This window comes from Pararhodobacter marinus, from assembly GCF_003122215.1.
Classification (GTDB): Bacteria; Pseudomonadota; Alphaproteobacteria; order Rhodobacterales; family Rhodobacteraceae; genus Pararhodobacter; species Pararhodobacter marinus.
The window spans coordinates 1-369,375 of record NZ_QEYD01000005.1; the positions used below are offsets into that span (position 1 = coordinate 1).

Annotated in this window: 345 protein-coding genes, 7 tRNA genes, 4 pseudogenes and 1 riboswitch; of the genes and pseudogenes, 196 read left to right on the forward strand and 160 right to left on the reverse strand. The window is 67.0% G+C overall.

Annotated features, from left to right (window positions below):
• The first annotated feature begins 95 nt into the window (after positions 1-95).
• Genes C4N9_RS08765 through C4N9_RS08780 form a run of 5 tightly spaced genes read left to right on the forward strand, consistent with a single transcriptional unit; the run spans position 96 to position 2,296 of the window.
• On the forward strand, positions 96-515 hold the full coding sequence (locus C4N9_RS08765) for a hypothetical protein (RefSeq protein WP_109532954.1): 420 nt from the start codon (positions 96-98) through the stop codon (positions 513-515).
• A 33-nt stretch (positions 516-548) separates the two neighbouring features.
• Entirely contained in the window at positions 549-836 is a 288-nt protein-coding gene (locus tag C4N9_RS08770; protein ID WP_109532955.1) for a hypothetical protein, read from the forward strand.
• Positions 833-1,843 carry an N-acetylmuramidase domain-containing protein gene (locus tag C4N9_RS22100; RefSeq protein WP_109532956.1) on the forward strand — a complete coding sequence of 337 codons (1,011 nt, stop codon included), beginning with the start codon at positions 833-835 and terminating at the stop codon, positions 1,841-1,843. Before C4N9_RS08770 ends, C4N9_RS22100 begins: the two co-directional genes overlap by 4 nt.
• On the forward strand, positions 1,840-2,112 hold the full coding sequence (locus tag C4N9_RS21655) for a hypothetical protein (protein WP_146195141.1): 273 nt from the start codon (positions 1,840-1,842) through the stop codon (positions 2,110-2,112). Before C4N9_RS22100 ends, C4N9_RS21655 begins: the two co-directional genes overlap by 4 nt.
• On the forward strand, positions 2,090-2,296 hold the full coding sequence (locus C4N9_RS08780) for a hypothetical protein (RefSeq protein ID WP_146195142.1): 207 nt from the start codon (positions 2,090-2,092) through the stop codon (positions 2,294-2,296). The genes C4N9_RS21655 and C4N9_RS08780 overlap by 23 nt, the downstream gene beginning before the upstream one ends.
• Before the next feature lie 521 nt (positions 2,297-2,817).
• Here C4N9_RS08780 and C4N9_RS08785 read toward each other — a convergent pair.
• The 5 genes from C4N9_RS08785 to dctP (C4N9_RS08805) are packed head-to-tail and all read right to left on the reverse strand — an operon-like array spanning position 2,818 to position 9,366.
• The gene (locus C4N9_RS08785) at positions 2,818-4,389 is read right to left on the reverse strand and encodes an indolepyruvate oxidoreductase subunit beta family protein (protein ID WP_109532958.1); all 1,572 of its coding nucleotides are present in this window, start codon (positions 4,387-4,389) and stop codon (positions 2,818-2,820) included.
• On the reverse strand, positions 4,386-6,542 hold the full coding sequence (locus tag C4N9_RS08790) for a ferredoxin family protein (RefSeq protein ID WP_109532959.1): 2,157 nt from the start codon (positions 6,540-6,542) through the stop codon (positions 4,386-4,388). The genes C4N9_RS08785 and C4N9_RS08790 overlap by 4 nt, the downstream gene beginning before the upstream one ends.
• 25 nt (positions 6,543-6,567) lie before the next feature.
• Entirely contained in the window at positions 6,568-7,890 is a 1,323-nt protein-coding gene (locus C4N9_RS08795; RefSeq protein WP_109532960.1) for a TRAP transporter large permease, read from the reverse strand.
• A gap of 10 nt (positions 7,891-7,900) precedes the next feature.
• The gene (locus C4N9_RS08800; RefSeq protein ID WP_109532961.1) at positions 7,901-8,398 is read right to left on the reverse strand and encodes a TRAP transporter small permease; all 498 of its coding nucleotides are present in this window, start codon (positions 8,396-8,398) and stop codon (positions 7,901-7,903) included.
• 2 nt (positions 8,399-8,400) lie between these two features.
• Positions 8,401-9,366 (reverse strand): TRAP transporter substrate-binding protein DctP, encoded by a 966-nt coding sequence (dctP, locus tag C4N9_RS08805; protein WP_109532962.1) that lies wholly within the window; start codon positions 9,364-9,366, stop codon positions 8,401-8,403.
• A 191-nt stretch (positions 9,367-9,557) separates the two neighbouring features.
• Here dctP (C4N9_RS08805) and C4N9_RS08810 point away from each other — a divergent pair, with 191 nt between their 5' ends.
• Positions 9,558-10,481: a LysR family transcriptional regulator gene (locus tag C4N9_RS08810; RefSeq protein WP_168192177.1), complete on the forward strand. Its 924-nt coding sequence runs from the start codon at positions 9,558-9,560 to the stop codon at positions 10,479-10,481.
• A 24-nt stretch (positions 10,482-10,505) separates the two neighbouring features.
• On the opposite strand, the gene kynA is transcribed toward C4N9_RS08810, so the two are convergent.
• On the reverse strand, positions 10,506-11,342 hold the full coding sequence (gene kynA, locus C4N9_RS08815) for a tryptophan 2,3-dioxygenase (protein WP_109532964.1): 837 nt from the start codon (positions 11,340-11,342) through the stop codon (positions 10,506-10,508).
• 215 nt (positions 11,343-11,557) lie between these two features.
• Positions 11,558-12,754, reverse strand: a complete 1,197-nt coding sequence (kynU, locus tag C4N9_RS08820) for a kynureninase (protein ID WP_109532965.1) — start codon at positions 12,752-12,754, stop codon at positions 11,558-11,560.
• 183 nt (positions 12,755-12,937) lie between these two features.
• On the opposite strand from kynU, the gene C4N9_RS08825 reads away from it, so the two are divergent.
• On the forward strand, positions 12,938-13,645 hold the full coding sequence (locus tag C4N9_RS08825; RefSeq protein ID WP_109532966.1) for a class I SAM-dependent methyltransferase: 708 nt from the start codon (positions 12,938-12,940) through the stop codon (positions 13,643-13,645).
• A gap of 12 nt (positions 13,646-13,657) precedes the next feature.
• Here C4N9_RS08825 and C4N9_RS08830 read toward each other — a convergent pair whose 3' ends face one another.
• The 8 genes from C4N9_RS08830 to C4N9_RS08865 form a co-directional block, all read right to left on the reverse strand.
• Positions 13,658-14,719, reverse strand: coding sequence for a DNA topoisomerase IB (locus C4N9_RS08830; RefSeq protein WP_109532967.1), 1,062 nt, complete (start codon positions 14,717-14,719; stop codon positions 13,658-13,660).
• 97 nt (positions 14,720-14,816) lie between these two features.
• Positions 14,817-16,514: an FAD-dependent oxidoreductase gene (locus C4N9_RS08835; RefSeq protein WP_109532968.1), complete on the reverse strand. Its 1,698-nt coding sequence runs from the start codon at positions 16,512-16,514 to the stop codon at positions 14,817-14,819.
• Between the two features lie 3 nt (positions 16,515-16,517).
• Entirely contained in the window at positions 16,518-17,291 is a 774-nt protein-coding gene (locus tag C4N9_RS08840) for an SDR family NAD(P)-dependent oxidoreductase (RefSeq protein ID WP_109533275.1), read from the reverse strand.
• A 1-nt stretch (position 17,292) separates the two neighbouring features.
• Positions 17,293-18,036, reverse strand: a complete 744-nt coding sequence (locus C4N9_RS08845; protein ID WP_109532969.1) for an SDR family NAD(P)-dependent oxidoreductase — start codon at positions 18,034-18,036, stop codon at positions 17,293-17,295.
• Between the two features lie 69 nt (positions 18,037-18,105).
• The gene (locus tag C4N9_RS08850; protein WP_109532970.1) at positions 18,106-19,236 is read right to left on the reverse strand and encodes a C4-dicarboxylate TRAP transporter substrate-binding protein; all 1,131 of its coding nucleotides are present in this window, start codon (positions 19,234-19,236) and stop codon (positions 18,106-18,108) included.
• A 46-nt stretch (positions 19,237-19,282) separates the two neighbouring features.
• Entirely contained in the window at positions 19,283-20,593 is a 1,311-nt protein-coding gene (locus C4N9_RS08855; RefSeq protein ID WP_109532971.1) for a TRAP transporter large permease, read from the reverse strand.
• Entirely contained in the window at positions 20,593-21,123 is a 531-nt protein-coding gene (locus C4N9_RS08860) for a TRAP transporter small permease subunit (RefSeq protein WP_168192178.1), read from the reverse strand. Before C4N9_RS08860 ends, C4N9_RS08855 begins: the two co-directional genes overlap by 1 nt.
• 10 nt (positions 21,124-21,133) lie before the next feature.
• Complete coding sequence (locus C4N9_RS08865) at positions 21,134-21,922, reverse strand: SDR family NAD(P)-dependent oxidoreductase (protein WP_109532973.1); 789 nt, start codon at positions 21,920-21,922, stop codon at positions 21,134-21,136.
• Positions 21,923-22,038: 116 nt separating this feature from the next.
• Between C4N9_RS08865 and C4N9_RS08870 the strand changes: the two genes are divergently transcribed.
• The 3 genes from C4N9_RS08870 to C4N9_RS08880 all read left to right on the forward strand — a co-directional run bounded on the left by C4N9_RS08870 (position 22,039) and on the right by C4N9_RS08880 (position 23,875).
• A complete protein-coding gene (locus C4N9_RS08870; protein ID WP_109532974.1) occupies positions 22,039-22,752 on the forward strand; it encodes a GntR family transcriptional regulator in 714 nt (237 codons plus the stop codon).
• Positions 22,749-23,354 carry a glutathione S-transferase family protein gene (locus C4N9_RS08875; protein ID WP_109532975.1) on the forward strand — a complete coding sequence of 202 codons (606 nt, stop codon included), beginning with the start codon at positions 22,749-22,751 and terminating at the stop codon, positions 23,352-23,354. Before C4N9_RS08870 ends, C4N9_RS08875 begins: the two co-directional genes overlap by 4 nt.
• A gap of 107 nt (positions 23,355-23,461) precedes the next feature.
• A complete protein-coding gene (locus C4N9_RS08880; protein ID WP_109532976.1) occupies positions 23,462-23,875 on the forward strand; it encodes an ASCH domain-containing protein in 414 nt (137 codons plus the stop codon).
• Between the two features lie 13 nt (positions 23,876-23,888).
• On the opposite strand, the gene C4N9_RS08885 is transcribed toward C4N9_RS08880, so the two are convergent.
• Complete coding sequence (locus C4N9_RS08885; protein WP_109532977.1) at positions 23,889-24,779, reverse strand: LysR family transcriptional regulator; 891 nt, start codon at positions 24,777-24,779, stop codon at positions 23,889-23,891.
• Between the two features lie 109 nt (positions 24,780-24,888).
• Between C4N9_RS08885 and C4N9_RS08890 the strand changes: the two genes are divergently transcribed.
• Both C4N9_RS08890 and C4N9_RS08895 read left to right on the forward strand, forming a co-directional pair.
• Positions 24,889-26,439 carry a proton-conducting transporter transmembrane domain-containing protein gene (locus C4N9_RS08890; RefSeq protein ID WP_109532978.1) on the forward strand — a complete coding sequence of 517 codons (1,551 nt, stop codon included), beginning with the start codon at positions 24,889-24,891 and terminating at the stop codon, positions 26,437-26,439.
• A gap of 14 nt (positions 26,440-26,453) precedes the next feature.
• On the forward strand, positions 26,454-28,886 hold the full coding sequence (locus tag C4N9_RS08895; RefSeq protein ID WP_109532979.1) for a YbcC family protein: 2,433 nt from the start codon (positions 26,454-26,456) through the stop codon (positions 28,884-28,886).
• A gap of 154 nt (positions 28,887-29,040) precedes the next feature.
• Here the strand turns inward: C4N9_RS08895 and C4N9_RS08900 are convergent, their stop codons facing one another.
• Both C4N9_RS08900 and C4N9_RS08905 read right to left on the reverse strand, forming a co-directional pair.
• On the reverse strand, positions 29,041-29,649 hold the full coding sequence (locus tag C4N9_RS08900; protein ID WP_245902498.1) for a glutathione S-transferase family protein: 609 nt from the start codon (positions 29,647-29,649) through the stop codon (positions 29,041-29,043).
• 183 nt (positions 29,650-29,832) lie between these two features.
• A complete protein-coding gene (locus C4N9_RS08905) occupies positions 29,833-30,285 on the reverse strand; it encodes a MarR family winged helix-turn-helix transcriptional regulator (RefSeq protein WP_109532981.1) in 453 nt (150 codons plus the stop codon).
• Positions 30,286-30,518: 233 nt separating this feature from the next.
• On the opposite strand from C4N9_RS08905, the gene C4N9_RS08910 reads away from it, so the two are divergent.
• From C4N9_RS08910 to C4N9_RS08935, 6 genes are all read left to right on the forward strand, one after another.
• Positions 30,519-32,816 carry a bifunctional salicylyl-CoA 5-hydroxylase/oxidoreductase gene (locus C4N9_RS08910; protein WP_109532982.1) on the forward strand — a complete coding sequence of 766 codons (2,298 nt, stop codon included), beginning with the start codon at positions 30,519-30,521 and terminating at the stop codon, positions 32,814-32,816.
• The gene (locus C4N9_RS08915) at positions 32,813-33,547 is read left to right on the forward strand and encodes an SDR family NAD(P)-dependent oxidoreductase (RefSeq protein WP_109532983.1); all 735 of its coding nucleotides are present in this window, start codon (positions 32,813-32,815) and stop codon (positions 33,545-33,547) included. Before C4N9_RS08910 ends, C4N9_RS08915 begins: the two co-directional genes overlap by 4 nt.
• An 11-nt stretch (positions 33,548-33,558) precedes the next feature.
• The gene (locus C4N9_RS08920; RefSeq protein ID WP_245902499.1) at positions 33,559-34,350 is read left to right on the forward strand and encodes an enoyl-CoA hydratase family protein; all 792 of its coding nucleotides are present in this window, start codon (positions 33,559-33,561) and stop codon (positions 34,348-34,350) included.
• A gap of 63 nt (positions 34,351-34,413) precedes the next feature.
• Positions 34,414-35,589, forward strand: coding sequence for an acyl-CoA dehydrogenase family protein (locus C4N9_RS08925; RefSeq protein ID WP_109532985.1), 1,176 nt, complete (start codon positions 34,414-34,416; stop codon positions 35,587-35,589).
• 18 nt (positions 35,590-35,607) lie between these two features.
• Entirely contained in the window at positions 35,608-37,227 is a 1,620-nt protein-coding gene (locus tag C4N9_RS08930) for a benzoate-CoA ligase family protein (RefSeq protein WP_109532986.1), read from the forward strand.
• 69 nt (positions 37,228-37,296) lie between these two features.
• Entirely contained in the window at positions 37,297-37,701 is a 405-nt protein-coding gene (locus C4N9_RS08935) for a RidA family protein (RefSeq protein ID WP_109532987.1), read from the forward strand.
• Between the two features lie 67 nt (positions 37,702-37,768).
• Here the strand turns inward: C4N9_RS08935 and C4N9_RS08940 are convergent, their stop codons facing one another.
• Both C4N9_RS08940 and C4N9_RS08945 read right to left on the reverse strand, forming a co-directional pair.
• Positions 37,769-38,149: a GFA family protein gene (locus tag C4N9_RS08940; protein WP_109532988.1), complete on the reverse strand. Its 381-nt coding sequence runs from the start codon at positions 38,147-38,149 to the stop codon at positions 37,769-37,771.
• A gap of 16 nt (positions 38,150-38,165) precedes the next feature.
• A complete protein-coding gene (locus tag C4N9_RS08945; RefSeq protein ID WP_109532989.1) occupies positions 38,166-39,047 on the reverse strand; it encodes a DMT family transporter in 882 nt (293 codons plus the stop codon).
• 126 nt (positions 39,048-39,173) lie between these two features.
• Between C4N9_RS08945 and C4N9_RS08950 the strand changes: the two genes are divergently transcribed.
• Complete coding sequence (locus C4N9_RS08950; RefSeq protein WP_109532990.1) at positions 39,174-39,635, forward strand: Lrp/AsnC family transcriptional regulator; 462 nt, start codon at positions 39,174-39,176, stop codon at positions 39,633-39,635.
• 18 nt (positions 39,636-39,653) lie between these two features.
• Here C4N9_RS08950 and C4N9_RS08955 read toward each other — a convergent pair whose 3' ends face one another.
• The 3 genes from C4N9_RS08955 to C4N9_RS08965 form a co-directional block, all read right to left on the reverse strand.
• Positions 39,654-41,045 (reverse strand): aminotransferase family protein, encoded by a 1,392-nt coding sequence (locus C4N9_RS08955; RefSeq protein ID WP_109532991.1) that lies wholly within the window; start codon positions 41,043-41,045, stop codon positions 39,654-39,656.
• 108 nt (positions 41,046-41,153) lie between these two features.
• The gene (locus C4N9_RS08960) at positions 41,154-41,891 is read right to left on the reverse strand and encodes a TetR/AcrR family transcriptional regulator C-terminal domain-containing protein (protein WP_109532992.1); all 738 of its coding nucleotides are present in this window, start codon (positions 41,889-41,891) and stop codon (positions 41,154-41,156) included.
• Positions 41,892-41,993: 102 nt separating this feature from the next.
• Positions 41,994-42,770, reverse strand: coding sequence for an SDR family NAD(P)-dependent oxidoreductase (locus C4N9_RS08965; protein WP_168192179.1), 777 nt, complete (start codon positions 42,768-42,770; stop codon positions 41,994-41,996).
• A gap of 432 nt (positions 42,771-43,202) precedes the next feature.
• Between C4N9_RS08965 and C4N9_RS08970 the strand changes: the two genes are divergently transcribed.
• The 7 genes from C4N9_RS08970 to C4N9_RS09000 are packed head-to-tail and all read left to right on the forward strand — an operon-like array spanning position 43,203 to position 49,538.
• Positions 43,203-44,297, forward strand: coding sequence for an acyl-CoA dehydrogenase family protein (locus C4N9_RS08970; protein ID WP_109532994.1), 1,095 nt, complete (start codon positions 43,203-43,205; stop codon positions 44,295-44,297).
• Positions 44,298-44,308: 11 nt separating this feature from the next.
• Positions 44,309-45,088, forward strand: coding sequence for an enoyl-CoA hydratase/isomerase family protein (locus C4N9_RS08975; protein ID WP_109532995.1), 780 nt, complete (start codon positions 44,309-44,311; stop codon positions 45,086-45,088).
• On the forward strand, positions 45,088-46,272 hold the full coding sequence (locus tag C4N9_RS08980; protein WP_245902500.1) for an acyl-CoA dehydrogenase family protein: 1,185 nt from the start codon (positions 45,088-45,090) through the stop codon (positions 46,270-46,272). The genes C4N9_RS08975 and C4N9_RS08980 overlap by 1 nt, the downstream gene beginning before the upstream one ends.
• A 5-nt stretch (positions 46,273-46,277) precedes the next feature.
• Positions 46,278-47,030 carry an ABC transporter ATP-binding protein gene (locus C4N9_RS08985; protein WP_109532996.1) on the forward strand — a complete coding sequence of 251 codons (753 nt, stop codon included), beginning with the start codon at positions 46,278-46,280 and terminating at the stop codon, positions 47,028-47,030.
• Entirely contained in the window at positions 47,023-47,727 is a 705-nt protein-coding gene (locus C4N9_RS08990; RefSeq protein ID WP_109532997.1) for an ABC transporter ATP-binding protein, read from the forward strand. Before C4N9_RS08985 ends, C4N9_RS08990 begins: the two co-directional genes overlap by 8 nt.
• Positions 47,728-47,730: 3 nt before the next feature.
• Positions 47,731-48,615: a branched-chain amino acid ABC transporter permease gene (locus tag C4N9_RS08995; protein ID WP_109532998.1), complete on the forward strand. Its 885-nt coding sequence runs from the start codon at positions 47,731-47,733 to the stop codon at positions 48,613-48,615.
• Positions 48,612-49,538 carry a branched-chain amino acid ABC transporter permease gene (locus C4N9_RS09000; protein ID WP_109532999.1) on the forward strand — a complete coding sequence of 309 codons (927 nt, stop codon included), beginning with the start codon at positions 48,612-48,614 and terminating at the stop codon, positions 49,536-49,538. Before C4N9_RS08995 ends, C4N9_RS09000 begins: the two co-directional genes overlap by 4 nt.
• 43 nt (positions 49,539-49,581) lie before the next feature.
• Here C4N9_RS09000 and C4N9_RS09005 read toward each other — a convergent pair whose 3' ends face one another.
• Positions 49,582-49,992, reverse strand: coding sequence for a RidA family protein (locus C4N9_RS09005; protein WP_109533000.1), 411 nt, complete (start codon positions 49,990-49,992; stop codon positions 49,582-49,584).
• 87 nt (positions 49,993-50,079) lie between these two features.
• Between C4N9_RS09005 and C4N9_RS09010 the strand changes: the two genes are divergently transcribed.
• A complete protein-coding gene (locus C4N9_RS09010) occupies positions 50,080-50,805 on the forward strand; it encodes a helix-turn-helix transcriptional regulator (RefSeq protein WP_109533001.1) in 726 nt (241 codons plus the stop codon).
• Here C4N9_RS09010 and C4N9_RS09015 read toward each other — a convergent pair.
• The 3 genes from C4N9_RS09015 to C4N9_RS09025 form a co-directional block, all read right to left on the reverse strand.
• A complete protein-coding gene (locus C4N9_RS09015; protein ID WP_109533002.1) occupies positions 50,780-52,420 on the reverse strand; it encodes a long-chain fatty acid--CoA ligase in 1,641 nt (546 codons plus the stop codon). The two genes, C4N9_RS09010 and C4N9_RS09015, sit on opposite strands and share 26 nt — an antisense overlap.
• A gap of 81 nt (positions 52,421-52,501) precedes the next feature.
• Positions 52,502-54,157 (reverse strand): flavin-containing monooxygenase, encoded by a 1,656-nt coding sequence (locus C4N9_RS09020; RefSeq protein WP_109533003.1) that lies wholly within the window; start codon positions 54,155-54,157, stop codon positions 52,502-52,504.
• A 191-nt stretch (positions 54,158-54,348) separates the two neighbouring features.
• Positions 54,349-55,128 (reverse strand): IclR family transcriptional regulator, encoded by a 780-nt coding sequence (locus C4N9_RS09025; RefSeq protein ID WP_109533004.1) that lies wholly within the window; start codon positions 55,126-55,128, stop codon positions 54,349-54,351.
• 248 nt (positions 55,129-55,376) lie between these two features.
• On the opposite strand from C4N9_RS09025, the gene C4N9_RS09030 reads away from it, so the two are divergent.
• From C4N9_RS09030 to C4N9_RS09060, 7 genes are all read left to right on the forward strand, one after another.
• A complete protein-coding gene (locus C4N9_RS09030) occupies positions 55,377-56,135 on the forward strand; it encodes an SDR family NAD(P)-dependent oxidoreductase (protein WP_109533005.1) in 759 nt (252 codons plus the stop codon).
• A gap of 49 nt (positions 56,136-56,184) precedes the next feature.
• Positions 56,185-57,405: an ABC transporter substrate-binding protein gene (locus C4N9_RS09035; RefSeq protein WP_109533006.1), complete on the forward strand. Its 1,221-nt coding sequence runs from the start codon at positions 56,185-56,187 to the stop codon at positions 57,403-57,405.
• Between the two features lie 65 nt (positions 57,406-57,470).
• The gene (locus tag C4N9_RS09040) at positions 57,471-58,379 is read left to right on the forward strand and encodes an SMP-30/gluconolactonase/LRE family protein (RefSeq protein WP_245902501.1); all 909 of its coding nucleotides are present in this window, start codon (positions 57,471-57,473) and stop codon (positions 58,377-58,379) included.
• Positions 58,372-60,462 carry an acetate--CoA ligase family protein gene (locus C4N9_RS09045; protein ID WP_109533007.1) on the forward strand — a complete coding sequence of 697 codons (2,091 nt, stop codon included), beginning with the start codon at positions 58,372-58,374 and terminating at the stop codon, positions 60,460-60,462. The genes C4N9_RS09040 and C4N9_RS09045 overlap by 8 nt, the downstream gene beginning before the upstream one ends.
• Positions 60,459-60,983 (forward strand): nuclear transport factor 2 family protein, encoded by a 525-nt coding sequence (locus C4N9_RS09050; RefSeq protein WP_109533008.1) that lies wholly within the window; start codon positions 60,459-60,461, stop codon positions 60,981-60,983. The genes C4N9_RS09045 and C4N9_RS09050 overlap by 4 nt, the downstream gene beginning before the upstream one ends.
• On the forward strand, positions 60,980-61,507 hold the full coding sequence (locus tag C4N9_RS09055; RefSeq protein ID WP_109533009.1) for a flavin reductase family protein: 528 nt from the start codon (positions 60,980-60,982) through the stop codon (positions 61,505-61,507). The genes C4N9_RS09050 and C4N9_RS09055 overlap by 4 nt, the downstream gene beginning before the upstream one ends.
• 4 nt (positions 61,508-61,511) lie before the next feature.
• Positions 61,512-63,053: an SDR family oxidoreductase gene (locus C4N9_RS09060; RefSeq protein ID WP_109533010.1), complete on the forward strand. Its 1,542-nt coding sequence runs from the start codon at positions 61,512-61,514 to the stop codon at positions 63,051-63,053.
• A gap of 24 nt (positions 63,054-63,077) precedes the next feature.
• Here C4N9_RS09060 and C4N9_RS09065 read toward each other — a convergent pair whose 3' ends face one another.
• Both C4N9_RS09065 and C4N9_RS09070 read right to left on the reverse strand, forming a co-directional pair.
• The gene (locus C4N9_RS09065) at positions 63,078-65,516 is read right to left on the reverse strand and encodes an ATP-binding protein (protein WP_168192180.1); all 2,439 of its coding nucleotides are present in this window, start codon (positions 65,514-65,516) and stop codon (positions 63,078-63,080) included.
• 241 nt (positions 65,517-65,757) lie between these two features.
• Positions 65,758-66,315: a helix-turn-helix domain-containing protein gene (locus tag C4N9_RS09070; protein ID WP_109533012.1), complete on the reverse strand. Its 558-nt coding sequence runs from the start codon at positions 66,313-66,315 to the stop codon at positions 65,758-65,760.
• Between the two features lie 99 nt (positions 66,316-66,414).
• On the opposite strand from C4N9_RS09070, the gene C4N9_RS09075 reads away from it, so the two are divergent.
• Entirely contained in the window at positions 66,415-67,581 is a 1,167-nt protein-coding gene (locus C4N9_RS09075) for a benzoate/H(+) symporter BenE family transporter (RefSeq protein WP_109533013.1), read from the forward strand.
• A 15-nt stretch (positions 67,582-67,596) separates the two neighbouring features.
• Here the strand turns inward: C4N9_RS09075 and C4N9_RS09080 are convergent, their stop codons facing one another.
• Entirely contained in the window at positions 67,597-68,307 is a 711-nt protein-coding gene (locus C4N9_RS09080; RefSeq protein ID WP_109533014.1) for a helix-turn-helix transcriptional regulator, read from the reverse strand.
• Positions 68,308-68,588: 281 nt separating this feature from the next.
• On the opposite strand from C4N9_RS09080, the gene C4N9_RS09085 reads away from it, so the two are divergent.
• The 6 genes from C4N9_RS09085 (at position 68,589) to C4N9_RS09105 (ending at position 72,507) form a co-directional block, all read left to right on the forward strand.
• Entirely contained in the window at positions 68,589-70,121 is a 1,533-nt protein-coding gene (locus C4N9_RS09085) for a methyl-accepting chemotaxis protein (RefSeq protein ID WP_168192181.1), read from the forward strand.
• A 348-nt stretch (positions 70,122-70,469) separates the two neighbouring features.
• A complete protein-coding gene (locus C4N9_RS09090; RefSeq protein WP_109533016.1) occupies positions 70,470-70,676 on the forward strand; it encodes a cold-shock protein in 207 nt (68 codons plus the stop codon).
• Positions 70,677-70,784: 108 nt separating this feature from the next.
• Positions 70,785-71,072, forward strand: a complete 288-nt coding sequence (locus C4N9_RS09095; protein WP_109533017.1) for a DUF982 domain-containing protein — start codon at positions 70,785-70,787, stop codon at positions 71,070-71,072.
• A 17-nt stretch (positions 71,073-71,089) separates the two neighbouring features.
• Positions 71,090-71,284, forward strand: a complete 195-nt coding sequence (locus C4N9_RS09100) for a hypothetical protein (RefSeq protein WP_109533018.1) — start codon at positions 71,090-71,092, stop codon at positions 71,282-71,284.
• Positions 71,285-71,435: 151 nt separating this feature from the next.
• On the forward strand, positions 71,436-71,612 hold the full coding sequence (locus C4N9_RS21875) for a hypothetical protein (protein ID WP_168192182.1): 177 nt from the start codon (positions 71,436-71,438) through the stop codon (positions 71,610-71,612).
• Positions 71,613-71,700: 88 nt separating this feature from the next.
• Entirely contained in the window at positions 71,701-72,507 is an 807-nt protein-coding gene (locus C4N9_RS09105) for a transglutaminase-like domain-containing protein (RefSeq protein WP_109533019.1), read from the forward strand.
• Positions 72,508-72,587: 80 nt separating this feature from the next.
• Here the strand turns inward: C4N9_RS09105 and C4N9_RS09110 are convergent.
• Together C4N9_RS09110 and C4N9_RS09120 are read right to left on the reverse strand one after the other, a co-directional pair.
• Positions 72,588-73,232, reverse strand: a pseudogene (locus C4N9_RS09110) (DUF2867 domain-containing protein); the annotation flags it as partial.
• Positions 73,233-73,358: 126 nt separating this feature from the next.
• Positions 73,359-75,725, reverse strand: a complete 2,367-nt coding sequence (locus C4N9_RS09120; protein ID WP_109533020.1) for a transketolase — start codon at positions 75,723-75,725, stop codon at positions 73,359-73,361.
• 128 nt (positions 75,726-75,853) lie between these two features.
• On the opposite strand from C4N9_RS09120, the gene C4N9_RS21880 reads away from it, so the two are divergent.
• Positions 75,854-76,318 carry an Lrp/AsnC family transcriptional regulator gene (locus C4N9_RS21880; protein WP_168192200.1) on the forward strand — a complete coding sequence of 155 codons (465 nt, stop codon included), beginning with the start codon at positions 75,854-75,856 and terminating at the stop codon, positions 76,316-76,318.
• A 210-nt stretch (positions 76,319-76,528) separates the two neighbouring features.
• Here C4N9_RS21880 and C4N9_RS22240 read toward each other — a convergent pair.
• The 4 genes and pseudogenes from C4N9_RS22240 to C4N9_RS09140 form a co-directional block, all read right to left on the reverse strand.
• Positions 76,529-77,317: pseudogene (locus C4N9_RS22240) on the reverse strand (phage protease); the annotation flags it as partial.
• 107 nt (positions 77,318-77,424) lie between these two features.
• A complete protein-coding gene (locus C4N9_RS09130) occupies positions 77,425-77,919 on the reverse strand; it encodes a DUF2867 domain-containing protein (RefSeq protein ID WP_109533022.1) in 495 nt (164 codons plus the stop codon).
• 155 nt (positions 77,920-78,074) lie between these two features.
• On the reverse strand, positions 78,075-78,344 hold the full coding sequence (locus C4N9_RS22490; RefSeq protein WP_109533023.1) for a YdeI/OmpD-associated family protein: 270 nt from the start codon (positions 78,342-78,344) through the stop codon (positions 78,075-78,077).
• 309 nt (positions 78,345-78,653) lie between these two features.
• Complete coding sequence (locus tag C4N9_RS09140) at positions 78,654-79,073, reverse strand: DUF1761 domain-containing protein (RefSeq protein ID WP_168192184.1); 420 nt, start codon at positions 79,071-79,073, stop codon at positions 78,654-78,656.
• Between the two features lie 97 nt (positions 79,074-79,170).
• On the opposite strand from C4N9_RS09140, the gene C4N9_RS09145 reads away from it, so the two are divergent.
• Entirely contained in the window at positions 79,171-79,857 is a 687-nt protein-coding gene (locus C4N9_RS09145) for a helix-turn-helix transcriptional regulator (protein WP_109533025.1), read from the forward strand.
• A 166-nt stretch (positions 79,858-80,023) separates the two neighbouring features.
• Here the strand turns inward: C4N9_RS09145 and C4N9_RS09150 are convergent, their stop codons facing one another.
• A complete protein-coding gene (locus C4N9_RS09150) occupies positions 80,024-80,776 on the reverse strand; it encodes an SDR family oxidoreductase (RefSeq protein ID WP_109533026.1) in 753 nt (250 codons plus the stop codon).
• Positions 80,777-81,713: 937 nt separating this feature from the next.
• Complete coding sequence (locus C4N9_RS22495; protein ID WP_210404006.1) at positions 81,714-82,268, reverse strand: DNA adenine methylase; 555 nt, start codon at positions 82,266-82,268, stop codon at positions 81,714-81,716.
• Positions 82,269-82,491: 223 nt separating this feature from the next.
• Here C4N9_RS22495 and C4N9_RS09160 point away from each other — a divergent pair, with 223 nt between their 5' ends.
• The 5 genes from C4N9_RS09160 to C4N9_RS09180 all read left to right on the forward strand — a co-directional run bounded on the left by C4N9_RS09160 (position 82,492) and on the right by C4N9_RS09180 (position 86,831).
• A complete protein-coding gene (locus C4N9_RS09160; protein ID WP_109533027.1) occupies positions 82,492-82,824 on the forward strand; it encodes a MuF-C-terminal domain-containing protein in 333 nt (110 codons plus the stop codon).
• A 102-nt stretch (positions 82,825-82,926) separates the two neighbouring features.
• Entirely contained in the window at positions 82,927-83,463 is a 537-nt protein-coding gene (locus tag C4N9_RS09165) for a phage virion morphogenesis protein (protein WP_109533028.1), read from the forward strand.
• 295 nt (positions 83,464-83,758) lie between these two features.
• Positions 83,759-84,934, forward strand: a complete 1,176-nt coding sequence (locus tag C4N9_RS09170; protein ID WP_245902502.1) for a peptidase S41 — start codon at positions 83,759-83,761, stop codon at positions 84,932-84,934.
• An 89-nt stretch (positions 84,935-85,023) separates the two neighbouring features.
• On the forward strand, positions 85,024-85,779 hold the full coding sequence (locus C4N9_RS09175; RefSeq protein ID WP_109533030.1) for a phage protease: 756 nt from the start codon (positions 85,024-85,026) through the stop codon (positions 85,777-85,779).
• A 641-nt stretch (positions 85,780-86,420) separates the two neighbouring features.
• Positions 86,421-86,831 carry a DUF2852 domain-containing protein gene (locus C4N9_RS09180; protein ID WP_109533031.1) on the forward strand — a complete coding sequence of 137 codons (411 nt, stop codon included), beginning with the start codon at positions 86,421-86,423 and terminating at the stop codon, positions 86,829-86,831.
• 193 nt (positions 86,832-87,024) lie between these two features.
• Here the strand turns inward: C4N9_RS09180 and nusB are convergent, their stop codons facing one another.
• The 3 genes from nusB to ribB are packed head-to-tail and all read right to left on the reverse strand — an operon-like array spanning position 87,025 to position 89,150.
• On the reverse strand, positions 87,025-87,492 hold the full coding sequence (gene nusB / locus C4N9_RS09185) for a transcription antitermination factor NusB (RefSeq protein ID WP_109533032.1): 468 nt from the start codon (positions 87,490-87,492) through the stop codon (positions 87,025-87,027).
• On the reverse strand, positions 87,489-88,028 hold the full coding sequence (locus C4N9_RS09190; RefSeq protein WP_109533033.1) for a 6,7-dimethyl-8-ribityllumazine synthase: 540 nt from the start codon (positions 88,026-88,028) through the stop codon (positions 87,489-87,491). Before C4N9_RS09190 ends, nusB begins: the two co-directional genes overlap by 4 nt.
• Positions 88,029-88,031: 3 nt before the next feature.
• Positions 88,032-89,150 (reverse strand): 3,4-dihydroxy-2-butanone-4-phosphate synthase, encoded by a 1,119-nt coding sequence (gene ribB / locus C4N9_RS09195; RefSeq protein ID WP_109533034.1) that lies wholly within the window; start codon positions 89,148-89,150, stop codon positions 88,032-88,034.
• A 334-nt stretch (positions 89,151-89,484) separates the two neighbouring features.
• On the opposite strand from ribB, the gene C4N9_RS09200 reads away from it, so the two are divergent.
• The 6 genes and pseudogenes from C4N9_RS09200 (at position 89,485) to C4N9_RS09225 (ending at position 97,747) form a co-directional block, all read left to right on the forward strand.
• The gene (locus C4N9_RS09200; RefSeq protein ID WP_109533035.1) at positions 89,485-90,201 is read left to right on the forward strand and encodes a transmembrane-type terpene cyclase; all 717 of its coding nucleotides are present in this window, start codon (positions 89,485-89,487) and stop codon (positions 90,199-90,201) included.
• Between the two features lie 225 nt (positions 90,202-90,426).
• Positions 90,427-93,078 (forward strand): alanine--tRNA ligase, encoded by a 2,652-nt coding sequence (gene alaS / locus C4N9_RS09205; RefSeq protein WP_109533036.1) that lies wholly within the window; start codon positions 90,427-90,429, stop codon positions 93,076-93,078.
• Positions 93,079-93,080: 2 nt separating this feature from the next.
• On the forward strand, positions 93,081-93,383 hold the full coding sequence (locus tag C4N9_RS09210; protein WP_109533037.1) for a DUF1330 domain-containing protein: 303 nt from the start codon (positions 93,081-93,083) through the stop codon (positions 93,381-93,383).
• 234 nt (positions 93,384-93,617) lie between these two features.
• On the forward strand, positions 93,618-94,412 hold the full coding sequence (locus tag C4N9_RS09215) for a class II glutamine amidotransferase (RefSeq protein ID WP_109533038.1): 795 nt from the start codon (positions 93,618-93,620) through the stop codon (positions 94,410-94,412).
• A pseudogene (locus C4N9_RS09220) lies at positions 94,409-95,290 on the forward strand (fatty acid desaturase). Before C4N9_RS09215 ends, C4N9_RS09220 begins: the two are co-directional and overlap by 4 nt.
• Before the next feature lie 57 nt (positions 95,291-95,347).
• Positions 95,348-97,747 carry an ATP-dependent helicase gene (locus C4N9_RS09225; protein WP_109533039.1) on the forward strand — a complete coding sequence of 800 codons (2,400 nt, stop codon included), beginning with the start codon at positions 95,348-95,350 and terminating at the stop codon, positions 97,745-97,747.
• A 758-nt stretch (positions 97,748-98,505) separates the two neighbouring features.
• Here the strand turns inward: C4N9_RS09225 and C4N9_RS09230 are convergent.
• Entirely contained in the window at positions 98,506-98,727 is a 222-nt protein-coding gene (locus tag C4N9_RS09230) for a DUF1127 domain-containing protein (RefSeq protein ID WP_109533040.1), read from the reverse strand.
• Between the two features lie 402 nt (positions 98,728-99,129).
• Between C4N9_RS09230 and C4N9_RS09235 the strand changes: the two genes are divergently transcribed.
• The 9 genes from C4N9_RS09235 (at position 99,130) to C4N9_RS09275 (ending at position 109,644) form a co-directional block, all read left to right on the forward strand.
• Positions 99,130-100,224, forward strand: coding sequence for an Mrp/NBP35 family ATP-binding protein (locus C4N9_RS09235; RefSeq protein ID WP_109533041.1), 1,095 nt, complete (start codon positions 99,130-99,132; stop codon positions 100,222-100,224).
• Positions 100,225-101,191: 967 nt separating this feature from the next.
• Positions 101,192-101,722 carry a division/cell wall cluster transcriptional repressor MraZ gene (gene mraZ, locus C4N9_RS09240; RefSeq protein WP_109533042.1) on the forward strand — a complete coding sequence of 177 codons (531 nt, stop codon included), beginning with the start codon at positions 101,192-101,194 and terminating at the stop codon, positions 101,720-101,722.
• Positions 101,723-101,733: 11 nt separating this feature from the next.
• Complete coding sequence (gene rsmH, locus C4N9_RS09245) at positions 101,734-102,726, forward strand: 16S rRNA (cytosine(1402)-N(4))-methyltransferase RsmH (RefSeq protein ID WP_109533043.1); 993 nt, start codon at positions 101,734-101,736, stop codon at positions 102,724-102,726.
• On the forward strand, positions 102,726-103,043 hold the full coding sequence (gene ftsL, locus C4N9_RS09250) for a cell division protein FtsL (protein ID WP_109533044.1): 318 nt from the start codon (positions 102,726-102,728) through the stop codon (positions 103,041-103,043). Before rsmH ends, ftsL begins: the two co-directional genes overlap by 1 nt.
• Positions 103,040-104,818 carry a peptidoglycan D,D-transpeptidase FtsI family protein gene (locus C4N9_RS09255; protein WP_109533045.1) on the forward strand — a complete coding sequence of 593 codons (1,779 nt, stop codon included), beginning with the start codon at positions 103,040-103,042 and terminating at the stop codon, positions 104,816-104,818. Before ftsL ends, C4N9_RS09255 begins: the two co-directional genes overlap by 4 nt.
• Before the next feature lie 111 nt (positions 104,819-104,929).
• A complete protein-coding gene (locus C4N9_RS09260; RefSeq protein WP_109533046.1) occupies positions 104,930-106,402 on the forward strand; it encodes a UDP-N-acetylmuramoyl-L-alanyl-D-glutamate--2,6-diaminopimelate ligase in 1,473 nt (490 codons plus the stop codon).
• Position 106,403: 1 nt separating this feature from the next.
• Positions 106,404-107,834, forward strand: coding sequence for a UDP-N-acetylmuramoyl-tripeptide--D-alanyl-D-alanine ligase (locus tag C4N9_RS09265; protein ID WP_109533047.1), 1,431 nt, complete (start codon positions 106,404-106,406; stop codon positions 107,832-107,834).
• A 3-nt stretch (positions 107,835-107,837) separates the two neighbouring features.
• The gene (gene mraY, locus C4N9_RS09270) at positions 107,838-108,923 is read left to right on the forward strand and encodes a phospho-N-acetylmuramoyl-pentapeptide-transferase (RefSeq protein ID WP_109533048.1); all 1,086 of its coding nucleotides are present in this window, start codon (positions 107,838-107,840) and stop codon (positions 108,921-108,923) included.
• 160 nt (positions 108,924-109,083) lie between these two features.
• A complete protein-coding gene (locus C4N9_RS09275; RefSeq protein WP_109533049.1) occupies positions 109,084-109,644 on the forward strand; it encodes a type 1 glutamine amidotransferase domain-containing protein in 561 nt (186 codons plus the stop codon).
• Positions 109,645-109,715: 71 nt separating this feature from the next.
• Here C4N9_RS09275 and C4N9_RS09280 read toward each other — a convergent pair whose 3' ends face one another.
• The 4 genes from C4N9_RS09280 to C4N9_RS09295 form a co-directional block, all read right to left on the reverse strand.
• Positions 109,716-109,973: a DUF6455 family protein gene (locus C4N9_RS09280; protein WP_109533050.1), complete on the reverse strand. Its 258-nt coding sequence runs from the start codon at positions 109,971-109,973 to the stop codon at positions 109,716-109,718.
• A gap of 200 nt (positions 109,974-110,173) precedes the next feature.
• Positions 110,174-111,649, reverse strand: a complete 1,476-nt coding sequence (gene der, locus C4N9_RS09285) for a ribosome biogenesis GTPase Der (RefSeq protein ID WP_109533051.1) — start codon at positions 111,647-111,649, stop codon at positions 110,174-110,176.
• Between the two features lie 59 nt (positions 111,650-111,708).
• Entirely contained in the window at positions 111,709-113,025 is a 1,317-nt protein-coding gene (locus C4N9_RS09290) for an outer membrane protein assembly factor BamB family protein (RefSeq protein ID WP_245902503.1), read from the reverse strand.
• Between the two features lie 55 nt (positions 113,026-113,080).
• Complete coding sequence (locus C4N9_RS09295) at positions 113,081-113,740, reverse strand: tetratricopeptide repeat protein (RefSeq protein ID WP_109533052.1); 660 nt, start codon at positions 113,738-113,740, stop codon at positions 113,081-113,083.
• Between the two features lie 417 nt (positions 113,741-114,157).
• On the opposite strand from C4N9_RS09295, the gene C4N9_RS09300 reads away from it, so the two are divergent.
• The 3 genes from C4N9_RS09300 (at position 114,158) to C4N9_RS09310 (ending at position 119,990) form a co-directional block, all read left to right on the forward strand.
• Positions 114,158-115,351 carry an efflux RND transporter periplasmic adaptor subunit gene (locus tag C4N9_RS09300; RefSeq protein WP_109533053.1) on the forward strand — a complete coding sequence of 398 codons (1,194 nt, stop codon included), beginning with the start codon at positions 114,158-114,160 and terminating at the stop codon, positions 115,349-115,351.
• Positions 115,352-115,355: 4 nt separating this feature from the next.
• Entirely contained in the window at positions 115,356-119,078 is a 3,723-nt protein-coding gene (locus tag C4N9_RS09305; RefSeq protein WP_109533054.1) for an efflux RND transporter permease subunit, read from the forward strand.
• A gap of 129 nt (positions 119,079-119,207) precedes the next feature.
• Positions 119,208-119,990: a heme-dependent oxidative N-demethylase family protein gene (locus tag C4N9_RS09310; RefSeq protein WP_109533055.1), complete on the forward strand. Its 783-nt coding sequence runs from the start codon at positions 119,208-119,210 to the stop codon at positions 119,988-119,990.
• Between the two features lie 6 nt (positions 119,991-119,996).
• Here C4N9_RS09310 and C4N9_RS09315 read toward each other — a convergent pair whose 3' ends face one another.
• The 4 genes from C4N9_RS09315 to C4N9_RS09330 form a co-directional block, all read right to left on the reverse strand.
• Complete coding sequence (locus C4N9_RS09315; protein ID WP_109533056.1) at positions 119,997-120,911, reverse strand: hypothetical protein; 915 nt, start codon at positions 120,909-120,911, stop codon at positions 119,997-119,999.
• 134 nt (positions 120,912-121,045) lie between these two features.
• Entirely contained in the window at positions 121,046-121,438 is a 393-nt protein-coding gene (locus tag C4N9_RS09320; protein ID WP_109533057.1) for a hypothetical protein, read from the reverse strand.
• A 144-nt stretch (positions 121,439-121,582) separates the two neighbouring features.
• On the reverse strand, positions 121,583-122,989 hold the full coding sequence (glnA, locus tag C4N9_RS09325) for a type I glutamate--ammonia ligase (RefSeq protein WP_109533058.1): 1,407 nt from the start codon (positions 122,987-122,989) through the stop codon (positions 121,583-121,585).
• Between the two features lie 33 nt (positions 122,990-123,022).
• Positions 123,023-123,361: a P-II family nitrogen regulator gene (locus C4N9_RS09330; protein WP_109533059.1), complete on the reverse strand. Its 339-nt coding sequence runs from the start codon at positions 123,359-123,361 to the stop codon at positions 123,023-123,025.
• A gap of 191 nt (positions 123,362-123,552) precedes the next feature.
• Between C4N9_RS09330 and C4N9_RS09335 the strand changes: the two genes are divergently transcribed.
• Entirely contained in the window at positions 123,553-125,118 is a 1,566-nt protein-coding gene (locus C4N9_RS09335) for an NAD(P)H-hydrate dehydratase (RefSeq protein ID WP_109533060.1), read from the forward strand.
• A 61-nt stretch (positions 125,119-125,179) separates the two neighbouring features.
• On the opposite strand, the gene C4N9_RS09340 is transcribed toward C4N9_RS09335, so the two are convergent.
• Entirely contained in the window at positions 125,180-125,698 is a 519-nt protein-coding gene (locus C4N9_RS09340) for a Hint domain-containing protein (RefSeq protein ID WP_109533061.1), read from the reverse strand.
• A gap of 314 nt (positions 125,699-126,012) precedes the next feature.
• On the opposite strand from C4N9_RS09340, the gene C4N9_RS09345 reads away from it, so the two are divergent.
• Positions 126,013-126,096, forward strand: a tRNA-Leu gene (locus C4N9_RS09345).
• Positions 126,097-126,246: 150 nt separating this feature from the next.
• Here C4N9_RS09345 and C4N9_RS09350 read toward each other — a convergent pair.
• Positions 126,247-126,930, reverse strand: coding sequence for a pentapeptide repeat-containing protein (locus C4N9_RS09350; protein ID WP_109533062.1), 684 nt, complete (start codon positions 126,928-126,930; stop codon positions 126,247-126,249).
• 228 nt (positions 126,931-127,158) lie between these two features.
• Here C4N9_RS09350 and tig point away from each other — a divergent pair, with 228 nt between their 5' ends.
• The 4 genes from tig to C4N9_RS09370 all read left to right on the forward strand — a co-directional run bounded on the left by tig (position 127,159) and on the right by C4N9_RS09370 (position 131,357).
• Positions 127,159-128,493, forward strand: coding sequence for a trigger factor (gene tig, locus C4N9_RS09355; RefSeq protein WP_109533063.1), 1,335 nt, complete (start codon positions 127,159-127,161; stop codon positions 128,491-128,493).
• A 261-nt stretch (positions 128,494-128,754) separates the two neighbouring features.
• Positions 128,755-130,113, forward strand: coding sequence for a DNA repair protein RadA (gene radA / locus C4N9_RS09360; protein WP_109533064.1), 1,359 nt, complete (start codon positions 128,755-128,757; stop codon positions 130,111-130,113).
• Between the two features lie 19 nt (positions 130,114-130,132).
• Positions 130,133-130,693: a CvpA family protein gene (locus tag C4N9_RS09365; protein ID WP_109533065.1), complete on the forward strand. Its 561-nt coding sequence runs from the start codon at positions 130,133-130,135 to the stop codon at positions 130,691-130,693.
• 64 nt (positions 130,694-130,757) lie between these two features.
• A complete protein-coding gene (locus tag C4N9_RS09370) occupies positions 130,758-131,357 on the forward strand; it encodes a hypothetical protein (protein WP_146195143.1) in 600 nt (199 codons plus the stop codon).
• On the opposite strand, the gene ppk2 is transcribed toward C4N9_RS09370, so the two are convergent.
• Positions 131,317-132,195 (reverse strand): polyphosphate kinase 2, encoded by an 879-nt coding sequence (gene ppk2, locus C4N9_RS09375; protein ID WP_109533067.1) that lies wholly within the window; start codon positions 132,193-132,195, stop codon positions 131,317-131,319. The genes C4N9_RS09370 and ppk2 overlap by 41 nt on opposite strands.
• 499 nt (positions 132,196-132,694) lie before the next feature.
• Between ppk2 and C4N9_RS09380 the strand changes: the two genes are divergently transcribed.
• A complete protein-coding gene (locus tag C4N9_RS09380; RefSeq protein ID WP_109533068.1) occupies positions 132,695-133,066 on the forward strand; it encodes a TfoX/Sxy family protein in 372 nt (123 codons plus the stop codon).
• Complete coding sequence (locus C4N9_RS09385; RefSeq protein ID WP_109533069.1) at positions 133,063-133,539, forward strand: lytic transglycosylase domain-containing protein; 477 nt, start codon at positions 133,063-133,065, stop codon at positions 133,537-133,539. The genes C4N9_RS09380 and C4N9_RS09385 overlap by 4 nt, the downstream gene beginning before the upstream one ends.
• A 94-nt stretch (positions 133,540-133,633) precedes the next feature.
• On the opposite strand, the gene ndk is transcribed toward C4N9_RS09385, so the two are convergent.
• Together ndk and C4N9_RS09395 are read right to left on the reverse strand one after the other, a co-directional pair.
• Positions 133,634-134,056: a nucleoside-diphosphate kinase gene (ndk, locus tag C4N9_RS09390; protein WP_109533070.1), complete on the reverse strand. Its 423-nt coding sequence runs from the start codon at positions 134,054-134,056 to the stop codon at positions 133,634-133,636.
• Between the two features lie 108 nt (positions 134,057-134,164).
• Positions 134,165-135,349 carry a multidrug effflux MFS transporter gene (locus C4N9_RS09395; RefSeq protein WP_146195144.1) on the reverse strand — a complete coding sequence of 395 codons (1,185 nt, stop codon included), beginning with the start codon at positions 135,347-135,349 and terminating at the stop codon, positions 134,165-134,167.
• A 158-nt stretch (positions 135,350-135,507) separates the two neighbouring features.
• Here C4N9_RS09395 and C4N9_RS09400 point away from each other — a divergent pair, with 158 nt between their 5' ends.
• A complete protein-coding gene (locus C4N9_RS09400; protein ID WP_109533072.1) occupies positions 135,508-137,358 on the forward strand; it encodes an ABC-F family ATP-binding cassette domain-containing protein in 1,851 nt (616 codons plus the stop codon).
• A 65-nt stretch (positions 137,359-137,423) separates the two neighbouring features.
• On the opposite strand, the gene C4N9_RS09405 is transcribed toward C4N9_RS09400, so the two are convergent.
• Positions 137,424-138,281, reverse strand: coding sequence for a peptidoglycan-binding domain-containing protein (locus C4N9_RS09405; protein WP_109533073.1), 858 nt, complete (start codon positions 138,279-138,281; stop codon positions 137,424-137,426).
• A gap of 130 nt (positions 138,282-138,411) precedes the next feature.
• Here C4N9_RS09405 and C4N9_RS09410 point away from each other — a divergent pair, with 130 nt between their 5' ends.
• Positions 138,412-139,029 carry a MarC family protein gene (locus C4N9_RS09410; protein WP_109533074.1) on the forward strand — a complete coding sequence of 206 codons (618 nt, stop codon included), beginning with the start codon at positions 138,412-138,414 and terminating at the stop codon, positions 139,027-139,029.
• Between the two features lie 96 nt (positions 139,030-139,125).
• Positions 139,126-139,734 (forward strand): retropepsin-like aspartic protease family protein, encoded by a 609-nt coding sequence (locus tag C4N9_RS09415; protein WP_109533075.1) that lies wholly within the window; start codon positions 139,126-139,128, stop codon positions 139,732-139,734.
• A 16-nt stretch (positions 139,735-139,750) separates the two neighbouring features.
• Here C4N9_RS09415 and C4N9_RS09420 read toward each other — a convergent pair whose 3' ends face one another.
• Positions 139,751-140,239 carry an RrF2 family transcriptional regulator gene (locus C4N9_RS09420; protein WP_109533076.1) on the reverse strand — a complete coding sequence of 163 codons (489 nt, stop codon included), beginning with the start codon at positions 140,237-140,239 and terminating at the stop codon, positions 139,751-139,753.
• A gap of 252 nt (positions 140,240-140,491) precedes the next feature.
• Here C4N9_RS09420 and C4N9_RS09425 point away from each other — a divergent pair, with 252 nt between their 5' ends.
• From C4N9_RS09425 to pstB, 13 genes are all read left to right on the forward strand, one after another.
• A complete protein-coding gene (locus C4N9_RS09425; RefSeq protein ID WP_109533077.1) occupies positions 140,492-141,430 on the forward strand; it encodes a DMT family transporter in 939 nt (312 codons plus the stop codon).
• A 181-nt stretch (positions 141,431-141,611) separates the two neighbouring features.
• Positions 141,612-143,027, forward strand: a complete 1,416-nt coding sequence (gene cysS / locus C4N9_RS09430) for a cysteine--tRNA ligase (protein WP_109533078.1) — start codon at positions 141,612-141,614, stop codon at positions 143,025-143,027.
• A 177-nt stretch (positions 143,028-143,204) separates the two neighbouring features.
• Positions 143,205-144,827 carry a citramalate synthase gene (gene cimA / locus C4N9_RS09435; protein ID WP_168192185.1) on the forward strand — a complete coding sequence of 541 codons (1,623 nt, stop codon included), beginning with the start codon at positions 143,205-143,207 and terminating at the stop codon, positions 144,825-144,827.
• Between the two features lie 71 nt (positions 144,828-144,898).
• A complete protein-coding gene (locus tag C4N9_RS09440) occupies positions 144,899-145,582 on the forward strand; it encodes a class I SAM-dependent methyltransferase (protein WP_109533080.1) in 684 nt (227 codons plus the stop codon).
• Positions 145,579-146,562 carry an alpha/beta fold hydrolase gene (locus C4N9_RS09445; RefSeq protein ID WP_109533081.1) on the forward strand — a complete coding sequence of 328 codons (984 nt, stop codon included), beginning with the start codon at positions 145,579-145,581 and terminating at the stop codon, positions 146,560-146,562. The genes C4N9_RS09440 and C4N9_RS09445 overlap by 4 nt, the downstream gene beginning before the upstream one ends.
• 40 nt (positions 146,563-146,602) lie before the next feature.
• Positions 146,603-147,382, forward strand: coding sequence for a squalene/phytoene synthase family protein (locus tag C4N9_RS09450; protein WP_109533082.1), 780 nt, complete (start codon positions 146,603-146,605; stop codon positions 147,380-147,382).
• 139 nt (positions 147,383-147,521) lie between these two features.
• Positions 147,522-147,977: an SRPBCC family protein gene (locus tag C4N9_RS09455; protein WP_109533083.1), complete on the forward strand. Its 456-nt coding sequence runs from the start codon at positions 147,522-147,524 to the stop codon at positions 147,975-147,977.
• 98 nt (positions 147,978-148,075) lie between these two features.
• Positions 148,076-148,738: a nucleoside/nucleotide kinase family protein gene (locus C4N9_RS09460; protein WP_109533084.1), complete on the forward strand. Its 663-nt coding sequence runs from the start codon at positions 148,076-148,078 to the stop codon at positions 148,736-148,738.
• 76 nt (positions 148,739-148,814) lie between these two features.
• Positions 148,815-149,735 (forward strand): carbohydrate kinase family protein, encoded by a 921-nt coding sequence (locus C4N9_RS09465; protein ID WP_109533085.1) that lies wholly within the window; start codon positions 148,815-148,817, stop codon positions 149,733-149,735.
• A 194-nt stretch (positions 149,736-149,929) separates the two neighbouring features.
• Positions 149,930-150,937 (forward strand): PstS family phosphate ABC transporter substrate-binding protein, encoded by a 1,008-nt coding sequence (locus C4N9_RS09470; RefSeq protein ID WP_109533086.1) that lies wholly within the window; start codon positions 149,930-149,932, stop codon positions 150,935-150,937.
• Positions 150,938-151,012: 75 nt separating this feature from the next.
• Positions 151,013-152,380, forward strand: coding sequence for a phosphate ABC transporter permease subunit PstC (pstC, locus tag C4N9_RS09475; RefSeq protein WP_109533087.1), 1,368 nt, complete (start codon positions 151,013-151,015; stop codon positions 152,378-152,380).
• On the forward strand, positions 152,377-153,750 hold the full coding sequence (gene pstA, locus C4N9_RS09480) for a phosphate ABC transporter permease PstA (RefSeq protein ID WP_109533088.1): 1,374 nt from the start codon (positions 152,377-152,379) through the stop codon (positions 153,748-153,750). The genes pstC and pstA overlap by 4 nt, the downstream gene beginning before the upstream one ends.
• 28 nt (positions 153,751-153,778) lie before the next feature.
• On the forward strand, positions 153,779-154,585 hold the full coding sequence (gene pstB, locus C4N9_RS09485) for a phosphate ABC transporter ATP-binding protein PstB (RefSeq protein ID WP_109533279.1): 807 nt from the start codon (positions 153,779-153,781) through the stop codon (positions 154,583-154,585).
• Positions 154,586-154,785: 200 nt separating this feature from the next.
• On the opposite strand, the gene ggpS is transcribed toward pstB, so the two are convergent.
• The 13 genes from ggpS to C4N9_RS09550 all read right to left on the reverse strand — a co-directional run bounded on the left by ggpS (position 154,786) and on the right by C4N9_RS09550 (position 169,359).
• Positions 154,786-156,285: a glucosylglycerol-phosphate synthase gene (gene ggpS, locus C4N9_RS09490; protein ID WP_109533089.1), complete on the reverse strand. Its 1,500-nt coding sequence runs from the start codon at positions 156,283-156,285 to the stop codon at positions 154,786-154,788.
• 1 nt (position 156,286) lies between these two features.
• On the reverse strand, positions 156,287-157,069 hold the full coding sequence (locus C4N9_RS09495; protein WP_109533090.1) for an HAD-IIB family hydrolase: 783 nt from the start codon (positions 157,067-157,069) through the stop codon (positions 156,287-156,289).
• A 3-nt stretch (positions 157,070-157,072) separates the two neighbouring features.
• The gene (locus C4N9_RS09500; protein ID WP_245902504.1) at positions 157,073-158,182 is read right to left on the reverse strand and encodes an NAD(P)H-dependent glycerol-3-phosphate dehydrogenase; all 1,110 of its coding nucleotides are present in this window, start codon (positions 158,180-158,182) and stop codon (positions 157,073-157,075) included.
• A 381-nt stretch (positions 158,183-158,563) separates the two neighbouring features.
• Complete coding sequence (locus C4N9_RS09505; protein ID WP_245902505.1) at positions 158,564-159,583, reverse strand: SMP-30/gluconolactonase/LRE family protein; 1,020 nt, start codon at positions 159,581-159,583, stop codon at positions 158,564-158,566.
• Positions 159,584-159,641: 58 nt separating this feature from the next.
• The gene (locus C4N9_RS09510) at positions 159,642-160,517 is read right to left on the reverse strand and encodes an SDR family NAD(P)-dependent oxidoreductase (RefSeq protein WP_109533093.1); all 876 of its coding nucleotides are present in this window, start codon (positions 160,515-160,517) and stop codon (positions 159,642-159,644) included.
• The gene (locus tag C4N9_RS09515; RefSeq protein WP_109533094.1) at positions 160,510-161,010 is read right to left on the reverse strand and encodes an OsmC family protein; all 501 of its coding nucleotides are present in this window, start codon (positions 161,008-161,010) and stop codon (positions 160,510-160,512) included. Before C4N9_RS09515 ends, C4N9_RS09510 begins: the two co-directional genes overlap by 8 nt.
• Positions 160,989-161,771, reverse strand: a complete 783-nt coding sequence (locus C4N9_RS09520; protein ID WP_109533095.1) for a cyclase family protein — start codon at positions 161,769-161,771, stop codon at positions 160,989-160,991. Before C4N9_RS09520 ends, C4N9_RS09515 begins: the two co-directional genes overlap by 22 nt.
• Before the next feature lie 11 nt (positions 161,772-161,782).
• A complete protein-coding gene (locus C4N9_RS09525; protein ID WP_109533096.1) occupies positions 161,783-163,096 on the reverse strand; it encodes a TRAP transporter large permease in 1,314 nt (437 codons plus the stop codon).
• Positions 163,093-163,647 carry a TRAP transporter small permease subunit gene (locus tag C4N9_RS09530; protein WP_109533097.1) on the reverse strand — a complete coding sequence of 185 codons (555 nt, stop codon included), beginning with the start codon at positions 163,645-163,647 and terminating at the stop codon, positions 163,093-163,095. The genes C4N9_RS09525 and C4N9_RS09530 overlap by 4 nt, the downstream gene beginning before the upstream one ends.
• Before the next feature lie 71 nt (positions 163,648-163,718).
• Positions 163,719-164,795, reverse strand: a complete 1,077-nt coding sequence (locus C4N9_RS09535) for a C4-dicarboxylate TRAP transporter substrate-binding protein (RefSeq protein WP_168192186.1) — start codon at positions 164,793-164,795, stop codon at positions 163,719-163,721.
• Between the two features lie 67 nt (positions 164,796-164,862).
• The gene (locus C4N9_RS09540) at positions 164,863-165,543 is read right to left on the reverse strand and encodes a TetR/AcrR family transcriptional regulator (RefSeq protein WP_109533099.1); all 681 of its coding nucleotides are present in this window, start codon (positions 165,541-165,543) and stop codon (positions 164,863-164,865) included.
• A gap of 106 nt (positions 165,544-165,649) precedes the next feature.
• Positions 165,650-168,235 (reverse strand): AAA family ATPase, encoded by a 2,586-nt coding sequence (locus C4N9_RS09545; protein WP_109533100.1) that lies wholly within the window; start codon positions 168,233-168,235, stop codon positions 165,650-165,652.
• Positions 168,232-169,359 carry a metallophosphoesterase family protein gene (locus tag C4N9_RS09550; protein ID WP_109533101.1) on the reverse strand — a complete coding sequence of 376 codons (1,128 nt, stop codon included), beginning with the start codon at positions 169,357-169,359 and terminating at the stop codon, positions 168,232-168,234. The genes C4N9_RS09545 and C4N9_RS09550 overlap by 4 nt, the downstream gene beginning before the upstream one ends.
• A 368-nt stretch (positions 169,360-169,727) precedes the next feature.
• Here C4N9_RS09550 and urtA point away from each other — a divergent pair, with 368 nt between their 5' ends.
• The 6 genes from urtA (at position 169,728) to nagA (ending at position 176,674) form a co-directional block, all read left to right on the forward strand.
• Entirely contained in the window at positions 169,728-171,005 is a 1,278-nt protein-coding gene (gene urtA, locus C4N9_RS09555) for an urea ABC transporter substrate-binding protein (RefSeq protein ID WP_109533102.1), read from the forward strand.
• A gap of 195 nt (positions 171,006-171,200) precedes the next feature.
• Positions 171,201-172,811, forward strand: coding sequence for an urea ABC transporter permease subunit UrtB (urtB, locus tag C4N9_RS09560; RefSeq protein ID WP_109533103.1), 1,611 nt, complete (start codon positions 171,201-171,203; stop codon positions 172,809-172,811).
• A 4-nt stretch (positions 172,812-172,815) separates the two neighbouring features.
• Positions 172,816-173,922 (forward strand): urea ABC transporter permease subunit UrtC, encoded by a 1,107-nt coding sequence (urtC, locus tag C4N9_RS09565; RefSeq protein ID WP_109533104.1) that lies wholly within the window; start codon positions 172,816-172,818, stop codon positions 173,920-173,922.
• Complete coding sequence (gene urtD, locus C4N9_RS09570; protein ID WP_109533105.1) at positions 173,919-174,656, forward strand: urea ABC transporter ATP-binding protein UrtD; 738 nt, start codon at positions 173,919-173,921, stop codon at positions 174,654-174,656. Before urtC ends, urtD begins: the two co-directional genes overlap by 4 nt.
• A 3-nt stretch (positions 174,657-174,659) precedes the next feature.
• Positions 174,660-175,361 carry an urea ABC transporter ATP-binding subunit UrtE gene (gene urtE, locus C4N9_RS09575; RefSeq protein WP_109533106.1) on the forward strand — a complete coding sequence of 234 codons (702 nt, stop codon included), beginning with the start codon at positions 174,660-174,662 and terminating at the stop codon, positions 175,359-175,361.
• 206 nt (positions 175,362-175,567) lie between these two features.
• On the forward strand, positions 175,568-176,674 hold the full coding sequence (nagA, locus tag C4N9_RS09580; RefSeq protein ID WP_109533107.1) for an N-acetylglucosamine-6-phosphate deacetylase: 1,107 nt from the start codon (positions 175,568-175,570) through the stop codon (positions 176,672-176,674).
• 185 nt (positions 176,675-176,859) lie between these two features.
• Here nagA and C4N9_RS09585 read toward each other — a convergent pair.
• Together C4N9_RS09585 and C4N9_RS09590 are read right to left on the reverse strand one after the other, a co-directional pair.
• A tRNA-Gly gene (locus tag C4N9_RS09585) sits at positions 176,860-176,934 on the reverse strand.
• Positions 176,935-177,015: 81 nt separating this feature from the next.
• Positions 177,016-177,660, reverse strand: a complete 645-nt coding sequence (locus tag C4N9_RS09590; RefSeq protein WP_245902506.1) for a winged helix-turn-helix transcriptional regulator — start codon at positions 177,658-177,660, stop codon at positions 177,016-177,018.
• Positions 177,661-177,821: 161 nt separating this feature from the next.
• On the opposite strand from C4N9_RS09590, the gene C4N9_RS09595 reads away from it, so the two are divergent.
• Positions 177,822-178,583 carry a VOC family protein gene (locus C4N9_RS09595; protein WP_109533109.1) on the forward strand — a complete coding sequence of 254 codons (762 nt, stop codon included), beginning with the start codon at positions 177,822-177,824 and terminating at the stop codon, positions 178,581-178,583.
• Here the strand turns inward: C4N9_RS09595 and C4N9_RS09600 are convergent.
• Complete coding sequence (locus C4N9_RS09600; protein WP_109533110.1) at positions 178,556-179,158, reverse strand: TetR/AcrR family transcriptional regulator; 603 nt, start codon at positions 179,156-179,158, stop codon at positions 178,556-178,558. The two genes, C4N9_RS09595 and C4N9_RS09600, sit on opposite strands and share 28 nt — an antisense overlap.
• 104 nt (positions 179,159-179,262) lie before the next feature.
• Between C4N9_RS09600 and C4N9_RS09605 the strand changes: the two genes are divergently transcribed.
• Positions 179,263-179,862: a DUF2306 domain-containing protein gene (locus C4N9_RS09605; protein WP_109533111.1), complete on the forward strand. Its 600-nt coding sequence runs from the start codon at positions 179,263-179,265 to the stop codon at positions 179,860-179,862.
• Between the two features lie 63 nt (positions 179,863-179,925).
• Here C4N9_RS09605 and C4N9_RS09610 read toward each other — a convergent pair.
• A tRNA-Gly gene (locus tag C4N9_RS09610) sits at positions 179,926-180,000 on the reverse strand.
• 281 nt (positions 180,001-180,281) lie between these two features.
• Here C4N9_RS09610 and C4N9_RS09615 point away from each other — a divergent pair.
• Positions 180,282-180,479 (forward strand): CsbD family protein, encoded by a 198-nt coding sequence (locus tag C4N9_RS09615; protein WP_109533112.1) that lies wholly within the window; start codon positions 180,282-180,284, stop codon positions 180,477-180,479.
• A 105-nt stretch (positions 180,480-180,584) separates the two neighbouring features.
• Here C4N9_RS09615 and C4N9_RS09620 read toward each other — a convergent pair whose 3' ends face one another.
• The 5 genes from C4N9_RS09620 to C4N9_RS09640 form a co-directional block, all read right to left on the reverse strand.
• Positions 180,585-184,028, reverse strand: a complete 3,444-nt coding sequence (locus tag C4N9_RS09620) for a pyruvate carboxylase (protein WP_109533113.1) — start codon at positions 184,026-184,028, stop codon at positions 180,585-180,587.
• A gap of 101 nt (positions 184,029-184,129) precedes the next feature.
• Entirely contained in the window at positions 184,130-184,549 is a 420-nt protein-coding gene (locus C4N9_RS09625; protein ID WP_109533114.1) for a hypothetical protein, read from the reverse strand.
• Between the two features lie 73 nt (positions 184,550-184,622).
• Positions 184,623-185,579: a Gfo/Idh/MocA family protein gene (locus C4N9_RS09630; protein WP_109533115.1), complete on the reverse strand. Its 957-nt coding sequence runs from the start codon at positions 185,577-185,579 to the stop codon at positions 184,623-184,625.
• A gap of 279 nt (positions 185,580-185,858) precedes the next feature.
• Entirely contained in the window at positions 185,859-187,679 is a 1,821-nt protein-coding gene (gene typA, locus C4N9_RS09635) for a translational GTPase TypA (protein ID WP_109533116.1), read from the reverse strand.
• A gap of 82 nt (positions 187,680-187,761) precedes the next feature.
• Positions 187,762-188,376 (reverse strand): YitT family protein, encoded by a 615-nt coding sequence (locus C4N9_RS09640; RefSeq protein WP_109533117.1) that lies wholly within the window; start codon positions 188,374-188,376, stop codon positions 187,762-187,764.
• A 242-nt stretch (positions 188,377-188,618) separates the two neighbouring features.
• Between C4N9_RS09640 and C4N9_RS09645 the strand changes: the two genes are divergently transcribed.
• Positions 188,619-189,158, forward strand: a complete 540-nt coding sequence (locus C4N9_RS09645) for a dihydrofolate reductase family protein (RefSeq protein WP_109533118.1) — start codon at positions 188,619-188,621, stop codon at positions 189,156-189,158.
• A gap of 105 nt (positions 189,159-189,263) precedes the next feature.
• On the opposite strand, the gene C4N9_RS09650 is transcribed toward C4N9_RS09645, so the two are convergent.
• Positions 189,264-189,869: a YitT family protein gene (locus C4N9_RS09650; RefSeq protein ID WP_109533119.1), complete on the reverse strand. Its 606-nt coding sequence runs from the start codon at positions 189,867-189,869 to the stop codon at positions 189,264-189,266.
• A 30-nt stretch (positions 189,870-189,899) separates the two neighbouring features.
• On the reverse strand, positions 189,900-190,229 hold the full coding sequence (locus C4N9_RS09655; protein ID WP_109533120.1) for an SMR family transporter: 330 nt from the start codon (positions 190,227-190,229) through the stop codon (positions 189,900-189,902).
• Between the two features lie 162 nt (positions 190,230-190,391).
• Here C4N9_RS09655 and C4N9_RS09660 point away from each other — a divergent pair, with 162 nt between their 5' ends.
• From C4N9_RS09660 to C4N9_RS09670, 3 genes are all read left to right on the forward strand, one after another.
• Positions 190,392-191,162 carry a dienelactone hydrolase family protein gene (locus C4N9_RS09660; protein ID WP_109533121.1) on the forward strand — a complete coding sequence of 257 codons (771 nt, stop codon included), beginning with the start codon at positions 190,392-190,394 and terminating at the stop codon, positions 191,160-191,162.
• A 235-nt stretch (positions 191,163-191,397) separates the two neighbouring features.
• On the forward strand, positions 191,398-193,593 hold the full coding sequence (locus C4N9_RS09665) for an NADP-dependent isocitrate dehydrogenase (protein WP_109533122.1): 2,196 nt from the start codon (positions 191,398-191,400) through the stop codon (positions 193,591-193,593).
• A gap of 174 nt (positions 193,594-193,767) precedes the next feature.
• Complete coding sequence (locus tag C4N9_RS09670; protein WP_109533123.1) at positions 193,768-194,310, forward strand: hypothetical protein; 543 nt, start codon at positions 193,768-193,770, stop codon at positions 194,308-194,310.
• Between the two features lie 4 nt (positions 194,311-194,314).
• Here C4N9_RS09670 and C4N9_RS09675 read toward each other — a convergent pair whose 3' ends face one another.
• A complete protein-coding gene (locus C4N9_RS09675; RefSeq protein ID WP_109533124.1) occupies positions 194,315-195,103 on the reverse strand; it encodes an enoyl-ACP reductase FabI in 789 nt (262 codons plus the stop codon).
• A gap of 31 nt (positions 195,104-195,134) precedes the next feature.
• Positions 195,135-196,364, reverse strand: coding sequence for a beta-ketoacyl-ACP synthase I (fabB, locus tag C4N9_RS09680; protein ID WP_109533125.1), 1,230 nt, complete (start codon positions 196,362-196,364; stop codon positions 195,135-195,137).
• 222 nt (positions 196,365-196,586) lie between these two features.
• On the opposite strand from fabB, the gene miaB reads away from it, so the two are divergent.
• From miaB to metK, 6 genes are all read left to right on the forward strand, one after another.
• Entirely contained in the window at positions 196,587-197,963 is a 1,377-nt protein-coding gene (miaB, locus tag C4N9_RS09685; protein WP_109533126.1) for a tRNA (N6-isopentenyl adenosine(37)-C2)-methylthiotransferase MiaB, read from the forward strand.
• A 319-nt stretch (positions 197,964-198,282) separates the two neighbouring features.
• Complete coding sequence (locus tag C4N9_RS09690; RefSeq protein ID WP_245902507.1) at positions 198,283-199,242, forward strand: PhoH family protein; 960 nt, start codon at positions 198,283-198,285, stop codon at positions 199,240-199,242.
• A gap of 87 nt (positions 199,243-199,329) precedes the next feature.
• A complete protein-coding gene (ybeY, locus tag C4N9_RS09695) occupies positions 199,330-199,872 on the forward strand; it encodes an rRNA maturation RNase YbeY (protein WP_109533128.1) in 543 nt (180 codons plus the stop codon).
• A gap of 23 nt (positions 199,873-199,895) precedes the next feature.
• Positions 199,896-200,999, forward strand: coding sequence for a transporter associated domain-containing protein (locus C4N9_RS09700; RefSeq protein WP_109533129.1), 1,104 nt, complete (start codon positions 199,896-199,898; stop codon positions 200,997-200,999).
• Between the two features lie 9 nt (positions 201,000-201,008).
• On the forward strand, positions 201,009-202,565 hold the full coding sequence (gene lnt / locus C4N9_RS09705) for an apolipoprotein N-acyltransferase (protein ID WP_109533130.1): 1,557 nt from the start codon (positions 201,009-201,011) through the stop codon (positions 202,563-202,565).
• 40 nt (positions 202,566-202,605) lie between these two features.
• Positions 202,606-202,653, forward strand: a riboswitch (SAM-SAH riboswitch).
• Positions 202,654-202,662: 9 nt separating this feature from the next.
• Positions 202,663-203,829, forward strand: coding sequence for a methionine adenosyltransferase (metK, locus tag C4N9_RS09710; protein WP_109533131.1), 1,167 nt, complete (start codon positions 202,663-202,665; stop codon positions 203,827-203,829).
• 188 nt (positions 203,830-204,017) lie between these two features.
• Here metK and fabA read toward each other — a convergent pair whose 3' ends face one another.
• The gene (fabA, locus tag C4N9_RS09715) at positions 204,018-204,527 is read right to left on the reverse strand and encodes a bifunctional 3-hydroxydecanoyl-ACP dehydratase/trans-2-decenoyl-ACP isomerase (protein WP_109533132.1); all 510 of its coding nucleotides are present in this window, start codon (positions 204,525-204,527) and stop codon (positions 204,018-204,020) included.
• Between the two features lie 158 nt (positions 204,528-204,685).
• Here fabA and irr point away from each other — a divergent pair, with 158 nt between their 5' ends.
• The 3 genes from irr to trmB all read left to right on the forward strand — a co-directional run bounded on the left by irr (position 204,686) and on the right by trmB (position 206,737).
• On the forward strand, positions 204,686-205,126 hold the full coding sequence (irr, locus tag C4N9_RS09720) for a Fur family transcriptional regulator Irr (RefSeq protein ID WP_109533133.1): 441 nt from the start codon (positions 204,686-204,688) through the stop codon (positions 205,124-205,126).
• 18 nt (positions 205,127-205,144) lie between these two features.
• Positions 205,145-205,921 (forward strand): 23S rRNA (adenine(2030)-N(6))-methyltransferase RlmJ, encoded by a 777-nt coding sequence (locus tag C4N9_RS09725; protein ID WP_109533134.1) that lies wholly within the window; start codon positions 205,145-205,147, stop codon positions 205,919-205,921.
• A gap of 81 nt (positions 205,922-206,002) precedes the next feature.
• The gene (trmB, locus tag C4N9_RS09730) at positions 206,003-206,737 is read left to right on the forward strand and encodes a tRNA (guanine(46)-N(7))-methyltransferase TrmB (RefSeq protein ID WP_109533135.1); all 735 of its coding nucleotides are present in this window, start codon (positions 206,003-206,005) and stop codon (positions 206,735-206,737) included.
• A 133-nt stretch (positions 206,738-206,870) separates the two neighbouring features.
• On the opposite strand, the gene C4N9_RS09735 is transcribed toward trmB, so the two are convergent.
• The gene (locus C4N9_RS09735) at positions 206,871-207,140 is read right to left on the reverse strand and encodes a DUF6476 family protein (RefSeq protein ID WP_342748792.1); all 270 of its coding nucleotides are present in this window, start codon (positions 207,138-207,140) and stop codon (positions 206,871-206,873) included.
• 46 nt (positions 207,141-207,186) lie between these two features.
• Between C4N9_RS09735 and C4N9_RS09740 the strand changes: the two genes are divergently transcribed.
• On the forward strand, positions 207,187-208,218 hold the full coding sequence (locus C4N9_RS09740; RefSeq protein WP_109533137.1) for an RluA family pseudouridine synthase: 1,032 nt from the start codon (positions 207,187-207,189) through the stop codon (positions 208,216-208,218).
• Here the strand turns inward: C4N9_RS09740 and C4N9_RS09745 are convergent, their stop codons facing one another.
• Both C4N9_RS09745 and C4N9_RS09750 read right to left on the reverse strand, forming a co-directional pair.
• A complete protein-coding gene (locus C4N9_RS09745) occupies positions 208,219-208,560 on the reverse strand; it encodes a hypothetical protein (protein WP_109533138.1) in 342 nt (113 codons plus the stop codon).
• A 159-nt stretch (positions 208,561-208,719) separates the two neighbouring features.
• Entirely contained in the window at positions 208,720-209,043 is a 324-nt protein-coding gene (locus C4N9_RS09750) for a hypothetical protein (RefSeq protein ID WP_109533139.1), read from the reverse strand.
• A 128-nt stretch (positions 209,044-209,171) separates the two neighbouring features.
• On the opposite strand from C4N9_RS09750, the gene C4N9_RS09755 reads away from it, so the two are divergent.
• The 3 genes from C4N9_RS09755 to rpoH all read left to right on the forward strand — a co-directional run bounded on the left by C4N9_RS09755 (position 209,172) and on the right by rpoH (position 212,894).
• Positions 209,172-210,368, forward strand: coding sequence for a cupin domain-containing protein (locus C4N9_RS09755; RefSeq protein ID WP_109533140.1), 1,197 nt, complete (start codon positions 209,172-209,174; stop codon positions 210,366-210,368).
• Positions 210,369-210,435: 67 nt separating this feature from the next.
• The gene (gene cls / locus C4N9_RS09760) at positions 210,436-211,869 is read left to right on the forward strand and encodes a cardiolipin synthase (RefSeq protein ID WP_109533141.1); all 1,434 of its coding nucleotides are present in this window, start codon (positions 210,436-210,438) and stop codon (positions 211,867-211,869) included.
• 134 nt (positions 211,870-212,003) lie between these two features.
• The gene (gene rpoH / locus C4N9_RS09765) at positions 212,004-212,894 is read left to right on the forward strand and encodes an RNA polymerase sigma factor RpoH (RefSeq protein ID WP_109533142.1); all 891 of its coding nucleotides are present in this window, start codon (positions 212,004-212,006) and stop codon (positions 212,892-212,894) included.
• A gap of 178 nt (positions 212,895-213,072) precedes the next feature.
• Here the strand turns inward: rpoH and C4N9_RS09770 are convergent, their stop codons facing one another.
• Positions 213,073-213,669 (reverse strand): LysE family translocator, encoded by a 597-nt coding sequence (locus C4N9_RS09770; RefSeq protein WP_109533143.1) that lies wholly within the window; start codon positions 213,667-213,669, stop codon positions 213,073-213,075.
• A 157-nt stretch (positions 213,670-213,826) separates the two neighbouring features.
• Between C4N9_RS09770 and chrA the strand changes: the two genes are divergently transcribed.
• The 14 genes from chrA (at position 213,827) to C4N9_RS09840 (ending at position 226,529) form a co-directional block, all read left to right on the forward strand.
• Positions 213,827-215,044 carry a chromate efflux transporter gene (gene chrA / locus C4N9_RS09775; protein WP_109533144.1) on the forward strand — a complete coding sequence of 406 codons (1,218 nt, stop codon included), beginning with the start codon at positions 213,827-213,829 and terminating at the stop codon, positions 215,042-215,044.
• Between the two features lie 50 nt (positions 215,045-215,094).
• Positions 215,095-216,441: a 3-phosphoshikimate 1-carboxyvinyltransferase gene (gene aroA, locus C4N9_RS09780; RefSeq protein ID WP_109533145.1), complete on the forward strand. Its 1,347-nt coding sequence runs from the start codon at positions 215,095-215,097 to the stop codon at positions 216,439-216,441.
• The gene (locus C4N9_RS09785) at positions 216,438-216,944 is read left to right on the forward strand and encodes a hypothetical protein (RefSeq protein ID WP_109533146.1); all 507 of its coding nucleotides are present in this window, start codon (positions 216,438-216,440) and stop codon (positions 216,942-216,944) included. Before aroA ends, C4N9_RS09785 begins: the two co-directional genes overlap by 4 nt.
• A gap of 118 nt (positions 216,945-217,062) precedes the next feature.
• Positions 217,063-217,653 carry a (d)CMP kinase gene (locus C4N9_RS09790; RefSeq protein ID WP_109533147.1) on the forward strand — a complete coding sequence of 197 codons (591 nt, stop codon included), beginning with the start codon at positions 217,063-217,065 and terminating at the stop codon, positions 217,651-217,653.
• Between the two features lie 105 nt (positions 217,654-217,758).
• The gene (locus tag C4N9_RS09795) at positions 217,759-218,469 is read left to right on the forward strand and encodes a phosphatidylserine decarboxylase (protein ID WP_109533148.1); all 711 of its coding nucleotides are present in this window, start codon (positions 217,759-217,761) and stop codon (positions 218,467-218,469) included.
• A gap of 3 nt (positions 218,470-218,472) precedes the next feature.
• Entirely contained in the window at positions 218,473-219,306 is an 834-nt protein-coding gene (gene pssA / locus C4N9_RS09800) for a CDP-diacylglycerol--serine O-phosphatidyltransferase (protein WP_245902508.1), read from the forward strand.
• Positions 219,307-219,415: 109 nt separating this feature from the next.
• A tRNA-Asp gene (locus C4N9_RS09805) sits at positions 219,416-219,492 on the forward strand.
• 307 nt (positions 219,493-219,799) lie between these two features.
• A tRNA-Asp gene (locus C4N9_RS09810) sits at positions 219,800-219,876 on the forward strand.
• A gap of 94 nt (positions 219,877-219,970) precedes the next feature.
• Positions 219,971-221,359: a UDP-N-acetylmuramoyl-L-alanine--D-glutamate ligase gene (gene murD / locus C4N9_RS09815; protein WP_109533149.1), complete on the forward strand. Its 1,389-nt coding sequence runs from the start codon at positions 219,971-219,973 to the stop codon at positions 221,357-221,359.
• An 82-nt stretch (positions 221,360-221,441) separates the two neighbouring features.
• Complete coding sequence (gene rarD / locus C4N9_RS09820) at positions 221,442-222,383, forward strand: EamA family transporter RarD (protein ID WP_109533150.1); 942 nt, start codon at positions 221,442-221,444, stop codon at positions 222,381-222,383.
• 126 nt (positions 222,384-222,509) lie between these two features.
• Positions 222,510-223,676, forward strand: coding sequence for an FtsW/RodA/SpoVE family cell cycle protein (locus tag C4N9_RS09825; protein WP_109533151.1), 1,167 nt, complete (start codon positions 222,510-222,512; stop codon positions 223,674-223,676).
• On the forward strand, positions 223,676-224,791 hold the full coding sequence (locus C4N9_RS09830; protein ID WP_109533152.1) for a UDP-N-acetylglucosamine--N-acetylmuramyl-(pentapeptide) pyrophosphoryl-undecaprenol N-acetylglucosamine transferase: 1,116 nt from the start codon (positions 223,676-223,678) through the stop codon (positions 224,789-224,791). Before C4N9_RS09825 ends, C4N9_RS09830 begins: the two co-directional genes overlap by 1 nt.
• Before the next feature lie 8 nt (positions 224,792-224,799).
• Positions 224,800-226,209 (forward strand): UDP-N-acetylmuramate--L-alanine ligase, encoded by a 1,410-nt coding sequence (gene murC, locus C4N9_RS09835; RefSeq protein WP_109533153.1) that lies wholly within the window; start codon positions 224,800-224,802, stop codon positions 226,207-226,209.
• Between the two features lie 23 nt (positions 226,210-226,232).
• Positions 226,233-226,529 carry a hypothetical protein gene (locus C4N9_RS09840; protein WP_109533154.1) on the forward strand — a complete coding sequence of 99 codons (297 nt, stop codon included), beginning with the start codon at positions 226,233-226,235 and terminating at the stop codon, positions 226,527-226,529.
• A gap of 19 nt (positions 226,530-226,548) precedes the next feature.
• On the opposite strand, the gene C4N9_RS09845 is transcribed toward C4N9_RS09840, so the two are convergent.
• Both C4N9_RS09845 and C4N9_RS09850 read right to left on the reverse strand, forming a co-directional pair.
• A complete protein-coding gene (locus C4N9_RS09845; protein ID WP_146195145.1) occupies positions 226,549-226,869 on the reverse strand; it encodes a hypothetical protein in 321 nt (106 codons plus the stop codon).
• Positions 226,870-227,043: 174 nt separating this feature from the next.
• Positions 227,044-227,325 carry a hypothetical protein gene (locus C4N9_RS09850; protein WP_146195146.1) on the reverse strand — a complete coding sequence of 94 codons (282 nt, stop codon included), beginning with the start codon at positions 227,323-227,325 and terminating at the stop codon, positions 227,044-227,046.
• Between the two features lie 172 nt (positions 227,326-227,497).
• On the opposite strand from C4N9_RS09850, the gene murB reads away from it, so the two are divergent.
• From murB to C4N9_RS09895, 9 genes are all read left to right on the forward strand, one after another.
• Positions 227,498-228,424: a UDP-N-acetylmuramate dehydrogenase gene (murB, locus tag C4N9_RS09855; protein WP_109533157.1), complete on the forward strand. Its 927-nt coding sequence runs from the start codon at positions 227,498-227,500 to the stop codon at positions 228,422-228,424.
• Positions 228,425-228,557: 133 nt separating this feature from the next.
• On the forward strand, positions 228,558-229,487 hold the full coding sequence (locus tag C4N9_RS09860) for a D-alanine--D-alanine ligase (RefSeq protein WP_210404008.1): 930 nt from the start codon (positions 228,558-228,560) through the stop codon (positions 229,485-229,487).
• The gene (locus C4N9_RS22245; protein ID WP_245902509.1) at positions 229,487-230,911 is read left to right on the forward strand and encodes a cell division protein FtsQ/DivIB; all 1,425 of its coding nucleotides are present in this window, start codon (positions 229,487-229,489) and stop codon (positions 230,909-230,911) included. Before C4N9_RS09860 ends, C4N9_RS22245 begins: the two co-directional genes overlap by 1 nt.
• Complete coding sequence (ftsA, locus tag C4N9_RS09870) at positions 230,908-232,242, forward strand: cell division protein FtsA (protein WP_109533159.1); 1,335 nt, start codon at positions 230,908-230,910, stop codon at positions 232,240-232,242. Before C4N9_RS22245 ends, ftsA begins: the two co-directional genes overlap by 4 nt.
• 276 nt (positions 232,243-232,518) lie before the next feature.
• Positions 232,519-234,282: a cell division protein FtsZ gene (ftsZ, locus tag C4N9_RS09875; protein WP_109533160.1), complete on the forward strand. Its 1,764-nt coding sequence runs from the start codon at positions 232,519-232,521 to the stop codon at positions 234,280-234,282.
• A 255-nt stretch (positions 234,283-234,537) separates the two neighbouring features.
• Entirely contained in the window at positions 234,538-235,464 is a 927-nt protein-coding gene (lpxC, locus tag C4N9_RS09880; protein WP_109533282.1) for a UDP-3-O-acyl-N-acetylglucosamine deacetylase, read from the forward strand.
• A 264-nt stretch (positions 235,465-235,728) separates the two neighbouring features.
• Positions 235,729-236,601 carry an outer membrane protein assembly factor BamD gene (locus tag C4N9_RS09885; RefSeq protein ID WP_245902510.1) on the forward strand — a complete coding sequence of 291 codons (873 nt, stop codon included), beginning with the start codon at positions 235,729-235,731 and terminating at the stop codon, positions 236,599-236,601.
• 17 nt (positions 236,602-236,618) lie between these two features.
• Positions 236,619-238,274 (forward strand): DNA repair protein RecN, encoded by a 1,656-nt coding sequence (recN, locus tag C4N9_RS09890; RefSeq protein ID WP_109533162.1) that lies wholly within the window; start codon positions 236,619-236,621, stop codon positions 238,272-238,274.
• Positions 238,275-238,311: 37 nt separating this feature from the next.
• On the forward strand, positions 238,312-238,692 hold the full coding sequence (locus C4N9_RS09895) for a hypothetical protein (RefSeq protein ID WP_146195147.1): 381 nt from the start codon (positions 238,312-238,314) through the stop codon (positions 238,690-238,692).
• 186 nt (positions 238,693-238,878) lie between these two features.
• Here C4N9_RS09895 and C4N9_RS09900 read toward each other — a convergent pair whose 3' ends face one another.
• The 5 genes from C4N9_RS09900 to C4N9_RS09920 form a co-directional block, all read right to left on the reverse strand.
• Positions 238,879-240,627 carry a SulP family inorganic anion transporter gene (locus C4N9_RS09900; protein WP_109533164.1) on the reverse strand — a complete coding sequence of 583 codons (1,749 nt, stop codon included), beginning with the start codon at positions 240,625-240,627 and terminating at the stop codon, positions 238,879-238,881.
• A gap of 75 nt (positions 240,628-240,702) precedes the next feature.
• On the reverse strand, positions 240,703-242,382 hold the full coding sequence (locus tag C4N9_RS09905; RefSeq protein WP_109533165.1) for a bifunctional protein tyrosine phosphatase family protein/NAD(P)/FAD-dependent oxidoreductase: 1,680 nt from the start codon (positions 242,380-242,382) through the stop codon (positions 240,703-240,705).
• Positions 242,383-242,643: 261 nt separating this feature from the next.
• Complete coding sequence (locus tag C4N9_RS09910; protein ID WP_109533166.1) at positions 242,644-243,711, reverse strand: 4-oxalomesaconate tautomerase; 1,068 nt, start codon at positions 243,709-243,711, stop codon at positions 242,644-242,646.
• 92 nt (positions 243,712-243,803) lie between these two features.
• Complete coding sequence (locus C4N9_RS09915; RefSeq protein ID WP_109533167.1) at positions 243,804-244,475, reverse strand: 4-carboxy-4-hydroxy-2-oxoadipate aldolase/oxaloacetate decarboxylase; 672 nt, start codon at positions 244,473-244,475, stop codon at positions 243,804-243,806.
• Positions 244,476-244,554: 79 nt separating this feature from the next.
• On the reverse strand, positions 244,555-245,286 hold the full coding sequence (locus C4N9_RS09920) for a PIG-L deacetylase family protein (protein ID WP_109533168.1): 732 nt from the start codon (positions 245,284-245,286) through the stop codon (positions 244,555-244,557).
• 121 nt (positions 245,287-245,407) lie between these two features.
• Here C4N9_RS09920 and C4N9_RS09925 point away from each other — a divergent pair, with 121 nt between their 5' ends.
• Both C4N9_RS09925 and C4N9_RS09930 read left to right on the forward strand, forming a co-directional pair.
• Positions 245,408-246,265 carry a DUF1932 domain-containing protein gene (locus tag C4N9_RS09925; protein ID WP_109533169.1) on the forward strand — a complete coding sequence of 286 codons (858 nt, stop codon included), beginning with the start codon at positions 245,408-245,410 and terminating at the stop codon, positions 246,263-246,265.
• Positions 246,262-247,449 carry a LysR family transcriptional regulator gene (locus tag C4N9_RS09930; protein WP_109533170.1) on the forward strand — a complete coding sequence of 396 codons (1,188 nt, stop codon included), beginning with the start codon at positions 246,262-246,264 and terminating at the stop codon, positions 247,447-247,449. The genes C4N9_RS09925 and C4N9_RS09930 overlap by 4 nt, the downstream gene beginning before the upstream one ends.
• A gap of 3 nt (positions 247,450-247,452) precedes the next feature.
• Here C4N9_RS09930 and C4N9_RS09935 read toward each other — a convergent pair whose 3' ends face one another.
• The 8 genes from C4N9_RS09935 to C4N9_RS09970 all read right to left on the reverse strand — a co-directional run bounded on the left by C4N9_RS09935 (position 247,453) and on the right by C4N9_RS09970 (position 255,174).
• Positions 247,453-247,953 (reverse strand): acyloxyacyl hydrolase, encoded by a 501-nt coding sequence (locus C4N9_RS09935; protein WP_109533171.1) that lies wholly within the window; start codon positions 247,951-247,953, stop codon positions 247,453-247,455.
• Positions 247,954-248,158: 205 nt separating this feature from the next.
• Entirely contained in the window at positions 248,159-249,733 is a 1,575-nt protein-coding gene (locus C4N9_RS09940; protein WP_210404009.1) for an acyl-CoA dehydrogenase family protein, read from the reverse strand.
• Positions 249,730-251,031, reverse strand: a complete 1,302-nt coding sequence (locus C4N9_RS09945) for a TRAP transporter large permease (RefSeq protein WP_109533172.1) — start codon at positions 251,029-251,031, stop codon at positions 249,730-249,732. The genes C4N9_RS09940 and C4N9_RS09945 overlap by 4 nt, the downstream gene beginning before the upstream one ends.
• On the reverse strand, positions 251,028-251,537 hold the full coding sequence (locus C4N9_RS09950; protein ID WP_109533173.1) for a TRAP transporter small permease: 510 nt from the start codon (positions 251,535-251,537) through the stop codon (positions 251,028-251,030). The genes C4N9_RS09945 and C4N9_RS09950 overlap by 4 nt, the downstream gene beginning before the upstream one ends.
• 92 nt (positions 251,538-251,629) lie before the next feature.
• Complete coding sequence (gene dctP / locus C4N9_RS09955; RefSeq protein WP_109533174.1) at positions 251,630-252,754, reverse strand: TRAP transporter substrate-binding protein DctP; 1,125 nt, start codon at positions 252,752-252,754, stop codon at positions 251,630-251,632.
• 278 nt (positions 252,755-253,032) lie between these two features.
• Positions 253,033-253,914, reverse strand: coding sequence for an amidohydrolase family protein (locus tag C4N9_RS09960; RefSeq protein ID WP_281260126.1), 882 nt, complete (start codon positions 253,912-253,914; stop codon positions 253,033-253,035).
• Positions 253,905-254,387: a MarR family winged helix-turn-helix transcriptional regulator gene (locus C4N9_RS09965; RefSeq protein WP_109533175.1), complete on the reverse strand. Its 483-nt coding sequence runs from the start codon at positions 254,385-254,387 to the stop codon at positions 253,905-253,907. Before C4N9_RS09965 ends, C4N9_RS09960 begins: the two co-directional genes overlap by 10 nt.
• A 13-nt stretch (positions 254,388-254,400) precedes the next feature.
• Complete coding sequence (locus C4N9_RS09970; protein ID WP_109533176.1) at positions 254,401-255,174, reverse strand: crotonase/enoyl-CoA hydratase family protein; 774 nt, start codon at positions 255,172-255,174, stop codon at positions 254,401-254,403.
• 145 nt (positions 255,175-255,319) lie between these two features.
• On the opposite strand from C4N9_RS09970, the gene C4N9_RS09975 reads away from it, so the two are divergent.
• The 12 genes from C4N9_RS09975 to C4N9_RS10030 all read left to right on the forward strand — a co-directional run bounded on the left by C4N9_RS09975 (position 255,320) and on the right by C4N9_RS10030 (position 266,527).
• A complete protein-coding gene (locus C4N9_RS09975) occupies positions 255,320-257,152 on the forward strand; it encodes a feruloyl-CoA synthase (protein WP_109533177.1) in 1,833 nt (610 codons plus the stop codon).
• A 4-nt stretch (positions 257,153-257,156) separates the two neighbouring features.
• On the forward strand, positions 257,157-257,951 hold the full coding sequence (locus C4N9_RS09980; protein ID WP_109533178.1) for an SDR family NAD(P)-dependent oxidoreductase: 795 nt from the start codon (positions 257,157-257,159) through the stop codon (positions 257,949-257,951).
• A 139-nt stretch (positions 257,952-258,090) separates the two neighbouring features.
• Positions 258,091-258,837, forward strand: a complete 747-nt coding sequence (locus C4N9_RS09985) for a GntR family transcriptional regulator (protein ID WP_109533179.1) — start codon at positions 258,091-258,093, stop codon at positions 258,835-258,837.
• A 140-nt stretch (positions 258,838-258,977) separates the two neighbouring features.
• The gene (gene ligM, locus C4N9_RS09990) at positions 258,978-260,390 is read left to right on the forward strand and encodes a vanillate/3-O-methylgallate O-demethylase (RefSeq protein WP_109533180.1); all 1,413 of its coding nucleotides are present in this window, start codon (positions 258,978-258,980) and stop codon (positions 260,388-260,390) included.
• A gap of 214 nt (positions 260,391-260,604) precedes the next feature.
• Positions 260,605-261,594 (forward strand): TRAP transporter substrate-binding protein, encoded by a 990-nt coding sequence (locus C4N9_RS09995; RefSeq protein WP_109533181.1) that lies wholly within the window; start codon positions 260,605-260,607, stop codon positions 261,592-261,594.
• A gap of 1 nt (position 261,595) precedes the next feature.
• Positions 261,596-262,105, forward strand: a complete 510-nt coding sequence (locus tag C4N9_RS10000; RefSeq protein ID WP_109533182.1) for a TRAP transporter small permease — start codon at positions 261,596-261,598, stop codon at positions 262,103-262,105.
• Positions 262,102-263,406, forward strand: coding sequence for a TRAP transporter large permease (locus tag C4N9_RS10005; protein WP_109533183.1), 1,305 nt, complete (start codon positions 262,102-262,104; stop codon positions 263,404-263,406). Before C4N9_RS10000 ends, C4N9_RS10005 begins: the two co-directional genes overlap by 4 nt.
• Complete coding sequence (locus C4N9_RS10010) at positions 263,406-264,086, forward strand: alpha/beta fold hydrolase (RefSeq protein WP_109533184.1); 681 nt, start codon at positions 263,406-263,408, stop codon at positions 264,084-264,086. Before C4N9_RS10005 ends, C4N9_RS10010 begins: the two co-directional genes overlap by 1 nt.
• Positions 264,087-264,090: 4 nt before the next feature.
• Entirely contained in the window at positions 264,091-264,450 is a 360-nt protein-coding gene (locus tag C4N9_RS10015; protein ID WP_109533185.1) for an extradiol ring-cleavage dioxygenase, read from the forward strand.
• Positions 264,443-265,306 carry a class III extradiol dioxygenase family protein gene (locus tag C4N9_RS10020; protein ID WP_109533186.1) on the forward strand — a complete coding sequence of 288 codons (864 nt, stop codon included), beginning with the start codon at positions 264,443-264,445 and terminating at the stop codon, positions 265,304-265,306. Before C4N9_RS10015 ends, C4N9_RS10020 begins: the two co-directional genes overlap by 8 nt.
• A complete protein-coding gene (locus C4N9_RS10025; RefSeq protein WP_109533187.1) occupies positions 265,306-265,620 on the forward strand; it encodes a YciI family protein in 315 nt (104 codons plus the stop codon). The genes C4N9_RS10020 and C4N9_RS10025 overlap by 1 nt, the downstream gene beginning before the upstream one ends.
• Before the next feature lie 13 nt (positions 265,621-265,633).
• The gene (locus C4N9_RS10030) at positions 265,634-266,527 is read left to right on the forward strand and encodes a methylenetetrahydrofolate reductase (protein WP_109533188.1); all 894 of its coding nucleotides are present in this window, start codon (positions 265,634-265,636) and stop codon (positions 266,525-266,527) included.
• 88 nt (positions 266,528-266,615) lie between these two features.
• Here C4N9_RS10030 and C4N9_RS10035 read toward each other — a convergent pair whose 3' ends face one another.
• The 8 genes from C4N9_RS10035 to aroQ all read right to left on the reverse strand — a co-directional run bounded on the left by C4N9_RS10035 (position 266,616) and on the right by aroQ (position 273,585).
• On the reverse strand, positions 266,616-267,356 hold the full coding sequence (locus C4N9_RS10035) for a hydroxypyruvate isomerase family protein (RefSeq protein WP_168192188.1): 741 nt from the start codon (positions 267,354-267,356) through the stop codon (positions 266,616-266,618).
• Positions 267,353-268,399: a DUF1513 domain-containing protein gene (locus C4N9_RS21885; protein ID WP_168192189.1), complete on the reverse strand. Its 1,047-nt coding sequence runs from the start codon at positions 268,397-268,399 to the stop codon at positions 267,353-267,355. Before C4N9_RS21885 ends, C4N9_RS10035 begins: the two co-directional genes overlap by 4 nt.
• Positions 268,400-268,402: 3 nt before the next feature.
• On the reverse strand, positions 268,403-269,401 hold the full coding sequence (locus C4N9_RS10040; RefSeq protein WP_109533190.1) for an imelysin family protein: 999 nt from the start codon (positions 269,399-269,401) through the stop codon (positions 268,403-268,405).
• Positions 269,401-270,975: a di-heme oxidoreductase family protein gene (locus C4N9_RS10045; protein WP_109533191.1), complete on the reverse strand. Its 1,575-nt coding sequence runs from the start codon at positions 270,973-270,975 to the stop codon at positions 269,401-269,403. Before C4N9_RS10045 ends, C4N9_RS10040 begins: the two co-directional genes overlap by 1 nt.
• A complete protein-coding gene (gene bfr, locus C4N9_RS10050; protein WP_109533192.1) occupies positions 270,935-271,420 on the reverse strand; it encodes a bacterioferritin in 486 nt (161 codons plus the stop codon). Before bfr ends, C4N9_RS10045 begins: the two co-directional genes overlap by 41 nt.
• Positions 271,407-271,661, reverse strand: a complete 255-nt coding sequence (locus C4N9_RS10055) for a (2Fe-2S)-binding protein (RefSeq protein WP_109533193.1) — start codon at positions 271,659-271,661, stop codon at positions 271,407-271,409. Before C4N9_RS10055 ends, bfr begins: the two co-directional genes overlap by 14 nt.
• A 12-nt stretch (positions 271,662-271,673) precedes the next feature.
• The gene (locus C4N9_RS10060) at positions 271,674-272,933 is read right to left on the reverse strand and encodes an imelysin family protein (RefSeq protein ID WP_109533194.1); all 1,260 of its coding nucleotides are present in this window, start codon (positions 272,931-272,933) and stop codon (positions 271,674-271,676) included.
• A gap of 214 nt (positions 272,934-273,147) precedes the next feature.
• Positions 273,148-273,585: a type II 3-dehydroquinate dehydratase gene (gene aroQ / locus C4N9_RS21660; protein WP_146195148.1), complete on the reverse strand. Its 438-nt coding sequence runs from the start codon at positions 273,583-273,585 to the stop codon at positions 273,148-273,150.
• A gap of 195 nt (positions 273,586-273,780) precedes the next feature.
• On the opposite strand from aroQ, the gene C4N9_RS10065 reads away from it, so the two are divergent.
• Both C4N9_RS10065 and C4N9_RS10070 read left to right on the forward strand, forming a co-directional pair.
• Complete coding sequence (locus tag C4N9_RS10065; RefSeq protein ID WP_168192190.1) at positions 273,781-275,145, forward strand: DUF1800 domain-containing protein; 1,365 nt, start codon at positions 273,781-273,783, stop codon at positions 275,143-275,145.
• Positions 275,146-275,147: 2 nt separating this feature from the next.
• Entirely contained in the window at positions 275,148-276,305 is a 1,158-nt protein-coding gene (locus C4N9_RS10070) for a DUF1501 domain-containing protein (protein WP_168192191.1), read from the forward strand.
• A gap of 78 nt (positions 276,306-276,383) precedes the next feature.
• Here C4N9_RS10070 and C4N9_RS10075 read toward each other — a convergent pair whose 3' ends face one another.
• On the reverse strand, positions 276,384-279,443 hold the full coding sequence (locus tag C4N9_RS10075) for an efflux RND transporter permease subunit (protein WP_109533197.1): 3,060 nt from the start codon (positions 279,441-279,443) through the stop codon (positions 276,384-276,386).
• The gene (locus tag C4N9_RS10080) at positions 279,440-280,684 is read right to left on the reverse strand and encodes an efflux RND transporter periplasmic adaptor subunit (RefSeq protein ID WP_109533198.1); all 1,245 of its coding nucleotides are present in this window, start codon (positions 280,682-280,684) and stop codon (positions 279,440-279,442) included. The genes C4N9_RS10075 and C4N9_RS10080 overlap by 4 nt, the downstream gene beginning before the upstream one ends.
• Positions 280,685-280,845: 161 nt before the next feature.
• Between C4N9_RS10080 and C4N9_RS10085 the strand changes: the two genes are divergently transcribed.
• The gene (locus C4N9_RS10085; protein WP_109533199.1) at positions 280,846-281,316 is read left to right on the forward strand and encodes a GbsR/MarR family transcriptional regulator; all 471 of its coding nucleotides are present in this window, start codon (positions 280,846-280,848) and stop codon (positions 281,314-281,316) included.
• A gap of 19 nt (positions 281,317-281,335) precedes the next feature.
• Here the strand turns inward: C4N9_RS10085 and C4N9_RS10090 are convergent, their stop codons facing one another.
• The 10 genes from C4N9_RS10090 to C4N9_RS21890 all read right to left on the reverse strand — a co-directional run bounded on the left by C4N9_RS10090 (position 281,336) and on the right by C4N9_RS21890 (position 292,828).
• Positions 281,336-282,628 (reverse strand): flavin-dependent oxidoreductase, encoded by a 1,293-nt coding sequence (locus C4N9_RS10090; RefSeq protein ID WP_109533200.1) that lies wholly within the window; start codon positions 282,626-282,628, stop codon positions 281,336-281,338.
• Positions 282,629-282,931: 303 nt separating this feature from the next.
• Positions 282,932-284,197 (reverse strand): FAD-dependent monooxygenase, encoded by a 1,266-nt coding sequence (locus C4N9_RS10095; RefSeq protein WP_109533201.1) that lies wholly within the window; start codon positions 284,195-284,197, stop codon positions 282,932-282,934.
• A 30-nt stretch (positions 284,198-284,227) separates the two neighbouring features.
• Positions 284,228-285,406, reverse strand: a complete 1,179-nt coding sequence (locus C4N9_RS10100) for a cytochrome P450 (protein WP_109533202.1) — start codon at positions 285,404-285,406, stop codon at positions 284,228-284,230.
• Positions 285,403-286,605: a cytochrome P450 gene (locus C4N9_RS10105; RefSeq protein ID WP_109533203.1), complete on the reverse strand. Its 1,203-nt coding sequence runs from the start codon at positions 286,603-286,605 to the stop codon at positions 285,403-285,405. The genes C4N9_RS10100 and C4N9_RS10105 overlap by 4 nt, the downstream gene beginning before the upstream one ends.
• Positions 286,575-287,855, reverse strand: coding sequence for a TRAP transporter large permease (locus tag C4N9_RS10110; RefSeq protein WP_109533204.1), 1,281 nt, complete (start codon positions 287,853-287,855; stop codon positions 286,575-286,577). The genes C4N9_RS10105 and C4N9_RS10110 overlap by 31 nt, the downstream gene beginning before the upstream one ends.
• A gap of 1 nt (position 287,856) precedes the next feature.
• A complete protein-coding gene (locus C4N9_RS10115; protein ID WP_109533205.1) occupies positions 287,857-288,387 on the reverse strand; it encodes a TRAP transporter small permease in 531 nt (176 codons plus the stop codon).
• A gap of 52 nt (positions 288,388-288,439) precedes the next feature.
• Complete coding sequence (gene dctP, locus C4N9_RS10120; protein WP_109533206.1) at positions 288,440-289,453, reverse strand: TRAP transporter substrate-binding protein DctP; 1,014 nt, start codon at positions 289,451-289,453, stop codon at positions 288,440-288,442.
• A gap of 30 nt (positions 289,454-289,483) precedes the next feature.
• Positions 289,484-290,626, reverse strand: coding sequence for a CaiB/BaiF CoA transferase family protein (locus C4N9_RS10125; RefSeq protein ID WP_109533207.1), 1,143 nt, complete (start codon positions 290,624-290,626; stop codon positions 289,484-289,486).
• A 46-nt stretch (positions 290,627-290,672) separates the two neighbouring features.
• Positions 290,673-291,947, reverse strand: a complete 1,275-nt coding sequence (locus C4N9_RS10130) for a 2-hydroxyacyl-CoA dehydratase family protein (protein ID WP_109533208.1) — start codon at positions 291,945-291,947, stop codon at positions 290,673-290,675.
• Positions 291,944-292,828, reverse strand: a complete 885-nt coding sequence (locus C4N9_RS21890; protein ID WP_168192192.1) for a hypothetical protein — start codon at positions 292,826-292,828, stop codon at positions 291,944-291,946. The genes C4N9_RS10130 and C4N9_RS21890 overlap by 4 nt, the downstream gene beginning before the upstream one ends.
• 99 nt (positions 292,829-292,927) lie before the next feature.
• Between C4N9_RS21890 and C4N9_RS21895 the strand changes: the two genes are divergently transcribed.
• Positions 292,928-293,503: a MarR family winged helix-turn-helix transcriptional regulator gene (locus C4N9_RS21895; protein ID WP_168192193.1), complete on the forward strand. Its 576-nt coding sequence runs from the start codon at positions 292,928-292,930 to the stop codon at positions 293,501-293,503.
• 21 nt (positions 293,504-293,524) lie between these two features.
• Here C4N9_RS21895 and C4N9_RS10140 read toward each other — a convergent pair whose 3' ends face one another.
• The 3 genes from C4N9_RS10140 to C4N9_RS10150 all read right to left on the reverse strand — a co-directional run bounded on the left by C4N9_RS10140 (position 293,525) and on the right by C4N9_RS10150 (position 297,695).
• Positions 293,525-296,098, reverse strand: coding sequence for an HWE histidine kinase domain-containing protein (locus tag C4N9_RS10140; protein WP_109533210.1), 2,574 nt, complete (start codon positions 296,096-296,098; stop codon positions 293,525-293,527).
• Position 296,099: 1 nt separating this feature from the next.
• Positions 296,100-296,585, reverse strand: coding sequence for a hypothetical protein (locus C4N9_RS10145; RefSeq protein ID WP_146195150.1), 486 nt, complete (start codon positions 296,583-296,585; stop codon positions 296,100-296,102).
• Positions 296,586-296,810: 225 nt separating this feature from the next.
• Positions 296,811-297,695, reverse strand: coding sequence for an aldose epimerase family protein (locus C4N9_RS10150; RefSeq protein ID WP_109533212.1), 885 nt, complete (start codon positions 297,693-297,695; stop codon positions 296,811-296,813).
• A gap of 234 nt (positions 297,696-297,929) precedes the next feature.
• Here C4N9_RS10150 and C4N9_RS10155 point away from each other — a divergent pair, with 234 nt between their 5' ends.
• The 5 genes from C4N9_RS10155 to C4N9_RS10175 are packed head-to-tail and all read left to right on the forward strand — an operon-like array spanning position 297,930 to position 303,470.
• Entirely contained in the window at positions 297,930-299,591 is a 1,662-nt protein-coding gene (locus C4N9_RS10155; RefSeq protein WP_109533213.1) for an amidohydrolase, read from the forward strand.
• The gene (locus tag C4N9_RS10160) at positions 299,588-300,673 is read left to right on the forward strand and encodes an ABC transporter ATP-binding protein (RefSeq protein WP_109533214.1); all 1,086 of its coding nucleotides are present in this window, start codon (positions 299,588-299,590) and stop codon (positions 300,671-300,673) included. The genes C4N9_RS10155 and C4N9_RS10160 overlap by 4 nt, the downstream gene beginning before the upstream one ends.
• A gap of 4 nt (positions 300,674-300,677) precedes the next feature.
• Positions 300,678-301,616, forward strand: coding sequence for an ABC transporter permease (locus tag C4N9_RS10165; RefSeq protein ID WP_109533215.1), 939 nt, complete (start codon positions 300,678-300,680; stop codon positions 301,614-301,616).
• Positions 301,609-302,409 (forward strand): ABC transporter permease, encoded by an 801-nt coding sequence (locus C4N9_RS10170; RefSeq protein ID WP_109533216.1) that lies wholly within the window; start codon positions 301,609-301,611, stop codon positions 302,407-302,409. The genes C4N9_RS10165 and C4N9_RS10170 overlap by 8 nt, the downstream gene beginning before the upstream one ends.
• 32 nt (positions 302,410-302,441) lie before the next feature.
• Positions 302,442-303,470 carry an ABC transporter substrate-binding protein gene (locus tag C4N9_RS10175; RefSeq protein WP_109533217.1) on the forward strand — a complete coding sequence of 343 codons (1,029 nt, stop codon included), beginning with the start codon at positions 302,442-302,444 and terminating at the stop codon, positions 303,468-303,470.
• Positions 303,471-303,521: 51 nt separating this feature from the next.
• Here the strand turns inward: C4N9_RS10175 and C4N9_RS10180 are convergent, their stop codons facing one another.
• From C4N9_RS10180 to C4N9_RS10200, 5 genes are all read right to left on the reverse strand, one after another.
• Entirely contained in the window at positions 303,522-304,520 is a 999-nt protein-coding gene (locus C4N9_RS10180) for a serine hydrolase domain-containing protein (RefSeq protein ID WP_109533218.1), read from the reverse strand.
• A 116-nt stretch (positions 304,521-304,636) separates the two neighbouring features.
• Positions 304,637-305,584: a 5-oxoprolinase subunit C family protein gene (locus C4N9_RS10185; RefSeq protein WP_109533219.1), complete on the reverse strand. Its 948-nt coding sequence runs from the start codon at positions 305,582-305,584 to the stop codon at positions 304,637-304,639.
• Positions 305,577-306,272: a 5-oxoprolinase subunit B family protein gene (locus C4N9_RS10190; protein WP_109533220.1), complete on the reverse strand. Its 696-nt coding sequence runs from the start codon at positions 306,270-306,272 to the stop codon at positions 305,577-305,579. The genes C4N9_RS10185 and C4N9_RS10190 overlap by 8 nt, the downstream gene beginning before the upstream one ends.
• Positions 306,269-307,024: a LamB/YcsF family protein gene (locus C4N9_RS10195; RefSeq protein WP_109533221.1), complete on the reverse strand. Its 756-nt coding sequence runs from the start codon at positions 307,022-307,024 to the stop codon at positions 306,269-306,271. Before C4N9_RS10195 ends, C4N9_RS10190 begins: the two co-directional genes overlap by 4 nt.
• 57 nt (positions 307,025-307,081) lie before the next feature.
• Positions 307,082-307,852 carry a glutaredoxin family protein gene (locus C4N9_RS10200; RefSeq protein WP_210404010.1) on the reverse strand — a complete coding sequence of 257 codons (771 nt, stop codon included), beginning with the start codon at positions 307,850-307,852 and terminating at the stop codon, positions 307,082-307,084.
• Positions 307,853-307,995: 143 nt separating this feature from the next.
• On the opposite strand from C4N9_RS10200, the gene C4N9_RS10205 reads away from it, so the two are divergent.
• Entirely contained in the window at positions 307,996-308,496 is a 501-nt protein-coding gene (locus C4N9_RS10205) for a PadR family transcriptional regulator (protein WP_109533222.1), read from the forward strand.
• Positions 308,497-308,522: 26 nt separating this feature from the next.
• On the forward strand, positions 308,523-309,278 hold the full coding sequence (locus C4N9_RS10210) for a siderophore-interacting protein (RefSeq protein WP_109533223.1): 756 nt from the start codon (positions 308,523-308,525) through the stop codon (positions 309,276-309,278).
• Positions 309,279-309,296: 18 nt separating this feature from the next.
• On the opposite strand, the gene C4N9_RS10215 is transcribed toward C4N9_RS10210, so the two are convergent.
• From C4N9_RS10215 to C4N9_RS10225, 3 genes are all read right to left on the reverse strand, one after another.
• A complete protein-coding gene (locus C4N9_RS10215; protein WP_109533224.1) occupies positions 309,297-310,823 on the reverse strand; it encodes a cryptochrome/photolyase family protein in 1,527 nt (508 codons plus the stop codon).
• Positions 310,817-311,476: an SDR family NAD(P)-dependent oxidoreductase gene (locus C4N9_RS10220; protein WP_109533286.1), complete on the reverse strand. Its 660-nt coding sequence runs from the start codon at positions 311,474-311,476 to the stop codon at positions 310,817-310,819. The genes C4N9_RS10215 and C4N9_RS10220 overlap by 7 nt, the downstream gene beginning before the upstream one ends.
• 133 nt (positions 311,477-311,609) lie before the next feature.
• Positions 311,610-312,749, reverse strand: coding sequence for a PQQ-dependent sugar dehydrogenase (locus C4N9_RS10225; RefSeq protein WP_210404011.1), 1,140 nt, complete (start codon positions 312,747-312,749; stop codon positions 311,610-311,612).
• Between the two features lie 322 nt (positions 312,750-313,071).
• Between C4N9_RS10225 and C4N9_RS10230 the strand changes: the two genes are divergently transcribed.
• Together C4N9_RS10230 and C4N9_RS10235 are read left to right on the forward strand one after the other, a co-directional pair.
• Positions 313,072-315,078: a TonB-dependent receptor plug domain-containing protein gene (locus tag C4N9_RS10230; RefSeq protein WP_109533226.1), complete on the forward strand. Its 2,007-nt coding sequence runs from the start codon at positions 313,072-313,074 to the stop codon at positions 315,076-315,078.
• Positions 315,079-315,166: 88 nt separating this feature from the next.
• A complete protein-coding gene (locus tag C4N9_RS10235; RefSeq protein WP_109533227.1) occupies positions 315,167-315,937 on the forward strand; it encodes a 3-keto-5-aminohexanoate cleavage protein in 771 nt (256 codons plus the stop codon).
• Between the two features lie 13 nt (positions 315,938-315,950).
• Here the strand turns inward: C4N9_RS10235 and C4N9_RS10240 are convergent, their stop codons facing one another.
• Together C4N9_RS10240 and C4N9_RS22500 are read right to left on the reverse strand one after the other, a co-directional pair.
• On the reverse strand, positions 315,951-316,643 hold the full coding sequence (locus tag C4N9_RS10240; protein ID WP_168192194.1) for a LysR substrate-binding domain-containing protein: 693 nt from the start codon (positions 316,641-316,643) through the stop codon (positions 315,951-315,953).
• On the reverse strand, positions 316,526-316,858 hold the full coding sequence (locus tag C4N9_RS22500; protein ID WP_109533229.1) for a helix-turn-helix domain-containing protein: 333 nt from the start codon (positions 316,856-316,858) through the stop codon (positions 316,526-316,528). Before C4N9_RS22500 ends, C4N9_RS10240 begins: the two co-directional genes overlap by 118 nt.
• Positions 316,859-316,931: 73 nt before the next feature.
• Here C4N9_RS22500 and C4N9_RS10250 point away from each other — a divergent pair, with 73 nt between their 5' ends.
• Positions 316,932-318,119 (forward strand): cytochrome P450, encoded by a 1,188-nt coding sequence (locus C4N9_RS10250; RefSeq protein ID WP_109533230.1) that lies wholly within the window; start codon positions 316,932-316,934, stop codon positions 318,117-318,119.
• Positions 318,120-318,143: 24 nt separating this feature from the next.
• Here the strand turns inward: C4N9_RS10250 and C4N9_RS10255 are convergent, their stop codons facing one another.
• The 3 genes from C4N9_RS10255 to ssb form a co-directional block, all read right to left on the reverse strand.
• Positions 318,144-318,560 carry a cupin domain-containing protein gene (locus C4N9_RS10255; RefSeq protein WP_109533231.1) on the reverse strand — a complete coding sequence of 139 codons (417 nt, stop codon included), beginning with the start codon at positions 318,558-318,560 and terminating at the stop codon, positions 318,144-318,146.
• A 125-nt stretch (positions 318,561-318,685) separates the two neighbouring features.
• Positions 318,686-318,759 (reverse strand) — tRNA-Gly (locus tag C4N9_RS10260).
• A 147-nt stretch (positions 318,760-318,906) separates the two neighbouring features.
• Complete coding sequence (gene ssb, locus C4N9_RS10265; RefSeq protein WP_109533232.1) at positions 318,907-319,437, reverse strand: single-stranded DNA-binding protein; 531 nt, start codon at positions 319,435-319,437, stop codon at positions 318,907-318,909.
• 209 nt (positions 319,438-319,646) lie between these two features.
• Between ssb and C4N9_RS10270 the strand changes: the two genes are divergently transcribed.
• Entirely contained in the window at positions 319,647-320,228 is a 582-nt protein-coding gene (locus C4N9_RS10270; protein ID WP_109533233.1) for a lytic transglycosylase domain-containing protein, read from the forward strand.
• A 108-nt stretch (positions 320,229-320,336) separates the two neighbouring features.
• On the opposite strand, the gene C4N9_RS10275 is transcribed toward C4N9_RS10270, so the two are convergent.
• Together C4N9_RS10275 and miaA are read right to left on the reverse strand one after the other, a co-directional pair.
• On the reverse strand, positions 320,337-321,173 hold the full coding sequence (locus C4N9_RS10275) for an AraC family transcriptional regulator (RefSeq protein WP_109533234.1): 837 nt from the start codon (positions 321,171-321,173) through the stop codon (positions 320,337-320,339).
• A gap of 137 nt (positions 321,174-321,310) precedes the next feature.
• Positions 321,311-322,219, reverse strand: a complete 909-nt coding sequence (gene miaA, locus C4N9_RS10280) for a tRNA (adenosine(37)-N6)-dimethylallyltransferase MiaA (protein WP_109533235.1) — start codon at positions 322,217-322,219, stop codon at positions 321,311-321,313.
• Positions 322,220-322,382: 163 nt separating this feature from the next.
• Here miaA and pyrH point away from each other — a divergent pair, with 163 nt between their 5' ends.
• From pyrH to lpxB, 13 genes are all read left to right on the forward strand, one after another.
• Positions 322,383-323,105 carry a UMP kinase gene (pyrH, locus tag C4N9_RS10285; protein WP_109533236.1) on the forward strand — a complete coding sequence of 241 codons (723 nt, stop codon included), beginning with the start codon at positions 322,383-322,385 and terminating at the stop codon, positions 323,103-323,105.
• A 171-nt stretch (positions 323,106-323,276) separates the two neighbouring features.
• Positions 323,277-323,840 carry a ribosome recycling factor gene (gene frr / locus C4N9_RS10290; protein ID WP_109533237.1) on the forward strand — a complete coding sequence of 188 codons (564 nt, stop codon included), beginning with the start codon at positions 323,277-323,279 and terminating at the stop codon, positions 323,838-323,840.
• Positions 323,841-323,883: 43 nt separating this feature from the next.
• A complete protein-coding gene (gene uppS / locus C4N9_RS10295) occupies positions 323,884-324,600 on the forward strand; it encodes a polyprenyl diphosphate synthase (RefSeq protein ID WP_109533238.1) in 717 nt (238 codons plus the stop codon).
• Positions 324,597-325,385, forward strand: coding sequence for a phosphatidate cytidylyltransferase (locus tag C4N9_RS10300; protein WP_109533239.1), 789 nt, complete (start codon positions 324,597-324,599; stop codon positions 325,383-325,385). Before uppS ends, C4N9_RS10300 begins: the two co-directional genes overlap by 4 nt.
• Entirely contained in the window at positions 325,385-326,557 is a 1,173-nt protein-coding gene (dxr, locus tag C4N9_RS10305; protein ID WP_109533240.1) for a 1-deoxy-D-xylulose-5-phosphate reductoisomerase, read from the forward strand. Before C4N9_RS10300 ends, dxr begins: the two co-directional genes overlap by 1 nt.
• Positions 326,558-326,571: 14 nt before the next feature.
• Positions 326,572-327,909 (forward strand): RIP metalloprotease RseP, encoded by a 1,338-nt coding sequence (gene rseP / locus C4N9_RS10310; RefSeq protein WP_109533241.1) that lies wholly within the window; start codon positions 326,572-326,574, stop codon positions 327,907-327,909.
• Positions 327,910-328,035: 126 nt separating this feature from the next.
• Complete coding sequence (locus tag C4N9_RS21900) at positions 328,036-328,203, forward strand: hypothetical protein (RefSeq protein ID WP_168192195.1); 168 nt, start codon at positions 328,036-328,038, stop codon at positions 328,201-328,203.
• Positions 328,204-328,553: 350 nt separating this feature from the next.
• Positions 328,554-330,887: an outer membrane protein assembly factor BamA gene (gene bamA / locus C4N9_RS10315; protein WP_168192196.1), complete on the forward strand. Its 2,334-nt coding sequence runs from the start codon at positions 328,554-328,556 to the stop codon at positions 330,885-330,887.
• Positions 330,887-331,555, forward strand: a complete 669-nt coding sequence (locus C4N9_RS10320) for an OmpH family outer membrane protein (RefSeq protein ID WP_109533243.1) — start codon at positions 330,887-330,889, stop codon at positions 331,553-331,555. Before bamA ends, C4N9_RS10320 begins: the two co-directional genes overlap by 1 nt.
• Before the next feature lie 107 nt (positions 331,556-331,662).
• A complete protein-coding gene (gene fabZ / locus C4N9_RS10325) occupies positions 331,663-332,148 on the forward strand; it encodes a 3-hydroxyacyl-ACP dehydratase FabZ (protein WP_109533244.1) in 486 nt (161 codons plus the stop codon).
• A gap of 4 nt (positions 332,149-332,152) precedes the next feature.
• Positions 332,153-332,950: an acyl-ACP--UDP-N-acetylglucosamine O-acyltransferase gene (gene lpxA / locus C4N9_RS10330; RefSeq protein ID WP_109533245.1), complete on the forward strand. Its 798-nt coding sequence runs from the start codon at positions 332,153-332,155 to the stop codon at positions 332,948-332,950.
• Positions 332,947-333,750, forward strand: coding sequence for an LpxI family protein (locus tag C4N9_RS10335; protein WP_109533246.1), 804 nt, complete (start codon positions 332,947-332,949; stop codon positions 333,748-333,750). The genes lpxA and C4N9_RS10335 overlap by 4 nt, the downstream gene beginning before the upstream one ends.
• A complete protein-coding gene (lpxB, locus tag C4N9_RS10340; protein ID WP_109533247.1) occupies positions 333,747-334,907 on the forward strand; it encodes a lipid-A-disaccharide synthase in 1,161 nt (386 codons plus the stop codon). The genes C4N9_RS10335 and lpxB overlap by 4 nt, the downstream gene beginning before the upstream one ends.
• 93 nt (positions 334,908-335,000) lie before the next feature.
• On the opposite strand, the gene mnmA is transcribed toward lpxB, so the two are convergent.
• On the reverse strand, positions 335,001-336,140 hold the full coding sequence (mnmA, locus tag C4N9_RS10345) for a tRNA 2-thiouridine(34) synthase MnmA (RefSeq protein ID WP_109533248.1): 1,140 nt from the start codon (positions 336,138-336,140) through the stop codon (positions 335,001-335,003).
• Positions 336,141-336,295: 155 nt separating this feature from the next.
• Between mnmA and sciP the strand changes: the two genes are divergently transcribed.
• The 5 genes from sciP (at position 336,296) to C4N9_RS22365 (ending at position 342,038) form a co-directional block, all read left to right on the forward strand.
• The gene (gene sciP, locus C4N9_RS10350) at positions 336,296-336,574 is read left to right on the forward strand and encodes a CtrA inhibitor SciP (protein WP_109533249.1); all 279 of its coding nucleotides are present in this window, start codon (positions 336,296-336,298) and stop codon (positions 336,572-336,574) included.
• Positions 336,575-336,665: 91 nt separating this feature from the next.
• On the forward strand, positions 336,666-337,379 hold the full coding sequence (gene ctrA / locus C4N9_RS10355) for a response regulator transcription factor CtrA (RefSeq protein WP_109533250.1): 714 nt from the start codon (positions 336,666-336,668) through the stop codon (positions 337,377-337,379).
• Between the two features lie 128 nt (positions 337,380-337,507).
• Entirely contained in the window at positions 337,508-339,748 is a 2,241-nt protein-coding gene (ligA, locus tag C4N9_RS10360; protein WP_109533251.1) for an NAD-dependent DNA ligase LigA, read from the forward strand.
• Positions 339,745-341,832, forward strand: coding sequence for an ATP-dependent DNA helicase RecG (gene recG, locus C4N9_RS10365; protein ID WP_109533252.1), 2,088 nt, complete (start codon positions 339,745-339,747; stop codon positions 341,830-341,832). The genes ligA and recG overlap by 4 nt, the downstream gene beginning before the upstream one ends.
• Positions 341,833-341,909: 77 nt before the next feature.
• Entirely contained in the window at positions 341,910-342,038 is a 129-nt protein-coding gene (locus C4N9_RS22365) for a hypothetical protein (protein ID WP_281260127.1), read from the forward strand.
• A 149-nt stretch (positions 342,039-342,187) separates the two neighbouring features.
• On the opposite strand, the gene C4N9_RS10370 is transcribed toward C4N9_RS22365, so the two are convergent.
• Complete coding sequence (locus tag C4N9_RS10370; RefSeq protein WP_109533253.1) at positions 342,188-342,667, reverse strand: iron-sulfur cluster assembly scaffold protein; 480 nt, start codon at positions 342,665-342,667, stop codon at positions 342,188-342,190.
• Between C4N9_RS10370 and hisI the strand changes: the two genes are divergently transcribed.
• Positions 342,666-343,025, forward strand: a complete 360-nt coding sequence (hisI, locus tag C4N9_RS10375; RefSeq protein ID WP_109533254.1) for a phosphoribosyl-AMP cyclohydrolase — start codon at positions 342,666-342,668, stop codon at positions 343,023-343,025. The genes C4N9_RS10370 and hisI overlap by 2 nt on opposite strands.
• A 152-nt stretch (positions 343,026-343,177) precedes the next feature.
• Here hisI and gluQRS read toward each other — a convergent pair whose 3' ends face one another.
• The 5 genes from gluQRS to gyrA form a co-directional block, all read right to left on the reverse strand.
• Complete coding sequence (gene gluQRS / locus C4N9_RS10380) at positions 343,178-344,017, reverse strand: tRNA glutamyl-Q(34) synthetase GluQRS (RefSeq protein ID WP_109533255.1); 840 nt, start codon at positions 344,015-344,017, stop codon at positions 343,178-343,180.
• A gap of 10 nt (positions 344,018-344,027) precedes the next feature.
• Entirely contained in the window at positions 344,028-345,383 is a 1,356-nt protein-coding gene (gene trmFO, locus C4N9_RS10385) for a methylenetetrahydrofolate--tRNA-(uracil(54)-C(5))-methyltransferase (FADH(2)-oxidizing) TrmFO (RefSeq protein WP_109533256.1), read from the reverse strand.
• A 72-nt stretch (positions 345,384-345,455) separates the two neighbouring features.
• Complete coding sequence (locus C4N9_RS10390; protein WP_109533257.1) at positions 345,456-345,692, reverse strand: hypothetical protein; 237 nt, start codon at positions 345,690-345,692, stop codon at positions 345,456-345,458.
• Positions 345,693-345,742: 50 nt separating this feature from the next.
• A complete protein-coding gene (locus tag C4N9_RS10395) occupies positions 345,743-346,093 on the reverse strand; it encodes a DUF6614 family protein (protein WP_109533258.1) in 351 nt (116 codons plus the stop codon).
• Positions 346,094-346,147: 54 nt separating this feature from the next.
• Complete coding sequence (gene gyrA / locus C4N9_RS10400) at positions 346,148-348,844, reverse strand: DNA gyrase subunit A (RefSeq protein ID WP_109533259.1); 2,697 nt, start codon at positions 348,842-348,844, stop codon at positions 346,148-346,150.
• A gap of 259 nt (positions 348,845-349,103) precedes the next feature.
• On the opposite strand from gyrA, the gene C4N9_RS10405 reads away from it, so the two are divergent.
• Positions 349,104-349,505 carry a universal stress protein gene (locus C4N9_RS10405; RefSeq protein WP_109533260.1) on the forward strand — a complete coding sequence of 134 codons (402 nt, stop codon included), beginning with the start codon at positions 349,104-349,106 and terminating at the stop codon, positions 349,503-349,505.
• Positions 349,506-349,592: 87 nt separating this feature from the next.
• Here the strand turns inward: C4N9_RS10405 and C4N9_RS10410 are convergent, their stop codons facing one another.
• Both C4N9_RS10410 and uvrB read right to left on the reverse strand, forming a co-directional pair.
• Positions 349,593-350,069 carry a YdcF family protein gene (locus C4N9_RS10410; RefSeq protein ID WP_109533261.1) on the reverse strand — a complete coding sequence of 159 codons (477 nt, stop codon included), beginning with the start codon at positions 350,067-350,069 and terminating at the stop codon, positions 349,593-349,595.
• A 50-nt stretch (positions 350,070-350,119) separates the two neighbouring features.
• Entirely contained in the window at positions 350,120-352,321 is a 2,202-nt protein-coding gene (uvrB, locus tag C4N9_RS10415) for an excinuclease ABC subunit UvrB (RefSeq protein WP_168192197.1), read from the reverse strand.
• A gap of 189 nt (positions 352,322-352,510) precedes the next feature.
• Between uvrB and C4N9_RS10420 the strand changes: the two genes are divergently transcribed.
• Complete coding sequence (locus C4N9_RS10420; protein ID WP_109533262.1) at positions 352,511-352,822, forward strand: ETC complex I subunit; 312 nt, start codon at positions 352,511-352,513, stop codon at positions 352,820-352,822.
• A gap of 22 nt (positions 352,823-352,844) precedes the next feature.
• Here C4N9_RS10420 and C4N9_RS10425 read toward each other — a convergent pair.
• From C4N9_RS10425 to C4N9_RS10440, 4 genes and pseudogenes are all read right to left on the reverse strand, one after another.
• Positions 352,845-353,628 (reverse strand): annotated as a pseudogene (locus C4N9_RS10425) (IS5 family transposase).
• A gap of 106 nt (positions 353,629-353,734) precedes the next feature.
• A complete protein-coding gene (locus tag C4N9_RS10430) occupies positions 353,735-353,938 on the reverse strand; it encodes a hypothetical protein (RefSeq protein ID WP_109533263.1) in 204 nt (67 codons plus the stop codon).
• Between the two features lie 813 nt (positions 353,939-354,751).
• Positions 354,752-354,826: transfer RNA gene (locus C4N9_RS10435), tRNA-Asn, on the reverse strand.
• 93 nt (positions 354,827-354,919) lie between these two features.
• On the reverse strand, positions 354,920-355,831 hold the full coding sequence (locus tag C4N9_RS10440) for an MBL fold metallo-hydrolase (RefSeq protein WP_109533264.1): 912 nt from the start codon (positions 355,829-355,831) through the stop codon (positions 354,920-354,922).
• A gap of 73 nt (positions 355,832-355,904) precedes the next feature.
• On the opposite strand from C4N9_RS10440, the gene C4N9_RS10445 reads away from it, so the two are divergent.
• A complete protein-coding gene (locus C4N9_RS10445; RefSeq protein WP_245902512.1) occupies positions 355,905-357,245 on the forward strand; it encodes an ATP-binding protein in 1,341 nt (446 codons plus the stop codon).
• Positions 357,246-357,309: 64 nt separating this feature from the next.
• On the opposite strand, the gene C4N9_RS10450 is transcribed toward C4N9_RS10445, so the two are convergent.
• Both C4N9_RS10450 and dksA read right to left on the reverse strand, forming a co-directional pair.
• Positions 357,310-358,563 carry an FAD-dependent monooxygenase gene (locus C4N9_RS10450; protein ID WP_342748796.1) on the reverse strand — a complete coding sequence of 418 codons (1,254 nt, stop codon included), beginning with the start codon at positions 358,561-358,563 and terminating at the stop codon, positions 357,310-357,312.
• An 82-nt stretch (positions 358,564-358,645) separates the two neighbouring features.
• Positions 358,646-359,068, reverse strand: coding sequence for an RNA polymerase-binding protein DksA (gene dksA, locus C4N9_RS10455; RefSeq protein WP_109533265.1), 423 nt, complete (start codon positions 359,066-359,068; stop codon positions 358,646-358,648).
• A gap of 275 nt (positions 359,069-359,343) precedes the next feature.
• Here dksA and C4N9_RS10460 point away from each other — a divergent pair, with 275 nt between their 5' ends.
• Positions 359,344-360,189, forward strand: coding sequence for an AAA family ATPase (locus C4N9_RS10460; RefSeq protein ID WP_109533290.1), 846 nt, complete (start codon positions 359,344-359,346; stop codon positions 360,187-360,189).
• 284 nt (positions 360,190-360,473) lie between these two features.
• On the opposite strand, the gene C4N9_RS10465 is transcribed toward C4N9_RS10460, so the two are convergent.
• A complete protein-coding gene (locus C4N9_RS10465) occupies positions 360,474-361,988 on the reverse strand; it encodes a replicative DNA helicase (RefSeq protein ID WP_109533266.1) in 1,515 nt (504 codons plus the stop codon).
• Between the two features lie 397 nt (positions 361,989-362,385).
• Positions 362,386-363,057 carry an orotate phosphoribosyltransferase gene (locus C4N9_RS10470; protein WP_109533267.1) on the reverse strand — a complete coding sequence of 224 codons (672 nt, stop codon included), beginning with the start codon at positions 363,055-363,057 and terminating at the stop codon, positions 362,386-362,388.
• Between the two features lie 157 nt (positions 363,058-363,214).
• Between C4N9_RS10470 and C4N9_RS10475 the strand changes: the two genes are divergently transcribed.
• The 4 genes from C4N9_RS10475 (at position 363,215) to C4N9_RS10490 (ending at position 366,992) form a co-directional block, all read left to right on the forward strand.
• Complete coding sequence (locus C4N9_RS10475) at positions 363,215-364,087, forward strand: hypothetical protein (RefSeq protein ID WP_109533268.1); 873 nt, start codon at positions 363,215-363,217, stop codon at positions 364,085-364,087.
• Between the two features lie 345 nt (positions 364,088-364,432).
• Positions 364,433-364,633, forward strand: a complete 201-nt coding sequence (locus tag C4N9_RS10480) for a heavy-metal-associated domain-containing protein (RefSeq protein ID WP_109533269.1) — start codon at positions 364,433-364,435, stop codon at positions 364,631-364,633.
• Positions 364,634-364,639: 6 nt separating this feature from the next.
• Complete coding sequence (locus C4N9_RS10485; RefSeq protein WP_109533270.1) at positions 364,640-365,980, forward strand: DUF2254 domain-containing protein; 1,341 nt, start codon at positions 364,640-364,642, stop codon at positions 365,978-365,980.
• Positions 365,981-366,098: 118 nt separating this feature from the next.
• Positions 366,099-366,992, forward strand: a complete 894-nt coding sequence (locus C4N9_RS10490; protein ID WP_168192198.1) for a DMT family transporter — start codon at positions 366,099-366,101, stop codon at positions 366,990-366,992.
• 4 nt (positions 366,993-366,996) lie between these two features.
• Here the strand turns inward: C4N9_RS10490 and C4N9_RS10495 are convergent, their stop codons facing one another.
• Both C4N9_RS10495 and C4N9_RS10500 read right to left on the reverse strand, forming a co-directional pair.
• Positions 366,997-367,677 (reverse strand): DUF1194 domain-containing protein, encoded by a 681-nt coding sequence (locus C4N9_RS10495; RefSeq protein ID WP_245902513.1) that lies wholly within the window; start codon positions 367,675-367,677, stop codon positions 366,997-366,999.
• Positions 367,678-367,762: 85 nt separating this feature from the next.
• Positions 367,763-368,191: a VOC family protein gene (locus tag C4N9_RS10500; RefSeq protein WP_109533273.1), complete on the reverse strand. Its 429-nt coding sequence runs from the start codon at positions 368,189-368,191 to the stop codon at positions 367,763-367,765.
• A gap of 146 nt (positions 368,192-368,337) precedes the next feature.
• Between C4N9_RS10500 and thyX the strand changes: the two genes are divergently transcribed.
• A complete protein-coding gene (thyX, locus tag C4N9_RS10505) occupies positions 368,338-369,243 on the forward strand; it encodes an FAD-dependent thymidylate synthase (protein ID WP_109533274.1) in 906 nt (301 codons plus the stop codon).
• The last annotated feature ends 132 nt before the right edge of the window (positions 369,244-369,375 follow it).

A 369,375-nucleotide genomic window follows, 5' to 3' on the forward strand; every position in this document is an offset into this window, starting at 1 on the left:
ACCGCCGCGCCCGACCAGCCCGCCAGCCCGTGGGCCGTCACCGTCACCAGCGGCCCCGTCACCATCCCCGCCGACCGTATCGAGGAGCCGAGCGAATGACCTTCGAATTGACGATCGAAACCGCCGAACAGATCGCGGCGACCGCGCTGGCCGAGGCCAAGGCAGCCGCGCGCGCAACCCTTAATGCATGGATGACCGAGGCGCGGCGCGCCGCGATCACCGATCTGCCGGGGCAGGACCTGATCTACCAGGCCAAGGAAGCCGAGGCGCGCGCCTATGTCGCCGATCCGTCGCCCGATCTCGCCGATTATCCGCTGCTCTCGGCCGAAATCGGCATCACCGCCCCCGATGCCGCCGCCTTGGCTTCGCTCTGGATCTCGCTCTCGGCCGATTGGCGCGCCACCGCCGCGACGCTGGAAGCCCTGCGCATGACCACGGGCGCGGCGATCGACACTGCCACGACAAAGACCGAGATCGCCGCAGCCCTCGCCGCTCTGCCGGGGGCGGGGACGTGACCGGCAATACCGAACCGACCAAAGGACCCGGCCATGCCGCAGCCTGACCGTCCCGAGCCCTGGCATCTCGACCGGCGCATTCCCATCGCCACGCTTCTGGTGCTGATCGTCCAGGCCGCGCTTGGCGTGATGTGGGTGACCACACTGGGCAACACGGTCGACGGCAATGCCGCGCGCCTCACCGCGATGGAGCAGCGCGTCGAGATCATGCGCGGGCAAGCCGCCTCGCAGGCCGTCCAGCTCGGCCGCATCGAGGAAGGTCTCGCCGGGGTCCGTACCGACATCAACCGATTGATCACCAGCCTGGAGCGCATCCGATGAATGCCACGCCATGGATCGGGGCTGCGATGCCCCGCGATTTGTCCCCCGCCGATTTCCAGCGCGCCGCCGCGCGGCTCGGCTGCGAGCCTGCCGCCCTGCGCGCGGTCTGGGAGGTAGAAGCCTCGGGCCGGTGCTTCGATGCCTCGGGCGGCGTCCTGCGGCGGTTCGAGCCGCATCATTTCCCGCGTGCCCTGTGGGGGCGGATCGGCTTCGCAACCCGCGACGGCCAGGCCCCATGGCGCGCCTCGCTGGCTGTCTCGACCGCTGACCGGGCGCGCATGTTCGAGGTCGCGGCGCGAGCGGATCTGGAAGGCGCCCTTCGCGCGTCGAGCTGGGGCGGCCCGCAGATCATGGGCTTCAACCATGCCGGTGCTGGCTTCGTCTCGGCCGGGGACATGGTCGAGGCCATGGCGACCGGGGCGCCCGCGCATCTGGACGCCTTCACCGCGCTGGTCACGTCCTGGGGGCTGGACCCGGCCCTGCGCGCCCATGACTGGCTGATCTTCGCCCGCCGCTACAACGGGACCGGGCAACCCGAGGTCTACGCCGGCCGCATCGAGGCGGCTTATCGGCGGCATTCGGGCGGCGTGCGCTCGCCCGTGGTGCTGCGCGTCGGGGATCGCGGCCCCGCCGTGGTCGCGCTGCAGCGCGCCCTCGGTATCCCCGAAGACGGCGCGTTCGGCCCGAACACGCTGGCAGCGGTCGAGGCCTTCCAAAGCGACATGGGCCTGCCGGTGGACGGCGTGGTCGGGCGCCGGACCTGGGCGGCGCTGGGGGTCAACCCGGTGGCCGAACCCCCCACGCCCCCGGCGCAGGCATCGACGCGCGAGCGCCGCACGTCTCAGGTGGTGCAGATCACCGGCGCCGCAGCGCCCGTGGTCGGTGCCGTCGCCACCATGTCGCAGGGTGAAGGGCCGATGCAGTACGCAATTGCCGCCGTACTGGTGATCGCCGCTCTGGGCGTCGTCTGGTGGCTGGTGTTCCAGAAGCGGAGGGCAAGGGCATGATCGGCGACATTCTCGGCCGGTTCACTTGGCCCTACGCCCTCGGGGGTGCGCTGCTGCTAGGTGGCGCGGTCTTCGTGGCAGGTCAGGGCTATTCGCAGCGCATGTATGACCAGGGCCACGCGGCAGGCTGGGGTGATGCACAGGCCGCGCTCAATCAGATCACCGAGGAAACGAGAGGACGGATCGACAATGCGGAAACGTCAACGGGCGACACTGGCGCTGATCTGGATTTCCTGCTGCGCCACCTTGACCGGCTGTCTGGACAATGAGCCCGAGCTGATCGTCGAGCGGCCGGTGCTGGACCGTCTCGAACCGGAGATAGACCAGCTCGCGGTCTGTGCCGTGGATCTGCACGCCGGATTCGCTGCCGGGCTGGTCAGTGAGGAAAACGTGTCCTGCATCGTCTCGGTTGCGCGGAACATGGTCAGCATCACCGAGGCGGCAAAGGGATGAGGCACCGCACCAAGGCTGGCATCCGTGCCCGGCGGCGGGTGTTCCTGTGGTGGATTCAGTCCCGCCGATAGCTCCCCAAATACGCCGGTTGCACCGACGCAGGGGTCCAGCTGCAGATCACCACGGCGGGCCGTCCCTTCCGTCCGCACTCGCGGCACCGCAGGCGGTGGAAGTCGCGAAATGTCAGAGCGTTTTCACCGAGGTCGGCAGCCCGCAGCACCGCGCGATGACCGCACGCACAATCAACTCGGATGATGGACTCGCCGCGGGGTGACATGCGCGGGGATTTAGGGCCGGGCAGGGCGGATGGGTAGGGGAAACCGGGTTTCCGGCTTTCACTTTTTGTTCTCGCTGGAATGTCGCGCCAATCCGTTTACACATGCCCTGTAACCCGTTGAAATCTTTACAGGCGGTTTAGAGGGTATTTTACCAGATTGCCTTGATATTCCAGCGGTCTTGCATGGTTTTGGGTACCGTAGGTCGTAGGTTCGAATCCTATCGCCCCGACCATCCTTTCAGCGTCAGGCCGTTTCCTTCTCTCCGGCGAAACTGCGGATCGTGGCCAGCGTGCCCTCGACCGCCGACAGATCGGGTGATGTCAGCGCCGATTCCATCAGCCGCCGCGCCCAGTCGGCGGCATCCGCGCGCCCCTCGACCAGCGCCAGCCCGTCCAGCACGACGTCGAACTTGCTGAGCCCCCGGCCATGGGTGTCGGAATAGCCCTTGATCAGCCGTCGCGCGTCGAGCGTGGCGACCGCCATCGCGTAGTCGCGCGGAAGCCGCGCTTCGGCCAGCGCCAGCCAGGCCTCGCGATGCGCGCTTTCCACCCGGTCGCGCCACAGCTTCCGGCGGACCCGGCGCAGGCCACCCAGTCCGTAGAGCAGCACGAAAGCGGGCAGGCGACCGCTGCGCAGGCGGCGGCCCCTGTTCACCATCCGGTCGAGCATCCCGAACAGCCGCGGCGAGGCTTCGATCCGGCGGCCCAGGCGCGCGGGCAGCAGGCCGCAGATCTCTTCGGCGCGCGGATGCATGTATTCGGTCACCGCCAGCACCGCCTCGCCGCCCGCCTTGGCATGGTCGCGCACCCGCGCGAACCGGGCGCCGCGCGTCTTCAGATCGGCCACGCGGATGATGTCGTCGTAGCACAGCGCATTCGCCAGATGCTTGGCCAGCGCGGTCGAATAGGCCCAGCCGCGCGCCTCGCCCCCGGCGGCGCGGTCGGCTTCGGCCCCGCGCAGCACGCAATCGGCGTAGAGCGCGCCATAGCGCAGGTCCTGATAATCAACCACCTTGCGCAATCCGGCCCCGGCCATGGCGCGGGCGGGATCGGGGAGGGCGTCGAGCCGTGCTTCCAGCGCCGCCCATTCCGCGCGCAGCCGTTCGGGGCCGGCGACGTCGGGTTCCGGCGTTTCGGTCACGGCCGGCGCCTCGGTCCCGATGCCGCTCTGCGCCCGCTCATAGGCGTCGCTGAAGGCCCGCAACGCCGCCTCGACCCCGCGACCCGAGGCGCGGATCGCCGCCTCGAATGCTGCGCGCTCAAAAGGCAGGGCCCCCGAACCCGCCAGCGCGCCCAGCAGGCAATTGGTGATATGGCTGTCATGGTCGGCCGCCACGCGCTCCATATCCATCGCCACCAGATGGCTCGCCGCCTGCTCCAGCGCCGCCAGCACCACCGCGCTGTCGGCCCGCCCGTCGCCCGGCACCAGCTTTTCCGACAGGGTCAGAACCCGGTGGGTCGAGGTCACCAAGGTCGTGCGCAGGGGCGTCACGAAGCCCCGCTCGACGCCGCGCCCGGCCTCCATGATCTCGCCCGCGACGACGATGTCGACCTCGCCGGGCGCGGGCATCAGGGAAAAGACCGGTTCGGCGCCGGTATCGGGCGCCATCTCGATGTAATAGATCGTGGCCCCCGTGCGCTGGGCCACGCCCGGCACCGAGCTGCTTTGCGCGCGGTAGCCGTTGGCCTCGGCGATGGCGACGATCCAGTCGGTCAGCTGGCCACAGCCCTGACCGCCGACGGCCAGGATTGCCAGCGTGATCAGCCCGTCATCGTCGCTGCGGGCGGGGGTGAAATCGCGGGGATGTTCGCTCATGCCATCTCGGCCTTTTCGAAAGTCAGCCGCTTCCTGGCGCGGCGGCGTTGCAGGGCTTCGATCATGCGGCCCGATACCCGGGCATACCAGCGCTCGAACCGGCCGGGATTATGCACCACGTCGACCTGAAAGAAGGACGGGCAGAGCACGGCGGCATCGGCCACCTCGCCGCAATTGCCGCAGCCCACGCAGCCATCGTCGATGGAAGCGACCGGATCGTCGCGCAGCGGGTCGTCGAGCGTCTTCATCGTCAGCGACGGGCAGCCCGACAGCCGCATGCAGGCATGGTCGCCGGTGCAGACATCCTCGTCGACGCCGAATTTCGGCACCACCACCCGCTTGCCGTCGCCGATCGCGGCATGGCGCAGCGGTTTCTCGCGGCGCTGGCGGTTCAGCATGCATTCCGACGAGGCGATGATGACCTTGGGCCCCGTCTCGGGCGTGGTCAGCGCTTCGGTCAGCGTGTCGCGCACCTTGGTCACGTCGTAGGTGCGGTCGATCTCGCGCACCCATTTCACGCCCACGCCCTTCACCGCCCCGGCAATCGAGTTGTTGGTGTTGCGCGTCGGGTGCTCGGCGCGCGAGGACAGGATGTCCTGACCCCCGGTCGCGGCGGTGTAGTAATTGTCGACCACGACGATCACGCCGTCCGACTGGTTCAGCACCGCGTTGCCGATCGAGCTGGCCAGCCCGTTATGCCAGAACCCGCCATCGCCGATGATCGAGATCGGCCGCCGCTCGCCGCCACCGTCAAACGCCCCGTTCGAGGCCGGTCCCAGCCCGAAGCCCATCGTCGTGCCGCCCAGATCGAAGGGCGGCAGGATGGAAAACAGGTGGCAGCCGATATCGCAGGCGATCTGGTGCGGGCCGATCTTCTGGTCCACCAGCTTCATCGCGGCGAAGATCGGGCGCTCGGGGCAGCCGACGCAGAAGCCCGGCGTCCGCAGCGGCACCGTCGCGCTGAGGTCCGGCACGGGCGGCGTCTGGGTGTCGTTGGGGGCGCGCTGGCGCGGATCGGCGGGGGTGACGCCGTGATCGGCCAGAAAGCCCGACAGCGCCTCCAGCATCTCCCCGGGCTGATACTCGCCCGCCATCGGCAGATAACCCTTGCCCTGCACCCGCGTCGGCAGGCCCTTGCGGTGAACCATGCTGCCGAAGGCCTGTTCGATGTAATTGGGCTGGCCTTCCTCGACCACCAACACCGCGTCCTTGCCCTCGCAGAAGGACAGGAACTCGGCCTCGGCCAGCGGATAGGTCACGTTGAGGACGTAAAGCGGGATCTGGCTGTTGCCGTGCAGATCGGCCAGCCCCAGCCTGCGCAGGCTGCGCATCACGGTGTTGTACATGCCCCCCTGCAGCACGAGGCCGACCTTGCCCGCCTTCGGTCCCATGAATTCGTTGAGCCCGTTTTCCATGATGAACTCGACCGCGCGGGGCCAGCGTTTCGAGACCTTCTCCTGCTCGTGCCGGAAGGCAAAGGGCGGCATCGCGAGCCGCTCGGTCGAGCGGCGCGGCGCCGACAACGCGTCTTTCACCGACAGGGGCGGGCGCTGATTGTCGCGGGCCTCGAACGCGCCGTGGACATGGCAGGCGCGGATGCGCAGTTCCAGAATGACGGGCGTTTCGGTGGCCTCGGACAGCTCGAACCCGTCGCGTACAGCCTTGGTCATCGACCGCAGGTTCGGGCGCGGATCCAGCAGCCAGACCTGCGATTTCATCGCGAAGGCATGCGTGCGCTCCTGCATGATGGCCGAGCCCTCGCCGTAATCCTCGCCGACGATCATCATCGCCCCGCCCGTGACCCCGCCCGAGGCAAGGTTCGCCAGCGCATCGGACGCCACGTTCACGCCGACCGGCCCTTTATAGGCGACGGCGCCCCGGATCGGGTAATGGACCGAGGCCGCCAGCATCGCCGTCGCCGCGGCCTCCGAGGCATTGGCCTCGAACCGCACGCCCAGCTCGCTCAGGATCTCCTGCGCATCGGCCAGCACGTCCATCAGGTGGCTGATGGGCGCGCCCTGATAGCCGCCGACATAGCCCACGCCGCATTCCAGCAGCGCCTTGGTGATCGCCAGAATCCCCTCGCCGCGAAACTCCTGTCCGGCGCCGATCCTGAGTTGTTCGACTTCCCTGGCGAAAGACCTCTCGGCCATGGTGTCTCCTTTCGGGTAAGGGGTTTCAGCGCGCGAACAGCATGTCGGGCAGGAAAAGCGCGACCTGCGGCCAGCCGATGATCAGCGCCAGCACGCCCAGCTGGATCAGCAGGAACGGCACCACGGCGGTGGTGATCCGTCCCAGCGTGATCTCGGGCGGTGCCACGCCCTTCATCACGAAGAGCAGCAGGCCGAAGGGCGGGGTAATCAGCGCGATTTCCAGGCACAGCAGGTAAACCAGGCCCAGCCAGATCATGTCGACGCCGACCGCCTCTGCCATCGGGATGAAGAAGGGCAGGGTGATCATCATCATCGACACCTGGTCGATGAAACAGCCGAGGATAAGCAGCACCGCAACCACGATCAGGATCACCTGAAGCTGCGTCAGCTCCATCGCCGTGAGCAGCCGCAACAGGCCCGACGCCGCGCCGGAAAAGGCGAGGATCTGCGAGAAGGTGGTCGACCCCACGATGATGAACAGCAGCATCCCCGAGATCTTCGCGGCCTGCATCATCGAGTGACCTAGGTTGTGCAGGCTGAGCCGCCGGTAGAGCAGCGCCGCGATCAGCGTCGCCGCGACCCCCACCGCCGCCGATTCCGTCGGCGTGGCAAAGCCGCCCAGCAGGCTGCCGACCACGGCAAGGAAGATCGCGAACAGCGGCACCACGTCGCGCAGGAAGGGCCAGGCGCGCTGAAGGAAGCTCTCGCCCGTGGCCACCGCGTCGGGCTCTTTCGCGTCGCCCACGATCAGCGAGCGGGCGACGATATAGGCCACGAACAGCACCGCCATGATCAAGGCGGGCATGATGCCGGCGATCAGCAGTTCCGAGATCGACAGTTTCGCAAGGCTGCCCAGCAGCACCGCCAGAGCCGAGGGCGGGATCAGGATGGCGATGCCGCCCACCGCGACGATGGGGCCGATCGCCAGTTGCGGCGCGTAGCCCTGCCGCAGCATCTGCGGCAAGAGCGTGCTGCCCAGCATCGCGGTATTCGCCATCGACGAACCCGAAAGCGCGGCGAACATCGTGCCCGAGACGACCGAGACGATCGGCATCCGCCCCGGCACGCGGCGAATGAGCCGTTCGACTGCCGATATCGCGGCGGCCGCCATGCCGGTATGCAGCATCAACTCGCCCATGATGATGAACATCGGGATCGGTGCGAGCGAATAATTCTGCAAGGATTGCACGCCGTTGCGCACCATCAGGCCCAGCCCGGCGGGCCCGCCCAGAAACAGGAGGCCGCCCGCGATATTCACGCTCAGGAAAACCAGCGCCACGGGCAGGCCGGTCATCATCAGAAGCGTGGCCAGACCCAGAAGGATCGTCAGTGCCCAGTACCATTCCATTGTCGGGTCCTCAGATCGCGGCGCGTTCTTCGCGGGTGCGCAGCCCCGCGGCGCGCAGGACAAGCTCGATGCACAAGGCGGCAAAGCAATAGGGCACCACCGTCAGGATCCACCATTCGGGGATCACGAAGCTGCGGATGAACAGCGTCCCGCGCTGGGCCGCGCTCAGAAGCTCGCCCACCGCCAGCCAGCCAAGCCAGCCGCACAGGACCGCGCCCCAGCCCCAGGCCAGCCGCTCGACCCAGACCGCCAGCCGCGCGGGCAGGATCTGCAGCACGATATCCACGCGCACATGCGCGCCGATGGCCAGAATCCACGGCGCCAGAAGGAAGGTGGCGATCACCAGCGTCAGTTCGACCGCATCGACATGCCAGCTGAAATACCGCAGGCCGAAGGGACGCAGGACGACGTCGCCCACCGTCACCGCGACGGTCATCGCGAGAAGAAATGCGCCGAGCATGGCGGCGCATTTCAGGATCGCGTCGAAGATACGCAACAGGGCCTGCATCGTCACTCGGCGCTTTCGGGCGCCAGCAACTCACGCAGTTCGGTCACGTATTCGGGCTGCAGGCGTTCCAGCTCGGCCCAGCCGGCATCGCTGGCGCGGCGTAGGAATTCGTCGCGGCGCTCGCCGTCCAGCGCGATGACCTGCACGCCCGCATCGGCCTGACGCTGCAGTTCTTCCGCCTGCAGGTCGAGCAGCACGTGGTCCTGTCCCTCGACCCACAGGGCGGCCTCGCTCAGGCAGTCCTGCGCGGCTGCATCCAGCCCGTTCCAGCGGTCCAGGTTGACCAGGATATTGCTGTCCGAGACGTAGAAGCCCGGATCGACGCGGTAGCGGATATGCTGGTCCCAGCCCTGATCGAACAGCCCGAGGCTGGTCCAGCCCACGCCCTGCACGACACCGCGCTCCAGCGCGGGATAGACCTCGGCGGGCGGGATCTGCACCACGGTCGCGCCCAGATCCTCGAAGAAGGCGCGGTAGACCGGGGCGATGCGCAGGCTCACGCCCGACAGGTCCAGCGGATCGGCCTCTTCGGTCAGGTACAGATGGAACGGGATCCCGTCCGAGGTGCGCGCCAGGTAATAGGCGTTCATGCGCTCGTTATGGATCCGGTTCAGCAGCTCCCAGCCGCCGTTCTCGCGCTGCTCGGCGGCCGAATTGGTCGACAGCCGGATCGCCGAGGCGTCGGGCACGATCGATGTGTAGAAGGATTGCGAGCTGAAGCCCACATCCACCACGCCCCGGCGCACCGCCTCGCCCAGCTCGAAGGTCGGGATGGCCTCGGGGCCGCCTACGAAATTGAGCGTGACGCTGTCGGTGCAGGTCTCGTTCACATGCTCGACAAAGGCGGTCAGCGGGATGTTCTGCATCGTCCCCTGCGGGAACGCGGTCACCACGCGCAGCGTGGTCTGGGCGAGGGCCGGCGCACCGATCAGGCACGACGCCATCGCCAGAGCGATCGTCTTGTTCAAGGTATCCTCCCTTTCAAATCCCCATCACGAAAAATACTGAGCTTTCTCTCCTCCAAAGCTCAGCCTTCGTCCGGGGCTCTCGCATGCAACGCGCTCAAACCCTTCGGTTTCGCGGCCTGCTGCAGAACAGACTTCCAGCAACCCCGCCATTATGCCAATGCTTATGCGATCCAAACCCATGCCGAATTGTTATGAGCTTCAGCCACCGCCACCTCACCGCCTTCGTCACCGTCGCCGCCCTGCACAGCCTTGGCCGCGCCGCCGAGCAGATGCATATCACCCAGCCCGCGCTCAGCCGGATCATCCGCACGCTCGAGGAAACGCTGGGCGTGCGCCTGTTCGAGAGGCACCCGACCGGCATGATGCTGACCGCTCATGGCCAGGCCTTCCTGCCGCGCGCCGAGCTGCTTCTGGCCGACTGGTCCGCGGCCATCGAGGAACAGCGCCATATCTCGACGCTGACCACCGGCACGCTGCGCATCGGCTGCGTCGCGGGGGCGGTGAACCCGCATCTCAACCGTGCGGTGCGGATCATGTTGCAGCGCCATCCGGGGCTGCGCATCATCGCCTCTGAGGCGATCGAGGACCGGCTGACCGACGCGCTGGTGGCCGGGCAGATCGACCTTGCCGTCGCGGGCGAGATCGACGGCTGGGCGCGGTTCGGTCTGCGCCAGAGCTATTATGCCAGTGACCGCTGGTATCTCTTCGCCGCGCCCGACCATCCGCTGCACCGGCTGGACGCGCCCGTGCTGTCGGACCTGCTGGCCTATCGCTGGGTCATGGTCCCCGAGGACAGCATCGCCCATGACCACCTGCGCGCGGTCTTCGGCACGCAATCGCTGCCGCCGCCCGACTGCGTGATGCAGACCCGCTCGATCACCGTCGCGGCGGCGACGCTCGTCGGGTCGGACTACATCACCATGATGCCCGAAAGCCTGCTGCAAAGCGAAGTGGCGCTGGGCCGTCTGGTCCGGCTGCCCTTTGCCCAGCTCGAATGGGATCGCGCGCTGTTCCTCTATCGCCGCGACAAGGGCTCGCTGCCGCCCGCCGCGCGCGAATTCCTGACGATCCTGACCGAAAGCGGCGGGGAGCCCGCGGCGCCCCGCCCGATCTGAAGGCCCGGATTGACAGGCCAGGTTTCAAAGGGTCGTGCGCAGCGCCCAGAGTTCGGGGAACAGCTCGACCTCGAGCATACGGCGCAGATAGCTCACGCCCGCCGTGCCGCCGGTGCCGCGCTTGAAACCGATGACACGCTCGACGGTGGTGACGTGGTTGAAGCGCCAGCGGCGGAAGTAATCCTCGAAATCCACCAGCTTCTCGGCCAGCTCGTAAAGCTCCCAGTGCCGCGCGGGATCGGCATAGACGCCGCGCCACGCCGTTTCGACCTCAGGGCTCGCCTGCCAGGGCTGGCGCAGATCGCGCTGCAACACCGCCTCGGGGATGTCGAAGCCCGCCTTCGCCAGCTGCCCCACGGCGACGTCGTAAAGCGACGGTTTCGCCAGCTCGGCCTCCAGCGCGGCCAGAAGGTCGGGCCGATGCGCATGGGGCTTCAGCAGCGCCGCGTTGCGGTTGCCGACCGCGTATTCGATCAGCCGGTATTGCCACGACTGGAAGCCCGAGGATTCCCCCAGATCGTCGCGGAACGTGGTGTATTCCGACGGCGTCATCGTGCGCAGCACGTCCCAGGCGGAATTGAGCTGCTCGAAAATCCGCGCCACGCGGGTCAGCATCTTGAACGCCGGGCGCGCCGCACCCTGTTCCAGCTGATCGCGCGCCGCGCCGATCTCGTGCAGGGCCAGCCGCATCCACAGCTCGCTGGTCTGGTGCTGGATGATGAACAGCATCTCGTCATGCGCGTCCGAGCGCGGATGCTGCGCCGTCAGGATCGCGTCGAGTGACAGGTAATCAGTATAGGACATGCGGCCGTCAAAGGCCATCTGCGCGCCTTCTTTGGCGGGGTCGTAAGCGTCGGTCATCGGGGTCTCCGTTGAATATCGTCAGGCAGGGCGGGGTCAGCCCGTCGCCCGCGCGTTCAATTTCCCCACCATCGCCAACCGCTTCCACAACGCCACCCAGCCCGCCGGACGGCAGAGCGGATCCGCCCCCGCCCCATCTTTGTTCCACAAATATCCCGGGGGGAGCCGCAGGCGGGGGGCAGCGCCCCCCAGCGTCGCCGCCCTCAGGCGCGGCCTCACGTCACCCTCGCGCGGGTCTTGTATTCGGGCCGGTCCCAGGCCCCGGTCTCCATGATCTCGGCCAGGATCTTCACCGCGCCCGCGACCTCGTCCAGCCCGATATAGAGCGGCGTGAAGCCGAAGCGCAGGATGTCGGGCGCGCGGAAATCGCCGATCACGCCGCGCGCGATCAGCGCCTGCATGATCGCGTAGCCCTCTGGGTGGCGGAAACTCACCTGGCTGCCGCGCATCGCCGCGTCGCGGGGCGTGGCCAGTTCCAGCATCGGGCAGGCGGCCTCGACCTGTTCGATGAAGGCCTCGCACAAGTCGATCGAGCGCGCGCGCAGATCGGCGATCTCGACCCCGTCCCAGACATCGAGCGCGGCGTCGAGCGCCGCCAGTTGCAAGACCGGCGGCGTGCCCACGCGCATCCGCTCGATCCCCGCGCCGGGGCGGTAATCCAGATCGAAGGCAAAGGGCTTCTCGTGACCCATCCAGCCCGACAGCGCCGGGCGCGCGGTCTCGGCATGGCGCGGGGCCACATAGATGAAGGCCGGGCCGCCGGGGCCGGAATTGAGGTATTTATAGGTGCAGCCGACCGCGAAATCCGCCTTGCCCCCGGCCACGTCCACATCCGTGGCTCCGGCCGAATGCGCCAGATCCCAGACCGCCAGCGCGCCTACCGAATGCGCCTTGGCGGTCAGCGCGGCCATGTCGTGGCGCCGCCCGGTGCGGTAATCGACCTCGGTGATCATCAGCACCGCGACGCTGTCGTCGATGGCGTCCATCACGTCTTCGGGCGCCACGGTCTTCAGGCTGTATTCCGGCCCCAGCGTGCGGCACAGGCCCTCGGCCATGTAGAGGTCCGAAGGGAAATTGCCGGTATCCGACAGGATCACGCGGCGGTCGGGGTTCATTTCCAGCGACGAGGCCAGCGCCTGATAGACCTTGATCGACAGCGTGTCGCCCAGCACCACATGGCCCGCCTCGGCGCCAATGAGGCGCGCGATGCGGTCGCCGATCTTCGTGGGCAGCTCCATCCATCCCGCCTTGTTCCAGCCGGTGATCAGCATCTGGCCCCATTCGGCGGTCGCGGCCTGTTGCAGGCGCGCGGGCACGGCGCGCGGCAGCGGGCCCAGCGAGTTGCCGTCGAGATAGATCACCCCCTCGGGCAGGTCGAACAGGGCGCGGGTGGCGGTGAAATCGGTCGGCAAAGGGCAATCCTCGGACGGTGAGCGAAGGGAGAAGCTGCGCGGAGGCTAGTCCCGCGCCCGCTAAATTTCAAGCTTGAAATAAACACGGCCTTGTCGCGCATCAACTGTTTGCGCGGCCTCGCGGCGGCTGGCCCTTCGCGATGCCCCGCGCTAGAGCGGGGCAGAGGAACAAGGGGCGCGCGCATGGAATATTCGGATAACGGCTGGGAAAGTTCGGCGCGGGCCTGGATCACCGACATGGCAGAGGCTGGCGATTATTCGCGCCGCCACGTGCTTGATGCGCCGATGATGGCACGACTGCGCCAAGGGCGTTTCCGCACGGCGCTCGATGTAGGGTGCGGCGAGGGGCGGTTCTGCCGGATGATGCGCGCCGAGGGGATCGAGCCCACCGGCATCGACCCAGCGCCGACACTTCTGGCCACCGCGCAGGACCGTGATCCCGGCGGGCGATATCTGTCCGCGCGGGCCGAGGCCCTGCCGTTCGGCGCGGACAGTTTCGACCTTGTCGTCAGCTACCTGACGCTGATCGATATCGACGATATCGACGCGGCCCTGGCCGAGATGACGCGCGTGCTCAGACCCGGCGGCACGCTGCTCATCGCCAATCTCAACAGTTTCAGCACCGCCGGGGAATGGGTCCGCGACGAGACCGGGCGCGCAAAGCTCGTGATCGACGATTACCTCACCCCCCGCGCCGAATGGGTCAGCTGGCGGGGGATCTCGATCCGCAACTGGCACCGACCGATGCACCGGTACATGCAGGCGCTCATCGGGTGCGGGTTAAGGCTCGTGCATTTCGACGAACCCGCGCCCGACGATGCCGATCCCGACCGCGCCGATCGTTTCCGTCGCTGCCCGTATTTCCACATCATGGAATGGCACAAGAGCTGAGGCCAAGGTCGCTCAGTTCTGGCGTTCCAGCCAGCGCAGGAACAGCGATTCGCCGTCATCCAGCCCTTTGAGCGGACGCGGCAGGCGGCGGCGCAGCGCCGTCAAGGCCGGGGTCAGCCCGCCGTCTTCCCAGGCCGAGACGATCGCCGGGTGGATATAGCTGCGCCGGCACACCGCGCGGGTATTGCGCAAAAGGGATGCCACCTCGGCCACCTGCGCGTTCAGCGCGCGGGCGCGAGCGGTCTTGCCCTCGGGGCGCTCGCAGGCGGCCAGCAATGCCAGCGCCTGCACGCTGCCGCCCCAGGGCCGGAAATGCCGGGACGAGAAATCCTCGCCCGCGGCGGCGCGGATATAGGCGTTGACGTCGTGGGATAGCAGGTCATGCGGCTTGCCGTCCTCGTCGAGATAGCGAAACAGCCGTTGCCCCGGCAGATCCTGGATCGAGCGCAGGGCGGTGGCGATGCGGCGGTCATGGACCTTCAGTTTCCAGTCCTTGCCGGATTTGCCCCGGAAGGCAAAGCGCAGGTTCGACCCTTCCAGCGCGACGTGGCGGGCGCGCAGCGTGGTCAGGCCGTAGCTGCGGTTTTCGGTGGCGTAGCGGTCGTTGCCGATGCGGATCAGACCGATATCCAGAAGCCGCACCACCGTCGCCATCACCCGCTCGCGCGGGGCGCCCCGGCGGCGCAGATCGGCATCCACCTGCGCGCGCAGGGCAGGCAGCGCATGGCCGAACGCGCCGAGGCTCGCGAATTTCTGCTCTTCCTGCGCCTGTGCCCAGAGCGGATGATAGCGGTACTGCTTGCGCCCCCGCGCATCGCGCCCGGTCGCCTGGATATGGCCCTCGGGATCGGCGCAGATCCAGACCTCGCGCCAGGCGGGCGGGATCGCCAGCGCGCGCAGGCGCGTGAGGCATTCCGGATCGCTGATCCGTGTGCCCGTCTCGTCGAGATAGTAAAATCCCTTGCCTGCGCCGCGCCGGGACCAGCCGGGTTCGTCGTCGTTCACATAGCGCAGCGCGGCGCCCGATTGCGGGCCCGGGGGCGTCTGCGCGGGGTCGCCAAGCCGCTTGAGCATCCCGGCTTTCCTTTTGGGGAAATGGATGCCGGATCAACGCGCGTATGCGCCTGCGGGTTCCGGGGCAGGGGACGACGCGCGCCGTACCCTTTCGGTCTCAGCCCGTCGGCAGGGGCTTGCCCGCGGCCGTATGGGCGGCGATGAAGCCGAAGGTCAGCGCCGGGCCCAGCGTGATCCCCGCGCCGGGATAGGTGCCGCCCATGATCGAATTGGCATCGTTGCCGCAGGCAAAGAGGCCCGGGACCGGCTGGCCCTCGGGCGTGACCACCCGCGCCTCGGGGTCGATGGGCAGCCCGACCGAGGCGCCGATATCGCCGGGATAAAGCCGGATCGCGTAGAACGGTCCCCGCGCCAGCGGCCCCAGGCAGGGATTGGCCCCGCCCAGCTCGGGATCGCCCAGATAGCGGTTATAGGCCGTGCTGCCCTTGCCGTGATCGGGATCCTCGCCTTTCTGCGCGAAGCCCGTGACACGGGCGGCGGTTTCGGCCAAGGCCTGAGCGGGAACGTCGATCTGCGCGGCCAGATCCGCCAGCGTCCGCCCGCGCTTCAGATAGCCCGAGCGCAGATGCCCGCCCATCGGCGCGGGGAAGGGGCGCACCGCGCCCAGCCCGTAGCGCCGGATCGTCGCGTGATCGGCCAGCAGCCAGACCGACCCTTCGGGCGCGCGTCCGGGCCCGTTGCCCAGCATGGCGCGGACGAAATCGTGATAGCTTGCGGCCTCGTTCACGAAGCGCTGCCCGGTGCCATCGACGGCATAGACGCCCGGTTTCGCACGGTCGAGGAACAGGTGCGGGAAGGGCCGGACCGAGCCATCGGCCTGCGGGATGAGCGAGACGGGCGCGTAGAAAAGCGGCGCGGCGTTGCCCTCGGCCACGCGAACCCCCAGCGGTGCGGCCAGCGCGATGCTGTCGCCGGTCGAGCCTTCGGGCGACATCGAGTAATGCTGCGCATGCGGATGCAGAACATCATCCAGCACCTTGGCCCGCGCCGCCCCGCCGCCCGCCAGCACGACGCCCAGCCGTGCCGTGACCCGCTGGTCGCCGTCGGGCGTGTCCAGCAGCAGGCCGGTCACGCGGCCCTCTTCGGTCAGCAATTCCTTGGCCGCGCTGCGTGTCTGCAGGTCGATCCCGGCTTCGAACACCGAATGCGCCAGCCGCCCGGCCATGGCCGAGCCCAGCACCAGCCGCGTCGCGCGCCCGCGTGTCAGCTTGTCCTTGGCGTGCCGCGCAAGGATACCCGCCGCGTGCAGCGCCGAGGCCGGTTTGCGCAGCATCGAGAACATGTGCGGGATGTCCTTGCGCCCCACCATCATGCCGCCGAACACGGTGAATTCCCGGATCGGCGGGCGGATCAGCGCCAGTTTCTCGCCCATCACCCGCGCATCGAAATCGAGCGGGTCCAGCACCCGGTGCCCCAGCGCGCCGCCGGGCTGGTCGGGATGGTAATCCGGCGCGACGGGGCGCATCGAGAATTTCAGATGCGTTTTGTCTTCCATGAAGCGGACCATCTTCGGCCCGGCATCGAGAAAGCTCTCCCACAAATCGGGGCGGCCGTGATTGCCGACCTCGGCCTGCAGATAGGTCATGGCGTTGCTCCTGGGCTCGGCCGCCCCCGCCTCAAGCTGATGGGGGTTGTTGGGGATCCATGTCGCGCCGCCCGAATAGGCGGTCGAGCCGCCGATATACTCGGTCTTCTCGACGATCAGGACGCTCAGGCCCAGATGATGCGCCGTCAGCGCAGCGGCCATCCCCGCCGCGCCCGATCCGACGACGACCAGATCGTAACTGTCCTGCATCGCTCAGTCCTCGTCGGGGCGCGGGTATCGGCCCAGGGTCCAGCCGCCATCGATGCGCAGCGTCTCGCCGGTGATGAAGCTGGCCTCGTCGGAAATGAGGAAGATCGCGCCGTTGGCGATATCCTCGGGCTTGCCGACGCGGCGCAGCGGGCTCTGGTCGATATAGATATGGCGCCGCCACGCCTCGGTGCGGATGCGCTCGGCGGTCAGCGCGGTCTCGATCAGGCCCGGCGCCACGGCGACGACGCGGATGCCCTCGACGCCGTAATCGGTGGCCATCTGCCGCGTGAGCCCCGCGACCGCGGCTTTCGAGGTCGAATAGGCCGCCGATCCGGTGGCGCCGATGAAGGAATAGATCGAGGCGGTGTTCAGGATCACCCCGGCCTTGCCCTTCCAGTCGTTCACCGCCGCGCGCGACAGGCGGAACAGGCCGGTGACATTGACGTCGAGATAGCGGTTCAGCGTCTCGTCATCGGTGTCGCCCGCCATGCCGCCGCCACCGATGCCCGCATTGTTGCACAACACGTTCCACTGCCATCCCAGCGCGGACAGCTTCGTGCGGATCGCGTCGGGCAGGCCCTTGTCGGTGACATTGCCCACCAGCGTCTCGAACCGGCCCGGCCCCGAGACACGGGCGGCGGTCTCGGCCAGCCCGGCTTCGGACAGATCGACCCCCAGAACCTGCGCGCCCTCGCGCACGAAGCCTTCGGCCATGCCTTGCCCGATGCCGCTGCCGGCGCCGGTCAGGACGATGCATTTGTTGGACAATCTGGCCATGTCAGGCGCCTCCCAGCGTGCCGACCGACGCGCCGCCATCGACGATCAGCGTCTGGCCGGTGATGAACCCGGTGCGGCGGTCGGCAAGAAAGCCCACCACGGCGGCGATGTCTTCGGGACGGCCCAGCCGCCCGATGGGCTGGCGCGCGGCAAGGGCCGCGCGGGCCTCGTCGTCCCAGGCGTCGAGGATCGCGGTTTCGATCACGCCCGGCGCGATGGCGTTGACGAGGATGCGCTTGGGGGCCAGATCCAGCGCCATGGCGCGGGTCAGGCCCACCACGGCGGCTTTCGACGCGGCGTAATGGGCGATGGATTTCGCCCCCAGCCACGAGCGCGACGCGATGTTGATGATGCGTCCGTCTTCCGGCATCCGGCGCGAGGCGGCCTGCGACAGGGTGAAGACGGGGATGTAATTGACCTCGGTCATGCGGCGCAGATCGGCGGCCGTCAGGGCGTCGAACTCGATCACGTCGAAGATGCCGGCATTGTTGACCAGCACGTCGAGCCGGGGCAGGGCGTCGATTTCCGCCTTCACCGCGTCCTCGTCGCGCAGGTCGATGCCGGCGGCGGTGACGTTCAGGCCGCGTTCGGCCAGTGTGGCGGCGGCGGCGGCGACGCGCTCGGCGGACAGATCCAGCATGCGGACGGCGAACCCGTCCTCGGCCAGCCTTGTAGCGGAGGCGAGGCCGATGCCCCCCGCCGCACCGGTGACGACGGCAACCGGCAGATCCTGTTCAGAGGTCATGGAAAGCTCCTTGGGCCTTGCAAAGGCCGGGTCGTCCGGGGGCGGGTCGTCCCGCCCCCGGGATCGGGGTTACTCGAGACCCCAGGTGTTGACGTCGATGGGGCCGTACAGGTTTTCCTGCAGCAGGGCCGTCAGATCCTCGACCGTGTAGGGCTGCTCCAGCCCGTCCAGCAGGCCGACCCACTTGTCGACATAGCCCTGGAAGCTGTCGAACAGCGCCTGCGGATCCTCGATCCCGTGGGCCGAGGCGGCGATGCCCGCCATGTCGCCCACGCCGTCCGCGACCCAGGCGTCATAGGCTTCCTGCAGCGAGGCGTCCGGCTCGACGATCGGGATGCCGCGCTCGGCCGCCGCGTCGCGCGCTTCGCTCGCTTCGCGGGCATAGGCCACCTGCAGACGCGCCAGCGATTCCGCCGAGACGTCGAACACGGTGCGGCGCTGTTCGGGCGTCAGACCGGCCCAGAAATCGGGGTTATAGGCCCAGGTCACACCGGCATAGAACGGGCTCATGGCCAGCGTGGTCACGCCGCCCGCCACTTCCATCAGCGTCGCGCCGCCGGTCAGGTGCGAGGTGTCCGACGCCGTGCAATCGACCGAGCCGCGCTCGAAGGCGGTGTAGATCTCGTTCGAGGGGACGTTGACGCCGACGACGCCGATCGCCTGACCGAACCGCGCCCAGCCGCCGCCCGGCATCCGCACGCGCTTGCCTTCGAAATCGGCCAGCGTGCTCAGCGGCTCGCGGCAGATGAAGTTGTATTCCGGCACCGCGTAGCCGCCGCCGAACAGCACGCCGTTATCGCGCCAGTCGTTGAAGCCCGCAGGCTCGTTCATCATGAAATCGCTCCACGCGAAGGCCATGACGAAGGGGTCGGGCGTGATGAAGCCCATATCGGCCACGGCGTTCGACACCGGCAGGTCCGACGGCGTGTAGGTCGCGGTGTGGAAACCCGCCTGCGCCAGACCGTCGGCCACGCCCTGCATGGTCGATTGCGCGGGGATCAGCGCGCCGCCGACGATCACTTCGAAGGCGACCTCGCCATCGGTGGCCTCGGCCAGATCCTCGGCCCATTGCATATGGGCCTCGCGGGTGATGACGTGGTTGGGTTCCAGCCACGACGAGAACAGGTATTGCGCTTCGGCGGCGGTGCCGATGGTCAGCGCGGTGGTGCCCGCAAGGGCCATGGTAAAGAGTGCTTTCATGTCCGTTTCCTCCCTGGACGATGAGTTGCGTGGTGAAAGGGTGAAATCAGTTGGCCATCAGGCCGGGCAGCCACAGGACCAGCGCCGGGAACGCGACCAGCAGCGCCAGCGTGACCACGTCCATGGCCAGGAACCACAGCGCGCCGCGGAAGACGGTGGTCAGCGGGACCGCGCCCTTGAGCGCCGAGTTGATGACATAGACGTTGAGCCCCACGGGCGGTGTGATCAGGCCGATTTCCAAGAGCTTGATGATGATGATGCCGAACCAGATCATGTTGACATCGGCCCCGCCCAGAAGCGGGATCAGCACCGGCAGGGTCAGCAGCATCAGGCCGATCGAGTCGATGAACATGCCCATCAGGATATAGACCACGGCGATCATCAGGATCAGGATCAAGGGGTTGGTGCTGACCCCCAGCATCGTATCGGCGATCACGCGGGGCAGGCCGGTCAGGCCCATGAAGCTGGTGAACATGCTCGCGCCCATGGCGATCACGAAGACGATGCTGGTGCCGCTGGCCGCCTCGCGCAGGGCGGTGCGCATGATGGCAAAGGTCAGGCTGCCGCGCGCCAGCGCGATCACCACGGCCAGACCCGCACCCACGGCGCCCGCCTCGGTCGGGGTCATGATGCCCGTCATGATCCCGCCCAGCACGCCGAGGATCAGCAGCGGCAGCGGCCAGACCTCGCGCAGGGCCGCGGACAGCTCGCCCGGCGCCGGGGTTTCGGTCATCGGCGGCGCAAGCTTGGGGTTCAGCTTGGCGCGGATGACGATCATCGCCATGTAGACCAGCGCCGACAGCACGCCGGGGATGAACCCCGCCATGAACAGCGCGCCGATCGACGTCTGGGTGAAGATGCCGAACAGGATCATCAGGATCGAAGGCGGGATCAGCGAGCCCAGCGTACCCGAGGCCGCGACCGAGCCGGTGGCCAGCGCCTTGTCATAGCCCGCGCGCACCATTTCCGGCACGGCGATGCGCGACATCGCGGCGGCGGTCGCCACCGAGGACCCGGACGCGGCGGCAAACAGCGCCGAGGCACCGACCGTCGAACAGGCCAGCCCGCCGGGCAGCTTGCGAAGCAGGATGCGCATCGCCTTGAACAGCCCGTTGGTCAGGCCTGCATTCGACGCCACGAAGCCCATCAGCAGGAACATCGGCACCGCCGAGAAGGACCAGTTGGCGATGAACTGGAACGGCACGGCCCGCACGAGGCCCCAGGCAGCGGTGAGATTGGTCGCAGCCCAGATGCCGCAGAACGAGACGATTACCAGCACAAGCCCGATGGGCACACGCAGCGCGATCAGCGCCAGCACGGCGGCAAGCCCGGTGAAACCGATTTCAAGGCGATCCATCAGACCGTTCCTTCGTCAGGGGAGGGGGGCGCGATCAGCTCGGCGCGCGCGTCGCGGCTGACCGCCAGCCGGGCGAGGTGCCACAGGCAGACCAGCCCGGCCAGCGCGAAGCTGATCGGCAGGATGAAGCGGCTGGGCCAGATGACCACGGTGACCGGGCCCATCACGACCTCGCCGCGATCGAACGAGCGCAGCGCGTCCAGCCATGTGATCCGCGCAAGCCCGGCATAGGCCGCGACGCACAGAAGCAGCACCAGCGCGATGCACAGAACCTGCACCGGGCGCGGGAACATATTGAAGAACAGCTCGACCGAGACCGCCGAGCGCGTCATCTCGACCAGCGCCAGCGGCAGGAAGACCGCCCAGACCATGTAGTAGTAGGACACGACTTCCAGCGTGCCCTGGATGGGCCGGTTGAAAACGTATTTCATGCCGACATCGGCGCAGACATGCAGCATCATGACCAGAAGCAGGATGGCCGAGATGTCGAGCAGCCGGTTCGCCAGCCAGGTGATCGGGGTGCGTCCCATCACGTCCTCCTCATTGCATCCTGTAGCCGCCATTGATGTCGAGCATTCCGCCGGTCATGTAGCCGCCGCCCTCGCTCATCAGGTAGGAAATCGCTGCCGCCACGTCCTCGGGCGTGCCGATGCGGCCCAGCGGGATTGCCTCGGCCGCGGCCTTTTCCTGTCCGGGCGCCAGCGACAGGCGCAGCATCGGCGCGTCGATCAGGCCTGGCGCCACGCCGTTGACCGTCACGCCCAGCGGCGCGGCTTCGCGCGCGGCGGCCTTGGTCAGGGCCATGACGGCGCCTTTGGATGCAATATAGCTGGCCGAGGACCGGTAGCCGCCCAGCTGTGCCGCCACCGATCCGAATGTCACAATGCGGCCTCGCGTGGGCCGGGCCTGGTCCTGCCACTGGCGCAGATAGGCACGGATGCACAGGAAAGTGCCGCGCGCATTCACCGCCAGATGGTCGTCGAAATCGCCGACCTCCATCTCGGCAAGCGGGGTGCGCGCGCCGCCTTCGCCCAGCCGCAGAATGCCCGCCGCCGTGACCAGCCCGTCAGCCTGTCCGTAATCCATTGAAATCATGTCGAAAAGTTGCGCGACCGAGGTCTCCGACGCGACATCGCATGCCAACCCGCGATGTCCGTCGCCCGGCAGCTCTGCCGCCAGGGCCTGCGCTTTCGCGGCGTCCAGATCGGTGACGATCAGCCGCCATCCGTCCTGCGCCAGCCGTTCGGCCACGCCGCGGCCGATCCCGCCGCATGCTCCGGTCACCACCGCCGCAAGCGCATGCGGCGACGTTTGATTCGTCGATTCCATGGGGTGTCCCCTCCCGATTTGCATCCAATTCACGCAATCAAAGGGGTGTTGTCAACGTATGTTTTGACGATTAGAACAAGATTGTATCCAAGTTAAGGGGCGAAGCGGGGGAGCGCGTGGCGACGACATCAACCCAGAGCACAGCCGAGATCCTGCGCGAACGGATCCTCGAAGGCTCGTTTCCGCCGGGGACGATCCTGCGTCAGGACGCGCTGGCGCAGCTTCTCGGTGTCTCGCGCACCCCGCTGCGCACGGCGCTGGCGGAACTGGCGCGCGACGGGCTTGTGACCTACGAGGCCAATCGCGGCTATACCGTGCGCGGCTTCGACGTGAACGACATCCGCGCCGCGTTCGAAGTCCGCGCCAATCTCGAAGGGCTGGCCTGCCGTCTGGCCGCGCCGCGCATCACCGGCGAACAGCTCGACCGGCTGCAACGCTGCGTGACCGAGGGCGACGTGATCCTGTCAAAGGGGGTTTTGGATCCAGACGACCTTGCCCCCTATCGCCGGCTCAATGTCGAGTTTCACGAGACCATCATCGCCGCCAGCGCCAATCCGTGGATCGCCGATTTCGTCGGTCGCACGCATAACGTGCCGCTGGCCTCGGACCGGGTGTTCCACTGGGAGGATCACGCGATCATCTTCCGCTCGCATAACGACCATCACCGCATCCTGAAGGCGCTGCGCGACGGGCAGGCGATGCGGGCCGAGGCGCTGATGTGGGAACATGTCACCAATGCCGGCGACGTGCTGGTCGAACATGTCGCGCCCAAGATCACCGACCGGCAGGCGCCGGTCACGTTTCACTCCAAAGATACGGGAAATCCATGAAAATTTTCTTCTCGCCCGCCTCGCCCTATGTCCGCAAGACGCTGGCCTCGGCGCATCTGCTGGGGCTTTTCGACACGATCGAGCTGTTGCCCTCGGCCGCCAGCCCGGTCGCGCGCGACATGACCATCGCGCCGACCAACCCGCTGGGCAAGGTGCCGACCGCCTATCTGGACGACGGCACCGCGCTGATCGACAGCCGGACGATCTGCGAATACCTGCACGAGCAGGCGCCCGAAAAGGGGCTGTTCCCGGCAGGAAAGGCCCGCTGGGAGGCGCTGCGCCTGCACGCGATCGCCGACGGGCTGCTCGATGCCGCGCTGCTGGCCCGCTACGAGGTGGCGATGCGCCCCGAGAACCTGCGCTGGAACGACTGGCTTGCGGGTCAGATGGGCAAGATCGATGCTGCTGTCGCGGCGCTTGAAGCGTCGGTCGATCAGCTTCAGGGCCGCGAGGATATCGGCTCGATCACGGCGGGCTGTGCGCTGGGCTATCTGGATTTCCGCTTCCCCGATCACGACTGGCGCAGCGCCGCGCCGAATCTGGCGCAATGGTGGGAAGCCTTCGCGCAGACCCCGCCGATGGCCCAGACCGTTCCGCATTAAGGGAAAGGGCAGGGCGGCGGGGCAGATCCCGCCGCCCGCTCTGGCCTTTCGCCCCGGCCATCGTGTAGGGAGATCCCGGCACAATCGCGGCGCGAAAGGGACAGGCGATGACCGTGACAGTCGAAGCGCTCAAACAGCGCTACCCGGACGCGGAAGGGTTCAAGTTCGGCGACAGCGCCGAAACCTCGGCCTGGCTGATCGCGCTGGTCCGTTCGGGAAAGAAGGTCGCAACCTGCGGCGCATTGCGCGACTTCCAGAACGGAGAGCCGATGCCCGTCATTGGCCGCCGCGACATCGCGCTGAACTGGGACGATACGCCCGCGCTGGTGATCGAGACCGTCGAGCTGGTCCAATGCCGCTTCGACGAGATCACCGAGGCGATGGCGCTGGCCGAGGGCGAGGATGACAGCCTGCAGGGCTGGCGCGACGGCCACGGCGCCTATTTCGAACGCAATGGCGGCTTTTCCCCGGACATGCAGATCGTCTGGGAACGTTTCATCCTGATCGAGGATCTGGCCTGAATTCCATGCTGGCTCAGCCCAGGAAGGCCGGGCCCGCATTGCGCTCCAGCAATTCCTGCACCACCGGATTGGGAAAGCGCCGCCGCAAGGTGATGGCGTAAAAGGTCTCGCGGATCCGGGGATGCGCGCTGGCCTCTTTCAGCCGCCCCGAGCTCAGCTCGTCCGTCACCACGATGGGCGCGACCAGCGCCAGCCCGATATCCTCGCGTGCCAGAAGCCGCATCATCGCCATGTCGTCCACCTCGGCGGCGATCTGCGGGCGCACCGAAAGCCGGCTTGCCAGCGCATCGAAGGCCGCGCGCACGCTGTTCTCGGTGGTGGGCAGGATGAAGGGCTCTTCGCGCAGCAGCAGCCGCAGCGGCCGGTCAGAGGCCAGCCGCTCGGGCGTGCCGACGATGCTGACCGCCTGTTCCCCGATCTGATGCGTCTCGTAAGGTGTCAGCGCATCGTCGGGCGGCGGGCGGTTCATCAGCACCAGATCCAGATTGAGCGTGCCCAGCCCCTCCAGCAATTCCGCCGGGCTGCCCGAGCGCAGGATCACCTCGACATCCGGGCGCGACAGGATCGGCCGCAAAAAGCCGATCTGGAAGTTGCGCGACAGCGTCGCCAGCGCCCCCACCCGCAACGCCTTGCGGTCAGCGACCGTCCCGCTCAGCGTCGCCACAAGCTCTTGTCCCGTCGAGAAAATCGCATCCGCATGGTCGAGAGCGATGCGCCCGGCTTCGGTCAGGTGCAATTGCCGCCCGCGCCGCTCGAACAGCGCATGGCCCAGCCGGTCCTCCAGTTGCTTGATCTGCACCGACAGCGCCGATTGCGACAGATTCAGCCGCTGTGCCGTGCGCGTCAGGTTGCCGTCATGCGCGACGGCCCAGAAATAGCGCAAGTGATGATAGTTCAGCGGCATATCGTTCGTATTATTAGAACTATAAGCCAAGAACAATGAATTTTTCATACGGGCCAGAGCGACCTAAGTGAGGGGGCATCACCCGGCCGTCCCCTTACAGGAACCGATCATGCCCCATCTCCTTGTGCCCTTTCTCAGCCCGCTGATCTTGCTGCTGGCGGCCCTGATTGCCGCGCGCCATCCCGGCCAGCGACCCGGTCGCATCCCCCTGCTGGCCGAAATCGCCGCGTTCGCGGCGTTTCTCGGCGCTGTGGCCTCGGCGGCTTTGCTGGTGGTCCATGGTCCCGGCACCTCCGCGCTGATCGGGGCGTTCGGGATCGGGCTTTCGGTGCGACTCGATGCGGTCAGCGCGGTAATGCTGGTTCTGGTCAGCTTCATCGGCTGGATCGTGCTGCGCTACGCCCGGACCTACATGGACGGCGAGGAGCGGCAGGGCGCCTTCACCGGCTGGATGGCGGCAACGCTGGCCGCCGTGCTGGTGCTGGTCATGTCAGGGAACCTCGTGCAGCTTTTCCTTGCCTGGACGCTGACCAGCCTGTCGCTGAACCGCCTGTTGCTGTTCTATCCCGGCCGGGCCACGGCGCGGCGCGCCGCGCGCAAGAAGGCGTTTGTCGCCCGCGCCAGCGAAGCTGCGCTGGCCCTGGCGCTGATCCTGCTGGCCGTGGCCACCGGGACCAGCGACATCGAGACCATCCTCGCCACCGCTCAGCCCGGCGCGATGATTGCCGTCGCGGCGCTCTTGATCGCCGTCGCGGCGGTGCTGGCCTCGGCGCAGTTCCCGGCGCATGGCTGGCTGACCGAGGTGATGGAAGCCCCCACGCCGGTCTCGGCGCTGCTGCATGCGGGCGTCATCAATGCCGGTGGCTTCCTGCTGATCCGTTTTGCCGACGTGATGCTGCTGGCCCCGGGCGTGATGGCGCTTCTGGTCATGCTGGGGGGCTTCACGGCCCTGTTCGGCGGGCTGGTGATGCTGACGCAGCCGGCGGTCAAGACCTCGCTGGCGTGGTCGACCATCGCGCAGATGGCCTTCATGATCATGCAATGCGGGCTGGCGCTGTTCCCGCTGGCGCTGCTGCATATCGTGGCGCATTCTCTCTACAAGGCGCATGCCTTCCTCGGGTCGGGCGAGGCCGTGCGCAACGTCGCCGCGATCCGCCGCCCCGGCCCGGTCGCCGTCCCCAGTCTGCGCAACGTGCTTCAGGCCTTTGCAATCGCCATCGTGATCTATGCCGCCGTGGGTGCCGTGCTGGGCTTTGACGACAAATCCGTGCAGGCCATCGTGCTGGGCGTGATCCTGATCTTCGGCGTGGCCTATCTGCTGGCGCAGGGCTTTGCCGATACCGCGCCGCGCGCGCTAATGCGGCGCATGGTGGTCTACGCGCTGGTGACGTCGGTCAGCTATTTCGCGCTGCAGGTCGTGGCTTTGTCGCTGACCGCCGGAAGCCTGCCCGCGACGCCTGCGCCCGGCCCGCTGGAATGGGCGCTGATGGTGCTGGCGCTGGCCAGTTTCGGCCTCGTCGCCGTCGCGCAATCGACCTTCCCGCTCTGGGCCGCGCATCCGGCCGCCGCCGGGCTGCGCGTCCATCTCAGCAATGGTCTCTATGCCAACGCGATCTTCGACAAGCTTCTGGACGGATGGTCCAGCCGCAAAGCCGCCTGAAAGGAGCCGATCCCATGTTTGCAACTCTCGAAACCTATTCCGGCGCGCTTCTGGAACTCGTCGGCGTCGCCAATTCGGCGGCCAAGGCGATCCCGCCGCTCTTCCCGCTTTCGGCCAGCGTCGCGGTTAACCCGTTCCTGGGCCAAGGCGACGAGCCCTTGTCGCTGACCGCCGCGCGACTGGCGCGGGTCGGTGGCACCCGCGTGACGCCCCGGCGCTCGTACTGGGCGGCGAAGATCGCGGCGGGCGAGATGACCGAGGCCGATATCGCCGCCGCGCTGGCCGCGATAAAGGGCGATGCGCCCGATCTGGCCGAGATCCGCGTCGCGCTGGGCCACGACACGCCCGACCCCGTGGCGCTGCCCACCGTGGCCGAGCTGGCCGCCGAGGTGTCGGGCATCGACTGGCCCGCGCTGATCGAGGACCGGATCGGCGCCTGGGCGGCGGGCCATTTCGACGAAGGTCAGGCGCTCTGGCAGCAGGCCCGCACCGGCGGCGCCTTCAGCGCGTGGCGAGATTTCGCGTCGCGCGACCTGACGCCCGAGATCCTGGGCCTGAACGGTTTCTGCGCCTTCGTGGCCGAGACCAACCGCGCCCATTGGCGCGCCATCGGCCGGGCCTCGGAGCGGCTGGGCGTCGGCCCCGTCGCCGCGCCGACCGCTTTTCATCGCTGGCTGATGACACTGGGCGGCTGGGCGCAATACGCGCGCTACCTGCTGTGGCAGGCCGAGCTGAACGGCGAGCGCGACAGCACCGTGACCGAGCTTCTGGCGATCCGCATGGTCTTTGACGAAGCCCTGTTCGAGCGCTACGGGGACAGCATCGCCGCGCGCTGGGCCGAGACCGTCGCCGCGCATGAGGCCCCGCTGGCCCCGACGCGTGACCAGATCATCGACACCGTCCTGCAAGAGGCCGCCGAGCGCGCGCAACAGCGGGCGCTGGCCGGGATCCTGCCCACCGGCACCCCGCCGCAGCGGCAGGGCCGTCCCGACCTGCAGGCCGCGTTCTGCATCGATGTGCGCTCGGAAGTCTTCCGCCGCGCGCTGGAGGCGCAGGGCGAGGGCATCGAAACCCTCGGTTTCGCGGGCTTCTTCGGTCTTGCCAGCGCCCACCGCGCCGCCGGTTCGGACCTGACCGAGCGGCGCGGCCCCGTTCTGCTGCAACCTGGCGTCACCTCGCGGGCCGCCGAGCCGCAGGGCGCCGACCTGTCGCGGCGCTACACCGCCCGCGCCCGGCGCGCCTGGGGCCGCTTCAAGCTGGCCGCCGTGTCGTCCTTCGCCTTTGTCGAGGCCACGGGCCCGCTTTATGCCGGCAAGCTCGTGCGCGACGCGCTGGGCTTCGGCGGCCACGCTGCCACCGACCCGGCCCCCGCGCTCGACCCCGCGCTGGACCTGACGACGCGCATCGCCATGGCGAAAACCGTGCTTTCGGCCATGTCCCTGACCCGCAACTTCGCCCCGATCGTGCTGATCGCGGGTCACGGTGCCGATGTCACCAACAACCCGCATGAAAGCGCCCTTCATTGCGGCGCCTGCGGCGGTTTTGCGGGCGATGTGAATGCGCGGCTTCTGGCGGGCCTGCTCAATGATCCCGAGATCCGCGCGGGTCTGCGCGACGACGGGATCGAGATCCCCGCCGATACCGTCTTCCTGCCCGCGCTTCACCACACCACCACCGATGCCGTCACGCTTTTCGAACAGGACCTGCCCGCCACGTCCACAGCCCGCGACCTGTCGCGCCTGAAGGGCTGGCTCAGCGCAGCCGGCCATCTTGCGCGGGCCGAGCGTGCGCGCAGGCTGCCGCGCGCCGCCAATCCCGCCGCGCTTGCCGCGCGCGCCCGCGACTGGGCCGAAACCCGGCCCGAATGGGGCCTTGCCGGGTGCCGTGCCTTCATCGCCGCCCCGCGCCACCGCACCGGCGGGGCTGATCTGTCGGGGCAGGCGTTTCTGCACGATTACGACTGGCACCGGGACCGCGATTTCGGCGTGCTCGAGCTTATCCTGACCGCGCCCGTCGTCGTGGCCAGCTGGATCAGCCTGCAATATTACGGCTCGACCGTGGCGCCGGGCCTGTTCGGCGGCGGCAACAAGCTTCTGCACAACGTGGTCGGCGGGATCGGCGTGCTCGAGGGCAATAACGGCGCCCCGCGTCCCGGTCTGCCATGGCAATCGGTGCATGACGGGACGGGGTTCCAGCACGAGCCGCTGCGGCTCTCGGTGATCGTCGAGGCCCCGCGCGAGGCGATGTCCGACATCCTTGCGCGTCATCCCGGCGTGAAGGCGCTTTTCGACAACGGCTGGCTGCACCTCATCGCCATGGACCAGGCCGGCCGTCTGGCCTGGCGCTACACGGGCGATCTGCACTGGAGCGCCTTCGCAGGCGGGGTCAAGGCCACCGCGGACGAGGCCGGCACCGTCCCAAGTCCGGGCACCCTCGCGGCGGAATAGGGGCCGCCGGCCTGCCATCCGGCCCGCCCCGCGACGCGTGGGGCGGGTTCGGAGGGGGAAGGATTATCCTTGCGGTCCGGGCGTTTGCCCGCGAGCCAGGCACCGCGCGCGATGCCCGGTTCACAGGAACTGTTACCCGCGTGGCAGGTCAGGTTCAGGCCCTGCGTCGCGCGTCGTCCGCCGCTTGGAAATGGGCCATCTGCGCAGCATGGGCCCTCTGGAATGCCGGACGGCCCGTCACGCGCCGGACATACGCCTCGGATGCGGGGCGATCCCCGAAGGCGCGCACCTTCTTCACCCGCAGCACGTCGGCCAACAGCAGGTCGGCGACGGTGAACCGATCCGACACCAACCATTCCCGTCCCTCGAGAACCCTCTCGATATGAGCGAGGCGGCTTTCCAGCCAACCGGTGAGCCCGTTTTCCGCCGCGCCGGAGACTTCCAGGAACCACCAGGGCACCGACACCATCTCGACGGAATTCAGCGCGGCGATCGTCCATTGAAGAGTTTCCGCTTCTCCCACGGGATCACGAGGCATCAAGGCCTCGCTCTTGCGGGCGATGTGGATCAGGCACGCCCCGCTTTCGAAGATCTCGACCGCGCCGTCCTTGAGGAAGGGCACCTGGCCGAAGGGCTGGCGCAGGAAATGTTCGGGGGATTTTTCCGCAAGCGGGACGGTGCCGACGTCGTAATCGATGCCGGCTTCTTCGCAGGCCCATCTGAGCCGCAAGTCCCGGACGAAGCCGGCGGGACCATCGGGCATCGGAACCCAGTCCAGGGTCCATATTGTAAGCTTGTTTGCCATTTTTTCCCTGACGCATCCGGCGCTCTGCGCATGATCTCAATCCCATGCCTAGCAGATGTGGGCGCAAAGCGCAGCCTCGGCGAGTCGGGGGACGATGGCGGCTTTCGCGCGGCTAGACGCCCTGCCGTCTGCGCCGGAAGATCACTCCGGCTCGGCCACAGCCTTCTGAAGGATCGCGCGAAGCTGGTCGAGATCCTCGGCATCGAGCCGGTGAAACAGCGTGTTCACCTCGTTCTCATGGGCCGCCGCCATCGACTCGAACTGCCGGATCCCCGCCTCGGTCAGCGTCGCCTGTACCGTTCGGCGGTCCTTCTCGACCGGTGTGCGCAGCACCAGCCCCTCGCGTTCCAGCCGGTCCACCACCGCCGTCGCGTTTCCGTTCGAGACCAGCAGCGCGCGGCTGAGTTCCGACATCGTCAGCCCCTCGCGCCGTCGCCACAGGGCCGCCATCACGTCGAAGCGGGGCAGGGTCGTCGCATGGTTGACGCGCAGGAATTCGCGCAGGTGGTTTTCGGATTGCCGCGTTACATTGAGCAGCCGCAACCACGCCTTCAGCCGACGCTTGCTGAGCGGATCCCTGAGCGTCTGTGTCATCCTGCGGCTCCGGTTTGGGGCTGTCGCGGGCGCGCAACGGCCGGGGAATGTTTCAAGCCTGAAAGGTCAACCTTAGGGCAAAGCCGCCCGCGCCAGAAGCAGAAAAGCGGGCGGGGCCCTCATAATTTCAAGTTTAAAACTTTAATGTTGAAATGTTACCGGATTGGTGCTTTCCTGAGTCCCGACGCGCCGGCTGCGACCGGCGCCTGCCTGCGCACAGCAAGGGATGGATCATGCGTATTGCCTGTCTTGGCGGCGGACCTGCCGGCCTTTATTTCGCCATCTCGATGAAGCTTCGCGACCCCGCGCACGAGGTCGTGGTGATCGAGCGCAATCGCGCCAACGACACGTTCGGCTGGGGCGTCGTCCTGTCGGACGACGCGCTTTCGAACCTCGCGCGGAACGACCCGCCGAGCGCCGAGGCGATCCGCTCGCATTTCGCCTATTGGGACGATATCGCCGTCGTCCATGATGGTGTGCGCACCGTCTCGGGCGGGCATGGTTTCGCCGGGATCGGCCGCAAGCAGATGCTGATCCTGCTGCAGCAGCGCGCCCGCGAGTTGGGCGTCGAGCTGCGCTTCGAGACCGAGTTCAAGACCGCCGGCGAATACCTCAAGGAATATGACCTGGTGGTGGGCGCCGACGGCATCAATTCGCGCGTCCGCGAGGAATTTGCCGAGGTCTTCAAACCCGATGTCGAGATGCGCGCCTGCAAGTTCATCTGGCTGGGCACGCATCAGAAATTCGACGACGCCTTCACCTTCATCTTCGAGAAGACCGAGCACGGCTGGATCTGGGCGCATGTCTACCAGTTCGACGCCGATACCGCGACCTTCATCGTCGAATGCGCGCAGGACACCTGGGATAAATTCGGCTTCGAAGGCATGACGAAGGAAGAGATCGTCGAGAAATGCCGCGAGGTCTTCGCGTCGCATCTGGGCGGTCACGAGCTGATGTCGAACGCGGCCCATCTGCGCGGCTCGGCGGTGTGGATGAACTTCCCGCGCGTCCTGTGCGAGAAATGGTATCACGAGAATGTCGTGCTTCTGGGCGATTCCTCGGCCACCGCGCATTTCTCGATCGGCTCGGGCTCGCGTCTGGCGTTCGACAGCGCCATCGCCTTGGCCGATTATTTGCATTCCGAACCGACCATGGAAGCCGCGTTCGAGCGCTATCAGGCCGAGCGTCGTCTGGAAGTGCTGCGGCTGCAATCCGCCGCGCGCAACTCGCTGGAATGGTTCGAGGAAGTCGAGCGCTATCTCGATCTCGACCCGGTGCAGTTCAATTATTCGCTGCTGACCCGCTCGCAGCGCATCAGCCATGAAAACCTACGCCTGCGCGATCCCGAATGGCTGGAGAGTGCCGAGCGCTGGTTCCAGAATACCGCCGGCGCTGCGCCGGACGCCCCCCTGCGCGCGCCGATGTTCGCGCCGTTCAAGCTGCGCGACATGGCGCTCAAGAACCGCATCGTCGTGTCGCCCATGGCGCAATACAAGGCCGTCGACGGCTGCCCGACCGACTGGCACCTGATCCATTACGGCGAGCGCGCCAAGGGCGGCGCGGGGCTGGTTTATACGGAAATGACCTGCGTCTCGCCCGAGGGCCGGATCACGCCGGGTTGCCCCGGTCTCTATACCCCCGAACACGAGGCCGCGTGGACGCGCCTGACGGCGTTCGTCCATGCCGAGACCGACGCGAAGATCTGCTGCCAGATCGGTCATTCGGGGCGCAAGGGGTCCACGAATATCGGCTGGGAGGGCATGGACCTGCCGCTGAAGGACGGGAACTGGGACCTGGTCTCAGCCTCGGCGCTACCATGGTCCAAGCGCAACGCCATGCCGCGCGAGATCACGCGCGCCGAAATGGACCAGATCAAGGCCGAATTCGTGGCCTCGACCGAAATGGCCGTCCGCGCGGGCTTCGACATGATCGAGCTGCACGCGGCGCATGGCTATCTGGTGTCGTCGTTCATCTCGCCCACCTCGAACCAGCGCAAGGACGAATACGGCGGCTCGCTGGAAAACCGGATGCGCTGGCCGCTGGAAGTCTTCGCCGCGATGCGCGCCGTGGTGCCCGAGGGCACGCCGATGTCGGTGCGGATCTCGGCCAATGACTGGGTCGGCGATGCGGGCGTCACGCCCGAGGAAGCGGTGCAGATCGCCAAGCTCTTCACCGAGGCGGGCGCCGATCTGATCGACGTCTCGGCGGGACAGACCTCGGTCGAGGCACGGCCGGTCTATGGCCGGATGTTCCAGACCCCGTTCTCGGACCGGATCCGCAACGAGGCGGGCATCCGCACCATGGCGGTAGGCAATATCTCGGAAGCCGACCATGCGAACTCGATCCTGATGGCCGGGCGCGCGGATCTGGTGGCGGTGGGCCGCCCGCATCTGTCCGATCCCTACTGGACCCTGCACGAGGCCACCCGGATCGGCGACCGCGCCGCGCCGGACTGGCCGCTGCCTTACATGGCCGGGCGCGATCAGTCATGGCGTCTGGCCGACCGCGAAGCCGAGGCGATCCGCGCATGACCGGGCCGCGCATGAGGCGGGTCCTGGTCACCGGGGGCGGATCGGGCATCGGCCGCGCCATCGCCCGCGCCTTCGCCGAAGCGGGCGATGCGGTGACGATCTGCGGGCGCCGGATGGACGCGCTGGAAGAGACCGCGCAGGGCTACACGATGACCCTGCGACAGGCCGATGTGACTAACGAGGCGCAGGTCGCCGCGTTGTTCGATCAGCCCTATGACGTGGTCGTCGCCAATGCCGGGGGCGGCCCCGCCGCCAAGTTGCGCAACACCACGCTTGAGCAATGGAATGACACGCTGGCGGTGACGCTGACCGGCACCTTCCTGACCTTTCGCGCCGCGCTGGACGGGATGGGGCAGGGCGGGCGGCTGATCGCCATCGCCTCGACCGCCAGCCTCAAGGGGGGTGCCACGATCGCCGCCTATGCCTCGGCCAAGCACGGCGTTCTGGGGCTGGTTCGGTCGGTCGCGCAGGAAGTGGCGAAACAGGGCATCACCTGCAACGCGATCTGCCCGGGTTTCGTCGACACGCCGCTGGCGCAGGGCGCCATCGAGGGGCTGATGGAGAAAAAGGGCCTCGACCGGGCGAAAGCCGAGGCGATGGTCGCCAGCGGCAACCCGGTCGGCGGGCTGATCCGCCCCGACGAGGTGGCCAGCGCCGCCCTCTACCTCGCTTCGCCCGGGGCGCGCATGATCAACGGCCATGCGCTGAGCCTTTCGGGCGGCGAAATATGACAGGAGACACCATGCCGCAGCACTTTCTTCTGAGCACCGAGAACGGCATCGCGACCGTCTCGCTGGACCGGCCCGACCGCAAGAACCCGCTGACCTTCGACAGCTATGCGGAACTGCGCGACTGGTTCCGGGGGCTGGTCTATGACGACAGCATCAAGGCGGTGATCTTCGCGCCCAATGGCGGGAATTTCAGTTCGGGCGGCGATGTGCATGACATCATCGGCCCCCTGACGCGGATGAACATGAAGGAACTTCTGACCTTCACCCGCATGACCGGGGACCTGGTGAAAGCCATGATCGGCTGCGGCAAGCCGATCATCGCGGCGGTGGACGGGGTCTGCGCGGGCGCGGGCGCGATCATCGCCATGGCCTCGGACCTGCGGGTCGCGACGCCGGGCGCAAAGACCGCCTTCCTGTTCAACCGTGTGGGCCTTGCGGGCTGCGACATGGGCGCCTGCGCGATCCTGCCGCGCATCATCGGGCAGGGCCGGGCCGCGGAACTCCTGTATCTGGGCCGCTCGATGTCGGCGGAAGAGGGGCTCAACTGGGGCTTCTTCAACCGCGTCGTGGAACCCGATCAGCTGATGGCCACGGCGGGCGACTTCGCCGCACGCATCGCCGAGGGACCGAATTTCGCCAACATGATGACCAAGACCATGCTGGCGCAGGAATGGTCGATGGGGCTGGAACAGGCCATCGAGGCCGAGGCGCAGGCGCAGGCGATCTGCATGCAGGGCCAGGATTTCACGCGCGCCTACGAGGCTTTCGTGAAGAAGGAAAAGCCGGTTTTCCAAGGGGATTGACCGGCGGGGCCAAGCCGGGGGCTGCCGCCCCCGGACCCCCGCGAGTATTGGGAGCAGACTGAAATGGCGGATCGCAGCTTTCTGGACTGGCCGTTTTTCGAGGACAGGCACCGCGCGCTGGCGGCCGAGATCGAGGCCTTCGCGGCGGGGCTGGATATCGACCACGGCGATACCGATGCGGCCTGCCGGGCGCTGGTGACGGCGATGGGCGAGGCCGGGGTGGCGGCGCATTCGGGGGCGTTGGACGGGCGGCTCGACGTGCGCAGCCTGTGCCTGATCCGCGAGACGCTGGCGCGCTACGATGGCTTGGCGGATTTCGCCTTTGCCATGCAGGGGCTGGGGACCGGGGCGATTTCGCTGTTCGGGAGCGAAGCGCAGCGCGCCGAATGGCTGCCGCTGACGCGCGGCGGCAAGGCGATCTCGGCCTTCGCGCTGACCGAGCCGCGATCGGGCTCGGATGTGGCGAATTCGACCATGACGGCAACGCGCGACGGCGACGATTACGTTCTGGACGGCGAGAAGACGTGGATTTCGAATGGCGGCATCGCCGATGTCTACACGCTGTTCGCGCGGACCGGCGAGGCGCCGGGGGCGAGGGGGCTGTCGTGTTTCATCGTCACGCCGGACCTGCCGGGGTTCGAGGTGGTCGAGCGGCTGAACACCATCGCGCCGCATCCGCTGGCGCGGTTGCGCTTCACCGGCTGCCGGGTTCCAGCGAGCGCCATGATCGGCGCGCCGGGGCAGGGGTTCCGCATCGCCATGTCGGTGCTCGACGTGTTCCGCTCGTCCGTCGCGGCGGCCGCGCTGGGATTCGCGCGTCGGGCGCTCGACGAGGCGCTCGACCGTGTCACCACGCGCGAGGTGCAGGGCGCGCCGCTGTTCGATCTGCAGATGGTGCAGGGCCATATCGCCGACATGGCGCTCGATGTGGACGCCGCCGCGCTGCTGGTCTACCGCGCCGCCTGGACCAAGGATTCGGGCGCGCCGCGGGTCACGCGCGAGGCGGCGATGGCCAAGCTTTTCGCCACCGACCAGGCGCAGAAGGTGATCGATCGCGCGGTACAGCTGCATGGCGGGGACGGCGTGCGCTCGGGCGAGGTGGTCGAGAGCCTCTATCGCGAGATCCGCGCGCTGAGGATCTACGAGGGAGCCTCGGACGTGCAGCGCGTGGTGATCGCGCGGCAGGCGCTGGCCGGGCACCAGAATCAGGCCGGAAACCGGGGCGAACCGGCGGCGTAACCCAACAGGAGAGGCGAGATGCTCAGAGAGTCTTCTCATACGGACAGCTTCACGCGCGACAATCTTCCGCCCCCGGCCAGCTGGCCCGAGCTGAGGCTCGACGGGTTCGACTATCCCGACCGGCTGAACGCCGGGGTCGAGCTGACCGATGCCATGGTCGCGCGGGGCCACGGCGACCGCACGGCGCTGATCGGCAACGGGCGGCGTCGGACCTACAAGGAGCTCTCCGACTGGACCAACCGGCTGGCGCGGGCGATGGTCGAGGATCTGGGCATCAAGCCGGGCAACCGGGTGCTGATCCGTTCGGCCAACAACCCGGCGATGGTGGCCTGCTGGCTGGCCGCGACCAAGGCGGGCGCGGTGGTGGTCAACACGATGCCGATGCTGCGGGCATCAGAGCTGGCGAAATATGTCGAGACGGCGCAGATCACGCATGCGCTGTGCGACACGCGGCTGATGGACGAGCTGACCGCCTGCGCCAAGACCTCGCCCTATCTGAAGACGGTGGTCGGTTTCGACGGGACCTCGAACCACGATGCGGAACTGGACCGGCTGGCGCTGGAAAAGCCCGTGACCTTCGAGTCTGTCGCGACCGCGCAGGACGACGTGGCGCTGATCGGTTTCACCTCGGGGTCGACCGGCAAGCCGAAAGCGACGCTGCATTTCCACCGCGACCTGCTGATCATCGCCGACGGCTATGCCAGGGAAGTGCTGGGCGTGGTGCCCGAGGATGTCTTCGTGGGCTCGCCACCGCTGGCCTTTACCTTCGGGCTGGGGGGGCTGGCGATCTTTCCGCTGCGCTTCGGGGCCGCGGCGACGCTTCTGGAAAACGCGACCCCGCCCAACATGGTCGAGATCATCGAGAAATACCGCGCGACCGTCTGTTTCACCGCGCCGACCGCCTACCGGGCTATGATGCGGGCGATGGACGAGGGGGCGGATCTGTCCTCGTTGCGCGCGGCGGTGTCGGCGGGTGAGACGCTGCCGGGCCCGGTCTATGACGAATGGAAGGCCAAGACCGGCAAGCCGATGCTGGACGGGATCGGCGCGACCGAGATGCTGCATATCTTCATCTCGAACCGGTTCGACGATCACCGCCCGGCCTGCACGGGCAAGCCCGTTACCGGCTACGAGGCGCGGATCCTGGGGCCGGAGGGCGAAGAGCTGCCGGCGGGCCAGCCGGGGCGGCTGGCCGTGCGCGGCCCGACCGGGTGTCGCTACCTGTTCGGGGACCGGCAGGAGGAATACGTGCAGGGCGGCTGGAACATTACCGGCGACACCTTCGTGCGCGATGAGGACGGCTATTACCATTTCGCCGCGCGCAATGACGACATGATCGTCTCGGCGGGCTACAACATCGCCGGCCCCGAGGTCGAAGCGGCGCTGCTGGCGCATCCGGCGGTGGCGGAATGCGCGGTGATCGGTGCCCCCGACGAGGCGCGCGGCATGATCGTGCAGGCGCATGTGGTGCTGGGCGCGGGCGAAGTGCCGTCGGATGCGCTGGCCAAGCTGCTGCAGGACTTCGTCAAGTCGACGATCGCGCCCTACAAGTATCCCCGCTCGATCATCTTCACCCGGACCCTGCCGAAGACCGAAACCGGCAAGATCCAGCGTTTCCGCCTGCGCGATCAGGACTGACAGCCCGTCACGCGACGGGCCCCATCGTGAACGGGCCCGCGCGACAGGCCCCAGTTGAGAGGAGCAACCATGCCCCATACCATCATCCAGCCCGAGGGCTGGGCCCCGGCCAAGGGCTATGCCAATGGCGTGCTGACCCCGTCGGGCATCCTGCATATCGGCGGCCAGATCGGCTGGGACGCGAACAAGGAGTTCGTCGGCGACGGGTTCATCGAGCAGATGGAACAGGCACTGAAGAACATCCGCGCCATCGTCGAGGCCGCGGGCGGCACGGTCGAGGATATCGTGCGCCTGACATGGTTCGTGACCGACAAGGCCGAATACATGGCCCATCAGCGCGAGGTGGGCGAGGCCTATCGCCGCGTGCTGGGCAAGCATTTCCCGGCCATGTCGATGCTGGTCGTCTCGGAGCTGGTCGAGGACCGCGCCAAGGTCGAGATCGAGGCCACGGCGGAATTGTCGAAGGCCGGCTGAGCGTTTCGCAACAGAACAAGCAGGGCCGGGGCGTTCGGAGCGGCCCGGCCTTTCCTTGCGGCCGGTCTCAGCCCTGTTCGTGGACGGGCGCGTCGTCGGGCATTGGGTAATAGGCGCCCTTGTCCGCCACGAAGATATGCTTGCCGATGCGCAGACCCGTCGTGTCCTCAAGGCAGCCCGCCGCGATGCCGATCCCGTCCTCGTCGTTCATCCGGTAGAACAGGCTCGATCCGCAAAGCGCGCAGAAGCCGCGTTTTGCCATGTCGGACGAGGCATACCAGCGCAATCCTGCGTCAGCGGTGAAATGCAGGCTGCCAAAGGGGGCGTGGGTCGAGGCCCAGAGATGCCCGCTGCTGCGGCGGCACTGCGAACAATGGCAGACCGTCACCGTGTCGCGGACGTGATCGACCTCGAACGCCACGGCGCCGCATTCGCATCTGCCTTTCATTCATTTCCCTCCCGCTTCAGTGGCCCGCGCGGCGGGCGCGGAAGATGGTGAAGACCCCGCTGGCGATGATGATCGCCGCCCCCAGCCAGGTCATCGAATCCGGGGTTTCGCGCCAGATCAGCCAGCCCAGCAGCGTGGCCCAGAGCAGCCCGGTGTAATCGAGCGGCGCGACGATGACCGCCGGGGCCATGCGGAACGCCTGCGTCATCATCGTCATGCCCGCCGTGCCGAACAGCGCGATGGCCAGGAACAGCCACAGATCGCCCGGATCGACCGGCACCCAGACCAGCGGCACGACCAGCCCGCCCAGAAGCGCGCCTGCCCCGGTCAGGTAGACAAGCAGCGTCCACACGCTTTCGCGCGGGTCGACCCAGCGCGCGCTGAGCATCAGCACCGCGTAGACCAGGGCCGTGGCCACCGGCAGAAGCGCCGCGGGCTGGAAACTGGCGCCGCCCGGTCGCATGACGATCAGCACGCCCAGAAAGCCGAACAGCACCGCCAGCCAGCGCCGCCAGCCGATCTCGTCCTTGAGAAACAGGGCCGAAAGCACGGTGATGAAGACCGGGGCCACGAAGATCAGCGCCGTCGCCTCGGCAAGGCCCAGATAGCGGAAGCTGCTGAAGAACAGGAAGGTTGCCGCAACCCACAGCACCCCGCGCACAAGATGCGCGGCGGGCCGGTACGAGCGCAGGGCGCGCCCGCCGCCCATGAACAGCGCGATGAGGATGGTGAATGGCAGCGCGGTCACGTTGCGCAAGAACAGGATCTGCAGCGGCGAATAGCTCTCGGTCAGGGATTTCGCGATGGCATCGTTGACGCTGAGCGCGGCCACGCCCACGCACATCAGCACGACACCCGCCAAAGGGTGCCCTGTCGGCGCAACGCTTGCCTCATTCATGCCTGTCTCTCCCCACACTTGCCGGAAGTTTATGCGGATTTGCCCGGCATCGTCTTGCGTTCTTCCCCCGCTTCGGCGTGAAATCGGCATGGATCATCCGCAATAGCCGATACCACGAGGGGTTTCATGCACGAGATCGACGAGACCGACCGCCGCATCCTGCGCGTGTTGCAGGCCGATGCGTCCCTGTCGGTGACCGAGGTGGCCGAGCGGATCGGCCTGTCGCAATCGCCCTGTTCCCGCCGCATCGCGCGGCTTGCCGAAAGCGGGATCATTCTGGGCAAGACGCTGGTCCTGGACCGCAAGAAGCTGGGGTTCAACGCCATCGTGCTGGTGCGCATCAAGCTGAGTTCGCACGGGCGCACGGCTTTCGACGCTTTCCAGAACGCGGTTCTGCGCATCCCCGAGGTGCAGGTGGTGCAGCTCATGCTGGGGGAATACGATTTCAACGTCCGTGTCGTCGTGCGCGACATGGATCACTTCCATGCGCTGTTGCGCGATCGGCTCGCCCTACTGCCCGGCGTGCAGGAAATGCAGAGTTCGGTGCTGCTGGACGAGCTGAAATACACCACCCACCTGCCGCTCTGAACCGCGGGCAGGGGCGTGTCAGCTGCGGGTTTCGGCCTCGAATATGTCCAGAACCTCGGTCAGCAGCGCCATCATCTCGTCCAGCTGGGCATCGGTCACGATCAGCGGCGGGGTGATCATCAGCCATTCGCCGTACCGCCCGCCCGCCGTGCTGCGCGAATAGAGCAGAAGGCCGCGGTCAAGCCCCAGCTCGACGATCCGGGCGATGGCTTTGCGCGCGGGCGGAAAGGGGGCCTTGGTCGTCTTGTCCGCGACGATCTCGATCGCGCGCAGCAGCCCCAGCCCGCGCACATCGCCCACGATGCCCGAGTGCCGCGCCAGCACCTGCAGCCGTTCGCCCAGCAGGATCCCCATCCGTTCGGCATTGCCGATCAGGTCACGATCCATCACCTCGGCCAGCACCGCCTCGCCCACCGCGCAGGACAGGGGGTTGGCGCTGTAGGTGTGGCCGTGCAGGAAGCCGCCCGCCGCCACCACCTTCTCGACCATCTCGCGCGGAGCCAGAACCATGCCCAGCGGCGTGTAGCCGGCGGCCACGCCCTTGGCCAGGATCACCAGGTCGGGGCGCGCATCGGGCCAGTGCTCGGCGGCCAGGAAGCGCCCGGTACGGCCCGCGCCGCTCATCACCTCGTCGAAGATCAGCAGGACCCCGTGGCGCGAACAGATCTCGCGCACGGCGGTGTAATAGGCATCGGGCGCCACCAGCGCGCCCGTCGCCAGCCCGCCCACCGGCTCCATGATGAAGGCCAGAACGCTGTCGGGGCCTTCATCGCGGATCGCCGCTTCCAGCGCCTCGGCGCAATGGCGCGCATGGGTTTCCGCGTCCAGATTGCCCGGAACGCGATAGGTGAACGGCGCCGGCACGCGCGGCATGATCCGCATCACCGGCCCGAACACGGCATCGGTTTCCGGATCGCCGGTAATGGCGGCCGCGCCCAGGGTCGCGCCGTGATAGCCCGGCTCGCGCGCCAGCACTTTCCAGCGCCCCGCCTCTCCGCAGGCGACCGCATGGTGCCGTGCCAGCTTGATCGCCGCCTCGGTCGCTTCGGACCCGCCCGACACGACGAAGACCCGCTCGAAACCCGGACCGGCCAGCGCTGCCACCCGCTCGGCCAACGCGATATTCGCCTGGTTTTCGAACAGCGCGCGCGAGGCGTAGCAGACCTTGCCCGCCTGTTCGGCCATCGCCGCCAGCACGCGCCCGTTGCCATGGCCGATATTGCTGACCACCGGCCCCGAGGTGGCGTCGAGATACCGTTTGCCGTCGGTGTCCCACATGTAGATCCCCTCGGCATGCGAGATCATCGGCCGGCGCGGGGCCTCGGGCGGCGCGTAGAACACCTGGATCGGGCCGCCGCGCTGCGGAAAGGGGCTGCCGCTGCCGGAAGCGGGGTCTTGCGGGGCTGTCATGGACTTATCCTTGTGTCGTCTTCGCGGCGGGTACTGCGCATCTTCGGTCTGTTGTGCGGTGTACAATAAGCCCGGAGCGCTCGCCACCCTCTTGTCCGTCATTCGTCGCTAGCTCGAAGCGGCCCCACCCTCGCGCGGCAGGCGGTCGAGGCCGGTCACGAACGCCTCGACATACATTGCGAAGGCGCCGGTCATCGGTTGCGTGGCACCGTTCTGCCAGCGCAGGATGAAGGCCGCGCCGATCATCTGCCCGGACAATTGCGCCAGCAGCGGATGGCGGTTGGCGTCGATCCGGTCCGGGAAACCGGCCAAATCCTCGCGCAGGCTCTCGGCATCGGGCGGCAGCATGGCGAATTCCTGCGTGGTAAATCCGACCATGGCGCCGATCACGGCATTATAGGCATTGATCAGCGAGGCGCCCCGGAACCCCGCGTCGTGCAGCTTGGCAAGGACCGCCTCGACCAGATCCACATCGACCGAGGCATTCGAAACCAGCGTCACGCCGATCAGAGGCGCGGCGTTGGGATGGCGGGCGATGGCCGCGCGGTAGCGCGTGAACAGCGCCCGAAGCCAGTCCTGCCAGTCGAGACCGGCGTCGGGCAGGACGTCGCGCAGCACCACGGTGATGATCTCGGCGATCAGGACATGGCGGCTCGGCGTGTACCAGTAGATCGCGGTCGGATAGCAGCCCAGCGCCCGCGCCACGCTGCGGATCGAGAAGGCCTCCAGCCCCTTTTCGTCGATCAGCCGCAGCGCGGTCGCGACGATCTGCGCCTTCGACAGGTCGGGGGCGCCGTTCTGCGGTCTGCCGCGGCCTTTTCGGGCCGGGGCCGGTGTCTTGGCCATGGGATCGCCTTTCCGTCCAGTCGCGTCGCCGGCTGCGAGGCGCCGCAAGCCGGGATAGCATCGCCGCGCGCGCGCTCACAACCAGTGCCGCTAACCCGTGCGTCAGCGGCTGTCTCCGGGCGGCGGCGGGGGAAGCTGGCCCAGCAGCAGGCGCGAGGTCAGGCCCGGCGCCACGCGGCCGAGCAGCCGCACGATCCGGGTCTTGCCGATCCAGATCCGCGTTTTCCGGTGCTCGAGCCCCCGCAGGATCGCCGCCGCTGCCTGTTCGGCGCTGATCTTGCCGCTGCCGCGACCCCGCGTCATGTCGGTTTCCACCAGCGGCAGGATGGCCTCGGCAATCAGCAGGCCGGGCCAGTTGCGGGCTTGACCGCGCAGCGCGACGCTCAGGTTTCCCAGCCCCGCCTTGGCGGCGCAATAAGCCGGCGCGGCCATCTTGGGCGCCATGCCAAGCGCGCTGTTCACGTTGCAGACAAAGCCGCCTGGTGCCTGCGCCAGAACCGGCAACAGGCCATAGCTCAGAAGGCAGGGCGCCACGAGGTTGACGCCGATCTCCGGGGCCACCAGCGCCGCCGCCGCGCCGGGCGCAAGGGCCGAGAGATCGGCCTCGGTCTGCAGCCCGGCATTGTTGATCAGGCCCAGGGGCCCCAGTTGGCGAAGCGCGTCCACCAGACGGGCGGTCGCCGCCGCGTCGCTCAGGTCGCAGGCGATGAAGCGGAACGTCGCGCTGTCGGGCCGGTCGGGACGCGCGCGGGCGACGCCGATCACGCTGTGCCCCTGATCCAGTAGCTGCGAGACGAGCGCGCGACCGATACCCCGGCTTGCGCCGGTGACGATGACGGGGGCCTGCGGGCGCCGGGCGATATCGGGAAGGGGGGACATTCTTGCTTTCCGGTCGGATGAGGGGATGAGATCCCAGTGTCGAGCAAAAGCTCGCTTTCTCAACTCGCTTTGCGCCAAGCCTGCGGGGGCGGGGCGTCGGGGGCGGGAAATCAAGGGATTATCGCCCGGGAACGGTGAGGGTCGCTGCCTGAGCCGGTGTCTGCCGGCACTGTGGCTCGCCTTTCGGGGGGACATACAGGCCCTTCACAAAACGCGGTGTTTCACACTTGTGAAACTGTTTGCTCAGGATGCGATAGGTTTTGACAAAAACCTGCCGAACCCGCCTCCTGTAGGCGGAGCGCGCGGACCCATGTCCCGCGGGGGAGGCCAATCAGACATCCGGACACGACCGTACCCCGGTGCGGCGGCGGACGGGTATTGCGCCCTGCCTGCGGACGGGTCCCGGCCCTTGATGCAATTGCCGGAGGCGCCATGCCCCTCATCCAACTCGACGATCCCGATACGACGCTGGCGATGCTGCGCGACAGCGTCGCCGCTCTGGCCGCCCGCGCCGATGGCCCGGCCACCTTCCGCCGCCGCCGCGCCGCGCAGGGCGACCTCGATGCCGCGACCTGGAGCGCGCTGGCCGAGGCCGGGTTTCTGGCCCTGACCCTGCCCGAAAGCATGGGCGGGATGGGGCTGGGCGACAGCGAGCTGACCGTTCTGGCCGAGGCGCTGGGCCGGTCGCTGCTGACCGAGCCCTTCGCCAATCTCGCCGTGTTTCCGACCACGCTGCTGCGCGAGATCGACGCCTCCGACGCGGCGACGGGGCTGGCGGTCGATATCGGCTCGGGCGAGGCCATCGTGCCGGTTTTGTGGCAGGATGCGCGCGGGGCAGCCGCGCCGCTGACGCTGTCGGGCGACCGGCTCAACGGCAGTGCGCATCTGGTGCCGGGCGCGGTTTCGGCCACCGGGTTCCTCGTTCTCGCCGAAGAGGGCGGCGATCTGGCGCTGGTGCATCTGGCTGCCGGGGCCGAGGGGATGCGTGTGGCCACGCGGCCCGGTCTGGATGGCGCGGTGCTGGGGCAGGTGACGCTGCACGATACCCCTGCCGCAACCGTGCTGGCGCGCGGCGCGGGGGTGCAGGCGGCGCTTGATGCGGCAATTGCCACCACGCGCATGGCGCTGGCGGCGGAACTGGCCGGGCTGGCCGCGCGGGCGCTGGAAATTACCGTGGATTACACCTCGAACCGGGTGCAGTTCGGCAAGTCCATCGCCAGCTTTCAGGCCATCCAGCACCGGCTTGTCGATATGTGGGCCGAGGCGGAATTCGCCTGTTCGGCCTGCGCCAATGCCGCCATCGCCCCTGCGGGAGAACGCGCGCAGGCGATCCTTGCCGCCAAGGCCCGCGCCGGGGACAGCGCCACCTCGATCACCCGCAAGGCCATCCAGCTTCACGGCGCGATGGGCTTCACCGACCAATGCGATATCGGCCTGTACCTCAAGCGCGCGATCACCCTGAACGCGACGTTGGGCCAACCCGAAGAGCTGCGGCTGGCCTTCCTGACCGCCGACCGCGCCGCCTGAAAGGAATTCCGATGAGAAACGACCTGATCAAGACCGAGATCACCGACCACGTCGCCGTCGTCACCATGGACGCGCCGCCCGTGAACGCGCAGTCGCGCGGCTTCATGGAAGAGCTGATCGAGGTCTTCGACGAATTGAACGAAACGCCGGGCGTGCGCTGCGTGGTGCTGACGGGGAACGGCAAATGCTTCTCGGCGGGCGCCGATATCAAGTCGCGCGCCAAGGTCGCGGACGGGGTCGCGGGCGACACCTATCGCCATCTGCGCCGTGCGCGCGAGGTGGGCTTCGTCATCATGGAGATGAACGTCCCCGTCATTGCCGCCGTCAATGGCCCGGCTCTGGGCGCGGGGATGGGGCTGGCGATCTGTTCGGACATGATCGTCGCGTCAACAAACGCGGTGTTCGGCCTGCCCGAGATCGATATCGGCCTGATGGGCGGCGTGCGCCACACGATGCGGGTGTTCCCCATGTCGCTGACGCGCCGCATGGTGCTGACCGGCTGGCGCGTTCCGGCAGCCGAACTCTATCGCCGGGGCCTGATCGAGGCCTGCGTCGAGCCCGAGGCGCTGATGGATACGGCGATGGAGTTGGCCCGCAACATCGCTTCGAAAAGCCCCGCGGCGATCCGTCTGGCCAAGCGCGCGCTCAACACCGTGGAAACGATGGGCCTGAAGGACGGCTACCGGTTCGAGCAGAACCTGACGGTCGAGATGACCCGCCATCCCGACAGCAAGGAAGCAATGCGCGCCTTCATGGAAAAGCGCCCGGCGGTTTTCGGGGACGAGCTGTGATGAAGTCCGCGACGATGCCCGAACAACAGGACTGGAACGCGCTGACGGACGAGGAATTCCGCGCGATCTTCCGGGACTGGGTGGATCAGAACTGCCCCGCCCATCTGCGCTTCATGCGCAAGCAGCGGCCCGTCTTCGACGAGGTGGCCGAGTGGTATCACGCGCTGGCGCGCAAGGGCTGGCTCTCGCCGGTCTGGCCGCAGGAACATGGCGGCATGGGCCTGAATGCCGCGAAGCATATCGTTTATGTCGAGGAATGGGCGCGGCTGGGCTGCCCGCGTATTCCCGATCACGGCATCGGCCTGACCGGCCCCCTGCTGATCGAATTCGGCACCGATGAACAGAAGGAGTTCTTCCTGCCGCGCATCCTGTCAGGCGAGCATGTCTGGTGTCAGGGCTATTCCGAACCCAATGCGGGTTCGGATCTGGCCAGCCTGCGGACCTCGGCGGTGCGTGAGGGTGACGAATTCGTCGTCAACGGCCAGAAGATCTGGACCACGCTGGCGCATTGCGCGAACTGGATCCTGCTTCTGGCGCGCACCGACAAGGAGGCTGCGAAGCCACAGGGCGGAATCACCGTGCTGCTGGTCGATCTGACCTCTCCCGGTGTGGTCGTGCGCACCATCCCCAACCTGCGCGAAGAGGCCGATTTCTGCGAGGTCTTCTTCGACAATGTCCGCGTGCCCGCGAAGAACGTTGTGGGCGAGGTCAATGCGGGCTGGGCGCTGGCCAAGGCAGTGCTGGGGCATGAGCGGATCTTCCTCGGCGCGCCCTCGCGGCCCGAATACGCGCTCACGCGGCTGGAAATGCTGGCCGAGGATCGCGGCGCATTCGAGGATGCCGCCTTCCGTTCACGCTTCGCCAAGCTGCGGCTCGATCTCTACGACCTTGGCTCGGCCTTCGAGCGGTTTGCGAAGGTGCTGCGCGAAGGCGGTACGTTGGGCGCCGATGTCTCGGTGCTGAAGCTCTTCTGCACCGAACTCTATCAGCGCATCACCGAGGAAACGCTGGCCGTCGCGGGCGAGGAAGCGCGCTTCTACGACGACCTGCCCCTGGGCGATGGCGGTCATGTCGACGCGATGAACCTGTTCCTTGATGCGCGCGCGCCGGCGATTTTCGGCGGGTCCAACGAGATCCAGCGCAACATCCTTGCCAAGGCCGTTCTCGGCCTTCCGTCACGGTGAGCGCGATGGGCGAATACGCACTCGAAGCGCAGGGTCTGACCAAGACCTTCGGCGGGTTCAACGCGGTCACGGACGTGAACCTCAAGGTCCGGCGCGGATCGATCCACGCGCTGATCGGCCCCAACGGGGCGGGCAAGACCACCTGTTTCAACCTGCTGACCAAGACCCTGACGCCCACGTCGGGCAAGGTGTTTCTGGATGGGCGCGACATCACCCGGTTGCGCAGCGCGCAGGTGGCGCGACAGGGGCTGGTGCGCAGCTTTCAGATCTCGGCCACCTTCCCGCATCTGACCTGTCTGGAAAACGTGCGCGTCGCGCTGCAATCGAACCATGGCACTGCCTACAAGTTCTGGCGCTCGCTCAAGGCGGTCTCGGCGCTCAATGAGCGCGCGCATGAATTGCTGGGGCAGGTCGGGCTGGGCCATCAGGCGCACACGCCCGCGACCGAGCTGAGCTATGGCAAGAAGCGCGCACTGGAAATCGCCACGACGCTGGCGCTGGATCCCAAGGTGATGCTGCTCGACGAGCCGACAGCGGGGATGGGCCACGAGGATATCGAGCCGATCACCGACCTGATCCGCAAGGTTTCGGACGGGCGCACGATCCTGATCGTCGAGCACAATCTCTCGGTCGTCTCGAGCCTGTGCGAGCGCATCACCGTGCTGCAGCATGGCGAAGTGCTGTGCGAGGGAGCCTATGCCGAGGTGTCGAACGATCCCGAGGTGATCACCGCCTATATGGGAGGGATCGATGAGTGACGCCCTGCTGAATGTGCAGAATCTCGAAGCCTGGTACGGGGAATCGAAGGCGCTGCACGGCATGAATTTCGATGTCCGGCCCGGAGAGCTGGTCACGCTGATCGGTCGCAACGGGGCGGGGAAATCGACCACCCTGCGCTCGATCATGGGGATCGTCGGCAAGCGCACGGGCTCGATCCGGTTCGACGGGCAGGAGCTGATCAACCGCCGCACCTTCCAGATCGCCCGCACCGGCATCGCCTATTGCCCCGAAGAGCGCGCGATCTTCTCGTCGCTCAACGTGGCCGAGAACCTGACCTTGCCGCCGGTGCTGAAGGCAGGCGGCATCGCCGATGACGCCCTGTTGCGGCAGTTTCCCAACCTGCAGCGGCGGCTGAAAAGCCAGGGGACCAAGCTGTCGGGCGGCGAGCAGCAGATGCTGGCGATTGCCCGCATCCTGCGCACCGGCGCGCGGTTCCTGTTGCTGGACGAGCCCAGCGAGGGCCTGGCGCCGGTCGTGGTCAAGGAGATCGGCGAGCAGATCAAGGCCCTGAAAACACAGGGTTTCACTATCCTTCTGGTCGAGCAGAACCTGTCCTTCGCGCGCAAGGTGGCCGACCGGCATGTGGTGGTCGAAAACGGCGTCGTCGTCGACACGCTGACCAATTCCGAGCTCGAGGCCGACATGGCCCGGGTCAAGACGTATCTGGGGGTCTGAGCGATGTTCGATCACATCTCGATCCAGCTTTTGCTGGGACAATTGCTGATCGGCCTGATCAACGGGTCGTTCTACGCCATGCTCAGCCTGGGGCTGGCGATCATCTTCGGCCTGATCCATGTCGTGAACTTCGCCCATGGCGCGCAATACATGCTGGGGGCCTTCGTGGCGCTCCTGCTGCTGAACCATCTGGGCATTCCCTATTGGGGCGCGCTGTTCATCGCCCCGGTGGTGGTGGGGGCGGTCGGATTGCTGATGGAGCAGACGATCCTGAAACCGCTCAGGCATCTCGATCACCTCTACAGCCTGCTCGCCACCTTCGCGGCGGTGCTGATCATGGAGGGGCTGATGCGGCTGGAATTCGGCTCGACCGGGTTGCCCTATGCCTCGCCGCTTCCCGGCGGCATCAATCTGGGCTTCATGTTCCTGCCCTGGTACCGGGGCTGGGTCGTCGTCTTCTCGCTGGTCGTCTGCATCGCGACATGGCTGCTGATCGAAAAGACCAAGCTTGGCGCCTATCTGCGCGCGGCCAATGAACGGCCCGAGATCGTCGAAAGTTTCGGCATCAACGTGCCCCGCATGATGAGCCTGACCTATGCCTTTGGCGTGGGGCTGGCGGGTCTGGGCGGGGTGCTGGCAGCCCCGATCTATCAGGTCTCGCCCTCGATGGGGTCGAACCTGATGATCGTCATCTTTGCCGTGGTGGTGATCGGCGGCATGGGCTCGATCCTGGGGGCGATCCTGACGGGCTATCTGATCGGCATCGTCGAGGGGCTGACCAAGGTCTTTTATCCCGAGGCCTCGAACCTCGCGATCTTCGTCATCATGATCGTCGCCCTGATCCTGCGGCCCAATGGCCTGTTCTCTTCGCCGGAGTCGTCCAGATGACGCGCTATATCCTGTTGGCCGTGCTGGCCGTCGTCGCGCTGATCGCGCCGTTCTTCGTCTATCCGATCCTGCTGATGACGATCCTGTGCTTCATGGTCTTCGCCTCCAGCTTCAATCTTCTCCTGGGTTATGCCGGGCTGTTGTGCTTCGGCCACGCGATGTTCTTCGGCGCCGGGGCCTATATCGGCGGCTGGCTGATGAAAGAGGGCGGATTGTCGATCGAGCTGGCCTTTCTGGGCGCCGCCCTGGCCATGGCCGCGCTGGGCTGGGTCGTCGGCCTGATCTCGGCCCGGCGGGGCGGTATCCAGTTCGCGATGATCACGCTGGCCATTTCGCAGTTCATCTACTTCCTGCTGCTGCGCGCGCCTTTCACGCATGGCGAGGACGGGCTGCAGCGCATCCCGCGCTCGGACCTGTTCGGGGTGGTGGACGTGTCGTCGAACCTGTCGCTGTATTATCTGGTTCTGGCGGTGTCGGTCGCGGCGATCTGGTTCTTCTACCGCATCGTGCATTCGCCCTTCGGCGAGGTGCTGCGCGCGATCCGCGACAACGAGGGGCGGATGGAATCGCTGGGTTTCGTGCCCGAGCGGTTCAAGATCCTGGCCCTGACGCTGTCGGCCGGTCTGGCGGGTCTGGCCGGGGCGATGAAAGCATCGGTTCTGCAAATCGCCACGCTGCACGACCTGTCGTTCCACGTCTCGGGCACGATCATCTTCATGGCGCTTCTGGGGGGATTGGGCACGCTGGCCGGCCCCATCGTCGGCGCGGCGCTGGTCGTGCTGCTGACCGACCACCTGGCGCAGTTCGGGGAATGGGCGCTGATCATCCAGGGGAGTGTGTTCCTGGTGGTGATCCTGTTCTTCCGCCGCGGGCTGGTGGGCGAGTTGCAGGCCTTCCTCAAGCGCCGCGTTGCGCGGGCGTAACGATGAAGAAGGGGCGGGCCGGACCCGCCCCTTCGCCATGCCGTCAGTCCAGCGCGACGACGGCCTCGACCTCGAACAGCATCGACGGAAGGGCGAGGGCCGGGACCCCGACCAGCGTCTGCGCCGGCATCCGATCTCCGAAAATCGTGATCACCGCCTCGGTCATCGGGCCCAGCTTCGACGGGTCGTGATCGACCACATAGGTGGTCAGCTTGACGACCCGCTCGGGCCCAGCGCCCAAGCCTTCCAGCGCCGTGCGCAGATTGTCATAGGCCTGCCGGACCTGCCCGACGAAATCCGGAGACAGCGCGCCGGTGTGATCCTGCCCCCCTTGTCCCGAAATGAAGGCAAGCCGCGCCGAAGCCGGTGCGATCACGGCGGTGCTGTAGCCATTCGGGCTGGGATCGGGCAGCGGCGCGGGGTTGACGATCTGCGGCAAGGTATTGGCTTTCATGGCGAATTCTCCTGTGTCCTGAGGGCGACACAATGGATAGCCAGAATCGGTGCCAGAACTTGTCACCAATCATGCTAGGCTTGTCGCATGAACTCCCGCGCCCGTCAGGATCACCTGATCCGCCATCTTCGCCGCAACGGCCTCACCACGAGCGAAACGCTGGCCCAAGCGGTCGGCACCTCGCGCCGCACGGTGCTGCGCGACCTGTCCTGCCTGCGTGACGAGGGCTACCTGATCCATTCCGAGCCCGGTCCGGGGGGCGGCTTGCTGCTTGATCCGCAGGCCGCGCGCTCTGGGCCGCGGCTGTCGGTCAGCGAGGTCTTCGCGCTGATCGTCACCGTTTCGGCAATGCAGATCGCGCGGGATGTGCCCTTTGCCGAGCTGGCCGATACGGGCCTTGCCAAGATCGAGAAAAGCCTTTCGGCCGATCAACTGCGCGACCTGCGCGCCTTGCTGGAGGGGCTGCATGTGGGCCGGCTGTCGCCCTTGCAGGATCTGTCCGACCGGGACGCGATGGACCCGGCCCTGCTGCCTTGCTTCGAGGCAGGCTTCCTGGACCGTCAGCCGATCCGCTTTGCCTATCGCGATGCCAAGGGCAACCAGACCCGACGACAGGTCGAGCCGCAGGCCATGCTGATCCTGCCGCCCCTGTGGTATCTGGTCGGCTGGGATCCTGAAAAGGGCGACTTTCGCCACTTTCGCATGGACCGGATCGCGCGGCCCGAGATTGTCCCCGGACCGCCCTTCCGTCGCCGCCGCGTGCCCTTCGAGGCCGATGTCTGTCCGTTCACGGAGCTGACGCGTCAACCTTGACCAGGTGATCCTTCCACGCCTCGCGCAGCACCTTCTTGTCCAGCTTGCCGGTCGCGGTCAGCGGCAGATGATCGACGAAGACCACGTCGTCGGGCAGCCACCAGCGCACCACCCTGTCGTCGAGATAGGACAGGATGTCGGCGGATGCGACGTCGCTTCCGGGCTTCCTGACCACCAGCATCAGCGGGCGCTCCTGCCAGCGTTCATGCGTCACGCCCACCACCGCCGCGGCCTCGACCGCCGGATGGCCGAGCGCGGCGTTTTCCAGCTCGATCGAGCTGATCCATTCGCCGCCCGACTTGATCACGTCCTTCGAGCGGTCGGTCAGCGTCACGAACCCCTCACCGTCGATCTTCGCCACGTCGCCGGTCGCGAACCAGCCGCCCTCATCCACGACCTGACCGCCGACGCCGCCGTAATAGCCCGAGGTGACCCACGGGCCGCGCACCATCAGCTCGCCTGAGACGCTGCCATCCTGAGGCAATTCGGCGCCGGATTCGTCGACGATCTTCAGATCGACACCGAACATCGCCCGGCCCTGCCGCGCCAGAATGTCGATCTGGGCGGATTTGGGCAGGTCGCGATGATCGGGCAGCAGCGAGGCGACCGTGGCGACGGGACTGGTTTCGCTCATTCCCCACGCCTGGAACGCATGGACGCCCGCGTCGTGGAACCGCTGCAGCAATGCGCGCGGCGCCGCCGAGCCGCCCATCAGCACGCGCTGGAAGGGCAGGGTTTCGGGGTTGATGCCGTTTTCGTCGAGATACTTGAACAGCCCGATCCAGACCGTCGGCACGCCCAGCGAAAAGGTGCATTCCTCGGCCCGTGCCAGATCGTAGAGCGACTTGCCGTCCAGCTTCGGTCCCGGCAGAACCAGCTTCGCCCCGCACAGCGCCGAGGCATAGGGAATACCCCAGGCATTGACGTGAAACAGCGGCACGGCCAGCAGGGTGGCATCGGCGCGCGACAATTGCAGGCCATCGACCTGACAGCACAGGAATGCATGCAGCACGGTCGAGCGATGCGAATACAGCACCCCCTTGGGATTGCCGGTCGTCCCCGAGGTGTAGCATAGCCCCGAGGCCTGTTTTTCATCGAAAACCGGCCAGTCCAGCGCGCCGTCTTCCGAGGCCAGCAGCGCCTCGTAACTCGACAGATCGGCGCGGCCTTTGGGCATGTGGCTGGCCGGGGACAGGACGACCCGGTGCTTCACCGTTTTCAGCCTGTCCGCCAGCCCGTCGACCAGATCGAGGAAGGGCGCGTCGAACAGCAGGACCTCTGCCGCGCCGTGGTTCAGGATATACTCGATCTGGTCGGGGAACAGGCGCGGATTGACGGTGTGCAGCACCGCGCCGATGCCGGCGGCGGCATAATAGAGCTCCAGGTGACGATGGGTGTTCCAGGCCAGCGTCCCCACCCGGTCACCGGGTTTGACGCCCAGACGTCGCAAGGCTTGCGCGGCCTTGCGCGCGCGGCGGGCGATCCCGGCCCAGTCGGTGCGGTGGATTTCGTCTTCGCAGGTGACGGACACGATTTCGCTGCGCGGATGGTAGCGTTCGGCATGGGTAAGAAGGGACGAGATCAGCAAGGGCCGATCCTGCATGAGGCCAAGCATGGTCACTCTCCGGGTTGAATGAAAACACCCGGCCACGCGGAAGGCACGGCCGGGTCTGTAAAGGTCGGAACCGGGCCGGGCTCAGCCTGCCGCGGGTTCAAGTTGCTTCGAGGGCTGGAAGCTGAGATCGCGGTAACCGTTGGCGGCCACGGCCTCGCAGGCTTCGCGGTACTTGTGGAAGCCGCCGGTGAACATCGCCATACCCTGCGGCTTGCCCTTGACGTTCGAGCCGGTCCACCACGTTTTCGCCTTGAGCATCAGCGAGCGGCTGGCGAGCTGTTCGATCTGCGCCATCCAGGCATCCTCGGCCTGCGCAGAGGCTTCGACCGCGCCCTGTCCGGTTTTCTGCATATGCGCGATCACCCCGGCGATGAAATCGACATCGTTCTCGCTGATGGTAAAGATGTTGGCCAGCGCCGCCGGGCCATTGGGGCCGGTGGTCATGAACATGTTGGGGAAGCCCTGCATCAAGACCCCGAACAGCGAGCGCGGGCCATCGCGCCATTTGTCCCTGAGCGCGGCGCCATCCCTGCCGGTGATCTCGAAGGCCAGCAGCGCGCCGGTCAGCGCGTCATAGCCGGTGGCAAGGATCAGCACGTCAAGCTGATGGTCCCCCGACCGGGTGCGGATGCCCGTTTCGGTGATCTCGACGATCGGGTCTTCCAGGCAATCCACCAGATGCACGTTGGGGCGGTTATAGGTCTCATAGTAGCCGGTATCGAGACAGGGCCGCCGCGCGAAGATCGGGTAGCCGCGCGGCTTCAGTTTCTCGGCGGTAGCCTTGTCATCGACCGTGTCGTGGATGCGGTCGCGGACGAAATCGGCGACCTGATCGTTGGCCGATTGGTTGACCATCAGGTCCGAGAAGATGCCAAGGAAGGTATGCCCGCCATGCTGCCAGGCCTGCTCCATCAGTTCCTGCCGGTGATCGGCGGGGATCGAAAAGAAGGGGCGGGTGGAGACGGGCCGCGCGCCGCCCGTGGGGTTCAGTTTGCACGCCGCGCGGATCGAGGCGTAATTCGCCTTGAGTTCGGCCACATCCTGTTCGGTTACCTTGCGGTTGCGCATCGGCAGGGTGAAGCTGGGCGTTCGCTGGAACACGAACAGCTCGCAATCGGTGCGGCCCAGCGTCTGGATGATCTGCATCCCCGACGAACCAGTGCCCAGAACGCCGATCCGCTTGCCCTTCAGGTCGGGCTCTTCATGCGGCCAGCGCGCGGCACGCAGGGTCAGGCCCTTGAAGCGATCGAGACCCGGAATGTCCGGATCCGTGGGCTTCGACAGCGGGCCGGTGGACATGACGCAATAGGTCGCTTCCAGCACCTTGCCGTCATTGGTGCGCACCACCCAGAGCTGGCGGGACTCGTCCCATTTCGCGCTGTCGACGCGGGTGCCGAAGCGGTAATGCTTGCGCAGGTCCAGCCGGTCGGCGACGAAATTGGCATAGGCAAGGATCTCGGGCTGGGCCGCGAATTGCTCGGACCACGTCCATTCCTGCTGGATCTCGTCCGAGAAGCCGTAGCTGTAATCGACCGACAACAGGTCACAGCGCGCGCCGGGATAGCGGTTCCAGTACCACACGCCGCCCACGTCGCCGCCTTCTTCGATGCTGACGATGTTCAGGCCCATCTCGCGGAACTTGTAGGTGGCATACATGCCGCCAAATCCCGCCCCGACGATGACCATATCAATCCGTTCGGCCGCCGCGCCCGCGGTGGCCGTTTCCGCTCGACTCATGTCGATCCTCCTCCTGAACGATGGCGCGGCACCGGGCCCTGGGGACGGGGTGCGGCGCCGGCGGCCTCCTCTGGTCCGCCGGGTCTGGAGGGATGAAACCGCGACTTGCGGCAGCGATCAACGATTTCGGCAATTCTGAAGCCGACATTCACATCCGTGAAAAGCAGGCCGCATTCCGGCGCCGGGCCCGGTCACAATTCGATATGGATCGGGCGGTCGAAATCCGGCTCGGTCGGGATCGAACGCGCGGCATTGCGTAGCGCGCCCAGGTACTTGTCGAAATTCTTCTTGATCCGGTCCGTGACGCCGCCCAGCGCCAGCGTGACCGGGCTGCCCAGGATCGTGCCGGGCACCAGCACCGCGATGGTCGCGCCGCCGGCGAAGGGCACGTCCTCGGCCCAGCCATAGCCGCGCGCGCGGATCTCGGCGATGCGCTCGAAGATCTCGGGCAACAGGACGCGCTCGGCCGGGTTCTGCGTGGCGATATTGGCGCGGCGCACCATGTTCTCGATCTTGTCGTCCGACATGGTGGACATCAGCACCCAGCCCGCCGCCGAGCGGGTGATCGGACGCACGGTCCCCTCGTCGATGAAGAACCGCAGCGCGTGCAGCGATTGCTTGGTCTTCAGGTATTGCAAATAGACGTCGTTGCGGGTGCCTACGAAGATACCTTCGCTGGTGGCGGCATGGACGTCGTTCATCGCGTCGATGACATGCCCCGATCCGAACAGCGCGCGCGGCACCCAGTCGCCCAGTCCCGTGACCTTGGTCGTCGGGAAATACACGCGGCGGCCCCGGTCATAGCTGAGATAGCCCAGATTCACGAGCGTCTTCAGCAGCACCGTGGTCGAGGACAGCGGATAGCCCAGATCGCCCGACAATTCCGACATGGTGCGGGGCTGCTGGGTCAGGCGGAAATGTTCGAGGATCTCGAACGCCCGCATGGCCGACTTGACCTGCGCGTTGGACATGAATGTGGCCTCCCCCAAAGTGCACAGAATTCACAAGTGTGAAACTCTGCTTCACTTACTGAATTTTTCTAGCCGCATCCCCGACCTCGTGCAATCTTTCCCTCATACCCACAGACCAGCCGGTTGCGGCGGGCGACCGGATCGGGACGGGCGCGTCAGCGCGCCCCGGAGACGTCTTGCCTGCTGTCCGGAACGGCAGCCCGGGAGGGGTGTGGCGGGTCGGGGACCGGGAGGAAAGGAAGAATTCGATGAAGGGCAGACTGGCCAGCCGGGTCGCTCTGGTAACGGGCGGAGGTCGCGGAATCGGCCGCGCGATCAGCGAGGCCTATGCACGGGAAGGGGCGAAGGTCGCGGTTCTCGACCTGAAGCTCGACGTGGCCGAGGAATGCGCCGGGGCGATCCGCGCGGCGGGCGGCGAGGCGATGGCGGTGCAGGCGAATGTCGCCGACCGCGAGGACGTCTTCACCGCCGCGGCCAAGGTGAAACACGCATTCGGCCCGGTCACGGTGCTGGTCAACAACGCGATGTACAACCGCTATGGCCCGCTCGACGATCAGACCGAACCGATGATCAGCCGGATGATCGACGTGGGCTTCAAAGGCGTGATCTGGGGATATCAGGCCTGCGTGCCGCAGATGCGCGAGGCGGGGGGCGGCGTGATCGTCAACATCGCCTCGCCCTCGGCTGTTCTGGCGATGAAGAATGGCATCATGTACTCGGCCATCAAGGCCGCGGTCGCCGCCGCGACCCGTTCGGGCGCGGCGGAATACGGCCCCGACAATATCCGCGTCACCGCCATCGCGCCGGGACCGACGCAGACCGACGGGGCCAACATGGTCGTTAGCGAAGAGGGTTGGGAAAGGCGCCGGCAACGGATGCCCATCGGACGGCTGGGACAGCCCTCTGACATGGCAAACGCGGCTGTGTTTCTGGCATCGGACGACGCGTCCTTTGTCACGGGCGACATGCTGTTTGTGGATGGAGGCGTGACCTACGCCTTCTCGTGAGGCCCTGGCGGGGAGGGAGGAGCCCCGCATCATCCTGGGAGGAAGACCAATGACGATGAACGCAACCGGCGCCACGGCGCTGTTTCTGGCCTGCACCGCGCTGAGCGCCGCGCCGGCCTGGGCCGATTTCTCGGACGATGTGATCCGCATCGGCGTGATGAACGACCAGTCGGGTCCCTATGCCGACAATTGCGGCGCGGGATCGGTGGCTATGGTGCGGCTGGCCATCGAGGACCATGGCGGCGCGATCAACGGCGTGCCGATCGAAGTGGTGGTCGCCGACGATCAGAACCAGCCCGATGTCGGCGTCTCGGCCGCGCGCCGCTGGGTCGAGGAAGAGGGCGTCGACACCATCGTCGGCTGCTCGGCCTCGTCCATCGCGCTGGCCGTGCAGGACGTGATGCGCCAGCACGAGCGCCCCTACCTGATCGCCGGCACCGCGACGACGGAGACGACCAACGGCCAGTGTTCGCCCATGACCACCAACTGGGCCTATGACACCTACACGCTGGCCCGCGGTTCGGTGAATGCGCAGATCGAGCAGGGCAATCTGAGCTGGTATTTCATCACCGTCGATTACACCTTCGGCCATGCCTGGCAGGATGACGCGACGCGTTTCATCGAAGCGGCGGGCGGCGAGGTCCTGGGCTCGACCCTGCATCCGCTGGGCGCCACGGACTTCTCGTCGCAGCTGCTGCAGGCGCAGGCCAGCGGCGCGCAGGTGATCGGCATCGCCAATGCGGGCGCCGACCTTGCCAACGTCATCAAGCAGGCCGAGGAATTCGGCATCGTCGCCGCCGGTCAGCAGATCGCCCCGCTGGGCGCGCAGGTGAACAACATCCACGGCATCGGCCTGCCGGCGACGCAGGGGCTGGTCTTCTCGGCCGCCGCCTATTGGGACCGCGACGACGAGACGCGCGCGCTGACCGAACGCTACAACGCCGCCTTCGACGGTCGCTATCCCAACGAGTCGCAGCTGGTGACCTATTCGGCGGTCAACCACTACCTGACCGCGCTGGAAGCGATCGGCACGGATGAAGGCGTTGCGGTCATGGATCAGATGCGCGCCACGCCGGTCAACGATCCGATCATGCAGGACGTGTCGATCCGTGAAGACGGCGTGGTCATGCATCCGATGCTGATGGTGCAGGTCAAGACGCCCGAGGAATCGACGGGCGACTGGGATTACTACGACGTTCTGGGCCTGATCCCCGCCGAGGACTCGTGGCGCACCCGCGAGGAAAGCAGCTGCCCGCTCTTCACCGAATAAGAACCTCCCTGACTGGCGGCCGGATCGTCTCTGGCCGCCGTTTTTCTTCTTTCCGGGATGCATCCATGACAGCCCAATCCGCCGCCAAGATCGTCGCAACCCGCGTCGTGGCGACGCCCGACATGCTGGGTGAAAGCCCGCTTTGGGACGAACGCCGCCAGCGGCTTTACTGGGTCGACGGCGTCTCGCGCCTGATCCGGTTCCACGACCCTGCCACCGACAGCACCGGCCAGTGCGAGACGCCCTCGACCGTGGGCTCGATCGGCCTGTGCGAAGACGGGCGCCTGATCGCCGGGCTGGTGGACGGCTTCTATCTTGTCGATCCCGACAAGGGCGCGGTGACGCCCTTCCTGATCCCCCCGCGCAACGAGAAAATGCGCTTCAACGACGGCAAGGTCGACCGGCAGGGCCGTTTCGTCTGCGGCGGCATGGGCGTCTTTGCCGATCCGGTGGGCGAGCTGTGGCGCATAGACGGCGCGGGCCATTCCGAGATCCTGGCCAACGGCATCCGCATCGCCAATGCGCTGTGTTTCAGCCCTGACGGCGGCACGATGTATTTCGCCGACAGCCTGGACCGCTTCGTGCGCGCCTATGATTACGACAATGGCGAGCTGTCGCGCCCGCGTGTCTTTGCCGATACGCAGCAATTCAATTCCGGTCCCGACGGCGCGACGGTCGATGCCGAGGGGCATGTCTGGGTAGCGCTGGTCAATGTGGGCAAGCTGGCCCGCTTCACCCCCTCGGGCAAGCTGGAGCGGCTGCTCGAAGCGCCGACCGACATGCCAAGCTGCCCGGCTTTCGGCGGGCCGGACCTGTCGACGCTTTATGTCACCTCGATCAAGGACAGCGGTTCGGGGCGCGCGATCTCGCGCCATCCACAGGGCGGGCATCTGTTCGCCATCGACGGGCTGGGCATCAGGGGCCTGGCCGAACCGCGCATGAAACTGACCCTTTCGGAGACCCCCGATGTCTGACGCTTTCGACGCCCTGTTCGCCCCGCAAAGCGTGGCGCTGGTCGGTGCCTCGGACGATGCCTCGCGCATCGGCGGGCGCCCGCTGCGCTATCTGCGCGAGGGCGGGTTCAAGGGCCGCGTGCTGCCGGTGAACCCCAAGCGCGAGACGGTGCAGGGTCTGCAAGCCTATGCCGCCATCGCCGATCTGCCCGAAGTGCCCGATACCGCGATCCTGGCGCTGCCCGCCTCGGCCACGCTGAAAGCGGTCGAGGATTGCGCGGCGCGGGGAGTGAAATCCGCCATGATCTTTTCGGCGGGTTTCGCGGAGACTGGCGCCGAGGGCGAAGCTCTGCAGGCCCGGCTGACGGCTACCGCGCGCGAAGCGGGGATGCGGCTGCTGGGGCCGAATTGTCTGGGCGTGTTCAACCCGGCCCTGGGCTATTACGGGACGTTCAGCGTGATCCTCGACACCGCGCTGATCGCGCCGGGCCCGGTGGGTATCGTGTCGCAATCGGGGGCTTACGGCGCGCATATCGCGCATCTGGCGCGCAACCGGGGCCTTGGCATCAGCCAGTGGATCACCACCGGGAACGAGGCCGATATCGACGTGGCCGAGGCGCTGAGCCATATGGTCCGTCAGCCCGATACCCGCGTGGTCATGGCCTATGCCGAAGGGGTGCGCGACCGCGACCTGTTCATCGACGCGCTGGAAACCGCGCGGCAATTGCACAAGCCCATCGTCTTCATGAAGACCGGGCGCTCGGCGGTGGGGGCGGCGGCGGCGGCTTCGCATACCGCGGCGCTGGCCGGGTCGGACGGGGTGTTCGATGCGGTCCTGCGCCAATACGGCGTGCACCGCGCCGCGACCACGGCCGAGCAGATCGACGTGGCCTATGCTGCCGCCTCGGGGCGTTTCCCGGCGGGGGACAAGGTGGGGATCTTCACCATGTCGGGGGGCTTTGGCATCCAGCTGGCCGACGATGCCGAGGCGGCGGGGCTTGATGTCTCGCCCATGCCCGAGGCTGCGCAAAAAGAGCTTCTGGCGCTCTTGCCCTATGCCGCGCCGCGTAATCCCGTGGATGCGACGGCGCAGGCGGTGAGCGATCTCGACGTGCTTAAGGCCTGCGTGCGCCCGATGATGGCGCAGGGCGGCTACGATGTGTTTACCGCGATCCTCGGGACCGGGCCGGGCTCGAAAACCTATGCCGATCCGCTGAGGAAGGCGCTGATGGAGGCGCTGGCGGGGCACGAGGATCGCATCCGCGCGCTGACGATGTCGGCCCCGGTCGAGGCCGTGCGCCGCTACGAGGCCGACGGGTTCCTTGTCTACGAGGACGGCTCGGCGCTGGCCCATGCGCTGGGCGCGTTGGCAAAGTTCCGGCGGGCATTCGAGCGGCCCGCATCGGCCCCGGCGCCGATGGCGCCGCTGGCCTTGCCGCAGGGGCCGCTGTCGGAAGCGGGTGCCAAGGCGCTGTTGCGGCAGGCGGGCCTGCGCTTTGCCGACGAAGAACTGGCCGCGACGTCTGATGCGGCGGTCGCGGCGGCCGACAGGCTGGGTTACCCGGTCGTGGCGAAGATCTGCTCGCCCGACATCGCCCACAAGACCGAGATCGGCGGCGTGGCGGTGAACCTGAAGGACGCGCAGGCGGTCCGCGCGGCGACCGAGGCCATCCTGGCCCGCGCGAACGCCAAGGCGCCGGACGCCCGGATCGAGGGCGTGCTGATCGCGCCCATGGTGCAGGGCGGGGTCGAGACCATCGTTGGCGTCACCCGCGATCCGGTGCTGGGCCCGGTGGTGATGTTCGGGCTGGGGGGCATTTTTGTCGAGGTGCTGAAAGACGTGACGTTCCGCGCCGCCCCTTTCGACGTGCCCGAGGCCCATCGCATGATCCGCGAGATCCGGGGATTCCCGCTGCTGGAAGGCGCGCGCGGGGCCGAGCCCGCCGATATCGACGCGCTGGCGCGGCTTCTGTCGGACCTGTCGCGCTTTGCCGCCGCGCATCGCGACGGGGTGATCGGCATCGACCTGAACCCCGTGCGCGTGCTGCCAAAAGGTCAGGGCGTCATCGCGCTGGACGCGCTTATCGAACTGGAGGCCTCATGACCGATCTTGCCACCCGGGTGCAGGAATTGATGGACCGCGAGGCGATCCGCGATTGCCTGTACCGCTATTGCCGGGGCATCGACCGCGCCGACGAAGCGGCGTTGCGCGCATCCTACTGGCCCGATGCGACCGACCGGCACGGCCCCTATTCCGGCCCTGTCGAGGGGTTTATCGACTGGGCCAGGAAGGTCTGGGCGACGGGGCCGCGCAATATCCATGTGGTCTCGAACATCCTCATCGAATTCACCGGGCCCGATGGCGCGCAGGTCGAAAGCTACTTCACCGCCCATCAGCGCGGGGCGGGGGCCGATAGCGTGGTGCGGCAGGTGATGCTGATCGGGCGCTATTGCGACCGGTTCGAGAAACGCGGCGCGGAATGGCGCGTGGCCGAGCGTGTCGTGGTCTATGACTGGGCCGAGGATCAGCCGGTGCCCGAGGGCAGCGAGGCCGAGCGTTTCGGCGCGCGCCAGCCCATCGGCGGCGCCTATCCCGACGATCCCGTCTACCGGAAGCCCGCATGACCCGCCGTTCCGATCCCGGTGCAGGAAAGACCGCCCCCGATGCCGTTTCGGTCGACGATTACAAGACCGCGATGCGCCACGTCGTCTCGCCGGTGGTGGTCGTGACATGGCTTCACGACGGCAAGCCCGAAGGACTGACCATCACGGCGATCTGCTCGGCCACGACCGAACCGCCGACGCTGGTGGTCTGCCTTCGCGGTGACAAGCCCGCCGCCGAGCGGATGCGCGCGGCGGGGCGCTTCGGGGTGAATTTCCTCAGCGACGAACAGCCCGATATTGCCCGACGGTTCTCGTCCAATCCGGGCCATGACGGCGAGGCTTTCGATCCCGGTCTGTGGACCGTCACGCCGGGCGGAGTGCCGCTTCTGGACCGCGCGGTCAGCCGCTTCGATTGCGTGGTCGAACAAGCCTTCGAGCAGGGCAGTCATGTCGTGTTTCTGGGCCGCGTGACTGATCTGGCCACGGCGCCGGGAGCCAGCCTGCTGTATCGCGACGGGTTCTTCCGTCGCCTGGGAACGGAGTGACGCGATGAGGCGGATTTCCCTTGTGACCGGCGCTGCCGGCGGTATCGGGCGGGCGCTGATCGCCGAGCTGTCCGGGCGCGGCGACCGGGTGATCGCGGTCGACCTGCCGGGCAGCGGCGTGCTGGACCTGCCCGGTGTGACGGCCTTCGAATGCGACCTCTCGGACGAGCCGCAGATCCTGACCCTGTGGCGCACGCTCGATGCGCTGGGGCTGGCGGTGGGGCTGCTGGTCAACAACGCCGCGATGGGGCCGACGATGGCGCCCACGACCCGGACCGATCTGGCGCATTTCCGGCTGACCTTGCGCACCAATGTGAACGGCCCGTTCCTGATGGCGCGCGAGGCCGCGCGGCGGATGCCCAAGGGCGGCGCGATCGTCAATACCGCCTCGCTGGCGGGCGTCCTGGGCAATCCCTGCCGCAATGCCTATGCGGCATCGAAAGCCGCGCTCATCTCGATGACGCGGTCGCTGGCCTGCGAATGGGCGGCGCGGGGGATCCGCGTCAATGCCATCGCGCCGGGCTATGTGCGCACGCCGATGGTCGCCGCGCTGGAAGCCGAGGGCAAGGCGGACCTGTCGGCCGTCCGCCGCCGCATCCCGATGGGGCGGCTCGCGCGCGCGGACGAGATGGCCTCGGCCATCGGGTTCCTGGGCTCGCCCGAGGCGCGCTACGTGACGGGGGCGATCCTGGGCGTGGATGGCGGCTGGATGTCGTTCAACCAGCCGGGCGACGCGCATCCCCCCGCCGACGCGGTCCCTGCCGCCGAGATCACGCGGCCCGCCGCTCCCGAGAGCCCGCGCCGCGTGGTCATTACCGGCGCCGGTACGGGGATCGGGGCGGCCATCGCCGCGCGGTTCCACGGCGGGGGCGATCATGTCGTCCTTCTGGACCGCGATGCCGAGGCGGTCGCCGCCCGGGCGGCCGAGCTGGGCGAGGGCGCACAGGCCATTCCCTGCGACGTGACGCGGGACGAAGAGATCGCCGACGCCTTCGCGCGGATCGGCGCCGTCGATGTGCTGGTCAACAATGCCGCCATCGCCGACCCGTTCACACCGGGGCTGGAGCAGGATTTCGCGGCGCTCGACCGGACCTTGTCGGTCAACCTGACCGGCGCTTTCGCCTGCGCGCAGGCGGCCATTCCGGCGATGACGGCGGGACGCGGGGTGATCGTCAATCTCGGCTCGATCGCGGGGCTCGTGCCGATGGCGCCGCGTCATCCCTATGGCGCGTCGAAGGCCGGGATCGACATCCTGACCCGCTGTCTGGCCGCCGAGCTGGGCCCCATGGGCCTGCGCACGGCCACCGTCGCACCGGGCTACATCCGCACGCCGGGCGTCGCCGCGCTGGAAGCGGACGGACGGGTCGACACCGCGCAGATCCGCCGCCGGATCCCGATGGGCGACCTGGGCCGCCCCGAGGATATCGCCGAAGCCGTGTTCTTCGTGGCGTCGCCGGCTGCCAGTTACGTCAACGGCACGCTTCTGAGCGTGGATGGCGGCTGGAACGCCTTTGGCAGCGCCGGGGATGCCAGCGACAGGGCATGAGGGCAGGGCGGGGCCGCGGGGCGCTCAGGTCCCGCCGCCCGCCTCTGTCTTGGCCTCGCCGCGGCTGGCCATTTTCAGCGCGTCGAGCAGCAGCGCCTTCTTCAGCGGTTTCGCCACGCAGCTCACGAAGCCTTCGTCGAGATACTCCTTGATCTGATGCGACATCACGTTCGCGGTGAAGGCGATGGCGGGCGGCAGCGCGCGGCCGGTTTCCTGCGCTTCCTGCGCCATCCGGTGACGCGCGGCGATACCGCCCAGAACCGGCATGGAGATGTCAAGCAGCACGACGTCGAAATCGGCCGAGCGCCACGCTTCGATCGCCTGTTCGCCATTGGCGACGAGGGTCAGCTCGACGCCCGAACCGCGCAGCATCGCTTCCAGTACGTGCCGGTTGGTCGCGTTGTCATCGGCCGCCAGCAGCCGCAGCCCGGCCAGTTCCGACCCGGTCAGGGTCTCGCCCTCGACCTCGCGCAGCATTTCGCGTTCGGGGAAGGGCAGATCGATGGTGATCACCGTGCCCTCGCCCGGAACGGAGCGGACATCGATCTTGCCCTGCATCAGCGTGACCAGATGGTGAACGATGGACATGCCCAGCCCCGTGCCGCCGTGCCGGCGCGAGATCGAGCCGTCGCCCTGCACGAATGCCTCGAACAGGGTGTTGAGCTGGTCCTCGCTCATGCCGGGGCCGCTATCGGCGATCGTCACCGTCAGCGGCTGGCCCGCCCGGTTCGCCACCGTGATTTCGACCGAGCCCTCTTCGGTGAACTTGATCGCGTTGCTGATCAGGTTGTGCAGGATCTGCCCGAAACGATGCATGTCACCTTCGCGCGCCGGTCCGGGCGGCGTCAGGCCCGAAATGCTCAGCAAGAGACCTTTTTCCTCGGCCCGGACCTGATGCAGCGCGACGATGCGCTTCATGGTCGCTTCGGGCTGGAACTGCGTGGCTTCCAGCACCAGCTTGTTGGCCTCGATCTTGGACAGGTCCAGGATATCGTTGAGAATGTTGTTCAGGCTCTGCCCGCTTTCACGGATGGTCGTCACCATCGCGCGCTTGTCGGGGTCGTTCATCTGGCTTTCCAGAACCTGCGCCATGCCCAGAACGCCGTTCAGGGGGGTGCGGATCTCGTGGCTCATATTGGCCAGGAAGATCGACTTCGCGCGGCTCGATTCATCGGCCGCCTGCCGCGCGCCCTGAACCGAGGTCACGTCCATCCCCGCGCCGCGATACCCGATGAGGGTGCCGTCATTGTCGAAGACCGGCGTGCCCGAAAGCTGCAGCCACAATTCCTCGCCGTCTTCGGTCGCGGCAAGACACAGGAAATCGCTGAAGGTCTCGTGGTTGCGCATCTTCTCTTCCAGCGAGTCCCAGTCGGCATTCGACAGGAACATCGCGTCCCGGCTGGCGAGGTCGCGCAGATGCCGGCCGAGGAGCGGCTCGCGCTGCAGCCCGGTGATGTGGCGGAAGCTGGCCGAGAGATAGGTCAGGCGCCCCGCGGCGTCCTGTTCCCAGACGAAGGTCCGGCTGATGCGCGAGACATTGAGATAACGGTCGTTGGTCTCGCCCCGGCGGCGCAGCGCCAGTTGCAGGCGCTCGACGTAATGCGCGCGCTCTTCCAGCAGCCGTCCCATGATCAGGCTGGGCACCACGATAAGCGCCCCGCCGATCGTCAGCCACAGGCGCAGGATCCAGATCCGGGGATTGGTGTAGTCCCATCCCATGCGCGGAATGGCCGAGATCTCCCACGCGCCGAAGGGCAGGGTGATGCGCATCTGCACCGGATCCTGCTGCAGGATCGCGGGATCGCCGAAGAAGACGGTCCCGGCCTGTCCGGTCGCGGCGGTGCCGCTCAGCGCAACCGAGATGGGCAGCGTTTCGTCGTTCAGCCCCGTGACGGTATAGAACCGTTCGGCATCGATCACCGCCGAAACCAGCCCCCAGAAGCGCCGCCCGTCAGCACCGTCGGGGACGAAGACCGGGAACCGCCCGATGAATCCGACCCCGCCCTGAACAAGGTCCACGGGCCCGGCCAGAACCAGCATCCCGGTATCGCGGGCCAGAAGCGCCGCGTCACGCTGCGCCGGGGTCTCCAGGTAGTTCAGGCCCAGTGCGGCGGCGTTGCCCTCGAGCGGATAGACGTAGCGGATCACCATGTCGGGCGCCGCGGCGATGCTGCGGATCAGCGATTCCTGCGCGTCGAGCACGCGTGCCAGTTCCGTGAAGCGCCCGGCGTCCATGTCGGGCTCGGTCACGAGCGTCGCGATCAGGCCGCGGATCAGCTGAACATTCGAGGCCAGCGTGCCTTCGACATGCGCGCGCATGACGCTGGCGATCCCCGAAACCTGATGGCGCACGGTCTGTTCGTAGATGCTGCGATACTGCCATTCGGCAAAGACCCAGATCACGCAGACCACCACCAGAGAGATGGCGGCAGGAAGATTGGTCAGTCGGATGATGCGACGCATGCCACGATCCCCTTGCTGCAATCGCTTGATACCACGGGGCACCATCTCCTTTCACTGTCCCCCGCGAATTGTGCAACGGAGGTGAAACCGGGCGATAGACTGGTATTCACGAACAGAGTGTACGGCATCGCGGGTCTCAACCTATCGGCAGGAACGCGGGGAAACCACAGCCAATGCGGCCGCTTGCCGATGTTATCGGTTTCGTGAACCGGGTTCCGGCCGCGAGGCGCCCCGATTTCCCCTATGACGGGTAATGGATCGTGTTGTGAAACCGCGAGGTTCTGTCCAGCGGGTTGCGGTAGCCGTGCGGCTGATCGGCGCTGAACCTGAGCGCCTGACCCGCCTCGACGCGCAGCCAGTCCGATGCCACGAGGATCTCGACCGCGCCGTCGATGACGAACACGTCCTCGCTCACGCCCTCGCTATGGGCGGGCGAGAGGTGCTGCCAATGGGGCGCCAGGTCGTGCAGGAAGACCTCGCATCCGGTTTTCGGGTCGAAGGGGAACAGGGTCCGGAACGCCGGTCCGTCCTTGACGCGGTTCTGCCCGGCGTCGCCGGACGGGCCCCTTTCGGACGGCGCCAGTGCCGGGCCGATCAGTGCGGTCAGCGGCAGTTGCAGGCCCTTGCAGAGCTTCCACAAGGTTGCCAGCGTCGGACTGCTTTCGCCGCGCTCGATCTGGCCCAGCATCGCCTTGCTGACCCCCGTCAGCGCCGACACCTGCGCAAGGCTCAGCCCCGCCGCACCCCGCGCGCGCCGAAGATTGGCACCGACAAGATCCTCGCTGCTTTTCGCACTCATCGGCCTCTCCCTGCGGGGCGTTTCGGGGTTGTGCGTTATTGCGCCCGTACGTTATGGCGGTCGAGCGTCATAGCGCACGCATCTGTCCTAGAGGGTCCCATGCTGCCGTTCAAGCTCTCCCATGTCACCGCCGGCTTCATCGCCATGCTGGTCGGCTATACAAGTTCGGTCGCGATCATCTTTCAGGCGATCGACCGGCTGGGCGCCAGCGCGGCGCAGGCCAATAGCTGGATGCTGGTGCTGGGGCTCGGCATGGGGCTGAGCACGCTGTTCCTGTCCCTGCGCACGAAGATGCCGGTGCTTACGGCGTGGTCGACCCCGGGCGCGGCGCTGATCGCGCTCAGCGCGGGCCTTTCGCTGCCCGAGGCCACCGGCGCCTTCCTGTTCTGCGCGCTGCTTCTCATCGCCACGGGCCTGAGTGGCTGGTTCGACCGGCTCGCGCGGCTGGTGCCCGACACGCTGGCCAATGCGATGCTGGCAGGGATCCTGTTTTCCTTCGGCATGAAGATCTTCGACGGGATCGGGACGGATGCGGCGCTGGTCGCGGTCATGGCGGCCGTCTATCTGGCCCTGAAGCGCTGGGCGCCGCGCTACGCCATCGCGGCGGTTTTTCTGGCCGGCCTGTCCTATGTGGCCCTGACCGGCGGTTTCGCCGGCGCGCGCCTGCCGCTGGCGCTGGCGCAGCCTGTCTTCGTGATGCCCGACTTCTCCGTGCCCGCGCTGATCGGACTTGGCCTGCCGCTTTACCTTGTGACCATGAGTTCGCAGAACATGCCCGGCGTCGTGACGCTGAGGGGCGACGGATACGAACCGGATATCGGCCGCGCCATCACCGTGACCGGCGTGACCAGCCTGCTTCTGGCACCCTTTGGCGGCTATGCCTTCAACCTGGCCGCCATCACCGCCGCGATCTGCACGGGACCCGAGGCCGACGACGACCCCGCGACGCGCTACAAGGCCGCGGTATTCGCCGGGGCGTTCTATGTGGGCGTGGGGCTGATGGGGGCGACGGTGATCGGCATCTTCGTCATTCTGCCCCCCGCGCTGGTTCTGACCATCGCGGCCCTCGCGCTGCTGGGCACCATCGGCAACAGCCTGTCGGCGGCGATGAGCGCCAGGGACGACCGCGAGGCCGCGCTCGTCACCTTCATGACCACCGCCAGCGGGGTAAGCCTGCTGGGGATCGGCGCGCCGTTCTGGGCCCTGGTCATCGGCCTGACGGTCCGGCTGGCCTTGCGCCGCAAAAGCCCCGGGCAGGCGGCCTGACCCCTCCTGCCGCCCTCAGGACGTGCCGGCGCGGGCCGCCATGTCGCTGACAACATCCCAGCGGTTCTGCTCGGACCATAGCTGCCGGAACACCGCGCCCTGTCCCCGGAAGGTCGCGCCGGTGGCTTCGCAGGCATGGATCCGGTCGGTGCGGAAATGGCGGAGCCCGTTGCGCAGCTCGCACCACGCCGCCAGCAGGACGGCATCGACGTGATAGATAACGGCGATGGGGCGGATATCGCGCGTCGTCCGTGCGCCGGTGGCATCGGCATAGTCGATCCGCAGCACCCGCTCCTCGCGCACCGCGGCGCGCAGCATCGCCTTGGACACGCAGCCCAGCTCGGGGTCGTCCTCGGGCGCGCCCCAGCGCGAAACCTGGATCCAGTCCGCCGGGGCATGCAGCGCGTCGATCTTGGTCGAGATCCGTTCCGCCGCGCGGCGCAGGGCGCGATCCCCCGACCGGCTGAGCATGCACAGCCCCACGCGCAGCGCCTCCACCTCTTCCTCGTCGAAATTCAGCGGCGGCAGGTCGTAGCCGCGCCGCATGACGTAGCCGATGCCGGGCTCGCCCTCGATCGGCGTGCGCATCGCCTGAAGCGCGGCAATGTCGCGGTAGACGGTCCGCACCGACACTTCCAGACGGGCTGCCAGGTCCTCGGCCCGGATCGGGCGGTCGGCGGCGCGGAAGATCTGGATGGTCTCGAAAAGGCGGTTGGTTTTCTTCATGCGGGGCCAAAGGCTATGCGCGGGTTCCTGTCAGTATAGGGCGAACCCCTGACAACGCCATGTCAGGAGCATCGGGCGATCATCGCGGTCCCACGATCAGGAGACCCGGAAATGAGCTCTTTCGACCACAAAACCCTGATGGCCCTGCGTCTTGGTCCCTGGGCCGGTCCCGGAACCCCGCCGCGCACCGGCACCGACCGGGAAATCGAGGCGGCGCTGACAGAGGCGCTTCAGGCACCGCCGAAGGCGGAGGCCGACACAAAGCGTGGCCGACCGCGCCCTTGGGCCCTTCCGCGCCGCGTTCTTCGGGGCTGATCCCGAGCCGACGATCAAGGCGGGCCTCTGCTGCGGTTTCAAGGGATTCTTCACGGTTGGATGGGAGCATGCCTTGCACAATGCGAATCATGGAGGACGCAATCGTGTTTGGTTGGAACCAGAAAAGGCCGCAGCGGGATGAACAGGCGGGGCTTGCCACAGCCCTGTTTGCGGTCATCGACCGGACACAGGCAACGATCCAGTTTTCACCGGATGGCACCATCCTGACTGCCAACCAGAATTTCCTGGATGCCATCGGCTATACCCTGGAAGAGATCGTTGGCCGCCATCACTCGATCTTCATCGACGAGGATTACGTCAAATCGGACGAATATCGCGCCTTCTGGCAAGCGCTTGCCGCCGGCGAATTCTTCACGAACCAATATGCGCGGCGCCACAAGAACGGCTCGGTCGTCTGGTTGCAGGCAACCTATTCCGCCAGTTTCGACGAAAACGGCAATGTCGACCGCGTGATCAAGATCGCCACCGATATCACCGCCCGGCAAAACAGTATCGAAGGCCTCTCGCAGGCCATCGCCGAGATGAGCCACGGCGATCTGACCGTGCGCCTTCCCCATAGCGACCTGCCGGATATCGAAACGCTGGTCACGGCCTTCAACCGGGCCTCGCAGCAGCTGTCTTCGGCCATCGCGTCGGTAAAGACCTTCTCGTCCGATCTCGACACCACGGCCGGCAATCTGGGCCGGGCTTCGTCGGACCTGTCGCAACGCACCGAGGCGCAGGCCGCGACGCTTGAAGAGACCGCCGCCGCGGTGCACGAACTGACCCACACGGTCAGCGCCTCGGCGACCGGCGCGCGCGAGGTGGAGGCGTCGGCGACGCATGCGAAAACCACCGCCGAACGCGGGGCGACCGTCGTCGGCAACGCCATCGCGGCGATGTCCAAGATCGAGGAATCGTCACGGCAGATCTCGCGCATCATCGACGTGATCGAGGATATCGCCTTTCAGACCAACCTGCTGGCCCTGAATGCCGGGGTCGAGGCCGCGCGCGCCGGCGATGCGGGCAAGGGCTTCGCGGTCGTTGCCTCGGAAGTGCGCCTGCTTGCTCAACGCTCGTCGGAATCGGCAAACGATATCAAGGCGTTGATCTCGGACAGCCGGCAGAATGTCTCGTCGGGCGTCGAGTTGGTGAATGCGACCGGCACGGAGCTTCGCAACATCACCGACAGCGTGTCGACGATCTATGAACGGGTCCACGACATCGCGCTCGGCGCCGCCGAACAGGCCGCCACCCTGACCGAGATCAACTCGGCCGTGGCGCATCTCGACGTGGTGACCCAGAAGAATGCGGCGATGGTCGAGCAATCCACCAACGCGACAAAGGCATTGTCCCGCGAGGCCAGGCGCCTCGCCGAACAGATGGCCGCTTTCAAGGTCGACGACCGGGAGCCGGGCCCCGCGCGAGACGCTCGCCCGCGGGATCACGCCAACGCCGCGCCTCACGAGCGGCCCGAGCCAGTCCTCAGGATTGCGTGAGCCGCGCGGTTGCAAGCCCGCGCAGATTGTCCGCGCCGTCATGCGTCGAGCAGAAGAGCACCTGTAGCGCGACACCAATTCTTGCAGGATTTGACAAGAAAAGTTGCAGCGGACGAGACCGAGCGTTTCCATCGGCCCGCCTGCAGGAATTCTTCTGTGCGTTATCAAGGGCTCACACGATACCGGCCTGAAATCGCAGGGCTGCCCCTCACAAAGCGCCCCCGACGACGCCATATAGGAAGGGCATTCGTTTATTTTCGGACCTGTTCCTCTCGGCTCAGCTTTCGATCTGCGGCTTTGCCTGGCCGCTGCATTCTGCGGGCGGCACATATGAGAAGGAATATCACGATGGCCAAGGGCACCGTGAAATGGTTCAACACCACCAAAGGCTTCGGTTTCATTGCTCCCGAGGGGGCGTCGCAAGACGTGTTCGTGCATGTCTCGGCCGTCGAACGCGCCGGGATCCAGCGTCTCGATGACGGCCAGAACGTCACGTTCGAACTTGAGACCGACCGCAACGGCCGGACCTCGGCGACGAGCCTTGCGCTCGCCTGATCGAGCGCCCGATGCGTCCTGAAGCGTCTGGCCGGCCGCCGGGCGCCTCTGAGCCGACAGCCATGTCCGCAATGGCTGTCGGTCCATATCTGAGTAAAGAAGACAAGATTGATTGATATTTTCTGGGGAGAGCCTCTCTTCCTTGTATCGCGTAATGGCGAATCTCAGAGTTTCCGGACTCTGGAAAAAGCGCAGCATTGGTTGCAGCGCAGATGGCCGACACGTGACGAAACGCGCCGCATCGCGCTGGACAGCATCGATGCCGCGCTCGATTGCCTGGTTTCTCCCAAAGCCGCACGCGACGCCTTTGTCGCTGCGGCCGTTGCTGCCGGGTTCTGCGTTACCCCCATGCCCGTCGCCCACGCGCACAGCGTGCCGGATCGGCGCGCAGCTTGACAGAAGGCGAAGACGATATGAGCCACGACACCGAAGACGCGACCAGCGCGCGGATCGACCCGGTCCGGGCAACGGGCCTGGACGAGGGCGCACCGGCATTCGATCTGTCCTGGCGCGAGTTTTTCGTGCGCCTCGGCAACGGCACGCTTCCCGATCATCGCCCCGCCGGGCGGTCCGGGAAACGGGACGCGACACCGGCTAGCGTTTGCTGACCGACCCCAGGTTTCGGTGAACTCGTGGCCGCGTTTGTGACCCCAACCGCAGACCGACGATCGCTTGCAGGGCACCGGGAGGGAGAGGCGGCAGGGCAAGGCTTTGCCGCCTCTTTTCCATTTTCAGAGCACATAACAGGGAGACGACATCATGGGATATTCCGTACCGAAGAAACCGCTGGACCTGAAAGAATTCCTCAGTGAACCGGCAAAGGTCTCGGCGCGCCGGCAATTCGGTTACCGGCACTCGAAGCCTGCGGTGACCAAGGCTGCCCCCGGTGACGAGGCGCCGAAACCCTCGGCCGGTAACGAGGAAAAGCAGGGCTGACGGATCGATCCTCCGAACGAAGCCTTCGACCCCTGGAACCCGTGCAACGCTGTCCAAGGGGCAGCGAGACCCGGAAGGACATCGCCGCATGAAATTACGCCTCGGTTGCCGCCTGAAATATGAAATGCAACAAGCGACGCCGATGATCGCGATGCTGAACGTGCATTTCTCCCGGTTTCCCGATCTGGAGCAAGCCGACTTCCTGCGTTCGGTCCCCACCGTCCCGTTCGAAAGCTACCGCGACAGTTTCGGCAACTGGTGCACCCGCTTTGTCGCGCCCGAAGGTCTGTTCGAACTGGGAACCGACGTGATCTGCCGCGACGCGGGCGCGCCCGATCCTGTCGCCCCCGACGCGGTTCAGCACGCGGTTCAGGACCTGCCGGCGGACACGCTCGTCTATCTGCTTGGTAGCCGCTATTGCGATACCGACCTGCTGTCCGACCTTGCGTGGTCCTTGTTCGAAGGATCGCCGCCGGGATGGGACCGTGTGCAGGCGATCTGCGATTTCGTTCATCAATCGCTGGTCTTCGACTACATGAAGGCCAGCGCCACCAGAACGGCGTCGCAATCCCACGCCGAAGGCTACGGCGTCTGTCGCGACTTCACCCATCTGGCGATTGCATTCTGCCGCTGCATGAACATCCCCGCCCGCTATTGCACCGGGTATATCAGCGATGTGGGTGAGCCCGAGCCCTACGCGCCCGGCGATTTCGCGGCATGGATGGAGGTCTATCTGAGCGGACGGTGGTGGACCTTCGATCCCCGCAACAATGCCCGCAGGAAGGGCCGGGTTCTGATCGCTATCGGCCGCGATGCCGCGGATGTGCCGCTCACGCACAGCTTTGGCGCGAACACGCTGGTTGATTTCGAGGTCTGGGCCGACGAACTCGCGTGATGTGGCCGGGGCCCCTGTCGTACGAGGAGAAGGTCGCAAGGCCCTCCTCTTGCTGAAACACGGTCAGTCCGCGCAGATCGTCAGCGTCCAGAGATCAGGGGGACGGCGCGCGCGAGCCCTTTCAGGTTTTGCCTGACTATCATTTTGTGCGCGGGCCCGACCGGGAGCATATAGAGGCGACCGAACGCATTATGCGTCTTCACGGACGATGTGATCGTCAGTTCGTGTCCCGATGAAGAAACACAGGTTATGACATCGAGATGCCGATGGCGTTCGGTCAGGGTCAGGACCGTGTCAGACGCGTGTTCCACAAGAAAGAAATCGAGCATCTGGCCGACTTGGACACGCTCCGGCACGGCCCCGGAAAACCCTCCGATCTTCTTCACGCCGAACAAAGATGAGATCCTGTCCCGTACCTTGAAGGCAAGGGTCATGATGGGCTTCGGACGGGCCATCAGGATGCGCCCGGTATTGAGGGGCGATACAGGCTTGGGCAGCACCACTGACTGTGTGTCGAAGCAATCGAGTTCACGCACTGGCGCCAGAACCTGAATCTGCGTGCCCGGGATTCCGTTTCGCTCGTGCTTGCGCTTTGAGTTGTAGAACATCTCGATGTAGTCGAACACGTCCCGCCGGGCTTCCTCGCGCGTGCGAAAGGTCCGGCGCCTGATCCTCTCGCGCTTGAGCAGGTTGAAGAAGCTTTCGGCGACGGCGTTATCGTGGCAGACTCTGACATTGTAACAAACGCGTTTCACAGGGAGCAGATTATTGCCCCCCCGGCAGAGCGCTAGCCGTGCATGACGCGCTTTCGCCGGACCCGATGCCTAACCGAAACCCACGCCACTGGAACCCTATCGGAAGGAACGTCCCGAGGTCAGTCGGCTAACCGATTCCACCAGCGCCGTCCGGTCGATGCGGAAATGGCGGTAAAGATCCTTAATCGAGCCGGTTTGCCCGAAGTGTTCGACTCCGTGCGAAATCGTACGGTGACCCGCAACAGAACCCAGCCAAGCCAGCGTCGCTGGGTGGCCATCGAGCACCGTGACCAGACTGCAGTCGGGTGGCAGTGCGCCAAACAGACGCTCGACATGGCTTTGCGCTGAATCATTGCCGCGCGCGCGTTCGCGCTGTGCTGCAGTCCACCCCGCGTTCAGGCGGTCCGCCGAGGTCACGGCCAGAACCCCTATATCACGCCGGTGCTCGCCGATCATGCCCGCCGCCGCGATGGCTTCATCGGCTACTGCCCCTTGGTAGGCAATGACAACGCTGCAGTTCGGCCCCGGTTTGCGCAGCCAGTAGGCCCCGTCCACCGCGCCCTGCCGGAACGCTTCGTCGACGCGTTTTCCTGGCTGTTCCAGGGGCTTGGTGGTCAGCCGCAGATAAACCGAGCCGCCGGTTTCATCGCGCAGCCACGTGCGTTCATCGACCACGCCCGATCCGTCGCGCTGCAGATAGTCGAAAGCCCACTCCATGATCACCGCCAGTTCATCCGCGAAGGCCGGCTCGAACGAGGCCAGCCCGTCCTGAGCCATGCCGGTCAGCGGCGTGCCGATCGACTGGTGCGCGCCGCCCTCCGGTGCCAGAGTCACCCCCGAGGGGGTACCGACGATGATGAAACGCGCATCCTGATAGCAGGCGTAGTTCAGCGCATCGAGGCCTCGGTGCACGAAGGGGTCATAGACCGTGCCAATGGGGATCAAGCGCTTGCCCCACAAATCATGCGACAGTCCGGCCGCACCCAGCAGCAGGAACAGGTTCATCTCGGCGATGCCCAGCTCGATATGCTGACCTTTCGGCGTAAACTCCCATTTCGCGGTCGAGGGGATGCGGTGCTCGATAAACGCATCCGCCTGTTCTCTGCGAGCAAACAGTTTGCGTCGGTTGACCCAAGGCCCAAGGCTGGTGGTGCCCGTGACATCCGGTGAGGTGGTGACGATCCGATCGGCCAGCGCGCTGTCGCCCTTGGCGAGGTCGTCGAGGATCTTGCCGAACGCGGTTTGCGTCGAAATCTCGCGGTCGGTGCTGATCTCGATCGCCGGCACCGCAAGCCGCGCATCGCTGTAGCGGCGCGGCGAGCGGGCGAAAAACGGCACCTTGGCCAGAAAGGCGCGCAGCGCTTCGGGGTCGTCCACCGTCGCAAAGGGCTCCCATTCCTGCCCCTCGGGCACGCCCATATGCTGCTGCCATTCGCCCATCTGGGACTTGGTCATCAACCCGCCGTGGTTGTCCTTGTGGCCCGCAATCGGCGTGCCCCAGCCCTTGATCGTATAGGCCAGAAAGCAGGTCGGTCGGTCGTGGGTGATGCTGTCGAACGTGTCGGCCATCGTCTCGACGCAGTTGCCGCCGAGGTTCTCCATCAGATCGGCCAGCGCGTCGTCCGAGCGCTTTTCGATCAGCGCCGTCACGTCGCCCTGATCGCCCAGATCGTCCATCAACCGTTTACGCCAGACCGCGCCGCCCTGAAAGGTCAGCGCCGCGTATTGCGCGTTGGGGCAGGCGTCGATCCAGTCGCGCAGCCGGTCACCGCCCGGCTCGGCAAAGGCCGCGCGCTGCAGCGCACCGTATTTGATCCGCACGACGTCCCAGCCGAAGGCGTCGAAGATCTTCTCGACCCGCTCGAACAGGCCTTCGCGGACGATGCCGTCGAGCGACTGACGGTTATAGTCGATGATCCACCAGCAGTTGCGCAGATCGTTCTTCCAGCCCTCTTGCAGGGCTTCATAGATGTTGCCTTCATCCAGTTCCGCATCGCCGACCAGTGCCACCATGCGCCCCTGCGGCGCGTCACTGCCCCAAGGTTTGGCGCGAATATAGTCCTGCACCAGCGCGGCAAAGGAGGTGATCGCGACACCCAGCCCGACCGAGCCGGTGGAGAAATCGACGTCGTCAATGTCCTTCGTGCGGCTCGGGTAACTTTGCACGCCACCATAACCACGAAAATTCTCCATCCGCGCGCGAGTCTGGTGGCCCATCAGGTACTGCAGCGCGTGAAATATCGGCGAGGCATGCGGTTTGACCGCCACCCTGTCTACTGGTCGTAGCGTCGAAAAATAGAGCGCGGTTATGATAGACACCATCGATGCCGAGGATGCCTGATGCCCGCCAACCTTGATCCCGTCGGCCTTTGGTCGCAGGTGATTGGCGTTGTGGATCATCCAGTGCGACAGCCAGAGCAGGCGCTGTTCGATCGTCTTGAGGTGGTGAATGTCTGCGCGCATTGTGGTCTCCCTTTCGCACCTGAATACATCAGGATCAGAGCATTTTGCGGTCTCTCTGCTTGTGTTTTTGCTGAATTTGCGCTGATTATCGGCGTTTATTTTGGAGTTTTTGAAGGAAGCGAGCGCCTGTGGCCGATGAGATTGATGACATTGACCGGCGGATTCTGCGCGAGCTCTCGCGTGATGCACGGCTGACTCACCAAGAGCTGAGCGAACGGATCGGCCTGTCTCCATCCCCCTGCGCGCGGCGTATCCGGCGGCTGGAATCCGACGGATTCATCACCGGCTACAGCGCGCGGATTGATGAGAGCAAGCTGGGCTTTCCGTTCAACGTGTTCATCTCGGTTCGGCTGGACCGGCAGATCGACGACCAGCTTGTCGCCTTTGAACGGGAGGTGCGACTGTGTCCCGAGGTGGTCGATTGCTGGCTGATGACCGGCAGCTTCGACTACCTGCTTCGCGTGGCAGTGCGCGATCTGACCGAGTTCGAGCACTTCCTTACCCGGCGGCTGACCAAAGTGCCCGGCGTCGCCTCCCTGGAGTCCTCGATCCCGATCCGACGGGTCAAGTATCTGCCTGCGCGGCTGGATTGAGTCCCTCCCGCTAGACCGAAGCCGAAGAGGGATATGTGCTGTCGTCGATTTCGGGGAAAGCGCGTCAAGTCTTAATCCGCCCCGCGCAATGAGGGTGTGCGTGGGCTTGAGCACCGCGAAGCCTTTGACGAGTTTTTCCGTGCGCTCGGGGTTCTCGAGATGCATCGCCACGAACTCGTCCCGGTTCTCGGCATTGAGCCCCATGCGGCCGCCTTTGATTTCGCCGTCGATGAAGGCCTGCGCCCGGGCGGTCTTGCTGGCCTCGTCCAGGGAGGTGAGCTTGCCCGAGAGCTCGCGCACCTGCGCCTGTAGCGCCGGCATCGTCGTGTTGACGTCCCGCGCCGCATTCCGCGCGGCGTTCAGGACCGCGCCCACATCGGCGGCATCGGTCAACCCGAAGGCAGACCGAAGATCCGGCAGCGCCGATTGCAGTGCGACCTGCTCGTCGGTTGCCGACGGCAGGGCTGCGAGGATATCGTCCTCACTCGCAGCCGCGTTCAGACCGAGCTTCTCGGCCAGTTTGCTCTGAAAGGTCACAAGGCCCTGCTGGTGGTGAAGCGCGGTCAGTCCGCGCAGATTGGGGCGATTGACGAGCGAGGCGCTCAGGATGCGCGGCACCCGGCCCTCAGCGTCTTGCAGTATGGCGGGCGAGATGCCGACATAGGCGCGGTCGGCCATCAGCGCCTTGCCCGAGGGCGTCCAGTCGACGCGGCCCCAGATCCCGTCCTCGCGGGCCTGCAATTCCACGACATACCCCCGGGCGGGCGACGACTGGCCGCGCGGCGCCGCGATATCGATCGCGTGGTTCTCGTCGATGGGGAGTTTCTTGCGATCGAGGAAACTCGCGTCGATCACCTCAGCGGCGTTCAGAACGCTGTAGGGGCCACGGCCATCGACCGTGGCGATCGTGCCTGCGGGCAGCAAATGCACCCAATTGACGACCGGATGGTCGGGAAGCGTGGTGGCCTGCAGAAGGGCTATGGAGGAGGCGGTGTTCATATCGCCAGAATCGCCTGAAGCGCCTCGGTAAAATAGGCACTACGGTTTGTGGCGATGGCAGGGAGGTTGCCCGGACAAGGTGATAGGCCTCCGTCGGCGTTCAGGGATCAGGCGACGGCGCCCGCGAGCTCTTTCAGGTTTTGCCTGACTATCATTTTGTGCGCGGGCCCGACCGGGAGCATGTAGAGGCGACCGAACGCATTATGGGTCTTCACGGACGATGTGATCGTCAGTTCGTGTCCCGATGACGAAATACAGGTCATGACATCGAGATGCCGATCGCGCTCGGTCAGGGTCAGGACCGTCGCAGACACGTGTTCCACAAGAAAGAAATCGAGCATCTGGCCGACTTGGACACGCTCCGGCACGGCCCCGGAAAACCCTCCGATCTTCTTCACGCCGAACAGAGATGAGATCGCATCGCGTATCTTAAAGGCGAGGGTCATGATGGGCTTTGGACGGGCCATCAGGATGCGCCAGGCATTGAGGGGCGATACAGGCCTGGGCAGCACTGCTGACTGTGTGTCGAAGAAATCGAGTTCACGCACTGGCGCCAGAACCTGAATATGCGTGCCCGGGATCGTTATGCTCACCTCGCTCATGAATCATGCCCTGTCCGTTACGCCCAGACCATGTGCGCTTTCTCCGGGTCCTTGGCAACGAGGGCTGGAATGAGCCCTTCATTGCGCTTTTCTGTGAGGTCGGCGTGGCGGGAAATTCCTGCCGTAGGGTTCTAGCGGCCCATACAGCAGCTGAGTCACGGTACTTGCCCAACTGCCAATTCAGCGGTGATCTGCCGGATGGCACGCATCCGGTTCTCTGCGCGTTTGATACGTTGAAGCCGGAGGTAAATAGCGAACATACGCGCCCGACTCGGTTTTCTAAAGCTAACGGTCGCCGCCGGACTTGCCGATAGCGCGGCAGTAAAATCGGTAGGCATCTCCATAAACGCCGATCCGGCATAGGCACGGGCCCACCGGTCGTCCGCTCGGGCAGCATCGACCTGCGCCTGCCCGGGTGGACGCATTTGACCAACTTTGATCAGTTGCTCCGCAAAGGCGCAATTGCGTTGCGACCAGTCCGACCTGGGCCGCCGCGGCGTCAGAGGGATGACGTAGGACTGGTCATCTAAGGATTTGCCGATGCCGTCAATCCATCCCCACGCAAGGGCGTTGACGATACACTCATCGCGCGAAGTTCCGTGGATGCCGCTGGTTTTCTTCCAAAGGCGAACCCAAAGTTCGCCCGCCGTATTGTGATACCGTGCCTACCACGTGTCAAAGTCTGCCACCGATACAAAGGCGCGAGGTTCAGAGGAAATCTCCACCATTGTGCGTCACGCCATCAGCGTCAGGATGGTAGAATACATGACCCCGCTCACCAGCAAATAGGGCATGTTCAACGCCGTATAATAGAACGGCTTGGGAAAGTTCGGGTTGATCGCGATCATCATGCACATCGGCAGCAGATAGCCGATTGCGACCAAGAGCCCCAGAGTGACCGCCTGGGCAATCGCCTCCGCACCCGTCACCTGCAACAGAATAGCCGTGGTGACGATCATCGCGATATTGCAGACGAACGGCCCGACGATGAACAAAGGCGAAAAGTTTGCAGCCGGCTCGCCCTCGCGGCCCATGGCGACCGCGTAGAATTTCGGCGTCAGCACGCCGTAGTAGACTCCACCAAACACAAAGGCGAAGGCGGCAGCGGCCAAAACCCCCCACATGTTGATGGCTGCAATGGCGGTCGAGATCATGGTGTCTTCCTTGACTGTTGGTCCGCAGAGATTGCCGCGGTGAGCTGCTTGTGACACAGGCCTGTTGCCACCATTGTGGCAACAGGAGTCACCAGCCATGCGCCCCGCCGACCGCTTGTTTCAGATCATCCAGATCCTGCGCCGCTCAACCCAGCCGGTCACCGCCGCTCGTATTGCCGAGGAACTCGAAGTGTCGCGCCGCACCGTCTACCGGGACATTTCGGTTCTTATCGGCCAGCGCGTGCCCATCGTTGGCGAGGCGGGATACGGGTTCTTGCTCGATGCCGATTACGGCATGCCGCCACTGATGCTGACACCTGACGAGATCGAAGCGGTCGTGCTTGGCGCGCAGTGGGTGGCTGGAAGAGGCGATCCGACACTGGCGAGGGCAGCACGCGACCTCATTTCCAAGGTCATGATGGTGGTTCCCGAAACCCTGCGCCCCTTTATCGTCGAGCCGAGTGTGGGCACCCCACCGCCACGCGTTCAGCCGTTTGAGCCGATCGACCCAGCGGTTTTGCGTCAGGCGATCCGTGATGGGCGAAAACTGCATCTGCGGTACCGGTCGGCTGAGGGTCAAGAGACCGAGCGCAAGGTCTGGCCGGTGATCCTTGGCTATGGCGAGGCAAGCAGGGTGATCGTGGCGTGGTGCGAGTTGCGGAACGATTTCCGTTACTTTCTTACGGCCAGGGTGGTTTCGGGCACAGTGCTGGCCGAAGCCAACGGCCTTCGCCAAGGTGAGCTGCACAAACGATGGATGGCATGGCGCGCGGCGGGTGGCTAAGGGCCGAGCTAGTTGCCGCGCCTGTAAAGGATTCAGTGCTGTTACGCTCTGTTCGAGTGTCTCTGAAGGGCTCGCAGCGGACCTTCGCCGCGCTCGGCATTAGAGACCGCTCAGCACAGAAAAGCGGACACCGGCCCTGAATTGGCCAACGCCCGCTTCGTGTGCCTTAGAGTTTGTTGATCGAGTTTCCGCCATCCGCGATCATGGCGGTGCCGGTCACGAATGATGCTTGCTCGGAAAGGAGGAAGAGCGCCGCCTGCGCGATCTCGGATGGAGCAGCCATGCGCTTGAGCGCGTGGAAACCCCGCACGAGCTCATGATAACCGGGATCCTCTCCCGCCATGGGCGTCATGGTGCCTCCGGGCAGGAGCGCGTTGACGCGGATGTTCTCGGGCCCATGTTCCGCCGCGAGAACCTGGGTCATGCCGATCAGACCCGCCTTGGCCGCAGCATAGGCGCCCATGCCGGGCAGCCCGATCGTGTGCCCGACGAAGGAGGACGTGAAGACGATCGAGCCGCCGCCGCGTTTGCGCATCGCCGGTATCTGATGCTTCGCCGCATAGAACCCGCTGTTGAGATTGACCGCGATCACGTTGTGCCAGTTGCTCTCTTCCATGTCGGGGATCGGTCCCACGTCTCCGGTTGTGCCGGCATTGTTGAACGCGCCATCGAGTCCACCAAAGCGCTCTTCGGCCCGTTTCACCAACTCTTCTGCATAGCCGCTCTCTTCCACGTCCCCGGCGACGAAATCCGCTTCGCCACCTGCAGCGGAGATCTCGTCGACGATTCCCTCCAGCAGTTCGGCACGGCGCGCACCGAGCACCAGTCTTGCGCCTTCCGCCGCGAAAATCTTCGCAGCCGCTGCCCCGATGCCGCTGCTGGCACCGGTAATGATGATGGTCTTTCCTTCGAGAAGCATTTCCGTCTCCGTCTGATGTTGCGACGGGAACTGCTTAGGCGGTGCTTGTTGATCGACCGACCCGGTTCTTGCGCAAACACCCTCGTTTGAGAGGCGATATCAGCCGTTCGTTTATGGTGCGGTTTGGGGCGGGGCACTTCCCCACGGGACCCGCAGTTTTGCCTGATTTGCGACCAGCCCCTGAGCGCGCCACTGATCCGGACCGCGAGCTGCGGGCGGGCGTCCTGCGCGTCGTTCAGCACATAGACCAGGCTTCCCGTCCGGTTGTCGACGAACACAGCTGCAGGGTCTCTCAGGAGCCGGGGCAGCGCCTCCCATTGCTCGGGCGTGAGCGCGTCGCCCGCAGCCTCGTGCCGGGTCGCCTTCGGCCCGCGCAGAACATCCGGGCGCATGACGATCTCGCTCGATGCGGGCGCAAGGCCGCGCGCCCTGAGCGCCTCGAGGAGCTGGGGGTCGAGGATGCCGGCGAGCGCGGGTTGGTGGCTGAGCCCGGCGCGCGTCTGCGCGACCCAGAGCGGCCAGTGCCGGTCGACGACCGCGTGCAGGGAGCGTCCGTAATCCGCACCGATGGCCGGGGGCAGCGCCGCGATCTTGCGTGCCGCCATGGTGATCGTGTCGGCCACGCGCGCGAAGTCGAAGCCGAAGGCGTAGTGCGGCGCGAGATCCAGCGTCTTCAACACCGCCTTCAACCGGGCCATGAACGGATCGAACAACGCGGCCTGACCCGCCTCGGGCCGCTGCATGTAATCGGGCGGCAGCTCAAGGCGCAGCACCGGTCGGTCCACTGTCATGCGCGCCTCGATGAGCGGCCCGGGCAGCCACGCCCCCGACGAGGCCGACGGGATGCAGAACAGCTCCTCATCCGCGCCCTCACCATAGAAGGCGACAATCTTGGCCCGCCATTCCGCCTCGCCCTCGGGCGTCCAGTCCTCGCCCTTCACCAGACAGATGCGCTGATAGAGCCCGTCGCGCAGCGCCGCGTCGAAGTCGATGCGCAGATGCTTGTATCCCGCACCTCCGGCCGGTCATTCAAGGACAGGATGAAACGCCCCTTCAAACGGCCGAGCTGCTCGGCCAGTTCCTCGAACCGGGCGCGGCTGAAGAGCTCGCGGCCATAATCGTCCTCGCAGCCGTAATAGGGAGGATCCAGGTAGAACAGGACGCCCGGCCTGTCGATCCGATCGATGAAGGCCGCGAAATCCATGCAGGTGACGGGGCCGCTGGTGACAGTGACGGCCCACGGGCTGGCGGGCTGATCGGGCGCGGCGGTGTCATCCAGGACGACGCGGATCGTCGCCCGGATCAAACCGCCTTCGCGGGTGATTGCACCGACGAACGGATGCGCGCCCGGTGCGGGGGTGGCGCGGCCGCCCTCGGGCACCGCGCCGAGGTCATAGGCCACGCCGTCGATGGTCAGGACGTCGCCCGCGACGGAGATCACGGTTTCGGGCTGGCCGGGCAGGCCCCGGATCGGGGACAGGGTCAGATGCATGGGGAAGCTCCTCAGAACCAGCGGCCGAGGGCCGTGGCGAAGATGGTTTTGCCGGTGGAAGAGCCCGGGGCGGCCGAGGCCCACGGCATCAACAGGACGGCGGCGGTATCGGGCAGACCGCGCGGGCGGCATCCGGCAACCCGCGCTCGCCGGCATCCTCGACCCCCAGCTCCTCGAGGCGCTCAGGGCGCGCGGCCTTGCGCCCGCCTCGAGCGAGATCGTCATGCGCCCGGGTGTTCTGCGCGGGCCGAAGGCGACCCGGCACGAGGCTGCGGGCGACGCGCTCACGCCCGAGCAATGGGAGGCGCTTCCACGGCTCCTGAGGAACCCTGCGGCCGTGTTCGTCGACAACCGGACGGGAAGCCTGGTCTATGTGCTGAAAGACGCGCGGGACGCCCGCCCGCAGCTCGCGGTCCGCATCGATTACACGCTCCGCCAGAATCGCGAGACGCGGGTGCTCAACGCGATCGTCTCCGCATACCGCGCGAACCCGTCCAGTCTGGCCGCGCGCCTTGCCGGCGGCGTTCTCGAACTGATCTTCGGGGCGTTCGGGTGATGGAGGGCCGGGATACCCCTCATGTGCTAGCGCTCCGCTCGCGCGGTTTACGGCATCTTGGAACCCGAATTTCCAAGGTCATCACCTGAGGGAAATGTAACCATGATCGCGCTTGACTTCAACGATACCGAGATCCAGAGCGGGCTGGACCGGCTGGCCCGGGCCGTCACGGACATGACGCCGGTCATGGCGGATATCGGGGAAGCGCAGGTGGTCTCGACCCGCGATCGTTTCATGGCTGGCACAGCGCCGGACGGCACCCCTTGGGCGCCGAAGTCTCCCGCAACGATTGCCGCCTATGAGCGCCGCCGCGACCCGGTCGATCCGCGCCCGCTCTTCGGTCCCTCGCACCGGCTGCGGTCCGAGATCACCTCTTACGCCGGCACCACCAGCGTCGAATGGGGCACGAACGTCATCTACGCAGCCGTCATGCAGTTCGGGGCAGCCCAGGGAGAGTTCGGCGCCCGCATGGGCCGCACCATACCCGGCGAGAAGCGCCCGCATAGCCAGGACTACTTCTTCCCCATCCCCTGGGGGCCGATCCCGGCGCGCCCCTTCCTCGGGCTTTCCGATGAGGACCGAAACGGCATCCTCGAGGCCCTGGAAGACTGGCTGACGCGGGCATGGGACGGCGAGTGAGCCCCAACCGCCCCGGAGAGCGCCGTTAAATACCTATTTAATACCCGACTCGCTCTCGCGAGCGCAACGGGCCGTCAGAGGTAAGGAGGCCGCTCAGCGGCGCGCTCAGCGGCTGGTTAGAAACTCGGAGAAAAAGGACGATCCGCGTCGGCACCAACGTTGGTGAGCATAGCACAGGAAGACAGAGGCTGTTCATGTGCGACCGATGCAAGTTCGCTCCGAGCGTCACTTGGACATTGCGAAACGCACGACTACACAGTGACGTATGTCGATGATCCGAGACTTAGAGCAAATCGTGACAACAGTCCTGCCGGGCGATCCCAGCTTCCGGCTGATCAGACGCGAAGTGTTGCGGCGTCACATCGACCAAGCCCGGCAGAGTGCATTCGCGACCTCGAAGGATGAATTCCTGCTTTCCCTGATGCGCCTTCTGGCTCTTCCAGGGAACGGGCATACGCGCCTGATACCAAACAATGCCATCTCGGTTCTGCCTCTCAGGTTCGCAACCATCGGCACCACTGTCCGCCTACTCGACGCGGCGCCAGGCTTCGCCGATGCGGTCGGAGGTGATCTGATATCCATCAATGGTGTTCCCGTAGACGAAATCGAAGCCGCGGCCGAGCCATTTCTTGCAGGGACGCATCAACGGAAACGCGTCATCGGGCCAATCCTCTTCGCTTGGCCAGGTGCGGTAAAGCACCTGGGCGTTTATTCAGGCAGTGGCGCCTTCGAGTACCGGATACGGTCTGAGACTGGGCAGATCCACGACCTTCTTTTGGATCCTGCAAGTGTGGTTCCCGGGTCCACCCTCTACCCACGCGGCGAGCACGGAAAAGCCGACGGGTCTTGGATTCCCAACTCTTTTCTGAAGATCAAAGATTTCGACCGAGCTGGGCTACTATTGGTTCTTCCGAGCTTCTTCGATCCCAGCAAAACTGCGCTTCCGGATGCAATTTCCGAGGCGGCAGCGCTCGTGAGGTCGCGCCCGGACACTCCCCTGCTAATCGACATTCGAGGAAATACAGGCGGAAACTTTCTTCAGGCCATGCCACTGATCGAAGCAATCTCCGAGGGCGCGGAAGGCCGGCGGGTCGGGTTGTTCATGGACAAATTCACCTTTTCCGCTGCTATCGTCTTCACTGCTATTCTGCAGCACCGCCTGGGAGACCGTCTCGTCCTTTTCGGGGAAGAGATGGGGGACGGGCTGACATTCTTTGCGGAAGGCGGAACAATCGAGCTCTCGTCCAGCGGAGCGGCCGTTCGATATTCGACCGCTTTTCATGATTGGGCAGGTGGTCTTACCGACGAGACCACTCCGGTAGAAATCGGCGAGAGGATTGTTCCTGCCGGACGACTGGAGTTGAACCGCTTCTGGGCTGCGCAATCGGACGATGACGAAGCGTTGTATCGGTTCTGTCAGGTGGTTCTCGACAGTTTCAACACCCGGCCGAACGGAGGGTTTGTCCGCTGAACGGACGCCCTTCTCTGGCCGCCCCCTCGCGTCATCCCCACAAACCGTAGTGCCTATTTTGACGCGGCACTTCGGGCGATTCTGGGGATATGAACACCGCCCCCGCCATCGCCCTTCTCCAGGCCGCCACCCTTCCCGCCGATCCGGTCGGTGACTGGGTGCACCTTCTACCTGCCGGCGCCATCACGACGCAGGACGGGCGCGGCCCGTACCGCGTCGAGGATGCCGAGGCGCTGATCGCGGCGAGCCTGCAGAGCACCTCGAAACTCCCCATCGACGAGAACCACGCGATCGACCTCGCGGCGCCCCGGGGCGAAGCCTCGCCCGCGCGGGGCTGGATCGTGGGTCTGCAGGCGCGCGACGACGGGATCTGGGGTCAGGTCGAATGGACCGACACCGGCAAGTCGCTGCTCGCGGACCGCGCCTATCTCGCCCTGTCTCCCGCCATTGCCCACGACAAGTCCGGGCGCGTGCTGCGCATTTTGCGCGCCTCGCTCGTCAACCGCCCCAATCTGCGCGGGCTGACCGCGCTTCACCAGGAGGACCCGATGTCCCTGCTGCACCGTCTGGCCGCTCTGCTCGGCCTCGATGAGACCACGACCGAGGACGCGCTGATCGAGCGTGTGACCTCCCTTCACCAGCAGGCGCCCGAGGCGGTCGCCCTGCAAGCGCAACTCGCGCAGATCGGCACGGCGCTCGGTCTTGCGCAGGACGCGCCCGCGGAGACCACGGCCGAATGCTATGACGGGCAGAACTTCTTCGACACCGACCACCCGGTGATCGCCGAGGATGCAAGCTCTTCTGGGAGAGCCTCCGTTCCCGTGCAGCCGATGCAGCTCGATTGAGTATGTGAGAACTCGGGTGAGGGTGCCGTCTGCTGAGGAATACGGTCGGCTCACGATTCGGCGGCCGGTCGAGCGGGTCTGGAAATGGCGGCAAGGTCTGCTGGGTGAATGAGGTGCAGTACCGGCCACTGAAGCTTGAGGTGTAGCAAGATCGGAGGAAAGCGCCAAAATCAGTTGAAGGTTCGCGCAACCCGGTTAGGCATTTCTCTTGTACGGTTCCCACATGTTTTCATAAGCTTAGCGCCAACCTTCAACTCGAGCGACGAACTTTCCGGCCAGTTGAAGGTTCCGAAAACACTGCGCGGCAGCGCCGAGAGACGAAATCGCTTTGAAATCAGTGTTTAAGGCCTGTTCAAACGACATCTGAAGGCACGCTTTCGAGGCCGCGCAAGCCGTCGAGAAGCCGGTTTCTGCAAGTTTCGCCGAGCGCGTCTCACGCCCCGCTCGCTCCCAGCAATCCCCTGAAAACCCTGACTTTTCCCGCCTCTTCCCGCGCATTCCCACCTAATCCCGGTTCTCTGCAAGACTTCCTGTCAACGCACACACTGAAAAAAGTTCGCCCGCGATCTTGAATGCCCACTGGACGTCCTCATCTATGTGAATGTAAATAACATTTACACTTGCAACCAAGGAGACCTCACATGACCACCGCGACCGTGACTTCGTGGCCCCGAAACGCCGAAAGCTGGCTCGATGAGCGCGGCAAGGGGGCGTGGATCGCGGCGATGATTGTCGGATTCATCGTCTTCTGGCCGATCGGCCTCGCTTTGCTTGCCTACATGATCTGGGGGAAAAACATGTTCTCGAAATCCTGCAACCGCGCCAATCGTCACTCGAACCGCCATGCCTGGGCGATGCACAAGCCCTCGGGCAACGCGGCCTTCGACGCCTACAAGGCGGAAACCCTGAAGCGTCTGGAAGACGAGCAGGAAGCGTTCTCGGACTTCCTCAAGCGCCTGCGCGAGGCCAAGGACAAGGCCGAGTTCGACCAGTTCATGGATGACCGCGCCCGTCGCCGCGCCGACGAGGCCCGTCCCGTCGACACGATGTAAGTCACGGGTATTCAATCCTGATTTCGGCCGGAAGGGGGGTGCCCCTTCCGGCCTTCAGCCATGGTTGCAAGCCCGTCGGGCCGGGGGGATCCCCGGCCCGTTTGCCGTCGCGCCGCGCCGCATCCATGCCAGGGCCCGGCAACGAAGAAAGGGGCCCGAAGGCCCCTTTGTCGGATTGTGCCGAACGACTGCGTTACGAAAAGGCTTCGGGCCGGGCCTCGCGCGCCATGTGATCGAGCACGGCATTCACGAATTTGGGTTCCTTGCCTTCGGGGAAGAAGGCCTGCGCGAGCTGCACGAACTCGGTGATGACCACGCGCGGCGGGGTGTCGGTTTCGACCATCTCGGCGCCCGCGGCGCGGAACAGCGCGCGCAGGGTCGGGTCGATCCGCGCGATCGGCCATTTGGCCACCAGCGCGCGGTCGGTCAGCTGGTCGATCTTCGCCTGCTGGTCCACGGCCATTTCCAGAAGCTGGCGGAACAGGGCGATATCGGCCTCGACCCAGGTCTCGTCCTCGCCCTCGGCGCCGATGCGGAAATTCTCGAACTCGGCGCGGACCTTCTCGACCGTCTGGCCCGAGGTTTCCATCTGGAACAGCGCCTGCACGGCATAAAACCGCGCGGCCGAGCGCAGCGCGCGCTTCGCGTCAGCCTTGCTCATGCCCGGTCGCCCCCTTCGGCCAGCTGGATCGTCTCGCCCAGCGGGCGGAAGCCGATCTTGCCCTTGGGTGCGCCCCAGCGGCGTTGCAGCGCGATCAGGTGCAGCGCGGCGGCGGCGGCACCGCCGCCCTTGTTCTGGTCCTGGGGGTCGGCGCGCACGGCGGCCTGTTCGTGGTTCTCGACCGTCAGGATGCCGTTGCCCAGGCAGCAGCCCTGCAGGCTGAGCAGGGTCAGCCCGCGCGAGCTGTCGTTGCAGACCGTGTCGTAATGCGTGGTCTCGCCGCGGATGACGCAGCCCAGCGCGACGAAGCCGTCGAAATTCGACATCCGCCATGCCGTGCTGACGGCGGCGGGAACTTCCAGCGCGCCGGGAACCTCGATCACCTCCCAGCTGCCGCCGACGGCTTCGATCGTGGCCTTGGCGCCGGCGATCAGGTCATCGGCGATGTCGCGGTAATAGGGGGCCACGACGATCAGCAGTTTCACCGGCTGGTCGAACTCGGGCAGGGGTAGGGTATAGTGGCTGGCTCCGGCCATGGCTCACTCCTTGGGGATGGGGCGGGTGCCCGCGATATGGAGCCCGTAGGCATCGAGGCCCACGACACGCGGCGTGGGCGAATTGGTCACGAGCGTCAGTTCGTGCAGGCCGAGAGCGGCAAGGATCTGCGCGCCCAGGCCGTACTGACGCAGGATCTGCGGCGAGCCGCCTTCGTCGAGGTCGAGCTTCATCGCCGTGTCGCGCAAGAGCACCACCACGCCACGCCCCTCGGCGGCGATAAGCTTCATCGCCCCCTGCAGGTCGCCCGCATGGCCCTCGCCGATGCCCAGCACGTCCTCGAGCGGGTTCATGGCATGCATCCGCGTCAGCACGGGCGCCGGATCGGTCAGGTCGCCCATCGACAGCACGACATGCTCGGCGCCCTGCGTCTGGTCGGTGAAGACGCGCATCATCCACTCGCCGCCATGCGCCGATGTGACCGAGCGCTGCGCGGTCTCGCGCACGAGGTTGTCGTGGCGGCGGCGATAGGCGATCAGGTCGCTGATCGTGCCGATCTTCAGGTTGTGCTTCTGCGCGAAGGCGATCAGATCGGGCAGGCGGGCCATCTCGCCATCGTCCTTCATGATCTCGCAGATCACGCCCGAGGGGTTCAGGCCCGCAAGGCGCGAGATATCCACCGCCGCCTCGGTATGGCCCGCGCGCACCAGGACGCCGCCGTCGCGCGCGCGCAACGGGAAGATATGGCCCGGCGTGGCGATATCGGCGCCGGTTTTCGTGGGGTCGATGGCGACCGCGACGGTGCGGGCCCGGTCATAGGCAGAGATGCCGGTCGTCACGCCCTCGCGCGCTTCGATCGACACGGTAAAGGCGGTTTCGTGGCGCGAGGCGTTGTTGGTCGACATCAGCGGCAGGCCCAGCGCGTCGATCCGGTGGCCGGGCATCGACAGGCAGATCAGGCCCCGGCCATGGGTGGCCATGAAATTGATCGCCTCGGGCGTGGCCATCTGTGCGGGGATCACCAGATCGCCCTCGTTCTCGCGATCCTCGTGATCGACGAGAATGAACATGCGCCCGTTGCGCGCATCGTCGATGATCTCCTCGATCGACGAGATCGCGTCGCGCCAGTTTTCTTCGACGGGGCCCGGTTTTTCGTAATCCATCGCGCTCGCTCACTGTCATCGGGGGTTATGGAGGGTGCAAATAACCCATGGTCGCGGCGCGCGAAAGGGGGAGGGCGCCCTCGCACCGGCGGAACCTGCCGTTGCGCCGCTGCGTCCCGCGCTTCGGCGGGCCTTATGAGCCCGCGTTGTCCCGGGATGTGCGGAGGGCGACATCGGGCCGCAGCGCGAAACCGCCCCGGCGCGTCGCTTTGCCCCCGGGCAATATGGACACCGCGCGGAAATGATGCCAAGTCTGCGCGGCCCGCGCGATGTGTTCGCCTGCAGGCTGATTGCCCCACATTCCGTACCGTCCCAGAGCCGAGCCAATCGACCCATGGAAACCCATACGATCATCGCCTACCACCTGTGTACCTATACTTGGGCACTCACCTATATCGGGATCATCTATCGCGGCTTCAAAGATCAGTCCTACGGGATGCCGATCGTGCCGCTGACGCTGAACCTGGCCTGGGAAATCGTCTTCGCGATCTTCATCCCGCCCTATGGCAGCGCGGATTCGATGCTGATCCCGCACGGGGGGCTGAAGGCACAGATCATCTTCCTGATCTGGGCGACGCTGGATCTTGTGATCCTGTATACGTTCTTCAAGTACGGCTATAAGTACTTCGAACGCGCCTACAACATCACCCGAGGGCAATGGATCGGCTTCACCGTCTTCATGCTGATCTTCTCGTTCTTCATCATGTATTACGGCGGGCTCTTCTTCTGGCAGTTCGAGACCTATTTCAACAACGACCAGATCGAGGGCGCGAAGATGATCGCCTTCATCCAGAACGCCATCATGTCGATCTCGTTCATCGCCATGTACTACATGCGCGGTGGCCCCGAGGGTCAGAGCTTCACCATCGCCTGGGCGAAATGGATCGGCACCTCGATGACCGGCGGGATCATCTATATCCTCTCGCGCCCCGAGGACGGCAAGTTCGTCATCACCTTCATCGTCGCGATCTTCATCGCCGACGTGTACTACATGTGGCTGACCTATACCGGGCTGAAAAAGCGCGGCATCAACCCCTGGACGCGTCTCTGAGCCCCGTCACGCCGGGTGCGCAGGCCTCGCCTTTCGCCCGGCCCATGCCCCTCTGATCCGCGCCGGCCCCCTGGGCCGGCGCCTTGCTTTGCGCACCGCAGGCCGCTCGCACGGCGCGCTTTCGCGGACGGCTGTGCCTTTCCATGCGATTCCCCTTGGAACGGACCGCCGATTTCCTCTAAATGGCCCGCAACCCCGCTGACCCGAAAAAGGCCCGTTCCGCCAATGGCAAGCCTCAACGATATCCGCTCGACCTTCCTCGATTACTTCCGCCGCCAGGGCCATGCCGTGGTCGACAGCTCGCCGCTGGTCCCGCGCAACGACCCCACGCTGATGTTCGTCAATTCGGGCATGGTGCAGTTCAAGAACGTCTTCACCGGGCTTGAGCATCGCGACTACAACCGCGCGACGACGGCGCAGAAATGCGTCCGCGCGGGCGGCAAGCACAACGATCTGGACAATGTGGGCTATACCGCGCGCCACCACACCTTTTTCGAGATGCTGGGCAATTTCAGCTTCGGCGACTATTTCAAGACCGATGCGATCCCCTTCGCCTGGGAACTTCTGACCAAGGATTTCGGCATCGACAAGTCGCGGCTGCTGACCACCGTCTACCATACCGACGACGAAGCCTTCGAGATCTGGAAAAAGGTCGGCGTGCCCGAGGACCGGATCATCCGCATCGCCTCGGACGACAACTTCTGGCGCATGGGGCCGACCGGTCCCTGCGGCCCCTGCACCGAGATCTTCTACGATCACGGCGACCATATCTGGGGCGGTCCTCCGGGGTCGGCGGACGAGGACGGCGACCGTTTCATCGAGATCTGGAACGTCGTGTTCATGCAAAACGAGCAGTTCGAGGACGGCTCGATGCGCCCGCTCGACATGCAGTCGATCGACACCGGCATGGGGCTGGAACGGATCGGCGCGCTGTTGCAGGGCAAGCACGACAATTACGACACCGACCTGATGCGCGGGCTGATCGAGGCCTCGGCCAACCTGACCGACGGCGCTCCCGACGGGCCGGGCAAGACCCATCACCGCGTCATTGCCGACCATTTGCGCTCGACCTCGTTCCTGATGGCCGATGGCGTGATGCCTTCGAACGAGGGGCGCGGATACGTGCTGCGCCGGATCATGCGCCGCGCCATGCGGCATGCCCACATGCTGGGCGCGCAAGACCCGGTCATGTACAAGCTGGTCCCGGCGCTGGTGCGCGCGATGGGCGGGCATTACACCGAGCTGCGCACCGCCGAGGCGCTGATCACCGAGACGCTGAAGCTGGAGGAAACCCGCTTCCGGACGACGCTGGATCGCGGGCTGAAACTGCTCGATGCCGAGCTGGAAAAGCTGCCCGAAGACGCCGACCTGCCCGGCGAGGCGGCGTTCAAGCTGTACGATACCTACGGCTTCCCGCTCGACCTGACGCAGGACGCGCTGCGCGAGAAGACCCGCAATGTCGATATCGCGGGCTTCGAGGCGGCGATGGCCGAACAGAAGGCCAAGGCGCGCGCCGCGTGGTCGGGCTCGGGCGACGCGGCCAGCCAGGCGGTGTGGTTCGACGTGGCCGAGAAACACGGCGGCACCGAATTCCTGGGCTATGACACCGAAAGCGCCGAGGCGCAGGTCATGGCGCTGGTCGAGGGTGAAACCATGGTCGACAGCGCCTCGGGCGAGGTCGCGATCGTGGTAAACCAGACGCCGTTTTACGCCGAATCCGGCGGTCAGGTCGGCGATAGCGGCTGGATCCGCTGGGATGGCGGCGAGGCCGAGGTCCGCGACACCAGGAAGGTCGAAGGCGTCTTCATCCATCAATCCAAGGTGGTGAAGGGCACGCTTGCGCGCGGCACGGCGGTGAAGCTGGAAGTGGACCACGCGCGCCGCACCGCGATCCGCGCCAACCACTCGGCCACCCACCTGCTGCACGAGGCGCTGCGCCGCGCGCTGGGCGACCATGTCGCGCAACGCGGCTCGCTCAACGCGCCCGACCGCCTGCGCTTCGATTTCAGCCATACCAAGGCGCTGGACCCCGCCGAAATCGCCGGGGTCGAAGCCGAGGTGAACGCCTTCATCCGCCAGAACGGCGCGGTGGAAACCCGCATCATGACCCCCGACGACGCAAGGGGGCTCGGCGCGCAGGCGCTGTTTGGCGAGAAATACGGCGACGAGGTGCGGGTCGTGTCGATGGGCCAGCTTCTGGACAGCGGCAAGGGCACGGACGGGCATACCTATTCGCTGGAACTTTGCGGCGGCACGCATGTGAAGCGCACCGGCGATATCGGTGCCTTCGTTCTCCTGGGCGATTCGGCGTCCTCCGCCGGCGTCCGCCGGATCGAGGCGCTGACCGGCGCCCCCGCCCTGGCCCATCTGCGCGCGCAGGATGCGCGTCTGGGCGAGGTCGCGCAGCTTCTGAAAACGCCAATGGCCGACGTGGTCGACCGGGTGAAGGCGCTGGCCGACGAACGCCGCGCGCTGGCCAACGAGGTCGCGCAGCTCAAGCGCGAGCTGGCGATGGGCGGCGGATCGGGCGGCGGCGTCGAGGCGAAAGAGATCGGCGGGGTCAAGTTCATAGCCCAGGTGGTTTCGGGCGTGTCGGGCAAGGAATTGCCCGCCATGGTCGATGCGATGAAGGACAGGCTCGGCTCGGGCGCGGTCCTGCTCATCGCCGATACCGGCGCGAAACCGGCGGTCGCCGCGGGCGTGACGGAGGACCTGACCGACCGGCTCTCGGCGGTCGACATCCTGAAAGCGGCGGTCGCGGAACTGGGCGGCAAGGGCGGCGGCGGCCGTCCGGCGATGGCCCAGGGCGGCGGCGCCGATATCGCCGGCGCCGAGAAAGCCATCGCCGCCGCCGAAACCGTGATCGGAGGAGAATGACCATGCCCAAGGCCCTGTGGATCGCCCATGTCGAGGTGACCGACCCCGACGCCTATGCCCGCTACGCCGAGGGCGCGGGCCCGGCCATCGCCGAGCATGGCGGTAAATTCATCGCCCGCGCCGCGCGCTACGTGACGCTCGAAGGCACGGATCGCGCGCGCCATGTCGTGGCGGTCTTTCCCTCGCTGGAAGCGGCGGAAACCTGCTACCGCTCGCCGGCCTACCAGGCGGCTCTGGATCACGCGCGCGGGGCCTCCGTACGCGACCTTGTGGTGGTCGAACTGGTGGATGACGCCACGCTCTGACCCCTGCCGCGTGCCCGGTGGAAAGACCCAGAGGGGGCTGTCTGCCCCCTCTGGACACCCCCGAGGATATTTTCGGAACAAAGACGGGGCGTTAGGATTGCGTTCACCGCGCATCTTTACGCCGGAAATATCCCGGGGGGTGAGCGCGCAGCGCGAGGGGGGCAGAGCCCCCCTTCTGTTTGCCTGCCGGCCGCGCCGTGATATGGCTGGCGCAGTCAAGACCGGAGCCGTCGCATGTGCCGCTGGGCCGCCTATACGGGCGCACCGATTTTCCTTGAGGACGTGGTCAGCCGTCCGGGCCATTCGCTCATCCACCAGAGCCAATGCGCCACGCTGTGCACCAGCGCGATCAATGCCGATGGATTCGGCGTCGCGTGGTACGGCGAGCGCGACGAGCCGGGCCTTTTTCGCGACATCTATCCCGCCTGGTCCGATCCCAACCTGCGCTCGATCACCGCGCAGGTGCGTTCGCGCCTGTTCCTGGCCCATGTCCGGGCCTCGACCGGCACCGCGACCAGCCGCAACAATTGCCATCCCTTCGTCGTCGGGCGCTGGTCGTTCATGCATAACGGCCAGATCGGCGGCTATGACGGGTTCCGGCGCGAGGCCGACATGATGATCCCCGCCGCGCTCTATCCGCATCGCAAGGGTGCGACCGACAGCGAGGTGCTGTTCCTCGTGGCGCTGGCCGAGGGGCTCGAGGCGGATCCGCAGGGCGCGCTGGCGCGGGCGGCGGGGCGGCTGATGGCGCTGAGCGCGGCACAGGGCGCTCTGCCGCATCTGCGCATGACCTGTGCCTTCAGCGACGGCGAGACGCTCTATGCCGCGCGCTACGCCTCGGACGATCACGCGCCGAGCCTGTTTCACCGCTGGTCGGCCACGCGCGGCGGGCGCGCGGTGGTGTCGGAGCCTCTGGAAACCGACGAGGGCGACTGGGACGCGATCCCGCCCGGATCCTTCTGCCGCTTCCATGGCGAGCGGGTCGAGATCCGCCCCTTCGCGCCCGAGATCGGCGCGCGCGCGGCGTGACCCATGGCGATTTCCTCAGCGCGCTGCCGGCCGAGCGTCGGGCGGCCCTGACCGCGCGGCATCCGGGGCAGGGACTGTGGCACCTTGCCCTGCATGGCGGCGCGATCCTGTTGACCGGCGCGGCGATTGCCACGGCCATCCCCGGCTGGCCGCTTTTGCTGCCCGTTCAGGGCGTGCTGATCGTCTTCCTGTTCACGCTGCAGCATGAATGCACGCACAAGACGCCCTTTGCCAGCGACCGGCTTTGCGATTGGGTGGGCGCGATCGTCGGGGCGCTGATCCTCAACCCGTTCACATGGTTTCGCTATTTCCACTTCGCCCATCACCGCCATACCAACCAGCCGGGCGACCCCGAGCTTGAAAGCCCCAAGCCCCGGACGCGGGCCGAATGGCTCTGGCATGTCTCGGGCCTGCCGCTTTAGTGGGGGTCTGCGCGCCTGATCTGGCGGCTGGCGACAGACCGCGAGCGCCCCGCCTATCTGCCCGATCGCGCGCGTCCCCGCGCAAGGCGCGAGGCGCGGGTCTTGCTGGTGGTCTATGCGCTGGCGGCGATCACGCTGATCCGCAGCGATGCGGTCTTGTGGCTCTGGCTGTTGCCGGTTCTGCTGGGCCAGCCCTTTCTGCGGCTCTATCTGCTGGCCGAGCATGGCGATTGTCCGCGTGTGGCCGATATGTTCGCCAATACCCGCACCACGTTCACCACCGCGCTGATGCGGCTGCTGGCGTGGAACATGCCCTATCACGTCGAGCATCACGTCATGCCCAATGTGCCCTTCGACCGGCTGCCGGCGCTGCACGGCCTGATGCGCGATCACTTGCAAGTGACCGCGCCGGGCTATCTGGCGTTTTCGCGGGCCTATCTGGCGCGGCGGCGCTGACGGGGGTTGAACCCCGGGGCCAAGACGGGCAAGACAGGAACAAGTGGGGAACGACGCATGAGTGAACGCAGCCTGTCAGAGATGGCCATGGGGGGCGCCGCGGCCAGCCGGTCGGCGGCCTTTCTCGAAGGTCTGAACGCGCCCCAGCGCGAGGCGGTCGAGACGCTCGACGGCCCCGTGCTGATGCTGGCGGGCGCGGGCACGGGCAAGACCAAGGCGCTGACCGCGCGCATCGCGCAGCTGATTGCCACCGGGACCGCGCGTCCCAACGAAATCCTGGCCGTGACCTTCACCAACAAGGCCGCGCGCGAGATGAAATACCGCATCGGCGCGCTTCTGGGCGACGCGGTCGAAGGGATGCCGTGGCTGGGCACCTTCCACGCGATCGGCGTCCGTTTCCTGCGCCGTCATGCCGAGCTGGTGGGCCTGAAGCCCAGTTTCACGATCCTTGATACCGACGATCAGCTGCGGCTGATGAAACAGCTCATCCAGGCGTGGAACATGGATGAAAAGCGCTGGCCCGCGCGGCAGCTGGCCTCGCTCATCGACAATTGGAAGAACCGCGCGTGGCGGCCCGAACAGGTGCCCGGTTCGGAAGCGGGGGCGTTCAACAACCGCGGAACCGAGCTGTATGCCGCTTATCAGGAGCGACTGCGCACGCTCAATGCCTGCGATTTCGGCGACCTGCTGCTGCATGTGGTGACGATCCTGCAGACCCATCCCGACGTGCTGGCGCAGTATCAGCGCTGGCTGAAATACATCATGGTGGACGAGTACCAGGATACCAACGTCGCGCAGTACCTGCTGCTGCGGCTCTTGGCGCAAAGCCACAAGAACATCTGCTGCGTGGGCGATGACGACCAGTCGATCTATGGCTGGCGCGGTGCCGAGGTGGGCAACATCCTGCGGTTCGAGCGGGACTTTCCGGGCGCCAAGGTGATCCGGCTTGAGCAGAACTACCGCTCGACCCCGCATATCCTGGCTGCGGCCTCGGGCGTGATCAAGGGGAACGAGAACCGGCTGGGCAAGACCCTGTGGACCGAAGAGACCGAGGGCGAAAAGCTCAGGCTGATCGGCCATTGGGACGGCGAGGACGAGGCGCGCTGGGTCGGCGAAGAGATCGAGGCGCTGGAACGGGGCACGCGCGGCATGGACCCGGTCAGCCCCGACGGCATGGCGATCCTGGTGCGCGCGAGCCACCAGATGCGCGCCTTCGAGGACCGCTTCCTGACCATCGGTCTGCCCTATCGGGTGGTTGGCGGCCCGCGCTTCTATGAACGGCTCGAGATCCGCGACGCGATGGCCTATTTCCGGCTTGCCGTCAGCCCGACCGACGATCTGGCCTTCGAGCGCGTGGTGAACACGCCCAAGCGCGGCATCGGCGACAAGGCGCGACAGACGATCCAGCGCGTCTCGCGTGAGGCCGAGGTGCCGCTTCTGATGGGTGCGGCCCTGGTTCTGCGCGACGGGCTGCTGGGCGGCAAGGCTGCGGCCAATCTGCGCGAATTCATCGAGAACATGGCGCGCTGGCACGACATGGTGCGCAGCCCCGTCGTGCCTGGCCAGGACGACGCGCTGGTGATCGACGACGAGGCGCCTTCTGCCGGTGTCAGCCATGTGCGGCTGGCCGAGATGATGCTCGACGAATCGGGCTATACCGCGATGTGGCAGAACGAGAAGACGCCCGAAGCGGAAGGCCGGCTGGAGAACCTCAAGGAACTAATCAAGGCGCTCGAGGAATTCGACAGCTTGCAGGGCTTTCTGGAACATGTCGCGCTGATCATGGACAACGAGAGCGAGGAAACGCAGGAGAAGGTCACGATCATGACCCTGCACGCGGCCAAGGGGCTGGAATTCCCCGTGGTTTTCCTGCCCGGCTGGGAAGACGGGCTGTTTCCCTCGCAGCGCTCGATGGACGAGAACGGGCTCAAGGGGCTCGAGGAAGAGCGCAGGCTGGCCTATGTCGGCATCACCCGTGCCGAGCAACTGTGCCTGATCTCGTTCGCGGCCAACAGGCGGGTTTTCGGCCAGTGGCAAAGCCAACTGCCCAGCCGGTTCATCGACGAATTGCCGCGCGATCACGTCGAAGTGCTGGTGCCGCCTGGCCTGCATGGCGGGGCGTTTGGCGCGGCCGGGCGGCATTCGGGCACCGCGACGCCCGATCCCGACTCGCTGGAAGGGCGCGCGACGCGGGCAGATGTGTACAATGCGCCCGGCTGGAAGCGTCTGCAGTCGCGCGCAAAGGCCGCGCCCGCTGCGCCCAAGGCCGTGCGCGGTGCTGCAGCCGAGGTGCATTTCGCCCCCGGAGAGCGGGTTTTCCACCAGAAATTCGGTACGGGCACCGTGATGGCGGTGGATGGCGACAAGCTGGCCGTGGCTTTCGACCGCGCGGGCGAGAAGCATATCGTTGCCCGCTTCGTCTTGCCGGCAGACGGAATGGATGACGTGCCGTTCTGACCTTCCGGTCAGGTTTCAGCGATGTTTTCTTCGTGCTGAAAACTTAATAGCACCCGAGGGGTAAATGATTATTTCATTTGCCCCTTTTGGTCGCGCAATTTCCGGCGTTTCCGGGAGCAGCATGGCGCCACCGGCGGTGCGGTCCGGCGCAATATCTTGAGAACGAAAAACAAAAAAAAGCGCGGTCGCCCAGGGAGGAGGAGGGGCGACCGCGCTCTGTTCCGGTGTTCGGGGGAGGATCCGTTCACCGTTTGAGGAGGGCGCGGCGCTCCGAGGGAGGAGAGAGAAGCGCCGCGCCTCTGACGAACGCCAGGGAGGAGGAAGGCGTCCGTATCCGGGTGGGGCCAGACCTTTGCGAAAGGCCCCTGAATGGGGGCGCGGTTGCTCAGGGAGGAGGAGGAGCAACCGCGCTGTATACGATCGACCGAGGGAGGAGGTCCGGCCACCGTAAGGTTTGGGCGCGACGCTCCGAGGGAGGAGAGAGGAGCGTCGCGCCGGAACGAACGCCAGGGAGGAGGAGGGCGTTCGCATCTTTTTGGGGCCAGACCTTTGGAAAGGCCCCGGAATTCGGGGCGCGGTTCCCAGGGAGGAGGAGGGGAACCGCGCCGGAGTGCTGTCGGCCCAGGGAGGAGGAGGGGCCTAAGCTACTGGTCGGAACCGAGCCGCAGGGAGGAGGAAGCGGCGGGTTCCTTGCACGATCGGCCCAGGGAGGAGGAGGGGCCGTCGTTCTGGTCACAGGCCCCGGAGGGCCCGGAAATTCAGGCGTCTTTGCCGTAGGCCGCTTCGTAGGCCAGGCGCGTGATCATCGACCGGCTGATGCCCAGATCGGCAAGCTCGCGGCTGGAAAGCGCGTTCAGTTCGTTGTAGGTCCGCACGTAGACGCGCGAACGGGCCCAGGCGGTGCGCAGCGCGCCGAAAGTTTCGGCGATCGGGGCCAGGAAGCCGGTGCTGCGGGTCGTATTTGCTGTTGCGTAAGCCATCTCGGTCACTCTTTCGTCTCTGGCGTTCGGATCTTCGGGCCGGGTGCCTCTGAATTTCTTCCGCCGTTGAAGCAAAGATGGTCTAAATGCTGCATGCGCACAATCCCTTTCCTTGGCATTGCTGCTATGCGGCAAGAGCATGGCAACGTAGGGTAAAGCCGCCTCTGGCCTGTATTTTTGCGAGAAAACACCCTCAAAGGTTGAATTTCGCGCCGGATTCCGGGCTAGCCCTGCGACAATCTGTACCTGTGATGCGGGAATCGGGGTGAATGTGTACATCGCCGGACAGAATGTCGCGCCCGACCCGGCGATTGGGCGCTTCCACTTGTCCTAGCCCTTGTCTTGGCGCGATTCCTGCGCAGGTTACGCCCAACGAATCTTCAAGCTGAACAGGAGTTCCCGATGACGAGCCCCACACGCGACGAGGTGCTGGCCGTACTCGCCCGCATCCCGCTTCCCCAGGGCGGGGATCTCGTGAGTCATGATCTGGTGCGCGCGCTGGTGGTCGATGCGGGCGCGGTCCGCTTCGTGATCGAGGCCGAGACGCCCGAACAGGCGCGCGCGCTCGAACCCGTGCAGGCCCAGGCCGAGGCCGCGCTCAAGGCGCTGCCCGGCGTTGCGCGCGTGGCCATCGCCATGACCGCGCATGGTCCGTCGGCGAAACCGGCGCCAAAGCCCGCCGCTCCGTCGCAGGGCGAGCCGCCGGCGCTGAAGATCGGGCGCCACCCGACCGCCGGCCCGTCCGAGGTTCCGGGCGTCAAGCGCATCATCGCCGTGGGGTCGGGCAAGGGCGGGGTCGGCAAATCCACCGTCTCGGCCAATCTGGCCATCGCGCTGGCGCGCGAAGGGTGGAAAGTGGGGCTTGTGGATGCCGATATCTATGGCCCCAGCCAGCCGCGCATGATGGGCGTGACGAAAAAGCCCGCCTCGCCTGACGGCAAGACCATCATCCCGCCCGTGGCGCACGGGATCCGCGTGATCTCGATCGGGATGATGCTGCCCGAGGATCAGGCGCTGATCTGGCGCGGGCCGATGCTGATGGGGGCTTTGCAACAGCTGATGACGCAGGTGGCCTGGGGCGATCTGGATGCGCTGGTCATCGACATGCCGCCGGGCACGGGCGACGTCCAGATGACCCTGTGCCAGAAATTCCCGGTAACCGGCGCAATCGTCGTCTCGACCCCTCAGGACGTGGCGCTTCTGGATGCGCGTCGGGCGCTCAATGCGTTCGAGGTGCTCAAGACGCCGGTTCTGGGGTTGGTGGAAAACATGTCCACCTTCATCTGCCCCAATTGCGGCCATGAAGAGCATATCTTTGGTGAAGGCGGCGTCACGCGCGAGGCCGAGGCGCTGGGCCTGCCGGTTCTGGCGCAGCTTCCGCTGTCGGTCGAGGTGCGGCTGTCGGGCGATGGCGGCCTGCCGGTCGCGGCGACGGACAGCCCGGCCGCCGAAAGCTACCGGGCGATGGCACGGCAACTGATCGGCCAGCTGGCCTGACAGGGTTAAACCTTAAGGATCTTCAGCGCGCGCGGCCCGTCCCCGGGTCGCGCGTTTTTCGTTTCCGGGACGGCGGCTGGCACCTTATGGCACTTCGCGTCGCTGTCCGGTCGCGTGGCGGCACCGGATGGGAAATTCCGGCCCGGAGCGGGCCTGCCCGGGGCGAAGGGCGGCATGTCAGGCGGGAAAAGGCGGGAGATCGGGTGCGCCTGCGGCCCTTGATGGGAAATCCCGGCACCTGCGGGGCGGCGGGCTGCGGTGGCTTGGGAAAACATGGCACCCATTTCGGCGCGAATGGAGCGCGAAAAAATAGCGGGGGCGTGATGGAACCGACTCGACTCCGAGACGCGAATGCGACTCACGGTGCCGTGATCCGAGTCGCTGGCGGAATCGCGGGAATCCAGCGGCGAATCCGCCGTCAGGCGCCCTCGGCGGATATTGGCCGAATCGGAAAGAGCGGATTAGGGCGGTCGAGATTTCTGGAGTGAAATCCGGATCACGCGCGTGTTATCGGTTGCCTGTGTCGGATGGGCAACATTCGTCCTTGGGCTGTCCCGATTCTCCGATTTCGGGTCGCACAAATCGCCCCGCAGGATGTGGTGTGCTGTGCGTCGGTTTGGCCAATATATGGTTAACAGAGAGTCGCCAGACCCGTATCTGGTGGCAGCCCTCTGCCTCCCGGTCCGAAAAAAGACCAAAAGTGCCAACATGTGCCATGGACTGCCAGGAAGTCTCATGCGTATAGTGGGTTCACGGAAGCAGAGAACAACAACCGCTTCCGAAAGGCAGACTACAGGCAACCACCAACGACCAAGAATCTAGAGCGTAGCGAGCAGCGTCCTCGACCCCCCCCCCAGTAGGACGGTTGCGCATCTAGACGACCCCAGAAAATGGGACGAGGGCGCCGGCCCGGGTATGGCAGCACCCGGGCCGGCGTTACTTTTTCGGGCTCCTTGCGGGCCGTGGCATGAGGCGCAAAACCGTGGCGCGTGGCTTTCGCGGAAGCGAAACACAAACGATCGACGCGAAAGGGCGGGTATCCATACCGCCCCGTTTCCGGCGTGTGATCGAAGCGGGCGACCCGGATTGGGAAACGGGCAAGCGTGCCAACATGGTGATCGTGTTCGGTCCTCCGACGCAGAATTACCTCAAATGCTACACCATCAAAGAGATCGAGAGAATCGAGGAACGCATCAAGCTGTTGCCCAACGGCTCGAAGCAGCGCCGCGCGCTCGAAAAGATCTATCACGCGCTGGCCGACGATATCGAGGTGATGGAGGATGGGCGCATCCTGCTGCCCGTCAAGCTGCGCACCAAGCTGGGCCTGACGAAGCAGGCGCTGTTCGTCGCCGCCTCGGACCAGTTCATGATCTACAAGCCGGAAACCTACGAAGAGGTCGAAGGCGGGTTCGAAGACATCTTCGCCGACGAGGACGATGATTTCGACTACGAATCCTGGCTGCCCGAGCTTCCGGCCAAGAGCGAAACCCCTGAATGACGGACGGGCCCATGTCGAGCGACCCCCAGGACGCCCCGCATATCCCCGTCCTTCTCGGCCCCCTGCTTGCCGGTTCTGCCCCGGTGCGGGGCGTCTGGTTGGACGGCACGATGGGCGCGGGCGGCTATACGCGCGGGCTGGTCGACGCCGGGGCCGAGCGCGTGATCGGCATCGACCGTGACCCGCTGGCGCTGCGCATGGCGCAGGACTGGGCCGCGCCCTATGGCGCGCGCATTCGCGTGGTGCAGGGCACGTTTTCCGATCTGGACACGCTGGCCGGTGAGCCGCTTGACGGGGTGGCGCTGGATCTTGGCGTGTCGTCGATGCAGCTCGACCTGCCCGAGCGCGGCTTTTCCTTTACCCGTGACGGCCCGCTCGACATGCGGATGAGCCAGGAAGGGCCCTCGGCCGCCGATCTGGTGAACACGGCCGACGAGACGGCGCTGGCCGATATCCTGTTTCATTACGGTGAAGAGCGCGCCTCGCGCCGGATCGCGCGCGCCATCGTCAAGGCGCGCGCGGTGCAACCGATTAAAACCACGCTGCAACTGGCCGAAATCGTCAGCAGCCAGTTGCCGCGTCCGAAGCCCGGGCAAAGCCACCCTGCGACCCGCAGTTTCCAGGCGCTGCGCATCGCCGTGAATGCCGAGTTCCACGAGCTTGTCGACGGGCTGGAAGCGGCCGAACGCGCGCTCAGGCCCGGTGGCATTCTGGCCGTGGTCAGCTTCCATTCGCTCGAGGACCGGATCGTCAAGCGCTTCTTCCAGCAACGCTCGGGCCGGGCGGGGCAGGGCAGCCGCCACGCCCCGGTGACCGAGCATGAAGCGCCGCGTTTCGAGACGCTCACCCGCAAGGCCATTGCCGCGGACGAGGACGAATGCGCCGCCAATCCGCGCGCGCGCTCGGCCCTGTTGCGCATCGGCCGCCGGACCGATGCGCCCGCCGGCCCGGTCGACCGGAGCGCGCTGGGCTTGCCCCGTCTTGTTCTGCAAGGAGATCGCTGATGCGTGCCGTGTTCTACATGCTTGCCGCCTTCGGTGTCATCGGGCTGGCGATCTGGGCCTATGACCAGAACCAGAAGACCCAGACCGCGCTGAGCGACGTGCGCGACCTGCGCGCCGAGATCCGCTCGCTGAACGAGGCGCTCGACGTGCAGCAGGCCGAATGGGCCTATCTTAACCGTCCGCAGCGTCTGCGCGCGCTGGCGGTGTTGAATTTCGAACGTCTGGGCCTTGGTCCGATGGAGGGCCGCCAGTTCGGCCAGATCGAAGACGTTCCCTATCCGCAGATCCTTGCCTCGACGCCGGAGGATACGCTGTGACCCGCACGCCGCTCAGACCGCTGGCCCGTGTTCTGGACGCCCGTTCGCAGGGCGTGAACCCGTCGGGCATCGAACGCGAAAACCTGCGCCTGCGCCGCGAACAGGTGCGCGATGCCGGGCGCCGCCGGGCGGAATGGCGCATCCTGTTCCTGGCGGTGGCGTTCTTCGCAGGCTATGCCGCGATCGGCGCCAAGATGGGGATGCTGGCCGCCTCGCCGGTGGCCGAGCCCGAAGCCTATGCCGGCGAATCGATCTCGGGCGAGCGGGCGGATGTGCTCGACCGCAACGGGCGGCTCCTGGCCACGAACCTCGTCACCCATTCGCTCTATGCCGAAACCCGCTATCTGGTCGATGGCGTGCGCGCCGCGCATGAGCTGGGGCGCATCTTTCCCGATCTCGATGTCGACCGGCTGGCCGCGCGGCTGACCGATCCCGACCGCCGCTTCGCCTGGATCCGCGCGCGGGTGTCGCCCGAACAGGCGCAGGCCGCGCATGACATCGGCGAGCCCGGCCTGCTGCTGGGCCCGCGCGACATGCGGCTCTATCCCAACGGGACGCTGGCCGCGCATGTGCTGGGCGGGACGACATACGGCGAACAGGGGGTGACCGCGGCCGAGATCGAGGGCATCGCGGGGATCGAGCTGGCCGGGGACGACCGGCTCAGCGATCCCGACCTGGCCGATGTGTCGCTGTCGCTGTCGCTGGACCTGTCGATCCAGGCGGTGGTCGAAGAGGTGCTGGCGGGCGGCATTCAGGTCTATAACGCCAATGGCGGCTCGGCCATCCTGATGGACGCCTATACCGGCGAGATCGTGTCGATGGCCTCGGCGCCCACCTTCGATCCCAACGACCGGCCCGCGCCGGCGCTGTCGGGCGACCCGGCCGATTCGCCGCTATTCAACCGCACCGTGCAGGGGCTTTACGAGCTGGGCTCGGTGATGAAGGTCTTCGCCGTGGCGCAGGCGCTGGAAATGGGGCTGGTCACGCCCGACACGATGGTCGACACCCGCGGCCCGATGCGCTTCGGGCGCCACCGGATCAGCGACATGCACCGCATGCCCGCGCAGATGACCGTCACCGACGTGCTGGTCGAATCGTCGAACGTCGGGACCGCGCGGCTGGCGCAGATGATCGGCGCCGAGCAGCAGCGCGCCTTCCTGCAAAGCTTCGGCTTTCTGGATCCGATGCCGATCGAATTGCCCGAATCGCGCAATGTGCGCCCGCAATACGACCCCCGCTGGTCCGAGATCACCTCGATGACCGTCAGCTACGGCCACGGGCTCAGCATGACGCCTTTGCATCTGGCGGCGGGCTACGCGACCATCGTCAATGGCGGCACCCGCGTGCAGCCCACGCTTCTGCGCCGCACCAACCCGGCGCTGGGCGAGCGGGTGATTTCCGAGCGGACCTCGCGCCAGATGCGGGCGATGATGCGCCGCGTTGTGACGGACGGCACCGCCTCGATGTTCGGCGAGGCCGAGGGCTATGCCATCGGCGGCAAGACCGGCACCGCCGACAAGCCGAACCCGCAGGGCGGCTATTACGAGGACCGGGTCGTCGCCACCTTCGCCGGCGCTTTCCCGATGACCGATCCGCGCTACGTTTTCGTCGTGACGATGGACGAGCCGACGGTCTTTGCCGCCGGTCAGAACCGCCGCACCGCCGGCTGGACGGTCGTTCCCGTGGTGCGCGAGATGGTCGAACGTGTGGCGCCGATGCTGGGCCTGCGTCCGCAGGGCGCGGCGGAGATTGATGCGATGCTCCGCCTGCGCTAGGCATCCCCAAGGGTCGCGACGGCCAATCCGTAAGCGTCGGTGGCGACGGGCCAGTCGGAAGGCCTGTCGCGACGGCAAACCGCGCGAGCCTGATTGCGCAAGGGGGCAAAGATGACGAAAATCACTCTGGGTGAGTTGGGCCTGACCCCGCGCCGGGGCGATCCCCGGACGCGGGTCGATGCGATCACGCTCGACAGTCGCGAGGTCAAGCCCGGCACGCTGTTCGCAGCCCTTCCCGGCACGCGTGTCCATGGCGGAGAATTCATCGACCCGGCCTTGCGCATGGGGGCGAGCGCCATCCTGACCGATCGCGAAGGCGCCCGCATCGCTGCCGAAACGCTGGATCGTCATGCCGACGCCGCGCTGATCGTGGCCGAGGATCCGCGCGCCACGCTGGCGATGGCGGCGGCGCTGTTCTTCGGCTCTCAGCCCGCCGTAATGGCCGCCGTGACCGGCACCAACGGCAAGACCTCGGTCGCCAGTTTCACGCGCCAGATCTGGACCGCGCTGGGCTACGAGGCGATCAATATCGGCACCACCGGGGTCGAGGGCGCCTGGGGCCGTCCGCTGGCCCATACCACCCCCGATTCGGTGACCTTGCAGCGGCTCCTGGCGCAGGCGGCCGAAGCCGGCGTCACCCATGCCGCGATGGAGGCCAGCTCGCACGGGCTGGATCAGCGGCGGCTCGAAGGCGTGCGGCTGGCGGCGGCGGCGTTCACCAACCTCTCGCAGGACCATCTCGATTACCATGCCTCGATGGAGGAGTATTTCACCGCGAAAGCCGGCCTGTTCGCGCGCCTTTTGCCCGAAGACGCGGTGGCGGTGATCAATATCGACGACGAATGGGGCGCCAAGCTGTCGGGTATCGTCGCCCAGCCGGTGTTGAAGGTCGGCTCGGAAGCCGATTGCGACCTGCGGATCGTCGCGCAACGCTTCCATCCCCACGGCCAGACCCTGCGTTTCGATTTCAAGGGCCATGTCCACCAGGTCGATCTGGATCTGGTCGGCGGGTTCCAGGCCTCGAACGCGCTCGTTGCGCTGGGGCTGGTTCTGGCCACCGGCGGGGATACGGACGAGGCGGTGCGCGCGCTGGAAAGCCTGCAGGGCGTCAAGGGACGGATGCAACTGGCCGCCACGCGTGAGAACGGCGCGCCGATCTATGTCGATTACGCCCATACTCCGGCGGCGGTGGAAACCGCGCTGAAGGCTTTGCGCCCGCATGTGATGGGGCGGCTGATCGTCGTTCTGGGGGCCGGGGGCGACCGCGACAAGCTCAAGCGCCCGCTGATGGGCAAGGCGGCGGCGGAGAACGCGGATGTTGTTTTTGTGACAGACGACAACCCCAGAAGCGAGGATCCCGCCGCTATCCGTGCAGAAATATTGAAAGGCGCGCCCGAGGCCAACGAGGTCGGTGACCGCGCCGAGGCAATCCTGCGCGCGGTCGATGCGCTACAGCCGGGGGACGCGCTGTTGATCGCCGGCAAGGGGCACGAGACCGGTCAGACCATCGGCGGCGTGGTGTATCCGTTCGACGATCTCGAACAGGCCAGCGTCGCCGCCGCCGCGCTTGACGGGACGCTCTGACATGGCGCTCTGGACACAGCGCGACGCCGAGCAGGCCACCGGCGGCACCGCGACCGCGCCTTTCGAGGTCACGGGCCTTTCCATCGATACCCGCACGATCCGCCCGGGCGAGATGTTCATCGCCCTGAGCGCCGCGCGCGACGGCCACGATTTCGTGGCGCAGGCCTTCGAGAAGGGCGCCGCTGCCGCGCTTGTCAGCTGTGTCCCCAAGGGCGTCACCGGTCCTTGTCTGGTCGTCCCAGACGTGCTGGACGCGCTGGTCGCGCTGGCGAAGGCCGCGCGGGCGCGCACGCAGGCGCGGGTGATCGCCGTGACCGGCTCGGTCGGCAAAACCTCGACCAAGGAGATGCTGCGCCATGTCCTGTCGCGGCAAGGCGCCACCCATGCCGCCGAGGCGAGCTACAACAACCATTGGGGCGTGCCCCTGACGCTGGCGCGGATGCCCGCCGATACCCGTTACGCGGTGATCGAGATCGGCATGAACCATCCCGGCGAGATCGCGCCGCTGGCGCGGCTCGCGCGGCCGCATGTCGCGCTCGTCACCATCGTCGCCTCGGCGCATCTGGAAGCCTTCGGTTCGCTCGATGGGATCGCGCATGAAAAGGCCGCGATCTTCGACGGGCTCGAACCGGACGGAACCGCGCTTTACAATGCCGATCTGCCGACGACGCCGATCCTGGCCCGTGCCGCCGCCAAGGCCGGGCAGGCGCTGGGCTTCGGCGAGGCAGAGGACGCGGCCTACCACGTCACCGAGATTTCGATTTCCGCCGACAGCTCGGCTGTGCGGGGCGAAATCGCCCTGCAGCCGGGCCATCCGGCTCGGAAATTCCTGTTCAAGACGGGCGCGCCGGGCCGCCATCTGGCGATGAACGCCGTGGCCGCGCTTGCCGCGGCCGAGGCCGCCGGAGCCGAATGGGACATCGCGGCGCTGGATATCGCCGACTGGCGCCCGCCTGCCGGGCGCGGCCAGCAGGAGGTGATCCGCCTCGACAGCGAGATCGACGCCAGCATCACGCTGATCGACGACGCCTTCAACGCGAACCCCGCCTCGATGGAAGCCGCCTTCGAGGTGCTCGCCGCCACGCCCACAGGGCCGGGCGGGCGCCGCGTGGCGATTCTGGGCGAGATGCTGGAACTGGGCCCCGACGAGAGCGCGATGCATGCCGGCCTCGCGCGGCATCCCGCGCTGGATCGGATGGACGTCATCCACACGGTCGGTCCCCGGATGCAGGCGCTGGCCGAGGCGCTGCCCGAAAGGCTGCGGGGTCTGCATGTCGCGCAGGCCGACGATCTGGGCGAACAGGCCCACAACCTGGTGCAGCCCGGGGACGTGGTGCTGGTGAAGGGCTCGAAAGGCAGTTATGTGTCGCGTGTGGTTGACGTCCTGCGCAACCTCGACCACCCGCTTCCCGACGAGCAGACAGGGAAATAGCCAATGCTCTACTGGCTTGCCGAGTTTTCCGAGGCCTTCATCGGCTTCAACCTTTTCCGTTACATCACCGTGCGAGCGGGGGCGGCCTTTTTCACCGCCCTCATTTTCGGCTTCGTCTTCGGACCGCCGCTGATCAACTTCCTGCGCAGGCGGCAGGGCAAGGGCCAGCCGATCCGCGAGGACGGGCCCGAATCGCACCTGCTGACCAAGAAGGGCACGCCCACGATGGGCGGGCTGCTGATCCTCTCGGCGCTGTCGGTGTCGACGCTGCTCTGGGCGCGGCTCGACAATCCCTATGTGTGGATCACGCTGCTGGTGACCTGGGGCTTCGGCCTGATCGGTTTCGCCGACGATTACGCCAAGGTGACGAAATCGAACACCAAGGGCGTCTCGGGCAAGATCCGCATGGGCGCCGGGCTGGTGATCGCGGCGCTGGCGGCGGTGGCCGCCGCATGGGCCCATCCGGCCGAGCTGACGGGCCAGCTGGCGATGCCGGTGTTCAAGGCCGCGCTCATCGATATGGGGTTGTTCTACGTGCCCTTCGCGATGATCGTGATCGTCGGCGCCGCCAACGCGGTCAACCTGACGGACGGTCTGGACGGGCTGGCGATCATGCCGGTGATGATCGCCGCATCCACGCTGGGTGTCATCGCCTATGCCGTGGGCCGCGTCGACTTTACCGCCTATCTGGACGTGCATTACGTCCCGGGCACGGGCGAATTGCTGATCTTCACCGCCGCGCTGGCGGGCGGGGGGCTGGGCTTCTTGTGGTACAACGCCCCGCCGGCCGCCGTGTTCATGGGCGATACCGGCTCATTGGCGCTGGGCGGCGCGCTGGGGGCGATCGCGGTCTGCATCAAGCACGAGATCGTGCTGGCCATCGTCGGCGGGCTGTTCGTGGTCGAGGCGCTGAGCGTGATCATCCAGGTGGCCTATTTCAAGCGCACCGGGCGCCGGGTCTTCCTGATGGCACCGATCCACCACCATTTCGAGAAACGCGGCTGGGCCGAGCCGCAGATCGTCATCCGGTTCTGGATCATCAGCCTCGTTCTGGCGCTGATCGGGCTGGCGACGCTGAAGATCCGCTAAACCGCCCGTCGCTGTACGCAAGTCTCAAGCCCGCCCCGGTCCCCGAGGGCGGGCTTTTCGCGACGTTACCCGCGCAGACAGGATTTCGTGACCGACGGGCAAGGAACACGCGCCGCCCACAGCGGTTACTCCCCCAACGGAAACGAACAGGAGTGCTGACATGCAATCGCTGTCTGGAAAGAAAATCGCCATCCTCGCCACCCATGGTTTCGAGCAATCCGAGCTGGAAGTGCCGCTCAACGATCTGCGTGACGCGGGGGCCCAGGTCCATGTCGTCTCGCTTGAAGAGGGCCAGATCAAGGGCTGGGATGAAAGCGACTGGGGCCGTGCGGTGCCGGTCGACGTAACCCTGTCTGATGCCAGCGCCGCCGATTACGACGCGCTGGTCCTGCCCGGCGGGCAGATCAATCCCGACCTTCTGCGGGTCGAAGAGAAGGCGCTCGACTTCGTCAAAGCGTTCTGGACCGACAAGAAGGTCGTGGCGGCGATCTGCCATGCACCGTGGCTTCTGGCCGAGGCGGGGATCGCCAAGGGGCGCAAGCTGACCTCGTACAAGTCGATCCGTACCGACATGATCAATGCAGGCGCCGAGTGGCACGATGCCGAGGTCGTCACCGATCAGGGCCTTATCACCAGCCGCAACCCGGGCGACCTGAAAGCCTTCGTGGCGAAGATCGCCGAAGAGATCAACGAAGGCCGCCACGAACGCCGCGCGGCCTGACCGGAAATCTCGTCACAAACGCCAGAGCCGCCCCTCGGGGCGGCTCTTTGCGCTGCTGGTCTGCCGGTGGCTCAGTGGCTCTTGGCGCGTGCCAGCATCCCGCTGTTGCGGCAATAGGCAGGGGGGGTGTCGGCGTCGTGGCCGTGGGCGTCCATCCAGTTCCGGCAATCGCCCGAGCCTTCGCAACCCATGCAGACCAGCACTGCGTTGCGCAGCTCCTGTCCCTGGATGCGGCCGAACATCAGCGCTTCGGCCAGATCGGCGTGAACGGTTTCAGCCATCGACCCGATCAGGTCCGAATGCTGGTCAAGTTTCTTGAGAAATCCCATGGCGGCGGCTCCGGTTCGGTTGAAGGCATGAACTGGTTGCAAAGATAACCGCGCAGGAGCCCACCAACCTTGATCCGGATCAAATCGCACCCGCCTTCCTGAAGACGTGCCAATGGCGGGAGAACAGCCGTAAACGCAGAACGGCCCGCGCGGGTTTCCCCATGCGGGCCGTGTCCGGGAAAGGCGGCCGGTGCCCGTTATCAGTGTTTCGGCGCGATGTGCTTTTTCAGCTTCGAGCGCTGCGCGGTCTTGCGGCCCTTGAACGGGTTCTGGTCCGACTGACCCCGGAACCACAGACGGATCGGCGTGCCCGGCATGTCGAAACTCTCGCGCAGACCGTTCACCAGATACCGGCGATAGGCTTCGGGCAGTTCGTCGGGATGCGAGCATTTCACCACGAAGCCCGGCGGACGCGTCTTGGCCTGGGTGATGTATTTCAGCTTGATGCGGCGGCCGCCCGGGGCAGGGGGCGGATGCGCCTCGGTCATCGCGCTGAGCCAGTTGTTCAGCCGCGAGGTGCCGACGCGCCGGTTCCAGATCGCGTGCGCGCGCAGGATCGCGTCGTGCAGGCGGTCCATGCCGCGCCCGGTCTTGGCCGAAACGGTGACCAGCGGTGCGCCCTTCAACTGCGGCAGCAGCTTCTCGAAGCCCTGCAGCAGCGCTTTCAGCTTGTCCTGCTTGTCGTCTTCCAGATCCCACTTGTTGACCGCGACGACGACCGCACGGCCTTCGGTTTCGGCCAGATCGGCGATGCGCAGATCCTGCGTCTCGAACGGGATCGCGGCGTCCAGCAGGACGACCACCACCTCGGCGAACTTGACCGCGCGCAGACCGTCCGCGACCGAGAGTTTCTCGATCTTGTCGGTGACGCGGGCGCGGCGACGCATCCCGGCAGTGTCGAACAGCCGCATCGGCGTGCCGTTCCACTGGAAGGGCAGGGCGATGGAATCGCGGGTGATCCCGGCTTCGGGACCGGTGAGCAGGCGGTCCTCGCCGATGATCTGGTTGATCAGCGTCGATTTGCCCGCATTCGGGCGCCCGATCACCGCCACCTGCAACGGGCGCTTCAGCGTCGGCGCCCAGTCGGGCGCGGCCTCGCCGCCCTCGGTATTGTCGGTCTCGCTGTCTTCCTCGACGGTGACATCCGTGATCGGCGCCTCGGCCTGTGCACGCTCCTCGAACCCTTTCGCCAGCGGCATCAGCTGGTGATAAAGCTCATCCATCCCCGCGCCATGCTCGGCCGACAGGCGGATCGGCTCACCCAGACCCAGCGAGAAGGCTTCCAGATAACCGCCTTCGGCCGCGTTGCCCTCGGACTTGTTGGCGGCAAGGATCACGTGGCGCGCGCGGCGGCGCAGGATGTCGGCGAAGATTTCGTCGGCGGGGGTCACGCCCACGCGCGCGTCGATCATGAACAGGCAGACATCGACCATTTCGACCGCGCGCTCGGTCAGGCGGCGCATCCGGCCCTGCAGGCTGTCATCGGTGACATTTTCCAGCCCCGCCGTGTCGATCACGGTGAAGCGCAGGTTCTGCAGCCGCGCCTCGCCCTCGCGCAGGTCGCGCGTGACGCCGGGCTGGTCGTCGACCAGCGCCAGTTTCTTGCCGACGAGGCGGTTGAAGAGCGTGGACTTGCCCACGTTGGGCCGGCCCACGAGGGCAAGGGTAAAGGACATGACGCACTCTCAGGACGGAAACCGCCCACATAGGCGGCACCGCCCCGATTGTAAAGCCGTCAGCGATAGGCCAGCAACTGGCCTTCGCGGTTGAGGATATACATCACCCCGCCCGCGACGATCGGCGCCGAGGCCGCGCCTTCGGGGATCGGGATCTCGGCGACGATGGCGCCCGAGGCCGGATCGAAGCCGCGCAGCACGCCCTCGCCCGAGGCCACCCAGAGCCGCCCGCCGGCCAGAACCGGGCCGTGTTGGGGGAAGATCGACAGGCGGCGGCGCAGGCGCGACGTGGTGTAGAGCGGCAGTTCCGTGGCCCAGATCACCGAGCCATCCGCCGCGTTGAGCCGCATCAGCCGGTTCTGGTCGCTGACCAGAAAGACCGAACCGCCCACCGGCCAGACCGGCGCATTGGCGCCTTCCTCGGTCGTCCAGATCGCCCGCCCGGTTTCGGCGTCCAGCGCGAACAGGCGACCCGACTGGTTCGCGGCGTAGATCCGGTTGCCATCGACCACCGGATCGCCGGTCAGCGCGGGGATCGTGCCCAGGGCGGCGCCGGTGCGGCGGCCCACGGCGGCGGTGGTCCAGGTCTGCCCGCCATTCGAGCGGCGCACGGCGGTCAGCTCGCCCGATTGCGTCGGAAAGACCACCAGATCGCCCGCCACAGCCGGGGCCGAACCGCGCGCCACGGTCGAGCGGGCGGGTGTGCCCGGCAGCGTCCACTCGATGCGCCCGCTTGCGGCGTCGAGCGCCCAGAGCGTCGAATCCAGCGCGGTGACATAGACGGTATCGCCCGAAACGGCGGGTGAGCCGTTCAGCGGGCTGTCGAAATCGACGCGCCACAGCTCCTGCCCGGTGGCCGTGTCGAGCGCGGCAAGGAAGGCGTTGGCCGAGGCCACGAAGAGCCGCCCGCCGCTCACCGCCAGCGCCCCGCCCGAGGCCGAAGAGCGCGCTTCGCGGGTGGTCGTCAGGTCGGTGGCCCAGATCGCCGCCCCCGACGCCGAGGTCGCCTGCACGCGCGAGCGCGCATCCAGCGTGTAGATCGCGCCATTCGCGGCGACCGGGTCCGTGGTCAGGCGCGCGCGGCGGCTGTCGCCCTGACCGATGGGCGTGGCCCAGATCAGCTGCGGATTGGCCGACAAGGCCGGGTGAGCGGGCCGCGCGCCCGGCGTGCCCTGCCGCTGGGTCCAGGCGGCATTGGCATTCTGCGCCGGCAGCGAGATGGCGACGGTGCGGTTTTCCACCTCGGCCTCGCCGCCGCCCCAGGGCGCGCGCAGATCGACGCGCTCGCCTTCCAGGATTTCCTCGCGGTTGCAGGCGGCGGTCAGGGCGGTCGCGCCGATCAGGGCGCCGATGGCAAGAATACGGGTCACGCTCACGTCGGAATCTCCGTCAGGTCAGCCAGAAAGGGGGCGGGAAGGGGCGGCAAGCCGGTCAGCCGAAATCCGACAGCGGATCGCCGCCCAGAACGACGATCATCTGCACGACGCGGCGACGAAGGCCGTCGGTCAGGTCAGGCTCCTGCAACAGCGCGCGCGCGCCTTCCAGCGCCGCCTCGCGCTCGCCCGCCTCGACATCCAGCAGCACAAGCTGCTCGAGCGCCAGCGGGCGGAAGGCGCCGCCCGGGGCGGACAGCCCCTGCAGCGTCGCGCGGCGCTCGTCGATGGGGATCAGGGACCCGCCGACGATCACCCGCTTCAGCGCGGCGATCTGGCGATAGCTGGGGGGCAGGTCGGCGTTGTTCTCGACCTGGGCCAGCGCGGCCATTGCGCCTTCGCGGTCATCGGCCATCAGCTCGGCCGCGCCCAGAAGCAGCGACAGGATGCCTTCGCGCGCACCTTCGGCCTCGATCGAGGCCAGCGCCTCGGCCCGGCCGGTGGCGTCGTCGGTGTCGAGCGCGGACAGGATCTCATCCCCGAAAGCCTGCGACTCGGCGGTGATCTGTGCCTTGCGGTATTCGTTATAGGCGGCGCCGCCCACGATCAGGATCACGGCCACGACCGCGATCCAGCCGTATTTGCGCATCGCGGCGAACAGGCGGTCGCGCTTGAGTTCCTCGTTCACCTCGTCGATGAAACTGTCGGGGTTGCTCACCTGGGCCTCCGTCTGTGGCGGGCGTCTCGTTCTGCGTCTCCGGCCCGTCGGTGTCGCCGGCGCAGAAACGGTTCCGCCTCTCCTAACCCGGATGCGCGGGGCTTGCCAAGTCTGCAGCCTTTCTACGCGCGCAGGATTGCCGCTTTTGCCATCACGATGCCGCGGGGCCCGGCCAGCGATGCCGCAGGGCGGAAAAATCGCATCGCAAAGGCATCATGACGCAGCGGAGAGCGGGGCACGGCAATTGCATTACCTTTGCGTCAGGAGTAATCCAGCGGCAACGCACCGCGTATAGATGTATGAAGCGTCCGCCGCGCCCTGTCCGCCGGATCGCGATTTGAGAGCGCGCGACCTTCGGGTCCGGCGGAAGCCCCGCCGCCCGCGACCGCGCCGCTTGGAAGCCTGGAAGGTTCTGGAATGCGTGTCGTCCCGATAATCACCGCCGCGCTTGTGCTGGTCGTGCTGTATCTCTTCGTGATGGAGCGCGACACGCTGCTGTCCTGGGTTGGCGTCGAAACGGCGCAGACCGACGAGAGCGCCGGCGCCCCCTCGGGCGCTGCCGCCGCGGCGACCGTCGACGGACCCGAGGACGAGGGGCCGCAACTCTTCGGCGTCGTGGTCGAACGGTTCGAGGAACGCGATCTGGAAAGCGCCATCGTGCTGCGGGGCCGCACCGAGGCGTCGCGTTCGGTCGAAGTGCGCGCCCAGACCTCGGGGCTGGTCCTGTCCACGCCGCGTGCGCGCGGCTCGCTGGTCGAAGCGGGCGACGTGCTGTGCGAACTCGATCCCGGCACCCGCGCCGCCGCCCTGTCCGAAGCCGAGGCGCGGCTCGCAGGGGCGCAGGCCACCCTGACCGAGGCCGAGATCAACCGCGAAACCGCGACCCGGCTGGCCGAGGGCGGGTTCCGCGCGCAAAACAGCACCGCCAGCGCCGACGCGGCGGTCGAGGGCGCGCGCGCCGCGCTGGAAGCGGCGCAGGCCAGCGTCGAAGTCGCGCAGGCCGAACTGGACCGCCTGACCATCACCGCGCCCTTCGCCGGCGTGCTCGAGGTCGATTCCGCCGAAACCGGCAGCCTGATGCAATCGGGCGGGCTGTGCGCGACGATCTACCAGCTGGATCCGATCCTGCTGGTGGGATTCGCCGCCGAAACGCAGATAAACCGGCTTGAGCCCGGCGCGATGGCGGGGGCGGAATTGTCGAACGGTCAGCGCGTGCAGGGGCGGGTGACGTTTCTGGCCCGCGCCGCCGACACCGCCACCCGCACGTTCCGGGTCGAGGTCACGGTGCCCAATCCCGATCTGGCGCTGCGCGACGGGATGAGTGCGACGCTGCTCGTCGGGGCGTCGGCCACGCGCGGCCATCTGGTGCCCGGCTCGGCGCTGACCATCGATGACGAGGGCGTGCTGGGCCTGCGTCTGGTCGATGAGACGAACCACACCTTCTTCCAGCCCGTGACCGTGTTGCGCGACGCGCCGCAGGGTTTCTGGGTCACCGGCCTGCCGGAGGTGGCCGATGTCATCGTCGTCGGGCAGGAATACGTCACCGACGGGATCGAGGTTCAGGTCACGCGCCGCGGCGACGGGGCCGCCGACACCAGAAGCGGAGAGTGATCCGATGAGCGGCATGATCGATTGGGCCGCGGCCCGCGCGCGCATGGTTCTGGCCTTTGTCGCGCTGACCTTGGCGGCGGGGATCATGGCCTATGTCGGGCTGCCCAAGGAGGGCGAGCCCGATATCGAGGTGCCCGCGCTCTTCATCTCGGTGCCGTTCCAGGGCATCTCGGCCGCCGACAGCGAAACGCTGCTCGTGCGCCCGATGGAGCAGGAACTGGCGGGGCTTGACGGGCTGACCGACATGACTGGCTCGGCCATGCAGGGCTATGCCAGCGTGGTGCTGGAATTCGAATTCGACTGGGACAAGAACGCGACCATCGCCGATGTGCGCGACCGCATGAGCCGCGCCGCCGCCGATTTCCCCGAAGGCGCCGACAATTACTCGATCAACGAGTTCAATTTCAGCGAATTTCCCATCGTCATCATCGCCGTGTCGGGCGACGTGCCCGAACGCATGCTGATGCGCGCGGCCTCGGATCTGGAGCGCGCGATCGAGGGGCTGGACCCGGTGCTCAGCGCCGATGTCGCGGGCACACGCGACGAGATGGTCGAGGTGGTCATCGATCCCCTGCGGCTGGAAGCCTACAATGTCAGCGCGGGCGAGCTGATCGACGCGGTGACGCTGAACAACCAGCTTGTCGCGGCGGGCGATATCGAAACGGAATCGGGCCGCTTCTCGCTCTCGCTGCCGGGCTCGTTCGAAAGCGTGCAGGACATCTACGACCTGCGCATCAAGGTGAACGGCGACCGCGAGGTGACGCTGGGCGACCTGGCGACGATCCACATGACGTTTCAGGACCGCGCCGGGACCGCACGCTTCAACGGCGAAGCGACGCTGGCGCTGCAGGTGGTCAAGCGGCGCGGCTACAACCTGATCGACACGGTCGACGCCGTGCGCGCGGCCATCGATACCGAGATCGCCAGCTGGCCGCCCGAATTGCAGCAATCCATTCATGTGACCCCGGCGCTCGACCGCAGCTATCAGGTGGCGTCGATGATTTCGCAGCTCGAAGGCTCGGTCCTGACCGCCATCGCGCTGGTGATGATCGTCGTGCTGGCCTCGCTGGGCACGCGGACGGCGCTGCTGGTGGGCTTTTCGATCCCGTCCTCGTTCCTTCTGGCCTTCATCCTTCTGGGCGTGATGGGCGTGACGATCTCGAACATCGTCATGTTCGGCCTGATCCTGGCGGTGGGGATGCTGGTCGACGGGGCCATCGTGGTGGCGGAATATGCCGATCACCAGATCCAGCAGGGCAAGGGCCCGATGGCGGCCTATACCACCGCTGCCAAGCGCATGTTCTGGCCAGTCGTCAGCTCGACCGCGACCACGCTTTGCGCCTTCCTGCCGATGCTGTTCTGGCCCGGTGTCGCGGGCGAGTTCATGGGGATGCTGCCCGTCACGCTGATCTTCGTGCTGATCTCGTCGCTGGTCGTGGCGCTGATCTACCTGCCGATCCTCGGCGGCGTGACCGGGCGGATCGCGCGCGTCTTCGACAATACCGCGCAATCCATGCGCCGCTGGCTGCCCTGGATCCTGCGCCTGCCGTTCCTTGCGCTGGCGCTGGCGCTTCTGGTGGGCGGGCTGGTCTCGATGCTGAACCCGGCGCTGCTGATCCCCGATCCTGCGGGACGCGCCGCGATGGGCGCGCTGGCCGCGCTGCCGGGCGCGCTCATGATGGCGCTGGGCGCCTCGGGCATGTCGATCACGCTGAACGCGCTGAAGCCGCGCGCAAAGCCCAAGCCCATCGACTCGGGCTACAAACCCACGGCTTTCGGCTGGCTCACGAAGCTGATCGTCGCCAACCCGGTCATGCCCTTCGTGACCATCGGCGCCATCGTCTTCGTCGTGTTCCAGGTCTTTGCCTATTACGGCGAGAACAATTACGGCGTCGAATTCTTCGTCGAGACCGAACCCGAGCAGGGCATCGTCTATGTCCGGGCGCGCGGCAACCTGTCGCTGGCCGAGGAAGACGCGCTGCTTGCGCAGGTCGAGGACATCGTCATCAACGAACCCGGCGTCTCGGCCAGCTTCGCCTTCGCGGGCGATGGCGGGCTCAATACCAACACGGCGGGCGGGCAGGCGCCGCGCGATGCCATCGGGCAGATCCAGTTCGAGCTGGTCAACTGGGACGACCGGGGCGACGATCCCGAACTGCGCGGCCAGGTGATCCTTGACCGGATGGAGGCGCAATTCGCGCAGATCCCCGGCATCATCACCGAATACATGATCATGTCGGGCGGCCCGGCCTCGTCCAAACCGATCCACCTGCGCCTGACGGGGCAGGATTTCGAGCAACTGGGCGCGGCGGTGGAAACCGTACAGGCCCGGATGCGCGAGATCGGCGGCATCGTGGGGATCGAGGACAGCCGCCCGCTGCCGGGCATCGACTGGGAGATCCGCGTCGACACGGCCGCGGCCGGGCGCTTTGGCGCCAATGTCGCCACGGTAGGCGGCATGGTGCAGATGGTCACGCGCGGGATCATGCTGGACACGATGCGGGTCGATACCTCGGACGAAGAGATCGAGATCCGCGTGCGCCTGCCTGAAGAGGACCGGCTGCTGTCGACGCTCGACACGCTGCGCGTGCCGACTGCCGCGGGGCTGGTGCCGCTGTCGAATTTCGTCACCCGCGAGCCGGTGGCGCTGCGCGGCACCATCGACCGCTACGACGAAGAGCGTTTCTTCGACGTCAAGGCCGATGCCGCGCCCGCCATGGTCGCGCTGACCGATGCCGACGGCGCGGTCGCGCGGATCGCACCGGCGGCGCAATACGATGCGCGGCTGCACCCCGAAGGCTCGGCCGAGGCCGAGGCCGCGCGGCAGGCCCGCGCCGCTCTGGCCGATGAGGGGCTGCATATCGTCCCCGTCACCCCGTCCGAGCGCATCGCCGCCCTGACCGCGTGGCTGGAAGCCGAGGATCCGCTGCCTGCCGGGATCGGCTGGCAATGGACCGGCGAGCAACAGGACCAGGAAGAGACCGGCGCCTTTCTGGGCGTGGCCTTCGGCGCGGCGATGGGGCTGATGTTCATCATCCTGCTGGCGCAGTTCAACAGCTTCTACAACTCGGTGCTGGTGCTGCTGGCGGTGGTGATGTCCACGGCGGGCGTGCTGATCGGAATGCTGGTGATGGGCCAGCCCTTCTCGATGATCATGACCGGGACGGGGGTGGTCGCCCTGGCCGGGATCGTGGTGAACAACAACATCGTGCTGATCGATACCTATCAGGAATTCACCCGCTACATGCCCCGGATCGAGGCCATCATCCGTACCGCCGAGCAACGCATCCGCCCGGTGCTGCTGACCACGATCACCACGATTGCCGGCCTTGCGCCGATGATGCTGGGGCTCAGCATCGACTTCGTGAACGGCGGCTACACGATCGACAGCCCGACCTCGATGTGGTGGAAACCGCTGGCCACGGCGGTGGTCTTCGGTCTGGGCGTGTCGACGGTGCTGACGATGGTGCTGACGCCTGCGCTGCTGGCCGCGCGCATCTGGCTGGAAGCGGCGTTCCTCGGGATCGCGCCCTTGGTGAAATCCTTGCGCAAGGGCCGGGCGCGCGACGACCGGCGGTTGCGGGCGCGCAGCCACAAGGTGCGCCACGCCGAGATCATCTGGGATCCGTCCTATGCCACCGACACGCCCCGGCCCGGCGAGACCGCCGCGCCCGAGCACGCGCCCGAGCATCCGGGGCGCCCGCATCGGACCCACGCGGCCGAATAGCGATCGGATCCCTGCCGCCGCGCCGGTGGCAGGCGATGGAGGGGGCGGTGTGCCCCCTCTTTGCCTTGCGGCACATTCATCCCCGAGGATAGTGAGAGAACAAGGATAGAGGCTGCCGGGGAGTTCGGGATGACCGTTTTGCAAGACGCGCTGCCGGTGGCGCCATGGATGGATCCAAGGCTGAAACGGCTGCCGGGGATCCTGCCGCTCGACCCCGCAGACTGGCTGGTGGTCGACGAAGCCTATGCCGGGCAGATGGCCGAGCGGGTCAGGCTGCTGGAGACGAAGCGCGCGGCGGTGCTGCAGGCCTTGCCCGAAGCGGCGGACGCGGTCGGCGAACTGGTCGACACGGTCGAGGCGCGGCTGCCGGCGCTGGGATTCGCGCGGGACGGCGGGGCCTGGCTATGCCCCGACGGACGGCGGGTCGAGGGCGAGGAGGGGCTCGCGCGGCTGGGGCATCTGTTGCAGGAGGATCTCTGCGTGATGCAGCCGGGCCCGGATGGCATCCCCCGGCTGACCGCCGCTGTCTTGTGTTTCCCGGCAAGCTGGACGCTGGCCGAGAAGCTGGGGCGCGGGCTGCCGGGTATTCACAAGCCGGTGCCGGGCTATGCAGGCGGGCTCGAGGCGCGCGTGCAACGCCTGTTCGAGGCCATCCGGCCCGAGCAGCCTCTCTGGCGCATGAATTATCTCGACTACATCGATCCCACCCTGCACCAACCCAGGCTCGAGTCCGAGAAACGTCCACATCGCGACGGGCCGGAACAGGCGGGCGGCGGTTACATCCGCTGCGAGCGTCAATGCCTTGTGCGGCTGCCCCGGACAAGGGCGGTGGTATTTTCGATCCATACCTATGTCGTGCCGCGGGCCTCGCTCAGCGCGGAAGAGGAAGCGGCCTTTCCCGCCCGGACCTGAGCGTCATCAGGCATCGTCGCAACCTTGGCCGGGTTTTGCGGCGGCGGCGAACCAGCGACGGCGGGGTGTGCGTGGCGGAGAAGCCTCGCGCAGGGCGGTGGCGAGGCGTTCGCTCTCGCGCTCGATCCGGGGAAGGATGACGGGGCGTTCGGGCGTGCCGCCGAAGAACCGGCCGAGACTGCGCTTCGCGTAGCGTTCGGCGCGCAGGGCGGGCGGGGGGCTCGCCCCCGGGTCGTCGGCGGCGCAATCGGGCGGGGCGCGTTCGCCGGGGCGGGGCAGGGCCAGCCGTTCGGGCGGGGCGATCGTCAGGGGGGCCAGCGGATCGCCCGGTTCAAGCAGCGTGGCGAGCGGCGCGCGGCGAAATTCCTCGGTGCCGAGGACCAGACCGCCGGGCTGCCAGATCACCAGCGCGGGCTGCGCCGCCTCGATCACCGGAAGCAGCAGGAAGCGGCCCTCGGCGGCAAGGAGGCGCGCGGCATCGGCCAGGTCCGTGGGCAGCGCGCCCCGACGGCGGATCAGGAAGCCCATCGCGCCGCGATGCAACCGCAGCGCCCGGGCCAGATGGACGCGGGCGAAATCCGGCGTCTCGCCCCGTGGCGGCCGCAGCAGGCCCTGCAGCGCGCGGGCAGGGAGGGGAGCGGCGGCGCGGGTGAGGATCATCTCGTAGGGATCGGCGCGCAGCCTCAGGGTCGAGCCGGTGAGCTTGATCGCCCCGATCGCCCGTCCTTCGGCCCGCAGATCGTCGACCAGGTATTGCATCGCCAGCACCAGATCGGGAAATGCGGCGCGGGCATCGAAGACCAGCGTCGCGCCCGCGATGGCCCCCGGACCGTTCCCGGACGCGCGGGGGCGCGTGGCGCTGACACTGTCCGCACCGAAAGCGCTGTCCCCGCCCCGTGGATCGCCGGGTCCGGCTGGCATAGGTCTGGCTCTCCCTTTCCGGCGGCGCGATCTGCGCCGCGGGGACAGGATACCAAGGCGAGCGTCCGGGGGCGCGGCGGAAGTGCCGACAATTCGGGACAAATGGTGCGGGTCTCGGCGCGGGCGCCGCGCGCTCAGAACCCGCGCAGGCCCAGGTCGTACGCCCAGACCCGCAGCTGGAAGATCAGGTCGTCCAGCAGGTTTGTCTGCGTCCCCACGATCACCAGGATCACCACCAGGATGAACAGCGAGCGCAGGAAACCGCCCAGCCCCGAGCCGCTGCGTTCGCGCGTCGCGGGCACGCCCGCGCCCGAAACCGGCGACCCCCAGGGGGCGACGGGTTTCGCGCTGCGCCGGGTGGAACGGGGCACCGGATCGGTCTCGGCCGTGGCCCGCGCAGCATCGGCGCGCGCGCGGCTGCGGCTGTGAACCTGGGTCGTCTGCGACGGCGCGTCCAGCAGGAAATTCCGGTTCCGGTATTCCCGGTTGGCCGGGTGGCGCACGTCGAGGGGGTGGTACTTGCTCATGGCGGATCCTGCACAGGCCCCGCAACCGGGGCGCGGGTCCACGATAGCGCAGTTCCACGCGCGGCGTCAGTCCCGATCGCGTGTAAGCGCTCCGTATGAAAAAGGGCGCCCCAGGGCGCCCTTTTCCCAATCATCCGGTCCCGATCAGACCGAGTAGTACATCGCGTACTCGACCGGGTGCGGGGTGTGCTCGTACTTGTAGACTTCTTCCCACTTGAGCTCCATGTAGCCCTCGATCTGACCCTTGGTGAACACGTCACCGGCCAGCAGGAAGTCCATGTCCTTCTCCAGCTCTTCCAGCGCCTCGCGCAGCGAACCGCAGACGGTCGGGATGGCGGCCAGTTCTTCGGGCGGCAGGTCGTACAGGTCCTTGTCCGAGGCTTCGCCCGGATGGATCTTGTTCTTGATGCCGTCGAGCCCGGCCATCATCAGTGCCGAGAAGGCCAGGTAGGGGTTCGCCGCGGGGTCGGGGAAACGGGCCTCGACACGCTTGGCTTTCGGCGATTCGGTCCACGGGATCCGCACGCAGCCCGAGCGGTTGCGGGCCGAATAGGCGCGCAGAACGGGGGCTTCGAAGCCCGGGATCAGACGCTTGTAGCTGTTGGTCGCCGGGTTGGTGAAGGCGTTCAGCGCTTTCGCGTGCTTCAGGATGCCGCCGATGAAATACAGCGCTTCCATCGACAGGTCGGCATACTGGTCACCGGCGAACAGCGGCTTGCCGTCCTTCCAGATCGACATGTTCACATGCATCCCCGAGCCGTTGTCGCCCGCCATGGGCTTCGGCATGAACGTGGCCGACTTGCCGTAGGCGGCGGCGACGTTGTGGATGATGTACTTGTATTTCTGGATGTTGTCGGCCTGCTCGACCAGCCCGCCGAAGATCATGCCCAGCTCGTGCTGGCAGGTCGCGACCTCGTGGTGGTGCTTGTCGACCTTGATGCCGATCGACTTCATGGTCGACAGCATTTCCGAACGGATGTCCTGCGCTTCGTCGATCGGGTTGACCGGGAAGTAGCCGCCCTTGTGGCCGGCGCGGTGCGCCAGGTTGCCGCCTTCGAATTCGGCATCCGTGTTCCAGGCCGCGGCATCGGCGTCGATCGAGAACGCCACTTTCTGCGGCGTGACCGAGTAGCGGACGTCGTCGAACAGGAAGAACTCGGCTTCCGGGCCGAAATAGGCCGCGTCACCGACGCCCGAGGATTTCAGATAGGCCTCGGCGCGCTTGGCGGTCTGGCGCGGGCAGCGGTCGTAGGATTCGCCGGTATCGGGCTCGACCACGTCGCAATGCACGGCGATGGTCTTCTCGGCGTAGAACGGGTCCATGTAGACGCTGTCGACATCCGGCACCAGTTTCATGTCCGACTGGTCGATCGACTTCCAGCCGGCAATCGACGAGCCATCGAACATGAAGCCTTCTTCGAGGAAGTCCTCATCGACCAGATCCGCAATCACCGTGACGTGCTGCAGCTTGCCCTTGGGGTCGGTGAAACGGATGTCCACATATTCGACCTGTTCGTCGGCAATCAGTTTGAGAACCGATTCAACGCTCATACTTAGTCCCCTGACTTGTTAGGATTTGTAGGTTTACACGGCATCTTCGCCGGCTTCGCCGGTGCGGATGCGGATGACCTGTTCGACCGGCGAGACGAAGATCTTGCCGTCGCCGATCTTGTCGGTGCGCGCGGCGCCGATGATCGCTTCGATGGCCGCCTCGACCATGTCATCGACCAGCACCACTTCGATCTTCACTTTCGGAAGGAAGTCCACGACGTATTCGGCGCCGCGATAGAGCTCGGTATGGCCCTTCTGGCGGCCGAACCCTTTCACTTCGATCACCGACAGACCCTGGATGCCGATGTCCTGAAGGGCTTCCTTCACTTCATCCAGCTTGAAGGGTTTGATGATCGCTTCAATTTTCTTCATACGGCTCCCCCGTCCCAGACACCGGCGTTTCGGGCTCGAAGCCCACTGACCACTTTCGCAAGCATGCCACAATCCGCTAGCCTGCCACACGCGGGTTTTCGTCGCGCTGGCGGAGGAAATTGCCGAAAGCAGCACAAAAATTGTGCAATACGTTCACCAAACAGGCAGTTGCTGGACAAAGGTGCGGACAATTGAGCGATTTGCTGACTTCTGCCCAAATGCGCGCCACCGAGCGGACGGCGATTGAGTCGGGCGGTGTCACCGGCGCCATGCTGATGGAGCGGGCGGGCGCGGCGGTGGTCGACCGGCTTGTGACGCGGTTTCCCGCGCTCGAGGAGACGCGATCCAGCGGGCGGGCACCCGCCGCGCTGATCCTTTGCGGACCGGGCAACAATGGCGGCGACGGCTATGTCATCGCCCGCCTGCTTCGCGCGCGGGGCTGGGCGGTGCGCGTGTGCGCCCTTGGCGATCCCGGGGCCTTACCCGCGGATGCCGCGCGGAACGCCGGGCTATGGCTTGAAAGCGGCAGCGTTTTTCCGCTGTCCGACGCCGCCCGCCAGCTTGTCGCCGATCCCCCCGACCTGAGCGTCGATGCGCTGTTCGGAACGGGCTTGACGCGGCCGCTTCCGCCAGCGGTTCGCGCCGCGTTGCAGGCGGTCGAGGACGCCCATGCCGCCCATCCCGGACTGGTCCGCGTGGCGGTGGATATACCCTCGGGGCTTTGTGCCGATAGCGGTCGGGTGCTGGGGGCCGCCTGTCACTGCGATCTGACCGTCACCTTCCATACCGCAAAGCCCGGCCACTACCTGCAGGACGGGGCGACCTATTGCAGTGCGCTCGAGATCGTCGATATCGGTCTTGACGCGGCGCCGGCTCCGGATAGCGCCCGCCTTGTCCTGTCGCCGCGCGATGTCGCCAAGCGGGCCGGGCACAAATACGACCACGGACATGCGGTGATCCTGTCGGGCCCGATGGGCCGGACCGGCGCCGCGCGGCTTGCGGCCCGGGCGGCGCTGCGGATCGGCGCGGGGCTGGTGACACTGGCCGCGCCGGGCTCGGCAATGATGGAATGCGCGGCGCAGCTGACAGCGATCATGCTGCGGCGCTGCGACGATGCCGGGGCGCTGGCCGAGATCCTGTCCGACGAGCGGCTGAACGCTGTCTGCCTTGGCCCCGGTATGGGGGCGGGCGAGGAGACGGTTGCGCGCGTCTCGGCGGCGCTTCGGATGGCTGAAAGGGGGGCGCGCGGCGTGGTTCTGGACGCCGATGCGCTCAGCGCCTTTCAGGCGGATCCCGATGCCTTGTTCGCGCTGACGGCAAACGCATCCCGCACCATTCTGACTCCGCATTTCGGCGAGTTCCAGCGCCTTTTCCCGGATCTGGCCCGGCACCTGTCCGGCACGCCCGAAACCGGCCCGGCCTATTCCCGGCTTGATGCCGCGCGCGCGGCGGCAAAGCGGGCGGGATGCGTCGTGCTGCTTAAAGGCGCCGATACCGTGATCGCCGCCCCCGACGGGACCGCGCGGATCCACGCCGCGCTCTACGACCGCGCGGCGCCCTGGCTGGCCACGGCGGGGGCGGGGGATGTGCTGTCGGGGCTGATTGCCGGGCTTCTGGCGCGGGGTTTCGCGCCGCTCGACGCCGCCTGCATGGCGGCCTGGCTGCATGTCGAGGCGGCGCGTCATTTCGGTCCCGGCCTGATCGCCGAGGATCTGCCCGATGCGTTGCCGCCGGTTCTGCGCGCGCTCGGCGTCTGATCCCGTGGCCGTCCCGGGCCGGACGCGCCGGCTGCCGGTCGTCGGAATCCGGCGCCTTCGATCAGTGCAGGGCGCGCAGGGGCTCGGGGCGACGCGGTGTCGCGCTGCGGGCGCAGGCCAGATCCAGCCCGCCCGCGCGCACGACCTGGGGCGTGTCGAAATGCAGCCGGATCAGCCGTTGGGATGCCCGCGTCTCGCGCCGGACCAGCACATCATCGACCAGCGAAAGCGCGGGGGTCAGCATCTGCGCCTGCCCGTGCAGGATCATTGCCCGCCAGTCGCGCACCAGCACTTTCTGATGCGCGGGCACCACCACGGGGGCGCCGCTGCGTTGCTGTTCGCCCACCGGTGCCCCGGCCGCGATCACCACCATGTCCGCGTCAAGCGCTTGCAGGGTGGACACCCCGCGCAGCTCGACCAGGCCGTGCGCCGTGCGGATCCGGTCTCCGGCCAGCAGGAATTCCACCGGCATTTCGCCGCTCTCGGTTTCCACCAGCGTCCCGGGAACAAGGCCGGTGGGACGCGACCGGCCGGTGGCGCGGGGCAGGGGGGCAAGATGCGGAACAAGCTGCGGATGCATGACGGGACCTCGTTAAAACCTGACTGTTTCCAATCTGGGATCAATCGTGGTGAGATTGTGGCATTGTCCGCGTTTTTTCACGATTTCGCGCCCCGCTCTCGCCCCGAAGGAAGCGTCGACACCCAGGTCCTGAGCGTCAGGTTGCAGTTCTGCGCGTTTCCGACGCGAGGTCAAGCAACCGGATGAGAACAATTCAACGGAAAACCGATTTGGGCCCTGCGGCCTGCCCGAATGCTGGGCGCCAAAAGCGCAAGGCGCCCAAACTTTGCCCTCGCGCTTGCCCCGCAGCGTTGCTACAAGCGGGCCGCTGGCTGGCGGGTGTGGCGGAACTGGTAGACGCACCAGATTTAGGTTCTGGCGCCTTTGGCGTGGGGGTTCGAGTCCCTTCACCCGCACCAGCTTGTTATTGCGGGGAAATATCCGCCACGCGCGGCGGCGGTGTCAGCCTGTCGGCGAAGGTTTCCCGCACCATTTCCCGGAATCAGCCCCGCCGCATCGCGCGTGCCCTGTGCGGGCGCCCTGTCCTGTCCCTTTTCCGGCGCCGCCTGTCAGAGCACGTTCAGGCCCAGTTGCGACAGCAGATCGCCGGCCTGCCGTTTCGAGATGACGGCACCTTTGAACCGGCTCGCATCCGTCAGCCGGATCCCACCCAAATCGGCCCCCCGCAAATCGGCGCCCTGAAACCGGCAATCGACGATATGGGCGTCGCGCAGCGAACTCGCGGAAAAGACCGCGTCGCGGAAATCGCAGCCGCGCAGATCCGCCTCGGTGAAATCCACGCCGTTCAGGATGGCTTTGCGGAACGGAAAGTTCGGCAGCATCCCCAGGACCAGCAGCACCTCCTCGAAGGTCACGTTGATCGCCGAGACGCCGGTCATGTCGGTTCCGGTCATCTTGCAGCGCCGGAACGCCACGCTCGACAGGGTGGCATCCAGGAAATTCGTGTTCCCGAAATCGCCGCCATCCACCACGACATCGGAGAGCGTGGCGGCAACGAACCGCGCCCCCGGCGCGCGGCAATGATCGAAGGTCACCTCTTCCAGTCGTGCCCCGGTCAGCCCCGCGCGCGCAAGGTTGCAGGTGTCGAAGCGCCACTCGATCATTTCTAGACCGCCCAGATCGAGCTCTTCGAAATCGCAGCCCCGGAAGAGGACGGGCTCGCCCTCGTCGCTCAGGCGCTCCAGCATGGCGCGGGTGGGCGTCATGTCTTCGAGAAGGGTTTCACCGGGCATCTCGGACCTCTGCAGTCGGGGCGGGCCGTCAGGGTTGCCCGCATGCGCCGTCGCGGCCTAGCAGAGCGGGTGCCGCCCCGCAACGACGGCGATGCGGCGCCCTGCGGTTGCGGGCCGCCTTGCCTGCCCCGCGGATTCAGGGTTGATCCGCCTCTACGCGCACTCTAGTAAGACGCAGATTTTCTCAGGCCGCCACCGGGCGGCCTGTCAGCTTATGCGAGGACAAGGATGCAAGTCATCGAAACCCAGAAGGACGGCCTGAAGCGTGGCTACACGATCACCGTCACGGCCGCCGAACTGGCCGAGAAGGTGGACGCGAAACTGCGCGAAGCCCAACCCGAGGTCGAACTCAAGGGCTTTCGCAAGGGCAAGGTGCCGCTGGCGATGCTGAAAAAGCAGTTCGGCCCGCGCCTGATGGGCGAAGCCATGCAGGAAGCCGTCGACGCGGCGATGCAGCAGCATTTCGAAGAGACCGGCGACCGCCCCGCGATGCAGCCCAAGGTCGAGATGCAGAACGGCGAAGAGTGGAAAGAGGGCGACGATGTCGTCGTCGATCTGTCCTACGAAGCGCTGCCCGAAATCGCCGAGCCGGACTTCTCGGGCATCACGCTCGAGCGCATGGTCGTGAAGGCCGACGAGGCTGCCGTGGACGAGGCGCTGGAAAACCTCGCCAAGCAGGCGCAGAACTTCGCCGACAAGGACGGCGCGGCCGAAATGGGCGACCAGGTCGTGTTCGACTTCACCGGCCGTATCGACGGCGAAGCCTTCGAGGGCGGCGCGGCCGAAGGTCACGCGCTGGTTCTGGGCTCGGGCCAGTTCATCCCCGGCTTCGAAGAGGGCCTCGTGGGCGTGAAGGCCGGCGACAAGAAAGACGTCAGCGTCACCTTCCCCGAGAATTACGGCGCCCAGCACCTGGCGGGCAAGGAAGCCGTGTTCGAATGCGACGTCAAGGAAGTGAAAGCCCCGGAAGCGGCGGAACTGAACGACGAGCTGGCCTCGAAATTCGGTGCGGAATCGCTGGAAGCCCTGAAGGGCCAGATCCGCGAAGGGCTCGAAGGCGAATATGCCCAGGCTTCGCGCGCGATCGTGAAGCGTGGCCTGCTCGACAAGCTCGACAGCGACGTGACCTTCGATCTGCCCGAAAGCCTGGTCGAGGCCGAGGCCAGCCAGATCGCGCACCAGCTGTGGCACGATGAGCATCCGGAAGTGCACGATCACAACCACGATTCGATCGAGCCAACCGAGGAGCATCGCAAGCTCGCCGTGCGCCGCGTGAAGCTGGGCCTCCTGCTGGCCGAAGTCGGCCGCAAGGCCGAGGTGCAGGTCTCGGATGCCGAGATGACGCAGGCGATCCTGCAGCAGGCGCGCCAGTACCCGGGCCAGGAACGCGAATTCTTCGAATTCGTGCAGAAGAACCCGCAGATGCAGCAGCAGCTGCGCGCGCCGATCTTCGAAGACAAGGTCGTCGACATGATCCTCGGCAAGGCCGCGGTGACCGAGAAGGAAGTCAACAAGGACGACCTGAAATCGGCCCTCGACGCGCTGGAAGACGAGCCCGCGTAATCGCGCCTGGCTGACTGACACAGAAACCCCCGCTCCGGCCCCGGAGCGGGGGTTTTGCTTTGCCCAGCCAGCTTTGCCCAGCCAGCGCGGGGACGGCGACCTTGCGCGTGGATACCGGGCGAACAGGATGGGGCATCGGTCCGCGTGAACCGCGCGTCTTTGTTCAGCAAATATCCTCGGGGGGTGAGGCCGCAGGCCGAGGGGGGCAGACAGCCCCCCGACGCGGCTTGCAACGCGCGCGGCGGCGGGGGATAACGCCGCATGGCCAAGGCATCCCCCCAGTTCACCTGCAGCGAATGCGGCGCGGTCCACAAGAAATGGGCCGGGCGCTGCGATGCCTGCGGGGCGTGGAATTCGATCGTCGAAGAGGCGCCGATGGGCGCGGGCCCCAAGGGACCGCTCGCCAAGGGGCGTTCGATCGCGCTCAGCACGCTGCAGACGGACGAGGCGCCGCCGCCGCGCACCCTGTCGGGCATGGACGAGCTCGACCGTGTCCTGGGCGGCGGGCTGGTCCCTGCCTCGGCGATCCTGGTCGGCGGCGATCCGGGCATCGGCAAGTCGACCCTGCTTTTGCAGGCGACCGCCGCTTTCGCCCGCAAGGGCCTGACCACGCTCTATATTTCCGGCGAGGAAGCCGCCGCGCAGGTGCGGATGCGCGCGCAAAGGCTGGGGCTGGGCGATGCGCCCGTGCAGCTGGGCGCCGAGACCAATCTGCGCGACATCCTGACCACGCTCGACACCGAGCGTCCCGATCTGGTGATCATCGATTCGATCCAGACCATGTGGCTCGACAGCGTCGCCTCGGCGCCCGGCTCGGTCGCTCAGCTGCGCGCCGCCGCGCACGAACTGGTGACGCTGGCCAAGCGCCGCGGGATCAGCGTCATCCTGGTCGGTCACGTCACCAAGGAAGGCCAGATCGCCGGCCCCCGCGTGATCGAGCACATGGTCGATTGCGTGCTCTATTTCGAGGGCGAGCGCGGGCACCAGTTCCGCATCCTGCGCGCGGTCAAGAATCGCTTCGGTCCCGCCGATGAGATCGGCGTGTTCGAGATGACCGGCGGCGGCCTGTCCGAGGTCCCCAACCCCTCGGCGCTGTTCCTGTCCGAACGCGGCCAGCCCTCGGCCGGATCGGTCGTGTTCGCCGGGATCGAGGGCACGCGCCCCATGCTGACCGAGATCCAGGCACTCGTCGCGCCCTCGCCGCTGTCCAACCCGCGCCGCACCGTGGTCGGGCTCGACAGCGGGCGGCTGGGGACGATTCTGGCCGTGCTGGAAGCGCGCTGCGGCATTCCCTTCACCGGGCTCGACGTGTTCCTCAACGTCGCGGGCGGGATGCGCGTGAGCGAGCCCGCCGCCGATCTCGCCGTCGCTGCCGCGCTTCTGAGCGCGCGCGAGGATGTGGCCCTGCCCGCCGATACCGTGGTGTTCGGGGAAATCTCGTTGTCCGGGGCACTTCGCCCTGTCAGCCAGAGCGAAAACAGGTTGAAAGAAGCGGCAAAACTTGGTTTCACCACGGCCATGCTGCCGAGGGGTGGCAAGACCGGCCCCGGCATCGGCGTCAGGTTGCGCGAATTGGGCGATCTGACCGGCTTCGTGGGTGATGTATTCGGCGCGGGCTGACGCGCGAAGGAGCTTGGGCATGGACAGCTTTACCCTGATCGACGCGGCCGTCGCGCTGGTGATCATCATCTCGGCGATCCTGGCCTATTCGCGCGGTCTCGTGCGCGAGGCGCTCGCCATTGCCGGCTGGATCGTCGCCGCCATCGCCGCCTTCGTGCTGGCCCCCACGGTCGAACCGCTGGTGCGCGAGATCCCCTATATCGGCGATATTCTGGGGGATAGCTGCGAGTTGACGATCATCGCCGCCTTTGCCGCCGTCTTCGCCATCATGCTGGTCATCGTCGCGCTGTTCACGCCGCTGTTTTCCAGCCTGATCCGCAATTCGGCGCTGGGCGGCATCGATCAGGGGCTGGGATTCTTCTTCGGCGTGCTGCGCGGCATCCTGCTGATCGCCGTGGCCCTGATGGTGTTCCAGACCGCCGTGCCCGAGGGCACGGTGCCCATGGTCGACAATTCGCGCTCGGTCGCGCTGTTTGCCCGCGTGCAGACCGCCATCACCGAGACCCTGCCCGCCGATGCGCCCAACTGGGTGGTCGACCGGTACGAGGATCTGACCGCAAGCTGCACGGCGGCCAACTGATCTGCCGGGCGCGCTGAATCCCGATCTTGACGACATCCTCGCCGGGCTGAGCGAGCGGCTCTTCGTGCAATGCGTGGGCGGGCGCTGGACGGCGTCGCTGGGCCAGCGGATGGTGCCGGTCCCTGCCGTTCCAGGCGCGCGGCTGGTCTGCGCGGATGCGGGCGATCTGGGTCGGGCGCTGGCGGGGCTGCAGGGCGGGTCGGGCCGACCCGAACCCGACGCGTTGTACCGCGCCTATGCGGATGAGAAACCTCTCCTGGCCCGGATCCGGGCGCGGGAAGGCGTGGCCGATCCCTGCGCCGCCCCCGAACGCTCCCCGCTTCAACCGCCCCGGGCCCCCGCGCTGTTGCTCAGTGCGGCCTCGGTCCCGCTGTCGCGGATCATGGGGTTGCTCGTGGCGCTGGCGCCCGGTGGCGTCGTTTGGAAGCCCGCGCCGGGGGCGGCGGCCAGCGCGCATCTGCTGATGCGCGTGCTGGTGCCCCATGCGGGCGGGCGGCTGGCCTTGTTGCAGGGCGATCATGCCACAGGCGGGCTGCTGGCGAAGGCGATGACAGAGGGGCAGGGGACGCTGATCTGGGCCTCGGATGCCGCGCCACCCGACGGCATGGACGCCTGCACGCGGGTCAGCGCGCGTGGCCCGGCCACAGATCCACGCCGCCGGTGATGGCCGGATCGGGGCTTCCCACAGCGTCGGGATACTTTCGGTCGTAATCGAAGGCGCTGAGGATCCGCTGCAGGGCGCCGATCCGCGCGCGGTACTTGTCGTCGCCGCGGATGATCGTCCAGGGCGCGAAGCCGAAATCCGAGCGTGCGAAGGTCTCGCCGATCGCCTGGGTATACTCGTCCCACAGGCCCAGCCCCTTCACGTCGATCGAGGAAAGCTTCCATTGTTTCAGCGGGTGGCTTTCACGCGCCAGCATCCGCCGCAGCTGCTCGGCGCGGCCCACGTTGAACCAGAGCTTGATGAGCTGAATACCGTCATCGACCAGGGCCTGTTCGAAGCCCGGCAGCTGATCGAAGAATTGCCGCCGCTCCATATCCGAGCAGAAGCCGAACACCTTCTCGACCACGCCGCGATTGTACCAGCTGCGGTCCATGAGGGCGATCTCGCCCGCCGCCGGCATATGGGCGACATAGCGCTGGAAATACCATTGTGTCCGCTCGCGCTCGCTGGGTTTGGACAGCGCCACGATATGCGCGCCGCGCGGGTTCAGGTTCTCGCGCACCCGCTTTATGGCTCCCGACTTGCCGGCAGTGTCGCGGCCTTCGAACACGACGACGATGCGCTGGCCGGTGGCTTCGATCCAGCGTTGCAGTTTCACCAGCTCGACCTGCAGCGCGTCCATCCGGTCCTGGTAGTCGGATTTCTTCATCCACTGATCGTAGGGATAATCGGGCGCCAGGATATCCTTCTTCCCGCCCTCGGCAATCGCCTCGCGGATATCCTTGGGGGCTTCGGTTTCGTAGTACTGCGAGATCGCGCCGTCGAAGGGCAGGTCCATGAGGTTCTCCGCGTTTTTCCACAGGCTAGGGCGCGGGGCAGGTCCGAACAAGCGGAAAGGCGCTTCTGAATGTATGGCATATATAGGTCAGACATTTAGCGGGCGGATATGACGAGATGTTCGGGGGCGCTTCCGGCGGCGAAGCGGGCTGTTCAGCGCTCTCCACTCATTTGCAGAGAACCGAAGCAAAAACGGCGGAACGTTATTTAATACGTTGGAAAAATTAAATGTCAGTCAAAATAGGGCCGTGACGCCCACTGCTGAATTCCTGCCCGATCCCGTGCTGTGGTAGCGGTTGCGCCCTCTCAGTTGCTGATGCTGGCCGCGGCCATAGGTAAGACCGTCCAAGGGAAGATTTTGTCGCCACGCCGGCCTCCGGAATGCGCCGGGAAACCCGGTTTGGCCGCTCTCTGCACCGCTCATTCGACGAAAGCCAGACATTCCATGCCGCAACGTCTTCCCCTTGCCAAAAATCCGGTCGGCGCGCAAAACAGGGGCCATGTCGAACCCTGTTTCCTCGCTTCCCAATCTCGGCCCGGCCAGCGACGCGTCCTTTGCGCGGGCAGGGATCCACAGCGCCGACGAGCTGCGCGCCCTGGGCGCCGATGCCGCCTATGCGAAGCTGCTCGAAACCGGCACGCGCGCGCATTTCATCAGCTACTATGTTTTGCACATGGCGCTGCAGGGACGACCGTGGAACGATTGCAAGGGCGCCGAGAAGGACGCCCTGCGCGTCCGCTTCGATGCGCTGAAATCCGCGCATGTCGCGAAAGGCGGGATTGTCGGAATCGAGGCTATCCTTGATGAGATCGGCGTGATCGACCCTGCCCGGCGGAAGACCCGCCCGGCGCGTAAACGGAGCCCCGTATGAAGACCTGGTTCGCACTCGCCGCGCTTGCGGTTCTTACGGCCTGCGGCGGTGGTGGCGACGACCATGTTCAGGTCGAGCGGCTCTATCCCGGCGAGACGGTCGAGATGCGGCTGCTGATCGAGGACGCGGCGGACGAGCTCGACATTCCCGAGGCGCTTTTGCACCGCGTGATCCAGCGCGAATCCGACTACCGCGCGAATGCCCGGAACGGACCCTATTACGGCCTGATGCAGATCCTGCCGCAGACGGCGCGGACAATGGGCTTTCGCGGCGAGCCGCGCGAGCTGCTCGATCCCCGCGTGAACCTGCGCTATGCGGGCCGCTATCTGCGCGGCGCGTGGCTGGTGGCCGATGGCGACATGGACGACGCGGTGATGCATTACGCGCGCGGCTACTACTACACCGCCCGCGACCGCTGCATGCTGGTAGAGACCGGGCTGGCGCAGCGCGAGGTCAATCGCCGCTGCCGGTGATCCCGGGCGGTGATCCCAAACCGCGCCGCAACAGGCGGGCAAAACAAAAGGGCGGGGAAATCCCCGCCCTTTCGCATTCCGTGACGCGGACAGGTCAGCCGACCAGTTCCAGCCCCGAGAAGAAGAACGCGATTTCCTGCGCGGCGGTTTCCGGCGCGTCCGAGCCGTGGACCGAGTTCTCGCCGACCGACAGCGCGAATTCCTTGCGGATCGTGCCTTCGTCGGCATTGGCGGGGTTGGTCGCGCCCATCACTTCGCGGTTCTTCGCGATCGCGTTCTCGCCTTCCAGCACCTGCACGACGACCGGGGCCGACGCCATGAATTCGCACAGTTCGCTGTAGAACGGACGCTCTTTGTGGACTTCGTAGAACTGGCCCGCTTGCGCCGGGGTCAGGTGGATGCGCTTTTGCGCGATGATGCGCAGGCCCGCATCCTCGAACTTGGCGTTGATCTTGCCGGTCAGGTTGCGGTTGGTGGCGTCGGGCTTGATGATCGACAAGGTGCGTTCGGTGGCCATGATCGTCTCTTTCGGTGCGCGGCGGGGCCCCATGCCCGGCCGCCTCTGGTCAAAACTGACGCGCACTTAACATGCAGGAGAAAGCTTGAAAAGCCGCCATTGCCGCGCTCAGCCGGCGTTTCCGGCGCGGCGTTCAAGCCACACCGCCGCGATCCCCGCCGCCAGCGCCAGCATCAGAACCGTCAGGATCACGCCCAGCAAAAGCCCGGGCGTGGGATGGGCGGCCACCGCCTGCAGCGTCAGCGCTGTCAGCGCCGCGCCCATTCCCATGCCGAAGGCGCCGAACAGGCTGGAAGCGGTGCCCGCCAGATCGGGACGCACCGACACCGCGCCCGTGGCTGCGTTCGCGACCGTCAGCCCGTTGCCGAATCCCGCGCTCAGCGTGCAGCCGAACAGTACCAGCGGCGAGGTCGCACCGCCCCAGAACAGCAGGAAACCGAGCCCCACGCCCAGAACCGCCACGCAGCGCCCGGCGATGATCAGCGGCCCCAGGCCCAGCCTCGGGGCCATGCGCGCGGTGATCAGCGCGCCCAGGATGAAGCCCGCGGTGATCGACCCGGTGCCCAGCCCGATCCACAGGCTGGACAGGTGCCAATAATCCACCGCGACAAAGGACACGCCCGAGATGAAGACGTAAAACGATCCCAGCGACAGGCCCCCCGTCGCGGTATAGGCCCAGAACCGCGCCGAGCGCAGGAGCGCGCCGTAATCGCCGGCCCGCAGGCGTCTTTTGCCGGGCTTCAGCGTCTCGCCCAGATCGAGCCAGCACAGCACCAGGCCCGCCGCCCCCAGCGCCGCGTAGAGCCCGAAGATCGCGCGCCAGCCGATGACGCTATCCAGAAGCCCGCCGATCGTCGGCCCCAGCATCGGCGCCAATGCCATCGAGGCGCTGACCGTGCCCATGCGCCCGGCCGCGTGGCGCGGGTCGAACAGGTCGCGGATGATCGCCGCCGACAGGACCGTTCCCGCCGCAATTGCTCCCTGTAGCAGGCGAAAGGCGATGAAAAGGTTCGCGTCCCGGGCCAGGACACAACCGAGCGAGGCCAGCGTATAGACCCCCAGCGCGCTCAGGATCACGGGCCGCCGCCCGATCCGGTCGCTGAGCGGCCCGAGCGCCAGCTGCATCAGCGCCGTCAGCACCATGTAGCCCGACACGACCCAGGCCATGCGCGCCTCGGTGGCCTGCAGGGCCCGGGTCATCGCCGGCAGCGACGGCAGGAACATGTTGAGCGTGACGACGGGCAGGGCGGTCAGCAGAACCAGCGTCGCAAGATGGGGAGGCGTTCGTGTCATGGGCGTTCCAACGGGACGCGCCAATGAACGCGCGCGGAGGCGTCCTGGCAAGCCGAAATGGCGTCCGACCTTGCGACTGTGCGCAGGTTGTCGCGGGCGGGGGCCTTCGTGCCTGCGCCCGCTGGTGCAGCGCGCGGGCTTCTGCTAAGCGGCGCCTCATGTTGACCATTTCCGATCTCACCTATTCCGTCGATGGCAAGCCTCTGATCGTCGAGGCCTCGGCGCGCATCCCGACCGGGCACAAAGTCGGTCTTGTCGGGCGTAACGGCTCGGGCAAGACCACCCTGTTCCGGCTGATCCGGGGCGAGCTGGTTTCCGAGGGCGGCACGATCAGCCTGCCCAACCGCGCGCGCATCGGCGGGGTGGCGCAGGAGGTGCCGTCCTCGTCGACCTCGCTGCTCGATACCGTGCTGCAGGCCGATACCGAACGCGCGGCCCTCATGGCCGAGGCCGAAACGGCGACCGACGCGCACCGCATCGCCGACGTGCAGGCGCGTCTGGCCGATATCGACGCGTGGTCGGCCGAGGGGCGGGCGTCGGCGATCCTGAAAGGGCTGGGCTTCACCGCCGAGGAACAGCTGATGCCGTGTTCCGATTTTTCGGGCGGCTGGCGGATGCGGGTGGCGCTGGCCGGCGTGCTGTTCGCGCAGCCTGACCTTTTGCTGCTGGACGAACCGACCAACTATCTGGACCTCGAAGGGGCGCTGTGGCTGGAAAGCTACCTGGCGAAGTATCCGCATACGGTGATCGTGATCTCGCACGACCGGGGGCTTCTGAACCGGGCCGTGGGCGCGATCCTGCATCTCGAGGACAAGAAGCTCACGCTCTATTCCGGCGGCTACGACACCTTCGCCAAGACCCGCGCCGAACAGCGCGCGGTGCAGGCGGCCGAGGCGAAGAAACAGGATGCCCGCCGCGCGCATCTGCAAAGCTTCGTCGACCGCTTCAAGGCCAAGGCGTCGAAAGCCCGGCAGGCGCAGAGCCGGGTGAAACAGCTTGAGAAGATGACGCCCATCACCGCCCCGCATGAGGCGGCAAAACACGTCTTCACCTTCCCCGCACCCGAGGAACTTTCGCCGCCCATCATCGCCATGGAGGGCGTTTCGGTGGGCTATGGCGATCATGTGGTCCTGCGCAAGCTGTCGCTGCGCATAGATCAGGATGACCGCATCGCGCTGCTGGGCCGCAACGGCGAAGGGAAGTCCACACTGTCGAAACTGCTGGCCGGCAAGCTCGACAAGATGGCCGGGTCGATGACCGTCGCGGGCAAGCTGCGCGTCGGCTATTTCGCCCAGCATCAGGTCGATGAACTGCATCTCGACGAGACACCGGTGCAGCATGTCCGCCGCCTGCGCCCGACCGAGGGCGAGCCGCGCCTGCGCGCGCGACTGGCCGGTTTCGGGCTGATGGCCGATCAGGCCGAGACCGTGGTGGGGCGGCTTTCGGGTGGGCAGAAGGCGCGGCTGTCGCTACTGCTGGCCACGATCGACGCGCCGCATCTTCTGATCCTCGACGAACCGACCAACCACCTCGATATCGAGAGCCGCGAAGCGCTTGTCGAGGCGCTGACCGCCTATTCGGGCGCGGTGATCCTGGTCAGTCACGACATGCATCTGTTGTCGCTGGTGGCCGACCGGCTGTGGTTGGTCAAGGATGGCGGCGTCGCGCCGTACGAGGACGATCTGGACAGCTACCGCGCGTTGCTGCTGGGCGGTGACGAGTCCGAGAAGAAGCCCAAGGCTGAGAAACCCGCCAAGCCCAAGGCCACGCGCGAGCAGGTTCAGGCGCTGAAATCCGAGCTGCGCAAATGCGAACAGCGGGTCGAGAAGCTGGAAGAGATGCGCGAGAAGCTGGCCAAGAAACTGGCCGATCCCGCGCTCTACGAAGACGGGCGCAAGGGCGATCTGGATGTCTGGAATCGCAAGTATGCCGAGGTCATGGAGGGTCTTGACCGGGCCGAGGCGCTTTGGATGAAGGCAACGGAAGCGCTTGAAAACGCTCAGGAATGAATGTCAGGCAAAATAATGCCTGACATTCGTATTTCCAATGTATGATGAATGGACGCCCGCCTGTGTCACTCGGCACAGTCGGGCGGGGTCAGGGCGTCCGGCGATGCGATCATCGGCGCTTCGGTGAGACGGGTCAGGGCAGCCTCGGACAAGCCTTCGTCGACGGGCAGGCACTGGTCGGACAGGAAGGCGCGCAAGGCCGCGTCGGTCGCGTCGCCCGGCCTGCCATCCATGCGTCCCGGCTCGTAGCCCCTGAGGGTAAGCGCGATCTGCAGCGCGCGCAGGCTGCCGGCTTTCAGCCCCTCGGCCAGCCCTTCGGTCGCGTCGTCGGCCAGCCAGCCCAGCGGCTCGACCCGCTCCAGCACCCCGTCCCGGAACACCATCGCCGACAGCGCCTGTCCCAGCAGGGCGCAGGCGCGGCAGCCATCGGTGATCTGGTCCGAGACGACGAACCGTTGCACCGCGCCGGTCCGCCGATGGCCGACGACCGTCATGCGGAACGCGGGCATCGCGTCTGGATACTCCCGCATCAGCGCCCGGCTTTGCGGATCCTCGGGGCGGGGGCCAAGCTGCGGTTGCACGGGGCCGCCCGCGCCGTTGAGCAACAGCGACTGGTCGTTTGTATTGGCGAGGAAGGGAAACACCACGTCGCCCAGATCCACGGGACCCAGCTCCGTGAAGCCCAGCAGGAAACCGGGCCCCGGCAACGTGTCCGAGGCGGCAAGCTGCCGCGCGAAGGTCAGGGCGCCGGGGCTCATTCCGGAGGCGTCGAGACAGGCCCAGTAGGCCGCATCCGGTCCCCGGTCGCGGGGGCAGGCCATCACCGTTTCGATCTGTGCGACATTAGCCGGTCCCAGATCCTGCGCCGCTGCGGGCAGGGCCGACAGCGCGACCAGCGCGGCGAACGGAAATCGCGGATTCATCGGGGGCTCCTTGCGTCGCTGCTCGCAGCCACCCTTGCGCCCGATGCCCGCCGCGTCAAATCACGGCCGATTGACGGGGAAAGCGGTTTGACGATTGACTCGGGGCCCCGCAGCCGGAAAGCCTTGGATCATGCCCGATATCGCCTTTCTCACCACGGCCTTCGTCACGCTTTTCGTGATCATCGACCCGGTCGGGCTTGCGCCGCTTTTCATTCCGCTCACGGCGGGGATGGATGCGCGCCAGCGCCGCATCGTCGGCGCGCGGGCCTGTATCATCGCCGTCGCGCTGCTGTCGGTCTTCGGTCTGGCGGGCGAGACGATCCTGTCGACCATCGGCATCTCGATGCCCGCTTTCCAGATCTCGGGCGGGGTGTTGTTGTTCCTGACCGCGCTCGACATGCTGTTCGACCGCCGCCAGCCCCGGCGCGAGGGCCATGCGCAGCAATCGCCCGACCCGTCGGTCTTCCCGCTGGCGATGCCGCTTCTGGCGGGGCCGGGGGCGATGGCCTCGATGATCCTGCTGGTCAACCAGACCGAGACGACGACCGGCGTGCTGGCCGTTCACGCGGTGATGCTGCTGGTCGTGGCCGCGGCTTTCGGCTTTTTCCTGCTGGCGCCGGTGCTCGAGCGGCTTCTGGGCCGGGTGGGCGAGATGGTGGTGACGCGGCTCATGGGCCTGCTTCTGGCCGCGCTGGCCACGCAATTCGTGCTAAACGGGGCACGCGCCGCCGGGGTCATACCCGTCTGAGGCGCCCGTCGCTGACGCCGACGTGACAGCGCGCCCTCTGTCATACAGGCGCCACGCCCCCTACATTCAGGGCATCCCGTACACGGAAAGGCCCGGATGGACGCCCTGCCACAGCTCTCTGACGACGACATCGCGCGCCTTGTCTATCTGGGGGTGCTGGGCGTTGCGCTGATCGGTTACGCGCTGGTCGCGACCCAGGGGCGGCTTCTGACCTTTCTGCGTCACGCAATCCTCTGGGCGCTGATCTTCGTCGGCGCGGCCGCGGCTTACGGGCTCTGGGACAGCACGCAATTCTCGCGCTCGGCCGTGCAGACCGCCGAGGGCGACGGCATGGTCCTGCGCCGCGGTTTCGACGGGCAATATCATGTCACGCTGGACATTACCGGCCCCAACGGCGTGCCGACGCCCGTGCGCTTCATCCTCGATACCGGGGCCACCGACATGGTCCTGACGCAAGAGGATGCCGCCAAGCTGGGCTTTGCCGAGGACGACCTGCGCTATCTGGGGCTGGCCAGCACCGCCAACGGGATGACGCGGACCGCGCAGGTCACGCTGGACCGGGTCGCGCTGGAAGGCCATGTCGCCAGCGGCGTGCGCGCGCTGGTGAACGAGGGCGCGCTGCATGCCTCGCTTCTGGGGATGCGCTATCTTGAACGCTTCTCGCGCATCGAGATCATGCGCGACCGGCTGCGCATCACGTTCTGAGCTGTTCGAGTGATCGTCAGGCGGGGACTGCTTGCGCCTGCGCGCAGCGTGCTGTGCTGACGCGGCGCGTGCAGTCTTCCAGGGACAGGATCGCCTCGAGCCCCTCGTTGCAATCGGTCAGCTCGCCCAGCGTCACCGGATCGAGCGAGGCATAGAAGCTTTCGACCGCACGGGTCAGGTGCTGGGACATCCGGCAGACACCCTTGAGCGGGCAGGTATTGTCCTCGGAGAAACACTCGATAAAGGGCAGCTCGGCCTCGAAGGCGCGAAACACCGCGCCGACCGAGATTTCCGCCGCCGGACGCGCCAGCGAGAAGCCGCCGTGGCGTCCGCGCAACGTGGTGATGAAGCCCGATTGCCCAAGTTGGTTGACGACCTGCGCCAGGTGGTTCTCGGAGGCGTTGATCGCCTTGGCCACGTCGCTCTTGCGGACGATCCGCTCGGGATTGACGGCGCAGACCATCAGGGTGCGCAGGGCAAGATTGGTTCGGGTGGTCAGACGCATCGCATTCTCCAAAACACCGGACAGGGCGCGGCCGGGACCGCTTTGATACGTCCAGGGGACAGGTTAATCGGCGCTGCCGCCTTGATTGAGATCAAGTTCGCGCAACCGATGCGGGCAAATGAGGCGCTTTTCAGCGGAAAATGGGCCTTTGCGCGCGGCGAGCGGCCCTTTGGCATGTCGCATTGCGCGCGGGCTTTCCTTTCGCCTGTTAACGACCTAGATCCGTCGGGCACCTTTCGGACGGATCCGCCCATGCGCTCGACCCTTCTTGCCGCCGTCTTCGCCATGCTCGGCTGCACGATGCTGGTTGCGGGCACTACGCTGATTGCCAAGGCGCTGGGCAGCGGCGCGCTGGGCCAGCAGGTCCATCCGCTGATGATCAGCCAGTCGCGCTTTCTGTGGGGCTTCATCGCGGTTGCGTTGTTCCTGGGGCTGCGCCGGGCTACCGGACGCCAGCCATGGCGCCAGAGCGCGGATACACCGCGCCCGCATTACCGCCGCCACCTGATCCGCACGATGCTGGGCTATACCGGCGGCGGGCTGATGTTCGCGGCCTCGGCGCATCTGCCGCTGGCCGATGCCAACGCGCTGAGCTTTACCAGCCCGGTGGCGACGATGGCATTCGCGATCCTGGTTCTGGGTGAAAGGGTCGGGCCGTGGCGCTGGGCGGCGGCCTGCATCGCCATGGCGGGTGCGGCCATCCTGCTACGGCCCGGCGCGGGCGTGATCCAGCCTGCCGCGCTCTTGGCGCTGGGGGCGGCCGTCTGCATGGGGATCGAGAACATCTTCATCAAGCGGCTTGCCACCTCGGAACCCTTCGGACGCACGATGCTGATCAACAACGCGATGGGGATGGGGATCTCGGCGGTGATCGCCACGCCGGTGCTGACCTGGCCGGAAAGCCCGCAGGTCTGGGCCGCCCTTGTCGGGATCGGCGTCGTCATGGTCAGCGCGCAGATCCTGCTTCTGACCGCGAACAGGCTGGCCGATGTCAGCTTCGTCGCGCCCTTCTTCTACATCACGCTGGTCTGGGCGGCGTTCTACGATATCGCCGTATTCGGTCTGTGGCCCGATGCGGTCAGCATCACCGGCGCCTGCATCGTCGTGGCGGGCGGGCTGCTGATGACATGGCGCGAGGTGCGTGCAGGCCGCCGCACGCTGCCCGGCGCCACCGGCAACGCGCTGCGCTGAACGCTTGCGCGAGGCCCGCGCCGGTGCTATCCGACCTGCCATGACCACGCTGCGCATCATCATCTGCTGCATTACCCGCTGAGCTTTGGCTCGCGCGGGGCGTTGTCTTTTCCTCATGAGAAGCGCATAGCCCACCCCGCGCGGGGGTGCCCGATTTGTCGCGATCAGGGGAGACGACCACATGACGGCTATCCGCCTCTACAACACCCGCACCCGCGCGAAGGAAGACTTCGCGCCTTCGGATCCGGGCAATGTGCGGATGTATGTCTGCGGCCCGACCGTCTATGACCGCGCGCATCTGGGCAATGCCCGGCCCGTGCTGGTCTTCGACACGCTGTTCCGGCTTCTGCGCCATGTCTACGGCGAGGATCACGTCACCTACGTGCGCAACTTCACCGACGTCGACGACAAGATCAACGCGACCGCGCTGGCGCGCAAGGAGGCGGGCGCCGAGGGCACGCTGGAAGAGCTGATCCACCAGCGCACGCAGGAAACCATCGGCTGGTATCACGCCGATATGGGCGCGCTGGGCGCGCTGACGCCCACGCATGAGCCGCGCGCGACCGCGTATATCGGCGCGATGATCGCGATGATCGAGGACCTGATCGCCAGAGGCCACGCCTATGCGGTCGACGGGCATGTGCTGTTCAAGGTCCGCTCGTATCCCGATTACGGCAAGCTGTCGGGCCGCTCGGTCGATGACATGATCGCGGGCGCCCGCGTCGAGGTCGCTCCCTACAAGGACGACCCGATGGATTTCGTGCTGTGGAAGCCCTCGGATGCCGGGCTGCCGGGCTGGGACAGCCCGTGGGGCCGGGGGCGTCCGGGCTGGCATATCGAGTGCTCGGCCATGTCCTACGAGTTGCTGGGCCCGTCCTTCGACATCCATGGCGGCGGGATCGACCTGCAATTCCCCCACCACGAGAACGAGATCGCGCAAAGCTGCTGCGCCCATCCGGACGGCGGCTTCGCGCGGGTCTGGATGCATAACGAGATGCTGCTGGTCGAGGGCAAGAAGATGTCCAAGTCGCTGGGCAACTTCTTCACCGTGCGCGAGCTGCTGGACCAGGGCTATCCGGGCGAGGTGATCCGCTTCGTCATGCTGTCCACGCATTACCGCAAGCCGATGGACTGGACGGCCGAGCGCGCGCGCGAGGCCGAGGGCATCCTGCGCGGCTGGCGCGCCATGGTCGCGGAGGCCGAGCCCACCGGACCCGACGCCGAGATCGTCGAGGCGCTGGCTGACGACCTGAACGTCGCCGGTGCGATGGCCCGGCTGCACGCACTGGCCAAGGCGATCGCTGCCAACCCGCAAAAGGACTGTTTCTACGAGAAAGGCGTCTTCCTTGCCTCGGCCCGTCTTCTGGGCCTGTTGGAGGACGGGATGGGCGACTGGGCGCGGGGCGTGGACCTGTCGGGCCTTGCCGACAAGCTGGCGCGACTGCGCGCGGCCGCGATGGAGACCAAGGATTTCGCCCCGGTGGATGCGCTGAAAGCGGCGCTGATCGCGGCGGGGGTCGAGGTGCGGATGTCGAAAGCGGGGGTCGAGCTGGTCCCTGGCGCAGGGTTCGACCCGGCCAGGCTGGAGGGGTTGTGAGATGAGCCTGATGGCGGCGCTTTTGGCCCGTGGCGAACCGGGGGTTTCACACCCCCGGACCCCCGTGGAGTATTTGAGGCAAGGTGAAAGGGGCGCGGCGGGCCGGGCCCCGGGGAGCGGGGGGGCGGCGATTTTCCTGCCGGCCTGCGGTGTTTGCGATGTGAAAGGGGGTGCGGCGTGACCGAGCGGCTCTATCTCTATGACACCACCCTGCGCGACGGGCAGCAGACGCAGGGGGTGCAGTTCTCGACCCCCGAGAAGCGGGTGATTGCCGCCGCGCTCGACGAGCTGGGCGTGGACTACATCGAAGGCGGCTGGCCGGGTGCGAACCCGACCGACAGCGAGTTCTTCGAGGCCAGGCCCGATCTGCGCGCCACCTTCACCGCCTTCGGCATGACCAAGCGCGCCGGGCGCTCGGCCGGGAATGACGAGGTGCTGGCGGCGGTGATGAATGCGGGCACGCGCGCGGTCTGCCTGGTGGGGAAGACGCATGATTTCCACGTCACAACGGCCCTGGGCATCACGCTTGAGGAAAACCTGGAGAATATCCGCGCCTCGGTCGCGCATATGGTCGCGCAGGGGCGCGAGGCGCTGTTCGATGCCGAGCATTTCTTCGACGGCTACCGGGCCAGTCCCGGTTACGCGCTGTCCTGCTGCAAGGCGGCTTACGAGGCGGGCGCGCGCTGGGTGGTCCTGTGCGACACCAATGGCGGCACCTTGCCCGCCGAGGTCGGGCGCATCGTGAGCGAGGTGATCGCTGCGGGCATACCGGGCGAGCGGCTGGGCATCCATTGTCACGACGATACCGGCAATGCGGTGGCCTGTTCGCTGGCGGCGGTCGATGCGGGCGCGCGGCAGATCCAGGGGACGCTCAACGGTCTGGGCGAGCGTTGCGGCAACGCCAACCTGACCAGCCTGATCCCGACGCTGTTGCTGAAGGAACCCTATGCCAGTGCCTATGAGACCGGCGTCACGCGCGAGGGGCTGACGGGCCTTGTGCGGCTGTCGCGCAAGCTCGACGATATCCTGAACCGGGTGCCGCTGCGTTCGGCGCCCTATGTCGGGGCGTCGGCCTTTGCCCACAAGGCGGGGCTGCATGCCAGCGCGATCCTGAAGGACCCGACCACCTACGAGCATATCGCCCCCGAATGGGTCGGCAATACCCGGCTCATCCCGATGTCGAACCAGGCCGGGCAGTCGAATCTGCGCGCGCGGCTGCAGGCGGCGGGGATCGAGGTTGCGGCGGGCGATCCGCGGCTGGCGCAGATCCTGGACGAGGTCAAGCTGCGCGAGGATCAGGGCTATGCCTATGACGGCGCCCAGGCCTCGTTCGATCTGCTGGCGCGCGAGCAGCTGGGCCTTCTGCCGCGTTTCTTCGAGATCAAGCGCTACCGCGTCACGGTCGAGCGGCGCAAGAACCGCTATGACCAGATGGTCAGCGTCTCCGAGGCTGTGGTCGTGGTGAAGATCGGCGACACCAAGACGCTGTCGGTCAGCGAAAGCGTCGATGAAAGCGGCACCGACCGGGGCCCGGTCAACGCGCTGTCCAAGGCGCTGGCGAAGGATCTGGGGCCGTACCAGGCGTCGATCGACGACATGAAGCTGGTCGATTTCCGCGTGCGGATCACGCAGGGCGGGACCGAGGCCGTGACCCGCGTCATCATCGACAGCGAGGACGGCAAGGGTCAGCGCTGGTCGACGGTGGGGGTGAGCCCGAACATCGTGGACGCGTCCTTTACCGCGTTGCTGGACGCGATCCGCTGGAAGCTGTTGCGCGACGGGGTCGAGCCGCAGATGTGACGGGTGGCCGGGGCGTGCCCCGAGCAGCGATTGCGCTATGTCTTGACCCGCGCGAACGAACAGGAGCCGCCATGTCCATCATCGACCTTTTCCTCACCCTCGACCGCGCCGGGCCGGGCGACGCCGAAAGCCTGCGCTGGGCGCTCGATGTGGCGCAGACGCCCGCCGATGCGCGGGTGCTGGATGCGGGCTGCGGCACCGGGGCGGATACCGGGACGCTGATCCATGCGGTGCCGCGGGGGCGGGTGGTGGCGCTCGATGCGGCCGAAGCCTTCATCGACGTGGTTGCCGGGAAATACCCGCAGGCCGAGGCGGTCGCGGGCGACATGCTGGTGCCGCCGCCCGGGCCTTATGACCTGATCTGGTCGGCGGGCGCGGTCTATAACACGGGCGTCGCGGCGGCGCTGTCGGCATGGCGACCGCATCTGGCCCCGGGGGGGCGGGTCGCGTTCTCGGACCTGCGCTGGACCGGCATGGAGCGCCCGCAGGCGGTGGTCGATTTCTTCGCCAGCGAGGGGGTGACGCTGTCCGATTGCGACGCGCTGGAGGACGAGATCGCGCAGGCGGGCTGGCGGGTTCTCGGCGCGCGCTGGGTCGGACGGGCCGGCTGGGCCGCCTATTACGAGCCGCTCGAAGCGCAGCTGGCCAATGAGCGCGACCAAGCGCTGGTCGAAGCCTTCAAATCCGAGATCAATTGCTGGAAACTGCACGGCGACAGTTACGATTACCGACTCGTTGTCGTGGAGCCTGAATGAGTTTGCTTGCCAAGATTGCCGTCTCTGCCGCTTTGTGCGTGGCCATTCCCGCAACGCTGGCGCTGGGTCTGATCGCCAGCGACCGGCCCCAGCGCGATCTGAGGGCCGAGGGGGAGGGGCTGGATTTCTCGGTTTTGCAGCGCGCGGAACTGCCCGAGCTTCAGGCTTACACGGCGCGCGACGGGACCGGGCTGGGCTACCGGCAATGGCTGTCAGGGCGCGACGACGCGCCGCTTCTGGTGGCGGTGCACGGTTCGGGCTGGCATTCGGCGCAGTTCGCGGGTCTCGGGCCGGCCCTGGCTGAAGCGGGGATCGACGTGATCGCGCCCGATCTGCGCGGTCACGGCCCCGACCCGCAGCGGCGCGGGGATGTGGATTACATCGGCCAGTTCGAGGACGATCTCGCCGATCTCATCACCCGGACCGCGCGCGCGGGGCAGAGCGTCGTGATGCTGGGCCATTCCTCGGGCGGGGGGCTGGTCATCCGCTTTGCCGGCGGAGAGCACGGCGCGATGATCGACCGCGCGGTGCTGCTGGCGCCTTTCGTGCAATACGACGCGCCGACCGCGCGGCCCGCTTCGGGCGGCTGGGCGCATGTGCTGACGCGGCGGGTGATCGGGCTGTCGATGCTGAACATGGCGCATGTCACGGCGCTGAACCACCTGACCGTGATCCAGTTCCGCTTTCCGTCCTCGGTGCTGGACGGGCCGCTGGGAGAGACCGCGACGCGGGCCTATTCCTATCGCCTGAATACCGGCTTCGCCCCGCGCCGGGACTGGCAGGCCGATATCGCCGCGCTGCCGCCCTTCCTGCTGATCGCGGGCGCGCGGGACGAGGCCTTTGTGGCCGAGGCCTACGAGCCGACCTTCGCGGCCATCACGGATCGCGGGGACTACGCGCTGACCGGGGCCACGCATCTGTCGGTGGTCGACGATCCCGAGACGCTGCAACGCGTCATCGACTTTATGGGCACAGACTGAGACTCTGGCCATCGCGCCTGCGCCGCGCTATGGCGCTCTGATGGACGCGCCCGCTCTGACAGCCCCGCAAATCAACGCCTGTGCGGCCCTTGTTCAAAAGGGCGACCCCGACCGTTTCCTAGCGGCCATGGCGGCGCCGGTGGCGGCGCGGGGGCCGCTCTTCGTGCTCTATGCGTTCAATCTTGAAGTCGCCCGCGCCCCCTGGGTGACGAAAGAGCCGATCATAGCGCAGATGCGGCTGCAATTCTGGCGCGACGTGCTGGATCTGGAAGAACACAAGGCGCACGAGGTCGCGGCCCCGTTGCAGGCGCTGGTGCGCGCGGGCCTCGATCCGGCGCCGCTGGCCGAGATGATCGACGCGCGCGAGGCCGAGATCGGCACGCAGGCCCCGTTCCCGGACGAGGCCGCGCTGTTGCGTTTTCTGGACGCGACGTCCGGTGCCCTGATGGTGGCAAGCGTGCGGGCGCTGGGCGGACCCGACAGCCGGGCGGCCCGCGTCGCGGGGCAGGCGCAGGGGCTGGCCAATTATCTGCTGGCCGTGCCTCAGATCGAAGCGGCGGGGCGCCGGGCGCTTCCGCAGGACGATGCCGACAGCATCGCCCGGCTGGCGGGCGGGATGCGCGACAGGCTGCGGGCGGAACGAGGGGCACTGAAGGCGCTGCCGCGTGCTGTGCGTCCGGCTTTGCGCGCGGGCTGGCGCAGCGATGCCCTGCTGCGACAATCTGCCACCTTTCCCGGCAGGGTCCGGGCCGGGCAACTGGCGCAGTCGGAATTCATGCGCCGGGGCGGCATCTTATTGCGCCAGATCCTGGGTCGCTGATTTCATCACGGCAGAAAAGCAGCGTGGCGCGGTTGATAAGCCGTGAAACCGTCCTACGCTCTTTGTGTTTTCGGGTTCAGGGGATTTTTGACAGACGCGTGCAGGTCCGGGCGACCTGCCTTTACGATTCGAGGTCACGATGATCGGTCATGGCGTGCCGGGGCTGGATATCCGGCAAGAGCATGAATACCCGGTAGCCGCCGCCGGCGTTTTTGCCGCCCTGACGCTGGGTCTGGATGCCTGGTGGCCCGTCGATGAGCGCGTCATCGGACCCGAGGGGCATTTGTCCCTGACCGCGCAACTGGGCGCGCCGCTGGTCGAAGAGGCGCCCGGCGGTCAGGCGGCGATCTGGGCGGTGGTCGATCTGGTCGAACCCGACCGGCGGCTCTACCTCAGCGGCTGGTTCGGCGTGAACGGCGTGGTTGCCGGGCGGGTCCATTTCGACCTGACCGATCTTGAAACGGGCTCGCGGCTGAAACTGTCGCATCAGGCGATCGGGCCGGTCTCGGAGGACGTGCATTCGCGGCGTCGCGCGCAATGGCGGCGCATTCTGGACAGGTCGCTGCGCGAGCATCTGTCGGGCCTTTCGGTCTGATCCGCGACGCTCCGGTCGGGTCCGATCTGGCGAGAGCCGCTCTGCGCCGTGTATGAAGGCTCAAGGAGCCGGTCACACAGGCTCGGGGGAGGGGCCGCATGGATGTGGAATTGATCGTCGCGCAGGTTCTGGCGCGTCTCGGGGCGCCCCAGGGCCGGGTGTTCGTGGCCCTTGCCGGGCCTCCCGCCAGCGGCAAGTCCATGCTGGCCGACGCGCTGGCGCAGGGGTTGGGCCACGCGCTGGATTGCGGGGCGGCGGTCATGCCGATGGACGGCTATCACCTGGACAATGCGGTGCTGGACCAGCGCGGGGATTCCGGCCATTGGCGGCGGCGCAAGGGGGCTCCCTGGACCTTCGATGTGGACGGAATGCTGCGCGATCTGCAGCGGCTCAGGGCCGATGACGGCCCGGTCTGCGTGCCGGTTTTCGACCGCGACCTGGACCTGTCGCGCGCCGCCGCGCGCGAGATCCCGCCCGAGGCCCGGGTCATCGTGGTCGAAGGCAATTACCTGCTGCTCGATCACCGCCCCTGGGACGCGCTGGCGGCGTTCTGGAATGCCAGCGTCTGGCTCGATGTCGATGAAAAGGTGCTGACAACGCGGCTGATCCGCCGCTGGCAGGGGCACGGATTCGAACAATCGGCGGCCCGCGCGCGGGCGATGGTCAACGATCTGCCCAATGCCCGGCTGGCGCAGCAATGCTCGCACGCCGCCGATGTGGTGATCCGTCAGCCCCGCGATCCGGTGCCCGGCGGCAGATAAATCAACAAGTGTTATTTATTGACAGGACGGCGGTTTCGCGCTTCTGTGCCGCCCATCTGCGAGAGGGGGAGAGCCGATGATCCTGTGTTGTGGGGAAGCCCTGATCGACATGCTGCCCGACGCGGCCGGCGGCTTCGTGCCGCATCCCGGCGGCGCGGTGTTCAACACCGCCATCGCGCTGGGCCGGCTGGGCGCGCCCACCCGCTTCCTGTCGGGGCTGAGCGCGGATTTCTTCGGCGACATGCTGCGCGACAGGCTGACGGCCTCGCAGGTCGATACCGCGCTTTGTGTGACCTCGGACCGGCCCTGCACGCTGGCTTTCGTGCGGCTGGTGGACGGTCACGCCACCTATGCCTTCTACGACGAGAATACCGCCGGGCGGATGCTGTCGCCCGGGGATCTGCCCGACGCGCTGAGTGCGCTCAAGCCTCAGGCGCTGTTCTTCGGGGGGATCTCGCTGGTGGTCGAGCCCTGCGGCACCACCTATGAGGGGTTGATGACCCGCGCCGCGCGCGACGGGCATGTGACGATGGTCGACCCCAATATCCGCCCCGGCTTCATCCGGGATGAAAGCGCCTATCGCGCCCGGCTCGACCGGATGCTGGCGCGGGCCGATATTGTGAAGATCTCGCTCGAGGATCTCGACTGGCTCGCGCGCGGGGACGGAGAGGCCTATGTCGCGCGTCTTCTAAAGGGCGCGACATCGGTCGTGTTCCTGACGGATGGCGGGGTGGGCGCCACGGCGGTCACGCGCCGGGGCCGGGTTTTCGAACCCGCGCGGCGTGTCAGCGTGATCGACACGGTCGGCGCGGGCGATACGTTCAACGCGGGCGTGCTGGCCAGCCTGCGCGACCAGGGCGTGCTGAGTCGCGACTCACTGCCGCAGATCGGCGAATCGGCCCTGACCCGCGCGTTGAAGACCGGCGCCGCGGCGGCGGCGGTCACGGTCAGCCGGGCAGGGGCCAATCCGCCCTGGGCCTCGGAGCTGTCGCTTTAACCTTCTGATAACGGGGCATCTTGCCGGGGCCGCGCGCAGATCCGCCGCGGCCCTCGGCGTGTTTTGCGTGCCGAGGACCGGTGCCTGTTACAGAAGTGTCATGCAGACGTGACAGAAGCGTCATGCAACGGGCGTACCCGGTGCACAGCCTCAAAAGAGGGGCTGGACCCCGAACCGACCCAGGAGTGAACCTTATGTTCGTCAAAACCACGAGCCGCCTCGCGATCATCGCTGCCGCCGGTGTCATGGTCGCCGCGCCCGCCTTCGCGCAGAGCCGCACCAACATCCAGATCGCCGGCTCGTCGACCGTGCTGCCCTTCGCCTCGATCGTGGCCGAGGAATTCGGCCAGATGTTCCCCGAATTCGAAACCCCGGTCGTCGCTTCGGGAGGTTCGTCGGGCGGTCTGCGCCAGTTCTGCGCCGGTGTCGGCCCGGAAACCATCGACATCGCCAATGCCTCGCGCGCGATCCGCAGCTCGGAAATCGAAGCCTGCGCCGCCGCCGGTGTAAGCGACATCCGCGAGATCCGCATCGGCTATGACGGCATCGTCTTCGCTTCGGCCGCCGAAGGCCCGGAATTCGTGCTGGAGCCGCAATTCGTCTACCAGGCGATCGCCGCGAACCTGCCCGAAGGCACCGAAGCGCCGACCCTGTGGTCGGATATCGACCCCTCGCTGCCCGAACAGCCGATCATGATGGCGATCCCCGCCTCGAACCACGGCACCCGCGAAGTGTTCGAAGAGAAAGTCATCTTCCCGGGCTGTGAAGCCGTCATGGGCGAAGACACCGACCACGAAGTCTGCGGCGAACTGCGTCAGGATAACGTGATCGAGATCGCCGGCGACTACACCGAGACGCTGGCCCGCCTGTCGTCGGATGCCAACACCGTCGGCGTGTTCGGCCTGTCCTTCTACGAGCAGAACACCGACACCCTGCGCGTCGCCACCATGTCGGGCGTCACGCCCTCGCTGGAAACCGTCGCGTCGGGCGAATACCCGGTTTCGCGCCCGCTGTTCTTCTACGTGAAGGGCGAGCATATCGGCGTCATCCCCGGCATCGAGGAATACGTCCAGTTCTTCCTGTCGGACGCCATGGCCGGTGCCGGTGGCCGTCTGGAAGAAGCCGGCATGATCCCGGCGCCCGCCGAAGAAACCGCCGAAGTTCTGGAGAACTTCATGAACGGCGTGACCGTCAGCCAGTAATGGCCAGCCTGTGACGATGGCGCCCCGGAATCCTCCGGGGCGCCATTCCCTTGCCCCAGATGTGAAGCCGCGCGCATGACCAGCGTCCTGATCGCCGCCCTTGCCCTGATCCTGATGGGCGTCGCCTATCAACAGGGCGTTTCCCGTAGCCGCGCCCTGTCAGGCGCCTCCCGTCTGCACAGCCGACCGCAATATCACGGCGCCTTTCTGGCGCTCTGGGCCACGGTGCCGCTGCTGCTCGTCCTTCTGATCTGGGTCGTGACCTCGGGCATGATCCAGGACTGGTACATCGCCCGTCAACTTCCCGCCGACATCCTGCCCGGGACGACCGACTATGCCAGCGCCGCCTCCCGGCTGCGCAACATCGCCTCGGGCTTCGGCGTCGCGGGCGAGGTCGCGGCGTGGGAAACCGAAGCGGGCGAAGGCCTCGCGCGGTTCATGACCATCCTGCGGCTCAGCATCGTGGCGCTGGGTGCGCTGGTCGGCATCGCCTGCCTTCTGGTGATGCGCGCCCGGCTCAGCCCGCGGCTGCGCGCGCGCAACCATGTGGAAACCGTCATCAAGACGGTGCTGATCTTCTGCTCGGTCGTGGCCATCCTGACCACGATCGGTATCGTCCTGTCGCTGGTGACCGAGACGATCCGCTTCTTCACCTATGTCTCGCCGGTCGATTTCTTCTTCGGCACGGTCTGGAACCCCGGCTATTCGACCACCTCGAACGAGGCTTCGGGCAGCTACGGAATGCTGCCGCTCCTGGTCGGGACGATCATGATCTCGGCGATCGCGATGCTGGTGGCGCTGCCCGTCGGGCTGATGTCGGCCATCTGGCTCACGCAATATGCCTCGCCCCGGCTGCGCAATGTCATCAAGCCGGTGATCGAGGTGCTGGCCGGCATCCCGACCATCGTCTACGGTTTCTTCGCGCTGGTCACCGTCGGTCCCGCGCTCGCCGGATTCGGCGAGATGATCGGGCTTGATATCAACGCGACCTCGGCCCTGACGGCGGGGATCGTGATGGGGATCATGATCATCCCCTTCATCAGCTCGCTGTCCGACGACATCATCCGGCAGGTGCCGCGCGCGATGCGCGACGGCTCGCTGGGGCTGGGCGCGACGAAGTCGGAAACCATCCGCATGGTCATCGTGCCCGCCGCGCTGCCGGGGATCGTCGGTGCCATCCTGCTGGCCGTCAGCCGCGCCATCGGCGAGACGATGATCGTCGTGCTGGCTGCCGGTAACGCGCCGATCCTGCGGTTTGACCCGACCGAACCCGTCTCGACCTTTACCGTGACCATCGTAACCGCCCTGACCGGCGACGCCGATTTCGCCTCGCCGCAATCGCTGGTCGCCTTCGCGCTGGGCCTGACGCTGTTCGTCATCACCCTCATGCTGAATATCGGCGCGCTGGCCATCGTGCGGAAATACCGGGAGCAATACGAATGACCGAGATCCTGGAAACCGAGGCCGAGGCCAATACCCGCCGTCGCGCGCAGGTCCGCAACTCGCTCTCGCGCCGCAACCGCGCCGAGCAACGCTTCAAGCTTCTGGGCCTTGGCTCGGTACTGGCGGCGATGGCCTTCGTCGCGGTGCTGTTCGGCAATATCCTGACCAACGGCCTGCCCGCCTTCTGGCAGTACAACGTCGACGCCGAGGTCTATTTCGACCCCGAGGTCATCAATGTGCCCGACGTCCCGGTGCATCAGGCCGGGCAGTCCGAGGCCGATTTCCAGGCCGAGATGCTGGGCTGGCAGCGCCGTCTGGCGATGGTGAACTGGAACCGCATCCTGGTGGCCTCGGTCGAGGGCGCGCTGGCCGAGGCCGGGGCCGACACCGAGATCGACGCCCGCTCGGCGCAGTCCATCATCGATTCCGGGGCGCGTTTCGTGCTGCGCGACATGGTGCTGGCCGATCCCGCGATCATTGGCGAACGGCGCGAGATGCAGCTTCTGCTGTCCGCGGATGGCGATAACTGGGCCAAGGGCAAGCTGTCGCGCGACCTGCCAGACGACCGCCAGCAGCTCAGCCGCCCGGCGCGCGACGCGATCGACCGGCTGGAAGAGGCGGGCATCGTTCACCGGGCCTTTGCCTGGCACATCTTCACCAATGTCGACAGCCGCTCGTCGCCCGCTTCCGCCGGTCTGGCCGGTGCCTTCGTGGGCTCGTTCTACATGATGCTGGTGGTGATCCTGCTGGCGGTGCCGATCGGCGTGTCCTCGGCCATCTATCTCGAGGAATTCGCGCCGAAGAACCCGTTCACCGACCTGATCGAGGTGAATATCAACAACCTTGCCGCGGTGCCGTCCATCGTCTTCGGCCTGCTGGGGGCTGCGGTGTTCATCAACATCTTCCACCTGCCGCTGTCGGCGCCGGTGGTCGGTGGTCTGGTGCTGACGCTGATGACGCTGCCCACGGTGATCATCGCCACGCGCTCGGCCTTGCGCGCGGTGCCGCCCTCGCTGCGGCAGGCGGCTTTGGGGATCGGTGCGTCGAAGACGCAGATGGTGTTCCACCACGTCCTGCCCGTCACCTATCCCGGCATCCTGACCGCCTCGATCCTGGGGGTCGCGCAGGCGCTGGGCGAGACCGCGCCGCTTCTGCTGATCGGCATGAACGCCTTCGTGGCCAATGTCCCGGCCACGCCGATGGATCAATCCGCCGCTCTGCCCGTGCAGATCTACCTGTGGCAGGGCAACGAGAACCGCAATTTCTTCGAAGAACGCACTTTCGCGGCTATCATCGTGCTGCTGGCCCTGATGATCGTTCTGAACGCCCTGGCCATCTGGCTGCGCGGCCGCCTGGAAAGGAAAGCCTGACATGAACGCGACCTCCGATACCTCGCCCATGGGCGCAAACCGCATCGTCCCCTCGGCCCCGGCATCGAGCGCGGGCGCGGAAAGCCGGATCTCGGCCCGGGACGTCACCGTCCATTACGGCGAGAAACAGGCGATCTTCGGCGTGTCGATGGACGTGCCCGAGAAATCCGTCACCGCCTTCATCGGTCCGTCGGGCTGCGGGAAATCGACCTTCCTGCGCTGCTTCAACCGGATGAACGACACGATCGAGGGCTGCCGCGTCGGCGGCGAGATCACCATCGACGGCGAGGATATCCACGATCCCGCTCTGGACGTTGTGGAACTGCGCGCGCGGGTGGGGATGGTGTTCCAGAAGCCCAACCCGTTCCCGAAATCCATCTACGACAACATCGCCTATGGCCCGCGCATCCACGGTCTGGTCAAGTCCAAGGCCGAAACCGATGCGCTGGTCGAAAGCTCGCTGAAGAAGGCGGGGCTGTGGAAAGAGGTCTCGGACCGTCTGGACCAGCCGGGCACCGGGCTGTCGGGCGGCCAGCAGCAGCGTCTGTGCATCGCCCGCACCATCGCCACGGGGCCCGAAGTGATCCTGATGGACGAGCCCTGCTCGGCGCTCGACCCGATTGCCACGTCGATCGTCGAGGACCTGATCCACGAGCTGCGCGAGCAATACACGATCATCATCGTCACCCACTCGATGCAGCAGGCCGCCCGCGTGTCGCAGAAGACCGCGTTCTTCCACCTGGGCAAGCTGATCGAGTACGGCGAGACCGAGCAGATCTTCGTCAATCCGAAGGAAAAGCAGACCGAGGCCTATATTACCGGCCGTATCGGCTGAGCGGGTCCGCGCGGGACGGGTGAGCGGTTTCGCCCTTGCCCGCGCCGCCTCCGGCGCCGAGGTCTCGGGCGACCGGAAGGGGGGCTCTGCCCCCCACGGGCCCTGCGGGCCGTTCCCCCCGGAAACCCGTCACGCCAGAAAAACACCCCCGCGCCGCAAGGCCGGGGGTGTTGTCTTGGCGGGCCGGCCGTTGTCCCGGGTCAGCCCGCCGCCCAGCTGTCCGACGTCATGTCATGGCCGAACGCCTTCATCTGGTCCTCGGCCCAGAAGCGCACGTCGTGGCGGCGCACGATCTCGCGGTTGGCCTTCATGCGGCCATGCCGCTCGGTATCCGGCAGGGACAGCGCATACTGGATCCCCTGATCCATGGATTTGTGCGAGAACGGGTTGGTATGGACGGCGAAACCCAGCTCGACCGCCGCGCCCGCGAATTCCGACAGAACCAGCACGCCGTCATTATCCATCCGCGCCGCGCAATATTCCTTGCACACAAGGTTCATCCCGTCGGCCAGGGGCGTGATCCACGCCACGTCGGCGGCCTGATAATAGGCGACCAGATCGCGGAACGGGACCGGGCGCGAGATCAGCGAGACGGGCTGCCAGTCGAAGGTCCCGTAGCGCCCGTTGATCATGCCGGCCAGATGCTCGAGATCGTGCTGGATCTCTTCATAGGCCGTCATGTTGGCGTTCGCCGCCGCCGAGACATGCATCAGCCGGATCTTGCCGCGCAGGTCGGGCCGGGCCTCCATCAGCCGCTCGAAGCTTTGCAGCTGTTCGATCCCGCCCTTGGTGTAGTCGGTGCGGCCGACCGACAGGATCAGCTTGCGCTCGCCCAGCTCTTCCTTGATGCGCGCCAGACGCTCGGCGGTTTCGGCGCTGGTGGCGACCTTTTCGATGTAATCGACATCGACGCCGACCGCGCTGGCCTGCAGCCGGATGACCCGGCCCTCGTACCCGATCTCGGTGACGACCGATTGCTCGGACAGGGCCGTGGTCTGCGCCGAGAGTTCGTCATGGACCTTCTCGCGCTTGAGCGTCTCGACTTCCAGAAGCGAGCGCGCGGCCGAGACGAAGTTGTTGGCATAGCGCGGGATGTGGAAGCCCACGACGTCGCAGGCGAGCAGGCTTTCAAGGATCTCCTTGCGCCAAGGCAGCACGTTGAACATGTCGGCCGAGGGGAAGGGCGTGTGGTGGAAGAAGCTGATCTTCACATCCGGCCGCAGCGTGCGCAGATAGCCCGGCACCAGCCACAGATTGTAGTCGTGCACCCAGACCACCGCGCCCTCGGCCGCCTCGGCGGCGGCGGCTTCGGCGAAGGCCCAGTTCACCTCGCGGAAGGTGGGCCAATCGACGGGGTCGTAATTGTAGCGTTCCTTGAAGCCGTGCAGGATCGGCCAGAAGGCCTCTTTCGACGAGATATGGTAAAAGCTCGTTACCTGTTCGGGTGTCAGCGGCAGCCGGGTCACGGTGTATTTGCCGTATTGGTCGTCGATCTCGATCACCCGCTCGAAATCGGGGTTCGAGGGGTCTTCGGCATGTTTCCACGCGACCCAAGCCCCCTTGTCGAACCGTCCGAAGAAGCTTTTCAGCGTCGGCACGATGCCGTTGGGGCTTTTGTTCTCATGGTACTCGATCTTCCCGTCGACCTCGACCTCTTCATAAGGCTGGCGGTGGTAGACGATCACAAGATTGGAGGACATGTCAGGCTCCCTTGGGGATGTCGTGAAGCGAAAGCGCGTCGATGGCTTCCAGGATGCCGGCCGCGCCATGGGCCTTGGCGTGATAGACGCTGTCCACGCCGTCGAGCTGATGAACCAGAAGCGGCTCGGAATTGCCGACCGCCACCGCGTTCAGCCCCGAGGCCAGCATCGACAGGTCGTTGAGCGTGTCGCCCGCGCACAGCACGCGGCCCTCGGGGATGCCCAGATGCTCGACCAGCCGGCGGATCGACGGTCCCTTGGACACGCCCTTGGGCAGCACGTCGAAAAACCTGTTGTCCGAGATCAGCCAGTCGAGCCCCAGCGCCTCGACCCGCGCCTCGGCTGTGGCGTCATAGGAGGACGGCGTCAGGTCATAGCTGACGCGGTAGCGGAAATCGGTGGGCTGCAATGCCAGCCCCGGATGGCCATCCAGTGCCGCGCGCACATCGCCGCCCTTGTCGCCCCAGCGTTGGGCGATGTCCTCTTCCAGAGCCTCGATCGGCGCGATGGAGCCGTCGGGCTGCACCTCGGCAATCGTCGTGCCCACGTCACCCACAACGTATTCGGGCCAGGGCAGGCCGCGCTCGCGGCACATTTCCATGATGAATTCCGGGTCGCGGCCGGTGACGAAGATCAGCCCGACCGAATCGCGGTTTTGCTCGATCCAGCCATACAGCGTGGCGCGGTCGACATCGCTGCCACCCAGGAAGGTGCCGTCCAGATCGGTCGCCAGCGTGAAGCGGCGCGCGGCGATGGCGGGGCGCGGTTCGGTATGTACGTTCATGTCTCAGCTCGCTCCGAAAGGCAGCGGAAGGTTGGGGGCGGGATGGGCCAGCGACAGGTCCAGCGCGAAGGGCTCGGCCTCGATCGGGCGGGCCCAGAGCGCGCGGAAGGCTTCCTGCAGATCGGCGCCCTTGTGCAGCACGGCATGGACCGTCTCGCAGATCGGCATCGGTACCTTGACCCGATGCGCCAGATCGGTGACCGAGACGGCGTTGACCTCGCCCTCGACCACGACCGGGCGGCCGTCGAAGCAGTTGGGGCGCGGGATGCCCTGACCCAGCTGCGTGCCAAGGCTCATGTTGCGCGAGGTGGTGGACGAACAGGTCAGCGTCAGATCGCCCGCGCCCGACAGGCCGGTCACGGTCTCGCGCCGCCCGCCCAGGGTCTGGGCCAGAAGCTTCATCTCGTCGATGCCCCGGGTGATCAGCGCGGCGCGGGTATTCTCGGCAAAGCCCGCGCCCGACATCATGCCGCAGGCGATGGCGATCACGTTCTTGACCGCGCCGCCCACTTCGACGCCGACCAGGTCATCCGACACATAGGGCCGGAATCCCCCGCCCGACAGCGACAGCGCCAGCCGCGCGGCGGGGCTGGATTCCGGGTGCAGCCGGTCCTTGTAGCGGAAGGGGAAGGCGACGGTCGCGGCGGTCGGGTGGTCAAGCGCGGTTTCGCGCGCAAAGGTCGGGCCGCTGACCGCGCCGACGACATGGCCGGGCAGTTCCTCGGACGCGACCTCGGACAACAGATAGCCCGTATCCCGTTCGACCCCCTTGCAGGCCAGCGCGATCGGCACGCCCTTCGGCAAATGCGGCGCCATCGCCTGGCACATCTGGCGCAGGGTCGGCGAGGGGGTGACGATCAGGACAGCTTCGGTGTCGCTTAGCGCGTCGGCCAGATCGGATGTCGCCGTCAGGCCCGCGGGCAGCGGAACACCGGGCAGATAATCGGCATTCTCGCGCGTGGCGTTGATCGCCTCGGCCTGATCGGGTCTGCGCGACCACAGCCGGACCCTGCGCCCGTTGCGGGCCAGAACGATGGCCAGGGCGGTGCCCCAGCTGCCGGCGCCCAGAACCGTCAGGCGCTCATAAGGGGAAGAGGGGGCGGAACGGGACACGGTATCCTTGATGGCTGGCTCCTCGGGACGTGTTTCTTCTGACACTGGTTCACTCACGATCTGGGCGTCTCCACGCCGGGGCAGGGGCCTTGCGGCGTCTGCAGACATCCGGGCACACGCCCTCACCCGCCAGGGGCGGGAGCGGAGCGGTTCAAGACCTGCGCGGCGCCGCTATGTTGCTAACGCCCGACCGCGCGACCGGATCCGAACAAACTTGCGTATGATGACCATGTTAGCGTTCGGGGGCGACAGATCAAGCAAGCGTTGCCGCACTGCGGCGAAAGCTATTGAGGCAAAAGGGAAAGTTTTTCAGAACACTGCGCGGCAACGCTGTTCCCGGCGGCACATCGGTCGTGCCGGCGCGGGATCCGGCGGGCGCGGTCAGGCGCGCCCGGCCCAGTGCGCCATCGGCAAACCGGCGACCGGGCTGCGAAACGCCGGGATCCGCGTGCCCCTGAGCGAGCCGATATATACCGTTTTCAGATCCGCCCCGCCGAACGTGACCGAGGCGAACCACGGCGCGATCGTGCCGCCGCAGGCCAGCATGTGGTTGGGGGTCAGCGCGTCGCGTTCGAAGGCTTCGTAGAGGGCTGCCGAGGGGCCGGGATTGTCGTCATCCAGGATCACCCGAAACTCGCCTTCGGGCGTCAGCGCGAAGACCCGGTCGGACATCACATGCGTGCCCCACAGATTGCCGTAAGCATCGAAGGCGATTCCGTCGATGAAGCCGCCGGTATCCTCGGGGCCGAAGGTTTCGCGCGCCTCGACGGTTGCGCCCGCACCGATCTTCAGCCGGGTGATGCGCCGCGCCGAGGTCTCGACGACATAGAGCCATTCCTCGGCCGCATCGAAGCGGATCTCGTTGGTGAACATGAACCCGTCCGCGACGATCCGCGCGCCGTCATTGTCCAGCACGGCGACATAGCCGTCGCGGATCTTCGGGCTGATCGCCGCCATCCAGTTGGTGATCCGGGTCGAGATCGTCAGCCATATCCGGCCCTGCCGGTCGCGCAGCACGAAATTCACCTTGCCGATCGGGGTGCCGTCGATCGTGTCCAGGACCACGCTGGTGCGTCCGTCGCGGGTCATCCGTTCCAGCCGGTCGGTGCCGAAATTCGAGATCAGCACCGAGCCGTCGGTATCGAAGGCCAGCCCGTTGGGCAACGTGCCCTGCGTGAAACGCTGCGCCTCGTCCCCGGTCGCGCCGAAGCGGTCGTCGAGCGCCTGCGCGATCAGCGCCTGCGAGCCGTCGGGCCGGATATGCACCACGCCGCCCCGCGCATCCGCCGACCAGAGCGAGCCGTCGGGTTCGGCAAGGATGCATTCGGGACGCTGAAGATCCTCGCCGACATACCAGATGTCCTGCTTCGAGACGGTGAAACCGTCGATCGGGTTGGTCATGGCGTTCCCCTTCCTGATGGGCATGATCTGGCGCGCCTTCGCGCCCGGTCCAGCCGGATCAGCCGCGCCGCCGTTCCGCCATCTCGACAAACTTCCGCGTCTGCGCCCAGGCGGCATCAAGCGGTTCGGCGCCGCGCTGGGTGGCGATCCGGTCAAAGGCCTCGGCCACGTCCTCGGGGCGCGGGGCAGGGCCCAGATCCACCCCCGGCGTCTCGGTGATGGCGGGAAGCGCGACGATGCCCGCGCCCGCGGCAAGGATCGTCTTGGTGGGCGCGTTCCTGCTCACCAGAAACAGCGCGGCGGGCGACACGGTTTCCGGGGCCAGCAGGTCCAACGCCTCGGGCGGGAGCAGGTCGCGGGTCATCTGAGTCGCTGCGGCGGGGCTCAGCGCGTTGACGCGGATGTTGTGCTTGGCGCCTTCGATGGCGAGCGTGTTCATCAACCCGACCACCGCGCCCTTCGCGGCGGCGTAATTGGCCTGTCCGAAATTCCCGTACAGCCCCGAGGACGAGGTCGTCATCAGCACCCGCCCGTAACCCTGCGCGCGCATGATTTCCCACACCGCCTGCGTGCAGATCCACGACCCGCGCACATGCACGTCCATCACTGCGTCGAACGCATCGAGCGGCGTCTTGGCGAAGCTCTTGTCGCGCAGGATCCCCGCATTGTTGATCAGGATGTCGATCCGGCCCCAACTGTCCATGACCGCCGCGACCAGCGCCGCGACGGCCCCGGCATCGCTGACCGAGCCGTCCCAGCCCATCGCCTCGCCCCCGGCGGCGGCGATTTCGTCGACCACCGGCTGCGCCCCGCCCAGGTCCATGACCACCACCCGCGCGCCGCGACCTGCCAGAGCCAGCGCATGGGCGCGGCCCAGACCGCCTCCCGCGCCGGTGACGATGGCGACCTGACCGTCGAAGCGGATCTCAGACATCGACCCATCCTTCCTGCGTTTTCAGCCTGTACCGGATCTCGTTCTGGTGCCCCAGCGTCTGGCTGATGAAACAGCCCCGCCGGGCCTGCGTGACCAGCGTCTCGATCTCGGCCTTTGTATGGGGGCTGTCGATCAGCACGTCGATCTCGAAGCTCTTGGGCGCGGATTCGTAGCCCCGCCCGACCGCGACCCACGACCATTGCACGCGGGTTTCGACCCGCAGATCCAACAGGGTCAGCGCCATTCGTGACGCGAAGGACCGGATCTGCGTCATGATGCAGCCCGTCAGCCCGCCCACGAACAACGCCAGCGGCGGCGGCGCGCTGGCATCGCCGCCATGGAAGGTGCCTTCGTCGGTGGCCATTTCCCACGGCCCCTCGGCAAAGGGGCGCGACATGCTGACCACCAGATCGTTGCGCATCTTGCCCTGCGCCGTTCCCGTGGCATCGTATTGAATGACCGCGCCGTCCATCAGTCGAGGATCGCCACGCATCGGGTGAACCCGGCCGAGGCTGCCTTGATCTTGAACGGGAAGCACGAGACCTTGAACTCGGTCGCGGGCAGCTGGTCGAGATTGGCGAGCTTCTCCATATGGCAATAGCCGATCTCCATCGAGGCGCGGTGCCCCTCCCAGATGATCGACGCATCCCTGGTCTCGGCATAGCGCTGGGCGGTATGGATGAAGGGCGCGTCCCACGACCACGCATCCGTCCCCGTCACCCGCACCCCGCGTTCCAACAGGTAGAGCGTCGCGTCGCGGCCCATGCCGCAGCCCTTGGCCAGATATTCGGGATTGCCATAGGCCGCCCCGGCCGAGGTGTTGACGACCACGATCTCCAGCGGGCTCAGCGTGTGGCCGATCCGCGCGAGCTCGGCTTCGACATCCTCGGGCGTGACAACGTAGCCGTCCGCGAAATGGCGGAAATCCAACTTCACGCCGGGCTGAAAGCACCATTCCAGCGGCACCTGGTCGATGGTGATCGCGGGGCGTCCGCCGGGCACCAGCGCCCGGTCCATGGTCGAATGGTGGTGATAGGGCGCGTCCAGATGGGTGCCGTTATGGGTGCTCAATTGCACCCATTCCACCGCCCAGCCTTCGCCCTCGGGCAGCTCGGCATTGGTCATGCCCGGAAAGAAGCCGGTGATCTGGTCGGGCGTATCGGCATGGCCCTGATACTGGATCTTCGGCGCCATCATCGGCGGGTCCGAGGCGATGCCGGTCTCAAGGGCGACGGACAGGTCGATGATCCGCATGGAAGGTCCTTTCAGAGCAGGCCCGTGGAAATCACGGGGAAGGCGATAAGCAAGAGCAGCACCAGAAGCATGATGGCCGCGAAGGGCAGGGCCCCGCGAAACACGTCGCCCAGCGAGATCGCGGCATCGTCCAGCGCGCCCTTGATGACGTAGACCGACAGGCCGAGCGGGGGCGTCAACAGCCCGATCTCGACCGCCAGCACGGTGACGATGCCGAACCAGATCAGGTCGATCTGCATCGCCGTGGCGATGGGCAGGACCAGCGGCAGGGTGATCAGCAGGATGGACGAGCTGTCCAGAATCGTGCCCAGCACGATCAGGATCGCGCAGAAGAGCAGCACGAAGCCGGTCGGTCCCAGATCCTGCGCGATGGCCCATTCGGTGACGAAGGCGGGCAGACCCGACAGCGACAGGAAGCGCGAATACATCGTCGCGGCGATGATGAGGAAACAGATCGAGGCGGTGATATGCCCGGTTTCCAAGGTCACCTGCCACAGCACGCGCGGTCCGATCCGGCGCTTGATCCCGGCGATGACGATGGCACCCAGCGCGCCGATGGCGCCTGCCTCGGTCGGGGTGAAGACGCCGCCATAGATCCCGCCCAGCACCAGCGCGATCAGCGCCGCGATGGGCGCGAGCTTGGTCAGGGTGTCGACGGCGAGCGAGCCTTCATGGCTTGCGGCGGGCGCGGGTTGAGGCACGCCGGTGAAGCCCGGCGCGAAGCGCACCATCAGCGCGATGCCGACGATATAGGCCAGCGTCAGAACCAGCCCCGGGCCAATCCCCGCGACGAATAGGAAGCCCACCGATTGCTCGGCGATGATGCCGTAAAGGATCAAGAGCAGCGACGGCGGGATCAGCATCCCCAGCACCGACGACCCGGCCACGACCCCCGTCGCGAACCGCGCGCTATGGCCGATGCGCATCATCTCGGGCACCGCGACCTTGGTGAAGACAGCCGCCGAAGCGATGGAAATTCCGGTGATCGCCGCGAAGATCGCGTTGGCGCCCACCGTGGCCATGCCCAGCCCGCCCTTCAGCCGTCCCAGCGCGCGGTTGGCCACGTCGAACGTATCGCGCCCAATATCGGCGCGGCTGACGACCAGTCCCATCAGCACGAACAGCGGCACAACGCCGAACAGGTAGGAACTGATCGATTCCCGCGTTGCCAGCGCCAGCATCCGCGAGGCGTATTGCGGGTCGTCCCTGAGCGCCCAGATCCCCACGAACGAGGTCAGCGCCAGCGCGATCGACACATGCATCCCCAGCCAGATAAGGCCCAGAATGCCCACGAGCGACCACAGTCCGATCTCGACGCCGCTCATGCCCGCGCCCCCCGGACCGCGCGGATCGCCAGCATCAGCGCCATCAGCGCGAAGACCAGCACCATCAGCGCGGCGCCGGTCACGACGATGCCGTGAACGGGCCAGATCGGCGCGCGGAACTGGCCGACCGTGCCCACAATGTCGCCCCGCCCGTAGGAGCGCAGGAATTGCGGCCAGAAGGCCGACAGAAGCGCCGCCATCAGCACCGCGCCCGCCAGATGCAGCACCGCATCGGCGGCCTGTCCCAGTCGCGCGCTGCGGCGGGTCAGAAAGGACAAGGCCGCGTCCGACCGCGTCAGCTTGCCGCGCGCGGTGGTGTTGGCGACCTGCAGGAAGACGATGGCCAGGATCGACATCGCCACCATCTCGGGCACGCCGGCAATCGGCGCACCGAAAAAGAAACGCCCGATCACGTCGACCGAGATCAGCAGCATGACGCCCAGAATCAGCGCGGTGCCAAGCGCCGATAACAGCGCGGTCACGCGGTCGACGATCCGGGCGAAGGCATCGAGCGGGCCGATGCCCGTGGTCAGGGTGGCAAGCGAGGCCATGAAAGCTCCGGTCGTCTCGGGATCGTGTCGGAAAGGGCGGGGGCCGGGCTCGGCCCCCGCTGAAGGTCAGCTCAGCGCTGCGACCAGTCGCGGCCCAGATCGGCGCCCGCGTCCTGCAGCGTGCGGACATAGGTGGTCAACACCTCGGTCCCCGGCAGCCCGGCCTCGTCCGCCGCAGCCGCCCAGGTCCCGGCGATGTCGGGCAGGGCGGCGGCCCAGCGGGCGCGCTCTTCCGGCGAGAGCACGTGCAGGTTCTCGTCATTGGGCGCAATCGTCGCCATGGCCGCGGTGATCCGCTCGGCCTGTTCGGCGATATAGGCCTCCTGGAACGCCGTGGCGCCCGCGCGCAGCGCGTCCTGCACTTCCTGCGGCTGGCCTTCCAGCCAGCTTTGCGAGGCGACGACACCCCCCGCCGATTGCGCACCGAAATTGGTGATCGTCACATAGGGCGCGACCTCGTGCAGCCGGGCCGGGGCGGCGGCGGTCGGGAAGACGATGACGCCGTCGAAGACCCCGGTCTGCAGATCGTTGTAATAGGTCGTCAGGTTGCCCGCGACGCCCACGGCGCCGGTGCCTTCCAGCCAGTTCACCGCCGGTCCCGGCGCGGCGATGCGGTGGCCTTCCAGATCGTCGATCGAGGTGACGGGGAAGTTGGTCATCAGCAGATAATTGTCCAGCGCGAAGCCGCCGCCCAGATATTCGGCGTCATAGGCGTTCCAGCTTTCCGCCATGCCGGGGATCTGGTCATAGAGCGCTTCCATCGCGTCCATCACCTGCTGCGCGTCGGCCGGACCAAAAGGCGTGTTATAGGTGACGTTCTGCAACATCAGCTTGTTGGGCATGAAGACCGTGGGGATCACCGCGATCTCGGCCAGCCCGTCCTCGATCGCGTCCAGCTCGCCGCCCACCGCCGCCAGCGATCCGCCATAGGCTTCGGTCCAGTCGATGCTGTATTCGGTCCCTTCCAGCGCCGCATCGACGGCGGGGATGAAGGTTTCCGACAGGTGCTTCACCCACAGGAAGATCGGCGGATGGCCGTTGACCACCGTGATCGAAATCGTCTCGGCCATCGCCGGGGCCGCCAGCGCGCTCCCCATCGCCCCGGCAAGCGCGGTGCCCGTCATCAGGCGTCTGATCGTGCGTGTCATGTCTTTCCTCCTCCTCAGTTGTGCCGCGCCCGTCGCTGCGGGCGGGCGTGTCATTGTCCCCGGCGCCTCAGGCCGCCGGGCGCGCCAGGGCACGGATACCGGCGGCGATGAACCGCACCGCGCCGTCGAGCGTGTCGTCGACATCCTCTGCATCCTCCGCGCGCGAGACGCCCCCCGACAGCACCTGCCGCCGTCCCGTCGGCGCCATCAGCGAGATGCCGATGGCGACTGCGTTCAGATAGCCCCGCACCGCCGCCGCCCGGTCGAGCCCCGGCACCACGGCCCTCAATTCGTCGATGAAGACCCGCGCGATCGCGTCGTAATAAGTGCTGGTGATGCGGACCGAGCGTTCATCCGTCCCCGACGCCACATGGCTGAGGAGCCGGGTGAAATGCGCGCCGCCGCGCGTGGAATCGTGGCCCAGCGTGATCGTCGGGCGCAACAGCGCGTCGATCACCGCTTCGAGCGTCACGTTCCCCGCCGCGTGCAGCGCGGCCAGCCGGTCGCGGCGCTCATCGTTGATGGCGCCCGAGCGGCGGGCGATCACCGCCTCGAACAGCGCTTCTTTCGAGCCGAAATAGTAATGGATCAGCGCGGCATTGGCGCCGGCCCCCTCGGCAATCGCGCGGGTCGTCGCGCCGTGAAAGCCGCTGGCGGCAAAGGCGATCTCGGCCGCGTCGAGGATCGCATCCTGCGCCTCGCCACGCTCGAAGACGCGCTCGCTCCGCTGGGTCGCGGCTTTCGTCACGGCGGGCTCCTCCCTGAAACAACCGTTAATTAATCGCCTGATTAACTCTGCCCAGAATACGCCGCCTGTCAAGCGTGCCGTGAATTTCTGCAGCGCAGAAAAGGGGTTAGGCCACCGGGACGATCTCTTCGAATCCCAGCTTCGTGCCGCCCAGTTGACGCAGCGCGCGGTTCCGGCAGCTCAGGACGAGGATCTGCAGATCGCCCGCCTGCGCATGCAGCGCGTCGAACATCGCCTCCATCCGCTCGTCATCGGTGAAGACCAGCGCATCGTCCAGGATCACCGGCGCGTGCTGTCCCTGCCGCGCCAGAAGCCGGGCAAAGGCCAGCCGGACCAGCAGCGCGATCTGCTCGCGCGTGCCGCCCGACAGCGTGCCGATGGCCTCGGCCCGGCCGTCGCGGATCAGCTCGACGGGCAGCAGGCTGTCGCCGTCGAATCGCAGCTCGGCACCGGGCCACAGCAGCCGCAGCATCGGCCTGAGCTCGGCCAGAACCGGCTCGAAATAGCGATCACGGGCCGAAGACTGCGCCTCTTCCAGCGCCCCGATCAGCGCGTTCAGCACGTCAACCTCGTGGCGCAGCGCGTCGCGCATCCGTTCGGCCCGGCCCAGCCGCGCCTGCGTATCGACCAGCGTTTCCTCGATGCCTTCGCCCGACAGCGTCCCCACCGTCGCATCCAGAGCGGCCAGTTCGCGTTGCAACGCGTTCGCTTCCTCCTCGGTCCCGCGCATCACCGATTGCGCGCGGGCCAGCGCGGCGCGGCTGGCGTCGAGATCGGGGGCCGCGTCGCGCAGGGCGTCGCGCGCTGTCCGGGCTTCGGAAAGCGCCGCGCGCGCGGCCTCGAGCGCGTCATCCATGCCCGCGCCCTCGGGCAAGGTCGCCAGATGGGCGCGCGCTTCCTCCAGCCGACGCGCCAGCGAGTCGCGGTCGTGGCGCGCCCCGATGGCTGCTTCGCGCGCATGGTCGCGGGCGGTCCGCGCGCCTTCGGTGGCGATCTGTGATACAGCTTCGGCCCGGCGCGCGGTGTCGCGTGCCGCCTGCGCATCGGGCAAAGACGGGGCGTCGGCGGGCGCATCGTCGGCGGGTGCCAGGCGCGCGATCTCTGCCTTCAGCGCGTCGATCCCCTCGGGCGCAAGGCGGCGCAGGTCGTCGCTGGCCGCGCGCAGGGATTGCCCGGCCTCGATCCGCGCTCGCGCCGCCGCCCGCGCGCCCTCGGCCGCCTCGGCGCCCGCGCGCTGCAGGGCCGCAGCGAGGGCCGCGCGCGCCCGCGCCACGCGGGCGCTCGGATCGCCCGAGGCCGGCAGGATCCTGAGACGCCCCAGACCCGGCAGATCGAGCGCGGTGTCGCGCGGCACGCTGCGCGGCTCGGGTCCCAGCGGCGTGCCGTCGAGATGCAAATCGGGCGCCCCGGGTGCGGCGTCGAAAGCGATGCGCGGCGCGGCGGCCTCGGCCAGATCCTGCGCCACGGCCAGCTCGCGCGCGGCCTTGTCGATGGCGTCAAGCTGTGCCGCATCCGGGCCGGTTTCCGCCGCCTTGCGCAAATCCGGCAGCCTCTTGGCCAGCGCTTCGGCCTGCGCAAGATCGGCCTGCAACGCGGCGCGCCGCCTGTCGTTCTCCTGCCGGATCAGCGCGTCCTGCGCGGCCTGAACCTGCGCCTCGGCGCGTTGCAGATCCGCGCGCGCGGCCTGTTCCGCCTTCCCGGCATCGGTGAGCGTGGCCTCGGCGGCCGCGGCCTTGGCCTGCGCCGCGTCGGCCCGCGCGCCCGCCTCGTCCAGAGCGCGCGCCAGTTGCGCGACCTGTGCTTCGGTCTTTTCCCGGCCCGCGCGCTGATCTTCCAGTGTCCGGCAGGTCAACGCGGTATTCTGCAGGCGCTGTTCGGCCATCTGCAATTGCGCGGCGTGGCGGTCGGCGGCCTCGAACGCGGCCTGCGCCTGTTCCAGCCGCTGCTTGCGCAAGGCGACTTCGTCGGGCTCGGTCAGGGCCTGCAGCGACCGGCGCTTGGCGCGCCGCGCCTCCAGCGCCTCGCGCAGCCTTGCGGCGCGGGCCGAGAGCGCTTCGGCTTCCGACGACAGCGCCGCGACCTCTTTCTCGGCCGTGTCCAGAGGCCCGCCCGCCTTCGCGCCCCGCGTCGTCACCAGCCGGTCGCGGTCTTCGCGGGCGCGGGCCAGCGCGCGGTCCATCCGTTTGCCGCCGGTCATCGTCTCGATCTCGTCGGTGACCGAGGACAGAAGGTTCGCGCGCGAGGACTTCTCCTGCGCGTCCTTCTCGGCGAATTCCGTCAGGCCCTGCCGCACCCACAGCAAGCCCGTTGGCCCGCCCTTTTCCGGCGGCGTGGTCAGCGCGGCGATCCGGGCCTCGGCCTCGTCGGCCTTGGCCACCAGCGCCCCGTTGCGCCAGACCTCGGCATGGGCCTGCCGGCCCCAACGCTTGCGGATCTCCAGCCGCGCGCCGTCCTGCTCGATTTCCAGCGTGACCTCAGGATTGCCGCCCACATCGGGGGTCAGCGTGAAGCTCTTGTTCGTCGGGCGCGTCGTATGCTTGACGAACAGCGCGTACTGGATCGCCTCGAACAGCGTCGACTTGCCGCTTTCATTGGGCGCCGACAGCACGTTGACGCCGTCGCCGATGCCGTCCACCCGCACCGGGCGGGTGAACTGGCGCACATCGTTGAGCGTGACCGCGCGGATCTTCATGCGTCGTCCGCCAGATAGGAATAGAGCCGGTTGAGCGCCCCCGACGCGATCCGCCGCTCGGACTCGGCCAACGCCGGATCGCCCGCTTGCGCGGCCAGCCGGTCGGCGGCAGCCCTGAGCGCGCCGCCATGGTCAAGCTGATCAAGATCGGCTTCGGTGATCTCGGTATCCAGCATCGCGGTCTCCAGCCGGAAATGCGCGAAATCGGGTTCCGCCTGACGCGCGGCGGCGCGCAGGGCCTGCTGGGCTTCCAGCGTCGCCCGCCCGCGCGCATGGATGCGCAACAGATGATCGCGCCGCGCCGCGCCCGGGGGCGGCAGCAGCGCATCCAGAACGCCGGGCGCGTCCTGTCCCGGCACAAGGTCCAGTTCGGCCTCGGCCCAGTGGAAAGTCCCTGTTTCGACCGTCTTCACCACGGGCGCTTCGCCCCTCAGCGTGACGGCCAGACAGGCGCCGCGCCCGGTGTGGCGGAATTCCTCGAATTCCGGGGTGCCGCTATAGGCGGTGCGGGGGCCGACCTGTTTCTGCCCGTGCCAATCCCCAAGCGCCAGATAGGCGAGACCCGCGCTTTGCGCGCGGTCGGGCGGGATGATGCCCTCGTCGCGGGTATCTTCTGAAAAGCTCTGGATCCCGCCATGCGCCAGCCCCAGCCGCAGATCACCCTCGGGCGTGGCGGCGCCGGTCATCCATTGGGTCAGGTCGCGCCCGGCGTGGCGGCGGGGCAGGGGGGCGGGCAACAGCGTCACGCCCGGCGCGATCCGCTCGGGCGCCTCGCGCGTCAGGAGCCGCAGATTGCCCGGCGCCTGCCGCGCCAGATCTTCCCACAAGGCCTCGGCCCCCAGTGAATCGTGGTTGCCGGGCAAAAGCCACCATGTCAGCGACGCGTCGTCGGCCATCGCGTGCAGCGCCTGCCTGAGCGTGGCCTCGGCCGGAGTTTCGGTGTCGAACGTGTCACCCGCCAGCAGGATGTCGCGCGCGCCGTGATCGCGCGCGGCCTGCGCCAGCCGGGCGATGATCTGGTGGCGGGCCTCGATCAGCCGCCCGCGCAGCGCCTCGGGCAGATTGCCGAAACGGCGCCCCAGATGCAGGTCGGCGGAGTGCAGGAAGGTAAAGGCGTCGGCCATGAATCGCGGCGTGTCCGGGCGGTGACTGGATCAGGCCGCACGGTGGGCGAAATCGCGCCCGGCGACAAGGTCCGGGCCTCGTGGCTGAACATGATTCTGCAAATCACCGAGCCGTCAGGGCAATCAATTCCGCGCGATGGCATGATTTGCGCGCCCAGAATTGCCGCGACGTAAGGCCGCGTGCGCCCAAGGATTGGGCAAAGCCGGCCTGACGCGGGAAATGCGACCAATAAATCGCCACATCCGACAGGACCCGGTCCTAGCGTTGCGCAGGGCGGTGCGCCGTCCGACCACGGTTTCCGCCCCGCGCAGGCCCTGCGCCGCAACGGGTTCAACAACGGTAAAAAACACAACAGGACTGGGGACTTATGAAAAAGTTGCTGCTTACCACCGCTTTGTGCGCGGGTGTCGCCACCGGGGCTGTCGCGCAGGAGGATCCGATCCGCGTCGGTATCCTGCATTCGCTGTCGGGCACGATGGCGATTTCGGAAACCACGCTGCGCGACGTCATGCTGATGCTGATCGAGCAACAGAACGAGGAAGGCGGCGTGCTGGGCCGTCCGCTGGAAGCCGTGGTCGTCGATCCGGCCTCGGACTGGCCGCGTTTCGCCGAACTGGCGCGTGAACTGATCGAGGGCGAGGGCGTCGCCGCCGTGTTCGGCTGCTGGACCTCGGTGTCGCGCAAATCCGTGCTGCCGGTCTTCGAAGAGCTGAATTCGATCCTGTTCTACCCGGTCCAGTACGAGGGGCAGGAATCGCAGCGCAATGTCTTCTACACCGGCGCCGCGCCCAACCAGCAGGCGATCCCGGCGGTCGATTACCTGCTTGAGAACGGGGTCGAGCGCTTCTACCTCGCCGGCACCGACTACGTCTATCCACGCACCACGAACCAGATCCTCGAAGCCTATCTGATGGCGCAGGGCGTGGCGGCGGAAGACATCATCATCAACTACACCCCGTTCGGCCATTCCGACTGGCAGACCATCGTGTCGGAAATCCGCGACTTCGGCTCGACCGGCCGTCCCGCCGCCGTGGTCTCGACCATCAACGGCGACGCCAACGTGCCGTTCTACAACGAGCTGGCCGCGCAGGGCATCTCGGCCGAGGACATCCCCGTCATCGCCTTCTCGGTGGGTGAAGAGGAACTCGCGGGCATCGATACCGGCCCGCTGGTCGGCCACCTCGCCGCGTGGAACTACTTCATGTCGGTCGATACCGATGAAAACCTGGACTTCATCGATGCGTGGCACGCCTATATCGGCGACGACAGCCGCGTGACGAACGACCCGATGGAAGCCCATTACATCGGCTTCAACATGTGGGTCGAAGCGGTCGAGGCCGCCGGCACCACCGATGCCGATGCCGTCATCGACGCGATGATCGGCGTGGCGGTGCCGAACCTGACGGGCGGTATCAGCTCGATGGGCGCGAACCACCACATCACCAAGCCCGTGCTGATCGGCGAGATCCAGGATGACGGTCAGTTCGACGTCGTGTGGGAAACCCCGGGCCTTGTGCTGGGCGACGAATGGTCCGACTTCGTCGAGGATTCCGCCCCGCTGATCGCGGATTGGCGCGCCCCGCTGTCCTGCGGCAACTTCAACACCGAGACCGGCACCTGCGGCGGCTCGGAGATGGCCCAGTAACTCCCTGTGACCGGGGGAGGTTCGTGCGCCTTCCCCGGATTTTTCCTCACAGCCCGACACCGCGCCGCGCGGCCTTCCGCCCGGCGCCCCTGACCAGACCTCGCGTCGGAACGCCCCTCGGCGGACCGGCCCAGACCTACCGGGTGCCCGCGCCGTCGCCCCGCCGACACCGCCGCACCGTATTCCGGGGACTTCATGCTTTTGCGCCCTTATCTGCGTCTTCTGGCGCTGTGCCTGGCGATGCTCACGCCCCTCGCAGCCTCTGCCCAGACCCTTGACGAGCTGGTCGCCCGGCTGCCCGATGGCAGCTATGACGACCGCGCCGCCGTGGTGGCCGAGATCGCCGCGACCGGCGATCCGCGCGCGCTGGCCGTGCTCGAGGCGCTGCTCGAAGGCGAGCTCGAGCAACGCAATTCCGACGGCCGGATCGTCATCGTCGGGGGCACCCGACGCGCGCCCACCGGCACCGATGCGCTGACCGGCGAAGAACTGGGCGAGCTGGGGCGCCGCGCGACCGAGCGTATTCGCGTCAATAACAGCCTGCGCCGGACGATCCGTACCGCGATGGGCGTGATGACCCTGCGCGACCCCGACCCCGCGCGCCGTCTCGCCGCCGCCGAAGCCGCGTTGCGCAGTCCCGCCGTCGAACAGCTCGACGCGCTCGACGCCGCGATGCAGGCCGAGGAACTGGACTATATCCGCGAGGCGCAGACGCTGGCCCATGCCGCGACGATCCTTGCGTCCGACGCCGATACCGAGACCAAGATCGAGGCTGTCGGCGTGATCGCCGGTGCGCCCGCGCTGACCGTGCAATCGACCCTCAACGCCTACCGCGCCGCCGAGGACCCTGCGCTGGCCGAAGCCGTCGCCGATGCCATCGACGCCGCCGAGCGCCGTCAGGCACTCTGGGGACAGGCGCAGAACCTGTGGTTCGGCCTGTCGCTGGGATCGGTGCTGCTGCTCGCCGCCATCGGGCTTGCGATCACCTTCGGCGTGATGGGCGTCATCAACCTTGCCCATGGCGAGCTGGTGATGCTGGGCGCCTACACGACCTTCGTGGTGCAGGAAACGATCCGCACCCATGCCCCCGAATATTTCGGCTGGTCGCTGGCGATCGCTGTGCCGCTGGCCTTTCTGTTCGTTGGCGCGGTCGGGGTCGCCATCGAACGCGGCATCGTGCGCCATCTCTATGGCCGCCCGCTGGAGACCCTGCTGGCGACATGGGGCGTCAGTCTGATCCTGCAACAGGCGGTGCGCTCCGTTTTCGGCCCCACCAACCGCGAGGTCGGCACGCCCGACTGGATGTCGGGCGCCTTCCAGCTGGGCGAGATGACGGTGACCTGGCCGCGCGTCGCCATTGTCGTCTTTTCGCTTACCGTGTTCTTCGGCCTGCTTCTGACCATGCGCTATTCGGCCATGGGGCTGCAGATGCGCGCGGTCACGCAAAACCGCGCCATGGCCGCCAATCTGGGCATCCGCACTGGCCGCGTCGACGCGCTGACCTTCGGTCTTGGCGCGGGGATCGCCGGGCTTGCGGGCGTGGCACTCAGCCAGATCGACAACGTCTCGCCCAATCTGGGGCAGGGCTACATCATCGACAGCTTCCTTGTCGTTGTGTTCGGCGGCGTGGGCAACCTGTGGGGCACGCTGGCTGCCGCGATGAGCCTCGGCGTGGCGAACAAGTTCCTCGAACCCTGGGCGGGCGCCGTGCTGGGCAAGATCCTGATCCTGATCTTCATCATTCTCTTCATCCAGAAACGTCCGCGCGGCCTGTTCCCGCAACGCGGCCGCGCCGCCGAGGGCTGAGACCATGAGCAAACTCATCGACCTGCGCATGGGCCTGTTCCTGGCCGCGCTTTTCATCGTCACCGTTCTGGTGCCCATCGCCTCGACGCTGGACGAAGGCTCGGCCGTCGCGATCCCCAGCTACCTGATCCCGCTGATGGGTAAATACCTGTGCTACGCGATCCTCGCCGTCGCGCTCGATCTGTGCTGGGGCTATGCGGGCATCCTGTCGCTGGGCCACGGCGCCTTTTTCGCGCTGGGGGGCTATGCCATCGGTATGCACCTCATGCGCGAGATCGGCGCGCGCGGCGTCTATGCCAACCCGGACCTGCCCGATTTCATGGTGTTCCTGGGCTGGGACGAATTGCCGTGGTTCTGGTACGGCTTCGACTGGTTCCCCTTCGCCGCCGTGATGGCGCTGCTGGTGCCCGGCGCGCTGGCCTTCGTCTTCGGCTGGTTCGCTTTCCGCTCGCGCGTGTCCGGGGTCTACCTGTCGATCATCACCCAGGCGCTGACCTTCGCCCTGCTCCTGGCCTTTTTCCGCAACGAGATGGGCTTTGGTGGCAATAACGGACTGACCGATTTCCGCGACGTGCTGGGCTTTTCTCTGTCCGCCCCCTCGACCCGCATCGCGCTTTTCGTGCTGACGGCCCTCGCGCTGGCGGCCTGTTTGGTGATCGCCAAGGCGATCACCGTCTCGAAGGCGGGCAAGGTGCTGGTCGCGGTACGTGACGCCGAAAGCCGCACGCGTTTCATGGGCTACCGGGTCGAGAATTACTCGGTCTTCGTCTTCACCGTCTCGGCGATGATGGCGGGGCTTGCGGGCGCGCTCTACGTGCCGCAGGTCGGCATCATCAATCCCGGAGAATTCGCGCCCGCCAATTCCATCGAGATCGTCGTCTGGGTGGCTCTGGGTGGACGCGGCACGCTGGTCGGCGCGGCCATCGGCGCGCTGGTCGTGGTGGCGGTCGAAAGCTGGCTCACCGCCAATTTCCCCGACCTTTGGCTCTTCGCGCTGGGCGCGCTGTTCATCGTGGTCGTGCTGTGGATGCCGAACGGCATCCTCGGGCTCGTTGAAAAGCTCAGATTCCGGCGCGCGAAAGCCCCGGCAAAGACGGAGGCCCCGGCATGAGCGCGCAACTCTTCCTCGACGGCGTGCATCGCAGCTTCGACGGCTTCAAGGCGATCAACAACCTGACCCTGTCGGTGGACAAGGGCGACCTCAGGGCGGTGATCGGCCCCAACGGCGCGGGCAAGACGACGATGATGGACATCATCACCGGCAAGACGCGACCGGATGGCGGCGAGGTCTTGTGGAACATGTCCACCGACCTGACCCGGCTTGACGAGGCCGCGGTCGCCAATCTCGGCATCGGGCGCAAGTTCCAGAAACCCACCGTGTTCGAAACCCATTCGGTCGAGGACAACATCCGCCTTGCCCTGAAGGCGCCGCGCGGGGTCTTCGCCACGCTGTTCCACCGCTCGGACAAGGCCGAAGAGGCGCGGGTGACCGCGCTTCTCGACCAGATCCGACTCACGCATCTGCGGACCGAGGACGCGGCCAATCTCAGCCACGGCCAGAAGCAATGGCTGGAAATCGGGATGCTGCTGGCGCAGGAACCCGACCTGCTTCTGGTCGACGAACCGGCGGCGGGGATGACCGATGCCGAAACGATGGAAACCGCCGAGCTGCTGAAATCCATCGCCGGCCAGCGCACCGTGATCGTGGTCGAACACGACATGGATTTCGTCCGCGCGCTCGATTGCCGGGTCACGGTGCTGCATCAGGGCTCGGTGCTGGCCGAAGGCTCGCTCGACCATGTCTCGGCGCGCGACGATGTCATCGAAGTCTATCTGGGGCGCTGAGAGATGCTGGAAATCAAGGACCTGACGCTTCATTACGGCGCAGCCCAGGCGCTCAAGGGCATCTCGCTCACCGCAGAAGAGGGCAAGATCACCACCGTTCTGGGGCGCAACGGCGTGGGCAAGACGTCGCTCATGCGCGCCATCGTCGGGCGACACCCGGCCTCGGGCGGGACGATCACCTGGAAGGGCGAGACGATAGGCCGGCTCTCGCCGCCCGAACGCGCCAAGCGCGGCATCGCCTATGTGCCGCAGGGGCGCGAGATCTTCCCCCTCCTGACCGTGCGCGAGAATCTCGAAGCCGCCTATGCCACCCTGCCGCGCGGGCAGCGCAAGACACCCGACGCGGTGTTCGAACTCTTCCCGGTCTTGTTGCAGATGATGAACCGGCGGGGCGGCGACCTCTCGGGCGGTCAGCAACAACAACTCGCCATCGGCCGCGCCATGGTCATGCAACCCCGCCTCCTGGTGCTGGATGAGCCGACCGAAGGCATCCAGCCGTCGATCATCAAGGATATCGGCCGCGCCATTGAATACCTGCGCGACCAGTTCGGCATGGCGGTGGTTCTGGTGGAACAGTATTTCGACTTCGCCAGCGCGCTTGCGGACAGCTTCGTGGTGCTGGACCGGGGCGAGGCCGTCATGGCCGGCGACAAAGCCGACATCGCCGCGAAGGACGCCGAGCTCCGCCGCTGGCTCACCGTCTGAGGACATGCGCCCGGCGTCGTGGTCGGCTGAGTATTTGAAGCAAAGTGAAGCAGCGCGGGGCGCATGGGCGCGAATGATCTGACAAAGATCGGCGCCTTCATTCTGCTTCAAATACTCACGGCGCGCGTTCCCCGCCGGGCGCTCCCCCCTGTGACAAGGCACCGATTTCGTGATTAGCTCCGCGCGACGCAAGGGCAGGAGCTTTCATGCAACAGATCTGGCGCGGCGCGCGCGTCTTCGATGGCTGGTGCCTGCGCGACGGGGTCGCCGTCGTGGTCGAGGGCGGGCGCATTGCCGGCCTGCGCGCGGATGACGGGCAGGGCGAAGATCTCGGCGGCGGGATCCTTGCGCCCGGTTTCATCGATCTTCAGGTCAATGGCGGCGGCGGGGCGTTGTTGGGGCAGGGCGATCCCGACGACGCGTTGCGCCGGATCTGCGCGGCCCATCGCGGATTGGGAACGACCGGACTTCTGCCGACGCTGATCACCGCCGATCCGGCCACGACCGAAGCGGTGATCGCTGCGGGGATCCGCGGGGCGCGCGCCGGTTTGCCGGGGTTTCTGGGGCTTCATCTGGAGGGGCCGCATCTCGATCCCAGGCGGCATGGCGCGCATGATCCCGCGCTGATCCGGCCGATGACGGACGGGGACCTGGCGCTGTTGCGGCAGGCCGCCCGCGCGCTGCCCGCCCTGATGGTGACGCTGGCGCCCGAAGCCGCGACGCCGGGGCAGATCGCGACGCTGGCCGAGTCGGGCATCCTGATTGCGATCGGTCACAGCGATGCCCCGGAAAGTGCGGCGCGCGCGGCCTTCGAGGCGGGGGCTGGGGCCGTCACGCATCTCTACAACGCCATGTCGCCGCTTTCGCATCGTGCGCCGGGACTGGTGGGCGCGGCGCTCGACAGCGGGGTCGGGCTGGGCATCATCCCTGACGGTATCCATGTCGCGCGCACCCCGTTCCGGCTGGCCGCACGGCTGGCGGGCGAGCGACTCTTCGCCGTCACCGACGCGATGGCCGTCGCGGGCACCGATCTGACCCGGTTCACGCTGAATGGCCGCGACATCCATCGCCGCGACGGACGGCTGACGCTGGCCGACGGGACGCTGGCGGGGGCGGATATCTCGATGCCCGAGGCATTGCGCTGGATGATCCACGAGGCCGGGCTCGACCCGTCCGAGGCGCTGGCGATGACCACGCGCCGCCCGGCGGCGCTGCTCGGACGGCACGATCGCGGCGTGATCGCCGAGGGCGCGCGGGCCGAGATGGTCCATCTGTCGGACGGGTTCGGTTTGCTTGCGGTCATCGACGGCTGACGGGAGAGGGTGGCGACGGGCGCGCGGTTTCGCCCTCGTCCGGCAGGGCTGCGCCCTGCAGGTCTCGGGCGACTCACGCGCGCCTGCGGCGCGCGGCATCCGCCCCTGCAGTCAGAGGAAATGCGCGTCCCTGTGCTCAGGCCAAACGCAAAAGGCCGGATCCTGAAGGATCCGGCCTTTTGTTCTGGAGCGGGCGATGAGATTCGAACTCACGACCCTAACCTTGGCAAGGTTATGCTCTACCCCTGAGCTACGCCCGCTCGATGGCCGCCGTTTAGCACCGGGTGCCGGGGGCTGCAAGGGGCGCGCGCCCTCTCGGCGCGAAAATCCTGTTCCGGCGCTCAGGCTCCCAGCCGGAACGCATCGACGACATGCTGCGCGGTCTCTGCATCGCCGCTCAGCCCGATCGTTCCCGCCGCGGCGAGCTGGGCCACGGGCACGGGGCCATAGACCGCGATGGCGAGGCTGTTGCCGGTTCCGGTGAAGGTGAGATCGGGCAGGGCCCCCGCTGCTGGCACCGGCGCAAAGCCCTGCGCGTCGAGAAGGGCTGTAAACCGTTCGTCGCCCATGACGAACCCCACCTGTTGCGGCACCTGTCCCTTGTCTGGCCGCACCATCACCCGCATCGACAGCATCAGCGCGGTGGGCGAGATGAATTTCGTCGGATCATGCCCCGGCTGCTGCACCCCCCAGCGGCAGAGCGCGTCGATCACGTCGCGCGTGCCAAGCCCGGCTTCGGTCAGCTCGTAGACCGGGACCGAGGCGGGGGAAGGCAGGCGGTGATGGCGCAGCAGTCCCGAGGCTTCCAGCGCGTCGAGCCGTTGCGTCAGGATATTCGTGGCGATGCCCGGCAGCCCGGCGCGGATCAGCCCGAACCGCTTGGGGCCGAGCATCAGCTCGCGCAGCACCAGAAGCGCCCAGCGGTCGCCGATCAGGTCGAGCGCATGGGCCGCCAGGCAGCCTTCGTTATAGCCTTTGCGCGTCATCACCTCTCCTGTAGTTTTCATTTTACAATTGTTCAGTTGCTTTTTGCAAGCACTTGTCGCAGCCTTGATCCGGGCGAGTCGGGGGAGCCGTCGGCGGCCTTGCGAAACCCGGTCGAAACCCTGCCAAAACTCGAAACCCTGCCAAAACAAGGAGCGCAACGATGACCCGATCCGTTCAGGGCCTTCCCTGCTGGTATGAACTGACGACCTCCGATCCTGCCGCGTCGGGGGCTTTCTACGGCTCGCTTCTGGGCTGGGAGACGACCGAAGTCCCGATGGGCGAGCAGAGCTATTTTCTGAACACGCGCGACGGCAAGAATGTCTCGGGCATGATGCGGCCGCCCGCGCCCGACATCCCCCCCAACTGGTGCCCCTATTTCGGCGTCGAAAGCGCGGATGATACCGTGGCGGGGATGCTTGCCGATGGCGGCCAGCAGATCGTCGCGCCCACGGATGTGCCGGGCACCGGGCGTTTCGCGATCATGGCCGACCCGCAGGGCGCGGTCTTCGGCCTTCTGCAGCCGCTTCCGGGCGATACCGACGAGGCCTATGCGCCGGGCCAGGCGGGTCATGGCGCGTGGCACGAATTGATGACCTCGGACCCGGTGGCCGCGTTCGGGTTCTATCGCAAACATCTGGGCTGGGCGCCCGGCGAGGCGATGGATATGGGCGCGATGGGCACCTATCAGCTGTTCGCCGCAGGCGGTGGCGATGCGGGCGGTATCATGGGACAGCCCCAACAGGGCATGCCGTCCTTCTGGGGCTGCTATTTCGGCGTGCCGGGGATCGATGCCGCGCAGGCGCGGATCGTCGAGCTGGGTGGAAAGGTGGTCAACGGCCCGATGTCGGTGCCGGGTGACGCGTGGATCGTGCAGGCGATGGATCCGCAGGGCGCCTATTTCGCGCTGACCGGACCCAAGTGATCCGGGCGGTCGGGCACGATCAGCCGTAGCAGCGCGCGGAACGGGGGCGGATTTTCGCCCCCGGCCTGTCCGCGCTTGCGGGTGAAGCCCAGCGTGGCATAGCCGTGGACCGCGCTCCAGACCGCGCCCTCGAAGACCAGATCGGCGCCGCCGGTGAAGGGCGCGCAGCCCGCGCGCAGCAGGCCGTAGGCGCGTGTTGCCCCGGCGCGGAAATCGGGATCGTCGCGGTCGACTTCGGCTGCGGTGAACATCAGGTGAAAAAGGCCCTCCTGTCCCTCGACAAAGGCCAGGTAGCCGTCGCAGATCCCCGCCAGCCGCTCGAACGGCGTGTCGGCGGCGGCATCCCGGTGGGTGATCATCGCGCGGTTGAAATCGGCGAAGGCGCGGATGGCGATCGCGGTCTGAAGCCCGCGCAATCCCTTGAAATGATGGGCAGGTGCGGCGTGGGACACGCCTGCACGGGCGGCTGCGCGGCGCAAGGTCAGCGCCTCGGGCCCGCCTTCGGCGAGCAGGGCCATTCCGGCCTCGATCAGGGCGTCGCGGGTCGAGACTTCAGGAGGGGTGTCTTGGGTCATGCCCCGTTCTGACCGTGTTCCCTGACAGTGTCAAGATTCAAGCTTGACAGTGTAAAGCTTCGCCGAATATTGGGGGTGGCTTTACACTGTCAAGGAGTCTTCCCATGCCTCGTTCCTTCGCCTGGTTCTTCTGGACCCTTTCGATGATCATCGCGCTCGCTTCGCTTCGGATCCTCGCGCTGCCGATGGCCGAGGCGATGCCGCATATGCTGCATTACCTCGATAGCGCACCGGTCGGGACGTGGGTCCACATGACCGCAGGACCGCTCGCGCTGGGTCTTGCGCCCTTCCAGCTGTGGCAGGGATTGCGCCGCCGCCGTCCGGCGCTGCATCGCTGGACCGGCCGGATCTATGCACTTGCCATTCTTGCCGGCGGGGTGGCGTCGCTGGCGATGTTGCCGGGGTTCCAGGGATCGACTTTTGCGCAGGCGGGATTCGGCGTGCTGGCGGTGCTGTGGATCGGCACCACGTTCCTGGGCGTCGCCCGCGCGCGGACCGGAGACATGGCCGCGCATCGCCGCTGGATGCAGCGCTCGGTCGCGCTGACCTTCGCCGCCGTCACGCTGAGGCTGATCATGGGGCCGCTGATGGCGCTGGGCTGGACGGTGACGGAAACCTTTGACGTGACGGCCTGGGGCAGCTGGCTGATCAACCTGGCGGTCCTGGAATATTGGCAGCGGTGCCGGGTGCTGAAGCCCGCGTGACGGCGCAAGACGCGGTGCCACAAACCAAAACGGCGGCCCGAAGGCCCCCGCGTTTGGTCCAATTGGAGCGGGCGATGAGATTCGAACTCACGACCCTAACCTTGGCAAGGTTATGCTCTACCCCTGAGCTACGCCCGCACCCGTTTGGTAGGCGCTGATTTAGGGGAAGGCGGCGCGGGCCGCAAGAGGAAAAATACCGGGCACGCGGATTTTGTGCGCGCCGCCGTCCCCGGAACCCAAGAAGTGCGTTTCTCCTTGAAAAACCGCGATTATTCGGTGGTGGGCGCGATTTTTTCTGCCGCGCGCCTTGCTGCTGACATTCCCGTGAGCGCCGCGCCGCTCAGGAACCCAAAGCCGGGCTGCGCGTTTCATTGTCAAACCGCGGATGCTCCGCGGCGGCAACCAGAAGGAGTTGTTCCATGAACAGCGACACCGTCGAAGGCAAATGGAAACAGATCAAAGGCGAAGCGAAAGTCCAGTGGGGCAAGCTCACGGATGACGATCTCGACGTCGCCGCCGGTCACAAAGACAAGCTCTCGGGCAAGATCCAGGAGCGCTACGGCAAGTCCAAGGAAGAGGCCGACCGCGAAGTCGACGCCTTCTATTCGAAGTACTGACACCCGTTTTGACGACCCGGACGCGCCGACCTGTCCCGGCGCCGATATGGGCCAAAGACGGCAAAGGGGGCGCTTGGCGCCCCCTTTTTCGTGTCTCGAACCCGCTTACTCGAACTCGATCAGCAGGTCATGCGCTTCGATCTGCGCGCCGGGCTGGACATGCACGGCCTTCACCGTCGCCGCGCGTTCGGCATGCAGGCCGGTTTCCATCTTCATCGCTTCGATGGTCAGCAGGAGGTCGCCCGAATTGACCTTCTGCCCCACGCTGACCCCGACCGAGGCGACCGAGCCGGGCATCGGCGCGCCGACATGGTTCTCGTTCGTATCCTCGGCCTTGGGGCGGGCGGCCTGCGTGGCCTTGGCCTTGCGGTTGGGCACCCGGATCGTGCGCGGCTGGCCGTTGAGTTCGAAGAATACCCTCACTTCTCCGTCATCCTGCGTCTCGCCCACGGCGATCAGCCGTATTTCCAGCGTCTTGCCGGGGTCGATCTCGGCGGTGATCTCTTCGCCCGGCTCCATGCCGTAGAAGAAGTTCCACGTCGGCAGGGTACGCACCGGCCCGTAGGTCAGGTGACGCTCCATGTAATCGGTGAAGACCTTGGGATACATCAGGTAGCCGTTGAGATCCTCGTTGTCGAACTCGACATCGTCGAGCTTCGCCGACAACTCGGCCCGGACCTCGTCGAAATCGACGGGTTTCAGATGCTTGCCCGGCCGCTCGGTCGAGGGTTTCTCACCCTTCAGCGCCTTCAGCGTGATCCCCTCGGGCCAGCCGCCCTCGGGCTGACCCAGATTGCCTTTGAGCATGTCGATCACCGAATCGGGGAAGGACATCTCGCGCTTGGGATCCTCGACATCCTTTCGGCTCAGGCCCTGGCTGACCATCATCAGCGCCATGTCGCCCACTACTTTGGACGACGGCGTCACCTTGACGATATCGCCGAAGATCTGGTTCGCGTCGGCATAAGCGCGGGCCACGTCGGGCCAGCGCTCTTCCAGCCCCAGCGAACGGGCCTGCGCCTTGAGGTTGGTGAACTGACCGCCCGGCATCTCGTGCAGATAGACCTCGGACGAGGGCGCCTGCTGGCCGGTCTCGAAGGCGCCGTAATGCGCGCGCACCTGTTCCCAGTAATCCGAGATCTCGCGCACCGCGCCCATGCTGATCCCGGTATCGCGGTCCGTATGGCGGAAGGCCTCGACGACCGAGCCCAGCGTCGGCTGGCTGGTATTGCCCGACAGCGCGTCCATCGCCGCATCGACGCAATCGACGCCCGCATCGGCGGCGGCGATGATCGTGGCGATGGCCGCGCCCGAGGTATCATGCGTGTGGAAATGGATGGGCAGGTCGACCGCATCCTTCAGGGCCGAGAACAGGACCTTGGCCGCCGGGGCTTTCAGCACGCCCGCCATGTCCTTCACGCCCAGCACCTGCGCGCCGGCCGCTTCCAGCTCTTTCGCCATTTTGACATAATAATCAACGGTGTACTTCTGCTGGCCCGGGTCCAGAAGATCCGAGGTATAGCAGATCGTCCCCTCGCAGATCTTGCCCGATTCGATCACCGCATCCATCGCGACGCGCATGTTCTCGACCCAGTTCAGGCTGTCGAACACGCGGAACACGTCGACCCCGGTCTCGGCCGCTTGCGCCACGAAGCTCTGCACGACGTTGTCGGGGTAATTGGTATAGCCCACCCCGTTCGACGCGCGCAGCAGCATCTGCGTCAGCAGGTTGGGCATCGCCTTGCGCAGGTCGCGCAGGCGCTGCCACGGGCATTCCTGCAAGAAACGGTACGCCACGTCGAAGGTCGCGCCGCCCCAGCATTCGACCGAGAACAGCTCGGGCAGGTTCGCGGCATAGGCCGGCGCCACGCGGATCATGTCGATCGACCGCATCCGGGTGGCCAGCAGCGACTGGTGCGCGTCGCGCATCGTCGTGTCGGTGATCAGCAGCTTCGACTGGTCCTTCATCCAGTCCGCCACCGCCTTGGCGCCTTTCTCCTGCAGCAGGGTGCGGGTGCCGGGCGGGGGCGTATCGACGCGCGTTGCAGGCGCCACCGGCGGGCGCGGCTGCGCGGCAGGCCGGGCGCGACCCGCCGTCTCGGGGTGGCCGTTGACGGTGATGTCGGCAAGATAGGTCAGAACCTTCGTGCCCCGGTCGCGCCGGGTCTCGAAGTTGAACAGCTCGGGCGTGGTGTCGATGAACTTGGTCGTCGCCTGATCGGCCAGGAAGGTCGGGTGCTTGAGCAGGTTCTCGACAAAGGCGATGTTGGTCGACACGCCCCGGATCCGGAACTCGCGCAAGGCCCGGTCCATCCGCGCGATGGCTTCCTGCGGGGTGGGCGCCCAGGCCGTCACCTTGACCAGCAGCGAATCGTAGAACCGGGTGATGACCCCGCCCGCATAGGCGGTGCCCCCGTCCAGACGGATCCCCATCCCGGTGGCCGAGCGATAGGCGGTCAGGCGGCCGTAATCGGGGATGAAGTTGTTGAGCGGGTCTTCGGTGGTGATCCGGCATTGCAGCGCGTTGCCCGAAAGCGTGACGTCCGCCTGGCTGGGCGTGCCCGTGGCCTCGGCCAGCGTCGCCCCCTCGCAGACGCGGATCTGCGCCTTGACGATGTCGATGCCGGTGACTTCCTCGGTGACGGTGTGTTCGACCTGAACGCGGGGGTTCACCTCGATGAAATAGAACTCGCCCGAATCCATATCCATCAGGAACTCGACCGTGCCCGCGCATTGATAACCGACCGACTGGCCGATCTTCAGCGCCAGCGCGCAGACTTCTTCGCGCTGCGCATCGGTCAGATAGGGGGCAGGGGCGCGCTCGACGACCTTCTGGTTGCGGCGCTGCACGGTGCAGTCGCGCTCGTACAGGTGATAGAGATTGCCATAGGTATCGCCCAGCAGCTGCACCTCGACATGGCGCGCGCGCTGGATCATCTTTTCCAGATAGCCCTCGCCATTGCCGAAGGCAGCCTCGGCCTCGCGACGGCCCTCGCGCACCTTCGCTTCCAGCTCGTCAGGGCCCATGATAGGGCGCATGCCGCGCCCGCCGCCGCCATGGCTGGCCTTCAGCATCAGCGGATAACCCACCGCGTCGGCCATGCGCCGGATCTCGGCCATGTCGTCGCCCAGAACCTCGGTCGCGGGGATCACCGGCACGCCCGCCTCGATCGCCACCTTGCGCGCGCTCGCCTTGTCACCCAGAGCGCGCATCGTCTCGGCCTTGGGTCCGATGAAGGTGATGCCCGCCTCGACGCAGGCATCGACCAGCGCGGGGTTCTCCGACAGCAGGCCATAGCCCGGATGGATCGCATCCGCGCCCGCCTTCCTGGCGACGCGGATGATCTCGGGGATCGAGAGATAGGCCGCGACCGGGCCCAGCCCCTCGCCGATGCGGTAGGCCTCGTCCGCCTTGAAGCGGTGCAGGCCCAGCTTGTCCTCCTCGGCATAGACCGCCACGGTTTTCTTGCCCAGCTCGTTCGCCGCCCGCATGATGCGGATGGCGATCTCGCCACGGTTGGCAATCAGTATCTTGTTGAAACCGGGCATTCCGACATCTCCCTGTGCATCGGCCGTCAGGCTGGGCCGATTTCTGCAATGCGGCGGCAGGATTGCAAGATTTTGTTACAATGCAAAGGGCCTATTTTTCCTCAGTATTCCATCTGCGGAACGCCTTCAGGATCATAGACTTGGACCAGCAGACATTCGATCAGATCGGGCCTTTCGCCGCGATCGCACAATGTTTGCGCCACCATCTCTCCCATGGCGCGCGTGGGCAGCCCGCAGACCACTTCGTGCCAGTGCAGCCCCTCGCGATGCTGGGCAAAAATGTCGACCGACCAGCCCGCCGGCGAACACCAGTTGGTAACGATGCAATCCTCTGCCATCGCGCCGCCCGCGACGCATTCGGCCATCGCCGCGTCGATCGCTTCGGCCGGCGAGGCCCCGACGGCCATGCCCGACGACATCTCGGGCGCCTGCACGAAGGCGATCCCCGTCTCGGCCAGGGCGGACAGGGGGGCCAGGGCGGGTAGGGGGGCCAGGCAGGCGAGGATTAGAAAAGCACGCATGAATCAACTCCGTCGCTAACGATGCGACCGAGCCTAGCGGTTCCGACCCGCCCTGCCTATGCCCGTGATCCGCCTACAACCCGCCTGCCGCACGTATCGCGTCGATCATCGCCGCATTCCCGCGCGAGACTTCTAGAGGGCAGTCGAAGGGCACCCCGTCCAGCGCGCTGCGCTCGAAGGCCTCGACCATCAGCCGGTACTGATCGACGGGCTCGAACCGCTCGATCCGCGTCTCGTCATAGCCGCGCCGCACCACCACCTCGGCCGCCGCCGCCACCCCGGCATTGAACGGCGCGCGCAGCTCGATCACGCCCTCGGTGCCGTGAAAGGCGATGCGTTGATGGGGCGCCATCCGGGTCGAGCAATAGAAGGACAGGCTGAAATCCCCGAAATCGGCCCAGACCCGCGCGGTGGTATCGACGCCGTTCTCGACCTCGAGCGCGGCACGGATCTCGCCCGGCTCGCGCCCGGTGGCGAAGCGCGTGGCGATGCAGGGATAGACGCCGATATCGTAAAGCGCGCCGCCCCCGGTTTCGGGCCGGTTGCGGATATTCGCCGGGTCGTCGTTGTGGAAACTGAACGCCGCCTCGACCTGGCGCAGGACACCGATCGCGCCATCGGCCAGCAATTGGCGGACCCGGTGCCACTGCGGATGATGGCAGACCATGAAGGTTTCGGCACAAAGCAGCCCCGAGGCGTCGCGTGCGGCGATCAGCCTGTCGATCTCGGGCGCTTCCAGCGCGACAGGCTTTTCGCACAGCACATGCTTGCCCGCCGCCAGCGCGCGCAGCGACCAGTCGACATGCAGATGATTGGGCAGGGGAATATAGACCGCGTCGATATCGGGATCGGCGAGCAGCGTCTCATAGCTGTCATGGACCCGCAGATGCGGCGTGACCCCGGTGAAAGCCTGCGCCTTGCGCGGCGTGCTGGTGGCGAGGGCGGCAAATTCCGCCCCCCGCGCCGCATTCAGGGCAGGCATCAGCGCCGTGCGCGCGATCTTCGCCGCTCCGAGTATTCCCCACCGCATCGCCGCCTCCTGTCGTTTGCGCTAACGGGTTCTTGATGCCAAAACCCCGGCGCAAAGGCGAGCGGAAATGAAAAAAAGGGGGCGTTGCCCCCTCGGCCTTGCGGCCTCACCCCCAGGATATTTTCAGAACAAAGATGCGCGGTTCAGAAGAAGCGCGTGCTTCATCTTTGCGCCTCAAATATCCTCGGGGGTGTCCAGAGGGGGCAGACAGCCCCCTCTGGCCCCGGCCTGCCACAGGCGCGGCGGGTCGATGCCCGGGCCCGCGACGGAACCGGCGCGTCAGCCCTCGGTCTTCGCCTTGCGCTTGCGCTCGTGCGGATCGAGATAGCGTTTGCGCAGGCGGATCGATTTCGGCGTGACTTCGACCAGTTCGTCGTCGTCGATATAGGCGATCGACTGTTCCAGCGACATGATGACCGGCGGCGTCAGGCGCACCGCGTCATCGGTGCCCGAGGCGCGCACATTGGTCAGTTTCTTGCCCTTGAGCGGGTTCACTTCCAGATCGTTGTCGCGCGAATGCTCGCCGATGATCATGCCCTCGTAGATCTGTTCCTGCGCGCCGATGAACATCTTGCCGCGATCTTCGAGGTTCCACAGCGCGTAGGCCACCGACACGCCGTTCTCCATCGAGATCAGCACGCCCTGGCGGCGCCCCTGGATCGGCCCCTTGTAGGGCGCCCAGGAATGGAAGATCCGGTTCAGCACGCCGGTGCCCCGGGTATCGGTCATGAACTCGCCCTGATAGCCGATCAGCCCGCGCGAGGGGACATGCGCTACGATCCGGGTCTTGCCCGCGCCCGCCGGTTTCATCTCGACCAGATCGCCCTTGCGGGGACCCGTCAGCTTCTCGATCACCGCGCCCGAATATTCGTCATCGACATCGATGATCGCTTCCTCGATCGGTTCCATGCGCTGGCCGCCCTCGTCGCGGAAGATCACGCGGGGCCGCGAGATCGACAGCTCGAAGCCTTCGCGGCGCATGTTCTCGATCAGCACGCCCATCTGCAATTCGCCGCGACCCGAAACGACGAAGGCCTCGCCGCCCGGCGTGTCCTCGATCTTGATGGCGACGTTGGATTCGGCCTCTTTCATCAGCCGCTCGCGGATCACGCGCGACTGCACTTTCGAGCCGTCGCGCCCGGCCAGCGGGCTGTCATTGATACCGAAGGTGACCGAGATGGTGGGCGGGTCGATGGGCTGCGCGTCGATCGGCGTTTCCACCGAGGGGTCGCACAGCGTGTCGGCCACCGTGGCCTTGGTCATGCCCGCAAGCGAGACGATGTCACCCGCGACGGCCTCGTCGATGGGTTGCTGGCCCAGACCGCGGAAGGCGAGGATCTTGGTCACGCGGAACTGCTCGACCCGCTCGCCGGTGCGCGAGAGCGCCTTGAGCGTCGTGCCGACCTTCAGCGTGCCCGCTTCGACCCGGCCGGTCAGGATGCGGCCGATGAACGGGTCCGCGCCCAGAGTGGTGGCCAGCATGCGGAACGGTTCATTCGCGGCGGCGATCTGCTTGGGCGGCTCGACATGGCGCACGACCATCTCGAACAGCGCGGTCATGTCCTTGCGCGGCCCGTCCAGCTCGTCATCGGCCCAGCCGTTGATCCCCGAGGCATAGAGCACCGGGAAGTCGAGCTGTTCGTCCGAGGCGCCGAGATTGGCGAAGAGGTCGAACACCTCGTCGAGCGCGCGATCGGGCTCGGCGGCGGGTTTGTCGACCTTGTTGAGCACGACGATGGGTTTCAGCCCCAGCGCCAGCGCTTTCGAGGTCACGAATTTCGTCTGCGGCATCGGCCCTTCGGCCGCGTCGACCAGCAGGCACACGCCGTCGACCATCGACAGGATGCGCTCGACCTCGCCGCCGAAATCGGCGTGGCCGGGCGTGTCGACGATATTAATGCGCGTGCCCTTCCATTCGACCGAGGTCGCCTTGGCAAGGATGGTGATCCCGCGCTCGCGTTCGAGGTCGTTGGAATCCATGGCGCGTTCGGTGACGGCCTGGCCTTCGCGATAGACGCCGGATTGTTTCAAAAGCTCGTCGACGAGCGTGGTCTTGCCGTGGTCGACATGCGCGATGATCGCAATATTGCGAAGGTCCATGGAACTGTCCTGTTTGCTGCGCTGCCGCGCATACAACAGCTTTGGGGCTTTGGCGAGTCGCGTTCGCGGCCCCGGGGCTGCATCAGCGCATGACGTACCAGTCACGGCGGTGGTTGAGCGCGATGACCCCGTTCAGGATCGCCGCGCCCAGAAGCGACCACAGCACGCGGTCGAGGGGCAGGATCGCCGCCGCAGCGGCGAACAGCGCCAGATCGTGGACCAGCTGCGTCACGCCGGCGCGGATGCCGTAGCGGTCCTGCAGGATCATCGCGATGATCGACACGCCCCCCAGGCTGCCGGAATGGCGAAACAGGCCCAGAAGGCCCACGCCCGCGCTGACGCCGAACAACACCGCTGCCGCGCCGGGATGGACCGCGCTGATCCCCATGAGCGGCTTGAGCGCCTCGGCCATGAGCGAGACGAGCGCGACAGTGCCAAGGCTTTTCGCGCAGAAAACCGGCCCGCGCAGGGCCCAGGCCAGCGCGAAGAAGGGAATGTTGAGCACGAAGAACACGGCCGAGAAATTCCAGCCGGTGCCATAGGCCACGAGCAGCGCGAAGCCCGCGGTGCCGCCGGTCATCAGGCCCGCGGCGCGCAACAGGTGGATCCCCAGCGCTGCCTGCGCCGAGGCGATGACGAGGCCCTGGATGTCTTCGAACGGGGTATAGTGGTTGTCGGAGGATGGGTCAGCAATCATGACCTTAATGTGCCGCGGCGCAGCGAGGATTTCCAGTGCAGGCTGCGAATGTGCGCCATGCGTTCCGGACATGGCGGACCTTGGTGGGGCCTTGCATGGCGGAGATCGGTGGAAAAACAATCTGCCACCCGACGCGCTGGCAGGGCAGGTGTTTACCTTACCGAAACGTCTCGTTGCGATGCTGAGCCCGTTCCGCCGCCCGGGCCCGCAAAGGTCCCGCACGGCCCGTCTCAGGCCCCGCCATGCTGCCCGAAGTCCATGTCTTCATCGCCATGTCGCTCGACGGCTATATCGCCGATACGGGCGGCGGTCTGGATTGGCTGGTGATGCTGCCCGCCCCCGATGACGAGGATCACGGCTACGCCGCCTTCTACGAGCGGGTCGATTGCCTGCTGATCGGCGCCAACACGTTCCGCTCGCTTCTGGGGTATCGCGACTGGCCCTATGACAAGCCGGTCACGGTGCTGTCAGCCAGCCTGTCCGAACGGGATGTGCCCCCCGCCTTGCGCGGACGGGTGACGATCCTTGATGCGACGCCCGAAGCGGCACTGACCCTTCTGGCGCGGGATGGGGCGAAGCGGGTCTATCTGGATGGCGGGCAGCTCGTTTCAAGCTGTCTGCGCGACGGGCTGGTGCAGCGCATGACGCTGACGCGGCTGCCGGTGCTGCTGGGTTCGGGCATCCCGCTCTTCACCGATCCGGGGCCGCAATACATGATCCATCTCGACACGCGCAGCTGGCCGCATGGCTTCGTGCAATCGGTCTATCAGGTCATCCCCTGACGGCAGGGGAGGCCGGGACCCCGGGCGGTTGTCCATCGCCGGGTGCGGATCTGGACAGGCGGCATGCCCGCGCCCGGACGGGCTGACGATACAAGCTGACGGCGCTCAGGTCGCGATGTAGCGGTCGCGGCGGTGATTGATGGCGATCACCGAATTGACCACCAGCGCCCCCAGCGCCGACCACGCGATCAGCCGCCAGTCGGGCAACAGCACCAGCGCCAGCCCGAACAGCGCGGCGTCGAAGCCAAGCTGCACCCAGCCCGCCCGCCAGCCCCAGCGATCCTGCACGGCAAGTGCAACGATGCCCACGCCGCCAAGACTGGCACCGTGGCGGAAAAGCGCGATCAGCCCGGTGCCGCAGACCATGCCGAAAAGAACCGCGCCCGCTGCCACGTTCAGCCGCGCGAAGGCGATCCAGTCGGGGGCGAGCAGATTCAGTGCCGACAAGAGCGCCACGGCGCAGAAGGTCTTGATGGTGAAGGCCATCCCGAACCGCCGGTAGCCGAACCAGTAGAAGGGCAGGTTGATCACGAAGAACACGATCCCGAAGCTCCAGCCCGTGAGATACGAGATCAGCACCGCCAGCCCCGCCGTCTGTCCGGTGATCAGCCCCAGATGGGTCAGGATCGTCACCGAGAACGCCGCCATGGCCGAGCCGAAGGCGATACCCTGAACGTCTTCGAACAGCGAATGGCGGGCGGCGTCGGTCATCGGGCGGGGTCTCGGATCGGACGGTTGGGGTCAGTGCGGGGTGGCGTTCGAGAACAGGTTGATGACCAGGATCCCGGCCATGATCAGCGCGATGCCCAGGATCGCCGGCAGATCGAGCCGCTGGCCGAAGACCACGAGGCCGATGGCCGAGATCAGCACGATCCCCGCGCCCGACCAGACGGCATAGGCGATCCCCACGGGCATCACCTTGAGCACCATGGCCAAAAGCCAGAATGACGCGCCATAGGCCACCACGACCAGCAGCGACGGCCCGAGCCGGGTGAAACCGGCCGAGGCCTTGAGCGCGGTGGTGCCGACAGTTTCGAAGAAGATCGCGGTGAGAAGATAGACCCAGTGCATCGCCTGCTCGCTCCTTGATACCGCCCCTCTGTCGCAGCTTCGCGCGGGAAGGGGAAGAGGGGGCGGCGGTATGGAGGCCGCTGGCGTCGGATACTTCTGGAATACCGGGGAAGGGACGCTAGCTGGCCTCTGAGTGAATTCCGGAAAAAAAGGGAGGATGCAATGCGCCGTTCAGAGAAAACCGTCGCCGGCTTGGCGCTGACCGCGGCAACGCTGGCCGGGCTGGCCGCGCCGGCCGCGGCCGAGATCGTCAGCGAACCCTTGTCCTACAGCGTGGACGGGATGCCCTTCGAAGGCGTGGTGACGCGGGACGATGCCGTCGAGCCGCGCGGCGTGGTGATGATCGTGCACGACTGGGACGGGCTGACCGAGTACGAGCGCGAGCGCGCGGCGATGCTGGCGGGCCAGGGCTATACCGCCGTGGCGCTGGATCTCTACGGGACCGAGGCCGATCCGCAGGGGATGGAGGATTATCGCCGCCTGTCCGGTGCGCTTCTGGGCGACCGCGCGGCCTTGCGCGCGCGGCTCGATGCGGCGATGGCGGCGGCGGCGGATTTGCCCGGGGCCGGGGCGGGGCGCGTGATGATCGGCTATTGTTTCGGCGGCAGCGCGGCCCTTGAAGCGGCGCGGGCCGGGGCCGGCCTGGACGGGTTCGGCATCTTCCATGGCGGGCTCGACCTGCCCGACGGGCAGGATTACGCGCAGGTTTCGGGGCCGGTGATGCTGTGGCACGGCTCGGCCGATCCGGTGTCGGGACCCGAGGACCTGGCCGCCGTGCTGGTCGGCCTGCGCGAGGCCGGAGTGGCGCATGACGCGCGGATCTACGGCAATGTGCGCCATTCCTTCACCGTGCCGGGCAGCCGCGATTACGACGCGGCGGCGGATGAAGACAGCTGGCAGGGGCTGCTGGGCTTTCTCGACGCGACGCTTTGACGGGCATCCCAGGGACCTTGCGCGGTTTCCCCCGGCAGAGGGCCGCGCAAGGCGGCTAATTGTGTATACCATTGTACACAGAGCTTGACGCGCGCGGCGTTTTCGGTCAGGAAGCCCGTGCGAGCGGCGTTTCATGCTGCCGCGAGATTCCCGTCGCCCGGACCCCGCGTGCCTGCGCGCCGAAGTCCGGGCGACGCCGACACAGCGCCGCCAGAGACCTGCAGAGGACCCGCACATGACCGATACCCCCGATATCATCTACACCAAGGTGGACGAGGCCCCCGAACTGGCCCGTGCCTCGCTCGAGCCGATCATCCGCGCTTTCGCCGGCAAGGCCGGGATCTCGGTCGAGACCCGCGACATTTCCGTCGCCGGTCGGATCCTGGCCCTGTTCCCCGATTACCTGACCGAAGAGCAGCGCGTCTCGGACGATCTGGCTTGGCTGGGCGAGCTGGTGAAGACGCCCTCGGCCAATGTCATCAAGCTGCCGAACATCTCGGCCTCGATGCCGCAGCTCACCGCCGCGATCAAGGAATTGCAGGCCAAGGGCTATGCGATCCCCGATTACCCCTACGAGCCCAAGACCGACGCCGAGAAAGAGGCCCGCGCGCGCTATGACGCCGTCAAGGGCTCGGCCGTGAACCCGGTCCTGCGCGAAGGCAACTCGGACCGCCGCGCCGCCAAGCCGGTCAAGCAATACGCCATGGCCAACCCGCACCGGATGGGCGACTGGTCGAAAGACTCGAAGACCCGCGTCGCCTCGATGGACGGCAACGACTTCTTCGCCAACGAGAAATCGGCGACCATCACCGCGGCTCAGGCGGGTGGGGCGAAAATTGTCTTCACCGCCGAAGACGGCAGCGAGACGGTTCTGAAATCGGGCCTGAAATACCTCGAAGGCGAAGTCGTCGACGCGACCTTCATGTCGGCCAAGGCGCTTGAAGCCTTCATCCGCAAGGAAATCGCCGCGGTCGAGCCGGGCGTGCTGTTCTCGGTGCACCTGAAGGCCACGATGATGAAGGTCTCGGACCCGATCCTGTTCGGCCATTTCGTCAAGGTCTACCTGGAAGACTTCATCGCCAAGCACGGCGCCGAGCTGAAGGCGATGGGCTGGAACCCGAATTCGGGGCTGGGCGATCTGGAAAGCAAGATCAAGGGCAACGCCGCGTTCGAGGCCGATTACAAGGCCGTCATGGACGCGCAGCCGCCGATGTACATGGTGAACTCGGACAAGGGGATCACCAACCTGCACGTCCCCTCGGACGTGATCATCGACGCCTCGATGCCCGCGCTGATCCGCGCCGGCGGCAAGGGCTGGGGCCCGGACGGCAAGGAAGCCGACACCGTCTGCTGCATCCCCGACAATTGCTATGCGGGCGTCTATGACGAGACGATCGAGTACTTCAAGGAACACGGCAAGCTCGACGTCACCACCTGCGGCTCGGTGTCGAATGTGGGCCTGATGGCGCAGAAGGCCGAGGAATACGGCTCGCACCCGACGACGTTCGAGATTGCCGCGAAGGGCAAGGTCGAGATCGTGCTGGATTCGGGCGAGGTGCTGCACAGCCACGCGGTCGAAGCGGGCGATATCTGGCGGTCCTCGACGGCAAAGAAGGCGCCGATCCTCGACTGGATCGCGCTGGGCGTGGCACGCTACAAGGCGACCGGCTCGGCGGCGTTCTGGCTGGATGCGAACCGCGCGCATGACGCCGAACTGATCAAGTATGTCGAGCCCGCGCTGAAAGAAGCCGGGGTCGAGATCCCGATCATGGCGCCGCGCGAAGCCACCCGCTTCACGCTGGAAACGATGGTGAAGGGGCAGGATTGCGTCACCATCACCGGCAACGTGCTGCGCGACTACCTGACCGACCTGTTCCCGATCCTGGAACTGGGCACCTCGGCCAAGATGCTGTCGATCGTCAAGCTGATGCAGGGCGGCGGCATGTTCGAGACCGGCGCCGGCGGCACCGCGCCCAAGCATGTCCAGCAGGTTCTGGAAGAAAGCCACCTGCGCTGGGACAGCCTGGGCGAGTTCTGCGCGCTGGGCGAAAGCTTCAGCTTCCTGAGCGAGTCGAAGGGCAACGCGGCGGGCGCGATCATGGGCAAGGCCATCGACGTGGCGACGCAGAAGGTGCTCGACAACGACGACAGCCCCAAGGGTCGCGTCGGTCAGAACGACAACCGCACCTCGCATTACCACTTCGCCCGCTACTGGGCCGAAGCGGTGGCCGCCCAGACCGAGGACAAGGCCTTGGCCGAGGCTTTTGCGCCCATCGCCAAGGCGCTGGCCGAGAACGAGGAAAAGATCCTGGCCGAGATCCACGCGGCCGAAGGATCGCCCGCCGATCTGGGGGGCTACTACCTGCCCGACGAAGCCAAGGTCGCCTCGGTGATGCGTCCCTCGGCCACGCTGAACGGCATCATCGGCTGATAGGGCCGGTCACAGACATCAAAGGGCGGTCCCGCGGGGCCGCCCTTTTTTCGTGGCGCGCGTGACCGTCGCGGGCGCGAAGCATCGTTTATCTTGCGCGAAAGGCGCAAGCGGAACAGACTTTCCTGATTGATCGACCGATTTCATCAGCGAATATCAGCAGGGGATTTCACCATGCGATGCTTTCCAGCTTTCAGCGTCCTGCCGGCGACCGCGTCGCTGGTCTTTTTCCTGACCGCCTCGGCCGCCGCCGCCCAGAGCCTGAGCGCGGGCGAGGCCAGCGTGACCCTGCCCGGGGGGCCATGGCAGGTTGCCGCCGACGGCCAGAGCGCCGAGCGACGGATCGGCCCTGACAATTGGCTGCGCGCCTCGATCCGGTTCCACCCCTGGACGGGCGGGGTGGCGACCGACACTATTGCGCGGCGGCTCGCGGCCCATAAAGCGATGATGGAAGAGGCAGGCTATGCCGAAGCGCTGTTCGAGGATTACGACACCGATGTCGCGGGCCGATGGTGCCACGCGTTTCAGGCGCTCAGTTCTGGCGCGCCGGAGGCGGGCGCGCCCTTGCCCAAGGATGTCGTCGGCGCGCTCTGCCCGCTGGGATCGGGCGCCGTGGTCGAGATGGTGGTCGAAGACTTCACGCGCAACGGGGCCGAGGAATACGACAACCTGAACATCGATGCCGCCGCGCTCTATGACAGCCTGACGATCCGCTGAGCGCTTACAGCGCCTCGGGCTGGGGCATGCCCAGAACGTGGTAGCCCGAATCCACCATCAGGATATCGCCCGTGGTGCAGGCCCCGTAATCCGAGCACAGGAAAACCGCCGCGCCGCCCACCGATTCCAGCGTCGCGTTGTGACGAAGCGGCGAATTGGCTTCGGTGTGACGGAAGGTCTTGCGCGCGCCGCCGATCGCCGCGCCCGCCAGCGTCTTCATCGGCCCGGGCGAGATCGCGTTGACGCGGATCGCCTGCGGGCCAAGGTCATTGGCCAGATACCGCACCGAGGCTTCCAGCGCGGCCTTCGCCACGCCCATCACGTTGTAATAGGGCGTCACCCGGTTCGAGCCGCCATAGGTCAGCGTGATCAGCGAGCCGCCCTCGGGCATCAGCTCGGCCGCGCGGCGCGACACGTCGATGAAGGAATAGCAGGAAATATCCAGCGAATTCTTGAAGTTGGCGCGCGACGTGTTGGTGAACCGGCCTGCCAGCTCCGACTTGTCGGAATAGGCGATGGCATGGATCAGGAAGTCGATCGTTCCCCAGCGGTCCTTCAGCGCGCCAAAGGCCGCATCGAGGCTCTCGTCGCTGGTGACATCCACATCGACCAGGAAATCCGACCCCAGCGAGGCGGCCAGCGGCTCGACCCGCTTGCCGAAGGCATCGCCCTGATAGCTGAAGGCCAGCTCGGCCCCCTCGGCGGCCAGCGCCGAGGCGATGCCCCACGCGATCGAGCGGTCATTGGCCACCCCCATGACCAAGCCGCGCTTGCCCTTCATCAGATCGGCCATGACGGGTTCTCCCAAAGTTGCGAACGCAGAGTTACGAACGGTATTTCGACATGACCAGCGTCGCGTTGGTGCCGCCGAAGCCGAAGCTGTTGGACAGCACCGAATCGTGCTCGACATTCTCGCGCAACTCGGTGACGACCTCGTGCGGGCGGATCTCGGGATCCAGCTGCGTGACGTTGATCGACGGGGCGATGTAATTGCCCTGCATCATCAGAAGCGAATAGATCGCTTCGTGCACGCCGGTGGCGCCCAGGCTGTGGCCGGTCATCGACTTGGTCGAACCCACCGGCGGCGCGTTCTCTTCGCCGAAGACGCGGCGCACGGCCTTGATCTCGGTCACGTCGCCTGCGGGCGTCGAAGTGCCATGCGCGTTGATATAGGTGATCTTGCGCCCCTCGGGCAGGGTGCCCACGGCCAGTTTCATCGACCGCTCGCCACCTTCGCCCGACGGTGCCACCATGTCGTGCCCGTCCGAGGTCGCGCCGTAACCCGTCACCTCGGCATAGATCTTCGCGCCGCGCGCGCGGGCATGTTCCAGCTCTTCCAGCACCACGACCCCGCCGCCGCCGGCGATGACGAACCCGTCACGCGTCGCGTCGAAGGGGCGCGAGGCCAGTTCCGGCGTGTCGTTGTATTTCGACGACATGGCGCCCATCGCGTCGAACAGGCACGACAGCGTCCAGTCCAGTTCCTCGCCGCCGCCGGCGAACACGATGTCCTGCTTGTTCATCTGGATCTGCTCGACCCCGTTGCCGATGCAATGCGCACTGGTCGAACAGGCCGAGGTGATCGAATAGTTCACGCCCTTGATCTTGAACGGCGTGGCCAGGCAGGCCGAATTGGTCGAGGACATGCAGCGCGTGACCATGAACGGCCCCATCCGCTTGGGCGAGCCTTTCTCGACGACGGTGTTATGGGCCACGAACAGATTGGCCGTCGACGGCCCGCCCGAGCCGGTGATCAGGCCGGTGCGTTCGTTCGAGACGTCCTTGTCCTCAAGCCCGCTATCGGCAATCGCCTGCTGCATGGCGAGGAAGTTATAGGCCGCGCCCGCCCCCATGAAACGCAGGTCGCGTTTGTCGATATGCGCGGCAAGGTCGATCTGCGGCATGCCGTGGACCTGGCTGCGGAACCCGCGTTCGGTGTATTCCGGGGCGGCGACGATGCCGGATTTCCCCGCGCGCAGGCTGGCGTCGACCTCGGCGGCGGAATTCCCGATGGGCGAGATGATGCCGATCCCGGTGATGACAACGCGGCGCATGAAGACTCCCTGTGCTTCCCGACCCGGCGATCGCGGGCCCATTCTCTTGCGGGGGGGATGTACTTATCCTTGCGCCAAATTGCTACCGGTTTATTGCAAATGAGCCGCCTGCAGCGCGTTTCCGTGGCGGTCGGCGCCTTCGCGCGGCGCCTCGGTTGATGCGCGCCCCGATTAGGGTTACATGCGCGCAATCCCGCGACGGGCCAGCGACAGGATTGCACCATGACCGCGCCGAAAGAGACAGCCGCGATTCAGGCAGGGCCGATTGAGGCAGGGCCGAAAAAGCTCTTCATCAAGACCTATGGCTGTCAGATGAACGTCTATGACAGCGAGCGCATGGCCGAGGCCATGGGCGCGAACGGCTATGTCACGACCGACCGCGCCGACGATGCGGACATGATCCTGCTCAATACCTGCCATATCCGCGAAAAGGCCGCCGAAAAGGTCTATTCCGAACTGGGCCGCCTGCGCCCTCTGAAAGACGCCAATCCCGATCTGAAAATCGGCATCGCCGGCTGCGTCGCCCAGGCCGAGGGCGAGGAGATCCTCAAACGCGCGCCCGTGGTCGATCTGGTGGTCGGTCCGCAGACCTATCACCGCTTGCCCGCGATGGAGCAGGCCGCCCGCGCCGGAGCGCGTCCGGTCGACACCGATTTCCCCGAGGAAGACAAGTTCGAGCGTCTGCCGAAAGGCCCGCGCGCCAGCCGCGGCCCGACCGCGTTTCTGACGGTGCAGGAAGGCTGCGACAAGTTCTGCGCCTTCTGCGTGGTGCCCTATACCCGCGGCGCCGAGGTCAGCCGCCCGGCCGAGCGCCTGCTGCGCGAAGCGCGTGATCTGGTCGAGCGCGGCGTGCGCGAGATCACGCTTCTGGGTCAGAATGTGAACGGCTACCACGGCGAGGGCCCCGACGGCACTTGGACTCTGGCCCGGCTGGTCCGCGCGCTGGCCGAGATCGACGGGCTCTGGCGCATCCGCTACACGACCTCGCATCCCAACGACATGACCGACGACCTGATCGCCGCCCATGGCGACGAGGCCAAGCTGATGCCCTATCTGCACCTGCCGGTGCAGTCGGGCTCGGACCGCATCCTGAAGGCCATGAACCGCAAGCATACCGCGCAGGATTACCTGCGCCTGATCGAGCGGCTGCGCAAAGCGCGTCCCGATCTGGCGCTGTCGGGCGACTTCATCGTCGGCTTCCCCGGCGAGACCGATCAGGATTTCGAGGATACGCTCGGCCTCGTGCGGGCGGTGGGCTATCATTCGGCCTTCACGTTCAAGTATTCCGCCCGTCCCGGCACCCCCGCCGCCGAGCGTCCCGTCCTGCCCGAAGCCCTGCTCGACGAGCGTCTGCACCGACTGCAGGCGCTTATCACCGAGCAGCAGAAGGCCGCCCAGTTGGCGCAGGTCGGGCGCGAGGTCGGCGTGTTGTTCGAGAAAACGGGCCGCCTTCCGGGGCAGATGGTCGGCAAGTCCGACTATCTGCACGCGGTTCATGTCGGCGATTGCGATGCGAAACCGGGCGAGCTGCGCCGCGTGCGGATCACCGCCAGCGCGCCCAATTCGCTGTCGGGCGAACTGGTCCCCGTGCCTGCATGACCCTTCGGGCCGCGGGCGCGATTCCATCCGCCTCGGGGGTTTTCGTCAAGCGCCGCGCGCGATCCGGGCGGATGTGTTGTGGCTCATCGGGGCCATTGCACCAGATGTCGCATTTCTGCACCGTTAAGGAACAGTTTATGGCCTTTGCGCGTTCCATGGCTGAGTGTCACCCAAACGTCGCTTGCGAGACAGGCAAGGGCAGGGCAGCATGAACCTATTCCCACCGGATCCACCCCAGGACCCAATCCGGGACACGGCCAGAGAGGAGAGCCATTTGGGCATCAGCGCGCTGACCCCCCCGCCCAGTACCGGCGACGCCATGCAGACCCTGCTTGAATTCGCCGATAACCGATTGCTTGTCGACCTGTGCGGGGAATACGACCGCCACCTGGTCAAGCTGGAAGAAGATCTCGGCGTTCAGATCATCCACCGGGGAAACCAGCTGCACATCATGGGCGAAGAACATGCCCGCGCGCGCGCTGCCGAAACGCTCAAATCCCTCTATGCCCGGCTGAAGGGCGGGAAATCCGTGGAACCCGGCGACGTGGACGGCGCCGTGCGCCTGTCGGCGGGAGAGAAGGGCGAGAAACAGCTCGAGATGTTCCGCACCGGACAGGTCGAGATCCGCACCCGCAAGAAACATGTGGCGCCCCGGACCAAGGCGCAGCAGGATTATGCGAAGTCGTTGTTCGAGCACGAGCTGAATTTCGGCATCGGTCCTGCGGGCACCGGCAAGACCTATATCGCCGTCGCCGCCGCCGTGCATCACTTCGTCGAGGGCCATGTCGACCGCATCATCCTGTCGCGCCCGGCCGTCGAGGCGGGCGAGAAGCTGGGCTATCTGCCGGGCGACATGAAGGAAAAGGTCGATCCCTACATGCAGCCGCTCTACGACGCGCTGAATGACTTCCTTCCGGCCAAGACGCTGCAGAAGCTGCTGGAAGAAAAGCGCATCGAGATCGCGCCCCTGGCCTTCATGCGCGGCCGGACGCTGTCCAATGCCTTCGTCGTGCTCGACGAGGCGCAGAACGCGACCGAGCTGCAGATGAAGATGTTCCTGACCCGCCTGGGCGAAGGCTCGCATATGGCGATCACCGGCGACCGCACGCAGGTCGACCTGCCGCGCGGCCAGACCTCGGGGCTTGTCGCGGCCGAGCGGATCCTGCAGGGCGTCAAAGGCATCGGCTTCACCTATTTCACCGCCGTCGACGTTGTGCGTCACCCGCTGGTCGCGCGCATCATCGAAGCCTATGACCGCCAGTCGCCGGCGCAGGTCTGATCCTTCGGCGGCGCGCCTTTGCCGGGCGCGCCGCTCCTGAACCCTCTCCCTCTGGCCTTGGGCGCCATCGCGGATTACCTTGGACCCATGCCGGTCGAGCTTGTCACCGAAGATGAACGATGGGGTCCTCTGGATCTCGCCGCGCTGGCGCCCCGCGTCTGCGCGGAGACGCTGGCGCATCTGGGGCATGATCCGGCGCTTGTCGAGATCAGCCTTCTGGCCTGCGACGACGCCCGCATCCGCACCCTGAACGCCCAGTTCCGCGCCAAGGACAAACCCACCAACGTGCTGTCCTGGCCGACATGGGACCTGTCGCCCGACACGCCCGGCGGGGCGCCCGAGGCGCCGGAAACCGGCACGCCGGACGATCCCGAAATGCTGGGCGATATCGCGCTGGCCTTCGAGACCTGCACCCGCGAAGCGCGCGAGCAGGGCAAGAGCGCCGCCGATCACGCCACCCATCTGATCGTCCATTCAACGCTTCATTTACTCGGATATGACCATGAAACCGAGGAAGACGCCGCGTTGATGGAAAAAACCGAGGTCGAGATCCTTGCGAAGCTTGGTATCCGCGACCCATATGCAACCGATGATTCGGGCCTGCCGCAAGGCGTGGCCGGGGTCGATTGACGGGAACCAGTTGGAAAGGATCCATGAGCGACATCTCTTCGGGGGCGCCCGCATCGGTCGACAGCGCCGATGGCGACGACCAGAGTACCGACGGCAATTCCGGAAACAGGGGATTGCTGGCCCGCCTGTTCGAGGCCCTCACGCCGCATGAGGCGCAGAGCGAGGCCGAGAACGCGCTGAGCGCCTCGATGCGCCAGGTCCTGCCGGGGCTTGCCAATCTGCGGCGTCTGCGCGTCGCGGATGTCTCCATTCCAAAGGCCGAGATCGTCGCCATTCCCGAAGATATCGGGCGCGAAGACCTGATCGACGTCTTCCGCGAATCCGGCTTCTCGCGCCTGCCGGTCTATTCCGACACGCTGGACAAGCCGATCGGGCTGTTGCTGCTGAAGGATCTGGTGCTGAAGCGTGGCTTCGATCTGGGCGGCGAGGTCGATATCGCGGCACTGCTGCGGCCGATGCTGTATGTCCCGCCCTCGATGCCGCTGATCGTGCTGCTGCAGAAGATGCAGACCGAGCGCACGCATATGGCGCTGGTGATCGACGAGTATGGCGGCGTGGACGGGCTGGTGACGATCGAGGACCTGCTCGAACAGGTCGTGGGCCAGATCGACGACGAACACGACACCGAGGACGAACACCTGTGGTCCGCCGAATCCGAGGATACCTGGCTGATCCAGGCCCGGGCGATGCTCGACGATCTGCATGACGCGCTGGGGATCGACCTGCGCGACGGGATCGAGGACGAGGAAATCGACACGATGGGCGGTGTGGTCTACGTGTTGCTGGGTCGTGTGCCCGCGCGCGGCGAGGTCATCGAGCATCCCGCCGGGCACGAGATCGAGGTTCTGGACGCCGATCCCCGCCGCGTGAAGCGCGTGCGCCTGCGCCGCGCGGGGGCCAGCGAGGGTCTGGGCGACAAGCCCGCCCGGCAGGCGGGCGCACAGGCCTTGCCGACGGCGACAGAGGAAACCGACCCGGCCCAGCCCGGTGCTCGGCCTTCCCGTCCCGCCACCGCGCCCCGCGCCGCCGACCCGGCCCAGACCGGCCCTGCCGGGGAAGGGGCGCAGAACCGGGACACCGACCTGACCCCTGACCGGGTCACCCGCCCGGCGACCGACCGGGCCTGACGGCATCCCATGGCGCAACGCCTGCTCCCGTATCTGACCGCGCTCATCGCGGGAGCGCTCGCCGCGTCCGGACAGGCCCCCTGGGGGTTCTGGCCGCTGGCGCTGGCGGGCATGGCGCTGATCCTGTGGATCACCGCCCGCGCGCCCGGCCCCGCCGCCGTCTTCCGCCGCGCGCTGGTCGCGGGGCTGGGGCAATTCCTGCCGGTCATGGTGTGGATCGTCGATCCCTTCCTTGTCGACGCCGCGACCACCGCCTGGATGGCCCCCTTCGCGCTTCTGCTCATGGCGGGCGGCATGGCGCTGTTCTGGGCCGTCCCGCTCTGGATCGCCGCGCGCAGCAGCAACCGCCCGCGCGCCCGGATCTGGCGCGGGGCGCTCGCACTCGTCGCCTTCGAGGCCCTGCGCGGCATCCTGTTCACGGGCTTTCCCTGGGCGCTCAGCGGCCATGTCTGGATCGGCACGCCGGTCGATCAGATCGCGGCGCTTGGCGGCCCGCTTCTGCTCAGCGCGCTGACCCTCAGCCTGGCCGCTGCGCTGGCGGGTGCCGCGATTCGGGCCGGGCAGGGCGACTGGCGCCGCGCCGCGCTCGCGCTGCTCCTCGCGCCCCTCGCGCTGGGCGGGACCTGGGCCTGGGGCAGCCAGCGCCTTGCCCAGCCGCTGCCCGAGGGACCCGGCCAGATCCTGCGCCTTGTCCAGGCCAATGTGCCGCAGGATCTCAAATGGCGCTACGACCTGGTGCGCCCGTTCTTCGAGCGCCATCTCGACCTCTCTGCCGCGCCTGCCGATCCGGCGCTTGGCGCTTCCCCCGATCTGGTCCTGTGGCCCGAAACCTCGGCGCCCTTCCTGCTGGACCGTCCCGGCGACGGGCTTCAGATGATCGCCGCCGCCAGTCAGGTGCCCAGCGTGATCGGCATCCAGCGCCGCAACGAGGCGGGGCAGTATTTCAACACCCTCGCGCTCATCGACACCGAGGGCGCGGTACAGGCGATCTACGACAAGCACCACCTCGTCCCGTTCGGCGAATATGTCCCGCTGATCGGCGACTGGGCGGCGCGGCAGGGCTGGGGCGGGCTCGCGGCGCAGGTGCTGTCGGGCTACACGCCCGGCCCGGGCCCCGAACTGATGGATCTGGGCCCCGCCGGTCGCGCCCTGCCGCTGATCTGCTACGAGGCCGTCTTCCCCCGCAACTTGCGCGGCACCGAGCGGCCCGACTGGCTCTTGCAATCCACCAATGACGCGTGGTTCGGCGAGCGGATCGGCCCGTTCCAGCATTTCGCCCAGGCCCGCCTGCGCGCCATCGAAACCGGCCTGCCGCTGGCGCGTGTCGCCAATACCGGGATCTCGGCGATGGTGGATGCGCGCGGCCGCGTCACCGCCGCGCTGCCGATGGGCCAGATGGGCGCGCTCGATGCCGCGCTGCCCGGCGCGCTGCCGCCCACGCCCTATGCCCGGACCGGCGATCTGCCGTGGTACGCGGGCCTGAGCCTCGCCATGGCGCTGATGCTCGCCGCGCCCCGCCTCCGCCGCAGACGGGCGCGCGCCGGACGCGACAAAAGCGACCGATAAACCAATTGACCTTGTGCCGGGGGCGCGTTAGCCGTGCTTACCCCCGTCACAACGGCTTCCTGGCGTGACGGGCGACACCAATGGAGCACCCAATCCCATGAGCCGTTCGAATTACGTCTTCACCTCGGAATCCGTGTCCGAGGGGCATCCGGACAAGGTCTGCGACCGCATTTCCGACGCCATTCTCGACGCTTTCCTCGCCGAAGATCCCCAGAGCCGCGTCGCCTGCGAGACCTTCGCCACCACCGACCGCGTGGTCATCGGCGGCGAAGTGCGCGGCCCGGCCAGCGTCATCCAGCGCGTCGAGGAAATCGCCCGCGACTGCGTGCGCGATATCGGCTACGAGCAGGACGGCTTCCACTGGGCCAATATGAGCGTCGACAGCTACCTGCACGCGCAATCGGCCGATATCGCCCAGGGCGTGGATGCGTCGGGTGACAAGGACGAAGGCGCGGGCGATCAGGGCATCATGTTCGGCTACGCGACCGACGAGACGCCCGAGCTGATGCCGGCGCCGATCCTCTACGCCCATGCGATCCTCAAGCGACTGGCCGAGGTGCGCAAGAACGGCACCGAGCCGCAGCTCGGCCCGGACGCCAAATCCCAGCTGACGGTGCGCTATGTGGACAGCAAACCGGTCGGCGTGTCCTCGATCGTGCTGTCGAGCCAGCATCTCGATCCGGCGCTGACCTCGGATGATGTCAAGGCCATCGTCACCCCCTATTTCCACGAGGTCCTGCCCGAAGGCTGGATCCTGCCCGACAGCGTCTGGCACGTGAACCCGACGGGCAAGTTCGTCATCGGCGGACCCGATGGCGACGCGGGGCTGACGGGCCGCAAGATCATCGTCGACACCTATGGCGGCGCCGCGCCCCATGGCGGCGGCGCCTTCTCGGGCAAGGATCCGACCAAGGTCGACCGCTCGGCCGCCTATGCCGCGCGCTACCTCGCCAAGAATGTCGTCGCGGCGGGGCTCGCCAAACGCTGCACGCTGCAACTGAGCTACGCGATCGGCGTCGCGCGCCCGCTGTCGATCTATATCGACACCCATGGCACCGGCGCGGTCCCCGACGAGGCGATCGAGAAGGCGGTGGCGAAAAGCATGGACCTGACCCCGCGCGGCATCCGCACCCATCTGGGCCTCAACAAACCGATCTTCCAGCGCACGGCGGCCTATGGTCATTTCGGCCGCGCGCCCGAAGCGGATGGCGGGTTCTCGTGGGAAAAGACCGACCTGATCGACACGCTCAAAGCGTCGGTCTGACACCTGTCGGAGAGAGGGGGCGCTGCCCCCTCGACGCTGGCGCGTCTCACCCCCGGGATATTTGTGGAACAAAGATGCCGCGTTAAGAGCGCGTTAATCGTCCCGTCTTTGTTCTGAAAATATCCTCGGGGGTGAATTGGCCGCAGGCCAAGAGGGGGCAGACAGCCCCCTTCTTTTGTCCTGATCCCTCAGCTTTCGCTCAGGGCGACCTTCATGTCCTTGACCTGATAGATCACCTCGCCATCGGCCTCGACGATGCCGTCGGCCACGCCCATGGTCAGCCGGCGGGTCTGCACGGCCTTGGTGAAATCGACCTTGTAGGTCAGCATCTTGCGGTCGGGACGCACCATGCCGGTGAGCTTGACCTCGCCCACGCCCAACGCGTAGCCGCGCCCCAGCCAGCCGCGCCAGCCCAGGTTGAATCCGGTCAGCTGCCACAGCCCGTCCAGACCCAGGCAGCCCGGCATGATCGGGTTGCCGGGGAAGTGGCAGTCGAAGAACCACAGATCCGGCGTGATGTCGAATTCGGCCACGACATGGCCCTTGCCATGCAGCCCGCCATCGCCCGAGATATCGGTGATGCGGTCCATCATCAGCATCGGCGGTGCCGGCAGCTGCGCATTGCCCGGGCCGAACAATTCGCCCCGGGCGCAGGCCAGAAGAGCGTCCTTGTCGAAACGGGTAGGGTATTGCGACATCGATTTTCGGTCCTTTGCTGAGCGTCCGTCCGGTGTAGCATTCCCCCCTTGGCACTGACAAGCGCGCTGGGCACCGGCGCACTTGCCTGCGACGCCGTGAGGGCGGATCCGTTGCGCGCCCATTGAATCCCGGCGCCTTCCGGTCTTATAAGGGGGCCATGAGTACCGATTTCGCTACCCAGACCCGTCTGGCGCAGGAACGCGCCTCGAACTGGCTGACCGAGGCCGGCCTGCGGCCGACCCGCCAGCGGCTGACGCTGGCCGCCCTGCTGATGGGCGACGGGCGCAACCGGCATGTCACCGCCGAAAGCCTGTTCGCCGCCGCCAGCGACAGCGGCGAGAAGGTCTCGCTGGCCACGGTCTACAACACGCTGCGCGCCTTCTGCTCGGCGGGACTTCTCAACGAGATCACCGTCGATGCCTCGCGCTCGTATTTCGACACGCGGATCGACGATCACCCGCATTATTTCTGGGAAGACAGCCAGAGCCTGACCGACGCCCCGGCCGACCAGCTGGAGATCATGCGCCTGCCGGAGCCGCCCGAGGGCTGCGAAGTGGCGCGCGTCGACGTGGTCATCCGCCTGCGCCGCAAGGCCTGAGGGGCGGGGCCGGGACCCATGCTGTCCTATCAGCACCTCTATCACGCCGGCAATCTGGCGGATGTCCACAAGCACGCGCTGCTCGCGTGGGTGCTGGATTATCTGACCGCCAAGGACAAGCCGCTTACCTATATCGAAAGCCATGCCGGGCGCGGGCTTTATGACCTGTCGGCGCCCGAAGCGGTGAAAACCGGCGAGGCGGCGCAGGGGATCGGGCGGCTGGAAGCGCGGATCGACCCCGATCACCCCTATCGCAGGATCCTCGAGCGCGTGCGGCTGGCGCGCGGGGCGGATGCCTATCCCGGCTCGCCGATGATCGCCGCGCTCAGCCTGCGCGACAGCGATTCGGTCCATCTGGCCGAGGCGCATCCGCAGGAACACGCGGCCCTGGCGCAGGCAATGGCGGAATTGCCGGTGCGGGTGCACAAGGCCGACGGGTTCGCCAAGATCCAGGAACTGACGCCGCCGATGCCCCGGCGCGGGCTGTTGCTGGTCGATCCTTCCTACGAGACGGCCGAAGATTACGACCGCATGCCCAAATTCTTCGCGCAGGTCGCGCGGAAGTGGAATGTGGGTATCCTGATGCTGTGGTATCCGATCCTGACCGATGCCCGTCACCGGGCGATGGTCGCCTCGCTGGTGACGGCGCATCCGGGCGCGTTGTGCCACGAGGTTCGCTTTCCGCCCGCGCGCGACGGCCACCGGATGGTCGGTTCGGGGTTGTTCGTGATCAACCCGCCCTGGGGCATGGCCGAAGAGGCCGCGCGGCTGGGCCGTTTGTTCGACGCCCTTTAGGCGATCGCGGACGGGAGCCTTTTGGCTCCGCCGCGCGCCTAAGCCTTGCGATGCGGCGCGTGCGGGGCTATTGGCCGCGCCATGAGCGACGAGAACCCGAAACCCGACCTGCCGCCGCATCCCGCGCTGGCCGCCCTGCGCACCAACCGCAATTTCTATGGCCGCGTGCATGGCAAGACCCTGCGACCGGCGCAGCGGCGCTACCTGTCCGAGGACCTGCCCGCGCTGCGGCTGCGCGGCGTGTCCATCGACGAAAATCCCGAACGGGAAAAGCTGGACCTGCAGGCGGCGTTGCCGGGGGACGGGCCGCTCTGGCTGGAAGTGGGTTTCGGCGGCGGCGAGCACATGGTGCACATGGCCCATGCCAATCCGCAGGTCCGCTACATCGGCTGCGAGCCTTTCGTCAACGGCGTGGCGATGGCGCTTTATCAGCTGCGCGAGACGCCCTGTCCGAACCTCAAACTGCATCCCGGCGATGTGCGCGACCTGTTCGACGTGCTGCCCGGGACGGTGCTGGACAAGGTGTTCCTGAACTACCCCGATCCCTGGCCCAAGGCGCGCCATTACCGCCGCCGCTTCGTGACGCCCGAGCATCTGGAGCCGCTGTTCCGCGCCTGCAAACCGGGCGCCGAGTTCCGCGTGGCCACCGATATTCCCGATTATGCCCGCCAGACGCTGGAAGAAGTGCCGCAGGCGGGTTTCGTTCTGGAGCGCGACACGGGCGAGCCCTGGGCCGACTGGTATTCCACGCGCTACGAGCAGAAGGCGCTGCGCGAGGGGCGCGTGCCGCACTACATGACGTTCCGCAAGCCCTGACAGGGTGGCAGGGGAGGGCGCTTGTGGCCAGCGTAGCAGGGGGGCGCTGCCCCCCTCGGCCTGCGGCCTCACCCCCCGGGATATTTGCGGAACAAAGATGCGCTCAGGGCTGGGCGGGTCGGGGCCGGGCGGCTCAGGGCAGGGCGGTCGTGCTGAAGGGGGCGCCGCCCTCGGGGCGGTAGAGCAGGATCTCGCCGTCCTCGGTCACCACGACCAGCCAGTCGCGCGCGAAGGTCACGGCGGCGGGGGCGGCGCCCTCGGGCAGGATCACGCTGTCGGGAAGCGCGGGCAGCGGGGCCGGTCCGCCCAGCCGCGTGACAAGCAGGCCGACGATGGTTAGAAGCCCGAGGATCATCACCACCGTCAGCGTGGTGACGAGAATTTTCAGGAAACGCAGATCCACGGGGAGCGCTGGCGTGTCGTCATCGGAAGGCTTTTCACCGGAAGACATGGACGGGGAGTCCCTCGAGATCGTGGTCATCATCGGCGCGAACCCGCCTGACCGTCTTGATAAGGCGCTGGCCCGCGATGTGCCAGAGGCGGCATCGCTGTCGCGCTCGCGACTGGCGAAGCTGATCGCCGAGGGCGCGGTGCGGCGTGGCGACGAGCTGCTGACCAATGCCAAGGCCCGCGTCGCTGAGGGCGATGCCATCGCCATCACCGTCGAGGCGGCGATAGAGCTGGACGCCCTGCCCGAGGATATCCCGTTATCCGTGGTTTACGAAGACGACGACCTGATCGTCATCGACAAGCCCGCCGGCATGGTCGTGCATCCCGCACCTGGCACGCCGCGCGGCACGCTGGTCAACGCGCTCTTGCATCATTGCGGCGACACGCTGTCGGGGATCGGAGGGGCGAAGCGACCGGGCATCGTGCACCGGATCGACAAGGACACGTCGGGGCTTCTGGTCGTGGCCAAGACGGACCGCGCGCATCACGGGCTGGCCGCGCAATTCGAGGCGCATTCGGTCGAGCGGGCCTATCAGGCGCTGGTCTACGGCATTCCCGATGCCGGCGATCCCCGGCTCAAGGGCGTCAGGGGCACCAGCTTCGAGCCGGGCGGCGTGCTGAAGATCCAGACCCGGCTGGACCGGCACCGGCACGAACGACAGAAACAGGCCGTGTTCTTCGACCGGGGCCGCCATGCGGTGACGCGCGCGCGGGTTCTGCAGAGCTTCGGCACCCCGCCGCAGGTGGCGCTGATGGAATGCCGTCTGGAAACCGGGCGGACGCACCAGATCCGCGTGCACATGGCGCATGTGGGCCACGGGCTGGTTGGCGATCCGGTCTATGGCGGGCGGCGCAAGCCCTCGGCTGCGGCGCTTCCAAAGGGCGGCGCCGAGGCGATTGCCGGTTTCCCGCGCCAGGCGCTTCATGCCGCGACGCTGGGGTTCGAGCACCCGGCAAGCAAAGAGCGGCTGACCTTCCGGTCGCCGCTCCCCGTGGATTTCAGCGATTTGATCGCGGCGCTGGGCGGCTGATCAGCAGCGGCGCCCGCGATTGACCGGATCGGCATAGGCCCCGAGATCGCTGTCGGTGCAGACCCGGCGACCCCGGCCCCGACCGACCGGATCGGCATAGGCGCCGACATCGCTGTCGGTGATCCCGCTGCGCCCGCGACCGCCGCCGACCGGGTCGGCATAAGCGCCGACATCGCTGTCGGTGATGCCCGAGCTGCGGATCGTCGTCGTCTCGACACAGCCGGCCAGCGCCGCGGTGCTGCCGAACGTGCCCAGCAGGAAGGCGCGGCGGCCGAAACCGCGGCTGGTGGTGATCTCGGCGTCGGTCAGCGTGGCTTTCTTGGACTTGGCTGCGTCTGACATGTGTTTACTCTCAATAATGTGTTTCAAGATGGTAACTTTGGCGGGGAAACCCTTTTGCGTCAAGCCTTTCGCGAAGCCCGGGGGCCGGGGCGCGGGGCCTCTGAAAGCGAAACGGACCCGCAGGGGGTCCGTTTGCCGTTTGCCATGGGAAGGCGGCGGTCAGTCGGTGCCGCCGCGCCCCTGTCCGGCCTGGTCGTAGACCGAGCCATTGTCCGAATCGGTGATCCCCGACGAGCGCCCGCCCGACCCCCGGCCCCGGCCGGCGGCATCGGCATAGGAGCCGTCGTCATTGTCGGTGAGGCCGGAATAGCCGCGACCGGCCGGATCGGACGGATCGCTGTCCGAAGCCGCCAGAGCCGCCGTCGCCACCAGCGCGCCGCCGCCGAACGCCCCCAGGAGCAGCGAGCGCCGACCGATCCCGCGACGGGTGGTGATGTCATCGTCCTTCAGGGTCTTGCGGTCTTTCTTCGGCGTATCTGTCATTTCACTGGTCCTGTGGGAATTGTTGTATCACTGTAGGATGGAATGCTTCTAATGTTCCCACGTTGGGTCAACTTCGTTCGCCGGTCAACGAGTCTGTTCAGAAAACCGGCATAAAAAGTGAGTTCGCGATGAAAGATAATACCGACGTCCCCGCGCTTATGGATTTCCAGAGGGCGATCGCGCCGATCGCGCCCGACACGTTTTTCGCCGAGTATTTCGAAAAGACGCATCTGGTGATCCGCCGGGACGATCCCGACTATTACACGCGCGTGCTGTCGCTGGCCGATATCGATCAGGTCCTCACGCAGATGCAGATCCCCGGCGACGAGCTGAACCTCGTGCAGAAGGACCGCACGATCACCAAAGACGATTACGTCAACGCCGCGGGTTTCGCGGATCCCGTGCGGATGGTGAAGACGTTTGCCGAAGGCGCGACGATCGTCATGCCGGGTCTGCAAAAGCGCCTGCCCAAGCTGGCCGCCTATTGCCGCTCGCTCGAGACGGTCTTCAGTTGCGATCTGCAGACCAACATCTATTTCACGCCGCCCGACGCGCAGGGCTTCAAGACGCATTACGACAGCCATGACGTGATCGTCCTGCAGATCGCCGGATCGAAGACGTGGAACATCTACGAGAGCGACCTGCAATTGCCGTTGCGCAGCCAGGCCTTCTCGCCCGAAGGGTTCGAGCCGGGCAAGCTGATCGACACGTTCACGCTGCAGGCGGGCGATATGTGCTACGTGCCGCGCGGCGTGGTGCACGATGCGCGCGCCACCGAAGAGCTGTCCTTGCACATCACCACGGGGCTGCTGTCTCAGCGCTGGATCGAGCTGGTGGTGGATGCGGTCTCGCGGCTGGCGCTGAGCGATCTCGATTTCCGTCGCGCCGTGCCGCCGGGCTTTGCCAATGGCGATTTCGACCGCACCGATGCGGGCGAGACGCTGGCGGACCTGTTGCGCCGCGCCGCCGACCGGATCGACGCCGACGCCACGCTCGCCGCCGCGGCCGAGGATTATCGCGGGCGCAGGCTGCCCGTCGTTCCGGGCCAGCTGTTCCAGCAATTCAGCGCCGAGGCCATCGCGCCGGGGACGCGGATGCGCCGCCGGCCCGACCTGATCCACGCGATCGTCGAAACCGAGGACGAGGTCGCGCTGTCGGTCTATGGCACCGAGGTGGCCTTCCCGCTACATGTCGCCGAAACCCTGCGCGCGGCGTTGCAATCGGACGGGTTCGTCGTGGGCGAGTTGCCGGGCGATCTGGACGAGGCGGGGCAGGCGGTGCTGGCACGTCGGCTGGTGGGCGAGGGCGTGCTGTTCATCGGCTGAGAGCGGGTTAGATAAATGCCCGGGGCACGTCCCTAAGTCCGCCTCACAAGACCCGACGGAGACAAGGATGGAAACCGGCGCGCTCGTGGCGATCACCGCCAGTGTGCATTACCTGCTGCAGGCCGGGACCACGGTGCGCGCGCTGACCCGCCCCGGCCGCGACCCTGCCTCGCGGCTGGCCTGGGTGCTGGTGATCCTTTCGGTGCCGGCGCTGGGCGTGGCGCTGTATCTGCTTCTGGGCGAGGTCAGCCCGGGCCGCCGCCGGGCGCTGAGACTGCGCGACAGCCGCGCGGCGCTGCCCGTCACGGCGCCGGGCATCGGGCGCAGCGACCTGCCCGAGCAGGGCCGCGCGGCCTTTGCGCGGGCCGAGGCGGTGAACCGCTTCGCGACCCTGCCGGGCAACGAGGCCCGTCTTCTGGGCAACAGCGACGAGGCCGTCGACGCGCTGATCGCCGATATCGAGGCCGCGCGCGAGAGCGTCCATATCCTCGTCTATATCTGGCTGGAAGATCGCAACGGCACCCGGCTGGCCGAGGCGCTGATGCGCGCGGCCCGGCGCGGCGTCACCTGCCGGGCGATGGCGGACGGGCTGGGCTCGCGCCGGCTCCTGCGCTCGGACCTGTGGCGCGCGATGGGGGCGGCGGGGGTGAAGACCGGTATCGCCTTCGATACAAGCTGGGCCTTCGCGCGGCTGGCGCTGGGCCGGGTCGATATCCGCAATCACCGCAAGATCTTCGTCATCGACGGGCGCATCGCCCATATCGGCAGCCAGAATTGTGCCGATGCGGCCTTTCTGCCGAAAGCGAAATTCGCGCCCTGGGTCGATATCATGCTGCGCGTCGAAGGCCCGGTCGTGTGGCAGCAACAAGCGCTTTTTGCCGCCGACTGGATGGGGCAGGGCGGCGACGACATGGCGGCGCTTCTGAAGCACGCGCCGCCCTGCGCGCCGCAGGGCTTCCCGGCGCTGGTCTTCGGCACCGGCCCCGACCTGTCGCCCGGCGCCGTGCCCGACGTGGTGGGGCTGCTTCTGGCCGCGGCGCGCGACGAGGTGGTGATCTCGACGCCCTATTTCGTGCCCAATCCGGGGCTTGTCGAGCAATTGCGCGCAACCGCGATCCGGGGCGTCTCGGTCACGCTCATCCTGCCCGCGCGCAACGATTCGCGCATGGTGGGCTGGGCCAGCCGCTCGTCCTGGCCCGCCTTGCTGGAGGCGGGTGTCGTGATCCGCGAATACCGGCCGGGACTTCTGCACGCCAAGACCTTCACCGTCGACGGCCGGCTGTCGCTGATCGGCTCGGCCAATCTCGACCGCCGCAGTTTCGAGCTGAATTTCGAGAATTCGCTGCTCATCGCGAATGAAGGCGTCACCGCGTCGATCCGCGCGCGGCAGGCCGAGTATGTCGCCAAGGCCCCGACCGTCAGCCCCGAAAGCGTCGCCAACTGGTCGCTGCCGCACCGGCTGCTTTGCAACGCGGCAGCGATGATCAGCCCGGTCCTGTGACCGGCGGGCGCGCCCCGCGGGCCAGGAACCTTCCGCTTGAAAGGGCGTTTGCGCGTCCCTAGATAAAAAATCCGACGGAAAGCGGGATGTCTCCCGTATGATCCGTAGAGCGTCCTGAAAGGAGAACACACCCGGTGGCCGATTACACCAGCCTTCCCGCCCCCAGCCCCGAACAGGGGATGAACCGGTATCTGCAAGAGATCCGGCGCTTCCCGATGCTGGAGCCGGAAGAGGAATACATGCTGGCCAAGCGCTGGGTGGACCATCAGGACACGGGCGCCGCGCACAAGCTGGTGACCTCGCATCTGCGGCTCGCGGCCAAGATCGCCATGGGTTATCGCGGCTATGGCCTGCCGCAAGCCGAGGTGATCTCCGAGGCCAATGTGGGCCTGATGCAGGCCGTGAAGCGCTTCGATCCCGAGAAAGGCTTCCGGCTGGCCACCTACGCGATGTGGTGGATCCGCGCCTCGATCCAGGAATACATCCTGCGGTCCTGGTCGATGGTGAAGCTGGGCACGACCTCGGCGCAGAAGAAGCTGTTCTTCAACCTGCGCAAGGCCAAGGCCCGGATCGGCGCCATCGAAGAGGGCGATTTGCGCCCCGAGAACGTGAAGCAACTGGCCGAGGACCTGTCCGTCACCGAGCAGGAGGTGGTCGACATGAACCGCCGGCTTGCGGGGTCGGACGCGTCGCTCAACGTGACGGTCGGCGGCGAAGAGGGGTCGGCCTCGTGGCAGGACTGGCTCGAGGATACCGATGCCGATCAGGCCAACGATTATGCCGAGCGGGACGAGTTCGAGGCCCGGCAGGCCATGCTGATGGAGGCGATGGACGTGCTCAACGAGCGCGAGCGCGACATCCTGACCGAGCGCCGGCTTGCCGAGCCGCCGGTGACGCTGGAAGACCTGAGCGGGAAGTACAACGTCTCGCGCGAGCGGATCCGCCAGATCGAGGTGCGCGCTTTCGAGAAGCTGCAGGCGCGGATGAAAGAAATCGCGCAGGAAAAGGGCATGATCCCGGCGTGACGCAGCGGTGCGTGCAGAGCACACACCCTACAGCGTTGCACCAGGCGGGCTGGCGATCGCGATTCGCGGGACCGGGCCGGCGCCCTGCGCTTCTGGCGGGCGTTGGACTTCGCGCGCCCGGTGGATCCCGCAGGGCGCGGCTGTAGGGTGCGTGCTTTGCACGCACCATTCCGTCCCGTCAGCCAAACAGCACCGGGAAAAGCGACGCCACCAGTGTCAGCGCCATCACGATGTTGAACACTCGCAACCGCCTCCTGTCCTGCAGGAACGCCCGCAATCCGCGTCCCAGCACCGTCCAGACCGTGACCGACAGCACCGAGACCGCCGCGAAGGCCGCCACGACCAGCGCGACCGAGGGCAGGTCCGATCCCGGCGCGTAGAGCGCATTCGCCGTCAGCGCCGCCGTCCAGCCCTTGGGATTGACCCATTGGAACCCCGCCGCCTGCAGGAAGGTGAGCGGTCGAGCGCCCGCCGCCACCGCGCCCGAGGGCGGCGCCGAGCGGGCGATTTTCCATGCCAGCCACAGAAGATAGGCGACCGACACCCAGGTCAGCACCGCGCGCGCGGGCGGCCAGGCAGTGAACAGCCCCGCCACGCCCAGCCCCACCAGCCCGATCATCAGCGAGAAGCCCAGCGTGATCCCCGCCATATGCGGCACGGTCCGCGCAACGCCGAAATTCACGCCCGAGCTCAACAGCATCACGTTGTTCGGGCCGGGCGTCATCGAGGCGACGAAGGCGAAGGTCAGAAGCGCAAGAAACGTATCGAACGGCATGGCAAGGGTCCCGGACAGCGCGGCGATCCTAATCCCGGGGCGCCCCGCGGGTGAACCCGCAAAACACCGTCACGGAACTGTCGTTCAACCGGGCCATGTGTCACGCTACGACCCAAAGACGCTCCGCCTTAGACAACTCCGCCCGAGATACCCCCGCATGACCGCCACTCCTTCCGATTTGCGCGCCGATCTGCCCGTCTGGGCCCGGATCGGGCTTCTCAGCTTCGGCGGACCGGCGGGGCAGATCGCGCTGATGCATCGCGAATGCGTCGAGACGCGCGGCTGGATCGACGAGGACCGCTTCCTGCACGCCCTCAATTTCTGCATGCTTCTGCCCGGCCCCGAGGCGATGCAGCTCGCCACCTATATCGGCTGGCTGCGTGGCGGCTGGCGGGGCGGGGTGCTTGCAGGCGGGCTGTTCGTGCTGCCCGGCATCCTTGCCATCATGGCGCTGAGCTGGGTCTATGTGCTGGCGGGCGATGTCGACTGGATCGCGGGCGCCTTTTTCGGCCTGAAAGCCGCCATCATCGCCATCGTCGCGCAGGCGCTCTGGCGGATCGGGCGCAAGGCGCTGAAAGGCCCCGTCGCCCTCGCCATCGCCGGCGCGGCCTTCACGGCGCTCTTCGTTTTCGATCTGCCCTTTCCTCTGGTGGTGCTGGCGGCCGCCGCGCTGGGCTATGCGCGCGCACCGAAGCACAGAGGAGACCTGCCACCCCCAGAGGGCCGGACGGGCGGCACGGCGCTTGTCTGGGCGGCGCTCTGGCTCGTGCCGGTGGCGGCGCTGGCGCTGACCCTCGGGCCGCAGGACGGGCTTACGCAGGTCGCGGTCTTCTTCAGTCAGATGGCGGTCCTGACCTTCGGCGGCGCCTATGCCGTGCTGGCCTGGGTCGCGCAGGCAGCGGTCGACACGCAGGGCTGGCTGGCGCCGGGGCAGATGCTGGACGGGCTGGCGATGGCCGAGACCACGCCCGGCCCGCTGATCATGGTCACGCAATTCGTGGGCTTCATGGCGGGCTGGCAGGCGGGCGGGCTGGGGCTCGCCACGCTGGCCGCGCTGATCACCACCTGGGTCACGTTCGCGCCCTGTTTCCTGTGGATCTTCGCGCTGGCCCCCCATGCCGAGCGGCTTCGCCACAGCCCGGCGCTGGCGGGCGCTTTGCAGGCGGTAACGGCGGCGGTGGTGGGGGTGATCGCCAACCTGGCGCTGTTGTTCGCGCTGCACGCGCTCTGGCCGGAAGGGGCGTTCGACCCCTGGGCCGCGGGCCTGACCGCGCTGGCCCTGATCGCGGCTTTCCTGCTCAAGGCCGGGCCGGGGATGCTTATTCTGGGCGCGGCCCTGGCCGGGGCGGGGCTCAGGCTGGCGGGGCTGGCATGAGCAAACCCGCTGCGCTATGACCGCGCCAGATGCAGCGCTGTGAGGTCCCTATGTCCGCCCATTCGACCCCGATCCCGATGATCGCCCATAAATCGGGACCGCTTGCCGGCGTGGCCGAGGTGCCGGGCGACAAATCGATCAGCCACCGCGCGCTGATCCTCGGCGCGCTCTCGGTCGGCGAGACCCATATTACGGGCCTGCTGGAAGGCGAGGACGTGATCGACACCGCCAAGGCGATGCGGGCCTTCGGGGCCACCGTCACCCGCGTGGCCGAGGGCGACTGGCGCGTGAACGGCGTGGGCGTGGGTGGTTTCGCCGAGCCGACGCAGGTGATCGATTGCGGCAATTCGGGCACCGGCGTGCGGCTGATCATGGGGGCGATGGCGACGACGCCGATCGCCGCCACCTTCACGGGCGATGCCAGCCTCAACAAGCGGCCCATGGGGCGCATCACCGACCCGCTGGCGCTGTTCGGCGCGCGGGCCGTCGGGCGCGCAGGCGGTCGGCTGCCGCTGACGCTGGTCGGCGCGGTCGATCCGGTGCCGGTGCGCTACACGCTGCCGATGCCCTCCGCGCAGGTGAAATCGGCGGTGCTGCTGGCCGGTCTGAACGCGCCCGGCGAAACCGTGGTGATCGAGCCCGAACCCACCCGCGACCATACCGAGCGGATGCTGCGCGGCTTCGGTGCCGAGATCGACGTCACCGACAGCGCCGAGGGCCGCGTCATCACGCTGAAAGGCCAGCCCGACCTGACCGGGCAGAGCGTCGCGGTGCCGCGCGATCCGTCCTCCGCTGCCTTCCCGGTCTGCGCGGCGATCCTCGTGCCCGGCTCCGAGATCACCGTGCCCGGCGTGTCGCGCAATCCGACGCGCGACGGGCTTTACATCACGCTGATCGAGATGGGCGCCGATATCGCCTTCGAGAATCCGCGCGACGAGGGCGGCGAGCCGGTGGCGGATCTGCGGGTGAAATACTCGCCCGCGCTGAAGGGCGTGACCACGCCGGCAGAACGCGCGGCCTCGATGATCGACGAATTCCCGATCCTGTCGGTGGTCGCCGCGATGGCGCAGGGTACCACCGTCATGCAGGGCGTGAAGGAGTTGCGGGTCAAGGAAAGCGACCGCATCGACGCCATGGCGCGCGGGCTCGAGGCCTGCGGCGTGACGCTGGAAGAGACCGAGGATACGCTCACGATCCACGGCACCGGGGCGGTGCCGGGCGGGGCTGTCTGCGAAAGCCGTCTGGATCACCGCATCGCGATGTCCTTCCTGGTGCTGGGTCTGGTGGCCGATCAGCCCGTCGCGGTCGATGACGGCGCGCCCATCGCCACCTCGTTCCCGGTCTTCGAGCCGCTGATGGCGGGGCTGGGCGCGCGGATCGAGCGGACGGCGCCGTGAAACGGGCGATTTCCTGGGGGCTGCCGCTGCTGACGCTGGCGGTCTACCTGTATCTGGTCGTGGTTCTGGGCCAGCGTCTGCTGGCGGAATCGGGCGGGCTGCTGCCCTATGACCTGCGCGTGACGGGCTACGACCTTGCGCAGGCGCGCGGGCTTCTGCGCGCGCTCACGCCCGAGGGTTTCGCGTTGTATGAAGGCCCGATCTTCTGGACCGACACGCTGTTTCCGGCGCTGATGGGGCTTTGCCTTCTGTGGTGGATGCGTCCCCTTCACGGCGCTTTCGGCACGGTCTGCATGATGGCGGCGATGGGCTATGTCGCGCTCGACTGGGGCGAGAACATGCTGGTGCAGCGGATGCTTGAGGCCGGGCCCGACTGGGTGCGCCCCGCGGATATCTTCGCCGCCAGTGCCTTCACGCAGGGCAAGTTCGCGATCCTGGCGCTGGCTCTGGTGCTGGCGATCCGCGCCAGCATGCGGCGGATGCGTAGGAGAGGGGCCGAGTAGGGGGGCGCTGCCCCCCTCGGCCTGCGGCCTCACCCCCCGGGATATTTGTGGAACAAAGATGGGGCGGGTTTCCCGCCGCGCCCGGGCCGGGTAGAAGGGCGCAAGATTGGGGAATGCGATGATCTTCACGGTGGCAGTGGACGGCCCGGCGGCGGCGGGCAAGGGCACGATCAGCAAGGCGCTGGCCGCGCGCTTCGGGCTGGCGCATCTGGATACCGGGCTGTTGTACCGCGCGGTCGGCGCCAAGGGCGGCGACGCGGTGGCGGCGGCGCGGGGGCTGGAGCCCGCCGATCTGGCGCGCGGCGATCTGCGCAGTCTCGAAGCCGGGGCCGCGGCGAGCCGGGTCGCGGCGATCCCCGAGGTGCGCGCGGCGCTGGTGGCCTTTCAGCGCGACTTCGCCCGGCGCGAAGGCGGCGCGGTTCTGGACGGGCGCGATATCGGCACGGTGATCTGCCCCGAGGCCGAGGTGAAGCTGTTCGTCACCGCCAGCCCGGAAGTGCGCGCGCATCGCCGCTGGCTGGAAGTGGGCGGCGACGCGGCGCAGGTGCTGGCCGAGGTGAAAGAGCGCGACGCGCGCGACATGAACCGCGCCGATGCGCCGCTGAAACCGGCCCCGGACGCGGTGCTTCTGGACACCTCGGATCTGAGCGTCGAGGCCGCCGTCGCGCAGGCTGCGGCGCTGATCGAATCGCGCCTGCAAGGGGCGTGACGCCCGGTAATCAACGTTCAATCTTTGCCGGTTACGCTGCGATGGCGGTTTTGCCTTGGCGCGCGATCGGGCTAGAACATTCTGTACGCATCCCAAGGAGACCCGATGCCCGAGCCGTCGCATGATTCGATCCTGAACGCCGTCATCAAGCCGGTGCACCGCGAGGGCTATCCCTTCATCGGGATTTTCGCCGCCGTCACGCTGGTCCTGTTCCTGATCTGGCAGCCGCTGGGCTGGTTGGGCGTCATCCTGACGATCTGGTGCTATTACTTCTTTCGCGATCCCGACCGCCAGACGCCCACGCGCGACGGGCTGATCGTCAGCCCCGCCGATGGCGTCGTCTCGCTCATCGAACCCGCCGCGCCGCCCGCCGAGCTGGGCCTGAGCGAGACGCCGCTCACCCGCGTCAGCGTGTTCATGAATGTCTTCAACTGCCATGTGAACCGCCTGCCCATCGCCGGCGAGATCACGGCGGTGGGCTACCGGCCCGGCAAGTTCTTCAACGCCTCGCTCGACAAGGCCTCGGTCGATAACGAGCGGAACTCGGTCGCGCTGCGCATGGCCGACGGGCGTCAGCTGGCCGTGGTGCAGATCGCGGGCCTGGTGGCGCGCCGCATCGTCTGCGACGTGAAGCCCGGCGACGTTCTGGAAACGGGCGAGCGATTCGGCATGATCCGCTTCGGCTCGCGGCTGGATGTCTATCTGCCCGAGGGGGTCGAGCCGCTGGTTGCGCTGGGTCAGACGATGGTGGCGGGTGAGACGGTGCTGGCCGACCTGACCGCGTCCGAGCCGCGCCGCATGGCCGAGATCCGCTGACCCATGACCGAGCATCCCCCCAAAGACGAAACGCCTGCAGCGCCCGCTCCCGGGATTGACGATGCCAATTATGACGATGCAGGGGCGGACGAAACCGTCATGGACGAAAATGGCGGCGACCGTCGCTCGCTGCCCCTCGTGCAGCTTCTGCCCAATATCGTCACCCTGCTGGGGCTCTGCGCGGGCCTGACCTCGATGCGCTACGCGGTGGCCGGGTCGTTCGAGGCGGCGGCGGGGCTGTTGGTTCTGGCTGCGCTGATCGACGGGATCGACGGGCTTCTGGCGCGCAAGCTCAACGCCGCCAGCCATTTCGGCGCCGAGCTCGATTCGCTCAGCGACTTCGTCTGTTTCGGCGTCGCGCCCGGCGTCTTCGTCTATATCTTCGTGTTGCAGGACTGGCCCGGCCTGGGCTGGCTGCTGGTGCTGGTCTACGTGCTCTGCGCCTGCCTCAGGCTTGCGCGGTTCAACGTCAACCGCAACGCGCCGCCGCCCCCCGGACGGGCGCATTTCGTGGGCGTGCCCGCGCCCGCGGGGGCGATGCTGGCCTTGCTGCCTATCTATCTGACGCTGGCGGGCTGGCTCGATCTGCGGGAAATCCCGGTTGCGGCGGGGATCTATGTCGGGGCGGTGGGGCTTCTGATGATCTCGCGCCTGCCCACGCCGTCGCTCAAATCGGTGCGGATCCCGCGCAAGCGCGCGGTGCTGGTGATGGTGGCGATGGTGGTCTATGCGGGCGCGCTGATCTCGCGGCCCTGGATCGTGCTGGCGCTCTCGGACCTGGCCTATCTGGCGCTGCTGGGCTGGAACTCGTGGCGCGACCGCCGGAAACTGGCGTGACCGCTGGTCGCCGCCTTGGCTTGGCCCGGGCGCAGGTTCGGTCAGACGCAGATTGGCGCGATTTTGGGATTGACCTCACCCGGCGCGCCCTCTAGATGACCCCCTACGCGCGGTTGTAGCTCAGTTGGTTAGAGTACCGGCCTGTCACGCCGGGGGTCGCGGGTTCGAGCCCCGTCAACCGCGCCATTAAGCTTCCTCAAGGGCCCTCGGGGCCCTTTCTTTTTGCCCGGGACCGGGAGGAAGCCAGCAGGGGCGGCCGGGCCGTCGCCGCCGCGACGGGCGTGTTTCCATCTCTGCGATGCGCGGCTTGGGCCGGTGCCCGGGCCACAGCGCCAAAGCCCTTCATCCCGGTTCCTTGCCCTCATCAGGGTGCGCCGCGCTTGCGCAGCGCGTCGGGGTCTCGTCCAAGGTGAGGTCCGCACAACTTCCTGCGCCCGACGTCACATTTCCCGCTTGACGCCCTCCCGCGCGCCCTCTAGATGACCCCCTACGCGCGGTTGTAGCTCAGTTGGTTAGAGTACCGGCCTGTCACGCCGGGGGTCGCGGGTTCGAGCCCCGTCAACCGCGCCACTTCCCCCCCCTTGTCGCCCGACGCACACAGCGCCTCTGGCGCTTTGCAGCGCCCTGCGATAGCCTCCGGCCATCACCGGACGGGGTTTGGGAAATGATTACTGTTCAAGGGTTTGAAGGCCGCCGTGTCGGCGTTCTGGGGCTCGGGCGATCGGGGCTGGCGACCTGCGCCGCGCTCAGGGCCGGGGGCGCCGACGTCTGCGCCTGGGACGACAGCCCCGAAGGCCGCGCCAAGGCCGAGGCCGAAGGCTTCAGCCCCGTCGACCTCACGAAATCCGGGGCGGTCGACGATCTGGCGGCGCTCATCACCTCGCCCGGCATCCCGCATCTCTACCCCGCGCCCCATCCCGTCATCGCCGCCGCCAGCGCGGCGGGTGTGCCGGTCGATAACGACATTTCGCTGTTCTTCCAGGCGCTGGCCGACAGCGACGACGCGCCCCGCGTGGTCTGTGTGACAGGCTCGAACGGCAAGAGCACCACCACCGCGCTGATCGCGCACCTGCTTGAAGAGGCCGGGCGCGAGGTCCGCATGGCGGGCAATATCGGCACCGGCGTTCTGTCCATCGACCTGCCGGGCGACGAGGGCGTCGTGGTGCTGGAATTGTCGAGCTACCAGACCGACCTTGCCCGCCGCCTTGCCCCCGATGTGGCGGTCTTCACCAATCTCTCGCCCGACCATCTGGACCGTCATGGCGGCATGGGCGGCTATTTCGCGGCCAAGCGGCGGCTCTTTTCCGAAGGGGCGCCCGAACGCGCGGTGATCGGTGTCGACGAGGCCGAGGGCCGCTATCTGGCCATGCAGCTGGGGCAGGGCGCTGCCGACAGCCGGGTGATCCGTATCTCGTCGGGGCAGAAGCTGCAGGGGCCCGGCTGGTCGGTCTTCGCGCGCAAGGGTTTTCTGGCGGAATGGCGCGGCGGGCGGCAGGTCCATGCCATCGACCTGCGCCCGCTGGCCGGGCTGCCCGGCGCGCATAACCATCAGAATGCCTGCGCCGCCTATGCCGCCGTGCGCGCGCTGGGCCTTGCGCCCCGGCAGATCGAGGCAGGGCTGGCCAGCTTTCAGGGCCTGCCCCATCGCAGCCAGCTGGTGGGCGAGCGGAACGGCGTCCGGTTCGTCAACGATTCCAAGGCCACCAATGTCGATTCGGCGGCCAAGGCGCTGCAGGCCTTCCCGCGCATCCGCTGGATCGCCGGGGGGCTGGGCAAGGAGGGCGGCATCGCCGCGTTGGCGCCCTATCTGGGATCGGTGGTCAAAGCCTACATGATCGGCCATTCGGCGCGCGATTTCGCGCTGCAACTGGGCGCCATCCCGCACGAAATCTGCGAGACGATGGAGAATGCCGTCGCCCGCGCCAGCGCCGAGGCCGAACCGGGCGAGGTGGTGCTGCTGGCACCGGCAGCGGCGAGTTTCGACCAGTATCCGGATTTCGAGAAACGCGGCGCGCATTTTACTGCACTTGTGCAGGGCTTGGCTGAAGCGTAAGTCCGGATGTCGATCGGGGAGGGGGGCTGCTCGCCCCCCGCGTGCTGTCGCACGCCCCCCTCGGGATATTTGGAGAACAAAGATGCGCGCGACGCAGGCGCCCCTGAAGGCTTCGCTCCGGCCCGAACCGGCCGACGATTCCCGAGCGCTGGACGGCGATTCGCTGGCCGGGTTCCTGTTGGCGCTGTCGGCCTATCTGCTCTGGGGCGCGCTGCCGCTTTACTTGCGGCTCCTCGATCATGTCGACGTGGCCGAGGTGCTGGCGCATCGCGTCCTGTGGTCGGTTCCGCTGGCTCTGGCGGTGCTCTGGGCCACGGGGCGGCTGCGTAGCCTGGGACGCGCGATGCGCGATATCCGCATGCTGGGCATGGCCGCGCTGACCGCCGCGCTGGTGTCATGCAACTGGGGCGTCTATCTGTATGCCATCGCTTCGGAACAGGCGATGTCGGCGGCGCTGGGCTATTACATCAACCCGATCTTCTCGGTCCTGCTGGCCGCCCTGGTGCTGCGCGAGAAACTGTCGCGGCTGCAATGGGCGGCGGTGGCGCTGGCGGCGCTGGCCGTGGTCATCCTGACTGTCGAGGCCGGGCGCCTGCCGGTCCTGTCGCTGGCGCTGACGGTAAGCTGGGGCTTCTACGCGCTGGCCAAGCGCGCGCTGCCCATCGGCCCGAACCAGAGCTTCGCGCTGGAGGTGATGCTGCTGTCGCCCTTCGCGCTGGGCTATCTGGCATGGCTGGCGGGGCAGGGCACGTTGGCTTTCGGCACGACGGGCGGGCGCGACATGGCGCTGCTGATCGGTTGCGGCGTGGTCACGGCGGTGCCGCTGATGCTCTATGCCAATGGGGCGAAACGCCTGCGGCTGACGACGATCGGGCTGATGCAATACATCGCGCCAACCTGCATCTTCCTGATTGCCGTCTTCCTGTTCGGCGAACCCTTCGAGGGCGCCAAACTGTGGGCTTTCCCGATGATCTGGGGCGCGCTGGTGCTTTATTCCGCCGATCTGTGGGCACGTCGCCGCTGAGCCGGGCGCGCCGCGCGGGATAGGGTCTGGCCAGACTCCGCCTCGCGCGCTATCCTGTGGGGTGACGACCCGGGCAAACCGGGCGCAACAGGCAGGCCGGATACCGGCAGATCGAGCAGGACAGTCATGACGGAAATGGTTCATGGCAGCATCCCCGCCCAGACGGGCGAGCCGGTGCTGTCGCGCTGGTGGCGCACGGTTGACCGCTGGACGATCTCGAGCGTTCTTCTTCTGGTTGCCATCGGATTGCTGCTGGCGCTGGCCTCGTCGCCGCCGCTGGCCACGCGCAACCACTTGCCGCCCTTCTATTATTTCCAGCGCCACGCGGTCTTTGCCGCGGTCAGCGTCAGCGTCATGCTGTTCGTGTCGATGCGCAGTCCCGAGACGATCCGCCGTTGGGCGGTGCTGGGTTTCGGCATCGGGTTCGTGCTGCTTCTGGCGCTGCCCTTTGTCGGCACCGATCTGGGCAAGGGCGCGACGCGCTGGCTGAACCTGCGCGTCATCACGCTGCAGCCGTCGGAGTTCATCAAGCCCTGCCTTGCCGTCACTGCGGGCTGGCTTCTGGCCGCCGGGCAGGACCTGAACGCCCCTCCCGGACGGCTGATGTCGCTGGGCGTGACGCTGGCCACGGTGGGCCTTCTGGTGATCCAGCCCGATTTCGGGCAATCGGCGCTTGTGCTGTTCGGCTGGGGGGCGATGTATTTCGTCTCGGGCGCGTCCATCGTCATCATTCTGGGACTGGCGGGCGCGGTGGTGGGCGGCGGCGTCGTGGCCTACGGCGCATCCGAACACTTCGCGCGCCGGATCGACGCCTTCCTGTCCTCGGAAATCGACGCCCGCTCGCAGATCGGCTACGCTACCTCGGCCATTCAGGAAGGCGGCCTGTGGGGCATGGGCGTCGGCGAGGGGCAGGTGAAATGGCAGCTCCCCGACGCGCATACCGACTTCGTCATCGCCGTCGCGGCCGAGGAATACGGCTTCATCCTCGTCGCCTTCATCATCATGTTGTACGCGACCATCTGTCTGCGCGCGCTGGTGCGCCTGACGCGCGAGCGCGATCCCTTCATCCGCATGGCGGGGACCGGGCTGGTGGCGATGATCTCGGCCCAGGCGATGATCAATATGGGCGTGGCCGTGCGGCTTCTGCCCGCCAAGGGCATGACCTTGCCCTTCATCAGCCAGGGCGGCTCGTCGCTTCTGGCTATGGGGTTGATGACGGGAATGTTGCTGGCCTTGACGCGATCGCGCCCCCAAGGTGAGATCGGCGAGATTTTGCAGACACGGGGACGGTGATGGCGAAGGCCACGGACAGCAAACGCCCGCTGGCGGTGATCGCTGCGGGCGGCACCGGCGGGCATATGTTCCCCGCTCAGGCGCTTGCCGAGGAACTGCTTGCGCGGGGCTGGCGGGTCGTCCTGTCGACCGATGCGCGCGGCGCGCGCTATGCGGGCGGCTTCCCTGAGGCGGTCGAGCGGCGTGTCGTGTCGTCCGCCACGTTCGCGCGCGGCGGGGCACTGGCCAAGCTGGCGGCGCCGTTTCGCATCGTGGGCGGTGTCATCAAGGCCGTTTTCTCGATGCTCAGCGACCGTCCGGCGGTGGTGGCGGGCTTCGGCGGCTATCCGTCGATCCCGGCGCTGGGGGCAGCGATGCTGCTGCGCATTCCCCGGCTGATCCATGAACAGAACGGCGTGCTGGGCCGCGTGAACGAGGTTTTCGCCAAGCGCGTCAACGCGGTGGCCTGCGGGACATGGCCGACCGAGCTTCCTGCGGGGATCGCCGGGCATCATACCGGCAACCCGGTGCGCGGCGCGGTGTTCGAGCGCGCGGGCGCGCCCTATATCGCGCCCGGCCCCTATCCGATGTCGCTGGTGGTGATCGGCGGCAGCCAGGGCGCGCGGATCCTGTCGGACGTCGTGCCTGCCGCGCTGGCCTCGCTGCCCGCGGATCTGCGCCGGCATCTGCGCGTCTCGCAACAGGCCCGGCCCGAGGATGTCGAGCGCGTCACGGCGGCCTACGAGGCGGCGGATATCCCCGCCGAGGTAGGGCCTTTCTTCGACGATATTCCCGCCCGCTTCGCCGAGGCGCAGCTGGTCATCGCGCGCTCGGGCGCGTCCACGGTGGCGGATCTGACGGTGATCGGGCGTCCCTCGGTGCTGGTCCCCTATGCCGCCGCGATCCGGGGCGAGCAGGCCGCGAATGCCCGCGCTCTGGTCGAGGCCGAGGCCGCCGTGCTGATGCCCGAACGGATGTTCACACCCGAGGCGCTGGCCGAGCAGGTGCAGGCGATCCTGACCCATCCCGACGGCGCCACGCGCATGGCGGTGGCGGCGATGAAGCTGGGCATCCCCGATGCCGCCAGCCGCCTTGCGGATCTGGCCGAGCGTCTGGCGGGCCCTCCCAAAGCATGAGTGACAGCATGGCGGCGACGCGTCTTCCGGCGGGCCTTGGCCCGGTTCATTTCATCGGTATCGGCGGCATCGGCATGTCGGGCATCGCCGAGATCCTGCTGGGGCAGGGCCACAAGGTGCAGGGCTCGGATGCCAAGGGATCGGCCATCACCGAGCGGCTTGCCTCGCTGGGGGCGGTGATCCATGTCGGCCACGAGGCCGCGCATGTGCATGGCGCGGGCGTGGTCGTCGCCTCGACCGCGATCAAGCCGTCGAACCCGGAATATGCCGAGGCCAGGCGCCTTGGCATCCCGGTGATCCGCCGGGCCGAGATGCTGGCCGAGATCATGCGCCCGCATCGCTGCATTTCTCTCGCGGGCACGCATGGAAAGACCACCACCACGACGATGATGGCGGCGATGCTGGATGGCGGCGGGCTCGATGCGACGATCGTCAATGGCGGTATCATCCATGCCTATGGCTCGAACGCGCGCGCCGGTACGGGCGAATGGATGGCGGTCGAGGCCGATGAAAGCGACGGCTCTTTCAACATCCTGCCCACCGAGATCGCGGTCGTCACCAATATCGACCCCGAACATCTGGAACATTGGGGCAGTTTCGACGCCCTGCGCGAGGGCTTTCGCCGCTTCGTTCAGGACATTCCGTTCTACGGTCTCGCGGTGCTCTGCACCGATCATCCCGAGGTCGCGGCGCTGGCCGGGAAGATCCACGACCGCAAGGTCGTCACCTTCGGTTTCCGGCCCGACGCCAATCTGCGGGCCGAGGGGCTGAGGTTCGAAAAAGGCAAGGCGTACTTCGATGTTGCGGTTGGTCATGGCGCGGAATGTCGGATTATTGAAAGTCTGACACTTCCTATGCCCGGCGACCACAATGTCTCGAACGCGCTGGCCTCGGTCGCGGTGGGACTGCATCTGGGCCTGTCCGACGATCAGATCCGCGCGGCACTGGCGGGCTTTGGCGGAGTCGGGCGGCGTTTCACCCGCGTGGGCGAGGTGAACGGCGTCACCGTGATCGACGATTACGGCCATCACCCGGTCGAGATCGCCGCCGTGATCCGCGCCGCGCGCCAGTCTCTGGGCGGCGAGGGGCGCGTGATCGCCGTGCATCAGCCCCATCGCTTCACGCGGCTGTCGTCGCTTTTCGAGCAGTTCACCACTTGTTTTGACCAGGCGGACGTCGTCGCCATCGCCGAGGTCTATCCGGCCGGCGAAGACCCGATCCCGGGCGCGGATCGCGACAGCCTCGTCGCAGCGATCCGCGCGCACGGCCATGCCTCGGCCCATGCGCTGACACGCGAGGACGATCTCGAAGCGCTGGTGCGCGCCGAGACGCGGCCGGGCGACATGGTGGTGTGTCTTGGCGCCGGGACCATCAGCGCCTGGGCGCAGGCATTACCCGCGCGCCTTGCGGACGACTGAGGTACGACCCGGGAGGGACCGAGATGGAGCCCGAAATCCTCTACATCCTGGCCCTGGCCCTCTTTCTGGGCCTCGCGGTGGGCTGGATCACCGGGCGCCTGAGCGGGGGCAGGGGCGCGGCAATTCTTGTCGCGCTTCTGGGCGCGGCGGTCGCGGTGCTCTGGGTTATGGGGCTTCGGGCGCAGGGCTGGGATGGCATCGCCTATGCTATCGGCGCCTTCCTTTTCGCCGCGCCCGCGACGCTTGGCGCGCTTCTGGGCGGCTGGCTCGGTGCGAGGCGCCGCAACAGGCGTGCGCTCAAGCGGGCAGGCACCGGGTAAGGCGCCTGCCCAAGGGATATCACGACGCGGTTGCGGGCTTGATGGCCTGATCGGGCGCCGGCGGATAGGGGCGCGGGTAGTCCGGCGCGACTTCACGTTGGGCGGCGTCGGGGTCGCTTACGGCGGTTTCCGGGCGCGGCAGCGGCGGCGTGGCGCGCATGCGGTGCGCGATCCAGATACCGACGGGCACGCCCACGACCACGCCGATCACGGCAGCGGCTGCGAACAGGCGCCAGTCGATATAGCCAAGGGCCAGCCCGACGATCACGACCGCGCCGGCCACGCAAGCCGCCGCGATCGTCGCCATGGTCGATCTGAGGGGCGCTTGGGGGATCATCATAACGGGTCTCCGATGTGACTGAGGGTTGTCGGGAGAACGCAACTGGGGCGTGAATTGTTCCCTTCTCGGCCCGGCCGGCGCCCTGCTCAATGGAAAACGGGCGCCCACAGGATCGCCAGAGGATCGCCGGGACGCCCGCGCCGTCAGGCTGCCGGGAAGGGGGCTAACGCCGTCTTAGGCCGTGCGCTTCTGCATCGGGACGCGCAGGGGAGAGCGGCGCGCCATGGTCCGGCCGACGCGCCGTTGCGCCGTCGAGACCGTGGCCGACCGGACGCCGTTGTTGCGCGCGCGACCAGCGAGCAAGGTCCAGCTCCACAAGGCCAGCTCGAAGCTCAGCGCCAGCGCGATACCGGCTGTGCTGGCCAAGGCCAGAAGCTGGCCGTCATAAGCGCCCGCAAGGATGCCCGCCAGAACCGCCGCGCCCGCAATCGCGCCCGCTGCCAAGGTGGGACCCATGCTGCGCATCAGGGGAGTGACTTTCTTCATAGTTTCGTACCGCCGAATTTTTTGGTTTGTTGCAGGGGCAACTGCGCAGGGGCGGTCCCGGTTCCGTGTCCGGATGAAAGCTCCCATTGCCAACCTCGCAGCCGTGCTTGCGGCCTGACGGGCCGCCGTCTATTCCAGTGCCATGACCCAGATCCCTTTCACTCCGCGCGGGACCCTGACGCAGGACCGCCCGCTTTCCGACCTGACCTGGCTGCGCGTGGGCGGCCCTGCCGACTGGTTCTTCCAGCCCGAGGACGCGGACGACCTCTCGGCCTTCCTTGCCGCTCTGCCCAGGGATCTGCCGGTTTTCCCGATGGGCGTCGGATCGAACCTGATCGTGCGCGACGGGGGGCTGCGGGCGGTGGTGATCCGGTTGGGCCGGGGATTCAACGCGATCAGCGTCGAGGGTGAGCGCGTGATCGCGGGCGCTGCCGCGCTTGACGCCCATGTCGCGCGCAAGGCCGCGCAGGCCGGGCGCGACCTGACCTTTCTGCGCACCATCCCCGGCTCGATCGGCGGTGCGGTGACGATGAATGCGGGCTGCTACGGCGAATACGTGGCCGACCGGCTGGAAAGCGTGCGCATGGTCCTGCGCTCGGGCGAGATCGTCGAGAAACCGGCGGGCGAGCTGGGCCTTGCCTATCGCCAGTCGGCGCTGCCCGAGGGCGCTGTTGTCATTTCTGCCACATTCCGCGCGCCGCCGGGCGACCCCGAGGACCTGGCCCAGCGGATGGAGACGCAGCTTGCCAAGCGCGACGCGACCCAGCCGACGAAGGACCGCACGGCGGGCTCGACCTTTCGCAATCCGGCGGGGTTCTCGTCTACGGGTAGGGCCGACGACACCCACGACCTCAAGGCTTGGTCCCTGATCGAGGCCGCCGGTATGCGCGGTGCCACGCGTGGCGGCGCCCAGATGTCGCCCAAGCACGCGAATTTCCTGATCAATACCGGCGGGGCCTCGGCCGCCGATCTGGAGGGTCTGGGCGAGGAAGTTCGAAAAAGGGTGTTCCAAAACAGCGGGATTGAGCTAGAATGGGAAATCAAGCGCATCGGTGATCCGGCTCCCTGACAACAGGCGCAGCACGACCGCGGCGCGGTGCCGACCGGGCAACAGATCCGGCGGCACGAACGGGGCCCGAAAGCCCTGAAGCGAAGAATAAGACAGGGGTCCGAAGACCCCGGATGAGGCAGAGTTGGTGGGCATGTCGAGCAGGGCAGCCCCCACAGTGGCGGTGTTGATGGGCGGACCCTCGGCTGAGCGCGAGGTGTCGCTGGCAACGGGGCGCAATTGCGCCGAAGCCCTGCGGGTGGCCGGATTCAACGTGGTCGAAATCGACGCGGGCAGCGATCTGCCCGGGCGTCTGGAGGCTCTCAAGCCCGATGTCTGCTTCAACGCCCTGCATGGCCGCTGGGGCGAAGACGGCTGCGTGCAGGGGATGCTCGAATGGTTGCGGCTTCCCTATACGCATTCGGGCGTGCTGGCCTCGGCTCTGGCGATGGACAAGGAACGCACCAAGGACATCTACCGCGCGGCGGGACTGCCGGTTCTGCCCAGCGTGCTGGCCGCCAAGGACGAGGTCCGCGCCCGCCATGTGATCGAACCGCCCTATGTCGTGAAGCCCTATAACGAGGGGTCCTCGGTCGGCGTCTGGATCGTGCAATCCGACAATAACGGCCCGCCGCAGCTTGACGATGCGATGCCCGAAACCGTCATGGTCGAAGCCTATGCGCCGGGGCGCGAGCTGACCTGTTCGGTTCTGGACGATCCGGCACAGGGCGCGCGGGCGCTGACCGTGACCGATATCGTCACCGAAGGCTGGTACGATTACGACGCCAAGTACAAGGACGGCGGCTCGCGCCATGTCGTCCCCGCCGAGCTTCCCGCCGAGATCTTCGACGCCTGCATGGAATACGCCCTGCGCGCGCACAAGGCGCTGGGGTGCCGGGGGCTCAGCCGCACCGATTTCCGCTGGGACGAGGCGCGCGGGCTGGACGGGCTGGTGCTTCTGGAAACCAACACGCAGCCCGGTTTTACCTCGACCTCGCTCAGCCCTGAACAGGCCGCGCATTGCGGGATCAGCTTCCCCGAATTGTGCCGCCTTCTGGTGGAGGATGCCTCGTGTCAGCGCTGATGTCCCCATTGACCCCGGACGACGAGCCGCAGACGCCCACGCATGACACCGTGCATCGCGGGCCGTGGGTCTGGCCCGCGCGGCACGAAGTGGCCGCCCCCGATCTGCCTGCCGCGCGCCCGCTGCGCCGCGACCGGCCCGTCGCGCCGAAATGGCCCGGCGACCTTCCCGAACGCGCCTGGCCGCCGATGCCCGAGCCCGATCCGGTCCTGCGCCACGGCGCGCAACCCGACCGCGACGCCGAGCCGCCCCTGGGCAACCTGCCGCACGAAGTGGCGGAATGGGCGGGCAGCGACGCCGGCACCGATTCCTGGAGCGCGGGCGGCCACGCCACGGGCAAGGGCGGCGGCTTTGCCACCGGCAGCGACACCGCCAGCCCGCTGCCGGTCCATCACGCCATGCGCACCGTTCTGGGCACCGCGCCGCGCCCCAAATCCACCGAGTCCCGCCGCCCAGAGCCGCGCAGCTATCCCGGCACGCAGGCTACCGTGACGACGGCCAGCTGGACGATGGGCGCCCAGGCCGCCGAGGCTGCGCCCGCCAATGCCGCCCAGACGCAACGCAGCTTCGATCCCTCGCCCAGTCGTCTGGCCTATCGCCTGAACCGGCTGTGGCTGACGCCGCTGGTGCGCAGCTTTGTCTGCATCGGCCTGCCGCTTCTGCTGATCGCCGCGACCATCGGCGGCTGGGTGTCGAAGCCGGAAAACCGGGACTGGGCCGCGACCCAGATCGCCACCGCGACCGACTGGTTCCAGAACCAGCCGATGTTCCGCGTCTCGTCGTTGGAAGTGCTTTCGCGCTCGCCCGAAGTGGCCGAGGGCGTCGAGCGGCTGATGGGGCTCAGCTTCCCGGTCTCGTCCTGGGATCTCGACCTGTCCGACTTGCGCACCGAGGCCGAGGCGCTCGACGCCGTTGAGCGCGCGTGGCTGCAGATACGCTCGGACGGGGTGCTCGAGGTCCGCATCGTCGAGCGCGTGCCCGCCATGGTCTGGCGCCACGGGCACGAGCTGTATCTCGTCGATGAGACCGGCCACCGCGTTGCCCGCGTGGCATCGCGCGGGACCCGCGCCGACCTGCCGCTGATCGTGGGGCCGGGCGCTCCCGACGCGATTGCCGAAGCCGCCGAACTCTGGGCCGCCGCCGCGCCGATCCGGCAACGGGTGCGCGGCCTCGTGCGGGTGGGCGAGCGGCGCTGGGATCTGGTCCTCGACCGGGGCCAGCGCGTGCTTCTGCCCGCCGTGGGTGCGGTCGCCGCGCTCGATCGCGTGGTCGCGATGACCGAGAACAGCGTGCAACAACTTCTGTCGCGCGACCTTGTGAGCGTGGATATGCGCACGCCCTCCCGCCCGACCCTGCGCCTGGCCGAGCCGGCGCTGGAACAACTCACCAACACCGCCCTCAATACCGGAGCCAACCGCCGATGACCGTGTTCTACGAATCGCAACGAGCGCAGCGCAACCTCCGCCAGCAGGCCATGCAGCGGGGTGTGATCGCGGTGATGGATGTGGGTTCGCACAAGGTGGCCTGCCTGATCCTGAAATTCGGCGTCTCGGAAGGCCCGCGCGAAGGCTCGGGCGTGGGCAACATGGCGGGGCAGGCGGCGTTCCGGGTGATCGGCGCCGGCACCACCTGTTCGCGCGGCGTGCGCTTTGGCGAAATCGCGGCGATGCGCGAGACCGAACGCGCCGTGCGCACCGCGCTGCAGAACGCCCAGAAGATGGCCCAGACCCGCGTCGACCACGCGATCCTGACCTTCTCGGGCGGCGACATGCGCAGCTACGGGCTGGAAGGCGCGGTCGAGCTGGAAGGCGACCGCGTCAGCGAAAGCGACATCGCCCGCGTGCTCGACAGCTGCATCCTGCCCGATATCGGCCATGACCGCGAAGCGCTGCACGCCCAGCCCGTGAACTTCGTGCTCGATCACCGCACCGGCCTTGCCGATCCGCGCGGGCAGGCGGGGCGCATGCTGGGCTGCGACATGCACATGCTCAGCGTGTCGGCCGATGTGGTGCAGAACCTCGTCCATTGCCTCAAGCGCTGCGATGTCGAGGTCGCGGGCCTTGCCGCCGCGCCCTATGTCGCGGGCCGCGCGGCGCTGGTCGAGGACGAGCAGGAACTGGGCGCCGCCGTGATCGACATGGGCGGCGGCACCACCACGTTGTCGATCTTCATCAAGGGCCACATGATCTATGCCGACAGCGTCCGGCTGGGCGGGGAGCATATCACCTCGGACATCGCCATCGCGTTGCAGGTGCCCTCGTCCACCGCCGAGCGGATCAAGACCTTCCACGGCGGTCTTGTCGCCACCCGGCAGGACGACCGTCAGCATATCGAGATCGGCGGCGACAGCGGCGACTGGGACAAGGACCGCCGCACCGTGACCCGCGCCGCGCTGATCAGCATCATGCGGCCCCGCGTCGAAGAGATCCTTGAAGAGGTCCGTGCGCGGCTCGACGTGGCCGGGTTCGACCATCTTCCCAGCCAGCAGATCGTCCTGACCGGCGGCGGCAGCCAGATCCCCGGGCTCGACCGGCTGGCGGCGAAGATCCTCGGACCGCAGGTGCGTCTGGGCCGCCCGATCCGCGTTCCGGGCCTGCCCCAGGCGGCCACGGGACCGGAATACGCGGCCATCGTCGGCCTGTGCCAGTATGCCGCCCATCCGCAGGACGAATGGTGGGATTTCGACATGCCCGCCCAGGCCTTCGCCTCGCGCCCGCTCAAGCGCGCCATGCGCTGGTTCCGCGACAATTGGTAAGCCCGTAATCGGGTGCGGCGGGCCGTGTTAGGAACGCCGCAAAACTGCCTGAGAATGTAGAAAAAATCCTATTTAGACCCCCGTCGCTCGCTTCCGCCCGTTGGCAAATTTCCGCGAAAAAATAAGGGACTACGGGTCGAGAAGGCGATTTTTTTGATGACGCCGACTCGGGGCCGGGTTAGGATTGTCGCAATTCGGCAAATCATCAAATGACCGGATGGCACCGAGCAGAAAATCTGACCGGAAAATCCGGCAACAAGAACAGGCGGACAGGCAATGGCTCTGACACTAGGGGTTTCCCAGGCACAAGATTTGACGCCGCGCATCACCGTGTTCGGTGTGGGCGGGGCGGGCGGCAATGCCGTCAACAACATGATCGACCAGAACCTCGAAGGTGTCGATTTCGTCGTCGCCAATACCGACGCGCAGGCGCTCCAGCAATCCAAGGCCTCGACCCGCATCCAGCTGGGTGTCGAGGCGACCGAGGGGCTGGGCGCGGGCGCGCGTCCCGAAGTCGGCGCGAACGCCGCCGCCGAGACGCTCGAAGACATCATGGACCATCTGTCGGGCGCGCATATGTGCTTCATCACCGCCGGCATGGGCGGTGGCACCGGCACCGGCGCCGCGCCGATCATCGCGCAGGCCGCGCGTGAGATGGGCATCCTGACCGTCGGCGTCGTGACCAAGCCCTTCGCCTTCGAAGGCGCCAAGCGGATGCGCCAGGCCGAGCAGGGCGTCGAGGAACTGCAGAAGGTCGTCGACACGCTGATCATCATCCCCAACCAGAACCTGTTCCGTCTGGCGAATGAGCGCACCACCTTCACCGAAGCCTTCTCGCTGGCCGATGACGTGCTGTATCAGGGCGTGAAAGGGGTCACCGACCTCATGGTGCGTCCGGGCATGATCAACCTCGACTTCGCCGATGTCCGCGCGGTGATGGACGAGATGGGCAAGGCCATGATGGGCACGGGCGAGGCGACCGGCGAGGACCGGGCACGTCAGGCCGCCGAAAAGGCCATCGCCAACCCGCTTCTGGACGAGATCAGCCTGAACGGCGCCAAGGGCGTGCTGATCAATATCACCGGCGGTCACGATCTGACCCTGTTCGAGCTGGACGAAGCCGCGAACCTCATCCGCAACAAGGTGGACCCGGAAGCCAACATCATCGTCGGTTCGACGCTGGACCCCGAGATGGAAGGCGCGATCCGCGTCTCCGTCGTCGCCACCGGTATCGAGGCGCAGCCCGTCACCGCCGAAGTGCCGCGCCGTCGTCTGGCCGAGCCGCTCCCGGTCGAACAGCCGGTGCAGGAAGCCGCGCCCGAGCCCGCCTACGAGCCCGAAGCGCAGGATCACGGCTACGACCATAACGGCTATCAGAGCTACGACGCCGCCGAGGCGCCCGCGCAATACGACGACGGGTTCGGCTACGAGCATGAGCCGCAGCAGGCCCACCAGCCCGCCGCGCAACGCTATGATGCTCCCGAAAGCTACGCGCCGCATCACGAGCCGACGTATCGCGAACCGCGTGCGGAGATGCGGCACGAGCCCCGTCACGAAAGCCGCGCCCCGGCGCAGCCCGAGCCGGTGCAGGAAGATTTCTTCCTCGAGGACGTGTTGGGTGATGAAAACCGCCAGCCTGCGCGCCGCGTCGTGAACAAGGCGCCGGAGATGGTGCAGCCCGCCCCGCAACCGGCGCCGCAGCCCGAAACCTATGGCCGTCAGCCCCGCACCCCGGGCGAGCCGAGCCCCGAGACGCTGCAGCGCCTGCAGAAAGCCGTCAGCAAGCAGCCCGAGCGTCCCGCCGCCGCGCATCGCGCGCCGACCCCGGTGCGCGCGCAGCCTGCGCCGCAGCCCGAACAGCGCCGCGGTCTGGGTGGTCTCATCCACCGCATGGCCGGCGTCGGCCATGGCGGCGGTGCGCGTCAGGAAGCCCCGGTTTCGGGCAACCGCGCCGTGCGCCATGACTACGAGGACGAGGCCCAGCCGCATTCGCAGGACCAGATCGAGATCCCCGCTTTCCTGCGCCGTCAGGCGAACTGAGCGGAATCCGCGATCACATCGCTGTCACAAACTTCCCGAAGGGCCGGTTTCAAACCGGCCCTTTTCGTATGTAAAACAATGGAATAGTTGATCTCTGCCGGGGCTGCGCGAAAACTCGCGCATGCGTGAGACCTCTGTTACATCGTGTTACAAAGCGTGACTTGAGGAACCCGCCCGCGCTTCATATTAACCTCGACACCAGAGCAGATGAATTGTGCAGCCCGAATGGGCGCCACCCCCCTCGAGGACCGCTTCGTGCAAACCACCTTGTCGACATCCGTCCGGTTCGAGGGCACCGCCCTCCATTCGGGCCTGCCCGTCGCCCTGACCGTGCACCCTGCGGCGCCCGGCCATGGTGTGGTGTTCCACCGCCTCGATCTGGACCGCCCCCTGCGCGAATGCCGCGTGAAAGTCGGGCCCGAGCATCTGATCGAAGCCAACCTCTGCACCAAGATCGGCAACGAACACGGCGTGACCGTGGCGACCATTGAACACCTGATGGCGGCGCTGGCGGGCTGCGGCATCCACAACGCGCGCATCACGCTCGACGGACCCGAAGTGCCGATCCTCGACGGCTCGTCGCGCCCCTTCGTCACGGCCTTCGTCGCCGTGGGTGCACGCGTTCAGAATGCGCCGTTGCGCGCCATCCGGCTGCGCAAGCCGGTCGAGGTGCGCATGGGCGACGCCTGGGCCCGGCTGGAACCCGCGCCGCATCTGTCGATCGCCTTCGAGATCGACTTTCCCGATGCGGCGATCGGCCACCAGACCTGCGAGCTGGACCTGTGCAACGGCGCTTTCGTGCGCGAGCTCAGCGATTGCCGGACGTTCTGCCGTCAGGAAGACGTGGACCGGATGCGCGCCAATGGCCTTGCCCTGGGCGGGACCTATGAAAACGCCGTCGTCGTCGAAGGCGGCGCGGTGCTCAGCCCCGGCGGCCTGCGCCGCGCGGACGAGCCCGTGCGCCACAAGATGCTCGACGCGATGGGCGACCTTGCCGTCGCCGGCGCGCCGATCATCGGCCGCTATGTGGGCCATCGCGCCGGGCACACCCTGACCGGGCGCCTGGTGCGCGCGCTGATGGCCGACCGGTCGGCCTGGGACTGGGTCGTGGTCGAGGGCGAGAGCGCGCATTCCATGCCCGGCGCCGGTGTCAGCGCCGAGGACCTGCTGGCCACCGCCTGATCCCGCCGGGCCGCCCCGGGCGCAGGCTGCGTTTCGCTACAAGCCGCGCCGTCCGTCTCGCACAAAGCGCTGCACCTCGGCCTGCCGCAAGCCCCGCCATGACCGGCACTTTTCCGCGCAAAGGCGTTTTGCGTGCGCCCGGCAAACGTGCTACGAGACCCCGGCACCCGCCCCGAGATACGGGCGGCACGGATTCGGCCCGGGACGGGCTTTGAGCATACGGACGTGACCGGACAGGCGCGACGAAACAGGGACGTGACAGGAATGAGGCACGGCATGGTCGGCAGCGGCAACAAGCCCGGCTTTCGCAAAGGGGCGTCGCTGCTGGTAACGGGGGCATTGGTCCTGACACTGGCCGCCTGCTCGAACGAAGTGGGCGAGAACGAACCGCTCGACGCCTACAGCGCCGAGGAAATCTTCGCGCGTGGCGAATATGTGCTGGAAAACAACCGCCGCACCGAAGCCTCGTTGCGCTATTTCCGCGAGGTCGAGCGGATCTATCCCTATACCGACTGGGCGCGCCGGGCGATCGTGATGCAGGCCTATGCCCAGCACCGCGCCGGCGATTACGAAGAAGCCCGCGCCACCGCGCAGCGCTTCCTCGACCAGTATCCCGGCGATCCGGATGCCGCCTGGGCCGCCTATATCATCGCGCTGACCTATTACGACCAGATCGAGGATGTGGGCCGCGATCAGGGCCTGACTTTCCAGGCGCTGCAGCATCTGCGCATCGTGATCGAGCAATATCCCAACACCGAATATGCCCGCTCTGCGGTGCTGAAATTCGACCTTGCCTTCGACCGGCTGGCGGCGAAGGAAATGGAGATCGGCCGCTACTACCTGCGCCGGGGCAATTACCAGGCGGCGATCAACCGCTTCCGCGTCGTGGTCGAGGAATTCCAGACCACCACCCACACGCCCGAAGCGTTGCACCGGCTGGTCGAATCCTATCTCGCGCTCGGCCTGCGACAGGAAGCCCAGACCGCGGCCGCGATCCTGGGCTACAACTTCCGCTCGAACCCGTTCTATCAGGACAGTTTCGACCTGCTCACCGCCGCCGGCCTGTCCGATCAGGCTTCGGGCACGAGCTGGCTCGTGGATATCTATCGCCAGACCGTTCGCGGCGACTGGCTCTGACGGGGACAAAGGCCGCCATGCTGCGCAGCCTGGCTATTCGCGACATGTTGCTGATCGACCGGCTGGATCTCGATTTCCAGCCGGGCCTCAACGTGCTGACCGGGGAAACCGGGGCGGGCAAGTCGATCCTGCTGGACAGTCTGGGCTTCGTGCTGGGCTGGCGCGGACGCGCCGATCTGGTGCGGCAGGGCGCGCGGCAGGGCGAAGTGGAAGCGGTCTTCGACCTTGAGGCCGGTCATCCGGGCCGCGCGGTTCTGGAACAGGCGGGCATCCCCTGCGAGGACGAGCTGATCCTGCGCCGCATCAACACCGCCGAGGGACGCAAGACCGCGTGGATCAACGACCGCCGCGCCTCGGGCGAGGTGCTGCGCGCGCTGTCGGACACGCTGGTGGAACTGCACGGCCAGCACGATGACCGGGGGCTGCTGAACCCGCGCGGCCATCGCCAGCTGCTCGACGCCTATGCCGGGACCGAACCGCTGATCGCGGCCACCCGCGCGGCCTGGCGCAAACTCTCCGACATCCGCCGCCAACGCGAGGGCGCCGCCGACCGGCTGCAGGCCCTCAAGGCCGAGGAAGACTTCCTGCGCCACGCGGTGAAGGAACTCGACCAGCTCGACCCGCAGCCGGGCGAGGAAGCCGAGCTCGACACCAGCCGCCGCCTGATGCAGGGCGCCGAGCGCGTTGCGGGCGATGTCGCGCGCGCGCGTCAGGCCCTGGGCGAAGACGGCGCCGAGCGGCTCGCCACGGATGCGCTGCGCTGGCTCGAAGACGCCTCGGACAGCGTGGAGGGCCGGCTCGACGCGGCGATCGAGGCGCTGGGGCGGGCCATGGCCGAGCTTTCGGACGCGGCCTCGGAGGTCGATCACTGCCTCGATGCGCTGCAATTCGACCCGGCCGAGCTGGACCGGGTCGAGGAACGGCTCTTCGCGTTGCGGGGGCTGGCGCGCAAGCATTCCGTCCTGCCCGACGATCTGGGCGCCCATGCCGCGGCCCTGCGTGAACGGCTTGAGACGCTCGATGCGGGCGATGACGGGCTGGCCAGGCTTGCGCAGGCGGAAACGGCGGCCAGGGCCGAGTATGATGCGGCCTGCGCGGCGCTGACCGAGGCACGCAAGAAAGCGGCACAGGCGCTCGACGCGGCGATGGCGGCGGAACTGGCGCCTCTGAAGATGGAACGCGCCGTGTTCCAGACGGTGATCGCGCCCGCCGAGCCGGGCCCCGACGGCGCCGATGCGGTGACCTTCGAAGTGGCCACCAATCCCGGCGCGCCGGCAGGCGCGCTCAACAAGATCGCCTCGGGCGGGGAACTTTCGCGCTTTCTGCTGGCGCTCAAGGTCTGCCTGACCGGTGACGAGGGCAGCCAGACGCTGATCTTCGATGAAATCGACCGCGGCGTCGGCGGGGCGACCGCCGATGCGGTGGGCCGCCGGCTGCGCGCGCTGGCGCAGGGCGCACAGGTGCTGGTGGTCACGCATTCGCCGCAGGTCGCGGCGCTGGGTGCCCATCACTGGCGGGTCGAGAAGCGGGTCGAAGAGGCGCAGACGCTGAGCCGGGTCACGCCACTTTCAGCCGATGAGCGCGTGGATGAGATTGCCCGCATGATCTCGGGTGATACCATTACCGACGCGGCGCGCGGCGCCGCCCGCGCCCTGATCGGCGCGGACGAATAAAAGGGGCGTCCCTAGCGCCCCCGAGGTGGAGAGCGCTATGACACGCAAAATCTGGTTAATGGGCCTTTTGGCCGGCGTCACCGTCCTTTCGGCCTGCGGTGAGATGCGCGATTTCCGGCGCGGCATGCCGCTGATCGGCTCGGATGCCCGCGCGCCCGCGCCGGCGGCCCCCGTGGCCTCGCCGCCCACGACGGGCATGACCCCGTCGGCCAGCGACGCCGAAACCGCCTGCATGCGCGCGGGCGGCGATGCCGGCTTCAGCGTTCAGGGCGTGGCCGGCACGCGCGAGATCACCGGCGCCGACGGCATGGCGTCGTCGCGCGACGTGATGCTGCAGGTCAGCCGCGGCGGCCAGGTGATCGAGGTGCGCTGCAGCTACGATTACGCCAATGCGTCGGCACGGATCATGACGCTGTAAGGCCGCTGCCGAAGCCGAAGGGGCTGCGCTCGGGGGCATCGAGCCCCCTCGCGCCGCCGGGGGATTTTCCATCCCCCGGACCCCTTGGAGGATATTTCCAGAACAAAGATGTGAAATCGCCCGACGCGGCGCGCGTGAAGGGGCGCAGCCAAAGGGGGGCAGACAGCCCCCCTTCTTCGTGTCGCGTCACGCCGCGCTTTCCGACGCCGGAAGCGGGCGGGGCGCGCCCGTCAGGCTGCGCCAGGCGTCGTATTGCGACTGGAAGACGCGACCGTTGAGCTGGTCGAGGAAATGCGTCTTGCCCAGCTTGTCGGTGACCGGCCCTTTCACCTCGGACAGGTGCAGACCGATGCCCAGATCCTTCAGCCTTGTATTGATCGCCTCGAGGCTTTCGAGTGCCGAGTAATCGATCTCGTTCACGGCCGAGCACATCAGCACCACGTTGCGGATCTTTTGCCCCGAGGCCAGCCGGTCCTGGATCAGGTCCTCGAGATAGCGGGCATTGACGAAATACAGGCTTTCATCGACCCTCAGGGTCAGGAGCGCCTCATGAGTTTCGACCTTGTGGCGGTTGATGTTGCGGAAATGCTGGGTGCCCGGGACCAGCCCCACCTCGGCCACATGCGGCTTCGACGTCTTGTAGAGATGCAGGCCCACCGACAGGATCACCCCCGCCGAGACACCGGTTTCCACGCCGAAGCCCAGTGTCAGCAGGATCGTTGCCGCGACCGCGAAGAAATCGGCTTTCGAATAGGTCCATGTCTTCTTCAGGATCGAGAAATCCACCAGCGACAGCACCGCGACGATGATCGTCGCCGCCAGCGTCGCCTTCGGCAGGAAGAACACCAAGGGCGTCAGCGCCACCGCCGCGATAGCCAGGCCCACCGCCGTGAAGGCCCCCGCCGCCGGGGTCTCGGCGCCTGCGTCGAAATTTACCACCGACCGCGCGAAGCCCCCCGTCACCGGGTACCCCCCGGTAAAGGCCGCGCCGATATTCGCGGCGCCCAGCCCGATCAGTTCCTGGTCGGGGTCGATGCGCTGGCGCTTCTTGGCCGCCAGCGTCTGCGCAACCGAAATGGACTCGACGAAGCCGATCACCGAGATCAGCAGCGCCGGCACGAAAAGCTGGCTCAGCAAGTCGGGCGAGAAGGACGGCATCGTCAGGGGCGGCAGCGATTGCGGCACCTCGCCCACGACGGACACGCCGCGCTCTGACAGCCCCAGCGCCCATGTCGCCAGCGTGGTCACGAAAACCGCCGCCACCGGCCCCGCCTTGGTCAGCACATCGGCCATTTTCGGCCCCAGCCCCAGCGCCCGCAGGCGGGGTTTCAGCCCCTTGCGCACCCAGAACAGGAAGGCCGTGGCCGAGACCCCGATCACCAGCGTGATCGCGTTCGTCTCGCCCAGATGCGCGATCAGCGTCTCGACCACCTCGATCAGCGTATGCCCTTCCGAACGCACGCCGAGGATATGCTTGACCTGGCTTGCCGCGATCAGGATGCCCGATGCGGTGATGAAGCCCGCGATCACCGGATGCGACAGGAAATTCGCCAGGAATCCCAGCTTGAACACCCCCATCACCAGCAGCATCGCCCCCGACAGAAAGGCCAGCGTCAGCGCCGCCAGCGCATAGCCCATCGTGCCGGTCTCGGCGATGTTGCCGATCGCCGCCGCCGTCATCAGCGACACCACCGCCACCGGCCCCACCGCCAGCGCGCGCGAGGTGCCGAAGACCGCGTAAAGCAGGATCGGCACGATCGAGGCATAGATCCCCGCCTCGGGCGGAAGGCCCGCCAGCAGCGCATAGGCCAGCGATTGCGGGATCAGCATGATGGTCACGATCACCGCGGCGATCATGTCATTGGACAGGGCCTCGCGGTCATAGCGGCGGCCCCAATCCAGCACGGGCAGGTATCTCGAAAATTTCACGGACATTTCAGACGTCTCTCAACAGCTCTGGTTGGCGCCGGCGCTCAAAGGGCCGGCGCTACGGGGCCGGCGCCCCGGGGATCACGACGGGCGGGCCGTCACCTTTTCGGGGGTGACCATCCATTCCTTGCCCCGCAGCATGCCCTTCCAATACACGGGCGGCAGCAGCTTTTCCTTCAGCAGCCACGCCGCGCGGCTGGGCTTCGTGCCGTCGATCAGGACTTTCGGGAAGCTCGGCAGCAGCGCGCCGCCATATCCGAATTCCGCCAGCACGATCTTGCCGCGTTCGACCGTCAGCGGGCAAGAGCCATAGCCGTTGTACCGGGCCGAAGGTGCGCGCCCGTCAATATCGTCGGCCACGTTCTGCGCCACGACCGGCGCCTGCATCCGGGCGGCGGCGGCGGTCTTGGCATTGGGTGCGTTCATCACGTCGCCCAGCGACCAGATATTGTCATGGCTCTTGTGGCGCAGCGTCGCCTGATCGACATCGACCCAGCCCGCCGCATCCGCCAGGGGCGAGACGCGGATGAAATCGGGTGCGACCTGCGGCGGCACGACATGGATCATGTCGAAGTCCATCGTCACCTCGGTGGGCTCGGTATCGGGTTTCGACACGCGGAAGGTCGCCGTCTTGCCGGGCCCGTCAATGGCCACGAGGTTGTGGAAGAAGTTCAGGTTGATGCCGTATTTTTCGACGTACTTTTCCAGTGCCGGAACATAATCCTTCACGCCGAACAGAACGCCGCCCGCATTGTTGAACTGGATATTCATGTCCTTGAGAACGCCGCGCCTCAGCCAGGCATCGGCCGACAGGTACATCGCCTTCTGCGGCGCGCCCGCGCATTTGATCGGCATCGGCGGCTGGGTGAAGATCGCCCGCCCGCCGCGCATCGTCTGCACCAGCTCCCATGTATAGGGCGCAAGGTCGTAGCGGTAATTCGAGGTCACGCCGTTGCGGCCAAGCGTCTCGACCAGACCGTCGATCTTCGCCCAGTCCAGCTTCAGGCCCGGCGTGACGATCAGCCGGGTATATTTCACCACCCGGCAGCCATCGAGGATCACGGCGTTATTCGCGGGCTCGAAAGCGGCAACCGCCGATTTCAGCCAATGGACGCCGCGCGGGATCAGGCTGCCCATCACGCGCGCGGTGTCCTGCGGCTCGAAAATGCCGCCGCCGACCATCGTCCAGCCGGGCTGGTAATAGTGGATATCGGCGGGATCGATCAGCGCGATGTCCAGATCGGGTTTGCGCGCCTTGAGCGAGGCCGCGACCGAGATCCCGCCCGCACCGGCGCCGACGATCACCACGTCATACTGCGCGTCGCCGGTATCGGTGGGTGTCTTGCCGCCATTGGCGATACGCCGCGCCACGCCGTTCATGTCGTAGCCCGCCGCTTTCGTCGCGGCGAGGATCTCGGGCAGGGGACGGCTCTTCGCCTCGCTCAGCGCCCAGAGCGTGGCCGAGCGGGTGCCGGTGCGGCAATAGGCGAGGACCGGGCCGGGCAGCTCGCGCAAAGCCTGCGCCATGGCCTCGGCATCCGCGTCCTGCACAAGGCCGGGCGTGACCGGGACATAGCGCGCCTCCATCCCCTGCGCGGCGGCGGCGGCCTCGATCTCGTCGAAGCTGGGCTGATCGGCGCCCTCGCCATCGGGGCGGTTGCAGATGATCGCGCGAAAGCCTTGGGCCTTCGCTTCGACCATATCCGCGACGCTGATCTGGGGCGAGACCGACAGCGCCTCGGTAAGGGATTTGGGGTCCATGTTCGTCTCCTTGACCTTTGTCCGGCAATGCGGGGCCGGATACGCGGGAAGCGGGCTTCGTTGGGTTGGTCCGGGCCCGGTTGAGGTCCGATATAACAACAAATTCGAAATCTTGAATACATCATGAAAGCCACAGATGCAAGCGCGAATGACGGATCCGGAACCCGGCGCGGGCAGCGCATGAAAAAAGGGCTGCCGCTTTCGCGCAACCCTTTGTTTTTTCTGGAATGGGGCAGGGCGCCCTGTCAGGGGGCGCCAAGGTCACGCATGCGGAAAGACTCGCCCGTCGAACAATTTCCGCGCGGTCCTCAGCGTGCCCGCCCCGGTGACCTGCCCGTCTTCGCCGGTCTCGATCAGCACCTCCGCCGCGCCGGTCGGATGCTCGATCAGGTAGCGCCCGTCTTCCGGGATCGCCGCCAGCTTCGCCGCCGGAGACCCCTCCAGCGTACAGGCCGTCGCCACGCTCACCGCCGCGAAAACCCCGATCGAGGCATGCGCCCGATGCGGAATGAACGAGCGCGTATTGATCGCGCCGCCCGCCTGCGGGGCGGATACCAGTGTCATCTTCGGCACCGATTTCTCGGTGACGTCGCCCAGATTCATCATCGGCCCGACCTTGAGCCGGATCGCCTCGATTCGCTTCTTCAGTGCGGCATCGCCCTCCAGCTCTTCACGGCTTTCCTGCCCGGTCTTGCCGAAAGCCTCGGCCGCCATGATCACGCAGGGCATCCCGTTGTCGATCAGCGTGCACTCGACGCCGTCGATCTCGTCGACCACGTTGCCCGAGGGCAGCAATTCCCCGCACATCGAGCCGGCGATATTCTGGAACATCAGCGGCACGGGCGCGTGCGCGCCGGGCACGCCGTCGATACGGGCCTCGCCCGCATAGGTCACGCGCCCGCCCGGCGTCTGCACCACGGCCTTCGCCACCTCGCCGGTATTCAGCATGTGGATCCGCACCGGCGTCTCGTCGCCCGCGACCGCGACCAACCCGCGCTCGATCGCCGCCGGCCCGACGCCTGCCAGGATATTCCCGCAGGCCTGCGCGTCCGACACCAGCGCCTGGTCGACGAAGACCTGCAGGAACAGGTAATCCACATCCGCATCCTCGCGCGTGGACGGTGCCAGAATCGCCACTTTCGAGGTCAGCGGATCCGCGCCGCCGATCCCGTCGATCTGGCGCGCATCGGGCGAGCCCATGATCGCCAGCAACAGCGCATCGCGCGCCGCCACGTCCGACGGCATGTCGGAGACGAGAAAATACGCCCCCTTCGAGGTTCCGCCCCGCATCCACAGGCAGGGGATACCGTCCTCAACAGGATTGCCCATCTTTACGCTCCAAATATCCTCGGGGGGATCGAAGGGGGGCAGACAGCCCCCCTTCGCGGGGGAGTGCGAGGGGGCAGCGCCCCCTCGTTCCCTCAGATGTATTTCAGGCCCTTCTCGGCCAGCCGGGGACGCATGTTGTAGATATCAAGCCCCAGCTCGCCCGCCGCCAGCTTCACGCGCTTGGCTTCCTCGGCGTCCAGCCGCTTCTGCGCCGCCGCCTGCACCTCGGCCGCCTTCGCGCGGGGCACGATCACCACGCCGTCGTCATCGGCGATCACCACGTCACCCGGGTTCACCATCGCGCCCGCGCAGACGATCGGCACGTTGACCGAGCCCAGCGTTTCCTTGACCGTGCCCTGGGCCGAGACATGCGTCGACCAGACGCCGAACCCCATCTGCCGCAGGTCGCGCGTGTCGCGCACGCCCGCATCGATGATCAGCGCCTTGCAGCCGCGCGCCATGGCCGAGGTGGCGAGCAGGTCGCCGAAATAGCCCATGTCGCAGGGCGAGGTCGGTGCCAGCACCATCACATCGCCCGCCTGCAGCTGCTCGATGGCGACATGGATCATCCAGTTGTCGCCGGGCGCGGCCGAGATCGTCACGGCCGAGCCCGCGATCGTCAGGTCCTGCTGGATCGGGCGCATCTGCGCCTGCATCAGGCCGGTGCGGCCCTGCGCCTCGTGCACGGTGGCGACGCCCGCCTTGCCAAGCGCCTCGATGACCGCCTTGTCGGCGCGGTCGATATTCTGGACGACGACTGCCATATCCAGATCCCCTTTTGTGTGAAACGGACGGGCTGCGGGCGCCTGTCACGGCCCCCGCAGCCCCCCGGGTATCGGTGGTTCAGAGTTCGTCGACCGTGCGCGGGAAGATCGACTCGAAGCCTTCCGCGTATTTGCAGTCGCGCCCGCCCGACATCCCGCCCGAATTGCGCTTGAAATGGTTGGCGCGCTGCTGGGCCACGCGGGTGTAGTATTCCCACAGGTGGACCTGGCCGTTCATGGCCTCCATCGCGGCTTTCTTCTTTTCCCAGACCGGGGTGATGTCGAGGAAGACCGACGGTTTCCAGCCCATCTGCTCGGTCTGGTGGGGCTCGAACAGGTAGACCTGCGGCGCGCCCAGCACCTTCTCGCCCGGGTTGTGACCCCAAGCCTGCGCCGTGGCGCGGCATTCCAGCACGATCTGCGTGGTGTTCATGTGGTCCGAATTGTACGGATCCCAGCGCGAATGCGACATCATGAAGGACGGCTGCACATCGCGCATGACCTGCACCAGCTTCATGCGGTCGTCGCGGGTGAAGTCCATGGGATAATCGCCCAGATCGAATTCGACCAGATCGTGAACCCCCAGCGCCTTGGCCGCAGCCTCGGCCTCGGATTTGCGGATCGATTTCACTTCGTCGAGCGTCTTGCCCTCTTTCCACAGCCGGGCACTTTCGCCGCGCTCGCCATAGGACAGGCAGGCGACGGTGACGTTGTAGCCCAGCTCGGCATGCAGCGCGATGGCGCCGCCGCAGCGCCAGACGAAGTCGGCGGCATGGGCGCTGACGATGAGCGCGGTTTTCTTCTCGGTCATATCGGTTCCTCCAGAACTGCGCGGAAATGTGCGGAAATGGCACCGGAATGTCCAATCCGAAAGCCGTGCCGTCTCATAAGGGTGTGCTATAACGGTCCGGGCAGGCAAGAAGGGAATCATCATGGACAGGCTGGCATTCATCGGCTTTGGCGAGGCCGGGCGCGCCTTTGCGGGCAGCATCGCGCGCGATGGTCTCGACAGCGTTTCGGGCTTCGATCTGCGCCCGCTCGCGGATCAGATGAAGGCGCTCGATGTGCGTCACGCCGACACGCGGGCCGGGGCCTTGGCCGGGGCAGGGGCCGTGTGGTGCCTTGTCACCGCCGACCGGGCCGAGGAGGCGGCGCGCGACTGTGCGGGCGTTCTGCCCGAAGGCGCGTTCTGGTTCGACGGCAATTCCTGCTCGCCCGGCGCCAAGGCGCGGGCCGCCGAGGCCATCGAGGCCGCGGGCGGGCGCTATGTCGACGTGGCGATCATGGCGCCGGTGCATCCCTTGCAGGCCCGCGTGCCGCTTCTGGTGGCCGGTCCCCATGCCGAGGATGCCGCGACGGCGCTTGGCGCACTGGGGATGCGGCCCAAGGTGGTCGGAAACCGGGTCGGGCAGGCTTCGACCATCAAGATGATGCGTTCGGTGATGATCAAGGGGATCGAGGCCCTGACCGCCGAATGCCTGCTCGGCGCGCGGCTGGCAGGGGTGGACGAAAGGGTGCTCGCCTCGTTGCAGGCCAGCGATCCGGGTTTCGACTGGACCGAGCGTTCGGCCTATAACTTCGAGCGAATGGCGGTGCATGGCAACCGCCGCAGCGCCGAGATGCGCGAGGTCGCCAAGACGCTGGTCGAGCTGGGCCTGCCCGACCGCATGGCCAGCGCCACGGCGGACTGGCAGGCGCAGATCGGCGGGCTGGGCGTGGCGGTGGAGGACGGCTTCGGCCCGCGCGCCGACGCGCTGCTGGCGGCATTGCACAAAGCGTCCGGCAAGTGACACCCAGCCTGCGGCATCTGCGGGTGTTCCTGGCGGTGCTGGACCGGCGGTCGATCACGGCGGCTGCGCGGGCCTGCCATGTCTCGCAGCCTGCCGCGTCGCAGGCGATGGCCCGGCTCGAGGCCGAGGCGGGCATGGCGCTGATCCATCACGGGCGCGACGGTTCGGGCCCGACCGAGGCGGGCGCGCTGTTCGGGCGCCGGGTGCGCCGCGCGCTGGGGCGGCTGGACCTGTCGCTGGCGGGGGTGGCGCCGCGGCTGGTGCTGACCGCCACGCGCGCGCAGCTTCAGGCGCTGATCGCGGTGCGCGATGCGCAGAATTTCACCCGTGCGGCCCAGCGGCTGGGGCTGGCGCAGCCCACCGTCCACCGCGCCGTGTCGCAGCTGGAATCCGAGGCCGCGCGCCCGCTTTTCCTGCGTAGCGGCAAGCGGATGGAGCCCACGCGCGCGGCGCAGCTTCTGGCCGATGCGGCCCGGCTGTGTTTTTCCGAACTGGAACAGGCAAGCGCCGAACTGGCCGATCTGGCCGGGCGCGAGGCGGGGCAGATCGTCATCGGCGCAATGCCGCTGTCGCGCTCCAGCGTGCTGCCACGGGTGGTCGCCGATTACCGCGCCAAGCGCCCACGTATCCCTCTGCGGATCATGGACGGCCCCTATGACGACCTGTTGTCGGGCCTGAGACGGGGCGAGATCGACCTGCTGATCGGCGCGCTGCGCCAGCCCGTGCCGGTGCCCGACGTGGTGCAGGAGCGGCTTTTCACCGACGATCTGGTGCTGGTGGCGCGTCCGGGGCATCCGCTGGTGACGGGACGGCCCGATGTGGCGGCGCTGGCGCGGTTTCCGTGGATCGTGCCGCGCGCCGATACCCCGGCGCGGGCGCAGTTCGACCATGCGCTCGACCGGCTGGGCGGCGCGGCGGTGACGCGGCCCGCGATGATCGAATGCGGATCGGCGGTGTTGATGCGCGAATTGCTGACGCTGTCGGACCATATCGGCTGCATCAGCCGCTTGCAGGCCAGCGCCGAGATCGCCCTGGGCGCGCTGGCGCGGCTTGACGTGGCGCTGCCCGACACGGCGCGCGCGATCGGCGTCACCACGCGCGCCGACTGGCTGCCCACTGCCGCGCAGGCGCAATTCATGGACAGCCTCAGGCGGCTTGCCGCGGTGCCCAGACCAGGGGCGTGACGCTCAGAAGCGGCGGTTATAGCCGATGGACAGGATCTCGATCCCCGGATTGCTGCTGCCAAGGCCCGCATTGCTCATATGGTCGAGCGTCAGATCGACGCTGGACAGCGCGTCGAAGCGATAGCCCACGCCGATCAGTGTGCGGAACTCGACGCTGTGGCCCAGTGCCGTGCCGCCTGCGGAATAATAGCCCGGCATGAAGCTGCCCTGCGCGTACCAGTTGGCGCCCAGATCGTATTCCAGCGCATAGCCCGCGCCGATCCAGCCGTCGCCGTCATCCGACACCCGAAGCGCCCCGGCCCAGCCGCCGCTCCAGCCGCCCGAGACGAAGCTCGCGGGCGCGTGGTATTCCAGCGTGGCGAAGATCGTGCCTTCGGACGGCCCGCGCATGCTGCGCCCGACGCTGAAATCGAGGCTCTGCGCCACGGCGGGCGAGCCGAGGAGCGCGGCAAGGGCCGTCGCGGAGGCAAGGCGGCGGGCGGTCAGGAAACGGGGCATCGGCATGGCGGATCTCGCGGCTGTCCGGGCGTCAGCGGGTGACGCGGAGCAAGGATAAAGCCCGGCACGCAGCCGGAGGGTCCGCCTTTATGTGCCGCTCTGCCCAGCGATAATCAAGACACGAGCCCGTCAAGGCCCAAAGCTCGCAGGGCAGCGCGACCCGTTTGCAACGCCGGTGGCACCGCAAGATTGGCCCTGCCGCCCGGACCGATCAGCCCAGCGGCGCCTCGGCGCGGGCGATGCAGAGGGCAAGCTGCGCGGGGGCCTGCGCCATGAAATAGGCGGCTTCGGGCCGGTCCGCGATGCGTACCGACATCCAGGCCTGCAGCGCGACCCAGCCCGCGCGCATCACCCCGTCGGCCATGCCCGCCTGCCGCTCGCGATCGGTTTCGGCCATGGCGCGGGTCATGAAGGCGGCGAAATCCTCGATCACCTGCGCCTGCGCGGGATGATCGGCGCATTCGGCGCGCGCACGATCGAGGAACACGCCCAGCCCCTTGCCCCCGTCGCCCAGCGTCTGGCGCAGGAAGAAATCCTGCCCCTGCATGCCGGTCGTGCCCTCGTAGATCGCGAAGACGCGGCTGTCGCGCAGCGATTGCTCCAGCGGGTAATCCTTGGTAAAGCCCGACCCGCCCAGCACCATGATCGCCTTGCCCGCCGTGTCGAAGCCCAGCTCGGCACCGAAATTCTTGATCAGCGGCAGCATCCAGGCGTTGAGGCGGCGCAGATCGTCGTCCTCGGCCGACAAATCGGCCGAGGTCGCCGCTTCCAGCATCGCCAGCCGGTAGAGGTCGATCGCGGATTTCAGGTCGATGAGCTGACGGCGGACATCGGGGTGATTGATGATCGCGACCGGCGGCTCATTGGGATTGCCGCCCTGCATCCGGTCCTGCGCATGGGTGGCGGCGATATCGTAGCATTTCAGCGCCGTGCCCAGCCCCTGGCAGGCGACCGTCAGGCGCATGTGGCGGATCATGGTGAAAAGCTGGGCCAGACCGCGCCCTTCCTCGCCGATGAGCTTGCCCTCGGCCCGGTCGAATTGCAGCGCGCAGGTGGGCGAGCCGTGCAGGCCCAGCTTTTCTTCGATCCGCTCGCAGGTGACACCGGGGCCGCGCTCGACCAGGAACAGCGACAGGCCGCGCGTGCCGGGCTCGGTTCCCGTGCGCGCCAGCAGGCAATGGCCGATGCGCTCGCGCAGGTCATGGTCGCCGAAGCTGATCCAGATCTTCTGCCCGCTGATCCGCCACGTTTCGCCGTCCTTTTCGGCCCGCGTGCGGATGCGTCCCACATCCGAGCCCGCGCCGGGTTCGGAAATGCAGATCGTCGCGCAGCGCTCGCCCGCGATCATCGCGGGAACCCAGTCGTCGCGGATCTCGGGTGCGGCCCATTCGGTCAACAACAGCGCCGCCGAGCGGGTGCCGCCCACCGCCATCATGAAAGCAGGGGCCGCGCGTTCGAAAAGCGGGTTGGCGGCGGCGAACAGGCTCAGCGGCATCCCCATGCCGCCGTATTCCTCGGCCTGTTCCAGTCCCATCCATCCGCCCTCGGCCACGGCGTCGAAGGCCGCGTGATAGACCTCGGGGACGCGGACCCTGCCGCCTTCATGCACCGCGCCGATGCGGTCGGCGGGGATGTCCACCGGCGCCACCACGCTTTCGGCCACCTTGGCTGCCTCGGACAGGATCGAGGTCAGGGTCTCGTCATCGACCGCGCCCCGCACGCGCGCCCAGTTGGGCGTGCGGTTGAGCGCGTCGATCATCGCATCGGCATCGGATTGGTAGGTCACATCAGGCTCGGCAGATAAAGAACGAAGGCAGGGAAGGCGATGGTCAGGAACACCACCACCAGATCGGCGGCGAGGAACGGCACCACGCCCCGGAAGATCTGCGTGACGGTCGCGTATTTCGCCGCGACGTTTCGGATGACGAAGACGTTCATGCCGACGGGCGGCGTGATCATCCCCACTTCCAGTAGCTTGACCAGCAGCACGCCGAACCAGACGAGGTCGATGCCTTCCTGGCGGAAGATCGGCAGAAGCACCGGCAGCGTGACCATCATCGCGCCGAAGGGTTCCATGAACATGCCGAGGATCAGGTAGATCACCACGACGATCAGCATGAGCTGCCAGTATTCCAGCTCAGCCCCGGCGACGAAGTTCGACAGGAAGCCCGACAGGCCGGTCATGCCCAGGAAGCGGGTGAACATCGCCGCGCCGATGCCGATGATGAACAGCGAGGCCGCCGTTTGCAGCGTCTCGATCATCGAGGTGCGGAAGATCGGGAAGGTCAGCCGCCGCGTGGCCAGCCCGATGAGCAGCGCGCCCAAGGCGCCGACGGCGCCCGCTTCGGTGGCGGTGAAGAAGCCCGAGAACAGGCCGCCGAAGACCACGAACATCAGCAAAAGCACCGGCCAGATGTTCAGAAGGGCCTTCTTCGTGTCCAGATCGTCGGCGTCGAGCGGGCGACGCGGTGCGATGTCCGGGCGTAGCCAGCAGGTCAGAAGAACGATGATCGAATAGCTGATCGCGGTGACGATGCCGATGGTGATGCCGCCCACGAAGACCTGCGTGATCGAGGTCTCGGCAAAGACGCCGTAGACGATCATCAGGATCGAGGGCGGGATCAGCGCGCCGATCGTGCCCCCGGCCGCGATCGAGCCCGAGGCGAAGCTGGGCGAATAGCCCGAGCGCACCATTTCCGGGATGGCGATCCGGCCCATGGCGGCGGCGGTGGCCAGCGACGAGCCGCAGACGGCGGCAAAGCCCGAACAGGCGAAGATCGACGAGATCGCCAGCGCGCCCGGGATCCGGCGCAGCACCGCCTTTGCGGCTTCGAACAGGCCGGCGGTCAGGCCGGCGTGATAGCTGATGAAGCCCATCAGCAGGAACATCGGCACCGCCGACAGGGTCCAGCTGGCAATGAAGCTGAAGGGCGTGTTGGCGATGATGCCGATGGCGGGCGTCAGGCCCAGCATCCAGGCGACACCGCCGAAGGACACGCCGATCAGCGCGATGGCCACCGGCACGCGCAGGGCCAGCAGGACGAACAGGGCGGCGACGCCGACGAAACCGACGGTGATACTCATGCTTCAGTGTCCTTGACGCGCGGATCGCGGATCGGGGAAATCAACCGGATGAAGACCACGAGCGCGGCAAGCCCGAAGCCCAGCGGCGGGATCCAGTAGGCGGGCCATGTCAGCACCCGCGTCTGGTTGGCCATCAGGAAGCTGCCGCGCGCCATGTTGGTCAGCGCAGTCTGTAGCGTGACCCAGGCCAGAAGGGCATAGACCAGCGTGGTGACAAGCGAAACGAGCCGGTCCGAGACGCGGCGGGTGCGCGGGCTCAGGAAGCCGTCGATGAACTCGACCGAGATCATGCCGCCCGATTTCTCGACCCAGGCAAGCGGGATGAAGGCCAGCGAGACCATGTAGTAATGCGTGACCACCTCGAAAGTGGCGGGGATCGGGCTGTTGAAGAGGTTGCGCAGGGTGATGTCCAGCGCCACATGCGCCATCAGCGCCAGTGTCGCGATCGCACCCAGAAACGCCAGCAGCGCCAGCGCCGAGTCTTGGATTTGTTCCAGACGGTTCATCGGGGATCTCCGCAGAGCGGGCAGGGGGCTCTGCAAGGATGAGGGCAGAGGGGGACCGCCGGGCGCAAGCGCCCCCGGCGGTCCGGGTGAGATTACTGGCCGTAGGTCGAGAAATCGACGTTCGCCCAGACCTCGTCATAGACGCGCTGCGCCATGGCTTCGGGCTCGTTGTTCACCTCGGTGGCGACGCCTTCCCAGTAGCTGTAGAGCTCCTGGAAGCGGGCGACGCGCTCGGCGGCGTCTTCGATGCCGTAGCGCTCGGCCGAGACTTCGGCCGCGGTTTCGGCTTCGGTCGCCACGAATTCCTGAACCGCGGCGATGAATTCCGGGCTGGCTTCGTGCAGGTTGATGCCCGCCTCGCGCGCCGCGGCTTCCGCCTCTTCCGGCATCGAGCGGCCCCAGCGGTCGGTGAAGTCCGCGTTCGCGCGGTTCGCCGCACGCGCCATGGCCTGACGGTCTTCCAGCGACAGGCTGGCCCAGGTGACGCCCGAGGTGTGGAAGTTCGAGGTCGCCTGATACAGGCCCAGCGGCAGGAAGGTCACGTCGGTGATGACGTCGACCAGACGGAACGAGATCAGGTCGGCGATCGAGGCCATCGAGCCGTCGACGACGCCCTGGCTGATCGATTCGAACGTGTCGTTGACCGAGATCTGCGCGGGCACGGCGCCGAAATGCTCGGCGAAACGGGCCCAGGGCGCACCGCCCGACCGCAGGCGCAGGCCGTTCAGGTCCTCGACCGAGAGCACCGGACGGGTCGACAGGATCTCGTAGACGTCCGACGCGCCCGACCCCAGATAGACGAAGCCGAAATCGGTCATTTCCTGCTGGCAGGGCTCGCATTCGACCATGAACTGGGTCATCGCGGCCGCTGCCGCCTGGCTGTTGCCCGAGGTGAGCGACAGCTCACCGGCGAGCGACATGTAGGGCAGCTCGGCGGGGAAATAGAGCGGAAGGAAGTTGCCGACTTCGGCGACCTGGCTGAGCAGGGCGTCCTTCATCTGGCCAAGGTTCACCACTTCCGGGCCCAGCATCTGGGTGCCCAGACGGCCTTCGGATTCTTCAGGCAGATACTCGGCGAAGTTGGTGTAGAGAACGCCGTTCGCCGGGTGGGCAGGCGGCGCGGCGGGGGCGATGCGCAGGACGCGGTCCTGGGCAGCGGCGCTGAACGCGAGGACGGACGCGGCAAGCGTCAGGCCAGCGATTCGGGTCAGTTTCATGGTTCTTCCTCCTCTGAACACCCTGGGTGCCGGTTCCGGGATCTTGGGGCCCCGGTCCGTGCGTTTCAGAACAAGCGGGTGCAGCCTGTCCGTTCTGTGGCCGCGTGGCCCGGAAGGTTTCCCGGGCGTGCGGTCCGGCGTCTTGGGGTCGACGGACCTGCGGCATGTTCCTCACAATCTCTGGCCAGAGCGACGGTGACAGCGGCACGGTGCGGCGCGATCTGCGTCTGCGGTCCCGTCACGGCTGTCACTCCTTGCCCGTTGCTCAGGCCCTCTCGTTACATCTCCAGAAGCCGCCGGGCATTCTCTTTCAGGATCAGCGGCTTCACGTCTTCCTTGAACTCTGCCTTGTCGAAATCCGACAACCAGCGATCGGGCGTGATCGCGGGCCAGTCCGATCCGAACAGCATCTTCTTGCGCAGCATCGAATTGGCATATTGCACAAGGATCTTGGGGAAGTATTTCGGCGACCAGCCCGACAGGTCGATATACACGTTGGGCTTGTGCATCGCGACCGACAGCGCCTCTTCCTGCCACGGGAACGAGGGGTGGGCGGCAATGATCTTAAGATCCGGGAAATCGACCGCGACATCGTCCAGGTACATCGGGTTCGAGTATTTCAGCCGCATCCCCATGCCGCCCCGCATCCCCGAGCCGACGCCCGTCTGGCCGGTATGGAACAGCGCGATGGCGCCTTCGTCCTGGATGGCCTCGTACATGCCATAAGCCATGCGGTCGTTGGGATAGAAGCCCTGGAAGGTCGGGTGGAACTTGAACCCCTTGATGCCGAAATCCCGTACCAGACGGCGCACTTCGCGCACGCCCATCTTGCCCTTGTGCGGATCGATCGAGGCGAAGGGGATGAGGATGTCGTCATTGGCCGCGGCGATCTGGGCCACTTCCTCGTTGTGGTAGCGCCGGAAGCCGGTCTCGCGCTCGGCATCGACGGGGAAGATCACCGCCGCGATCTTGCGTTCGCGGTAATACTCAGCCGTCTGCTCGATGGTGGGGAGCATCCCTTCGACCCCGGCGGGGTTCTTGAAATACCGCGCCATGCCCGCCTGGAACTCGTTGTAGCCATCGTCGCGGCAGGTGTCGCAGGGTTCCTCGGCATGGGTATGGATGTCGATGGCGACGATTTCGTCCATGTTCACGGGCATTCGGGAGCCTCTTCGAAATTGAGTTTGTTGAGAAGCGCCAGCAGGGTGGCCATCTCGGCGTCGCTGAGACCGACGCGCTCGGCTTTGTGGACCGCGAGAAAACGCTCGCGGTAACGGTTCAGATAGTCGCGCCCCGATGCGGTCAGGTGCAGCCGGATCGAGCGGCGATCCTCGGGCGGGACGCGCCGTTCGACATAACCCGCCTTCACCAGCCGCTGGACCAGCTTCGTCATATGCGCGGGCTTGATGTTGAGGGTGCGGCCTACATTGCCCTGTTTCAACCCCGGATTCAGGTCCAGAACCCACAGCAGGGTGATCACGCCGGGCGTGACATCCGTTGACAGGAACTCCTGGAAGAACTGGTCGTAGGCACGGGTCTGGCACATCCGCAGCATGAACCCCACCGACCCGGTCAGCGCGCCGAGTTCGACGGGCTCTTCCGTTTTGGAATCGGTGGGGAAAGGAGCGTTCACGCCGGGCGCCCTGTCACGCGTTGGGGTTGCTGACCTTGCCCACGCGCTTTTCGAGGAACGCGTTGAGCCGTGCCTCGGCCTCGGGGCTGGTCTGGGTGAAGGACGCGATCAGGCTTTCGACCCACAGGCCGTCATCGGTCGCCATGTCGTTGATGCGCGGCAGGGCGTGGATGATTGCGTAGTTCGACAATTCGGCATTGGTGGCGGCCTTCGCGGCCATCTTCACCGCCTCTTCCAGCGCGGTGCCCGCGTCGACGACGTAGTTGACGGTGCCCCAGCGTTCGGCCGTGTCGGCGTCGATCGAGCGGCCGGTCATCATCAGGTCCATCATCCGCGACACACCCATCAGCCGCGCCGTGCGGGCCGAGGCGCCGCCGCCGACGAAAATGCCGCGCTGGCCTTCGGGCAGGGCGAAGAACGCCGTCTTGTCGGCCACGCGCACATGCACCGACGAGGCCAGTTCAAGCCCGCCGCCGACGACCGCGCCGTGAAGCGCTGCGAACCACGGCAATTTGCCGCGCTGGATCCGGGCGAAGACCTGATGCCAGCGGCGCGAGCCCTGGACGCCTTCGAAGGGCGTTTTCTTGACATGCTCGGCAAGGTCCAGCCCGGCGCAGAAATGCGGACCGTGGCCGTGGATCACGCCGGCTTTGGCCTTGGCTTCCACCTGGGTGATGACGTCGTCGAATTCCTCGATGAACGCATCCGAGATCGCATTGCGCTTCGACGGACGATTGAGGCCGACGATGCCGACATCACCGGAAAATTCGAGTGTAAGGTAGTCCATAGATGACCCTGCCGCTGATAGAGAGCGAACCGCCCCTCCCGGCCGATTCAGGCGGAAGTATCCATAGAAAAAGTATCCGTGTAAACAAAAATTCTCTATCCGAGGAAAAAGTATCTATGTAAACAATCGAACAGAGGAGGACGTCATGACAGAATCACCGTTGCGCAAAGTCAAACTCTGGCAGCCGGATATCGACTGGGAGCGCCGCAAGGATGGCACCATCCTGGTGTGGCAGAACGGCACCCTCAATGATTACCCCGAAAAGCTTTCCGTCAAGATCCATGAATGGGCGAAGAAGACGCCCGACACCACATGGATGGCCGAACGCGGACCCGATGGCGACTGGCAGCGCGTCAGCTTCGCGCAGATGCTGGCGCATATCCGCGCGATCGGGCAGGCGCTTCTGGACCTGAACCTGTCGGTCGAGCGACCGCTGGTCATCCTGTCGGCCAATTCGGTCGGCCACGCGCTGATGGCGCTTGGCGCACAATATGTGGGCGTCCCCTCGGCCGCCATCGCGCCGGCCTATGCGCTGGCCTCGGGCGAATACGGCAAGCTCGTCTCGGTGCGCGACCAGATCACGCCGGGCGCGGTCTATGCCGAGGATACCACCCCCTTCGCCCCCGCCATCGCCGAGGTCTTCGCGGGCCTGCCGGTGCTGGGCAAGGCGGGCGAGGGGCGCGCGATGGACTGGGAGGCGCTGCTGGCGACCCCGGTCACCGACGCCGTGGACAAGGCGAATGCCGCGGTCGGGCTCGACACGATTGCCAAGTTCCTCTTCACCTCGGGCACCACGGGCAGCCCCAAGGCGGTGATCCAGACCCAGCGCATGATGTGCGCGAACATGGAACAGGTGACGGATTGCTACGCCTTCCTGCGCGACGAGCCGCCGATCATCCTGGACTGGGCGCCGTGGAACCATGTCGCGGCCGGTAACCTCGTGTTCAACGCGGCGATCTGGAACGGCGGCACCTTCTATATCGACGGCGGGCGCCCCACACCGCAGATGATGCCCGAAACCATCCGCAACCTGCGCGAGGTCGGCACCAACTGGTATTTCAACGTGCCCTTCGGCTACGAGATGCTGGTCGAGGCGATGGAAGAGGACGAGGAACTGGCGAAAGCCTTCTTCGGCAATCTGAAGCTGAAATATTATGCCGGCGCCGCGATGGCGACGCATACCTGGGAGGCGCTCGATCGTCTGGCCGTGCGCACCACCGGCGAGCGGATCCAGCTGGCGACCGGGCTCGGGGCGACCGAAACCGCGCCTTTCGCGATCTTCAACACCGATCCGGACGCCGCGCCCGGCAATCTGGGGGTGCCGGCCAAGGAAGTGATCCTGAAACTGGTCCCGACCGAAGGCAAATGGGAAGCCCGCGTGAAGGGGCCGAACGTCACGCCGGGCTATTGGCGCCAGCCCCAGCTGACCGCTGACGCGTTCGACGAGGAAGGCTTCTATTGCCTTGGCGACGCGCTGAAATTCGCCGACCCCGAGGATCCGTCGAAGGGCTTCTTCTTCGACGGGCGGGTGGCCGAGAACTTCAAGCTGTCGACGGGAACTTGGGTCGGCGTGGGCGCGCTGCGGGCGAAGCTGACGGATGCGCTGGGCGGCTATGTGCGCGACGCGGTGATCGTGGGCGAGGGCGAGGATTATCTCGGCGCGCTGCTGGTGCCGTTCCGGCCCGCCATCGAAAAGCTGGTGCCGGGCGGCGAAGAGCTGCGCGACGATCTGCTGTTCGGCCACGAGGTGCTGCACAAGGAACTGGCCAGGCGCCTCAAGGCCTATAATCAGACCGCGACCGGATCGTCGCTGCGGGTGCCGCGCGCGCTGATGATGCTGGAGCCGCTCAGCATCGAGAAGGGCGAGGTGACGGATAAGGGGTCGGTCAACCAGCGCGCCGTGCGCGCGCAGCGGCAGGACCTGGTCGCCGCGATCTACGACGGCGACAAGCGCGTCATCGACAGCACCAAGGAGTGAGCCCATGCAGATCGACGGAATTTCGGCGCTGGTGACCGGTGGCGGCTCGGGGCTGGGCGAGGCCACGGCGCGGATGCTGGCCGCGCGCGGGGCTAAGGTGACGATCCTCGACCGCGATGCCGACAAGGGCGCGGCAGTGGCGCAAGAGATCGGCGGCGCCTCGGCGGCGGGCGACGTGACGTCGGAAGCCGATGTGAACGCGGCGCTCGACGTGGCCACCAAGGCGCATGGCGTGCCGCGCATCGTCGTCAACTGCGCCGGCATCGGCACGGCGGGGCGGGTGCTGGGCCGCGAGGGGCCGCTGCCGCTCGAGGATTTCCAGCGCACGATCACCATCAACCTTGTCGGCACGTTCAACGTGATGCGCCTGTCGGCGGCGCGGATGGCCGAGGCCGACCCCATGGAGGACGGCGAGCGCGGCGTGGTGATCAACACCGCCTCGGTCGCGGCATTCGACGGGCAGATCGGGCAGGCGGCCTATTCGGCCTCGAAGGGCGGGATCGTGGCGATGTCGCTGCCGGTCGCGCGCGAGCTTGCGCGGGTGGGCGTGCGGGTCAACGTGATCGCGCCGGGGATCTTTCTGACGCCGCTTCTCTACACGCTGCCCGACGAGGCGCAAAAGGCGCTGGCCGCGGGCATTCCCTTCCCGCAGCGGCTGGGCGATCCGGCGGAATTTGCCGATACCGTCTGCTTCATGGCGCAGAACCGCTATATCAACGGCGAATGCGTGCGGCTGGACGGCTCGGCCCGGCGGGCTGCCGCCCGCACCTGCTTCAGGCGGGGGCGGGCCCCCTCCTGAAAACCTCCCCCTGGCGCCCTCTGAGGAGCGCTCGCCCGGAACGCCGGGTGGATTTTCCACGCAAAGAGCCGGAAGGTAACGTGCGGGGTTTGCGTGGCGCGCGAATATGTATACATTGATTGTATACATGGGGGAGGCCATGGGCGAATCCAAAAGCGTAAACCTGACCAAGCGCGCCACTTACGAGCTGCGCCAGCGTATCATCCACGGCGGACTTCCCGGCGGCACGCGGCTTTACGAAGTCGCGCTGTCCGAGGATCTGCAGATTTCCCGCACCCCGGTCCGCGAGGCGATGTCGCGGCTCGCCGAGGAAGGGCTGCTCGAGCGCGCGCCGGGCGGCGGCTTCCAGGTGCGCGGCTTCACCCTGAGCGATGTCACCGATTCGATCGAGCTGCGCGGCGTGCTGGAAGGCATGGCGGCGCGGCTGGCGGCCGAGCGCGGCGCGGAGGCGGCCTCGCTGGACGAGATCGGGGTGATTCTGGACCGGCTCGATTCCTGTTTTGCGGGCGTGTCGCTCGATCAGGTGGATTTCGACCGCTATGCCGAGCTCAACGGCCAGTTCCACGAACGCCTCGCCGATCTGTGCGGCAGCGCGGTGGTGCTGCGCGAGCTGGAGCGGGTCAAGTCGCTGCCCTTCGCCTCGCCCTCGGCCTTCGTGATGGGGTCGGACAACGAGGGGGGCCCCGACCGCGCGCTGCGGTCGCTGATCGTCGCGCAGGCGCAGCACCGGGCGCTGATGCAGGCGATCCGGCGACGCGAGGGGGCCCGGGCCGAGGCGATCGCGCGCGAACATGCACGCATCGCGCGGGGGAATCTGGAGGCGTCGCTGGTCGCCGATCCCGATGTCTCGGGCGGCATGCCGGGCATGGCGCTGATCGTGCGCTGATATCCGGCTGAGAGCGCTACCGCATGCATACATCCATCGGCTGAATCTGGCCCGGCGAGGGGGATTTTGCTTGCATCCGGGCGATCACTTGGCCATACGTGTATACATTATGACTTGTTGCCCTTGGGAGGAGAATCGAAATGGCTGCTACCAGTCTTGAAGGCCTGATCGCGGAGCACGGCGGTAACCCCGTCGACATCCTGCGCAATTCGAAAATCGGCATGTATGTCTATCCGGTCGTGGCGCCGGAATTCTCGAACTGGCGTTCGGAGCAGAACGCCTGGCGCGATTCCGCCGTGCTGTTCGACCAGTCGCACCACATGGACGAGGTCATCGTCGAAGGCCCGCAGGCCACCGAGTTCCTCGCCTATCACGGCATCAACGCGTTCGGGAATTTCGACCTGAACCGCGCCAAGCACTACGTTCCCGTGACCCCGGCGGGCCACGTGATCGGTGACCACATCATCTTCCGCGAGCGTGAAGACAAGTACATCCTGGTGGGCCGCGCCCCGACCTCGAACTGGCTGATGTTCGCCGCGTCCTACGGCAAATGGAACGTGCGTCTGCGCTACGACCCCCGTTCGCCCAGCCGTCCCGAGGGCGAGCGCGTCCTGCGCGAGCATTACCGCTTCCAGATCCAGGGCCCCGAGGCCGGCAAGATCTTCGAGAAGATGAACGGCGGCCCGATCCCGGACATCAAGTTCTTCCACGTCGACTGGATCAATATCGGTTCGAAAAAGGTGCAGGCGCTGCGTCACGGCATGTCCGGCGCGCCGGGTCTGGAAATCTGGGGTCCCTACAAGGACAAGGATTACATCCACTCGACCATCATGCAGGCCGCCCGCGACGCCGGCGTCAACCTGGTGCAGTGCGGTTCGCGCGCCTACTCGACCAACACGCTGGAATCGGGCTGGATCCCGTCGCCGCTGCCGGGCATCTATACCGGCGACGGCATGACCAAGGCGTTCCGCGAATGGGTCGGTGTCGACATGTATGAATCGGCCGGTGCCATCGGCGGTTCGTTCGTGTCGGACAACATCGAGGACTACTACGTCAACCCGTTCGAAATCGGCTATGACTTCTACATCGGCTGGAAGAAAGACGACTTCGTCGGCAAGGCCGCGCTGGAGAAGATCAAGGCCGAAGGTCCGAAGCGCAAGAAAGTCACGTTCGAATGGAACCGCGACGACGTGCTGAAGGTCATCGCCTCGTCGTTCGAGCAGGGCACGCCCTACAAGTGGATCGACTTCCCGCAGCCGAACTATGCCTCGTCCTCGGCGGACATGGTCTGCAAGGAAGACGGCACCATGGTCGGCATGTCGATGTTCAACGGCTACTCGTTCAACGAGCGCTGCCTGCTGAGCCTCGGCGTCGTTTCGACCGACGTTCAGATCGGCGACGTGCTGACGCTGAAATGGGGCGAGCCGGAAACCACCGGCAAGACCTCGACCGAGCCGCACAAGCAGGCCGATATCCGCGTGCGCGTCTCGCCGACGCCGTACTCGGCGGAAGCCCGCACCAACTACGCCGACAGCTGGCGGACCCGCAGCTGATCGGCTGACGCGACAGCGGGAGGGGCGGCTTGAGGAATGCCGCCCCGCCCACGACCCGGGCGGAGACCGGACTGGGACACGACGTCGCGCAGATCGCGAAAGCGGCTTTGCGTGGCGTCGAAACCCGTCATACTGGCCGGGTTGCATGTCGCGGCGACCGCCGCGACCCCTGACTTCGCGGGCGCGAAAACGCCCTTAACCTGGGAGGTACTACATGTTCGATTTCTCCAATATCCGGGCCGCGGGTGCGGTTGCCGCAGCGACGGCCGTGCTGGCTGCGCCGGTCGGCGCGACCGAACTGCGCTTCGCCCATTGGGTGCCGCCGCAGCACACGCTGACCGCCTCGACCATCGAGCCGCTTCAGGCAGCCGTGGCCGATGCCGGCGTCGAAATCCGGGTTTATCCCGGTGGCGAGCTGGGCGCCGGTCCGCTGGAGCAATATGTCCGCGCCGTCACCGGCACCGCCGACATCGTCTGGGGTCTGCAGGGCTACACCTCGACCCAGTTCCCGCGCACCATGATCTCGGAACTGCCGGGCGCCCAGCCCGAGGGCATGACCGGCTACGACATGATCTGGAACGCCTATGACGCGGGCCTGCTGGCCGACGAGTTCCCGGGCACCGTGCCGCTGGCGCTGTGGCTGTCCGAGCCTAACGTGTTCATCATGCGCGACCACGACATCCGCACGCCCGCCGACCTGGCCGGGTTGAAGATCCGCGTTTCGGGCTCGGCCGCCGGCGCGACCATCGAGGCGCTGGGTGCAACCCCGGTGCAGATGCCCGCGGGCGAGATCTACAATGCGCTGCAGACCGGCCTGATCGACGGCGTCGTCACCGGCGCTTCGGCGATCGGCGATTTCCGGCTGGACGAAGTGGCCAACAGCTACACCTACGGCGCGGATCTGGGGCACATCTCGTTCTACGTGGTGATGAACCAGGGCGCCTATGACGCGCTGTCGGACGAAGAGCGCGCGGCACTTGATTCCATCGCGGGTCGCGAACTGTCGCGGTCGGCCGAAGAAGGCTGGCTGGCGCGCGCCGAAAGCGTCACCGAGTCGATCCAGGCCACCGGCGACAACACCGTGATCTTCCTGACCGACGAAGAAGCGGCGGCCTTCGACGAGATCACCTTCCCGGTCCGCGACCAAGTGATTTCGGGCGTCGATGGCGGCGAGGAAGTCCTTGCCACGATGCAGGGCGAGTAACGTGCTGCGCACGCTTGATAAAGTTGCGGCCGGGGTTATTGCCCTGGCCGCGATCGTCGGCACGATCGGATTGATCGCCGAGGTCGTCGTGATCCTGATCGACGTGATCGGGCGCTATTTCGGCACGCCGCTCAGAGGCGCGCAGGACATTACCCAGATGGGCATGGTGGTGCTGGTCTTCGGCGGCATGGCGTTGTGCGACCGCCTCAACGGGCATATCGCGGTCGACCTGTTCGAACGCGCCTTCCCGACCTGGCTCATCCGTCTGACCGACATTCTCGCCGCCGCCTCGGGCGTGGCGATCTTTCTGGGCATCGCCTGGAACATGTGGAAATCGGCCGCGATCTCGCAGATGCTGAATCTCTCCACCAATATCATCAATCTTCCCAAGGACTGGTTCCAGTATTTCGTCGTCGTCTGCTGTGTCATCACAGCGGCGGGCATGCTGCTGCGATTGATCTCGCTGTTGCTGGGCGGACCGCTGCGGCAGGCTGAAGGTCACGCATCATGAGCAGTTTCGACGTCGGCTTGATCGGGATGGGCGCGCTTTTCGTGCTGCTCGCCTTTCGTATACCCGTGGCTTTCGCCATGTTCGTCGTGGGCTTCCTGGGGATCTGGAACCTGCACAGCCTGAACGCGGCGATGAACTACCTCGCCTCGGAAAGCTTCACCATCGCGTCCTCGGCCGAACTGGTCGTGGTGCCCTTGTTCATCCTGATGGGCAACGTCGCCACCGAGACCGGCATGTCGCGCAGGCTCTATGACGCGGCCTATGCGATGATCGGTTCGATCCGCGGCGGCCTCGCCTCGGCCACGATCATCGGCTGCGGCGGTTTCGCGGCGCTGTCGGGGTCGTCCGTGGCGTCCGCGCTGACGATGGGCAAGGTCTCACTGGGCGAGATGGAGCGTTTCAATTACGACCACCGCCTGTCCACCGGCGCCGTCGCGGCGGGCGGTACGCTGGGCATCCTGATCCCGCCCTCGACCGGCTTCGTGATCTACGCGATCCTGACGCAGGAATCGATCGGCCGGCTGTTCCTTGCGGGCGTGCTGCCGGGGCTTCTGCTGCTGTTCATGTTCGTGCTGACGGTCACGGTGCAATGCTGGCTCAAGCCCGAGATGGGCCCGGCCGGTCCGCGCACCACGGCGGGCGAGAAAGCCCGCGCCATGGTCGGCGCGCTGCCGATCCTGACGGTGATCCTGCTGACCATCGGCGGCATCTATACCGGCATCTTCTCGCCCACCGAGGCCTCGGCCGTCGGTGCGGGTCTGATCATCATCATCGGCCTCGTGTCGCGCAAGCTGACGCTGAGCGCGTTCTGGGCGGCCGCGAAATCCTCGGTCGTGACCACGGCCACGGTGATGTTCATCCTGATCGGCGCGCATATGCTGATCCCGTTCCTGGCGCTCAGCCACATCCCGCAGGAAGTGGGCGCGTTCCTCGAAGGGCTGAACGTGCATTCGCTGGTGATCCTGGCGCTGATCCTTGCCTGCTACCTGGTCCTGGGCTGCTTCCTGGAAGGCTTCGCCATGCTGGTGCTGACGATGCCGATCTTCTTCCCGGTGATCCAGCAGCTGGGCTTCGACCCGATCTGGTTCGGCGTGCTGGTCGTGCTGACCCTGGAAATGGGCCTGATCTCACCGCCCGTCGGGGTGAACGTGTTCATCGTGAAATCGGTGGCCCAGCACGTGCCGCTGGGGACGATCTTCCGTGGCGTGATCCCGTTCTGGCTGGCGATGATCGCCACGCTGATCCTGCTGGTCGCCTTCCCGCAGATCTCGCTGCTTCTGCCCAATACGATGATCAACTGATGACGACGACGCTTCTGATCCCCGGCCTTCTGTGCGACGGCTATTGCTGGACGGCGGTTACCGAGCGGCTCGATGCCGCGGTGGCCGACCTGTCCACGCAGGACAACCTGACCCGGATGGCCGAGGATCTGCTCGCGCGCCATCCCGGCCCCCTGCGGGTGGCCGGGCATTCGATGGGCGCGCGGGTGACGATCGAGATGCTGCGTCTCGCGCCCGAGCGGATCGAGAAAGCGGCGCTTCTGGATACCGGGATCCATCCGCTCAAACCCGGCGAGCGCGAGAAACGCGCCGAGATCGTGCAATTCGCCTATGACAACGGGATGCAGGCGCTGGCCGAACGCTGGCTGCCGCCGATGGTCTGGGAAGAGAACCGCAAGAATACCCGCCTGATGGCCGACCTTACGGCCATGGTGCTGCGCATGAACCCCGATCTTCACGCGCGCCAGATCAAGGCGCTGGTCGACCGGCCCGACGCGGAAGCGGTGCTGCCCAGTGTCCGCTGTCCGCTTCTGGTGATGGTGGGCCGGCAGGACGCATGGTCGCCCGTCGCGCAGCATGAGGACATCGTTGCGCTGGCGCCCGACGCCCGGCTCGAGATCATCGAGAATGCGGGCCATTTCGCCCCGGTCGAGCAACCTCAGGCGGTGGCCGACCTTCTGGTGCCGTTTCTGAAGGACTGACCCAATGTCTGCACGCAAGCCTGCACCCATCCCCGACACGCCGCTCTTCGATCGCGCGGGCTCGCATCGCGGCTACGAGCTGAACAAGATGGCGATGTCGCTGGTCTCGGCTGCCAACCGCGAGGCGTTCGCCGCCGATGAAGAGGCCTATCTCGACCGCTACAAGCTCAGCCCCGAGCAACGCGCGGCGGTGCTGGCGCGCGACTGGCAGGGCATGATCCGGCTGGGCGGCAACATTTTCTACATCCTGAAGATCTCGGCGCTGGACCCGATGCCGGTCACGGCCATCGGCGCGGCGCAGGTCGGCATGGATCACGAGGATTTCCTCGTCGAGCGCCTTGGAAAGGAACGCAGGAATGGCTGAACTCATCGGAGGTTGCGGCACCTCGCATGTCCCGTCCATCGGCATCGCGCTGGACCGGGGCCTGCAGGACACGCCCGACTGGAAACCCTTTTTCGACGGCTACATCCCCGCGAAGGAATGGATCGCCGAGCAGAAACCCGACATCGCCGTGGTCATCTTCAACGATCACGGCAATGCCTTTTTCCTGGACCGGGTGCCGACGCTGGCGCTTGGCGTGGCCGAGGATTACCAGATCATCGACGAAGGCTGGGGCAAGCGCGACATCCCGCCCTTCAAGGGCGCCGCTGATTTCAGCTGGCATCTGGCCGACGCGATGGTCGAGGGGCATTTCGATCCGCTGATCTGCCGCGAGATCGAACTCGACCATGGTATCCAGGTGCCGATGGAGCTGTTCTTCGGCCGGCCCGAGGCATGGCCCGTGAAGATCGTGCCGATCTTCGTCAACACCGTGCAATACCCGATCCCCACGCCGCAGCGCATGTGGGAACTGGGCCAGCTTCTGCGGCGCGCCATCGAAAGCTGGCCGGGGGACGAGCGGATCGTGGTGTTCGGCACCGGCGGCCTGACGCACCAGTTGCAGGGCGCGCGCGCGGGCTTCATGAACCGCGACGCCGACAAGGCTTGGCTGGCCGAGATCGGCCCGAACCCGGAAAAGTACCGCGACTGGACGCGCGAGCAATTCGTCGAGACCTTCGGATCCGAAGGCGCCGAGCTGATCATGTGGCTGGTGATGCGCGGCGCGATGGATGCCGATGTGCGGACCGTCATGTCGCATTACTACGCCCCGGCCTCAATGACCGGCGCGGGGATGGTGGTTCTGGAAAACGAGGTCCACGCGACCGAGGAGGCCGCCTGATGTTCGTCCTCATGCGCTGCCTGCACAAACCCGGCGCCGATGCCGAGCGCGACGCGCTACGCCCCACGCACCGTGACTGGAACAAGTCGGGCGGCGAGGGGCTCGTGTCGGTGATCACCGGCTCGGCGCTCTGGGCCCCGGACGGCACGGCGATCGGCCATTGGGGCATCCTGGAGGCCGAGAGCCTCGACAAGGCCCGCGCCTATATCGACGGCGATCCCTTCACCCGTTCGGGCATCGTCACCGACATCGAACTGACCCGCATGGCCGACGGTTTCGCCGCCGACCGCATCAATCCCCGTATTACCGGCTGAGGGAGGAGACACCATGGCCCTGTTCAATCTGCGCAAAGGCGCGAGCACCGAGGCGAAGCCCGAAAACCTGGCGGCGCTGCTGCAGGGGGCGTCGATCGAAGTCATGCCGCGCACCGCGGCCAAGGTCGAAAGCTTCCGCGAGATCCTGCCCGAAGGCACGCGCGTCTATGTCGCGCATATCGAGGGCACGCCCATCGACGAGATGGTCGCCACCGTGAAGCGCATCACCGACGAAGGCTATCCGGCGATGCCGCACCTGCCCGCGCGCATCATCGACAGCCGCGCGACGCTGGAAACCTGGCTCAAGCGCTACCGCGAGGAAGCGGGCGCCGAACAGGCGCTGGTTCTGGCGGGCGGCGTGCCGACCGTGGCGGGCGAGTTCACCTCGGCCATCGACCTGCTGAAAACCGGCCTGTTCGACGAGCTGGGCTACAAGCGCCTGCATGTCGCCGGGCACCCGGAAGGGAACAAGGACATCGACGCCAAGGGCGGCACCAAGCTGGTCGACGAGGCGGTGATGTGGAAGCAGGGCTTCTCCGAGCAGACCGATGCCGAAATGGCCATCGCCACGCAATTCGCCTTCGAGGCCGGTCCGATCATCGCCTGGGCCGAGCGGCTGCAGGCGATGGGTGTGACGCTGCCGATCCATCTGGGCGTCGCGGGTCCGACCAAGCTGCAGACGCTGATCAAGTTCGCCATCGCCTGCGGTGTCGGCCCGTCGCTGGGCGTGTTGCAGAAGCGCGCGATGGACCTGTCGAAACTGTTGCTGCCCTTCACGCCGACTGAGCTGCTGGGCGAGATCGCGGCCTACAAATCGGCGCATCCCGACAGCCTGATCGAGAAGATCCACATCTTCCCGCTGGGCGGGATCAAGACCTCGGCCACCTGGCTGAACGAGCATAACTGAGGGAAGCGGGGGGCCAGCGCCCCGTACCCCCCGCCAAGGGGGAGCACGCTCCCCCTTGGGACCCCCGTTTGGTCCCGCTTGAGTATTTTCAGCAGCGTGAAAGTGCGGGGAGCCACGACAGGCTGGCATCAGTCGGGCCGTTCGGACGGTATTCCGCGCCGAAGGGGCCGGGCCAGTCGAGTTTCGGCAGGAGCGCCGCGTAATCGACCGTGCCATGGTCGGGCGCGCCGCGATCGGGAACCGCGGCGAGCTGGACATGGCCGATGAGGGCGCGGTGGCGTTGATAGGTTGCCAGCACGTCGCCCTCGGTGCGGCCGACATGGTAGCAATCGACCATCAGTTTCAGGTTGGGAGAGCCGAGGGCGGTGCAGGTCTGCGCCGCCTTTTCCTGGCTGTTCAGATGGTAGCCCGGCACGTCATGGGGATTGAGCGCCTCGATCAGGATCGTCAGGTCGGGCGCGGCGTTGCAGGCATGGGTGAGGCTGGCGCGAAAGGTCTCCTCGTCCCCGTCTTTGCCCGCCATCACATGCACAGCACTTGTCCTCGTGGCGCGCGCATAGGCGATGGCCTCGTCGATGGCGGCGCGGGCCTCGTCTTCGCGGCCTTTCAGGGCGGCGAGGCCGAATTCTCCCGGCCCGCCGGGGCGGGTGTTGAGCGAGAGCATCGGCAGGCCTGTCTCGGCCAGCGCGCGGGCGACGGTGTCGGGCGGCGTGTCATAGGGCCAGTGGCATTCGACCGCCCGAAACCCCGCATCGGCGGCGGCGCGGATCGCGTCTTGCAGCGGCAGCTCGGTCCACAGGAAGCCGAGATTGGCCGAAAAGGCCCTCACAGCGTCACGATGTGATTGTCCCAGGCGCGCGGGCGCAGGCCCAGCGGGCGGGCCTGGCCCCCGGTGACGCGCAGCACGCCGCCGCCGCCATCGGTGGTCAGGAAACCGCCGGGGCAGGGGGCAAGGCCGCAGATATCGGCCCGGGGCGTGGCGCCGAGAAAGGCGCCCCGCGCGTCGAAGCGGTGTAGCCGCCCGCCCCGCGGCGAGGTGATCGCGACTTCGCCCTGCGAAAAGGCGACCGAGCCCGCATAGCCCTGCATCAGCGCCTGTTCGGGGCCGGGCGCCGAGGCGAGGATCGGTGCCGCGCCGCGCCGGTGCAGGCCCAGAAGCGGCACGACCTGTCCGGCGGGGCCTTCCCATTGCATGGCGAAGGCCAGCGTGCCGTCTTCGTGGGCGAGATGGCGGATCGAGGCGAAATGCAGCGCGGGGTCGAGCGTGACCTCTTCGGCGATCGCATCGTCTTCGACATAGACCAGCGAGGGCGCCATGTCGGGCAGGTTCAGCTTTGTGCGGTCGGCGGGATCGGTGGCGATGCCGCCATTCGCCACGGCGAAGCCGCCACCCGGAAGGCGCAGCATTTCATGCGGACCGATGCCGCCGGTTTCGATCTGGCCGATGCGGCGATAGGCGCTGTCCCAGATCCCGAGGAAACCCCGGCTGTCCGTGGCTCTTTGTTCAACGGTATAAAGGATGTCGCCTTCCGCCGTAAACGCGCCATGGCCGTTGAACTGCATCCCGTCCGGCGGTGTCAGGTCGCGGATGAGCGCGCCCGTGGCACAATCGAGCACCAGCGCGAAGGCGCCGGGGCGGCGGGCGAAGGCCACCGCTTCGGGGCGCGTGGGATGCGCGGCGCCGGCATGGCCGCGCGCGGGCAGGGGCAGGCGGAACGTGTCTGCGCCGTCGGCGGCAAGGCCGAACAGCGCGTAGGCGCCATCGGCCTCGCGCGCGCAGGCGAGCCAGCGCGGGCTGCCTGCATCGGCCCAGGACGGTTTCGGCGCGGCGACGGCCATCAGCCCGGCGAGAAAGGCGCGGCGAGAGGTCATGGTTCAGTCTCCGTCGAGCGCGTTGAAGCCCGGCGCGATGCCCATCGCCTCGCCGATGGCGAGGCTCAGCGCGTCGCCCACCATGCGAATCTGGCCTTGCAGCGATTCCAGCCGGACATGGGCGGCGGGGTCGGTGACATCCTGAAAGGCCGGGTCCTCGATCCCTTCGGCAAAATAGGCCACGGCATCGAAGGCCTCGTCGACGGCGGGGACGGGCCCTTCGGCCAGCGCGCGGGCCATGCGGTGCAGCGCTTCCATCGACAGGGTCAGGTTGCGCAGGCTGCGTCCCGAGCGCCAGGTCTCGGCGCGGGCGGGCACCGGCCGCCCGGGCGTGCCCAGGACCTGCCCCAGCCGCTGATCGGCGTTGAACTCGACCCCGCCGTGAAGCTGGGTGAAAAGCGCGCGCTCGGCCTCGGCCTCGGACAGGAAGAGCGCGTTGTCGGGTTCGCCGGCATGACGCAGTTCGGGCGCGAATTTGCGCCGCCAGGCGCCGTCGAGATCGCCGGCCTGTTCGGCCAGGTCCTCGGTCATGACCTGCACCAGACGGCATTCGTAGCTGTCTGCCGCGTAGCCGCTGAATTGCGGGTCATAGAGCATGGTTTCCAGCGCGTAGAGCCCGCGCGCGGCGGCCGAGACCTGCGCGAAGTCTTCCGCATCCGTGCCCAGCGGGTCTTCGCTTTCGATCACCCGCGCCAGCGTGCGGCGGCCGGAATTGCGGCTGTCGGGCCAGAAGGCGATGGTAAGCGCCGCCTGCTCCTGCGGTCCCAGGCGCAGATGGCCGATCCCCATCCACGCATCCATCGCCGCGTTCCAGGCGGGTTGCACATGCTCGGGGCGGCAATCGGCGGCGGCGCTGGTCTCAAGCGCCTGCGCGGCTTCGGCGAAAGCGGCGGTGCCGGGCAGGATATGGGTGTCGAGCACGGCCTCGACATCGGCCAGCGCGGGCGTGGTCAGGGCGGGGGTGGCGGCCAGAAACAGGCCGAAGGCAAGGGACAGACGCATCACAGGCTCCTCAGGAAGCGCAGAAGGGCGGCGCGGTCGTCGGGGGCAAGCCCGACCACGGTGTCACGGGCGGATTGCGCTTCGCCGCCATGCCACAAGATCGCCTCGAGCAGGCTGCGGGCACGGCCGTCATGCAGGTAGCTGCCCCGACCGCTGACCTGTTCTGTCAGCCCGATCCCCCAGAGCGGCGGCGTGCGCCATTCGCGGCCCGTCGCGCGGGCTTCGGCAAAGCCGTCGGCCAGACCCTCGCCCATGTCGTGCAGCAGGAAATCGGAATAGGGCCAGATCAGCTGAAAGGAATGCTGCACGCGGTCTTCATTCAGCGTGCGGGTCACGAAAGACGGGCGGTGACAGGCGGCACAGCCGGCCTCGCGGAAGATCGCGCGCCCGCGCAGGACTTCCGGATCGCCGACGTCGCGCCGGGCGGGAACGCCGAGATTGGTGATGAAGAAAGTCACCAGCCCCAGCGCGGTGTCGCTGATCTCGTGCCCGTCATGCTGCGGATCGCCGCCATCGGGGGCCTGGCGGCAGGCCGCCTGCGGTTCGGTGCAATCGCCCCAGCCCTGCGGGAACAGCGACGAGGACAGGCCGACATCGTGGAAAAACGCGCTGGCGGATTGTTCGCGCACGGTGGGCATCCCGGCCTTGAGTCCGAAGCGGCCCAGCATCGGTGCGTCGAACTCGCGCGACCAGACGATATTGGCGCGGCCTGAAATCCCGTCGCCATCGGCGTCGTCTGGATCGGCCAGGGCCAGGATATCGTCGGTGGCGATGGTTTCGATCAGCCCCAGCCCGATCAACGGCGGCGCCACGCGGGGGCTGAGCATCGCGGCCTCGTGCAGCGGGCCGAAGCCCGGATCGGCGGCCTGCCAGTCGGGGCGGCGCAGCGTGACCGTCTCGCCGCCTTCCAGCGTGACGGGGATGTCCTCCCACGACACGGCAAGCCGGTATTCGGTCAGTTGCCCCTGGATCGCGTCATCCTGCAACTGGTCGCCATAGACCGGGTCGGGCAGGGTGGAGATGTACTCGGCGATACCCTCGGGCGTAGGCGTGCCCTCGGGCGCGGGGATCGCCACGCGCAGGAACATGCCGGGGCGAGAGGGCGCTTCGGGATCGGAATCGGGCGGGCCGGCGCGGCCGCCATTCGGGTGACAATCGGCGCAGGCGCGGGCGTTGAAGAGCGGGCCCAGCCCGTCCGACGCGGTGGTCGAGGCCGGGGCCGAGGCCCAGGGCCGCGAGAACAGCGCCTCGCCCAGCTCGAAGGTCATGCCCTGTTCCAGCGTCAGGTTCGCGGCGGGCTGTGCGAAAGCGTCGACGGTGGAGCGTGCGCGCACCGTTCCCGCGCCGCCCGAGCGCAACTCGAAGCGCTGTGGGCGCGACGGATCTTCGGGCGGACCCAGCACCAGCGCGGCGCGGGCGCTTTCCTGTTCGGTACGCGGAAGGGCGTTCAGGTGCAGGTCGCCGAGATCCTGCGCATGGCCGGGAAAGGCCGCGAAGGGCAGGGCCAGGATCAGCCCCGCCCGGCGCAGGCTGTTACTCGGCTTCGTCCATCGGCGCGGCGTTGAGCAGCGCATAGCGTTCGTCTCCCAGACGGGCATAGAGATCGAGCTGGGTCTCAAGGAAGTCGATATGCCCTTCCTCGTCGGTCAGAAGCTCCTGGAACAGCTCCATCGACACGAAATCGTTGACCGACTGACAATAGGCGCGCGCTTCGCGGTAGAGGGCGGCGGCTTCCTGTTCCGCGGCCAGATCGGATTCCAGCGTTTCCTTGGGGTTTTCGCCGATCCTGAGCGGGTCGAGTTTCTGCAGGTTCGGATGGCCGCCGAGAAAGATGATCCGGTCGATCAGCTTGTCCGCGTGATGCATCTCCTCGATGCTTTCCTCGCGGCTTTTCTTGGCCATTTTCGCCAGACCCCAATCGGCCTGCAGGCGGTAGTGAAGCCAGTACTGGCTGACCGCCGTGAGCTCCGAGCGCAAGGCTTTGTTCAGGTATTCAATGACTTTCTCATCGCCCTTCATGGTCCGGTCTCCTTGTTGACTGCGCGCGCAGGTTGCGCAGTTCCATGGGGACCTGAGTATTCGGATTGGACCGCATGGTCGAGAGAAAAAGCTTCATGCACCCGCCGCAATCGGCGGTCTTGCCGAGGGCGCGGTAGACCTTGCCGGGGGTGATGATCGTCCACGGATCGGACTGTCGCATCCAGTCGACCGCGGCGTGAATGTCGCGGTCCGAGATGTTTTCGCACGAGCAGACGATCATCACCAGTCTCCGTTACTGGAATACGGCCGAGGGGTCGTCGAGGCTGTCGGACCCTTCCAGCTCGATACCCGACAAATCCAACGCGGCGATGACACGTTCGATGTCGCGGGTCTGATCCACCAGCGCATCCACCGCGCCCATGATCACCGCCTCGCCCTCGTCATTGCCGGGGGCGAGCATCATGTCATAGGACATGCCGCCCTCGGCGGTGTCGACCATGGTCTGAAGCGCCGAGACCGAGGCGTCGAGTTTCGCGCGCAGCGCCTCGTCGAGATCGGCGTGGTTCTCGGCCACGTAATCCGACAGGCTGGGCCCCGAGACGACCGAACCGTCGACGCGGGTATATTCGCCGACATAGACGTTCCGGATGCCGACCGCGTCATAGTAATGGCTGTAATGGGTGTTGTCCGAGAAGCAGTCATGCTCTTCCTCGGGGTCGTTCAGCATCAGGCCCAGCCGGATCCGCTCGCCGGCGAGCTCGCCATAGGACAGGCTGCCCATGCCGGTCAGGATGGCCGAGATCCCGGCGGCCTCGTCGGCCATCACGGCTTCGCGCGCTTCGCCGTCTTCGGACCATGCATCGGCCATTTCCTGCAGATCGGCGATCAGCAGCTCGGTCGCGGCGGTCAGGTATTGCGCGCGGCGGTCGCAGTTGCCGTTGGTGCACGCGTCGCCCTGCGCGTAATCGGTCCAAGGACGCTCGCCCGCGCCGGCATCGGTGCCGTTCAGGTCCTGGCCCCAGAGCAGGAATTCGATGGCGTGATAGCCGGTGGCGACATTGGCTTCGACGGTGTCGGCCTCGTGCAGAACATCCTGCAGCAGCGCCGTGTCGATGGTCGAGGCGTCGATTTCGGTCCCGCCCAGCGTGAAGTTCGGCGTGGCGATCACGTTGAGATTGGCCGCCGGGTTGTCGTCGCCGCCCATATAGCTGCGGCTGGTATAGTCGATCAGCCCCTCATCCAGCGGCCAGGCATTCACGCGGCCTTCCCAGTCGTCGACAATCGGGTTGCCGAAGCGGAAGGCCTCGGTCTGCTGGTAAGGGACGCGCGCGGCGATCCACGCTTCGCGCGCGGCGGCCAGACCTTCGGCCGACGGGGCGGCGAGGAAATCCTCGATCGTGGCCTGCAGTGTCTGCGCGGTGGTCACGCTGTCGGAATACCCGGCTTCGGCAATGTCGGCATAGGTGGTCAGGACTTCGGCCTGGGTGACGGCGAAGCCGGCCGAGGGCAGCGCGATGGCGGCGGCGAGCATAAGGGGCGTGATACGGCGCATGAGTTCCTCTGACGGTACGGTCTGCGCGGCGACGGGGCCGCACGGAAATGTCGCGCCGGGCTCGACCGCCCGCAGCGCGCGAAACGCAGACACGCGCCGCCGGAAGGCTTGGCTAGGCAGGCGCACCCTAGGGGAAGGCGCCCGTGTAAGTCAATCCTGATTTCTTTGCTAGGGTATTCGGCGGCGGCCGTGGCTGCTTGCCCGGAGCGCCGCTTCAGGCCAGCAGATGCACCATGTGCCGCATCGCCAGCGCATAGCCATGAATGCCGAAACCCGCCATCACCGCATCCGCGCGGTGGCTGACATAGGAATGGTGGCGGAAGGCTTCGCGCTTGTGGACCTGGCTGATATGCACCTCGATCACCGGGCCCTCGAAGGTGTTGAGCGCGTCGAGCACCGCCACCGAGGTATGCGTCAGCGCCGCCGGGTTGATGATGATCCCCGCCGCCGTTTCGCGTGCCTCGTGGATCCAGTCGACGATCTGGCCTTCCCAGTTCGATTGCCGCATCACCGTTTCGATCCCGGCTGCCTGCGCGATCCCGGCGCATTGGGCGGCGACGTCTTCAAGCGTGTCATGGCCGTAGATCTCGGGCTGGCGCTTGCCCAGAAGGTTCAGGTTCGGGCCGTTGAGGATATGGATCGTCAGGGTCATGGGCTCGCTTGCGCCTCGGTTGGGGTGGTCCGAACTTACGCTGCCCTTGCGCGCGTTTCCAGAGCCGCGCGACAGGGGCGCCGACCTGCCGACCGGCGGAGCTCACACGCAATTGTTTCTCGCCCCCGCTTGGCCGCGCGCCCCGGGGCGCGTAGGCTGCGCGGCGATGACCCAGCAGCCGGATCCGCCGCCCCCATGCGCAGCCTCGATACCTTCACCGCCCTGAACCGCTTCGGTCTCGGTGCCGGGCCGGGCGACGATGCGCGGGTGGGCGACGATCCGCGCGGCTGGCTTCTGGACCAGATCCGCCCGGGGCAGGCGCTGCCGCCCGGCCTGCGCCGGTTTCGCAGCGCGGCCGAGATCCGGGCCGAGATCGCGCGCGCCGGGCGGGAAAGCAACGAGGCCCGCACCCGCACCGTGCGCCGCGCGATGAACCGCGATTTCCGGCAAGAGGTGATGGCGCGTCTGCGCTACGAGATCCGCACCCCCGAGGTGCTGCCCGAGAGGATGGTGCGCTTCTGGGCGAACCATTTCACCGCCTCGCTGTCGCGCGGGTCGCGCGACGGGGTGACGATCCCGGCTTACGAGCGCGAGGCGATCCGCCCGCATGTCTTCGGCCGGTTCCGCGACATGCTGCACGCGGCGGCGCGGAACCCAACGCTTCTGACCTATCTCGACAACGTGTCCTCGGTCGGTCCGGACTCGCCCGCCGGGCAGAACCGGCAGCGCAACCGCCCCACCGCGACCACGCTCAACGAGAATTTCGCCCGCGAGTTGCTGGAGCTGCACACGCTGGGCGTCGATGGCGGCTACACGCAGGACGACATCATCGAGGCGGCGAAGATCTTCACCGGCTGGGGCCATGGCGGCTATCGGCGCGGCGGCGACGAGCCGATCCATGGCAATTTCCAGTTCGTCCGCCGTCAGCATCAGCCCGGCCCCAAGACCGTGCTGGGCCGCGTCTACGAAGAGGCGGGCGAGGAAGAAGGCCTGCGCCTGCTCGACGATCTGGCGCGGCATCCGTCCACGGCCCGCCATATCGCTACCAAGCTGGTGCGGCATTTCGTGGCCGATATCCCGCCGCCCGATGCTGTCGCGCGCATCGAGCAGGTGTTTCGAGACACCGAGGGCGATCTGGCCGAAGTGACGCGGGCGCTGGTCCTGCTGGATGCCGCCTGGGCCGATCCGCTGGCCAAGGTGAAGACGCCGCATGAATTCGTCGTCGCCTGTTTCCGGGCCACCGGCTCATTGCCCGAGAACCAGCCCGATTACTTCCAGCCAATGCGCCTGTTGGCGATGATGCCGCATTCCGCGCCATCGCCTGCCGGCTGGAGCGATCGCGCCGCCGACTGGCTGGGCCCCGAGGCGCTGATGATCCGGCTCGAATGGGCGCGGGGTTTCGCCGCGCGCCAGCCCGGCACGCTGATCCCGGCCGAGATACTCGATCGCTCCATCGGCGCCGCCGCGCGCGAGGTGACGACGACCTGGGTCGAGCGCGCGCCCTCGGGCGATGCGGCGCTTGCGATGATCCTTGCCAGCCCCGAATTCCAGAGGAGATGACGATGCTGGACCGACGCCTGTTCCTGAAGCTGGGGGGCGCGGGGCTGGCCGCGGCGCTGGCCTCGTCGCGCGTGGCCTTTGCCTCGGCGCCGACCGACAAGCGGTTCATCTTCGTCTTCCTGCGCGGCGGGCTCGACGGGCTTCATGCGCTCGTGCCCTATGCCGATGCCGATTATCGCCGCTTGCGCCCCTCGCTGGCGCTGGGACGCGACGCGGTGCTGGATCTCGACGGCTATTTCGGGCTGCATGACGCGCTGGGCCCGCTGATGCCGCTATGGCGCGCGGGCGAGCTGGCCTTCGTTCCCGCCGCCACGACGCGCTATCGCAACCGCTCGCATTTCGACGGGCAGAACCTTCTGGAAAACGGCACCGCCCGCCCGCGCGGCGCGCGCGACGGCTGGCTCAACCGGGCGATTCTGGGCCTGAACGGTGGGGACGACCGGCTGGCGCTGTCGCTGGGGCCCGCCGTGCCGCTGATCTTGCAGGGCGCGGCGCCGGTACAGGCCTGGTCGAACGAGCAATTGCCCGATCTGAACGACGATTTTCTGGAACGGCTGGCCATCGTCTATCGCGACGACCCGCTGTTCCACGCGGCCCTGACCGGCGCCACCGGCATGACCGAACCCGACATGTCGGACGATGCGCCGACCAACGACAATTTCCTGATCTCCTCGCGCGCTGCCGCCGACATCCTGCGCGCGCCGCAGGGGCCGCGCATCGGCGTCCTGGAACTGGGCGGCTGGGACACGCATAACGGCCAGCCCTATCGCCTGCGCCGCCTGTTCGAGCGGCTGTCCCAGGGGCTTCTGGCCCTGCGCGAGGGGCTGGGCCCGGTCTGGTCGGAGACGGTGGTGATGGTGGCGTCCGAGTTCGGGCGCACGGCCGCCGAGAACGGCAACCGGGGCACCGATCACGGCACTGGCGGGCTGGCGATGCTGGCGGGGGGCGCGGTGCGCGGCGGGCAGGTCGCGGGCGACTGGCCCGGCCTGTCGCCCCGCGCGCTGTTCGAGGAACGCGACGTGCTGGCGGTCAATGCCTATGAAGCGATCTTCAAGGCGCTTCTGATCGGGCATATGGGCCTTGATCCGGCCTATGCCGAGCGCGTGGTCTTCCCCGAAAGCCGGGCGCTGGAACCCTTTACGGGGCTTCTGCGCGCCTGACGGGTTCCCGTTACAGGCCGCGTGTACAGGCGACAGGGACGGGCGGCCGGGTGTTGCCCGCCCGCCCGGGAGACGGCCTCAGGCCTTGTCTTCCACGGGAGTCTGATCCCCGCCGAAAACCTTCGACAGCAGCCAGCGAAGCCGGTCCTTCAGCCCCTCCATGACGCTGAAGACCGACGGCACGAACAACAGCGACAGGACCGTCGACAGAAGCAGCCCGCCGATCACCGCGATGGCCATCGGCGCACGGAACTCGCCGCCCGTCGAATGCGCCATGGCCGACGGCACCATGCCCGCCGACATCGCCAGCGTGGTCATGATGATCGGGCGCGCGCGCTTGTGGCCTGCGTCGATCATGGCGCTGGCGCGGTCCATGCCGTCCTTCACGCCTTCCAGCGCGAATTCGACCAGCATGATCGCGTTCTTCGTCACGATCCCCATCAGCATCAGGAAACCGATCACCACCGACAGGCCGATCCCGGAGCCGTAGATGTAAAGCGCGAAGATCGCGCCGCCGATGGCCAGCGGCAGGGACAGCATGATGGTCAGCGGCGTGACGAAGCTGTTGAACAGCAAGACCAGCACGACATAGACCAGCATCAGCCCCGCCCCCATCGCCAGCGCGAACGAGCTGAAGATCTCGCCCATCGTCTCGACATCGCCCGAGGGCTGGATCTCGGCCCCTTCGGGCATGTCGGTGGCGGCGGGCAGGGCATAGATCGCCTCGGTCGCCGGTCCCAGATAGACGCCGGGCGCCAGATCCGCCTCGATCGAGACCAGATATCGGCGGTCGTAGCGTTCGATCACCGACACGCCCGAGGCGATGCGCACCTCGGCCACCGCCGACAAGGGCACCATCTCGCCCGACGAGGAGGGCACGCGGAAGCCCGCCAGCCGGGTGATGTCGGTGCGCGCCTCTTCGTTCAGGCGCACGCGGACCGGGATGCGCTCTTCGCCCGCGTCGAACTGCGCCAGGTTGGCGTCGCTGTCGCCGATCGTCGCCACCCGAACCGCCGAGGCCAGCGCGCCCGCCGTCACGCCCAGCTCGGCGGCGCGTTCCGGATCGGGGATGATCTGGATCTCGGGGCGCAGAAGCGCCGCTTCCGACGCCACGCCGCGCAGCTCGGGCAGGGCGCGCATCTGGTGCAACAGCGCGGTCGCGGCTTCGGCGGCGCCGGCCTGCGTATCGGCCAGCACGTTGATCGTCACGTCGCGCTGTCCCTCGGCCCCCAGCACGAAGACGCGCATGTCGGGAAGATCGGCCAGGCGGGATTCGATGTCGGCGTTGATCTCGGTCCAGGACCGCTCGCGGTCGGATTTGTCGCCGTAATTCACCTGGATGCTCAACGAGGTCGCGGATTGCCCGTCGACGAAGGCGCGCTGCACTTCGGGCACCGTGAGGATGCGCTCGGTGATGGTCTGCGCGGCGCTGCGGGCCTCGGGCAGGGTGGTGCCGGGGGGCAGGTCGACCATGACGACCGACCGGCCGGCATCGGTGGGGGGCACGAATTCCTGCGGCAGCAGCGTCGCGGAATAGATCGACCCCGCGAAGATCGCCAGACCCGCCAGAAGCGTGATCGTGCGGTTGCGCAATGTCCAGCGCAGCACCGACAGATACCCGCGCATGATCGCGCCGTCCTTGGCTTCGGCCTTGTGATCGTGGGGTTTCGAGCGCATGAAATAGGCCGCGAACATCGGCGTGATCAGCCGCGCGACGGCCAGCGAGAACAACACCGCCACGGCCACGGTCAACCCGAATTGCTTGAAGAACTCGCCCGCGATCCCGCCCATGAAACTGACCGGCGCAAAAACCGCGACGATGGTCAGCGAAATGGCGATCACCGTGGTGCCGATCTCGGTCGCGGCCTCGATCGCCGCCTGAAAGGCGGGGCGTCCCATCTCGATATGCCGGTCGATATTCTCGATCTCGACGATGGCGTCATCGACAAGGATCCCGACCACCAGAGTGATCCCCAGAAGGCTGATCGTGTTGAGCGAGAAGCCCAGCAGATCCATGACGATGAAGGTCGGAATGGCCGAGAGCGGCAGCGCCACGAAGGCCACGACCGTCGCGCGCCAGTTGCGCAGGAACAGGAACACCACGATGATCGCCAGAAGCGCGCCCTCGTAGAGCGTGTCCATGGCGGAATGGAACGTGGCCTCGGTATAGATCGTCGCGTCGTCGATCAGCTCGAACTCGGTATCGGGATACAGCTCGCGCAGGGCGTCGAGCCGCTCGCGCGCGCCTTCGGCAGCGACCAGATCCGAGGCTCCGGTCGCGCGGAACACGCCGAACGCCACCACCGGCCGGCCATTGAACAGCGCGAAGGTATCGGATTCGCCCGCGCCGTCGGTGACGGTGCCCAGCTGGTTCAGCGGCACCGTCTGCCCCGAGGGCAGCCGGATCGGTGTCTGCGCCAATTGCTCGAGCGTCTGCGCCGATCCCAGCGCGCGGATCACGTATTCCGACCCGAACAGGTCGCCTTCGCCGCCGCCCTGATCGAGATTCGTTTGCGCCAGTTGCTGGCTGACGCTGGTGGCGCTGAGGCTCAGCGCAAGCAGGCGGTCGGGGTCCAGATCGACGCGGATCTCGCGCTCGGCGCCGCCCAGACGGCTGACGCTCCCGACGCCGTCGGCGCCCTGCAATTCGCGCGCGACGACATCGTCGACGAAGCTTGACAGCTCTTCGATGGAGCGGGTCGTGTCGGCCACGGCATAGGTCAGGATCGGGCGGCCGGTGAAATCCAGCCGCTGCACGATCGGGTCCGAGGCGGTATCGGGCATCTGTTCGCGCGCGGCGGTGACGGCGTCCTTGACGTCGTTGAGCGCGCGGTCGGTATTGGTGCCCATCTCGAACTGGATGGTCAGCTGTCCGACACTGTCCTGCGCCGAGGCTTCGACATGGCGCAGGCCGGTGATATCGCTGATTTCATCCTCGATCGGCTGGATCACCTGAGAGGCGATCTCGGACGGCGCCGTGCCCGAAGCCGGAACCGTGACCAGCACGACGGGCAGGTCGACATTCGGCATTTCGGTCACGGGCAGCCGCGCGAAGCTGACAAGCCCCGCGATGCACAGCACCAGAAAGGCGGCAATCGGCGGGACCGGATTGCGGATGGCCCAGGTCGACAGGTTCATTCCGACACCCCGTCTTCGCCGGTCTGCGCCTCGGACGCGGATCCGGCCTGTGCCAGATCCGACGGATCCGCGTCGGCATCGAGCGGCCGCACCCGGTCGCCATCGGCGAAGAAGGCACCCGCCCGCGCGACCACGCGCTCCCCCGCGCTCAGCCCGTCGGTGATTTCCTGCAGACCGTCCCAGGCCAGCCCGAGCGACACGTCGCGATGCGCCAGCACGTTGTCGTCGCCCAGGACCAGCACATAGCTGCCCTCAGAATCGCGCAGCACGGCGGTCAGCGGCACGGCCAGCCCTTCACGGTCGGCGACGATCACCTGTCCGCTCACGAACAGACCGGGACGCAGCCCCGCGCTGTCCCCGAGCGAAATCCGCACTTCGCCCAGCCGGGTGGTGGCGCTGACGACCGGCGCGACCAGCCGCACGGCGCCCGTCACCTCGGGCAGGCCCGCGATCTGCAGCCGCGCGGGCTGGCCCCGTTCCAGAAGCACCAGTTCGGTCTCGATCACCTCGGCCGAGACCTCGACCTCGCCGTCCTCGATCAGGCGGAAGATCGGCTCGCCGCCGGTCGCGGCGATGGCGCCGATCTGGCCGTTGCGGGCGCTGACGATCCCGTCGACGGGGGCGACAATGGCCGCGTTCCGATAATCCAGCTGCGCGACTTCCAGCGATGCGCGCGCCTGTTCCAGCGCGGCACTCGCCGCCTGAACGCCGTCGCGCGCCGAGGCGAGCGCGGCTTCGGCGCTCAGTTGCGCGGTCTGCGCCTCGTCCAGCGCGGATTGGGTGGCGGCCCCGCTCGAGCGCAGGCTCTGCATCCGCGTCAGCACCTGATCGGCCTGCTGCAACTGCGCCTCGTTCGCGGCGACCTGGCTTTCCGCCTGACGGCGCGCGGCCTCGGCATTGGCCAGCTGCGCCTCGGCCTGCGTCACCCGCAGCCGCAGCGTGCGGTCGTCGATCCGTGCCAGCACGTCGCCCGCCGAAACGCGGTCGCCCATCTCGGCATTCAGTTCAGTGATCGCGAAGCCGCCAGTATGCGGAAACACCAGAACCTCGTTGCGCGGGATCAGCGTGCCCGACACCGTGACCACCTGCCGCAGCGGCGCCGTGCGGGCGGTGGCGGCGGTGACGGCGGGCACATGGGCGCTGTCTTGGGCCTGCGCGGGCAGGGAGACGGGCGCGAGGAGCGCGAGCGCGGCGGCGATCACGACCAGAGCGCGCGACGAAATGGGGGGCAGGATTCGCATCCGGGGCCTCCGGCTGGGGCGCCGGGGCGCCGATTTTTGTTCAGTTCGAATTGAACGCAGATAGGTGTGCAGCGACCACGCGTCAAGATGCGTTCCGGCTTGAATGCCCCCGCACGCGGTTTACGATAGCGCCAGTCAAGCCACGGGTCCATGAAAGCCGCATGTCAGACACGATTTCCACCATTCGCAGCGACTTCATAACCCTGATGGGGCAAATGGTGGAATCGCACGGGCTGTCGCCGATCTCGGGCCGGATCATGGGTCTTCTGATCTTCGACGGCGAGGCGCGGTCGTTTTCCGATCTGGCGACCGAGCTGGGCGTGAGCCGGGGCAGCATCAGCGCCAATGCCCGCCTGCTGGTCGCGCGCGGCAGCATCATGAAGGAAAACCGGCCCGGCGACCGGCAGGATTATTTCCGCATCTCGGACCAGAGCTTCGACGTCATGCTGCAGACCCTGATGCAGCGGATGCTCGACATGTCCGGGCGTGTGCGCGAACTGTCCGACAGACTGCCCGCGGACGACGCCGAGGGCGACGGCCCGCGCCGGCGCCTGGGCGGGCTGTCGCAATTCTATGCCGCGATGGCGCTGGGCATGCGGCAGGCGCAGGATCACCTGACCGGCGACGAGTAGCGCCCGGTTTCCGGCGGTCTCAGCCCGCCTCGGCGACGGTATCGGCGGGGGCAGGGCGGACCTTCGCCCCCTCGGGCAGTCGGGCCGGGGCGGCGTTCAGCGCCTCGATGGCAAAACCCGCGGCCTTCTTGTAGCCCGCCATGAACTCGGCCCGCTCGGCCGCCGGAATCACGTCGTCAATGGCGTCGAATTCGCCGCCACAGCGGTCGTTGACCATGTTCAGAAGCCCGAAAGGCCCGGCTCCCCGGTTGCGCAGGATCAGCGCCGAGACGGGGCCGCAGAACGCGGTGTCGAACGCGGCAAGCGCCGCCTCGGTTGCGCCGTGACCGACCATCGCCACGCCCAGCTCGCGCGCATCGACGATCGCCTGCGACGCGCCGTTCGACCCGGTCGGGTACATCGCATGCGCCGCGTCGCCCAGCAACAGCACGCGCCCGTCGCGCCAGGTCTCGACCGGGTCGCGGTCGATCATCGGATTTTCATAGGCGATCTCGGCGCCCCGGATCAGCGCCGGCACGTCCAGCCAGTCATAGGTCCAGCCGTCGAAATGATGGGCGAAATCCTCGATCCCCACCTGCCGGAACCAGCCGGTATTCTCGCGCGCCGAGGGGTCGTCATAGGTGACTTCGGCAATCCAGTTGATCGCGGCCAGCCCGTCCGCATCGGGATGCGAGATCGGGTAGATCACCATCCTGTGCCGATGCGTGCCCAGCCCCACGAAGCTCGACCCGGTGCGGATGGGCTTCGCGCGGGTCACGCCGCGCCACATCACCGCGCCGCCCCAGTGGATCGGCGGCTGGTCGGGATGCATCTGCGCGCGGATCGCCGAGTGGATTCCGTCCGCGCCGATCAGCAGGCTGCCGCGTTCCTCGCGCCCGTCGTCCAGAAGCGCCGTCACGCCGTCCGCATCCTGCCGGTAGCCGGTGATCCGCGCGCCCAGCCGGACGCTGTCGGGACCCAGACGCTCCAGCACCGTGCGGTAAAGCAGCATGTGGAAATCGCCGCGATGGACGGCGTATTGCGGCCAGTTATAGCCGGCCTCGATCCCGCGCGGTTCGGCGTAGATGTCGTTGCCGTTGAGCCCCACCAGCGCCCATTCGCGCGCGGGCACGCCCACGCTGTCCAGCGCCTCGGCCCCGAGGCCCAGCTCGTAGAGTTCGCGCACCGCGTTCGGCTGCAGATTGATGCCGACGCCCAGCGGTTTGAGGTCACGGACGGATTCGAAGACCGTGCAGGGGACGCCGATCTGGTGCAGGGTCAGGGCCGTGGTCAGCCCGGCGATGCCGCCGCCGGCAATCAGAACGCGCGTCATGGAAAACCTCTCGTGCCTCGACCGTCGCGGGCCTTCTGGCAAACAATCCGCCGCAGGGCAAGCCGCGCGTGCGGGCGCGCTGCAACAGGCGCGCGCGATTTCGGGGTCGCGTCAGGGATCTGCGCGGCGCGTTCCGGGGGCTGGGTGCGTGCCGAGCGCTGCTCGTTTGGCGCATGCGCTCCATCGACGTCCTCCCCTTCCGGGCCGCCCGCGCCGGACGCCCAAAGATAGACCGGTGGATGAGGCCCCGCGCGCGAAATGGGCCGTCGGGCCGCGCCGCGAACCGGGTGCCCGTCAGGCCTGTCAGGCGACGGCGGCGCGCGCGCCGGGGGCGATGATCGGTGGCGCGTTGTTCAGCATCTCGGCCGCGAATTCCGTCGCGCGGGTGTAGCGCAGCATGAAATCCTCGCGCTCGCGCGGGGGGACGACGCTGTCGAGATCCGTGAAGGAGCCGCCGCAGCGCTCGTGCACGATGCGCAACAGCTCGAAGCGGCCTTCGACGCGATTGCGCTCGACCAGCGCCGAGACGGGCGCGCAGAGCATGTCGTCATAGGCGTGCAGCGCCGCCGGTGTCACGCCCGCTTCGATCATGCTGGCGCCCAGCACGCGCGCGTCGATGATCGCCTGCGAGGCCCCGGTCGCGGCGGTCGGATACATCGGATGCGCGGCGTCGCCCAAGAGAACGACGCGCCCCCGATGCCACGAGCGCAGGGCCGGGCGGTCGACCAGTGGCGTTTCATAGGCATGGGCCGAGGCGGCCATCATCGCGTGCACGTCGATCCACAGCTCGCGCCAGCTTTCGAAAAAGGGCAGGATCGCCCGCGTCGGCACCTTGCGCAGCCAGCGGTCCGAGGCGCGCGACGGATGGTCATCCACCTGAGCGACCGCGACCCAGTGGATCATCGCCTTGCCGTCGCGGCCGGGATGGGAGATCGGGTAGAACAGGAAATGCCGGTCGGCCATCCCCATGGCGACATAGCTCGACCCCGTGCGCAGGGGGCGGGCGCGCGTCACACCGCGCCACAGAACCGCCCGGCCCCAGTTGAGCGGGCCTTCGTCGGGAAACATCTGCGCGCGGATGGTCGAATAAAGCCCGTCCGCCGCGATCAACAGCGCGCCCCTTGCCTGTCGGCCGTTTCCCAGAAACAGCGTGACGCCGTCTGCGTCCTGCTCGTAGCCGGTGACGGGGCTGTCCATGACAAGGCAGTGATGGCCCAGGCGGCGCTGGGCGGTGCGGTGCAAGAGCGCGTGCAAAAGCCCCCGGTCGACCGAGAATTGCGGCCAGTGAAAGCCCGCATCCATGCCGCGCCCCTCGGAATAGATGTCGCGCCCGTTCAGGCTGACCAGCGCCCATTCGCGCAGCGGAATCCCGACGCTGTTGAGCGCCGCGCCGCCGATCCCCAGCTCGTAGAGTTCGCGCACCGCGTTAGGCTGCAGGTTCATGCCCACCCCGCGCGGCGTCGCGTCGGGGAAGGTTTCGAACACGGTACAGCGCACGCCGATCTGGTGCAGCGTCAGCGCCGTCACCAGCCCCGCGATGCCGCCTCCTGCGATGAGCACCTCTGACATGTTCCCTCCGGTCGGTCTGACCGGACGCTATCAGCGGGGTGTCAACACAAGGTGAACGGAGAGCGGCCCGTATTCCGGCCAGCGGGTCATTTCGGGTTCCGCCGTCAGGGTCAGGCGGGCGGTCTTTTGTGTAAGCTGTTCAAGCGTTTCGGCCAGCAACAGCCGGGCCAGCGGGGCGCCCGGGCACATATGCGGGCCGCGCCCGAAAGTCACCAGATCCGTTTCGCCCCGGTCCAGCCGGTAGGTATCGGCCTCGGGGAAAACGGCCTCGTCGCGGTTGCCCGAGGTAAAGACCACGGCCAGCGGGTCGCCCGCCCGGATCGTCTTGCCGCCCAGTTCGACATCGTGGCGCGCGGTGCGCGCGAAGCCGCGATAGGGGGTGTAAAGCCGCAACAGCTCTTCCAGCGCGACGGGGACCAGATCGGGGCGTTCCGTCAGCTCGGCATGATGCTCGGGATGGCGGGCGAGATGGATCGCCATCGAACCGATGAAGGTGGTGGGCGCGATGATCCCCACCAGCAGGAATTGCCGCAAGGCGCCCAGGATCTTGTCGTCGGGCAGCGCCTCACCGTCGACCCGGACGGCCAGCAGGTTCGAGACCGGGTCCTGATCTGGGTCCTGCGGGTTGGCCTTGCGATCCTCGATCAGGCGCGCGGCAATGGCATAGAGCGCGTCCGACCGCTCGCGCAACATGTCGAAATCCTGCCGTTGCAGCGCCATGTTGAATTCGGCCCCGACGCGGCGGATCTCCTCGGCATCCTTAGGGTTGAGGCGGAAGAACGCGGCCAAGAGCGCGATGGGCAGAACGAACGAGAAATCCTCGCAGATATCGCCCTTGCCCTGCGCGATGTAGCGGTCGAGATGCTCGGCCACCATCGCGCGCACCATGGGTTTCCAGCCTTCGATGCGCGCGGGGCTCAGAAAGCGCAGGATCGCGTTGCGATAGGGGATGTTGCCCGGCGGGTCCAGATGCAGCGGCGGGCGGCGCTGGGTGGTGGCGACGCGGGGGACGACATTCTGCACCGTGGTGGTGAAGGTCTTCCAGTCGGTCAGCACGCGGCAGATATCTTCGTGCTTCGTGACCGCCCAGAAACCGCCCATTTCCTCGGCCCAGGCGACGGGACAGCGTCCGCGCAGCTCTTTGAACAGGGCGTGGGGGCTGTCGAAATCCTCGGTTTCGGGGACGACGAAATCGGGGTCGTGGGTCATGTGAAATCCAGTCCCAGCCGGGTCACGCCGTATTCCGTCCAGCGCGCCCATTGCACCGGCTCGCCCAGCCGGAAAGGGGGCAGGGCGGCCAGCGTGTCGAGCGCGATGCGCGCCTGCAGCTTCGCCACCGACTGGCCGATGCACATATGCGGGCCGATGCCGAAAGCGATGTGACGGTTGGGCGAGCGGGTCTCGTCAAAGCGCATCGGGTCGTCGAAGACATCCGCGTCGCGATTGGCCGACAGGAAATTCAGCGCGACGGGGCAGCCTTCGGGGATCGCGGTGCCGCGCATCTCGGTGTCGTGCGTCGCCACCCGTACCAGTGCCTGATTGGGCGCGTAGCAGCGCAGCATTTCCTCGATCAAAAGGCGCTGATCCACCGCGCCTTGCCGCAGCCGCGCCTGCAGGTCCGGATCCTGCGCCAGATGCCACGCCATCGAGCACAGGAAATTGCGCGGCACGACATGGCCGCCGATCAGCATCAGCCGCACCATGCCGGCCAGTTCCTCGAAGGAATAGGGCCCGCCTTCGGGCTCGTGCGCCATCAGGCCGGAAACGATATCGGTTTCGGGATCGCGCGGGTTGGCCATCCGGTCCTCGACCAGCCTCAGCGCGAAGCCGTCGATCTGCCGGCTGATCCCGCCCGCCGTGGACAGGTCCTGGCGCTGGACGGCGGCGACGTAATCGTGGCCGAGCTGGCCAAGCTCTTCGGATTCCGACAGGTCCATCCCGGCAAGGATGCACAGCGACCCCACGGTGAAGGGCGCGGCGAAGCCCTCGCCGAATTCGGGCGCCTCGCTGGTGCGCAACGCCTGCGCCAGATCCTCCGCCAGCGCGCGCAAGGGGGCTTCGATCGCGCGGATGCGGTTTTCCTTGAAGAACAGGTTCAGCCCCTTGCGGTAGCGCAGCGCCTCGGGCGGGTCTTTCTGCAACGGCAGCCGGGGCAGGCCCGCGCGGGGCGACGTCGGGATGACCGTCTGCCGGGTGGCGGTGAAGGTTTCGAAATCCTTCGAGGCCTGCACGACGTCGTCGTATTTCGTCAGCGTGTAGAACCCGCCCCAGTTCTGCGACCCGGCGACCGGGCATTGCGCGCGCAGGCGCGCCAGCTCGGCCTGGGGATCGGCAAGCGTCTGTTCGCCATGCGGGTCCCAGTCGTGGGGAATGGATTTCATCGGTCGAAGACCATCGTCGGCAGCCATAGCGAGACCTCCGGGACATAGGTGACAAGGATCAGGAAGCCGAGCATCGCCGCCACGAAGGGCAGCACGCCACGGATCGCTTCCGAGAGGGGCGCGCGGGCGATGGACGACAGCACGAAGAGATTGAGCCCGATGGGCGGCGTGAGGAACGCGATCTCCATGTTGACGATCAGCAGGATGCCGAAATGGATCGGGTCGATGCCAAGGATCGGCAGCAGCGGCAGCACGATGGGCGTGACGATCAAGAGCACCGCGACGGCATCCAGGAACATCCCCATCACCAGCATGATGAGATTGAGCGCGATCAGGAACTGCCACGGCTCCAGCCCGGTCGCGGTGGCCCATCGCACGAGATGCGTGGGAATGCCGGATCCGGTGATCCAATGCGCGAACAGCATCGCGAACATGACGATGAAGGTCACGGCCGAGGCCGCTTTCATCGCTTCGGCGGTCATGCTGAACACGTCTTTCCAACCGACCTCGCGGTAGACCAGCACCGCGATCAGCACCGACGAGATCGCCGCCACACCGGCGGATTCCGTTACCGTGGTGATGCCCGAATAGATGCCCACGAAGACCGAGATCGGGATGAACAGGGCGGGCAGCGCGCGCAGGTTGCGGCGCGTGAATTCCTGCCGCGACAGCCGCTCGCCCGACGCATAGCCGCGCTTTCGCGAGATGATCATCACCACCGTCGCCAGGATCGCGGCCTGGATCAGCCCCGGCACGACGCCTGCCAGGAACAGGCGCGGCACCGATTCCTCGGCAATGAGGCCGAACAGGATCATCGACAGCGAGGGCGGGATCAGCATCCCCAGCGTCCCCGAGGCGCCGACCGTGCCGAGCGCGAAGGGCCGGTGATAGCCGCGCGCGACCATGGCGGGGATCAGGAAGGTGCCCATCGCCATCGCCGTGACCACCGACGAGCCCGAGATCGCCGCGAACAGCGTCGTCGCCAGCACGCAGACCAGCCCCAGCCCGCCGCGGAAATGCCCGACCCAGGCCTCGGCCGCGTCGATGATGATCCGCGCGATGCCGCCCCGCTGCATGAAGGTCGCGGCCATGACGAAGAACGGCACGGCAAGGAAGGTGGTCGAGTTGATGCCCGAGACCGAGGTCATCGCGGCATCGAAAAGGGGCCGGCCCTCGAAGGCCAGCATGACCAAAGCGGCGACACCCAGCGCCACGAAAATCGGCGCCCCCAGCGCCATCAGCGCCAGCATCCCGCCCAGTCCGATTACCGCTTCCATGTCATTCGGCCTTTTTCGTGAAGTCCGCCGTTTCGGCGGGTTCCGGGCTGGTCGTGATCCCGCGCCCGGCGAAGGCCAGAAGGATCATCTTCAGCACCATCAGCCCCATGCCCGTGGGCAGGGCCAGGAACAGGAACCATGCCTGCGGCGTGCGCAGGCTCGAAGCCGAGCGGTCATCGAGCATCCGCGAGAATTCGAACGCCTCCCAGCCCAGCCACGCCATGACGGCGCAGAAAACCAGCGTCAGCGCGAAGGTGAACACGGCGGCGGCGCGGCGCTTGCGGTCGGACAGGCCTCCGACGATGATCTCGGTATTGATGTGGCGCCCCTCGGCGGCCAGCGTCGACCCGGCGATGACCGAGGCCCAGACGATGAAGTAAAGCGCCACCTCGTCGGCCCAGTCGACGGCATGCTGCGGCGTCAGCACCCGCACCGCCGCGCCGCCCATGAAGGTGAACAGCGCGCAAAGCACGAGAAGGCCGATCAGCACGGTCTCGATCCGGGACCAGATGCGCAGGATCGTGTCGGTCATGAATCCGTCCGTTCCGGGAAGGCGGCGGGGGCAGGGGCCCCCGCGCGCCGGTTCATGCGCCTTGCAGCGCCTCGGCCACGCGGGCCACGAAATCGGCATTCATGCCCGAGGCATCGACGATATCGTCCTGCACCGCCAGCATCCGCTCGCGCATCTCGCTCACCGCCTCGTCCGAGGGATCGGCATAGGTGATGCCATTCTCCTCGTTGGTCGCGCGCGCATGGGCCAGTTCCTCGGCCGCGTAGTCGCGCGCCCAGCCCACGGTCTGCGACCAGGCGTCGTCGATGATCTGGCGCTGTTCGTCGGTCAGCCCGTTCATCACGCGCGCCGACATCAGCGGGATGTAGACGCCCCAGCCGGCATTGTCGTTGAAGGCATGGGCGATGCCCGCCTCCCACAGTCGCCCGCCCGAGATGGTCAGATCGGTGACCGAGCCCATCCCCTCGATCTGGCCCTGCGTCAGCTGCAGCACGATCTCGGTCCGGGGCGTGGCAACGCCGTTGATGTTCATCGCGTTCATGATCGCCACCACGACCGGGCTGGGCGGCGTGGCCAGCGTCCGGCCTTCGAGCGCGGCGTAGCTGTCGGCCGGCTCGACCGTGTAGGCGGTGTTGTTGGGGGCGAACTCGAAATGCCCGCCCGACGGCACCATGATGCCCCGGCTTTCCAGCATCGCCCACAGCTCGTCGCCCAGATCGCCGTCCAGGATCCCGCGCACATCCTCGGCGCTGGCGCCGAAGAACATCGGCAGGGTGATGACGCTCAGATTGGGCTCGAGCCGGCTGAGCGTGGGCGAGGCCTGGATCGACAGGTCCAGCGCGCCCGAGGCCAGCGCCCGGATCGCATCGGCCGAGTTATAGAGCTGCCCCGCCGGGAAGATCTCGACCGCGATGTCGCCGCCCGACAGTTCGCCGATGGTTTCGGCCCAGCGTTCGGCGGCCAGGTTGCGCACATGGCCCGGCGGGGTTTCCACCGACAGCCGCAGGTTGACGGATTGCGCCGAGACAGCAGTCGCGGCGGCCATGACCGCGCCGATCAGCGCAGATCCCAGCAAGTTCGTTCTCATTCCCATTGGTCTTCCTCCTCCCGTTATTCGTCACGATGTCGCATGTCGTCCCGCGCCCAGTTCCGGCGCCGGACAGGCAATGCCCGGCCCCCCCTCCTTGAACCGGAACCCGGCATTCAGGATACGCTGCCGCCCGCCATGGCGCGCGGGCAGGTCCAGAAACAGATCGCGCCCGGCCAGATGAGGCATCGCCACCGCATCGGCCAGATCCTGCACCCGCGCCGCAGGGACGCCGCAGGCGCGCAAGGCGTCTTCCCAATGCGCGGCGGGGCGGGTCTTCAGCACCGCGCCCATCGCTCCGGCCATCGCATCGGCATTCGTGGCCCGTGCCCGGCGGTCGACAAAGCGCGGATCGTCGAGCAGCGCCTCAAGCCCCAGAACCGCCAGCACCTTTGCCACATGCGCGTCCTCGACCGCGCCGATGGTGATCGCGCTGTTCCCGGCGCAGGAAAACGTATCCGAGGTCGGCGCGCGGCTGAAGCCCCGGTTGCCCGTGCGTACCGGCGTCTCGCCCGCAATCAGCAGCGGATTGACCACCGACAGCATCATCACCAGAGCCGCGTCCAGCATCGCTACGTCGATTTCCTGCCCCGCGCACAACCCGCGCTCGCGTTGCAGCAGGGCGGTCTGGATCGCAAAGGCGGCCAGCAGGCCGGTGAAAGTATCGACCACCGGAAAGCCCACGCGCATCGCCGGATCCTCGGGCAGGCCCGACAGCGACATCAGGCCCGACAGGCTCTGGATGATCTGGTCCATCGCCGCGACATCGGCCAAAGGCCCGGTCTGCCCGAAGCCCGAGATCGCGCACCAGACCAGATGCGGATGGCGCGCGCGCATCTCGGCAGCGCCCAGGCCCAACCGCGCCATCACGCCGGGGCGGAAATTCTCGACCACCACGTCCGAGGCGGCGATGATCGCTTCGGCCTCGGCGCGGCCCTCGGGTGTCTTCAGGTCCAAAACCACCGAGCCCTTGCCCGCATTGATCCCGGCAAAGGCGGGCGACAGGCCGCGCTGGGCCGGGTCGAGCGTGTAATTGCGCAGGTTGTCGCCACGGGGGGATTCGATCTTGGTCACCTCGGCGCCGTTGAGCGCGAGGAAATGCGTGGCCAGCGGTCCGGCCACGACATGGCTGAAATCGGCGACCCTGATTCCGGTCAACGCGCGCTGCGTCATCGACATCCTCCCTATGGTTCATAGAATGAACTAAATTGGGAGTCTGTCAACGACCTTTTGCGCGCCGTCCTTCCGTCACCCGGTCGATTCCGGCCTGAACCCGTGCGCGGGCTTCGGTGCCGTCCCAGCCCCGCGCATCGACCATGTCCGCGTCCAGCATGACCGTCGCCACGCCCGCTTCCTCGAGCGCCCGCGCGATGAAGCGTGTCCCGTAGCCCGAAGGCCGGTCCGCCGAGGGCACGATGATCACCGCAAGGTCGATGCGGTTCGCCCGCGCTTCCTTGACATGCCACGCGCCCGCCCAGGGCGGCTGGTGCAGATGCTCGTTGATGTCGCTCACCCGCGCGGCCAGCGCCCGCACCGGGTCGCCGTGATCCGCGCGGATATAGCCATCGGCGGCGAAGGGCAGGTACATCGACCAGGCGAAGACCGCGCCCTGGTGCTCGAACGCGGTGTAGAAGCCGGTATCGAACCACAGGCCCGCGCCGATCCACATCATGCGCACCCGCTCGTCCGGGCAGACCGCCGCGCCCGAGGCGATCTGCGCGGCCAGTGCGTCGCGGAAGCGTTCGGCATGGGCCAGCGCCCAGTCGCTGCCCCGGTGCCATTGCGGGATCATCACGTTGGGGATCATCTCGGAAATCCGCACGGGCAGGCGCGGGGCGTCCGCGATCATCCGCGCGCAGTCTTCGAAAATCCGCTCCTGCCGGTCGATCCGCTCCATGAGCTGCGCCAGCGCGCCATCGGGCGTGCGGCGGCCCGCCACCTGTTCGGCCATCTCGGTCAGTTCAGCGATCTCGCCCGCCATCAGGTCCAGCCGGTCCGCGCCCACCGTGTCCTCCCAGTCGCGGCGCAGCGGCGTCCACCAGTCGGGCTGAGGGTCCGGATGGCCCGGCGCGCTGAGGATCTTCAGCGGCGCGCCGGTCAGTCGCGCCCATTCGGCAAAGATCAGCGGGTGATCGTCGGCCGAGGCCCGCGCGCAAAGCAAACCCGGCACGGGCAGGCCGCCCCATGGCTGCGTTTCGGGCCGGCCATCCATCGCGGCGAAAAGCGGCAGGGCGGAATACTTGGCCAGCCGGGCGTGGAAGCCCATCGCCTCGGATGCGTCCAGATGCAGACCGCTCAGCTTCTTCGCGGCGATGACCGAGGACCACCATTGATTGACCACGACCGGCATGTCGAGCGCGTGGAACACCTCCATCGGCGTGTCGGCATTGGCAAAGGCATAGGCCTCGCCCCCGGCCAGCCGGGCGCGCAGGCTCTTGGCCCAGTCGCGCTGATAGGCGGCAGCCTCGGCGGAGCAGGGCAAAGCGGGGGTCATGCGGCGGGCTCCGGCAGGGAAGGGGGCAGGTCCGAGGGGGTGGGCCAGCTGGGCACGAAGCCCAGATCGACGAACGCGACCCCCGCCGCCGCGCAGTCGCGCGCGACCTGCGGCTTGCGCCAGCCATGCAGATCGTCCTGCGGATCGACCTGCCAGACGAGCGTGTCGATCCGATAGGTTTTCAGAAGATCGGGCAGGGCCCCCTGCGGTGCATCCGGCCCCTGCAGGTCCAGCACCAGCGCCCCCTGCGCATCGAGCCAGCGGTGCAGCCCGTCCCCGCCCAAGGGCGCGCCCGCCAGCGCCAGACGCGGCCCGTTGCGTGCCGGTGTTCCCGGGCCGGCATCGACCGTCAAGCCGCCGGCGCGCGCGGCGAGGCGGCGGGCAAAGGCTTCGGCCCCGGAAATCCGGCCCTCTGCCTGCTTCCGTTGCAACGCGGCCAGCGGGCCCGCCCGGTCGGCCACCGCGCCGCGCGGCACCCCGGCCAGCGCCCGTGTCAGCCGCGCGACCTGTCTGGCATCGAAGGCCCGCGCCGCCGCGCCGGTGCTGTCGGCCCGCGACCACAGGAACAGGGGCGGGCCGGCGGGCAACAGGCCGAGCCGCCGGAACTCGGCTGCATAGCGATAGGCATGCAGCGCGCCGGGACCGGCGCGCCAGATCACGATCGCCGTGGCGTCGTCGAACGCCCCCGCTTCGAGCCCGAACAGGAAGCGGCGCACGAACGGGTCCAGGAACGGCTCGAGCAGCGGCGCAAGGGCGCTGGGCACAAGCGGCTCATGCGCCACGCGCGTCACGTCTCGCACCGGCAGCCCTGCCAGCGCGGGATGATCCAGCGGCGCATCATGGCCGAACATCACGAGAAACGAAGGGGTGGGAACGGGCAATCGGGTCTCCGCAGCTATGAAGTTAATTTTATGAACCAAATTCGCCCCCCGTCAAACAGAAGTCTTGCGCCACGCGGGGGGCGGGGGCAGATTGTGGCGATGAACAAGGACAGCCTCTCAGCGTCTATCGATCCTGTCCCGACACAGGGCCGCGCGCAGGCCCCGGCGCCGGGCGACCGGGCGTTTCGCTTCAAGTCCGGCTCGGTGATCCGCGCGGGCTGGCTGGCCGAGGACCTGCCCTTTCTCAATCGCTCGCTGCGCTATCTTCTGCGCGGTCAGGGCGGCGAGTTGCGGCAGGAATTCGGGCTGGAGAGCGGCGATATCGGCGTGCTGGGCGTGCTGCAATCCAATCCGGGCGTGACCCAGAACGACCTTGCGGCCTCGTTGGTACTTAAGAAATCGGCGGTCACGCGGGTCGTTCAGCGGCTGGAGGCGCGCGGCCTTCTGACCCGCGCGCGCAGTCCGCTCGACCGGCGGGCCAATATCCTGAACCTGACCGAGGCGGGCGCGGATCTGGCGCAGCGGGTGCGCGCGGCGGCGGCGGCGCGCCATGCCGACTGGTTCACCGGGATCAGCGCGGAAGAGCGCGCGGTGTTCTTCGACGTGCTGTTCCGGCTGGTGGACCGCCTGGCCGAGACCCATCCCGCCGATCCGGGCGAGGACGACGACGATTAGGCGCCGCCCGCCCGCCGGGTATCAGTCCCGCCGCGGGCCGGGCGGCAATGTCGCCAGACCCTTGGACAGCGATTCGAGGGTGAAGGGCTTGGCGATCACCGTCGATTGCGGATACCGCGCCAGCGACCCGTCATTGGACCCGTAGCCGCTGGCCAGGAGGAAAGGCACGTTCTGCGCGGCCAGAACCTGCGCGACCGGCAAGCTGGTTTCCGCCCCCAGATTGACGTCCAGCACCGCCAGCGACAGCGTATTCGACTCGGCCACGCGCAGCGCCTCGGCGACCGAGCCCGCGATATGCACGGTCTGCACGCCCAGCGTCTCCAGAATGTCGGCGGCATCCATGGCGATGATCATGTTGTCCTCGACCACCATCGCGACGCCCGACAGCGAGAGCGGCGCCAGAGCCTGCGCCGGTGCGGCGGCGGCGGGTTCGGGCGTGTCGGGCATGAGGGTGATGAAACGCTCGGGGATCGTGAAGGTCGCCTCGAACCCGGTCACCGCGAACCGCGTCTCGGCGGTGCCTTTCAGCTCGAAGGGAATGGAGCGCTCGATGATCGTCGTGCCGAAGCCGCGCCGCTCGGGCGCGCGCACGGCCGGACCGCCGGTTTCGGACCAGTGCAGGCGCGTATTGCCGTCGGGCATCGGCGTTATCTCGATCGTCACGCGCCCCGCCGGCACCGACAGCGCGCCGTATTTGACCGAGTTCGTCACCAGTTCGTGGAAGACCAGCGCGATGCTGCTGAAGGCTTCGGGCGAGAGCAGGATGCGCGGGCCCAGGACCGAAACGCGGTCGCGTTCGCTGGCGATATAGGCGTCGAGCTCCTTGTAAAGCAGATCGCGGAAGGCGACCGGCGTCCATTCGGTCCGCGTCAGCTGATCATGGGCCTGCGCCAGCGCATGGATGCGGCCGTCGATGGCGGCGGTGAAATCCTCCATCGAGGTGGCGGTGCGGCGCGACTGGCTGACCAGCGACCGGATGAGACCCAGCACGTTGCGTACCCGGTGGTTGAGCTCGGCAATCAGCAATTCCTGCTGGTCCTGCGCGCGCTTGCGCTCGGCATTCACCTCGTCCGACAGCTTGAGCACGACTTCGAGCAGGGTGATGCGGATCGCCTCGGCCGCGCGCAGGGCCGTGACCGACCATTGCTCGGACCGGTTGCCGACATCCTGCTTCCAGGTCTCGAAGCTCTTGCGCGGGGTCAGGCGCGCCCCGTTCGGGCCCAGCTCGACGGGTTTCTCGGGGTTTCCGGCCCATTTCACCTGCCGGACCACTTCCGATCGGAACAGCACGATGTAATCGCGCGGCGTACGCGAGATCGGGATCGCCAGGATCCCCGCCGCGACATCGGCATGCCCGGCCATCGCGGGCAGCCGCGCCGTCAGGTTGTCGGTCGCATAGACCCGGCTGGCCGCGGCGGTATTGAGGAACCGCGCAATCCCCTCGAATTGCGACTGCGTGGGCACGGCCCCGCGCGTCAGGTATGTGCCATCGGAATAAACCGCGATGCCATCGTAATCGACCACCTTGGCGATTTCCTCGGCAATGGTGGGAAAGACCTGTTCCAGCCGCTCGCCCGAGCTGAGCCGCACCATCAGCCGGTCGTGCAGGCGCTGCGCGCGGCCCGATGCGTCCGACACCGCGCGCGCTTCCTGCCGTTCGATCTCGTAGGCGAAGAACTGCGCCAGAAGCTCGACGGCGGTGCGGCGCTGGTAATCGATATGGATCGGCTGGCGGTGGTGGCAGGCGAAGAGGCCCCACAATTCGCCCTTTTGCAGGATCGACACCGACATCGACCCGCGCACATTCATGTTGCGCAGGTATTCCAGGTGGATGGGCGAGACCGCGCGGCTGATCGACATCGACAGGTCCAGCGGCATGCCTTCGGGGCTGAGCTGCGGCACGATGGGCGAGACGGTGTCGTCGACATCCATGATCAGGCGGATCAGGTTGCGCTTGTACAGCTCGCGCGCCTGGCGCGGAATGTCCGAGGCCGGGAAATGCAGGCCCAGATAGGATTCGGAATCGGCTTCGTCGCGGGCTTCGGCGATCACCGTGCCGTCGCCCTCGGCGCCGAACCGGTAGACCATCACCCGGTCGAACCCGGTCAGCCCGCGCAATTGCTCGGCCGCGGCCTGCGCCACGCTTTGCGTATCGGACTGGTTCGATACCTTGCGCAGCATCGCCGAGACCAGCGACATCTCGTCATGGCCCGCCGCGCGCTCGCCCGGTTCGAATTCGAAGATGAAGCTGTTCTGCGTCATGTGGCTGGCGATGTCGAAACGCCGCCCGTCGCCCAGAAGATCGACGCCGAAAGCCCGCACCACCGAGTTTTCATTCGTGGCCGTGCCGATCATGGCGCTGAGCCTCTGCATCGTGTCGCGCGGCAGGCCGTCGCTCAGGGGCAGCCCGATCAGGTCGTCGGCGCGCAAGCCAAGCAGCTTGTCCACGTTTTCAGAGGCATGCTGCACGATCCAGTCGGCCGAGATCGCGATCAGGGCGCCGAAGCTCTGGACGTGACCCAGGATGTGGATCGGTTCGCGGTCGCAATTGGTCAGGTCGACGGGGGTGTCGGTCGAAATGAAGTTGTCCGCCATGTCAGCTTGCCTGCGCCAGCAGGGTCTCCTGCGCATCGAGCATCAGGATCCGGTCCGCGGCTGCGGCAAAGATGGCGAAAGCGCGGTTCGCATCGGACAGGATGCGCGCGGCTTCGGGCGTGGTGCTGTCGATTCCGCCCATCCGTTTGCAGAAGGCCCGCCAGGCCTCCATATCGGGCTCTTGCCCGAAATAGCCGGTCTGCTGATCCTCGGGCAGGCCCCGGCGCATCATCTCGGTGCCCATCTGCGAGCCCAGCACCAGATAGGCAACCGCATCGGGATGCAGGCGCGGCGCAGGCAGGGGGGCGTCGGGCGCCGTATCGCACAGACCCTCGTCCAGAACGGTCAGGATGCGGCGCAGCGCACCGGTCGCCTCGGCCGCCTGTCCACCGCAGGCGGCCCTGAGCGTGGAGAAACCCAGCCGGTGAATGCGGCAGAAGGCGTCGCGGCGTTCGGCAATCAGGAGGTTCAGAGGCGAGATCCGCATATCCAGGGCCTCGTGGGCGGGCCGGGTATCGGAACGAAGGGCGGCGCGCAGGCTGGGCGCTGCGGCATCCGTCGAAGCAGTCACGGGATCGAGCAAATTATTTCGCCATCATGTCAGAAACAGGCACCCGCGAGGTCGGATGTCCCGGGTGAACGCACACAGCAGGATCGGGTTCCGTTCGAAAAGAATAAATTTCAAAAATGGTTAACGGAGGTCGCGCCGTGCTCAGTCCGCCTCGATGGCCACGCTCAGCACCTGCCGGTAGGGGCGCTCGGGGCTGGCCAGGACAGAGGGAAAGCCGGGGACGTTCACCGCGTTCGGATAGCCCGATGGCTCCAGGCACAACCCGTCGCGCGGGGTGAAGGGGGCGCCCAGATTGTGCCCGCTGTAAAGCTGCGCGCCCGGCTGGTCGGACCACATCCGCATCCGCAGACCGTCGCCGCGAAGCTCTGCCACCGGCGCATCGGGGTCGCGTGCCTTTTCGAACACCAGGAAATCGTCGGCCGCCACCGGCAGGCTTCCGCCTTCGCGCAAGTCCAGAGGCCCGGCGGGCAGCACATCGCCGCCCATGATCCCCGCGCCGTCGCGCGCCAGTCGCCGGTCCGCGCAGATCCGGCCCCGGGGCGCGGTGCCCAGACGGTAGTAATTGTGCTGGGCCAGCGAGACAGGCGTTTCACGATCGGGCAGGGCGCGCATGTCATAGGTCAGCCGCATTCCGTCCAGCGTGACAGTGACGGTGAAATCGACCGTTCCGGGGAAGCCCATCTCGCCCTCGGGCGAACGATAGGAAAACCGCGCGCGCCGGGGGCCCTCGGCCTCGAGCCGCCAGTTCACCGCCCAAAGCCCGCCGGGCCCGCCATGCAGCTGATGCGGCCCGTCATTGGCGACAAGCCTGTGCCCGTCATAGGCGGCGCCGCCGATGCGGTTCGCCACCCGCCCGACGATGGCCCCCAGGAAATAGGGGTCGCGGCGATAGGCGTCGGGATCGGCATGGCCCAGGATCACCGGACGCGGCCCGGCGGGCGTGGCCAGCGTCCAGTCCTGCGTGCGCGCCCCCAGGGACAGAAGCGAAACTCGGGTTTCGCCGTCTTCTAGCACAACGCGCTGCATGATCTGCTCCTGTTCGCGGGTTCCCGTGGCGTTGTTCTCGCTTGCCGGGACACGAAAGACCAGTGGCCGCCCCTGTCCCCCGCTGCCCGATTTCGCCGCCTTTTCCTGTCGGGTTGCGCAACGGGACGGCGCAATCGCAAGACCAGCATTGTCGGGGGCGGACGCGATCGTTGCTATTTGATCAAATAATTGCTCAACTGAGTCGCATCGACGGGTTTCGCAAGACGGGGAAGCATGGGTCTGGCAACATTGATCGTGATTAACGGGCGCGTCCTGACCATGGACGACACCCGGCCTCGCGCCGAAGCCGTCGCGCTTCAGGCAGAACGCATCCTCGCGCTGGGTGACAACGACACGATCCGCGAACTGGCCGGGCGCGGCTGCCGGATCATCGACGCGCAGGGCGCCACCATCCTGCCCGGCTTCATCGAAAGCCACCTGCATCTGTTCATGGGCGGCAACGAGCTGGCCCATCTGCAATTGCTGGGCGTGCACGGCCCCGAGGCGCTGGCCAAGGCGCTGACCGACTACGCCGCCGCGCATCCCGATGCGCCGATGTTGCTGGGGCAGGGCTGCGATTACGGCATCTACGACCGCTCGCTCACCCGCCACGACATCGACGCGATCATCGCCGACCGGCCGGTCCTGTTCACGGCGCCCGACCATCACACCGCCTGGGCCAATACCAGGGCGCTGGAAATGGCGGGGATCCTGAACGGGCGCGACTTGCCGACCGGCAACGAGATCGTCATGGCCGAGGACGGCACCGCGACCGGAGAGCTGCGCGAATTCAAGGCCTTCGAGCCGGTTCTTCAGCTGACAGGGCAGGACCGCATCAATGCCGGCATCGCCACCGGCGAGGAACCCGTGCCGCTGCCCACGCATGACGAGCTGATCGCCGATCTGGAGCCCATGGAGCGCGGGCTGCAATACTGCGCGCGCCACGGCTTCACGTCGCTCGTGAACATGGACGGCAACCGCTACACGCTGCTCGTGCTGTCCGAGCTGCGCCGTCAGGGGCGTCTGACCGCGCGCGTGCGCGTTCCCTTTCATTATCGCCCGCACCGCGAGGTCGCGGATCTGGCCGGCGCCACGACGCTCTCGGCCGAGTTCAACGACGACTGGCTGGCCTCGGGCTTCGTCAAGCTGTTCATGGACGGGGTGATCGACAGCGAAACGGCGGTCTGTCTGGAAGATTATCCCGATACCCCCGGCTGGAAGGGCGACCCCCTGCACAGCGCCGAGCGGTTTTCCGAGATCGCCATCGAAGCCGACCGCCGCGGGCTGCAGATCGCCGTTCACGCCATCGGCGACGGCGCGGTGCGGCGCGTGCTCGACGGGTACGAGGCCGCGCGCAAGGCCAATGGCCCGCGCGATTCGCGCCACCGGATCGAGCATATCGAACTGATCCACCGCGATGACGTGCCCCGGCTGGCCGAGCTCGGCGTCGTCGCCTCGATCCAGCCCTCGCACCCGCCCGGCAGTCTGGATTTCCCGGTCTTCCCGACGATGGACAAGATCCCGCGCCACCGCTGGAAAGACGCCTATCTGGCGCGCGACCTTGCCGATGCGGGGGCGCATCTGACCTTTGCCTCGGACTGGCCTGTCGCCGACATCAACCCGCTGCGCTCGATTCAGGCGGCGATCACGCGCCCGGTCTATGACGAAGGCGCGACGGATCAGTCGGTCACGCTGATGGAAGCGCTCAAAGCCTATACGATCGGCGGCGCGTGGACCGAGCATGCCGAGGATCGCAAGGGGATGCTGAAACCCGGCTATCTGAGCGATCTGGTGATCCTGTCGGGCGATATCGAAGCGACCGCGCCCGAAAGCATCGGCGCGATGAGCGTTGCCACCACCATTTGCGGCGGTCGCGTCGTCTGGGAGGCCGCATGAGCGCCGAAATCGAGATCACCGGGCTGGGCAAGGTCTTTGGTCAGGGGGCGGCCGCGTTCCGGGCGCTGTCGGATATCAACCTGAGCATCGGCACGGGCGAATTCTTTACGCTTCTGGGCCCTTCGGGCTGCGGCAAGACCACGCTCTTGCGCGTCATCGCGGGGTTCGAGGCGCCCAGCATGGGCAGCCTGAAGATCAACGGCGACGAGGTCGCGGCGAAGGGCCCCAATGCCCGGCCCGTCAACACCGTGTTCCAGAACTACGCGCTGTTTCCGCATATGAGCGTGGCGCAGAATATCGGCTTCGGGCTGAAGATGCTGGGCAAACCCAGGGCCGAGATCGACGCCACCGTGGCCGAGATGCTGCGGCTGGTGCGGATGGAGCCCATGGCCGAGCGCAAGCCGTCGGAAATCTCGGGCGGTCAGCAACAGCGCGTGGCTTTGGCCCGCGCGCTGGCGCCGCGCCCGCGCGTGCTGTTGCTGGACGAGCCGCTCAGCGCGCTGGACCTGAAGCTGCGCAAGGAAATGCAGAGCGAACTCAAGCGCCTGCAGGGCGAAACGGGGATCACCTTTGTCTTCGTCACGCATGATCAGGAAGAGGCGCTGACGATGTCCGACCGCATCGCGGTGATGAGCGCCGGGCGCATCCTGCAATGCGGCACGCCGCATGACATCTACCACGCGCCGTCCGACCGTTTCGTCGCGGATTTCATCGGCGACACCAACTTCCTGACCGTCCCCGTCGCGGCGCTCGATGCTCAGGGCGCCACTGTCACGCTGCCCGGCGGCGCGCAGGCCCCGGCGCGGCTGCCCGAGGGAATGCGCCCCGTCACCGGCGAAGAGGTTACCGCCGTGATCCGCCCCGAACAGGCCACGCTGGCCGAGCCGGGCGCGGGCGATATGGACGGGGTCGTCGAAACCAGCACTTTCTTCGGCACCGACACGCATATCCATCTGAAACTGGCCGACGGGCAGGGCTTCGTGCTGCGGCGTCAGAACACCGCCGATCTGGCCGCGCCCGATCCCGGCAGCACGCTGGGCATCGCGCTGGGCGCGGGCACCTTGCGGATCCTGAAGGACTGACGCCATGGCAACGCCCCCCGACAGCGCAACAGGACCCGATCCCGACCCGCAAAAGGAAAGCCACGGCTGGAAATGGCTGCTCAGCGCGCCCGCGCTTCTGGTGCTTCTGGTCGCGGCATCGGGGCCGCTGATGATCGTCGCGGTCTATTCGTTCCTCAGCCCCGGCAATGTCGGCGGGGTGGAATGGGATTTCTCGACCGAGGGCTGGTTCCGCGTCTTCTTCTCGCGCGACATTTTCGACCCCGAGAATGTCAGCTGGAACTGGGCCAATCTCAATGTCTTCTGGCGCACGATCTCGCTGTCTCTGCAGACCACGCTGATCTGCGCCGTGCTGGGCTTTCCCACCGCCTGGTTCATCGCCACCCGCCCGCCCGAGCGGCGCGCGCTGTGGCTGTTCCTGATCACCATCCCGTTCTGGACCAACCTGCTGATCCGTACCTTCGCCATTCAGGAACTTCTGCGCGGCAACGGGCTGATCAACACGATCCTGATGGCGACCGGGATCATCGACGAGCCGCTGCAATTGCTGTTCTCGAACTTCGCCATCCTCTTGGGCATGGCCTATGTCTTCCTGCCGCTGATGGTGCTGCCGCTCTATGCGGCGATGGACAAGCTGGATTTCCGGCTGGTCGAGGCGGGATACGACCTTTACGCCAGCCGCGTCCGCGTGCTGTGGCATGTCATCCTGCCGCTGGTGAAACCGGGCTTTGTCGCGGGCTCGATCCTTGTCTTCATCCCGTCGATCGGCGCCTATGTCACGCCGCGCGTGCTGGGCGGCGGGCGCACGATGATGCTGGGCAACCTGATCGCGCTGCAATTCGGACAGGGACGCAACTGGCCGCTGGGGGCGGCGCTGGCGATGCTGCTTCTGATCATCGTCATGGCCGCGCTGGTCTTTTACCTGCGCGCCGTCAACGGAGAGGAGGGCAAGCGCCGTGGCTAGATCCTATGACGTGCGCCGCCTGCCGGGCTTTGGCGCCATCGCCGTTCTGACCTTCATCCTGCTCTACCTTCCGATCCTCGTTCTGGTGGTGTTCAGCTTCAATGCCGGCCCGTCGCAATCGGAATGGGACGGGTTTTCGCTGCAATGGTACGTCGCGGCCTTCGGCAACCAGCAGGTGCAGGACGTGTCGATCCGGTCCCTGTGGCTGGCCACCGTGGCGGCGGGCATCGCGACCGCGCTGGCGGTGCCGGCGGCGCTGGCCACCACCCGCGTCAGCCGCTTTCCCGGCCAGACCATGATCTACGCGCTGATCAACCAGCCGCTGATGGTGCCCGAGATCGTCACCGGCATCGCGCTTCTGATCGTCGTGGCCTGGGTCAAGGTGAATTCGGGCTATTCGGGCATGGCTTATCTGGTGCTGGCGCATACCGCTTTCTGCATTCCCTTCGCCTATCTGCCGATCCGGGCGCGGCTGGAAACGCTGGACCCGACGCTGGAAACCGCGGCCGCCGATCTCTACGCCAATCCGTGGCAGGCCTTCCGTTACATCACCTTGCCGCTTCTGGTGCCGGGCATCGCGGCGGGATTCATGTTGGGATTCGTGATTTCCCTCGATACCGTGGTGATCACCGAATTCGTCAAATCGGCCGGGCAGGACACGCTGCCCACCTACATGCTCGGCCAGTTGCGCCGCGTCATCACGCCCGAGATGAACGCCATCGCAACCCTATTCCTAGCGCTGTCGCTTCTGTTCGTGACGGCGTTCTTCCTGATCACCCGCAAACGCGGGTGATCCAATAAAACCAACCAACTGGGAGCCAACACATGAAAAAGACACTGGTTTCGACGCTGGCCTTGCTGGCCTCGGCGGGCCTCGCCCATGCCGACGGGGTGCTCAACATCTATAACTGGGGCAATTACACCAGCCCCGAACTGATCGAGCAATTCACCGCCGATACGGGGATCGAGGTCACGATCACCGATTTCGACTCGAATGAAACGGCGCTTGCCCGCATCCGTCAGGGCGGTCATGGCTTCGATATCGTGGTGCCCACCCACAGCTATGTCCCGATCTGGATCGAAGAGGGGCTGCTGCAGCCGCTCGATCCCGAGATCGTCACCGACCGCGGCAACATCGCGCCGCAATGGGTCGATGTCGATTTCGACCCGGGCCGCGAATACACCGTGCCGTGGCAATGGGGCACCACCGGCATCGCCGTGAATACCTCGGTCTATGACGGCGACATCAACACCGCCGACATCATCTTCAATCCGCCCGAATCGCTGGTTGGCCGCATCAACGTCATCCCCGAGATGTCCGACGTGATGGCGATCGCGATCTATGCGGCGGGCGGCGACGATGTGTGCACCGACGACATGGACGTCCTGCGCGCCACCCGTGACATGCTGATGGAGGCCAAGCCGAACTGGCTGTCGCTCGATTACGGCACGATCGACAATTACGTCGCCGGCGACATCCTGGCCGGGATCTACTGGAACGGCGCGACGATGCGCGCGCGGCTGCAGAACCCGGACGTGGCCTATGGCTATCCGGCGACCGGCTACCCGGTCTGGATGGACAACGCCGCCGTGCTGGCCGATGCCCAGAACACCGAGAACGCGATGATCTTCATCAACTACATCCTGCAGCCCGAACATGCGGCGATGCTGTCGGATTTCGCGCGCTACGGTAACGGCATCGCCGGGTCCGAGGAATTCATGGATCCCGAGATGGCCTCCGCCCCCGAAATCTCGATCCCCGAGGAGCTGGTTTCGGCCGGTCGCTTCAACCCGACCTGCCCGCAGGAGATCCAGGATATCCGCACGCAGATCTGGACCGAGCTTCTGCAGTAAGTCCCGAAGCACACGGACATGAACGGGGGCTTCGGCCCCCGTTTTCACAGCTTACGCCAAAGCCGCGACCGGACCGCGCAACAGGTCCAGCAGCGCGCCGAAATACCCGTCCGAGCGTGCGGGGCGCGCCGGGTCCGAGGTGATCGCCACCGCCAGTCCCGACCGGGGCAGGGCGGCGATGATCTGCCCGCCATAGCCCCGCGCCAGCACCCAGCCGTCCTCGGTCAGGAACCAGCCATAACCGTAATCCAGCCCTGAATAGGGCGAGCGCGTGCGCGGAATGCGACTGGCGATGATCCAGTCGGCGGGCACGACCTGTTCCCCGTCCCAGCGTCCGCCATCGCGCATCATCACCGCCACCCGCAGCATGGCGCGGGGCGTGAGGCCCATCTCGTTGCCGCCGAAGTAAAAGCCTTGCGGATCGGTCAGCCAGTCGGGGATGTCGATCCCCAAGGGGTCGCCCAGACGCGCCCGCGCCAGATCGCGCAGGCTGGTGCCCGTGGCCTCGGCCAGCACCGCGCCCAGCAGATGCGTGGTGCCGGTCGAATAGATCATCCGGCCGCCATTTTCGGCGATACGCGGCTGGCGCAAGACATAGCTCACCCAGTCGCGGGAATTGACCCAGGCGCCGTAATCCGCGCCCGAGGTCCCCTGCAGGCCCATCCGCAGCGTGACCAGATCCTCCATCGTCAGATCGCCCACGCCCTCGGTCGCGTCGTCGGGGATGAGGCCCGGCGCCACGTCGGCCAGCGTCGAGTCCAGCGCGGGGATTTCTCCGCGCTCAAGCGCCGTGCCCAAGAGCAGCGCCAGCAGGCTTTTCGAGCACGACTTGATGTTGGCGACCTGATCGAGCCCGCGATCACGCGGCGCTTCGGCCACCACAAGCTCGTCCCCGCGCTGCACCATGATCGTGTGAAGCTGGTCCATGCCGCGTGCCTCGGCGGCGATTTCCTGCGCGGCGGATTGAGCGCGCAAGAGCGCGGGCGCGGCCAGCGGCACGGCAAGGCCGGTCAGCGCAAGGGCGGCGAAACGGCGGCGTGTCAGGGGCATGGGGATCCTCGGAATCGGTCGTCTTCCGGGACAGATAGCGGCCCCCGCAGTTTAGCGGCAGCACCTCTCACGGCGTCGTGACGCTCGGACCCCGCACAGCGCCGTGATCGCCTGCGTCAGAGGCGCGCGGCCCGTTTCGCGTGCTCGAAATACGCCTCGAGCCTCGCGGCATGGAACCGCGCCTGCTCGACCGCCGCGTCGGGGTCAAGCCGGGCGAAATCCAGCGCGTCGCCGGGTCTGAGCTGCGCGAACCCGTCCAGATCGTCGTCGAGCATCGTGGCGATCTTGGGGTAGCCGCCGGTGGTCTGGTGATCGGCCATCAGCACCGTCGCCACGCCGTCGCCCGCCACCTGGATCGAGCCGCGCAGGATCGGTTCAGAGGGGATCTGCAACGCGTCGCCCAGCTCCAGCGCCGGGCCTTTCAGCCGCACGCCCATCCGGTCGCCCTGCGGCGTGACATGCCAGGACCCGCTCAGCAGCGCCTCCAGGGCCTCGGGCCGAAAACACCGGGTCTGTGGGCCCGGCACGACATGCAGATGCGCGCGCGGGCGGGCGGTGACGGGCAGGGGCATCCGGCGGTCGGGCAAGGTCGCGGTGTCGCGCACCTTGAGCGTGCCGCCGGTTTTCACCATGCCGCCGCCCAGTCCGGACGCCGCGATGGTCGAGGCACTGCCCAGCCAGCGCGGCGCGTCCAGATCGCCCGCGAAGGCCAGATAGGCCCACGCGCCCCAATGGCCGCGCCGCACCACCAGCCGCTGGCCCGCGCGGATCGTCAGCACGCCCCAGGGCGCCACCGTCTGGCCGTCCAGCTCGATCACGAAACCGCCGCCGGTGATGGCTAGGCTGACCGCGCCCTCGGTGCAATCGAGCGTCAGCCCGCCCAGCGATACCTCGATCACCGGCGCGCCAAGCGGGCGACCCACGGCGATATTGGCCAGCGCCAGCGAGCGGCGGTCCATCGCGCCCGAGGCGGGCACGCCAAAGCGCAAATGCCCCGGACGGCCCGCATCCTGCAGGCTGACAAGCGGACCGGCAAAGGCCACCGAGAATTGCGCCTCAGCCATGGTTGCGCTCCGTCTGGCGGTGATACTCGTCCAGCGTGAGCCGGGTGAAGCGAACCCGGTCGCCCACATCGAACAGGAACGGCGCGGCCTCGTCCCCGGTCAGGATCTTCGCGGGCGAGCGTCCCAGCCGCCACCAGCCGGTGGGCATGGTCAGCGTCGTCACAAGGCATTGCGCGCCCGCGATGATGACGGACCCGTCGGGCACGCCGCGCACGGGCGCGGTCTTGCGGTCAAGCCGCAGGGCCTCGGGGATCCCCGCCAGATAGGCATAGCCCGGCGCGAAGCCATACATCGTCACGCGGTACTCGGCGCCCAGATGCGCGGCGATCACTGCCTCGGGGCTCATGCCCGCACGGTCTGCCACTTCGTCCAGGTCGGGGGCGAGGCTTTCGTCATAGCAAACGCCCACCTCATGCCGACGCGGCGCGGCGGTCTCGGGCCGGGGGCGGCCCAGAAGCCCCTCGACATGCGCCCGGATGGCGGCGTGATCGCTCGCGCGCGGATCGAAGACGACCAGAAGGTTGACGATGGCCGGCACCCATTCGCGCAGACCGGGGCAGGGCGCCTGCGACAAGGCGGCGTCCAGCGCCAGCACGGCCTCATGCGCGGCTTCGTCCTGCGTTTCGGCGAATTCAACGAGCAGCGCGTGATCGGCGACGGGGGTGAAACGGGGAAAGTCTGCGCTCACAGGAAGCTCGCGATCTCGACGTTCCGGGCGGTCAGGGCGCTACGGATCTCGCGCGCCATCGCCACCGCGCCGCGACTGTCGCCATGCACGCAGACCGACTGGGCCCTCAGCGGGATCGGATCTCCGCCCAACACCGGCATTTTTCCGGTCTCCAGAAAGCGCAGCAGCCGTTCCGCCGCCGCGCCCGCATCGTGGATCATCGCGCCGGGCTGGCTGCGGGGCACGAGCCGGCCATTGGGCAGATAGCCGCGATCCGCGAAGATCTCGGAGAACACGGTCAGCCCCGCCGCTCGCCCGGCCTCTTCCAGCTCGGTCCCGGAAATTGCCAGCAGCGCCAGATCGCCGGGCTGCGCCTTGACCGCCGCGACGATGGCATCGGCCATCGCGCGGTCGTCCATCGACACGTTCGACAGCGCGCCATGCGGCTTGACGTAGCGGATCACGGCCCCGGCCACAGCCGCCACGCCCGCCAGCGCGCCGATCTGCGCGGCCACCATGCGACCGGCCTCGGCGGGGCTCATGGGGATGACGCGGCGCCCGAAGCCTTCGCGGTCGGCATAGCCCGGGTGGGCGCCGATCACGACGCCCCGCTCGGCCGCAAGCCGCAGCGTGGTGAACATCGTCTCGGGATCGCTGGCATGGCCGCCACAGGCGATATTGGCCGAGGTCACGATATCCAGCATCGCCCGGTCGTCGCCCATGGACCAGGGCCCGTAGCTTTCGCCCAGATCCGAATTCAGGTCGATCCTCATGGCCCCTCCGCGCGTTGCGCGTCAAGCCAACCCCGGCGCGCGGGCAAGGTCAAGCCCTTAGAACGCCAGCACTTTAAGCCCCATCCACAGGCCCATGGCCAGCATCATCACGCTTTCGGTCAGCGACACGAATCCCAAGGGCACATTCGACGAGCCGCCGACGCAGGCGCATTTCAGCTCGCGCCTGTCGATATAGACCGCCTTGAACACGCTGACGGCACCGATCCCGCCGATGAGGATGGCGACGGGCGAGGCCAGCCAGAGCAGCGCGCCCGCCGTCATCAGGATCCCGGTCCCCGCTTCGAGGAACGGATAGACATAGCCATAGCGCACCCAGCGCTTGGCCAGCAGGTCGTAATTCAGGAACATGGTCGAGAACTGCTCGACATCCTGCAGCTTCTGGATCGCCAGCACGACCATCGACAGCGAGATGAACCATTCGAACGCCCGCAGCGTGAAGGGCGTGCCGTATTGGTGCAGCGAAAGCCCCAGCGCCAGAAGCGCGGTGCAGGCGAAGATGGCAATCACCGGCTGGTAGGAGGTGTCGCTCTGTTCTTCCTTGGGCGGGTCCTTGTGAAAGAACACCCGCAGATCGTCATAGCCGCCGATGCGGTCGCCGGCGATGAAGGTCTGCGGGGTGGTCTCGACACCGTGCTTTTCCATGAAGGCGTCGGTTTCGTCGCGCGTTTTCAGATGGTGGTCTTCGACCTCGTATCCTGCGCGTTCAAGCAGATCCTTGGATTTCAGGCCGAAGGGGCAGGTATGTTCGGGCATCACCATGCGGTAAAGCACGGCCGTTTTCCCGCTCTCGGTTGTGTCGCGTGGCATCGCGGCCTCCGTTTCTCGTGGCGTTCGTTACGGATGCGTCTGCAGGGACAACGAGCCTCCTGCGCTGGAAGGTTCCGCACGGGTGGGCAAAAAAAATCCCGATATATCTTGAAAGCCGATATATCGGGATTTAGATCCGGGTCATGGAAACGACCCCGGACCATGCCTCGACCTGCCCGCCCGGACGCCGGAAAAGCCGGCGTCTGTTCGATTATGGCGAACTGCGGATGCTGATCCTTGCCATGATCGCCGAGCGTCCGCGCCACGGCTACCAGATCATCAAGGCGATCGAGGACCGTTTCCAGGGCAGCTACACACCCAGCCCCGGCGTGGTCTATCCCGCGCTGAGCTGGCTGGAAGAGCAGGGCTTCGTCGCCGTCTCGGCGGGCGAGGGTGGGCGCAAGCTGTCCGCCATCACCCCGCAGGGCAAGGCCGCCCTTGCCGCGAATGCCGCACTTGTCGCCGATCTGCAGGCGCGCAAGCCGCTGGGCCGTCACGGCCTGCCCGTCGAAGTCGAAGAGGCCATGGACGCCATCAAGGCCGCCCTGCGCCGGGAATTCTCCGCCAGCCCCTCGCCAGAGCGGATCACCGCCATCGCCGCCACGCTTCACGCCGCGGCCGACAGCCTGAACGACGTGTCGTGAGCGTCGCCTCTCTACAGGAGCCGGATATGGAACAAGGCACCCAACCGATCATCACCCGCCACCGCCATGAACTGAAACGTCGCGAACTGACCGTGGACACGGTCACGCGCCTGACGCCGCATATGCTGCGCATCGTCTTCAAGGGCGAGGACCTGGCCGATTTCACCAGCCTTGCGCCCGACGACCACGTCAAGCTTTTGCTGCCGGGCGGCGGTGACGCGCCCGAGATGCGCGAATACACTCCCCGCACCTTCGATCCCGCGCGGCGCGAGCTGGTGGTGGATTTCGCCCTTCACGATGCCGGTCCCGCCACCGCCTGGGCGCTCGAGGCGCAGCCCGGAGACACGCTGATGGTGGGCGGGCCGCGCGGCTCGGCCGTGGTGGCGCCGGTCTTCGACTGGTGGATGCTCATCGCCGACGAGACCGGGCTGCCCGCCATGGGCCGCTGGGTCGAGGAATTGCCCGAGGGCGCGCAGGCCATCACGCTGGGCGCGGTACCCGGGCCCGAGGACCAGCAAAGCTGGATCACCCCGGCCCGGCATCAGGCCCATTGGGTGCACCGCCCGGTCGCGCAGGCCGCCGAAGCGGCGCCGCTGCTCGATGCCGCGCAAGCGCTGTCGCTGCCCGAGGGGCGCGGCTTCATCTGGATCGTCGCCGAGGCCAAGGTCGCCCGTGCGCTGCGCGACCATTTCGAAAGCCGTGGCCATCCGCGTCACCAGATGAAAGCCGCCGGTTACTGGATCATGGGTCAGGCCGACGCCTCGGACAAAGCGCTCGACTGACAGCCCGACCGACAGTCGTCAGACCGTCTCGCCGCGCGACATCCGCTCAAGGAAGGCCTCGGCCTCGTCGAGCACCGTCGCGCGGCGTTTCTCGTCCATCCGCTCCCATGTGCGGTACATCTGCGCCATGCGCGGATTGCCCTCGAACCGCTCGCGGTGGCGGATCAGGAAAGCCCAGTACAGCAGGTTGAACGGACAGGCCTTGTCGCCCGTCTTCGCCTTCACGCTATAGGCGCAGTCGCTGCAATAATCCGACATCCGGTCGATGTAATTGCCGCTCGACACATAGGGTTTCGACCCGACGATCCCGCCATCCGCGAACTGGCTCATGCCGACGGTATTGGGCGCCTCGACCCATTCGAAGGCGTCGATATAGACGCTCAGATACCATTCGTGCACCTCGGCCGGATTGATCCCGGCGATGAGAGCGAAATTCCCGGTGATCATCAGCCGCTGGATGTGATGGGCGTAAGCCTCGTCACGGGTCTGGGCGATGGCGTGACGCAGGCAGTTCATCTTCGTCTCGGCGCCCCAGTAGAGCGGCGGCAGGCCGCGCTGATGGTTGAGCCGGTTGCGGCGCGGGTAATCGCGGCCCTCGCGGAAATAGATCCCGCGCATGAATTCGCGCCAGCCGAGGATCTGGCGGATGAAGCCCTCGGCCGCGTTCAGCGGCGCGTCACCGTCGCGATAGGCTTTCTCGACGCGTTTGCAGACCTCGAGCGGATCCAGAAGACCGATATTCAGATAGGCCGAGATCAGCGAATGATAGAGGAACCGGTTCCCCGCCAGCATCGCATCCTGGTAATCGCCGAAACAGGGCAGGGCGTTCTTGATGAAATGGCGCAGGACCTTCTGCGCGCCTTGCCGGTCGGTGGCGAAGGCGAAAGGCTCGAGCCTGCCGAAATTGTCGCCGAAGCGGTCGGCCACCAGCGCCAGCACCTCCTGCACGGTCTCGTCGGGCTCGACCCGCACGGGTTCGGGCGCGAACAGGTCGTCCGAGGCGGGTTTGCGGTTCTCGTGGTCGTAATTCCACTGCCCGCCGTCGGGTTCGTCGCCGTCCATCAACAGGCCGGTCTTGCGCCGCATCTCGCGATAGAAATACTCCATCCGCAGCGCCTTGCGCCCCTCGGCCCAGTCGTCGAACGCCTTGTGGCTGGCGATGAAGCGGTCGTCTTCCAGCATCGTCAGGTCGAGCGGCAGTTCTTCCAGCGCGTCGATCAGCCGCCACTCGCCCGGCCGTGTGGTGATCACCTCGGACGCGCCGTGCTGGTCGGCCCGCCTGAGCAATTCGCCGGGGATCGAGCCCGCATTGTCGTCGTCATCGAGCCGGCTGTAGTCGACCGTCCACCCATCCTCGCGCAGCGCCGCGGCGAATTTGCGCATCGCGGCAAAGATCAGCGCGATCTTCTTGGGGTGGTGGGGGACGTAGCCCGCCTCGTCCGCGACCTCGGCCATGACCACCCGGTCGCTTGCCTTGTCCGCCGCCTTCAGCGCCGCGACCGAGGGCGTCAGCTGGTCGCCCAGCACCAGAATCAGCCTCACCACGCCACCGCCTTGCCCGCCCAGTCGAAGAACCCGCCATTATCGGCCGGCCCCAGACCGTCCAGCACCCCCAGCAGGTTCGCCGCCGCCTGATCCGGCGCGACCTTGCGATGGCCGGGATAATCCGCGGTGAACGGGGTCTCGACGGTCCCCGGATGCAGCGCCACGACTACCGCCTGCTTTCGCTTGCGGGCAATCTCGATGGCGGCGGTATGCACGATCTGGTTCGCCGCCGCCTTCGATGCGCGATAGGCATACCAGCCGCCGAGGGCGTTGTCGCCGATCGACCCCACGCGCGCGGTCAGCACGCCGACCTTGCAGGGCCCCTCGGCCAGAAGCCGGGGCAGGGCGCGCAGAACCAGCGCCGGGCCGATCGCATTGACCGCCATCACCCGCGCCATGACCTCCGCGTCGATCTCGGACAGCGCCTTTTCGGGGCGGGCGCCCTCGGGGGCCAGGATCCCGCTCGCCACGATCACCAGATCGAAACCCGGCTCCAGCGCGCCCAGCACCCGCGCGACCGAGTCCGCATCCGTCACATCGAGCCCGTCCTCGCGCCGCGACAGCCCGGTGACCGCCACGCCGCGCGCCCCCAGCGCGCGCATCAGCGCCGCGCCGATCCCGCCCGAGGCGCCGATGATCAAGGCCTTGTTCATCCCCGACAGGATAGCGCGCGCGCGACCTCCGCCAAGGCCGCGCGCGCGCATCTTTGTTCCTCAAATATCCTCGGGGGTGAATGGGCCGCAGGCCCAGAGGGGGCAGACAGCCCCCTTACGCCGCCCGCGGCTGTTACGGCGTCAGCCGCATCAGGCGACCGGGATCGCCGTCCTCGATCAGCCAGACCGCGCCGTCTGGCGCCACCGCGACGTCGCGGATCCGTGTGCCCATGTCGAAACGCTCGGCCTCGTCGGGCTGGCCCTGCGCGTCGATCTCGACGCGCACCAGCGCCATCCCCGCCAGCGCGCCGATCAGCGCCGAGCCGTCCCAGTCGGGGAACATCGCGCCGGAATAGAAGGACAGGCCCGACGGCGCGATGACCGGCGTCCAGTAGAGCGCCGGCGCGGCGTATTCTGGCCGGGTTTCGTGTCCCGGGATGGCCGAGCCGTCGTAATTCGTGCCCTCGGACACGTCCGACCAGCCGTAATTGGCGCCCCGCTCGATGCGGTTGAACTCGTCGCCGCCGCGCGGGCCCATTTCGTGTTCCCACAGCACGCCGTCGGGCGCGAAAGCAAGGCCATAGGGGTTGCGGTGCCCGGTCGACCAGGTGAGCGACTGCACCGGCCCTTCGCCCGCCCAGGGATTGTCGGCCGGCGCCGAGCCGTCGAGATTGAGCCGCAGGATCTTGCCGCGCGCCATCGCCGGGTCCTGCGCGGTCTCGGATTCCGTGCGCTCGCCCACGGTCAGGAAGACATGCTCGCCCGCCGGGTCGAAGGCGATGATCGCGCCGGGATGGCCGCCGCCGCCGCCATCGGGCTGGCGCCAGATCTCGGTCAGGTCGGACAGATGGGCCGAGCCGTCGCCCTGCCGCAGAACGGCGCGGGCCAGCACGATCTGGCTGCCATCCTCGCCGGGGGCGTTGTAGCTCAGGTAAATCACGCCGCTTTCGGCGTAATCCGGCGCGGGTGCGATGTCGTGCAGGCCCAGTTGCCCCGAAACCTGCACCCGCGGCACATTCGCCACCTCGGTCTTCTCGCCTTCGGGCGTGACGAGGAACAACCGCCCGTCATGCTCGGTCACCAGAAGCCGCCCCTCGGGCAGCACGGACAGCGCCCAGGGCGCTTCGAAATCGGCGATCTCGGTCACGGTGAAGGGCAGGTCGGGCAGGGCCGGGCGGTTCCCGGCATTGATCCCCTGCGCGACGGCGGCGATCGTGGCAATCCCGGCGCCGGCGCCGATAAGCGAGGCAACGAGGGTCAGGCGCGATGGCATGGTCATCTCCAAGGTCAGGGCGTTCGGGGTGAACGGATGCGTCTGGCGGTGTTAATCTAGTCACTCGCCCCGCAAAAACCACCGTCGCCGGCGCGTCCCACGCGTCTGTGACCCTGCGCCGCAGGCAGCGCGGCAATCTGCAGCGCGGGAGCGCCGTGACACCCCGCCGCCGGTGCGGGCCCGATGCGGCAAAATCCCCACAGCGCGCAATTCTCTGGCGGAAATCGACGATCCGACATGGCCCCCGCGTCGCGATATGGTACCTGCGACGCGCAGCGAGGCGCAGACCCAGCCAACACCCCCACCCGATCCGGAGGTTTGGATGGCCCGCCTGTCCCCCCTGCTTTCTCCCGCTTCCACCCCGCGCGCGCGTGCGCTGCTTCTGTCTGCCGTCGCGCTGTGCGGCCTGATGACCGCGCCCGCCGTCGCGCAGACCTCGCCGCTGGTGCAGTTTCTGGGCACCATCGTGCTCGACCCCGCTTTCGCCCGCGCCCGCGACCCCGAGGGCACGGCGGCCGATCGCGGCAACAGCCATTACGTCGCCGATGCCGAGCTTGAACGCGCGCGGACGGGCGATCTGCGCGACCTGTTTTCCGGCATCGCCTCGGTCTCGGTCGGTGGCGCGATCCCGATTGCGCAGAAGATCTTCGTCAACGGGATCGACATGCTCAACCTCGCCGTGGTGATGGATGGCGTGTCGCAGAACAACCGGCTGTTCCACCATATCTCGGCCAATGCCTTCGACCCCGGCCTTTTGCGCTTCGTGCGTGTCGATGCGGGTGCCGCCCCCGCCGATCTGGGCCCCCATGCGATGGCCGGCGCCGTGGTGATGGAAACCGTGGACCCGGTCGATTTCCTCGATCCCGGGGAAAGCTTCGGCGGGCAGGTGCGGCTGTCCTTCGACAGCAACGGCCAGACATGGGGCGGGTCGGCGACGGTCGCGGGGCGCATGGGCGCGCTCGAGTGGCTGGCCTATGCCCGCCGGGCCAGTGGCGAGGATTACCGCGACGGTGCCGGCGATCTGGTCGAGGGCAGCGCGGCGGCGTTGCAGACCGGGCTCGTCAAGCTGGCGTTTCAGGGCGATAACGGCCACCGGTTCGAGCTATCGGCGCAGACGATGGAAGACAACGCCCTGCGTCCCTACCGCGCCAATATCGGCAGCGTCGGGCGCCCCGATCCGCTGCGGCTTTACGAGACGCAGCGCAGTACCTACGCGTTTACCTATGAAAACACGCAGGCCGCGGGCTATTGGGACCCGCGCCTGACCATCGGCCTGTCGGATGTGACGGTCTCGGTCGATCAGCCCTATTATCCCACCCTGTCGCCCAGCCAGGGCGAGAACCGCACGCTCTCGGGCAGTTTCCAGAACACGTTCCACCTGTCGCCCGACGACACCATCGTTGCGGGCCTCGATTACTATGACCGGCGCAGCCAGTATTCCGATCCCTCGACGCGTCCCATCGTGGAAGCGGCGCGCAACTGGGGCCTGTTCGCGCAGGCCCGGCTGGAACCCACGGACGCCTGGTCGCTGTCCTTCGGCGCTCGCTGGGACCGCCAGGATTTCGTCGGCACCAATGGCTGGGAGGAAACCTTTTCGGGTTTCAGCGGCAATGCGTCGGTTTCCTATCAGGCGACCGAGGCGCTGCGGCTGCGCGGCGGGATCTCGTCGGTCTTCGGCGGCTTGGCGCTTGAGGACAATTTCATCTTCAACCCGGGCTGGGATTACACCGGGATGCGCGCCGCGCGGGCCGAGAATGTCACCCTCGGCTTCGACTGGGAACAGCAATCGCTGCGGCTCGATGGCGAGGTCTTCGTGACGCGCCTCAACGACGTGCGGCTGAGCAGCTATTCCGCCAATGCCGTCGGCGACGCGGAAAGCCGGGGTTTCAATCTGGGCATGGGCTTTGGCTGGGACAACGGTTTCCTCCGCGCCAGCTACGCCTATAGCCGCATCCGCGTGAACGGTGCGCCCACCGACAGCTATTCGGCGCTCGATCTGGGCGCGCCGCTGGGCGGTGTCATCGCGCTCGAGGCTCAGCACCGGCCCTGGGGCGGAGATTTCGTGATCGGCGGCAGCGTCGAGGCGGCGCTCGATTATGACGATCTGGGTGTGGATTCGGATCAGAGCCTGCCGGGCTACACCGTGTTCAATCTCTTCGTGGAATACGAGCCGCCCTCAATCCGCGGCATGGTCCTGCGGGCCGAGGTCAACAATGTCTTCGACACCCGCTATGCCGACCGCGCGACCTATGGCGGGGATTATGCCTCGGTCACGCCTCTTTACGAGCCCGGTCGCAGTTTCGCGCTGACCGCCTCGATGCGGTTCTGATCCCGCGGGCGGGCAGGGGGTCCTTGCCCGCCCTTTCCCAAGTCCCGGCAATCGTGCTCAATGCGGCCATCGCCACGAAGGAGCGCCGATGTCCCGTCTTTCGCCTCTGCCCCGGATCATGGTCGCCCCCAACGGCGCGCGCCGCACCAAGGCCGATCATCCCGCGCTGCCGGTAACCATCGTTGAAACCGCCCGCGCCGCCGCCGCCTGCCACGCGGCCGGGGCTGGCGCGATCCATGCCCATCTGCGCGATGCCGAGGGGCGGCACTGGCTCGATGCCGGGGCCTATGGCGAGTTGATCGCCGAGATCGCGCGCCTTGCCCCCGATATGCCCGTCCAGATCACTACCGAGGCCGCGGGCCGCTACGACCCCGCCGCGCAACGGGCGCTCTTGCGCGACATCCGGCCCGAGGGTGTCTCGATCGCGCTGACCGAGATGCTGGCCGATGGCGACCGCAAGGCCGCGCGCGCCTGCTATCACGCGCTGGCCGAGGCGGGCACAGCGGTGCAGCATATCCTTTACGAGGCCGATCAGCTTGACCTTCTGGCGCGCGAACAGGCGGCGGGGACGATCCCGCCGGGCGATCTGCAGACGCTCTTCGTTCTGGGGCGCTATACTGAGGGTCAGCACTCGGAGCCCGCGATGCTGGACCCGTTTCTCGACCGCCTGTCCGCGCTGGGCGTGACCGGCGACTGGGCGCTCTGCGCCTTCGGGCCGACCGAAACCGCCTGTCTGGCCGAGGCCCTGCGCCGGGGCGGCTGTGCCCGCGTGGGGTTCGAGAACAACCTGTGGATGGCCGATGGCAGCCTTGCCGCCGACAACGCCGCCCGCGTGGCCGAGATCGCCGCGCTGCTCTGACCCCGCGCCTTCTTTAATCTCCGGTCTCCATTGCCGCGCAGGCCCGCCGTATCGCGGCGCGCAGCCAGCGATGGCGCCCAGAACTGTCCGAGAGCGGGCTCCAGACCATGCGGATCTGCATCCGGCTGTCGAAGGGCGCCGATATTGCCGTCAGGGAGGGGCCGAAGATCCGCCCCAGTCGCGCGGGCGCCGTGAGCACCAGCTCGGACCCGGCGATCAGCCGCTCGACCCCGCCGAAGGACGGCACCCGCACCACCGGATCGAAGGCCACGCCCTGTCGCGCCAGATCGGCCTGCCAGAACGGGCTCCACCCTTCGGCATAGACGATCCCAAGATGCTGCGCCGACGCGAAATGGTCCAGATCCAGCCCTTCGCGCGCTATTGCGGAGTGCGGATCGACGAAACAGGCGTAATGCTCGTCAAACAGCCGCTCGCTGCGCAGCTTCTCGCGCCCCACGGGCATCGGCGTCAGTGCCAGATCGCAATCGCGCTCCAGAAGCAGCCGTTGCGGCGCGAAATTCGCGGGAATGACCGAGACCCGCAACAGGGGCGCCTCGTCGCGCAGAATCCGCAAAAGCGGCGGTAGGATCAGGCAGCGTTCGTAGAAATTCGCTGCGATGGTGATCGTCGCGCCGTCGCGGGCGATATCCTCGGCCTCGGGACCAATCGAGCGCATCGCCTCGAGGAGCGGGCGCAGTTGCGCCACGATGTCGTCGCAACGCGCGGTCGGGCTGAGCCCCCCAGGCTGCGGTGAAACAAAGGATCGTCCAGGGCACGCCGCAGCCGGTCCAGCGCGTGGCTGGCCGTGGATTGCGCGATGCCGCTGCGCTCGGCCGCCAATGACAGCGAGCCCGCCTCGTGGATCCGGCACAGAAGCGTCAGCGCTTTCAGGTCAAGCGACAGGATATCGAATTTCTGCATGTCCGTTATCGCTGGATTTCTGTTGATCGATAAGAGATCGCTCTAAACCTGAGCCATGCCAAGGGGGGATGTTATGGTGGAGACGGTCAGGGAACTGCCGGTGATCGACGACGTGGCGCTGGGCGCGATGTTTGACGATCCCTATCCGACCTATGCGCGCCTGCGCCGCGAGGCGCCGGTGGCTTGGCTCAAACCCGCCAACATCGCTCTGATCACAACCTTCGACGATATCATTGCCATCGAGAAGGACGATACCACCTTTCCCGCCAACGACCCGCGCAGCCTGATGTTCCGCTCGATGGGGCACACGCTGATGCGCCGGGACGGCGAGGACCACATGACCGAGCGCCGGGCGCTGGTGAAGACCTTCAGCCCGCCGATGATCAAGAGCCACTGGGCGCCGAAATTCGAGGATTTTGTCGAGGAACAAATCGCTCATCTTCGCACCAAGGGCGGTGGCGACCTGTTCGCCGAGTATTGCGCCCCCATCGCCAGCCGCGCGCTGGCCGAGGTGATCGGCATCCCCGAAGTGTCTTGGCAGGACATGCTGTGGTGGAGCCAGGCGCTGATCGACGCCACCGGCAATTACGCCGATCTGCCCGAACCGTGGGCGCGCTGCGCGCAGGCCAATGAGGGGATCGATGCGGCCATCGACCATCATGCCGAATATTGGCGGCGCGCGCCCAACCCCTCGGCCCTGTCGGCGATGTTGCAGGCGGGTTTCCCGATGGAAAAGATCCGCGCCAATATCAAGGTCGCCATCGGCGGCGGCATGAATGAGCCGCGCGACGCCATTGCCACGATGATCGTCGCCCTCCTGGAAAACCCCGATCAATGCGCGGCATGGCGCGCCGATCCGGGCCTCAGGCGAAAGGCCTTCGAAGAGGCGGTGCGCTGGGTCGCGCCCATCGGGCTCTATCCCCGCAAGGTCGCCCGCGACACGGTGCTGTCCGACACGCTCTTGCCGGCGGGCACGGCCATCGGGCTTGTGGCGGGTTCGGCCTGCCGCGACGAGCGCAAATTCGGGCCGGATGCCGGGCGCTACGATCTGCACCGCCCGCAGGCGCCGCATCTGGCCTTTGGATCGGGGCCGCATTTCTGTCTGGGCGCCTGGATGGCGCGGATGCTCGTGGGCGACATGGCGGTGCCTGCGCTGTTCGAGAATCTCCCCGACCTGCGCCTTGATCCCGACCACCCGCCGCGCTGGGGCGGCTGGGTCTTTCGCGGCCCGCTCAGCGTGCCGGCGCTTTGGGGGATCTGACCGTGCGCCTCCTTTTACCCAAGGTCAGCGCGCATCCTCGGGCGGGTGTTTGCTGAACCAGTCGACGATCATCGGCATATTGCCCTCGAACGCGCCGGGCGCGAAGACATTGAGCCCCTCGCGCGCCTCGCTGCGGTTTTCGAAATCATGCGTCACGCCGGCGGGCACGAAGAGGAAACTGCCGGGCCCGGCATCGCGCCATTCCTCGCCGATGAGGAACGTCACGGTGCCGTCCAGAACGTAGAAGATCTCGTCTTCGCGCTCGTGCGAATCCGCGCCGATCCCCTTCGTGTTCGGCTCCATCCACCATTCCGAGATCGAATATCGACCTGCGGTCTCGTCTCCATCGGCTTTGAACCGGGCCTGAATGCGGCCCATCTCGTAATTCCGGCTCTCGCCGGGATTCCGAAAGATCGGTGCCTTGCCCGCCTCCTGCGCCATGATGCCTTCCCCCGGCTGGATTTTCCCGGCCCGAGCGTAACGCAGCCCGCCGTATGCGGCAATTCATCCCGCCAGACCAGCGGTCATGACGGAGCAACGGATCAATCAGGAAAGTCTGTGGAGATTGGAGCGGGTAGCGGGAATCGAACCCGCGCGTTCAGCTTGGGAAGCTGACAGGCTACCATTACATCATACCCGCGCAGGCAGCGATGTATCGGGGTCACCCTCAGCCGTCAAGAGGGCAGCGCGCGGGTCTTGGTAGCGGGACGGCTCGTACACGGAGCTGCGATAAGAAAGCCCGGCGCAGGGGGACTGCGCCGGGCGGAATTTCAGCGATCGCACAGGATCAGAACGGGATTTCGTCATCCATGTCGGACGCGCCGCCGCCGAAGCCCCCGCGCGAGCCGCCGCCCGAGGATCCGCCGCCATAGCCGCCCGATCCACCGCGCGAGCCGCCACCCGACCCGCCGCCATAGCCCGGATCGTCATAGCCGCCGCCCGAGCCGCCGCCCGAAGCGCCATCGCCGCGCCCGTCCAGAAGCGTCAGCTCGCCGCGATAGGGGCGCAGCACAATCTCGGTCGTGTAGCGGTCCTGACCCTGCTGGTCCTGCCATTTGCGGGTTTCCAGCTGGCCCTCGATATAAACCTTCGAGCCCTTGCGCAGATACTGCTCGGCGATCTTGGCCAGCGGCTCGGAGAAGATCGCGACCGAATGCCATTCCGTGCGCTCGCGCCGTTCGCCCGAATTGCGGTCGCGCCAGCTTTCCGATGTGGCGATGCGCAGGTTGCACACCTTGCCGCCGTTCTGGAAGCTGCGGACCTCGGGGTCGCGGCCCAGGTTGCCGACCAGAATCACCTTGTTGACCGAACCTGCCATTTTCCGCTCCCAGGACTTGTCGAATCTTTGCCGTGCATGGGTACACCACAAGATGATGGTTAGGAAACCGATAACGATACCCTCTGCAGGTCCCCGACATGGCTGGGCACGGCTCAGGCGCGGCTCTGCCCATGCGGTGTTGCGAATCTTGGCCCGGGACGCGTTTGCGGCTATGATCCGCGCCACTGGGGACTTTTGAGGGGTAACAGATGCTCAGGGCGCTTCTTGCGGCTGGCCTTCTGGTGACATCCGGCGCCATGGAGGCACAGGCCAGCGGTTTGCGGCTCGGGTCCGGCGGGGGGCAGGCCACGCGGGCCGATACCTTCCGCGCGCAGACCCGTCTGATGGAGGGCCGGATGGCCCGTCAATATTCGGCCTCGGCGCCCGAAAGCGCGGTGCCGATGGTCAGCTATACCGGCAGCTACCGGGGCGAATACCTGGCCGTCGCGCGGGCCGCCGCGCAGCGCTATGGCGTGCCCGAAGAGCTGTTCCTGCGGCTGGTGCACCAGGAAAGCCGCTGGAATCCCGGCGCTGTGTCCCATGCGGGCGCGCGGGGCCTTGCGCAGCTGATGCCGGATACCGCGCTGTTGCTGGGCGTCGATATCGACGATCCGGGCCAGAATCTGGATGGCGGTGCGCGCTATCTGCGCATGATGTATGACCGTTTCGGCAGCTGGCGGCTGGCGCTGGCGGCCTATAATGCCGGTCCCGGCGCGGTCGAACGGCACGAGGGCGTGCCGCCCTATGACGAGACGACGAATTACGTGCAGGTCATCCTCGGCGCAGGCTGAGGGCGCGGCTGAGGGCGCGGCTGAGGGCGCGTTCGGTCACACGAAAAAGGGGCGGGCCGAAAGGCCGCGCCCCTTTTCCATGCGCGCGGGCTGCGCGTCAGATTAGCGTCAAATCCGGGGCACGGCCGGTCCCGCAGGCCGCTTGCGGAAGGCCGAGGGCGTCTGACCGGCCGATTTTTGGAAGGCGCGGGTGAAATAGCCAGCCGAGTTGAAACCCAGCATCTCGGCCACGTCCTTGATCGGCATGCGCGTTTCGGCCAGCAGGCGGCGGGCTTCGAACAGGATCCGGTCTTCGAGCAACTGATGCGCGCCCTTGCCGCAGGCGGCCTTGCAGGCGCGTGTCAGATGGGTGGGCGTGATCCCCAGTGCCTCGGCATAATCCGCGACCGCTCGGTTCGAGCGGAAATCGCGCTCGAGCAGGCTGGAATAGCGCGCCACCAGCCGTTGCGCGGCACCCGGACGCGGCTGGGCCATCGATTCGAGTTGCTTCTCGCGCTCGAGCTGGCGGTCGAGCCACACGCCCAGCAATCCCAGATGATGCTGCGCCGCCTTCTGCGAGCCCGCGCGGTTGCTTTCCAGTTCGCGCTGGATCGCTTCGAGCGTGGCGATCAGTTCCTTCTGGCTGATCGGATCACGCGGGCGCAGATATTGCGGCGTCTGCGGCAGGTCCAATCCGTGATCGCGACCGAAGAACACCACCGTGCCCTGCACGCGCGGCGCGAAGTCGAAGCCGTGCATGACGCCGGGGGGAATGAAGATCGCGTTATTGGGCCCGTAGCCGCGCTGGGTTCCGGCGATGGTGATCCGGCCCTGTCCCTGCGTGAACCACAACAGCACCGGCTCGCGCAGCGAGCGCATCGCCTCGACCCGCCAGCGCCCGCCGGCCGCGAGGCGCGAGATCGGCGTCAGCCGAAGCCGGGACGGGGATTCGGGAATGATCGACATGACAGCTCCGTGGCAGCGGCAACTTTCCGCTCGAGCCTAGGAAACCGAAGCGACACAGAGGAAGGAGAATCACCGGACGCGGGGCAGGGTGTGCCGATTCAACCGGCAAGCGTGGCGTTTGGGTGACTCTGGATAAGTCAGGGGATAACGACGGGATCCCATGTGGACATCCGGCTGCGAAACCAGCTGCGCTGCCGCTTGGCGTATTGGCGTGTCGACAAGCTTGCGGATTCCTTGGCTTTTTCCAGCGTCATCCGATGCGCCAGATAGGCCATCAGCTCGGGCGCGCCGATCGCCTTTGTCCACAGCGGGCCGCTGGGCGTGCCGCCATCCTCGGGCCAGTGGGGATAAGCCGCGCGCGCTTCGTCCAGCGCACCCTGCTGCACCATTGTTTCGAAACGGCGAACGATTCGCTCGTTAAGCCAGTCGATTCGCGGCTTCAGCACCAGCGCCGTCGCCGCCTCGCGCGGGAGAACCGGCGCGCCGGTTTCAGCCTGCCACTCGGCCAGGCCGCGCCCGGTCGCGCGCAGCACCTCCCAGGCCCGTTGCACCCGCGCGGGGTTGCGCTTGTCGATGCGCGCGGCGGTTTCCGGATCCAGCTCGGCCACCATCGCGGCCAGCGCGTCCAAGGGGTGGCCATTGCAGGGATGCAGCCGCGCATCGGCCTCGGCGCGGATCTCGGGCGGGGTTGACGGGATTTCGGCCAGACCCTGCGTCAGGGCGGTGAAGTAAAGCCCCGTGCCGCCCACGATCACCGGGTTCAGCGCGACCAGGGGCGTGACCTCGCGCAGCCAGTGGCCAACGGAATATTCGGCCCCCATCGGCACATGCCCATACAGGTGATGCGGCGCCAGGCCTTCGTCGAAGGGATCGGGCCGCGCGGTCAGCACCCGCCACGGCGCATGGACCTGCAGCGCGTCGGCATTGACCACGGCGCGCCCCTGCGCCTGCGCGATCTTCAGCGCCAGCGCGGATTTGCCGCTGGCGGTCGGCCCGGCGATCAGCACCGGGCGGTCGGGATCGGGCAGGGGAAAGTCCGAAAACATGAGGCGCGGGTCCGGGGGCGATCTAGGCGTTGATCCTGCCGTGGTTTTCCGACATTTTGCCGCCGAAAGAAACCACCCGATTGCCGCACGCCCGCCCCCCGCTTCAAGGACCGCTTTCCGGCCTTGCTTCCGGGATGGCCGCGCGCGCCAAGGAAAGGCCGCCATGGACCGCACTCCCTCCGCTTATCGCCGTGTCATGCTCAAGATTTCGGGCGAAGCCCTGATGGGCGATCAGGGATACGGTCTGCATCCGCCGACCGTCGCGCGCATCGCGCAGGAGGTGAAGGCGGTGCACGACATGGGCGCCGAGATCTGCATGGTGATCGGCGGCGGCAACATCTTCCGCGGTCTCGCCGGCTCGGCGCAGGGGATGGAGCGGACGACCGCCGATTACATGGGGATGCTGGCCACGGTGATGAACGCGCTGGGCATGCAGTCGCAGCTTGAAGCGCTGGGCATCCATACCCGCGTCATCAGCGCGATCCCGATGGATCAGGTCTGCGAGCCCTATATCCGCCGCCGCGCCGTGCGCCATCTGGAGAAAAAGCGCGTCTGCATCTTCGCGGCGGGCACCGGCAACCCGTATTTCACCACCGACACCGCCGCGACCCTGCGCGCCAGCGAGATGGGCTGCGAGGCGGTGTTCAAGGGCACCAAGGTCGACGGCGTTTACGACAAGGATCCCAACAAGTTCGACGACGCCAAGCGCTACGATACCGTCAGCTATGACGAGGCGCTGGAGAAGAATCTCGGCGTGATGGACGCCACCGCCATCGCGCTTGCGCGCGACAACAAGCTGCCGATCATCGTGTTCTCGCTCGACGCGCCCGGCGGCTTCCGCTCGATCCTGGCGGGCGAGGGCACCTATACCCGCGTCGCGAGCTGAAGCGCGCATCCCTTGGCCGCCGCGCGCCCGCAACGGGCGGCGCCGCGGGGCAGGGCCGAACAGCGGTTCCCTTCCGCGCCCCGCGGCGCTAGAAAACCCACAGTATACAAACTCCCGCGGACGCCCTAAAACGCGTGCCAGTGGATCAGAGCCTGACGGAGACTTCCGCGTATGTCCGACGAGATCGAGATCGATATCGATGACCTCAGCCGCCGCATGGACGGCGCGCTTGCCTCGCTGCGCACCGAATTCGCGTCGCTGCGCACCGGCCGGGCCTCGGGCTCGATGCTGGAGCCGGTGCAGGTCGAGGCCTACGGCCAGATGACCCCGATCAACCAGCTGGGCACCGTCAACGTGCCCGAGCCGCGCATGGTCACGATCAACGTCTGGGACAAGGCGATGGTCGGCAAGGTCGAAAAGGCGATCCGCGAATCCGGGCTGGGCATCAACCCGCAGCTCAACGGCACGATCATCATGCTGCCGATCCCCGAGCTGAACGAGGAACGCCGCCGCGAGCTGAGCAAGGTCGCCGGTTCCTATGCCGAACATGCCCGCGTCGCCGTGCGCAACGTGCGCCGCGACGGCATGGACCAGATCAAGAAGGCCAAGAACAACGGTATGTCCGAGGATGACCAGAAACTCTGGGAAGCCGAGGTGCAGGAACTGACCGACAAGCATATCGGCATGATCGACAAGGCGCTTGAGACCAAGCAAGAAGAGATCATGCAGGTGTGACATCGCCCTTTGTGCGAGTCCTGACACTTATTTCGGAGAGAACATGCCTGAGGAGTCTGGCACGCCGCGTCACGTCGCCATCATCATGGACGGCAATGGCCGTTGGGCGACGAACAAGGGATGGCCGCGACTTGTCGGGCACCGCAAGGGGGCCGAGCGGGTCAAGGCCATCGTGCGTGCCTCGTCGGATCTGGGCATCCGGTATCTGACCGTCTATGCCTTCTCGACCGAGAACTGGAAGCGCTCGACCGAGGAAGTGCTGGGGCTGATGAAGCTCTTCGCGCGCTATATCCAGCGCGAGGCCGAGGCGCTGTCGAAGGAAAACGTGCGGATGTGCTTTATCGGCGACCGCACGCGGCTCGATCCGAAACTGCAGGACCTGATGGCCTGGATCGAGACCCGCACCGCCAACAATACCCGCCTGACCTTTACCATCGCCATCAATTACGGCGGCCGTGACGAGCTGGTGCGCGCGGCGCGCGGGCTGGCCGAACGCGTCGCCGCGGGCGAGCTGAAGCCCGAGGATATCGACGAGGCCACGCTCGACGGCGCGCTCGATACCGGGCACCTGCCGGCGCCCGATCTGGTGATCCGCACCTCGGGCGAGACGCGGGTGTCGAACTTCCTGCTGTGGCAGGCGGCCTATGCCGAATACGAATTCACCCCCGTCCTGTGGCCCGATTTCACCCCCGAGGTGCTGGCCGAGATCCTGAGCCGGTTCAGCGGCCGCGACCGCCGCTATGGCGGTGTGAAGAAATGAGCAGCTTCTCGGACCTGCGCACCCGGCTGGCCTCGGGCCTTGTGATGGCGGTGATCGGTCTGGGGGCGATCTGGCTCGGCGGCATGGCCTTCGGCGCTCTGGCGCTGGCACTGGCGGGGCTGATGGGGTGGGAGCTTCACCGCATGCTCGATCCCGGCGCGCCCGAGGGGCGGGGCGGGGCCACGGGCGTGGTCGCGGTGATGCTGGTCACGGTTTTCACCTTCTACCAGTCGGGGTGGATCGCGCTGGCAGGCATGGCCTTGGGCGCGGCGGTCATGGCGTGGCGGATGCCGCGCGACAAGCTGGTGTTCGGGCTGTATTTAACGCTGATCCTGTGGGCCGCGCATTCGCTCATCGTGTTTCGCGGCAGCTACGGGCTGATCTTCGTTCTGTGGATCGTGCTGATCGTCATCGCGTCGGATGTCGCCGGATATTTCGCCGGGCGCGTCTTCGGCGGGCCGAAATTCTGGCCGCGCTTCAGCCCCAAGAAAACATGGTCGGGCACCGTGGCAGGCTGGCTTTTGGCCGCGCTGGTGGGGGTTGGTTTCATGGCACGGTTCGACCTGTCCTGGGGGCTGATCCCGATCTCGGCGCTGCTGGCTTTCGCGGGGCAGCTCGGTGACATCGCCGAAAGCGCCATCAAGCGGCATGTCGGCGTCAAGGACAGCTCCAAGCTGATCCCCGGCCATGGCGGCGTGCTCGACCGGTTCGACGCGATGATCGCGGTGGCCGCGCTGGCGCTGATCCTTGCCTATCTCGGGGCCTTCGGCGGGGCGCAGGTCTGATGCGGCGCGTCGCGGTCTTCGGCGCCACCGGCTCGGTCGGGGAGAGCACGCTCGATTTGCTGGCGCGGCGCGACGATATCGAAGTCGTGGCGCTGACAGGCGGGCGCAACGTCAAGCGGCTGGCCGAACAGGCGAAGGCGCATAACGCGGCGCTGGCCGTGACCGCTTTCGATGACTGCTATCAGCCGCTGAAAGACGCACTCGCGGGCACCGGGATCGACGTAGCGGCGGGCGCGCACGCGGTCGTCGAGGCCGCGCATCGCCCCGCCGATTGGGTGATGTCGGCCATCGTCGGCGCGGCGGGGCTGGCCCCGGGGTTCGCTGCTTTGTCCCAAGGCCGCACGCTGGCACTGGCCAACAAGGAATCGCTCGTCACCGCGGGCCCTCTGTTGCTGGCCGAGGCCCGCAGCCACGGCGCCACGATTCTTCCCGTCGACAGCGAACATTCCGCCGTTTTCCAGGCGCTTGTGGGCGAGGATATCGCGCAGGTCGAGACCGTGACGCTGACCGCCTCGGGCGGGGGCTTGCGCGACTGGCCGCTGGAAAAGCTGGCCTATGCCACGCCTGAGGAGGCGGGCAAGCATCCCAACTGGGATATGGGCCAGCGGATCACCATCGATTCGGCCTCGATGTTCAACAAGGCGATGGAGGTGATCGAGGCGCACGAATTCTTCGGCCTCGCCCCCGATCAGGTGAAGGTGCTGATCCACCCGCAATCGCTGGTCCACGCCCTTGTCGCCTTCAACGACGGCGCCGTCATGGGCCATCTCGGCGCCCCCGACATGCGCCATCCGATCGGCTATGCCCTGAACTGGCCGCAGCGCGGCGCGCTGCCGATCAAGCGGCTGGATCTGGCCACCGCCGGGCGGCTCGATTTCGCCGCGCCGGATCTGCAGCGCTATCCGGCGCTGGCGCTGGCATGGCAGGTGATGGAGACGGGCGGCGCCTCGGGCTGCGTGTTCAACGCCGCCAAGGAGATCGCTCTCGATCATTTCATTGCCCGCGATATCGGTTTTCTTGATATGGCCTCGGTGGTCGAAGCTACGCTGTCCGCCTTCGCCGCGCGCGCCGACATCGCCGCGACACCACGGACGCTGGACGAGGTGCTGGCGATCGATACCATGGCCCGCGAGCTTGCGGGCGAGGCCGCAGCCCGACGCCCGCGCGCCTGAGCAAAGGAAGACCCATGGGGATGCTGCCCGAATTCGGCAATCTGTTCTTCACCCTCGGCGCCTTCGTCGTGGCCCTGTCGATCATCGTCACGGTGCATGAATACGGCCATTACATCGTCGGCCGCTGGTCGGGCATCCATGCCGAGGTCTTCTCGGTCGGTTTCGGTCCGGTTCTGCTGAAGCGCACCGACAAGCGCGGCACGCAATGGCAGATCGCCGCCTTGCCGTTCGGCGGTTACGTCAAGTTCCTGGGCGACGCCAATGCCGCCTCGGCCGGGGCCGATGACGAGGTGATGAGCCATCTCGACGCCTCGCAGCGCCGCCACACCATGCACGGCGCGCCGCTCTGGGCGCGGGCGGCCACGATCTTTGCCGGGCCCGCCTTCAATTTCCTGTTTTCGATCATCGTCTTCGCGGGCTTTCTTGCCGTGCAGGGCCTGCCTGCCGACACGCCGCGCGTGGGGACGCTTTACCCGATGCCCGGCGTCGTCGAGCTGCGCGAAGGCGACCTGATCACGGCCATCGAGGGTCAGGAAACCCCGGCGCTGTCGGATTACTACGCCGCCGCCGCCGAGGTCGCGCCCGCGCCCAGTGTCACCTACACGATCGAGCGCGACGGGCAGGTGATGCGCGTCGAAGGCCCGCATCCGCTGCCCGCCCGCGCGGCCAGCATCGCGCTGAACTCGGCCGCCCGCGACGCCGCGCTGCAGACGGGCGACGTGATCCTCAGCGTCGACGGCCGCCCGATCTATGCCTTTTCGCAATTGCCGCCGCTGGTGGCCGAGGCCGGCGGCGCGCCGGTCGACCTGACCTATTGGCGCGCGGATGACGAGGGCGGGAACGAGGCCGAGGTCGCGCTGACCCCGCGCCGCACCGACCTGCCCTTGCCCGATGGCGGCTACGAGACGCGCTGGCTGATCGGCCTGACCAGCGGGACGTTCTTCGACCATCCGACCCGTCCGGTCGGCGTGACCGAGGCGGTGCCGATGGCGGTGGGCCAGATCGGCGATATCATCTCGAACTCGATCTCGGGCTTGTGGCACATGATCACCGGCGCGATCAGCACCTGCAACCTGTCGGGCCCGGTCGGCATCGCCACCACCTCGGGCGAGATGGCCTCGGACGGGCTGGCCAGCTTCGTGTGGTTCATCGCGGTGCTGTCCACGGCGGTGGGGCTTCTGAACCTGTTCCCGATCCCGATCCTCGATGGCGGGCATCTGGTGTTCCACGCCTACGAGGCCGTGCGCGGCCGCCCGCCCAGCGAGAGGGTGATGGGCGCGCTGATGACCACCGGGCTTGTCCTGCTGGGCGCGCTGATGATCTTCGCATTGGGGAACGATTTGTTCTGCTGAACGATCCCGGGCGCGGGGCGCGATTGACGGCGCAGCGGAAACGCTGCCCGCAAGCCGCCCCGACACTGCCCCGCTGATGCCATAATCCGCGCGCATCGAAAGGCTCTCGAAGACTGGGAGCCTGTCATGCATTACGTCCTTCCCGCCGCCCAAAGCCTGCGCAACCTTTATGCGCTGTCTTCCGAGCGTGTCTGGTTCGCGCTGGCGACAATCGGCGGGCTGTTGCTGGCAGAGAAGGCGATCTCGGCGCTGCTGACGCTCGGTGCGCCGGAGCTGCATCTTATGGGCTACTGACGCCACGCAGCCTGCGTCCGCCGCAACCCCATTTGTCGCGTCTCCGAAAGGCCGGGCCCTCAGGTGCCCGGCCTTCGCGAATCGCGCGTCCCTCTCGCACGCGATGCCTCGGCCTCCGGTCCGCCACTGCCAGCGGCCCGCCCCCCGATTGCGGCCCCCGGACCGTCGCAGACGAACAATCCGGTGCAATGAATCCCCACATGATGCGAAAACGGGCAGGGGTGCACGCAACGCTTTGACATTCCACGTTCGCCTCGCTAGCAAGAGTCAAAACAAACGGCGGTAAAACACGGGGCTTTGGGATGCGCATCTCGCACGTGGATATGCATGCGCGCGCTCTCGGGGGGGTGATGAAACCTCTGCGGGGACTTGCAGCAGTATTTCTTTTTTCTTCAGCTATTTCCATCGGCGCCGCCAGCGGCGCCCTGGCACAGAGCTACAGCTTCTCGTCGATCGACGTGCAGGGGAACACCCTGATCGACGATGACCAGATCATCTCGTATGCGCGAATCCTCCGGGGTCGCAATCTGAGCGCGGCCGACCTGAACGCGGCTTATCAGCGCGTTGCGGCGACCGGCTTTTTCCGTGAAGTGGATTTCGTGCCACAAGGCAACCGCCTTGTGATCACGGTGCAGGAATACCCGCTGATCAACCGCGTCTCGATAGAAGGCAACCGCCGTCTCGACGATGACGATCTCAGCGCCACGATCACCTCGCGCTCGGGCGGCGTCTATTCGCCCGCCACCGCCGAAGCCGACGCCAACGCGATTGCCGAGGCCTATGCCAATGCCGGTCGCCTGTCGGCCCGCGTGAACCCGGTGATCATCGAGCGTCAGGGCGGCCGCGTCGACCTGGTCTTCGAAGTGCAGGAAGGCGCCGTGGTCGAGGTCGAGCGGATCTCGTTCGTGGGCAACCGCACCTATAGCGAGCGCCGCCTGCGCAACGCCATCGAGACCGCGCAGGCCGGGCGTCTGTCGACCCTGTTCCGCGTCGACAACTACAACGAGCAGCGCGTGGCCCGTGACCGTCAGGCGCTGCACGACTTCTACCTGTCGCGCGGCTTCATCGACGTGCAGGTGCTGTCGGGCATCACCGAGCTGAACGCCGAACGCGACGGCGCCTATGTCACCTTCACCATCCGCGAAGGCCAGCAATACCGGCTGGGCAACATCACGGTGACCTCGCAGATCTCGGGCATCGACGCCGCGCCCTACCAGGCCGGGCTGATCGAACGGCCGGGCACTCTGTTCACGCCGACGCTTCTGGAAAACATCATCCAGCAGGCCGAGCGCGTGGGCTACGAATCGGGCGAGCGTTTCGTGCGCGCCGAGCCTACGCTGGTGCGCAACGAGCGTGACGGCACGATCGATGTCGAGCTGACGCTGATCCGCGGCGAGCGCGTCTTCATCGAGCGCATCGACATCCAGGGCAACGTCACCACCGAGGACCGGGTCATCCGTCGTCAGTTCGACGTGGCCGAGGGCGACCCGCTGAACCCGCGCGAGCTGCGCGAAGCGGCGGCGCGGATCCAGCGCACCGGCTTCTTCTCGGATGTGCAGGTCAACCCGGTCGGCGGCTCGACCCCCGATCAGGCCGTGGTGGACGTGCGTGTCGAAGAGGCCACGACCGGCTCGCTGGGCTTCGGCCTGAGCTATGGCGCCGATGACGGCGTGGGCGGCAACATCAGCTATAACGAGAACAACTTCCTCGGTCGGGGCCAGCGTCTGAACGTGACGCTCTCGACGCTGGAAAGCTCGCAGGCGGTGTCGCTGTCCTTCACCGAACCGGCGTTCCTGGGCCGCAACGTCGCGCTGGGGCTCAATGTCGGGCTGTCGACCTCGTCGGCCAATGACTCGGCCTATTTCAGCACCGAAGTGGCGCAGTTTTCGCCCTCGCTCACCTTCCCGGTCAGCGAATACGGCGAGCTCAGCGTGCGGACCTCGATCAGCCGCTACTCGCTGACGCCCGCTTCGCCGCGCCGTCAGACCGCGCCGCGGATCCTGCGTGACCGTGGGTCGGCGACGACCGCCTCGGTCGGCTATACCTACAGCTTCGATACCCGCGACACTGGCATCGATCCAGATCGGGGCTTCGTGTTCCGCTTCAGCCAGGATCTGGCCGGCGTCGACCGCAACTGGCTGCGCAGCACGATGATGGCGGGCTACGAGCAGCACATCCTGAACGGCGATGTGACGCTGCGGGTCGAGTTCGAAGCGGGTGCGATCATCCATGGCGACGATGCCAGCCGCATCAACGAACGCTTCGTTCTGTCGTCGGAACAGTTCCGCGGCTTCAGTTCCTACGGGATCGGCCCGGTCGGCTATTCCAACATGGGTGGCCCCACCGGCGGCGGAACCCGCAATGGTCTGGGCGGCAACTTCTTTGCCGTCGCCCGGTTCGAGGCCGAGTTCCCGCTGGGCCTGCCGCAGGAATACAACCTGCATGGCGGCGCCTTCCTCGATGTCGGTTCGATCTGGGGCATCGACCAGCCGGGCACGATCTGCGCGCCGGGCGTGACGCAGAACTGCGTCATCGACGAGGCCGCTTTGCGCGCCGCCGCCGGTGTGTCGCTGTTCTGGTCCTCGCCGCTGGGTCCGCTGCGCTTCAACTTCGCGGTGCCGATCATGATCGAGGATTATGACCGCGAACGCCGCTTCGACCTGACCGTCGCCACCCGGTTCTGATGGTCCGGTTTCCGACGATCCTGCTTGCGGGGGCGCTGCTTTGCGCCCCCGTTTGCGTGACGGCCCAGACCGCCGGTCCCGCGCCCGATGCTCTTGGCGCGCGTCTGCCGCAGGGTGTCTCGCCGGTCCCGTACCGCATCCTCGACCAGGACCGTCTGCTGCGCGAATCCGAGCTGGGGCAGGAGATCCTGGCCGGGATCCGCGCCGCCGAGGCCGAGCTTGAAGCCGAGAACCAGTTCTATTTCGACCAGCTTGCGGCCGAAGAGCGTGCACTGACCGAAGCGCGGGCGGGTCTTACGCCCGAAGAATTCCGCGCCCGCGCGGACGCTTTCGATGCCCGCGTCGAGAGCATCCGCTCCGAGCGCGCGCAGGCCAGCCAGGCGCTGGCGCGCTGGTCCGAAGGCGAGGCGCAGCGCTTTTTCGACGCGGCGCTGCCGGTGCTGGTGCAGATGATGAACGACCGCGGGATCCTCGCGCTGCTGAAGCCCGACACGCTGATCCTGGGATCGGACATGCTGGACGTGACCTCGGACGCGATCGCGCTGCTTGACGCGTCGGGGACCGGGATCGGGGACGATGCTCCCGAGGCGCCGGGGGACTCCCCGCCCGAGATGCAGCCTGCGAACCCGGATGACGCACCTGCCGACAGCCCCGCGCCGACCGAGTAGGTCCGGCGCGGCGTCGCCGGACTTTCCCTTGTCGCCGATTGGCGGAGTTGCTAGGTCTGGCGGACCCGGCCGCCGCGCCGGTGACGTCCTTCCTGCGGAGTAGCCCGATGTCCGAGCCCGTCGAAAGCCGCGATTGGTCCACCACGACCACCGCCGACCTGTCGCTGATCACGCGGATCATTCCGCATCGCTATCCGTTCCTGCTGATCGACAAGGTCCGCGATATCGAGCTGAACAAGGGCGCGGTCGGGATCAAGAACGTCACCTTCAACGAGCCGCATTTCCAGGGCCATTTCCCCGGCGCGCCGATCATGCCGGGGGTGACGATCATCGAAGCGATGGCCCAGACCTCGGGCGTGCTGATCGGCCTGTCGCTGGACCTGGTCGACAAGAACCCGCTGGTTTACTTCATGTCCATCGACAAGGCCAAGTTCCGCCGCAAGGTGGTGCCGGGCGACGTGCTGGAGCTGGGTGTCACCGTGCTGCGCGGCTCGACCAAGATCTGGAAGATGGAAGGCCGCGCCACCGTGAACGGCGAAATGGCGGCCGAGGCCGAGTTCATGGCCATGATCGATCTGGGCCAGAAGGGCTGAGGCCATGGCCATCGACCCGACAGCGCAGGTCCACCCCTCGGCCGTGGTCGAAGAGGGCGCCGTGATCGGTCCCGATTGCCGGATCGGCCCCTTCGCCGTGATCGGCCCCGAGGTGACGCTGGCGCGCGGCGTCGTGGTCAAGTCGCACGCTGTCCTTACCGGCTGGACCGAGATCGGCGACGAGACGGTGATTTTCCCCTTCGCCAGCGTCGGAGAGATCCCGCAGGACCTGAAATACAAGGGCGAACGCTCGCGGCTGGTCATCGGCAAACGCTGCCGCATCCGCGAGGGCGCGACGCTCAATACCGGGACCGAGGGTGGCGGCGGCGTGACCCGCGTGGGCGACGATTGCCTGCTGATGACCGGCGCCCATGTCGGCCATGACGCGCAGGTCGGCGACCGCGTGATCCTGGTCAACCAGGTCGCCGTCGCGGGCCATTGCCAGATCGGCGACGACGTCATCATCGGCGGCCTGTCGGGCGTTCACCAATGGGTCCGCATCGGCAAGGGCGCGATCATCGGCGCCGTGACCATGGTGACGAATGACGTCATGCCCTACGGTCTGGTTCAGGCCCCGCGTGGCGAGCTGGACGGCCTGAACCTCGTGGGTCTCAAGCGCAAGGGTGTCGAACGGGCCGAGATCACCGCGCTGCGCGCCGCCTACCAGATGCTGGCGCAGGGTGAGGGGACGTTCCTTGACCGTGCGCGGCGGCTGTCCGATGAAACCGAAAGCCGCCATGTGCGCGAGATCACGGATTTCATCCTCGGCGCCACGGACCGCTCATTCCTGACCCCGAAATGAGGGCGCGCACGGCCATCATCGCCGGGGCAGGGCGCCTGCCTGCCACGCTTGCCCGCGCTTTGCCCGAAGCGCTGATCTGCGCCCCCGCCGGCATCGCGCCCGAGGGGCTGAGCGTCGCACAGCCTTTCCATTTCGAGCGCCTCGTTCCCTTCCTGCGCGACCTGGGCAACCGCGGGATCGAAACCGTGGTCATGGCCGGCGCGATCGAACGCCCGAGCCTTGACCCCGCCTTGTTCGACCGCGACACCGCGCAGCTCGTCCCCGATCTGTTGCGCGCGATCCAGTCGGGCGATGACGGCGCTCTGCGCTGGGTGATCGGGCTGATGGAAGAGTTCGACCTTCGGGTCGAGGGCGTGCCGCAGATCGCGCCCGACCTGCTGATCGCCGAAGGCCCCGCCACCGCCCGCGCTCCGAGCGCCGACGAGGCCGCCGATGCCGCGCGCGGCGCCGAGATCCTTGCCGCCCTCGCGCCGGTGGATGTGGGGCAGGGCTGCGTGATCTGTGCGGGACAGGCCATCGGGCTGGAAACGCTCTATGGCACCGACGCGATGCTCGCCGATGTCGGCCGCCACCGCCCGGAGCGCGCGCCGCACAAGGGCGGCACCTTCGTCAAGCGCGCCAAGGCCGGACAGGATCTGCGCGTCGACCTGCCCACGATCGGCCCGGCCACGATCGAGGCCGCGGCTCAGGCCGGCCTGACCGCCATCGCGCTGCAGCAGGGCCATGTCATCGTGCTGGACCGTGACGCGGTCCTTGCCCGCGCCGACGCGGCCGGGATCGCGCTCTGGGGGATGGCGTGAAGATTTTCGTCATCGCGGGCGAACCCTCGGGCGACGCGCTCGGCGGGGCGCTCATGGCGGGGCTGAGGACGCTGGCGCCGGATATCCGCTTCACCGGCATCGGCGGCACGCAGATGCAGGCGCAGGGCCTCTCCAGCCTGTTTCCGATGGACGAGCTTTCGGTCATGGGACTGGCCGAAATCCTGCCGAAGTATTTTCACCTCAAACGCCGGATCCGCGAAACCGCCGAGGCCATCGCCGCCGAGGCGCCCGACGCGGTGATCACCATCGACAGCCCGGATTTCTGCCTGCGCGTCCTGGCTCTGGCCCGTACCAAGGCGCCGAGGCTGAAGACCATCCATTACGTCGCGCCCTCGGTCTGGGCCTGGCGCCCGGGGCGCGCGGCGAAGATGGCGCGCCATGTCGACCATGTCTTGGCGCTCTTGCCCTTCGAGCCGCCCTACATGCGCGCTGCCGGCATGAGCTGCGATTTCGTGGGCCACCCGATCGCCGCCGAGCCCGTCGCCTCAATGGACGAAGCGCGCGCCTTCCGCGCGGCGCACGGCATCGCGGCCGAGGCGCCGCTGCTTCTGATGCTGCCCGGCTCTCGCAAGGGCGAGATCGAACGTCTGGGCCCGGTTTTTGCCGATACGCTCGCCCGGCTCGACGTGCCGGGCCTGCGCGTGGTCATTCCCACCGTGCCCGCGCGCGCCGGTCAGGTGCGCGCGCTGGCCCAGGACTGGCCCGGCGCGCCGGTGATCCTCGACGCGGCCAGCACGGCGCCCGATATCAAGCGCGCGGCCTTCCGCGCCGCCGATGCGGCGCTCGCGGCATCGGGCACCGTCTCGCTCGAACTGGCCGCCGCCGCGACGCCGATGGTCATCGCCTATCGCATGAACGCGCTGACCAGCGCGATCATCGCCCGGATGCTGCGCATCGACACGGTGACATTGGTCAATCTGGTTTCGGAAACCCGCAGCGTGCCGGAATTCCTGGGTCCCGAGTGCCGCCCCGACCGGATCGCGCCGGCGCTTCAGAGCCTGCTGGCCGATCCCGCCGCGCGCGCCGGCCAGCTGGAAGCGATGCACCTGACGATGACGCGGCTCGGTCGCGACGGCCCGCCCCCCGGCCTGCGTGCCGCGCAATCGGTGCTGGCGGCCTGCGCCCCTCTGGCCTGACCTCTGGCCTGACCTCTGGCCTGAGCGTCTCTGGCAGAGCGCGGCCAAGGGGGGCTGTCTGCCCCCTTTCCCGACCTTCCGCCTGCGCGGCGCTCAGTATCCGCGCCAGATCCAGCCGCCACCCATCACCCGGCTGCCCTCGGGCGCGTAGAACACGCAGGCCTGACCGGGCGAGACGCCGTCCTCGGGCGTCAACAGCTCGACTTCGGCACTGGTGGGGCCGGTCGGGCGGATGATTGCCTCGCTGGGTTGCTTGGTCGAGCGGATGCGTACCCGTACCGGCCATTCCGCCGCGCTGTCGAAAGGCGCGTCGCCCAGCCAGTTGATCTCGCGCACCGGCACAAGCCGGGTCGACAGCGCCTCTTTCGGGCCCACCACGACGCGCTTGTTGTCCGCGTCGAGCCGCACCACGTAGAGCGGGTCGCTCAGGCCCCCGATGCCCAGGCCCCGGCGCTGGCCGATCGTGTAATGGATCACGCCCCGGTGCTGGCCCAGCACCCGTCCCTCCATATCGACGATCTCGCCCGGATCGGCCGCGCCGGGGCGCAGTTTCTCGATCACCGCGGCGTAATCGCCGTTGGGCACGAAGCAGATGTCCTGGCTGTCGGGCTTGTCGGCCACGCCCAGCCCGTGTTTCGCGGCCAGCGCCCGCGTCTCGGCCTTCGAGGCCAGGTGCCCCAGCGGGAAGCGCAGGTAGTCGAGCTGTTCCTGCGTCGTCGAGAACAGGAAATACGACTGGTCGCGGGCGGGATCGGCGGCCATGTGCAGTTCGGCGCGCGCCTCGCCCTGACGGCGCTGGATGTAATGGCCCGTCGCCATGCAATCAGCGTCGAGATCGCGCGCGGTTTCCAGCAGGTCGCGGAATTTCACCCGTTCGTTGCAACGGATGCAGGGCACCGGCGTGGCGCCGCCCAGGTAGCTGTCGGCGAATTCCTCGATCACCGCGTCGCGGAAGGTGTTCTCGTAGTCCAGCACGTAATGCGGGAATCCCAGCGTCTCAGCCACCCGGCGCGCATCGTGAATGTCGCGCCCGGCGCAGCAGGCGCCTTTCTTGGCCAGGGCCGCGCCGTGATCGTAGAGCTGCAGGGTGACGCCGATCACGTCATAGCCTTCGACGGCCAGTTCCGCGGCCACGACCGAGCTGTCGACGCCGCCCGACATGGCGACGACCACCCGGGTTTCCGAGGGCGGCTTGGCAAATCCCAGTGAGTTCACGCCGATATCGCGTGCCATGCTGAATCCCGATCGATTGCGGAGGTTTGGACGGCTTTCGCGCGACATATAGTAAAATGCGCCACACTCTCAAGCCCCGGGCCCCGTTCTGATCAACAGCTCCTTAAGCCTGCCTTGCCACCCTGCGGGCGGGATGAAGGAAAGGGGTAAGGCCCATGTTCTTGAAGAAAATCGACGGACCGCGCGCGGTGACCCTGCCCGATGGCAGCGTGATCAGCCGCGCGGACCTGCCGCCCGCCGGGACCTGTCGCTGGGTGGCCAGCCGGAAGGCCATCGTGGTGAAGGCCGTGCTGCACGGGTTGATCAGCCGCGAAGACGCGCTCGATCGCTATGGATTGTCGGACGAGGAATTCGATGCCTGGACCTCCGCCGTTTCGCAACACGGGGTCGATGCGCTGAAAGTCACCGCGCTGCAAAAATATCGACAAATTTAAGGGGAAAGGCCATCCTCAACGGTAAGGGTAACCGCGCGTTAACGAATTCGGGCGAAGGTAGGTCCGATCACGTCATTGTGGAGGCCGAGTAATGCGAGTGCTTTTGGTAGAAGACGATGCGACCACGTCGCGCAGTATCGAACTGATGCTCGGCCACGCCAATTTCAACGTCTATTGCACCGATCTGGGCGAAGAGGCGATCGAACTCGGCAAGCTCTACGATTACGACCTTATCCTGCTCGACCTCAATCTTCCCGACATGGCGGGGCTTGAAGTGCTGCGGCAGATCCGTCTGGCCCGGGTCAACACGCCGATCCTGATCCTCACCGGCGAGGAAAGCACCGATGCCAAGCTCAAGGGGTTCGGTCAGGGAGCCGACGATTACATGACCAAGCCCTTTCATCGCGACGAACTGGTGGCGCGCATCCACGCCATCATCCGCCGCAGCCAGGGCCACGCGCAGGCGCTTATCCATACCGGGCGGATTTCCGTCAATCTCGATGCCAAGACGGTCGAAGTGGACGGCAAATCCGTGCATCTGACCGGCAAGGAATACCAGATGCTCGAATTGCTGAGCCTCAGAAAGGGCACCACCCTGACCAAAGAGATGTTTCTGAACCATCTCTATGGCGGGATGGACGAACCCGAATTGAAGATCATCGACGTCTTCATCTGCAAGCTGCGCAAGAAACTCGCCGAAGCGACGGGGGGCGAGAATTACATCGATACCGTCTGGGGCCGCGGCTATGTGCTGCGCGACCCGGTGGCGGGGGCGGGGCGCGCGCATCAGGCCGCCAGCGCGTAAGATCTTAGCTCCGACACGCGGTCCGGCCCGTGCATGGCCCGTGCATGGGCGAGTCCTTGGCACGTGCTTCGCGGCTGGAAAATCCTCCTGCGGCACCGTATCACGGGGGCACGCAACAGGAGTGGGCGATGCCGCAAGAGCGTCCGGTCGAAGAGCTGTCCGAAACAGAAGCCAGGCAAGAGCTGGAGCGCCTTGCCACGCTGCTGGCACAGGCCGATGCCGCTTATCATCAGGCCGATGCGCCCGAACTGACGGATGCCGAATACGACGCCCTCAAGCGTCGCAACGCCGCGCTCGAATCGCGCTTTCCCGACCTCAAGCGCTCTGACAGCCCCTCGGACCGCGTCGGCGCCGCGCCGTCCGACGGATTCGCAAAGATCCGGCACGAACAGCGGATGCTCTCGCTCGCCAATGCGTTCGCCGACGAGGATGTTACCGCCTTCGACAGCCGGGTCCGCCGCTATCTGGGTCTCGCCGACGACGCGCCGCTTGCCTATACCGCCGAGCCCAAGATCGACGGTCTCTCGCTGTCGTTGCGCTACGAACAGGGCAAACTCGTTTACGCCGCCACCCGCGGCGACGGCGAAACCGGCGAGGATGTGACCGCCAATGCGCGCACCATCGACGATATTCCGCAGGTCCTGACCGGCGCGCCCGAGATCCTCGAAGTACGCGGCGAGGTCTATATGAGCCATGCGGATTTCGCGACCCTCAACGCGACCGGCCCGCGCAGCTTCGCCAATCCGCGCAACGCCGCCGCCGGATCCTTGCGCCAGCTTGATCCGGAGGTGACCCGCGCGCGCCCGCTGAAATTCTTCGCCTATGCCTGGGGCGTGCTTTCGTCGCCGCTGGCCGGGACGCAGATGGCGTCGATCGAGCGGCTTGAAACGCTGGGTTTCCGCGTCAACCCGCTGACCCGGCTTTGCACCGGCCCCGCCGAGATGCTCGACCAATACCGACGGATCGAAACCGCGCGCCCGGATCTGGGCTACGATATCGATGGCGTGGTCTACAAGGTGGACGACCTTGCGCTGCAGGCCCGGCTTGGTTTTCGCGCGACCACCCCTCGCTGGGCCATCGCGCATAAATTCCCCGCCGAGATGGCCTGGACGCGGCTTGAAGCCATCGACATTCAGGTCGGACGCACCGGCGCGCTCAGCCCGGTTGCCCGTCTCGCGCCGGTCAATGTCGGCGGTGTGCTGGTCTCGAATGCGACGCTGCACAACGAAGATTACATTGCTGGCCGCGACTCGCATGGCGACCCCATCCGTGACGGCCGCGATATCCGCGTGGGCGACTGGGTCCAAGTCTATCGCGCCGGCGACGTAATCCCGAAAATTGCCGATATCGACCCCGCGCGCCGGCCTGCCGATGCCGAACGGTATCAGTTCCCGCATCGCTGTCCGGAATGCGGTTCGGACGCCGTCCGCGAGCCGGGCGATTCCACGCATCGGTGCAGCGGCGGGCTCGTTTGCCCGGCGCAGGCCGTTGAAAAGTTGAAGCACTTTGTCAGCCGGAACGCGTTCGACATCGACGGGCTTGGCGCCAAGCAGGTCGAGCTGTTCTTCGCGGACGACCTTCTGCCGGTGCGCGAACCCGCCGATATCTTTACCGTTCGTCAACGCGACGATGCCAATCTGGCCAAGCTGAAGAACCGCGACGGGTTCGGGGCGCGCTCGGTCGAAAAGCTGTTCGATGCCATTGATCAACGGCGTCGGATCTCTCTCTCGCGGCTGTTGTTCAGTCTCGGGATCCGCCACCTGGGCGAAGTGGCCGCCTCGGATCTGGCGCGCCATTTCGGCAGCTGGGACGCGCTGATCGCGGCGGTCGATGCCGCCGCGCCCGCCGCCGGGCGCGCCGTCGCCGCCGAAGAGTCCGAGGTGGCCGAACGCGCCCGCGCTGCCGATGAAGGCCGGCGGGCCGAGTTGAAGAAAACGCGCGATGCGGTCTGGGATGATCCGCCCCTGCCGGATGGCGCGCGCGCGGCCTGGGACGACCTGATCGGCGTCGACGGTGTCGGCGCGGTCCTTGCGACCTCGCTGGTGACAACACTGACCCAGCCGCGCGAGCGGGCATCGGTCGACCGGCTGATCGCCGAACTGACCGAGATTGTCCCGCCCGAAGCGCAGGCCAGCGACAGCCCGGTCGCCGGCAAGACGCTGGTTTTCACCGGTACGCTGACGCGGATGACCCGCGCTGAAGCCAAGGCGCGCGCGGAATCTCTCGGCGCAAAGGTCGCAGGGTCGGTCTCGGCCAAGACCGATCTGTTGATCGCGGGCGAAGGCGCCGGTTCTAAGGCCGCAAAAGCCGCGTCACTGGGGGTCGAGGTCATCGACGAAGACGCCTGGCTGGCGCTGATTGGCGGATGACGGGACGGCCCGAGATCCTGTTTCCCCTTTTCGCGAGCCTTGAGGGGCTTGAGGGGGTCGGGCCAAAAACATCGAAGCTTTACAAAGGCCTTGGGGTGGAGACGCCCCGAGACCTGCTCTTTGTCCTGCCGCATTCCGGCATTGACCGCCGGCTGCGCCCTACGTTGCGCGGCCTGACCCCACCCCTGACCGTGACGGTCGAGGTCGAAATCGGCGCCCATTTGCCGCCTCGTCAGCGCGGGCGTCCGTACCGCATTGTCGTCACTGATGCCGAGCAGGAATTCCAGCTGGTTTTCTTCCATGCGCGCGGCGATTACCTGCAGAAACTGCTGCCAACGGGGCAGAGGCGGGTGATTTCCGGGCGTGTCGAGAGTTTCGATGGCGTGTTTCAGATCGTCCATCCCGACCATGTCCTGCGCCCCGACGAGGCCGAAACCCTACCCGAATGGGAGCCGGTCTATCCGCTTGTCGCAGGACTGACCCAGCGTCAGGTACAAAAGGCGATGCGCAGCGCTCTCTCCCGGCTGCCGCAATTCGACGAATGGATCGACCCCGCCTTGAAGGCGCAGCGCGGCTGGCCCGATTGGCATGTCGCGCTGCGCGCCGCCCATGCGCCGCAGGGGGCGGGAGATATCGCGTCCGGCGCGCCGGCACGCGAGCGGCTCGCCTATGACGAGCTCTTCGCGCATCAACTGACGCTGGCCATCGCCCGGTCTACGCAGCGCCGGGCGCGCGGGGCGGTGACGAAGGGGGACGGACGGCTGGTGTCAAAGGTCCTGGCCGCGCTTCCCTATGCCCCGACCGGGGCCCAGACCCGCGCGATCGCAGAGATCACCGCCGATATGGCCGCCCCGCACAAGATGAATCGCCTGCTGCAGGGAGATGTTGGCGCGGGCAAGACGCTGGTTGCGATGGCCGCGCTTCTGACCGCGGTCGAGGCCGGCGGGCAGGCCGCGCTGATGGCCCCGACAGAGATCCTCGCGCGCCAGCATGTGGAGGCTTTGGCGCCCCTCGCCGAAGAGGCCGGCGTCACGATCACCTTGCTGACCGGCCGCGACAAGGGGCGTGAACGGGCGGCCAAGCTCGCGGCGCTGGCCGAGGGGCGGATCAATATCCTGATCGGCACCCATGCGCTTTTCCAGCGCGATGTCGTGTTCCGCAATTTGCGCCTGGCGGTGATTGATGAACAACATCGGTTCGGAGTCGCGCAGCGCATGGCTCTGGGCGAGAAAGGCGCGGCGGTGGATATCCTTGTCATGACCGCGACGCCGATCCCGCGTTCGCTCGCGCTCACCCAGTACGGCGATATGGAGCTGTCGCTGCTCGATGAGAAGCCGCCGGGGCGTGTGCCCGTGATCACCTCGCTTGCTTCGCTTGAGCGGCTCGACGAGGTGGTCGCGCATCTCGCCCGCGCGTTGGAAGAAGGGCGGCAGGCTTACTGGGTTTGCCCCCTGGTCGAAGAGAGCGAAAGCGTTTCCCTGACCGCGGCGCAGGCCCGTTTCGAGCATCTGCGCGCGCGTCTGGGCGATGCCGTCGGCCTGGTCCATGGGCAGCTCGCCCCTGCCGACAAGGATCTGGCGATGGCACGCTTTGTGGCGGGCGAAACCCGGATCCTTGTCGCCACCACCGTCATCGAGGTGGGCGTCAATGTTCCCAACGCGACGATCATGGTGATCGAGCGCGCCGAAAGCTTCGGCCTTGCGCAACTGCACCAGCTTCGCGGCCGTGTCGGGCGCGGGGCAGGGGCCTCGACCTGTCTGTTGCTCTATGAGCCGCCGCTGGGCGAGACCGCCTCACGACGACTGAAACTGATGCGCGACACCGATGACGGTTTCCGTATCAGCGACGAGGACCTGGCGATCCGGGGCGCGGGTGACATGATAGGCACCGCGCAATCGGGATTGCCGCGCTTCCGGATGGCGGATCTGGAGCGGCAGGCGGGGCTCATGCAAACCGCCCAGAGCGACGCCCGGAAACTTCTGGCGGACGATCCGGAATTGACCTCACCGCGCGGGCAGGCGGCGCGTTTGTTGTTGTGGCTGATGGAGCAGGACAAGGCCATCAGGCTGATGCGAATCGGATAATCCCCTTTTGTTCACAAAAGTTCTTGCATTGATCGCAGGAAAATGAGAACAAAAAGATAACAAAAGGGAGATACGCTATGCGACAGCTACTTCGTCAGATCTCTGCCCCGCGCGATGAGCGGCTTGCGATGGCCACGGATGCGGCTGGAGTCGTCGCCTTGTTCGTCTTGTTCTATGTCGCCCTGCATCTGCCCGCCCTGGGCTGAGCGATCCCCTTTCTCAGCTTTTTCTGCCCAGCGGTCTGGCGCGGCCCGTCTGTCCCGGTGCCCCGACCCATCCAGACACGCCACTGGCCGCCGCGTTTTTCACGCGGCGGCATTTTTCTTAGGTTTTTCTTAGGAAATGCGCGCCACGATCACGAGGCGCGAGCGGCTTCGGCGGCCTCGGCCGCGGCCTGAACCGACAAAAGAATCGAGGCGTGGCGATTCTTGAACTCCCGGGCCGGGATCAGGGCCTCGTATCCGTCGAAGGGCGCGGCGGGGACAGGCCCGTCCTTTTTCAGCATGGCTTCAAGGTCGCGCGCCGCGGCCTGAAGCTCCTCGGCGCTGCGGCCCATGACCGCGTCGCCCAAGACTGCGGCCGAAGCCTGTCCAAGCGCGCAGGCCTTGACTTCTTGCGCGAAGCGGCTCACGCGGCCGTCCGTCATGTCCAGATCGACTGTCACCGTCGACCCACAGAGAGGAGATCGTTTCTTCACACTTGCCTGCGGGCTGTCCAGACGTCCCAGATGCGGGATCTCGGCGGCGAGCCCGAGGATCCTGTTCGAATACAGCTTGATCAGATCGGAGGATTCAGACACTTCATGCGCTCCTGTTGAGCAAAGGATATAGACCATGCCCTTCGATCCGCAATCCCTGCGCTTTGACGACAAAGGTCTCATTCCCGTCATTGCTCAGGATCACGCCACGGGCGAGGTACTGATGATGGCCTGGATGAATGCCGAAGCTGTGGGCCGGACATTGGCAAGCGGCCAGGTCACCTATTGGTCGCGCTCGCGGCAGGCCTTCTGGATCAAGGGCGAGACGTCGGGCCACATTCAGCGGCTTGTGGATCTGCGGGTCGATTGCGATAGCGATTGTCTGCTGGTTCTGGTCGATCAGACCGGGCCTGCCTGCCACACCAACCGGCGGAGCTGTTTCTATACGGCGATCCGGGAGGGCGAACCTGTCGAATTGATGCAGCCCGAAGGCTGAGGGCGCAGAGCGCAGAGCGCGTCGTGGCTTCGGGCCGAGACATGCAATCGTGCCAGGGGCGTAGCCGCTTTGGCCGGAACTTGAGTCGTCGAAGGCCGTGACGACCTAGCGTCCACAAGCGCCAGAGATCGGGCGCGACGCGTGCAGGGCGCTTAGCTGTCTAGCCCGACCATCCGGCGAATATCGTCGGGCGTCGCGCCCTCCGCGCGGTAGAGAGCGATGGCGCGGGACGCGTCGCGTTTGGCCAACCGTTTGCCCTGTTCGTCACGGATCAGGCGATGGTGGTGATAGTCGGGCACGGGCAGTCCCAGAAGCTTTTGCAGAACGGCATGGATCGCCGTGGCCTCGAACAGATCCGCGCCGCGTGTCACCAGCGTGACGTCCTGCGCCGCGTCATCGACGCAGACGGCCAGATGATAGGACGTACCGATATCGCGCCGGGCGAGCACCACGTCGCCCACCTGCGTGCATAGCCAGTCGGGCGCGAAGTCGTGGCGCCCGGAATGGAGCGGGCCGATCTCGGTGAACCCCACCGCGCCGGTGATCGCGACCGCCCGCGTCATATTCAGCCGGATCGCCGCGCCGGGGTGATCATGGCCGGCATCACGGCAGGTTCCGGGATAGACCGGGCCATCGGGGCCGATGAGCGGCGCGCCTTCCTGTGGCGCGGCGAGGGCGGCGCGGATATCCCCGCGCGTGCAGGTGCAGCGATAGGTGACGCCCATCGCCTCAAGGCTTGCCAGCGCGGCGTCGTAGGCAGGGCGTCGGTCGGATTGGCGCAGGACAGGCTCGGGCCAGGACAAGCCCAGCCAGCGCAGATCGTCGTAGATCTGGGTCTCGAAAGCGGGTGTCGAGCGGGCGGTGTCGATATCCTCGATCCGCAACAGGAAGCGCCCACCAGCTTTTCGCGCCAGCGCATCGGCCGTCAGGGCAGAGAATGCATGGCCCAGATGCAGCGGGCCGGTGGGCGAGGGGGCGAAACGCGTGATCACGCCTGCCCCCTCAGACCCCCACGGATACCGGGGCCGAGGCCAGCCAGTCCGAGAACGCCTCTTTCGCGCGGTCGGTATAGCCTTTGTAGCGATCCTTGCGCCCGCGACGGCCGCCCTTCATGTCGATGGGCGGGAACAGGCCGAAATTCACGTTCATCGGCTGGAAGGTCTTGGCGTCCGCGTCGCCGGTGATATGCGCGATCAACGCCCCCATCGCGGTGACGCGGGGCGGCGGCGGCAGCATCTGGCCGGCGATCTCGGCCGCGGCGAGCCGTCCGGCGACAAGCCCCATCGCGGCGCTTTCGACATACCCCTCGACGCCCGTGACCTGACCGGCGAAGCGCAGATTGGGACGCGAGCGCAGGCGCATCTGGTCGTCCAGAAGCGTGGGGGAGTTCAGGAAGGTGTTGCGGTGAATGCCGCCCAGCCGCGCGAAGCCCGCCTCCTGCAGGCCGGGGATCATGCGAAACACCTCGACCTGCGCGCCGTATTTCATCTTGGTCTGGAAGCCCACGATATTATAGAGCGTTCCCAGCGCGTTATCGCGGCGAAGCTGGACGACGGCATAGGGTTTGTTGGTCGGATCGTTGGCATTGGTCAGGCCCACGGGCTTCATCGGCCCGTGACGCAGCGTCTCGCGCCCGCGCTCGGCCATGACCTCGATCGGCAGGCAGCCGTCAAAATAGCCGGCGGTCTCGCCCTCGCGGAACTCAGCCTTGTCGGCGGCGAGCAGTGCGTCGATGAAGGCCTCGTACTGGTCCTTGGTCATCGGGCAGTTCAGGTACGCCTTGCGCTCGTCTTCGGTCTCGCCCTTGTCGTAGCGCGACTGGAACCACGCCTGGCTCAGGTCGATCGTATCGAAATGCACGATAGGGGCAATGGCATCGAAGAAGGCGAGCGATTCGGTCCCCGTCTCGGCGCGGATCGCCTGTGCCAGCGCGTCCGAGGTCAGCGGGCCGGTCGCGACGATCCAGTGTCCCTGATCGGGCAGCCGGGTGATCTCGCCCGGCTCCACGCGGATGAGGGGATGCGCGCGCAGGCGCTCGGTCACCGCCTGCGCGAAAGCCTCGCGATCGACGGCCAGCGCGCCGCCCGCCGGCAGCGCATGGCGGTCGGCCATTTCCATCAGCAACCCGCCCGCCGCGCGCATTTCCCAATGCAGCAGCCCCACGGCATTGCGTTCGTCATCATCCGAGCGGAAGGAGTTCGAGCAGACCATCTCGGCGAAATTGCCGGTCTGGTGCGCGAAGGTCCCGATTTGCGGGCGCATTTCGTGCAAGACAACCGGGATGCCTGCCTGCGCGGCCTGCCATGCGGCTTCGGACCCGGCCATGCCGCCGCCGACGATATGGAGTTCCTGTGTCATGCCCGGTCAGATAGCCGTGCGTGGGCACAAAGGAAAGGGGGCGTGGCGCCCCCTTCGTTTTCGTGTCGTCGTTTACTCTGTCGCCGGCGGCGTCTGGGTGGTGCCCGCGGGCTCGCCCGCCGAGATGCCCCCGACCTGTGTACCGGCCTCTTCAACCGAGGCGGCGGTCGGCGTGGCGTCATCGGGATTGGGCCAGAAAGCGAAAACGATGGCCGCCAGAACGGCCAGCGCGATGGCAATGGTGATGCCGGTCAGCGCCGGGCTATGGCGCTTCGCCTGACGCTCGACATTGGTCTGCGGTGCGGTCATGGAAATTCTCCTTTCCATGGAACAACGCACAACAATGGCGGGGGTTCCGTTCACAAAAGGCTCATCCGCTCCACCCGTTCGGGATCGGGATAGGGGCGGTAGAGCCCGGTATCGACGTGCTGGATATGCTGGTGCATCTGTTCATAAAGCTCTACCGCTTCTTCGTTCGCGCGGCCCAGATAGCGGAAGGCGGCATCCAGCATCGCCAGGTCCTCGACCTCGATCTCCAGCAGGAAATCGGCGCAATCGTCGCCCCCCAGCCGCAGCTTGATGCGCATGAGCCGCCAGGTCAGGATCCGCCCTTCGCGCTGCAGAAGCGACAGCCACTGGTCCAGCGCATGGGCGAAGGTCAGCGCCTTCGCGGTGGGTTTGAGGTCGATCATACAATGGTAAACGTTCATGGCCGGGCCCCTTCCGAGACCCGGCCATGACATCATCTTCGCGTGAAGAAAGTCTTACTCTTCGTCGGTTTCCACGACGCGCGCCACCGAAACGACCATCTCGCCCGGCGCGGTCTTGAACACCCGCACCCCCCCGGCCGAGCGCGAGCGGAAGCTCACCTGATCCACCGGGGTGCGGATCGACTGGCCGGTCGAGGTGGCCAGCATGATCTGGTCCGTCGGGTCGACCGGGAAGGCCGCGACCAGCGCGCCGCCGCGCATCGCCTTGTCCATCGCCATGACGCCCTGGCCGCCGCGGCCGCGCACCGGGTAATCGTGCGACGACGACAGCTTGCCGGCGCCGCCCGTGGTCACGGTCAGGATAAGATCCTCGATCGCGGACATCTCGGCATAGCGCTCGGTCGACAGCTGGCCGGCTTCGACCGCATCGTCCTCGTCGCCCTCGGCCTCGTCGGGAGCGCCGGCCATGAGGCGGCGCTGCTTGAGATAGGCGGCGCGTTCCTCGGGTGTGGCTTCGAAATGGCGGATCACGGCCATCGACACGACCTCGTCGCCCTCGGCCAGCCGGATCCCGCGCACGCCGGTCGAATCGCGGCCCTTGAAGATCCGCACATCGGTCGTCGGGAAGCGGATCGCCCGGCCCAGACGCGTCACCAGCATGATGTCGTCGTCTTCATCGGCGATCCGCGCGTTCACCAGGCACACGCCTTCGGGCAGTTTCATCGCGATCTTGCCGTTGCGCATGACATTGGTGAAATCCGACAGCGCGTTGCGGCGCACGTCGCCCTGCGAGGTCGCAAAGACGATCTGCAGGTTTTCCCATTCGTCCTCGGGCTTGTCCACCGGCATGATCGCCGCGATCGAGACGCCCTGCGGGATCGGCAGGATATTGACGATGGCCTTGCCGCGCGCGGCCCGTCCGCCCATCGGCAAACGCCAGCATTTCAGCTTATAGACCATGCCGTCGGTGGTGAAGAACAACAGGTTCGTATGCGTGTTCGCCACGAACAGCGTCGTCACCACGTCGTCATCCTTGAGCGATCCGCCCGACAGCCCCTTGCCGCCCCGGTTCTGCGAGCGGAACTCGGCCAGCGGGGTACGCTTCACGTAGCCGCCCGAGGTGATGGTCACGACCATGTCCTCGCGCTCGATCAGCGATTCGTCGTCCAGATCGCCGGCCCAGTCGACGATCTCGGTCCGGCGCGGCACCGCGAACATCTCGCGGACCTCGTCCAGCTCGTCGTTGATGATCGCCATGATCCGCGAGCGCGAGCGCAGGATATCGAGGTAATCCTTGATCTTCGCCGCCAGCTCTTCCAGCTCGTCGGTGACTTCCTTGACGCCGATCTGCGTCAGGCGCTGCAGCCGCAGCTCGAGGATCGCGCGTGCCTGCGCTTCGGACAGGTTGTAGGTCCCGTCCTCGTTCATCGTGTGGCTGGGATCGTCGATCAGGCGGATGTAGTCGGCGATGTCGGCCGCGGGCCAGCGGCGCGTCATCAGCTTTTCGCGCGCATCGGCGGGATCCAGCGACGAGCGGATCGTCGCGACGACCTCGTCGACATTCGACACCGCGACGGCCAGACCGCACAGGATATGGCTGCGCTCGCGCGCCTTGTTCAGCTCGAACGCGGTGCGGCGGGTGACGATTTCTTCCCGGAACGTGATGAAATGATGCAGGAAGTCGCGCAGCGTCAGCTGCTCGGGACGTCCGCCGTTCAGCGCCAGCATGTTGCAGCCGAAGCTGACCTGCATCGTGGTGAATCGGAACAGCTGGTTCAGCACCACGTCGGGCGTCGCGTCGCGCTTCAGCTCGATCACCACGCGCACGCCGGTGCGGTCGGATTCGTCCGCGACCGAGGAAATCCCCTCGATCCGCTTGTCGCGCACGCATTCGGCGATCTTCTCGACCATCATCGCCTTGTTCACCTGATAGGGAACCTCGTCGACGACGATGGCGTAGCGGTCCTTGCGCGGCTCTTCGATATGCGTCTTTGCCCGGATCAGAACCGAGCCGCGGCCTTCCAGATACGCCTTGCGCGCACCCGAACGGCCCATGATCAGCCCGCCCGTCGGGAAATCCGGGGCCGGGACGTATTGCATCAGGTCTTCCGAGGACAGGTCCGGGTTCTCGATCAGCGCCTTGGTGGCGTCGATCACTTCGCCCAGATTGTGCGGCGGAATGTTGGTCGCCATGCCGACGGCGATACCGCCCGCGCCGTTGACCAGCATGTTGGGGAAGCGCGCCGGCAGAACCGTCGGTTCCTCGTCCTTGCCGTCGTAATTGTCCTGAAAATCGACCGTATCCTTGTCGATATCGGCCAGAAGGAAGTTCGCCGGCTTGTCCATGCGCACTTCGGTGTAGCGCATGGCGGCCGCCTTATCGCCGTCCATCGAGCCGAAATTGCCCTGACCGTCCAGAAGCGGCAGCGACATCGAGAAATCCTGCGCCATCCGCACCAGCGCGTCATAGATCGCGCTGTCGCCATGCGGGTGGTATTTCCCCATCGTGTCGCCGACCGGGCGCGCCGATTTGCGATAGGGCTTGTCGAACGTGTTGTTCGTCTCGTGCATCGCGAACAGGATCCGGCGGTGCACGGGCTTGAGCCCGTCGCGCAGGTCCGGGATCGCCCGGCTGACGATCACGCTCATCGCGTAATCGAGATAAGCCGTGCGCATTTCCTGCACGATCGAGACGCCGGGGCTACCGGGGGTTTTCTCGGCTTCGTCAGGGATTTCCGTGTCGTCGCTCACAAGGACCTCGCAGGCGTGTATCGCGCTAGATTTTGTTGTGTGCCTTATAGCCGAACGCCACTGGCAGGTGCAATCCCGCCATCCCGTAACCGGCAGACAAAGACAGCTGCCGTGGCCCCGATCGTCGCGCGATCGCCGCGCGCGGGTCACGTCTGCGACAGGAGGTCTTTGCCTGCAATCCGGGATTGGGACTTGGCGCGCGGCGGTCTACATTCAGGGCGCGCCGGTTATCCGGTGCGACACTCTGAAAGGACCGACCATGTATGCCCGCATCCTTGTCCCCGTCGCCTATGAACCTGGCTATGACATCAGCCGCGAGCTGCAGATCGCCCGCGCGCTGTCCGCGCCCGGCGCGCTGGTGATGCTGATCCATGTGATGGAAAAGGTGCCGTTCTATGCCATCGACTACATGCCGCAGGGCTGGCGCGAGGACCTGACCGAGGCGATCCGCGCCGATCTGGCCCGGCAGGCGGCCAGTTTCGAACAGGCGGGCGTGGCGGTGCTGGAGGGTGAGCCCGGGCGCATGATCCTCGATCACGCGCAGGCCGAGGACGCCGATTGCATCATCCTGGCCTCGCACCGTTCGGACCGGTCGCTGATCGGCTCGACCGCCACCTGGGTTGCGCGCAACGCCACCTGCGCGGTTCATTTGATGCGGTGAGGCGCCGCGCCGTCATCGTTCCCTGGCTACGCTCCGGGGCCGGAACCGGGCCCGCCAGTGTCGGGGGCCTGTTCGGGGGATCAGGTCCTAGCGCAGCCGCACCAGCACCGCCGCCAGCGCCAGCGCCTCGCGCGGGATGTTGCGCAGAAGCTGGCGCGGCCCGATCTGGTGCCATCCGGGGCCGGAGCTTGTCGCGCGCAGTCCGATCTGTCGCGCGATCAGCCGGGCACGGGGACGGTGATAGGGATCGGTGACGATCACGATGGGGGTGTCTGGGGACAGCAAGGCCTGTGCGTTCACCAGGTTCTCGCGCGTGCTGGTCGAGCGGTCTTCAAACCGGATCGCGCGGTCGGGAACACCCGCCTCGCGGCACAGCCGGGCGATGACCTCGGCCTCGCTCGGGCCATGCCGCCCGAGCCCGCCGCACCCCATGATGGTCCCCACGACCCCGGCCTCGTACAGCGCCACCCCATGCGCCACCCGCCGCCGGAGCGTGGGCGAGGGAAGGCCACCGGGCCAGACAGCCGCGCCGAGGATGAGGGCGGTGGGGCGGTTTGCCGGCATCGAGGGTCAGCGCGCGGCAACACGCAGGCGGGGCGCGCGCCGTTCGACGCTCACCGCTTCCGACCCCGCGCCTTGACCGCCTGTTTCGCGTTCGATCCTGCCTTGCCTGCGGTCGAGCGGCCGCGTGTCTTCACGCTGTCCTCGACCACCGCGTCGACGGCGGCCTGACGGGCCAGCGGGTCGTCGGCGACGGCCAGTTCCACCGCTTCCAGCCGCTTCACCTCGTCGCGCAGACGCGCCGCTTCCTCGAATTCCAGATTCTCGGCGGCCTTGCGCATCTCGGCCCGCAGCCCGTCCAGATGCGCGGCCAGATTGGCGCCGATCATCGGCTTGTCGACCTTGGTGGTGATGCGCGACTGGTCGGTATCGCCCTGCCACAGGCCCGCCAGCACATCCTCGACGTTCTTCTTGACCGTTGTCGGCGTGATCCCGTGTTCCTCGTTATAGGCCATCTGCTTGGCGCGGCGGCGGTTGGTCTCGTCCATCGCGCGCTGCATCGAGCCGGTGATCTTGTCGGCATACATGATGACGCGGCCCTCGGCGTTCCGCGCCGCCCGTCCGATGGTCTGCACCAGCGAGGTTTCCGAGCGCAGGAAACCTTCCTTGTCGGCATCCAGAATCGCCACCAGCCCGCATTCGGGAATGTCGAGCCCCTCGCGCAGCAGGTTGATCCCCACCAGCACGTCGAACGCCCCCAGCCGCAGGTCGCGCAGGATCTCGATCCGCTCGATCGTGTCGATGTCGCTGTGCATGTAGCGCACGCGGATGCCCTGTTCGTGCAGGTATTCGGTCAGATCCTCGGCCATGCGCTTGGTCAGCGTGGTGACCAGCACCCGCATCCCGTCGGCGGCGACGCGGCGGACCTCGTCGAGCAGATCGTCGACCTGCATCGAAACAGGCCGGATCTCGACCTCGGGGTCCAGAAGCCCGGTCGGGCGGATCACCTGTTCGGTAAAGACGCCGCCCGCCTGTTCCAGCTCCCATGCGGCCGGCGTGGCGCTGACGAAGACCGATTGCGGGCGCATCGCGTCCCATTCCTCGAATTTCAGCGGCCGGTTATCCATGCAGGACGGCAGCCGGAACCCGTGCTCGGCCAGCGTCGCCTTGCGCCGGAAGTCGCCCCGGTACATGCCGCCGATCTGCGGCACGGTGACGTGGGATTCGTCGGCGAAAACGATCGCGTTGTCGGGGATGAATTCGAACAGGGTGGGCGGCGGCTCGCCCGGGGCGCGGCCCGTCAGGTAGCGCGAGTAATTCTCGATCCCGTTGCACACGCCGGTCGCTTCCAGCATCTCGACATCGAAATTGCAACGCTGCTCAAGCCGCTGCGCTTCCAGCAGCTTGCCCTCGTCATTGAGCTGTTTCAGCCGGTGGAACAGCTCTTCCTTGATGCCCTTGATCGCCTGATTGAGCGTGGGGCGGGGCGTGACATAGTGGGAATTGGCATAGACGCGGATCTTGTCATACGAGCCCGTCTTGGTGCCGGTCAGCGGGTCGAATTCGGTGATCGCCTCCAGCTCCTCGCCGAAGAACGACATCCGCCATGCCCGGTCTTCAAGGTGGGCGGGCCAGACCTCGACGACATCGCCGCGCACCCGGAACGCGCCGCGCTGGAACCCGGCATCGTTGCGGCGGTATTGCTGCGCCACCAGATCGGCGATCACCTGCCGGGGGTCGTAGATCTCGCCCACGACCAGATCCTGCGACATGGCCGAATAGGTCTCGACCGAGCCGATACCGTAGATGCAGCTGACCGAGGCCACGATGATCACGTCGTCCCGTTCCAGGAGCGCCCGCGTGGCCGAGTGGCGCATCCGGTCGATGGCCTCGTTGATCTGGCTTTCCTTTTCGATGAAGGTATCGGTGCGCGGGACATAGGCTTCGGGCTGGTAGTAATCGTAATAGCTGACGAAGTACTCGACCGCGTTATCGGGGAAGAAGCCCTTGAACTCGCCGTACAACTGCGCGGCCAGCGTCTTGTTGGGCGCCAGGATGATCGCCGGGCGCTGCGTTTCCTCGATGATCTTGGCCATCGTGTAGGTCTTGCCGGTCCCGGTCGCGCCCAGGAGGACCTGATCGCGCTCACCCGCCATGACACCGCCCGACAATTCGGCGATGGCATTGGGCTGATCCCCCGCCGGTTTGAACGGGGTCTGCATGACGAACCGCTTGCCGCCTTCAAGCTTCTCGCGCTTGAGCGGCGCGGCCGTTGCCGGCATCTCGGAAAAGGCATCCGGGCGATTGTTGTGCATGGGGCGTCCACCGCGCGATCTGGGCTGTTGCCCTACAATTGTGCCTATTTTGTTCCTCTGCAAGGGGCGCGGCCGTTTTCCGCGGCGGCGCGGTGCCGGGGCAGGGGGTGCGACCCTGTCGCGCGCCGGATTCCCCTTGTCAGAAGGGGTGCAATTTCGGATAAGGCCCCAAGCCAGACGGAGTTATCCATGCGCGCACGCATCTATCGTCCCGCCCGCAACGCCATGCAATCGGGCATGGCCCGGACCAAGCAATGGATCCTCGATTTCGCGCCCGCGGAATCGAAGCAGAAGGATCCGCTGATGGGCTGGACCGGCTCGGGCGACACGCAGGCTCAGGTGCGGCTGCGCTTCGACAGCCAGGCCGAGGCCGAGGCCTATGCGAAAGCCAAGGGCATCGATTATGTGGTCCGCGAACCCAAGGACCGCGCGGCCAATATCCGCCCCGGCGGCTATGGCGAAAACTTCGCCACCAACCGCCGTCAGGTCTGGACTCACTGACGCTGCAGCCTAGGCTCAGGACTCATAGCCAGTAGATGACGGTACCGGCGAGGGCGATGGCTGAGAGTAAGACCTTCGGACATCGGTCGTAGCGCGCCGGCAGTCCTTGAGCCTGCCGAACATGATCTCGATCCGGTTTCGACGTTTGTATCGGCACTTGTCATACTTCACCGGCGCCTTCCGCTGCTTCCGTCCGGGGATGCAGGCACGTATTCCCTTGTCTTTCAGAGCTTCTCGGAACCAGTCGGCGTCATAGCCGCGATCCCCGAGCAGCCAATCGACGTCCGGAAGACTGTCGGACAACGCGCGCGCACCGATGTAATCGCTCACCTGTCCTGCCGTGACGAATAGGTCAAGCGGACGTCCCTGGCTGTCGCAGATGGCATGAAGTTTCGTATTCACGCCACCTTTGGTCCGTGCGATCAGGCGGCCGCGCCCCCCTTTTTGACGCCCAGACTGGACGCCGTTCGGTGGGCATTCAGCTACTTGCGCAGGCTCACTCGAACGCATGGCGTTCGCCTGCTCACTTCGATCATCACGGTCTTCTTCTCGCCGTGCTCGGCGGCCAGCCCCGCCATCATCTTCGCAAAGATCCCCCTCTCGCTCCAGCGTTTCTACCGGTTGTAGAGCGTCTTGTGGGGGCCATAGTCCTTCGGGGCATCTCGCCACCGCAACCCATTGCTATTGATGAAGATAATCCCGCTCAGGACGCGCCGATCATCAACACGAGGCTTGCCATGGGACTTCGGGAAATAGGGCTCCAGACGCGCCATCTGCGCATCGCTCAGCCAGAAGAGATCAGAAATATCACCGCTCAGTTTTTGCGCGGTGAATCATGTCCTTCCGCTGAAATCAATGGGTCCTGAGCCTAGGTCCGGTTTGCGTTCACCGTCGCAACCGGGGTTCTTTCTGTCAGGGGTTCACGTCGTAGTAGTTGCTTTCGCCACGCGGGCAGTTTTCCCGCAGAAGATAGGCGCAACGTTTCAACGACGGTTCGTCGGTGCCGAAGCTTTCTTCGTAATGCCCGTCCTTGGTGCAAGTGACTTCAACCTCTTCAACGGTGCCGTAGTCGCCGTCTAGGTCAACGTAGTCGGCAGTCGTGGAAACGTAGCCCATGCTACAAACTCCTAAGTGTCGTTAGGGTGTGGCGCTTGCGGAACCCTATGGCACCAATACGGCGCGTCCTTGGCGTCGGCTTAGCCCGGTTCATACCACTTGTGCCCCGTCCACATCCAAACTTCCCAATCGCTACCGCGCTTCGGGACGACGTAGAAATAGCCCGGTCGGTCGTCGAGCGTGTCTTGGGCCATGCAACGAACTCCTAGCTGCAAAGGTAGCGATCCGCGTATATAGTCGCACCACAAAGAAGCGGCGCAACTGATTGTGTCGCAGCATACACCGGCCAGGCACGCGAAGGAACTGTGTATGGCACTTTAACCGCTAATCTGGAACGGCTACGCCTACACACTTTCCATTCGGGGGCACTGGAACACGTTTTTCGGGTTTGCAACTATCTGCGAAGTCAAAGCCCCGAACAGGACGACGTTTCTGCCCGAAGGGGCGGGCTACCACATCACCGGGCTTCACGAACTTGTCGTCGGGGCGAAGGACTACTTCGACACGTCCGACAATTGTTGGTCGTATTCGTGTCGGCTGTGCGATCAATACTGCGGCTTCGACGTGATGGAACGCCCGCGCGAAGGAAACACCTTCGCCGAATTTCATAGCAGCGACATCAACGACCGAACCGCCGTCCAAGGCTTCGCGCAGCGTCGGGGCGGATCAATGGAAGCCGACGCAGCCCCGCACGATCACGCTTTCTTGAGCGGTCGGCGGGCTTGGAGGCCGCGAACAACCCACGCTAAAGCAAGAGTAGGTTGTTAGTAGAATGCGTGCCGCGCCAATTTGCCCAATGAAATCAAGGGTGATTGGCTCCGGCGGTAGGGATCGAACCTACGACCAATTGATTAACAGTCAACTGCTCTACCGCTGAGCTACGCCGGAACACGTGGGCCGTATAGCAAGGGGGTCTGACGGCGTCCAGAGGGTCGGGCGGTTTTTTTCGCCGTCCGTGAAAAATCTTCGGACGGTCGGGATTCAGGGCGCGATAACAGGGGTTTGCGGGCCGGGGGGGCCGTCGAAGCGCAACAGTCCGCGGGCGTCCAGGTCGATGAGATGGGCCAGCACGTTGCGCGCGGCGGCGGGCAGGAGGGCCTCGGGGACATCGGTATAGACCGCGGCCGTGATCGCCCGCAGATCGACCGCGCCCGCGCCGACGGCGGCGCGAATCGCGGCCTCGCGGCCTTGCCGGTGATCGCGCAGCGCGCGGGTCCGTCCGAGCCCGTCCTCGACCGGCGCGCCGTGGCCCGGGTAATAGCGCCGTTGCCCCAGCGCCTCGAGCCGGTCGAGGCTGGCCATGAAATCGGTGAGGTCGCCCTCGGGCGGCGAAACGAGGCTCGGCGCCCAGCCCATGACATGATCGCCCGAAAACAGCGCGTCGCCCCACAGAAAGCACAGATGGTTGCCAAGATGCCCGGGCGTATGCACCGCGCGCAGGGGCAGGCCGCCCGCTTCGGTCGCATCGCCATTGGCTAGGATCTCGTCCGGCGCGAAATCCGCATCCACGCCCTCGCCGCCGCCCATCTCGGCACCCGAGGCGATCAGCGCGGCCATCCGGGGCGATTGGCCCGCCTGCGCGTTACCGAAGGCGGCGACCGGGGCGCCGGTGGCCTCGGCCAGCGGACGGGCGAGGGGGGAATGATCCTTGTGCGCATGCGTCACGACGATCCGCTCGATCCTCTCGCCGGGCGCCAGCGCGTCCAGAATCGCGCGCAGATGGTCGGGATCGGCGGGGCCGGGGTCGACCACCGTCACCGCGCCCTCGCCCAGCAGGTAGGTATTCGTCCCGCGCTCGGTCATCGGCGAGGGGTTGGGCGCCAGAACCAGCCGCAGACCGGGCGCCAGAGGAAAGGACCGACCGGGAAGCGGGTCGAAGGGAGCGTCGGGCATGGGGGTCCTTTCGTGTTGTCCGGTCCGCGCGGGCGCTCTCGCCATGCGGGCCGGTCGGGGCTAGAGTATCGCCATGCTGGGCCGCCTTCTCAAACCGTTTTTGCCTCGCGGCCTGTACTGGCGCGCGGCGCTGATCGTTTTCGTGCCGGTCTCGGTGATCCTGCTGGTGGTGTCGCTGTCCTTCATCCAGCGCCATTACGACGGCGTGACGCGGCAGATGACGGGAAATTTCCTGCTGGTGGCGCATTACATGCTCGACCGGGTCGATGCGCAGCCCGATCCCGACCGCGCGCAGGACGAGGCGCGGGCGCTCGGCGCACAGTTCGGGCTGCTCGATGCGCGGATCGACGAGGAACTGCCGCCGCCCATCGAGATGAAGCTGCCGTTCTATGACCTTTCGGGCTCGCTTGCCGTGGCCGAGTTGCAGCGCGGGCTGCCGCAGATGCGCGAGGTGGCGCTGACATCAGGCGAACTGACGCTGTGGCTTGAGTCGCGCCATGGCTATCTGCGGCTGCATTTTCAGCTGAGCCGGATCTCGGCACGCAATCCGCACCAGATGCTGGTCCTGACCTTTGTCATCGGGATCGTGATGGGGGTCATCGCCTTCATCTATCTGAAGAACCAGATGCGGCCGATGGCACGGCTGGCGCTGGCGGCCGAGGCGTTCGGGCGCGGGCAGACGGTGCGTTACCGGCCCGGCGGGGCGACTGAGGTGCGCGCGGCGGGCAAGGCGTTTCTGGAAATGCGTGAACGGATCGAGCGGCATATCGAGCAACGCACGCTGCTTCTGTCGGGCGTGAGCCACGATCTGCGCACGCCCCTGACCCGGATGCGGCTGGCGCTGTCGATGATGGAGGACGAGCCCGAAGCGGCGGCGCTGATGGCCGATGTGGCCGAGATGGAGAGCCTGATCGACCGGTTCCTGGAATTTGCCCGGACCGAGGCGGTCGAGCCGATGGACGAGACCGATCTGGAGGCGCTGGTCGCGTCCCGCGTGGCCGAGGCCCGGCGCGCGGGCCGGGCCGTCGCGTTCGAGCCGGGATGGGTGGGGTCCCCGGTGTCGTTGCGACCGCAACTCATGGCGCGGGCGATCGACAACCTGATCGCCAATGCCGTGCGCTACGGCACGCGGGCCCGGATCTGGATCGAAACCGGCGGGTCGGAGATTTCGGTCTGTGTCGAGGATGACGGCCCCGGCATCGAGCCTGAAGACCGCGAGCGGGCAACGCGGCCCTTCGTGCGGCTGGATCTGGCGCGCGGGGCGTCGCGGGGCTCGGGCGCCGGGCTGGGGCTGGCCATCGTCGCCGATGCGATGCGCTCGCATGGCGGACGGCTGGAGCTGGGCACCGGGGCGACCGAGGGTTACGGCGGGCTGCTGGCGCGTCTGGTCCTGCCGGTGTCAGACGGGAAATAAGTCTTTCAGTATCAGCGCGTTGCCGTTTGTTTCTAACGTCGGTTCGGGCGCGGGAAACGAGGCTTCAGGCCGTCACGTCGTGATCGTAGATCCACGAAAACCGTTTCAGCGCCAGGCTCGGGGCCACGCGGTCGGCGATGCGCAACACGCCATGCGCCAGCGGCGCCAAAGGCGCGCGAAGGTGGTAGTTGCGGGCATTGGCATTGGCCATGCCGACCACACGCGTCACCCTGTCCTGCCGCGCTGTGGCATAGTCGCGCAGCGCGCCGGCCGCGTCGCCGGGCTTTGCCGCCAGCGACCGCGCCAGAACCCAGGCGTCTTCCAGCGCCATGTTCGCGCCCTGGGCCATGAAGGGCAATGTCGGATGCGCGGCATCGCCCAGAAGCGCGGCGCGCCCCTTGCCGTCATGCCAATGGCGGGTGACCGGGTGGCGGAACAGGCCCCACAGGTAAACCTCGCGCACGGTTTCCAGCCAGCCGGGCACCGGGCCGCCGAAGCGGTGGAACGCGCTTTGCAGGGCTGCGGGATCGTCGGGATGGTTCCAGCCTTCCTCGGCCCAGACCCGGCGCTCCTGTACGGCGACGATGTTGCGCAGCGTCCCGCCGCGCAGGGGGTAGCTGACCAGATGCTGGCCCGGTCCCATGAAGACCTGCGCCACGCGCGCCCCGCCATCGCCGGGGATGAGCGCGCGCCACGCGACCTGTCCGGTGAAGAAGGGATCGCGCGGCCCGTCCAGTGTGCGGCGCACCGGCGAATGCAGGCCGTCCGCGCCAAATACCAGCGGCGTGTCGTGATCGCTGCCGATGGCGGTACGGATCCGCGCACCGGTGTCGGTCAGGGTGATCTCTTCGACCTTCTGCAGCAATTGCACGCGCGTCCCTGCCTCGCGCATGGCCTGTTCGAGAGCGGCGATCAGGTCGGCGCGGTGACACAGGTAGAACCCCGGACCCTCCTGCGGCATGGCGAGCCTGCTCACCAGCCGCCCCGCGTGATCGCGCAGCTCGACGGCCTCCGTCCTGTCGCCGATGGTGTCGGGGTCGAGGCCCAGCGCCTGAAGGACGCGCGCGCCGTTAGGGCTGACCTGCAGTCCCGCGCCCACTTCGGTGATGCGCGGCGCCTGTTCCAGGATCGAGACCTCGGCGCCGTGGCGCCGCAGCGCGGTGGCCAGAGCCAGTCCCGCGACGCCCGCGCCCAGCACCAGGGCCGGGCGACCGGATAACGGCCGGGCGTCGAGCCGGGGACGGTCGTTATCGGGCAAAGTCCGGTCCTGCGCCGTCCGCCCGGTCTCGGGCCGTTCGTCTTTGGAAAGGTCTGTCACGGGCCTGCCGTTCACAGGGGGTGCGGGATCCCGACCGGGTCGCCGCAGGGTCGCGCGCGGGCGTCTGGCCCGCGCGGCCGGTTCAGTCGTCGCGGTGGACGCGCTCGCTGCGCTCGTGGCGCTCCTGCGCTTCCAGCGTCATCGTGGCGATCGGGCGGGCATCAAGCCGCTTGAGCGAGATCGGTTCGCCGGTCATTTCGCAATAGCCGAATTCGCCGTTCTCGATCCGCCGCAAGGCGCCGTCGATCTTCGAGACCAGCTTGCGCTGACGATCCCGGGTCCGCAATTCCAGCGCGCGGTCGGTTTCCTCGCTGGCGCGGTCGGCCATGTCGGGAAGATTGCGGTTGGAATTGGCCAGATCGTTCAGGGTTTCCTTGCTGTCCGCAAGGATTTCCTCTTTCCATGCCAGCAACTTGCGGCGGAAATATTCGAGCTGGCGTTCATTCATGAACGGCTCGTCTTCGGCCGGTTTGTAATTATCAGGAAGAAAGGTTTCCGGTTTCATAGGCGCATCCCCTGTTTGCCCGGAACTGAAGACAACCGACTCGACGATTTCGTTCTCTGCGGTCATTCCGAGCCCCCTGAGCAGGGCAATAGCCTGTGGCAACCGCGATGTCACGCGCGAAAAGGTAACATTTCATCTGCCGTGACATGCGCGCCGCAGCGCGGCGGGACCGGCGCGGGACCGAAGTGGGCCCGCCGCCTGCCGCCGCTCCCTTGCGGCTGACGGGACGCGCGGCTAGGGTCGCGGGCGAAACGGGCCCTGCAGACGGAATGATCATGCGTTTTTCCTCAACCGACAGCTATATCGCCACGGACGACCTGACGATGGCCGTGAACGCGGCGGTCACGCTTGAGCGGCCGCTTCTGGTCAAGGGCGAGCCGGGCACCGGGAAAACCGAACTGGCGCGGCAGGTGGCGGCGTCGCTGGGCGTGCCGATGATCGAGTGGAACATCAAGTCCACAACCCGCGCGCATCAGGGGCTCTACGAATACGACGCGGTCTCGCGCCTGCGCGACAGCCAGCTCGGCGACGAGCGCGTCCATGACGTGAAGAACTATATCCGCAAGGGGAAGCTCTGGCAGGCCTTCGAGGCGGGCGAGAAGGTCGTCCTGCTGATCGACGAGATCGACAAGGCGGATATCGAGTTTCCCAATGACCTTCTGCAGGAACTCGACCGGATGGAGTTCCATGTCTACGAGACCGGCGAGACGGTGCGCGCAGCGGTGCGCCCCATCGTCATCATCACCTCGAACAACGAGAAGGAACTGCCCGACGCCTTCCTGCGGCGCTGTTTCTTCCACTTCATCCGCTTCCCCGAACCCGAAGTGCTGGCGCAAATCGTGCGCGTTCACCATCCGGGGATCAAGGAGCAGCTTCTGTCGACCGCGCTCACGCAATTCTTCGAACTGCGCGAAACGCCGGGGCTGAAGAAAAAGCCCTCGACCTCGGAAATGCTCGACTGGCTGAAACTGCTTCTGGCCGAGGATCTGGGGCCCGAGGACCTGAAACGCGACGGCGCGAATGCGCTGCCCAAACTGCACGGCGCGCTCTTGAAGAACGAGCAGGACGTGCATCTGTTCGAGCGCCTGGCCTTCATGGCGCGCCGCAACCAGGGACGCTGAGAACCCGCGGCGGGCGCGGGTGAGCGGTTTCGCCCTTGGCCGCGACGCCTCCGGCGCCGAGCCCTCGGGCGACCGGGCGACCGGGCGGGGGGGCGTTGCCCCCCTCTTCGGCAAAGCCGAATTCACCCCCCAGGATATTTGGGGCGTAAAGATGCGGTCTCGAAGAGACGCGCGCCGCGCCGGGGTTTGGCACGGGTTCGTGCCTCTTTGTTCCATAAATATCCCGGGGGGAGCCGAAGGCGGGGGGCAGAGCCCCCCACTCGCACCAAGGCGGCGACCGCGCGTCAGAACCCGCTGTCGCCGCCGCCTTCCTGCCAGCTCTGAACAAGGTTGCCGAAGCGCGTGAAGCGGCCCTCGAAGCTCAGCTCGACCGTGCCGATGGGGCCGTGACGCTGCTTGCCGATGATGACCTCGGCCTTGCCATGGGTGCGCTCCATGACCTCCTGCCATTTCGCCATCGCTTCGAGATCGTGATCCGAGGGTTTTTCCCGCTCGCGGTAATATTCCTCGCGGAACACGAACATCACCACGTCGGCATCCTGCTCGATCGAGCCCGATTCCCGCAGGTCCGACAGCTGCGGGCGCTTGTCGTCGCGGCTTTCCACCGCGCGCGAGAGCTGCGACAGAGCGATGACGGGAATGTTGAGCTCCTTGGCGATCGCCTTCAGGCCCTGGGTGATCTCGGAGACCTCCTGCACCCGGCTTTCCTTGGACGAGCCGCGCAGAAGCTGCAGGTAGTCGACCATCAGCACGTCGAGCCCATGCGTCCGCTTCAGCCGCCGCGCGCGTGCCGCCACCTGGCTGATCGGCAGGGCGGGCGTGTCGTCGATATAGAGCGGGCAGTTTTCCAGCGTCTTGGCGACCTCGACGAAGCGGCGGAATTCCTCTTCCGACATGTCGCCGCGGCGGATCTGCTCGGATGGCACCTCGGCCGCTTCCGACAGGATCCGCGCGGCCAGCTGGTCGGCCGACATCTCGAGCGAGAAGAACCCGACCGCGCCGCCATTCACCGCGCCCTCGGTCCCGTCGTGGCGGATGCCGCGCTTGTAGGCCTTGGCGATGTTGAAGGCGATGTTGGTCGTCAGCGAGGTCTTCCCCATCGACGGGCGCCCGGCCAGGATGATGAGGTCGGACGGGTGCAGCCCGCCGAGTTTCTTGTCGAGATCGATGAGTCCGGTCGAGATCCCCGCCAGTCCGCCATCGCGCTGATAGGCGGCGGCGGCGACGTTCACGGCCTCGGTCACGGCGCGCAGGAAGGACTGGAAGCCCTTTTCGGCCACGCCCTGTTCGCCCAGCTGGTAGAGCGCCTGTTCGGCGGCGACGATCTGCTCCTTGGGCTCGTCGGCGACCTCGACCGTGCTGGCGCGCGCGGCGATGTCGCGGCCCAGGCGGATCAGCTCGCGCCGGACGGCCAGATCGTAGATCATCTGCGCGTAATCGCGCGCGGCATAGGAGGCGACGGCGGCGCCGGTGATCCGGGCGAGGTAATTCGCGCCGCCCAGCTCCTTGAGCCCCTCGTCGTCCTCCATGAAGGCCTTGATCGTCACCGGTGAGGCGAGGGCGTTCTTCTGGATCCGCGCGGCGGTGATCTCGAAGATCCGCTTGTGGACGGGTTCGAAGAAATGCTCTGCCCGCACCAGCGAGGCCACGCGGTCATAGATGTCGTTATTGGTCAGGATCGCGCCAAGAAGCTGTTGTTCCGCCTCGATATTATGCGGAAGCAGCTCGGGCCCGACCTCGGCTTCGCCCTGCGGCGCGGATTGCGGATTTGTCGAACGGAGAGCGGCGATTTCGGTCATGGACGTTCCGGCTGGACTGATGGCGGAGCTCCGGACCCGGCGCCTCCCGTCGGGGGGGCGCGCGGGTCACGGCTCGGAAAAAGAGAACCGCTTAGTTATGCCAAATCCACGCCGATCAGGCAACGCATCGTGGCGCCGAAACCCGCCCCGGCAGGCGGACAGAAGCCTACGCAGCGCGCAAGTCCCTGAGCCCCATGGCAAAGATATTCCGGGGACCAAGACCCGCCTGTCGTTCCCTGGCACATCTTCGTTCCGGAAATATCCCGGGGGGTGAATTCGGCTTTGCCGAAGAGGGGGGCAGCGCCCCCCTGCACCGGTCGCGCGAGGGCTCGGCGCCGGAGGCGTCGCGGCCGAGGGCGAAACCCCTCACCCGTCCTGCCCGGCCCGCGGCGTCCGGTCAGGCCGGCGGCGTCCATGCCTTGGGCGCGCGCAGGAAGGCTTCGACCGAATCGAGCGTTTCGGCGTCGAAATCGCCGCGCTCGCGGGCCACGGCCAGCACGTCCCACCAGGTGCAGAGGTAATGCAGGCTGACGCCGTGCTCGGCCAGCCGGGGCACGGTTTCGGGGAAGATGTCATAATAGAAGATCACCGCGGTATGCCCGCAGCGGGCGCCGGTGTCACGGATCGCGTCGACGAAGCTCAGTTTCGAGCCGCCATCGGTGGTCATGTCCTCGACCAGCAGCACGCGCTGGCCCTCGCTCATCAGCCCCTCGATCCGCGCGTTGCGCCCGTAGCCCTTGGGCTTCTTGCGCACATAGGTCATCGGCAGCGCCATGCGCTCGGCCACCAGCGCGGCGAAGGGGATGCCCGCGGTTTCGCCGCCGGCGATGTTGTCGAAGGCTTCGAACCCCGCATCGGCCATGACCTTGGCGACGAGGAAATCCATCAGCGCCGAGCGAATGCGCGGGAACGAGATCAGCTTGCGGCAATCGACATAGGTCGGCGCCTTGTTGCCCGAGGCATGGGTGAAGGGCTCGCGCGCGTTGAAATGCACCGCGCCGATATCCAGAAGCATCTGGGCCGAGAGGCGGGCCATGCGGGCCGGGTCGATATGCGACGAGGGGATCATCGGGACACTCCGTGGTCAGGCTGTGGGCAGGGCAGGGGCGGGATGCGCAAAAGCGGGGCGCGAAGGGAAAGGGGCAGGGTATTTGCGCGCGTCCTAGCGGCAAACGCCATCGCTGACAACGCTGCGGGCTGCTAGGAGGCGGGCGAAGGAGATCCGCATGCCCCGATTCGTTCCCGTCCTGTCCGCCGGCGCCTCTCTCTGGCTAGCCGCCCTGTGCCTGATCACACCCGGGGCCCGGGCCCAGCAGGCGCCCACGCCCGACGCGGTGGCGGGAAGCTGGATGGGCATCGGCGACATGCTGGGGCTTGTCCCGGGGCATATCGAGGCGCTGACGATCGCGCCCGACGGCGCGGCGCAGTCCGTGGTCTGGCGTGCGCCGGAGGCCGGCTGCGCGGCAGGGGCAGCGGGTGGGGCAGCGGACGGGGCAGTAGACGCGGCTTCGGATGCCGCCTGCGCGCTGCCGGTCCCGGTCTTCGCGGGCGAGGCCCGGCTCGACAATCTGACGGTGCGATTCGTGGCGGAGGACGGAGCCGGAGCCGATGCCTTTCCGGATGCGCCCGCCGCGCCATTGCTGGCGCTTCCGGGCGAGGCTTGGACGATGTTTCGCGCCGACAGCCAGATGATGATCTCGCGCGAGGCCGAGATCAACGGCGCCTCGGTGCCGCTGCTGCGCATCTTCGTCGCGGTCGAGCCGGGTTTCCCGGAAATCTTCTACGATTACGCGGTGGCGATGGAGCTCGACATTGCCCGCACGCTTTGCCCGGCGACTCTGCTGCATGCCAATCCCGCTGACTGGGCGGCGTTCACCGCCGAGCTTGCCGCCGCGGCCCCGGCCTTGCGCGCGGCCCGCACCGGCGAGACGGCGGTCGATGCCGAAGCGCAGGCGGCGGCCGCGCGCCTGCGGGGCTGGGCCGACGGATCCGAACCGCTGCCCGAGGGCACGGCCCTTCTGCCCGCGCTGGCCTTTCCGGCGCGCGCAGGCATGGTCGCCCCGGTCGAGGATTGCCTGACCCGAGCCTTCGGCGGGTGATCCGGGACCGGCGGCGCAGGACCGGGCCGGGCACAGCAGGGAGGCCGGGCACGGGTGAGGGGTTTCGCCCTTGGCCGCGACGCCTCCGGCGCCGAGCCCTCGGGCGTCCGGGCAGGGGGGCTTTGCCCCCCTCTTCGGCAGAGCCGAATTCACCCCCCAGGATATTTGCGGCGTAAAGATGCGGGGCGCTTTGTCGTCGGCGATGCCCTAGTCGAGGCGCTTTCGTCTCAGCGTGCCCCGGTCCTGCGCGCGGAACCCTGCTGCGCGCGGTCGCGTTCCTCTGGCTGGAAGGCTTGACTCGGCCCCGCACCGGGGCGTTTCGTCTCCCAAAGACAGGAGATTGACATGTCCCACAGATACGTTCTTTCCGTACCCGACATGAGCTGCGGCCATTGCCGGGCCTCGATCGAGGCCGCGATCCGGCCCCTGGGGGGTGAGCCGGTTTTCGACATGGAAGCCCGCCGCGTGACGGTGACCGGCGATGCGCCCGAACCGCAGGTCAAGGCCGCGCTCGATTACATCGGCTTTCCGGCGCAATCGGTCTGACGGCGGGTGAGCGTTTTCCTCGTCTGGCTGCGCCGCCTTGTTCACGCGCTTTGGTTTCGCGTTGCCCTGTTCGCGGCGCTGGCCGTGGTCGCGGTGGTGATGGCGCACAGCTTTGCCTTCGTGCTGCCCGACTGGGCCGGGGTGCGGATTGACGCGCAATCGGTGCTGCCGGTGCTGGAAATCCTGTCCTCGTCGATGCTGGCCGTGTCGACCTTTTCGCTGGGGATCATGGTTCAGTCGCACCGCGCCGCTGCGCAGACGGCGACGCCGCGGGTTCTGAACCTGATGATCCAGGACGGGCTTACCCAGACCGTGCTGGGCATCTTCATCGGCGCCTTCGTTTATGCGCTGACCGCTCTGATCCTGTTTCAGGCCGGATTTGACGGCGGCGCGCCGATGGTGCTGATCGTGACGCTGATCGTGATCGGGGCGGTGGTTCTGGCGCTGGTGCGCTGGATCGCGCATCTGACCACGCTGGGCACGATGCGCGATGCGCTCGACCGGGCCGAGGCGCGCGCCCATGACGCGCTGGATCTCCATCGCCGCCGCCCCGCGCTGGGGGCTGCGCCGATGACGGCCGAGACGCTGGTGGCCGATCACGTCCATACCGTCACCGCCAGGACCTCCGGCTTCCTGCAGGTGATCGATGTCCGGGCGCTGTCGGAATGCGCCTCGGGGCCGATCTGGGTGCTGCGGCGCCCGGGCCAGCAGGTGTTGCGCGGCGCGCCGCTGCTGCAGGTCGCGGGCGAGGCCGATGCCGACGCGCTGCGGCGCTGCTTCGTGATCGGTGACGCGCGCACCTTCGAGCAGGACCCCGTCTTCGGGCTGACGGTGTTGTCGGAGATCGCCTCGCGCGCGCTGTCGCCCGCCGTCAACGATCCCGGCACTGCGATCGAGGTGGTGTCGCGGCTGGAGCGGCTGCTGTGGGACTGGTCCTTGCCGGAAACCGATCCCGACCCCGAGGAGGGCAGCGAGCCCAGCGGCGACGCCGCGCCGCGCTACCGTCAGCGCCGGATCCGGGTCGATTATCCGCGCGTTTTCGTACAGCCCTGGACGGCCGAAGAGATGGTCGAGGCCGCCTTTGCCCCGATCGCCCGCGACGGTGCGGCGATGATCGAGGTCGCGACGCAGCTGCTCGATGCGCTCGACGCCCTGTCGCAATCGCCCGACTCCGCGCTGGCCGCGGCGGCGCGGCGGCTGGCGCCCCGGGTGCGCGCGCATGCCGGCGCGGCCTTGCGGCTGGAGAGCGATCTCGAGCGTCTGCCGGCGGGGCCCGCCGAGACGGACGAAAAAGATGGCGAAGGTGCGGACGCAACGCATGGCGGAACCGGCGACGCGCGCGCCTGACCGGGGCAGAAACCGTCCCGGACAGTTGACATATCCACCCCCGTTGCCGAAGAGGGGCGCGTGCGCGCGGCATCGCCCCCGTGCCCTCCAGCCCCTGCGAGCCTCTTCCGGAGATCGAATGACCGCCTCTGTTGCCGAAACCCGGCGCCTGCTTCTCGGGATCGGGATGGCCACCTGCGCGGTCGCCCTGTTCGGGCTGGGCGATGCGCTGACCAAGTACCTTGTCGAACGCCAGCCCATCGAGCGCATCGCCGCGTTGCGCTACAGCATCGGCACGCTGATGATGCTGGCGGTGCTGGCACCCCGGATGCGCGGGCGGCTCTGGCGGATCAGCCGCCCGTGGATGGTGCTGGTGCGCAGCCTGACGCTGGCTTTCGCGACGCTGGTCATGGGATACACGCTGCGGCTGATGCCGGTGGGCGAGACGGTCGCGATCATGTATCTCGCGCCGTTCGCGGTGATGGCGCTGGCGGTGGTGCTGCTGGGAGAAAAGGTCACGAAGACCGGCTGGCTGCTGGCCGCTCTGGGTTTCGCGGGCGTGCTGCTGATCGTGCGACCGGGGGCCGCGCTCAATCCCGCAGGCGTGGGGCTGGCTCTGTGCCTTGCCGCCGCGACCACGGGCTTTCACCTCATCACCCGCGTGCTGACCCGGACCGAGACGCCGATTGCGCTGTTGTTCAACGCCAACCTCGTGGGGGCGGTCCTGTTCACGCTGGCCGCGATCCCCACGGCGGGCGCGCCATGGCCCACGCTGTTCGATACCGGGCTGATGGTGTTTCTGGGCGTGAGCTTCATCATCGGGCATTTCCTCTTCGCCAGCGCCTATCGCGAGGCGCCGGCCTCGCTGATCGCGCCGGTGAACTACCTGCATTTCGTCTGGGCGGCGCTGATGGGCTGGGCGCTGTTCGGCCATGTGCCCGACGGGGTGACGATGATCGGCATGGCGATGATCCTTGTCTCGGGCGCATCCATCGCGGTGATGGCGCAATACATGTCGCGCCCGCCGCGCTGATCCGTCAGAGCGCGCCCAGAAGCGGCGGCGAGACCTCGCGCAACAGCTTCACGCGCATCGCCCGGGCGAAATCCCCAAAACCCTGCGCCTCGATGACGAAGGCGCCGGGGCCTTGGATCACCCGCCGCGCATAATACAGCCGCACCCCGTCAAGCGCCCCGAACTCGTCGAGCGGCATGTTGCCCGCCACGGCCAGCGCGTTCACCGTGATCCCGTTCAGCAACAGGCTGTCCGGCCCGTCATTGTTCTCGCCATCCCCGGCCAGATCGATCGCCTGCCGGTCGCAGACGGGCGCGCGCGCCAGCAGCCGGGACCCCGCCGCCAGCGCGGCGCCCACGCCCGTGCGCCCGCCCCAGCGGCCGAGCGGATCGCCCGTGGGGCGCGCATATCCTTCCAGCCGGTCGGCGAATTCCGCGAGCTGCGTGTCGCGCTCGATCACGACCCAGTCCGCCACGACCGCCTGTTCGCGCCGCCCGGCCCAGACATAGGCCGCAAGCGCCACCGGCACCCCCGCGAACAAGGCCGCGCGGACCGCCGGATCGCGCAACGCCGCCGCCGTGCCCCCCATCATCAACCGGTATTCCCGCGCATCGACCGAGGCCGAGACGTCAAAGCCCAGAACCAGCGCCAGCCGGCATTCCTGCGCCCCCGCCGCGCTCGCGCCCGCGCCCAGAGCCAGGCTCAATGCAAAAAGGCGCGCCCGAAGCCCCCCGGCCCGCGCGCGCCCCTTCATTCTGCCCCAAATACTCACGGCACCGGGGCCGGCCACCTTACCAATGCCCGGTATTGGGCATCGAGGCCCAGGGCTCGGCCGGGTCCAGCGCCTCGCCCGCCTGCAACAGCTCGACCGAGACATTGTCGGGCGAGCGCACGAAGGCCATGCGCCCATCGCGCGGCGGGCGGTTGATGGTCACGCCGTTATCGGCCAGGTGCCGGCACAGCGCGTAGATATCGTCGGTGCTATAGGCCAGATGCCCGAAATGGCGGCTGTCGGACGGCAGGCCCTCATCCCCGTCCCAGTTATAGGTCAGCTCGACCGGGCATTCCGGCTGCGCGGGCGGGGCCATGAAGACCAGCGTGAAGCGGCCCTGTTCGCTCTCGTGGCGGCGGGTCTCTTCCAGCCCCAGCAGCCGGTAGAACGCCATCGACGCCTCGAGATCCTTCACCCGGACCATGGTGTGCAGATATGTCAGGCTCATGCCCTCTCCCTTTCTTTGCTGCCTTCCAACATAATCCACGCGGCGGCTTTGTCTCCCCCCGTTTCGCGCCCCCTCATCTTGCGGTGGGGGCGGGTCCGAGTGCTATAGGTGGATGAAACGAATCCCCGGAACAGAGGGCCACCACCATGACCTTGAGCGCAGAGCAACAAGCCGAGATCGACGCCGCACGCGCCAATCCGCAACCCACGTTGCGCGCCGTCGCGCCGGGGATGGAAAAGCACCTCTATACCGCGCAGCCGGTGCTGGACCACGGCTTCGTGCGCGCGATCGACTATATGGGCGACGACGCGGCCATCGTGCAGGCCGCGCGGGTGAGCTACGGCGCGGGCACCAAGCATGTCTCCAATGACGAGGGGCTGATCCGCTACCTGATGCGCCACTGGCACTCGACCCCGTTCGAGATGTGCGAGATCAAGCTGCATGTGAAACTGCCGGTCTTCGTCGCGCGCCAGTGGATCCGCCACCGCACCGCCAACGTCAACGAATACTCGGCGCGCTATTCGATCCTGGACCGCGAGTTCTACATCCCCGAACCCGCGCAGCTGGCCGCGCAGTCGACGGTCAACAATCAGGGCCGTGGCGCGGTGCTGGAAGGGGCCGAGGCCGCCCGCGTGCTGGCGCTGCTGAAATCCGACGCCGCGCAGATGTATGACCATTACGAAGAGATGCTGTCGCAGGACGACCAGCAGGGCCTCGCGCGGGAACTGGCGCGGATGAACCTGCCGATGAACATCTACACGCAATGGTACTGGAAGACCGACCTGCACAACCTCTTCCACTTCCTGCGCCTGCGCGCCGATGCCCACGCGCAATACGAGATCCGCGTCTATGCCGAGGCGATCGCCGCCATGGTCGCCGACTGGGTCCCCTTGGCTTTCGGCGCGTTCGAGGATTACCGCATGGGCGGCGTGACCCTGTCGGGCAAGGCGATTGATGTGTTGAAGCGGATGTTGAAGGGTGAGGAAGTCACGCGGGAGTCCTCGGGGATGAGCATCGGGGAGTGGCGGGAGTTCAAGGGGGTGTGGAAGTGAGTTCTTAGTGCTGCAGGCCAATCGAGGTTTGTTTGAATGAATCCAGAGATATCTAAGGAACGTCTGAAAAACCTGCGCGTTCTGGCGTGATCTGGTAGGGTCTTCGGGATGTGACGAGGAGCCCCGCCGATG

What these genes read in the sequence shown, in the direction of transcription:
- C4N9_RS08765 (WP_109532954.1), top strand. Translation starts at nt 96, where the DNA reads ATGACCTTCGAATTGACGATCGAAACCGCCGAACAGATCGCGGCGACC.
- C4N9_RS08770 (WP_109532955.1), top strand. Translation starts at nt 549, where the DNA reads ATGCCGCAGCCTGACCGTCCCGAGCCCTGGCATCTCGACCGGCGCATT.
- C4N9_RS22100 (WP_109532956.1), top strand. Translation starts at nt 833, where the DNA reads ATGAATGCCACGCCATGGATCGGGGCTGCGATGCCCCGCGATTTGTCC.
- C4N9_RS21655 (WP_146195141.1), top strand. Translation starts at nt 1,840, where the DNA reads ATGATCGGCGACATTCTCGGCCGGTTCACTTGGCCCTACGCCCTCGGG.
- C4N9_RS08785 (WP_109532958.1), bottom strand. Translation starts at nt 4,389, where the DNA reads ATGAGCGAACATCCCCGCGATTTCACCCCCGCCCGCAGCGACGATGAC.
- C4N9_RS08790 (WP_109532959.1), bottom strand. Translation starts at nt 6,542, where the DNA reads ATGGCCGAGAGGTCTTTCGCCAGGGAAGTCGAACAACTCAGGATCGGC.
- C4N9_RS08795 (WP_109532960.1), bottom strand. Translation starts at nt 7,890, where the DNA reads ATGGAATGGTACTGGGCACTGACGATCCTTCTGGGTCTGGCCACGCTT.
- C4N9_RS08800 (WP_109532961.1), bottom strand. Translation starts at nt 8,398, where the DNA reads ATGCAGGCCCTGTTGCGTATCTTCGACGCGATCCTGAAATGCGCCGCC.
- C4N9_RS08810 (WP_168192177.1), top strand. Translation starts at nt 9,558, where the DNA reads ATGAGCTTCAGCCACCGCCACCTCACCGCCTTCGTCACCGTCGCCGCC.
- kynA (WP_109532964.1), bottom strand. Translation starts at nt 11,342, where the DNA reads ATGACCGACGCTTACGACCCCGCCAAAGAAGGCGCGCAGATGGCCTTT.
- C4N9_RS08825 (WP_109532966.1), top strand. Translation starts at nt 12,938, where the DNA reads ATGGAATATTCGGATAACGGCTGGGAAAGTTCGGCGCGGGCCTGGATC.
- C4N9_RS08830 (WP_109532967.1), bottom strand. Translation starts at nt 14,719, where the DNA reads ATGCTCAAGCGGCTTGGCGACCCCGCGCAGACGCCCCCGGGCCCGCAA.
- C4N9_RS08835 (WP_109532968.1), bottom strand. Translation starts at nt 16,514, where the DNA reads ATGCAGGACAGTTACGATCTGGTCGTCGTCGGATCGGGCGCGGCGGGG.
- C4N9_RS08840 (WP_109533275.1), bottom strand. Translation starts at nt 17,291, where the DNA reads ATGGCCAGATTGTCCAACAAATGCATCGTCCTGACCGGCGCCGGCAGC.
- C4N9_RS08845 (WP_109532969.1), bottom strand. Translation starts at nt 18,036, where the DNA reads ATGACCTCTGAACAGGATCTGCCGGTTGCCGTCGTCACCGGTGCGGCG.
- C4N9_RS08850 (WP_109532970.1), bottom strand. Translation starts at nt 19,236, where the DNA reads ATGAAAGCACTCTTTACCATGGCCCTTGCGGGCACCACCGCGCTGACC.
- C4N9_RS08855 (WP_109532971.1), bottom strand. Translation starts at nt 20,593, where the DNA reads ATGGATCGCCTTGAAATCGGTTTCACCGGGCTTGCCGCCGTGCTGGCG.
- C4N9_RS08860 (WP_168192178.1), bottom strand. Translation starts at nt 21,123, where the DNA reads ATGGGACGCACCCCGATCACCTGGCTGGCGAACCGGCTGCTCGACATC.
- C4N9_RS08865 (WP_109532973.1), bottom strand. Translation starts at nt 21,922, where the DNA reads ATGGAATCGACGAATCAAACGTCGCCGCATGCGCTTGCGGCGGTGGTG.
- C4N9_RS08875 (WP_109532975.1), top strand. Translation starts at nt 22,749, where the DNA reads ATGAAAATTTTCTTCTCGCCCGCCTCGCCCTATGTCCGCAAGACGCTG.
- C4N9_RS08880 (WP_109532976.1), top strand. Translation starts at nt 23,462, where the DNA reads ATGACCGTGACAGTCGAAGCGCTCAAACAGCGCTACCCGGACGCGGAA.
- C4N9_RS08885 (WP_109532977.1), bottom strand. Translation starts at nt 24,779, where the DNA reads ATGCCGCTGAACTATCATCACTTGCGCTATTTCTGGGCCGTCGCGCAT.
- C4N9_RS08890 (WP_109532978.1), top strand. Translation starts at nt 24,889, where the DNA reads ATGCCCCATCTCCTTGTGCCCTTTCTCAGCCCGCTGATCTTGCTGCTG.
- C4N9_RS08895 (WP_109532979.1), top strand. Translation starts at nt 26,454, where the DNA reads ATGTTTGCAACTCTCGAAACCTATTCCGGCGCGCTTCTGGAACTCGTC.
- C4N9_RS08900 (WP_245902498.1), bottom strand. Translation starts at nt 29,649, where the DNA reads ATGCCCGATGGTCCCGCCGGCTTCGTCCGGGACTTGCGGCTCAGATGG.
- C4N9_RS08905 (WP_109532981.1), bottom strand. Translation starts at nt 30,285, where the DNA reads ATGACACAGACGCTCAGGGATCCGCTCAGCAAGCGTCGGCTGAAGGCG.
- C4N9_RS08910 (WP_109532982.1), top strand. Translation starts at nt 30,519, where the DNA reads ATGCGTATTGCCTGTCTTGGCGGCGGACCTGCCGGCCTTTATTTCGCC.
- C4N9_RS08915 (WP_109532983.1), top strand. Translation starts at nt 32,813, where the DNA reads ATGACCGGGCCGCGCATGAGGCGGGTCCTGGTCACCGGGGGCGGATCG.
- C4N9_RS08920 (WP_245902499.1), top strand. Translation starts at nt 33,559, where the DNA reads ATGCCGCAGCACTTTCTTCTGAGCACCGAGAACGGCATCGCGACCGTC.
- C4N9_RS08925 (WP_109532985.1), top strand. Translation starts at nt 34,414, where the DNA reads ATGGCGGATCGCAGCTTTCTGGACTGGCCGTTTTTCGAGGACAGGCAC.
- C4N9_RS08930 (WP_109532986.1), top strand. Translation starts at nt 35,608, where the DNA reads ATGCTCAGAGAGTCTTCTCATACGGACAGCTTCACGCGCGACAATCTT.
- C4N9_RS08935 (WP_109532987.1), top strand. Translation starts at nt 37,297, where the DNA reads ATGCCCCATACCATCATCCAGCCCGAGGGCTGGGCCCCGGCCAAGGGC.
- C4N9_RS08940 (WP_109532988.1), bottom strand. Translation starts at nt 38,149, where the DNA reads ATGAAAGGCAGATGCGAATGCGGCGCCGTGGCGTTCGAGGTCGATCAC.
- C4N9_RS08945 (WP_109532989.1), bottom strand. Translation starts at nt 39,047, where the DNA reads ATGAATGAGGCAAGCGTTGCGCCGACAGGGCACCCTTTGGCGGGTGTC.
- C4N9_RS08950 (WP_109532990.1), top strand. Translation starts at nt 39,174, where the DNA reads ATGCACGAGATCGACGAGACCGACCGCCGCATCCTGCGCGTGTTGCAG.
- C4N9_RS08955 (WP_109532991.1), bottom strand. Translation starts at nt 41,045, where the DNA reads ATGACAGCCCCGCAAGACCCCGCTTCCGGCAGCGGCAGCCCCTTTCCG.
- C4N9_RS08960 (WP_109532992.1), bottom strand. Translation starts at nt 41,891, where the DNA reads ATGGCCAAGACACCGGCCCCGGCCCGAAAAGGCCGCGGCAGACCGCAG.
- C4N9_RS08965 (WP_168192179.1), bottom strand. Translation starts at nt 42,770, where the DNA reads ATGTCCCCCCTTCCCGATATCGCCCGGCGCCCGCAGGCCCCCGTCATC.
- C4N9_RS08970 (WP_109532994.1), top strand. Translation starts at nt 43,203, where the DNA reads ATGCCCCTCATCCAACTCGACGATCCCGATACGACGCTGGCGATGCTG.
- C4N9_RS08975 (WP_109532995.1), top strand. Translation starts at nt 44,309, where the DNA reads ATGAGAAACGACCTGATCAAGACCGAGATCACCGACCACGTCGCCGTC.
- C4N9_RS08980 (WP_245902500.1), top strand. Translation starts at nt 45,088, where the DNA reads ATGAAGTCCGCGACGATGCCCGAACAACAGGACTGGAACGCGCTGACG.
- C4N9_RS08985 (WP_109532996.1), top strand. Translation starts at nt 46,278, where the DNA reads ATGGGCGAATACGCACTCGAAGCGCAGGGTCTGACCAAGACCTTCGGC.
- C4N9_RS08990 (WP_109532997.1), top strand. Translation starts at nt 47,023, where the DNA reads ATGAGTGACGCCCTGCTGAATGTGCAGAATCTCGAAGCCTGGTACGGG.
- C4N9_RS08995 (WP_109532998.1), top strand. Translation starts at nt 47,731, where the DNA reads ATGTTCGATCACATCTCGATCCAGCTTTTGCTGGGACAATTGCTGATC.
- C4N9_RS09000 (WP_109532999.1), top strand. Translation starts at nt 48,612, where the DNA reads ATGACGCGCTATATCCTGTTGGCCGTGCTGGCCGTCGTCGCGCTGATC.
- C4N9_RS09005 (WP_109533000.1), bottom strand. Translation starts at nt 49,992, where the DNA reads ATGAAAGCCAATACCTTGCCGCAGATCGTCAACCCCGCGCCGCTGCCC.
- C4N9_RS09010 (WP_109533001.1), top strand. Translation starts at nt 50,080, where the DNA reads ATGAACTCCCGCGCCCGTCAGGATCACCTGATCCGCCATCTTCGCCGC.
- C4N9_RS09015 (WP_109533002.1), bottom strand. Translation starts at nt 52,420, where the DNA reads ATGCTTGGCCTCATGCAGGATCGGCCCTTGCTGATCTCGTCCCTTCTT.
- C4N9_RS09020 (WP_109533003.1), bottom strand. Translation starts at nt 54,157, where the DNA reads ATGAGTCGAGCGGAAACGGCCACCGCGGGCGCGGCGGCCGAACGGATT.
- C4N9_RS09025 (WP_109533004.1), bottom strand. Translation starts at nt 55,128, where the DNA reads ATGTCCAACGCGCAGGTCAAGTCGGCCATGCGGGCGTTCGAGATCCTC.
- C4N9_RS09030 (WP_109533005.1), top strand. Translation starts at nt 55,377, where the DNA reads ATGAAGGGCAGACTGGCCAGCCGGGTCGCTCTGGTAACGGGCGGAGGT.
- C4N9_RS09035 (WP_109533006.1), top strand. Translation starts at nt 56,185, where the DNA reads ATGACGATGAACGCAACCGGCGCCACGGCGCTGTTTCTGGCCTGCACC.
- C4N9_RS09040 (WP_245902501.1), top strand. Translation starts at nt 57,471, where the DNA reads ATGACAGCCCAATCCGCCGCCAAGATCGTCGCAACCCGCGTCGTGGCG.
- C4N9_RS09045 (WP_109533007.1), top strand. Translation starts at nt 58,372, where the DNA reads ATGTCTGACGCTTTCGACGCCCTGTTCGCCCCGCAAAGCGTGGCGCTG.
- C4N9_RS09050 (WP_109533008.1), top strand. Translation starts at nt 60,459, where the DNA reads ATGACCGATCTTGCCACCCGGGTGCAGGAATTGATGGACCGCGAGGCG.
- C4N9_RS09055 (WP_109533009.1), top strand. Translation starts at nt 60,980, where the DNA reads ATGACCCGCCGTTCCGATCCCGGTGCAGGAAAGACCGCCCCCGATGCC.
- C4N9_RS09060 (WP_109533010.1), top strand. Translation starts at nt 61,512, where the DNA reads ATGAGGCGGATTTCCCTTGTGACCGGCGCTGCCGGCGGTATCGGGCGG.
- C4N9_RS09065 (WP_168192180.1), bottom strand. Translation starts at nt 65,516, where the DNA reads ATGCGTCGCATCATCCGACTGACCAATCTTCCTGCCGCCATCTCTCTG.
- C4N9_RS09070 (WP_109533012.1), bottom strand. Translation starts at nt 66,315, where the DNA reads ATGAGTGCGAAAAGCAGCGAGGATCTTGTCGGTGCCAATCTTCGGCGC.
- C4N9_RS09075 (WP_109533013.1), top strand. Translation starts at nt 66,415, where the DNA reads ATGCTGCCGTTCAAGCTCTCCCATGTCACCGCCGGCTTCATCGCCATG.
- C4N9_RS09080 (WP_109533014.1), bottom strand. Translation starts at nt 68,307, where the DNA reads ATGAAGAAAACCAACCGCCTTTTCGAGACCATCCAGATCTTCCGCGCC.
- C4N9_RS09090 (WP_109533016.1), top strand. Translation starts at nt 70,470, where the DNA reads ATGGCCAAGGGCACCGTGAAATGGTTCAACACCACCAAAGGCTTCGGT.
- C4N9_RS09100 (WP_109533018.1), top strand. Translation starts at nt 71,090, where the DNA reads ATGAGCCACGACACCGAAGACGCGACCAGCGCGCGGATCGACCCGGTC.
- C4N9_RS21875 (WP_168192182.1), top strand. Translation starts at nt 71,436, where the DNA reads ATGGGATATTCCGTACCGAAGAAACCGCTGGACCTGAAAGAATTCCTC.
- C4N9_RS09105 (WP_109533019.1), top strand. Translation starts at nt 71,701, where the DNA reads ATGAAATTACGCCTCGGTTGCCGCCTGAAATATGAAATGCAACAAGCG.
- C4N9_RS09120 (WP_109533020.1), bottom strand. Translation starts at nt 75,725, where the DNA reads ATGCGCGCAGACATTCACCACCTCAAGACGATCGAACAGCGCCTGCTC.
- C4N9_RS09130 (WP_109533022.1), bottom strand. Translation starts at nt 77,919, where the DNA reads ATGAGCGAGGTGAGCATAACGATCCCGGGCACGCATATTCAGGTTCTG.
- C4N9_RS22490 (WP_109533023.1), bottom strand. Translation starts at nt 78,344, where the DNA reads ATGCGTCCACCCGGGCAGGCGCAGGTCGATGCTGCCCGAGCGGACGAC.
- C4N9_RS09140 (WP_168192184.1), bottom strand. Translation starts at nt 79,073, where the DNA reads ATGATCTCGACCGCCATTGCAGCCATCAACATGTGGGGGGTTTTGGCC.
- C4N9_RS09145 (WP_109533025.1), top strand. Translation starts at nt 79,171, where the DNA reads ATGCGCCCCGCCGACCGCTTGTTTCAGATCATCCAGATCCTGCGCCGC.
- C4N9_RS09150 (WP_109533026.1), bottom strand. Translation starts at nt 80,776, where the DNA reads ATGCTTCTCGAAGGAAAGACCATCATCATTACCGGTGCCAGCAGCGGC.
- C4N9_RS22495 (WP_210404006.1), bottom strand. Translation starts at nt 82,268, where the DNA reads ATGCATCTGACCCTGTCCCCGATCCGGGGCCTGCCCGGCCAGCCCGAA.
- C4N9_RS09160 (WP_109533027.1), top strand. Translation starts at nt 82,492, where the DNA reads ATGCGCCCGGGTGTTCTGCGCGGGCCGAAGGCGACCCGGCACGAGGCT.
- C4N9_RS09165 (WP_109533028.1), top strand. Translation starts at nt 82,927, where the DNA reads ATGATCGCGCTTGACTTCAACGATACCGAGATCCAGAGCGGGCTGGAC.
- C4N9_RS09175 (WP_109533030.1), top strand. Translation starts at nt 85,024, where the DNA reads ATGAACACCGCCCCCGCCATCGCCCTTCTCCAGGCCGCCACCCTTCCC.
- C4N9_RS09180 (WP_109533031.1), top strand. Translation starts at nt 86,421, where the DNA reads ATGACCACCGCGACCGTGACTTCGTGGCCCCGAAACGCCGAAAGCTGG.
- nusB (WP_109533032.1), bottom strand. Translation starts at nt 87,492, where the DNA reads ATGAGCAAGGCTGACGCGAAGCGCGCGCTGCGCTCGGCCGCGCGGTTT.
- C4N9_RS09190 (WP_109533033.1), bottom strand. Translation starts at nt 88,028, where the DNA reads ATGGCCGGAGCCAGCCACTATACCCTACCCCTGCCCGAGTTCGACCAG.
- ribB (WP_109533034.1), bottom strand. Translation starts at nt 89,150, where the DNA reads ATGGATTACGAAAAACCGGGCCCCGTCGAAGAAAACTGGCGCGACGCG.
- C4N9_RS09200 (WP_109533035.1), top strand. Translation starts at nt 89,485, where the DNA reads ATGGAAACCCATACGATCATCGCCTACCACCTGTGTACCTATACTTGG.
- alaS (WP_109533036.1), top strand. Translation starts at nt 90,427, where the DNA reads ATGGCAAGCCTCAACGATATCCGCTCGACCTTCCTCGATTACTTCCGC.
- C4N9_RS09210 (WP_109533037.1), top strand. Translation starts at nt 93,081, where the DNA reads ATGCCCAAGGCCCTGTGGATCGCCCATGTCGAGGTGACCGACCCCGAC.
- C4N9_RS09215 (WP_109533038.1), top strand. Translation starts at nt 93,618, where the DNA reads ATGTGCCGCTGGGCCGCCTATACGGGCGCACCGATTTTCCTTGAGGAC.
- C4N9_RS09225 (WP_109533039.1), top strand. Translation starts at nt 95,348, where the DNA reads ATGAGTGAACGCAGCCTGTCAGAGATGGCCATGGGGGGCGCCGCGGCC.
- C4N9_RS09230 (WP_109533040.1), bottom strand. Translation starts at nt 98,727, where the DNA reads ATGGCTTACGCAACAGCAAATACGACCCGCAGCACCGGCTTCCTGGCC.
- C4N9_RS09235 (WP_109533041.1), top strand. Translation starts at nt 99,130, where the DNA reads ATGACGAGCCCCACACGCGACGAGGTGCTGGCCGTACTCGCCCGCATC.
- mraZ (WP_109533042.1), top strand. Translation starts at nt 101,192, where the DNA reads ATGAGGCGCAAAACCGTGGCGCGTGGCTTTCGCGGAAGCGAAACACAA.
- rsmH (WP_109533043.1), top strand. Translation starts at nt 101,734, where the DNA reads ATGTCGAGCGACCCCCAGGACGCCCCGCATATCCCCGTCCTTCTCGGC.
- ftsL (WP_109533044.1), top strand. Translation starts at nt 102,726, where the DNA reads ATGCGTGCCGTGTTCTACATGCTTGCCGCCTTCGGTGTCATCGGGCTG.
- C4N9_RS09260 (WP_109533046.1), top strand. Translation starts at nt 104,930, where the DNA reads ATGACGAAAATCACTCTGGGTGAGTTGGGCCTGACCCCGCGCCGGGGC.
- C4N9_RS09265 (WP_109533047.1), top strand. Translation starts at nt 106,404, where the DNA reads ATGGCGCTCTGGACACAGCGCGACGCCGAGCAGGCCACCGGCGGCACC.
- mraY (WP_109533048.1), top strand. Translation starts at nt 107,838, where the DNA reads ATGCTCTACTGGCTTGCCGAGTTTTCCGAGGCCTTCATCGGCTTCAAC.
- C4N9_RS09275 (WP_109533049.1), top strand. Translation starts at nt 109,084, where the DNA reads ATGCAATCGCTGTCTGGAAAGAAAATCGCCATCCTCGCCACCCATGGT.
- C4N9_RS09280 (WP_109533050.1), bottom strand. Translation starts at nt 109,973, where the DNA reads ATGGGATTTCTCAAGAAACTTGACCAGCATTCGGACCTGATCGGGTCG.
- der (WP_109533051.1), bottom strand. Translation starts at nt 111,649, where the DNA reads ATGTCCTTTACCCTTGCCCTCGTGGGCCGGCCCAACGTGGGCAAGTCC.
- C4N9_RS09300 (WP_109533053.1), top strand. Translation starts at nt 114,158, where the DNA reads ATGCGTGTCGTCCCGATAATCACCGCCGCGCTTGTGCTGGTCGTGCTG.
- C4N9_RS09305 (WP_109533054.1), top strand. Translation starts at nt 115,356, where the DNA reads ATGAGCGGCATGATCGATTGGGCCGCGGCCCGCGCGCGCATGGTTCTG.
- C4N9_RS09310 (WP_109533055.1), top strand. Translation starts at nt 119,208, where the DNA reads ATGACCGTTTTGCAAGACGCGCTGCCGGTGGCGCCATGGATGGATCCA.
- C4N9_RS09315 (WP_109533056.1), bottom strand. Translation starts at nt 120,911, where the DNA reads ATGCCAGCCGGACCCGGCGATCCACGGGGCGGGGACAGCGCTTTCGGT.
- C4N9_RS09320 (WP_109533057.1), bottom strand. Translation starts at nt 121,438, where the DNA reads ATGAGCAAGTACCACCCCCTCGACGTGCGCCACCCGGCCAACCGGGAA.
- glnA (WP_109533058.1), bottom strand. Translation starts at nt 122,989, where the DNA reads ATGAGCGTTGAATCGGTTCTCAAACTGATTGCCGACGAACAGGTCGAA.
- C4N9_RS09330 (WP_109533059.1), bottom strand. Translation starts at nt 123,361, where the DNA reads ATGAAGAAAATTGAAGCGATCATCAAACCCTTCAAGCTGGATGAAGTG.
- C4N9_RS09340 (WP_109533061.1), bottom strand. Translation starts at nt 125,698, where the DNA reads ATGCATCCGCAGCTTGTTCCGCATCTTGCCCCCCTGCCCCGCGCCACC.
- C4N9_RS09350 (WP_109533062.1), bottom strand. Translation starts at nt 126,930, where the DNA reads ATGCCCGGTGAAACCCTTCTCGAAGACATGACGCCCACCCGCGCCATG.
- tig (WP_109533063.1), top strand. Translation starts at nt 127,159, where the DNA reads ATGCAAGTCATCGAAACCCAGAAGGACGGCCTGAAGCGTGGCTACACG.
- radA (WP_109533064.1), top strand. Translation starts at nt 128,755, where the DNA reads ATGGCCAAGGCATCCCCCCAGTTCACCTGCAGCGAATGCGGCGCGGTC.
- C4N9_RS09365 (WP_109533065.1), top strand. Translation starts at nt 130,133, where the DNA reads ATGGACAGCTTTACCCTGATCGACGCGGCCGTCGCGCTGGTGATCATC.
- ppk2 (WP_109533067.1), bottom strand. Translation starts at nt 132,195, where the DNA reads ATGGACCTGCCCTTCGACGGCGCGATCTCGCAGTACTACGAAACCGAA.
- C4N9_RS09380 (WP_109533068.1), top strand. Translation starts at nt 132,695, where the DNA reads ATGTCGAACCCTGTTTCCTCGCTTCCCAATCTCGGCCCGGCCAGCGAC.
- C4N9_RS09385 (WP_109533069.1), top strand. Translation starts at nt 133,063, where the DNA reads ATGAAGACCTGGTTCGCACTCGCCGCGCTTGCGGTTCTTACGGCCTGC.
- ndk (WP_109533070.1), bottom strand. Translation starts at nt 134,056, where the DNA reads ATGGCCACCGAACGCACCTTGTCGATCATCAAGCCCGACGCCACCAAC.
- C4N9_RS09395 (WP_146195144.1), bottom strand. Translation starts at nt 135,349, where the DNA reads ATGACACGAACGCCTCCCCATCTTGCGACGCTGGTTCTGCTGACCGCC.
- C4N9_RS09400 (WP_109533072.1), top strand. Translation starts at nt 135,508, where the DNA reads ATGTTGACCATTTCCGATCTCACCTATTCCGTCGATGGCAAGCCTCTG.
- C4N9_RS09405 (WP_109533073.1), bottom strand. Translation starts at nt 138,281, where the DNA reads ATGAATCCGCGATTTCCGTTCGCCGCGCTGGTCGCGCTGTCGGCCCTG.
- C4N9_RS09410 (WP_109533074.1), top strand. Translation starts at nt 138,412, where the DNA reads ATGCCCGATATCGCCTTTCTCACCACGGCCTTCGTCACGCTTTTCGTG.
- C4N9_RS09415 (WP_109533075.1), top strand. Translation starts at nt 139,126, where the DNA reads ATGGACGCCCTGCCACAGCTCTCTGACGACGACATCGCGCGCCTTGTC.
- C4N9_RS09420 (WP_109533076.1), bottom strand. Translation starts at nt 140,239, where the DNA reads ATGCGTCTGACCACCCGAACCAATCTTGCCCTGCGCACCCTGATGGTC.
- C4N9_RS09425 (WP_109533077.1), top strand. Translation starts at nt 140,492, where the DNA reads ATGCGCTCGACCCTTCTTGCCGCCGTCTTCGCCATGCTCGGCTGCACG.
- cysS (WP_109533078.1), top strand. Translation starts at nt 141,612, where the DNA reads ATGACGGCTATCCGCCTCTACAACACCCGCACCCGCGCGAAGGAAGAC.
- C4N9_RS09440 (WP_109533080.1), top strand. Translation starts at nt 144,899, where the DNA reads ATGTCCATCATCGACCTTTTCCTCACCCTCGACCGCGCCGGGCCGGGC.
- C4N9_RS09445 (WP_109533081.1), top strand. Translation starts at nt 145,579, where the DNA reads ATGAGTTTGCTTGCCAAGATTGCCGTCTCTGCCGCTTTGTGCGTGGCC.
- C4N9_RS09450 (WP_109533082.1), top strand. Translation starts at nt 146,603, where the DNA reads ATGGACGCGCCCGCTCTGACAGCCCCGCAAATCAACGCCTGTGCGGCC.
- C4N9_RS09455 (WP_109533083.1), top strand. Translation starts at nt 147,522, where the DNA reads ATGATCGGTCATGGCGTGCCGGGGCTGGATATCCGGCAAGAGCATGAA.
- C4N9_RS09460 (WP_109533084.1), top strand. Translation starts at nt 148,076, where the DNA reads ATGGATGTGGAATTGATCGTCGCGCAGGTTCTGGCGCGTCTCGGGGCG.
- C4N9_RS09465 (WP_109533085.1), top strand. Translation starts at nt 148,815, where the DNA reads ATGATCCTGTGTTGTGGGGAAGCCCTGATCGACATGCTGCCCGACGCG.
- C4N9_RS09470 (WP_109533086.1), top strand. Translation starts at nt 149,930, where the DNA reads ATGTTCGTCAAAACCACGAGCCGCCTCGCGATCATCGCTGCCGCCGGT.
- pstC (WP_109533087.1), top strand. Translation starts at nt 151,013, where the DNA reads ATGACCAGCGTCCTGATCGCCGCCCTTGCCCTGATCCTGATGGGCGTC.
- pstA (WP_109533088.1), top strand. Translation starts at nt 152,377, where the DNA reads ATGACCGAGATCCTGGAAACCGAGGCCGAGGCCAATACCCGCCGTCGC.
- pstB (WP_109533279.1), top strand. Translation starts at nt 153,779, where the DNA reads ATGGGCGCAAACCGCATCGTCCCCTCGGCCCCGGCATCGAGCGCGGGC.
- ggpS (WP_109533089.1), bottom strand. Translation starts at nt 156,285, where the DNA reads ATGTCCTCCAATCTTGTGATCGTCTACCACCGCCAGCCTTATGAAGAG.
- C4N9_RS09495 (WP_109533090.1), bottom strand. Translation starts at nt 157,069, where the DNA reads ATGAACGTACATACCGAACCGCGCCCCGCCATCGCCGCGCGCCGCTTC.
- C4N9_RS09505 (WP_245902505.1), bottom strand. Translation starts at nt 159,583, where the DNA reads ATGACCAACCCGATCGACGGTTTCACCGTCTCGAAGCAGGACATCTGG.
- C4N9_RS09510 (WP_109533093.1), bottom strand. Translation starts at nt 160,517, where the DNA reads ATGTCTGAGATCCGCTTCGACGGTCAGGTCGCCATCGTCACCGGCGCG.
- C4N9_RS09515 (WP_109533094.1), bottom strand. Translation starts at nt 161,010, where the DNA reads ATGCGTGGCGATCCTCGACTGATGGACGGCGCGGTCATTCAATACGAT.
- C4N9_RS09520 (WP_109533095.1), bottom strand. Translation starts at nt 161,771, where the DNA reads ATGCGGATCATCGACCTGTCCGTCGCCCTTGAGACCGGCATCGCCTCG.
- C4N9_RS09525 (WP_109533096.1), bottom strand. Translation starts at nt 163,096, where the DNA reads ATGAGCGGCGTCGAGATCGGACTGTGGTCGCTCGTGGGCATTCTGGGC.
- C4N9_RS09530 (WP_109533097.1), bottom strand. Translation starts at nt 163,647, where the DNA reads ATGGCCTCGCTTGCCACCCTGACCACGGGCATCGGCCCGCTCGATGCC.
- C4N9_RS09535 (WP_168192186.1), bottom strand. Translation starts at nt 164,795, where the DNA reads ATGACACGCACGATCAGACGCCTGATGACGGGCACCGCGCTTGCCGGG.
- C4N9_RS09545 (WP_109533100.1), bottom strand. Translation starts at nt 168,235, where the DNA reads ATGAAGATCCGCGCGGTCACGCTCAACGATGTGCGCCAGTTCACCCGC.
- C4N9_RS09550 (WP_109533101.1), bottom strand. Translation starts at nt 169,359, where the DNA reads ATGGCCGACGCCTTTACCTTCCTGCACTCCGCCGACCTGCATCTGGGG.
- urtA (WP_109533102.1), top strand. Translation starts at nt 169,728, where the DNA reads ATGAAAAAGTTGCTGCTTACCACCGCTTTGTGCGCGGGTGTCGCCACC.
- urtB (WP_109533103.1), top strand. Translation starts at nt 171,201, where the DNA reads ATGCTTTTGCGCCCTTATCTGCGTCTTCTGGCGCTGTGCCTGGCGATG.
- urtC (WP_109533104.1), top strand. Translation starts at nt 172,816, where the DNA reads ATGAGCAAACTCATCGACCTGCGCATGGGCCTGTTCCTGGCCGCGCTT.
- urtD (WP_109533105.1), top strand. Translation starts at nt 173,919, where the DNA reads ATGAGCGCGCAACTCTTCCTCGACGGCGTGCATCGCAGCTTCGACGGC.
- urtE (WP_109533106.1), top strand. Translation starts at nt 174,660, where the DNA reads ATGCTGGAAATCAAGGACCTGACGCTTCATTACGGCGCAGCCCAGGCG.
- nagA (WP_109533107.1), top strand. Translation starts at nt 175,568, where the DNA reads ATGCAACAGATCTGGCGCGGCGCGCGCGTCTTCGATGGCTGGTGCCTG.
- C4N9_RS09590 (WP_245902506.1), bottom strand. Translation starts at nt 177,660, where the DNA reads ATGACGCGCAAAGGCTATAACGAAGGCTGCCTGGCGGCCCATGCGCTC.
- C4N9_RS09595 (WP_109533109.1), top strand. Translation starts at nt 177,822, where the DNA reads ATGACCCGATCCGTTCAGGGCCTTCCCTGCTGGTATGAACTGACGACC.
- C4N9_RS09600 (WP_109533110.1), bottom strand. Translation starts at nt 179,158, where the DNA reads ATGACCCAAGACACCCCTCCTGAAGTCTCGACCCGCGACGCCCTGATC.
- C4N9_RS09605 (WP_109533111.1), top strand. Translation starts at nt 179,263, where the DNA reads ATGCCTCGTTCCTTCGCCTGGTTCTTCTGGACCCTTTCGATGATCATC.
- C4N9_RS09615 (WP_109533112.1), top strand. Translation starts at nt 180,282, where the DNA reads ATGAACAGCGACACCGTCGAAGGCAAATGGAAACAGATCAAAGGCGAA.
- C4N9_RS09620 (WP_109533113.1), bottom strand. Translation starts at nt 184,028, where the DNA reads ATGCCCGGTTTCAACAAGATACTGATTGCCAACCGTGGCGAGATCGCC.
- C4N9_RS09625 (WP_109533114.1), bottom strand. Translation starts at nt 184,549, where the DNA reads ATGCGTGCTTTTCTAATCCTCGCCTGCCTGGCCCCCCTACCCGCCCTG.
- C4N9_RS09630 (WP_109533115.1), bottom strand. Translation starts at nt 185,579, where the DNA reads ATGCGGTGGGGAATACTCGGAGCGGCGAAGATCGCGCGCACGGCGCTG.
- typA (WP_109533116.1), bottom strand. Translation starts at nt 187,679, where the DNA reads ATGGACCTTCGCAATATTGCGATCATCGCGCATGTCGACCACGGCAAG.
- C4N9_RS09640 (WP_109533117.1), bottom strand. Translation starts at nt 188,376, where the DNA reads ATGATTGCTGACCCATCCTCCGACAACCACTATACCCCGTTCGAAGAC.
- C4N9_RS09645 (WP_109533118.1), top strand. Translation starts at nt 188,619, where the DNA reads ATGCTGCCCGAAGTCCATGTCTTCATCGCCATGTCGCTCGACGGCTAT.
- C4N9_RS09650 (WP_109533119.1), bottom strand. Translation starts at nt 189,869, where the DNA reads ATGACCGACGCCGCCCGCCATTCGCTGTTCGAAGACGTTCAGGGTATC.
- C4N9_RS09655 (WP_109533120.1), bottom strand. Translation starts at nt 190,229, where the DNA reads ATGCACTGGGTCTATCTTCTCACCGCGATCTTCTTCGAAACTGTCGGC.
- C4N9_RS09660 (WP_109533121.1), top strand. Translation starts at nt 190,392, where the DNA reads ATGCGCCGTTCAGAGAAAACCGTCGCCGGCTTGGCGCTGACCGCGGCA.
- C4N9_RS09665 (WP_109533122.1), top strand. Translation starts at nt 191,398, where the DNA reads ATGACCGATACCCCCGATATCATCTACACCAAGGTGGACGAGGCCCCC.
- C4N9_RS09670 (WP_109533123.1), top strand. Translation starts at nt 193,768, where the DNA reads ATGCGATGCTTTCCAGCTTTCAGCGTCCTGCCGGCGACCGCGTCGCTG.
- C4N9_RS09675 (WP_109533124.1), bottom strand. Translation starts at nt 195,103, where the DNA reads ATGGCCGATCTGATGAAGGGCAAGCGCGGCTTGGTCATGGGGGTGGCC.
- fabB (WP_109533125.1), bottom strand. Translation starts at nt 196,364, where the DNA reads ATGCGCCGCGTTGTCATCACCGGGATCGGCATCATCTCGCCCATCGGG.
- miaB (WP_109533126.1), top strand. Translation starts at nt 196,587, where the DNA reads ATGACCGCGCCGAAAGAGACAGCCGCGATTCAGGCAGGGCCGATTGAG.
- C4N9_RS09690 (WP_245902507.1), top strand. Translation starts at nt 198,283, where the DNA reads ATGCAGACCCTGCTTGAATTCGCCGATAACCGATTGCTTGTCGACCTG.
- ybeY (WP_109533128.1), top strand. Translation starts at nt 199,330, where the DNA reads ATGCCGGTCGAGCTTGTCACCGAAGATGAACGATGGGGTCCTCTGGAT.
- C4N9_RS09700 (WP_109533129.1), top strand. Translation starts at nt 199,896, where the DNA reads ATGAGCGACATCTCTTCGGGGGCGCCCGCATCGGTCGACAGCGCCGAT.
- lnt (WP_109533130.1), top strand. Translation starts at nt 201,009, where the DNA reads ATGGCGCAACGCCTGCTCCCGTATCTGACCGCGCTCATCGCGGGAGCG.
- metK (WP_109533131.1), top strand. Translation starts at nt 202,663, where the DNA reads ATGAGCCGTTCGAATTACGTCTTCACCTCGGAATCCGTGTCCGAGGGG.
- fabA (WP_109533132.1), bottom strand. Translation starts at nt 204,527, where the DNA reads ATGTCGCAATACCCTACCCGTTTCGACAAGGACGCTCTTCTGGCCTGC.
- irr (WP_109533133.1), top strand. Translation starts at nt 204,686, where the DNA reads ATGAGTACCGATTTCGCTACCCAGACCCGTCTGGCGCAGGAACGCGCC.
- C4N9_RS09725 (WP_109533134.1), top strand. Translation starts at nt 205,145, where the DNA reads ATGCTGTCCTATCAGCACCTCTATCACGCCGGCAATCTGGCGGATGTC.
- trmB (WP_109533135.1), top strand. Translation starts at nt 206,003, where the DNA reads ATGAGCGACGAGAACCCGAAACCCGACCTGCCGCCGCATCCCGCGCTG.
- C4N9_RS09740 (WP_109533137.1), top strand. Translation starts at nt 207,187, where the DNA reads ATGGACGGGGAGTCCCTCGAGATCGTGGTCATCATCGGCGCGAACCCG.
- C4N9_RS09745 (WP_109533138.1), bottom strand. Translation starts at nt 208,560, where the DNA reads ATGTCAGACGCAGCCAAGTCCAAGAAAGCCACGCTGACCGACGCCGAG.
- C4N9_RS09750 (WP_109533139.1), bottom strand. Translation starts at nt 209,043, where the DNA reads ATGACAGATACGCCGAAGAAAGACCGCAAGACCCTGAAGGACGATGAC.
- C4N9_RS09755 (WP_109533140.1), top strand. Translation starts at nt 209,172, where the DNA reads ATGAAAGATAATACCGACGTCCCCGCGCTTATGGATTTCCAGAGGGCG.
- cls (WP_109533141.1), top strand. Translation starts at nt 210,436, where the DNA reads ATGGAAACCGGCGCGCTCGTGGCGATCACCGCCAGTGTGCATTACCTG.
- C4N9_RS09770 (WP_109533143.1), bottom strand. Translation starts at nt 213,669, where the DNA reads ATGCCGTTCGATACGTTTCTTGCGCTTCTGACCTTCGCCTTCGTCGCC.
- chrA (WP_109533144.1), top strand. Translation starts at nt 213,827, where the DNA reads ATGACCGCCACTCCTTCCGATTTGCGCGCCGATCTGCCCGTCTGGGCC.
- aroA (WP_109533145.1), top strand. Translation starts at nt 215,095, where the DNA reads ATGTCCGCCCATTCGACCCCGATCCCGATGATCGCCCATAAATCGGGA.
- C4N9_RS09790 (WP_109533147.1), top strand. Translation starts at nt 217,063, where the DNA reads ATGATCTTCACGGTGGCAGTGGACGGCCCGGCGGCGGCGGGCAAGGGC.
- C4N9_RS09795 (WP_109533148.1), top strand. Translation starts at nt 217,759, where the DNA reads ATGCCCGAGCCGTCGCATGATTCGATCCTGAACGCCGTCATCAAGCCG.
- pssA (WP_245902508.1), top strand. Translation starts at nt 218,473, where the DNA reads ATGACCGAGCATCCCCCCAAAGACGAAACGCCTGCAGCGCCCGCTCCC.
- murD (WP_109533149.1), top strand. Translation starts at nt 219,971, where the DNA reads ATGATTACTGTTCAAGGGTTTGAAGGCCGCCGTGTCGGCGTTCTGGGG.
- rarD (WP_109533150.1), top strand. Translation starts at nt 221,442, where the DNA reads ATGCGCGCGACGCAGGCGCCCCTGAAGGCTTCGCTCCGGCCCGAACCG.
- C4N9_RS09825 (WP_109533151.1), top strand. Translation starts at nt 222,510, where the DNA reads ATGACGGAAATGGTTCATGGCAGCATCCCCGCCCAGACGGGCGAGCCG.
- C4N9_RS09830 (WP_109533152.1), top strand. Translation starts at nt 223,676, where the DNA reads ATGGCGAAGGCCACGGACAGCAAACGCCCGCTGGCGGTGATCGCTGCG.
- murC (WP_109533153.1), top strand. Translation starts at nt 224,800, where the DNA reads ATGGCGGCGACGCGTCTTCCGGCGGGCCTTGGCCCGGTTCATTTCATC.
- C4N9_RS09840 (WP_109533154.1), top strand. Translation starts at nt 226,233, where the DNA reads ATGGAGCCCGAAATCCTCTACATCCTGGCCCTGGCCCTCTTTCTGGGC.
- C4N9_RS09845 (WP_146195145.1), bottom strand. Translation starts at nt 226,869, where the DNA reads ATGATGATCCCCCAAGCGCCCCTCAGATCGACCATGGCGACGATCGCG.
- C4N9_RS09850 (WP_146195146.1), bottom strand. Translation starts at nt 227,325, where the DNA reads ATGGGTCCCACCTTGGCAGCGGGCGCGATTGCGGGCGCGGCGGTTCTG.
- murB (WP_109533157.1), top strand. Translation starts at nt 227,498, where the DNA reads ATGACCCAGATCCCTTTCACTCCGCGCGGGACCCTGACGCAGGACCGC.
- C4N9_RS09860 (WP_210404008.1), top strand. Translation starts at nt 228,558, where the DNA reads ATGTCGAGCAGGGCAGCCCCCACAGTGGCGGTGTTGATGGGCGGACCC.
- C4N9_RS22245 (WP_245902509.1), top strand. Translation starts at nt 229,487, where the DNA reads ATGTCCCCATTGACCCCGGACGACGAGCCGCAGACGCCCACGCATGAC.
- ftsA (WP_109533159.1), top strand. Translation starts at nt 230,908, where the DNA reads ATGACCGTGTTCTACGAATCGCAACGAGCGCAGCGCAACCTCCGCCAG.
- ftsZ (WP_109533160.1), top strand. Translation starts at nt 232,519, where the DNA reads ATGGCTCTGACACTAGGGGTTTCCCAGGCACAAGATTTGACGCCGCGC.
- C4N9_RS09885 (WP_245902510.1), top strand. Translation starts at nt 235,729, where the DNA reads ATGAGGCACGGCATGGTCGGCAGCGGCAACAAGCCCGGCTTTCGCAAA.
- recN (WP_109533162.1), top strand. Translation starts at nt 236,619, where the DNA reads ATGCTGCGCAGCCTGGCTATTCGCGACATGTTGCTGATCGACCGGCTG.
- C4N9_RS09895 (WP_146195147.1), top strand. Translation starts at nt 238,312, where the DNA reads ATGACACGCAAAATCTGGTTAATGGGCCTTTTGGCCGGCGTCACCGTC.
- C4N9_RS09900 (WP_109533164.1), bottom strand. Translation starts at nt 240,627, where the DNA reads ATGTCCGTGAAATTTTCGAGATACCTGCCCGTGCTGGATTGGGGCCGC.
- C4N9_RS09905 (WP_109533165.1), bottom strand. Translation starts at nt 242,382, where the DNA reads ATGGACCCCAAATCCCTTACCGAGGCGCTGTCGGTCTCGCCCCAGATC.
- C4N9_RS09910 (WP_109533166.1), bottom strand. Translation starts at nt 243,711, where the DNA reads ATGGGCAATCCTGTTGAGGACGGTATCCCCTGCCTGTGGATGCGGGGC.
- C4N9_RS09915 (WP_109533167.1), bottom strand. Translation starts at nt 244,475, where the DNA reads ATGGCAGTCGTCGTCCAGAATATCGACCGCGCCGACAAGGCGGTCATC.
- C4N9_RS09920 (WP_109533168.1), bottom strand. Translation starts at nt 245,286, where the DNA reads ATGACCGAGAAGAAAACCGCGCTCATCGTCAGCGCCCATGCCGCCGAC.
- C4N9_RS09925 (WP_109533169.1), top strand. Translation starts at nt 245,408, where the DNA reads ATGGACAGGCTGGCATTCATCGGCTTTGGCGAGGCCGGGCGCGCCTTT.
- C4N9_RS09935 (WP_109533171.1), bottom strand. Translation starts at nt 247,953, where the DNA reads ATGCCGATGCCCCGTTTCCTGACCGCCCGCCGCCTTGCCTCCGCGACG.
- C4N9_RS09945 (WP_109533172.1), bottom strand. Translation starts at nt 251,031, where the DNA reads ATGAGTATCACCGTCGGTTTCGTCGGCGTCGCCGCCCTGTTCGTCCTG.
- C4N9_RS09950 (WP_109533173.1), bottom strand. Translation starts at nt 251,537, where the DNA reads ATGAACCGTCTGGAACAAATCCAAGACTCGGCGCTGGCGCTGCTGGCG.
- dctP (WP_109533174.1), bottom strand. Translation starts at nt 252,754, where the DNA reads ATGAAACTGACCCGAATCGCTGGCCTGACGCTTGCCGCGTCCGTCCTC.
- C4N9_RS09960 (WP_281260126.1), bottom strand. Translation starts at nt 253,914, where the DNA reads ATGCCCGTGAACATGGACGAAATCGTCGCCATCGACATCCATACCCAT.
- C4N9_RS09970 (WP_109533176.1), bottom strand. Translation starts at nt 255,174, where the DNA reads ATGGACTACCTTACACTCGAATTTTCCGGTGATGTCGGCATCGTCGGC.
- C4N9_RS09975 (WP_109533177.1), top strand. Translation starts at nt 255,320, where the DNA reads ATGACAGAATCACCGTTGCGCAAAGTCAAACTCTGGCAGCCGGATATC.
- C4N9_RS09980 (WP_109533178.1), top strand. Translation starts at nt 257,157, where the DNA reads ATGCAGATCGACGGAATTTCGGCGCTGGTGACCGGTGGCGGCTCGGGG.
- C4N9_RS09985 (WP_109533179.1), top strand. Translation starts at nt 258,091, where the DNA reads ATGGGCGAATCCAAAAGCGTAAACCTGACCAAGCGCGCCACTTACGAG.
- ligM (WP_109533180.1), top strand. Translation starts at nt 258,978, where the DNA reads ATGGCTGCTACCAGTCTTGAAGGCCTGATCGCGGAGCACGGCGGTAAC.
- C4N9_RS09995 (WP_109533181.1), top strand. Translation starts at nt 260,605, where the DNA reads ATGTTCGATTTCTCCAATATCCGGGCCGCGGGTGCGGTTGCCGCAGCG.
- C4N9_RS10005 (WP_109533183.1), top strand. Translation starts at nt 262,102, where the DNA reads ATGAGCAGTTTCGACGTCGGCTTGATCGGGATGGGCGCGCTTTTCGTG.
- C4N9_RS10010 (WP_109533184.1), top strand. Translation starts at nt 263,406, where the DNA reads ATGACGACGACGCTTCTGATCCCCGGCCTTCTGTGCGACGGCTATTGC.
- C4N9_RS10015 (WP_109533185.1), top strand. Translation starts at nt 264,091, where the DNA reads ATGTCTGCACGCAAGCCTGCACCCATCCCCGACACGCCGCTCTTCGAT.
- C4N9_RS10020 (WP_109533186.1), top strand. Translation starts at nt 264,443, where the DNA reads ATGGCTGAACTCATCGGAGGTTGCGGCACCTCGCATGTCCCGTCCATC.
- C4N9_RS10025 (WP_109533187.1), top strand. Translation starts at nt 265,306, where the DNA reads ATGTTCGTCCTCATGCGCTGCCTGCACAAACCCGGCGCCGATGCCGAG.
- C4N9_RS10030 (WP_109533188.1), top strand. Translation starts at nt 265,634, where the DNA reads ATGGCCCTGTTCAATCTGCGCAAAGGCGCGAGCACCGAGGCGAAGCCC.
- C4N9_RS21885 (WP_168192189.1), bottom strand. Translation starts at nt 268,399, where the DNA reads ATGACCTCTCGCCGCGCCTTTCTCGCCGGGCTGATGGCCGTCGCCGCG.
- C4N9_RS10040 (WP_109533190.1), bottom strand. Translation starts at nt 269,401, where the DNA reads ATGCGTCTGTCCCTTGCCTTCGGCCTGTTTCTGGCCGCCACCCCCGCC.
- C4N9_RS10045 (WP_109533191.1), bottom strand. Translation starts at nt 270,975, where the DNA reads ATGCGCTGCTCAACGCCGCGCCGATGGACGAAGCCGAGTAACAGCCTG.
- bfr (WP_109533192.1), bottom strand. Translation starts at nt 271,420, where the DNA reads ATGAAGGGCGATGAGAAAGTCATTGAATACCTGAACAAAGCCTTGCGC.
- C4N9_RS10055 (WP_109533193.1), bottom strand. Translation starts at nt 271,661, where the DNA reads ATGATCGTCTGCTCGTGCGAAAACATCTCGGACCGCGACATTCACGCC.
- C4N9_RS10060 (WP_109533194.1), bottom strand. Translation starts at nt 272,933, where the DNA reads ATGCGCCGTATCACGCCCCTTATGCTCGCCGCCGCCATCGCGCTGCCC.
- aroQ (WP_146195148.1), bottom strand. Translation starts at nt 273,585, where the DNA reads ATGACCCTGACGATCCATATCCTCAACGGCCCGAACCTGAACCTTCTG.
- C4N9_RS10065 (WP_168192190.1), top strand. Translation starts at nt 273,781, where the DNA reads ATGCGCAGCCTCGATACCTTCACCGCCCTGAACCGCTTCGGTCTCGGT.
- C4N9_RS10070 (WP_168192191.1), top strand. Translation starts at nt 275,148, where the DNA reads ATGCTGGACCGACGCCTGTTCCTGAAGCTGGGGGGCGCGGGGCTGGCC.
- C4N9_RS10075 (WP_109533197.1), bottom strand. Translation starts at nt 279,443, where the DNA reads ATGAACCTGTCGACCTGGGCCATCCGCAATCCGGTCCCGCCGATTGCC.
- C4N9_RS10080 (WP_109533198.1), bottom strand. Translation starts at nt 280,684, where the DNA reads ATGCGAATCCTGCCCCCCATTTCGTCGCGCGCTCTGGTCGTGATCGCC.
- C4N9_RS10085 (WP_109533199.1), top strand. Translation starts at nt 280,846, where the DNA reads ATGTCAGACACGATTTCCACCATTCGCAGCGACTTCATAACCCTGATG.
- C4N9_RS10090 (WP_109533200.1), bottom strand. Translation starts at nt 282,628, where the DNA reads ATGACGCGCGTTCTGATTGCCGGCGGCGGCATCGCCGGGCTGACCACG.
- C4N9_RS10095 (WP_109533201.1), bottom strand. Translation starts at nt 284,197, where the DNA reads ATGTCAGAGGTGCTCATCGCAGGAGGCGGCATCGCGGGGCTGGTGACG.
- C4N9_RS10100 (WP_109533202.1), bottom strand. Translation starts at nt 285,406, where the DNA reads ATGACCCACGACCCCGATTTCGTCGTCCCCGAAACCGAGGATTTCGAC.
- C4N9_RS10105 (WP_109533203.1), bottom strand. Translation starts at nt 286,605, where the DNA reads ATGGCTGCCGACGATGGTCTTCGACCGATGAAATCCATTCCCCACGAC.
- C4N9_RS10110 (WP_109533204.1), bottom strand. Translation starts at nt 287,855, where the DNA reads ATGGAAGCGGTAATCGGACTGGGCGGGATGCTGGCGCTGATGGCGCTG.
- C4N9_RS10115 (WP_109533205.1), bottom strand. Translation starts at nt 288,387, where the DNA reads ATGACCGACACGATCCTGCGCATCTGGTCCCGGATCGAGACCGTGCTG.
- dctP (WP_109533206.1), bottom strand. Translation starts at nt 289,453, where the DNA reads ATGAGAACGAACTTGCTGGGATCTGCGCTGATCGGCGCGGTCATGGCC.
- C4N9_RS10125 (WP_109533207.1), bottom strand. Translation starts at nt 290,626, where the DNA reads ATGACGCAGCGCGCGTTGACCGGAATCAGGGTCGCCGATTTCAGCCAT.
- C4N9_RS10130 (WP_109533208.1), bottom strand. Translation starts at nt 291,947, where the DNA reads ATGACCCCCGCTTTGCCCTGCTCCGCCGAGGCTGCCGCCTATCAGCGC.
- C4N9_RS21895 (WP_168192193.1), top strand. Translation starts at nt 292,928, where the DNA reads ATGAACAAGGACAGCCTCTCAGCGTCTATCGATCCTGTCCCGACACAG.
- C4N9_RS10140 (WP_109533210.1), bottom strand. Translation starts at nt 296,098, where the DNA reads ATGGCGGACAACTTCATTTCGACCGACACCCCCGTCGACCTGACCAAT.
- C4N9_RS10145 (WP_146195150.1), bottom strand. Translation starts at nt 296,585, where the DNA reads ATGCGGATCTCGCCTCTGAACCTCCTGATTGCCGAACGCCGCGACGCC.
- C4N9_RS10150 (WP_109533212.1), bottom strand. Translation starts at nt 297,695, where the DNA reads ATGCAGCGCGTTGTGCTAGAAGACGGCGAAACCCGAGTTTCGCTTCTG.
- C4N9_RS10155 (WP_109533213.1), top strand. Translation starts at nt 297,930, where the DNA reads ATGGGTCTGGCAACATTGATCGTGATTAACGGGCGCGTCCTGACCATG.
- C4N9_RS10160 (WP_109533214.1), top strand. Translation starts at nt 299,588, where the DNA reads ATGAGCGCCGAAATCGAGATCACCGGGCTGGGCAAGGTCTTTGGTCAG.
- C4N9_RS10165 (WP_109533215.1), top strand. Translation starts at nt 300,678, where the DNA reads ATGGCAACGCCCCCCGACAGCGCAACAGGACCCGATCCCGACCCGCAA.
- C4N9_RS10175 (WP_109533217.1), top strand. Translation starts at nt 302,442, where the DNA reads ATGAAAAAGACACTGGTTTCGACGCTGGCCTTGCTGGCCTCGGCGGGC.
- C4N9_RS10180 (WP_109533218.1), bottom strand. Translation starts at nt 304,520, where the DNA reads ATGCCCCTGACACGCCGCCGTTTCGCCGCCCTTGCGCTGACCGGCCTT.
- C4N9_RS10185 (WP_109533219.1), bottom strand. Translation starts at nt 305,584, where the DNA reads ATGGCTGAGGCGCAATTCTCGGTGGCCTTTGCCGGTCCGCTTGTCAGC.
- C4N9_RS10195 (WP_109533221.1), bottom strand. Translation starts at nt 307,024, where the DNA reads ATGAGGATCGACCTGAATTCGGATCTGGGCGAAAGCTACGGGCCCTGG.
- C4N9_RS10200 (WP_210404010.1), bottom strand. Translation starts at nt 307,852, where the DNA reads ATGCCACGCGACACAACCGAGAGCGGGAAAACGGCCGTGCTTTACCGC.
- C4N9_RS10205 (WP_109533222.1), top strand. Translation starts at nt 307,996, where the DNA reads ATGGAAACGACCCCGGACCATGCCTCGACCTGCCCGCCCGGACGCCGG.
- C4N9_RS10210 (WP_109533223.1), top strand. Translation starts at nt 308,523, where the DNA reads ATGGAACAAGGCACCCAACCGATCATCACCCGCCACCGCCATGAACTG.
- C4N9_RS10220 (WP_109533286.1), bottom strand. Translation starts at nt 311,476, where the DNA reads ATGAACAAGGCCTTGATCATCGGCGCCTCGGGCGGGATCGGCGCGGCG.
- C4N9_RS10225 (WP_210404011.1), bottom strand. Translation starts at nt 312,749, where the DNA reads ATGCCATCGCGCCTGACCCTCGTTGCCTCGCTTATCGGCGCCGGCGCC.
- C4N9_RS10230 (WP_109533226.1), top strand. Translation starts at nt 313,072, where the DNA reads ATGGCCCGCCTGTCCCCCCTGCTTTCTCCCGCTTCCACCCCGCGCGCG.
- C4N9_RS10235 (WP_109533227.1), top strand. Translation starts at nt 315,167, where the DNA reads ATGTCCCGTCTTTCGCCTCTGCCCCGGATCATGGTCGCCCCCAACGGC.
- C4N9_RS22500 (WP_109533229.1), bottom strand. Translation starts at nt 316,858, where the DNA reads ATGCAGAAATTCGATATCCTGTCGCTTGACCTGAAAGCGCTGACGCTT.
- C4N9_RS10250 (WP_109533230.1), top strand. Translation starts at nt 316,932, where the DNA reads ATGGTGGAGACGGTCAGGGAACTGCCGGTGATCGACGACGTGGCGCTG.
- C4N9_RS10255 (WP_109533231.1), bottom strand. Translation starts at nt 318,560, where the DNA reads ATGGCGCAGGAGGCGGGCAAGGCACCGATCTTTCGGAATCCCGGCGAG.
- ssb (WP_109533232.1), bottom strand. Translation starts at nt 319,437, where the DNA reads ATGGCAGGTTCGGTCAACAAGGTGATTCTGGTCGGCAACCTGGGCCGC.
- C4N9_RS10270 (WP_109533233.1), top strand. Translation starts at nt 319,647, where the DNA reads ATGCTCAGGGCGCTTCTTGCGGCTGGCCTTCTGGTGACATCCGGCGCC.
- C4N9_RS10275 (WP_109533234.1), bottom strand. Translation starts at nt 321,173, where the DNA reads ATGTCGATCATTCCCGAATCCCCGTCCCGGCTTCGGCTGACGCCGATC.
- miaA (WP_109533235.1), bottom strand. Translation starts at nt 322,219, where the DNA reads ATGTTTTCGGACTTTCCCCTGCCCGATCCCGACCGCCCGGTGCTGATC.
- pyrH (WP_109533236.1), top strand. Translation starts at nt 322,383, where the DNA reads ATGGACCGCACTCCCTCCGCTTATCGCCGTGTCATGCTCAAGATTTCG.
- frr (WP_109533237.1), top strand. Translation starts at nt 323,277, where the DNA reads ATGTCCGACGAGATCGAGATCGATATCGATGACCTCAGCCGCCGCATG.
- uppS (WP_109533238.1), top strand. Translation starts at nt 323,884, where the DNA reads ATGCCTGAGGAGTCTGGCACGCCGCGTCACGTCGCCATCATCATGGAC.
- C4N9_RS10300 (WP_109533239.1), top strand. Translation starts at nt 324,597, where the DNA reads ATGAGCAGCTTCTCGGACCTGCGCACCCGGCTGGCCTCGGGCCTTGTG.
- dxr (WP_109533240.1), top strand. Translation starts at nt 325,385, where the DNA reads ATGCGGCGCGTCGCGGTCTTCGGCGCCACCGGCTCGGTCGGGGAGAGC.
- rseP (WP_109533241.1), top strand. Translation starts at nt 326,572, where the DNA reads ATGGGGATGCTGCCCGAATTCGGCAATCTGTTCTTCACCCTCGGCGCC.
- C4N9_RS21900 (WP_168192195.1), top strand. Translation starts at nt 328,036, where the DNA reads ATGCATTACGTCCTTCCCGCCGCCCAAAGCCTGCGCAACCTTTATGCG.
- bamA (WP_168192196.1), top strand. Translation starts at nt 328,554, where the DNA reads ATGAAACCTCTGCGGGGACTTGCAGCAGTATTTCTTTTTTCTTCAGCT.
- C4N9_RS10320 (WP_109533243.1), top strand. Translation starts at nt 330,887, where the DNA reads ATGGTCCGGTTTCCGACGATCCTGCTTGCGGGGGCGCTGCTTTGCGCC.
- fabZ (WP_109533244.1), top strand. Translation starts at nt 331,663, where the DNA reads ATGTCCGAGCCCGTCGAAAGCCGCGATTGGTCCACCACGACCACCGCC.
- lpxA (WP_109533245.1), top strand. Translation starts at nt 332,153, where the DNA reads ATGGCCATCGACCCGACAGCGCAGGTCCACCCCTCGGCCGTGGTCGAA.
- C4N9_RS10335 (WP_109533246.1), top strand. Translation starts at nt 332,947, where the DNA reads ATGAGGGCGCGCACGGCCATCATCGCCGGGGCAGGGCGCCTGCCTGCC.
- mnmA (WP_109533248.1), bottom strand. Translation starts at nt 336,140, where the DNA reads ATGGCACGCGATATCGGCGTGAACTCACTGGGATTTGCCAAGCCGCCC.
- sciP (WP_109533249.1), top strand. Translation starts at nt 336,296, where the DNA reads ATGTTCTTGAAGAAAATCGACGGACCGCGCGCGGTGACCCTGCCCGAT.
- ctrA (WP_109533250.1), top strand. Translation starts at nt 336,666, where the DNA reads ATGCGAGTGCTTTTGGTAGAAGACGATGCGACCACGTCGCGCAGTATC.
- ligA (WP_109533251.1), top strand. Translation starts at nt 337,508, where the DNA reads ATGCCGCAAGAGCGTCCGGTCGAAGAGCTGTCCGAAACAGAAGCCAGG.
- recG (WP_109533252.1), top strand. Translation starts at nt 339,745, where the DNA reads ATGACGGGACGGCCCGAGATCCTGTTTCCCCTTTTCGCGAGCCTTGAG.
- C4N9_RS22365 (WP_281260127.1), top strand. Translation starts at nt 341,910, where the DNA reads ATGCGACAGCTACTTCGTCAGATCTCTGCCCCGCGCGATGAGCGGCTT.
- hisI (WP_109533254.1), top strand. Translation starts at nt 342,666, where the DNA reads ATGCCCTTCGATCCGCAATCCCTGCGCTTTGACGACAAAGGTCTCATT.
- C4N9_RS10370 (WP_109533253.1), bottom strand. Translation starts at nt 342,667, where the DNA reads ATGGTCTATATCCTTTGCTCAACAGGAGCGCATGAAGTGTCTGAATCC.
- trmFO (WP_109533256.1), bottom strand. Translation starts at nt 345,383, where the DNA reads ATGACACAGGAACTCCATATCGTCGGCGGCGGCATGGCCGGGTCCGAA.
- C4N9_RS10390 (WP_109533257.1), bottom strand. Translation starts at nt 345,692, where the DNA reads ATGACCGCACCGCAGACCAATGTCGAGCGTCAGGCGAAGCGCCATAGC.
- C4N9_RS10395 (WP_109533258.1), bottom strand. Translation starts at nt 346,093, where the DNA reads ATGAACGTTTACCATTGTATGATCGACCTCAAACCCACCGCGAAGGCG.
- C4N9_RS10405 (WP_109533260.1), top strand. Translation starts at nt 349,104, where the DNA reads ATGTATGCCCGCATCCTTGTCCCCGTCGCCTATGAACCTGGCTATGAC.
- C4N9_RS10410 (WP_109533261.1), bottom strand. Translation starts at nt 350,069, where the DNA reads ATGCCGGCAAACCGCCCCACCGCCCTCATCCTCGGCGCGGCTGTCTGG.
- uvrB (WP_168192197.1), bottom strand. Translation starts at nt 352,321, where the DNA reads ATGCACAACAATCGCCCGGATGCCTTTTCCGAGATGCCGGCAACGGCC.
- C4N9_RS10420 (WP_109533262.1), top strand. Translation starts at nt 352,511, where the DNA reads ATGCGCGCACGCATCTATCGTCCCGCCCGCAACGCCATGCAATCGGGC.
- C4N9_RS10430 (WP_109533263.1), bottom strand. Translation starts at nt 353,938, where the DNA reads ATGGGCTACGTTTCCACGACTGCCGACTACGTTGACCTAGACGGCGAC.
- C4N9_RS10440 (WP_109533264.1), bottom strand. Translation starts at nt 355,831, where the DNA reads ATGCCCGACGCTCCCTTCGACCCGCTTCCCGGTCGGTCCTTTCCTCTG.
- C4N9_RS10445 (WP_245902512.1), top strand. Translation starts at nt 355,905, where the DNA reads ATGCTGGGCCGCCTTCTCAAACCGTTTTTGCCTCGCGGCCTGTACTGG.
- dksA (WP_109533265.1), bottom strand. Translation starts at nt 359,068, where the DNA reads ATGAAACCGGAAACCTTTCTTCCTGATAATTACAAACCGGCCGAAGAC.
- C4N9_RS10460 (WP_109533290.1), top strand. Translation starts at nt 359,344, where the DNA reads ATGCGTTTTTCCTCAACCGACAGCTATATCGCCACGGACGACCTGACG.
- C4N9_RS10465 (WP_109533266.1), bottom strand. Translation starts at nt 361,988, where the DNA reads ATGACCGAAATCGCCGCTCTCCGTTCGACAAATCCGCAATCCGCGCCG.
- C4N9_RS10470 (WP_109533267.1), bottom strand. Translation starts at nt 363,057, where the DNA reads ATGATCCCCTCGTCGCATATCGACCCGGCCCGCATGGCCCGCCTCTCG.
- C4N9_RS10475 (WP_109533268.1), top strand. Translation starts at nt 363,215, where the DNA reads ATGCCCCGATTCGTTCCCGTCCTGTCCGCCGGCGCCTCTCTCTGGCTA.
- C4N9_RS10480 (WP_109533269.1), top strand. Translation starts at nt 364,433, where the DNA reads ATGTCCCACAGATACGTTCTTTCCGTACCCGACATGAGCTGCGGCCAT.
- C4N9_RS10490 (WP_168192198.1), top strand. Translation starts at nt 366,099, where the DNA reads ATGACCGCCTCTGTTGCCGAAACCCGGCGCCTGCTTCTCGGGATCGGG.
- C4N9_RS10500 (WP_109533273.1), bottom strand. Translation starts at nt 368,191, where the DNA reads ATGAGCCTGACATATCTGCACACCATGGTCCGGGTGAAGGATCTCGAG.
- thyX (WP_109533274.1), top strand. Translation starts at nt 368,338, where the DNA reads ATGACCTTGAGCGCAGAGCAACAAGCCGAGATCGACGCCGCACGCGCC.